The organism is Micromonospora sp. LOL_024 (genome assembly GCF_048060415.1).
In the GTDB taxonomy this organism is placed as follows: domain Bacteria; phylum Actinomycetota; class Actinomycetes; order Mycobacteriales; family Micromonosporaceae; genus Micromonospora.
Genome location: NZ_JBHMIS010000001.1, coordinates 1 through 450,618 on the forward strand (window position 1 = coordinate 1; position 450,618 = coordinate 450,618).

Genomic DNA, 450,618 nt, shown 5'->3' on the forward strand with positions numbered 1-450,618 from the left:
CTCATCTGGCTACGCGCGAAACCGGACCGCCCCAAACCATGATCCAGGAGACACGGCCTAGGGGATTACAAATTCGAGCCTCGGATTGGAAACCCGCAGCTCAGGACGGCTTTCTTACGGACGTTTCCGGGTGGTGGGCGTGTCGAGGACCAGGGTCGAGGTGGCCTCGTTGATCACGTCGGCGTACGGGTCGGGCAGCTCGCCGGAATCGATCGCGGCCTTGAGCCGGGCGACGGCGGCGGTGCGTCGCTTGTAGAGGTTCCAGCGGGGCTGGCCGGTGCGTTCGGCGTAGGCGGTGAGGCTGACCTCTTCCAGGTAGGTCGCGCCGATCAGCTCGGCCTCCTGGACGGTGATGACCTCGGCGTTGACCGCGCGGGCGAGGACGAGATCCGGGTGGCCGTACGGGGCCGGCGGCACCACCGCCCCCGGCGCGTGGTTCGGCACCCCGGACGGCGCCGGTTCCAGATCCCGCAGCTCGGCGCGGGCCTTGGAGAACGCGGCGGACATTAGATTCCCGACCACGCCCGGCCTGTCCAGGTCGACCGTGCCGAGAGCGCGAAGGAAGTGCTCAACGATGGCGGCCTGCACATCGCCGGTGAACAGCTTCGCCAGCAGGTACGCCTTGAACCGCAAGCCCGGCAACGCGACACCGACCGCACCGGCACGCCACGCCGGGTCACCGGTCCGGGCGCGCTGCACCAGCAGCCGCCATGCCGCGTCCCGGGCGGCGTAGCCGCAGGACGGGTGCATGAGGATCGCCGACAGCTCGGGCAGGGCGATGGCCCGGCGGGGCAGGCCGTGGCCGAGGCTGCGGCCGTCCACCGACAGCGGGCTCGGTCCCTGCCCCATCAGCCGGAACCGGTACTCGATGTCATTGAGCAACGTCTCGCCGCGCCGGGAGACAGCCGGCTCGGCGGTGGGGGTACGACGGTCCATGGTGGTGCTCCCTCGTGATGACCGTGTGCCGTCCGGCGGGACTGCCGGTCGGTGCTGTGCCACCACGCCACCAGGGCCTTTGAACAGATCATGAACACTGTTGATCTTGTTCAAGGTGTCTCGACAGATGTTCAACCCAGCCGTAGCTGGTCCCGGTCAATGCGTCTCGACGTCAGTCGGCGGGCACCCCGGGCCGGGGTGTGCAATCCGTGGTCAGGCTGTTCAAGTGACCGCGCGCCGGCCGCAGCCGCGTCGAGACGGCACCCTTGAACACGCGCGCCCACGAGGCGAAGCGGGACGGCCACGGGCGGCACTCGCCGGGCTCGCTCACGCGCCGTCGCGATCGTGTTCAAGGTCGCGAGGCGGGTAGCCGCCTCGTGTTCAAGCAGATGACGATCTTGTTCAAGCCAGCGCGGATCTTGTTCGACCAGTCACCGATCGCGTCGGCAATCCGCGCGGCTCGCGTGACGTCGGCAGCCACCTCCTGCCGTTGCCCATCGCTTGCAACCCACTGCCTACGGGCCTCAGCTGCCAACTGCCTCCAGTGGGTGGGGCAACGTCCTCCTCGCCGTACGCCCGGCGACCAGATCCGGAACGTCGGCCGGGATGCTCGACCCCCTTCCGGCCGCCGCTCCTGTACCAGCACCGCGGTCCGCAGGAGCATGCGGCGGCCCGCAGACGAACTCGCTTCCAGCGGGAGAGGGTCGTCAACGGCCGGCCGGTCAACCTGGGCGAGCGCACCCACGTCCACTACGGCCGCAACCGCCTCGGACACAGGGGCGAGGCGCAGTGCGCCGACGCCGCGCTGTGACGGCCACCGACACCACCGCCGGCCGGTGGATCGTCATGATCGAGCGCCGCGACGGCGGCGGGGTGGGCGCTGCCCGGCGGCTACATCGAGCCGGGCGAGATCGCGGCCGGCGCGGCGGCCCGGGAGCTGACCGAGGAAACCGGGCTGGTCGTCACCCTCACCGACCTGCGGGTCGAGATAATCGATCGTCGAGAAGATCCGGAGTCACGGCAACGTTTGCTGGGGTCGAGAGCGTAAGTAGTGGCCGTGAGATTCAACCTGAGGGCGTGGGTGGCTGATGCATGATCGCGAGGATAAGGAGGTGACAGCCTTTGTGCGGGCGCGTTACGGATCGCTGCTCCGGACCGCCTTCCTGCTGTGCGGAGACCGCGGGAAAGCCGAGGATCTGGTCCAGACGACGTTGGCCAAGACGGTTGTGGCGTGGTCTCGGCTGCAACACTCAGAAGGCGTCGATCACTACGTTCGGCGCATTCTAGTCAACACCTTCGTGACCTGGAGACGGCGCCGATCCTGGTGGGAACAGCCCTTGGGTCGGCTGGTGGAGACTCAGACACGCGACGAGTACGTGGGGGTGGAACAGCGGGACTTGCTCCGCCGGGCGTTGGACGGGCTGCCAGCACGACAGCGTGCCGCCGTCGTACTGCGCTTCTACGAGGACCTGTCCGAGCAGGACACGGCGCACGTACTGGGTTGTTCGGTTGGCACGGTCAAGAGTCTTTCATCAAGGGGTCTGCAGACTCTGCGTAAGCAGTGGGTTGAGGCCGATGCTGTTGCTGATCAAGAGGTGCGCTATGCATAACACGACCGAGTTGCGTGACGGCCTGGCGGACCTGGCCGAGTCGGTGGTACCGGCCGAGGGCTATGAAGACAAGATTATGCGGCGGGCAGACCGGCGTCGCGGGCGGCGGCGTATCGCCGCTGGAGCCGCAGCTGCACTGTGTTTGGTGGTGCTGGTCACGATGTTTCGGGTTGTCGGATTCGGGTCCACACCGCAACTCGCTGCACCGCCGCCGGATGGCCCGTTTCTGGGCTGGTCCCCGGTGGGAGACGTGGACGCTGGCCTGGTACGTGAGGCCACCAGCGTCTGGGACCGTACCAACTCGGCAGGCCCGCACACTGATGTGCGGGCCCTTGTCGCGACGCGCCATCCACGCCTGCGCTCGACGGTGGTCGTCTTGCAGGGATACGACAAGCAGGGCGACGCGCGGTTGGCGTTCTTCACCGGTGATTCCGGTGCGGCGGACGCCTTGCGGATGCGGGTTGATCGGCCGGCGCCCGACCCGGTGGAGACTCAGGTGATTAGTCTGGTCAGTCCACGGTTGTCCGGACCCGCCGGCATGGTTAGTAATGACTCCTGGGGGACCTATGCCATCGCTATCGCCATGCCGGGCGTGACAGCGGTGCGGGTGTCGAGTACCGCGGTCGATAATGAAATCGTGCAAGAACCGGACGGAGCTACCAGTCGCCTTGTTGTAATACGATTGCCGATCGCTGCGACCGCGCAGACGACGACGATCGCGGGGTTCATCAAGCCGAAGCGACCGTTCGCCAGCGCCTCGAAGGTGTTCGAGGTACCTGGTGAGGGCGGTGTAGACGGCGACGCGCGGGCCGTACCCGCTGAGGTAGTCAGCAGGACCGGCCAACAGATAATCGTCGCGTTCCCGAAGGACCAGGGAGTCCGGCAGGGGCAACTAGCCGTCGTCGCCGAAGGCTTGGTCGGACGCGTAACGGCAGTCGATACCGTCCGCGGCGAAGCCACTGTCGACCTCATTACCAGCACCGGATTCGCCGGCGAGGTGTACACGAATATTAGTAATGTTGCGGGTTCCGTACGCGGCACCGGTGGAAAGCTAGTCATGGAAGGCGTTCCCGCAGACGGTGAGGTTTACCAGACCAACCGTGTCTTGATGCCAGATCCGTCCCAGCGGAGCAATCAGGTTGGCGCTGTCACGATCGGGCGAGCGGCTACGGACAAGGCCGCAGGCGCGACCACGGTGGAGCTTACGCCGACAGCCGACCTTGCCAACCTGACTAGATTGTGGATCATGACGCCATCCGCCCCCTGACGACGACCCGCCGACGCAAAGGATGCGCGGAGGCGACTCGCCTCCGCGCATCCTCAACAGGTCTGCAGGTCAGTAGTGGACCGAGCCGCTGCCCGAAGCCTTTGCGATGTCACCGCCGGAGTTATTCGTAGAGAAATAGCGAAAGTGCATAGTTGTGTTCGTCGGAACGTTCGACCAGCACCAGGTACGCATTACGCCGTCAGTAGGAACGGTGATAGTCCCGCCCGCTGAAAGGGCAACCTTGAACTCATGCCACGACTCCTCGGGGTAATCCCACGTGGCTTCGATGTCCTTACAGAAACTCGTCCGCGTGGATCGGAAGTCTCGGCCGTCCATGCTCCACACGCCACTGAAGGTGTAGGAGAAGGGAATTGCGTCCACCGCGAAAGGAGTCACTCCCGTCGTGACCGTAGGACCGTTCTGAGTGTAGTGGTCGATCGGGCCCTGAAGCTTGGGCCTCTTCCCGGTAACCGTCATGGTCACGTTCGGCGGCAGCGACGCCCACACGGCAGCATTGTTCGCCTCGATCTCGGCGGCACTAACCTTCGGTTTCACCTGCTCGCCGCCGGCCGCCTCGGTTTGAGGTGCGGCTTGAGCCGGAGAAGCCAATAGTAGCAATCCTGTGGCCACGGCAGCGACGGTTCCAAGGGACCGCTTCATCAGCGAATGTGACACTCTGTGATCCTCCCCGTGCGTTTGTGTGATAGCCCGACCGTGTAATCTATCGAGCCATCGCCACAAGACCGACTACGGTCTATCTTTGTGCGGCTTCTCACCAGCAACGGGTCAACGCGTCCTGCGGGCATATGGTATCGCCAGGAGTCTCTACGTGAGGGGCAGTTCGGGAGGCGGCTCCGGCAAACGTGCCAACGCGAGGAGGGACCTGCGCGAACGGCTCGACAGTCGGCTGGCACGGGTTCGTTGACGTCGACCTGCCCGGGACCACTGAGCCGTCCGGCTGTTGGAAGGCGAAGAGCGCGATCGCCGGTGGGCCGAGGAGGACCGCCTCGTGGAGCAAATCGTGGACGCGCTCGAAAGCTCGGGGGTGCCCCTGGTGATCAAGCCCGAGGACATCAAGGTCGTGGGATCGAATTTCGCCGCGCGACGACGAGGTCGAGGCGGCCGACTGAAGCCAGGGGTCGCTCCTGATTCCCCGGAATCCAGCCTCCCCGCTCATGCCTTCACAACTCGGAGTTGCGGTGTCGCTCGTAGCAGGCATCTGCGGTGATCTTCCCGGTTGCGACCTCCAAGGCCGCGAACAGTGTGGTGCCGTGCCGGCGGTAGTCGCGGGGTGCGGCGTTCGGCCTGGTCGCCCGCCCGCCTGTTGCGATACGGCCCTGCCCCCGCGACGTGCAAATACTTTAGTTGTAACGGTGGGATCAGGTGCGTTCTCTGACACAGCGGGTCGGTTCGAGGTCAGCCATCACCCCGAAGGTGTATCAACGGCTCTGACCTGCGGTTCGACCCGTTGAGGAGGTTGTTCAACCGGGCGGCGGCGCGCGAGGTACCCGGCTCGGCAGCGGGCGCGGTTTCCAATCCGGGGCTCGGATTTGTAATCCCCTAGTGTCAGCGCTTGTCGGCGGACGTGGCCCACACGCCCATGCCGAAGCCCAGCTCCACCGCCCCCGGTGACCGGCCTCAGCCGGCACCGGTCGGGCTGCTTCTGCCCCGCACCCGCGTCCCTCGCACGCCCCGTCCGGGAATGCCGGACTGGTACGGACTACCCCCGAGCCACCTCGCCTACCTCATCCGCCGCTACACCCACGTCGGTGACGTGGTGCTCGACCTCGAAGCGCACCCCGCCGCCATCGCCGCGACCGCCTACCTGAACCGGGTACCGGCCCGACTGTTCACAGGTCGCCACGGTCTACACGTGCGGCTCCTAACGTCGGCCCCCGAACGCCGGACGCGCCACGCCATGCGACGCCCCGGCCCACGTGTCGACCTCATCCTGGCGACCCTGCCGCAGGGCGCACAGGCCCTCGCCCGAGACGGCATCGCCACAGCAATGAGCACCTGGCGGCCTCTGCTACGCTCCGGCGGGTTCGTGCTTGTCGGACTCACCGCCTCGCAGCCTCAGCCGGGCGAGCTCAGCCACCGCGCCACGGTCATTGCCGCCGCCCGCGCCGCCGGGCTCTTCTACCACCAGCACATCCCCGCCGTCCTCGTCCCGCTGCCCGAGCACGAGCCGCGCACCGCCCCGGAACACCCCGACGAGGCCGACGACGGGCGGCGTCTGCTCGCTGGCCGTCACCTTCCGACGTTCCGGGATCTGGTCGTGCTCAGGACCACCGCCACCGCCACCGGTGAGGAGAACGCCCGTGCCTGAGCCCCGTCCGCCGTTTCACCCCGGCGACCCCCACGACTCCGAACCGCCCTGCCCCAGCACGTCCGACCTGGCGGCACTGCTCGCCGAGGGCTACCTCGGTTCGGTCTGGCTCACCGGTGAAACCGCGTCGCGTGACCTGCGGCGCGGCCGGTACACCCCGGAGTCGTTGACCCACCCCGGCAAGATGCTGCCGACCATCCCCCGGTACGCCATCCGCACCTACACCAACCCGGGTGACGTGGTCCTCGACCCCATGGCCGGCATCGGCACCACCGTCATCGAGTCCATGCACCTCGGCCGGCACGGCGTCGGGATCGAGTACGAAGCCGAATGGGTCACCAAAGCGGCCGACAACATCCGCCACACCGTCCAGGCAGGGGCACCGGGCCGGGGCGAGATCTACCACGGCGACTCGACCACGCTGCCGACGCTGCTGCCGGCGGCTCTGCACGGGCGGGTCTCGCTGGTCATGACCTCGCCGCCGTACGGGCCATCCACCCACGGGCACGTCCGCACCCCCGGCCCGAGACGCGGCAAGGTCCGCAAAATCCACCACAAGTACGGCAGCGGCGACAACCTCGCCTACCGCAGCCACAATGAGTTGGCCGACGGGTTCACCGCGATCCTCGCCGGCTGCGTCCAGCTCCTGCGGCCCGGCGGACACGTCGTCGTCACCGCCCGGCCCTACCGCCGACACGGCGAACTCATCGACATCCCCGGCATGGTCGCCGCCGCTGGCATCAACGCCGGCCTCGAACTGGTCGAGGAATGCATCGCCCTCATCTGCGGCGTCCGCAACGGCCTGATCATCCCCCGCGCCTCGTTCTTCCAGCAGAAGAACACCCGAGACGCCATCGCCACCGGCGACCCGCAATGGCTCGTCCAGCACGAAGACGTGGTGATCTTCAAAGCCTCGACTTCGCAGGACGCCCGGCGTGACTCGGCAGCGAGCGGATTCGCCCCGGCCACTGCGCACACCGGCCGCAGGCTTGATGTCTTCACCCCGGCCCGCGTGGATCGACGTCCACACGCGCACGCCGTGAATGCCAGTCCCAGCGGCAGCGCCACCGGCACCCGGTCCGAGCCCGACCGGGACGTTGAGAGGACACCCGATTCATGCCCGCCCTCCTCACACCCCATCCTGGGGGACGTACGGCCCGACACCACCGCCGCCCGGCGGCCCACCGCCCCCGCCAAGCCCCACCCGCAGGACGGTTCGTCCACTACGGCAGGCCGGCGATGAGCATCCCGACTACCGCCGAGTGGCGGCCCGACCCACTCCTGACCATCGATGATGTCGCGGCCTGGCTGGGTAAGCCGGAGAACACCCTCTACGCCTGGCACAGCCGGGGCAAGGGACCGCGCGCCATCCGCGTCGGCAACACCCTGCGCTACCGGCGCAGCGAGGTCGAACGCTGGCTCGACGCCCACACCGACCCGGAGCGCTGAGCCATGGCCCGACCTCCACTACCCATCGGAACCTGGGGCAACATCCGCACCGAGAAGCTCGGCCCAACCGGTACTGCGCCCGAGCCCGATTCCGCGACTACGACGGCAAAACCCGCGACGTCGAGGCCACCGACACCACCGGCCCGGCCGCCATCCGAGCGCTGAAGGTCAAACTCCGTGACCGCACTGCACCGAACGACGACGAGATCACCAGGGATACCCACATCAGCAGACTCGCCGAACTCTGGGTCGAAGAGATCCTCGCTGAGGAACGGCTCGCGCTACAGACCATTCACCGATACCAGACCAGCCTGCGCACGCGGATCGTGCCTGCACTCGGCGGCCTGCGAGTCCGTGAGGCCAGCGTCGGGCGGCTCGACAAGTTCCTGCGGGATGTCGCCAAGGAACACCCGTCGGCGGCCAAGGGCGCGAAAGTTGTCCTCGGCCAGATGTTTGCCCTGGCCGTACGCCGAGGCGCGCTGACGGCCAACCCCGTGCGCGACACGGGGCGGCTACGCAAACCGCGCCGCAAGGTCGTCGCCCTAAGCGACGAGCACCTTCAGGCCGTCCGGTCGGCGATCCGCGACTGGCAGCAACCGATTCCCGGCAAGCCCGGACCTCGGCACTCCGGAGACCTAGCCGACATCGTCGACCTGATGCTCGCCACCGGCGCCCGCATTGGCGAAATCCTCGCCCTGCGCTGGGAAGACCTGGACCTTGCCGCCGAACACCCGACCCTGACCATCTGCGGCACGATCGTCTACCTCAAGGGCAAGGGCTTCTTCCGACAGGAGTGGACGAAGTCCGACGCCGGTTTCCGAACGGTCGTCCTGCCTCGGTTCGCAGTCGGGATGCTGATGGCCCGTAAGCTCAACGCCGCCGACAACCCGCACGATGCGATCTTTGCCTCCCGGCGCGGCACCTGGCTGTCCCCCCAAAACGTGCGCCGCCAGTGGCGACAAGCCCGCGCCGACACCGGCCTCGAATGGGTGACTCCGCACACGTTCCGCAAGACCGTGGCCACGCTCATCGACAAGGAGGCCGACACGAAGAGCGCCGCAGCCCAACTCGGGCACGCCAACGAGGAGGTCACCAACACGTACTACGTCGCCAAGCCTGTCCTCGCACCGGACGTCTCCGACATCCTCGAACGGTTCAGCGCCGATCGGGCAACGGGTCACCCCGACCGCCGCGACCGGCCGTCTAAGCGGACCACATAGGGACGAACTGGCGGGTCCGATGCCCCACGGCCGATGCGACGGCGAATCTGGTTGCCGACCGGGTTAGTGAGGGGTTTCCGGGGGACGATTCAAGAATCCATAGACAAACGTGAACGCCCTGACCAGCATCAATGCTGGTCAGGGCGTTTCCTCTGGTCGGGGTGGCCGGATTCGAACCGACGACCTCTTCGTCCCGAACGAAGCGCGCTACCAAGCTGCGCCACACCCCGAGGCGTGCCGACAAATAGTAGCCCACCCGTCCTGACGGTCAAACTTGGTACCCGTTGATCAACAGGGTCAGCGGGGGATCAGGGTGAGCAGGCTGGCCTCCGGCGGGCAGGCGAAGCGGACGGGGGCGGTCGGGTGGGTGCCCAGCCCGGCGGATACGTGTAGCCAGGAGTCCGAGCCGGGCCAGCGGTGCAGGCCCTTCGCCATGGACCTCGGCAGTCCACAGTTGGTGACCAGCGCCCCGACCAACGGTACGCAGACCTGGCCGCCGTGGGTGTGGCCGGCCAGCAGCAGGCCGAAGTCGTCGGCGGCCATCTCGTCGAGCAGCGCCGGTTCGGGTGAGTGGGTGAGCGCGACGGAGAGGTCGGCCTCGGACGAGATCGGGCCGGTGACCGAGGCGTAGTCGTCCCGCTCGACGTGCGGGTCGTCGACGCCGGCCATGTCGATCGCCCGGCCGCCGGCCTTGACAGTGACCCGCCGGTTGTTCAGGTCGGCCCAGCCGGCTCCGGTAAGAATGTCACGCAGCTCCTCGGCGGGCAGCTCGGTGCCCTCGGTGTACTCCCGTTCGGTTTGGAAGTAGCTCAGCGGGTTCTTCCAGACCGGCCCGGTGTAGTCGTTGGAGCCGAAGACGAACGCGCCAGGGAGGTCGAGCAGCGGTTGGAGGGCCCGGAGCACACCCGGCACCGCCCCCGGGTGCGCCATGTTGTCCCCGGTCACCACGACCAGGTCGGGGTCGAGGGCGGCCAGCGAGGCGACCCACCGCTGTTTGCGTACCTGGTTGGGCGTCATGTGCAGGTCCGACAGGTGCAGCACGCGCAGCGGCTCGGTGCCGGTCGGGAGCACCGGCACGTCGAAGCGGCGGAGGGTGAACATGTTGCGCTCGATGAGCGACGCGTACGCCAGGGCGGCGACGCCCGTCGCCGCGGTTGCGGTCGCGAGCCGGAATAGTGTGCGCTTTCGCATGCCGATCAGGGTAGTTTGACCGTCCATGAGCACGCTGAAGGACCGCCTCACCGGCGACATGCGCGCCGCTTTGAAGGCCCGCGACGAGCTGACCACCTCCACCCTGCGGATGGCCCTGGCCGCCATCGGCGCGGCGGAGGTATCCGGCAAGGCAAAGCGCGAGCTCAGCGACGAAGAGGTGCTGACCGTGCTGACCAAGGAGGCCAAGAAGCGACGCGAGGCCGCCACCGCGTTCGCCGACGCGGGTCGCGCCGAGCAGGCCGCCAAGGAGACTGCCGAGGGTGAGGTGCTGGACCGCTACCTGCCGAAGCAGCTCTCCGACGCCGAGTTGACCGAGCTGGTGGCGGGGGCGCTAGCCGCGGGCGGTTTCACCGGCAAGGCCCAGATGGGCCCGGCGATGAAGGCGGCCCAGGCGGCGGCGGCCGGTCAGGCCGAGGGGGGCAGGGTGGCTGCCGAGGTGCGCCGCCAGCTCGGCCTCTGACGACACGAGGTCCCCGGCCGCACGTCTGGCGGCCGCTGCCCGCCGACGGACTGGCCCGGCTCGCCGCCGACGCGGAACACCATCCCTGCGACACGAAGGGGCGGGCACCCCATCGGGTGCCCGCCCCTTCGTTGGTCGGTCGGAGGACTCGCGGCGATCAGCCGCCGGGCCGGTCGTCCGACGTCCGCCCGGGGCTGCTGGGCGGACCGGAGGACGGGCCGTTGTCCGGCCGGTCCCTGTTGCCGTTGCCGGCGCTGACCCGGATCGTCACGATACCGCCCTTGATGGTGCGACCGTCGGGGCTGGTGCCGGCGGCGGTACCAGCCGGGCAGTCCGAGGTGACCCGGTTGTTGGAGACGATCGGCTCGAAACCGGCGCCGGAGATGCGCGACTTTGCCTGGTCGACGGAGACGCATCGGACGCCGGGAATGCTGCGCTGGTCGCCCAGGGAGATCTTCTGGCCGGGCGCATCGAAATTGATCGACTTTTTGCCCTTCATGGCGGCCTTCAAAGTCTGCCAGACCGGCGGATTGATGCCGTCGTTGGTCTTGTGCTTCATCTTGACGTTGGTCTGTGGCCAGTCCGGATCGGCCATGATGCCGGCCACCGCGTACTGCTTGGTCATCGCGACCAGCGAGGCCGTCTTCTCCGAGTCGGTGGTGCCGGACTTGCCGGCCACCGGCTTGTCCACGTTCCACTTCACCTCGGCGGCGGTGCGGCTGCCGCCGCACTTGCTGGTGGAGGAGTTGTCGCCGACCGGGCAGCGGGCGGCGTCCACCGCCGCCCGGGCGACCTCGGTGCTGAACCGCTTCTCGCAGCGCGGGTTGGCCACGTCCAGCTTGTTGCCGTCCAGGTCGCGGATCTCCTGCACCGGGATCGGCTCACAGTACTTGCCGTCGGCGGCCAGGGTGGCGTACGAGTTGGCCAGTTCCAGGGGGGTGACCTGCGAGACGCCCAAGGTGAACGCGCCCCACTGGTGCGCGGCCTCCTTGTTGTTGGCGAACTTCGCGTCCTCGCTCTGCCGGAACTGGATGCCGAGGCGCTTGGCCACGTCAACCACGTTCTCCGCGCCGACCTGCTGCTGCAGTGGCACGAAGAACGTGTTGATTGAGGCGGAGAAGGCGCTCCACATGTTCTGTACGCCGCCCGCTTTGAGGCCCGAGTTTGTCGGACAGTAGAAGTGGGTGCCGTCGCAGGCGGCGGGGTTGCCCCGGTCGATGATGTACTCGGACCTGAACTGCTGCGGCGCGTTGAAGGTGTAGCTGAGCGGGATGCCCTTCTCCAGCGCGGCCACGATCGTGTACATCTTGAAGACCGAGCCGGCCTGGTAGCCGGTGATTCCGTCACCGCCGGTCAGCAGCGGGTTGACCGTGTTCGGATAGTTGCCGCGTTTGCCCTTGTCCCGCTGGACCGGGTCGCTGTGCGGCTTGTTCTTGGGCTTGTCCGGGTTGTCGAGCTTGAAGTTCCGGTTGACTGACAAAGCCCGTACCCTGCCGGTACCGGGCTCGACGACCGCGATCATCGCGGCCTCTTTGGCGTTCACCGACTTCGCGGCCCGCACGGCCTTGTCGGCGCCGTTCTGGGCCTGCTTGTCCAGCGTCGTGGTGATCGTGTAGCCGCCGCTCTTCAGCAGCCGCTCCCGGTCGTACGAGGTTGAGCCGAACGTCGCCTGCGACATCCACCAGCGGTAGAAGTAGTCGCAGAAGAAGCCCCAGGCGTTCTTGTTGGCGGCGACGCAGCCGTTCGGTGCCCGCTTGCCCTTGACCACGAGCTTGACGGCCTTGGCCTTTTCGGCCTGCTCCTTGGTGATCGCGCCGATCGTGACCATGTGGTCGATGACGTAGTTCCGTCGGGGGACCGCCTGCTGGTAGCCGGTCTTGGTGGTCGGGTCGAACGAGGTCGGTGCCTTGACCAGACCGGCGAGCAGGGCGGACTCGTCGATCGTCAGATCCTTCGGCGGTTTGTTGAAGTAGACCTGGCTGGCGGCGTAGATGCCGTAGGCGCCGTTGCCGAAGGCGGCGAGATTAAGGTAGCTCTCCAGGATCTGGTCCTTGCTGAGCGTTTTCTCGATCTGCAGTGCGTAGTTCATCTCGCGCAGCTTCCGGGCGCTGGTGTCCTCGGTCGCGGCGAGCACGTCGGCCGGGTGGGTCGCCGAGTAGGCGATGCCCATCCGGACGTACTGCATGGTCAGCGTCGAGGCGCCCTGCCGGTCGTTGCCGGCGGCGCTGTTGTTGACGAAGGCCCTGGCCACGCCGTTGAGGTCGACACCGTTGTGCTTGTAGAAGTGGTGGTCCTCGGCGGCGATGATGGCGTTGCGCATGTTCTCCGAGATGTCGTCGAACGTCACGTCCCGCCGGTTCTCGTCGTACATGGTGGCCAGTGGCGTTTTGCCGTCCGACGCGAGCAGATAGCTGATCTGAGGTGCGCGGGACACTGTCAGCTCCTTGGGCAGCGCCCCGAAGGTCTCCGCGCCGGCTTTGGCGGCCAGTCCCGACATCGCCACCGCAGGGAAGGCCGCAGCGGCGACCACCACGCCGGCCAGCAGCCCACAGATGAGCAGCGATGCGGCGTTGGTCAGGACGTTGTGGTCACGTTTCCGCATCCAGGTCACCTCGACAGGGTACGCGAACAGGTAACGAGGGGCGCTGGGGCGTCTTTTCCCCATTTCCTGCGCGCGCCCTTCTCGTTGTGCTAGACGCGTGGCACCGGGTTTCTGGTTGCGTGGATCCGAGCCGAGTTTCCTCCTTGCGGAGGCAGCCCGCAGCGTTTTCCCGGACTCCGGTGGGGTAAGCGGCGGTCCCTGGCCCGAGAAGCCGGGACTGTCCGAAATGATGGATTTAGCCGACAACGTTGCGTAATCGTGCAACTACAGAGCATGATGGGGGCGGCGACAGTGCCATGTCGTCCGTGCCGTCTTGGGGTAAGGCGTGCCGGACGACCGGGGGAATGCCGGCTGGCCCGCGACGGCGTCGGTAGTACTGCAAGGGGGGACGTGTACAGATGGGCATGATCACTGACTGGCCGTCGCTGGCGGCGTGTCAGAACGGGGACCCGGACGCGTTGTTCGTACAGGGCGCCGAACAGAACGTGGCGAAGCGGATCTGCCGGAGCTGCCCAGTCCGATACGAGTGCCTGGCCGACGCGCTGGACAACCGGATCGAGTTCGGCGTGTGGGGCGGCATGACCGAACGGGAACGCCGCGCGCTGCTGCGCCGCCACCCGCAGGTCACCAGCTGGCGGAAGATGTTCGAGGCGGCGATGAAGAAGAACGCCAAGGACAAGTCCGGCCAGGACCAGATCCTGGCCGCCGCCGGCAGCTGACCGGGCCGAGTCAGGAGCGGCTCAGCGCCGCACCGATCGTCCGCAGCCCGTCGACGTCGTGCACGTCGGCGGGCTGCGCCAACACCGCAACGGCCGGCACCTGCGGGAACGCCTCGGTGAACCGCGCGGCCACCTGCTGCTCGCGTACCGCCTGCTCGGCCAGGGCGGCGTGGGCCCGCAACACCTCCACTGTGCGCTCGTGGCCGCCTGCCGACGCCAGCCGCTCGGCGGCGGCGCGGCTGGCCAGCGCGTCCAACGCCGACACCGCCGCGCGGTGCACCCGGTTGAGTACCAGGCCGGCGAGTGGCATCCTCTCCTCCCGCAGTCGGCCGGCGAAGTAGGCGGCCTCCCGGACCGCGTCCGGTTCCGGCGCCGCGACCAGCAGGAACGCCGTCTCCCGCGCCTGCAGGATGCGGTACGTCTGTTCCGCCCGCTGCCGGAACCCGCCGAACATCGAGTCGAGGGCGGCCACGAAGCCGGACAGGTCGGTCAGCAACTGTGTGCCGATCACCTTCTGCACGACCCGCGAGAACATCCCGAAGGAGGCGGTCACCAGGCTGAACATGCTGCGCCCGCCGGCCCGCGCCGGGGCGAGCAACAGCCGTAGCATCCGCCCGTCGAGGAAACGGGACAGCCGGGCGGGCGCATCGAGGAAGTCGAGTGCCGAGCGCGACGGCGGGGTGTCGACCACGATCAGGTCCCACTCGCCCCGCGCGTGCAGTTGGCCCAGCTTTTCCATCGCCATGTACTCCTGCGTACCGGCGAAGGTCGAGCTCATCGCCTGGTAGAAGGGGTTCCCAAAAATCTCCGCGGCCTTCGTCGGGTCGGTGTGCTGTAGCACCACGTCGTCGAAGGTGCGCTTCATGTCGAGCATCATGGCGTGCAACTCGCCGCCGCTCTGCTCGACGTCGATCCCCTTGACCTGCCGAGGCGTGTTGTCCAACTCGGTGAGACCGAGCGACTGGGCCAGCCGGCGTGCCGGGTCGATGGTGAGCACCACCGTACGGCGACCGTGCCACTCCGCCGCGCGCAGCGCGAGCGCTGCGGCCGTGGTCGTCTTGCCCACCCCGCCAGCCCCGCAGCAGACCACGATCCGGACACCCGGGTCGGCCAGGATCTGGTCGACGTCCAGCATCGGCGCGGCGTAGTCGGAAGGCACCAATCGAGCGTATCGGGCCAGCTGGCTCCGCGCGGCTGGCCGAGGTCAGGTGTGAGTCAATCGCCGCGGACGAGCGTGCCGGCGAGCACATCGAGGCCGGCGCGGTCGACCCCGTCGGGCAACAGCGGTAGTTCGATCATGGGCAGGTCCAGGTCGACCAGGTCGGCACGGAGCGAATCCTCCAGCTCCCGGCGGATGGCCAGGTCGCGAGCCTCCTCGTGCAGCCCGGTCACGACCCGCTGGTCGGCCGGCAGCCCGGCGGCACGCAGCCCGCGCTCCAACTCCACCTCGGTGACCAGGCGGCCCGCCGGCAGGGGCGGCCGGGTGCCGTTGACGATCACCCGGCCCACCCCGAAGCCCAGCGCGGTCAGTTCGGCGATCGCGTCAGCGGTCTCCTGCACCGGCATCTCCTCCAACAGGGTCACCACGTGCACCGCGGTCATCGGCGAGCGCAGCAGCGCCGAGACCCCCTCACTCTGGGTCTTGATCGGGCCCATCTTGGCCAGCCGGGCCGTCTCCGCGGTGACGTTCAGGAACCGCCCGATCCGGCCGGTGGGCGGGGCATCCAGCACCACCGCGTCGTACACCCTGCGTTGGTCGACGGTGCGGGTGGTGGCCTCCTTGACCTTGCCGGTGAGCAGCACGTCACGCAGTCCCGGGGCGATGGTGGTGGCGAAGTCGATCGCGCCGAACTTGCGCAGCGCCCGGCCGGCTGCGCCCAGCTTGTAGAACATGTCCAGGTATTCGAGCAGCGCCTCCTCGGCGTCCACCGCGAGCGCGCAGACCTCGCCACCGCCCGGCGCGTCGGCCAGGTGCAGTTCGGCGTACGGCAGCGGCTCGGTGCCGAAGAGCTGTGCGATGCCCTGCCGCCCCTCCGCCTCGACCAGCAGCGTGCGCCGGCCACCGGCGGCCATACCCAGGGCCAGGGCGGCGGCCACGCTGGTCTTGCCCGTGCCCCCCTTGCCGGTGACCACGTGCAGGCGGGCGGGCCAATCGGTGCCGGCCCGGTCAGCCGGGCGCTGCGCTGCTCCCACCCGTCGAGCCTATCCATCCGACGAGGTCAGCCGACCTCGCAGACCCACCAGCCGGTTTTCCGGATCACGGTGAAGCGCAGGTCCTGGTCGGCGATCTTCTCGTCGGCGGTGGTCACCGTCACGGTGGTGGTGACGGTCGCCCGGTCGCCGGTCTCGTTGTCGACCGTCGGGGTGTCCCACCGGAAACGGGGACTCTGGTAGGTCGAGACGTACTTCTCGACCTCGGCGACCTTCGCCCTGATCTTGTCCTGGTCGCGGGCGGCGGTGCAGACCATCTCGGCCGCCTTGACGGCGTCCCGATCCTGATAGATCGCGGTGAGGAAGTCGTCGACCGCCACCGACGGATCCGGTGCGCCCTCGCCGGACTCGGTGTTGCGCAGGGTGAGGAAGGCGGCCACGCCGCCACCGGCGCACAGCAGCAGCACCGCGACCAGCGTGATCGAGGCCAGCAGTGCTCCGCGCCGACCCGGAGGAACCTGCTGCGGGTACGGCGGGTGGCCGGAGTTCGGCGCTTGGACCGACGGATCGTGGTCGACGGCCGGGGCGGCCGGCGTGGAGGGCTGGGCCGACCGGCCGGCCGGCGGGAGGTGGGCGGGGCCGGTCGGGTCGCCGGCGGGTGGCTGGGTCATCGGTCCCCCGGGGTGCGGCGTGGCACCGCGCGAAGGCGGTGGGCGTGGGAGGTGGCCGGGCGGGGTGCCCGTCCAGACCGGAAGGGTAACGGTCCTCGACCCCGCCGCGGATAGCCCGGTGTCTCCCGGACGGACACCGCGATCAGCTTTCCGCTGGTCGGGTGTCGCAAATGTGACCGAATGCCATCGGGTGCGCGCGTCCTGTTGATGGGACCGGCCAGCCGGTCCTACCGTCGCTCCGGCACGCCCGGCTTCGGGCCGTGCACAAGGTTCCCGGATCGGCGGCAACGTCGTGACCAGGTACTACGCCGGGAGGCAGCGCATGCGCGACACGGACAACACCCCACGAGCCCAGTTCCCGGCCGGGCCACGGCGGGGCACCCGGGCGGCCGGCGGCGCCTTCTCCGGCCGGCTGCCGATCAACGAGCGGTCCTACCGGCGTCCGACCGGGCCGGTCACCAACATCGAACCGGCCGGCGGGCGGGAGGAGGATGGCCCCGGATACGTGATCCACCTGCCCATCCGGGTGACCGACCTGGCTGCCGCGACCGCCCTGGCGGGGCGGGTGGCGATCTCGCTGGACTTCCTGCTCGAACTGGACGCCGGTGAGACCGAGGTGTCGACCGTCGACGACCAGAACAACCGGCACCGGGTCTTCTGTGACCTGCTGCTGTCCGACCGCTCGCGCTGCCCCCAGCCGTACGACCACTCCGGCCCCTGCGGCGAGTTGCCGCCCGCACCGGAGCAGCGGCCCGCGTCCGAGCAGTTGCCCGCGTCCGAGTAGCGTCCCGCAGCCCGGACGGGCGGTGGACCGTAGGCTGTGCCCCGAAGTGTCCAAGTCACCGAGGGAGCTCTCCACCGATGCAGAAGTGGGAATACGCCACCGTTCCGCTGCTGGTCCACGCGACCAAGCAGATCCTCGACAACTGGGGTGAGGACGGCTGGGAACTCGTCTCCGTCGTACCCGGACCGAACCCCGAACAGCTCGTCGCCTACCTCAAGCGACCGAAGGCGTGAGTGTCGTGACCAACGGACCGCACGGAAAGCTGGCGGAGTTGGGGCTGGAGTTGCCGGAGGTGGTGCCGCCGGTGGCGAGCTACGTACCGGCGGTGCAGTCCGGGCAGCACGTGTACGTGTCCGGGCAGCTGCCGATGGCCGAGGGCAAGCTGTTGGCCACCGGCAAGGTCGGTGCCGGCGTCTCCGCCGAGCAGGCCAAGCAGCTCGCCCAGCGGTGTGCCCTCAACGCGCTGGCCGCCGTCGACTCGCTGGTCGGTCTGGAGAACGTGGTCAAGGTCGTCAAGCTGACCGGCTTCGTCGCGAGCGCCCCCGGTTTCACCGGCCAGCCCGGGGTCGTCAACGGCGCCTCGGATCTGCTCGGCACGGTCTTCGGTGAGGCTGGTCGGCACGCCCGCAGCGCCGTCGGCGTCGCCGAACTTCCACTGGACGCCCCGGTCGAGATCGAGGTCATCGTCGAAATCGCCTGATCCGGGCGAGTAGCCGGCCACGCGATCTTGCAGTTCCGTCTGGACGAAAAGCCCTAACAGGGGCGAATCGGCGACCAGAACTGCAAGATCGCGGAGGCCCGCCCGGGGAGTCGTACGATCGCAGCCATGGGAGGGCATGTGACGGGGGCGGTGACCGCCCTCGCCAGCGAACTGCCGGACTGGGTGACGCTGCTGCGTGCGCCCAACCCCGGGCCGATGACGCTGGACGGCACCAACACCTGGCTGCTGCGGGCCGCGCCCGGCGAGCCAGCCGTGGTGGTCGACCCCGGGCCGGCCGACGAGGGACACCTCGCGACGATCGCCGCGCGGGGGCCGGTCGGACTGGTGCTCATCACCCACGGCCACCCGGACCACACCGACGGCTCGGCGCGCCTGCACGAACTGCTCGGCGGCGCTCACGTCCTCGCCGCCGACCCGGCACACACCATCGGCGGCGAGCCGCTGACCGACCCGGACGAGCACTTCGGTGGCTTCGGCCTGACGATCCGCCTGCTTGCGACTCCCGGGCACACCGCCGACTCGGTCTGCTTTCTGGTCGAGCACGGCGGTCGGCAGGTCGTGCTGACCGGCGACACGATTCTCGGCCGAGGCACCACCGTGGTCGCCCACCCCGACGGCCACCTCGGCGACTACCTGGCCAGCCTGGAACTGCTCGCCGCGTACCGGGGGATTCCGGCGCTGCCCGGCCACGGCCCGGCACTGGCCGACTGCGGTGCCGCCGCCGACTTCTACCTCGCCCACCGCCGCGCCCGTCTCAACCAGGTCCGCTCGGCGCTCGACGAGGGCGCGCGGACCGCGCCTGAGGTGGTCGCCAGGGTGTACACGGACGTCGACCGGTCGCTGTGGTGGGCGGCCGAGTGGTCCGTCCGCGCCCAACTGGAGTATCTGGGCCGGGAATCCGACGGCGGCACCGCGAGGTTGGACCGACCGTGACCTGCCCGGTGTGCGGAACCGTTGCTGTGCCCGGCGCCCGGTTCTGCCACAACTGCGGCGCCGCGCTGCCGGCCGCCGCGACGCTACCCGCCGCCGAGCGCCGGGTGGTGACCGTGCTCTTCGGTGACCTTTCCGACTTCACCTCCTGGTCGGAGGACCTCGACCCGGAACGGGTCGGTGCGGTGACCGACCGGGTGCTCGCCGCCCTCGCCGGGGCGGTCAAGACCTTCGGCGGGCACGTCGACAAGCTGACCGGCGACGGGATCATGGCGGTCTTCGGTGCCCCGGTGGCGCACGAGGACGACGCCGAGCGGGCTGTCCGCGCGGCGCTGTCCATGCAGCGGGCGGTCCGCCGGGTGCTTGACGACGAGCGGGGCGGCGGCGCGCCGCTGGGCCTGCGGGTCGGGCTCAACACCGGCGACGTGATCGCCGGCATCCAGGCCGCCATCGAGTACACCGTCATCGGTGACACGGTGAACACCGCCGCCCGGCTGGCCGACGCCGCCGCTGTCGGCGCCGTCTACGCCGGCGGGCGCACTGCTGCGGCCACCAGGCACGTGGCCAGCTGGCGGGCGCTGCGCCCGCTGCGGCTAAAGGGCAAGCGCGAACCGGTCGAGGCGTACGAGTTGCTCGGCCTGTTGGACGCTCCCGGCACCCGGTCCGGCCTCGGCGACGAGGCGCCGTTCGTCGGTCGGGAGACCGAGGTCGGCCGGGTCGCCGGCCGGCTCGCCGAGGTGATCGACCGCGGCGTGCCCCGGGTGCTGCTGATGACAGCCGAGGCGGGCATCGGCAAGTCGCGGTTCGCCGCCGAGGTGGAGCGCCTCGCCGCCGGCTACGACGTCGGTGCCGGGCGGTACGCCGCGCACACCGGAGCGCGGGTGCTCTCGGTGCGCTGCGCCGCGTTCGGCGAGCGCCGTCGGCTCGCACCCCTCGCCGACCTGGTGCGTGCCGCCACCGGCCTGCCCAACGACACGGCCACCGCGGTCACCCGCCCGGCCGTCGAGGAGCGGCTGCGGCGGCTCGGGCAGCGACTCAGCCGCGCCCGCACCGAACCGGCGCCGGTCGCCGTAGACCAGTTGCTGGTCCTGCTCGGGTACGCCGAACTGCCCGCCGGCGGCCCCACCGACCAGGGTGAGTGGAGTAGCGCCCAGCCGCCGCTCGACGCCGACGCGGTGCCCAACGCCGTGGCCGACCTCCTCAGTGCGCTCGCCGAGGAGGCGCCACTGGTGATGGTGGTGGACGACCTGCACGACGCCACCGCCGAGACCATCCGGGCCCTGGAGGTGACGCTGTCCAGGCTCAGCGGGCCGGTGCTGGTGCTGCTGCTCGGCCGGCCCGAGCTGGTCCGGACCGCCGGCACCCTGGCCCGGGTCGCGGACGCCGAGGTGCAGCCATTGCCGCCGCTGCGCGGCGCCGACGCGGCCCGGCTGCTGACCACCTACCTCGGTGGCGGGCGACTTGCCCAGGGCGACACCGACCGCCTGCTCGCCACCGCCCAGGGCAACCCGTTCTACCTGGCCGAGCTGATCACCCTGTTGATGGAGCGTGGGGCGCTCACCGCCGGCATGGGCAACAACTGGCGACTGGCCCCAGGCTCACTGGGCAGCAGGCTGCTCTCCCGTGACCTCGCGGCGGTGCTGGCCGCCCGGATCGACGCCCTGCCCGCCGAGGCCCGCTCGGCGCTGCGGGACGCCGCGGTGGTCGGTGACACGGTGCCCGACGGCGCGTTGGAGGCGCTGCGGGAACAGCGGGCCGGCCGCGACGGCCGCCCGGCCGCGGTCGCCGCGGTCGAGCTGGAACGCGCGGTCGAGGAGTTGCTGCAACGTCGGATGCTGCACCGCACCCGCAGCGGTTACGCGTTCGCCACGCCGCTGATGCGGGAGGCCGCGTACTCCGGGATAAGCAAGGCGGAGTTGGCCGAGCGACACGCCGCGCTGGCCCGCTGGGCGGCTCCCGTGGCCGGGCCCGCGAGCGGCCCGGGTGGCACCGCGAGCGGCCCGGGCGGCTTCAGTGCGGCGGCCCGGGACGACTTCGTGGCCGAGCACGTCGAACGGGCCACCGTCCTCGCCGACGCGGTCACGTTGCGTCCGGACGCGCCGGCCCGGGCGGTCGAGCCGCTGGGTGTCGCCGCGCTCGGTCGGGCCACCCGCCGGTCACTGCACGCAGGTGAGCCGATACTCGCCGTCGAGTACTCCGAACGCGCCGCCGAACTGGCCCGCGACGGCGTTCCGGCGGTTGACCGGGTGGTACACGCCCGCGCGCTGTTGCAGGTCGGGCGGGTCGCGGATGCGCTGGCCTCCGCCGAGAAGATCGCTGCCAACGTCGGGGACGCGGCGACCCGAGCCGGTGCGCTGCTGCTCGCCGGGCAGGCCCAGCAGGTGATGGGTGACCTGCGGCGGGCCGAGTCCTGCTGGCGAGAGGCGTTGCAGGTGGCCACCGAAGCCGAGTTGCCGGCCCTGCGGGCGTCGGCGATGCGCCGGCTGGGCATGGCGGACTTCCTGGCCGGACGGCTGGGGCAGGCGAGCAGTCGGCTCGCCGCCGCCTACCAGGTCAGTCTGGGTGCGCAGGATCGCCGCGGGCAGGCGTGGTCGTTGCAGAACCTGGCCTGGGTGACCACCACCCGGGGCGACTTCGCCGGCACCAACGCGGTGCTCGGCCGGGCCGCCCGGCTCTTCGCCGAGCTGAGGGACCCGTACGGAAGGGCGTGGCTGCGCGGCACCACCGCCTTCGCCCGACTGCTCGCAGGCCGGTTGGGGGAGGCACGTCGCCTGGCCCGGATCTTCCTCCCCTTCGGCGAGCGGGTCGGCGAGGCGTGGGCGGTCGGCACCCTCCGGGCCGTCGATGCGTACGCGAACGCCGAGCTGGGTGAGCTGGTCGACGCCGACCGGGAGGCCCGCCGGGCCTCCCGGGACTTCGCCGCCGCCTCGGACGACTGGGGGCAGGGCTTCGCGCTGGTGGTCCGCGGCGTGGTCGCCCGGGGGCTGGGCGAGCCGGAGCACGCCGCGGACCTGCTGACAGACGCGCTCTCCTACGGGCACCGGACGGCGCATCCGCTGCTCACCGGGATGGCCGGCACGCTGCGTGGGTTCGTCGCCCTGGACATGGGTGACGTGGCCGCCGCCGAGCGGGACGCCCGGGCGGTGCTGACCAGCGTGGAGCCGCACAACCCGCAGGCGCCCGCCCAGGTGGCCCCCCGGGTGCTGCTGGCGACGGCCCGGCTGGCGGCCGGCGACTCCGGCATGGCGGTCGGCCTGCTGGCACCGGTCGCCACCGCGGCGGCCACCACGCCGTCGCTGCTCTTCTCCCGGCGGCAGTCGATGGCACGCTACGCCTCGGCCCTGCTCGCCCACGGGCAACGGGACCAGGCGCTGGACTGGGCTCGCCGGGCGGTGAACCTGCCGTCCGAGGAGGTCCGAAGCCAGGTGATCGCGATGAGCGTGCTCGCCGAGGCGCTGGCGGCCTGCGGGCTTTCGGCGGAGGCGTTGGCCAGCGCCGAGGATGCGGTTCGCCTGGCGTACGCTACCGAGCAGCGCAGCGAGCGGGCCACCGCCGTGGCGTTGCACACCCGCCTGCGAGCACCCGAATGACCGAACCTCCCGCAGCCGTTGGCGACCTCGAACGGCCGGCGTTCGGTGCGGCCTGACTCGTCCGGCGATGCGTGACCGGTGCGGTTCTGGCGGTTTCGGGGATGTGGTCTGTCGGGGCCGGCGGCTAGCGTGGCAGTTGCACGCGGCCGTCGACGCCGATGGTCGTGCCGTCGATGGGGAGGGCTCAGATGAGGTTGCCGCGTTCGGTCGCGGGTTGGACGATCGCGGTGTTCGGCGTGTTGGCGCTGGTGATGGGCGCGGTCGGCCTGCTCTGGCCGGAGGCGCTGCTGCGTATGATCGGCTTCGAGATCCCGGAGGCCCGCGCGGCCGGCGACTACACCGGTGTGTTCGTGACGGCGTCGTCGATGGCATCGTTCAACATGGGGGTCTACTACCTGTTGGCCGCCGCCACGGAATGGCGGGCCTTTTACCGCTTCACGGTGGTCTTCCGGCTGGTGACGTTCACGGTCTTCACCGTCGCGGTGCTGGCCGACGTCGCACCGGGTCGGTTCTTCGGGGTGGCGGCCTGGGAGGGTCTGGGCGCGCTGGCCACCGCTGCCGGGCTCTGGTGGGACGCCCGCCGTACCGCTTCGGGCGGTGCCGGATCGACTGCTGCCGAGCCGTTGTCGGGCGAGCACGGCGGCGTCGGAACATCCGGTGTGCGACCGGCCTCCTCCGATGCGGTTCGCTGAGCCGTCGGCCCCATTCGGTATTTTCGAAGTTGTGACCGACACCCCGCCCGGCGCCCTGCCGACGCCCATCGTGCCGGGTCTGACTGATTTGCGGGTTTTTGCCCGAGGCGGTTACGCCACGGTCTACCGTGCCACGCAGATCTCTGTGGGTCGTGAGGTCGCGGTCAAGGTCGAGAACCGGACCTTGGTCAGCGAACGGGACCAGGCGCGTTTCCTGCGCGAGGCGCGAGCGGCCGGCCGGATGTCGTCTCACCCGCACGTGGTCGACCTGTTCGACGTCGGGGTCACCATCGACCAGCACCCTTACCTGATCATGGAACTGTGCGACGGATCGTACGCCGAGCGGATGCGCAATTCGCCGCTGGGCGCCGCCGAGGCCCGTGACCTGGGCATCAAGATCGCAGATGCGATCGCGCATTCGCACGCCGCCGGCGTGCTGCACCGCGACGTGAAGCCGGCGAACATCCTCCACTCACACTTCAACCCGGCGGTCTTGGCCGACTTCGGGCTGGCCGTGGTCGCCGAGATGCGGGACGCATCCGTCGCCCTGGAGGTGCTCACCCCGGCGTACGCGCCGCCGGAGATGTTCAGTCACAGCCCTCCGTCGCCGACCGTCGACGTGTACGCGCTCTGTGCCACGCTCTACGCGGTCATGCACGGGCGTCCGCCCCGCTGGCAGGCCGAGCACAATCCGAGCCTGGTCACGTTGATGGAGATGTTCCACCAGCCGATTCCCAGCCTGCCCGGGATTCCCGACGAACTGGTCGACGTGTTGCGTGCCGGCATGGCCAACGATCCCGGCGACCGACCCTCCGCCGCGGAACTGCGCGACATGCTCACCAACCTGTCGCTGGGCACCCCGGACTCGGGGGCCGGCGGCACGAACACGCCGACCGACACCGCCGCCGACCGCCCGGGGCAGCCAGCGGCGGCACCTGCGGAAAGCTCCACCGACCGTCACCGCCGGCGACGTTGGTTCCTGGGCGCAGCGGCTGTGGTGGCGCTAGCCGCGTCGGCGGGTGTCGGCGCCTGGGCGGCTGGTGGCGTCCCGTCGTCGCAACCCACCCTTCCGGCCCGCCCGGCGGCGACCGGAGTGCTCCGTCCGGGCTGTGCCACCCTGCCAGGCTCGCTGCCCGAGGGCGCTCAGTGTGCTACGGAGCTGGAGTGCTTCGGGCCGGTGCAGGTGCGCGGCCAGCGGGCCGAGGCGAGCCGGGTGCCCTGCGACGCCCGACACACCTGGGAAAGCTACGCCCAGGGGCAGTTGCCCGCCATCCTGGTCGATTTCGGCTACGACGAGATCGTGGCTGATCCGGCGGTACGCCGGGTCTGCAACGAAGACACCTTTCGGCTTCTCACCGGGCTGCGGCAGACTGTCGGCTGGAATCTCGAGGTGCTGCCGCCGGCTGGCGGCGACATCGACCGGACCTATCGATGCCTGGCCGGGCGGGGCCTGGATGGGCTGGCCTCACCCACGCTGACCAGCGGCTGATCGCACCGCCCGATGGTCAGCGGCTGCGGTCGTCGCGGCGGTGACGTTCCCGCATCGCGCGGATCGCGTCGCGATCGCCCAGTGTCTCCAGCGTGTCGGCGTCGATGCCGGGCGGCTCGGCCGCCGCGGGTGCGGCCGGGGCCGGTCGGCCGTCGGCGTCGCGTTGCCGGGCGGCGTTCACGGCCACCGCGGCGACCGTGGCGAGCAGGACGCAGAGCAGCGCCATGGCGACGCCCAGCAGGTCCTGTCGGCGCCCGGCGATCAGCACGATCAGCAGCCAGAATGCCCCGAGCGCCGCGACCGCCGCCACGGTCCGCGCGTCGGGTCCGGGGAACCGTCTCACCCGTCCAGAATGTCGGAGATCGCCGACCTGTCAACAGCGGCAACGGGCCGAGTCGTGCCAGCGGACAACACATCTACGCAGTGTGAATGAGACATCACCCAGGCGTCGGATCGCCCGGCGGGCCAGCCTGTCCTGCGGATCGGGGTGGCGGCGGACGAGCCGCTGATGGGTGACGTCCACAACGGTGTCCAACGTGGGGCCGGTCCACCGGGTGGACGCCGCCTGCCGTTGACGGCGCCCGGCCCCGCAGGCACCTCAGTACGACTTGTCCTGGCCCAGTACGTGTTGGGCGACGAAGTTGAGGATCATCTCCCGGCTGACCGGCGCGATCCGGCCCGCCCGAACGGCACCCAACAGGGTGGCCACCCCGTACTCGGTGGTCATGCCGGCGCCGCCGAGCGCCTGCACCGCCGTGTCGACCGCGAGGGCGGCGGCCTCACCGGCCGCGTACTTGGCCATGTTGGCGGAGATGCCGGCCTCCAGATCGCGGCCGGCGTCGTAGAGGGTCGCGGCCTTCTGGATCATCAGCCGGGCCAGCTCCACCTGGACCGCGGCGTGCGCCAGCGGGTGCGACACGCCCTGGTGCGAACCGATGGTCCTACCGCCCCACACCGACCGGGTCGCGGTGTACTCCGACGCCCGCTCAATGGCGTACCGGCCGGTGCCGGCGCCCATCGCGGCGACCGTGATGCGCTCCGGGTTCAGCCCGGAGAACAGCGCCGGCAGGCCGGCGTCCAGGGACTCACCGACCAGCGCGTGGCCGGGCAGCCGCACCTCGTCCAGGTAGAGCAGGAACTGGTTCTCCGGAGACACGATTTCCATGTCCAACTTGGACCACGTCATCCCGTGGGCGTCGGTCGGCACGAGGAACAGCGCGGGCTTCAGTTTTCCGCTCGCCGTGTCCTCGGTACGAGCCACCACGAGGACATGACCGGCCTCGTCCACACCGGAGATGTAGCACTTGCGGCCGGAGACGAGCCAGTCTTCGCCGTCGCGGCGGGCCGTCGTGCCGAGCCGATGGAAGTTCGAACCGGCCTCCGGTTCGGTGATCGCGAAGACGATCTTCTGTGAGCCGTCGGCGAGGCCGGGCAGGTGGCGCTTGCGCTGCTCCTCGGTTCCGTGCCGGTTGATGACGGTGGCGGCGATGGCGGGGGAGACCACGAGCAGCAGCAGCGGACAGCCGACGGCGGCCAGCTCCTCGCAGACGATGGCCAGGTCGGTGATGCCGCCGCCCCCGCCGCCGTACTCGGTGGGGATGTTCACGCCGAGGTAGCCGAGCCGGCCGGCCTCGTGCCACAACTCGGTGGTGTGCTCGCCGGCCTTCGCCTTCTCCACGAAGTAGCGGTGACCGTACCGCCGGCCCAGCGACCGGACTGCGTCGCGGAGCTGGTCCTGCTCTCCGGTGGGGTCGAAGTTCATCACGATGCCTCCTCAACAGGGCCGACCACGGCCAGCACGGCACCCGTGTCGACCTGCCCGCCGGCCAGGACCGGCAGCTCGGTGACCACGCCGTCGGTCGGAGCGACCACGGGATGTTCCAGCTTCATCGCTTCCAGGGTCAGCAGCAGATCACCGGCGGCGACGCGCTGCCCGACCTCGACGTGCACCCGGGCCACCGCGCCGGGCAGTGGCGCCAGCAGCGATCCGGCGGCCAGCTCCGCACCGGGCACCGGGAAGCGGGGCAGCTCGACCAGGCTCGCCGCCCCGTCCGGGCCGTCCACGAACACCTCCGACCCGACCCGGTGTACGCGGTACGCCCGCCGTACCCCGTCGACGTCGAGTACCACCCGCTGCCCGGCGGCACCGACCAGGGTCACCGTCGGCGGCGGCTCATCGCCTGTCGACGTCGACCACTGCGCGAGACCACCGGTGCGGTCGAGGCGGTACCGGACCTCGACCTCGTCGCCGTCGGGGCCGACGAAGCGGGCGACCTGCGGAAAGGCCGGCACGTTGCGCCAGCCCGCCGGGAGCCCGGCGAGCACCGGCGCGGCGGCGCGGCGGTCAGCGGCCGACGCGAGCGCGGCGGCCAGGGCGGCCAGGGGAAGCTCGCCGGCCGGCAGTAGTGGGGCGAAGACCTCGGGGTGCCGGTCCAGGAAACCGGTGTCGACCTCGGCCGCGCCGAACTCCCGGCTGCGCAACACCCGGACCAGCAGGTCGCGGTTGGTTCGCACGCCGTGCAGTTCGGCGCGGGCCAGCGCGGCGGCCAGCGCACGGGCGGCCTCGACGCGGGTGGGTGCCCACGCGACCAGCTTGGCCAGCATCGAGTCGTAGTGGACACCCACGGTCGAGCCGCTCTGCACACCGGAGTCGAGCCGCAGCCCGCGCGGCGGCGTGAAATCGCCAACCACCCCTGGAACAGCGAAGCGGTGCAGGGTGCCGGTGGCCGGACGGAATCCCTGGGCCGGGTCCTCGGCGCAGAGGCGGACCTCGATCGCGTGGCCCGCGACCGGCGGAGTCGCCGTCAGCGGCAGCGGCTCGCCCTCGGCGACCAGCAGTTGCAGGCGGACGAGGTCCAGCCCGGTCACCGCCTCGGTGACCGGATGCTCCACCTGAAGCCGGGTGTTCATCTCCAGGAAGTAGAACTCGCCGTCCGGGGCGAGCAGGAACTCCACCGTGCCCGCGCCCAGGTAGTCGACCGCCCGGCCGGCGGACACCGCCGCCGCGTGCAACCGCTCCCGCAGTTCCGTGCCGACGATCGCCGGTGCCTCCTCGACGATCTTCTGGTGCCGGCGCTGGATCGAGCAGTCGCGCTCACCGAGGGCCAGCACCGTGCCGTGCCGGTCGCCGACGATCTGCACCTCGACGTGCCGGCCACGCTCGACGTACCGCTCGACGAAGACCGTCCCGTCGCCGAACGCTGCAGCCGCCTCGCGGCGCGCGCTCGCGACGGCCCCGGCGAGCCCGTCGGTGTCACGGACGATCCGCATGCCGCGACCGCCGCCCCCGGCCGACGCCTTGACCAGCACCGGAAAGCCGGTCACCTGCTCCGGCTCGGTCCAGCTGGGCAGCATCGGTATGCCCGCGTCGGCGAGCAACGCCTTGGCGGCCAGCTTGTCACCCATCGCGGCGATCGCCTTCGCGGGCGGGCCGACCCAGGTCAGCCCGGCATCGGTGACCGCCGCGGCGAAGCCGGCGTTCTCGGCGAGGAAGCCGTAGCCCGGGTGGATGGCGTCCGCGCCGGACCGACGGGCCGCGTCCAGGATCAGCTCGATCCGCAGGTACGTCTCGACGGGAGTGTTCCCCGGCAGCCGGACCGCGTGATCGGCCTCGGCGACGAAGGGTGCCTCGGTGTCCGCGTCGGAGTGCACGGCGACCGTCTCGACGCCCGACGCCCGACAGGCGGCGAAGACCCGACGGGCGATCTCCCCCCGGTTGGCCACCAGAAGTCTTGAGATCATGTGAGCTCACCCAGCCTTTCGTTCGCGACTGCGGGACCCCGCCTCACTGCGTTCCTCGTGTGCACCAAACTCGTCTCCTACATCCGGAAGACGCCGAAGCCGTCGGCGCCCCTCACTGGTGCGTTGTGGACGGCCGACAGGCAGAGGCCGAGGACGGTACGGGTGTCCCGAGGGTCGATCACCCCGTCGTCGTAGAGCCGGCCGGAGAGGAACAGCGCGCCGGACTGCGACTCGATCTGCTGCTCGACCATCATCCGCATCGCCGTGTCGGAGTCCTCGTCGAACTCGTGGCCCCGGGCGGCGGCGGCCTGCCGGGCCACGATGGACAGCACCCCGGCCAGCTGCGCCGGGCCCATCACCGCCGAATGCGCGTTCGGCCAGGTGAACAGGAACCGTGGCTCGTACGCCCGGCCGCACATGCCGTAGTTACCCGCGCCGTACGAGGCGCCCAGGTTGACCGTCAGGTGCGGCACCTTCGAATTCGACACCGCATTGATCATCAGGGCGCCGTGCTTGATGATGCCGCCCTGCTCGTAGGAGGTGCCGACCATGTAACCGGTGGTGTTCTGCAGGAAGATCAGCGGAGTGTCGGCGGCGTTGGCGAGCTGGATGAACTGGGTGGCCTTCTGCGCCTCGGGGCTGAACAACACGCCCCGGGCGTTGGCCAGCACGCCGACCGGGTAGCCGTGCAGCTCGCCCCAGCCGGTGACCAACGCGGTCCCGTAGGACGGCTTGAACTCGTCGAACTCGCTGCCATCGAGAACCCGGGCCAGCACGTCACGCGGGTCGAACGGCACCTTCAGGTCTGCGCTGACGATGTCGAGCAGCTCCTCCGGGTCGTACTTCGGTGGTTGCGGCGTCGGGTTGCGCGGCGCCGGACCCCTCTTGCGCCAGTTGAGTCGGCGTACGCACTGCCGGGCCAGCCGGATGCCGTCGCGCTCGTCGGCGGCGAGGAAGTCGGCCAGGCCGGATAGCGTGGCGTGCATGGCCGCGCCGCCCAACGACTCGTCGTCGGCGTCCTCGCCGGTGGCCATCTTCACCAGCGGCGGCCCGGCCAGGTAGACCTGCGACCGTTCCCGGATCATGATGGTGAAGTCCGACATCCCGGGCACGTACGCCCCGCCGGCGGTGGCGTTGCCGAAGACCACGCTGACCGTGGGAATCTTCTCGGCCGAGAGCCGGGTCAGGTCGCGGAACACCCGGCCGCCCGGAATGAAGATCTCCGCCTGGGTGGGCAGGTCGGCGCCGGCCGACTCGACCAGGTTGACCATCGGTAGCCGGTTGGCCAGGGCGATCTCGCCGGCCCGCCGGGTCTTGGCGAGCGACCACGGGTTGACCGCGCCGCCGCGTACCGTCGGGTCGTTGGCGACGATCAGGCACTCGACGCCTTCGACCACGCCGATCCCGGTCACCACACTGGCCCCGACCGGGAAGTCGGTGCCGTACGCGGCCACCGGCGACAGCTCCAGGAACGGGCTGTCCTGGTCCAGCAGCAGTTCGACGCGCTCCCGGGGAAGCAGCTTGCCGCGCTTGTGGTGCCGGGTCACGTACTTCTCGCCGCCGCCCTGACGCGCCAGGTCCAGCGCGCTGTCCAACTCGGCGAGGCGCTCCAGCAGCGCCTCCCGGTTGGCCCGTCGGGCCGGTGCGGCGGGGTCGACCTTGCTCTCCAACGTGGTCACAGGCCCATGCCCTTCGCGACGATCTCGTTCATGATCTCGGTGGTGCCGCCGCCGATGCCGAGGATCCGGGCATCCCGGTAGTGCCGTTCCACCTCGGCGTCGCGCAGGTAGCCGAAGCCGCCGTGTAGTTGCAGGGCCTGGTCGACCACCCAGTCACCGGCCGCCACCGCCACGTTCTTCGCCATCGCCACCTCAATCACCACCGGTTCGCCGGCGGCTACCCGCGCGGCCACCTGGTGCACGTACGCCCGGGCGGACTCGGCGCGGGTGTGCATCTCGGCCAGCCGGTGCCGGACCAGTTGCCGGCTGGCCAGCGGCCGGCCGAAGGTGGACCGGTCCCGACACCAGCTCACGGTCAGCTCGACGCAGCGCTGCGCGATGGCGTACGCCTGGGTGGCCATCGAGAGCCGTTCGGCGGCGAACTGCTGCATGATCGCGAGGAAGGCGGTCTCCTCCTCGCCGATCCGGTTCGCCACCGGCACGCGTACGTCGACGAAGGAGAGTTCGGCGGTGTCCGAGCAGTGCCAGCCCAGCTTCTCCAGTCGACGCCCGACGGTGAACCCGGGGGTGCCCTTGTCGATCACCAGCAGGCTCAACGAGCCGCCGCCCGGAAGGCCGGTGCTGACCGCGGTGGTCACGAAGTCGGCCCGTACGCCGCTGGTGATGTAGGTCTTCGCGCCGTTGACCACGTAGTGGTCACCGTCGCGGCGGGCATGGGTGCGGATGCTCGCCACATCGGAGCCGGCGTCCGGCTCGGTGATCGCCAGGGCGCCGATCATCGCACCGGCCAGCGTCGGCCGGGCGTACCGGTCGATGAGATCCGCCTCGGCCGCGGCGACCATGTGCGGCAGCGCGATACCGTGCGTGAAGAGGGCGGCGACCAGCCCTGACGAGCCGCCGGATCGGATGATCTCCTCGGTGACGATGATCGAGTCCAGCAGGTCGCCGCCGCTGCCCCCCACCGACTCGGGAAAGCCGATGCCGAGCAGCCCGAGCCTCGCGGCAGTGGCGTGCAACGCACGGGGTACCTCGCCGGCCCGCTCCCAGTCGGCCAGGTGCGGCAGCACCTCCCGGGTCACGAAGGTCCTGGTCAGCTCGCGCAGCTGCCGCCGCTGCGGGGTGTCCACTATGGTCACTGCCGCACCGGTACGGTGGGCAGCTCTGCGGGCAGGTCGACGATCCGGGAGCGGAGCAGCTCACCGAGCGCCTTGGCCTGCGGATCGAACCGGGTGGAGGCGGCCACCCCCTGGCCGAGCAGCCCTCCGATCATGAAGTTGACCGCCCGCAGGTTCGGCAGCTCGTACCGTGCGACGGCCAGCGGGGCGGTCTCCGGCAGCAGCTCGGCCAGCCGTTGGACGGTGAGCCAGCCGCGCAACCAGGCCCAGGTCGCGTCCGTACGTGCCCAGACGCCGAGGTTCGCGTCGCCGCCCTTGTCTCCCGAACGCGCCCCGACCAGCTCACCCAGCGGCGCCCGCCGACTCACGCCGCCGACGTGCGAGCCAGGGCCCCCTGTTGACGCCTCGTGTTGTACAGGGGATCCCGGCAAACACGTCACCGGCGGTGGGGCGATCGGTTGCCGGGTGCCGTCCGGCAGCACGGCGACGTGGGCGACCGCGTCCTGCGGCACGGTGTCGGCGGTGAAGATTCCGTACGCGGTGGCGTCGCCGGGCAGCGTGGTCAGCGTGCAGCCCGGGTAGGACGCCAGCGCCAACTCCACCGCCGCCGCCGAGAAGGCCCGTCCGGCCCGCGCCCGGTCACCGTCGCGCAGGTGTACGTGCAGCAGCGCACTCGCCGATTCGGTGTCGGTGGCGTCGGGGTGGTCGGTGCGGGCCAGCGTGAACTCCAGCCCCTCCTGGCCGACCGTCTCCGCCAACTGCCCGCGGATCAGGGCCGCCTTGGCCGGGATGTCGAGCCCGCAGAGCACGAAGGTCATCGAGTTGCGGAAGCCGCCAAGGTTGTTGACACCGACCTTGAGTGTGTCGGGTGGGGGCGTGCCGCGGACGCTGGAGACGCGTACCCGGTCCGGCCCGTCCTGACCCAACAGCACCGTGTCCAGCCGGGTCACCACGTCGGGCCCGAGGTAGGCCGGCCCACCCACCTCGTACAGCAGTTGGGCGGTGACCGTCTCGACGGTGACCGCCCCGCCGGTGCCGGGATGCTTGGTGAGCACCGCGGAGCCGTCCGGGTGCAGCTCCACGAGCGGAAAGCCCGGCCGGTGCCCACCGTCGGGCAGTTCGGTGAAGAAGCTGAAGTTGCCGCCGGTGACCTGGGCGCCACACTCGATGAGGTGGCCGGCGACGGTGGCGCCGGCCAGCGCGTCGAGGTCTTCGCGCCGCCAGCCGAATCGGGCGATGGCCGGGCCGACGACCAGCGAGGCGTCGGTGACCCGGCCGGTCACCACGACGTCCGCCCCCGCATCGAGGCAGGCGGCGATGCCGAACGCGCCGAGGTACGCGTTGGCGGTCAGCGCGTCCGGCCGGGCTTGGGTGTCGCCCTCGACGTACCCGATCCGGACGGGCAGGCCGAGCCGGTCGGCGAGCGAGCGGATCGCGGCGGCCAACCCGGCCGGGTTGAGCCCGCCGGCGTTGGTGACCAGCGTGACCCCGCGGTCGAGTGCGGCGCCCAGGCAACCCTCCAGTTGGCGGAGAAACGTCCTCGCGTAGCCGAGATCGGGGTCGCGTATCCGGTCCCGGCCGAGGATGAGCATGGTCAACTCGGCCAGGTAGTCGCCGGTCAGCACGTCCAAGTCGCCGCCGTCGAGCATCTCCTGCCATGCGGAGAACCGGTCGCCGTAGAAGCCGGAGGCGTTGCCCACCCGCAGCACCCCACTCATGTCGGCGTCCTGATGCTGTCGTCGCCGGTCGCGCGGTCGTCGCCGCTGGCGGCGGCGGACCGTGGGGCGCGGCCGGCGCCGGGTGGGCCGGCGAACACCTGCGCCACGTCCAGCCACTCGTCGGCGACCGGCCCGGTGGCCACCAGGGCGAGGTCGGCTCGGTGTCGACGCTGCGTCACCAGCAGGCAGAAGTCGCGCGCCGGGCCGACGACCCGGTCGGTCGCGTCCGGCGGCCCGAAGGCCCAGATCTCCCCGTCACCCGTCGGTGCCGCCAGCTCGATCTGGACCGGCGTCGTCGGCACCGCCCGGCCGTGCGCGGCAAAACCGTGCCCGAAGGTACGGAAGCCCAGGTACGCGATGTGCCGCAGTCGTGCGGTGGCGGGGCGGGAAACGCCGAGCGCGTCGGCCACATCCTCGCCGTGCGCCCAGGTCTCCATGATTCGAGCGGTCGCCATCGAGGCCGGGGACATCCGGGTGCCGTACCACGGCAGCTTCTCGCCGGTCGCGACTGCGGCAAGGGACGCCGCAAGCGTCGAACGGCCGGTCCGCCAGCGGCCCAGCAGCGCGGCCGGCGGGGCGAGGAACGCCTCCGCGCCCGCATCGACGAGGCGGGATACCTCCGGTGTGGAGCTGATCGAGGCATAGAACGCGCCGGCGTCGGTCGCGGCGAGGTTGGCCACCTGGTCGGTCCAGGCCAGGTGGGCGATCTGGTGGGAGATCGTCCAGCCGGCCGCCGGTGTCGGCCGGCCCCAGTCCGGTGGTGGCAGCGGCGCGACGATCGCGTCGAGCTGCTCGGATTCGGCGGCCAGATCCGTGAGCAGTGCGGTCAGGTCGACCATGGTGCCTCCGGGCGGTGTGGACCGGTCAGGACGTCAGTGCCGTCCGTTCCCGGGCGGGTCGTCGGCGGGGGTGAGTAGATTGCTGAACTGGCGCTTCCAGGCGTGCAGCAGGGCGGCGCGGCGGGCCGAGTCGTCATTGAGCAGGTTGGCCACGCCGAGGCCGCGCAGCAGGTCGAGGCTCGCCTGCACCGCCTCGCGTACGCCGGGCTGCCGTTCGTCCACGCCGAGTAGCTCGACGGCCAGCCGGTGCATCTCGCGGCCGACCCTGGTCTCCAACGGAAGCAGCGCGGCGCGTAGTTCACCGTCGGTGCGGGCGGCCACCCAGAGTTCGAGGGCGGCGACGAAGAGCGGCCCGGTGAAGGCGGCGGCGAGCAGGTCGACCACCCGGTCCAGTCGGCTCGGGCCGGCCGGGAGGGCCTCGGCCTCGGCGCGCAGCTCCGTCGCCCGGCGTTCGGCGAGGTGCGCGACAGCAGCGGTGACCAGGGCGGTCCGGGTCGGGTAGTGGTGCAATTGGGCACCCCGTGAGACGCCCGCCCGGGCCGCCACGACGGTGGTGGTGGTGCCGGACCAGCCGTGGTGGACCAGGCATTCGACGGTCGCCTCCAGCAGCCGGGCCTGGGTGGCGCGGCTGCGTTCCTGCTTCGGGACGCGGGTCGATGCGGGAGGCACGGGCACAGCCTGCCGGGCGCAAAACAAACAGTCAAGACTGACTTTTATGAACCAGTGTAGCGGCTTCGGCGGGCAAGCCCCGCGTGGCTGCCACCGGCACAGGCTGTCGTCCGCCGTGCGCGAGGTTGGAACGCCGGCCGAGCTGACTCGACCAGGCGCCCGCTCGGGCGGACCGGGTCAGACCCGCGCGCGGCGGGCCAGGCGCTCCGGGTCGAGGATGATGATGCTCTTGCCGTCCAGTCGGAGCCAGCCGCGCGAGGCGAAGTCCGCCAGTGCCTTGTTGACCGTCTCCCGAGACGCGCCGACGAGCTGGGCGATCTCCTCCTGGGTCAGGTCGTGCGTCACCCGCAGCACCCCGCCGTCACGGGTACCGAAGCGGCCGGCCATCTGGAGCAGGTTCTTGGCGACGCGACCGGGCACGTCGGTGAAAATCAGGTCGGCCAGCGCGTCGTTGGTCCGGCGCAGCCTGCGGGCGAGTACCCGCAGCAACTGCTCGGCAATCTCCGGCCGGTTGTTCAGCCACGGCCGCAGGGCCTGCTTGCGAAGCCGGGCCAGCCGGCTGTCGGTGACCGCAGTGGCGGTCGCCGTACGCGGACCCGGGTCGAACAGCGACAGCTCGCCGACCATGTCCGACGGACCCATCACGGCGATCAGGTTCTGCCGGCCGTCCGCCGCCCGCCGACCCACTTTGATCTTGCCGGACAGGAGGATGTAGAGACTGTCGCCGGGCTCACCCTCGTTGAAGACGACCTCGCCCTTGCGGACCTCGATCGTCTCCATCTCCTTTGCGAGCGCCTCGGCAGCCTCAGGGTCGACACCCTGGAAGATCCCGCTGCGAGCCAGTACCTCGTCCATCGCGCACCTCCAGTTGCGCATGCCGTCCATCGGCCGGGTCCGCCGTCCGCTGATCCCTCGCGCGCCGACCAGTCTAGGCGCACGTGAGCAGGAATCAGAGGTCCACCCCTAAATCTTGATCGTTGGGCGCAACGCGCCCGCCATGAGCGACCATCAGGATCGCGTGCCAGGTCGGGCAGGGTGCGAGCGTGCCTGGGTCCGGTCGTAGGGTCGCGATGTGCGAAATGGGCTGCTGCTGACCACCCGCCGTGAGGGCGGACAGGACATCCCGCTACTCATGTGGCGTTTCGGGCGGTCACTTCGGGCAGTCAGCTCCGCGCCGCTGGGCGGCGGGATCGGCCTACGGCGGTGGGTGCTGAACGCGACGGTGCCCATGTCGTACGACCGGGACGACCCCGCCGACCACCTGGCCGCCATGGCCCGGGGCCTCGGCCTCGACGGGCCTGGGGTGGGCCTGCTGACCGGCGTCGACGTCAGCGAGGTGGTGGCGCGTACCGACACCGGCGTGCAGGTCTGGGCCACCGTCGGCCTGGGTACCCCGATCCCCGCCGCCGCCCCCACGCAGGTCAGCGCCACGCAGCCCGTCGGCACGGTCAACATCGTGGCGTACGTGCCGGCCCGGCTCGGTGACGCGGCGCTGGTCAACACGGTGGCCACGGCCACCGAGGCGAAGGCCCAGGCGATCACAGAACTGGGTCTGCCCGGCACCGGCACCCCGACGGACGCCGTGGTCGTGCTCTGCCCTGCGGGCGGTCCGGTCCACGACTACGGCGGGCCCCGCTCGACCTGGGGGGCGCCGTTGGCCAGAGCAGTGCACTCAGCCGTGCTGGCGGTCGGCGTCGACACCGTCGTGCCATGGTCGGATCGGCTCTGGAGCTGAAGCTCCCCAACCGATCGGCTGTCGTCGTGGCGTTTCCGGCACGGTAGGGTCGCCCACGATGTACGCTCGCGCCCCCCTCGCGCACCGACCGCGCCGCCACGCTGTGGCCGCGCTCGCTGCCCTGCTCGCCGCCGTCCTACTCGCTGGCTGTGCCACGACCGAAGAGGGCCCGCTCTGGCAGCCCGGTGCGGGCGGCGGTGACCCGGGTGCGCCAGTCGAGTCGAGCCCACCCGAAGTCAAGGAGATCTCGCTTTCCGCCACCGGCGACATCGTCATGGCCATGGCGCCCGACCGGCTGCCACCTGACAACGGCATTGGCTTTTTCGACTCGGTCAAGAAGGCGCTCGCCGCGGACCTGGTGATGGGCAACCTGGAAGAGCCGTTGACGGTGGACACCGGCGCCGGCAAGTGCGGGGCGAACTCCACCCGCTGCTTCCAGTTCCGGGCCCCACCGGACTACGCAGCACATCTCGCCGACGCCGGATTCGACCTGCTGAACCAGGCCAACAACCACGGCTACGACTTCGGGCCCAAGGGTTACGAGAACACCCAGAAGGCGCTGGAGGAGTACGATCTCGCCCATACCGGGGCCCCCGACCAGATCACCGTGGTCGAGGTCAAGGGCATCAAGGTCGCCGTGGCCGGATTCTCGTCGTACCGCTGGTCGAACAGTCTGATCGACATCCCGGCCGCCAAGAAGGTGATCGAGGAGGCCGCCGACCTGGCCGACATCGTCGTGGTGCAGGTGCACATGGGGGCCGAAGGGTCGGAAATGACCCGGGTACGCCCGGGCACCGAGATGTTCCTCGGCGAGAACCGGGGCGACCCCGTCAAGTTCTCCCGAGCGATGATCGACTCCGGTGCCGACCTGGTCGTCGGCCACGGGCCGCACGTGCTGCGCGGCATGGAGTTCTACGAGGGCCGGCTGATCGCGTACAGCCTGGGCAACTTCGCCGGTGGCGGCAACTCGCTGAGCAACAACGGACGCCTCGGCTGGGGCGGGGTCCTCAAGGTGTCGCTCGAAGCGGACGGGTCGTTCGCGGGCGGCTCCTTCGCCTCCACCTACATGGACGGCGTCCGCAAGCCGGTAGTGGATCCCGACGACCGGGGCCTCGGGCTGCTCCGGGACCTCACCGAGCTGGACTTCCCGGAGACCGGCGCCCGGTTCACCGACACCGGCAAAATCAACCTGCCGGCCGCGGACTGAGCGCACGCGCCAGCCGCCGGTGGGCATGGGCCGCAGGAGGTGTCGTCCCGGCGACGTAGGCTGGCCGTCGTGACCAGAAGCGCCACCGAGACCGACCTGGGCCGAACGCGTCGGGCGCGGCGGATCGGCCGCCTGCTGACCCAGACGCATCCCGACGCGCACTGTGAACTGGATCATGGCAACGCGCTGGAGCTCGCCGTCGCCACCATCCTCTCCGCCCAGTGCACGGACAAGAAGGTCAACGAGGTCACGCCGAAGCTCTTCGCCCGTTACCCGACCGCTGCCGACTACGCCGGGGCGGATCGCGGTGATCTGGAGGTGATGATCCGGCCGACCGGCTTCTACCGCAACAAGACCAACTCCCTGCTCCACCTCGGTCAGGCGCTCGTCGAGCGGTACGACGGACAGCTCCCCGGCCGGCTGGCCGACCTGGTCACGCTGCCCGGGATCGGGCGCAAGACCGCCAACGTCATTCTCGGCAACGCCTTCGACGTGCCCGGCATCACCGTCGACACCCACTTCCAACGCCTGGTGCACCGCTGGGAGCTGGCCACCGAGAGCGACCCGGTCAAGATCGAGCATGTGGTCGGGGCGATGTTCCCCAAGCGCGACTGGACCATGCTGTCGCACCGGATCATCTTTCACGGTCGCCGGGTCTGCCACGCCCGCAAGCCCGCCTGCGGGGCGTGCACACTGACACAGCTCTGCCCGTCCTACGGCACCGGGCCGACCGAACCGGCCGCCGCGGCGAGGCTGCTCAAGGGACCCCGGGCCCGCGACCTCGCGGCCGCCGCCGGAGTCGATCCCGACCTGGTCCCGGTGCAGGCGGTCCGGGCGGAGGCCCCGTGATCCGCCGGCTCGCCCTGCTGTCCCTGCCGCTGTTGCTGCTGGGCACGACGGCCTGCACCGCCGACACCGGGAGACCGGCGGCGAACCGGCAGGACTCGGCCGCCGCCCGCCCGTCGCCGTTCCAGGACTGCGCCGACCTTGCCGGCGGCCCGGCCGGCACCGACGCCGTACCGGGCGACCCCCTGCCGGAACTGGTCCTCACCTGCTTCACCGGCGGCGCACCGGTCGCGCTCCGGGACATACCCGGGCCTGCCGTAATCAACATCTGGGCCTCCTGGTGCCCGCCCTGCCGCAAGGAACTGCCCGCCTTCCAGCGGCTCAGCGAACGCGCCGAAGGGCAGTTGCGGGTGATCGGGGTGAACAGCCGGGACAGCCGCGGCGCCGCCCAGTCGATCGGCGAGGACTTCGGCGTACGGTTCCCGATGCTGTTCGACCAGGGTGAGGCGGTGCAGCGGGCGCTGCGTCGCAACGCGGTGCCACTGACCATCTTCGTGGACGCCCAGGGCGGCATCCGGCACATCGACAGCTCCGGGGCGTTGGACGACGACCGCCTCGCCGGACTCGTCCGGCAGCACCTCGACATGTCGGTACCGGCATGAGCGAAGCGCCAGTGAACGATCATCAGCGAGCGCACCTCCAGCCACCGCCGGACTGGCTACAGCCACTGCTGGGGCGGCTCGGCACCGCACGGACCGAGGATTTCACCCAGCTGCGTACGCCCGAGCACGGCGGCCGGGAGAGTGCGGTGCTGGTGTTGCTCGGTGAGGACGCCGTCACCGGTCCCGACGTGCTGGTCCTCCAGCGGGCCGCCACGCTGCGCAACCATGCCGGCCAGCCGGCGTTCCCCGGTGGTGCCGCGGACCCGGAGGACGCCGACGTCGCGGCGACGGCGCTGCGGGAGGCGAACGAGGAGGTCGGTCTCGACCCGGCCAGCGTCACCCTGCTGGCACAGTTGCCGAGGCTGTGGATTCCGGTCAGCGAGTTCGTGGTGACGCCGGTGCTCGCCTGGTGGCACGCCCCGCACCCGGTGCATTCGCGAGAACCGGCCGAGGTCGCACACGTCGCCCGGCTGCCGATCGCCGAGCTGGTCGAGCCAGAGAACCGGGTGCGGGTCCGCCACTCCAGCGGCTGGGAGGGTCCGGCCTTCTTCGTTCGCGGGATGCTCATCTGGGGATTCACCGCCGGTGTGCTGGCCGCGCTGCTGGAAATGGGCGGCTGGAGTCGGCCATGGTCCTCCGGCCGGCTCGTCGATCTTCCGCCGGTCGGTGCGTGGCCCGCCCCGTCGGCCGGCACGGACGACGTCGACGAGAGCGCCCTACGTTGATCTGACCGTCACCTTCCGCAAGCGATCGTCATTCGACGAGCCTGCGGCCCGTACGCTGGAGCCGTGTCGGCCGTGGATCTCGTACTGCTGTTGCTCATGCTCGTGTTCGCGGTCAGCGGATACCGACAGGGTTTCGTCATCGGTGTGCTCTCGTTCTCCGGGTTCTTCCTGGGCGCCCTGATCGGTCTCCAGGTCGGGCCGCTGCTCGCCCAGCAGTTCGTGGACAGCGGCACCCGGGTGCTGATCTCGTTGGTCGCCATCTTCGGCCTGGCGGTGGTCGGGCAGGCGCTCGCCGGCTGGCTCGGCTCGCACCTGCGCCGCACCATCGCCAGTGACGTGGGACGACGGGCCGATGACGTGGGCGGCGCATTCGTCTCGCTCTTTGCGGTGCTCCTGGTCGCCTGGCTGGTCGCGGTACCGCTCGGTTCCTCCTCGCTGCCCTGGCTCGCCGCCTCGGTGAAGAGCAGTGCGCTGCTCAACGTGGTGGACCGGGTCATGCCCGACCAGGCTCAGCAGCTCTCCACCGCGCTGCGGGACACCGTGGACACGAACGGTTTCCCGGACGTCTTCGACGGGCTGCGCCGCACCCAGGCCCGGCAGGTGGAGCCACCCGATCCGGCGCTGGCCGGCTCGGCGGTGGTGTCCAGTGGCCAAAGCTCGGTGGTCAAGGTGCTCGGCTCGGCACCAAGCTGTTCCCGGCGGATCGAGGGCTCCGGCTTCGTGTACGCCGACGACCGGGTGATGACCAACGCGCACGTGGTCGCCGGTACCCGGTCCGTGGCGGTGGAGTTGCGTGGCGACCGGTTCGAGGGTGAGGTGGTCGTCTACGACCCGGACCGGGACCTGGCCGTGCTCTACGTGCCCGGGCTGCCCGGGCCGTCGATGCGGTTCGCCGCCGGCAACGCCACCACCGGCGCGGACGCCATTGTGCTCGGGTTCCCGCTGGACGGGCCGTACAACGCCCAGTCGGCCCGGGTGCGGGACGTCGACCGGATCGAAGGGCCGGACATCTACTCCTCGGGAAGCGTGAACCGGGAGATCTATACGATCCGGGCGCTGGTTCGCAGCGGCAACTCCGGCGGGCCGCTGGTCTCCTCGAACGGCCTGGTGCTCGGCGTGATCTTCGCGGCGGCGGCCGACGACCCGAACACCGGCTTCGCGGTCACCGCTGCCGAGGCCCGACCGGTCGCACTGACCGGTGCGCAGCGTACCCGGGGCGTCGGCACCGGCGAGTGCACCTGACAGTCGTCGACGGTCAGCCGGCCCGTCCAGGCGGGGCGACCGAGCCGGTACCGGCGGCCGGTCAGCGGTGCTGTCGGAATCGACGCACCATGAGAGCCGCTCCGGTGAGCAGGGCGACGAAGATGGCCGAGCCGATCCAGAGCCGTTCGGAGTCGGCGTCGTCCTGAGCCCCGGCGGCCTGGGCCCGCCACTGCGTCTCCTGCCGCGACCCGGTCAGGCCGAGCTGTTCGGCGTCGGCGTCGCCTGCCAGCATCGAGCCCGGCGCCGAGCCGAACCCGGCGACCCCCGGCGGGTCGTTGTCGTCCAGCGGGTTCCGGTACGTCGGCGGCACCTGCGCGGTCAGTGCCGCGATCGGATCGACCAGGCCGAAGCCAAACCGGTCGTCGCGACCGGTGGGACCGATGTCCCTGGCGGTGACGAGTAGCCGATTCACCACGTCACCGGCGGACATCTGCGGGTAGCGGGCCCGGACCAGGGCAGCGGTGGCGGCCACCAGTGGCGCGGCGAAGCTGGTCCCCTGGACCCGCCAGTACCCGCCGGGCGGGCGAGCACCGACCAGTCCGCTCGCCGGGGCGGCGAGGACCGTGGCGCGGCCGGTGATCGCACCACTCCACAGGTTGTCGCTACTGCGTTCCAGTCCGGAGACCGCGACGACACCGGGCTCCCGGGCCGGGTACCAGACCTTCGCGTCGGGGGAGGTGGCGAGGTTTCCGGTGCAGGCAACCACCACCACGTCCTTCGCGAAGGCGTAGTCGATCGCCGCGGCCAGCGCGGCGCTGTCGCCGCTACCACCGAGAGACAGGTTGATCACGTCGGCGCCGTTGTCGACCGCCCACCGCACGCCCTTCGCCACGATCAGCGCGTCGTCGTAGCGGTTCTCCTCGTCGAGGACCCGGACCGGCAGGATCCGTGCGTCGGGCGCCAACCCCACCACGCCCTGACGGTCGTCGTTGCGCCCGGCGATCAGGCCCGCCACCGTCGTGCCGTGCCCGACCGGATCGGGCTCGGACGCCCCGCCGGGGGCGACCAGGTCGAGGCCGGGCAGCACCTGACCGGCCAGATCCGGATGGGTGGCGTCCACCCCGGAATCGATCACCGCGACGACCACGTCGCGCCCGGTCGAGGTGCGCCAGGCGACCTGCGCGCCCAGCTTGTCGAGTTGCCACTGCTCGTCACGGACCTGGTCAGCGCGGGTTTTCGAGTCCGGGTCGTGGGCCACCGGCACGCCGAGGGCGGGCGCGGCGACCGGCGTGCCGGTGGCGGGAACGACCGCGACGGCGGCCGACAGCACGGTGCCGGCCGCTGCGAGCAGCGCCCGGTGAGCGAACCGTCGGGCCCCTGGCGGGCCGCTGTGCCGCACCCTGGTCACATCCTCAGCCGTTCGTCGCGGGATACATGACGATCGGAGATTACCGGTTCCGTCCTGCCTCTAGGGACGTTCCGTGGAGTCGGCGTCACTGTGGCGGAAGATGGGCCAACTGGACCAGGCGTACACCCTCACGTCGGGTGTGCAGCCGCCCACGTCCAGGCGGCAGCGGACCGGGCCGGACCGGGCCGACCAGCGCACCCTCCTCGGGGCTGCCCGACATCACCAGGCCCGAGGTAGACAGTTCACGCAGCCGCTGCACGAACGACTCGTACTGGGCCCGGGCGGCACCGCCGGAGCGCCGGACCAGCACCAGGTGCAGCCCTACGTCGCGGGCGTGCGGCAGGTGCTCCTCCAGCGCCCGCAGCGGGTTCGCCGGGCCGCTTGCCACCAGGTCGTAGTCGTCGACCAGGACGAACAGCTCCGGGCCGGACCACCACGACCGCTCGCGCAGCTGGGCCGGGCTGACCTGGGGCCCGGGAATCCGGGCCTGCAGGTAACCGGCGGCCGACTCGACCAGCTCGGCGGTGTGGGCGGCCGTGGTGCCGTACCCGATCAGGTGTGGCGTGGAGATGGCACCGAGCAGGCTGCGCCGGTAGTCCACCAGGATCACCCGGGCCTGTTCCGGCGCGAACCGGGTGATGATCGAGGTGGCCAGAGCGCGGAGGAACGACGACTTGCCGCACTCGGCGTCGCCGTAGACCACGAAGTGCGGCTCGGTGGCGAAGTCGAGGACCACCGGGCGCAGATCCGCCTCCGCGATGCCGACCGGGATCCGCAGACCGGTGGCGGCCGTCAGGTCGAGGTCCGGGTACGGCAGCACGGCCGGGAGCAGCCGCACCCGGGGCGCCAACGGCCCCGACCAGCCCTGCCTCACCTGTTGCACCAGACCGGCGGTGTCCGAGCCGGCCAGCTGCGGCAGCGCGGTGAGAAAGTGGAGGCTCGCAGAGGTGACACCCCGCCCCGGCGTCCGCTCGGGCACGTGCGTGGCGGCCCGCCGGGCGACCAGCGAGTCGGACGGGTCACCGAGCCGCAGCTCGACCCGGGAGCCGAAGAGGTCCCGGATACCCGGCCGGAAGTCCAGCCAACGCACCGCGGAGGCCACCACGTGCACGCCGTAGGACAGCCCTCGGGTTGCCAGGTCGGTGATCAACGGCTCCAGGTCGTCGTACTCGCCGCGCAGGGTCACCCACCCGTCGACGACGAGGAAGACGTCACCGAACCGGTCGGAGCCGGATCCGGCGACGCCGGCCTGGGCGTCGCGTCGCTGCCGCCAGGCGGCCATCGACTCCACCCCGAGTTCGGCGAAGGCCCGCTCACGGTCGGCCAGCAGGCTGGACACCTCACCCACGGTGCGTCGCACACCGGTGGGGTCGGCCCGCCCGGTGACACCGCCGACGTGCGGCAGGTCTCGCAGCGCGGCCAGTCCACCGCCACCGAAGTCGAGACAGTAGACCTGCACCTCGGGCGGGGTGTGGGTGAGCGCCAGCGCACAGACCAGCGTACGTAGCGCGGTGGACTTGCCGCTCTGCGTACCGCCGACCAGCGCGACGTGGCCGGCAGCGCCGTCCAGCGCCAGCCAGAGCAGGTCCCGGCGCTGTTCGTACGGCTTGTCGACCATCGCCACTGGTACCTGCAACGCGCCGTGCAGTTCGGGATTGTCGAAGGTCAACCCTCGGACCGGGTGTGCGGTGACGGGACCAACCAACTCGTCCAGTGCGGGAGCGTCCGCCAGCGGCGGCAACCACACCTGGTGCGCCGGTGGCCCCTGCCCGGCCAGCCGCGCGACCAGCAGATCCAGCAGGGTCTCCCGGCCGTCCTCCTCATCGACGACGGCTGGCGGAGCGGGCTGCGGCTCGGGAGTGAAGTGGGTGGAGAAGGCGAGTGGCCGGGGCCGGCCGGTCGCGGCCGTGCCGGCCGCCGCGCCGCGCCCCCGCACCGGGCCCGACACGTACGCGGTCTTGAACCGGGTCAGCGGCTCGGTGCCGAAGCGCAGGTAGCCGTGCCCCGGCGAGCGGGGCAGTTCGTACGCGTCCGGCGCGCCGAGCACCGTGCGGGACTCCAGCGTGGAAAAGGTGCGCAGACCGATCCGGTACGACAGGTGGGTGTCGAGTCCACGAAGCCGCCCCTCCTCAAGGCGCTGACTGGCCAGCAGCAGGTGCACGCCGAGCGACCGACCCAGCCGGCCGATCTGGACGAACAGGTCGACGAAGTCGGGTTTGGCCGACAACAGTTCCGAGAATTCGTCGCAGATCAGCAGCAGCGACGGCAGCGGGGCCAACGGGCTGCCGGCCGTCCGGGCCCGCTCGTAGTCGCGCAGGCTGGCGAAGTTGCCGGACCGGCGGAGCAACTCCTGCCGCCGGACCAGCTCGCCGTTGATCGCGTCGACCATCCGGTCGACCATCGGCAGCGCGTCCGCCAAGTTGGTGATCACCGCGGCGGTGTGCGGCAGCCGGTCGAACGAGGCGAACGTCGCCCCGCCCTTGAAATCGACCAGCACGAAGTTGAGCTGCTCGGAGGAGTGCGTGGCGGCCAGCCCGAGCACCAGGGTGCGGAGCAGTTCGGATTTACCGGAACCGGTCGCGCCGATGAGCAGCCCGTGCGGGCCCATGCCGTCCTGCGCCGACTCCTTCAGGTCCAGCTCGACAGCACCGCCGTCCACGCCGACGCCGATCGGCACCCGCAGCCGCTCCCGCGCCGCCGTCGGCGCCCAGCCCTGCTCGGCGGTGAAGCCCTCCGGTTCACCGATTCCGAGCAGCTCCGGCAGGCCCGGTTCGGCTCCGGGGGACGCCTCGGCGCCCCGGGCGGCGGCCAACCGCAGCGGCGCCAGCCGGCGCGCCACCGCCTCGGCCTCGGTGACCGTCAGCGCGTCGACCGTACCGACCTCGACGGTCTCGTCCACCGAATGGGAGTGCAACCGGCCGTCCCGCAGCTCCAGCCGCAGCGCGAACCGGTCCAGCAGCCGGGGCGCAGGGGTGTCCAGGTCGACCAGGGTCACCGCGTCGATGCCGCCGTCCCCGGCGAACTCGGTGGCGCCGGTCAGGTCGCCGCCGTCGAGCACCACCACCAGGTGCGGACCGTCGGTGGCGGGCCCGGCCGGGCTGAACCGGGACCGGCTATTCAGCACCTCGTGGAGTAGCCGTTCCAACTCCACCGCCGAGCTGGTCACCAGCCGGATCGGTCCGAGAGCGTCGGTGCGGGTCGGATGTTGGGCGTGCGGGAGCCACTTGACCCACTCCCAGCTGCTGCGCCGCTCCGGCCCGGCACAGACGGCGACGAGCAGCTCGTCCGGTGCGTGGAACACCGTGAGCTGGGTGAGCATCGCCCGGACCAGCGCCTGTGCGGCCGGAGACCCGGTGGTGCCGGCCGCCGTACCCTGGACGAAGACCCGGGCGAAGCTGCGCAGCGACAGGGCCACCGGCAGGTCCGGCACCACCGAGTACGCGTCCAGGAAGCGACGTAGCGCCCCGGCGGTCATCGGCTCCAACTCCTCCAACGGGCGGGTGACCGGCGGCACCAACGGTGTGGCCAGGGTCTGCGGCCCGACGGCGATCCGGACCACGGCGAAATCCGGATCGGTGGGGCGTCGCTCCCAGACCCGGTGGCTGTCCACCGTCGACCACAGCAGGGCCGGATCCGGGTGCCGGTAAGAGAGGCCGGCCCGCTGTCTCACCGCGGTCTGGCGTACCTGCCGCCGCAGCGTCGTCAGATGCCGCAGGTACTCCCGGCGAGCCGCCATCATCTCGGACTTCCTCGGCGTGCCCGAGGCGCTGCCCCAGGAGGTCACCAGCATCGCCAGCGAGGAGAGGCCGAACATGCCGCCGATCAGGTACGAGGACGCACCGCCGCCACGGCCGAACATCAGCGCCATCGCCACGGAGCCGCCGAGCAGCGGTAGCACCATCAGGATCTGCTGCCAGCGTGCGCCGGTGACGGCCGGGATCTCCGGAGGGGCCTGCACCGGCAGCTCACCGATCGGAATATCGGGTGCCGGACGCCGTGGTGGCCGCCGGATGACGACAGTGGACACATTCAACCTCCCGACGGCACAGGGTGACCCGAGCCTGGCTCATGGTAGGTAGGGTCCTCTCGTCCGCGCAGCCTCAGCCGCCGTCGAGATGGAGGTCGGTCGATGACAGTCGGGCTGGCCCGGGTCACCGTCAGCGCACCCCAGCGGCGGGTCGACGTGGCTCTACCGGAGCAGGTTCCCCTCGCCGAAGTGCTGCCAGAGCTATTGCGGCACGCCGGCGTCGGGCTCGCCGACGACGGGGAGCGGCACGGGGGCTGGCTGCTCCGGCGGGCCGACGGCAGCATGCTGGCCACCGGGCAGGCCCTACTCGCCCAGGGTGTCCGCGACGGTGAGGTGCTGCACCTGGTGCCGGCCCGCGCGCAGTGGCCCGAGCTGGCGTACGACGACGTGGCGGAGGCGATCGCTGATGGCGCCCGCCGCCGGGGCGACGCCTGGTCACCCCGGGCCACCCGGGCGGCCGCGTTCGCCGCCGCGGCTGTTCCGCTCGCCGTCGGCCTGCTCTCGTTGGCCGCCGGTGGCTCGGGTGAGCCCGCTGGCTGGCTGGCCGCCAGCCTGGTGGCGGCGCTGCTCCTGCTGGCCGGCACCGCGCTCTCCCGAGCCCAGGGCGACGGACTGGCCGGCGCCACCGTGGGCGGCTACGCGCTGCCGTACGGCGCCCTGGCCGGAGCCCTCGCCGTCAGCTCGGGCGACCCGGTGGGCCCGTTCGGCCCGCTGCGCTGGATCGGCGCCGCGGAGCTGCTCGCCGGCTCGGTGGCCCTGCTGCTGGTGTCGGTGCTCGGCCTGCTCGGGGTCGCCACCGGCCAGCGGGTCTTCGTGGCCGGCGTGGTGGTGGGCGCGGCCAGCGGACTGACCGCGCTCGGTGCGCTGCTGCTCGGTCCGGCCGGTGCGGGCGCCACGCTGCTCTGCGTGCTGGCCCTCGCGATCGGGGCGATCCCGCTGCTGGCGATCCGGCTGGGCAGGGTGCCCCTGCCGCCCGTCGACCTGCCGACCGGCACCCCCAACGACCCGTACGGAGCCCGTGACCTGCCGGACCGAGGGCGGGTCTACGCGGCCGTGGCGCGCACCGAGGAGATGCTGACCGGGATGCTGATCGGCCACGCCGTGCTGGCCGCGGCCGCCGCGATGGTCCTCGGCGTCACCGGCGGCAGCGCGGGCCGGCTGCTCGTCGGGGTTTGCTCGGCGGTGCTGTTGCTACGCGCCCGGCTCTTCGTCGCGGTCCGGCACCGGGTGCCACCGCTGCTCGCCGGCCTGGGCGGGTACGCGGTCCTCGGCGCGTCGCTCGCCGGTGTCGCCGGCCCGGCGGCGCGGCTCGCCCTGGCCGCCGGAGCAGTGCTGATCGCCCTGCTGGCGGTGGCCGGTGGCGCCACCTACGCCCGCCGGCCAGTCTCCCCGTACGTCGGGCGGGTCGCCGACCTCGCCGACACCGCCCTGGTGGTCTCCGTGGTACCGATCACCTGCGCGGTGCTGGGCCTGTACGAACGGGCCCGAGGGTTGCTCGGCTGAGCCGCCTCCCGGACAGGTTCGGGGCTGGTCAGTGCGGCGACTCGCCGCGCTCTTCGGCCTCCTTGGCCCGCCGGTACGACACGTGGATCTCGGCCTCGGCTTCGATTCGGCCCACCCACGTCGCGCCTTCGACCGACTTGCCGGGCTCCAGGTCCTTGTACACCTCGAAGAAGTGCTGAATTTCGAGCCGGTCGAACTCGCCGAGGTGGTGGATGTCGCGAAGGTGCTCCTGACGCGGGTCCTCGTAGGGAACGCAGAGGACCTTGTCGTCGCCGCCCTTCTCGTCCGTCATCCGGAACATGCCGATGGTGCGGCACCGGATCAGGCAACCCGGGAACGTCGGTTCGGGCACCAGCACCAGGGCGTCCAGCGGGTCGCCGTCGGCGCCGAGGGTGCCCTCGATGAAGCCGTAGTCGGCTGGATACTGGGTGGAGGTGAAGAGCGTGCGATCCAGCCGGATCCGGCCGGTGACGTGGTCCACCTCGTACTTGTTGCGGTGACCCTTGGGGATCTCAACCGTGACGTCGAAATCCATCTGCACGCTCCCTCGTTTGCCCACGCTGGCCTTACGGATCCGGAGACCGGCCCCGGCAGGCGTCAATGCTCACCCACCGACTCCGGCCGCCGCATAGTCTTCGGACCGAAGTAGTGTCACCCAGGCCGGTTCCCAGCGGGGAAGGAGGGGGTCGTGGGGAGGGAAGATTCACACAACCGTCCGGACGGCGCCGCCGACAATGGTAACGGCCAGCCACCGCCCAAGCCGGCGGCCGGGCGGGTGCCGGTGCCGGAGGCGCAGGTCCTCCGGCCGCAGTCCTCGACGCCGCCCACCTCGCCGGCCCCGGACAGTCCCAGCCCCACCACGCAGTCCGCGACGATCCCGGCCCGGGGCGCCGCCACCGTCGACCCAGCCGGGTACCCGCCTGACGGCTTGGTGCCACCGCCGTCCCCAGGTCGGCGGTTGCCGCTGGTGCTCGCCGCTGTCCTGGTGTTCGTGCTGGTGGCGGTAGGGCTGGTCGTGGTCCGGCCCGGCCCGGTCGGCCGATGGTTGGGCGACGGTGCCGCCGCCCCGGCGACCACCGAGCCGGCGGAGCCCACCCCGGTCGCGGTGCTGGCCGCCGCCGACATCGGCGCGCCGCAGCCAAGCGGGACGGGGCTACGGACGGTGCTCGACCCGCTGGTCGGTGACGCCGCCCTCGGCGGCCGGGTCAACGTGGCGGTGGCCGACGCGCTGACCGGGGAGTCGCTCTTTGACCGCGGTGGCGCGACGGGGACCGTGCCGGCCTCGGTGACCAAGCTGGTGACCGCGGTGACGGTGCTGACCGCCCGTGGCCCCGGCCACCGGATTCCGACCCGGGCGGTGGCCGGTGCACAGCCGGGCGAGGTGGTGATCGTCGGTGGCGGGGACCCGACGCTGGCGGCCGACGCCAAGGGCTTCTATCCGGGGGCCGCCAACCTCGCCGATCTCGCCGAACAGGTGCGGACGGCGCTCGGCGGGACCACGCCGACCAAGGTCACTGTCGACTCCTCGCTCTATCCCGGCCCGGTCCACGGGCCCGGGTGGGACGACGACATCCCCACCGGCGGATTCGGCGGGGCGATCACCGCACTGATGCTCGACGGGGCACGCGAGGACCCGAGGGCCGGCCGGGGCTGGGCCGAGCGGGTGCCACAGCCGGACCTGACCGCCGGCCGCGCCTTCGCTGAACTGCTCGGCGTACCAGCCGGGTCGGTGCGCAGCGGCACCGCGCCGCCAGCCGCGACCGGAGCGGCCCAGCCGTCGACCGGCGGTACCCAACCCGGCGCCGAACTGGGTGTGGTGAACTCGCCACCACTGATCCGGCTGGTCGACATCATGATCAGCGAGAGTGACAACATCGTCGCCGAGGCGCTGGCCCGGCAGGTCGCCCTGGCACGGGAACGGCCCGCCTCGTTCGCCGGTGCCGCCGAGGCGATGACCGAGGTGGTCTCCGAACTGGCCCTGCCGGCTAGCGGGCTGACCCTCGCCGACGGCAGCGGCCTGTCGCGGAAGAACCTGATCAGCCCGCTGCTGCTGACCGAGTTGCTGGTGCTCGCGGCCGGACCGGACCGGCCCGAACTCGGTGGCATCTTCGGTGGGCTGCCGGTGGGCGGCTGGTCCGGCACGTTGCGCGACCGGTACGGCGCCACCCCCGGAACCGTTGCCGGCGCCGGAGTTGTCCGCGCCAAGACGGGCACGCTGACCCGGGTACACGCCATTGCCGGGGTGGTGACCACGGCCGAGGGTCGTCTGCTCACCTTTGCCGTGCTCACCGACGACGTTTCGCCGGACGGGATGGAGCCGGCGCGGGCGGCACTCGACCGGATCGCCGCCGCCCTTGCCGGCTGCGGCTGCCGCTGAGGTGTCGCGGCGCGGGTACGGTGGGTCGCATGGCGCAGTTCGTGGACTGGGATCTGGCCACCGCTACCGCGGGGGCCCTGGGCAAGTCCGGCCCCCGGGTGACGTACGGCGAGGCCGCCGAGGTGGTCGCCGAGCTGCGCCGGCTGACCGACGAGGCGGCCGGGCACGTCGCCGACTACACGGGACTCACCTCGCAGGTGACGCATCCGCCGGTGCGGGTGGTCGACCGGCGTGACTGGGCCGCCACCAACGTCGCCGGCCTGCGCGAGGTGATCACCCCGTTGGTCGGCCGGCTCTCGCAGGACAAGCAGCCCGGCGCGCTCACCGAGGCGATCGGCTCCCGGGTCACCGGGGTGCAGGCCGGCACCGTGCTGGCGTACCTGTCCGGCCGGGTGCTGGGGCAGTACGAGGTCTTCTCCGCCGACCCGGGGAAGCTGCTGCTGGTCGCGCCGAACATCGTCGAGGTGGAGCGCAAGCTGGGGGCCGACCCGCGCGACTTCCGGCTCTGGGTCTGCCTGCACGAGGTCACCCACCGCACGCAGTTCACTGCCGTGCCCTGGATGCGGGCGTACTTCCTCGGTGAGGTGCAGGCGTTCGTGGATGCCGCGCAGGGCGGCGAACACCTGCTGGAGCGGCTGCGCCGGAGCGCGAGCACCCTGGCCGACGTGGCCCGTGACCCGCAGAGCCGGGCCAGCGTGCTGGACATCGTGCAGACACCAGGCCAGCGGGCCGTGCTGGACCGGTTGACCGCGCTGATGACCTTGCTGGAGGGGCACGCCGAGTTCGTGATGGACGGCGTCGGGCCGCGGGTGATTCCGAGCGTCGAACGAATCCGGGCCGGCTTCAACAGGCGCCGCGAGGCGGGCAACCCGGTGGAGAAGGCGGTCCGGCGGCTGATCGGCATCGACGTCAAGATGCGGCAGTACGCGGAGGGCCGCAAGTTCGTGCACAAGGTGGTGGACCGGGTCGGGATGGCCGGCTTCAACCGGATCTTCGAGTCGCCGCTGACCCTGCCCCGGTTGACCGAGCTGAGCGATCCGGACGTCTGGGTGGCGCGGGTGCACGGATCGGTCGGTCCAGTGTCGAGCGCCGGCTGAGCGCGACGTCGATGGCCGCGCTCGCCCCGCCGGTCGCCGCGATCCGGGTCGCGGTCCGCCGCGCGATGGCCGGTCTGCCGGCGTCCGGGCCGGTGCTGGTGGCCTGCTCCGGCGGGGCGGACTCGCTGGCGTTGGCTGCCGCCGCGGCGTTCGTAGCGCCCCGGACGGGTGGCACCGCAGGTCTGGTCACCGTCGACCACGGGCTGCAGGAGGGGTCGGCGCGGCGGGCCGAGGCGGTGGCGCGGTGGGCGGAGCGGGCCGGTCTGGCACCGGTGGACGTGGTCCGGGTCCAGGTGGCCGGCCGGCCGGGTGGACCCGAGGCGGCCGCCCGCGAGGCCCGCTACCAGGCGCTGACGGAGGTCGCCGGGCGGCATCGCGCGGTGGCCTTGCTCACCGGGCACACCCGGGACGATCAGGCGGAGACGGTGCTGCTCGCCCTGGCCCGAGGCGCCGGCCCGCGTGGACTCGCCGGCATGCCGCCCCGCCGGGACCTCGCGGGGACACCGCTGGTCCGGCCGTTGCTGGAGGTGGGGCGGCTGGAGACCCGCGCCGCGTGCCTGGCACTCGGGTTGACGCCGTGGGAGGACCCGCACAACCTGGATCCCGCGTACGCCCGGTCCCGGATCCGCGCCGACGTGCTGCCGGCACTGGTCCGGTCGCTGGGTCCGGGTGTGCTCGACAATCTCGCCCGTACCGCTCGGTTGACGGCGGCGGACAACGAGTTCCTGGACGAGTTGGCCGGCAAGGCCCTGACCGGGGCGCGACACCCCGACGGCGGATTGGCCGTCAAGGTGCTGGCCGACCTCGCTCCCGCGATCCGTGGCCGGGTGCTGCGCGCCTGGGCTCACGAGTTGGGTGCGCCGCCGGCCGCACTGTCGTATCGGCACGTCGTCGCCCTGGAAACGCTGGTCACCGCATGGCGTGGACAGCGGGCCACCTACCTGCCGGGCGGGCTGCGGGTGCTCCGCCGCGCCGACCGGCTGGTGTCGGAGGAACCCGGGGGATGACCTACCCGAGGCAGCCGCTGCTCGCCCCGCACGCCGCGGTGGCCACCAGCCAGCCGTTGGCCGCGGCGGCCGGGTTGGCCGTGTTACGGCGCGGCGGCAACGCCGTAGACGCCGCGCTGGCCACCGCCATCACCCTGACCGTGGTACAGCCGCCGTCGAACGACATCGGTGGCGACCTGTTCGCCATCGTGTGGGACGGGCACCGGCTGTACGGTCTGAACGCCTCCGGTCGATCACCCGCCGCACTGACCCGCGACCTGGTACTCACCGCGACCGGCGGGCGGGGTGCCGAGCCGGCCGACGCGCTGGGCGGCGCCCAGGCTGCCGGCCGGGCGTTGCCGGCCCGAGGCTGGCTGCCGGTGACCGTGCCGGGCGTGCCGGCGGGCTGGCGTGACCTGCACGACCGGTTCGGTTCGGTGCCGTTCGCCGACCTCTTCGTCGATGCGATCGGCTATGCCGAACAGGGGCATCCCGTCTCCACCGCCACGGCGGCGGCCTGGGCCCGGGCGGTGGCGGCACACGCGGACCTGGTCGGCCCCGAGTACCCGGAATTCGCTCGGGTCTTCGCGCCGGGCGGCCGGGCGCCCCGGGCGGGCCAGCGGTGGCGCAACCCGGACGCGGCCCGGACGCTGCGGTTGATCGCGCAGAGTCGGGCCGAGGACTTCTACCTGGGCCGGATCGCGTCGGCCCTGGCCGACCACGCCGCCCGTACCGGCGGGCTGCTCACCGCCGACGACCTGGCCTCTCATGCCAGCACCTGGGTCGACCCGGTGTCGGTGCGTTACCGGGGCCACGAGGTGTGGGAGCTGCCGCCGAACGGGCAGGGGCTGGCCGCTCTGCTTGCCCTGGGCATCCTTAACGGGTTCGAGCCGGGTGAGCCGACGCGGTGGACGCACCGCAAGATCGAGGCGGTCAAGCTCGGCTTCGCCGACGCGCACGCGCAGGTCGCGGACCCCGACCGCACGCCGGTGCCGGTCGCCGCGCTGCTCGCGCCCGGGTACCTGGCCCAGCGCCGGAAAGCCGTAACGGAGGCCGCCACCGACCCGGTGGCCGGCGAACCGGAGCGCGGCGGCACGGTCTATCTGTGCACGGCCGACGCCAACGGCATGATGGTCAGCCTGATCCAGTCCACCTATCTGTCCTTCGGCTCGCACGTGGTGCTGCCCGGGTATGGCTTCGCGCTGCAGAACCGTGGCCTCGGCTTCCGGCTCGACGCCGACCACCCGAACGTGGTCGGCCCCGGGAAGCGGCCGTACCACACCATCATTCCCGGCTTCCTGACCAGGCAGGGAGCGCCGGTCGGGCCATTCGGGGTGATGGGCGGGCACATGCAGCCCCAGGGTCACGTCCAGCTGATCTCGGCGACCGTGGACGCGGGGCTCGACCCGCAGGCGGCGCTGGACGCGCCGCGCTGGTACTGGCACGCGGGCCGTTCGCTGCTGGTCGAGGAGCAGTTCGCCACCGGGCCCGGTGGCGCGGCGCTGATCGCCGACCTGCGGTCCCGGGGCCACGAACTCGCCGTCGCGCCCGAGCCCTCCGTCTTCGGTTACGGCCAGGCGATCTGGCGCCGTGCCGAGGGTGGTTACGTCGCCGGTTCCGAGTCTCGGGTCGACGGCGGTGTCGGCGGCTTCTGAGCTGCTCGGCGGGTCGGCGGACCGGCCGATGTGTCCCCGCGGATCAGCAGGCCGGCGCGCGTTCGCGGAACGTGGTGCGGTACGCGTGTGGGGTGGCGCCGACCCGGCGGGTGAAGTGGTGGCGCAGTGCCGCGGCATCACCGAAGCCGGCCCGGTCGGCGACCGTCTCCACGGAGAGTCCGGTCTCCTCCAGCAGCCGGCGGGCCAGCAGCACCCGCTGGTTGGTCAGCCAGTCGTGCGGAGTGGTGCCGGTCTCGGCCCGGAACCGCCGGGCGAACGTACGCGGGGACATGCCGGCCCGCGCGGCCAAATCGTCGACGGTCGTCTGTTGCTCCAGACGCCCCATCAGCCACTCCAGCACCGGCTCGAGGGTGGGCGCGGACGGCGCCTTCGGTATCGGCGCCTCGACGTACTGGGCCTGTCCGCCGTCGCGGTGTGGCGGCACCACCATCCGCCGGGCCAGTCGGGTGGCGACGGCCGAGCCGTGTTCCTGGCGTACCAGGTGCAGGCTGGCGTCGATGCCGGCGGCCGTGCCGGCACTTGTGAGCAGCCGACCGTCCTGCACGTAGAGCGAGTTGCAGCGGACCTGGGCGTGAGGGTGTCGACGCTGCAACTCGTCCACGTACAGCCAGTGGGTGGTGCACTTCCGGCCGTCGAGCAGTCCCGCCTCGCCCAGTAGGTACGCGCCCGCGCACACGCTGAACAGGTAGGCCCCCCTTTCGGCGGCCCGGCGGAGCGCCTCGTGTACCTGGGCCGGGGCGGTGATCCTGGGATTGTGCGCGGGGACCGCGACCAGATCCGCCTCCTCCATCGGTTCCAGGTCGGCGTTGGGCACGAGGTGGAAACCGGCCGAGGTGCGTACCGGGGCCCGGTCCGGGCTGCACACGTCGAAGCGGTAGCTGGGCAGTCCGTCGGCGGTGCGGTCGGTGCCGAACACCTCGGCGAGTACGCCGAGTTCGAACGGGGCGACGCCATCCAGGACGACCACTGCGACCGAGCGAAGCATGTGACGAGGTTAACCGCACAGGTGGCTGAAAGTCGAGCATGTATGGCATTCCTGCCACTGTCTGGGCGCTTTTCGGGTACGCAGACCGACAGATGTCCGGTGCGCACCGGCGGCGACAGACATCCACGAACGCCAGAAAGCGAGCGCCGCCATGGGTTTCCTGATCTTCCTGCTCTTCTTCCTCCTCCTTGTCGTGCTCTCCGCCACCGGGCTGACGGCCGACAGCCGGGACTCGGCCGACTGGAAGCCGTCCGACGGCGGACACCGGTGGCGATCCCGCCCCTGATGAGATGATCTGTACCCGGTGTGGCATAAATCCAGGCCGGAGTCGCCCCGCAAAGGTGCGGCCCCGGCGACGGCGTACCCGGGGCGTACGGCAGGCTATGGGCATGGCTGACGGCTCCTGGTACGACGCCGACATCGACCACGTGATCATTTCCGAGGCGCAGATCCGCGAGAAGACCGTGGAGCTGGCCAAGCAGGTCTCCGCGGACCATGCTCACGTCACCGACGGGTTGCTGCTCGTCTGCGTACTCAAGGGGGCGGTCATGTTCATGGCCGACTTCGCCCGGGCGCTGGGCCGTCAGGGCCCTCCCGCCGAGCTGGACTTCATGGCCATCTCGTCGTACGGACAGGGGACCACCTCCTCGGGCGTGGTCCGGATTCTCAAGGACCTCGACCGGGACATCGCCGGCCGGCACGTCGTCGTCGTGGAGGACATCGTCGATTCCGGGCTGACCCTCTCCTGGCTGCTGCGTTATTTGGAGTCACGGTCGGCGGCGAGCGTCGAGGTGGTCGCGCTGTTCCGCAAGCCGGACGCCGTGAAGGTGACGGTGCCGGTCAAGTACGTCGGCTTCGACATCCCGACCGAGTTCGTAGTCGGGTACGGCCTCGACTTCGGCGAGCGTTACCGCGAGCTGCCGTACGTCGGCGTGCTCAAGCCGGAGGTCTACGCCCGCTCGTGACCCTCCACCCGCCGGCCGACCCCAGACCCGGCCGGCCCAGACCCGGCCGCCCGCGCCCGACCGACATTCAGCCGACTTTCAGCTGACCGGACTACCGTGAATCCCGGTGGTACGGAGGTCTGCTCCGAGCCACGCCGGCTGACATCAGGTTCGCCGTGCGCGTAAGTGCTGGGCTCGCCAGCTCACACCGGTCTCGTACGGTGTACCGTCGAATGACCGTGGTGCGGCAATCCGCGCCCCGGGGTCGAGGCCGGCCCGCACGGCGGCTCCGGCAGCCGCCCAGGCGGCGACACCCACAGTCGGTCAGGACGTCGATCAGGAGGATGCGGGCGTCTCGGCGCTCGACAACAGCATGGAACGTACGCGTTTCTTCCGCCGACCGGTGTTCTGGGTCATCCTGGTCATCCTCGGCGCCGTCGTGCTCAGTCAGTTGTTCACCGGTGGTCCCAGCTACCACCGCGTGGACACATCCGTCGCGCTGGACCAGCTCAACAAGGGCGGCATAGAGAAGGTCGTCTTCCAGGACAAGGAACAGACGATCCAGCTCGAACTGGCCGAGGAGGCCGAGTTCGATGACACCACCACCAAGCTGATCGAGGCTCAGTTCCCGTACGAGGTCGGCAACGAGGTCTGGAACCAGGTCCTCGACGCCAAGGCCAACAACCGGGTCACCGGGCCGGCCGACACCGAGGTGTCGTCGGACAGCATCTGGGTCAGTCTGCTGGTCAACCTGCTCCCCATCGTCCTGCTCGTGCTCCTGCTGCTGTTCTTCATGTCGCAGATGCAGGGCGGCGGCTCCCGGGTGCTCAACTTCGGCAAGTCCAAAGCCAAGATGATCACCAAGGACACGCCGAAGACGACGTTCGCGGACGTCGCCGGCGCCGAGGAGGCCGTCGAGGAACTGTACGAAATCAAGGATTTCCTGCAGAACCCGGCGAAGTACCAGGCGCTCGGCGCGAAGATCCCGAAGGGCGTACTCCTGTTCGGTCAGCCCGGCACCGGTAAGACGCTGCTCGCCCGGGCCGTCGCCGGCGAGGCCGGGGTGCCGTTCTACTCGATCTCCGGATCCGACTTCGTGGAAATGTTCGTCGGTGTCGGTGCGAGCCGAGTCCGCGACCTCTTCGAGCAGGCCAAGGCGAATGCGCCCGCCATCGTCTTCGTCGACGAGATCGACGCCGTCGGCCGGCACCGTGGCGCCGGCATGGGCGGCGGCCACGACGAACGCGAGCAGACTCTCAACCAGTTGCTCGTAGAGATGGACGGGTTCGACGTCAAGGGCGGCGTCATCCTGATCGCCGCCACCAACCGGCCGGACATCCTCGACCCGGCGCTGCTGCGCCCGGGCCGGTTCGACCGGCAGATCCCGGTCGACGCCCCCGACATGGAGGGCCGCAAGGCCATCCTCCGGGTGCACGCCAAGGGCAAGCCGTTCACCCCCGACGTGGACCTCGACGCGGTGGCCAAGCGGACGCCGGGTTTCAGCGGCGCCGACCTGGCGAACGTGATCAACGAGGCGGCCCTGTTGACCGCCCGCAAGGACCAGCGGGCGATCTCCAACGAGTCGTTGGAGGAGTCGATCGACCGGGTCATCGCCGGCCCGCAGCGGCGTACCCGGGTGATGAGTGACCAGGAAAAGAAGATCACCGCGTACCACGAGGGCGGGCACGCGCTGGTCGCCTGGGCGCTGCCGCATGCCGCGCCGGTGCACAAGGTGACGATCCTGTCCCGCGGCCGGTCCCTCGGTCACACCCTGGTGCTGCCGACGGAGGACAAGTACACCCAGACCCGGGCCGAGATGATCGACACCCTGGCGTACGCGCTGGGCGGCCGGGCCGCCGAGGAACTCGTCTTCCACGAGCCCACCACCGGTGCCGGCAACGACATCGAGAAGGCCACCCAGTTGGCCCGCGCGATGATCACGCAGTACGGCATGAGTTCCAAGCTCGGCGCGATCAAGTACGGCACCAGCGGTGACGAGCCCTTCCTCGGCCGCAACATGGGCCACGAGCGGGACTACTCCGACGTGGTCGCCGCCGAGATCGACGGCGAGATGCGGGCACTGATCGAACTGGCTCACGACGAGGCCTGGGAGATCCTGGTCGAGTACCGGGACGTTCTGGACAACATCGTGCTCGAGCTGATGGAGAAGGAGACTCTCTCCACCGCCGACATGGCCCGGATCTGTGCCCGAGTGGTCAAGCGGCCGCCGATGGCACCGTACAACGGCTTCGGCAAGCGGCAGCCCTCGACCGAGCCGCCCGTGCTCACCGCGGCGGAAAAGGACTCGCTCAAAGTGCAGGCCGAGGCTGACGGCGCCCAGGCGACGGTCGGTGGCGCCAGTTCGAACAACTCGGACGGTTCGCACTGAACACCGACGACCCGGCGGCCAGTCCTCCACAGCGGGGACTGGCCGCCTCCGCCACCGAACCCGACACCGACAATCTCGACTACATCGCCGCACGGCTGGTCAACGGCCGGCTCACCGGCCGCCCAGTCGAGGACGCCGTGGATCTCGGACGGATCGAGAAGGCCGTCCGCGAGATCCTGATCGCGGTCGGGGAGGACCCGGACCGCGACGGGCTCCAGCAGACCCCCGCACGAGTGGCCCGGGCGTACGCCGAACTCTTCGCCGGCCTGCGCGTCGACCCGGCCACCGTGCTCACCACCACCTTCGAGGCCAACCACGAGGAGTTGGTGCTCGTCCGGGACATCGACGTGATGAGCCTCTGCGAGCACCACCTGCTGCCGTTCCGCGGCAGTGCCCACATCGGCTACATCCCCGGTCCCGACGGACGGATCACCGGCCTGTCCAAGCTGGCCCGGCTGGTCGAGGTATTCGCGCGCCGGCCGCAGGTACAGGAACGGCTCACCTCGCAGATCGCCGACCTGCTGATGGAACGGCTTGCACCGCGCGGCGTGATCGTCGTGCTGGAGTGCGAACACATGTGCATGGCGATGCGCGGCATCCAGAAATCAGGTGCCAGGACGATCACGTCAGCGGTACGGGGTACCCTCCAGCGGGACGCCAAGTCCCGCGCCGAGGCGATGGCCCTGATCTTCCACCGCTGACCGGCGGCCTCTCAGCCAGCCAGCATCGCCAGGACGATTCCCGCGGTGGTCGCCACCGCTGGGGCCAGACAGGCGAGCACGCCGAATCGAACGGTGCGATCCACTTGTTCCCCAGGCCTGGGCGGGAAGAACCGCCCCACCGCCCACCAACCCACGCCGGATGCCACAGCCGGCCCCGGCAGCCCCACAACCAGTGCCAGGACGGTCACGGCACCGGTGCCGGCCACCAGGAGCACCGCCACCAGCAGTAGTGGCACCAGAAGCCCGAGTGGCCCGTACACCAACAGGTTGCGCGGTCGGGCCGGCCAGTGTGCCACCCGCGACAGGCCGCGGGCGGTGAGCGTGTAGTCCGCGTTGAGAGCAAACCGCCGGGCGTCCCGCAGCGCCGACAGCACCGACCTCGGGCCACCAACCATCGAGCGCGTCGCCTCGGTCAGCTCTGGCGGCGTCGGCACCAACGAAATCGATGGTACGCCCAGCTCACGCAGCCGCGCCTGCTGCGGTGCAAGCAGAGTGCGAACCGTAGCCAGCTCCGTACGGGCGGACTGGACCGTGCGGGCCTGCTCGCTCGCGGCGGTCGCCGCACCACGGCGCACCCCGTCGAGCTGTCGGGTGGCGGCCAGGTAGTCGGCCCACGCGGCCGGCACCGGATCCTCGGAAAAGCCGGCCGTCCGCTGCCGGCCCGGGCCGGCGACCTGGGTGCGCGACTGGCTGAGGGTCATTCCGTCTTCCCCACCTCGTCGTACGGCACCAGCACCACGCCGCGCTCTCCGGGCCCGTCCCACAACACCATCCGGTCAGGCCGGGGCCGCCAATCGACCGGCCGACCGAACACCGGCGTGAGCTGCGCCCCCGGCACACCCGCCACCGCCACCGCGGTCAGCTTGTCGACCGTCTCGTCCTGCTCGATCAACGCCGAGAACGACGGCACCGTACGCCACCAACCCAACAGGTGCTGCCCGGCCGGTGGCCCGTCCCGCAGCAGCGCCCGCAGCCTGTCCGGTGGCAGCTGTTCGGGCGGCGCCACGTCCAGCCCGAAGACCACCAGGTAGGCCGGCTCGCCGGCGTCGATGACGGCGCACAGCCCGGCCAGGTCCACCGACTCGACCGGGTGTCGACCAGCCAGCTCCGCCGCCAGGGCGTCGGCGACCGGCCGCGCCTCGGCATCCGGTGCGGCGACCACGAACCGGGCCGTGCCCGGTGGATGGTGGACCGAGGTGCTGCGACCTGCCGTCGCCAGCAGCCGGCTCGCCTGTGGCCGCGGGCCGAGGACGGCGAGATTGCGGCCCGCAGCCGGTCCGAACGGCACCGCCACCGTGCTTCGTGCGACGTCCACCGCCCGCCCGAGCAGCGCGGCCGGACCCATCGCCTGCCCGGCAAGGGCCGCCCGGTAACGGGGGTCATTGCTGAGCAGCGGCCGGGCGTACCCGGCGAAGACCACCGGCGGGGTGGCGGTCTGCGGGCGGGACGCCCAGAGCCGGTGGCGTAGCCGCTCCACAGTCTCCGGCTCGTCCTGCGAGTCGGGGAACCGGACCATCCGCTCGTGGCCCCGGATCGCACCCCGGGGACCACCGAGCCCGCCCGCGGTGTTCACCACCGCGCTGCCCACCGGCAGGCCGGCCGCGGAATCGTTGGTCGGCTCCAGCACCGCACCACCGCCGGGCAGCGCGACCCGCACCGGGAACTGGCCGAGCAGCGAGTCCCGCTGCCCCCCGTCGGATCGGCTGCCCAGCGAAAGGTCACCCTCGCCGGCCAGCACCAGATGCACACCGTAGGCCCGACCGCTTCTCGTCAGCGTTTCCAGCCGGGCGGCCGCCTCGACGGCCAACCGATCCCGCTCGGCGAAGAGCATCGGCAGATTGTCCAGTACGCAGACGACCCGAGGCAGCGGGCGATGCCGGCGCAGCTCCGCGAAACGCTGCCCACCGGCCCTTTGGGCAGCGTCGGCACGCCGGTGGACCTCGTCGATCAGCTGGTCCAGGAGATCCAGTACGTACTCCCGGTCGGCGGCCATCGCGGCGGCCCGGACCTGAGGGATCCAGGTCCGGTCCCGTTCGGTCTGAAGGAACTCCGCGTAGGACTCGCCCTCGCCGAGATCCACCAGGTACAGCGACAGCTCGTCCGGTCCGTACCGGGCGGCAAGGCCGAACAACGCGGTGGACAGGAAGGCGGACCGGCAGGCCCGGGAGCGACCGCTGACCAGCCAGTGCGGTGTCAGCTCGGTGAAGCCGAGCGACACCGGCCGGCCACCGGCGTCACCAACCGTGCCGCTCAACCCGTTGGTCGCCTCCACCTGCCACAGGTCGTCCTCCGGAGACGGCAGCAGGCCCGAGAGGGACAGCCGGGTGCCGGCCTCGATCTGGGCGGCGACCCGGCGACAGACGGCGTCGACGAGGCCGGCAGGTGGATCCGGTTCGACGAGCACCGGTGAGTTCAGGCCGCCCGGCGACCCGGCGCCAGCGGTCGCGAAGGACCCGCCGGGCGGATCCCCGAGCAGCGCGTACGCCGTCCGCATCGACAGCGTCGTGGCGCGCGCCAGCCCGTCGCGGCCAGTCCTTTTCCACCCCGCGACGACCAGATGCAGTCCGGCCGCCGGCCCTCGCTCGGCGAGTGCCTCGATCCGGGCCAGATCGTCCGGCCCGGTCGGCTCCGGCAGAGCAGCCACCATCAGCAGTAGCGACCGGTCGTGCCGGCGCGGACCAGAAGGCCCCGGCACCACCCACCGCTCCGCCTCGGTCAGCAGGGCCTGGAGCCCCGCCGCGTCCGTGGCCGGTGGGGACAACAATCCGGCATCGCCGAGCGTCGCGAACGGTGCGAGCGTCTCGCCGGTCGCGTCCACCGCTCGCACAAGTAGAGACCCCGCCGGCGTCGCCGCCAGCAACCGCAGCAGCACGGCCCGGAGCAACCCGGCCACCCGCAGGTCCCGCGCATCGGAGTCCATCACGAGGTGGCCGCTGCCGAGCAGGGGAACCAGCGCGGGAAAACGGGTGTCGTCCAGCGGTGCGGCGGCGCCGACCCGGACGAACGGTGGCGGCCCCTCTCCGGCGGGGGCACTCGGCTCCACGGTGTCCAACGCGCAGCCGGCCCAACCGGGAGCAAGAACGGCCGCTGCGGCACGCAACCGCTCGGCAAGCGCGTACTGGTGCCGTTGGTCGGCCGGAGCGGGCCGGATCTCGTCGAGGACCGTCGCCGCCGCCGCAGCCGTCGCGGCGGCCCTGCGGTGCAGCGCGGCGGCGCGGAGCGTCCGTGCCTTCGGACCGCCCACCAGGTCCACCTCCTCCGCCCGAGGTCGGCACCCAATCGCCGGGCAGAGACGACGGTATCCCAGCGGAGGCCCGACGTCCGGGATGCGCGACGGCGCTGCGCCGCTCTAGTCGCGGATCTCACCGGCTGGCAGCGATCCATCACGATCGGCTGAATCTGGGCATTGGGTCCGCAGCCGCCAGCCGATAGCCTCAGGGGGTGGAATCAGTGCCGCCCTCCGCCGGTTCCCAGGTCTCCCGCGTACCGGCGCAACGGTCCCCGCCGGAGGAGGTGGCGCCGCCCGCGATCGCGCCGGCTCTGCCACCGCCCCGGCGGCGGCTGCGTACGGTGTTGACGGTGGTCGCCGGCGTGGTCGCTGCCCTCTGTCTGGGTGGCGGAGTGGTCGGATACCTCGTCTACGACCGCGCCACCACTCCAGACCGCAGCGCTCCGGCAGTGGTAGTGGACAACTACCTCCGAACGTTCCTGGTGGATCACAACGACGTTCGCGCGGAACTTTTCACCTGCGAGGGCAACACAGATTTGGAGCAGCTTCGGCTGCTCAGGAATGACCTAACGGCCCGAGAGGAGCGGTTCGAGACCACGATGTGGGTCAGCTGGGAAAGGCTGCATGTCGTTTTGGACGATGACGGCGCACAGGTGCGGGTGGACCTTACCTTTTCTGCCCAGGTGGACGGCATCAGGCAGAGCGACCGGCAGTCGTGGACGTTCAGCACACGATTGGGTGAGGACTGGCGGGTCTGTTCCGCTACGGTAAGCTAGGTCGGTTCACTCCACCCACAACAGGTGGACGGGGACCTCCAGGGTGGTCGGTGCCTGGCCGCGCCAAGCCCAGCGGTACCACTCCAACTCGGGAGCGACGCGTACGCAGATGTCGCCCTCGGTGCCCGAGTAGGTCTCGGTGACGGCACGCAGGTCGCGGTGCTCGACGGGGCCGTCCATCTGCACCACCCGCCGCCCGGTGACCGAGCCCGCCTCGAAGACGGGGGTCGGCGCCGGATGTGCGGGTGCATCCAGCGAGACGAGGCGTAGGCCGCCGTCCGGCGTAGGGGTGCTTCGCCGGCCCACCGTCTCCACCCAGACCCGCTCCACCGGGACCAGCGGTGCGAACAGCTCCACCTGCTCGGACTCGGCGCGGTACCACTCGTGTTCGGCAATGACCGGAACGTAGGTGCGGCTGTTCTGTACCACCCGATCGTCGGCGCGCAGGTCCGCCCGCCAACCGAGCCCGGGAAGCCCGACCAGTACCCGTTGCCCGCGTAGCTCGACGCGTCCGACCGCCGGGACGATCTCGATTGGCCGGGGTGGCTGCGGTGACCAGTCGGGCTGGTCGGCGAACGGGTCGGGAAGTGGCTCGGTCATGACGGCGGATCGATCACCCGGCGCCCTTCAACGGCGCACCTCTGGACCGCATGAACGGCACCGGATCGATGGCACCCCGGCTGCTACGGTCGCCATCGACGTGCACCTCGAAGTGCAGGTGCGGCCCGGAGGACTGGCCGCTGCTGCCCACCTCGCCGATCACCTCTCCAGCCTGCACGGTGTGGCCCACCGCGACCCGGGGACGACTCACCAGGTGACAGTAGCGGGTGATGACGCCCTGGGCATGCAGCACGTCGACGAACCAGCCGCAGCCACCCTTGCCCGGCCAGCCGTCCACATCGCAACTGAGCCGTCCTCGCCGGTCCGGGTCGCAGCGGGCGACCAGGACCCGGCCGGTGGCCGCGACCCGGATCAGGGTGCCCTTCGGAGCGGCGATGTCCACGCCATTGTGTCCGGGACGGCTGGCGGTCCGGAAGCCGGAGCCGACGCCGCCCGGGATCGGCGCCGTCCAGCCGGAGGCGGCGACCTCACCCGCTGCCGCGGCGTCGCACACCTGTTGGCCGGCGATGAGAGCCGTCCGGGCCGCGCCGCCGGCCAGCGCGTCGACGATGCGGGCGGCGAGCTCCTCGTGCTTGGCGTACGCGTCGGGAAAGGCACTGATCTGGACCCGCTGGGCGGCCGCGGTCAGCGGCAGCTTCTCCCAGGCGGGCACGTCGACCAGCTTCTCGTAGAACTTGCGGGACGCGTACTCGCGGTCCATCCGTTGGGCGACCGTCCCCCAGGAGGCCCGTTGCTGGAAGAGACCGACCGAGTCGTGGTCGGCACCGACGCCCTCGTTGGGAATCTCCCGCGACTCGTCGACCGTGCGGTTGGCCAGGTTGAGCAGCCGTGACTCCTGCATCGCGGTCGCCACCGCGACCACCCAACCACGTGGCGGCACCTCCATCTCCTGACCGACCTTGATGATCACTGCCGCGTTGCGTAGCTGGCGCTCGCCGTACTGCGCGAAACGTGGCATCTTGCCGGTGACGTCGACGTCGAAGTCTCCGGTGCACGTCATGCTGGCCGGAGCCAATTGTTCGGCGCCGTCTCCGCCCAGCTCGGTGAGGAAGAAGGCGCCGGCGCCTCCGGTGCAGCAGAGCAGCGCGAGCGCCGCGGTGAGCGCGGCGGTGAGCGCGCCGAGCCGGACCGGCCGGCGCCGCGGACGGCTCTCGTCACTCATCCCTGCTCCAATCCACGGCGTCCACCAGCCACCGTCCGTCCGGTGCCACCAGTTCGAGCCGGAGCTGCCCGGTGTCGAGCGGGATGAGCGCCTCCACGAGCGACTCGCCGAGCGGGCGGACGGTCGGGGTGTCCGTCACCTGACCGTTCGGAACGGCCGACTGGTCGACGCCGCTGAACTTCTCGGTGAGGGCGGCGGTCGAGAGCGGACGGAGCTCCTCGAGCCAGTCCGCCGCCGTCTGACCCGGACGGCCGAGCCAGGCGGTGACGAAGCGTTCGGCGACCAGTTCCGGGTTCGGCTCGCCCGGCCGGGTCACCGGCGAAGGTGTGGTGGTCGTCGAGATCGCACCATCGTCGCCCGTGGTGGGGTGCACGGTGGTGATCGGCTCGGGCGGGCGGCTGCTCAGTCCCGCAGTCGGGTCCGGGGGCCCGGCGACCAGCCGAGCCGCCGCGACCACGCCGAGCACCAGCACGGCGATGCCCAGGGCGATGCCCAGCCGCGATCGCAGCAGCCGGGTGACCAGGAATTCGATCGCCCGCCGCACGGCACTCACCGTGCCTCGGAGCGGACCCGGGGCGGTGCCTCCCCGGAGGAGCGCTCCGGGGATCCCGGGCGGTAGATGGCGAAGGACGGATTCTCTTCCGGTACGTCCGGCTCGATCCAGCCGGCGGGTTGGCGTCGACGCGGGCGCGGAGCGACGCGCTTGACCTCGCGGGGCTTCTGGGCGGGGTCGGGGCCGTCGGGTGTCTCCCGACTGCCCGGACCTCCCGGAATGGTGGTGGGACCAACCGTGGGCACCGGGTCCGGGCGGGCCTCCGGACGTACTCTCGGCTGTTCCGCGGCCGGTGCCCGGCGTCGTCCCAGGTGGGGTTCGGCGGTGCCGCCTGGCTCGGCGACGTCGAGCCGGGCGGCGGTGCGCATGTCCCGGAAGAAACGCCGGTGCCAGGAGCCCGCCGAGCTGACCGCCTCGCTGCTGTCCTTGCCGCCGAGCTGGGTGATCCGCCGGTAGGGGCGGAGCAGCAGCCAGCCGACCACCCCGCAGAGCCAGACCAGCACCACCTGGAGCCAGCCGGGCAGCGTCGGTGTGCTCATGATGAGGTCGACCGCGAAGAGATAGATGGCTGCGCCGGTGCCGAAGATCGCGATGTTGAAGAGCGCCGCCACCACCGCGTTGCCCAGCCGGCGCAGCCCGGCGCTGGCCGGGCGGAGCAGGCCGATCGTGCCAAGGATCGGCGCGGCGATCACCGCCCACCGGAAGATCAGGAAGCCCAGTAGCACCAGCAGCGACGCGGTCAGGTCGAACATCGCGAAGAGCAGGGCGGCGAGCACCGCGATGAAGCCGGCGCCGACCCGGTCCATGTCCCGGACGCCCTGCAGGTACTCGTAGGCTTCTGGGTCCTCCCGCTCAATCTGCGCCGCAACCGTCATCCACTGCTGCTTCTTGGCGCTGATGGTGGCCTCGCGAAGCTCTGGGCTAGTGCGAATCTTGTCCGCCTCTCCCCAGGAGAGAGACTTGGCGTCGTACAGCGCCGCGCCGTACTTCTTGGCGGTCTCGCTGTCGGCCGAGCCGAGCACGCCACGCAGCCAGTTGCGGTAGAGCATCGCCTCCGCCGCGGTGTCGCTGGCCCGGACCGCCGGCGGGCGCTTGTCCGTGCAGGCCTCCGGGTTGGGCATCGCGCAGCGATCTGGCGGGACGTCCTTGGACGCCGGACCCACCGCGTTGTGCACCACCCCGAGCGTGGAGACCAGGGCGTCGTCGGCGAGGTTGGCGGACTTGACCGGCCAGGCGGCCAGCGCGGTGACGGCCATCATCACCACCAGCGCCCACCCCGCCGTGGTCATCGCGTTGCTCATGTCAGACTGGCGTGAGCGCCACAGCAGGTAGAGTCCGACGACGCAGAGCGTGACGATGCCGAAGACGCTGAACACCTTCTGGTAGATCGCCTTGGTCGCCTGATCCACCAGCGGATCCGCCCAGCCCCACATCGTCCCCGGATCCCAGGCGCGCTCGCGCAGGGCGTTCGAGGCGCCGATGATCGCCGTGGCCATCATGAACTCGCCGTTGGCGACGGTGTTGGTGAACTTGTAGTCCGGGTGGAGCAGGGTGGTCGCGCAGCCGGTTTCGATCTTGTAGGTGCTGTAGCTGTAGCCGGCGTAGCCGTAGTCGCTGTAGTAGCCCTTCGGGCCGGGCAGCTTGGAGGCCTCGGGCCGGGACGCGAACCACCCGGCGATGCCGGAGTCCGGCGCGGTCGGCGTCGGCGGATTGAGGCAGGTCGCCTCCGACTCCGCCACCTGGTGGAGCCGGGACACGCAGGCGCGGAAGTCAACCTGCCACTCCTGGGTGGTGCACAGGTCAGCGGCGGCCTGGTACGCGGCCGGTGCCCCGTACGCCGGTGCGACGGTCAGCCCGGGCCAGCTGACCGTGGCGGCGGCGAGGACGCCGAGCGCCAGCAGGAGCCCCGTGATCCGTGACCGGGCCCTCACCATGTCACGCCTCCAGGTCGGGCAGCACGGTCGGCAGCACCCCTGCGGCGGCGGCGATGGCGGCGGGGGTGGTGTCGAGGTAGTCCAGTAGTCCATCCACGTAGGAAACGTCGACCCGGACCTTCTGTACCCGGCCGTCGACATCGCGCATCACGAACTCCCGGAAACCGAGCCGGTGCGCGGAGGCGGCGTCGGCGGCGGAGAGCGAGGCGAGGGTGGCCTCGTAGCCGTCGTCGACCGGTACCCGCAGCAGGCGAAGCGCCTCGGCGGCGATTTCGGCGTCCTCGGCGATCCGGCCGACGAAGACGGTGGAGACGAGGTTCTGGACGTCGAGGCCGAGAATGTCACGGGGGTTCTGCGAGGCGACCAGCGCGGCGAGGTTCCACTTGCGGGAGTCGCGGGCGAGCCGAACAAGAAACGAGCGGCCGGAGCGCCATCCTTCCATGAAGTGCGCCTCGTCCAGGCCGACGAGTTTGCGGGACGACATCGAGCCGCCGTAACAGCGCCGCACCGCCAGCCGGTGCGCGGTGTGCAGCATCGGCAGGGCGAGCGCCTCCTCGGCCGACCAGTACTCGCGCTCGATCTTGAGGTCGGGCAGCCGCAGACCTGCCATGGTGATGACGGTGAGCGCTGCGTCCGCGCCGAGTAGCCCCTCCGGTGGGCGGCCGAAGAAGAGCATCGCCAGCGGCATCTCTGCGGTGTCCAGCAGCAGGTTGGCCAGTTCCCGGCCCGCGTCGTCGTCGAGCTGCCCGAGGCAGGCGACCACGTCGTCCAGGGTGGAGGCCTCCTCGGCGGGCACCTGGCGTACGGCGTGCCGGAAGAGAGTGGCGGTGGAGGCTTCGCGGGCCACCTGCGGCGGCACCAGCATCATGCAGATGTCCTGTACCAGCATCCGCCGCTCGGCGCGGGCGTTGGACACCGCGATCTCGAACTCCCGGTCGCCGGTGGCACCGACGCCGAACTCGCTGCGCAGCGGCGTCGGGATCAGCGAGTACGGCGCCAGTGTGCCCTGTTCGGAGCCGGTCAGGTTCAGCACGCGGGCGTACGGACGCAGCTCCGGCATCTCGCAGAGTCGGGCCAGGGGACCGGAGGGATCGAGCAGGGTCACCTGTACGCCCCGGCGGGCGGCCAGGTAGCCCAGCGCGCCGAGCAGGGTCGACTTGCCGCCGCCCGGCTCGGCCACGAAGACGGCCAGGCCGGAGCGTTCACGGATCTCCATCGGGAAGTGCAGGTCGAGGAAGACCGGCCGGCGGCAGGTACCGGCGGTGCGCCCGATCAGGTCGCCGCGCCGGTCGCCGACCGTGGACGCGGCCTGCGGTAGCGCCGCCGCGAGCAGGGGAACCGGCATCCGCCTGACGTATCCGGTGTTGGCGATCGGTTCGCCGGGGATGAACTCGCGGGCCAGCCAGTCCTGGTTCTTCGGATGTTGGAGCGAGATGCGCAACTCCCGGGAGTAGAGCTGGATCAGCCTGCGGGCCCGTTCCAGACACTCCTCCCGGGTACGCCCGCCCACCGCGATCCGGTGCCACCCGTGCGCGCGGGCGGAGTCGACCGGCAGCCCGGTGGTCATTTCGTCGCCGATCACCAGGGCGCGCTTGGCCAGGCGTTCCAGCTCCGGTGGGGCGTCAATGCCGTGCTCCGCGTAGTCGAGTTGCTGCGAACGGATCATCCGGAGGCGGTGTTCGAGGTTGCGGAAGGAGTCACCGGAGCCGAGGACGTCGACCCGGGTGGAGAGCTCCATCGGCCACGGCAGGCGCTCGTGGAAGTGCAGCCACGGCTCGTGCCGCTCGGGAATCTCCAGCGGCTCCATCCGGCCCACGGCGAGTACCGCGACGTGCCGTTCCTCGCCGGTCATCCGGTTCACCAGTTTGACGGTCGAGCCGTACGGGGTGCGGTAGCGCTCCACCTGTTCGGTGAGAGCGAGCAGGTCGCCGCGTTCCCAACGGCCGTCGGTGATGGGTGACAGCGTGCCGGGCGGTGCCATGCAGAGTGCCACCGACCGGTAGAGCAGCCATTCGAGCTCCTGTGCGGTGACCCGGCGTCCGCGCATGCCGAACGCGCCCAGCACCTCGTCGAACTGCTCGACGGTACGGCCGAGCCGGCGTCGCTCGCCGTCGGCGACGCCCCGACCGAAGGTGCGCAGCAGCCGCTCGGTGAGCGAGTCGCCGAGCGAGCGACGGGCGAAGGTGACCCCGAGGTAGGTCTGACCCTCGGCGTGGTTGACCGAGAGCAGGTGGCGTTGCGCGGAAACCAGGTGGTCGGCCCAGCCGGGTGTACCGGGTACGTCGGGCAGGGGCGCGGTGGTGTTGGTGTCGATGGTGCGGGCCCACTCGTCGGCCGGGAAGGGCCGGGTGGTGCGGCGCAGGTGCAGCCGGAAGCCGGCCAGTCCGGCGTACTGCTCGGAGATGGCCGCGAGTAGGGCTTCGCGTTCTGCGTCCGGTCGGAACGCCCAGCGCACCTCGGGTAGCCAGTACCAGGCGGTGACCGTGTTGGGGGTGAAGGTCAGGTGCCCGGCGATCTCGGTGACGGCCAGCTCGACCGAAGGGTCCCGGTCGCCGAACTTGATCTTAGGTGGGTGGACCCGGACCGGCTTGATCGGCCGGTCGCGGTGGTCGACCGAACGCTGTCGGGGGGCCGAGGTGGTGCGGGTGGCAGGTGGCGCTGCCCAGTGTGACGTCCGGGTGGCCGTGGCGGCGGGCTGCGCCACGTCGCGGCTGGGAGGCTCGTTGCGGGTCGGGCGTCCGTCACGGGCGGGGCGGTCGTCGGCCGGCGGTCGGGCGTTAGGCAGCCGGTCTCCGGGCGGAGACGGCCGTGCCGTGGCCGGTGGCCGGTCGGTGGTCGTCGCGTCGTCGACCGGGCTGCTCGGCGGCGCGGCCGGTATGGGGCTGGACGGTGGCGCCGGCGATGGGGACAGCGCCGGTCGGTGGGCCACCGGTGCGGGCCCGGCGGGTCTGGGCGCGGCGGGAACCGCCTGTTGCGGTACGGCACTTGCCGGGAGCGCGGTGCCGCGCTGGGCCGTCCCGGGCCTGGGGTACGCACCGCCGAACAGGTCGAGGAAGGGCGAGTCGATGTCGGCGCCGTCGCGGGTTGTCGGCGCGGGCTCGGCCGGAATCGCCCGGCGCTGCGGTGGCCGTGGGGACTGGAAGACACCGACACCACCGTGACCCGCGGTGGCGGCGAGCGCCGGATCCAGCGTGGCGTCGTCGAGTTCACCGGCTTCGGGGTAGTCAAACGAACGCGCACGGTTACCGTGTGGAGCGGCAGAGTGCCCGGCCGGGGATCCCGGCGTGGAGGAGCGGCTCATGCGATCGTCCTGCCCGTGTCCTCGTTCGGCCCGTACGGCGTGCAGCCGGTCATGCCAGTTCCTCCCGGATCCTGATCCTGCTGCCGACCAGGCGTGGATCGCGCTGCTCGGCGGCCGGCTCCCGGGTGCGTCGCCAGTCGGTCAGCGCGGTACGGATCACCATGCGCGCCGGACGGTCCGGGTCGACGTACCGGAAGACGAACGAGGTGGACACGATGGCGAGGGCGATCTCCCAGGCGGGAAAGAGCTCGACCTGCAACGTGAACAGCCAGTGGATGAACATGTAGAGGGGAACGAGCAGGATGAACAACCCGTACTGGGCGTACGGGAGGTGGACCGGAAGGGTGTAGCCGGGCGGCCCGAGATAGACCAGGCGGGCCCGGTAGATGTCGTCGTCGGTGCGCAGCCGCATCTCGTGCCCGCGCCTACTGGAAGATCAGGTTGATCAGGAAGTCACCGATGAAGAAGAGGGTGGCGGCTCCGGCGATGAAGGCCAGCCCGACGATCGCGATGGCGGAACTGGTCAGCACCTTGGAAATTTCGCCACGGCTGGCCCGGCCGATGAAGATGACGCCCAGCACGGCGAGCAGGATCGGAGCGATCTTGCTGGCGAAGAAGGTGACGACGCCCTCGGTGTTGATCCCCTTCGGCTCTTCGGCCGCGAGCGGGATCGACGATGCCATGGTGGAGAGCAGGTGGGCGGCGTTGGTTGACGCCGCTTCCATCAGCTCGATGGCGATCACTGGAACCTCCCCAAGTCGCGGCCGGCGGCGCCGCGGTGGTGCAGTAGGCAAGCCTTGCGGGATTGGTGCTCAGGCTGCGCGGCGTTCGAGACCCTGCGTGTGTCGCTCGCCACGGAGGGTGGCGATTTTTGGGCGGGTTGTCCCTCTTTGGCCCTCCCTTAACCGCGTCGCCATCTCGATGCTGGGCAATTTCACAGCGTACGGGCCGCCCCCCTTTGCGACAAGCCGCGAAGAGTCTGCCCGATCTGACCCGGACGACCGATCGTACGACTGTTCCAATTCGCATGTCAGGCCCTCGACCCCGGGCTGCTGAGGACGGTCGAGGAGACCGGTACGGTCCTAGTCGTGACCGATCTGGTACGGGCCTCGGCCCCGGTGGTGATGGGCGTCCTGAACGTCACGCCCGACTCGTTCTCCGACGGCGGACGCTACGCCGACGTCGAGGCCGCTGTCGCACACGGCGTCCGGTTGCGGGCCGACGGAGCCGCGTTGGTTGATGTCGGTGGCGAATCGACCCGACCCGGCGCCGACCGGATCGCCGCGGAGACCGAAGCCGCCCGGGTGGTGCCGGTCATCCGGGAACTGGCCGCGGCCGGCGTGCCGGTCAGCATCGACACCACCCGAGCGCGCGTCGCGCGGGTGGCCCTCGACGCCGGGGCGGTGGTCGTCAACGACGTCTCCGGCGGCCTCGCCGACCCGGACATGGCCCGGGTTGTCCGCGACGCCGACTGCCCCTGGGTGCTGATGCACTGGCGCGGCCACTCCCGACGGATGACCGAGCTGGCCGACTACGGCGACGTTGTCGCCGACGTACGCGCCGAGCTCGGCCAGCGGGTGGACGCCGCGCTCGGCGCCGGGGTCGCCCCGGATCGCATCATCGTCGACCCGGGCCTCGGCTTCGCCAAGACAGCGGCGCACAACTGGCAACTCGGCGCCCGGCTGCCTGAGCTGCTAGACCTGGGTCTTCCACTGCTCTTCGGCGCCAGCCGCAAGTCATATCTGGGGCTGCTGCTGGCCGGTCCCGGCGGCACGCCACGTCCCACCCGCGAGCGGGAGACGGCCACTGTGGCCACCAGCCTGCTCGCGGTCGCCGCCGGTGCCTGGGGCGTCCGGGTGCACGACGTACGCGCCACCGTCGACGCGCTCGCCGTCTGGCGGGCCACCGGCCGTCCCAGCCTCGGCACCGGGTCGAACCGGACCGCCGCTGCCTCCGGCGGCGAGCACCGCGGTACCGACCAGGAGGCCCGGCGGTGACCGACCGGATCGAGCTAACCGGCCTGCGGGCGTACGGCCGGCACGGGGTGTACGACTTCGAACGGGCCCGTGGGCAGGACTTCGTCGTCGACGCGGTGCTGGAACTGGACCTCGCACCGGCGGCCCGCTCCGACGACGTGGCGGACACCGTGCACTACGGGGAGCTGGCCGAGCGCCTGGTCGCGGTGGTGACCGGTGAACCGGTCGATCTGATCGAGACCCTCGCCGACCGGTTGATCGAGGTCTGCCTGGCCGATCCACGGGTCAGCGGCGCGACGGTCACGGTGCACAAGCCCGAGGCGCCCGTACCGCACTCCTTCACCGACGTGGCCGTGACGATGCGCCGGGCGCGTGCCCGATGACCCGGGCCGTGCTCTCCCTCGGCAGCAACCTCGGTGACCGGCTCGATCATCTGCGTACCGCCCTGGCCACGCTCGGCGATGCCGTCCTGGTGGTCTCCGGGGTCTACGAGACCCCACCGTGGGGCGAATCCGATCAGCCGGCGTACCTGAACGCGGTGCTGCTGGCCGTGGATCCGATCGCCGGACCGTACGACTGGCTGGCGCGGGCGAGGGCGGCGGAGCGTGCGGCCGGCCGCGTCCGAGACCCGCGACGGCGCTTCGGCCCCCGCACGCTCGACGTCGATGTCATCGCGGTCTGGACCGACGACGACCGGCCGGTGCTCAGTGACGACCCCGAACTGACCCTGCCGCATCCCCGGGCGCATCTCCGGGCCTTCGTGCTCCGGCCGTGGATCGACATCCAGCCGTACGCCCAACTGCCCGGACAGGGCTGGCTGACCGACCTGCTGACCTCGGGGCCGGCCGCCGTGCAGGTGTCGGAAATGAGCCCTCGTCCCGATCTGCCGTTAGAGTCGAAGCCATGAACGAGCGCGTCCAGCGAATGATCAGGCGCAGCGCGGCGGTGCCTGGTGTCGGCACACAGCGCGGCGGAGGCCCAGCATGACGCGGTCCGCGCCGCCCGACGGGTCGATGGGGCTCACCCGTGTCTCGACACTGGTGGTGGCCGCGCTCGCCGCTGCGGCCCTGGCCTGGCTGCTGATCAGCACCTTCTACTACGACGGGCTGCCGGCGCTGCCGTGGCTGCCGGTGGTCACCCTCGCCGGGCTTGCCGTGCTGGAGGCGTACGCGGCGATCAACACCCGGGGCCGGATCGAGCGCCGACCGGGCCGCGAACCGGTGAACCCTCTGGTGGTCGCCCGATTCGTCGTGCTGGCCAAGGCGTCGGCCCTGGTCGGCGCGATCTTCGTCGGCGCGTACGCGGGACTGGCGGGCTGGTTGTTCGTGCAGGCGACCCGAGCGGCCGCCGACGACCGCCCGGCCGCCCTCGCTGGCCTGCTGGCCGCGGCGGCACTGGTGGCCGCCGCGCTGTGGCTGGAGCGGTCCTGCCGGGTACCGGACCGACCCGATGACGAAGACGAGCCGGACCACGACTGGGAGACCCGCCCGGGCCGGCGCTAGCCCGGGGGTGCGGCCGACGCCGCCAAGACTTCGACACCTCCCTTGCCGGGGGTTACGCCCGGCTCCGGGGCGCGGGTACGGTGCCTGCGACCGTAAGGCAACGCCCCGCCGCAGGTCCGCCCGCGCGTCGGTGGAGTCCGGGCGGCCGCTGGGAGGCAGGAAAATGGGGTACGACGAACCGGGCCGGAGCGGAGTGCCGGGGCCGACCTCGGCCGTTCCCGCGATCGGGGCGGACACGATCCTCGACGACCCTCACGCCGAGCCGGGTGGGGACCGTTTCGGTGTGCACGTCGTCTGGGAGACGCTCCTGCTGCTCGGCTTCGGCGCGCTGGTCTACCTGGTGTGGCGGGAGGACCCCGCGCTGCTGCGGGGCAACGGCCTGCGCGGTCTCATCGTCGACGTGGTCGGCCTCGGCATGCTGGCCCTGGCCGCCGGGCTCAGCCTGCGTTGCGCCGCGGTGAACCTCGCGATCGGACCGGTGGCGATCGCGGCCGGACTGCACTTCGCCGAGCAGAGTGACCTCGGCGTGCTCGCCACCGTCGGCACGGCCGCCGCGGTGGCCGCGCTCGGCGGCCTGGTGCTGGGGCTGGTCGTCGTGCTGCTGCACGTGCCGGGCTGGGCGGCCAGTCTCGGCGGCGCGGCCGGCGTCATCGTCTACGTCGAGCAGCGGGCCACACCCGTACTCGTGCAGGGCGACTACGACCCGCTCAGGACCGCCGGGCAACTCTTCGTCGGCTTCGCCGCGATCGCGGTGGTAGGCGGGCTGTTCGGGGCGGTGGGGCCGATCCGTCGGCTGGTGGGTCGGTTCCGTCCGGTCGCTGACCCGGCCCGGCGGCGAGGTGTCGCGGCTGCCGTGGCCGCCACCGGCGGGTACGTCTGCTCCACCGTGCTGGCGGTGCTCGGCGGTGCGTTGATCGCCTCGGCCGACGGCACGGTCACGCCAGCGGCGGGGCTGGACTGGACGGTCCTGGCGGTCGGTGCCGCGCTGCTCGCCGGGACCAGTGCTTTCGGCCTCCGGGCCGGGGTGTTCGGCACCCTGCTGACGTCGGCCTCGATCGGCTTGCTCCTCGCGTACGCGCAGGCGCGCGGGTGGACGTTCGGTCGCTGGGCGGTCGGTGGCGTCGCGCTGGCGGTGGGACTCGCGGCCACCCGCCTCGTCGAGACGTACGGCCGGCCGGCGTCGGGACCGATGACGTTGCCCGCCGCGCCGTCACCGGACACGGACGTCAACACCGGCGTTGGGTGGAGCGTGGCGCAGCACGAGCCGGTCGGGGACTGGCCGCCGGTGATGCCGGCCCAGCCCGCCGTTAGCAGCACCGACCCGTGGGAGGCCCGGCGTTGGGAGACCGGCCAGCGCACCTGGGACGGCGAGGACCGTTGAGGGCAGGCAGTCGCGTGCGCCGTCGACGCGCCAGATGTGATCTCGGAGGTTAGGCTCGGCCCATGACCGACACATCATCGACCGCCGGCAGCCGGTCGTTCGAGGAGTTGGACGCACTCTCCACGGAGGATCTGCGCGTGCAGGCGTTCGCGCTGGCCCGGGAGCGCCGGGACATCAGTTTCTTCTGGTCGGTGCTGCGGCACCTGCCGAATGCGGACGAGGCCGCCGCGCTGGACGGGGCTCCGAACTCGGTGGGGCCGACCATCGACGAGGCGGCTGCCCTCTGGCGCGAGATGACCGGTCACGGCTACGAGGAGTCCGCGCCGCTGCTGCGTGCCGCCTTCATCGACTATCTGATGAAGCACTGACAAGCATTACCTGATGATGCACTGACACGGCAGCGACCGGTCGAGCCCGGCGTACCACCATAAATCAGGCTCCGCGTTTGCTCACGTCGATCCGCTGGGAACTAGCGGGGCCATGGCTCTCACCAATCGATACAAGTCCGCACCGGCTGCCGGCACACTCGCCGCGCTCCTGCTCGTCCTGGTCTTCGGCAGTCCCTGGTACGTCGACTGGGCCCGGGACAACACCGCCCCGGACAGCGCCGGCGGGTGGTTCCTGCGCCTGCTCGCCTGGCCAGCCTGGCGATTCGACTCCTCCGACTCGATCCAGGAGATCTTCGCCGACGACCTGAAAGCGATCCTCGTGGTCGTCCTCACCCTCGTGTTCCTCTACCTGCTTCCCGGCTCCCAGCTGGCCCGCGCCCGGGGCACTCTGAGCCAGTTCTTCGCCGGCTGGGCAGCGTACGTCTTCGCGGGTGCCTTCGCGGCCCTGCTCACCACGCTGATCCGGACCGACCCGTCACTGCTGGGCGCCTTCCAGGCCGCTGGCGACGGTGCCGAGTACGGGCTCTTCACCGGCTGGATCATCGGCATCGCCACGCTGGGCGGCTACCGGGGACGGCGCTGACGGCGTGGCCGACCCGGCGATGAAAGCTGCGGGGTGGGCCCTCGGGGCGATCGACCATCCGCCGTGGCGTCCCGGTCGGTCCGCCAGCACGGGAGGCCCGATCGGGGCGAGCCCTGCTGGCGGACCCGCCGCCACTGCGCTGGCTGCCCGGAGGCAAGGTGCGCAGCGGCGACACCCCCGTTCAGCCGGCCGACTCGGCCAGTGCCAGGATGCGCTCCCGGCTGAGCATTCCGACCGGACGGCCGTCCTCGGTCACCACGGCCTGCCCGCCGGCCGAGGTGAGCAGCACGGCCAGCGCGTCGTACGCCGAGCCGCCCAGCGGCACCGCCGGCAGCTCCGCGCCACCGTCGGCGGGCAGCGGATCGAGCACCTCCCGGGTGACCGGGGTGACCGCCAGCCGGCGGATGCCCCGGTCGACACCGACGAACTCGCGGACGAACGGGGTTGCCGGGTCGCCGAGCAGTGCAGCCGGATGGTCGTACTGCTCCAGCTGGCCGCCCTCGGAGAGCACCGCGATCCGATCGCCGAGCCGGACGGCCTCGTCGAGGTCGTGAGTGACCAGGACGATGGTCTTGCGTACCTCGGCCTGCAGCCGCAGGAACTCCTCCTGTAGCCGGGTGCGCACAATCGGGTCGACGGCGGAGAACGGCTCGTCCATCAGCAGCACCACCGGGTCGGCTGCGAGCGCCCGCGCCACACCGACCCGCTGTCGCTGGCCGCCGGAGAGTTCGTGCGGGTAGCGCCGGCCGAACTGCGCCGGATCCAGGCCGACCAGCTCCAGCAGCTCCGCCACGCGGCCTCGGGCGCGGTCACTGGACCAGCCGAGCAGCCGCGGCACGGTGGCGACGTTTGCGGCCACGGTCTGGTGGGGGAAGAGCCCGACGTTCTGGATGACGTAACCGATCTGCCGCCGCAGCCGCACCGGGTCGACCCTGGTGACGTCGTCCTCGCCGAGCAGGATCCGGCCGGCGGTGGGCTCGATCAGGCGGTTGATCATCCGTAGGACGGTCGACTTGCCGCAGCCGGAAGGGCCGATGAGCACGACCAGTTCGCCCGCCTCGACGTGGAGGCTGAGTGCGCGGACCGCCTCGGTGCCGTCCGGGTAACGCTTGCCGATGCCGTCGAGAGTGATCGACGCCGCGCGCTGACCGCCGTCCGCGACCGGAGTAACGTCCACGTGTGTCCTTCCGCCTGAGCTACCGGGCCGACCCGGGAAACCCGTGGTTCTCCTGGCAGTACGTGCGGGACAACTCTGACACGGTGCTCGCCGCCCTGCGCGACCACACCACGCTGACCGTCCGGGCGGTGCTGATCGCCGCGCTGATCGCAGTCCCGCTGGCGGTGTTGGCGTACTGGTACCGGCCGCTCACCGGCCCGATTCTCGCACTCACCGGGGTGCTCTACACGGTTCCCTCCCTGGCCCTGTTCGCGTTCGTCGCGCCCTATCTCGGCATCGGCGTGGCCACCGTGCTGTCCGTTGTGGTGCTGTACGCGCTGCTGGTGATCGTCCGCAACACCGTCGCCGGGCTCAATCAGGTGCCGGCGGAGGTCCGCGAGGCGGCGGAGGGGATGGGGTACGGCCGCTGGGGGCGGCTGCTCCGGGTCGAGCTGCCGCTGGCCGTGCCCGGCATCCTCACTGGTCTGCGGCTGGCCTCGGTCTCCACGGTGGCCCTGGTCACCGTCGGCGTGGTGATCGGTCGTGGCGGGCTCGGGCAGATCATCTTCGCCGGCTTCCAGAACAACCTCTACAAGGCCCAGATCATGACCGGGACCCTGCTCTGCGTCCTGCTGGCCCTGGTGCTCGACCTGCTCCTGATCGGGGCCGGTTGGCTGCTCACGCCGTGGCTGCGCGGACGGACCGGATGAGCGCCAGCGCAGGTGGTCGGCGGGGCACGACCCGGCGGAGGCCGCGATGAACCCGGTGGAGCAGGCGGTGGTCTGGCTCAACGACCCGCTGAACTGGACTAACCCCGGCGGCGTCCTGGACCGGCTCGGCGAGCACATCAGCATGTCGGCCGTCGCGGTGCTGCTGGGCTGCCTGGTGGCCTGGCCGCTCGGGCTCTGGCTGGGCCACGCCGGCCGTGGGGGCGGGCTGGTGGTGCTCGTCTCCAATCTCACCCTGGCGGTGCCCACGCTGGCCCTCCTGACCATCCTGCCGCTGACCTTCCTCGGGTTCGGCCGGCCGGCGGTGGTGATCGCCCTTGCGGTGTTCGCGGTGCCGCCGCTGTTGGCCAACGCGTACACCGGGGTGCGGCAGGTCGACCCGCAGACCCGGGAGGCGGCTCGCGGCATGGGCATGACCGGGATGCAGGTGCTGCGCCGGGTGGAGCTGCCTCTGGCGGTGCCCTACCTCGCGGCCGGCTTCCGGACCGCTGCGGTCCAGGTGGTCGCCACGGCGGCGCTGGCGACCTTCGTCAACGGTGGTGGGCTCGGCGAGATCATCCGCTTTGGCTTCGGCCTCAGCATCGCGGTCGGCGGCGGCCAGATCCTTGCCGGCGGCCTGCTGGTCGCCGGTCTCGCACTTACCGCCGAACTGCTGTTCGCGTTGGTCGAGCGCCTGGTTACCCCCCGTCCGTTGCGCCGGGCCCGGCGGCGGGCCGGGCGACGTGCGGCGGACGCGGTCACCGGCTCCTGAGCCGGGTGGGCCGCCACCGGTACGGTGCGGCGCGGACGGTTGGTGACGTTCCGGTGACGAATGCCTCGTTGAGTTGTCGGTGGCCCGGGTCAGGATGTTGGGTGGACATCGCGGGCGGCCGGAAGGCGGATCGCCCGTCGGACACGCGGCCGGCCCGGGACGGGTCGCGCCGGGACACGGAAGGCGGGCTCATGCGCCCAGGTAAAAGACTGTCCATTGCCTTCGTAGGGGCCATCGCCGCAGCGACGGTGCTGACCGGTTGCGGCGATGCCGGCTCCTCCGGCACCGAAGCGCCCCAGCAGGCAGCGTCGGGCGAGGGCTGTGCACCGGTGGCCGGTGAGCAGTTGGTCGCGCTCGAAGACGACAAGTCCCTCCAGAACGCCGACAACATCATCCCGGCGATCAACAGGGAGGCGGCGACGCCTCAGCTGGTCGCGGCGCTCGACAAGGTCTCGGCCGTGCTCGACACTCCGAAGCTGGTACTGCTGAACAAGGCGGTCGACGTCGACCGCAAGAGCGCGCAGGTCGCAGCGCAGGAGTTCGCCGACGCCAACGGCCTCACCGACGGCGTCGAGCAGGGGGCTGGCGGGCGGATCACGGTGGGGGCGGGCAACTTCACCGAGAGCGAGATCATCGCCGAGCTGTACAAGATCCAGCTGACCGCCGCCGGCTACCAGGTCACCGTGCAGCAAATCGGCAACCGCGAGCTGTACGAGCCGGCGCTGGAGAAGGGCGAGATCCAGGTTGTTCCGGAGTACGCGGCCACCATGGCCGAGTTCCTCAACGGCAAGGCGGACAGCGGAGCGCAGCCGGTCTCCTCGCCGGACGTCAACGAGACCGTGACCGCGTTGCGCGGTCTGGGCGACAAGGTGGGGCTGAGCTTCGGCGCACCGGCCGCCGCCCAGACCCAGAACGCCTTCGCCGTCACCAGGAAGTTCTCCGAGAAGTACGGCGTGCGGACCCTGTCGGAGTTGGCCGAGAGGTGCTCTGGATCGGCGACGGTGCTGGGTGGCCCGCCGGAGTGTCAGGAACGTCCGTTCTGCAAGCCCGGGCTGGAGCAGACCTACGGGTTGGCGGTGGGCTCGTTCTCCTCGCTGGACGGGGGCGGGCCGCTGACCAAGACCGGTCTGCGCAGCGGCACGATCAGCGTTGGCCTGGTCTTCTCCACCGACGCGGCGTACGCACAGGGCTGAGTCGCCCGAACAACCGCGGCGCTCCGGCAGAGCTGGCCGGGGCGCCGCGTTGTTACCCGCCGACTCCCGCCGCCGCCGAGCCGTTCCCACGTGACACAACTCTCGGTAGGCTGCGGACCCATGCCCGTCCCGGTCACCGCCGATTCGCGCCAGCCCCAGCTGCTCGTCGTGCTCTTCTGGGGAGGGGCCGCTCTGGCCCCGGTCGCGGCGCTGATACTGCTGGTCGCCGACGGTAACGGACCGCTGCGCTTCGCCGCTGTGCTGGCCATCCTGGCGGTGGTGCTGATCGGGCTCTCCATCACCTTGCGCACCGAAGGTGGTGGTCAGGCCCACGCCGAGGTGCTGCGGGAGGAGATCGACGAGCTGCGGCGGGAATTGCGCGGTGAGATCGTGGCTGCCGCCCAGCGTGGTAATCAGGCGCTCGACGAGGTCCAGCGGGCGCAGGCGGTGTTGGCCGGGCTGCGGCGGCGAGTCGACACCGGCGGCTCCAGGTCGACCGGGGCCGGGGAGCCGCCCGGCCCGGGCCGGGCCCGCGTGCCGGAGCCGGAGGCCAGCCACGCCGAGCCCCCCGCCAGCCAGGCCGGTGTGTACGGCGCGGGGCAGCCGCCAGGGCGTTTGCCGGAGGGCGGGTACGCGGCGGACCGGGCGCACGGGTACGGTGCGGACCGCGCGCCGGGGCACGGGGGAGACCGCCCGGCAAGCGGTTCCGCCGGGGTCTACGGTTCGGCAGCCCGTCCAGAGCAGGACGCCCGTCCCGGCGATCCGGGGCAGCGCCCGCTGGGGATGGTCCGGCACACCGAGACCGTGCACGTCACCACGCGGCACACCGTCCTTGGCGGTGGTGTGGGCGAGTCCGGCAACCGCTACGGCGGTTACCCGGCCGCGTGGCCGGAGGAGCAGCCGCAGGGCGGTCATGGGCAGGACCGCGATGACCGGTCCTGGTCAGACGAGGGCGACGGATCCCGCCGGCACGACGAGCGCGGCTGGGCCGGTCCGGTTCAGCACGACGAGCGCGGCTGGGCCGGTCCGCCGCGTGGGGAGGAAGGCTCCTGGCCTCAACCGAGAGACGAGCGGCAGTTCTCCGGTGAGCGTGACGACTGGTCCGCCCCGCGTGCCGTCCACTACGACGAGCCGTTGGTGAGCCGGGAGGAGAATGACTGGGGCGCGCCCCGCGACGACCCGGGCTGGGACGGTGGTGCGCCGCAGTGGGAGGTAACCGCCGACGCGGCTCCGGCCGGCCGCGCGCACCGGGTCGATGACACCGGCCAGTACTGGGCACAGCTGCGCGCCGGCGACCGCTGGGCAGCGGTGCGGGACGACGAGCAGGGCCGTGAACTGCGGGTCGGCGAGCGTCGCGCCGAGTTGCACGCCGAACCCGGCGGCACCGAGTACCGGGTGGCGGATCGCTGGGCCAGTGTGCGCCGCGACGGGCACCGAGGTGGCGACGGGCACGAGGCGCGGCGGGACGCCTGGCGCGAGCCGGAAAGCGCTCCGGCGCTACCGGCCGGAGGGGTGCCGGTGCCTGCGGAGTGGCGCCCGGACCGCCAGCACGGGTACGAGCAGCCACCGGCCGGCGGCTACCAGCAGGAGGCGGCGCGCGGCTACCAGCAGCCCGCTCGCGGGTACCAGGCTGAGCCGGTCCGCGGACAGCGATCGGATCCGGAGCCGTACGGTCGGCGACACCAGGCCGAGGAGCCTGACTACGGGTACCCGGTCCGCGACGGCGGCGCCAACCGCTGGCGTTGACCTGGCCGACCCGGTCGGAATACCGGCGGGACGCCGCGACAGTTGCGGCCGGCGGGCCGCTCCGGATCACTTGTCGATGTCGCCGACCACGAAGAACATCGAGCCGAGGATGGCGATCAGGTCCGGCACCAGACAGCCGGGTAGCAGGGTGGCTAGCGCCTGCACGTTCGCGTACGAGGCGGTTCGTAGCTTGAGCCGCCATGGTGTCTTCTCGCCCCGGGACACCAGGTAGTAGCCGTTGATGCCGAGCGGGTTCTCCGTCCAGGCATAGGTGTGCCCCTCGGGGGCCTTGAGTACCTTCGGCAACCGGGTGTTGATCGGCCCGGTCAGCCGGTCGACCCGGTCCAGGCACTGCTCGGACAGATCGAGTGAGGCGTACACCTGATCGAGCAGCACCTCGAAGCGGGCGTGGCAGTCGCCGGTGCTCCGGGTGACCACCGGAACGTCGAGCTGGTCGTAGGCCAGGTACGGATCGTCGCGGCGGAGGTCCAGGTCCAGCCCGGAGGCGCGGGCGACCGGCCCGGACGCGCCGAACGCGGCAGCGTCGGCCGCGGAGAGCACCCCCACACCCACGGTGCGGGCCAGGAAGATCTCGTTGCGCCGGATCAGGTTGTCCAGGTCGGGCATCCGGCGGCGCACCTCCGCGATGGCGGACCGGGCCCGCCCGGTCCAGCCGGCCGGTACCTCCTCCTTGAGCCCACCGACCCGGTTGAACATGTAGTGGATCCGGCCGCCGGAGACCTCCTCCATCACCGCCTGCAACGTCTCGCGCTCCCGGAAGGCGTAGAACATCGGGGTGATCGCGCCGATCTCCAGCGGGTACGAGCCGAGGAACATCAGGTGGTTGAGCACCCGGTTCAGCTCGGCGAGGGCCATCCGCAACCAGGTGGCCCGCTCCGGTACCTCCATGCCCATCAGCCGTTCCACCGCGAGCACCACGCCAAGCTCGTTGGCGAAGGCCGAGAGCCAGTCGTGCCGGTTGGCCAGCACGATGATCTGCCGGTAGTCGCGTACCTCGAACAACTTTTCCGCACCGCGGTGCATGTAACCGATGATTGGTTCGGCGGCGAGTACCCGTTCGCCGTCGAGGACGAGCTTGAGCCGCAGCACACCGTGCGTGGAGGGGTGCTGCGGCCCGATGTTGAGCACCATGTCCGTGCCGAGTTGCTCTCCGCCGTCGCCCGCCACCAGCCCGGCGCCGGTGCCGACGGTCAGCTCGCGCAGGTCGCCCGTGGTCATGCCCGCCATCGTGCCATGAACGTCCGGTTCCGGCGGTGGGCGCCCGGTCTCCGGTCCGGTCAGGATCCTGGTCCGGATCGACCTGCCGGGGGGGTGTCGCGGACCAGGAGTTCTTCGACGGGCAGGCCGACCGCCTGCCAGAGCCACCAGTGCCCGCCGAGGCCGGCCGGGTCCGTCAGCTCAGCCGCCGCCGACGCCTCGGCCAGCGCGCGCACGTATCCGGTCGGGTCGCCGGCGGCCATGCTCAGCGGTGGCCGTCGGCTGTCGGCCCCGAGCGCCCGCAGCCCGTCCCGCTGCGATCCCAGGGAGTACGCGCACCGGGCGACCCGCGCACCGGCGGAGGCGACCGCGTCGATGGCGACGTGCGCGGTCACGTCGCAGGAGCCGTCCGGCACCGGTCGCACCTGCCGCCCGCCCCGGTACCCGGTCAGCGTCCCGTCGGGTGGCCGTTCGCCAAGCAGATGCCCGTAGTCCACGGCCAACGCGAGCCCTCGGTCGACGTGGCCCACGGCGTCGGCCCAGGCCTCGTCCCTGGTCCGTCCGATCTCCGCGCGCTCCGCCGTGGGGGAGTGATCCGTGGGGGTGGGGTCCGTGGGGGCTGCCCGGAAATCTGACCTGGTCGGTCTCTGGCCGTCCGGCACGGTCGGTGGCGGGTGGGCCGGGCCACCCTCCCTCGGCCGGAGCCACCAGGTTTGTAGCCAGGCGGCGTCTTCGTGGCTGACTGGTTCGCCTGTCGTCTCGTGGCCGGTGGCGGGGTCGACCAGGAGGTGGTGCCAGCGGTCCTCGGTCCGGGTGGCCAGGTCGAGGGGGACGTTGTCGAGCCATTCGGTGGCCAGGAGCAGGCCGGTGAGGTCGGCGGGAATGGCGTTCGTCCAGATGATCTGTTGAGGGAGGTCGTCGGGGCGTGGGGCGAGTTCGACGGCGGTGAACCGTACCCGCCGGGCCAGCGGCACCGGCACGGCGGGCGACGGATCGGAGGACCATGGCCCGGAGGCATCCGGCACGGTATGGACGGCGGCTGTGGTGGTCGGGGTTTCCGGGTTGTTCGGCCGCGCAGGGATCAAGCCTGACTGCCCGGAGTGGGCGGGCTCCCCGTTTACCCCCACCGAGAGAGCGCGGAGCAGTTCACCCCGCCCGGCTCCCACATCCACCACGTCGAACCGATCGGGGAAGTCGAGGGCGGCGTCGAGGTGGTGGATCAACTGGAGCAGGGCCGAGGCGAAGATCGGCGAGGCGTGCACGCTGGTGCGGAAGTGCGCCGCCGGCCCTCTTCCGGAGACGAAGAAGCCCTCGGCTCCGTAGAGCGCCGACTGCATCGCGTCCCGCCACCGCATCCACATCGCCGGACCTCCTCGCACGTCGGTGAACGATTTCACACATCCTTGTTTCAGGTCCGTGTCAGCGACGCATACTTGCCCTCGACCGGTACCCACCTCGAGGACTGGATCGTGACATGAGCGCACCGCTGCGCACCCGCTCGACCGCTCGTCGGCGCTCCGCGCCCATGGCACCGACCCGGGCCGCCACCCCAGCCGTGCTGACCGTCGGCGTCATCGGCGCCGGCCGGGTCGGCGCCGCCCTGGGCGCCGCGCTGACCGCCGCCGGCCATCGGGTGGTCGCCGCCACCGGGCATTCCGGGGCGTCGCAGGCCCGTCTGGCGCTGCTGCTGCCCACCGTCCCCCGCCGCCCAGCCGCCTCGGTCGCCCGGGCCGCCATCGACCTGCTGCTGATCGCCGTGCCCGACGACGCGCTCGCCGGGGTGGTCGCCAACTTGGCCGCTGGCGGCGCACTGCGCCCCGGCCAGGTGGTCGCGCACACCTCCGGGGCACACGGCATGGCGGTGCTGGCCCCGGCAGCGGCCGTGGGCGTCCGGCCGCTGGCGCTGCATCCCGCGATGACGTTCGCCGGTACGCCCGACGACCTCGATCGGCTGCCGGGCATCTCGTACGGCGTGACCGCGCCGGCCGAACTGCGCCCGCTGGCCGCCCGGCTGGTCACCGACCTCGGCGGCGTACCCGAGTGGATCTCCGAGGATGCCCGGCCGCTTTATCACGCGGCGTTGGCGCACGGTGCCAACCACCTGGTGACCCTGGTCAACGAGGCGGCCGATCGGCTGCGCGACGCCGGGGTGGGTCAGCCCGAGAAGGTGCTTGCTCCGCTGCTGCACGCCGCCCTGGAGAACGCGCTGCGTCTCGGCGACGACGCGCTGACCGGCCCGGTCTCCCGGGGCGACGCGGGCACCGTGCAGCGGCATCTCTCCCGGCTCGCGGCCACCTCGCCCGAGTCTGTCGCCGCCTACCTGGCCCTGGCCCGACGCACCGCCGACCGGGCCGTGGCCGCCGGCCGGTTGCGTGCCGTCGACGCGCAGTCCCTGTTCGGTGTGCTGGGCGGTGCCCAGACCGAGGTGGCCCAGACCGAGGTGGCGGCGTGACGGCGGGCGGGACCGGGGAGTCGAGCCAGGTGGATCACGTGACGGGGCTGCTGCACACCCGGGCCGAGTTGGCTCGGGCACGGGCCGCGCTCAGCGGGACGGTCGGGGTGGTGATGACCATGGGCGCCCTGCACGAGGGCCACGAGACGCTGTTGCGGGCCGCCCGGGAGCGCGCCGACCACGTGATTGTGACGATCTTCGTGAACCCGTTGCAGTTTGGGCCGAACGAGGACTTCGACCGCTACCCGCGTACCCTCGAATCCGATCTTGCAGTGTGTCGGCGGGCCGGCGCCGACCTGGTCTTCGCCCCCTCGGTCGCGGACATGTACCCCGGAGGCGAGCCGGCGGTGCGGGTCAACCCGGGCCCGCTCGGCGAGGACCTGGAGGGGCTCAGCCGGCCTGGTTTTTTCCACGGCGTGCTCACCGTGGTGCTGAAGCTGCTGCAACTCACCCGGGCGGATCTGACCTTCTTCGGTGAGAAGGACTATCAGCAGGTGACCCTGGTCCGGCGAATGTGCCTGGATCTGGACATCTCAGTCGAAGTGGTCGGGGTGCCCACCGTCCGGCAGCCGGACGGCCTGGCGCTGTCCAGCCGGAACCGCTACCTCTCGAGCGCTGAGCGGCAGGTGGGGCTGAGCCTGTCCCGGGCGCTGCGGGCGGGTGCGGACGCCGCCGAGGCCGGCCGGGATGCCGCGGCCGTGCTGACCGCCGCGCACGCCGCCTTCGGTGCCGGCGGGTCCGGTGCGCGGCTCGACTACCTGGTGCTCACCGATCCCGATCTGGAGCCGGGACCGGTTCGCGGCCCGGCCCGGCTGCTCGTCGCCGCCTGGGTGGGTGGTATCCGCCTGGTCGACAACGCCCCCCTCAGGCTCGATCCGCCCTGCTGAACCGCATCCGACCCGACCCGCGAAAGGCGACCCGATGTTCCGCACGATGCTGAAGTCCAAGATCCATCGAGCCACGGTGACCCAGGCAGACCTGCACTACGTCGGCTCGGTGACTGTCGACGAGGATCTGCTCGACGCGGCAGACCTGCTGCCCGGCGAGCAGGTCGCGATCGTGGACATCACCAACGGCGCCCGGCTGGAGACGTACGTGATTCCGGGTCGGCGGGGCAGCGGTGTGATCGGCATCAACGGCGCCGCCGCCCGCCTGGTGCAGCCGGGAGACCTGGTGATTTTGATCTCGTACGGGCAGATGGACGACACCGAGGCCCGCGGCCACCGCCCGCGGGTGGTGCACGTCGACGCCGAGAACAAGGTGATCGACCTGGGTGCCGACCCGTCGACCGCCGCCTCCGGCACCGCCGGCACCCCCATCCCCAACCCGCTCTCGGTGTAAGGAAGGGCGGCCGGGCCGTCAGCCAGCCGCGACGGGCGGCCGTGATTCCGGTCTGTCACCGGAAGGTCATTTCTGGTTACCCTGGGGGTGCCGTCGGAAGACGGCCGCTGACTGGGGGAGGCGGCGCCATGAAGCGTGCGACGAGGACCCTGGTAGCGGCCTCCGCCATGGCGGTGCTGCTCGCGGGCTGCGCGGCGCCCGCCAGGCTGGACGGTGACCTGGTCGACGACTGGAAGGCCATGCCGCCGCCCGGCCCCTTCATCCCGGCGGCCGGGGTCTGCCACGAGCCCGCCTTCGTCGAGGCGGTGTCTCTCGGGGCGTACGAGCCGGTGGACTGTGCCGCGCCGCACCGGGTGGAGGCCGTGCATGTGGGCGTCTTTCCCGGTGCGGTGAGCGGGCCACCGTCAACCACGTCGACCGAGATGCGCACCGCCTTCGCCGACTGTGACAACCGGGCCCACGGATACGTTGGCGACAACTGGCGGGCCGGGCGGCTCCGGTTGGCCGTCGCGGTGCCGTCCGGGCCGGGCTGGGTGGCCGGATCGCGGTGGTACCGCTGCGACCTGATGGAGGTCGACACGGTGGAGTCGGGGGCCGCCGTGGTGCTGCGTACCGGATCCCTGCGCGACACGCTGCGGTCCGCGTCGGCGTTGCGGCTGGGCTGCCAGCGGGTCCGTACCGGTCGGGACACAGTGGTGCAGAGCCTGGTGCCGGTGGAGTGTGCCGAGCGCCACGACGCGGAGTTCGTCGGCGTCTGGCCGGCACCGGACCGGCCGTACCCGACGCGTACCGCACAGTGGGCGCCCTTCTACGCCGGCTGTCGGTCGGTCCTCGCCCGGTGGGCCGGCCTGCCCGACGACGGCGATCTGGTCTTCCGCAGTGACGTGGTGGTACGCCCGCCCAGCGCCGGTCGATGGCGGGTCGGCGATCGGGGCGTGCGTTGCTACCTGTGGCTCAGCGATCGCAGCGTCACGGGTTCGCTCAAGGGCGTGGGACCGACCGGGTTGCCGGTACGGACGAAGTAGCCGGAACCACTCGTCCCGCCCCGGCCACCCGAGCAGAGAAGCATTCGGGTTGACTGGGGCCATGGACCTGTCGACCGTCGGCCTACCGGCGCTGCCGAGCCTGCTGGCCGCTCCGGCCCCCGGTTGGGTGGAGACCACCGACGTGATCGTGGTCGGCTCCGGAGTGGCCGGGCTGACGGCAGCGCTGCACCTGCGTGAGGCGGGCCTGCACGTCACCGTGGTCACCAAGGTCAAGATCAACGAGGGGTCGACCCGGTGGGCGCAGGGCGGCATCGCCGCGGTGCTCGATCCCGCGGACACCCCGGCCATGCACGCCTCCGACACCCAGATCGCCGGTGTGGGCCTCTGCGACCCGGCTGCCGTACGCGTGCTGGTGGAGGAGGGGCCGACCCGGCTGCGGGAGTTGATCCGCCTCGGCGCCGAGTTCGACCGCAACGTCGACGGCTCGCTGATGCTCACCCGGGAGGGTGGACACCGGGCCGACCGGATCGTGCACGCCGGCGGCGACGCCACAGGTGCGGAGGTGCAACGGGCCCTGCACGAGGCGGTCCGCCGCGATCCGTGGATCCGGCTCGTCGAGCACGCGCTGGTGCTGGACCTGCTGCGGGCACCTGGCGACAGTCCCGACGGCCCGGGCCGAGCCTGCGGCATCACCCTGCACGTGCTCGGAGAGGGCAGCGAGGACGGCGTCGGCGCGCTGCTGGCCCGGGCGGTCGTGCTGGCCACTGGTGGAATGGGCCAGGTCTTCGCGGCGACCACCAACCCGGCTGTCTCGACCGGCGACGGGGTCGCCCTGGCGATCCGGGCCGGGGCGGCGGTCACCGACATCGAATTCGTCCAGTTCCACCCGACCTCGCTGATCGTGCCGGAGCAATCCCGGGTGCCGGGCACCGGTCACGCCCAACAGCCGCTGGTCTCCGAGGCGCTGCGGGGCGAGGGCGCGTACCTGGTCGACGCTGACGACAAGCGTTTCATGCTCGGCCAGCACGACCTTGCCGAACTGGCGCCGCGGGACGTGGTGGCCAAGGGCATCCACCGGGTGCTGCTGGCCACCGGCGACGACCACGTGTACCTGGACGCACGCCACCTCGGCGGCGACTTCCTGGCCCGGCGCTTCCCCACCATCGTCGCGTCGTGCCTGGCGATCGGCGTCGATCCGGTGACCGAGCTGATCCCGGTGGCGCCGGCCGCGCACTACGCTTCCGGTGGCGTCCGCACCGACCTGCACGGCCGAACCTCCATTCCCGGCCTGTACGCCTGCGGCGAGGTCGCCTGCACCGGTGTGCACGGCGCCAACCGGCTGGCCAGCAACTCGCTGCTGGAGGGGCTGGTCTTCTCCCGGCGGATCGCCGACCACATCGCTGCCGGGCTTCCGGAGCAGGCCCGTCCCGCGGACACCGGTGCCTGGCGCGGCAACCATGGATGGGTGGTGCCCGCTGCGGCAACCCCGAAGGTGCAGCGCGCGATGACCCGGGGCGCCGGCGTGCTCCGCTCGGCGGCGACGCTCACCGCGACCGCGGCCGAACTGGTCGAGGTGGGTGCCGGTCGCGGCACTTCCGGTACCGCCGACTGGGAGGCCACGAACCTGGTCACGGTGGCCGCGACGCTGGTCGCCTCCGCGTACGCCCGCCGGGAGACCCGGGGCTGCCACTGGCGGGAGGACTTCGGCTCGGCCGACGAGCAGTGGCTCGGTCACCTGGTCGTCGGCATCGGGGAGCAGGGCAGGCTGGCCACCCGGTGGGAGCAGGTTCCATGGTCGAGCGAGCGGAAAGGAGGGCCGGCGTGACGGCCGACACGGAACGAGAGCTGCGCGGGGCCGGGCTGGATCCGGACCAGGTGCGCCGGGTGGTCGAGAACGCTCTCGTCGAGGATCTCGGCCCGGACCGGCTCGACGTCACCAGCGTCGCGACCATCCCGGCAACCCAGACCGACACCGCCGACCTGGTGGCCCGGGCAGCCGGCGTGGTGGCCGGGCTGGCCGTCGCCGCCGCCGCCTTCGAGCTGGCCGGCGAGCTGACCGGGACGGGCCGTACCGTCGAGGTGTCGTTGGTGGCCCGCGACGGCGAGCGGGTGACCCGCGGCGACGTGCTGGCCACGGTCACCGGCCCCACCCGGGTGCTGCTGACCGCCGAGCGGACCGCGCTCAACCTGCTCTGCCGGATGTCCGGTGTGGCCACCCACACCCGAGCCTGGGTGGACGCGCTCGCCGGCAGCAAGGCGCTGGTCCTCGACACCCGCAAGACCACCCCGGGCATGCGCGCCCTGGAGAAGTACGCGGTCCGCGCGGGCGGCGGCACGAACAAGCGGATGGGCCTGCACGACATCGCCATGATCAAGGACAATCACAAGTACGCCGCAGGCGGGATCACCGCCGCCTACCGACGGGTCCGGGAGGTGTTCCCGGACGTGCCGGTGCAGGTGGAGGTGGACACGCTCGCCGAGGCGGTGGAGGCGATCGAGGCCGGCGCCAAGTTCCTCCTGCTGGACAACATGCCCCCTGCGACGCTGGCCGACGTAGTGGCCGCTGTGGGTGACCGGGCCGAGCTGGAGGCGACCGGTGGGCTGACCCTCGCCGACGCCGCGGTGGTGGGCGCGACGGGGGTGGACTTCCTCTCCGTCGGCGCGCTGACCCACTCGTCACCGATCCTGGACATCGCCCTGGACCTGCGCACGAAGTGAGCCCGTCTAGGCTGCGTGCGTGCTGCTCTGCATCGACATCGGGAACACCAACACCGTGCTGGCGACCTTCGACGGCGACAAGCTGGTGCACTCCTGGCGGATCAAGACCGACGCCCGTTCGACCGCCGACGAGTTGGGCCTGATGTTCCGGGGACTGCTCGCCGGAGACGCGGTGGAGATCACCGGAGTGGCCGCCTGCTCGACCGTCCCGGCCGCCCTGCGTTCGCTGCGCACCATGCTGACCCGCTACTACGGGGAACTGCCGAGCGTGATCGTCGAGCCCGGGGTACGCACCGGGGTGCAGTTGGCCATCGACAACCCGAAGGAGGTCGGTGCCGACCGGGTGGTGAACACGCTGGCCGCGTACACCCTCTTCGGTGGGCCGTCGATCGTGGTCGACTTCGGCACCACCACCAACTTCGACGTGATCAGCGATCGGGGCGAGTTCCTCGGTGGGGCGTTCGCGCCGGGCATCGAGATCTCCTTCGACGCGCTCGCCGCCCGCGCCGCCCAGCTGCGCAAGGTCGAGGCCACCAAGCCTCGATCGGTGATCGGCAAGAACACCGTCGAGTGCCTCCAGGCGGGGCTGTACTTCGGCTTCGCCGGGCAGGTGGATCGGATCGTCGAGCGGATGGCGGCCGAGCTGGGTGGGCTGAAGGCGGTCATCGCCACCGGCGGGTTGGCGCCGCTGGTGCTCAACGAGTGCCGGACGATCACGCACCACGAACCGATGATCACGCTGATCGGGTTGCGCATGGTGTACGAGCGGAACGTCTGACGGGCTGCCCGGAAACCCTCCGGGTGGTACGCGTCATCCGTCCCGTTGGGCGGGCGGCTTGCGGACAGCGGGGCCGGAACCGGTCGCACTGGGCGGCGGCCACGCCGGACGAGAGGGCGGCGGTGGGGTTGGTCATGACCGGCAGGCTATCCAGTAACGGTCGACCGGGCGCTTGAGTACGCTCGGGGCCTGACCCCGCCCGAAATCTCCCGCCGAGGAAGCGTGCCGTGACCCAGCAGAGCCCCGTACCAGTCGACCCCGCCGACGACCTTCCGGAGCAGATGAAGGTCCGCCGGGAGAAGCGGGACCGGATGCTCGCCGACGGCGTCGAGCCGTACCCGCTCAGCTATCCGCGTACCGCCACCTTGGCGGAGGTGCGGCAGCGCTACGTGGATCTGCCCACCGACACCGCGACCGGCGACCGTGTCTCGATCACCGGCCGGGTGATTTTCGTCCGGAACTCCGGCAAACTCTGCTTCGCCACGCTGCGGGAGGGCGACGGCACCGAGCTTCAGGCCATGCTGTCGCTGGACCGGGTCGGCGCGGAACGCCTGGAGGACTGGAAGCGCCTGGTCGACCTCGGCGACCATGTCGGGGTCACCGGTGAGGTGATCACCAGCCGCCGGGGTGAGCTGTCGGTGCTGGCGGAGCAGTGGGCGGTCACTGCCAAGGCACTGCGCCCGCTGCCGGTGGCCCACAAGCCGCTCAGCGAGGAGGCCCGGGTCCGGCAGCGCTACGTCGACCTGGTCGTCCGGCCGCAGGCGCGCCAGATGGTGCGCACCCGGGCGGCGACGGTACGAAGTCTGCGCGATTCACTGCACGGGCAGGGCTTCATCGAGGTGGAGACTCCGATGTTGCAGTTGCTTCCCGGTGGCGCGACGGCCCGACCTTTCGTGACACACAGCAATGCGCTCAGCACAGATCTGTATCTCCGAATCGCGCCGGAACTATTTCTCAAGCGGACCGTCGTCGGCGGCGTCGAGCGGGTCTTCGAGATCAACCGCAACTTCCGTAATGAGGGCATCGACTCCTCGCACTCGCCGGAGTTCGCGATGCTGGAGGTGTACCAGGCGTACGGTGACTACAACACCATGGCCGAGTTGACCCGCAATCTGGTGCAGCAGGCGGCGATCGCGGTCAGCGGCTCGACGGTGGTCAGCCATGCCGACGGGCGGGAGTTCGACCTCGGTGGTGAGTGGCGTTCGGTCAGCCTGTTCGGTGTCCTTTCCGAGGCGCTGGGCGAGGAGGTCGGCGTCCACACCGAGCGCACCCGCCTGGTCGAGTACGCGGACAAGGTTGGCCTCGGCGTCGATCCCCGGTGGGGGCCGGGCAAGCTCGCCGAGGAGCTCTTCGAGGAACTGGTCGTTCCCGGTCTTGAGGCGCCCACCTTCGTCCGGGACTACCCGGAAGAGACCAGCCCGCTGACCCGGGGCCACCGCGGCGAGCCGGGGCTGACCGAGAAGTGGGACCTGTACGTGCTCGGGTTCGAGCTGGCCACCGCGTACTCGGAGCTGGTCGACCCGGTGGTGCAGCGGGAACGGCTGGTCACGCAGGCGCAGCTGGCCGCCCGGGGCGACGCCGAGGCGATGCGACTGGACGAGGACTTTCTCCGGGCGATGGAGTACGGAATGCCGCCGTCCGGTGGTATGGGAATGGGAATCGACCGGCTCCTGATGGCGCTGACCGGCCTGGGAATTCGGGAAACCATCCTCTTCCCCTTGGTCCGCCCCGAGTAGTCTCACAAGGACCTGCCGTGTTGTTGCCGCATCCTATTGACGCGGCAAGCATCTCACGGGTTATTGTGCTCTTGCGGTTGGCAGGCGCAAGCAACCCTGCTCGAAAGGAATGTGGGACGTGGCCAAGCAGATCATTCACAAGCTGGTTGATGACCTGGACGGCGGGGACGCGGACGAGACCGTCAAGTTCGCGCTCGATGGTGTTCAGTACGAGATCGACCTGTCGGGTTCGAACGCAGAGAAATTGCGTGACGTATTCGCCCAGTACATCGCCCACGGCACCAAGGTCGGTCGCGGCGGTGTGGTCGTCGGTGGGCGTGCCGCCCGTGGCAGGGGCGGCGCGACCGCTGACCGGGAGCAGAACAAGGCGATCCGGGCGTGGGCCCGCAAGGCCGGTAGGGACATCTCCGACCGGGGCCGGATCCCGCAGGAGATTGTCGAGGAGTACCACTCGAAGGCCGGTCACTGAGACTTGGTGATCGTGGTCGTCCACGACGCCGGTCCGCAGATCTACTGCGGGCCGGCGTCGTCGTCTGCGGGACTCTTCCCGTGCGGCAGGACGTTGTCCACAACCAGTGGATGAGTTGTCCACAGCCTGTGGACGCCGCCGGCGGGACCCGCCGGCGGTCGAAGCGCCTCCTGGTGGCGTCCCTGGCGGTCCCGGCCGCCGACCGAATTTCGCTCTCCGCGTACAGATGCCGTGCCCGGAACACCCGTTGAGCGTGGATGGTTGTGCAAAACGACGCGTACCGGGCCTGCGACGCAGACACACGAGGTCAGCCGAGTCGGCTCGCGGCGATAGAGTAGAGAGGCGCGTACGCCCGTCCCGGGCGCTCGCGTATCCGGCCCCGCCGAAGTCTTGACCACCAAGATCGAGTGCGCACGGCACGTGAGGAGCACGAGGGCATGTTCGAGCGGTTCACCGACCGAGCGCGACGGGTTGTCGTCCTGGCCCAGGAAGAGGCCCGGATGCTCAACCACAACTACATCGGTACTGAACACATTCTGTTGGGCCTGATCCATGAGGGTGAGGGTGTTGCGGCGAAGGCTTTGGAGAGTCTTGGTATCTCTCTGGAGGGTGTCCGTCAGCAGGTCGAGGAGATTATTGGTCAGGGTCAGCAGGCGCCGAGCGGGCATATTCCGTTCACGCCGCGGGCCAAGAAGGTGTTGGAGCTGTCGCTGCGTGAGGCGCTGCAGTTGGGTCACAACTACATCGGTACTGAGCACATTCTGCTGGGGTTGATCCGTGAGGGTGAGGGCGTCGCCGCGCAGGTGTTGGTGAAGCTTGGTGCGGATCTGAACCGGGTGCGTCAGCAGGTGATTCAGTTGCTGTCGGGTTATCAGGGCAAGGAGCCGGCTGCGGCGGGTGCCGCGCCGGGTGAGGCGGCGCCGTCGACGAGTTTGGTGTTGGATCAGTTCGGTCGGAACCTGACTCAGGCGGCCCGGGAGGGCAAGCTTGATCCGGTGATTGGGCGGGAGAAGGAGATTGAGCGGGTGATGCAGGTGCTCTCCCGCCGGACGAAGAACAACCCGGTCCTGATCGGTGAGCCCGGTGTCGGGAAGACTGCTGTGGTGGAGGGGCTGTCCCAGAAGATCATTAAGGGTGAGGTGCCCGAGACGCTGAAGGACAAGCAGCTCTACACGCTTGATCTGGGTGCGTTGGTGGCTGGTTCGCGGTATCGCGGTGACTTCGAGGAGCGCCTGAAGAAGGTGTTGAAGGAGATTCGTACCCGCGGCGACATCATTCTGTTCATCGACGAGATTCATACTTTGGTGGGTGCGGGTGCCGCCGAGGGCGCGATCGACGCGGCGAGCATCCTCAAGCCGATGTTGGCCCGGGGTGAGCTGCAGACCATCGGTGCGACCACGCTGGATGAGTACCGCAAGCATTTGGAGAAGGACGCCGCGCTGGAGCGGCGGTTCCAGCCGATTCAGGTGGGTGAGCCGTCGCTGGCGCACACCATCGAGATTTTGAAGGGTCTGCGGGACCGGTACGAGGCCCACCATCGGGTGAGTATCACCGACGCGGCGCTTGTGGCTGCCGCGACTCTGGCTGATCGGTACATCTCCGACCGGTTCCTGCCGGACAAGGCGATCGATCTTATTGACGAGGCGGGTGCCCGGATGCGGATCCGTCGGATGACCGCGCCGCCGGATCTTCGTGACTTCGACGAGCGTATCGCGCAGGTGCGTCGGGACAAGGAGTCCGCGATCGACGCGCAGGACTTCGAGCGTGCCGCCCAGTTGCGGGACAAGGAGAAGCAGCTGCTGGGTCAGAAGGCGCAGCGGGAGAAGGAGTGGAAGGCCGGCGACCTGGACGTCGTCAGTGAGGTCGACGACGAGCAGATCGCCGAGGTGTTGGGTAACTGGACGGGTATCCCGGTCTACAAGCTGACCGAGGAGGAGACCTCGCGTCTGCTGCGCATGGAGGACGAGCTGCACAAGCGCGTCATCGGGCAGGAGGACGCGGTCAAGGCGGTCTCGAAGGCGATTCGGCGTACCCGGGCCGGCTTGAAGGACCCGAAGCGTCCGTCGGGTTCGTTCATTTTCGCCGGCCCGTCCGGGGTTGGTAAGACCGAGCTGTCGAAGGCCCTCGCGGAGTTCCTGTTCGGGTCCGAGGACGCGCTGATCCAGCTCGACATGTCGGAGTTCCACGACCGGTACACGGTTTCTCGGCTGGTGGGTGCCCCTCCCGGCTACGTGGGCTACGACGAGGGTGGGCAGCTGACGGAGAAGGTGCGGCGTCGGCCGTTCAGCGTGGTGTTGTTCGACGAGATCGAGAAGGCCCACCCGGACGTGTTCAACACGCTGCTGCAGATCCTGGAGGACGGGCGGCTCACCGACGGTCAGGGCCGGATCGTGGACTTCAAGAACACGGTCATCATCCTGACCACCAACCTCGGTACCCGGGACGTCGCCAAGGCGGTGTCGTTGGGTTTCCAGGCGTCGGAGGACTCCGACTCGAACTACGAACGAATGAAGCAGAAGGTCAACGACGAGCTCAAGCAGCACTTCCGGCCTGAGTTCCTCAACCGGATCGACGACACCATCGTCTTCCACCAACTGCGTCAGAACGAGATCCTCCAGATCGTCGACATCATGATCCAGCGCATCGAAACCCAGCTGCGTAACAAGGACATGGGCCTGGAGTTGACCGACAACGCCAAGAAGTACCTGGCACTCAAGGGCTTCGACCCGGTACTGGGCGCGCGGCCCCTGCGCCGCACCATCCAACGCGACATTGAGGACAACCTCTCCGAGCGGATCCTGTTCAACGAGCTGACCCCCGGTCAGATCGTCGTGGTCGACTGTGAGGGCGACCCCAACGACATCGACAAGTCCAAGCTCGTCTTCCACGGATCCGACCGGCCGGCCCAGGTGCCGGACGCCGTGCCGGCTGACCTCGGCGGCAGTACCACGCCGGCGAGTGCGGACGAGTAGGTCTCAGGCAGCGCAGCAGCGGCCCGGTGGCGATTGCCACCGGGCCGCCGTTGTGGGCTGCTTCTAGACAAGACCGACAGAATTCGCGTCTCCGCGGGCCGTGTCGTGTGACTGCCGTCACGATTTGTCGGGGCATGGACCCCGGCCGGGGGCCGTTGTACAGGGGGTAACGCAACGGCCGCCTTCGAGGTGCCCGGAATGCCGGGCAAACCGGAGCCGTTGCATCCAGGCCGGCAGCCAAAGGCCCAGGCCGCACTTCGGGCGCTCGGCTCTCCCTCCCGACGCGGTATCCACACCCCCCCCTTCAGGTGTCGTGTCGATCCCCCGAGACGGAAGGTGAACGATGATGACTACGTTGGTTCGTAAAGCAGTCCTGACCGCGGCCGGTGCCGTCTGTGCCGGTGGGATGATCGCCGGACCGGTGGGCGCGATAGCCGCTCCGCACAGCGCCAACCCGCTGGCCGCCGTCGTCGATCGTGGGCACGGCAACGGCGAGCGGCAGCTGAGCGTGCGCTACGAGGCGCAGCCGAACTTCTACTACTGTGGCCCCGCAGCGGTGCGCAACGCCCTGACGACCATGGACAAGGACGTCTCCCAGGACGACCTGGCCCGGGAGATGGGCACCACGGAGCGGGGCACCGACTCCGCGCACCTGATCACCGAGGCGCTGAACAACAAGGCCGGTGAGGACGTCTACCGTACGGTGGAGATCCCCGGCAGGGCAGCGGACGATGCCCAGACCGACCGGCTGCGGGCCGACATCATCCGCGCCGTCGACGACGGCCGGGGTGTGGTCGCCAACGTCATCGGGACCGCCTCGGACACCGACGGCGTGAGCCACTCGTTCGAGGGCGGTCACTACATCTCGGTGACCGGCTACCGGGACGACGGCGACCAGGTGAGGATCGCGGACTCGGCCAACCCCGCCCAGGCCGAGTACTGGATCGATACCGACACGCTGGCCGACTGGGTCGCCAGCCGCGGCTACTCCGCCTGAGCCGACAGCCAGCAAGACCGACGACAGGGCCGGCCTCGTACGGGGCCGGCCCTCAGTCGGCCACCGGCGCTGGCGGACCATCCCCGACCAGGCGGAACGACGTGTCACCGATCGGCTCGACCAACCCGTCGGTGACCAGTCCGGCCAACGCCCGGGCCCGTTGCGCCTCGTCCGGCCACACCTGGTCCAGGCGTTGATGCGGAACCGGGCCGGTCGACTCCCGGAGTATCCCGAGCAGCAGGCCGCGCACCTGGCGGTCGGTTCCCGCGTACCGCTGGGGTCGGCGGGTCGGGCCGACCGGGGCGAGCCGTCCGGAGGCCCGCCAGGCACAGCTCGCGTTGACCGGGCACGCGCCGCAGCGTGGCGATCGGGCGGTGCAGATGACCGCACCCAACTCCATGATCGCCGCACTGGCCAGGGCTGCTGCCGCTGGTTCGAGGGGTAGCAGCTCCTCGGTTGCGACCAGGTCCGCAGGCCGGGTCACCGGACCGGCGTCCGGTTCTCCGGCGACCGCCCGGCAGACCACCCGCCGCACGTTGGTGTCGACCACCGGGTGCCGCTGACCGTACGCGAAGGCGGCCACCGCCCGGGCGGTGTAGGTGCCGACGCCGGGTAGGGCGAGCAACTGCTCCAGCCGGTCCGGCACCTTGCCGCCGTGGCGCTGCACGATGGCCGCCGCGCAGTCGCGCAGCCGTACCGCCCGGCGCGGATAGCCGAGCCGCCCCCACATCCGAATCGCCTCGGCCGGGCTGTCACCGGCCAGGGCGGCCGGCGTCGGCCAGCGGTCCAGCCACGCCTGCCAGGCCGGCAGTACCCGGGCCACCGGGGTCTGCTGGAGCATGACCTCGCTGACCAGGATCGCCCACGGGCTCACCTCGGGCCTGCGCCATGGCAGGTCCCGGGCGTTGTCTTCGTACCACCGGCTCACCTGGCCGGCGAAGGTGCTCTCTGTCATCGCGCCGCCGATGATGTCACGCCGGCCGGTCCCGTCGGTTGGACACCTCCGGGCGTCCGCCGCCGGCCGGCTGCGCTGATCGGGCAGAATGCCCGGATGAACGAGCTGGGGATCACCGTCATCGGCCGGGACCGACCCGGCATCGTGGCCGACGTCGCCGAGGTGCTCGCCCGCCTCGGCGCCAACCTCACCGACAGCACCATGACCCGGCTGCGGGGCCACTTCGCGATGACCCTGATCTGCGTCGGCCCGACCGCCGCGGAGGTCGAGACCGCGCTGGCCCCGCTCGCCGCCGACGGTCAGTTGCTGGCCACCGTACGCGCGGTGACGCCCGACGGCGCGACCCCCTCGGCCGGCGAGCCGTACGTGATGGCGGTGCACGGCGCCGACCGGATGGGCATCGTGGCCGCGATCACCCGGGTGCTGGCCGACGCCGGTGGCAACGTCACCGACCTGAGCACCCGATTGGTGGGATCGCTCTACGTGGTGGTCGCCGAGGTCGAGCTGCCACCGGGGGTGGCCGACGCGCTCGCCGGCCGGCTGGCCGGAGCTGCCGCCGGTCTGGGTGTCGAGGTGAGCCTGCGGCCTGCCGAACCGGACCTGCTGTGAGTGGCGTGCCGGACCGGCCGGACCTGGACCCGCCGGCCGAGACGCACGAGGGTCTCGGCGACTGGATGCCGGAGGTGCTCGGCGCCGGGCGGGTGATCCCGGTGGTCTGCGCCCCGAACGCGGTGCTCAGCCGGGCGGGCGCGCAGGTCGATCCGACCGCTGGGGAGACGGTGCAGTTGGCGGCCGACCTGATCGCCACCATGCGGGTGTCACCCGGCTGCGTGGGTCTGGCCGCCCCGCAGGTGGGGGTGGCCGCCCAGGTTTTCGCGGTGGACGTCACCGGCCACCCCAAGGCGGTGACGTTGCACGGTGCGTTCGCTCTCTGTAACGCCCGGGTGGTGGAGGGGACCCGGTGGAAGGTCGGCCGGGAGGGGTGCATGTCGGTGCCGAACCTGACTGGTGACGTCAAGCGCGCCAGCCGGCTGGTGGTCGAGGGCGCCCTGCCAGGCAGCGGCAAAATTGTGCAACTGGTGACGGACGGTTTCGAGGCGCGGGCGCTGCAACACGAGATCGACCACTGCACCGGCCTGCTCTTCCTGGACCGGGTCGCCGGCGCCCACGCGATCTACCAACGCAAGGTCTACCTGTGAGCCGGACAGCCCGTCCCAATCGGTGACTCGATGGGTCCTGTCCCGTCCCCGAACGTCGACATAGGAGAGTCAGGTTCGGAAGGGCGCATGTGCCACGGCGCGTCGCAACCGTCCGTCCCTCACGACGCCGCTACGGTGGGGCATCATGCGTCTGACGGTCGGCCCCCTGTCTCCCACCGTGTACTGGCGGCGTCGCGCCGTCGTGCTCGGCGCGGTTCTGCTGTTCCTGGTTGTCCTGGTCCACTCGTGTAACGGGCAGGACGGCGGCAACGACGCGACCGGCAACGGTGAGTCCGATCCGGGCGTGGCGACCGGCACTCCGACGCCCACCGGACCGGTGCTGACCCCGCAGACCGGTTCACCCCCGTCGGGCGACGCCGGCGCCGACCCGTCCATCCCGCCGGGCGACGACCCCGATACCGAGCCGAGCCTCAGCAACGATCCGCCAGCGGTCGATCCGGCGTCGGACAGTGGCACCTGCGCCGACACCGAACTCTCGGTGACGGCCTTGGCCCTTCCCGGGCAGGTCGCCGCCGGTGCCGCTGTCGATCTTCACCTAAAGGTCCGCAACCGGTCCGACCGTACGTGCAGCCGTGATGTCGGCGCGACCGCCCAGGAGCTGTACATCAAGTTCGGCGCCGAGGTGGTCTGGTCGTCGGACACCTGCGGCACCGCCTCCGGCTCGGACGTGCAGTCCTTCACTCCCGGATTTGAACGCGCCTACCAGGTCGGCTGGAACGGCAGGCACAGCAGCCGCTGTGCCAACGGACTGGCGAACGGCCCCGTGGTGCGGTCCGGGACGTATGAGGTCTTCGCCCGGGTGGGCACCAAGCTGAGCCAGCCGGCAAAGCTCGTCGTCGGCTAGCCGCAGTACCACGTCGGTCCGGCGGCTAAACCGACGCCGGTCAGACGTAGCGCTCCAGAATGGACGCCTCCGCGAGGCGGGACAACCCCTCGCGTACGCCCCGGGCCCGGGCGTCGCCGACACCCTCGACGGTCTGTAGATCCTCCACCGTGGCACCCAGCAACCGCTGGAGGCTGCCGAAATGCACCACCAGCCGGTCCACGACCGCCACCGGAAGGCGGGGCACCTTGGCCAACAGCCGGAACCCCCGCGGGCTGACCGCCGCCTCCAGCGCGTCCGTGGCCGCCGGGTAGCCGATCGCCTTGGCGACGGAGACCAGATCGATCAGCTCGGTCGCACTGAGCAGGTCCAGCTCGACCAGTGCCTCGTCGAGCGTGCGGGGCCTGCGGCCAGCCGGCAGGTAGTCCCGGATGACAAGGGTGCGGTCGGCGTCCACGCCGGCCATCAGCTCGTCCAGTTGCAGGGCGAGCAGCCGGCCGTCGGTGCCCAGCTCGACAACGTACCCGGCGATCTCGTCCGCGATCCGGCGGACCATCTCCAGCCGCTGCACCACGGCCACCGCGTCCCGCACGGTGACCAGGTCCTCAATCTCCAGAGCGGAGAGGGTGCCGGAAACCTCGTCCAGGCGAAGCTTGTACCGCTCAAGGGTGGCCAGCGCCTGGTTCGCCCGGGAGAGGATCGCCGCCGAGTCGTCCAGCACGTGGCGCTGACCGTTGACGTAGAGGCTGATGATCCGCATCGACTGGCTGACCGAGATCACCGGGTAGCCGGTCTGCCTGGCAACCCGCTCCGCGGTGCGGTGCCGGGTGCCCGACTCCTCCGTCGGGATGGTCGGGTCGGGCATCAGGTGCACCGCCGCCCGGACGATCCGGGTGCCGTCGCTGGAGAGCACCACCGCGCCGTCCATCTTGCACAGCTCACGGACCCGGGTCGCGGAGAACTCGACGTCCAGCGGAAAGCCGCCGGTGCACAGGCCCTCGACCACCTTGTCGTAGCCGAGCACGATCAGCGCGCCCGTCCGCCCGCGCAGGATGCGTTCGAGCCCGTCGCGCAGCGCGGTGCCCGGCGCCATCAGGGCCAGGTTGGCGCGGAGCGGGTCGCCGGTGCCGCCGCCCCCGGTCACGCTCACGCTGATCGGACGGGCTGGCGAGCCCACGAGGCTGGTGCGGGCGTGCGGTGTCGCGCCGGCAGGCTTGGTGGTGTCGCGGTCGATCGGCACCGGCACAGTCTACGGACTGCCCTGCGGTGGGTGCTCTCGTGGTTACTGTGATGTGTCACGATTCGGCCCCACCCGTCCGCGCCGTCCACCAGAGACGCGGCTCACTCCGCCGATGCCCGAGCCGCGGCCTGCAACGCCGACCGAACGTCGCCGACTTCGATCACCCGCATCTGCTCAGGGCCGGCGCCGGTGCTCGCGGGCCCGCAGTCGGGCGGCACCAGAGCCAGCCGGAAGCCGAGCCGGGCGGCCTCGGCCAGCCGGCGTGGCACCGCGCCCACCCGTCGAACCTCACCGGTCAGGCCGACCTCGCCGATCGCCACCAGGTGGGGGACGATCGCCAGGTTGAGCCCGCCGGAGGCGACGGCGAGGGCGACGGCCAGGTCGGCTGCCGGCTCCACCACCCGGATGCCGCCTACGGTGGCGGCGAAGACCTCCCGGTCGTGCAGGGTGAGTCGTTCGGTCCGGCGCTGGAGAACCGCCAACACCATCGCGAGCCGGGCCGAGTCCAGGCCCGAGACGGTCCGCCGGGGAGAGCCCGCGACCGTCGCGCCGATCAGGGCCTGCACCTCCGTGACCAGTGCCCGGCGACCCTCCATCGCGACCGTCACGCAGGTGCCCGGCACCGGCTCGGCGTAGCGGGTCAGGAACAACCCGGACGGGTCGGCGAGGCTGCTGATGCCGCCCTCGTGCATCTCGAAGCAGCCGACCTCGTCGGCGGCGCCGAACCGGTTCTTCACCCCGCGCACCATCCGCAGCGACGAGTGCTTGTCGCCCTCGAAGTGCAGCACCACGTCGACCAGGTGCTCCAGCACGCGCGGGCCGGCGACCTGGCCGTCCTTGGTGACGTGCCCGACCAGCACGATCGCTATCCCGCGTTCCTTGGCGACCGCGACCAGGGCGGCGGTGACGGCCCGGACCTGGGTCACTCCGCCCTGCACCCCCTCGCCGGTGGCGGAGATGGTCTGCACCGAGTCGAGGACGAGCAGGCCGGGCTTGACGACGTCGAGGTGGCCGAGCACCGCCGCGAGGTCGCTCTCGGCGGCCAGGAAGAGTTGGTCGTGCAGAGTGCCCATCCGCTCGGCGCGCAGCCGTACCTGGCTGACCGACTCCTCGCCGCTGACCACCAGTGACGGGCTGCCCGCCCCGGCCGCCCACTGTTGGGCGACGTCGAGCAGCAGGGTGGACTTGCCGACTCCCGGCTCGCCGGCGAGCAGCACCACCGCGCCGGGCACCAGGCCGCCACCGAGGACCCGGTCGAGCTCGCTCACCCCGGTGGGCCGCGCCCGGGCCGGCGCCGCGCTGATGGTGGCGATGGGTCGAGCCGGCTCGGCGGGCACCCGGGAGCTGACCACCCGCCCGGACACGGTCGGGCCGGAATTGGTGCACTCGATCACCGAGCCCCACTCGCCGCACTCGGGGCAGCGCCCAACCCACTTCGGTGGCTGGTGACCGCAGGCGTCGCACTCGTAGGCGGGACGAGGCTCGCGTGCGGCGGCCCTGCCTCGCCCGCCGGCCGGGGCACGGGAGGGGGTCGATCGGGAGATGCTCACCCGAGGGACGCTAGACCCCCGGTACGACGGCACCGCCGTCGGCGTGGATTCACCACGCCGACGCGGCGGAGAATTGTGGAACGGGGCTCAGTGGCCGCCCTCGCCCTCGCCCTCATACTCGGTGTGCCGCTCGATGATCGGCGACGGCTGCGGGGCGGGACTGAGTGGCACGGCTACCGGGGCGGCAGCCGTGACCGTGTCGCCGCCGCCGAAGTCGAAGGTCAGCGTGACGGTCTGGCCCGCGAGCAAGGCTCCGCTCAGACCGACGAGCTGTAGAACCTGCTCACCCTCGGTGTTGAGCTGGACGAAGCTGAGTGGCGAAATCTCGATCCGGGCCGGGCCGGCGGCAGGGGATCCGGAAGGACCGGGGGAGGGCGAGCCGTCCGGGGACTCCGGCGACGGGGAGGTGGTCGGCGACGGGTTGGTCGCGGCGTCGACCGTGGTCAGCACCACCTCGCGGGCGTCCGGTGAGGTCACGGTCACGGTGAGCGGATCGGGCGACTCGTTGTAGAAGACCACGTTGAGCACGGCGTCGTCGCCAGCTTGGTAGCCCTCAAGACCGGGGTAGGCGACGAGGGCGCTGCGTACGCCGTACTTCCCGTCGCCGGCCTGGATGTTCGCGCCCTGGATCGACGGCACCTTGTTGGCCGTCTCGGAGATCTGGCCGGAGCCGCAACCGGACAGCAGCAGCCCCGCTGCCGCCGCGATCCCGGGCAGCAACACGCCAGCTCGCCGGGAACCCCTGATCGAGCGCGTCACGTCGGTCCTCCTCCACACGATCACCCCGGCTACGCCGCCGGACCCGCTGGCCATGCCCGCGCATACCGCGCTCCAGGGTAGTTGGGGCTGCTCGAGACCCGCACGCCGACCCTGAGCTGCCACCTGCGGGAGTGAGGCTCAGATGAGCCGACCACTCGTGACCAGCAGGGCGACGTCGATCAGCGCGACCAGCATCACGGCCCGGAAGGCGACCACCGGTCGGGCCACCGCCCGGTTGGCGGCACGGCCCGCGTACCAGGCCAGGAAGAAGATCACGACGGCGGCGGCGATCGCCGCGAGCCCCACGCCCGACGGTGGGCCGGGCGGCCCCAGCACCAGCGTGCCGGTTGCCGCGATCAACAACCCGACGGCAGCGGCCCGGCTACCCGTCGGGCCGAGCCGGTGCGGCAACCCGCGTACCCCCGTGCGGGCATCGTCGGTGAGGTCGGGCAGCACGTTGGCGAAGTGCGCGCCGGCGCCCAGCAGCGCCGCGGCGGACACCAGCCACACCGGCGGTGCCGGTGCGCCGGGCAGCGCCAGCACCACGAAGGCGGGCAGTGCCGCGAAGGACACCGCATACGGCAGCACCGAGGCCGGCGTCGACTTCATCGGCCAGTTGTAGAGCAGCGCCGAGACCAGGGCGACGATGGCGCAGAGCGCGGCCAGCGGGTTCGTGGTCAGTGCCAGCGCCACGGTGGCGCCGACGGCCACCGAGGCGGCCACGGTGACCGTGCCCCGGTCGAGGGCGCCGGCGGCCACCGGCTTGTCGGTACGCCCCACCGCGGCGTCCCGGCCGGCGTCGAGCAGGTCGTTGGTCCAGCCGACCGCGAGCTGGCTGGCCGCCACGGTGAGAGCCACCCCGAGGATTGCGCCGGGTGGATGGCCGACGCCGGCCGCGAGTAGACCGGCCACCGTGGTGACCGCCGCGGTTGGCTCCGGATGGCTCGCCCTGACCAGCCCTAACACCGTTGACGACATAACGGAAGTCTGGTCGTTACCGGGGAGTCGTGCCACGCTGCTTGCCATGCGCGATGCCGGCCCGAGCCTGCCCCGCAACGATCCGCGCCAGTACGACGACCTGGCCGGCGAATGGTGGCGGCCCGATGGCGCGTTCGCCATGCTGCACTGGCTGGCGCGGGCACGGGCCGCGCTGGTGCCGCCGGCGGCGCGGCCCGGTGCGCTCCTGGTCGACCTGGGTTGCGGCGCCGGGTTGCTCGCCCCGCACCTGGCCGGCAAGGGTTACCGGCATGTGGGGGTCGACCTGACCCGATCTGCCCTGGCCCAGGCGGTCGCACACGGCATGACGGCGGTCAACGGCGACGCCACGGCGGTGCCGCTCGCCGACCGTTGCGCCGACGTGGTGGCCGCCGGTGAGCTGCTGGAACACGTCCCGAACTGGCGCGCGGCGGTGGCTGAGGCATGCCGTCTGCTGCGCCCTGGCGGCCTGCTGGTGCTGGACACCCTCAACGACACCGCACTGTGCCGGCTGGTGGCCGTGCACATCGCCGAGCGGTTGCCCACCGTACCGCGCGGAATCCACGATCCACGGTTGTTCGTGGACGACCGTGAACTGGTGGCCGAGTGCGCCCGACACGGCGTGGACCTGCGCGTGCGCGGCATCCGTCCGGGCGTGCCCGGGTTGCTGCGCTGGCTGGTCCGTCAGGTGCGTGGTGGCGCTACGCCCGTCGATCGGGCGCCGCACATCGTGCCGGCCCGGTCGACGGCTCTGCTCTACCAGGGCCGCGGGGTGCGCGGCGGATAGCTGATCCCGGTGAGGGGTATGGAATGGGCGAGGAGGGGGTTCCATGAGCCAAGGCGGCAGTACGCGGGCACTGGACGCCGCGCGTCGGCTGGCACCCAGACTGGCGGCCCGAGCCGCCGCACACGACCGGAACGGCTCGTTCCCGGCCAACGACTTCGCGGAGCTGCGCGAGGCCGGGTTGTTCGGGCTGATGGTCCCCGCCGAGCTGGGCGGTGCCGGTGCGTCGTTCGCCGGGTACGCGGCCGTCGCCACCGAGCTGGCACGGGGTAACGGCGCCACCGCACTGGTGTTCAACATGCACGCGTCGGTCACCGGTGCGCTCGGCGCGGTCACCGAGGAGTTGGCCGAGGCGCTCGGCGTACCGGCGGAGGCGCTGGCGGCCCGCGACCGGTTGTTGCGGGCGGCGGCCGAGGGTGCCTGGTACGCGGTGGCTATGAGCGAGCGTGGAGCCGGTGCCCGGCTGTCCCAGTTGGCCACGGTCTACGAGCCGGTCGACGAGGGCTGGCGGATCAAGGGCAGCAAGACCTTTTGCTCGGGTGCCGGTCACGCCGACGGTTACCTGGTGGCCGCCCGCAGCGCCGCCGACCCGTCGATGGTCTCGCAGTTCCTGGTGCCGGCCGGCGACGGGCTGACCGTCGAGCCCACCTGGGACGCCCTCGGCATGCGCGCCACCGCCTCGCACGATCTGCACCTCGACGTCACGGTCCCCACCGACCGGCTGCTCGGCGGGGTGGAGGGTCTGGCGCTGGTGGTCGCCCAGCTCATGCCGCACTGGCTGGTGGCCAGCTATGCAGCCGTCTACGTGGGGGTGGCCCGGGCCGCGATCGACGCGGCTGCGGAGCACCTCAACGCCCGCAGTCTTGCCGGCCTGCCGGCGGTACGTGCCCGGCTGGGGCGCGCCGACGCCTCGGTGGCGGCGGCCCACCTGGTGGTCACGGAGGCGGCTCGTCGGGTCGACGAGGCGCCGGGCGACGCGGAGACAAACCGGTGGGTGTGGCGGGCCAAGCTGCTCGCCGGTACCACCGCGGCGGAGGTGGCCGCGTCCGTGCTGGAGGCGGCGGGTACCTCCGCGACCCGGAGGGGCCACCCGCTTGAGCGTCTCTACCGGGACGCCCGTTGCGGCTCGCTGCACCCGGCCACCTCCGACGTCTGTGCCGACTGGCTCGGCATCGCGGCTCTCGGCGGCGACCCGGACCGTGATGGAGCGACACCTCGTTGGTGAGTGTGGGGAATCCGCGCGAGAGGAAGGTGGAACCGTGTCCGTACCGGTGATCGCGGGCCTGGGCACGGCCCATCCGCCCTCCGCCAATCAGCAGGAGTTGTGGGAGAAATTCTTCTCCGAGCACTACTCGGGTACCACCCGGGCGCTCGCCCAGCGGATCTTCGCCAACTCCGGTGTCACCCGCCGACAGGCGGCGGTCAGTCCGCTGATCGAGGACGTCTCCGACTGGCCGACCGAGCGGCGAATGCGTCGCTACCAGGTCGAGGCGTTGCCGTTGGGCAAGGAGGCGGTCGGGCGGGCGTTGACCACCGCCGGCCTGCACGCCGGTGACATCGGGCTCTTCGTGGTCTGTTCGTGCACCGGGTACGCGACGCCGGGGCTGGACATCCTGCTCGCCCGGGACCTGGGCATGGCACCGTCGACCCAGCGGATGTTCGTCGGCCACATGGGCTGCTACGCGGCCCTTCCGGGGCTGGGGGCGGCGAGCGATTTCGTCACCGCCCGAGGGCGTCCGGCGCTGTTGCTCTGCGCCGAGCTGACCAGCCTGCACCTACAGCCTTCGTCGGCCCGGGTGGACACCCAGCAGATCGTGTCACACGCCCTCTTCTCGGACGCCGCGGTCGCGGTGGTGGTCGTCCCTGGCGGCCGGGGGTACGCCGTTCGTGAGGTCGCTTCGGTTACCGACACCTCCACCGCCGACCACATGACCTGGGACGTGACCGACACCGGATTCAGGATGGGCCTGTCGCCCAAGGTGCCGCAGGTGCTGTCGACCCACGTCCGTGGGCTGATCGACGATGTGCTGGCCCGGCACGGCACCGACGTTTCGGGGGTGGACGGTTGGGCCGTACATCCGGGCGGGCCGCGCATCCTCAACGTGGTCGAGCGGGAACTTGATCTGGCACCGGCGGCGCTGGCCGCATCCTGGCAGACTCTGGAGGAGCACGGAAACTGCTCCTCACCGACGGTGCTGCTGATTCTCGACCGCCTGCTCCGATCCGCGCCGTTTCCCCGCCGGGTGGTGATGCTGGCTTTCGGACCCGGGCTCACCCTGTACGCCACGCTGCTGGAGCGCCATCCCTGACCGAGCGCGAGCTACTTCCTTCGAGTTCCACCGTCTTGCACGGGCGGGTGGCCTCAGCCGGTCAGTAGGGCCAGTTCGGCATGGTGGTCGGCGATCGAGTCGAGCTCGGGCAGCACCAGGGTGATTCGCCCGGATCGGTCGGCGAGCAGGGCGGTTACCGTTCTCTGGCTGGCCGGTAGGCGCAGGAAGGCGCGCAGACCGCCGGCCGGATCGGCGAGCGCGCGTACCCGGGTGCCGGTGGGTGCGGCCCGAGGGTGGGCGCCGGCCACCGTGACCACGTTCACCCCGGCCGGCGCCATCGCTGCTGCCTCGGCGACCGCACCGGGGCAGACGCACCCGTCCACCAGCAGCACCACGGCCGGCAGCAGCCCGCGCAGGGCCACCGGTGACTGCTCGACGTCGACCAGGTCGAGGGCTGGTAGCGGGCGGCCGGTCAGCTGCGCCGGTGCCGGGTTGGGAGTGCTGACCCCCGGGCCGGGGGATCGGCCGGCCCGGGGCCAGGTGACCACCGCCAGGCCGACGACGGCGGTCACCACCGCGACGACGAGTACGAGTACGGGGCCGGCCGGTGGACGCCAGCGACGGTGGCGGGCCGACGTCCGGTGGCGTAGCTCGTGACGGAGCTGCTCGGCCTCGTCGGCCAGGGCGGAGGCGTCGTCCGGGACGACCAGTCGGCCCCACTCGGGCGGCAGGTCCGGCATTCCGGGACCGTCGGCGTCAGCCTTGCCCATGACGACTCCCTGGAACCTCGCGGGTGCGCGGACGGGGCACCCGTCCAGGGTCCCGCATCGGGCCCGGTCCCGCCACCGCTGCCCGGACCTGGGCGAGGGGAGATAGCATGGGGTGGGTGCATAGGCCCTGATCCCGGCGTTCGTGCCCCGGAATCTCGGCGCTGCGCCTCGCCAAGCCCGGGGCTCGCGCCAAGTGCGTCTTTGCGCTCGCGTCGACGAGTTTCGACTTTGCGTCTCGGATCTCGATCTTCACGGTGGCCGTGTTCCGGTGGTCATCTTTAGGTAACGGAGCGTGTTCGGATCATCGGCCGGGTCGTCTGTCAAGCCGGAGAAAGACCTCTCACAGGCCCCCTGAGCTGCGCCAACGGTCAGGACAGTCGTGAGACATCGGTGCCTGAGCGTGTTACCCTAGACACAGCGAAAGGGGTTTCGAACCTATGGTTTTCAGTGTCGGCGAGACCGTTGTTTACCCCCACCACGGGGCCGCACTCATCGAGGCAATCGAGACTCGAGTCATCAAGGGTGAGCCCAAGCAGTACCTCGTCCTGAAGGTCGCGCAGGGTGACCTGACGGTCCGGGTGCCGGCCGAGAACGCCGAGATCGTGGGTGTCCGCGAGGTGGTGGGCGAAGAGGGCCTCGGTAAGGTCTTCGACGTTCTGCGGGCTCCGCACACCGAGGAGCCGACCAACTGGTCGCGGCGTTACAAGGCGAATCTGGAGAAGTTGGCCTCCGGAAATCCGCTCAAGGTGGCCGAGGTCGTCCGCGACCTGTGGCGCCGCGAGCGGGAGCGGGGGCTGTCCGCGGGCGAGAAGCGCATGCTCGCCAAGGCCCGCGACATTCTCGTCGGCGAGGTGGCGCTGGCCGAGAAGAGCACCAAGGACGAGGCGGAGACGCTGCTCGACAAGGTCCTTACCGAGGCCTAGTCGGCACAGCATCGTCGTACCCTATTCCTAGCGAAGAAACCATCGAGGACCGCGACGTGACCGCGCAGCTCAATCCGCGCGGTGACGTCGCGGTCCTCGTGCCTGCGGCTGGTGCCGGGGTACGCCTGGGGCCCGGCCGACCGAAGGCGCTACGGCTGTTGGCCGGAGAGCCGCTGCTGGTGCACGCGGTCCGTCGACTGGCCTCGGCCTGGTCGGTGCGCACCATCGTGGTGGCCGCCCCAGTGGCGGAGGTCTCCGCCGTACGCGAACTGCTCGCGCCGGTCGCCCCGGTGACGGTGGTGCCCGGCGGGGCGGAGCGGCAGGCCTCGGTGGCCGCTGCGCTCGCCGCTGTGCCGCCCGGACCGGACATCGTCCTGGTACACGACGCGGCGCGCGCACTTGTCCCGCCCGAGCTGGTGGAGTCGGTGGCCGCCGCGGTGCGGGCGGGCCATCCCGCGGTGATCCCGGTCCTGCCGGTCGTCGACACGATCAAGGAGGTCGACGCGGCCGAAGTTGTGCTCGGCACCGTCGACCGGGCCGCGCTACGCGCCGTGCAGACCCCGCAGGGATTCCGCCGGGCGGTGCTGAGCGCCGCGCACGCCGCCGCCGCGGACGCACTCACCGATGACGCCGGGTTGGTCGAGAAGCAGGGCGTGCCGGTGTACTGTGTGCCCGGCTCGGAGCGGGCCCTGAAGATAACCAGGCCCTTCGACCTGGCGCTGGCCGAGCACCTGCTGGCGACCGGGCGGTAGCGCGTACCCTCAGGTCATGATCGTTCCTCGGGTGGCCATCGGGACCGACGTGCACGCCTACGAGGTCGGCCGGCCGTGCTGGGTGGCCGGCCTGCACTGGCCGGAGCAGGACGGTCTGGCCGGGCACTCCGACGCGGACGTGGCGGCACACGCCGCCTGCAACGCGCTGCTCTCCGCCGCCGGCCTGGGCGATCTCGGCGCGAATTTCGGGGTGGGTCAGCCCGAGTGGGCCGGGGCGAGCGGGGTGGCCCTGCTCACCGAGGCGGCCCGGCGGGTGACCGCCGCCGGTTTCGCCATCGGCAACGTGTCGGTGCAGGTGGTGGGGGACCGTCCGAAGATCGGTCCGCGTCGGGAGGAAGCCCAGCGGGTGCTCTCCGCGGCGGTCGGCGCGCCGGTCGCCGTCGCCGCCGCCACCACCGACGGCCTGGGGTTCACCGGGCGCGGTGAAGGGCTCGCCGGGATCGCCGTTGCCCTGGTGTACGAGCAGCCGAGCGCCTAGGCTCGCCGCGATGTCCGCCGATGTGCCCATCGACCCGCCCGCCGCCGACGGCTACCTCGAACGCGCCACGCTCCTCGCCGAGCTGGGACGTTACGACGAGGCCGTGGCCGAGCTGGGCTTCGCCATCGCCCTCGACCCCACCGCCGCCGAGGTGTCGACGATGCTGGCCCGGGTACAGCTGGCCGCTGGCCGGCCCGCAGAGTCGCTCGCTGCGGCCGAGGCCGCCGTGGCCGCCGCGCCGGGGCAGATTCCCCCGCTTGTCGTGCGCGGGCTGGCCCTCGGTGACCTGGAGCGGTACGTGGAGGCGGCTCGTACCGCCGACGGCATCCTGGCGCTCGGTCCGGAGGACGCGTACGCCCAGCGCAGCGCGGCGGCGATCCTGGCCGGCTCCCGCAACGGGCAGCCTGCGTTGAACGCGGCCTGGCGCGGGGTGGAGCTGGCCCCCGAGGAGCCGCAGGCGCATCTGGTGCTGGGCCTGGTCGCGGCCAACCTGCGGTTGTACGACCTGGCCGAGCGGGCCTACCGGGAGGCGCTGCGGCTCGACCCGAGACTGGTTGAGGTGGGCGACGACGTCGGAGTGCTGCGGCTGGAGCAGCGGCGCTGGATCGCGATGCTGGAGCGGCTGGCCGAGGCCGCGGTGGGTAGCCCGGCCCCGCCGGAGCCCGGCCGACCGGACGCGACCCGACCGGAGGACGCGACCCGACCGGCCGCGACCCGACCGGACGCGACCCGGGACGAGCCCGCGCGGCCCGACCAGGCTCCCGAAGGGCTGAGTCGATCGACGGAGGATCCGAGTGGACGGAACCGCCCTCAGGTCGACGCGAGTGCGGAGCCCTCGGCGTTCGGCGCACCCGGGGTGCTCGGGTCGGGCCAGGTCGGCAGTGGGCCGGGCGGTGCGGGGCCGGCCGTCGCGCGCCGGACCGTGCCGGCCGGTCTGCGGCAGCTCGTGCTCCGGGGTGCCGGCTGGTCGTTGGTGTCGGCGGTGGTGGTCGCCTGCTCCGCCGCGACCGGCCCCGGGTTCTCCCGGCTGGTGGCACTGCTGGCCGCCGTTGGTGGCGGCGCGCTGGTCTGGCGGCAGGCGGCCCGGCTGCCCGGCCTGAGTCGGACCGTCCTGCCCGTTCTGCGCCGCACGGATCGCACACTCGCCGTCGCCGTCTACGCGACGGGCGTCGGACCCGCGTTGATCCTGCTCTACGCCCTGTCCGGTAACCCGTGGCCGCTGGTCCTGGCCGTCGCAGCCGCCACCATCGCGGTCTCGACGGTCTTCTCCCGCCCGGTGGCTTGACCGCCCCCGGCAGCAGCCCTCCCCGTCGATCTAGGGGTAGGTGTCGTCTGTTGATCTCCAGGGACGACGAAAGCCCCTAGATCGACGAGGCTGAGGGGCGAGGGCGGGGGCTAGGGGCGGCGGGCCCAGGTCCAGGCGTACGCCTCGTCTTCGCACTCGGGCGCGGCGTCGCAGAGGTCCAGGGGGCGGAAGGTGTCGACCATCACGGCGAGTTCGTCGAAGAAGTCCGCCCCGATGGAGCGTTCCGCCGCGCCGGGCTGCGGGCCGTGCGTGAAGCCGGACGGGTGCAGCGAGATCGAGCCCTGCTCGATGCCGGAGCCGCGACGGGCCTCGTAGTTGCCGCCGGTGTAGAAGAGCATCTCGTCGGAGTCGACGTTGTGGTGGTGGTACGGCACCGGGATGGCGTCCGGGTGGTAGTCGACCTTCCGGGGCACGAACGAGCAGATCACGAAGTTCGGGCCCTGGAAGGTCTGGTGTACCGGCGGCGGCTGGTGGATCCGACCGGTGATCGGCTCGAAGTCGTGGATGGAGAACGCCCACGGGTAGAGGTGCCCGTCCCAGCCGACCACGTCGAACGGATGGTTGGCGTAGACATGACGAGTCCACCCGCGTCGGTGGCGGACCAGCACCTCCACGTCGGTGCCGTCGACCAGCAGCGCGTTGTCCGGTCCCCGGACGTCGCGTTCGCAGTACGGCGAGTGCTCCAGGAACTGGCCGCGTACGGACAGGTAGCGCTTGGGCGGGCCGATGTGCCCGGCGGCCTCGATCGCCAGTAGTCGGGTCGGCGCGTCGCCGGTGGGCACCAGGCGGTGCACGGTCGACGTCGGGACGATCACGTAGTCGCCGGCGACCGCGTCCAACACCCCGAAGGTCGACTCGACCCGCATCGTGCCCGCCTCGACGTACAGGCAGTGGTCGCCGGTGGCATCGCGGAACAGCGGGGAGGGGCGGTCGGCCAGCACGTAGGCGATCCGCACGTCGTCGTTGGCGAGCAGGTAGCGGCGACCGAGGACCGGGTCGCGTCCGGTGCCGTCGAGCCTGTGGGTGCGCAGGTGCCGGGGCTTGAGCGGCAGGTTTGGCGCCCGGGGGGTCGCGGGCGGGGTGAACACCTCGGCGGCGACGATCGCGGTCGGCGGGTACCGGTGGTAGAGCAGGGACGAGTCGGAGGAGAACCCCTCCTGGCCCATCAACTCCTCGGTGTAGAGGCTGCCGTCGGGCTGCCGGAACTGGGTGTGGCGCTTGCGTGGCAGCTCGCCGACGCTGCGGTAGTACGGCATGTCGCCTCCCGGTCACCAGCTAGCGCGTCCGATAGTCGGACGCTGTTGTCCGCTTCTTGTAGCGTCCCGTAGATTGTTGTCTCGTGTCAACGCAGCTGCCCGCACTCGTCGCCGGCCTGGTCGACGACGCCGCCGTGTTCCCGCCGGGCAGCGCGTCGCTGCCCTACGCCGTGGCCGCCCACCGGCGGCACCGTGCCGCCTGGTACGCCGATCTGGTCGGCCCCCTGTTGCTACCCGCCTCGGCGATCACCACGGGAGAGCTGAGCGGTCTGGTCGATCCGGCCGAGGGTTTCGCCATCGGGCTGATCGGCGACACCGGCCTCGACCGGCTGCCCTTCGCGCTGTCGTTCCTGCCCCCGCTCGGAGTTCTCGCCCGGCAGATCGAGGTGCCGGTCGCCCGGCGCGGCGAGGACCCGCAGCCCGGCCTGGCCGAGCTGGTGAAGCTCACCGAGCGGCTGGACGGCGTGCCCGTCTACGCTGAGATCCCGCTGACCTTCGGGCTGATGGGCGCCCTGGACGCCCTCGCCGACGCGCGGGCCGACGGGCTGCCGGTCGCCGCCAAGTTCCGCACCGGCGGGCTGGCCGTCGAACTGTTCCCCACACCGGTCGAGCTGGCCGCGGTGATCTGCGCCTGCCGGGACCGGAAGCTGCCGTTCAAACTGACCGCCGGGCTGCACCACGCGGTTCGGCAGGTGGACCCGGAGACCGGGTTCACCCATCACGGCTTCGGCAACGTACTCGCCGCCACCCTGGCCGCCGCCGCCGGGGCCGCCGTCAGCACCGTCGCCGAACTGCTCACCGTGCGCGACGAGCGACCGCTGCTCCAGTGCACCGACGGGCGGCACGACTCGGCGCGCCCCCTATGGGTGGGCTTCGGCTCGTGCAGCATTACCGAACCGCTGACCGATCTGATCCGGCTGGGGCTGGTGAACGGGGGCTACGAGGCATGACCGCTGGCAAGAGTTGGGTGACGGGCGCCGACGGATCCGGGTACGGGGTGCACCACCTGCCGTACGGGGTCTTCCGGGCGGGCGACGGCGAGCCGCGGCTCGGCGTACGCGTCGCAGATCTCGTGCTGGACCTGGCCGGCGCGGAGGACGCTGAGCTGGTGCTGGCCGGTGGGGCGCTGGGCCGGCCGACGCTCAACGCCTTCCTGGCACTGGGCCACCCGCAGTGGACCGCCGTGCGGCAGCGGATCACCGAGCTGCTCACCGACGTAGCGTACCGGGCCGCGGTGGAGCCGCTGCTGATCCCGCTGGACGAGGTGCGGATGGAGCTGCCGTTCGAGGTGGCCGACTACGTGGACTTCTACTCGTCCGAGCAGCACGCCGGCAACGTCGGTCTGATATTCCGCCCCGGCCAGCCGCCGCTGCTGCCCAACTGGAAGCACCTGCCGATCGGCTATCACGGGCGGGCCGGCACGGTGGTGGTGTCCGGCACACCGGTGGTGCGCCCGCACGGCCAGCGGCCCAGCGGCGTGGGGCCGGTCTTCGGCCCCACGGCCCGCCTGGACATCGAGGCCGAGGTGGGATTCGTGGTCGGCGTGCCGAGTCCGCTCGGTCGCCGGGTGGCTGCCGCCGACTTCGCCCACCACGTCTTCGGCGTGGTGTTGGTCAACGACTGGTCGGCCCGGGACATCCAGGCGTGGGAGTACCAGCCCCTGGGGCCGTTCCTGGGCAAGTCGTTCGCCACCTCGGTCGCCGCCTGGGTGACCCCGCTGGACGCGCTGCGGCATGCCTTCGTGCCGGCGCCGGAGCAGGACCCGCCGGTCGCCGAGTACCTGCGGGACGAGCCGCGCCGAGGGCTGGACCTGCGGCTGACGGTGAACTGGAACGGCCAGCCGGTGACGCGACCGCCGTTTGCCGGCATGTACTGGACACCGGCCCAGCAACTGGCCCACCTGACCGTCAACGGCGCCTCGTTGCGCACCGGCGACCTGTATGCCTCCGGCACCGTGTCGGGCCCCCGGCGTGACGAGGTGGGCTCGTTCCTGGAGCTCAGCTGGGGCGGCACCGAACCGGTCACCGTCGGCGGCACGGAACGCACCTTCCTCGCTGACGGCGACACGGTGGAGATCACTGCCACCGCCCCCGGCCCGGACGGCCTCGTCATCGAGTTGGGCGAGGTGGCGGGCACCGTCCTGCCTGCTGACTGACCTGAACCCGACACCAGCCCTTGATCGCACCCGCTGTGCGATCGAGGACCGTCACCGGCGTCGTTGATCGCCTCGGAATTCCTGTCGCCACGCTGCGCCGGGCCGACCGGTGCCCCCCGTTCCGGTCGGCCCGGCCCTGGCTGGCGAGACGTCTGAGCTGAGGGAGATGACGACGATGCACGATCTCGTGGGCGCGGTCTGGCGGACCAGCAGCCGCTCGAACGACCAGGGCCTCTGTGTGGAGGTGGCCGACAATCTGGCCGGTGTCCACGGTGTGGTGGGCGTACGCGACTCGAAGGACCAGGCGGGGCCGGCGCTGGTGGTCAGCCCGGTGGGCTGGACCGCGTTCGTCGACGCGATCCGGGCGGGGCGGTTCGCCGCCTGACGCGTGAAGGGGGTCTCCGGCAGAGGAATCTCTTCTCCAGGGACCCCCGAGCCGCGTACCGTCGGTGCCACGGGAGGTGGCATGTCGACTGTTGCGGTCAGGGGTCTGGTCGGGGCATCCGCAGCCGACCTGTGGCGGGTACTCGTCGACCTGCCGCGGCGCGCACCCGACGGCGGGCCGGTCGAGCTGTTGACTGCCGGGGAGTTCGGTCCGGGCACGGCCTGGCGCGAGACTCGGCGTCGGCCTGACGGCGGCACGCTGGCCGAGGAGTTCGTGGTCCTCGCGGCCGAGCCGCCACGGCGGCTGGTGCTCGGCTCACCGGGCGAGGGCGTCGACTACCGGATCACCTGGGCGCTGCGCGACGTGCGGCGTCGGCGGCGCCGCTGTGCCGCGGTGACCGTGACGGTGCGGGCGCAGCCCGCCGCCACGTCCGGCCGGGCCGTCGCGCTGCTGCTCGGCGGCCTGGCCGCGCGCGCGACGGAGAAGGTGCTGCGGCAGGATCTTGCCACGTTGGCCGCCGCCTGTCAGGCCGAGGCGGCCTGACCGTCCGGTCCGGTCCCGCTGGCTGGTGCGCGCCGGTCGGCCCAGGCCCGCGAGGTGCCGCGACCGGTGGCCCCAGACCTGCGGCGCCGGCTGGGTAGGGTGCCGTGCGGAGGTGCGGCATGGGGTGGGCGACGGGTTGGCGGCGGATCGTGGCGGTGGTGGCGGCGACAGGTGTCGCCGCGGCGGTCGCGATCGTCGCGTACCGGGTACTGGCCCCGGCCGAGGTCAGCACCACCGCCCGGGGCGACTACCCGGCGCTGCACGTGCCGGAACCCGGGGTGGTCGGCCGGCTGCCGGTCGCCCCGCTGTTCGTGGACGGCCGGCTGCGGGTGTACGCGGCGGCCCGCCAGGTCTACGCCGACAGCCCGGTCGACAGCCGCTACCGAGGCACGCCCTTCTGGTCCTACCGGCGCTGGCCGGCGACGTTGGACTCGGTGGTGGCGGGCGGGACGATGGTGGTGAGCCGGTGGTCCGACGGGCTGCTGGTGGCGCTCGACGCGCGTACCGGTCGGGTCGCCTGGCGGGCCGACGGGCCGAGACCGGACGGGAAGCGCGCGGTGCGGCGGACCGGCACGGTCACCGTCTGGCAGCCGAGAGGGCTCACGGTGAGCAGGATCCCCGACGGCCGGCACGTGGTGGTCACCTCTGGCGACGGAGAGCTGCGCGCAATCGGCCTGACCGACGGCCGGCAGTTGTGGCGCGTCGAGGTGGACTCCGACTGCCGCGACCTGGTCAGCGCGGGAACCGGTGGCCAGCTGGTCACTTCGGACCGCTGTGACGGGCCGACGGTGATCGAGTTCCGGGACTCGGCCACCGGGGTGGTGGGCGCCCGGTGGCGACCGCCGGGCGTCGGTGACGAGCTGGCGGCGTCGCCGATCGGCTGCGGTTCGGCCGGTGCGGGTTGCGCCGCGCTGCGGACCGTGGGGCCGGGGGATGCGGCCACCCGGGGCTGGCTGCTCGGTCCCGGCGATCCGGTCCCGGCAACGGCGCTGGACGACCCGGACACCGAGCTGGTCGGCCGGATGGCGGTGAGCCTGTCCGACGGGGTGCTCGTCGGCCGCTCGGTTCCCGACGGCGCGCAGCGCTGGCGGGCGGCCGTCGGCCCGGGCCGGGTGATCGCCGTTCAGCGCGACCGGGTGCACGTTTTGACCGAGGAGCACCAGCTGGTCACGCTGGATCCGGCGACCGGTGCGCAGCGATCCCGGTTCCTGCTGGACATCGGGTCCGACGGCACCGGCTGGGCGCCGGGTGCCGCGTACGCGGCCGACGGGTATGTGGTGGTGGAGCGGCTGCGCCGGCCGGTCGATCCCGACGGGGACGACCAGCGGTACTACCTCACGGCCGAAGCGTTGATAATAGCCGCGACCGGATAGCGGCAAACCACCCAAGGGTGGACAAAAGGGACGTAGGCTAGCTGAGGGCTTCCGGGCCGGTCCGCTGGGGGATGGCGGACCGGCCCGGCCCAGGACTGCCGGCGGGCCTGCCGTGGACGTCCGGCGGATCAGCCCAGCGCCGCCTCGGCCGCGGCCAGGAAGGCGTCGTTCTCGGCCGGCGTGCCGACGGTGACCCGCACCCCGTTGCCGGCGAACGGACGGACGATCACGCCACGCGACTCGCATGCCCTGCCGAACTCCACCGACCGGTCGCCCAGCGGCAACCAGACAAAGTTCGCCTGGCTGGCCGGCACGTCCGGGACGAGCTTGCCGAGCGCCTGGCCGACCCGCTCCCGCTCGGCCACCACCAACGCACACCGCCGGTGTACCTCGTCCACCTGGGCCAACGCGGCCAGCGCCCCCGCCTGGGCGGCCATGCTGGTGGAGAACGGGGTGACGACCTTGCGTACCGCCGCCGCCACCGCCGGCTGCGCCACCAGGAAGCCGATCCGCAGACCAGCCAGACCCCACGCCTTGGACAGGGTGCGCAGCACCGCCACGTTGGGCCGGTCGGCGTAGCTCAACCCGTCCGGTACTTCCGGGTCGGTCACGAACTCCCGGTACGCCTCGTCGATGACCACCAACACGTCGTCGGGCACCGCATCGATGAACCGGTCCAACTCGGCCCGGCGCACGGCGGTGCCGGTCGGGTTGTTCGGGTTGCAGACCAGGATCATCCGGGTACGGTCGGTCACCGCGGCGGCCATCGCCGTCAGGTCGTGCCCATGTGCTGCGTCGTTGGACACCTGCACGCTGGTCGCGCCGCTGGTCGCCGCGATGATCGGGTACGCCTCGAACGACCGCCACGAGTAGACCAGTTCGTCGCCGGGCAGGCAGGTGGCCCGCACCAGGTGCTCGGCCAGTGCCACCGAGCCGCAGCCGGTGGCCACCCGGTCGAAGTCCACCGCGTACCGCTCAGCGAGCGCTTGGCGGAGCGCGACGACGCCCATGTCCGGGTATCGGTGCGCTCCGGCGGCGGCCTCGGCGACCGCCTCCACCACGCCGGGCAGCGGGCCGTACGGCACCTCGTTGCTGGCCAGCTTGATCGCTTGCGGCAGGCCCAGTTCCCGGGCCAGGTCGGCCGGGCTGCGGCCGGGCACGTAGTTCGGCAACACGTCCAGGTCGGCGCGGGTCAGCCGCACTGTCGGCTGTCGCTGTCCATCGGTCATCGGGTCTCTCCTGGGGGGTCGGCGCGATCGTCGGGGGTGCGGGGAAGCTGAACCACCAAGGTCTGCGCCCGCTTGTCGTGTAGGGCCTGCCGCATCGGGTGATCGAAGAGTGGGGAGAGCGCGTCGACCAGTTGGAGCAGCAGCCCGAGGCCGCAGCAGTACCAGAGCAGGGTGGGCAGGCCAAGAGTGTTCCACCGGCGCAGCGCCCGGCCGAAACCGAGCGGCGCGTCCGCCTCGACGGGCACCGCCCTGACGCGCAGCAGCCGCTTGCCGAAGGTCTGCCCGTTGGCCGCCATCGAAGGCACCTCGTACGCCAGCCAGAGCGCGGTGGCGATCAGCAGGATCACCACGACCAGCGCGCCGGCCTGGTCGCCCGCCGCGGGTAGCGGATCGGTGGTGCGGTCCTGTTCCCGGACCCGGCGCCAGAACTCGTTGAAGGCGGGCGAGAGTTCCTGGAGGTAGCGCCAGACGAACCAGCCGTTCACCAGCGCGTTGAGGGCGAACACGACGCCGAAGTCGATCAGGCGGGCGGCCAGCCGGGTGCCGAACGAGGCCAACGGCATGCCGTGCGGCCGGGGCGCGGGCGGGGGCCCCGGCCAGGTCGGGTACGGCCAGCCGGGCGGCGGGCCCTGCGGCGCGTCACCGGCCGACCAGGCAGGTGGTGGGTTCTGGCCCCAGCCGGTCTGCCGGTCTGCCGGCGAGGTGCTGCCGGGCGGAGATTCGGCCGCGGGTGGCGCGGAGGCGGGCCCAGTGGCCTGAGCTGTCGGCTCGGGGGTCGGCTCGGGGGTCGGCTCCGGCTCGGGCGGCGGCGGGCCGTCAGGCGGTGTGGCGTCGACCGGGATGGGCGCGCCGAGCCAGCCCTCGCCGTCCCAGTACCTGCGGGTCCGCGGGTCGGCGGGGTCGACGTACCAACCGGCTGCCACGCTCATGACGGGGCCTCGCTGCGCTCATTCACCTCGACACCTTAACGACGACGGTTCCGGCGAACTTGTCGTGGAGGCACTGTTGCCAGGGTTTGTCCCACAGCTGCCAGAGTCCGTCGACGTGGCTGCCGCCGGGCACCAGGGACCCGCCGACGAACTGCACCAGGTACCGCTTCCCGGCCGTGCGCCGGTCGAGCGTGCGGGTCGCATCGAGCGGGACCACGCAGAACATCCGGAACCAGATGAAAAGGAACGGCGGCGTGAACAGCACCATCATGATTCCGGTCGCGATGGCCGCGTCGATCCGGTACGCCAGCAGCCGGTCGCTGAAGGTCGCCAGCGGCTGCCCGCCCGGCCCCGACGCCGGTGGCCCGGCAGCCCACCCGGGTGGTGGCGACACCGCCGGCCGAGGGCTTGCCGGCCGGCGGTGTCGGGTGCGCGGGAGGCTGGGTCACGCCCGACAGTGTCACAGGTTGCCGCGCTGCTCCTGCTCCCGCTCTATCGCCTCGAAGAGGGCCTTGAAGTTGCCCTTGCCGAAGCCGAGCGAACCGTGCCTCTCGATCAGCTCGAAGAAGACGGTCGGGCGGTCCTGCACCGGCTTGGTGAAGATCTGCAGCAGGTAGCCGTCCTCGTCCCGGTCGACCAGGATCTTGCGATCCTTCAGCTCCTCGATCGGCACCCGTACCTCACCGATGCGGGAGCGCAGTTCCGGGTCGTCGTAGTACGAGTCCGGCGTCTCCAGGAAGTCGACTCCGGCGGCCCGCATAGCGTCCACGCTGGCCAGGATGTCGTTGGTGGCCACGGCGATGTGCTGGGCGCCCGGGCCCTGGTAGAACTCCAGGTACTCGTCGATCTGCGACTTCTTCTTCGCGATGGCCGGCTCGTTCAGCGGGAACTTCACCTTGCGGGTGCCGTTCGCGACGACCTTGCTCATCAGCGCCGAGTAGTCGGTGGCGATGTCGTCGCCGACGAACTCCGCCATGTTCGTGAAGCCCATGACCCGGCGGTAGAACTCGACCCACTCGTCCATCCGTCCCAACTCCACGTTGCCGACGACGTGGTCGACCGCCTGGAAGAAGCGCTTCGGCTGCACCCCGGCGTCGATCATCGGCCGCCGGTCCACGATCGGCCTCCGGGAGGCGAAGCCGGGCAGGAACGGCCCCTGGTAGCCGGACCGGTCCACCAGCGTGTGCCGGGTGTCGCCGTAGGTGGCGATGGCGGCCAGCCGTACCGCGCCGTGCTCGTCGGTGACGTCGTGCGGCTCGACGAGGCCGGTGGCGCCCTGCGCGGTGGCGTGGGCGTACGCGGCGTCCACGTCCGGCACCTCCAGCGCGATGTCGCTGACGCCGTCGCTGTGCCGGGCGACGTGACCGGTGCCGTCGGCGTCCGGCCGGACCGCGCCGGTGAGCACGAAGCGGGCGGATCCGCTGGTCAGCACGTACTCGGCGTGGTCCCGGTAGCCCTGTTCCGGGCCCCGGTACGCCACGCAGGTCATGCCGAACGCGGTCGAGTAGTAGTGAGCGGCCTGCTTGGCGTTTCCGACCAGGAAACGCACGTGGTCGAGGCCCTTGACCGGAAACAGGTCACTGCTGGTGTCGTGGTCGACGGCGCCGATGAGGGCGTCGACGTCGACCTCCTCGGCCGGTTGGGGTCGGTCGATCGCCTGGGTCATGGTGGCCTCCCTCGCGTACCGGCCGGCCTGGTGGGCCGACGGGATCGGGTGTTGCTGGTCCGAGCATCGCGGTGCGCGTGCCCACTGAGCAACACACTCCATCTGCGCTGGTCAGGTTGCGCAAACGGTATGGTGTTCAGGCATGAGTGCTGGTCAGGTTGTACAGATCGACGAGCTGGACGCGAGGCTCATCGAGCTGCTCGCCGAGGAGCCCAGGATCGGGGTGCTGGAATGCTCCCGCCGGCTCCAGGTCGCCAGGGGCACCGTCCAGGCCCGGCTCGACAAGCTGATCGGGCGGGGCGTGATCGCCGGGTTCGGGCCGGATCTCGGCCCCGCCGCGCTCGGCTTCACGGTGACCAGCTTCGTCACCCTGGAGATCAGCCAGCGGCTGGGTCACGACCCGGTGACCCGCCATCTGGCGGCGATTCCGGAGGTGCTGGAGGCGCACACCATCACCGGCTCAGGTGACCTGCTCTGCCGGATCGTGGCGCGCTCCAACACCGACCTCCAGCGGGTGATCGACCAGATCGTCGCGTACGAGGGGATCACCCGGGCCTCGACGATCATTGCCCTCGCCGAGCAGATCCCCTACCGCGTCCTTCCCCTCCTCCGCTCCGCCCTGGGTGAGGAAGGTGCGTTCAGCTCTCGGTGAGGGCGTCGCCGAGCGGGTACGCCGATAGCGGACGGTTCGGCAGGCCCGGACGCGGGCGACCAGGCCGGCGTCGCGCAGCACCGACAGGTGGTCGCCGACTCCGCCCAGACTCAGTCCCAGCTGGGCGACGAGCTCGTCCGGTGGCGGCTGGATGAAGTCGGCGTTGTAGCCGCCCCGGCGCAGCAGGGCCAGTAGGGCACCCACCGCATGGCGGGGCAGGGGCTGGCCGCGGCGGGTGCCGGCGCACTGAGCGAGGTGTTGGCCCCGGGCGCGGTGATGGCGGTCGCGGGTGCCGCGTCGGCGGTCGCGACGCTGCTGCTGTGGCCGATCCTCACGCCGAGCCGCCCGAGCGCGCCGGCCGCTCCTGCCCGGTCGGCCGCCTGATCGTGCCCGCCGGCCGCCGCCCGCCTGCCGCCTGCTCCCGCCGAGTCTTGAGCGGGGCCCCTTTTGATACGTCAGGCGTCAACCGGGGGCCCTTCCTTGAGCGACACGCGGGGCGGTGCGGGCGGTGGCGGGTCGGGATGGCTACCGTGTCCCGGTGGCGAAGGGGAGCGGCCTCGGCGTACGTGGCTGGCTGCTGCTCGGCCTGATCACCGTCGTGGTGCTCGCCGCGACCGGAGTCTGGAACCCCTTTCCTGGTATGTGGGAATGGGTCAACCGGCGTCAGCCGATCTCCGAGCCGGACGTGGCCTGGCAGCAGCGCATCGGCGGCACCCCGCGCAGCGTCACGATCGCCGGCGAGGCCGTGGTCGTCGAGCAGCGCACCCGGGTCGAGGCCCGCAGCCTGGCCGCCGGCACCCAACTCTGGGAGCGCAAGGCGGAATGGAGCGCGGTGACCGGGGCCGGGCAGGAAGCCGTGGTCGTCGTGGGCCGGCTGCTGGTCAAGGGGTACGAGGTGCTGGACCCGACCACCGGGGTGACCCGTCGGCGCGACGACGACGCGGTGGCCGTCTGGACCTACCGCAGCCTGTTGCTCGACGCGAGCTGCGTGGCGCCCACCGACTGCACCCTGAGCGCCTGGGATCCGCGTGGGACGGCACCGCTGTGGACGGCCTTCCTTCCCGGGGTCAGCGCCGGCCTGTTGGCCGACAACCCGAACCTGCTCGGCACCCGCCGGCTCACCACCGTCCGGATCGACGGTGAGGTGGCTGGTCCCGAGGCGGTACCGCCGCTGCTCGGCTTCCCGGTCGACGGCCGGGTACACGTGGTCGACACCGCGACCGGGCGGGTGCTCCAGAACGTCGAGCCGGGCCGTGACGAGCGACTGACGGTGATCGGTGGACGGCTGCTGCGCATCACGGCCCGGTCCCAGGACGGCAACTGCTACTTCGCGATCTCCGGCCAGGACTCGGCCACCGGCCAGGAGGTGTGGCAGCAGTCGGGGATCAACCTGCGGACCGCCGACAGCGCCGGCTGCGTGCAGCGCGAGGATCCGTACGGCGCCCGCAACGTGCTGGTCGGCGTCTCGCCCGACGGCCGGGAGGCCGTCCTCGACTCCTACGACGGGCGCCTGTTGCTGGTCGCCGCCCACGGTGAGCGGGTGTTGGCCGTCGACGACCGGTACGCGGTGGTGCGCGCCGCCGACGGCGCCACCGTCTCGGGCCGGGAACTCGGCTCCGGCAGGGTCCGCTGGAAGCGGCCGGCGGGGGAGAAGGCGGGTGCCGCCCTGACCCCGTACGCCGCGATCGTCGCCGACCAGAAGCCCAGCCGGCTGGTCGCCCTCGACCCACGTACCGGACGGGAGTTGGCCGTGCTGCGTACCTCGGCGAACGCCCTCGCCGTCGGCCCCGCCGGCATGGTCATCGGGGAAGGACGGGAGATCGGCTACCTCCGTTTCGGCGGTACCGGCGCGGACTCGCCGGTCGGCGGCAACGGAAGCAACGGGAACAACGGCACCGCCCGTGGTGGCGGAGACACCCCGGCACCGCAGGACAGTTGCGGTCCGAAGAACGAGTCGTGCGCCGTCCCCGATCCCGGCAAGTGATCCCTCACCGGGCGGCTGGGAGCGTCACCGCGGTACCCCACCCGGCGGGTGGGACCGACCCAGCCGCCTGCCCTAGGCTTTGCCGTCATGAGCGAGCGCCAGCGAGCGAATAATCAGCGCAGTGCGGCGGTGCCTCATGGCGGCACGCAGCGAAGTGGAGTGCAGTCATGAGCGGTGCTGAGTTCTCGTACGCCCCCCTGCTGCCGACCGGACCGGACCAGACCGAGTACCGCCTGGTCACCGACGAGGGCGTGGACGTCGTCAACGGTCCGGGTGGGCGTCGTTTCCTGACCGTGGAACCGGCGGCGCTGACCGCGCTGACCGCCGAGGCGATGCACGACATCGCGCACTACCTGCGCCCCGCGCACCTGGCCCAGCTGCGGTCGATCATCGACGACCCGGCGGCCTCCCCGAACGACCGTTTCGTCGCGCTGGATCTGCTGCGTAACGCGAACGTCGCCGCCGGTGGGGTGCTGCCGATGTGCCAGGACACCGGCACCGCGATCGTGATGGGCAAGCGCGGCCGGCATGTGCTCACCGACGGCGGTGACGCCGAGGCGATCTCGCGCGGCGTGTGGCAGGCGTACACCCGGCTCAACCTGCGCTACTCCCAGCTCGCCCCGCTGACGATGTGGGAGGAGCGCAACACCGGCAGCAACCTGCCGGCCCAGGTCGAGCTGTACGCCGAGGACCCGGACGGCCACCCGGACGGGTACAAGTTCCTCTTCATGGCCAAGGGAGGCGGCTCGGCCAACAAGTCGTACCTCTACCAGGAGACCAAGGCGCTGCTGAACCCGACGCGGATGATGCAGTTCCTGGAGGAGAAGCTGCGGCTGATCGGCACCTCCGCCTGCCCGCCGTACCACCTGGCTGTCGTGGTCGGCGGCACCAGCGCAGAGCACGCCCTCAAGACCGCCAAGCTCGCCTCGGCCAAGTATCTCGACACGCTGCCCACCACCGGCTCGATGGGTGCGCACGGCTTCCGTGACGTGGAGCTTGAGGCCGAGGTGCTGGAGCTGACCCGCAACTTCGGCATCGGGGCGCAGTTCGGCGGGCGCTACTTCTGCCACGACGTACGGGTGGTGCGGCTGCCCCGGCACGGCGCGTCGTGTCCGGTGGCGATCGCTGTGTCCTGCTCGGCGGACCGGCAGGCGGTTGCCAAGATCACCCCGTCGGGCGTGTGGCTGGAACGCCTCGAAACCGACCCGGCCCGCTTCCTGCCCGAGGTCACCGAGGCGCAGTTGGACGCCACCGAAGTGGTCCGTGTCGACCTGAACCGGCCGATGGACGAGATCCGCGCCGAGCTGTCGAAGTATCCGGCGAAGACCCGGCTGTCGCTCAACGGTCCGCTGGTGGTGGCCCGGGACATCGCGCACGCCAAAATCGCGGAGCGGTTGGACGCGGGCGAGTCGATGCCGCAGTACCTGCGCGACCACGCCGTCTACTACGCCGGTCCGGCGAAGACCCCGGAGGGCTACGCCTCCGGCTCGTTCGGCCCGACCACGGCCGGTCGGATGGACGCGTACGTGGAGAAGTTCCAGGCCGCGGGCGGTTCGATGGTGATGCTGGCCAAGGGCAACCGGTCGGCGCAGGTGACCCGCTCCTGCGAGCAGCACGGCGGCTTCTACCTCGGTTCGATCGGCGGCCCCGCCGCCCGCCTCGCCCAGGACTGCATCAGGCACGTCGAGGTCCTGGAGTACGCGGAGCTGGGCATGGAGGCGGTCTGGAAAATCGAGGTGGAGGACTTCCCGGCTTTCGTCGTCGTCGACGACAAGGGCAACGACTTCTACGCAGATGTGACGAGTCCTAGGAGTTACCTAACGATCGGGAACCGCTCGGCCACCTGACGGCAGATACGACGGAACCCCCCGATTGCCGCCGGGGGGTTCCGTCGCGCCAGGGGTGTTCGGGTCACCCCCGGCGCTCAGAGGGGGTCTTGTTCCTCGGGGTCGTACGAGCTCCAGAGGGCCTGGGCGTTGGCCAGGACGTGCAACGCCTCCACGTCCTCCGGCTCGGGCCGGCGCCCGCGACCCGCTGGCGGAGCTGGTCGCCGGAAGCCGCTCCGTCGGCGACGCGTTCGCCCTGTCGTACGCGCAGGTGTCCCCGGCCGCGCAGCGGCTCTTCCGGCTGCTCGGCCCGCACCCCGGCGTCCGCTTCGACAGCCGGGTCGCCGCCGCGCTGGCCGACCTGCCTCTTGACGGCACCCAGGATCTCCTGGACGAACTGGTCGACGCGCACCTGGTGGAAGAGCCCGGAGCCGGCCGGTTCCGCCTGCACGACCTTGTTCGGGAGTACGCCCGGCGCCTGCTCACCGCCGCCGGCCAGGGCCGGGCGTGGTTCGAGGAGAACCACGCGGCGTTGACGGCGCTGGTCGGGCTGGCCGAGGCCGAGGGTTTCCTGGCTGGTTGCTGGCAGCTCGCCCGGGTCTGCTGGCGCGCCAACTACGACGGTGGCCACCTCGACGAGCTGATCGAGACGCACACTGCGGCCCTACGTGCCGCCGAGAAGCTCGGTGACGACGAAGCCGTGGCGAACACCTTGAACTATCTCGCCTCGGGCCATCGATCCTCGAACAGGGCGACGCGCCCAGTGCGCTGGACCTGTTCCGCCGGGTGCTGCACGACGCCATGAAGATCAACCATCGGTTCGAACAGGCTCAGGCGCTCGACGGCATCGCCCGCTGCCTGCGCGCCACCGAGGTGCCTGCGGCCCGCGCGCACTGGGCTCGGGCGCTCGCCCTGTACCGCCAGCTTGACCTGCCGGAGCGGGACGAGGTGGAGCGGCTGCTGGCCGAGCTGGGCTGAGCGGCTCGGCGCGATCATCTGCACGTGCTCGCCCTACGCGGCAGGATGGTGTTCGTGACGACTACGGAGACGACGGGCTACCGGATCGAACGCGACTCGATGGGTGAGGTGGAGGTGCCTGTCGAGGCGTTGTGGCGGGCCCAGACGCAACGGGCGGTGCAGAATTTTCCGGTCTCGGGCCGGGGTATCGAGCCGGCCCAGATCCGGGCGCTGGCCCAGATCAAGGGCGCGGCGGCCGAGGTCAACGGAGAACTGGGCGTGATCGAGGCGAACGTGGCAGCCTCCATCGCCGCCGCCGCCGCACATGTGGCCGGCGGCGGGTACGACGACCAGTTCCCGGTCGACGTGTTCCAGACCGGCTCCGGCACGTCGTCCAACATGAACTCCAACGAGGTGATCGCCACGCTCGCCGGCCGGGAGCTGGGCCGCAGCGTGCACCCCAACGACGACGTCAACGCCTCGCAGTCCAGTAACGACGTCTTCCCGTCCTCGATCCATCTCGCCGCCACCGAGGCGGTCGCGCGTGATCTGCTTCCGGCGCTGGCCCACCTGGCCGGCGCGTTGCAGGGCAAGGCCGACGAGTTCGAGACCGTGGTCAAGGCCGGGCGTACCCACCTGATGGACGCCACTCCGGTGACGCTCGGGCAGGAGTTCGGTGGTTATGCCGCCCAGATCCGGTACGGCATCGAGCGGGCGGAAGGGGTGCTGCCTCGACTCGCCGAGCTGCCCCTCGGCGGTACGGCGGTAGGTACCGGCATCAACACCCCGCTCGGTTTCGCCGCCCGCGTCATCGAGAAGCTGCGCGACTCGACCGGCCTGCCGTTGACCGAGGCGCGCAACCACTTCGAGGCCCAGGGTGCCCGGGACGCCCTGGTCGAAGCCTCGGGTCAGCTACGTACCGTCGCGGTCGGGCTCTACAAGATCGCGAATGACATCCGCTGGATGGGTTCCGGTCCGCGCGCCGGGCTGCGTGAGGTGCGCGTCCCCGACCTCCAGCCAGGCTCGTCGATCATGCCCGGCAAGGTGAACCCGGTGGTCTGCGAGGCCGTTCGGCAGGTCTGCGCGCAGGTCATCGGCAACGACGCGGCCGTGGCCTTCGCCGGCTCACAGGGCGACTTCGAGCTGAACGTGATGCTGCCGGTGATGGGCCGCAACATCCTGGAGTCGATCCGGCTGATCGCCGCGTCGAGCCGCCTGCTCGCCGACCGCTGCGTGGTCGGCCTGGTCGCGGACGCCGAGGTCTGCCTGTCGTACGCCGAGGGCTCGCCGTCGATCGTCACCCCGCTCAACCGCTATCTGGGGTACGACGAGGCTGCCTCGATCGCCAAGGAGGCGCTGGAGAGGCAACTCTCCATCAAGGAGGTGGTGATTTCCCGGGGCCACCTCGACTCCGGCAAACTCACCGAGACTCAGTTGGAGGAGTCGCTCGATCTGCTCCGCATGACCCACCCCTGAGTGGTGTTGATCCGCTTCGGATGCGGGATGTCGGGGTCATCCGAGGTCAGGATGCGGCGAGATACCGCAACCCGGGACAGGCATCAACGGGCCCTTCGTCCTAGCGACGCTGCGCGACGGGGCGGAACTGGCATACCTCGGTGGGCAGGTCGGCGGCCGGGAGCTGGACCGGCATCGGATCTGTCGATGCTGCAACGAGTCTGGGAGGCTACGCTCGGTGCGGCGCTACCGCCGTAGGAGTCTACTGAGCTGTCGAAGGAGATCGGGAAGTCGTGGAGCTGACCGGTGCGAAGTGGCGCAGGAGTAGCCGCAGCGGCTCTAGCGACCAGTGCGTTGAGGTGGCGACGAATATTCCGTGGGTGGTCGGGGTGCGGGACAGCAAGGACCCAGGTGGCCGATGTTGAGCTTCGACCCGTACACCTGGCGGGTCCTTGTCGTGGCACCGCCCCGCTGACGTGAGCCTGCCTGGCCCGGAGGTCCTGGAACGGCTGGCGCGGGATCGGGTCGTCTGGCTCTGCACGCTGCGGCCGGACGGCTCACCGCACCTGACGCCGGTCTGGTTCCTGTATCTCGACGGCGAATGGTGGATCGGCACCGGCGAACGCAACCGGAAGGTCCGCAACATCGCCGCCGATCCCCGGGTGTCGCTGGCGTTGCCCGACGGCGACGCGCCCGTCGTGGCAGAGGGGACGGCGAGCATCGTCGGCGAGCCCTTCCCGCCGGAGGTGGTCGAGGGACTTCGCCGCCGGTACGACGGCTGGGACGTCACGGTGGACGGCCCGGACGGCCACTACGTCCTGCTTCGGGTCGCGGTGACCCGCTGGCTGATGGCCGGTCGCGCCCGCTGACCGGCCGGCCGGGCGGGTCAGGAGCGGGCGGCGGCCTTGCGGGCGCGGTAGGCGCTGACCGCGGCCCGGTTGCCGCAGCCCGCCTCGCAGAACCGTCGGGAGCGGTTCTTGGAGAGATCGACCAGCACGTTGTCGCAGTCGGGGTGCTCGCAGCTGCGCAGCCGGCGCAGCTCGCCGCCGCGCACCACGTCCGCTATCGCCATCGCCGCCTCGACCGCCATCCTGGTGGCCAGGGGGGCGTCCCGGGGTGCCGCGTGCAGGTGGTACGGCTCGGTGTCGTGCGTGATGAGCTGGGGCAGCGCGCGGTGTTCGCGGAGCAGCCCGTTGACGATCGACACGATCTCGTCGGTGTCGGCGTGCCAGATGCGGCGCAGCCGGGGCCGCAACGCGCGAACCGCCCGCAGCTCGGCGACGGTGTGTTCGTGTCGTCCGCTGTAGGCGTGGGCGACGTAGAAGGCGTCCAGGGCGGCGATGTCGGGCAGCCCCTCGCCGTCCGGGCTTTCGGTGTTGACCAGCGCGGCGGCGGCGATCAGCGAACATTCAGTGTCATGGGCGAACAGCAACTTGACTCCTGTCATGACCCCGGTCTAGCGTCATCGGCGTAACCCTAGTTTGCCCATGGCGGGCGAGTCGCGCCAAGGAGAGTCCGATGCGTCAACCGTCCGCCGCCGGTGCCGGCCTCACCCTGGCCCTGCTCTCCGCGACCACCTTCGCCACCTCGGGCACCTTCGCCCGCTCCCTGATCGACGACGGCTGGTCGGCGGAGGCGGTCGTCATCGCCCGGGTCGGCATCGCCGCCCTGGTGCTGGCGGTGCCCGCAGTGCTCGTCCTGCGGGGCCGGTGGTCCGTGCTGCGCCGCAACCTCACATCGATCGGCATCTTCGGGCTACTCGGCGTGGCGGTCGCCCAGGCATGCTTCTTCAACGCCGTCCGCTACCTGCCGGTCGGTGTGGCGTTGCTGCTGGAGTACCTGGGTGTCATCCTCGTGGTCGGCTGGACCTGGCTCGTCCAGGGACAGCGCCCCCGCCGGCTGACCGTGGCCGGCTCGGTGGTCGCCCTCACCGGCCTGGTCTTCGTGCTCGACCTGACCGGAGCCGGCCGACTCGACCCGGTCGGCGTGCTCTGGGGACTGGGCGCGGCGGTCGGACTGGCCGGCTACTTCGTGCTCGCCGGCCGCGTCGACTCCGCCCTGCCGTCGGTCGTCATGGCCAGCGGCGGGATGGCCGCCGGAGCTGGAGTGCTGCTGCTGCTCGGTCTGGCCGGGGCGCTGCCACTGCGGGCAACCTTCGACACCGTGCAGTTCGCCGGGCAGCAGACGAGTTGGCTCGTGCCGATCGTCGGGCTCGCGCTGGTGGCCGCGGTCGTCGCGTACCTCGCGGGGATCGCCGCGGTGCGTGTCCTCGGTTCCCGGCTGGCCTCCTTCGTCGGGCTGAGCGAGGTGCTGTTCGCGGTGCTGATCGCCTGGCTGGTGCTGGGTGAGCTGCCGACGATCGTGCAACTGCTCGGCGGGGCCCTGATCGTCGTGGGAGTGGCGCTGGTGCGCCTCGACGAACTGCGTACGCCCGTGGAACCGGCGCGGCCGAAGGCACCGGAACCAGCCCTCACGTGACACGCTGGACGGCGTGCTGACCACGGTGGTGTTCGATGCCGACGAGACCCTGATCGACCTGCGTCCGGCCGTCACCGGCGGGCTGGAGGCCGTACTGGCGCAGATGCGGAGGTTGACCCCGGCGGCAGCCGCCGTCTGCCTGGCGGATCTGGAATCGGACTGGGACGCGGTCTTCGGTCACCTGGCTGCGGCGCCGGTCACCCAGATCCGGCGGGCGGCGCTGGCGCGTTCACTGGACCGGGCCGGGCTCGCCGCCCACCTGGATGAGGCGGTAACCATCTTCTTCGCCCGGAGGTTCGCGCTGACCAGGCCCTATGCCGACGTGCTACCGGCGCTCGCCGCGCTGCGCCACCGCTGGACACTCGGCTTCGCCACCAACGGCAACAGCCGCCCGGAACGGTGCGGGCTTGCTGGCAAGTTCGACTTCGAGGTGTACGCGCACGACGACGGCCTGCCCAAGAAGCCCGCCCCGGAATTCTACGCCGCGGTATGCGCGGCGGCCGGTGTGCCGCCACAGCAGGTGGTGCACATCGGGGACAACCCGGTGCACGACGTGGTGGGTGCGCAGCGGGCCGGGCTGCGCGCGGTCTGGCTCAACCGGCGCAACGAACCGACGCCCGATCAGGTGACGCCCGACGCGACGGTGCGGACGCTGGCTGAGCTGCCTGCCGTTCTGGCCGGGCTGCCCGCCGTGCCCGCCGATCTGCCCGGCGAAGGGGATCTTCCCACGCAGATCCGGCGCCGGTCTGGCGAAACTCCCCGAGTTGATGTCTGATGACGCGACGTCCCTCAACGAGAGGATTCGATGTGGTGAGCAAGCGCTTCACCGTCGGTGCCGTCGCGACCGCGGCGGTACTGGCACTCACGGTGACGGGTATGGCGGTGCCGGCCAGTGCCGAGCCGACGACAGTCCGGACCTTCACCGTGGTCGCCGAGGACGGGGTCTCCGGCGACGCGGCCGTCGCCGCGATCCGGTCGGCCGGCGGGACCGTGGTGTCCCGCACCGACGAGGTCGGTGTCTACCAGGTGACCAGCGACCGGGCCGACTTCGCGGCGAAGGCGACCACTGCCGGGGCGCTGATCGGTGCCGCCGAGCAGCGGGCCATCGGCCGCAAGCCCAAGCTGGATCGGGTCGAGCAGGAACACCTGCTGGCCGCGGCCACCACCAAGGCCGCCGCCCGGAAGCCGGGTAAGAGGCCGGCGAAGATGGACCCGCTGGACGACAAGCTCTGGGGCCTGGAGATGATCCGGGCCGACAAGGCGCGCAAGGTCGAGCCCGGCGACCGCCGGGTGACCGTCGGCGTGCTCGATACCGGTGTGGACGCGAGCCACCCCGACATCGCGCCGAACTTCAACTGGGCGTTGTCGCGCAACTTCGCGCCCGACATCCCCGAGATCGACGGGGCGTGTGAGGTCGCGAGCTGCCTCGACCCGGTCGGCACCGACGATGGCGGGCACGGTACCCACGTCGCCGGCACCGTCGGCGCTGCCGCAAACGGGTACGGGCTCTCCGGCGTGGCTCCGGGGGTGTCGCTGGTCAACCTCAAGGGCGGCCAGGACTCGGGCTACTTCTTCCTCAACCCTGTGGTCAACGCCCTGCTGCACGCCGGCCGTTCCGGCCTGGACGTGGTCAACATGTCCTTCTACGTAGACCCGTGGCTCTACAACTGCACGGCGAACCCGGCGGACTCGCCGGAGGCGCAGGCGGCGCAGCGGGCCACGATCCGGGCGATGAAGCGGGCGCTGACCTTCGCCCACAACCGTGGCGTCACCCTGGTCGGTGCGCTCGGCAACAACCACGAGGACCTGGGTGACCCCCGGGCCGACAGCTCCAGCCCCAACTACGGCGATGTCGCACCGTACCCGCGCGAGATCGACAACGACAGCTGCTGGGATCTGCCCACCGAGGGACCGCACGTCGTCAGCGTCTCCTCCGTCGGCCCGTCCGGTGAGAAGGCCGCCTACTCCAACTACGGCACCGAGCAGACCGCCATCGCCGCACCGGGTGGCTGGTACCGCGACGGCTTCGGTACCGACACGTTCCGTACCGACGCCAACATGATTCTCTCGACGTACCCGAAGAAGGTCCTCCAGGAGGAGGGTGCGGTCGACGAGGACGGCGACATCGTGCCGGGCGCCGAGACGTTCGTGTTCAAGGAGTGCAAGAAGCACGGCCAGTGCGGCTACTTCACGTACCTGCAGGGCACCTCGATGGCGGCACCGCACGCCTCCGGCGTGGCCGCGCTCATCGTGAGCCGGTACGGCAAGTCGCAGGGCCGGGGCGGCTACGGTCTCGCGCCGGACTCGGTCGAGCGGCACCTGCTTCGGACGGCCACCGCGCACGCCTGCCCGGAGCCGCGGCTGCGGAGCTACGTCGACGAGGGGCGGCCGGTCGAGTTCGACGCCTACTGTGACGGCCCGGTCAAGTTGAACGGCTTCTACGGGCACGGCATCATCGACGCGTACGCGGCGGTGACCAAGCCGCTCAAGAAGTCCCACTAGGACCAGCCAGTCGAAGTGGTCAGGCGGCCCGGCCGGGAAATCTCCGGTCGGGCCGCCTTCGCGTCGTCGGCCGTGACCGCGCCGGTGTCATCGGCGCCAGCCGCGGTCGAGCAGGGCCGAATGAACTTCGCCGACGATCCGCCGGAGGTCCCTGTGCAGCCGACGGCTGGTCACATTCAGGACCAACCGGCCCGCGCCGACGAGTCGGTTAAGTCCTCGGCGATCGCGGTGGCGGCGGCGAGCACCTGCGCGCCGACCGCTTCGGCGTCCAGTGGGGCAAGTGCGATCACCCCGACGCTCGCTTCCAGGCCGGGCACCCCGCACACCGGGGCAGCCACCCCGTACGCCCCGGTTTGCAGCTCACCGACGGTGCTCACCGGGCCGCTCTGGCCCGACCGGCCGGCGAGGATGGCCCGCCCGGCCGCGCCACGTTCGAGCGGATGCCGGGCACCGGTCCGGTACGCCACGTGAAACGACGTCCAACTCGGCTCGACCACCGCCAGCGCGACCCCCTCGCCCCCCTCCACGACGGTTAGGTGGGCGGTGGCTCCGGCCTGCTCGGCGAGTCGCCGGAGCGCGGGCAACGCACCATCGGCGAGCAGCGGCTGAGCCCGCCGGGCCAGGTGCAGCACTCCGGTGCCGAGGCGCAGCCGGCCATCCGCGTCGCGGCGCAGCATCCCGTGCCCGACCAGCGGGCCGACCAGCCGGTAGACCGCGGCCCGACCGATGCCCAGCCGGTTCGCCGCCTCGGTCACGGTCAGGCCGCCCGGTGCTTCCGCGACCAGGCGCAGCAACCGCAGTCCCCGGTCCAGGGTCTGTGACGCCTCGCCTCCCGGCGCGGCGGGCGGCGGGTCGATGCCGGGCACTGCGGGGGTGTTCACGACCAGCAGCGTACGACCCGGCTCCGGCCGCTCGGGAGAACGACGGACAGTTACCCTTGTACGGTGACGCTACGCCTGTACGACACGGCCACCAGATCGGTGCGGGACTTTGTCCCGCGGGAAGCCGGCAAGGTGGGGGTCTACCTGTGTGGTCTCACCCTTCAGGCGCCTCCGCACATCGGTCATCTTCGGTCCGGCGTCAACTACGACGTGTTACGTCGCTGGCTGTCGGCCGCCGGTCTCCAGGTCAGCTTCATCCGCAACGTGACGGACATCGACGACAAGGTCCTGGCCAAGGCGCAGGAGCAGGAGCGGCCCTTCTGGTCGATCGCGTACGCGAACGAGCTGAGGCTCGCCGGGGCGTACCGGGCGTTGAACGTGTTGCCGCCGACCTACGAGCCGCGGGCCACCGGGCACATCCCCGAGATGCTCGAACTGATCGCCCAGTTGATCGGGCGTGGCCACGCGTACCCGGCGACCGACGACTGCGGCGACGTGTACTTCGACGTCGGTTCGTGGCCGGCGTACGGGCAGTTGTCCAACCAGTCGCCCGAGGACATGCAGTCCGCCTGCGAGGCCCCGGAGCGTGGTAAGCGTGACCAACGCGACTTCGCACTCTGGAAGGGGACCAAACCGGACGAACCGGCGGACGCCTTCTGGCCGTCGCCGTGGGGGCGCGGGCGGCCCGGCTGGCACATCGAGTGCTCGGCGATGTGCCAGCGGTACCTGGGCGCCGAATTCGACATCCACGGCGGCGGACTCGACTTGACCTTCCCGCACCACGAGAACGAACTGGCCCAGTCTCAGGCCGCCGGTCTGCCGTTCGCCCGGTACTGGGTGCACCACGGTCTGCTCAGCATCGGCGGGACCAAGATGGGCAAGTCGCTGGGCAACGCCCTCGACCTCGACTATGTCGCCTCGCTCGGGGTGCGCCCGGTCGAGTTGCGCTACTACTACGTCGCCGCGCACTACCGCTCGCGGATCGACTACTCGGAGGAGGCGCTGCGCGAGGCGGCCGTCGCGTACCGGCGGATCGAGGGTTTCGTGCAGCGCGCCGTGGAACGGGTGGGCGTCGGCCAGTTCGGCGAGGTGCCGGCCGGGTTCGTCGCGGCGATGGACGACGACCTCAACACGTCGGCCGCGCTGGCCGCGCTGCACGAGGTGCTGCGGGACGGCAACAACGCGTTGAACGGCGGGGACGATGTGACCGTCCGCACGACGCTCGCCGGAGTCCGCGCGATGCTGGATATCCTCGGGGTCGACCCCCTCGACCCGGCGTGGACCGGTGGAGCCCGGGCGGACGACCTTCGTGGTGTGGTGGACTCCCTGGTCGCCCTGGCCCTGGAACAGCGCGCGCAGGCCCGGCTCCGCAAGAACTGGGCTGCGGCCGACGTGCTGCGGGATCAACTCAAGCGGGCCGGAGTGGTTGTCGAGGACACCCCCCAGGGCCCGCGTTGGAGTATTGGAGAGCATGACTGATGGCCGGCAATTCGCAGCGCCGTGGCCGGCGGGTGGCGTCGAAGGCGAGCGCACCCAAGGGGTCCGGCGGCAAGAACAAGGACACCCTCGCCGGGCGTGGCCGGACCCTGCCGGCCGATGAGCGACCCTGGCACAAGGGGTACTCGGGCACCGAGAAGCTGCCGCAGCGCACCGCGTGGAAGCAGGACAAGGAGCGCCGGGCGGCAGCCGAGGAGGGCCGGGTGCCGAAGATCGGCAAGCCCGGCAGCAAGGACACCACCTGGGGCCGGGGCGGTGGCCGGGGTGCGCCCAACGCGAGCCCCACCCGTGGCCGGCAGCCCGCCAGCCGGGGTGGTGGTCCCCGGGTCGCGCCGGGCCGCAAGTCCAACCCCGCGAAGGACACCCAGGAACTCCTGGTCGGACGCAACCCCGTGCTGGAGGCGCTGCGCACCGCAGTGCCGGCGACCGCGCTCTACACCGCCCAGGGCATCGACGTCGACGACCGGGTCAAGGAGACCATCCGGACCGCGGCCGACCGGGGCATCGCGATCCTGGAGGTCAGCCGGGCCGAGTTGGACCGGATGACCGGGGGCGTGCTGCACCAGGGGGTCGGCCTCCAGGTGCCGCCGTTCGCGTACGAGCCGTTCGAGGACCTGATGGCAGCCGCGCTGGAGCAGTCGGCTCCGCTGCTGGTGGCGCTTGACGGCGTCACCGACCCGCGCAACCTCGGCGCGGTGATCCGTTCGGCCGCCGCGTTCGGTGCGCAGGGCGTCTTCGTGCCGGAGCGGCGGGCGGCCGGGATCACCGCGACCGCCTGGCGCACCAGCGCCGGCGCGGCGGCCCGGGTGCCGGTGGCCCAGGTCACCAACCTGACCCGGTCGCTGAAGGCATGCCGGGACGCGGGCTTCGTGGTGGTCGGTCTGGACGCCGACGGCGAGACGGACCTGTACGACCTGGAGGCCGCGGTGGGCCCGCTGGTCGTGGTGGTCGGCTCGGAGGGACGGGGACTGTCCCGGCTCGTCGGGCAGACCTGCGACCTGACCGTCAGCATCTCGATGATCTCCGAGATGGAGTCGCTGAACGCGAGCGTGGCCGCCGCGGTCACCCTGGCCGAGGTGGCTCGCCGCCGGGCCGTCGAGGGCTGAGACCGGACACGGTGCGCGGAAGGGGCGGCCCGCTGACTGCGGGCCGCCCCTTCGCGTTGCTACCTCAGATACGCTGCCCGGTCGCGGCGTGGAAGAAGTGGTTCTGGCCGGGACGCGGCTTCACGAAGATCGTGTCGCCCATGCTCGGCGTGGTCCGCCGGTCGGTACGCACCACGAACCGCTCGGAGGCGCCTTCCAGCGCGGCGTGGCCGTAGACGTTGGCGTCGGAGCCGAGGTCTTCGACCAGCTCGACCACGACCGGCATGCCGCCCTCGGTCGGGCCGACGATGTCGCAGTCCTCCGGACGGAAGCCGACGGTCACCTTGCCGTCGCCGCCCTCGGTGCGGGCCGCTTCGACCTGCTCGCGGGTCAGCGGGATGAACATCTCGGCGAACGCCGCGCCCTGCTCGGAGAACTGCACCGTCTTGATGTTCATGGCGGGCGAGCCGATGAAACCGGCGACGAAGACGTTGGACGGGGCGTCGTAGAGCGTCCGTGGGGTGTCCACCTGCTGGAGCACGCCGTCCAGCATGACCGCCACCCGGTGCCCCATGGTCATGGCCTCGACCTGGTCGTGGGTCACGTAGACGGTGGTGATGCCGAGCTTGGCCTGCAGCGAGGCGATCTGGGTACGGGTCTGGACCCGGAGCTTGGCGTCGAGGTTCGACAGCGGCTCGTCCATCAGGAAGACCTGCGGCTCCCGGACGATGGCCCGGCCCATCGCGACCCGCTGGCGCTGACCGCCGGAAAGCGCCTTGGGCTTGCGGCCGAGGTACTCCTCCAGTTGGAGCAGCGCCGCCGCCTCCTTGACCCGCCGGTCGATCTCGGCCTTCGGGGTCTTGCGCAGCTTCAGCGCGAACGCCATGTTCTCGTACACCGACATGTGCGGGTAGAGGGCGTAGTTCTGGAAGACCATCGCGATGTCGCGGGCCTTCGGCGGCAGGTGGGTGACGTCCCGGTCGTCGATGTAGATCGCGCCGTCGTCGACGTCCTCCAGGCCGGCGAGCATGCGCAGGCTGGTGGACTTACCGCAACCGGAGGGGCCCACGAGTACGAGGAACTCGCCGTCGCCGATCTGGAGGTCCAGCTGGTTGACCGCGGGGCGTTCGGTGCCCGGATAGATCCGGGACGCCTTCGCGTAGGTGACCGTAGCCATGAGGAGGCTGCTTCCTTTCACCGGCAGGAACGTGCCGGACGATCCGAGTGAAGGAGCGACCGGCACGGATGCCCGAGCCGGCGCCACGGCCGGTCGGGGCAAGCCCGTGTCGTCCGTGTCAATGCACGGTAAACGGCTTTCGTCGCGATGCCAAGGTTCGGCGACGGCCGGAAGTTCCGTAGGATTCGCATTCCGGTCACTCCGGCATGGTCGGACACGAATCGACGCTCACACGTCGGGATGTTGACGTTTCCCATGCTCGGAACCCCTGCGGAGCAGGAAAAGCTAACGTCGGTCGCTATGCTGGCCACGACACAACGCCCCTGTAGCTCAGCTGGCCAGAGCACCCGCCTTGTAAGCGGGATGTCGCCGGTTCGATCCCGGCCGGGGGCTCAATCTGTATCACGCACGGCGTACCGGGCCGACACCTCGATGTGGCCGGGTGTTCAGGCGGGCTCGTTACGCTCCGCCTCCACCCGCCACCACGAGCAGGGACGCCCGTCGCCGTGCACCACGCCAACCACTACTACGGGCACTCCCACGTGCTGGCCCGCTACTGCGGACTCGACGACCGGGACCCACCGCGCATCCACGGGTACCTCCAGCACGGCTGGAACATCGGCGACGGCATGGCGCCCGACCACGAGTTCGTGCCGGGGGTACCACTGCTCCTCTGGTCCGAACGGACCCGGCGGCGGGCCTGGTCGCTCGGGCGTCGGCAGACGTACGTGGTCGGCGCGCCGTGGGCGTACCTGCTGGCCACCGAGCCGGGCGGCCCACAGCGGCGGGAGGGCACCATCTGGTACCCGTTCCACGGCTGGGAGGGCCAGCGGGTGGTGGGCGACCACGGCCGGCTGATCGACGAGATCCGGTCCGTGGAGGCGGGGCCGGTGACGGTCTGCCTCTACTGGCAGGAGTACCGGTCGCCGCGGGTGCGGCAGCACTACGAGCGGGCCGGCTTCCGGGTGGTCTGCCACGGCTACCGGGGCGGCCGGTGGCGCGACCTCGACCCCGGCTTCCTCCACCGACAGTTGGCCGAGCTGCGTGGGCACCGGCGGGTCGCCTCGAACCGGCTGTGCAGCGCAATCTTCTACGGCATCCTGGCCGGCTGTGAACCGGCCGTCTACGGCGACCCGATGCAACTGGCCGGGGAGGCCCAGGTCTGGGGCGGCCAGCCACGGATCCGCCGGCAGTGGGCGCAGCTGCACGGTCCACGGGTCGACCCGGACGTCGCCCGCCAGTTCGCGGTGACCGAGCTGGGCGCCGATCGGCTGCTCCCGCCGGTCGAGCTGCGCCGCCTGCTCCGCTGGCCCGAGCCGGTTACCGGCACGACGGAAGCGGTCGGGGCCGATGCTGCGGTGGAACAGGCCACGCCAAGCGGCGCGGCAGGTGCGCGATCCGGGACGGAAGGGATCTGATGAGCCCGAACAAGCCGCTGCGGCCGCCCGGCGCCGAGATGCACGCCTGGTCGGATCTCGACGGCGCGCACGGCACCGGCCCGGTACGCGGGACAGGACTGGCCGCGCTGCTCGCCGTCGCGCACGGTCGCACGCTCGTGGTCGGGCCACACCATCCGGAGCTGCTCGACACGCTGCCACGGGCGGACCTGACCCTGCTGGTGCGGGGACTGCCGGACGCCGAGGCGTTGGCCGCCCGGTACGCGGACCGGCCGGGTATCCGGGTGTGCTGTGGCGGCCCGGAGCAACTGGCCGACCTGCCGGCGTACGACACCGTGGTGGCCCTGGACGGGCTGGCCCGGCTCGACTCGGTCGAGGGCGCGCCGTCGACCTGGGGCCAGGCGTTCGACCTCCTCGCCACGGTGCTGCGGCCGGGCGGCCGGCTGCTGCTCGGGGTCGAGAACCCCATCGGGCTGCACCGGCTGCTCGCGCCGCCACCGCCCAGCACCGACTCGGACTGGGCGGCGCTCGGCGAGTACGACGACACCCGCCCGGCGGGGCTGGCCCGCCTGCGGGATCGGTTGACGGCGGCTGGGCTGCGGATCGACGGCACCTGGGCGGCCTTCCCGTCGCCGCTGGCACCCGTCGCCCTGCTCGGCACGGAGCTGCTGGCCGACGCCGACCTGACCGGTTTCCTCCAGGCCACACTGGCCGATGCGGAACCGGCCCTGCCGACGTCGGCGGAGCGGGAACCGGCCTTTCCGAGGCTCGCGGATCCGGAACGGCTGGCCGGGGCGGCGGTCCGGAACGGGGCCGCTCTGGAGCTCGCTCCCGGCTGGGTCCTGCTGGCCGAACGCCCTCCGCACCACGGTGTCGACCCGGTCCGGCACGACGCCCTGTCACCTGCCGCCGGCGCGGCGCCCGCCGCGGCGGTGCGCGTCGAAGGGGTCGGGATCCAGCCGGTTCACCGTGACCCTGCGGGCGGGTGGCGGTTCGCCGGCGGTGGGACGGTCCCGTCGGGACGTACCGTCGAGGATCTGTTGGTGGCCGCGTTGCTGCGGCGGGACGTGCCCGCGGTGCGGGCGCTGCTCACCGCCTGGCAGTCCGGGGTCGAGGCCGGCGTGCCGGCGGACCGGTTGGTGGTCACGCCGGGTGGCAGCTGGCAGGCCCTGACCGGCGCGATTGAGCCGGTGGCGGTGTTACGGCGGCTGGCGTCCCGGCTGGTTGACGCGGGGCTCGCCGAACTGTGGCCGGCCGGAGAGTTGGCCGCCACACTGGCCACGATGGCCGGACAGCAGCCGGAACCGCTGACCGCCGACGGTGGAGCCGGTGCCCGCGGCTGGCGGGAACTGCTGGCGGACCGGGACCGGCTGGCTGACGAGTTGGCCGAGGCGCGTGCCCTCCACCGATGGTATGAGCGCACCCTGACCGACCGCGACGACGAGCTGAAGCGGCTGCGCCGGATCGTCTCACTGCTGCACGGCACCCCCACCGCACGAGCCGGCCGCCTCCTGCTCGCCGCCGTCCGCCGTCTCCGCCCCACCCCCTAGCCCACCCTCCCGCCGACACCTCTGGCGATCACGTAGGTGTGGTACCGCACAGATGCATGATCCGCACGTCTCCGGGGTGGGTCAGGGGAGGGGGAGAGGGAGGGCTTGATACAGGGATTCCAGCTGGCGGGTCTGGTGGTGCAGGTCGAAGTCCATTTCGGCGCGGTGGCGGGCCGCCCGGCCGAGGCGGGTGCACAGGACGTCGTCGGTGAGGAGACGGCGGAGGTTGGCGGCCAGGGCGGTGCGGTCCCCCTCGGCGCAGAGCAGGCCGTTCGTCTCGTGGGTGACGGCCTCCGGGATGCCGCTGTGGTAGGTCGAGACGACCGGCACACCGAGGCTGAAAGCCTCCAGGACCGTGGTGGGTAGGCCCTCGGTGTCCCCGTCGGGCGCGGTCCGCGACGGTGCCGCGAGCAGCCGCGACCCGGTGATGTGCCGCATCACCTCGGGCGGCGGCAGGTTGCCGGGAAACGTAGCGTCCACGCCCAGTTGCGCGGCGCGGGCGCGGACCCGCCCGCGCAACGGCCCGGTACCGACGAACAGGGCCCGGGGGCGCAGGTCCGGCAGCATTCCGAGCGCCTCGACGAGGTCGTCGACGCCCTTCTTCTCGACGAAGCGGCCGACGAAGACGACATCCCACTGCTTCGGCCGGGCCGCTGGCCGCGGCGGAACGGGAACCCCGATGTGGTGTACGCGGACCTTCGCCGGGTCCGCCCCCAACTCCACCGCTCGCTCGCGGATCGCCTCCGAGACGGCCAGGATCAGCGCGGCCCGGTCGAACATGGTCCGCAGGTTCCGTCGGTGCCGGGCCCCGCGTGGCCCCGGTGCGGCCGCCTGCCGGGTGACGTCGAGGCCGTGCAGGGTGACGACCAGCGGGATGTCGAGCTGGGTGGCGGCCCGGCTGATCAGCCAACCGTCCCCGCCGAAGTGGGCGTGCACCACCTCGGGTCGTAGCCGTCCCAGCATCCGGCGCAGCCGGGGCGAGCCGCCGGTCAGCCGCAGCCGCAGCCACTCGCGCCGACCGCGGGTGGTGTTCGGGCACAGCACGACGTCGCTGTCCCGGGAGAGCGCCGAGGACACCCGGACGGCACCGAGGTAGACCGGCCGCCAGGTGGACAGTGCGTCGCCCTGGTTGCGGATGAACGTCTCCGACCCGGGCAGGAGGCAGCTGCGCCAGATCACGGCGACTCTATCGCCGGACATCGGCCCCGATCTCCGGCGTCCCGACCCGCCCATCGGTCACGGTCTCGGCTCCATCGCCCCGGCCCGCGCCACGGCCGAGGATCCGGTCGCGGACCTGGTGCCGCAGCTGCGGGGGGATCGACCAGATCTGCAGGAACGCGAGGTAGTCGAGGACACCTGGCCGACCGTGCCGGCGGGCCTCGGCGAGCAGCAGCAGGAAGACCCGGAGACTACGGGTCGGCGCGGCCATCGAGCTGATGATGCTCATGGTGATCGCCGCGTACGCCCGGGGGGTGATCAACGGTCGGATTCCCCGCAGCCACTCCAGCTGTGCCTCCCAGGGCGAACTGAGGCTGATCCGTGGACGGTTCTCGTCCTGGTGCCAGAGCACGAGCGGCTCGGCGGCGATGAGCAGTTGGACGTCGGGCTGGCTGGCCGCGCGTACGGTCCAGTCGAGCTCCTGCTGCCGGCGTAGGCCGACGGTGAACGGCACCCGGCGCAGCAGCTCTGTCGGCGCCATGATGGTCGAGGTCTGGATGAAGCCGTCGCCGTGGAACAGCCCGCGCCGCAGGGTGAGGTACTCACAGATCGGCTCGTCCGGCTCCGGTAGCCGACGGGGCATCACGAACTCTGCCCGGGGTGTCTTGTTGATCAGCCGGCTGGCGATGATCGGGCTGGGCACCGAGGCGTGGCGGGCCAGTTCCAGCTGGGCGGCCAGCTTGCCGGGCAGCCACTCGTCGTCGTCGTCGAGTAGCGCGGTCCACGGGGCGGCCGCCTCGCGTACGCCCACGTTGCGGGCGTTGGGGGCGCCACCCTTGCCGGGCAGCTCCACCACCCGCAACCGGGGGTCGCCGATCTCGGCGAGGGCCTTGCCGGTCTCCTCGTCCGGACCGTCGACCACGACGATGACCTCGATATCGTCCACTGTCTGTGCGAGGGCGCTGCGGACCGCGCGGGTCACCAACGCCGGCCGGGCGAAGGTCGGGACGACCACGCTGACCTCGGGTGTGACTGGCATGACCACCTGTTCACTCGGGCCGGGTACGACGTGCGCGAAGGGTGACGGTAGGGGCCGCGGGCGGCCCGCCGGTGAATACCGGGCGGCGACCAGGCGTACAGCGTCGGTCGCCGGGTCGCGGCAGGCGATCCCCGGCCGGCGTGGCGGGCTAGGCTCGCAGCCATGGTCGAACTGCCGAAGGCCGAGTTCGCGTTCCCCGGACCGCTGCGGGACCGACTCGTCGCCGCGATCCTCTCCGGGGCGAAGACCTCGACCACCGGGCTGATGATCGAGTACGAACGCGACGGTGAGCCGCTGCCGGTGGTCGGCGACCGGTCGGTCCTGGTGGACTCCGACGACCGGCCGGTCGCGGTGATCGAGCTGAGCGAGGTTCGGTTGGTGCGGCTCGGTGACGTCGACCTGTCCCATGCCCGGGACGAGGGCGAGGGTTTCGAGACTGTCGCCGGCTGGCGTGCCGGGCACGAGAGGTTCTGGCACGGGCCGGAGTACCGGGCCTACCTGGGTGACCCTGACTTCACCGTCGACGACGACACGCTGGCCGTCGTCGAGCGCTTCCGGTTGGTGCGGGAAGGTTGATGGATGCCGTGACGGACGCGAAACTGGCCGTCGAGGTGGCGGGCGCGGTGGCCACGGTGGTGATCCGCAATCCGACCCGGCGCAACGCGATGACCCCGGCCATGTGGCGGCAGCTGCCGGTGCTGCTCGACGGTCTGGAAGCCGACCCGGCGGTGCGCGCCCTGGTGCTCACCGGCGCGGACGGCACCTTCTGCGCCGGTGCCGACCTGGGTGATCTGGACGAGCTGCTGGCGGCCGGAGACGGGAGCATCGCGGTGGCGGCCGAGGAGCGGCTGGCCAGCTTCGCCAAGCCGACGATCGCCGCCGTACGGGGTGCCTGCGTTGGCGGCGGATGCCAACTCGCTGTCGCCTGCGACCTGCGGATCGCCGCCGCCGATGCGCGGTTCGGCGTACCGCCGGCCCGACTCGGTCTGGTCTACCCGACGCCGACCACCCGCCGGCTGGTCCGGCTGGTCGGACCGGCGGCGGCCAAGCATCTGCTCTTCACCGGCGAACTGATCGATGCCGACCGGGCGCTGCGGATCGGCCTGGCCGACGAGCTGCTGCCTGGCGCCGACCTGGCGGCCCGGATCGATGGGCTCAGCGGCGCGATCGCCGAACGTTCGCAGCTCAGCGTCGTCGCCGCCAAGGAGATCATCGACGACCGGGCCGACGACGACCGGGCCGCCTGGTGGCACGGGCAGGTGCGGGCCAGCGGCGAGGCGGGGGAGGGGGTCGCCGCCTTCCACGAGCGCCGCCAACCGCGATTCCGCTGGACATCGCAGGGCTCCGCGACGTAGGTGACCAGCCCCGTCGATCTAGGGCTTATCGCCGCGAGTCGATCTCCAGGGGCGGCGATACGCCCTAGATCGACGCGGGTCAGGGGCGGGCCAGCAGGCCACGGGGGCGGACCGAGTGGATCGGCTCGGCCGCACCGCCCTCGGCCCTCAGGATGTGGTTGGCCGCGATGATGCCGGTGGCCGCCGCGCGTTCCATCAGGGCGCTGGGGAAGTCGGTGCGGATGCCGTCGCCGGCCAGGTAGAGCCCGTCGGCGTCGGTGCGTACCCCGGGTCGCCCGGCGTGACCGCCCGGCGCGAAGGCCGGTGCCTTCGCCTCCACCCGGGCGCGCAGCTCGCGCACCCGCAGCCGGTCCGCCTCCGGCCAGAGCTGGGCCAGGTCGACGCGCATCCTGTCGGCAAGCTCCCCGGCCGGCACGTCCACCTCGCAGGCATACGCGTGCAGCTCGATCACCGAGCCACCGGTGCGCTCTGCCCAACGTCGGGACTCGTGCTCAAGCCGGTGGTACAGGGTCACCGAGTCCAGGGTGGCCTGTCGGGAGACCCCGCTGAACACGGCCCGGCCGGGATCGACGTCCCCGTCGCACCAGTAGCGGGCGACCGCGTACGGCGGACCGGGCCGGCCGTGTCCGGGCATCGCCGCCGCCAGCTCCGGTGCCGCCTCCGCCAGTGCCGGTGAGGCCGCGACCAGCTCGGCGAGCGCCGGCGGATCGACGGCGAGCACGACGTGCCCGGCCGGGAGCGTGCCCTCGGGAGTGTGCACGCGCCAGCCGGCGGAGTCGCGGTGCAGCGCGGTCGCCGTGACACCGGTGCGGATCCGGCCGCCGTGGCGCTCGACGTGCCGGGTCAGGGGCGCCCAGATCGCCGTGGCGTAGTCCTCGTCGGGACAGTCGAAGGCCAGTCCCTGCGGGTTGCCGAGCAGGTAGAAGTGGAACTGAGCGATCATCTCGGCGGCCGACATCTCCGCCTCGTGGTTGAAGAACGAGTGGGAGAAGACTTCGAAGAGCATCGCCCGGGCCCGGTCCGGCAGCCGCAACGAGGAGAGCAGTTCGTCGGCGGTGACGTGGTCGAAGTCGGCGTAGGTGCGTACCGGATGGTAGGTCAGCAGCGGCAGGGCGGCCTCCCGGTCCATCCCGCGCAGGTCGCGCAGACGCAGGCTGGGGCTGCGGGCGAGCAGGGCGAGCAGGTTCGCCGGTGGGGCGGGTGGCAGCTTCCCGAACTCCTCGGTCGGCCACTGGGCGCTCAGCACCGGGTAGCCGTCGACGGCCCGAAGGAAGCGCAGCGCCGGGTCGACCCGGCGCATAATGTTCCGCCAGTTGTAGTACTGCCGGAAGAAGGCGTGGAAGCCGTGCTCGTTGACCTGACGGCTGCCGTCCGCGAGCGTCTCCGGCCAGGCACCGAGCCGGCCGCCCACTGCCGACGCGGCCTCCAGCACCGTCACCTCGACGCCGCGCTCCGCGAGCACCACCGCCGCCGACATGCCCGCGACGCCGCCACCGACGACCACCACGGTGACCGGGTCCGGCACTCGGGCAGCGCCACCGCCGCCCGGGTCCACCTCGTGCCGGCGTACGCCGATGAGTCGCCCGACCACCTGCGACAGGGCCATCCGTGCACCTCCCGATCGACCGACCAACCCCAGTCTGCCCGAGGTGCAAGGAAGGGCCCCAGATTTGACAGTCCTGTGTTGACAAGGGGACCGGGTACCTCACGAGGCGTTGATAGGGGCCCTTCCCTTCACGGTAGGCAGGCGTGGGGGCGGTCTGAGGAGGGCCAGACGTACTCCAGGTCGTCCGGGGTGTCGTCGCCGAAGGCGGGGCGGTAGTGCGCCGGGTCCTTGCGCAGCAGCGACGAGCGGTGGCTCAGGTGCAGCTCCGGGCGGCCGAGCCACGGCGGCAGTTCCCCGGCGGCGGCGAGTTCCGGCTGGCTGCGGACCCGCTCGATGCGGCAGGCGGCGTCGAGATCGGCGGTGAGCGTCGCCGCGCAGGTGTCGGCCCTGCCGGCCGAGCACCAGACCGCGCAGATGTCCAGCCCGTAACGGGTCAGGGCCTCCTCGTACCCGGCCCACATGCGTACCGCCGGGTGGTTGCGCCAGCCGTACCCCGGACGGGTCAGCCCGCGCAGCACCTGGATCGCCTCCACCCGCTGCTTGCCCAGCCGGCGCTGGTCCAGCACGTCGGCGCTGGCCAGGAAGTCCGGGTACGGCAGGAAGGTCTGCATACCACTGCCCTACCCGTCACCGGCCAGGACATGCCGGGCGGCTCAGCAGCCGATCATGACGGGCTGTGTGGGTTACGGCCCGCTGACTACCATGCGGGCATGGCAGAGCCGCTGCTCGACCGGGCCTGGCGGGCCAGCCGCCGGTTGCGGGTCAACGGGGAGGCCCGGGCGCACTACGTGATCTGTGGGCAGGATCCGCTGGCCTACTGGCTGGTGCGGACGTTGCTCGTGGGCGAGCCGCAGGCGGGCCGGGTGCGGATCACCCTGATCGTGCCCGAACGCCGTCGTTCCCCCGGGCCGGACGGTCGTGAACTGCCCGGCATCGAGGTGATCCGGACCGATCGGCTGGACGAGGTCGCCTTTCGGCGCGCCGGGCTGGCCGGGGCCGACGGACTGGCCCTGCTCCACCAGGACGACGTGGGCAACATGCACGCCGCGCTCTGCGCCCAGGAGGTCGAACCCCGGCTGCGGCTGGTGGTGCGGATGTTCAACACCGGACTGGCCAACGGGGTACGGCAGATCTTTCCCGACTCGGCGGTGCTCTCGGACGCGTCGATGGCCGCCCCGGCCTTCGTGGCCGCCGCGCTGGGCGAGGTCGCGCCGACGCATTTCCGGCACGGCGGGCGCACCCTCTACGTGGCCCGTCGCGACGACGTGCGCCCGAGCGAGATCGTCTGCGGGGTGGCCGACACCCGGGACCCTCAGCAGGACCTGGTGTTGCCCGCCGACGACCGGGCAGCCGACGTGGTGCTCGCTGAGGCCGCCGGCCGGCCCGCGGGCACCGAGCTGGCGGCGCGCCGGCTGGCCCGGGCCCGCCGCCGGCGCCGTCCGGGGGCGATGCTCCTTCAGGCGGTACGCAGCTTCGCCACCCGCAAAATCGGGATTGCGGTGATCCTGGTGCTCGCCATGGTGGCCGTGCTCGGCGCGCTGTACGCCAACGCGGCGCAGGTCGGCTGGGCCGACGCGCTCTACCTGACGTTGGTGACCACTCTCACCGGGCAGGACCCGGACACCGCGAAGTCGCCCGCAGAGCAGGTCATGCAGGTGGTGCTCAATCTCGCCGGGCTGACGCTGATCCCACTGATCACCGCGGTGGTCGTCGACGGTGTGGTCAACGCCCGGCTGGCCCTGCACACGGGGCGAAGCCTGCCCGAGCGCTCCGGGCACGTCGTGGTGGTCGGGCTCGGCAACATCGGCATGCGGGTGATGGCCCAACTGAACGACTTCGGCGTCGAGGTGGTGGCCATCGACAAGAACCGGGACGCGCTGGGTGCGGCGCTGGCCCGGCGGCTCGGCGTACCGCTGGTGGTGGGAGACGCGGGGCAGGAGGAGACGCTGCGGGCTGCCTCGGTCGCCACCTGCCAGGCGCTGGTGGTGGTCTCCACCGACGACGGGGCGAACCTGCGGGCCGCGCTCAACGGCCGCGCCATCAACGACGAGCTTTGGGTGGTGTTGCGGCTCTTCGACGGTGACTTCGCCGAACGGGTGCAGCGGGCCTTCGACATCGGCACCTCGCGTAGCGTCTCCTACCTGGCGGCGCCGTCGTTCGCCGCCGCACTGCTGGATCGGGCGGTGATCGCCACCATCCCGGTGGGACGGCACGCGCTGCTGGTCACTGAGGTTCCGGTGGCGTCCGGCTCGGCGCTGGACGGTCGGCCGCTCGCCAACGTCGGGCGATCCGGTAGCGTCCGCCTGCTCGCGCACGCCCGGGGCGGGCAACGTCTCGACTGGGCACCGGATCCGCGCATGGTGATCGTCGCGGGCGACCGGTTGACCGTGGTGGCCCGGCGGGCCGGCCTGAACGCCCTGCTTCGCGACAGCGCGCCACCTGAGCCGGGGCCACCGACTTCGGCCGGCGTGCCGCCGCCCCGCGAGGCGGGGGAGTAGCCGGCACCAGGTTGTCGGGTTGCGTGTCAGCTCACTCGTCGGGACGTACAGGGCCTACCTACCGGAGCCGACGGAGGGTGTACCAGGCGGTGCCGAGGGCGAGCACACCGGATCCGGCGAGCACGCTTGCCAGTGGCAGGTTGACGGCTAGCACCACGCAGCCGACCAGGCCGACCCCGGCGAGGGCTCGTACCGGTAGCTTCCGCGACGGTTCCCGGCCGAGGGTCAGCGCCGCCGCGTTGGTGATCGCGTAGTAGACCAGCACGGTGACGCTGGAGAAGCCGATCGCGTCCCGCACGTCGCCGAGCGCCACCACGACGATCACGACGGCGGCCACCGCCAGATCGGCCCGGTGCGGAACCCGGTGGACGGGGTGGACGGCGTCCAGCGTGCCGGGCAGGTCACGACGGCGGGCCATCGCCAGGGTGGTGCGGCCCACGCCGGCCAGCAGGGAGAGCAGCACGCCGGTCACCGCGACGGCCGCGCCGGCCCGGACCACCCAGGCCAGGCCGGGTAGTCCGGTGGCGGTCACCACGTCGGCGAGGGGCGCGGCGGACGTGGCCAGCCGGTCGGGACCGAGCACGCCGAGCGTCACCACCGCCAGCACCAGGTAGATCGCCAGCACGATGCCGAGCGCCAGCGGCACCGCGCGCGGGATGGTTCGCTCCGGGTCGCGTACCTCCTCGCCGAGGGTGGCCACCCGGGCGTACCCGGCGAACGCGAAGAACAGCAGACCGGCGGCGGTGAACACGCCTCGACCCAGGCCATCGGCACCGGTCAGCCGGTCAACGGAGACGTCGGTCGCGCCGACCGCCCCGACCACCGCCAGGATCGCCAGGACGAGCACCACCAGGATCTTCGTCGCGGTCGCGGTCTTGGCGACCCCGCGCAGGTTCACCGCGGTCACCGCGACGACCGCCAGCACCGCGACGAGCCGGGCCTGCCCCGGCCAGAGGTAGGCCCCGATGGTCAATGCCATCGCCGCGCAGCTCGCCGTCTTGCCGACCACGAAACCCCAGCCGGCCAGGAAACCGGCGAACGGACCGAGCCGTTCCCGGCCGTACACGTACGTGCCGCCGGACTCCGGGTAGCGGGCGGCCAGCCGGGCCGAACTGGTCGCGTTGCAGAATGCGACGAAGCCGGCCAGGGTCAGCGCGAACAGCAGACCGATGCCACCGGCCGCCGCCGCGGCGGGAGCAAAGACCACGAAGACGCCCGCGCCGAGCATCGACCCCAGCCCGATGACGACGGCATCCGGTACGCCCAGCCGGCGCGCTAGTCGATCCACAGCGACACCCTAGGGTTGCTGGATGAACGGCCGGTCCCACTGCCGTGGCAGGCCGGGTAGCGGCAGGTCGTTCCAGGGCACCCGGTGCAGCAGCCGGTCCAGCAGGAGACCGAGCAGCAGGGCGGCCAGCCCGTCGGTGAGCCAGTGGAAGTTCAGGTATGTGGTGGTGACCAGCAGGACCGCCGGTGGCGCGTACCGGACCAGCCGGTACAGGTTGGCCGAGAGCCGGCCGTCGGTCAGCGAGGTCAGCAGCAGGGCGATCACGCCGTACCAGACGATCGCGTTGGCCACGTGTCCCGACGGGTACGACATCGAGTAGGCGCCGACCGGCAGTTGGTTGAAGATCTCCACCGCCTGCTCGGGGGCCAGGAACGGCTCCTTCACCGACGCGGTGGGCGCCGCCCGGTCCGTCCAGAGCTTGAGCGGGCCGATCGTCAGGGTGGTGATCATGAAGGCTCCCGCCACCAGTGGCAACGGCCGTACGGTGTGCCGCCGCCACGCCACGGTCACGGCGAGTGCGCCGGCCACCGGCATCAGCAGCCAGCCGCCCTGGCCGAGCAGGTTGAACACCTGGGCGATCCGGTAGAGCGGGGCCGGGTCGTGCGTGAAGGCCCACCCGCTCACGGCAAGGTCGGGGCCGAGCAGGTGGCCGGCGGCGAGGGCGCCGGTCAGTGCCACGAACCCGGCGAGCAGCAGTGCGTCGAACCACCAGCCGACCGGGCGGACCGGTGCCAGGCGCAAGTTCCGGGTTGTCGGTGTCGTTTCCCGCACCCGGATCACGCTACCGGCCCGCTGCGGATGTCGACTCGTGCGGTGTGGTGCGACTGTGGGCCCAGCCACGTGGGGGAGCGTTCCGGCGGGCGAGGCGTCAGACTTGACGCCGTGCGGATCACCTCGGCCCTAGTCGACCCGGCGTTGCTCGATCTCCCCTGGTCGAAACCGCTGGAGCAGTGGCCGGCTGAACACCTGGTCGCCCTGCCCCAGGGCATCTCCCGGCACGTGGTGCGCTTCGTGCAGTTGGGCGGGCACGTCTACGCGGTCAAGGAGACCGGCGAGCGGGTCGCGGAGCGGGAGTACGACCTGCTGCGCGCCCTGGAGCGAATCGACTTCCCGTCGGTGAAGGCGGTGGCGATCGTGGCCGACCGGGAATCCGACGCCGGTGAGCCGCTGGATCCGGTACTGATCACCCGCCATCTGCAGTTCTCCCTGCCCTACCGGGCGCTGTTCTCGCACACGCTGCGTCCCGAGACGATGGGGCGGCTGCTCGACGCACTCGCCGCGCTGCTGGTCCGGATGCACCTGACCGGCTTCTTCTGGGGTGACTGCTCGCTGTCGAACACGCTGTTCCGGCGGGACGCGGGGGCCTTCGCCGCGTACCTGGTGGACGCCGAGACCGGGGCGTTGCGGAGCATGCTCTCCAACGGCCAGCGTGGCGAGGATCTGGAGATCGCCCGGGTCAACATCTTCGGCGAGGCGTTGGATCTTCAGGCGGCCGGTCTGCTGCACGACTCGATCGATCCCGAGGTCGTCTGCGAGGAGGTGGTACAGCGGTACGAGCGGCTGTGGCACGAGATCACCTACGAACAGCAGGTCGAGCGGGAGGCCCGGCACGACATCGAGGGGCGCATCCGCCGGCTCAACGAGATGGGGTTCGACGTGGCCGAGGTCGCCATGTCGACCATCGACAATTCTCGTTATCTGATCCGGCCGAAGGTGGTGGACGCCGGCTACCACCACCGCCGGCTGCTCCGCCTCACCGGCCTCGACGCCGAAGAGAACCAGGCTCGCAAGCTGCTCAACGACCTCGACGCGTACCGGGCGGAGAGCGACCTGCTCGACGAGCAGCAGGCCGCGCACCGCTGGCTGACCGAGGTGTTCGAGCCGGTGGTCCGGGCGGTCCCCGCGCAACTGCGACGCAAGCTTGAGCCGCAGGAGTTGTTCGCGCAGATCATCGAGCACAAGTGGCTGCTGTCCGAGCAGGCCGGCCGGGACGTCGGGATGCGCCACGCGGTGCACTCGTTCCTGGCGGATGTGCTGGTACACCGCCCCGACGAGCAGGCCGTCCTCGGCGTGGAGATCCCGGCGGCGGGCTGACCCGTACCGGCTGCCGGGTCATTCCACCCAGGTGCCGGCCCGCATCACCCGAACGACCTTCAGGTCGTCGTCGAGCACGACCAGGTCGGCGCGCAGCCCGACCTGGAGGGCTCCGACCCGATCGCGGAGGCCGACCGCCAGGGCCGGGGTGGTCGAGGCCATCCGGGCCGCGTCGGGGACCTCGACGCCGGCGGCCACCGCGCTGCGCAGCGCCGCGTCCATGGTCAGGGTGCTGCCGGCGATCGCGCCGTCGCGGGAGAGCCGGGCCACCCCGCCGGTCACGGTCACTTCCTGGCCGCCCAGCTCGTACTCACCGTCGGCCATGCCGGCGGCGGCCATCGCGTCGGTGATCAGCGCGCAGCGTTCCGGTCCGGCCGTCGCGGTGGCGAAGGTGAGCGTTCCCTCGTGCAGGTGGACCCCGTCGGCGACGAGTTCGCAGACCACGCCTGGTGCGGACAGCAGCGCCACCACCGGGCCGGGCTCCCGGTGGTGCACCGGGCGCATCCCGTTGAACAGGTGGGTGCCGACGGTCGCGCCCGCCGACAGGGCGGCGCGGGTCTGCTCGTACGTCGCGTCGGTGTGACCGACGGCGGCGACCACCCCGTGCCGGGTGAGCAGTTCGATGGCCTCCAGCGCGCCCGCACGCTCGGGGGCGATGGTGACCATCCGCACCGTACCGTCACCGAGTTTGATCAATTCGGTGAGCTCGTCGGCGGACGGGTCGCGGAGGAACTCCGGGTTCTGCGCGCCACAGCGTGCGGCGGAGAGGTACGGCCCTTCGAAGTGGATGCCGGCCAGCACGCCGCCGCGAACCAACGGCGCGAAGGCGGTGGTGGCTGCGCGCATCAGTTCCAGCGGTGCACTGACCAGGCTGGCCAGCAGGCTGGTGGTGCCGTGTCTCAGGTGGAACGCGGCAGCGGCCCGGGCCTGGCCGGCGTCGCCGGTGGTGAAGGTGTGGCCGCCACCGCCGTGCGTGTGGATGTCCACGAAGCCGGGCACGATCCAGTGCCCGTCCCGCGCCGACGGGTACTCGGCGACGGCGCTGATCCGATCACCCCTGACCTCGACGCAGCCCTGCCCGATCACCCCGCTCGGGGTCACCACCTTGCCGTTTACCCGAATGGTCACCGCTTCTCCAGTTGGTCGAGAGCGAGCAGGGCGGCGCCGAGGCAGCCCGCCTCGTCGCCGAGGGCGGCCGGGACCAGTCGTGGTTCCCGGTGAAAGGTCAGCCGGTCCCGCAGCGCGGCACGCAGCGGGTCGAACAGTCCGGCGCCGGCCTGGGCGAGACCGCCGCCCAGGACGATGGTTTCCACGTCGAAGAGGGCCTGGCCGGTGGCGAGACCGTCGGCCAGCGCCTCGACGGCCTCCCGCCAGACCTGGGTGGCCAGTCGCTCGCCGGCCGCGGCCCGAGCGGCCACCTCGGCGGCGCCAACCATCGTCCGGTTCGCCCCGGGTGCGGTGGCGGACCCGGGGTCCGACGTGATGCCGGTGGCGGCGAGTTCGGTGTAGCGGTGGGCGACGGCGGAGGCAGAGGCGATCGCCTCCAGGCAGCCCGGCCGCCCGCAACCACAGACCGGTCCGCCCGGGCGAACCAGGATGTGACCGAGTTCCCCGGCGGCGCCGTGTGCCCCGGTCACCGCCGATCCGGTCACCACGTGCGCGGCGGCTATGCCGGTGCCGATCGCCACGAAGAGCACGTGTCCGGCGTTGCGGCCGGCACCCAACCGCGCCTCGGCAAGGCCGCCCGCGCGCACGTCGTGGCCGAGCGCCGTGGGCAGGCCGAGCCGCCGGGACGCCAGCTCGCGCAGGGGTACGTCCCGGAAGCCGACGTTTGCCGACCAGAGTGCGACGCCGCGCGCCTCGTCCACAACGCCCGGCACCACGATGCCGAGCGCGGTCGGGGCGAGTCCGTCCGCTCGCGCCTTGGCAGCCAGCCCGTCAGCGACCGCCAGGATCGTCTCGACCACCGCGGCGGGACCGCGTCCGGCGTCGGTGGGGTGCCGTTCGGAGTGCCGTACGGCACCGTCTGGGCCGACCAGCGCGCACTTCATCCCGGTGCCACCCACGTCCAGTGCGACGGCAACCTCGCTGCCGCTCATTCGCACGCCGTCACCGGACGCCTCGACGCGATCGAAGCCGGGTGCGGATGCGCGCTCGTTGAGCGTAGTGCCGTACCAGGATCTCGTGGCGAGGAACTCACGTGAGCACCACGGAGCGGCTCAGGTGCCGGGGGGCATCCGGGTCGAGCCCACGACTGGTGGCGAGGGCGACGGCGAAGCGCTGCGCCAGGATCAGGTCGGCCATCGGGTCGACCGGGGTGCGTCCGGCCGCCCACCGGCCGAGCACCGTGTGGTACCCGTGGGTCCGGCTGTGCGCGAAGGTTGCGCCGGTGGCGGCGACATCCTCGGGCAGCCCTTCGGGCAGTTCGCCGAAGGCCCAGACCAGCCGACCGGACGCGGCCACCGAGATTGGGCCGTGCCGGTAGTCCATCGCCGGGTACGCCTCGGCCCAGAAGGTCGCCGCCTCACGGCACTTGAGCGCGGCCTCCTGGGCGAGCCCGATGGTCCAGCCGCGACCGAGGAAGGTGACCTGTTCGATCAGGCTCGGGTCGATCGGCAACGGGGAGCGGACGGCGACCTCCGCGTCGGCGACCAGGGTCGTCATGTTGTCGCCGAGGTGGGCGCGGAGCAGCGCCAACGCGGTGGTGGCGAAGCGGGTCTGCACCACCGAGCGTTCGTCGGCGAACGGCATGGTGACGGCCGCGTCGGCGGCGCGAGCCGCCGGTGAGTCGGGGTCACCAACCAGCACCGTGGTCGATGTCCGCCCGCGTAGCGCGGCGAGCAGGTCCAGCACCTCGGTGGTGGTGCCGGACCGGGTGATCGCCAGCAGGCGGTCGTAGCGGCGGTCGAGCGGGAACTCGCTGGCCTGGAAGGCGTCTGTCTCGCCCTGACCGGCGGCCTCGCGACGGGCCGCGTACGCCATGGCGATGAACCACGATGTGCCGCAGCCGACGACGGCGACCCGCTCGCCGGGGCGCGGCAGCCGGTCGAGCATCTCCGGCGCGAGTTCGGCGGCCTGGCGCCAGCAGTCCGGCTGGCTCGCGATCTCCGCGTGGACGTACGCCATGAGAAACACTCCTCGCAGGGGCGGACCGATGCGCAATATGGCTCGTTAATCCCGGCTTTCGCGCGTCATTCTGCGCGAAGGACGGGACGGAAGGCAACCGGAAGGGTGCCCGTGCAGTCGAGGGCTTTGCCTCATCGTAGTTTCGAGCACTAGTGTGCACGCAACCAATCACCGATCGTGCAGGCACGGAGGCTCCGGGGTGGACCGCTACGCGAGATGGAACGCCCTGCTCGAAATGCTGGCCGACTCCGGTCGGGTCGCCGTCGAGGATGCCGCCGTGCGCCTGGACGTATCCCAGGCCACCATCCGCCGGGACTTCGACCAGCTCGCCCAGCAGCAGATGATCACCCGTACCCGGGGTGGGGCGGTCGCCAACGGAGTCTCCTACGACCTGCCGCTGCGGTACAAGACGGCCAAGCACTCGGCCGAGAAGCAGCGCATCGGTGCCGCCGCGGCGGCTCTCGTCTCGCCGGGCACGGTGGTCGGTCTCAACGGCGGCACCACCAGCACCGAGGTGGCCCGGGCGCTGGCCGTGCGGCCGGATCTCAACACCAATGCGGAGGGCGCTCAGCTGACCGTGGTCACCAACGCCCTGAACATCGCCAACGAGCTGCTGGTCCGGTCCCGGATGAAGGTGGTGGTGGCCGGCGGGGTGGTCCGGCCGAAGTCCTTCGAGCTGGTCGGCCCGCTGGGCGGTGCGTTGCTGCGGGAGGTCACCCTGGATGTGGCGCTGCTCGGAGTGGACGCGATCGACCCACAACTCGGTGCCGCCGCCCACCACGAGGGCGAGGCGGCGATGAACAACCTGATGGTGGCCCGGGCCAAGCGAGTGGTGATCATCGCTGACTCGTCCAAGTTGGGTGGTCACGCGTTCGCCCGGATCTGCCCGGTAGACCGGGTCGAGACGCTGGTCACCGACTCCGGCGCCGTTCCTGAGGTGATCGAGGCGTTCCGCACTGCCGGCGTACGCGTCATTTGCGCCTGAGGTGCAAGGAAGGGCCCCTTGTTGGCGGGCGGTTGAGCCTGCTCTCGACAAGCTGTTCGGCGTGGCGATGCATACCGGGTATTGCGCTCCTTTGTATACCGCGTATGGTGTCGTCGTCCACCACACCAACGGGGGAGGCGCAGCTTGCCAGCTGTCCTGGAAATAGAAGGTCTACGCAAGACGTACCGGAGTCGACGACGCGGCACCCGCAACGCCCTGGACGGCTTCGACATGCGCGTCGAAGCGGGGCAGGTGCACGGCTTCCTCGGCCCCAACGGCTCGGGCAAGACCACCACACTGCGTACGCTGCTCGGCCTGATCCGACCCGACGGCGGCCGGATGGCGATCCTCGGGCACGAGGTGCCCGACATGCTGCCGCAGATCGCCGGGCAGGTCGGCGCGATCGTGGAGAGCCCGCAGTTCTTTCCGCACTTCAGCGCGCGGGACACCCTGTCGCTGCTGGCCAGCGCCAGCGACCTGCCCGAGCAGCGGGTCGACGAGGTGCTGGAGCTGGTCGGCCTGCGCGACCGGGCCGACGAGCGGGTCAAGACGTACTCGCTCGGCATGAAGCAGCGCCTCGCCGTCGCATCCGCGCTGCTGAAGAACCCGCGGCTGCTGATCCTGGACGAGCCGGCCAACGGCCTCGACCCGGGCGGCATCCGGGAGATGCGTGGGCTGATGCGCGACCTAGCCGAGTCCGGGATGACGGTGGTGCTCTCCAGCCACATCCTCGGCGAGATCCAGTTGATCTGCGACTCGGTCACCATCATCTCGTTGGGCCGGCGGGTCGCCTTCGGCCCCGTCGAGGAGGTGCTGGCGCAGCACTCGTCCGGCGCGGTCCGGGTACGCCTGGAGGCGGTCGCCGACCTCCCCGTCGCCGCCACCGCGCTGACCCGCGCCGGCATACGAGTCAACCCGAACCCGGACCACCTGATGCTCGCCGGAGTGGACAAGCCGGCCACGGTCACCCGACTGCTGGCCGATCAGGGCCTCTACGTCAGCGAACTGGCGCCGATCGCGGTCGATCTGGAGAGCGTCTTCCTCGAACTGACCGCCACCGCGCCGGTACCCGGCCAGCACCGGCAGGTCGACCAGTCCGTACGAGTCGACGGGGTGGAGTCGTCCGCGCCCGCCGGAGGAGGTTGGGGCGCGTGAGTCTCTTCCGTACCGAACTGCGCCGGCTGGCCAAGCGGCGCCTCGCCCGCTGGATGACGGCGGGGGGCCTGCTGGTGCTGGTCCTGGTGGCCCTGGGCATGTTCGTCAGCAACCAGAAGATCGGTCCCGAGCAGTGGGCCGCGGCCGAGCGGAGCGCCGAGCAGGACTACCGGTCGCAGGCCCGCTGGTCCGAGGAAGAGCGCGCCAACTGCGAGCGGGCGAAGACCTCCGGCACCGAGTTCCACACCACCGACTGCGCGAGCATCAACTCGCCGCCGCGCGAGGCGTTCCAGGCGAGGTGGTATCTCCCGTCGACCTTCGAGTTCCGCGAGACCTTCGGGAAACTGCTGGTCCCGCTCGCCGCGATCCTGGGCCTGATCGGCTTCGTTGTCGGTGCCTCCTTCATCGGTGCCGAATGGAGCACCGGCGGGATGATGAACCTGCTGCTCTGGCGCCCCAGGCGGATGACTGTCCTGCTCACCAAGCTGGGTGCGTTGCTCACCGGGCTGCTGGCGGTGGCCCTGCCCGCCACCGCAGCCTGGTTCGGCGGCATGTGGCTGATCGCGAACTGGCGCGGGACCACCGAGCGGATGACCGCCGGTGTGTGGCAGTCATTCCTGCTCACCGGGTTGCGCGGCATCGTGCTGGCGCTGGTCGCGGCGACGGTGGGCTTCGCCCTGGCGTCGCTCGGCCGGCACACCGCGATGGCACTCGGCGGTGCGATCGCGGTCATGGTGGTCGGCCAGATCGGGCTCGGTATCCTGCTGGAGCTCGCCGGGGTCCGCTTCGCCGAGGCGTGGCTGCTGCCCACGTACGCGCTGGCCTGGATGGCCAAGACGATCACGCTGCAGGACTGGCAGTCGTGCAATGCCACATTCACCGGTGAGTGTCAGCCGGCCACGTTGGACATCACCTGGCAGCACTCGTCGGCGCTGTTCACCGTCGGAGTCGTGCTCTTCCTCGGTGCGGCGCTGTGGACGATGCGTCGACGGGACATCACCTGACGGTTCCGTGGACCCGGTCGGTCAGCGGCTGGCCGGGTCCACGAGGCGTCGGGGTGCGTCGGGTGAAGGCCCTGGTTAGGCTGGGAGGCCCGGTTGGTGTCGCCCGTGCCGGCCGTCGCCGTGAGGAGCCCCATGCAGCCCGCCGACGCCACCCCGGCCGCGCAGACCGGCCCGGAGGCGGTCACCGTGCCGCCGCCGAGGTCCGCCCCCGACGTGGAGTCGGCTCCGGTGTACGCCGACACCGCGCCGCAGGACAGCGCAGCCGCGCCGGAGGACGCCTCGACCGGTGGTGGCTATCGGCCTGCGGCAGTCGCCACACCCGGCGACCTCGGCGAACAGGAGCGGGAGATCCTCGCCTTCGAACGGCAGTGGTGGCGGCATGCCGGCGCCAAGGAGCAGGCCATCCGTGACCGCTTCGGGCTCTCCGCGACCCGTTACTACCAGATGCTGAACACGCTGCTGGACAATCCGGCGGCGCTGGGCGCCGATCCGGTGCTGGTGGGCCGGCTGATCCGGCTGCGTGCCGCCCGAGCCCGCAACCGTCGCCGCTAGGGCGTCGCCCCTTGGTTTCGTCGCCCGCCGCCCGCTGGGGGTGAGCGTGGGAACCGTCGAGCCCCCCGCCACGCTGACCATGCAGCCACCGCACCGCACCGCCGCCAATCCCGACGCCGCCTCCACACGATGGCCGGGACGTCGCCGCCCGCGTGGGCCGGACACGCTGCGGCGGGCGGTGCCGCGGCAGGGGAGGACGGAGCGTGAGGTACGAGGGGAATTCGACCCGACCGGCCCGTCCCGCCCGCCGGAGGGGCCGGTCCCCGCGAACCGGGTGGACGTGGGCCTCCGGGCGCGGAAGACTGCGGCACGTGACGGGTGTGGTCCGGTTGGAGCCGGTGGACGAGCAGAACCTCGAACCGTTGCTCTCCGTAGCGGTGGCAGAGGCCGAGCCGGCTGAGGTGATGCCGCCCGTGGCGGCCCCGGCCGGGTGGTCGCACGCCCGGCGGGAGGCTTTCCGGGAGTATCATCGGGCCAGCTTCGGCGGCCTCGACGCAGCCACCCGTACCGCGATGTACGCGATCGTGGTCGGTGGCGAGGTGGTCGGCATGATCCGGATGAGCCGGCGGGACGAGCCCGACGTCGTCGAGATGGGGTTGTGGCTCGGCCAGTCGGCCCGGGGTCAGGGCATCGGCCCGGCGGCGCTACGCGAACTGTTGAACCTGGCGGCGGCGGCCGGCGTGCGGACTGTCGTCGCGGATACCGCCGCGGAGCATCGCGGCGCCCGCTCCGTGCTAGCAAGGTGCGGGGCGAAACTGCGGGACGACGGCGACCGGGTGTACGCCGAGATCTCCCTGGACGTCGCACCACCCTGCTGAGGGTCGCTCAGCCGCGCTGCTCCGCGTACGCCGCCAGCCAGGCCACCTGAGCCGGATCCAGGGACGGCCGCACCCGAGCCCGAGCGGCGGCGACGTGCGCGGCGGTGACCGTGGTAGCGGTGAGCGACTCGCGCATAGCGGCCAGCGCCGCCTCCCGGACCAGGGCCGCGCAGTCGGCGGCCGAGAAGCCGTCCAGACCCGTACCGAGCGCGGCCAGGTCGACGTCGGGGTCGAGGGGCACGTTGCGGGCGGCGGCCCGCAGGATCTCCGACCGGGCCGCCTCGTCCGGCGGCGGCACGTAGACCAGCCGTTCCAGCCGTCCGGGCCGCAGCAGCGCCGGGTCGACCAGGTCGGGACGGTTCGTCGCGCCGACCACCACGACGTTGTGCAGCGCCTCGACCCCGTCCAACTCGGTAAGCAGCGCGGCGACCACCCGGTCGGTGGTGCCGCCGTCGGTGGCCTGACCGCGTACCGGGGCCAGGGCATCCACCTCGTCGAGAAAGATCAGCATGGGCGCGGCCTCCCGGGCGCGGCGGAACAGCTCGCGGACCGCGCGCTCGCTTTCGCCGACCCACTTCGACAGCAACTCCGCGCCCTTGACCGACAGCACGTTCGCCCGGCCGGAGCCGGCCAGGGCGGTGACCAGGTAGGTCTTGCCGCAGCCCGGTGGCCCGTAGAGCAGCACCCCGCGCGGTGGTTGCACGCCGAGCCGCGCGAAGGTGTCCGGGTAGGTCAGCGGCCACAGCACCGACTCGGTCAGCGTCTGCTTGACCTCCACCAGATCACCGACGTCGTCGAGGGTCACCCGGGCCAGTTCGAGGGTGGCGGAGGCCATGGTGGTGGGCCGCACCACGTCCAGGGCGGCGGTGAAGTCCGCCATCAGCACCGTCGGCTTCTCCGCCGACTTCTGCCGCAGGGCGGCGCGTACACCGGCCTCGCGGACCAGTGCGGCCAGATCGGCGGCGACAAAACCGGGCGTACGCGAGGCGACCTCGTCCAGTCGAACGTCGTCGGCGAGCGGCACCGGGCGGGTCAGCACGGTCAGCTGCTCCCGGCGCAGGGCGGCGTCGGGTAGCGGCACGTCGATCCGCAGCGAGAGCAGGTCCGGGGCGCGCAGAGCCGGGTCGACGGCCTCTGATCGGCTGGTGGTGCAGACCACTGCCGCGCCGGCCCTGACGATCTGCGCCGCGCATTGGCGAAACACCGTCGTCACCGGCCCTGGCGCGTCCGCCGGTGCCAGCGCCTCCACGTCGGTCACCAGCAGCACGGACGGCCCGCCGGCCAGCACCTCGGCCGTCGCGGCACGCAGCCGGGCGGCGGCCGAGGAGTTGCTGAGCGCCGCGATCTCGGGAGCCCAGATCTGGTGCACCCGTGCCCGTGTCCGGGCGGCCACCGCCCGGACCAGGGCCGACTTGCCCGAGCCGGCCGGCCCGCCGAGCAGCACCCCCAACGCCACGGTGGTACCCAACCGGCCGAGCACCTCGCGGTGGTGGAAGCCCAGGTCGAGCAGCTCGGTCAGCTCCTCGGCCTGGGATCGCAGGCCGGGCAGTTCGTCCACCGACGGCGCGTCCCGGCCGGGTTCCTCGGCCGTCTCGGCACCCGGTCGATCGGAGCTCCCGGCGTGCGACGCGGTGTCGGCTCGGAAGTCCGCCGCCTGGGTGGCGGCGGTCCGCGGCGTCGCCGGTACGGGCCTGAGGCTGGCGTCGCCCTGGACGGTCGGGCCGTCCTCCCAGCCGACCAGGGTGTCCATGGTGACGAGTGCGCCCGGGTCGGGCTCGGCGGTGACGACCCGCAGGAGGGTGCTGGTCCAGGCATAGCCGACCCGCGTGGAAAGGCTACGCCGGGCGGCCTCGACCAGGGTGCGGGTGGTGGCGTCCGGCAGCACATCCTGAGGAAGCAGCGAGACGTCGTCCCCGGTGGTGACCACCTTGCCGAGCAACGCCAGCCGGAGCATCTCCGGGGAGACCACCGCGACGATCTCTGCCGGCCCGGTGAGTAGCACCCGCCATGCCGCGGTGACCGGGGTGGGTGACAACCGAACCTGCCCGCCGTCGCGCACGCCGAGGTTGCCCAGCATCAGGTCGTCGGCGTGCAGCAGGGCAGCGCTCGCCGTCTGCTCGGCCGCCGCGACGATGCCGGCGGTCACCCGACGGCCGGTCAGCCGGACCGGATCACTCGGCCGCAGCGCGAGCGCGGTCATCGCCTCCGGGTGCACCCGGACGATGCCCCGCCGGGCGTCCAGTGCGGCCGGCCGCAGACTCGCGATCAAGGTCAGCTCGGGTTCGCCCACTGCCTGACCCTAGACGGCCCGGTCATCCTGCGTCCGATCAGTCCGGCGGCTCCTCCCCACCCAGCAGGGACGGGTCGCGACGGATCAGGTCGGCCAGCCGGGCCGCCGGGTCCTCACCCAGCCCGTCCTGGCCGGTGGACGGGCCGGGCACGGCGTTCAGCGACATCGGCCAGGCCGGCGTTGCTGCGGCAGGCTGCGCGGTGGTCGTGACCTCCTGGTCGGTCCAGGCAACCCGCAGGTCGTACGCCTGCCCGTCTTGCTCGACGCGGGCCGTGACGGCCGCACCAGGGTGTGCCGCGACGGCCTCGCGCAGCGCCTCGGCGACATCCTCCACCACATGCCGTGGCGGTGCCTCGTGGGCCGGTTCGTGGGCACCGGCCCGACCGATCTCCGAGTCGCGAGGTTCCGCCCAGCCCGGTTCGGAGCCGGGCGACCCGCCCGGCTCCGAACCGGGCTGATCTGCGCCCGTGTTGTTCGGCTCCGTGGACCGTCGGCGCAGCGCCTCTTCGCGGCGCCGCATCCGGTCCAGGGTCTCGTCGAGTCCGCCCCTCATCCGCCTCACCCCTTCCCACGAGAGGCCGCAAGCCGTTCGGCTCAGGCCCGTTTCTCCCGGGTGGCCCGCTCCAGCGCACGATCCAGGACGACCAGCAGGGCGTCTCGAACCGACAGTCGGTGACGGGCGTCGAACTGCACCAGAGGCACATGATCGCCGATCGCGAGGGCCCACCGGATCGCACCTAGGTCGTGTGCCAGTTGCCCATCGAAGGCGTTCACCCCGATGACGAAGGGCAGACCGGCCCGCTCGAAGAAGTCGATCGCCGCATAACAGTCGTCCAGCCGGGCGCTGTCGACCACCACCAGCGCGCCGAGCGCCCCCCGCGCCAGGTCCTCCCACATGAAGCCGAAGCGGGCCTGGCCCGGCGTGCCGAACAGGTAGAGCTTCAGGCTCCGGTCGATGGTGACGCAACCGAAGTCCATCGCCACCGTGGTCGTGGTCTTCCCGGAATGTTGTCCCGGGTCGTCGATTCCGATGCCGGCCGTGGTCATCTCCGCCTCGGTGGTCAGCGGAGCGATCTCCGAGATCGAGCCCACGGTGGTGGTCTTACCGACCCCGAAACCGCCGGCCACCAGGATCTTGACCGGGATCGGCGGCGTGGCGCGCCGGGCACCTGTCGCGGTCGGTGCCGCAGCCGGTGGTCGGTACGGCGGCGGTGCCGGTGGCGTGGCCCGTCCGATGGACGGCGGCGTTGTCGGTGCGGGACCGCTGTAGCGGGCCGCGGCGCTGTTGGCGGCGAGCGCGCCCTGCGGGGCGACAGGCCAGTCAGGAGATTGCACGGAGTCCATCAATCACTCGCAGGATGACGTCGGGGTCAAGGGCCTCGTCGGCGTCGGTGACGTGTACGTCCAGCTGGCCGGCGGCACGTAGGTCGCCCACCAGCACCCGGGTCACGCCGAAATGCAACCGGGTCCGGGCGGAGATCTCGGCTACCGAGATCGGCTCGCCGCAGAGCGCCACGATCGCCTGGAGCTCCGGGGCCAGCCGGGCGGTGGTGGCACTCCACGATTCGGTGGCCGATCTGGCGGTCACCTGGGTCTCCAGGCCGATCGTGGGGTCCGCGCCGGCCACCCGGCCGGCGGTGAGCACAAAAGGGCGGGGCCCGCCCGGCCCTACCGCCTCGGGCTTCGACCCGACCGCCGCCGGTACCCCCACCGGCTCGGCGGAGCCGGCCGGGGAGGACTCGTGCAGGTAGGGCCGGATCCGGACCACTGGATCCTGCTCCGCACCGGCGGCGTCGGGATTCATTGCTGAACAGAGTTCTTGAGTTCAGCAATGAGGCGCGGGGTCAGCGCGCCACCGGCCCGTCCGGCGAAGAGGGTCATCTCGTAGGCGACGGTGCCCAGGTTCGCCGACCGGTCGGCGACCACGCCGAGCACCGAGCCACTGCTGATCGCGCTGATCAACAGGTAGCCCTCGGCCATGTCCACGACGACCCGGTTGAGCCCGCCGAGCGCGTACCAACTGGCCGCACCGCCGGCCAGGCTGGTCATGCCGGAGACGACCGCGGCGAGGCGCTCCGCGTTGGATCGGTCCTTAATCGCGGACATGGCCATCAGCAGCCCGTCCGACGACACGGCGATCGCCTCCAGCACTCCCGCCGTGCTTGTGGTGAAGGAGTCCAGGAGCCAGTTGAAAGTGCGCGCCTCAGGGCTGAGGTCACCGCCCGGAAAGTTCGGGTGGTCGAGATTCTCGTGTACGTGCGGGCTGGTCACCGTGGCGTTCCTTCTCCGTCGCTGCGGTCGGTACGGATATCGCGCAGAGCCCGGGCCACGCCCGTCTCGAACGCGTTGATGCGGTCGCGGACCTCGGCCGGGTCGCCCGGGTCCTGATTGATCGGTTGCTGGGGTAGCGCAGCGATCAGGTTCGCGCCCGGAACCCGCCGGGACAGCTGGGACTGGCTGGCCGGGGCGGGCGGCGCGACCGGTTCGGGTATGGCGCCGCCCTGACTCTGTTCGGCCCGGCGTACCCCCGCCTCGAAGGCCTCGACGGCGCTGCGGGCGGCGGCCGGGTCGGCGCCGGTGACGTCCACCGTCCTGGCTGTCCTGGTCCGGGTCGTCGTCGGCAGGCTGGCCCCCGGTACCCGCTGCCGGACGCCCGGCATCGGGGCGGGCGGGGCGGTCGGCACCGGCGGCACTGGCGGCACTGGCTCGGCACCCCCGGTAACCGGTTCCGCACCGGTGGACGAGGCGGCTTCCAGACTGGTGGCGAAGGCGTCCCAGGACACGGCCAGCTCGATGCTCTCGGTGGCGCGGGTGAGCAGCTTGTTGTCGAAGCTGGCCGCTGCGGAGGAGTCGATGGCCGGACGACCCACGCTGGCCGTCGCCGGCACACCGTCGTCGGGGGCGCCTGCCGGCTCGATTTGGTACCGGACCGGCGGGACGGTCACAGGGGCCGCCCGGCCGACCGCGACGGCCGGGAGAGCGGCCTGCTCGGGAGCGGTGACAACCAGCGACGACCGGGGGATCTGCAGGACAGCGGTGACGCCGCCGCCGGGGGTCGCGACGAGAGCGATCTGCCATCCGTGCCGGCGGGCCAACCGACCCACCACGAAGAGCCCGAGCACCTCGGTGGGGGCGAGGTCGAGTCGCTCCCGTCGGGTGAGTCGGGCGTTCTCGTCGGTCAGCCGGGCCTCCGTCATGCCGATTCCGTGGTCCACCACGGTCAGCCGCAAACCGTCCCCGTCGAGTTCGCCGTCGACCACGACCCGGGTGTGCGGCGGCGAGAACACAGTGGCGTTCTCCATGAGTTCGGCGAGCGCCAGCACCAGATCGCCGATGATCGCCGGTGCCGCCGCGACCTCGGTCGGGAGCTGTAGATCCACCCGGGTGTAGTCCTCGATCTCACCGAGGGCCAGCCGGACCACGTCGGTCAGCGCAACCGGCGCGACGTGCGCGACGTCCCCGGCGGCTCCGGAGAGCACCACGAGATTGCCGGCGTTGCGTCGTAGCCGGCTGGAGATGTGGTCGAGGCGGTACAGGTTCTCCAGCCGCCCCGGCTCGGTCTCCTGCTGCTCCAGCCGGTCGATCAGGGCGATCTGACGACCGACGAGGTTCTGGGTGCGTCGGCCGACGTGACCGAACATCTGCGCGACGTTGCGGCGGCTCGCGGCCTGCCGCTCCACCAGTCGGGCGGCCGTGTTCTGCACCCGTTCGAAGGCGCGGGCCAGGTCGCCGATCTCGTCCCGGGCCCGCACGTCGATCTGGTCGAGCCGGACCGGCTGGGCGTTGTCGGTCTCGTCGTCGGCGACCCGGACCAGTTCGGACTCGGCGACCCGGGCCACCCGGTCGGCGGAGCGGGTCAGTCGGGTCAGTGGTCCGGTGACCGTACGACCGATCGCCAGGGCGAGCAGGACGACGACGAGCAGGATCAGCGCGACCAGGGCGGTCACCCAGTACGCCGCGGCCAGCGCCGCCTGTCGTTGCGCGCGCACCTCGGCGGTGACGTCGGCGACCAGCTTCTTCTCCACGAACTGACCGAGGGTGACCAGCGAGGAGACGGTCGGAAAGAGCGCCTCCAGGGGGCTACCGGCGACCGCGGCCACCGGGTCCCGCGCGCTCTGCGCGAGGAATTCGGGGCTGGTCCGGGCGTCCACCGCGGTTTGCTCGATGTTCACCAGTTCCCGCTGCTCGGGGGTGAGCATGCCGAGCATCCTGTTGCTGTCCGCCTGCAGGGTCGCCATGTTGGCCACGAACGCCGTGGCGAGCTGCTGCTGGTCGGGGGCGGCGGCGATCAGCACGATCAGGGCGCCGCCACTACTGAGACCCTCGCTCTTGCGCAGGATGCCGTCCAGCGCGAGTACCTGCTTGCCGGCCGGGGTCCGCGTGTCCACGTCGTAGGGCAGCCGCAACGAGTCGATCAGCGCGATATGGACCGGCCCGTACGCGCCGATGACCTGCTCTGGGCCGGCCTGTCCGGTCTGCACGGCCGTCCGGATCTCGGCCAGCCGTTGGACACCGTCGAGGGCGTTGGTCACCTCGGCCGGCAGCTCGTCGTCGAACTCGATGCGCAGGTCGACCACCTGGTCGTCCACCTCGGCGATCTCCTGCACCAGGTCGCTGGGCGGGACCTGTCCGAGGAGCGTACCGATGGCGAGCATGCGTTCCCGCTGGAGGTGCTGGAGCAGGGTGCCGATTCGGCTGGCGACCTGGACGGTGCTGTCGATCTCGCCGGCCCGCTGGGCTACCCCGGTTCGTTCCCAGACCACCGGCAGGGTCAGTCCCAGCATGCAGAACAGGGGAATGATCACCAGCAGGGTCAGCTTGCCCCGGATCCGGAGGCTATCGAGCAGCATCGAAGGGCCTCCACCGGTCCGGCTCGTGGGCCTGTCCCAGCGGCTGCAGCTCGCCCGCCGGGCGGCTCGTCGCGGGTTTCCACCGCGTGTCGGTGGGTCGGGGCGATTCGACGAGCCCACCGCCGTCTGCCCCCGCAGCGGCGGAATTGTCCCTCGGACGGGACACCCAGAGGTTCGCCGCGAGCGCCAGCAGGAGCAGGGCGGCGAGACTGCCCGCGCCGAGGACCAGCAGGTCGTCGCGGTCCATCTGGTCGATCCGCTTCGCCAGCAGCCGGTCGATCTCGTCGAGGAGAACCGGTTGGAGCAGCTGGGCGGCCGTCTGTGCCTCGTTGCGGGCCGCGATGAGCCGGGTCGTGTCGACGGTGCCGACACGGTCGGACGGCTGGGCGTACAGCGCCATCGCCTCGAAGGCCCGTTGGTAGGCGTCGAAGGGGGTGAGCACGGTGGCGCCCAGTTCGGCGCTTTCCGTGCTGTCCACCACCGCCCGAAGGTTGTCGGCCAGGTCGTTGGCGGGTTGGACGGCGGCGCCGCGGAGGGTGGCCAGCTGGCTGAGGGACTGGATACGGTCGGTGGCCGGCCGCCGATTGATCAGCACAGCCAGATCGGTCAGCCTGCCGGCGGCGACCATCGCCTCGGGCATCTCTTCGCCGACGCCGTCCTGGAGGAAGTACGAGTCGGCACCGGAGTCCCGGATCAGGCCGGAGGTTTCGCGTACCTTGCCGTGCAGGGCCAACAGCAGGTCGGTGACCTCGCCGTAGGTGGTGAAGGCGACCTCGGGGTCGGCCAGCGGACGCTCGGGTAGTGCCTCCAGCTTGGCGCGGAGCCCGGCCCACCGCTCACTGGTGTTCAGGTCGCCGCCGACCCTGACGTCGACCGCCGTGGCCTGCTCCACCGCCTTGTCGAGGGCGTCCCGGGGCAGCGCCCGTCCGGTCACGGCGGCGCTCTGCGAGTTGACCAGCGCATTGGTCACCGGGCCGAGGGCGCGCAGGTACTCGACGCCGAGTCGCTCCCGTTCGACGACGGCCCGGTCGGCGTCGATGAGCCGGTGTGACTGTGCGACGAGGAACGCCACCGGCAGTAGCAGCGCGGTGGCGAGTAGCAGCGGTAACAGCCGGCCCGGTGTTCGGGGCCGGCGGCGGACCCGCGGAGCGGGATCGGTCATGGTTATCTCCTCCGGCGGTGGCGCGGGTTCTCCGACGGCGTCGACGAGCCGGTCCCGTGCGCCGGACCGGAAAACTAATCGACGCGGATGGCCTGGAGCCGGTCTGCGGCGGTCGGATTTGCGTCACTTCGAGTGAAGTGACTCCTGATCATCGACCTGACTACTTTGAGTGCCGGCGATTGGGCGGATCTGCACCGTTGAGTACGCAATCTGACGAAGAGCAGGAATTTACATGATGCGAATTTAGCTCAAAGGTTCGCCGATGGACGTTGTTCGGTTGACCTTTCTCGGATGACGATTGGGCGGCCAGAATGGCCGTACGGCCGATCTCAGCGAGTACTCAGGTTCCGAGCCGTACCGTGTGCCGAATGAGATCGCCGCTCCCGGCCGCACGGATCCGTCGTGCCCTACCCACCGGCCGCCGGGCCATCGCTGCCGCAGCGGCCGTCGCCCTGCTGGCGGCGGCCACAATCTGGGCCTTCTGGCCGGATCGGCCGAACTTCCGGACCGAGTCTTCGATGCTCACCGTCCGGTCCGGTCCGGACGGTGCCGAACCGGTCGACCTGGACACCACTCTGTACCTACCGCGTGACGCCTCGTCCGGGCAGAAGGTTCCGGCGGTCCTGCTCGCCCACGGTTTCGGCGGCACCAAGAACTCGGTCCGCGTCGACGCGGAGGACCTGGCCGACCGGGGGTACGCCGTGCTGACCTGGACCGCCCGGGGCTTCGGTCGCAGCGGTGGCCAGATCCACCTGGACAGCCCCGACCACGAGGTACGCGACGCGCAGCGACTGCTTGACTGGCTGGCGGATCGTCCGGAGATCCGAGCCGACGGCGTCGGCGATCCCCGGGTGGGTGTGGTCGGCGGCTCCTACGGCGGCGCCCTGGCACTGCTGCTCGCCGCCCAGGACCAGCGGGTCGACGCGATCGTTCCGATGATCACCTGGAACGACCTGTCCCGATCCTTTCTGCCGGAGAGCAGCGGCGGCGAGCCTACCGAGGGCGTGTTCAAGTCCGGCTGGGCCGGCATCTTCTTCGGCGGGGGCGGGAGCGTGGGCTCCGGCCCGGCCGGAATCTCCGGCAACAGCGAGGAGGCACCCGAGGGCGCTCCCGCCCCCGGACCGCCCAGCCCGGCACCGGGACAGGGACCGGGGACCGCACCTGGTGCCCTGACCGGCGGCGGAGGTGCCGATCCGGCCTGCGGCCGATTCGCCGCCGACGTCTGCGCCGCCTACCTGCGGATCGCCGCCACCGGCCGGGCCGACCAGGCCGCCGTCGATCTGCTGCGCCGGTCCAGCCCGGCCGGGGTGCTGGGTCGGATCGAAGCGCCCACCCTGCTGGTGCAGGGTGCGGCGGACACGCTCTTCCCGCTCGGCGAGGCCGACGCGAACGCCCGTGGCATCGCCGCGAACGGCACCCCGGTACGGGTCGCCTGGTTCACCGGCGGCCACGACGGCGGCGCGGGGCCACAGTCCGACTCCGACCGGGTGAAGTTCCTGACCGCACAGTGGCTCGACCACTACGTCGCAGCCGACGGCGACGCACCCGGCGACACCTTCACCTTCTCCCGGATCGCCGGCTTCGACGCCATGGACCGAGGGCTCGTCGCCACCGGCTACCGTACGGCCGACTATCCCGGCCTGCGGGGCGATTCCCGGCGCGAGGTGACGCTGGCCGGACCGGTGCAGCGGGTGGCGAACCCGCCCGCCGGCAACCCGGCCGCGATCTCGTCCGTGCCGTTCGCCGGCTCGCTGAGTTCGCTGCTCAGCGGGGTGGCCGGTGACATACCCGGGCAGCACGCCCGGTTCGAGTCCGCGCCGCTGGACGCCGCCGTCGACATCGTCGGGTCGCCGACGGTGCAGATCCGGGCGGCGTCGGCCGTCGGCGAGGTGGTCCTCTTCGCCAAGCTCTACGACGTCGACCAGCAGGGTGGCGCCACCCTGCCCAGCGGTCTGATCGCCCCGATCCGGGTCACCGGCCTGCCGGCGAGCATCGACGCCGCCCAGCCGGTCACCGTCACCCTGCCGGCGATCGTGCACCGGGTCGAGGCCGGGCACCGGCTCAGGCTGGTCCTCGCCACCTCCGACCAGGCGTACACCACCCCGATCGCGCCGAATGTGCACACGGTGGCGGTCGTCGACGCCCCGCTGAGCCTGCCGACGGTGGACAGCGACCCCATCCCGACCGAGGCGGTGCTCTGGCGCTGGGTGCTGGTCGGTCTGCTCGCCACGATCGTCGTCGGGCTCGTCGCGCTCGTGGCCGTGCTGCGCCTGCGGCACCGCCGCCAGGACACTTCCGTGCACCCGGAGTACGCGGACACCCCGCTGGCCGTACGCCACCTGCGCAAGGAGTACGCCGACGGCTTCGTCGCGGTCTCCGAGGTGGACTTCGAGGTGCACCCCGGGCAGGTGGTCGGTCTGCTCGGGCCCAACGGCGCCGGCAAGACCACCACCTTGCGGGTGCTGATGGGGCTGACCCAGCCGACCGCGGGTGAGATCTACGTCTTCGGGCACCGGCTGGTGCCGGGCTCGCCCGTGCTGTCGCGGATCGGCTCGCTGGTCGAGGGCCCGGGTTTCCTGCCACACCTGTCCGGCCTGAAGAACCTTCAGGCGTACTGGCTGGCGACCGGCCGGCCGGAGGCCGACGCCCACTTCGAGCAGGCGCTGGAGATCGCCGGGCTGGGCTCATCGGTGCACCGGCGGGTGGGCAAGTACAGCCATGGCATGCGGCAGCGGCTGGCGATCGCCCAGGCGATGCTCGGCCTGCCGGAGCTGCTGGTGCTCGACGAGCCGACCGACGGGCTGGACCCGCCGCAGATCGCCGAGATGCGCCGGGTCCTCCAGCGGTATGCCACCGCCGGCCGGGCGGTGCTGGTCTCCAGCCACCTGCTCGCCGAGGTCGAGCAGACCTGCACCCACGCCGTGGTGGTCAACAAGGGCAGGATCGTGGCGTCCGGACCGGTCGAGGAGATCGTCGGTGACTCGCCGAGCGTGCTGTTCGAGGTGAGCGACCCGGCGGCGGCCCGGGGGGTGCTCGACGGTCTCGGCGGCGTACGCGTGCTCGACGACGACGCCGGGCATCTGGTGGTGGACACCAACGGCACCGCCCGCAGCGAGGTCGTGGCCGAGTTGGTCCGGGCCGGGATCGGAGTGGACCGGGTGGTGCCCCGGCGCCGTCTGGAGGACGCCTTCCTTGCCTTGGTGGGCGAGAACTCACGGGGAAGTGGAGACCGGTGATGGCGGGATCGACTGTCGAGCCGACACGCGGTGCGGCCGACGTGGCGCCCTCGGGGGCGGCGGCCGGCTACCGGCCGTCCCGGACGCTGCCCTTCGGCGCGGAGTTCCGGCGGCAGGCGTCGCGGCGGCGTACCCAGCTGGCGCTCGGCTTCATGGTGCTGCTGCCACTGATCATCCTGATCGCGTTCCAGTTCGACTCCAACGACGATGACAACGGCGGGGGCGAGTTCGGCAGCCTGATCGATCTCGCCACCTCCGGCGGCCTGAACTTCGCCCTCTTCACCATCTTCGTGTCCGCCTCGTTCCTGCTGGTCGTCGTGGTGGCGCTCTTCTGCGGCGACACGGTGGCGAGCGAGGCGAGCTGGGGCAGCCTGCGCTACCTGCTGGCGATACCGGCACCCCGGGCCCGGCTGCTCACGGTGAAGCTGCTGGTGGCGCTCACCTACTCGGCGCTGGCCCTGGTGCTGCTGGCCGGTACCGCCCTGGCCGTCGGCACGCTGCGCTACGGATGGTCGCCGCTGCGCAGCACGGTCGCCGCCCAGTTGGAGCCGGGCGAGGGGCTGCTGCGACTGCTCGCGGTACTCGGCTACCTGGCGGTCGTCCTGCTCGTCGTCGCCGGTCTGGCGTTCCTGCTTTCGGTGATCACGGACGCGGCCCTGGGCGCGGTGGGCGGCGCGGTGCTGTTGTGGATCCTCTCCAGCATCCTGGACCAGATCACCGCGCTCGGCGCGATCCGGTCGTTCCTGCCCACCCACTACAGCACAGCGTGGCTGGGGCTGCTCTCCACACCTGTGCAGACCGACGACATCGTCCGGGGCGCAGTCTCCGCGATCTGTTACGCCACCGGATTCTGGGGCCTGGCCTTCTGGCGTTTCACCCGCAAGGACATCACCAGTTGAGGGCGTCGCCTGCCCCACCTGTGGTCGGCGGGCACGTGTCGAGCCGACCGTCTGTGCTGTCGTCAGGAGGGCGTGGAGTCTCGGTCAGAGCAGCGGGACCGCTGTGCTGGGCGGCGGCCTCGGCCGGGGCGGCGCCGCCGTCGGCGTCCGCTTCTCCCAGGCGCTGACCCCGAGCTGGTCGGTGTTGCCCAGGTCGATGCTGCCCTGGATCGCTACCTCCAGGGCGGGGCGATCCCGCAGTGGGGCGACCCTGAGGTGCTCGGCGTTGGTGGCGACGACGGCCGGGTTGTCGACCAGGTTGCGCCAGAGCAGAGCGGCGCCCGCCGCCTCACCCGGCGCCAGGATCACCGGTCGGGGCGGGTCGTCGAAGCCTGAGGTGATCCCCTCCGCACCGTGGATGATCCGGACCGGAATGGTGTTTCCGTCGGCGTCCCGGAGTTGTGGCGCCGGGTACCCGTGCAGTCGGTAATGTCGGTCGCCGCAGTTGACGAGTTCCAGGCCCATGGCCCGCAACCCCATGGCCGCGCTGACACCAAGGTGGCTGATCCGGACCCCGGAGGCGGGACAGGCAGCCGGCGGGTCGTTGATCAGCGGTTGCCTGGGCTCGGCAAGGTCGGGTGGCCCGGCCGTCACCTGCGGAGGACGCGCCGGACTCCCGGGTGTGCCGGCCGGCGCAGCGCAGCCGGCGAGCAGGGCGATCCCGGCGACCGCTCCGGTGAGCCGTCGATAGAGTCGCCCGGGCACCGTCCCGCTGCGGTAGTCGGCCCTTACCTCCATCCGGGCATCATCGCACCGCTTCAGAGGACACGTGCGCAGCACCGGCGAGCCGTCGCCGCCGGCATCGCCTGGCGCGGGTCGCCCACGGTGTGCCGCTTCGGAAGTTTCGGCCGGCAGGACGGGCTTGGGAGCGTTCCCACAGAGAGGGAAGTCATCGACAAAGATCCATTAAGATCGGATCCTGGTGCCAGGTGTTCAACGGCAAAACGGAGGTACCGGAATGCGTGCTGACCGGTTCGGCGGGCCAGCCCTGTCCCTGTTCCGCATGGTGATCGGCCTGCTCTTTCTCACCCACGGCCTGGCGTCGTTGCTTGGCGTCTTCGGCGGCAACCGCGGCAGCGGCGACCCCGTGCCGCTCGGCGAGTGGCCCGGCTGGTGGGCCGCCCTGATCCAGGCGCTCTGTGGAGCTCTGGTGCTCGTCGGGCTCTTCACCCGGCCGGCGGCCCTGCTCGCGTCGGGCTCGATGGCCTACGCGTACTTCGTGGTGCACCAACCCGAGGCGCTGCTGCCGCTGCGCAACCACGGCGAGCTTTCCGTGCTCTTCTGCTGGTCGTTCCTGTTGATCGCGGTGCTCGGTCCGGGCAACTGGGCGTTGGACGCGCTACGGCGACCGAGCGGTGTGGCGGAGGTCACCCCGATCCGGGCGAACGACGATCCGTGCCGGCCTGACGGCGGTGTCAGCGGCGCCGGGGCACGCGCCGGAGCCGCTGAACCCGCTCACCAGCTGGGACTGGCGGGAGACGAGCGCGGCGAGATTGCCTAGACTCGACGACACAACTGCATACCTCATCCAGAGGGGCTGAGGGATACGGCCCGATGACGCCCCGGCAACCACCCTGCGCGCTCGACGTCGAGCGTCCGGCGGGCAGGTGCCAATTCCGTCCCCGCCGCAGGGTGCGATGTGGGGGAAGATGAGAGGAACCTCGACATGACGTCGACGCTTGCCCCATCCGGCATCGACACCGCCGCCAGCCCCGCCCGTGCACTGGTCTGCCGCGCCTGCTCGGCCCGCTACCCGTTGGTCGCGCAGCACGCCTGTTACGAGTGCTTCGGCCCGCTGGAGGTCGACTACGACCCGGCCGCGCTGGCCCGGGTGACGCGGGAGCAGATCGAGGCGGGCCCGCACAACCTCTGGCGCTACGCCGCCCTGCTGCCCGCCGGCCAGGACCCGACCAGCAGGGTGACCGTGGATCCCGGGTTCACCCCGCTGGTGGCCGCCGGCCGCCTCGCCGGTGAGGTGGGCATCACCGGCCCGCTGTGGGTGAAGGACGACAGCGCCAATCCCACCCACTCGTTCAAGGACCGGGTGGTCTCGGTGGCACTGACCGCGGCCCGGGCGCTGGGCTTCTCCCGGTTCGCCTGCGCCTCCACCGGCAACCTGGCGAACTCGGTCGCCGCGCACGCGGCCCGGGTGGGTGTGCCGTCGGTGGTTTTCATCCCCAGCGACCTGGAGCAGGGCAAGGTCATCACCACCGCCGTCTACGGCGGCGAGCTGGTCGCGATCGACGGTTCCTACGACGACGTGAACCGGCTCTGTGGCGAGCTGGTGGAGACTGACGAGTTCGAGGACACCGCGTTCGTCAACGTCAACGTCCGGCCGTACTACGCGGAGGGTTCGAAGACGCTCGGCTACGAGGTCGCTGAGCAGCTCGGCTGGCGGATTCCCGCCCAGGTGGTGATCCCGATGGCCTCCGGTGAGCTGCTCACCAAGATAGACAAGGCGTTCACCGAGCTGGTCGAGATCGGGCTGGTCGAGGCGCCGGCCGGCGGCTGGAAGGTCTTCGGGGCGCAGTCGGCCGGCTGCAATCCGATCGCCACCGCCCTGCACGCCGGCAGCGACACCGTCACTCCGGTGAAGCCCACCGGGATCGCGAAGTCGCTCAACATCGGAGATCCGGCCGCCGGCCTCTACGCCCTCGAAGCGGTGCGTCGCACCGGCGGCTGGATGGAGTACGCCGACGACGACGAGATTCGCGCCGGGGTGCGGCTGCTGGCGCGAACCACCGGGGTCTTCGCGGAGACCGCCGGCGGGGTGACGGTGGCGGTGCTGCGTAAGCTGGTTGACTCCGGTCGGCTGGACCCGGCCGCGGAGACGGTGGTGTTCAATACGGGCGAGGGCCTCAAGACGCTCGACGCGGTCGCCGGTGAGGTCGGGCCGACCCACCGGATCAAGCCCTCGCTGCGGGCCGCCCGCGACGCCGGTCTCCTCGGCTGAGGGGCCGTGCCGTGCCGCCGGGTAACTAGCTTTTCGCAGGGAGTGCGGAAAACGTGCCGCCAGGGACTTGACGGCACGAACCGGACGGCGCAAGATGCTCCGTGCGGGAGGGCGTTTCGCCGTAGACTTCAAGTCGTTACGACCCAGCGCCGGAGGCGTTGTGCGATCGTCCCTCCCGACCAACGTCCGAGCGGGTCAGCGCGAAAATCGCTGGCCCGCTCGTCTGTCTCGCGTGCAAGCTGCCAGCATGAGCATCACCATCACCACCTTCGGCTCTGCCGACGAGGCGGAGATCGAGCAGTCGTGGCGCATCGGCTCGGCGTCCGCGGCGGCCGATCTCGCTGAGTTCCCGCCAGTCTGCCGGCAGCGGTTCACCGGCCGGGTTCGGCACCCGATGCCGGGCATCGTCCCGATCAACCTACTGGCCCACCTCGACGGCGAGCCGGCCGGCTACCTCGTGCTCGAAATGCCGCAACTCGACAACATCGAGAACGCCTCCGCCGACCTGACCGTGCACCCGGCGTACCGGCGTCGAGGCGTGGGCCGCGCGCTACACGAGCACGGCCTGCGCGTGCTGCGCGAGCAGGGGCGGAAGGTGGTGAGTGCGATGAGCGTGGTGCACCTGCCCGGCGAGCCCGACTGCCCGTCGCCGGCCATCGCGTTCGCCGCCACCGTCGGCGCGGTCGACGCACTGCCTGACGTGCGGCGGCGGCTGCACACCGCCGACCTCGACCAGGCAAAACTGGACTCGCTGCTGGCCGAGGCCCGGTCCCGGGCGGTCGGGTACGAGGTGCTGTCCTGGCGTGGGGGCACGCCGGACGAGTTCGCCGCCGACGTGGCGTACCTCGACGGGCGGCTGCTGGCGGACGCACCGATGGGGGATCTCGCCTGGGAGCCGGAGCAGGTCGACGCCGCTCGGTTGCGCGCCACCGACCTGGCGCTCGACGCCCGTGGCCAGCGGCGCTACCACGTCGGCGTACGCCACCAGGCGTCCGGCCGGCTGGTCGCCTGGACGCTGTTGGATGTCGGCGCCTCCGCGGACCGGTACGCCCTCCAGCAGATCACCATCGTCGACCCGGAGCACCGGGGCCACCGGCTCGGCCTGCTAACCAAGATCGAGAATCTGCGGCACCTGCTCGCCCACGAACCGGCCGTGCGGGTGATCGACACCTTCAACGCCGCCACCAACGATCACATGATCACGATCAACGAGCAGCTCGGTTTCCGGGTGGTCGACCGATGGAGCAACTGGCAGCTCAACCTGTGACGGGCGGAAGACCGACGACGGCGTACGGCGTCCGACGGTCGTCCTCGCGCCCATGGCCCCTCGCCGTCACGCCCGCGGCGAGCCGGACCGGGAGGCGCCCGCAACGGCCTTCGCGGCGGTGCGCGGTCGATGCCTGGACGAACAGGCGGTTGGCGAGCTGAGTTGTGACACGCCTCTACTGATCTGGGGGCTTTGTGTTGCATGATGGCGGGCATGACGGACACCCCGCACCCCCTTCACAGCAGGCACGCCGAGACCCTGAACCGTGCGCTGACCGCGATCACGGAGCGGGGGTACTGGTCCGCCTACCCGGAATCACCCAGCCCTCGGGTGTACGGCGAGACGGCCGCCGCTGACGGCAAGGCCGCCTTCGAGGCGTACCTGGGTGGTGACTTCCCGCTCGACCAGCCGGGTGACGGCGACCGGGTCACCACCGAGACCAGCCCGTTCGGCGTCGAGCTGAACGTGAGCTATCCGCACGCCGACGCCGACCAGCTCGTCGCCGCGGCGTCCGCCGCGCTGCCCGCCTGGCGCGACGCCGGCCCGCAGACCCGGGTCGGTGTCTGCCTGGAGATCCTCGACCGGCTGCACAAGAACATCTTCGAGCTGGCCAACGCGGTGCAGTTCACCAGCGGCCAGGCGTTCGTGATGGCCTTCCAGGCCGGCGGCGCACACGCGCTGGACCGGGCACTGGAGTCGCTCGCCTACGCGTACGCCGAGATGACCCGGCACCCGGGCACCGCCGGCTGGGAGAAGGCCGCCGGCAAGGGCGATCCGCTGCGGATGACCAAGACCTTCCACGTGGTGCCCCGGGGCGTCGCCCTGGTCATCGGCTGCAACACCTTCCCGACCTGGAACTCGTACCCGGGTCTGTTCGCCTCACTCGTCACCGGCAACCCGGTGTTGGTCAAGCCGCACCCGCGCGCCGTACTCCCACTGGCCGTCACGGTCCGCTATGCCCGCGAGGTGCTCGCCGAGGCCGGCTTCGACCCGAACCTGGTGCTACTCGCCCCCGAGGCCCCGGACGAGAAGCTGGCCTCGACCCTCGCCCTGCACCCGGCCGTGCGGATCGTCGACTTCACCGGCTCCACCGAGTACGGCGACTGGCTGGAGGCCAACGCCCGGCAGGCAGCCGTCTACACCGAGAAAGCCGGACTCAACACGGTGGTCATCGACTCCACCGACGACTTCGCCGGCATGTGCCGGAATCTGGGCTTCACGCTGACCCTCTACAGCGGCCAGATGTGCACCACCTCACAGAACATCCTCATCCCCCGCGACGGGATCGACACCGACCAGGGGCGCAAGAGCTTCGACGAGGTGGCCGGCGGGATCGCCGCCGCAGTTGGCAAGCTCACCGCCGACGCGGCCCGGGGCGTCGAGCTGACCGGCGCGATCGTCAACGACGGTGTGCTGGAGCGCCTCGCCGAGGTCACCAAGGTCGGCGAGCCGGTGCTGGAGTCCCGTACCGTCGAACACCCGTCCTTTCCGGGTGCCGTCGTGCGTACGCCGACCGTCGTCAAGCTGGACGCCGACGACACCGCGACCTACTCGCAGGAGTGGTTCGGGCCGATCTCCTTCGCCATCGCCACCGACTCCACCACGCACAGCCTGGAGATTCTCCGCTCGACGGTAGGGGAGAAGGGCGCGTTGACGGCCGCCGTCTACTCCACCGACTCCGCGGTGCTGGACGCCACCGAGAACGCCGCGATCGAGGTCGGTGTGCACCTGTCGGGCAACCTCACCGGCGGCGTCTTCGTGAACCAGTCGGCGGCCTTTTCCGACTTCCACGGTAGCGGAGCCAACCCTGCCGCCAACGCTGCCCTCACCGACGGCGCCTACGTCGCCAACCGGTTCCGCATCGTCCAGACCCGTCGACACGTGTAACCGGCCCCCCTCCACCCCCCGTCCCCTGCCCCCTCCGCCGCGCCGCGTCGATCTAGGGACGAATGTCGTCAGTCGATCTCCAGTGACGACGAGAATCCCTAGATCGGCGGGGCGGCGGGGCGGCGCATCTGGAGTTCGCGGAGGGTGGGGATGCGCGGGTGGGGGAGGCGTACCCCGGTGTCGACGAAGCCCAGCCGCTGGTAGGCCCGGTAGGCGCGGTCGTTGCCCACCACCACCTCCAGCATCAGCTCGTGCCGCCCGCAGGCCCGTGACCAGGCGCCGACCGTTTCGACCAGAGCTGCGAGCAGGCCACTGCCCCGCCAGGACTGGGTGATGTAGACCGCGTAGAGCACCGTCACCGCTGGCTCCGCCGGATGGGCGGTCCCGCCGGCGTGCCCGACCAGTCGGCCGCCCGGATCCGCCACGAACTGCGCGGTGTGGGTGCCGGTCGAGACCTGGGCGATCCGGGCGGCGTAACCGGCGTGCGGGCGGGCCGCCGCCTCGGCAAGCGTTTCCAGGAAGGCCAGCGGTGCGTCCGCGAGCATCTCCAGGCGCAGCGCGCGCATCCGGGCGGCGTCCGGCGGCTCGACCCGGCGGACGACGGCCTGCCGTACGCCGGTGCCGTCGGCGACGCTCGTCATGAGCGCATGAATATCACAGTGACGTGCAACTATGCGAGACGGTAGCAGTATGCCCGATTTGCGGTCGTGCGCCGCCGTCACGCTTCGTGTACCGTGCGATTTCGGTCACCCGTTTCAGTGGTCGTAGTCGATCAGGCGAACCGGTGGTTCTCGGGTCGTCGGCGCGCCCTCGGCCCGAGGTAGGGAACGCCGCGCAGAGTGAGGACAGCACCGTGGCACAGGGCACCGTGAAGTGGTTCAACGCCGAGAAGGGCTACGGCTTCATCGCCGTCGACGGCGGGCAGGATGTCTTCGTTCACTTCTCCGCGATCGAGATGGACGGCTACAAGGCGCTGGACGACGGCCAGCGGGTGGAGTTCGAGATCGTCCAGGGTCAGAAGGGCCCGCAGGCCGAACAGGTGCGCCTCCTCGCCTGAATGGTGCACCCCACCCACCCCACCCTGCTGATCCGGTCGGTGGTCAGGGTGACGTGGTCGTGGCCGGACGGGGCTGCGGCGTGGACGTCGCGCAAGGAAAGATCGTGAGCTGGCCCAGCCGTCGCTGAGGAGAGTTCATGTCCGACCAGCCGCCCCATCCCGACCAGCCGCTGCCGTATCCCGACCAGCCGTCGGCCGGCTGGTACCAGCCGGCCGGGTACGGGCTAACTCCGGCTGACCCGCTGGTGACGCCGCCCGGGGCGGGGCTCGGTGGCTGGTTCGCGCGCTGCCTGAGCACAGCCGGCCGGGGCTGGCGACTGCTGCTGCCGATTCTCGTCCTCACCCAGGTGCTGCCGCTGGCGATGCTGTCGGTGCTGACCCTGGCCGTGGACCCGTCGGCCCGCTGGGACGCCGAGATGGCCGGCAACTCCGCGCTGCCCGTGACCTTCTGGAGCGACCTGTCCGTACTGCTGTTCGTCCTGGTGGGCGGAAGCCTGGTCTTCGGCTTGGTGCAGTGCCTCGGCTGGGCCGCCGGCGCCTGGGTGATCGCCCGGCAGGCGGCCGGTGAGCCGGTCGGTTTCGGTGCGGCCCTGCGCTACGGCCTGCGTCGGGCGCTCGGTCTCTGGGGCTGGACGTTGATTGTCACGTTGATCGTTGCCATCGGGTTCTTCTGTTGCTGCTTCCTGCCCGGGATCTACGCGGGTTTCGCGCTCGCCATGGCCGGCCCGGTCTACCTGTTCGAGCGGCAGGAGCCGATCAGTCGTTCGCATCGGATGTTGCGCGCCCGGCTGGGGCTGCTGCTCGGCCGGGTGGCGCTGGTGGCCGCGGCGGCGATCGGTGTGGCGTTGGTCGCGGGCGTTGTCGAGTCGTTGGCGATCATTCCCTTCGGCGTCACGCCGCTGAATTCACCCGGTACGGCGGTGGGCGCCTTGCTGGCGATCTCGGTGGGTGCGTTGTTGGCGCTGCCCGCGCATCTCGCCCAGTTGGTCGGCCTGGTGGTCACGTACGCCGAGCAGCGTGCTCACGAGGGTCCGGTGAACGCCGGGCAACTGGCCGTCGAACTCGGCTGACCCGGGCGATCGTGCTTGCACTCGGCAGGGGAGAGTGCTAAACAAGTCATTGGCACTCGCATGGCGTGAGTGCCAGTTGGTCGGGACGGTGGGGCTGCGGTCGCGCTCGTGACATAACCACGGGTGGGGCACGCGGTCAGTCGTCGCGGGCTATCCGGCCCGGCCGAGGAGGCGTCGCCGTCGCCAGGTGGCGACGTCCCAAGGTGCGTACACCAGACGGCCCATCCGGGATACCAACTCGGATGGCCCGTGAGTGTCCAGGAGGACAACGCCGTATGGCCAAGATGATCGCGTTCGACGAAGAGGCGCGCCGCGGCCTCGAGCGGGGCATGAACCAGCTCGCCGACGCCGTGAAAGTGACGCTCGGCCCCAAGGGCCGCAACGTCGTGCTCGAGAAGAAGTGGGGTGCCCCCACCATCACCAACGATGGTGTGAGCATCGCCAAGGAGATCGAGCTCGAGGACCCGTACGAGAAGATCGGCGCCGAGCTGGTCAAGGAGGTCGCCAAGAAGACCGACGACGTGGCCGGTGACGGCACGACGACGGCGACCGTCCTGGCTCAGGCTCTCGTTCGCGAGGGCCTGCGCAACGTGGCCGCCGGCGCCAACCCGATGGCCCTGAAGCGGGGCATCGAGACCGCTGTGGCCAGCGTCTCGGAGGAGCTGCTGAAGCTCGCCAAGGACGTTGAGACCAAGGAGCAGATTGCCTCCACCGCCTCCATCTCCGCCGGTGACAACACCGTCGGTGAGATCATCGCCGAGGCGATGGACAAGGTCGGCAAGGAAGGCGTCATCACCGTCGAGGAGAGCAACACCTTCGGTCTGGAGCTTGAGCTCACCGAGGGCATGCGCTTCGACAAGGGCTACATCTCGGCCTACTTCATGACCGACCCGGAGCGTATGGAGGCCGTCTTCGACGACCCGTACATCCTGATCGCGAACAGCAAGATCGCGTCGGTCAAGGACCTGCTCCCGATCCTGGAGAAGGTCATGCAGGGCGGCAAGCCGCTGCTGATCATCGCCGAGGACCTCGAGGGCGAGGCCCTGGCCACCCTGGTCGTCAACAAGGTCCGTGGCACCTTCAAGTCGGTCGCCGTCAAGGCGCCGGGCTTCGGTGACCGCCGCAAGGCCATGCTGACCGACATCGCCATCCTCACCGGTGGCCAGGTCATCAGCGAGGAGGTCGGCCTCAAGCTGGACGCCGCCGGTCTCGACATGCTGGGCCGCGCCCGCAAGGTCGTGGTGACCAAGGACGAGACCACCATCGTCGACGGTGCCGGCGACGCCGAGCAGATCCAGGGCCGGGTCAACCAGATCCGGGCCGAGATCGACAAGAGCGACTCCGACTACGACCGGGAGAAGCTGCAGGAGCGGCTGGCCAAGCTGGCCGGCGGCGTCGCGGTGATCAAGGTCGGCGCGGCCACCGAGGTCGAGCTCAAGGAGCGCAAGCACCGCATCGAGGACGCGGTCCGCAACGCCAAGGCCGCCGTCGAGGAGGGCATCGTCCCGGGTGGTGGTGTCGCGCTGGTCCAGGCCGGCAAGAGCGCCTTCGACAAGCTGGACCTGAACGGTGACGAGGCGACCGGTGCGCAGATCGTCAAGATCGCGCTCGACGCCCCGCTGCGGCAGATCGCCGTCAACGCCGGCCTCGAGGGCGGCGTCGTGGTCGAGCGGGTCCGCAACCTCGACTCGGGTCACGGCCTGAACGCCGCGTCCGGCGAGTACGTCGACCTGCTGGCCGCGGGCATCATCGACCCGGCCAAGGTGACCCGTTCGGCGCTGCAGAACGCCGCGTCGATCGCCGCGCTGTTCCTCACCACCGAGGCCGTCGTGGCGGACAAGCCGGAGAAGACCCCGGCCGCCCCGGCTGGCCCGGGCGGCGGGGACATGGACTTCTGAGTCCAGCTCCAACGCCGAGAGTGGGCGGACCGCGTCAGCGGTCCGCCCACTCTCGTTCGTCCCGGCGGGTTGTCCGGCCCGTCGACTCCGGGCGGCGACGTCGTGATCAACCTTGCCCGTCGCTCATGCGGTGCCGAGCGGCCTGCGATACAGGAAGAAGACCCGTTCGATCCGGGCGCCCGCGCTGCCCGAGTAGAACGGGACCGGCCCGACCCAACCGATCTGGGCGGACTCGATGCCCGCCGCCCGCTGGTCACGCAGGCAGCGTCGCAGCAGCACGCCGCCGATGCCGGAGCCCTCGGCGGCCGGCGCGGTGCCCATCGGGCCGAACCAACTCGGGCGGGACGATCCGTAGGCGGCGAAACCGAGCAGTTGACCGTCGCGCTCGGCCAGGTGGCAGCCAGCCTCCGGCTGGTCGAGCGAGCCGGCCAACTCGGCGTCCCACGAGCCGCCGAACGTGCTGCGGACGAACGCCGCGAGCGCCGGCAGGTCGGCCGGCCCCGCCCGACGGACGGCCACTCCCTGCTCCGCCAGCCGGGACTCGGCCGCCTCTGTCGACCGCAGCGCCGGCGACCCGTCGTACGACAGGTCGGCGGTCATGTTCCAGGCGGTCCGGTCCTGCCGGTAGCCGAGAGCGAGCCCGAGACAGATCGCCGGGGTGTAGCGCACGTCAATGCCTGGCCAGGCGTAGTGGGGCGGATTGCCGGCGAGCAGCACCTCGGCCGCGCCGAGCTCGGCGAGCACCCGCTCGGCCCGCCCGAGCAGGGCCCGCCCGAGACCCCGACGTCGTTTCCCGGGCCGTACGGCCAGCAGGTCCACGTGCCCGACCCGACCGTCGTCGGCGGAGATCGAGCTGATCAGTACTCCGTCCAGCGCCCCTTCCCGGCGCGCCCCGAACACCCGCACCTGCCGCGTGGCGGCGGCCCGTGACCAGAGCGTCGCCACCAGCGGTCCGGCCTCGACCGCGTCCTCAGGCAGGTCGAGCGCCCGCTGGCAGAGCGCCACCACCTCGGGCGCCTGCTCGATGGTCAACTCGACGATGTCGAAGGCGGCGTCCATGGCTGCCGACCCTAGATCACAGTCGAGGCGGACGTCAGTGCCGGTGCCGTTGCGCCGAAGGTCAGTCGCCGCGGACGGCTGCGACGGCGGCGTACGCGTCGACCAGGCCGGCACCGACCACGTTGGCGGCGCCGCCGCATTCGTCGGCCTGGCCGGGGGAGCGTGGGTCGGACTCGACCGGTGTGGCCGTCTCGCGCAGGATCCGCCGGGTCCGATCCAGGTCACCGACGAGGCCGGGATCGGCCGACCACATCAACGCCACCACGCCCGCCACCTGCGGAGCCGCCATCGACGTGCCGTCGAGCACGGCGTACCCACCGCCGGGCATCGCGGAGACGACGCCCGCCCCCGGTGCCATCAGATCCGGCTTGGCCACCCCGCCGGCGGCCGGGCCACGGGAGGAGAAGGCGGTTGCCCGGCGCTGGTCGTCCACGGCGCCGACGGTCAGCACGTCCGGGTACGGCGCGGGCGGGTCCTGCACCGAGCCGCAGAACGGCCCGGTGTTGCCGGCGGCCGCGACGACGAGGATCCCAGCCGCCTCCAGCGCTTCCGTGGCCGGCCGCAAAGTCCCTGGATCGCAGCCTTCGATCGGCGGGCAGCCCCACGAGTTGGTCAGGATCTCCGGTGCCCGGGCCGGCCGCCCCTGGGTGAACGGGTCACCGCCCGGCGGGAAGGGAGCCAGCATGAACTGGAGGCAGTCGAGGTAGTGCGCCGGGTTGCCGAGGTTACGGTCGAGGTTGACGCAGCCCACCCACTGGGCACCGGGGGCCACCCCGATGCCGTCCCGCCCGACCGCGCTGCCGACGGTGTGGGTGCCGTGCCCGCTCCGGTCGGTCGGCGTCCGGGTGTCGTTCCAGGGGTCGAACCACGAGTCGTCGCCACCCCGGAAGCCCTCGGTCAGGGTCGGATGCCGCCCGTCGACGCCGGAGTCGGAGCTGCCGACGGTCACGCCGGCGCCGGTGACCCCGAGAGAGGACCAGACCCGGTCAGCGCCGATCATCGCGATGTGCCACGGCGGTACGGCCGGCGCGGCAGCGGTGCCACCGGCCTTGCCAGCGGGTGCCGGCAACGGGCGTAGCCGTTGGCTGACCAGCACCCGGGCCACTTCGGGCCGGCCGGTCAACCAGGCCCGCAGCGCCGGTCCGCCATCCACTTCGACCGCGTTGACCAGGTAGTAGGCGGTGTGGTCCAGCCGCAGCCGCCGGAGTTCCCGCCGTAGGTCGGCCTGGGTGCGTTCGGCGGTGTCGACCAGCCGCCGGTGGACCTCGGTGACGCGGGCGTCCTGACCGGCCTTGCCCGGCCCGCCGGTTAGGTCGGTTAGGTCGGCCTGTTCCCGCAGCACCACGAAGAGCCGCTCCCCGTGCAGCCCCGGCTGGCCGGCGGTGCCGCCGACCAGTCCGACCGTGATCAGTACGGCCACCGCGGTCCCCGCGGCGACCGCCCGGCGGGGTGGACGGGCCGACGGCCGGGTCAGCAGCAGACCGTAAGCGACCGCCAGGAGCACCCCGACGGCGAGCCCGGCGCCGGAGGCCACCGCCACCCAGAACGGCACGTCCCGCGCGCCGACCAGCAGCAGGCTGATCTCCTCCGGATCGGTGAACCCCAGCGGACCGAGCACTCCGAGCCCGACCAGCCAGGCGGTCGCGGCTCGGCCGGTTCTCCCGCCGCTGCGGCGACTGAGGAAGTGCAGCGCTGCCAGTGTGAAACCGGCCGGCGGTAGCGTCACCAGCAGCGGCAACTGGGCACCGGACTGCCCGACGCCGGCACCCACCAGCAGCAGCACCACCCCGGCGACCAAGCCGCCCACCAGCACCAGACGGGTTGCCCGGGGTGGTTCACCGGCCTCGAAGCGGCCCCAGTACCGGGCGTCCAGCAGCACTGTGGCCAGCGCGCCGACGGCCGCCGCGGCCAGCCCGGCGAGGACGGTCTCCAGCAGCCCGCCGAGCGCGCCGAGCCACACCCAGGGCGCCAGCAGGGCAACCCCTGCGGCCACGGCGAGCAGGGTGACCACCGACGGGCGTGTCTCGGGCCCTGCTTCGGGTTCCGCCGGGCCGGCTGCGGATCGACCGGGATCGAGGACCCGGCGCGGCAGCCGGTTCGTCACCACCGCGAGCAGTGTGGCAGTGGCGGCCAGCGCGGCGAGGTACGCCTCGTGGTGTACCGGTGGAATCGCGCGCAGCAGTCCGAGCGCGCCGAGTGCGAGCACACCGGCCAGCCACCGCCGGCCGACGACGCGGACCGTCTCCGAGCGGGGTACCAGTGCCAGCGGTAGGGCGGCGGTGCCGATCAGCAGCACAGTGAGTAGGCAGATCAACGGCCAGAGCGGTACCAGCCGACCCACCCCGAGGATCAGCAGCACCTGGTCGACTCCCCAGCCGCCGGTCTGTGTCCCGACGGCGACGGCGACTGCCCAGCAGCCGACCAGCACCGCCGCGGCGATCGCCCAGGGGCTGCCGGCGCTGCCGGAGGTGGAGTGGTCGGCCCGCATCCGCTCACCATATGACGTGGTAGCCGGCCGGCGGCGTTCGCTCGTCCCGACTGTCACCGACCACGGCCTGCCCGGCGCCATCGGTGCCGGGCGTGGCATGTCACGAGTTGGCCGGTGCGGTTAACGTGGACAGGTGCGCGATCCCCACGTTCCACGCTCGGTCGCCGGGCAGCTCTCACCCTCCCGCCGCGCCGTCGACCTGCGTCGGCTGCGGGCCGAGCGGTTCGACGTGCTGATCATTGGTGGTGGTGTGACCGGTGCCGGAGCGGCCGTCGATGCCGCGTCCCGGGGCTTGAAGGTCGCCCTGGTGGAGGCGCGTGACTTGGCCGCCGGCACCTCCAGCCGGTCCAGCAAGCTGATCCACGGCGGCCTGCGCTACCTGGAACAGCTGGAGTTCGGCCTGGTGCACGAGGCGCTCACCGAGCGGGGCCTGCTGGCCACCCGACTGGCACCGCACCTGGTGCGCCCGGTGCCGTTCCTGGTGCCGCTCCCTGCCGGCAAGGGCCTGTTCGACCTGCCTGCCCGCTTGTTCCGCCGTGCCTACTACGGCGCCGGGGTGGCCGCCTACGACGCCTTCGCCGGCCTCTTCGGCGGTGGCCGGGGGATGCCGCTGCACCGTCACCTGAGCCGCGAGGGCGCCCGCCGGGTGTTCCCGAGCCTGCGTTCGGACGGGCTGGCCGGTGCGATCCGCTACCACGACGGACAGGTCGACGACGCCCGCCTGGTGGTCACCCTGGCCCGCACCGCCGCCAGCCTGGGGGCGACGGTGGTGAGCAGCGCCCGGGCGGTCGGGCTGATCCGGCAGGCGCGGGAGGTCACCGGGGTCCGGCTCCGCGACCTGGAGGAGCCCGCCGGTTCCCCCGACGCGGAGTTCGAGGTACGCGCCCGAACGGTGATCGCCGCCACCGGCGTCTGGACCGACGACATGTCGCGGATGCTCAACGACGTCGGGCTGCGGCCCGGCATCCGGGTCCGGGCCTCCAAGGGGGTGCACCTGGTGCTGCCTCGGTCGGCGATCACCGGCGAGACCGGGCTGATTCTGCGTACGGCCAGCAGTGTCCTGTTCGTCATCCCGTGGGGCGGGCACTGGATCATCGGCACCACGGACACGGACTGGCGTTTGGACCGATCGCACCCGGCGGCCTCCGCCAGCGACATCGACTACCTCCTCAGGCAGGTCAACACCGTGCTGGACCGGCCGCTGACCACGGCCGACATCGAGGGTGTCTACGCCGGGCTGCGCCCGCTGCTGGCGGGCGAGGCGGACTCCACCTCGAAGCTCTCCCGGGAACACGCCGTCATCGAGCCGATGCTGGGGTTGCTGCTGGTCGCGGGCGGCAAGTACACGACGTACCGGGTGATGGCCGCTGACGTCGTGGACCGGGCGGTGCGACGGCTCGGCGGTCAGCGTCCGTCTCGCACCGCCGACCTGCCGTTGCTCGGCGCGGACGGGTACGCGGCCATGTGGCGGGACCGGGCTGACCTGGCTCGGCGACACGGAGTGCCGGTGGGTGTGGTGGAGCACCTGCTGGAGCGCTACGGCAGCCTGACTCTCGACCTGCTCGCCCTGGTCGACGTGGACCCGCTGCTGGCCGCCCCGCTGGCCGGCGCGCCGGAGTATCTCGCCGCCGAGGTGACCTACGCGGCTCGGGCCGAGGGTGCGCTGCATTTGGAGGACGTACTGACCCGGCGTACCCGGATCTCGATCGAGACGACCCACCGGGGCCTGGAGTCGGCCGAGCACACGGCCGAGCTGATGGGCGCGGTGCTGGGCTGGGACGCTGCCCGGCAGGCTCGGGAGGTGGCGCACTACCGGGCCCGGGTCCAGGCCGAACGGCAGTCCCAGTTGATGCCGGACGATGCGACCGCGGACGCGGCCCGGCTCGGCGCGCCGGACGTGCGGGGCTATGCAGCGGACCGGGGTGCCGACGACGGCGCGGCCGGTCTGGCCCGCTGAGGAGATCCGGCTGGACAGTGCCGTTCATGGTTGTCCTTCCGGACGGTTACGCTCGCTACCTACGGTGGGGTAGGTTCCGCGAGTGATTGCGCTTTCCCAGTCACGGCTGGCTTCCCTGTCCGTCACCGCCCTACTGGCGGTCGTCCTCAGCGGGTGCGCACCCTTCGGTGGGCAGACCGAGCCGGAGCAGCCGGCTGACGCGCCGCCTGGGGCGGGCGGTGCGGCGACCACCGGCAACGGGCGGGTCAGCCTGCTGCAGAACCTCGGGACAGACGGCCCGCTGCGGACCCTGAACGTGGCACCCGACGGCCGTTGGGAGTGCATCGACTGTGCGGGCGACGGGGTCACGTCGACCGGCGCGCTGACCGACGAGCAGCGCGAGCGGTTGCAGTCGCTGCTGGTCGAACCGGCACTGGTCAAGGAGACCGACGAAATTCGTGGCTACCGGGTGACGTGCATCGGCTCGCTCACCTCCAGCCTACTGACCTCGACCGGTCTGATCACCTCCCAGGACTGTCCCGGGGAGGAACGGCCGCCGGTGGCCGAGGAGATCATGTTGCTGCTCACCCAGAACACCCCTGCCGAACTGGTCGGCGGCTGAGGTCGGCCGTCAGCGGCTCAGAGCACCTTGCCGGGGTTGAGCAGGCCGGTCGGGTCCAGGGCAGCCTTGATCGCATGGTGCACGCGGACGCCCACCGGGCCGATCTCCCGGGCCAGCCAGTCCCGCTTGAGCAGGCCGACGCCGTGCTCGCCGGTGCAGGTGCCGCCGAGGTCCAGACCGAGCCGCATGATCTCGTCGAAGGCACGCCGGCCCCGCTCCAGGCTGGCCGGGTCGGCCCGGTCGACCACGATGTTGGGGTGCATGTTGCCGTCACCGGCGTGACCGACGACGCCGATCGGCACCCCGCACTCGGTCGCGATCCGGGCCACCCCGTCGAGCAGCGCCGCTAATGCCCCCCGAGGTACCGCCAGGTCGTCGATGATCAGGCCGCCGTTGCCACCCGGGTACGCGTCGGAGGCGTACTTCTCCATGGCAGGATGGGCCAGCCGCCGGGCCTGCAACAGGGCGGCGGCCTCCACCGCGTCGGTGGCCGCGTACACCTCCTCGGCGCCGGCCGTCTCGCAGACCGCCGCGATCTCGGCAAGGTCAACCGTCGCCCGTGCGCCGGTGTCTGCCGCGGCCAGCAGCAGCGCCTCGGCATCGGTCCGCAGTCCCATCGGCCGGTACGCCTCGATCGCCAGCAGGTGGGTACGGTCGATCAGTTCGAGCAGGCTGGGGGAGAGGCCCTGGGCGGAGATCCGGGCCACCGCCTCACCCGCGGCGGCGGTGGAACCGAAGACGGCCACCAGGGTCAGTGACTCCGCCGGTGCGGGGCGCAGTGCCACGGTCACCTCGGTGATCACTCCGAGGGTGCCCTCGGAGCCGACGAAGAGCCGGGTCAGGTCGTACCCGGCCACCCCCTTGGCCGTACGCCGGCCGGTGCGCAGGACCTCACCGGAGGCGAGCACCACCTCCAGGCCGAGCACGTACTCGGTGGTGACGCCGTACTTCACGCAGCACATGCCGCCCGCGTTGGTGGCGACGTTGCCGCCGATCGTGGACGACTCCCACGAGCCGGGGTCCGGCGGGTACCACAGGCCCTGCCGGCCCACCGCGGCGCTGAGAGCGGCGTTGACCACCCCAGGCTGGACCACCGCGATCCGGCTCACCGGATCGATCTCCAGGATCGCGTCCATCGCGGCGGTGCTGATCACCACGGCGCCGTCGACGGCGTTCGCCGCGCCCGCCAGGCCGGTGCGCGCGCCCTGCGGCACCACCGGTACGCCGTGCCGGGTGGCCGCCCGGAGCACCGCGACGACCTCCTCGGTGGCGCGCGGCCGGGTCACCACCAGTGGCGTTCCGGCGGCGCACAGGTCGGCCTCGTCCCGCTCATGCGCACCGAGCAGATCCGGATCGGTGAGGACCGCCTCCGACCCGAGGGCGGCACGCAGGTCGTCGAGGAGTGCGGAGGTGGCCATGCGGCCGAGGCTACGACCGGTCGTCGCTGATCATCAACCTGGGTCGCCACCCCGGGTAAGGCGCTGGGCGCACGCCGGGGCGGCTTCGACCGCGACCACTAGGCCTGCCCCATCGGCTGCGGGGCACCGCCAGGACCGATTCCTGAACCGGACGGCAGGATGTGCCGCTCCGGCAAGGATTGTCCCGGCGTGCGACGGGTAGTCGCGGCCATGGCGGAGGCCCGGAGCCGACGATTTCGGTTGCTACGCCGGAACGGCAGGCGCGAAAGCCGGTCGGACGTTGACATGGCCCGCATCGCCGAGACCGTGGCGCAACTGCACCATCGGGGCAAGGCCACTCTGCGCGACCGGCTGCACCGGGTACGGCTGTCGTTGGGCCTGGCCGCCCAGGCAGGTCTCGCGGCCGGCCTGGCCTGGGTGGCCGCACACGAACTGCTGGGTAACCCGCAACCGGTCTTCGCCCCGATCTCCGCCGTCGGCACGCTTGCCGTCTCGGTCGGCCAACGGTTCCGCCGGACCATCGAGCTGATCCTCGGGGTGGGTGTCGGGGTCTTCGTCGGCGACGTGCTGGTCTACGTCCTCGGTACCGGGCCGTGGCAGCTCGCGCTCGTCGTCACCTCCGCCATCGTGCTGACCGTCTTCGCCGGGGGCAGCGTCGCCATCGTCATACAGGCCGCAGCGACCGCAGTGCTGATCATGACGCTCAGCCCGTCGGTCGAGGACCTGGAGATACCCCGGTTCATCGACGCGCTCGTCGGTGGAAGCATCGCGTTGCTGGTCACCGCGTTACTGCTGCCACTCAATCCGCTCCGGGTGCTGAACCGGGCCGCCCGTCCGGCGCTGGAACTGCTCGCCACGCAGCTCGACGACACCGCCGACGGGCTGCGGGACCGGGACCGGGACAAGATCCAGCAGGCGCTGGACCGGCTGCGCAACAACAAGCAGGAGCTGAGCACCTTCGCCGAGGCGATCGAGGGGGCCAAGGAGACCGCGCTGCTCTCCCCGGCGCGCTGGCACCGGCGCAGCGAACTGACCCACTACGCGGAGGCGGCCGACCCGATCGACCGGGCGATGCGCAACAGCGGCACGTTGATCCGTCGGGCGGTCACCCTGGTCGAGGACTACGAGCCGATTCCGGACCCGATGTCCGTCGCGGTCGCCCACCTCGCCGAGTCGGTACGGCTGCTGCAGAAGGAGTTCGCCCAGGGTGAGGAGCCCGAGCAGGCCCGGGAACGGTCGCTGCGCGCGGTCAGCGAGGCCGGCCGGGCGTACGGCGAGGGGGTCGGGTTCTCCGGGAGTGTGGTGGTCGCCCAGGTGCGTACCACCGCCAGCGACCTGCTGGTGGCCTCGGGAATCAGCCAGGAGGAGGCGAACCGGCTGGTGCGGCGGTCCTTCGGTGACCTGGAGCGGCCGGGCGCACCGGCCGGGCCGGAGCCGGCGGTCGAGCCGGCCACCGCCCCACCGGTCGGCTGAGGCGACCAGGGCGGCGGATGCGCCCGGCCGGGCGGTCCGCAGGTGACTACGCTGACCGCATGGTCGACACCCCGCCCGGCGGATCCCTGCCGCCGTCGCCGCCCGTGCCCGCCATGCCAGGCACGGGCGCCGGCATGCCAGGAATGCCACGTCGCCGGCTCAGTTGGCGGCGAGTGCTGGTGCTGGTCGGGGTGATCCTGCTGATCGCCGGCTGCGCGATCTTCATGCTCTTCACGCTCGGCACCAACCTCGGCCCCGAAGCGCTGCTGATCGGCACCGCCGCCGCGATCCTGCCGGTGCCGGTACTGGTGGCCTGTTTCCTCTGGCTCGACCGCTACGAACCCGAGCCACTGAAGTATCTGGTCTTCTGCTTCGCCTGGGGTGCCTTTGTCTCCACGGCCGCGTCGCTGACGGTCAACGAGACCGCCGCCGACTGGTTCGAGGACCAGGGACTGCCGGTAGCGCTCACGGCGGTGCTGGTCGCGCCGTTCATCGAGGAGCTGACCAAGACCTTCGGTCCGGTCCTGCTGCTGATCTTCCGGCGACGGGAGTGGTCCGGCATCACCGACGGCCTGGTCTACTGCGGGCTCTCCGCGATCGGCTTCGCGATGGTGGAGAACATCCTCTACCTGGGTGGGTACGGGTATGCCACGGGCGTCGAACAGTACGGCCCGGCAACCGGGGCGCAACAGGTCATCGCCATCTTCATCGTCCGGATTCTGCTTTTCGGGTTCGCCCATCCGCTGTTCACCTCGATGGCCGGTATCGGGCTGGGTATCGCGGCGCGGTCGGCGGACCGTCGGACACGGTTCTTCGCTCCGGTCGCCGGTCTGCTGCTGGCGATGATGTTGCACGGTGCGTGGAACCTGCTGCCGACGTTGACCCAGGCCACCGGCGAGGTACTGATCTCACTCTTCGGCTTCGTCGGCGTGATGGTGCCGATCTTCTTCGGCATGGTGGGGCTGGCGGTCTGGCTGCGGGCCTGGGAGGGGCGACTCACCGAGCGGACGCTGCCGGACTACGTGCGGGCCGGCTGGCTCACCCCGCCCGAGGTGGCGGCGCTGAGCAGCCTCGGCCGGCGGCACGCGGCCCGGGCGTGGGCCCGGCGGGTGGCTGGCGATGCCGGCCTACGGGCGATGCGCGGCTACCAGTTCGCGGCTACCCGGCTGGCCCTGCTGCGGGACGGTGCGACGCGGGGGCTGGACCGTCGCCCCGCTGACCGTGAACGGACGGTGCGGGAGGAACAGCAGTTGTTGGCCTCGATCCTCGCGTACCGGTCGTACTTCGTGGGTCGGGACCCGCAGTCCCCGGTCGGAGTCTGGGACGGGCACCGCTACCACCTGCGCTTCCCCGACGGGTCGCAGCGGTCGGTGCAGGAGCCGGACGAGCCGGTGGTCCCGATCCCGGTGGTGCTGGCCCCGTCGGCCCCGCCGCCGTTTCCCGCTGGCTACGGCCCGCCCGGCTGGCCCGGTCCTCGTCCCGGCGCACCCTGGCCGCCCGGCCACGGTTGACCCCCGCCCATCGTCGACCGCCCGGTCCTGAACGGCCGGCCAACGGCAAAGAGTCAGCTCATCAGGCTGGTGAGGAAATCGCCGAGTCCCTGAGCCATCATCATCAGCGCCGCACCGATCGCCTTGAACATCTGTGCGGCGCCGTCCGGGCGGAACGCCATGAAGTAGATCAGGAACGCGAGGCTTCCCCAGGTCAGTACCTTCTTCACGAATACCGGCATCGCCCCTCCCCAGGGCCGGTGGTGCGGCTGGCTTCCCGCCGGGGAGCGAGGCAAACGGCGCGTTCGGTACGGGCACCGGTGGTGGGGGCTCAGGGCTCAGGGTGGTGCGGGCTCAGAGGTAGAGCCCGGTGGCGTTCTCCTCGACCCGCTCGGCGGCCACCGCGTGCACGTCACGCTCGCGCAGCAACACGTAGCCGCGACCGTGCAACTCGACCTCGGAGCGGTCGTCGGGGTCGAAGAGCACCCGGTCGCCGAAGACGATGGAGCGTACGTTCGGGCCGACACCCACTGCGGTGGCCCACGCGAGGCGCTTGCCCACGGCTGCGGTGGCGGGGATGACGATGCCGGCGCTGGATCGTCGCTCGCCGTCGCTACCCTCCATCCGCACCAGCACCCGGTCGTGTAGCAATCGGATGGGCAGGCCGGCGTCGAGGTTCGGGTCGGCTGTCACGCCGCAGACGCTACCGTGTCGCTCCCGACGCGCTGGCGGTGGTCACCGGGGTTGGCGCGCTGGCCGGCGGGGCAATGTGGTGGACGGGCCCTACTGTCCGGTGGGCGGCTCAACCGGTGGCGAGGCGGGTCAGGGCGCCCTGGACCACTTCTGGACGGGTGGTGTACCAGAACGGGGGCAGCGAGCGGCGCAGGAACGGGCCGTAGCTGCGGGCCGTCTCCAGCCGGGAGTCGAGCACCGCCACCACCCCCCGGTCACCGGACGCCCGGATCAACCGGCCCACCCCCTGGGCCAGGCGTACGGCCGCGATCGGGACGCTGACGGCGGCGAATCCCGAGCCGCCCTGGGCGTCGACTGCCGCCGCCCGTGCTGCGGCGAGTGGCTCGTCGGGCCGCGGGAAGGGTAGCCGGTCGATCACCACCAGCTGGCACGCGTCGCCCGGCACGTCGACGCCCTGCCACAGCGACATCACGCCGAAGAGGCAGCTCGACCGCTCTTGGCGAAACCGCCGGACCAGCAGCGGCAGGGACTCCTCGCCCTGGAGCAGCACCGGCAGATCCGTCCGGTCGCGGACCAGCTCCGCGGCCTGCTGGGCGGCCCGCCGAGAGGAGAAAAGCCCGAGCGTACGGCCGCCGAGCGCGGTGACCAGCTTGAGCAGCTCCGCCCCGGCGGCCTCGGGCAGCCCGGAAACCCCGGGGCGGGGCAGGTGCGCGGCCACGTAGAGGATTCCCTGGCGGGGGTAGTCGAACGGCGAGCCGACATCCAACGACCGCCAGCCGAGGCCGGAATCGGCGAGCCCGCCAACGTCGCCCGCCGGCATGGCCGGAATCTCGCTCGCCGAATGGGTCGGGCCCGTCCCGGCGGCCCGGGTCGCCAGGTCGGTGGCCCCGGCGGCACCCCGGGTCCTGCCCGCGAGGGCGGCGGCGGCCGGAGATGGCGGGGTGGGCGGGGGCGCGTCGAGGCCCAGCGCCCGGGCCACCGTGTCGAACCGGCCGCCCAGCGCGAGCGTGGCCGACGTGGCCACCACGGTCCGCTCGTCGAAGAGGTGGGTGGCGAGGGTGCCGGCGACCGAGAGCGGCGCCACCACCAGCGCCCGTCGTCCGGTGGCGTCGTTGCGCTCCACCCAGGCCACGTCGTGCTCTGCCTCCTCCAGCAGCCGCTGGGCGGTGGTCGAGAGCTCGTCGAGAACGGTTTTGGCCTGCTGTTTGCGTACCGGATCCGGGTCGTCGGCCTTGATGTCCCCGATGCTGTCCAGAGCGGCGCGGGTCGCGGCGTCCAGCAGCGTGCATGATTCCCGCAGCGCGGCCGGCAGGCCGTCGGTGATCCGTCCGACCGGTGCCTCGGCCAGCCCGACCGCGAGAGCGTCGCCGGACGCGGTCAACGTCTCGGCCGCCTCCGGCCGCAGCAGCGGGCGGGCCCGCCGGGCGGACCGGTCGATCAGCTCCGGGGTCAGCTCCGCCTGGGCCGCCGAGGAGACCCGGTCGGCCAGCTCGTGTGCCTCGTCGACGACGAGCAGCCGGTGCGGCGGGACGATGTGTCGCCCGGCGAGCATGTCGACCGCGAGCAGGCTGTGATTGGTGACGACGATGTCGGCTTCCCGTGCCCGGGCCCGGGAAGCCTCCGCGAAGCACTCCTGGCCGAACGGGCAGCGGTTGGCACCGACGCACTCCCGGGCGGGCATGGAGACCAGCCGCCAGGACTGGTCGTCGACGCCCGGGTCCAGCTCGTCGCGGTCACCGGTGTCGGTGTCCTGGGCCCAGTCCCGCATCCGCTGGATCTGCCTGCCGAGCCGGCCGGCCTCTCCGAGCCAACGGGTGCCGCCGCCGGGACGCTGGACCGGGGCGTCGAAGAGGGTGTCCTCCGGCTCGTCCTCCGAGGAATTCTCCAGCCGGGCCAGGCAGAGGTAGTGGTGCCGCCCCTTGAGCACCGCGAACGTCGGCCGCCGCCCGAGAACCGGTTCGACGGCGTCGGCCAGCCGGGGCAGGTCGTGCTCGATCAGTTGGGACTGCAACGCCAGGGTGGCGGTGGAGACCACCACCGGGCCGTCGACCGTCAACGCCGGGGCGAGGTACGCCAGGGACTTGCCGGTGCCGGTGCCGGCCTGCACCAGCAGGTGCTCACGGGCGGCGACGCACTCCTCGATGGCCGCGGTCATCTGCTGTTGGCCCGGTCGGGCCGTGCCGCCGGGCACCGCGCCGACCGCGGCGGCCAGCAGCTCGGCTCCGCCCGGCCGGTCGCCCCGCCGTCGGGCCTTGTCACGGATGGCGCCGGAGTCGGTGGCGGTGCGGGGCGGGGTCACCGTGGCACGGTACCCGCCGGCCCCGACGCCGTCCGTACCGAACGGCCGTGTTTCGACGTCACGGTACGGAATACCGCCTCCGGCGCCCGGTATTTCCCGACGGTGACGCATGGGCGGAATCGGCTAGGGTGCGACTCATGCCGAGCGACATGGTCCGTGTGATCTACCGCAAGTACGACGGCAGCGCCCACCGCGACTACCCGGCCCGTCGCCTGACCGAGGACGACCTAGGTGTGTGGCTCGGCGTGTCGGCCGGCACCAGTTCGGTCTACCACGGCCGGCCCTCCGTGGAGCAGATTCCCTTCGTGTTGCTGGTGCCACACCACGCCTGGTGGACCGGCATGTTCAACCCGCCACCGCGCACCAGCGAGGTCTACTGCGACATCGCCAGCCCGGCCCGGTGGGAGGGCGACGACACGGTGTACCTGATCGACCTGGATCTGGACGTGGTCCGTCGTCGCGAAACCGGCCTGGTCGAGTTGCGCGACGAGGACGAGTTCGCCGAGCACCGGAACCGCTTCGGCTACCCGGACGAGTTGGTGGCGGCGGCCGAGGCGGCGGCACAGTGGTTGTGCGGCGCGCTCGGTGATGGCACCGAGCCGTTCGCGACGTCGTACCGCAAGTGGCTGGCCCTGGTGGTCTGAGCCGCCATCGGGCGGCGCGACCGCTGTCTCCCGACGCCGACGCGCGGCCCGGCGGCCTGCGGGCGATGATGCTCCGATGGTGGACAACTGTGAACTCGACGTTCTGGCGCCGACCGATGGCGCGTTACGTGACGTGCTCCGGGCCGCGCCCGGTGGACCAGTGGACCTTCAGGCGATCGATCCCCGCTCGACGCCGGGGCTGCCCGACGCGCAGCTGACCGGGCCGGAGCGCAAGGGCTGGGCCCGCCGGCAGGTCGAGCTGGTGGGTCGAGGTCTGGCTCGCCAGCAGGAGATGCTCTTTGCCGGCGCGAAGGCCGATCCGGACGCCCGGCGGCGGGTGCTGCTGGTGTTGCAGGCGATGGACTGCGGCGGCAAGGACGGCACGATCAAGCGGGTGGTCGGTGCGATGAACCCGCTCGGCGTACACATCCGAGCCTTCGGCCCGCCGAGCGCCGAGGAGCTGCGGCACCACTTCCTGTGGCGGATCCGCCGCGCCCTGCCCCCGGCGGGTCAGCTGGGTGTCTTCAACCGATCGCACTACGAGGACGTGTTGGTGCCTCGCGTCCAGGAGCGGGCACCGGAGCACCTCTGGCGACCGAGGTACGCCGAGATCGACGACTTCGAGAGGGAGTTGACCGCTGCCGGGGTGGTCCTGGTCAAGGTCTTTCTGCACATCTCGAAGGTGGAGCAGGCCGAGCGGCTGCTGGCCCGCCTGGACGACCCGACCCGGCACTGGAAGTACCACCCCTCCGACGTCGACGCCCGGGCCCGCTGGGACGACTACCAGGCCGCGTACGCCGATCTACTCGGTCGGTGCAGCACGGACGTCGCGCCGTGGCACGTGGTGCCGGCGGACCGGAAGTGGTACCGGGACTGGGCGGTGGCGCACCTGCTGCGTGAGACGTTCGACACTCTTGATCTGGGGTATCCGCCGGCGGACTTCGACATCGGACGGGAGCGGGAGCGGCTGTTGGGAACCGCAGGCCGCTAGATGAACAAAAGTTGAACGATCGGTGAATGGCACTTGGCCAGGGGTGGGCCGCCGAATCGCCGATCCGACGGTTACCTAGCATTCCCTGAGCAGGACGCCGGAGCGGCGCTGCCACCCCTTCCACCGACACGACGAGGTCCGCGCTGTGAGGTTTTCATTCCGCCCCAACGAGGGCGCTTTCTACGAGCTCTTCACCAGGGCCGCGCAGAACCTGGTCCGGGGTACCGCGCTGCTCAACGAGCTGTCTCTGCCCGACGTCGAGGTGCAGTCGGTCAGCGAGCGGCTCACCGAGGTGGAGCACGACAGCGACCAGATCACCCACGAGTTGTTCAAAAAGATCAACTCGACCTTCATCACCCCGTTCGACCGTGAGGACATCTACCGTCTCGGCTCGTTGCTCGACGACGTCATGGACCACCTGGAGGCGGTGGGCAACCTGCTCTACCTCTACGGGCTGACCAAGCTGCCGTCGCTGCCCCGGGAGATGCACGAGCTGGTGCACGTGCTCGACCAGCAGGCGAAACTGACCGCCGACACGATGCCCCGGCTGAAGTCGATGAAGGACCTCGAGGACTACTGGATCGAGATCAACCGGCTGGAGAACGACGGCGACCAGGCGTACCGGATGCTGCTGGTCCGGCTCTTCTCCGGCGAGTACGACGCGCTCACCGTGCTGAAGATGAAGGAGGTCGCCGACGAGTTGGAGGCCGCCTGCGACGCCTTCGAGCACGTGGCCAACACCGTCGAGACCATCGCGGTCAAGGAGTCCTGATCCTGTGAGTCCCGAGCTCATCGCGGTGCTGGCGGTGATCGGGGTGGCCCTGGTGTTCGACTACACCAACGGCTTCCACGATGCCGCCAACGCGATCGCGACCAGCATCTCCACCCGTGCGCTGACACCCCGGGTCGCGCTGGCCATGGCGGCGGTCGGCAACTTCATCGGCGCCCACTTCGGCGCCGAGGTCGCCAAGACAGTCGGCAGCGGCCTGGTTGATCTGCCCACCGGTGTGTCCAGCCTTGGCATCGTCTTCGCCGGCGTGATCGGCGCGATCACCTGGAACATCATCACCTGGTACTTCGGGCTGCCCTCGTCCTCCTCGCACGCGCTGATCGGTGGCCTGGTCGGCTCGACCGTCGCGGCCTCCGGCACCGTGCTCTGGTCGGGCATCGGCCAGAACGTGATCATCCCGATGATCCTGTCGCCGATGGTCGGCTTCATCCTCGGCTACGTCGTGATGATCGCCGTGCAGTGGATCTTCCGGAAGGGGCACCCGGGCAAGCTGAACCGGGGCTTCCGGTGGGCCCAGACCCTTTCGGCGGCGGCTATGTCGGTCGGCCACGGAATGCAGGACGCGGCCAAGACCATCGGCATCGTCGTGCTCGCCCTCTTCGTCGGCGGCTACCAGGACGACGCCACCTACATCCCGGAGTGGGCGTTCTGGACCTCCGCGGCCGTGCTGGCAGCCGGCACGTACGCCGGTGGCTGGCGGATCATCCGGACCCTCGGCCGGAAGATCATCGACCTGCGCCCGCCGGAGGGCTTCGCGGCCGAGACGGTGGCCAGCGGTGTGCTCTACTTCAACGCGCTGGTCCTCGGCGCCCCGATCTCGACCACCCACACGATCACCTCAGCGATCATGGGAGTCGGTGCCACCAAGCGGCTCTCGGCCGTGCGCTGGGGGGTGGCCGGCAACATCATCGGGGCCTGGATCCTGACCTTCCCGGCTGCCGGTTCGATCGGGGCCCTGATGTACTTCCTGGTCCGGCCCATCTTCGGCTGAGCGGTGAGCAGGGCCCCTGTTAACGCTAGGCGTTAACAGGGGCCCTGCTCACGCTGAGCACGAGTCGGCGGCGGCCGAGTAGGGAAGGGGTCAGCTGTAGGAGACTCCGATCTGCGCGCGGATCTCGTCCAGCAGAGCCATGATCTCCAGGGTCGCGGCGTGCGGCACCAGCGGGCTCTCGGTGAGCCCCTCCGCGAGGCAGCGCTGCACCTCGATGGCCTCGTGCTGGTAGCCGGAACCGACCAACTCCTCCGTGATCGTCTCCGGCTCCGCGCCGGCCCGGTGCAGCGTGAACCCGCCGGGCCGGAAGAACGGCTCGGGAAGGTCGATCCGCCCGGCGGTGCCGGTGACCGACGCGGTCAACCCGGTCTCACCGACCATGCCGCAGCTCAGCGTGGCGACGGCCCCCGAGTCGTACCCGAAGACCAGGCCGGTGTTCTCGTCCGTGCCCTCCGGGCCCAGCTTGGCCCACGCCCGTAGGTGCTGCGGCACGCCGAGGAGCAGATGGGCCAGGCTCACCGGGTAGACGCCCAGATCCAGCAGGGCGCCACCGCCGAGCGCCCGGGCCCGCATCCGGTGCTCGGGCGGAAACGGCCCGGCGACGCCGAAGCTGGCCTGGACGCTGGTCAGCTCGCCGATCGCGCCGTCGGCGATCAACTCCCCGACCCGCAGGACGAGTGGGTTGCACCGCATCCACATCGCCTCCATGAGGAAGACCCCGGCGGCGCGGGCGGTGTCGACGACTTCGGTGCTGGTTGCCAGGTCGAGGGTGAACGGCTTCTCCAGCAGCACCGGCCGGCCGGCGGTCAGGCAGGTCAGCGCCGCCTCGTGGTGGGCGGCGTGCGGAGTGGCGACGTAGATCACATCTACCTCGGCGTCCGTGGCCAGGTCCGCCCAAGAGGCGTGCGCCCGCGGTATGCCGTGCCGCTGCGCGAAGCGCTCCGCGGTCTCTGCGGTCCGTGAGCCGACCGCTACCAGTTCGGCCCCCGGCACCAGCCGGAGGTCCTCGGCGAAGCGGGCGGCTATGTGGCCGGTGGCCAGAATGCCCCAACGAGTCATGGTGCGACGCTACCGAAGATCATTACCGGGCTGTACTGGGGATCCACGGGTCGGGACTAGGCTCGGGCGCATGACGACCGACCGCGGCTACCCGGCGCCGCCCACACTGGTGGAGCACGCCCGGCGGTTCCGGAGTTCCGGCGAGGCGCCGGCGGTGCCCCGGGTGGCGGCCACGGTGCTGCTGCTCCGACCGGCCGGTGTGGGCTTCGAGGTCTACCTGATCCGCCGGGTCGCGGCGATGGCGTTCGGCGGCATGTACGCCTTCCCGGGCGGTGGCGTGGACCCCTCGGACTCCACCACCCACCTGGACTGGGCGGGGCCGACGCCGGCCGACTGGGGCGTACGCCTGCGACTGGCCCCGGCCGCGGCGCAGGCAGTCGTGTGCGCGGCGGCCCGTGAGGTCTTCGAGGAGGCCGGGGTACTGCTCGCCGGGCCGGACGCGGGCCAGGTCGTCGGCGACGTCAGCGACGACGTATGGGAGGCCGCCCGGATCGACCTGGAGCAGCGACGAACCGGCTTCGCCGACCTGCTGGCCCGGCGGAAGCTCACCCTCCGCTCGGACCTGCTGCTGCCGTGGAGCCGGTGGGTGACCCCGGAGTTCGAGCCGCGCCGGTTCGACACGTACTTCTTCGTGGCGCTGCTGCCGAAGGGGCAGCGGACCCGGGACGTCTCCGGCGAGGCCGACCACACCCTCTGGGTCCGGCCCGCCGACGCGGGTCAGCGCGCCGCCGCCGGTGAACTGACCATGCTGCCGCCGACCCTGGTCACCCTCGACGAGGTGGCTGCCTGCGCCGGCCTGGCAGAGGTGGCCCGGACGGCGGCCACCCGGGACGCGGCCGCCCCGATCACCCCGCACCTCGATCTGTCCGACGGCGCCGAGCCACGGTTCTACCTGAGGTGACCTGGTGCCGGGCCTGCGGCTGCTCAGCCGAGCTGATAGTTCACGTGGGCGGACCAGCGGGCGAAGCCGAGCCGCTCGTAGAGCGCCAGCGCGGCGGCGTTCGACTCGTCCACGTAGAGCATCACCCGGTCCAGGCCACGCCGATCGCGTAGGTGGGCCAGCCCTGCCGTGGTCAGCGCGCGGCCGAGCCCACCGCCGTGCGCGGACGGCTCCACCCCGAGCACGTACACCTCGCCGATGCGGGCCGAGCCGGGTCGTTCGTGCACCTTTGTCCAGTGGTAGCCGAGCAGCCGGTCGGTCGCCGAGTCGACGGCGAGCAGGAAGCCGGCGGGGTCGAACCAGGGTTCGCCGAGGCGTGCGTGCAGGTCATCAGCGGTCCACCGGCCCTGCTCCGGGTGGTCGGCGAAGGCACGGGCGTTCACTGTCAGCCATGCGTCGTCGTCGCCGGGGCGAAAGGCCCGCAGCGTCACCCCGTCAGGCAGCCGAGGCTCGGCCAGCGGCGCGGTGAGCTGCCGGCGCAGCTGCCAGAGGACGCGTGCGCGGTCGAAGCCGAGATCCACCGCGAGCGCGGCGGCCGACGGGTGGTCGCCGTGCGCCCAGGCCCGCAGCGGTCCGGTCGCGGTCGCCAGCACCCCCCGGGCCAACGCCCGGCCGGTGCCCCGTCGCCGGTACGCCGGATGCACCACCAGTTCCACCCCGACGCCGGCGCCCGGGTCGGAGGTGTCGAGGTGGGCGTAGCCGGTGAGGGTGCCGTCGTCGCCGCGGGCGATCAGGTGGGTCGCCGGGGCGTGCTCGTCGCGCAACCGGAGCAGGACGTGTTCGTCCAGCGGGTCAGCGCCGTCGGCGTCGCCCGCCGTCCGGGCGAGCGCCAACACCTCGGCGATCACTGCCGGCCCGAGCCGATCGGCCCGGCTGACCTGGTCGCTGGTCGCCTCGGTGCTGCTCATCGCACCACCGTAACCGGGAGGCACGGAACGCATGAGGGCAGTCGCCACTGCGCCTCTCACAGCCCCCGGTTGGGCAGCGCCTGGACGTCGAACCTGCTGGTCAGTTCCGGCAGGATGCGGTGGAGGGCGTCGACCGTGCCCTGCCGGTCGCCGCCCGCGTCGTGCAACAGGACGATCGACCCGGGCTGTGCCCCGTCGACCACCAACGAGGCGATCCGCTTCGCGCCAGGCGTGCGCCAGTCGGACGGGTCCAGGGTCCAGTGCAGGGGTGCCATGCCGAGGTCGCGGGAGACGGAGATGACCGAGTAGGTCCAGGCGCCGCCGGGCTGCCGGTACCAGGCGATCGGCGCGTCGGGTGCCGCGGCGCGAATGGCCTCGCTGGTCCGTAGCAGGTCGGCCTGGATCCATTCGGCCGACCGGGCACCCAGGGTGACGTCGTGATCCCAACTGTGGTTGCAGAGCGTGTGTCCCTCGTCCACGATCTGCTGGACCAGCCACGGGTACGCCTGGGCGTTCTTGCCGACCACGCAGAACGTGGCCGTGACCCGGTACTGGCGGAGGATCGCCAGAACCTGCGGGGTGAAGTCCGGGTTGGGGCCGTCGTCGAAGGTGAGCGCCACCCCTGTGGTGCCGGTGTTCACCCAGGTGCCCATCGGGCCGGTGTTCGAGTCCTGCGGCGTTCCGTCGGAGGACTGTGGCGCGGGCGTCTCGGCACCGTGTGCCTGGCTCGCATCGGTGTCGTCGGGCGCGGACTGGTCGGCGTACTCGGGTTGGTCGGCGTACTCGGGATGGTCGGCTCCGGTCGCGGTGACGGTGGAGCCCGCGTGCGGCGCGTCGGGCACCAGGCTCCGCCCGAGCACATACGTCGAGCCGAGTACCGCCGCCACCACTAGCGTGATGATCCCGAGTGCGCGTCCCGCCCCGGCCTGGTTGTCGCCCACCGCTGCCCCTTCTGCTGGCCAACTCGGTCACCATAAGACGCACGAGTTGCCCAAAAAGGGCAAATGGGAAAACTAGACCTCGACGGACAGTGCCCGCACCGGCATCGGGATGTGCTCGGTGGCCTCGGCCAGCGTCCGCGACGGGGGTACGACGAACTTGTAACCCACCTGGCGAACCGTGCCGATCATCGACTCGTACTCCGAGCCGAGCTTGGCCCGCAGGCGCCGGACATGTACGTCGACCGTCCGGGTACCACCGAAGTAGTCGTAGCCCCACACCTCGCGCAGCAACTGGTCGCGGGTGAACACCCGCCCCGGGTGCTGGGCGAGGAACTTCAGCAGCTCGAACTCCTTGTAGGTGAGGTCGAGCGGGCGGCCTTTGAGCTTGGCGGCGTAGGTGTCCGGATCGATCATCAGCTCACCGGCCCGGATCGAGCCGCCGGCACCGGCCGTCGCGTTGCTCAGCCGCCCGACCGCGAGCCGCAGTCGGGCCTCCACCTCGGCCGGGCCTGCGGAGGCGAGGATGACGTCGTCGACGCCCCAGTCGGCGTTGAGCGCGATCAGTCCGGCCTCGGTCACCACCGCCACGAGGGGCACGCCGAGACCGGTCGCGTGCAGCATCCGGCAGGTGGCGCGGGCCTCGCTCAACTCGGAGCGCGCGTCGACCAGCACGGCGTCCGGACTCGGCCCGGCAACAAGCGTGCGGACGTCACGTGGGGCGGTGCGGACCGAGTGCGGCAACAGGTCCAGCGCCGGCAGCACTGCGGATGGTTCGCCTGCCCGTGCAGTAACCAACAGCAGGATCTCCACGATTACCTCCGTCCCGGCGGCCCGTTGCGGCCGCACGCGACCAGCGTCACCCTGGCGGGTGTAGCACTGGGAACTTCCGTGGGTCCCGGCGTCGCTGACGGGCGGGGTCTCGACGTTGAGCCTAACCGATGACCCCTGTGGCGCCTCGACACAGCTTCCTGTTTGCCCTATCTGCCCCTGATCGCGGCTCAGGTTTTAACGTCGCCGAAACCGTGGCACCCGCGATTTGCGATTGGTCTGGCACGATCGGTAGGTGTTTGCCTCCAACTCGCCCGAGACCGGCCGCGAACCGTGGACCGATGCCCCGTCCGCCGCGGGCGGCCCAGCGCCGCGTACCGGCCCGGCCACGGAGACCGACGAGCGGCGCCCCGGTGGCCCACGACGGCTGCGTCGAGGCGGTACGGCCCGCCGCGCCGACGACGGGCCGGACGCCGCCGAGGAGGAGACCGAGCCGGTCGAGGTGCGCCGGCAGCTCTCGCTCGCCATCGGCGGCTTCGCCGCGCTGCTCGGCGTCGGCCTGGTCCTCGGTGCCCAGGCGTCCGCGCCGGGGCACCGGGTGCCCTTCACCATCGTGGTGCTCACCGTGCAGCTGCTGTTCGTGTTCGCCTGGACGATGGCCACCCGGCCCCCGGCCCTGGCGGTGGTGATCGGTGTCGGCGCGGTGGCCGCGTTGGCGGTCGACACGGTGGCCATCCGCACGGCCGATGCCCGCCTGGGACCGCTGCTCTACATCGCATTCGGCGGAGTGCTCGCCGCAGTGCTCGGCCAGCTGGTCCGGCGGGTGGACCGGGTCCGGGTGACCGACTCGCTTCGGACGACCGCCACCGTCGTGCTCGGGGTGGTGGCCCTCGCCACGCTCATCGTGTTAAACCGGATTCCCGCCGGCACCCAGGCGATCGCCGTCTGCCTCAGCGCGGCCGGCGTCGCGCTCACCGTCGCCCGGGTGGCCGACGCCATCGCCGCCTGGCCGCGACTCGCGCCCCAGGTACCCCGCGGGGCACTGGGAGTCGTCGGCGGGGCGATGGCCGGCACGCTGGTCAGCGCGCTCCTCGGCGGTTACCTGGTCACTCCGTTCACCCCCACCCGGGCCGCGATCATCGGCCTGGCCGCGGCGGTGGTCGCCGTGCTGGCCGATCTCGCCGTGAGCTACGCCGAGGCCGGCCGGATGATGGCGGGCGAGCAGCCATCGGTCTGGGCGGCGCGGTACGTGCAGGGGCCGCTAGGCGGCTTCGCGCTGGCGGCGCCGGTCGCGTACCTGATGTGCCGGCTGGTGCTCTGACCGGTTGCTCCGGCAACGCACGATTGAGAAATCGGGACCGCGGGTACGACGAGACAGTTCGCCGCAGGGCGGCGGCGTACCGGGTGCGACGAGACAGGAGACGGCGTGGAGCACGAGCAGACGTACGGACGGCGCCCGCGGCGACGCGGACGCAGGGTGCTGATCGGGTTCCTGGTCCTGCTTCTCGTCCTCGCCGGGTTGATCGCCATCGCCGATCGGGTGGCGGCCAACGTGGCCGAGCGCACCATCGCCGACGAGGTCCGCCAGCAGGTGGCCCAGCAGGGTGCGCAGTCCTCCCCGCCCGAGGTGGAGGTGGGCGGCTTCCCCTTCCTCACCCAGGTGATCGACGGCCGGTACGAGCGCATCTCGATCCGGCTGCGGAACGTGCAGGGCTCGGTGCAGGGCGGCGTGGTCGCGCTGCCCAGCCTGGACGTGGACGCCCGCGACGTGCGGGCCTCGCTGGACACCCTGCGTTCGGGCCAGGGTGACGTGGTGGCCGAGACGGTCACCGGCACCGGCACCGTGAGCTACCAGAGCCTGACCGCGCTGCTCGACCGGGAAGGGTTGACCCTCGGCGAGCGGGACGGGCAACTCGCCGTCACCGCCCCGGTGGACATTCTCGGCGAGCGGTTGACGGTCACCGGCACCGCCGACATCGTCGTCGGCGAACAGGGGCAGGTCGCGTTGCGGTTCGACGACCTGGACGCCGAGGACCTGCCCAACCTGCCGCTGGCCCGTACCCTGGTGAACAACTTCGCCCGCAGCATCTCGGTAGACGTACCCCTGCCGGAGTTGCCGTTCCAGCTCACCGTCCGCGAGGTCCGGCCCCAGCCGCAGGGGCTGACGGTGACCGCCGACGCACGGGACGTACCGATCAACTCGGCCGGCTGACCGGCAGGTCGGCGTCCCGGATGCTGGTCGGCCCGGTGGAGATGTCTGGAATCGCTGGTAGGGTCACTGCTCATGGGGACGCTCCTCACCAAACGGCGCGCGATCGACCTGTGTCGCGTGGCCACCTGCCTGTGTCGCTCCGTCATCTGACGGCGGGGCTGTTTCGGGCCGCCTAGCGGCCATCGGCACTCGGGTTCGCGTTCCTCCACCCCGGTGCACCCCACCGGACGCCCGGCAGCGGCGCCGTCGCACAAACCCGTGATCCGTTCCTAGCTATGGGTCCCGCGCGTGGTGCGACATCTCCAGCCAACGACTCCGCGCGCAGGCTCACCATCCATCCTCACCAGGGAGTGATCTGATGAGTCGCGACACCGCACTCGTCTCGGCCGACTGGGCCGAGAAGAACATCGACGCCCCGGGCGTTGTCTTCGTCGAGGTCGACGAGGACACCTCGGCCTACGACACCGGCCACATCGCCGGCGCTATCAAGCTGGACTGGAAGACCGACCTTCAGGACCCGGTGCGCCGGGACTTCGTCAACAAAGAGCAGTTCGAGGCGCTGCTCTCCGAGCGTGGCGTCAGCAACGACGACACCGTCGTTCTCTACGGCGGCAACAACAACTGGTTCGCCGCTTACGCGTTCTGGTACTTCAAGCTCTACGGCCACGGCGACGTCAAGCTGCTCGACGGCGGTCGCAAGAAGTGGGAGCTGGACGCCCGGCCGCTGGTCCGCGACGCGGTGTCCCGCCCCGCCACCCGGTACGTGGCCAAGGCGCAGGACACCAAGATCCGCGCTTTCCGTGACGAGGTGGTCGCCGCGATCGGTACCAAGAACCTGGTCGACGTGCGCAGCCCCGACGAGTACGCGGGTCGCCTGCTCGCCCCCGCCCACCTGCCGCAGGAGCAGGCGCAGCGGGCCGGTCACATCCCGACCGCGATCAGCGTGCCGTGGTCGAAGGCGGCCAACGAGGACGGCACCTTCAAGTCCGACGACGAGCTGCGCATGCTTTACGCCGAGGCCGGCCTGAACGACGGCAAGGAGACCATCGCCTACTGCCGGATCGGGGAGCGTTCCTCGCACACCTGGTTCGTGTTGCAGGAGTTGCTCGGACACACCAACGTGAAGAACTACGACGGATCCTGGACCGAGTACGGCTCGCTGATCGGTGTGCCGGTGGTGCTCGGCGACGAGCCGGGGGAGGCCTGAGATGACCGCACCCACCGCGGCAGGCGCTGCTGTCGCCGCCGGTTGCGCGGCCCCGGACCAGTCCGCTCCGCTGCCCGCCGGTATCGACCTGGAGAAGGAAACCGTCATCACCGGTGTCGTCCGCGCCGCGCAGGGCGATGCGGTGCCGGGCGCCTACGTCCGGCTGCTCGACTCGACCGGTGAGTTCACCGCCGAGGTGGTCACCTCACCGGCCGGCCAGTTCCGGTTCTTCGCCGCGCCGGGCACCTGGACGCTGCGGGCGCTGTCGCGCTACGGCAACGGAGACACCACGGTGACCGCCGGCCGAGGCATCACCGAGGCGACCGTCACGGTCACCGACTGACCCACGCTCTGATCGGCTCGTGGCCCGCGTTCCTCCTGGGAGGTATCCGGGCCACGAGCCGACTGCGGCGAAGACCCACGGCAGGCGGCAGGCGGCGAGAAGGTGGGGGCGCCGGTCCGACGACGGACCGACGCCCCCGCTCGTTCGGTAGGGTCAGATGCCGGTCGCTCTGGTGCAGGCGGAGATCGGATTCAGGGCGAAGTTCAGGGTGCCGACGATGCCCGCCTCGATTCGGTGGCGTCGTACCTGCGGCACCCAGCCGTCCTTGGCCACGATCACCTCGTACCGGCCCTTCGGCAGCCACCAGGCGTACCTGCCGTTGGCTTCGGCCGTCAGAGTGGTGCCGGTGCCGGCCGAGATCAGGTTCACTCGGACGGTCGCCGGGATGCCAACCGTCACGCCACCGCAGGTGGTGCCGGTGACGGTGCCCTGGATCTTGCCCCAACTCGCCGGCGGAGACACGTTCATCTCCACCGACACCGGGGTCACCGGATACGGGGTGTCCGAGGCGATGGCCAATTCGCCGGCGTACCGGCCGGGCTGGGCGACCCCCGCCGCCTCGGTGGCGGTGAGAGTCACCGTCACCGTCCGCGACGCGCCCCGGGCGAGGGTGAAGGTGGTCGGTGAACTGTCCAGCCAGGGCAGGTCCGCCTCGGCCGCGCAGAGCTCCAGGCCGCCGAGTCGCTCGCTCTCCGCCGAGCCCACAAACGAACTGGGCGAACCGCCGATCTTGTACGCGCCGCAGGCCGCGGCCCCCCGGTACCGGTTGAACTGGGCGTTGGGCAGGTCACGCCACGCGCCGGCGGCCGGATCGAAGCCGATGGTGCGGTTGGTGACCGTTGTCGACCCGCCGGTCACGCCGCCGGCCAGCACCAGCAGCCCGCCGGCCGCCGTGGACTGCGAGCCCCATAGATCCATCGGCAGCGCCGGCAGCGGACTCCAACTGTCGGACGCCGGGTCGTAGCGGTAGGCGTCGGTGTACTCCGTGCTGCCCGTGCCGCCGGCGCAGTAGACGGCCGCGCCGATCCCGCCGCAGGCCAGCCACGACACCGGGTGTGGGTACGCCGCACCGGTGCCGAACGCGCCCGTCGCCGGGTCGAACACCACAAGTCGGTCGGTGTCGGTGCACGTCGAATCGGCGCAGCCGCCTACCAGGTAGACCTTTCCGCCGAGCACCGCCGCGCCGGCCGCCGCGACCGGTGCCGGGTTGGTCACCCCCGACAGGGTGCTCCACGTTCCGGCGGCCGGGTCGAGGACGTCGACCGTGGCGTTGGTTCCGCTACCTCCCCAACCGCCGATCACGTACAGCTTGCCGTCGATTGCCGCCGCGGTCGGCTTGGATCGGACCGTGGGCAGGTCGGGCAGGGCCGTCCAGCTGTCGGCGTCCGGGTCGTACGCCCATGCCTTGCGCTCGTTGCCGGTGCCACCGCCACCGCCCACCGAGTAGATCTTGCCATCCAGCCAGGCTGCCGCGTTGTCGAAGATCGACGCGGGCAACCGGGCAATCTGAGTCCACGCGTCGTCGGAGGCTACGGCCGCGTCCGGTGCCGCACCGCCGTACGCGATGCCGGTGCGTTCCTTGCTGATCCCCTTCACCTTCTGCTCACGCAGCGGTGCGCCGTCCTGCTTGAGCAACTCGAACTGGCCCGAGCGTTCCAGCAGGTCGACGGTGGCCGGTGCGGTTCCGGTGTTGCGGACGGTTACCCGGGTGGTGCGGGTGCTGCCGTAGGGCTGGTGCGACTCGATGCTGGTCGGGCTGACGGTGAGCCGCCCGGCGCCGAGCGCGAGGTTGGCCCGCTTCACCCCGTCGGCGGCCACCGCGACATTCTTGGTGGCCGCGCGGTACGGGGTGCGGCTGGCGGTGAACGGGTGACGGCCGGTCAGGCCGGAGAAGAGCCAGTAGAAGCCGTCCGGCTCGGCCGGGTCCTCCGGCGTCGCCGCCGACACCGCCCGGTCCTCTGGCCGGTCACCGCTGGCCACCGTCACCCCGTTCAGCGGAGCGCCGGTGTTGCGGTCGGTGGTGGTGCCGACCACCAGCCCACCGGGCACCGGTGAGCAGTCGCGGTTGACCACCTCGACGTCGTCCACCTGCCACCACCAGGCGAAGGTGCCCTTGAAGCGGAAGCGGATCAGCGCGGAGGCGGCGTTCGCGGCCGGGGTCAGCGGCACCTCCTCGACCCGAGGGCCCCGCCGGCTGGCCGGCTGGTGCCAGACGTTGCTCCAGGTGGCGCCCGCGTCGGTGGAGACGTCGATGTCGGCGGTGTCGGTGATCCCGACCGCCCGCCAGTCGCTACGGAACCGCAGCACCGGCGCGGCGGCCCCGGACAGGTCCAGCGGCGGGGCGACCAGGTCGGTGTCCTGGGTGTTGCCGGAACCGAGGCCGTCGCTGTCGATGATGGCGAAGCCGCCGGTGCCGCCGGTGAGGTTCCCCCGGCTGCGGAGATCGTTGAAGACCCACCCGCCGGAGGTGGTCCGGTTCGTCACCGTCCAGCCCTGCGGCGTGCTCGTGCCGTCGAAACTCTGGGTCAGCAGTGGCGCGCCGAACTGCCCGGTGTAGCCGGCGGCGGAGCAGGCCGCGTCGACGGGTACCGCCACGTTGGCGGTGGTGTCAACGGCGCCCACCGCCACCTCCCGGGTGACGCTCCGGTAGCCCGGATACCGGGCGGTGACGGTGAGCTGGTACGAGGCGTTGCCCGGTGCCGTGAAGGAGTAGCGGCCGGTGACCGGGTCGGTGAAGACCGGCTCGCCGGGCCGGCCGGACACCTCGACCTCGGCGTACAGCGGCCAACCGTGGCCGGAACCATCGGTGATCTTGCCCTTGACGGTGACCGTCGGGGTTCCCACAAGGGTGAATTCCCGGGTGACGGCGCCGCCCTCGGGCACCGCCACGGTCGCCGTCTGGCCGGCATAGCCGTACGCGCTCGCCGTCAGGGTGGCCTCGCCGGCGGGCACGCTCAGCGCGTACCGGCCGTCGGTGCCGGTGCTGGCGCTGCGGGTGCCGTCGGTCACGGTCGCCCCGGTGAGCGGGTCGCCGTCGGCGGCGTCGGTGACCACGCCGGTGATCCGGCCGACCGGGCCCCTTGGCGAGTCCCGCACCGCCGCGTACGCGTCGAGGCGCCCTTCGCCGAAGACGCTGTTGTCGGCGGGGGTGCCGCCGCAGGTTGTCGCGTCGACGTCGCGGGCGGTCCGGTCCAGCAGGTCCTCGGTGGCGGCGATGTCGCGGCGCAGGCTCGGTGCAGCCGCCCAGACCAGCGCCACCGTGCCGGACACGTGCGGTGCGGCCATCGAGGTGCCGCTGAACGAGGCGTACCCGCCGTTGCGGACACTGGAGCGGACGCTGCTGCCGGGCGCGGCGATGTTCGGCTTGATCAGCTCGCTGCCGGAGCCCCGGCCGGAGAAGCCGGCGATGTTGTTGTTCACGTCGTACGCGCCGACCGCGTACGCGTTGGCGTAGTCGCCGGGTGAGCCGGCGCTGCCGCAGGCCGGGCCTTCGTTGCCGGACGAGAAGACCGGGAAAATGCCGGCTGCCCGCCAGGCGGCGACGGTCTGCTGGTACCAGGGGTCGTTCCCGTCGCCGCCCCAGGAGTTGTTGACGATGTCGGGCCGCAGGTCCGGCCGGGGGTTCTGGCCGTTGGCGTCGGTCGGGGCGAGTACCCACTGGCCGGCGGCGAGCAGGGAGGCGTCGGAGCAGTTGATCAACTCGCAGCCCTTGGCGGCGATCCACTTCGCGCCCGGGGCGACGCCGATCTGGTTGCCTGCGGCGTCGTCGCCGACCATGGTGCCCATCGTGTGGGTGCCGTGGTCGTTGTTGTCGCAGGGGGCGACACCGGCGCAGACATCGGCCGGATCGAACCAGTTGTACGCGTGTTCGAAGCTGCCTCCGAGGTTGCCGCGGTAGGAACCGACCAGCGCGGGATGGTCGTACCGCACGCCGCTGTCGATGTTGGCCACCACGACGCCTTCGCCCCGGTTGCCGAACTCGTCCCACACCTGGGGTGCGCCGATGTTGGTCAGTCCCCACTCGACGGCGGCGGTGCGCGCCCGGGTCGCCTCGGCGGGGGTCGGCAGCACCAAGGGGTAGCTGTGGCTCGGCGCGATCCGGTCCACTTCGGGCCGGCCGGCGATTTCGTCGACCAGCGCCTTGTCCCCCTCCACGCGCAGCGCGTTGGCGATCCAGTACGCGGTGTGCGGGGCCTTACGGTCGTCGAGCATCGTCCGCAGGTCGCGCTGGGTGCGGGTGGCCGTGGTGGTGAGCAGCCGGTGCACCTCGCGGGCCCGTGCGTCGGGCTCGGGCAGCTTGCCGGTGGACGCGAGCGGTGCGGTCTCGGCGAGGTAGACCAGGAACGTGGTGGTGGACGCGGTACCGAGCTGGTCGAGCAGTTGCGGGTCAACGGTGGCCCGGTGCGTGGCCGGCGGCGCAGCCTGCGCGGCGACCGCCGGCTGGGCGGTCAAACCCAGTAGGGCGGCGGTCATTACCGCCACTGCTCGCCACTGTGGCGAGCGGGTGGATGGTCGTGTGAACAATGTTCCTCCCCCACGTCGTCGGTCCCGATCCGTTCGGGGCCCGGACATCCGCGCGCCGGGCTGCGACGCGCGGAGCGGTCGGGACGATGTGGGTAACCGGTGGTGGCGCCCGCCCGCTGAGAGTCATGCTCTTGCCCCGGGAGTCGGTGATCAATGGACGGCGTCGGTCAGTACTCGGTCAGTGACGGGACGCGATTCTGACCGTTAGGCTGACAATCAAGCGAGATCGGTGACCGTCTTTGGCGATTGGTGGGAAGTCGCAGGTCAGTTCGGTGCGCTCGGGGAGGCATCTTGTCCGGTGGAGAGATTCCGATTGTGGTCTGCGTCAGCTCCGACGCCACCGTCCGGCAGCGGGTGGTGCAGCGGCTCGACGGGGTGGGGCCGGTGTTGGTCTGTAGCGACCTCGCCCAGCTTCGGGCGATGTTCCCGGCCCCGACGGTCGAGTCCGGTGTGCCGGGCGGCGAGACGGCCGGGCGTCCGGCGCAACGGCCGGCCAGCTGGGGGGAGTTGGTGATCGACGGCAGCGGGCACATGGTCACCTGGCGAGGTGTCCCACTGGGGCTGACCCGCACCGAGCGGGACCTGCTCGCCCGGTTGGTCAGCGCGCCGATCACGCTGTGGAGCTACGAGCGGCTCTTCGCCTCCGTCTGGGGTGGCGCCTACCTGGGCGACACCGCGATCCTGCACTCGGCGATCAAACGGCTACGCCGCAAGCTGCGAATGCTGCCGGGAGGGCCGCAGGTGTACACCGTCCGTGGCGTGGGCTACCGCCTCGCCGCGCCCCCGGAGGCGGCCGACGGGCGTCCCGGCGGCACGCCGGACCACGCGTGACACCATGACCGGGTGAGCAGCGCGGTCCACTCGGGGTACGCCCCATCGACAGGCCCTCGGCCACCGGCCTCCGGTTCCCGGTGGCCCCGTTGGTTGGTCGTGGCGACCGTGGCCTGGACGGTGCTGCTCGCCGGCCTTACCTGGGTCTCGGCGCGGGACGATCCGCCGACGGTCCGTGAGCAACGCACCCTGACACAGGCAGGGCCGGTGGTGGATGACGCGATCGGCGAACTGGTCGCGGCCACCGCCGCCGGCGTGCCCGCGATGGCTCCGCCCGAGGTCGACCGTGGCTGCCGGATCAGCCCGTTCGCCGACGGCGCGACGCTGGTCCGCGCGGTGGAACTGGCCGTACCCGTGGGCGAGGAACGGGGCCTGCTGGAGAGGGTCGCCGACCGGCTACCGGCGCGGTGGCGGGCCGGTGTCCGGCTCACCTCCGACGGCCCTCGGCTGCGCGCCGACGCGGGGGAGTTCGTCACCGTGGCGGGCCGGGTGGTCGCCGACGGCCGGCTCCGGTTCACCGTGGACACCGGCTGCCGGCCGCTGGGCGACGGTTACCTCGGCGGTGCGGCCGGCCCCGACGGGGCGGAGGCCAGCGCGTTGGCCGAGGCGTTGGACGCCCTCGACAGCCCGGCGACCGACCCGGTGGTGGTGAGCGCGCCCTGCCCCGGCGGCGGCCTGGCCCGTACCGGCCGGTCCGTCGCCGGCTCGGCCACCACGCCACCGGCCGCGCTCGCGCCCCTCGCGGGCGGCACGCCGGTGGTGCAGACCCCTGAGCTGTACGCCTACCGGCGCGACGGTGTGGCGGTGCTGGCCGACCTGGGGCAGAATCCGGTCCTGCTCCACGCCACCACCGGTTGCGCCGGCTGATCGCCCCGGCGCACGCTCACCGGCTGGACGTGTCCTCGCGGCTGCGGCCCAGCGCGTCAACCCTGCCCCACCGGCCGGGGATGTCGAGAAGCTCCACCCGACCCATGCGGGACGGCACGTACGGGTCGATGATCAGGTGCTCGCCCTGCGGTTCGAGCCCGAGGATGACCCGCAGCAACAGCAGCGGAGCCCCCGCCGACCAGGCCTGCGGGCTGCACGCTGTCGGATACTGCACCGGGTACTCGGTGAGGTCGCGTTCGTAGCCTGCGAAGGCCTCGGGCAGCCGGCCCTCGAAGTAACGCGAGGCCGCCAGGACGGCCTCGCAGAGCTGCCCCGCCTCCTCACGGAAGCCGGCCTTCCACAAACCCCATGCGATGATCGAGTTGTCGAACGGCCAGACGGTGCCGACGTGGTAGCCGATCGGGTTGTAACGCCCCTGGTCGTCAGCGAGTGTCCGGACACCCCAGCCGGAGAAGAGCCGCGGGCCGAGCAGGTGTTCGGCGACCCGTCTGGCCCGGGACTGCTCGACGATGCCGCTCCAGAGCAGGTGGCCGATGTTGGAGCTGAGCGCGTCCACCGGGGTGCCGTCGGAGTCCAGGGCCAGCGCGTAGTACTCCTTGTCCGGCAGCCAGAAGTCCCGGTTGAACCGCTCCTTGAGTTCGGCGGCCTCCCGTTCCAGCTGGTCGGCGTAGTGCGGGTCGTTCCAGAAGAGGCGGGCCAACCGGGCGCCGCGCAGCTTGGCGTCGTACGCGTAGCCCTGCAACTCGCAGGTGGCCCGGGGGAAGCTTGGAAGCCGGCCATCGGAGTAGGAGATCGCGTCCCACGAGTCCTTCCAGCACTGGTTCTCCAGGCCGGTCTTCGGGTTCCGGGTCTGGTACCAGAGGTAGCCGGTGCCCAGCAGGTCGCCGTAGGTGTCGATCCAGGCCAGAGCGGCCCGGACGGGGAACTCGAGCTTCTTGACCATCTCGACGTCGCCGGTCCACCGCTCGTACTCGTCGAGCAGGATCACGAACAGGGGAGTCGAGTCGGCCGAGCCGTAGTAGGGCGAATGGGGCTGTTCCTCGAAGCCGGCGGTTTCGCCGTAGCGCAGTTCGTGCAGGATCTTTCCCGGCTCCTCGTCGCGGAAGTCGTCCAACCGGTGCCCCTGAAGCCCGGCCAACATGGTCAACGTCGGCGGGATCAGCTCCGGTAGGAACGGCAGCACCTGTAGCGAGGTGATGATGCTGTCCCGGCCGAACAGCGTCATGAACCACGGCAGGCCGGCGGCCATCAGGCGGACGCCGAGCGCGATCGACTCGTACCGCAGCGCAGCCAGGTCGGTGAGGCTGCGCTGGTACGCCGCAGCGAGGGGCTGGTAGTCACAGCCCAGCTTCGGCGCCCTGGCGGCGAGGTCGGCGTGCTCGGCCTCGATGGCCGCGACGGTGCGGTTGCCGGAGTACGGCAGCAGGGTTCGGATGTCCTCGCCGCGCGCACCGTAGATCATGGTGCTGACCGTCAGGCGGGTGGTCCACTCGCCGTGTGCCCTGATCTGGATCGGGAAGGTCATCCCCTTCCGGTCGACCTGGGCGGGCGCGCTGCTGTGGATCACCGTCTCGCGGTGGAAGGCGTCCCGCCGGTAGTTCAGCCGCAACGTGTCCTCACCCGGTGAGGCGGTGTTGTGGCCGTTCTTGCGTCGGGTGTCCTTGATCTCGAATAGGTCGGCGAAGTCCCCGGCCATCTCCATCCGGACGGTGAACGCCACATCCTGCCCGGAGTGGTTGAGCACGGTCAGCTCCTCCTCCAGACGGCCACCGATCGCCCGACTCCTGATCAAGGAGACCTTGGCGTCCAGGTAGTGGCTGGGCTCCCCGGGAACCAGGAAGTAGCGGGTTCGGAACGACTCCGTGTCGTCGATGGAGAGCGCGTGCAGCCGTTCGCCGTCGAGCAGTAGCAGCCAGGTGGAGAGGTAGCGGGTGTCGAAGGAGAACAGGCCGGTGGGAAAGTCGAGGGCCGGTTCGATGTCGCCGTGCCGGTTGCTGACCAGGAAGGTGTTGCCGTCGAGGATGCTGATCAGCTCCTTCACCGCGTCCACCTGGCATGCTCGCGGGCCACCTCGCGTGGGTCGCGGGTGTCGGGCGCGGGCGGCAGGAAACGCCGGAAGGTGAGGAACACGACCACGTTCCCGGTGTAGGTGCTCTCGTTGCGGAACAAGGCCGCAATGGCCTGCGTCCGGCCGGTGATCAGCCGCTCGAACGTGTCGACCGCGCAGTACCAGACGGCGTCGGCGTGCTCCGGAGCTTGGCTGACCTCGACGGTCCCTGGGCCTATCCGGACGATCCAGTGCTCGGTGCGGTGGCCGTCGGACAGGTCGATCCGCAGGGTTCCGTTGACCGGGCCGCGTAGAACCTCCGGAGCGCGGGCCGGCAGGGTCGCGAAGAACTGTTGGATCGCCTCGGTCACATCCGAATCGTAGGCATTGGCCCGCCTTGCCGGGCGGGTTCCGCCGCCTTGCCCGCCACTGTCCGGCGACTCAGTACACGAGGGCCTGGGCGCCCTCGGTCATCGCCTCCTCGACGAAGACGGCAGCGCCGGCGATCCGTACGCCCGCGAGCACGTCGCCGGAGTCGATGTCCCGGCGGGCGGCGCACTGGGTGCAGGCGGTAACGGTGCCGGTGGCGAGGATCACGTGCAGCAACTCGGCCAGCGGCGCCGAATGCGGCAACTCGAAGTCCTGCGCCCGGCCGGGCAGGGCGAACCAGGTCGACTCGCCGGTCAGCCAGAGTGAGACGTGCACCCCGGCGGCGGCTGCGGTGGCCGCGACAGTGAAGGCCTGGGCACACCGCTCCGGCGCGTCGGCGCCAGCGGTGGCCTTGACGACGAGAGTGCGGGCCATCTCCCCAGCATAGGATGACCCGGATGGTCACCGAGATCGGGTTCGTCAGCCTGCTGGTCGCGGGCCTGGGCGCCCTCGCCGGTGGCCTGGTCTATCTGGCTGTCCGCATCTTGAGAGGCAAATGGTGAGCGCGAACGATGGTGGTTCCGTGAGCGACGACAACCCGCTGGTGCCGCCGCCCTGGCTCAACGCTCCGCCGGTGGAGCCGTACCCCTTCGAGGAGAGTCACGACCTGCGCGTCGGCCCGAAGCTGCACCCCACGCTGGACGGCCTGCTGCCGTACATCGGGGTGTGGCGGGGTCGGGGTCAGGGCGGTTTTCCCACCATCGAGGACTTCGACTTCGCCCAGGAAATCCGGATCAGCCACGACGGCCGGCCGTTTCTGCACTACGAGTCGCGGGCGTGGATCCTCGACGAGCAGAGCCGTCCGGTACGGCCGGCAGGTCGGGAGGTCGGCTGGTGGCGGCCGGTGCTGGACGGTGACCGGGTCACCGACGAGCTGGAGGCCATGCTCACCGTCCCCACCGGGGTCATGGAACTGCACATCGGCCGGCGCAAGGGCACCCAGATCGAGTTTGTCAGTGACGCCGTGGTGCGCACCGCCACCGCCAAGGAGGTGACCGCCGGACACCGCCTCTTCGGTATCGTTGAGGGTGCGTTGCTCTACGCCCAGGACATGGCCGCCGTCGGCCAGCCGCTGTCCCCGCACCTGTCCGCGCGGCTCATCCGGGTCGCCGGCTGACCTGTCGATCCGCGCAGGTCACGGCCGCGGGAACCCCAGCAACTCCTGTAGCTCGTGGGTGCGCGGGCTGTGGCGCAGCGACCCACCGTCGAGGGTGTGCACCGCCACCAGGCCGCGCACCGACGAGGTGAGCCAGACGCCGTCGGCCCCGCGCAGCTCGCCCGGGGAGACCATGCGTTCGGCGGCGTCCCAGCCGACCCCGGCGGCCTGGTCGAGCAGCCAGGCAACGGTGGTGCCGGGCAGGATGCCGGTGCGGCCGGCGGGCACGGTGCACAGCGTGCCGCCGGCCAGCCAGACCACGTTCGCGGTCGGTCCCTCCAGCACGTACCCGTCGGAGGAGACCCAGAGCACGTCGTCCACGCCCGTCCTGGCCGCCCAGCGCCGGGCAGCGCTGCTCGCCCCGTAGGAGGTGGACTTGATGCCCACCGGGAGCCAGTCCAGTTCCGGCCGGGCCTCGGCGGGCACGCCCAACGAGAGGGTGGCCACGCCCACCCCGTCACGGCGGGCCCGCAGCGCCGCTGCGGGCACCGCCGCAAGGGTGGCGTAGACGGTGGGCGGACCGCCGCCTTCGGGCCCCCGGGTGCAGACCAGTCGCAGCGCGCCCTCCACCTCGGCCGGCCACCCGGCGGCGACCTCGTCGAGTAACTCCACCAGGGCCGTGTCGGCCGGCACGGTCAACTCCACGGCCGCCGCGCCGGCCCGCAGCCGGGCCAGGTGTTCCCGACGCAGCCAGGGGCGTCCGTCGCGCAGGTGCATCGTCTCGAACAGGCCGTCGCCGCGCAGCACACCCAGGTCGTCGCCGCGCAGCACCGGTTCGCCGGTCGGCAGCAACCCACGGCCCAGGACGCCGATCCGCGAGGCCACCATGGGGGCCGAGCATAGTGTGTACCCGCCGCGCGGGTGGGTACGCGCATTTCCGAACTATGATCGGAGGGTGTCCGAATCCTCCCTCGCGGAACTGCTCCGCGCCCGTGGCCTGCGGCTGACGGCGCAGCGACAGCTGATCCTCCAGGCGGTGCTGGACCTGGGGCACGCCACCCCTGAGCAGGTACACACCGCGGTCCGTGAGGTCGCCGCCGGTGTCAACATCACCACCATCTATCGCACGCTGGAGTTGCTGGAGCGGCTCGGCCTGGTCACCCACACCCACCTCTCGCACGGGTCGCCGACCTATCACGCCGCCGGTGAGGACCAGCACGTGCACCTGGTCTGCCGGGAGTGCGGCGCGATCGACGAGATGGATCCAGCACTGCTGCGCCCGCTGGCCGAGCAGCTGGCCGGTGAGCGGGGCTTCCGGGTGGACATCGGCCACGTCTCCTTCTTCGGTGTGTGTGAACGTTGCGGAGACGGGGACCAGGAATGATCGACATCTCGGGCGCAGTGGCCGTGGAGAGCATCGACGAGGCCAGCCGGGACCAGCCGGAGCCGGCCCACGCCGCCGCCGGGGTGCGGGGCGTCGCCGCGCACTACGGAGACCCGATGCGCGAGCAGCGCCAGCTGGACACCGAGGCCGGTCTGGTGGACCTTTCACACCGGGGCGTCCTCGCGGTGGACGGCGCGGAACGCATCTCCTGGCTGCACACCCTCACCACCCAGCACCTGGCCGAGTTGAGCCCGTGGCAGGGCACCGAGCTGCTGGTGCTCTCGCCCCACGGCCACGTCGAGCAGCACGCCATGCTCGCCGAGGACGGCGCCACCACCTGGCTGGACACCGAACCGGGGGCCACCGAAGGGCTGCTGGCGTTCCTGGAGAAGATGCGGTTCTTCAGCCAGGTCGATCCCCGCGACGTCACCGCCGAGCACGCGCTGCTGTCGCTGGTCGGCCCCAAGGCGGCGGAGGCGGTCGCCGTGCTGGACGTGCCGACGCTCGCCGAACCCGACGTCATCGGGCTGCCCGGCCCGAAGTTCCGGTCAGGTGAGGTGCCGCCGCGTCCGACCGCCCGATACGACGTCCAGCCGCTGCCGCTGGGTGGCTGGGCCCGTCGCGGCCCGCTGGGCGTGGACCTGCTGGTACCCCGCGCCGCGATGGACCAGGTGGTCACCCGGCTTCGCGCCAACGGGGTTCCCCCGGTCGGATTGTGGGCCTACGAGGCGGTGCGGGTGGCCGCCCGTCGGGCCCGGACCGGTGTCGACACCGACCACCGGACCATCCCCGCGGAGGTCGACCTGATGGCCACGGCCGTGCACCTGGACAAGGGCTGCTACCGGGGTCAGGAGACGGTCGCCCGGGTACACAACATGGGTCGACCGCCGCGCCGCCTGGTCCTGCTGCACCTCGACGGCGTCACCACCGACCAGCTTCCGGTCGCCGGTACCCCGGTCACCCTGGACGGCCGGGCGGTCGGCTTCGTCGGCACCGCCGTGCACCACCACGAACTCGGTCAGGTCGCGCTCGCCGTGGTCAAGCGGTCGGCGTCCGGAGACGCCATCCTCCGGGTCGGCGACAGCACCGCCGCCATCGATCCTGAGTAAGTAAGGGCACCCTGTTGACGCCTGGGGTAGAGGACGGGCCCCTGTCAACACCAGCGGCCGGGCGGGGCGATCTAGGATCGCCGGCATGACGACAGGGACGTTGATCACGGTTGCCCCCACCGGTGCGGAGTCGGTCAAGTCGGAGGTACCGGCCTTGCCGGTGACCCTCGACGAGCTGGTGCTCACAGCCAAGGAGTGCGAGGCGCTCGGCGCCTCCGTGATCCACGTCCACGTCCGGGACGACGAGGCCCGACCCACCCTCGACCCGGGACGGCTCCGGGCGACCGTCGCGGCGCTGCGGGACAACACCGACCTGATCGTTCAGCTCTCCACCGGAGGCGCGGTCACCGACCCGGAGGCCGACCGTCTCGCCGTGCTGGACGCGGGACCCGACATGGCCTCCTGCACGATGGGCACCGTCAACTTCGGCGACGACGTCTTCCTCAACCGCTGGAAGTTCATCGTCGACCTGCACACCCGGATGCAGGAGCGGAACATCGTCCCGGAGTACGAAATCTTCGACCTCGGCCAGCTCACCGCCTTGCAGCGTCTGCTGGGCAGGTACGGCCTGCCTCATGGTGGTCACGTGCACGTCGACTTCGTGATGGGAGTGCCCGGGGGCATGCCGGGCACCACGGCGACACTCGTCGCAGCACAGCACCTGCTGCGGGACCTACCCGAGGGCACCACGTTCTCGGCGACCGGCATCGGCCGTACCACGATCCCGGTGCTGCTCGCCGCACTCTCCGCCGGCGGTCACCTGCGCGTCGGGATGGAGGACACGGTGACGTACGCCAAGGGCCGGCCGGTCGAGTCGAACATGCAACTGGTGGCCCGGGCGGTCGGCTTCGCCCAACTCGCCCAACGTCCACCGTTCAATCCGGGGCAGGCCCGCGAGCTGCTCGGCGTGTAAGGAGCAGCTCCGGCGTTCGTAGCCCTACACCCGGAGGTGGAGTACCTGTTCACCCCGGTGTCTGGCCGGCCGGACACCTCGGTACCGTCCACATCGTGGACAAGACGTACGAGGGTGGCGTGCCGCTCGCCGAGGTGGTCCGGTCCGATTTCGTGGAGGGCGTACACCGCGGCTCGGTGGTGGTGCTCGACGCCGCCGGTGGGACGCTGGTCGCTGCCGGTGACGTGACCTCTGCCATTTTTCCCCGCTCGTCGAACAAGCCGATGCAGGCGGTCGGGATGCTCCGCGCCGGACTGCCGCTGACCGAGCCCGCCGACCTGGCGCTCGTCGCGGCCAGCCACGCGGGGGAGGAGTTCCACCTGTCCCGGGTCGCCGGGCTGCTCATCGGTGCCGGGCTCGACGGCGACGCCCTGCACTGCCCGCCGGACCTGCCGGCCGGCGAAGAGGCGCGGATGGCGGTGCTGCGGGCCGGCGGTGGCCCCAGCCGGATTCAGATGAACTGTTCCGGCAAACATGCCGGCATGGTGCTGACCTGCCGATCCGCCGGCTGGCCGATGGACGGCTACTGGCGGCCGGAGCACCCGCTCCAGCAGCGGCTGCGCGACACTGTCGAAGAGTTCACCGGCGAGGAGGCGGTGGCGGTCGGGGTGGACGGGTGCGGCGCCCCGGTGCTGTCCGCGTCGCTGAGCGGGTTGGCCGCCGCGTACCTGCGGCTGGTCGTGGCCGAGGCCGACCCGATGACGAGCGCGGTGGCCGACGCGATGCGCGCACACCCGGAGATCATCGGCGGTACGCAGGCCGACGACACCCGGCTGATGCGTGGCGTACCCAACCTGCTGGCGAAGGTCGGCGCGGAGGGTGTCATCGCCGCGGCGCTGCCGGGCGTCGGCGCCGTGGCCCTGAAAATCGACGACGGTGCGAGTCGGGCCCGGATGCCGGTGCTGGTCTCGGCCCTGCGGCGGCTCGGCGTCGACGCGCCCGTGCTGGCGGAGTTCGCGGAGCTGCCCCTCTTCGGTGGCGGCCTGCCGGTAGGCGCCCTCCGCCCGCTCTGGTAGCCCACCCAGCACCCCGCGCCACCCTGCCCCTCCCACGCCACCCCGGGCCGTCCCCGCGTCGGGCCGTCCCTGCGCCGATCTAGGGCTAGGTGTCGCTAGTCGATCTTCAGCAACGACACTCGGCCCTAGATCGGCGCGGGAGGGGCGGCGCGGGAGGGGCGCGGTGGGTGGTTTAGTGGGGGAGGAAGTCGAGCAGGGCGGTGTTGACCGGGGTCGGACGCTCCAGCGGGAGCAGGTGGGCGGCGTCGGGGATGTCGGGCAGGCGGGTCGCCCGCGGTGCCTCGGCCGCGATGCGGTCGGCCAGTTTCCGGATGTCGGGCACGTCCGCCGCGCCCGCGCCGGTCAGCACGGGCATGCGTAGCTCACCGAGCCGACCGATGGCCGGCGGGTCGAGTTCGGCGACGTCCACCGCGCTGAGTGCCAGTTCGGCGGCGAGCGCACGTTCGTCCATCGCGGTGGCGAAGGCGATCAGCTGCGGGTCGACGTCCGCCGGTTCGCGCTCTGGGCCGACCACCCAGAACCGCACCTCGCCTGCCGCGGTGGCGGCGAAGTCCTCCGGGTCGAGGTCGCCGACCAGGGTTTCCCACAGGTCGTTGGTCTGTTCGGACCAGTCGTGGCCGGAGACGGCGGCGCCGAGCAGGGCGAGCGCGCTCACCCGATCCGGATGGGCGAGCGCGGTGTCGATCGCCACCGCCCCACCGAAGGAGCATCCGATCAGGGCCGCGCTGTCCAGATTGAGCGCGTCGAGCAGGCCGGCGACGTCGTCGTGGTGGGCGAAAGCGGTGGCGGGCAGTTCGGATTCGCCGTAGCCGCGTAGGTCGAGGGTGATCACGCGGTGCCGGGTGACGAGTGCGTCGACCTGTTCGCGCCACATGCGACGGTCAGCGATGCCGGCGTGCAGCAGGAGGACAGGGGACCCGCTGCCGACCTCGTTGTACGCCAGCAGCGCGCCATTTACTTTGATCTTGGTCACGGCGGGACGTTACGGCTGGACGGGAGAGGTGTGCAACCGGCGGGTGAGATCCTGCTAACTATGGCAAGCATTTTGCTTGCAGCTGCTAGCGGCGCGGGCTAGCGTTGACTCATGGCCACTTCCAAGGACCTTCCCGACGTCGGCGGGTTCATTCGTGACCTGCGGCGGAATGCGAAGATTTCGCTACGGCAGCTCGCCGAGCAGACGGGGGTCAGCAACCCCTACCTGAGCCAGATCGAGCGCGGTCTGCGCCGGCCGAGTGCCGAGGTGCTGCAGCAGCTGGCCACCGCCCTGCGGGTCTCCACCCCGGCGATGTACCTGCGGGCCGGGCTGCTCGACGACAAGGAGGGCCAGGGCGTGCTGGCAGCCATCGCGGTCGACCCCGACCTCACGATGGCGCAGCGGCAGTCCCTCACTCAGATCTACGAGACGTTCCGCCGGGAGAATGCCCGTTTCGCGGAGGCGACCTCGGCGGCCGGCGGTGCGGACGAGGGCACCGGCGTTGCGAATCCCGCGCCCGGCACGTCCGGCGGTTCGGGTACGTCCGGCACGTCCGGCACGAGCGACGTCAACGCACCCGACCTGGCCAATCTGGCCGCTACGGGTCCTACCACCGCGGCGGGCACCCCGACAGAGGCCGTCATCGAGTCGGTCGCCGTGACCGAGGCGGGTGCGGCGCCCGCGCCGAACCGTGCCGAAGCGTCAACCCGCACCCCAGACAGGAAAGCTACCCGCAAGGTGGTCCGAAGGACCGCGACCGCGGTCGAGGAGGAGAAGTAGACATGACCCAGCCGAAGACCAATCGCATTCCTGCCCCGATCTACGCCGCCGCCGGCGCCGGTGAGCTGGCCCTGGAGCAACTGCGCAAACTGCCCACGGTGGTCGGTGACCTGCGTGATCGAGTCGTCGCCGACGGCGGCAGGGTCGTCACCGACCTGGGCGGTAAGGCCGTCGTGACCGGGTTCGAGCTGCGCCAGAGGGCCAACGACACGCTGCGCAACGCGAACCAGGCCGCCGAGTCGTTGCGGCAGAAGGCCGCCCCGGCCGCCGATCTCAGCCGGCTGCGCGAGCACACCGACCTGGCAAAGCTCCGCGGGGCCACCGACCTCAACCAGCTTCGCCAGGCCACCGACCTGGAGCGGCTGCGGGACCTGGCCACCCGGAACGCCGCCGCGGTCGTGGCAGGTGCGCACGTCGCCCAGGAACGGGCGCTGGCCGTCTACGGCGCGCTGGTCACGCGCGGGGAGCGGGTCGTCGGCGCGGGTGTCCTGGAAGTCGCCGAGACGGTGAACACCGACATCGAGGCCACCGAGGCCACGGCGGAGCCCGCCGCCGGGCCGGCGCCGACCGCCGCCACGTCGGTCAAGGAGACCCAGCCGGCCGCCGGGAGCGCCGGGGCCACGCAGGACAAGCCGGCCGAGGTGCCGAGCCCGGCCGAGGTGGCCGAGATCGCGGAGGCCAAGCCGGCCGCCGCAAAGAAGTCCACCCGGTCCAAGATGACGACCCGCCAGCCCGCCGTCAAGCAGCCCGCTACCCCGTCGGCGAAGCTGCCCCGGGGCGCCAAGCGGAGCCGGCCGGCCGGCGAGTGACGCGACTGTCGGCGCCCCCGGGCCGTCCTGTCGCCACGGATCCGGGGTCGCCGGCATAAGCTTGCCCTCATGGCCAACGCCGCGCCGATCTTCGTCTTCGACGTCCGCACCGTGATCGAACTGATCCTCTTCGTCTTCGCGCTGATCGTGCAGGGGGTGGCGCTCGTGCACGCCATCACGCAGCGCTCCGACGCCTTTCCCGCAATCGGCACCCTGCCGAAGGGCGGCTGGATCGCGATCCTTGCGGTCACCCTCCTGTTGACCCTGCTCACCCGCTCCACCCTCAGCATCTTCGGACTGATCGGTGTCGCGGCCTCTCTCATCTACCTGCTCGACGTCCGCGTCGGTCTGCGCGACCTCGGCGACAACAGAGGGTCGTGGTGAGAGCTTTTCGCTGGCCCCCACCGCCAGACGGCGGACCGCGGACCTGCGGTCCCGGCCCGGGCGGGCCGCGCACCGGCCGGCCACCGCTACCCGAGCCGGAGACCGAGCTGGTCACCACCCCGCACGGCGTACGCCTGGAGCGACTGGTCACCGGCACCGGTGATCCGGTCACCGTGTTCGCCCACGGCCTGGGCAACGGCATCGCCACCACCCGGCCCTTCGGCAGCGGTGTCACCGGACGCAAGATTTTCTTCCAGTTCCGGGGCCATGGCCGCTCCGACGCGCCCGACGGTCCATGGAGCTATCTGGACCTTGCCCGCGACCTGCGGGCGGTCGCCGATCTCGGCGGCGCGACCCGGGCCTTCGGGGCGAGTCTCGGCGCGGGTGCCCTGGGTCGCCTGCTGGTGGAGAGTCCGGAGCGCTTCGACCGGCTCGTCTTCTTCCTGCCCGCCGCCCTCGACCGGCCGCGGGGGCCGGTCGCCCGGGCCCGGCTTGGCGAGCTGGTTGCGGCGGTGGAGAGCGGGGACGCCGCTGCGGTGGCCGAGGTCGTATCGACCGAGATGCCGCCGGCTGTCCGCAACACCCCGGCCGGCTGGGCGTACCTTCGCCAGCGGCTGGATCACCTGCTGCGCGACGGGCTCGCCGCCGGGCTGGCGGACCTGCCGGACCAGGCGCCGCTGCCCGACGTCGGTGCGCTCGCGAAGGTGACCGTACCGGCGTTGGTCATCGCAGCCGAAGGCGACGACCTGCACCCGGTGCGGGTGGCAGAGCAACTCGCTGCCGCGCTGCCCCGGGCGACCCTGCACCGGTACGCCCGGCCTGGTGTCCTGTGGACCGAACGCGCCGACCTGCGCGGGCGGATCTCCGACTTCCTCAACGGGTAGCCTGCGCTGTGACGTGCGTCACACCAGGGTCGGCGAGTCGGCAGTCTGGATCGTCGGGTGGGCCAGAGATACCTGACCTCGATTGTCAGGTATCTCTGGCAGCGTGGGCGTCATGACGAAATCGCTTACCGGAAGGGTGGCGCTGGTCGCCGGGGCAACCCGGGGCGCCGGCCGGCAGATCGCCGTCCAGCTCGGCGCCGCCGGTGCCACGGTCTACGCCACCGGCCGCAGCAGCCGCGCCGGCCGCTCCGAGCTGGACCGGCCGGAAACCATCGAGGAGACCGCCGAGTTGGTGACCGCCGCGGGCGGCACCGGGATCGCCGTCCGGGTCGACCATCTGGTGCCGGACGAGGTGCGGGCGCTGGTGGCGCGGATCGACGCCGAGCAGGGCCGGCTCGACGTGCTGATCAACGACGTGTGGGGCGCCGACCCTCTGATCACCTGGGAGAAGCCGGTCTGGGAACAACCGCTGGATGCCGGCTTCCGTATGCTGCGGCTGGCCGTCGACACCCACGTGATCACCAGCCACTTCGCCCTGCCGCTGCTGATCCGCCACCCCGGTGGTCTGGTGGTGGAGATCGGCGACGGCACGAAGGCGTACAACGAGGGGAACTACCGGCTATCGGTCTTCTACGACCTGGCCAAGACCTCGGTCAACCGGCTCGCCTTCAGCTGGGCACACGAGCTGAAACCGTATGGCGGCACGGCCGTCGCGCTCAGCCCCGGGTGGCTGCGGTCGGAGGCGATGTTGGAACACTTCGGCGTCACCGAGGAGAACTGGCGCGACGGCGCGGCCACGGACCCGCACTTCCTCATCTCGGAAACCCCGGCGTTCGTCGGGCGGGCGGTCGCCGCGCTCGCCGCCGACAGCGACCGGAGCCGGTGGAGCGGCCAGTCGGTCTCGGCGGGCGACCTCGCCACGGTGTACGGCTTCACTGACGTGGACGGCAGTCAGCCGGATGCGTACCGCTACATCACCGAGGTGGTCGACGCCGGCAAGCCCGCCGACGTCACCGGCTACCGCTGACCGTCTCCAGCTGCCGTTCGCCGTCGGCGTCGGTGTAGAGCGCGGCGGCCCGCGCCGTCGCCTCGGTCATCAGCGCCCGCAGCTCCGGTGGGTCGAGCACCTCCACCTCCGGGCCCAACCCGAGCAGCTGGGTGTACGCCACCTCGGCGGACTCGACGGGCAGGCGGGTCGTAACCCAGCCCTGCCCGTCGGGTCCGGAGGCGGCGGCGATCGCCTCCGCGCACCCGAACGGGATCTCGGTCAGGTGTCGGAGCCGGCGCAGGCCGGCGGGGCTCAACCGGATTGTCACCTCGGCCCGCAGCATGCTCCGCAGGAACGCTTCGGCGTGCGCCCGCCAGTGCCCGGCCAGGTCGAAGCCCGGCTCCCGGTCGAAGGTCTCCTCGTGTGGCTCGACGGCGCTGACCCGGTCCACCCGGTAGGTGCGGATGTCGTCACCCACCCGGCCGATCAGGTACCATATGCCGCTCTTGAGTACCAGGCCGTAGGGGTGGGTCCGCCGGGTGACGTCACGCTCCCCGCGCCGGTAACGGAGGGTGATCACCTGGTCCCGCCAGACCGCGCCGGCCAGCTCGGCCAGCCCCATGTCGCCGGCCGGGCCGGGCAGCCCGGCGAGGAACAGCGCCTCGGCCTCGTCCCGGCTCATCCCGGTCAACCTGGTCCGGTAGCCGCCGAGCAGCCGGTAGCCGCCGGTCCGACCCCGGTCGGCGTAGACCGGCACCCCGGCGGAGGACAGCGCCAGCACATCCCGGTAGATCGTCCGCTCGGAGACCTCCAACTCCCGCGCCAGCTCCGCGGCCGTCAGCACCTCACGGGCCTGCAACAACAACAGCAACGAGATCAAGCGTGACGCCCGCACCCACGCTCACCGCCCGCCGGGAGTGAGCAACCCCCGGTCGTACGCGACGGCCACCGCTGCGGCCCGGTCGTTGACTCCGAGCTTGGCGTAGACGTGCAGCAGGTGCGTCTTGACCGTGGCTTCGCTGATGAACAGCCGGGCGGCTGCCTCCCGGTTCGACGAGCCGCGCGCCACCATCGTCAGCACCTCCAGCTCGCGTTGGCTGAGCGGCCCCTCGGCCGGCCCCGGGTCCCGTAGGCGGCCCATCAGCCTGCCGGCCACGCTGGGCGCTAGCACCGACTCGCTTCGTGCGGCGGATCGTACCGCCCGGACCAGTTCCTCCCGGGGCGCGTCCTTGAGCAGGTAGCCGGTGGCGCCGGCCTCGATCGCCGGCAGCACGTCGGCATCGGTGTCGTACGTGGTCAGCACCAGTACCTTCGCCGGGCTGCCTGAGCGCACCAGCCGGCCGATCGCGGTGACCCCGTCCATGCCGGGCATCCGCAGGTCCATCAGGACCACGTCGGGCCGCAGCGTCGCGGTCAGGGCCAACGCCTCGGTGCCGTCCGCCGTCTCGCCGACCACCTCGAACCCGGGGTCGCCGGTGAACATGCCGCGTAGCCCGTCGCGGACCACCGGATGGTCGTCGACTATCAGCAGGCGTACCGGGCTGGTCAACCGGCACCGCCGGGCAGGGCTGGTACCGAGGCCGAGATCGCGGTGCCGCCGCCCGGCTCGGACTCCACGGCCAGCTGGCCGCCGACCCGGGTGACCCGCTGCCGCATGGCTGTCAGCCCGTAGCCGCCGTCCGGGTTCGGCGCTGCCGCCCCGCCGGTGGCGTCGAGGCCCGCCCCGTCGTCGCGGACGTTTAACGTGACCACATCCGACATGTACGAAAGGGTGACACCGCCCCGGGAAGCGGCAGCCTCGGCGAGCTGGCAGTTGGCGGCGCCGAGCTCCGCCATGAACTGCTTGCGTTTGGCGTGCTGCTGCTCGCCGATGAGGTCGAACCAGCTGACCGCGCCGGCCAGGACCAGATTGACCAGCATCAATGCCAGCCACAGCGGCCAGTTCGATTACGAGGCCGTCAGGCCGCCGCCCTGCGCGGTGGCGACCAGCACGGCAGTGGCCGCCATCCCGGCGAACCGCCACCGCCCGTTCAGCACGAGGAAGGCGTGCAGGAACCCGACCCAGGCGAAGAAGCCGTACCACGGGCTCGCGGCCACCAGGAGGGCGGCGAAGGTGAGCAGCCCCACGTAGTAGACCGCCATCGCCCGGTGCTGTCCCCGCCAGGCCGGGTGCAGGGTGACGAACCAGGTGATCCAGCAGGCGGACGTCGCGGCGATGACCAGGGTGGGCGGCATCGGCAGGCCGCCGGGTGCCGGCGCGAAGGCGGCCAGCAGGGACCCCACGAGCAGCCCGCCGTAGGGCAGCACCCGGTGGAAACGTGCCTCCCGTGCCCGCCAGTTGGCCAGCCGGTCGTCGTCGCCGGGCATCGCGTCGTCGCGGCCGGTCGTCGGGTCGCCCCCGCTGCTGGTCATCCCGCCCCTTCTCGCCATGCGCTCACTCCCAGCGGAACAGCTTCGCCGTGCCGGCGCCGGCCGCTACCGCGATGACCGCCATTATCCCCAGGTGCAACGGCTGCGGGGCGGTGCCGGTCCAGGCATCGAGCAGCGCCTGTACACCGGGTGGGGTGTACGCGCCGATCTCGGCCAGGAAGTCGGGCAGCAGGAACCTGGGCAGGTAAACCCCACCGAAGAACATGATGACCATGAATACGGGTACGGTCAGCGCCTGTGCCGCCTTGGCCGTCGGAGCGACCGCCGCGACCAGCAGGCCCACCGCGAGCAGCGCCGCCGCGCCCAGGATCAGGGCAGCCGCGAATCCGAGCGGATGCTGCGGCAATGGTGTGCCGAACGCCAGCCGGGCGACCACGGCGAGCAGCACCGCGCTGGCCAGGATGCCCACGAGGGCCAGCACGAGTTGGGCGGCGAGCAGCGCCAGTGGGCTGGCCGGGGTGGTCGCGAGCCGGCGTAGGATGCCGCGCTCGCGGTAGGTGGCCACCGAGGTGACCGCGTGCAGCATGTCGTCGGTGCCGGTGACCACCACCTGGGCGCCACTGCGGGTCACGGCGGTCACCTGCGGCAGTTCGGTGAGCAGCCGGTCGTCCATCGGCGCGGACGGCCGGAACCGGATCCGCTGCTCCGGTGCCACTGCAGAGACCAGCCCGGCCGGGCTGTCCAGCGCCACCACCCGCCCCTGGTCGATCACGGCGAGCCGCTCGGCCTCCTCCATGAAGTCTGTGACCAGCACGATCGTCACCCCGCTGTCGCGGACCCGTTCGATCAGGCCCCAGGTGTCCCGGCGGGCCTGCGGGTCCAACCCGGTGGTCAGCTCGTCCAGGATCGCGATCTTCGGGTTGCCGACCAGTGCCAGCGCGATGGACAGTCTCTGCTTCTGGCCGCCGGAAAGCTTGTCGTACCGGGTGTTGCGCTTGGCGCCGAGCCCCAACTCGTCGATCAGCCGGGCCGGGTCGGCCGGGTCACGGTAGAACGAGGCGTACAACTCCAGCGCCTCCGTGACCCGCAGCCGGTCGGGTAGCTGGCTTTCCTCAAGTTGCGCGCCCACCAGTTGGCGGAGTCGGGCGGCGTCCCGGCGGGGGCCGAGTCCGAGGACCGACACCCCGCCCCTGTCCGGCACCCGCAGCCCGGCGACGCACTCCACAGTGGTGGTTCTTCCGGCACCGTTCGGGCCGAGCACCCCGAAGATCTCGCCGGCTGCGACGCTGAACGACACGTCGTCCACCGCCACGGTCTCGCCGTAGCGCTTGTACAGGTTGGTCACCTCGATGACCGCCATGGCGTCGCCCTTCAACGTCGGTGTTCCGGGTAACTCTTCAGGGGCGCGACGGCGGGCCGGCGGCGCATCGACCAGCCGGCGGTGAACTACCCGGCACCGGTTGACCCGACCGTTCCGTCAACTGGTTGATGGGCGGCCAGGCCCTAAGCTCGTCGGCGTGAACGCATCCGAAATTCCCGGCACCGCCGTGGGTGCCGCCCGTCGCTTCGCCGGCGGGGCCGCACTGCTGCTGCGAGGCATCGGCCTGTACGTACGCAGCCCCGGACTGATGCTGCTCGGTGTCGTGCCGGCCCTCATCTCCGGGGCGATCTTCCTGGCCGCGTACGCCGTCCTGGTGTTCTTCGTGGACGACCTGGCCGTCGCGGTGACCCCGTACGCCGACGGCTGGCCGGCCACGGCGCGCAGCCTGGTTCGGGTGATCGCCGCGCTGGCCTTTCTCGGCCTCGGCGGTCTGCTCGCGGTGCTCACCTTCACCGCCGTCACCCTGGTCATCGGTGACCCCTTCTACGAGAAGATCTCCGAGCGGGTGGAGCAGCGGTACGGCGGCGCGCCGGACACCGTCGAGGTGCCGTTCTGGCCGTCGCTGGGGCGCAGCGCCACCGATTCGCTCCGCCTGGTGGCATTCGCGGCGCTCTTCGGCGTCCCGCTGTTCGCCGCCGGCTTCATCCCGCTGATCGGCCAGACCGTGGTACCGGTGATCGGCGCGGCCGTCGGCGGTTGGCTGCTCGCCGTGGAACTGGTGGGCTCACCCTTCTATCGGCGGGGCAAACGACTGCCGGACCGCCGGGCGGCACTGAAGGTGGACCGCGCCACCACGCTCGGCTTCGGGGTGGCGGTCTTCGTCTGCTTCCTCATCCCGCTCGGCGCGGTGCTGCTGATGCCGGCGGCGGTGGCCGGCGCCACCCTGCTGGCCCGCCGTTCGCTTGGCCAACCCATCACGGTGGGCGGGTTGACCGGCGGTACCTGAACGCCGTGACGCTCGATTCGCGGGCTTCTTGCGGGCTTCTTGGGATGGAGAAGCGCCTGTGGCCGCGAGCGTGATGTCACACAGCCATTTTTTGTCTGTGTGACATCACGTCTGTTCACTGGATATCCCTCGCGCCCCACGGTGAAGCGTCCGTCGCGGGTGGGACGGACGCTCTCCCGCGCGGTGAGGACCCGCACCCGCTTCGTTTTCGAAACCGTGCCGGTGGTGGGTGAACCAGCGGCGGTCCTGCGCCGTCATGCGCGTGCCGCAATCGTGCGCGGACCCGTTGCGTCCGCCAGTCAGGCCAGTGGAGGACCAATGACTCTGGGTACGGGCTCGCTCTCGATCCGCCGGGCGTGGACGAGCACAAAAGCCGCTCTGGTCGTCGTGGCGGTGCTCGCTGCCGGGCTGATCGTGGTGATGTCGAGCAGCTCCGACGCCGTCGCCGGTGAGCGGGTGACCTTCGTCAACGCCACCGGCGAGACGTTGTGGGTCGGCGCGGGCGAGAGTGGGGACGGCTCGCTCAGGATCACCGGCATGCCTGTCCTGCGGCCGGGTGAGTCGAAGAGCATCGTGATTCCGGACGGCGGCCAGCCGGGTCACTGGCGCGGCAGGTTCTTTGCCCGGCAGCGGTGCAGCGGAGACCCCGGCAGCACGTTCAAGTGCCTCGTGGGCGACTGCGGTCCCCACCTGGACCACTGCGAGAGAGGCGCGGAACCGGTCAGCCTGGCCGAGTTCAACTTCGACCAGAACAGCCCTGCGGCGCCCTGGTACAACGTCAGCTATGTCGACGCGCTGTCGACGACGATCACGATCGAGGCACCCGGGGCACCGAATCCGGCCGTCGCCGGAAGCTGCGTCAGGTCGGACTGCTCGGGTGGGCAGATGCTCGCCGCCTGTCCCGAGGCACACGCTACGCATGATCCGCAGAACGGCGACCGGATCAACTGCGTCAACCCTGACCGGGACGCGGAGAGCGCCTACACCGCAGCACTGCGGCCCTTCGGCCCGCGGGCCTACCTGTGGTCGACCCATGACAAGGAGCCGGGCAACGAGACCGTCTTCAACTGCCCCGGCTGCGCCGACTTCACGGTCACGTTCCGCAACGGTGGTGCCTCGGCCGCGCCGCCCGCCCAGCAGGGCCACGCCCCGGACTCCGCCGCGTTCGGCCTGCGCGGGTACGCGGACAAGTGCGTCGACGTGCCGGGCGGTATCTCGGCCGACGGCGTGCAGTTGCAGCTCTGGCAGTGCAACGGCAGCCCGGCGCAGCAGTTCACGCGCGGTCCGAACGGCTCCCTGACGGCGCTCGACAGGTGCATGGATGTCGCCTGGGCGGCGCAGGACAACGGAACGAAGGTGCAGCTCGCGGACTGCAACGGCGGGCCGGCGCAGATCTGGGTCGCCGAGGACGGCATGGTGCGCAATCCGCACTCCGGCAAGTGCCTCGACGTACGTGACTGGAACGCTGACAACGGAGCACCCTTGCAGATCTGGGAGTGCAACCCCGGCCAGGAGAATCAGGTCTGGCGGGCTGTCCGAGGCTGAGTTCTCCGTGGGCCGGCCGCCGGATGGCGGCGGCTGGCCACGTGGTGCGATGAACCGACCGGGAGCGAGAGGATACGGATGGAGTCACGGCGCGGCCGACCGACGGCGAGGGTCTGGTGGGCGTTACCGCTGCTGCTGGCGATTGTCGTCGTGCCGTTCGCTCCGGCCGCCGCGGCCGCTCCGGCCACTGCGGCACCTGACGAGACCGGTAAGTACTACGTGGTCGGACGACCGGTCAACGGCCAGCGAGAGTATCTGTACAGCATCTCTCTCGTCACCTTGGGTAACGGGAATCGCTTCCGCGAGATCATCGATCTCAATCGGGGCCGCAGGCAGCCGGACGGTGCGATCTTCACCGACGGCGTCGAGTTGGGTCCGGGTTGGATCCTGGTGCTGCCCCGCAACGCCGACGGGCCGGGAGTGCGGACCGGTGCGCTTCCGGCGATCGGGCCGCCGACGCCCGAACCGTCCAAAAGCACGGCGCAAGCGTCCCAGAGCGCGGCGGCACCATCACCCTCGCCGGGGGTCACGACGCGGTCAGCCCCGAACGCGGAGCAGTTGCCTTCGACGGCTGCGTCGCCGGTCGTTGCCGCGCCTCCGAAGGAGTCCGGGCAGCCGCGCCTCGACCCCAACCTGATCCGGATCGGCGCGGGCACGCTCGCCGTGCTCCTCGCTGTCGGTGCTGTCCTGATGCTGCCCCGAAGGAGGCGTCAGATGCGGTCGGTCACCCTCGATGACGGGCCGTGGCCGCCGGAGCGGCATCACACGCCGACGCCAGCAGAACTCGACGCCCTCGTCGCCAGCATCACCCCACCGGTGGCCCCGCCCGACCCGGTGCCGCCCGACCCGGTGTCACCGGCTCCCACGCCGCAGCCGTCAGGAGAACCCGGAGCACCGGTGCCCGTCGGGCCGCCTCCACCCGACTGGCCTCCCTTGGACGGCGCGTTACCGATCGGCGGTGCGCCGCCGCCCCCGGTGCCACTCTCGCGGCCGGCATCGGTGGTACCGGCTGGTTCGGCGCAAGACGGTGAGCAGGTGGTCGTCGCGGACCTGTCCCGGCCGACGCTGCCGGCCGACGGTGACGTGCCGTACGTCCGGGCCGAAGTGCGCACCGAGGCCGGTCCGATCGTGGTCCGTCTGATCGGTGTCACCACTGGTCCCAGTACGCCCGCCTACGCCTGGCTCGCCGAGGGCGAGACGGCGCCCGTCGCAGCCGTACCGCTGGTGCTCGGACGCCGGGGGGCGTGGCGACTACAGGTCGACCTCGGTCGGGCACCCGACGTGTTCACTCTGGTTGGTGACCTCGACGAATGCCGCCGGCTGGCTGCTGCCTACGCCCGGCAGTTGCGCGCGGGCGGCGTCGGCGTCGGCGTCGTCGGTGACGCACTCGGCGCCGAGGGCCTCGACGACTGCCATCGTCTGGACGGGCTTCCCGAGCCGGGCGAGATGGATGCCGACCGGTATGTCATCGTCACCGCGGGCCTGCCGAAAGGCACCGGGATTCGAGGGCTCGCCGCGGCCACGGGTGGTCGCTGCATACCCGTGGTGATCGGTCCGGTCCCGAACGGCCGGTGGACAGCTCAGCTCGGCGCGGGGGACTGAAGCTGAGACAGTACGGACGGCAGCGGCCCCTTCGGCAGCCGGGGTACGCGCTGCCAGGCATCCGCCTCGGCGCGGTAGGCGCCGCGTACCCGTACCCGTGGGTAGGAGCGGCTGCTCAGGATCAGCTCCACCTGCGCGGCGCGCAGCGGTTCGGCCTGGGACCGGACCCGGGTGAGTGGGGCGAGCAAATCGGCGGTCGACATCACGTCGATCGCACGTCCCCTCGGCACCGAAAGCTCCAGCAGCAGCCGTCCCGGCTGGACCGGCGGCCGGCGCCGGTGCAGACGAAGCCAGACGCGCGGCAGCCGGAGGCGGTCCGCCGGCAGGAGGGCGTACGCCCGGCGGGTGCCGAAGGTCGGCCATCGTCGCACCTCGTTGGGCAGGCCGGCGAGGGTGCGGGCCCGGGAGGTGCAGCGGATCGTCAGTGGTTCGCCCTCGCGGTCGCCGTTCGGCGTCAGGCGACCGGTGTGGTCCACGGCGAAGGTGTCCACAGCGAAGGTCCGGTCCAGGCGCGCGGCCGGCAGGAGGTACGCCTCGCGGAGGCCACGTAGGTGCTGAAGGCGTGCGGGCAGGGCGGCCCGGAGTACTCCCATCGGGATCGCACCTCCCGGCTCCACCCGTACCCGTAGCAGTCGGCTGCCATCGGGCACCGATCTCGGGTCCAGGAACGCGAGCAGGAAGAGTTCGGCGCCGGGCAGGCCGTCGCCGATCGGCCGGGCGCCTACCGGCGCGTTGACGAATGCCTCGAACTGCTCTGCGTTGACCTGTTGTGCCGCCGACAGCCATCTCGGACCGTACGCCGACCGGCTTTTCTCGGTGGTCAGCGGGGGACGGGGAAGCGGCAGCACCGGAACGTCGGGCGGTGACGGTTCTGTCTCCGGCGACTCGCCAGGTGTCGACTGGTCTCTCTGCTCGGGGCCCGTGTCCGGCGCGGACGGAACACTGCCGGACAGGCGGACCAGCCCGGTGTAGACCGGCACGAGCAGGCCGGTCGGTGTCGCCCGGAGTGCGGGTGGGCCCAGGGCGGTCCGGGGCCGGAAAGCATGCCACTCGCCTGGCCTTCCCGCCTGGTCGATCGCACGTAGGTCCTGCCGCCCGTCCACCAGTTCCGCGCTGCCACCTGGTGGTGGTGTCCAGACGGTGGCACCGGTCGTCTCCGCCAGCTCCTGCGCCTGGACGCCGAGCCGCTGCTGCTCGTCCGGATCGGACGGCCAGGTGAGCCAGAGCCGCAGTTCGCTGCCGTAGAGCGGAAGGTCGCCCAGCAGTGCGGCGAGTTGGTCGCCGGCGCACACCCGTTGGGTGCCGCCGTAGTCGCCGACCAGGAAGCCGCCGGATCGGGCGGTGACCGCGATGGTGACCAACCCGTCGGAGGCCGTGTTGAGCCGGTGTGCGGTGGCTCGCCGGGTGACGAAGTCGGCCCGGGTTGCCAGGACGACCCCGCCCTGCAGGGGTAGGCCGACAACGCCGGTGCGGGGCCGAACCAGCCCCTGGTCCAGGGTGAACCAGCCGGGCAGGGGGGTCGCCAGCTCGGGCGGCTGGATGGCGATCCAGTCCCGGACCTGGCGGGTGGTCCGATCCAGCGGCACGGCGTGCAGCGGACCACTGCCGGTGTGCCGGTCGTGGTGCCGGATCACCGCCCCGTCAGGGCTCACCAGTACGTCGTGGGCGAGCAGTCCAGCGACCTCGCTGAACAGCTCCGCGTGCCGGGTGCCGTCCTGGGTCAGGATCCGCACGTCGATCGCGGTCTCGCCGGAACGCCTGACCAGATCGGTTATGGCCGAGGCGGTCAGCGGCCGATCGGGCTTGTCCGGTACCACCAGTCCACCGTGGATGCCGGGCTCCAACCAGAGGTCGAACAGCCCGGTGACCCGGCGGTGCCGGCGGGGGTCGAAGCGGCGCGTGGCTGGCGGCTGGTCGACGCCCGCGGCCGTCGTGCTCGTTATGGCGTACACGCGCTCACCACCGTCCGTTCGGCTCGACGAGTCGCCGCCAGGCCCGGGCCGCGTGCGGCGGCCCATGTCTTCACGACGAGAATCATCGGACACCGGTTCACTGGATGCGAAGGTTTCTGCCGATCGGATTGAACGGATCCGGCGCTGATCCGCTGTAGAGGGTGTCGGCCGGGTCGTTCGGCCGTGGGCTACTGAAGGAGGACAGATCAGTGCTGGCGAACGTGGGACGCCTGATCACGGGCGTGGCGGTTGCCTGCTGCCTGGTCGTGGCGATGGCCGGTACGTCGGCGGCCCAGAAGGCTCCGCCGGACCCGCAGGCCTACGTCAAGTATTACGTTGTCGCTGCGACGTACCAGGGGCAGCCGGAGAACCTCGCCGAGATCGCGAACCGGTTCCTCGGTAGCGGCGAGCGATCTGCGGAGATCTACAACCTTAACGCCGGGCGCGTACAACCGGATGGGGCAAGCCTCACCGACCCGGCCCGGCTCAACCGTGGTTGGTACCTGGTGTTGCCGTGGGACGCGGCCGGCGAGGGAGTCGACTACGGGCAGGTGCCGTCCGGCGGCGCCACACCGACCAAGAGTCCAGAGCCCACCAGGACCGCGAAGCCGTCGGTGAGCCGCAGTCCCGGTCCCGGTCCCAGTCCCAGTCCGAGTCGGAGCGCCAAACCGTCTCCGACGGGGACGAGGAGCACGGCCGGCTGCACGGCCGTCGCCGCGTCGAGCAGCCGCTCGGACTGGGCACAGCTGCGGATGGCGGCCGACGGCGCCTGGGACATCAGCCGTGGCAACGGCGTCATGGTGGCGGTGATCGATTCAGGGGTGGACGGCAAGCTCGACCAGCTCAGTGGCCGCATCGCGGTAGGTGCCGACGTCACCGTCGGGAACGGGCGCGGCGACACCGACTGCCACGGGACCGGCACCGCGATGGCGAGCATCGTCGCCGCGACCGCCAGCGCCGACCGGACACCGGCCGGTCTCGCACCGGACGCCACGATCCTGCCGGTGCGGATGGTGGGAGCGTCGGGCAAGAGTCGGGCCACGGACGCGGCGAACGCCATCGAGGTGGCGGTGAGTGCCGGTGCTTCGGTGGTGGCTCTCGGCTCGCACGTGGACCTGTCCGCTCCGGAGGTCGTCGCTTCGCTGACCACCGCACTCAGCCACGACGTGCTCGTGGTGGCCGGCGCGCCGACGAAGCCGGTCACGCTTCCGGCAGCTGGGGACTCCAACGCCTCCGGCTCGCTGCTGCTGGTCGGCGGGGTCGGTGCCGACGACCAGCTAGTCGAGGAGTACCAGCCGGATGCTGTGGAGGTGGTGGCTCCCGGGGCGGACGTGACGGGCGTAGGACCGGGGAAAGCGGGCCCGCTGAGCTACACGGGTACCCGTTTCGCCGTCGCCTTCGTCGCCGGTCAGGCAGCGCTCGTCCGGGCGGCATTCCCGGAGTTGAACGCCGTCCAGGTCGAGCAACGGATTCTCGGCACCGCCGACGCACTGGGCGGTGGCGCCCTCGACAGGTACGGCTCCGGAATGATCAACCCGGCGGCCTCGGTCGCCCGGCCGATCGAGGCCGAGCGTCCCGTCGGGGCAGGGACGGACAGTGATGACGGTGGCGGCGGTGCGATGGGTGCGCTCGTCCTCCTGGGACTGGCGCTCATCGGAGGCGGTGCCTTCCTGGCGCTGCAACTGCGTCGCCGCCGGGCCTACGGCTGACCGGTCTTCGATGAGTTACGGCAAGCGGGGTACGGGCGAAGGCCCGTACCCCGCTTCGTCGGAGTCCTGCTGCTGCCGCTACCGCTTGCGCCAGGTCTGCTCCGTGTTGCCGACGTAGATCCACAGTTCCAACGGCTTGTCGCCGTCCACGTGCATGTTGACGTCGACCGACTTTCCGTTGAGCTTGCTGATGATGCCGCCCTGGTTGTTGAACTGCCAGTACTGGGCCGGGTTGCCACTGCAGTAGGCCACCTGGATCGAGGTGCCGTCCGCCGAGGCGGCCCAGGCGACGTCCATGCAGAGGTCACGGGATCGGATCGTGCCGTCGTTTCGGAAGTCCCACCACTGGGATGGTTCCTCTCGGCAGGTCTTCAACAACAGCCGAGTCCCGTCGCCGGTGCTGCCGGAGCTGACGCACTTGCCGGTGTGCGGATGGAAGATCTGCTTCAGTCCGGCCGGCCGGACCGGCTTCGGCTCGGCGGTGCTCCGGGTGGGCGCCGCGGTGGTCGGTTTCGGCTCTCTGACCGGCGGTTTCGGCTCGACGGTGGGCGGGGCCGGCGCAGTGCTCGGCGGATCGGCCGACTCGCTTTCCTGCGGCTCGGGAGCCGTGGTCGTCGGTGCCGGTTCGGCCGGCGTGGGCTTGCTGAGCCGGGAGTCGAGCACGTAGAGGTCGTTGAGGGCCTTCACCGCGCGAAGGAACGTCTCGGTCGACTGGTCGAGCGTGCCGCCGGTCTGCCGCACGCTGGTCGGGCCGTTGCGGTAGGCGGCCAGCGCCAACAGGTACGGGTCACCGTCCAGGCCGGACAGTTCGGTGACCAGAGCACACATCGTGTCCCCCACGGCTGGAACCGCTGCCGCAGGGTCCCAGGCCGAGCCACCCTCCGGCCCGTACGCCTGCCAGACGTCGGGAAGGAACTGCGCGACGCCCCGCTGCCCGTTCGCGCCCAACAGGTTGGCGTCGAAGCCGGAAAGTGCCATCAGTTGGGCGGCGACCATCGGTGGGGTCACCTGTTCGCAGACCGATCCGGCCGCGACGACGAGGGGGACGTATTCGGTGGGCACCCCCTTGGCCTCGTTGGCTGGTGGGGCGGTGGGCGTGGGCTCGCCGGAGCCTCCGAACTGCTTCAGTCTGCCGTAGTACCCGGCGTAGCCACTGACCAGGTCGATGTACTCGACCGCACCGGCAGGCACCCCTTTCGCCTCGGTGACCCTGGGCAGGCCACTGTGGAAGGCGGCTACCGAGAGGCGCCACGCGTCCCCGGTGACGCCGGCCAGACGAAGTTGACCGCTGAGGTCGCACATCTGGTGGGCCAGTGCCAGAACGCTCGCCGAGATGTCCGATCGGACGGCGTTCGGCCACGGCTTCCACGCCTTCCAGTCCTCGTCATCGAGGCCGGCGATGCCCTTGCCACCGGACGCGGTCTGGGATGCCTTGTTGTTGAGGCCCGATTCGGCCATCAACTGACCGGCGATCTTCGCCGGGTCGAGGATGGGGCAGGAGCGGGCGGCGGCGGTGATGGCCGTCATCTGCTTCTGGCTCACCGGATCGCCGACCACTGTGTCGTCCTGGGCAGAGGCGACGCTCCAGTTGATGGTCGCGAGTACGGCGGCCAGCACGGCCAGTGCGGCCAGTACGGCCGCCAGCAGCTTGCGCGGCGTGGGGCCGATGGTGAACTTGTGTGGTGTGAGGTCGGTTGTCACGGGCCATCCCTTTCGGCGGCGACACTGTCGTGACGGATTGCCGCGACCCGGCGTTCAGATCCGGCGCGATTTTCTTGAGAACCTCGGGCGAGTGGTGAACCGAGTGGGTCGTGTGGCCGTCATTCGGTTGGTGCGCGGCCCCGATCGGCAGCCACGTGAGCGTACGCCTGATCGTCCACAAAGGAGTTATATGGCCCTGACCAGCACCCTCCGGCGCACTGCGGTGGCCGCCGATGCGAAGGTGACACGGCCGGCGGATCCAGCGTCCGTCTGCGATCTGCGCCCCCGCCACGGTCGGGCTATGCTACCGCCCAGGGCCGTCGGGGTGAGGGCGTGTAGCGTCCACCCGGACGGCAGGGTGCGATCCGTCCGTCAGGGAGGCGGTCTGTGTCGGGGGTGCCCAACGAGTCGGTTGGACCGTGTCTCTCGGACAGTGCCGTCGTCGAGCCGTCCGCCGCCGCGACGCTGCTGAATCAGGTCGTTGAGGAGTACCGCCGTCCCCTGCACCGCTTTCTCACCCGCCTGTTACTCGGGCAGCAGGAGCTTGCCGAGGACCTGGTGCAGGAGACCTTCCTGCGCGCGTGGCGGCACGCGGAGACACTCGCCGCTGACCGGTCGAAGATCGCGCCGTGGCTCTACACGGTCGCCCGACATGTGGCGATCGACGCGATGCGGGCCCGGCAGGCGCGGCCGCCGGAGGTCAGCCTGCCCGATCTCAACCGGGTGCCTGACACGGATGACGAGATGGATCGGGTGGTGAATGTACACGCGGTCCGGCTCGCGCTGACGAAGATCAGCACGGAGCACCGTGAGGTGCTCCGGGAGATGTACTACCGGGGCGCCTCAGTCGCCGAGGCGGCGGTGCGTCTGGGGATACCCGAGGGTACGGTGAAGTCCAGGGCCTTCTACGCGGTGCGCGCACTGCACGCCGCGATCGGTCCTACCGAATCGTTCTGATGTCCTAGCCGGCATCGGGCCCAGATCAGCGAACACCGCGTGGTGCCGACCCGTTGAGGAGAGGGCTGGATGCGCGCAGGCGGGGATCACGCCATGGCCGAGCGGGAGAGACTGACTCTCTACCTGCTGGGGGCCTTGGACGATGCTGGGCGCGAGGCATTTGAAGATCATCTTGCCGGTTGCTGGCACTGCCTCGGCGAGGCAGCCACGATCGGTCCCGCCATCGGCGGGCTCACCGGGCTGGGTGAGGCGGACTGGTCAACTCCCATACCCGAGGCGCTGCTCCCCGAGTCACCGGTCGCTGAGCTGCCGACGCCGGCGTCACCTGTCGTCGAGAAGCCGGTGTTGTCGGTGTCCGATGAACCAGCACGGGAGGACGCCCCCGACGCGGCGTCCGGTGACGGTGGCCCGAGGCGCGATCTTAGCGACGATCCCGAGCGTGTCCCGGGGGCTTGTGGTGTGGCCGCAACGCGCAGGCGCGACGCAGGAGACGTGGACGCCGCATCGGTCCGCCCGACCGGCAACCGCTCGGCCGGTCGACGTCCGTCCGGCGCGCGTCCGCCGTCGACGGCTGGTTCGCGGCGCCGGCGCCGGGCCCTGTGGGTCGGCGCGATGGCGGTCGTCCTGGTGTTGGCCGGCGGGGTGGTCGCGGTCAACGAATGGGCCGCAGGCCCTCCCCCGGTGCTGACCGCCTCGGGGGAGGCGCCCGGCGGTGCCAGCCTTTCCGTCGCCATCACCGTCGGCGACGCAGAGAGTGCCACCATCCGGATCACCGCCACCGGCCTGCGGCAGGGCATCCGTTACCGCCTGTTCGCGGTGACCCGCGACGGCGCCACCCACGTGGTACGCGACTGGACCGCCTCGTCCGGGCCGCAGGAGGTGGCCGGCGAGACCGCCCTACCCGTCGACGAGTTGGCGTTCATCACCGTCGGGCTGGTCGACGGCTCCGCGATCGTCACCGCGCCGATCGCCCGGACCCCGGCGTCACCTGACTGACCGGCTGAACTCGCCTCGACCTGCCCGGCCCGGTCGACGGGTCCGTGGCCACTCCTCGCCCTGCGCGGCACGTTCGCCTCGGCACCGGCCGCCCGGGTGCCGGGTGAGCCCGTCCTCGTCGTCGCTATCGGGCCAGGCAGGAAAATCGTCGGACGGGTGAACCGGGACGGTGCCCCGTCCGTCATCGCGGCCAAGGGTGGCGTGAGCAGACGACTTCGGCAGAGAGATCTTCCGCGGGGTCGAGGGGCGGCGAGCGCCCACCTGCACGTCAATGCGGCGAGGAATCGCTTTGATCGAAAGGTGGGTCAATGGAATCTTACGATCTTGAGGCGCAGCAAGAGCGGGGACAAGTAGATGGTGCCAGTCTGAGGCAGGTTATCAACTCGTTTCTTTATTCAGAGAACAAAGATGCGAACTCTTGGCTCGAGGATGCTAGCAATGTCGTAACAACTGCCACCGCCTTCGCCTCCCAGGTTAACGACTATGCAGGAAATAATAGTGGGGTTGATATCGCTATCGATGTGACCAACACTACAACCAACTTCGCTACTGCGGCACTTGGACTATACAATGGTTTGCATTCGGGTGAGTGGAAAAATCCGGTCTATGTGACGGCCCATGTCGTGGGCATGGGGCTGTCGATTGCTCGATCGGGCCTCGACATTGCGAACACTCCTGGTCAAAGCGCGGATCAGGCGAGATTTGCGATCGATGTGGCGCAAGCGGGAATTCAGGTCGTTAAATGGGGAACCAAGCCCTCGTTCCTAAAGGCTATGGGTAAGGAATACCGTCGGATGGTAAACGAAAGAACGGCTCAACTTGAGTCTCACGCATCGGGTATGGAAAGAATATACTCGGCGGGATCGGCTCAACTGCGTTCAGCACATACTCTCCCAGCCAACATGGGCCGCTCGTCCCGGTCTGCGGAGTCCTCGTCGCAGCGTGGAGGGTCGTCCCGGCACGGAGGGTCGTCCCGGCACGGAGAGTCGTCCCGGCACGCACTGCCGAGCTCCGAGGCCAAGTCGAGTAAGGACAAGGGCAAGAAGCGCGCCAAATAGATCAGAATCTTGGGCCCTGCGCGCACCGTGGTGGCGGGGCAGGGGACCTTACGTGGCGTGGCCGTTGGTCGACGCCGTACGGCGCGTCCGCAACTGCCCTACCCTTGCGCCCCGGATGCTGACACTCCGGCATCCGGGGCTTGCGCTGGACCGGAAGGGCGTCAGCGGGCACGTGCCGGGCGGCGGCGGCCGGCGGCGGCCGGCGGAAGTGCTCCTGGCCGGCTGACCGGGCGGACGCTGCGCACGCTGGTGAGTCGGGCCGCCGAGGCGAATCGGGGAGTCTCCGGGGCGGCCAGGGCGAGTCGCCGCCAACGAGAGTGATCAGCGGCGGTCCAGTGCCGCTCGCGGTGTTCCTTACCCGCTGCGGGGTGCGCGGCCGGGGTGGCCCGTTCGTCGAGATGTTCCTTGGCCGCCAGGCTGCGGGCCTGGTTGGCGCGAGCCCAGGCGCGAACAGGTTCGGCGTCTGGTGTTTCCGTCGCCCGGGTCGGCGGCTGCCGCATCCACTGGATCTCATCGGTGGTGGACGTCGCGGCGGTATCCGCGCGCGGCTCGCGGCGGACGCTGCTCAGCGCTGCGGCCCTCGCGACCTCCACGGGAGGCTCGGTCGGGTGCTGCTGCGTGCGGTCTCGCGGGTTCGGCCGCCTGCGTGGGGCTTCGGGTGGGCGGGCACGTGGTGGTCGCATTGGTCTCCTCCGGGTTCGGCTGCACCGGTTCTACGAGCGTGACGCCGCCGGGTTCGCCGAGCGGATCGTTTCACTGCCGAACCAAAAACTCCGAACAGACCGTGAACCGAGCGGTGGGCTGCGCCGTAGAGCGGCCGTCACCCACTGCCGGGCGGTTCGGCTGGTTACCGCGGTGGGCGAGCAGGAAGGAGGCGAGATGGGCAGGAGTTCCGTGGCGCCACCACGGCCGGGCCCGCCGACGGTCGGCCCGGCGCAGCGTGGTGGGCTGCCCGGCGTGCCGGCGTACGACGGTGGTCCGGCATGGCGACGCGACAGTCTCTCCGCCGACGGCATCGGGTGGATCGGTGCCCACGGCGGTGCCGGCGCGACCACGCTCGCCCGGCTGCTGGGCGGCAGCGACATCGGTTGCCGCTGGCCGGATCCGGCTCTCGCCGAGCCCGCTCAGGTCATGGTGGTCGGGCGGACGAACCTGGACGGGCTGCGGGCGGTCTCCCGCGCGCTGAACGCCATGCGGGAGGGACGTCATCCGGTCGACATGCGGCTGATCGGCGTGGTGTTGATCGCCGACGTCCCGGGCCGGCTCCCCCAGCCGCTGCTCGCCCGGATCCGGCTGCTGCGGTCGATCTCCCCCGTGTACCGGATACCGTGGATCCCGCAGTTTCGGGTGGGTGCGGAACCGAAGCAGCGGCCCCGGCAGTTGTCCCGTCTGTCCTCGGTCATCGACCGGCATGTCGGGTCGCGGAGGCAGTCGTGAGTCGGGCTGCCGGCCGAGCTACGGCTGTCGTGGTCCGGGCGGCCCGCTGCTTCGCCGCCGTCGTCGTATCGCTCGTGGGACTGGGCGTGGTCGCGCCGTCGAGTGCGACGGCGGCCGAGGGCAGCTACACCGTGACGATCGACGGAGGCGGCACCGCCTACGACTACACCCTCTGTCTGAAGACCACCACGACCATGGCGAGACCACGCGGTAACGGTAGCGACCGGATCTGTACCGGGAGACAGAACTATCTGGCAGTCACGGTCTTTGACCTGTCCGCTCCGTACAACGAGGGCGACACCGTGAAAATGGACATCGAGATGCACACCGGTCTCACCGGGGAGTCGGTCACCAAGGACGACATCGAGATCACAGGTGCGACCAACTGCAAACTTTCGGGCACCGTGCACGCCGGCAAGTTCAAGTGCGACACGCCGATCAACAGTGTCCAGTTCTCTCCGCCAGCCATCGAGCCCTACACGATCAACACCAACGGCGATCGGGCGATCCCGAAGCTGATCAACTTCATGGCCTGGCTGGTGACTGCCGCGGCCGTTACCGGACTGCTCATCTCCGGAGCGACGCTGGCGTCCCAGCTGCGTCGAGGTGCCCTCGAAGAGCGAACCGAGTACATGAAACACATTGCCTTCGTCGTCGCGGCCTGCCTGCTCGCAACCGCCGCGGGCCCGCTCATCGCCTGGCTCGACCTCGCCGGGTGACATCCACCTGAGCCGGGTCGATTACACATCATTTGATCTCGAAGGAGAGAACACCATGCTCGGCGACATCTTCTACCGCGCGGCAGTGCGGATCCCGGCGATCCTTCAGGCACCGGACAACCTCGCTGCCGAGGTGCCGCAGCCGAAGCTCGACGGTGAACTGCCGGAGGGGCTCGCCGACAGGGTGTCCCAGGTGCTGGGGCTGATCTCGTGGGCCGGGACAGCGGCCGGTGTCGTCGGAATCCTGATCACCGGCGCGGTCATGACCGTCTCGCACAAGCGGGGCGAGAGTTCCGAGCACATCAGCCGGCTCGGCATGGTGCTGGGCGGCTGCATCCTGGTCGCCATGGCAGGCCCGATCGTCAACTGGGTCTTTCCCTCCTCCTCCCCCTGAGCGGAAGTCGGTGAAACCGATCAGCTCACCGACCGCAGGCCCGAGCCGTCCGTAACCAGGGGGTAGGTGTCATGAGATGGAGATTCTTGTCCGACGACGAGACGGACGAGGAGAAGCCGTTCTGGCAGCACCGCCGGTGGCAGTTGGCGGCGGCCTTTCTCGCCCTCGCGCTCTGCACTGGCACGATCGCGGCGCTCGGCGGCGGCCCGGACGCTGTCCCCAGCGCTGCGGCCACCGCCGGGCCAGAGATCGGGCCCCGTACCCCAAACGGATCCCGGCCGCAGAGCTGTCGCACCGACGATTCCGAGCAACGGCTTCCTAGCGAGTCCCCACGGGACATCACGTGGCAGCCAATGAACGGGGCCCAGACGCCGCTGTCCGCGTCGGCGGGGCCGATGAAGACCACAGGGCCGCTGCTGTGGTGCTTCGCGCACACTCCGATGGGGGCCGTGATGGCGGCACACACCATCTCCCGCCAGATGAGCGGCCACCATTGGCGTGTGGTCAGCCAGCAGCAGCTCGTACCCGGGCTGGGGCGGGACTACTTCGACGCGATGCGCGCGTCGATGTCGGACGTCGAGTCGGTGCAGACCGTCAACGAACTGGCCGGATTTCTCGTGGTCAGGTACTCGCCGAGTACCGCGACCGTCCGGGTGCTGGTCCGGCAGGCGAACGTGGTCTACGTGTCCCTCGACTACGTCGTCGACTGGAACGGTGTGGACTGGCAGCTGCGGCCGCTGAGATCCGGCGGCCTGTACACCCGGGTCCACCCCGTCGTCTCCCTCGTCGGCTTCGTGCTGTGGGACGTGTGACATGTCGGAGTGTGCCACCGGTGACGCCGTCCACATCGGCACGATCGGACAGGTCGTCGGCTTCTTCGAGGGGGGCATCGACGGCATCCTGAGCGACATCGCCGGCGCCATCCTGGGTGCCGCGGTCGAACTCTTCGCCAACCTCGGCGACATTCCCACCCTCGGCGACCAGACGCTGAACGACAGCATCCACCTGCAGACCAACTGGCTGGTCGTCACGATCGCTGTCGCGTCGCTGCTGGCGGCGTCCTTCCGCATGGCACTGGAACGCAGGGGACAACCGCTCATCGTGGCGCTCATGGGTCTGTTGCGCATGATTCTCACGGTGAGTGCCGCGTGGTGGGTGGTCAACTGGGTCGCCAGCGAGGCGGACGCCTACTCCGACCACCTCTACGAGGAGGGCATCAAGGCGCAGCTCAAGCTGATCGCCAACTGCGGCACCGACGGGCTCACCGCCTTCCTGCTGATCATCATCGGTCTGCTGCTGCTGATCGCCGGCTGCATCCACGTCATCCTGATGTACGTCCGTCTCGGCGTGATGGTGCTGCTCACCGGCACGCTCCCGCTGGCGGCGGCAGCCTCGATGTCGGAGTGGGGCGGTGGCTGGTGGCGCAAGCACATCGCCTGGATGGTCGCCTGGCTGGCATTCAAACCGGTGGTTGGGCTGATCATGTACTCGGGCGCGGCCATGATCGGTGCCACCGACGATCTGGAGGGCGCGGACAACGCGAAACACTACAAGCTCGCCGGCGCGGCCATCCTGCTGATGGCAGCGGTGGCACTGCCCGCGCTGATGCGGCTGGTCGTGCCGGCCATGGCGAGTCTCGGCTCGCGCGACGGGGTCGGAGCGGGCGCCGCCGCGGGCGCCGCCGCGGCAGGTGCGGTGGCGACCGGCGCCAAGCGGATCGCTGGCGGAGGAGGCTCGGGCAAGTCCGCCGGCCGGTCCCGGGGGCCGAGCGGTGGAGGCGCCCCGGCGGGCGGCGCCTCCGCAGGAGCCAAGGCGTCCGGTGGCTCGGGCGGTGGCTCGGGCGGTGGCTCCGGTGGTGGCTCGGGTGGCGGTGGCTCCGGCGGTGGATCGAGTGGTGCGTCCTCCGACGGGTCCGGTGGCTCCGGCGCACCCTCCGGCGCATCCTCCGACGGCGGCTCCGGTTCCGAGGCCGGTGGCGGGTCGAGAACCGCGCAGTTCGCCAGGGGCGCGGTCGGCGTCGCGGCCTCGGCGGTGCAGATGGGCGCGAACGCCGTGACCAGCACCCACCGACACGCCAGGAACATCGCCAGCGGGGCGCTTCCCGACGAGCATGACTGACCTGCCGAACCAGGAGAGCGATCATTGTGAGTACGACTGTGGAATCGATGAAGACACCGACGTACGGCAACTGGCGTCGTCCCCGTAAGGCCGGTCTGGGCTCGCTGGGCCTGGTCGGGACCATCGGCCTGTTCGGTGCGCTCGTGTTGGTCCTGATCGCCTCGATGGTCTCGCTGAACGCGGCCCTCGTGGTGGGGCTGCCGTTCGCGGTGATGCTGGCGCCGCTGGCCGTCCGTACCCAGGACGGCCGCAACGTCTACGACATGGCCGCCGTCCGGATCGGGTGGATGCGCCGCAAGTCCAAGGGGCAGCACCTGTACGCCGCAGGGCCGTTGTCGAGGCGCCCGGGTGGCCGGTTCCGCCCACCCGGGCTGCTGGCTCGGGTGACCATGCTGGAGGGACGCGATCCGTACGACCGACCCTTCGGCGTGCTTTACCACCGCAACCGCAACCAGTACACCCTTGTGCTCGCCTGCGAACCGGACGGCGGTTCGCTCGTCGACCCCGACCAGGTCGACAACTGGGTGGCGCTCTGGGGTGAGTGGCTCTCCCGGCTGTCGCACGAGCCGGGGCTGCGCGGCGCGTCCGTGGTCGTCGAGACCGCGCCGGACCCGGGGACCCGCCTCGCCACCGAGGTGCTGGGTCGAATCTCGCCGAACGCGCCGCTCGCCGCGCGCGCCGTCATGGAGGAGGTGGTGCAGACGTACCCGGACGCGTCGTCGGAGATGAACACCTTCCTGACCCTCACCTACTCGGCACCGGGCGGGGCTCGGCGTGACCACGACACCATGCTCGCCGACCTGGCGCTGCGGCTGCCGGGCGTGCTGGGCGGTCTGGTGGCGGCCGGTGGCGGGTCGGCGGAGCCACTGTCGGCGGAAAGGATCGCCGAGGTGGTCCGGGTCGCATACGACCCGGCCGTCGCCGCAGAGGTGCTCGACGTACGTGCCCAGCACGGCGGCACCGGGCTGGAGTGGGCCGACGCCGGTCCGGCCGCCGCCGTCGAGACGGTCACCTACTACCAGCACGACTCCGGGGTGTCCCGCAGTTGGCTGCTGACCCTGGCGCCGCGCGGCACCGTGCGATCCGGTGTGCTGCGTAGCCTGCTGGACCCGGTGCCCGGCATCCGGCGCAAACGGGTGACCCTGGTCTACCGCCCGATCGACCCGGCGACCTCCGCAAAGATCGTCGAATCGGATCGCCGGTCCGCCCAGTTCATGGCGAACTCCACCCGTGGCCTGGTCCGGGCCCGCGCGGTCTCCGAGATCGAGGCCGCCGAGCAGACCGCGGCCGAGGAAGCCAGCGGTGCGGGCCTGGTGGAGTTCTCGATGCTGGTGACGCTGACCGTCGACTCCGCCGCCGACGTTCGGGACGCAGAGGTGACGATGCGCAATCTGCTCGGTGCCACCCGGATCGCGATGCGTCCCGCAGACCGCTTGCAGGCAGCCGCGTTCTCCTGCGCTCTGCCGGTCGGCATCCTGCCCTGGGAGCAGACGCTGGTGCCGCACGAGTTGAAGGAGGCGCTGTGACGTCCACCCCGGCCGGGGCCGGCCGCCGCCTGCTGAACCTCGGGGCGGGCTGGCGGCAGCACGCCTCCGGGCCGACCACCGCCCTGTCCGGGCTGGTCATACCGGACGCCGAGGCGCAGGATCGGGAGCCCGACGAGACAGGCAGGCAGACTCCCCGGGCACTGCGGCGGGCACGTCGGCGGCAGGCCCAGGAGGAGTTGGCCGAGCAGCGGTACCTCCAGCGGTTGGCCCGGGCCAACCGGGACGACAGCGTGCCGCACCGTGGCTCGTACGCTCTCGGTGGCGGCCGGGTGGCCACGCTGGACCCGCCCGCCATGTGGCGTGCCACCACCGTGCAGGCCTGCGGGCTGTGGCCCTTCGCGTCCGGCTCCGGTGCCCCGATGACCGGAATACCGCTGGGGCAGCACATCAACACCGGCGCCACGGTCTGTGGTGATCCGCTGAACTGGTTCACCCGTGCCCGGTACATCTCCAACCCGTCGCTGTTCATGCTCGGCATGCCCGGCCTGGGCAAGTCGACGCTGATCAACCGGATGCTCATCGGGTTGAGCGCGCAGGGGGTGGTGCCGCTGGTGCTCGGTGATCTCAAGCCCGACTACGCCGACACCGTCCGTGCGCTCGGCGGACAGGTCATCTCCATCGCCCGTGGCGTAGGTGGACTGAACATCCTGGACCCGGGTGCGATGGGCATGGCCGCCGCGAAGATCGGGGGGCAGGCGGGGCAGGCGCTGGTCGCCGAAACCCACGGTCGGGTCCTCAACATGGTCGCGGCGCTGCTCACCATCGTCCGGGGCGTACCGATCAGCGACCATGAGCAGTCCGTGCTCTCCGCCTGCCTCCGGCACCTGCGCGAGCGCACCGCGCCGGGGCAGACGTTCCGGCTGCCGCAGCTGCTCAACGTGCTGGAGGAGGGCCCGCCCCGGGTACGGCAGGTCACCCTGGACCGCGGTCAGGAGTCGCGCTACCGCGACGCCGTCGACCCGCTGCACCGGTCACTGCTCGGTATCCTCGACGGTCCGCTGGGCGACACCTTCGCCTCGGAGACCTCGACCAGGATCGACCCGGACGCCGTCGCCGTCTGCATCGACATCTCCCGCATCGGCGAGGCCGACGGACAGTTGACCGCCGCGGCGATGCTCGCGGCCTGGTCGGACGGCCTGGGTACGGTTGCCGCGTCGCACGCCCTGGCCGACGCCGGGTTGGCGCCCCGGCGCTGGTTCTTCACCGTCCTCGACGAGCTGTGGCGACCACTCCGCGCGGCCTCCGGCATCGTCGACCGTATCGACGCGCTGACCCGGCTCAACCGGTCGCTCGGTCTCGCCGACGCAAAGATCACCCACACGTTGAAGGACGCCGAGGCACTGGGGTCGGAGGCGGACAAGGCCAAGGCCCGAGGCTTCGTGGAGCGCGCCGGCATGGTGGCCTGCGCCGGATTGCCCAAAGCGGAGATGGAGGATCTGGGCCGGGTGGTGGGACTGTCCCGGCGGGAGATCGAACTGGTGTCGTCCTGGTCGTCGCCGCCGGGCTGGGCCCAGGACGGTGCCAACGAGGAGCCACCCGGCCGGGGCCGTTTCCTGATCAAGGTCGGTGGGCGTCCGGGCATCCCGATCCGGGTCGCGATCACCGACGCCGAACGCCACCTGCACGACACGAACACCCGCTGGATCGCCAACGGTGAGGCGGAACGGCTGCTGGCCGAGCGGGCCGCCGTGGTGCGCGCGGTGACCGGCGGCGACCTGCCCGCCAGCACCGGGCCGGTGGCCCACCCGGGCGTTCAGGAGCAGCCCGACGGGAGGTACCGATGAGTCGCCAAGGTGGCGTCGGACACGAATACCTGCCCTGGCTGATCCCCGGCTTCGCACTGATCAACCTGGTGGCGTTCGCCCTGCTGTGGCTCGGCGGCACATTCGCCGCCCTGGTCACCGGTAGCGGCTGGCAACCACCACCGTTCACCCTGGACGTCTACTCCAGCCTGGTCAGCGGAGCCACCGGGCAGGTCTGGCCGGGGATGCCTGCGTACCTCGTCTACGGCGGCACGGTCACGCTGGTGCTGCTCGGCAGCACTCCGACGGTCGTCCTCGCGCGTTGGCTCGGCCGTCGGTTCCGGGCGCCCCAGAGCCTGGCCCGATCCAGCGAACTGAGCGGCCTCATCGGCAAGGAACGCGAGGCGCGGGCCCGGGCACTGCGCCCATCGCTCAAGGACTCCGCCCGACTGAGCCCGGACGACACCGGGAACCTGCTCGGCGACCTCATGCCCACCGGTCCCGAACTGCGCTCCTCCTACGAGGACGTGGAACTCGACCTGATGGCACCACGGGCCGGCAAATCTACCGGCATCGCCATTCCCCGGGTGCTGCGCGCCCCCGGGGCGGTCCTGCTGACGTCCAACAAGTCCGACGTGTTCACCGTCACCCGGCAGGAGCGTGCGAAGGTAGGCCGGGTCTGGACCTTCGACCCGCAGGGCATCGCCTACACCGAGCGCGACATGTGGTGGGATCTGCTCAGCGGCTGCGAGACCATCGAAGGTGCGCGGCGACTGGCTGGCCACTTCGTCAGCTCCGTCAACGACGACTCGTCAAAGAAGGACTTCTGGATAGCCGCGGCCCAGAACACCCTGACCGCACTCTTCCTCGCCGCCTCCCGCAGTGGGGAGTCGATCGGGGAAATGTTGGGCTGGCTCGCGGACCCGGCCGACCGTACGCCGGTGGACCTGCTCCGTGACGTCGAGATGAGCGCCATGGCCGACCAGTTGCAGAGCACCGTGCGCGGCGCTGTCGAGACCCGCGACGGCATCTACGAGACCGCCCGGCAGTGCGTCGCCTGTCTGCTCGACCCGGAGATCCTGGCCTGGGTGAGCCCCGACCCGGACCGTCCGGAGTTCATCCCGGAAGAGCATGTCTTCGGCCGCGACACGCTCTACCTGCTCTCCAAGGACGGTGGCGGCTCCGCCGCCGGGGTGATCGCCGGGCTGGCGGACGCCGTCATCCGCGCCGGTGTGGTCGCCGCCGAGCGGTCGGGCGGGCGGCTGGACCCGCCGATGACCGCCATCCTGGACGAGGCGGCCAACGTGTGCCGCATCTCCGACCTGCCCGACCTCTACAGCCACCTCGGCTCCCGAGGAATCAGCGTGGTCACGTTGTTGCAGAGCTACCGGCAGGGGGTGCGGGTCTGGGGCGAACCGGGGATGGACGCCCTGTGGAGCGCCGCCACCATCAAGCTGCTCGGTGCCGGGCTTGACGACGCCGACTTCGTCGACAAGGTCGCCAAGCTGGTCGGCCAGCACGATGTTCGTACCCCGACCTTCTCCCGGTCCAAGGAAGGCCCGTCCCGATCGGTGTCGTACCGGCAGGAGCAGGTGCTACCGGCGGACAAGATCCGAGCCCTGCCCAAGGGCACCGCTCTGCTGCTGGCCACCGGTGTGCGCCCGGCGCTCATCCGGCTGCGTCCCTGGTACAAGGAGGCCGACGCCGCGACGATCTCCGTAGCGGCCAAGGCCGAGGTGCAGGCCATCACCGAACGTGCCGCGGCGAGGTGGAGCCGCCGCGAGCCCCGTCGGGTCGGCTGAGCACCATGGCGGTGGGCAAGATGCAGGCGGCGGGACGGGCGGCGAAGTCGCTGACCAGCTTCGACTCGGCGCAGCTCGCCTGGTTGATCATCTCGGTGATCGGGATGCTTCCGCTGGCGGTGCTGGCGACACTGGCCCTGATCATCCTGATCGTCATCTTCGCCATGGCCGGGGGTTCGCAGATGACCTCGACGCCCGGCAGCGGCGACTCGGCGAACAGCACCAACGCACTGATCGCGTTGGCTGGCGGTGACGGCCGGGGCACCCTGAACGTGGCGAGCCTGCCGGACCAGGACCTGGCCGCACCGATCAGGGCCGCAGCCCGCAGATGCGACCTGCTCACCCCCGTGATCATCTCGGCGCAGATCGCGTACGCCTCCGGATTCGACGCGAGCAAGGAAGGCCCGCAGGGCCGCGAGGGGCTGTCGCAGCTGACGCCCGAGGTGTTCGAAGAGTACGGCGAGGACGATGACGACAGCGGCGAGGCGTCCGTGCTCGACGCCGAGGACTCCATCCACGCCCACGCCCGGTACTTCTGCCACCTGGCCGCGGAGATTGATCGGTTGATCGAGGACGAGAAGGTGGTCGGCGACCACCTCACCCTCACCCTGATGGCCTGGGAGATGGGCCTGGAGACAGTCGAGGCCCAGGGCGGCATGCCAGTCCTCGCCCTGGGCAGCTACCCGTTCCAGATCCGGGGGCTCTTCGCGGAGTACACCCGCGACGGCCCCGAGGAATCCGACTCCACAACTGCTCTACCGAAGCGGGCCGCCGTGCAGGACGGCCCGGACGTCGAAGGGACGGAGCTGCTCAGTGAGTCGGCGTTCAGCGCCATGTTTCCCGGCCGGAACTCCTTCTACACCTATGCCGGGCTGACAGACGCGATGACGAAGTTCCCCGCATTCGCCGGCACGGGGGATCAACAGACCCGCAAGCGGGAACTGGCCGCCTTTCTGGCCAACATCCACCACGAGTCGGGCGGCCTCGTACACGTCGAGGAGATCAACCGGGACGCGTGGGGCAACTACTGCGACGCCGCCCAACCTTACGGATGCCCCGCAGGGCAGGACGCCTACCACGGTCGCGGGCCGATCCAGCTGAGTTGGAACACCAACTACCAGGCTGCCGGCGCCGCCCTCGGCCTGGACCTGCTCAACGAACCCGACCTGGTGAAGAACGACGCCTCGGTCGCCTGGCAGACCGCGCTCTGGTTCTGGATGACCAGAAGTGGTGCCGGCACGGTGACCGCGCACGACGCGATCACCGGTGGCGGTGGATTCGGCGAGACCATCCGCACCATCAACGGTGCCCTGGAGTGCGACGGCCGCAACACCGCCCAGGTGCAGGCGCGGGTCGACGCGTACGAACGATTCACCGCGACCCTGGACGTCGATCCCGGCGACGAGGACACCCTGCGGTGCTAGGCCACGGCCCGGTCGGGCCGACGACATCGACAGACAGGTGGAGCGACCAGGATGACGCAGACGATTCCGACTGGCGAGCCGACTTCGGAGCAGATGGTGGTCTCGCCGGCTGGCAACGAGGACGAGGCCACCGAAGAGGCGAGACCCTTCTTCATCCTCTACCTCGAACGGGAGGAGTACGCCGAGGAGCTCCGCCGGCTCGCGATCTGGGTGGAGCAACTTCTGCTTCCGGTGTACGGCGGGGAGGTCAGTTCCAGTTCACCGTGGTGTCCTCGCTGGTACGACCATCGGGAGGCGATCGCCTACCTGCACGGGCTCTGGCTCGCCTGGCAGGAGCGGACCGGTCCGCAGGCGGAGTTGTCCGACCCGGCGAACTGGCATCAGAGCTTTCTCTGGCCGACCATGGAGGCGCTGCGCAACCCCAATGGCCCGTTCGCGGGCTGCAAACCCGGGTTGCACCGTCACAAGGAGCGACCCGAGGTCGAGCAGGACGACTTCCTGTTTGGTTGAGGCGCCGGCGGTGCGACGGGTCGTACTGGGCCCTTCGCCTCAGGCATTGCGGTCTCGCCGGTCGCTAGCGTGCGGTATGCCGTACAGACCATCCGGCCCGGCGGAGGTGACCGCCCTGCGAGCCGACATCTGCCCGACAAAGTCCGTGGACACCGACACCGACGCCGTAGGCCGAATGCGGGCAATCTTCGCCGCGAACTCGCAACCGTTGCTTTCCTTCCTGCTCCGCCTCACTCGCGGCCAGCGCGAACTCGCCGAGGATCTGATGCAGGAGACCATGTTGCGGGCGTGGCGTCGGATGGCGGATCTACCAGCGGAGGCGGACACCGTACGCCGGTGGCTCTTCATCGTCGCCCGGCATCTGATGATCGACGCCGCTCGTGCGCGCGCTGCCCGCCCGACGGAGAGCTACGGCGTCGACGTCGGCTGGATGCCGTCGTCGGACAACGCCTTCGAGGAGATCGTCGACCGGCTCGCCCTGTCCGAGGCGCTCCGCAGGATCACACCCGAGCACCGCGCCGTGCTCGTCGAGCTCTACTACGGCGGCGCCACGGTCGCCGAGGTGGCCGACCGGATCGGCATTCCGGAGGGGACGGTCCGGTCACGGTCGTTCTACGCCCTGCGGGCCGCCCGGGGATTCCTTGACCGGGGCGACGACGTCGGGTCAGCGCCTCGCGCGGAGCGTACCGCCGCGGCCTAGTGACTCGTCCATCGCACGACTGCCTCGGTGCGGTTGGTGGCCCGCAACTTGATGAAGATGTTCGCCAGATGGTTCTTGACCGTTTTCTCGGTCAGTAGCAGCTGGCGGGCGATCGCCGCATTCGAGTGCCCGGCACTGAGCAGCGCCATGACATCCTGTTCGCGCCGGGTCAGGCCGAACGTCTCGCGTCGCGTACGGGACGCCTCGGTGCGTTCCGCGTCCGCCTGCTCGCGGGCCGCCTGCTCGCGCAGCATGGAGATGGTGACCGAGGCACTGCGCGCCGACAGCCAGCCCTCGCCAGCGGCCACCGCACGGACCGCACGCAGCAACTCGGCCGGGTCGAACTCCCCGTGCTGCAGGTATCCGTGGGCCCCGCCGCGCAGCATTCCGCCAATCAGCTCGTGGTCGCCGTCGTTGGTCAGGACAAGGATGCGGGAGCACTCGGCGAGTTGGCTGACCACGCTGAGACCGTCGGCGATCGGCATCCGGTGATCCAACAGGGTCACCGCCGGACGCAGCCGCCGCGCCAGGGCCACCGCGGTCCGCCCGTCGGCTGCCTCACCGGCAACCGTCACGTCCTCGGCGCTGGAGAGGTACCCGCGCAGAGCCATCCGGACGATGGCGTTGTCGTCGACGATCATGACCTCGATCATGATTGCCTTCCGTCGCGTCGAGCCATGGCGGTGTCAGCGGCAGCCGACACCGGGATGCGGGCTACCACCGTGGTGCCCGCTCCGCTGGATGAGTCGAGCCGTAGCGCGCCACCGACCGCCTGAGCGCGTTCGGCCATGCCGACGATGCCGAAGCTGCCCTGGGCGGACAGCGTGGTCAGCTCGCCGGGAGGGACAAATCCCGCACCGTCGTCCTGGATGGTCAGCACGACGTGCCAATCCCGATGGTGGAGGCTGACCTTGACCAGGGTGGCGTTCGCGTGCCGGGCCACGTTCTCCAACGCTTCGTTCAGGATCTGGGTCAGCTCGTAGCGGGCCGACGGGGTCAACTCCTCGCTGGTCGCGATGTCGACCCGCGCCGGTACCCTGCTCCACCGCGTCCAGGCATCGCACACCTGGCGCAGGTGCTCGCCGAACGGCCGGTCCAGTGCGTCCCGGCGCAGCCCGCTGAGTAGTTCGCGAGCCTCCCGGATGGCGGTGTCGGCTCCGGCGGAGACGGTGCTGGCGAGTTCTTCGGCCAGTTCGGGCTGGCGGCGGAGCAGGGTGGGCAGGGCAACGGCGGCGAAGGAGACACCGCGCAGTGTCTTGGCGACCGAGTCGTGCAACTCGCGTGCCAGCCGCGCCCGCTCCGCGCCCGCCGCCGACTGGTACGCGCTGGCCACCGCCGCGATCGAAGCGTCGAGGTAGCGGGCGAGGGCGGCGGTCACCACGGCCGCGCCGTACCCGCAGACGATGTTGATCATAGGGAATGCCAGTACGAAGGGCGCAGCGAAGGAGTCTGCCGTCCCGCCGGTGTGGAGCAGGTGCGTGGCCACGGTCAGCCCGAGGCCGGCGTCGGCGATCCAGAGAGGTAGCGCGCGGGCCCCCAGCAGAGCGCCGGTGAGTGCGGCGAAACCGGCGGCGTAGCAGAAGAAGGCCACGCTTCCCTGGCTGAGCACGAGTACGGCGATCATGATGGCCGCGTCGACGACCAGGAAGCCCAGTCGCCATCGGATGACGCTCGGCCATCGGCTCAACACGGTGACCTGCACGCTGGTGGTGACGGCGATGAGCACGAGGGTGCCGACCGTCAGCCAGGGGTCGTCGGTGAGCCGGATGCCGACGCCGACCGCCGTCAGTGTCATCGCCAACCTGCCGAGCAGCATGGCTCGGCACAGCGCGACGTACGCGACGAATCGGCTCATCCGCGTGGTCAGCTGATTGTGATCTTGTCGATGTCGGGAGCGGGACCGGCGTCGTTGTAGAAGGCCATGCTGATTCGCCCGGCCGGGACCGTTGCGGTGTACCGCAGGGTGCGTGGGGTGCCCCAACCGGTTCCGGTGACGCGGTGCGTGGTCGGCGCGGCACCGTTGATGGAGATCTGGAGACTGCGCTCGCCGTCGACCTCGTAGCTGACGGTTATGGTGCGCCTGCCGGCGGTGGCCGTGGTGAGGTACGCGGTGAGCCTGCCGACGTAGCGGACCCGTGCGCCACCCTCGCAGGCCCCGCACGCGACGATGCCGGCACCTTCGCTGAGCAGGTTGCCAGGGTGCTCGGCCTCCACGCTGACCGGGCTGAACGATGGCGCTTGCGAAGAGCGGTTCGGGCTGGCCGCGGATGGCGACGGCGCTGCCGGTGCCAGGCGGGTGACCGATCGGCCCGGCGCCGGTTCCGAGGACGGTGGTCGGCCTGGCACCTGTGGTCCAGCGGTCGTTCCGGTGCGCGGGGCGGTCGGGGTGGCCGAGGTCGGCAGGACGCTCGGGGAGGGCGACAACGCGGCGGAGGTCGGGCCGCTCGTCGGCGTGAGAGTAGCGCCGCCGAGCCGGTTCTCCTCCGGCGTCAGCAGCCACGGGACCGCGGTCGCGGTCAGCGCGATCACGCCGGCCAGGGTGGCGACTCCGAGTAGGTGCCAGATGCGGGTCGAGCGATCCGGGGATCTGTCGAGGTTGCGGAGGCCCGGCTCGGCCGCGTACCACGCCGTTTCGGTGGGCACCGTTCGACTCCCCCACGGATCGTGCCACGAACCTGTGCGCGTGACGCGCCCACGCTACCTACCAAATTTGTGGACAGACAACGCTGGACCGGCCCGATCCGGGCACGGTCCACGGTCTAACGGGCAGCAGATCCGTCGAGCAAGGTTTCCCACCCGGACCCCGGCGACGCCTCGCGCTGCCAGCCCCGGCCATCCGGGCGGCGCGACCGACTGTCCTGGGGCGACGGCCGTGAGCAGTGTCGAGGCGCTCTGGGTGCCGGTCGGTGCGGGCTCGGCTGATCGACCGGCAGCATAGCTGTGCGGTCGCCGATGTTCCTGAGGCGAAAGACCTGACATCCGGGCAGCGGCGGCGCGTAATGCGGGTGAAATGCCGAAAATCACAGAACTCGGAGCGAATTCGGTCGGCACGGCGACGATTCTGGGCAGGCCGCCGGGTGCTCCCGAGGGCCCGACAGCCCGCTCTTCCGCCTCAGGCGGATTCGCGGATGATCAGCTCGGTGGGCAGGATGAGGGCCGGCTCGACCTGTTCGCCGGCAGCGAGGCGGAGCAGCAGCCGGGTGCCCCGCCGCCCCAGCTCCAATATCGGTTGCCGCACGGTGGTCAGCGGCGGATCGGTGTACGCGGCGGTCTCGATGTCGTCGAAGCCGATCACCGCCACGTCCTCGGGCACCCGCAGCCCCGCCTCGCGCAGCGTACGCAGGGCGGCGTGCGCCATCAGGTCCGATGCGGCGAAGACGGCGTCCAGGTCGGGGTGGGCGGCGAGCAGTTGGCGCATCGCCGCCGAACCGGACTCGCGGGTGAAGTCACCGACCGCCACCATCTCGGGCAGCCCGGCGGCGGTCACCGTGTCCCGGTAGCCGGTGAGCCGTTCGATTCCGGCCACCATGTCCTGTGGGCCGGCGATGGTGGCGATCCGGCACCGGCCGTTGTCGATCAGGTACCGGACTGCCCGGGTGACCCCGCCGACCTGGTCGACGTCGACGTAGGGCACGTCCGCCCCGTCGAGCGGGCGGCCACTGCACACCACCGGGATGCCCAGCGCGGCCAGCCTGGCGGGCAGCGGATCGGCCCCGTGCAGCGAGGCGAACAGCACCCCGTCGACATGCCGGCCGGTGGTGTACCGCTCGACCCGCTCGTGCCCGGCCGGTGAGCCGGCCAGCATCAGCACCAGCTGCTTGTCTGCGGCCTCCAGCTCCTGCGCGGCACCCCGGATTATTCCGGGGAAGACCTGGTCGTCGGAGAAGACCCGGGTGGCCTCCTCCGGCATCACCAGGGCGATCGAGTCGGTCCGCTGGGTGACGAGGGTGCGTGCGGCCAGGTTCGGCACGTACCCCAGCTCGGCGACCGCCTGGCGGACCACCTCCCGAATCGGCTCGGCGACCGTGGTCGAGCCGTTGACCACCCGGGAAACGGTGGCCCGGGACACTCCGGCCCGTCGCGCCACCGCTTCCAGAGTGGGCCGCTGAGCCCCCGTCATCGGAGAAACCACCACCTCGTCACAGCCCGTTCCGGGAGATCACCTCCTGGTACCACCGGGCGCTGGACTTCGGTGTACGCCGCTGAGTGAGGTAGTCGACGTGCACGATGCCGAACCGCTTGCGGTACCCCTCGGCCCACTCGAAGTTGTCAAGCAATGACCATACGAGATAGCCGCGCAGGTCGACGCCCCGGGCGATGGCCTCGTGGGCCGCCCGCAAATGGCCGTCGAGGTAGGCGATCCGGTCGGTGTCCTGCACCGGGCTGGCCACCCCCGTGGCGGACTTGTCCGGGAAGGCGGCGCCGTTCTCGGTGATCAGTAGCGGTACCGCGGGATAGTCGGTGGCGATGCGTTCCAGCAGTCGGGTCAGCCCCGCCGGCTCGATCATCCAGCCCATGTCGGTCAGCGGACCGACCGGCGCCAGGAACTGCACCGCGCCCTCGGTACCGGGATAGGCTCCGCCGCCACCGGCGCCGTCCGGCCGCCCGGCCACGTAGGTCGGCGAGTAGTAGTTGATTCCCAGCAGGTCGATCGGAGCAGCGATGATCTTTTCGTCGTCGTCGCGCACGAAGGTGGGTTCGACGATCCGGGCAACGTGCTCGCGGACGTCGTCCGGGTATCCGCCGACCAGCAGCGGATCGAGGAAGATCCGGTTGTGCAGGCCGTCGACCAGGCGCGCGGCGGCGGCATCGGCCGTGCTGTTCGGGTCGGCGGGGCGTACGTCGGCGGGGTTCAGGGTGATGCCGACCCGGTCGGCGCCCCCCGCGCGCAACGACAGGGTGGCCAGGCCGTGCGCGAGCAACAGATGGTGTACGGCGTTGAAGGCCGCGCCCGGATCCTGCACCCCGGGCGCGTGCACCCCGTTGCCGTAGCCGAGGTACGCCGAGCACCACGGCTCGTTGAGCGTCGTCCAGGTGCCGATCCGGTCGCCGAGCCGGGCGTACAGGGCGGCGGCGTAGGTGGCGAAGTGCTCGGCGGTGTCCCGGTTGGTCCAGCCGCCGCGATCCTCCAGGGTCTGCGGCAGGTCCCAGTGGTACAAAGTGATGATCGGGTCGATGCCCCGACCCAGCACCGCGTCGGTCAGCCGGTCGTAGAAGTCCAGGCCACGCGGGTTGACCGGCCCGGTCCCGTCCGGCTGGATCCGGGGCCAGGACACCGAGAAGCGGTACGCCTGCATCCCCAGCTCGGCCATGATCGCGATGTCGTCGGCGTACCGGTGGTAGTGGTCGCAGGCGACGTCACCGGTGTGCCCGGCGTGCACCTTGCCCGGTGTGTGGCTGAAGGTGTCCCAGATCGAGTCACCGCGCCCGTCGTCGCGGGCCGCCCCCTCGATCTGGTACGCCGCCGTGGCCGCACCCCAGAGGAAATTGTCGGGAAATCTCAGTTGAGTCACGCCTTGACCGCACCTTCCATGATGCCGCCGATGATCTGGCGGCCGAACAGGACGAATACCAGCAGCAGGGGCAGCGTGGCGATGGCAGTACCGGTGAAGACCTGGGACATGTCCTGGTAGTAGCCGTCGGACAGGGCCCGCAACGACAGTTGCACGGTGGGATTCTCCGGGTCGTTGAGCACCGCGTACGGCCACAGGAAGTCGTTCCAGGTGGTCATGAAGGTGAGCAGGCCGAGTACGGCGGCGGCCGGCCGGAGTGCCGGCAGCACCACGTTCCAGTAGATCCGGGCGGTGCCGCAGCCGTCCACCCGGGCAGCCTCGATCAGCTCGGTGCTGACCGCCTGACCGGCGTACTGACGCATCATGAACACCCCGAATCCGGTGACCAGCGCCGGGAGGATCACCGCGGGCAGCCGGTCGTTCAGGTTCAGCTTGGTCATCAGGATGTACAACGGGATGATGCCGAGTTGGGTGGGCACCATCATGGTGGCAACGATGACCATGAGCATTCCGTTGCGGCCCCGGAACCGCAGTTTGGCGAAGGCGAAGCCAGCCAGGGTGGAGAAGAACACCACCGACACGGTGACAGTGATCGCCACGATCGCCGAGTTGATCAGACCGGCCAGGAAGTACGCGTCGGTGTTGGCGAACAACCGGGAGATGTTGGCGCCCAGGTTGCCGCCGGGGGTCATCGGTGGCGGCAACTGGCCCATCGCGTCACTGGACCGGCTGGCCACCACGAGCATCCAGTAGATCGGGAAGATCGACAGAACCGCCGCGGCGATCAGTGCGAAGTACGTCAGCGGGCTGGCCCGCCACAGCCGGCTCATCGAGAACCTCCCCTGCGCTTGCCGGTGTCCGGCCGGGCGCCGGCACCGAGCCGGCGGATGATCAGTACGTTGATCGTCGCCACAATGGCGATCAGGGCGAAGAGCAGCCAGGCCACCGCAGAGCCGTAGCCGAAGTTGTAGTACGGCGCGAACGCGTTCTCGAACATGTACATGGTCATCGTCTGCGACTCGCGCATCGGCCCGCCGCGGATCGCGTTGGTGCCGGAGTGGAACAGTCGAGGCTCGGTGAACAGCTGTAGCCCGCCGATGGTGGAGATGATGACGCAGAAGATGATCGTCGGCTTGAGCAGTGGCACGGTGATGGTCCAGAACTGCCGTGCGCGGTTGGCGCCGTCGATCGCGGCGGCCTCGTAGAGGTCGCGGGGGATGGCCTGCATGGCGGCCAGGAAGATCAGGGCGTTGTAGCCGGTCCATCGCCAGTCGACCATGGCCGAGATGGCCACCCAGGAGGCGAACCGGTCGGACTTCCACTCGATGCCGTCGATGCCCACCAGGTCGAGCATCCAGTTGATCATGCCGAACTCGCGGCCGAAGAGTACTCCGAAGACGATCGCCACGGCGGCCGTGGAGGTGACGTTCGGCACCAGCACCGCCATCCGCCAGCCGGTGCGCAGCCGTAGCTGCCGGTTGAGCATGTTGGCCAGCCAGAGCGCCAGCAGCAGCTGCGGCACGGTGCTGATGACGAAGATGCCGAGGGTGTTGAGTACCGAGTGCCAGAAGTCGCCGTCGGCCAGTAACTGGTTGTAGTTGTCGACGCCGACGAAGGTGGGATTGCTGCCGAGCAGGTCCCAGTCGTGCAGCGAGACCCAGAAGGTGTACGCCAGCGGCCACGCTCCGAAGATCGCGAAGATCACGAAGAATGGTGCGATGTAGAGGTAGGGCGAGTATTTCGTGTCGATCCGGCTCAGCCGCCCGGCCCGGAACGGGCGGGTGTCACGCGGTGCCGGCGTGACCGGCCCCCGCGCGTCGAGGCGCAACGCCATGACCCGTTGACTCCTTTCCACGTCCCTCCCCGCCCCGCGCCGATCCGGTGCCGGCCACCGACTGCGTCGCTCGGACGCGGTCGGGCTGGATCGGCGGCGGGGTCGGGGACCATCGGGCCGGTTACTTGGCGGCGGCCTTCTTGGCGTTGGTGATGGCGTCCTGCCACCCCTGTTCGGGGTTGCGCTGACCCAGCTCGACGGTGCGGACGGCGTTCTCCACCTCGGTCCGCACGGCCTGGTTCTTCGGGCCCATGTAGACCGCCTTGAGGGTCTTCGCGCCCGCACCGAAGATCCTGCCGACTGGCGCGTCGGAGAAGTACGGGTTGGTGGCCTCGGTGATCGCGGGGTCGTCGAGCGCCTGCGGCGAGGACGGCAGGGGACCCTTCGCCTTGAATGCGCCGATGTGGCCCTCGGCGCTGGTCAGGAACTTGATCAGCTTGATTGCCTCTTCCTGGTTCTTGCTCTGGCGGGGCACGGCCAGGTGCGAGCCGCCCCAGTTGCCGCCGTTGCCCGGCACCCGGGCGATGTCCCACTTGCCGCTGGCCTCCGGCCCGGCGTTGCCCTCGATCACGCCGGTCATCCAGGCGGGGCAGGCGATGGTGGCGAACTTGGCCTGCTTGAAGGCCGAGACCCACTCCTCCGACCAGGAGCCGTACTTGCCGGAGAGGCCCGCGTTGATGATGTTCATCGTGGTGTCCCAGGCCTGCTTCACCGCCGGGTTGCTGTCCACCACCAGGTTGTCGCTGGTGTCGTAGTAGTGGTAGCCCTGTGCGTTGCCGGCGGTCTGGAGCACGATCGTGTTGAAGGTGTTGGTGGCCGCGTCCAGGAACGACGCGCCGGTGTTGGCCGCCTTGAACCTCTCGCCGGCGGCGATGTAGTCCTCCCAGGTCGGCCAGAGCTTGGAGACCTCTTCACGGTCGGTCGGCAGGCCGGCCTTGTCGAACAGATCGGTTCGGTAGCACATGGCCATGCCGCCGACGTCGGTGCCGAGCCCGATCAGCTGCTGTCCGTCGGCGGTTAGTCCCTGGTTCCACTTCCATTCGAGGAAGTTGCCCTTGAGTTCACCGGCCCCGTGGTCGAGCAGGTTGACGAAGTTGTCCGGGTTGGCCTTGTACTCGACCATCAGGCCCTCTTCGATGGCCACGACGTCGCCGGCGCCCTTACCCGCGGCGAGCCACTGGGTCAGCTTCGGCGAGTACTCGTCGAGGTTGCTGCCGGTGCCCCGCTCGACGATCTTCACACCGGGGTTGGCGTCCATGTACTGCTGGTACAGCTGCTCGTATCCGAGCTGCCCGAAGACGTCGACGGTGAGGGTTGTCGTGCCGTCTCCGGCGTCCTCGCCGCCGCAGCCGCTGGTGGCAAGCAGGGCGCCGGTGGCGACCAGGGCGACCGCCGCGAGGCGGTGGCGCGGGAAAATGCCCATCTGTGATGACCCCTCTCAGGTCGGATGGTGGTGGGTTGAGTCTGAGAGCGCTCTCTCGTAGCCTGCGGCCCGCTCGGGACCGGTGTCAAGAGAGCGCTCTCACGGCAGGGTCACAGAATGGCCACGAGCGGACCCCACCTGGAGGGTCGCTCGTGGCCACCGGTCAGCGGCTACGCCGGTACCGGACCGCCCTGCGGCTCAGCCGGCGCGGACGCCGTCCAACAGGGTGCGATCCCCGGCGAGGGTCAGTGTGTCGAAGCTGACCCGCCCCCAGAGCGCCAGCAGCAGGTCGCTCGCCGTGCCGCTGACGTGTACCCGGGCGTGGTGGTCGTCGTGGTCGAGGATGGTGCCGGTGTCCAGCAGCGCCACCCCCTCGCCGCGCAGCCGCAGGTACCACTCCTGGTCGGCGTCGACGGCGGACAGTCGGACCACACCCTGCAACGGGCCGGTCGCGATCCGCCGGCCGGCCGGCAGCCAGGTGTCCAGCACCTCGCTGACCCCGTCGGCTGCGAGCTTGGCCTCGACCGGCTCGCCGGCCGCGATGGCGAGTTGGGCGTCCCAGCGGTGCACCGCCGTCTCGTGGGCCATCCGGCGCGGCCAGAAAACTGCCTTCTTCGGCTGCGGCGCCCAGTTCCAAGCCGGTGCCTCCGGGTCCAGGGTGTCGAAGAGTGCCATCAGGTCGTCGTACGCCTGCTGCCACCGCTGCACCGCGACGACCCCGGGCACGGGCTCGACCGGCTGCGACCGGCTCTGCTGCGGTGCGCCGGCCGTACCCGATCCGGCGACGTCGCGTACCCACCGGTAGACGTTGGCGAGGTGCCAGGTCAGGTCGGTCACCGTCCAGCCGGGACAGGACAACACCGGTGTCTCAGGCGGTGCCTCGGCCACCGCGGCGGCGAACGCCGGGCCCTCCGCCCGGAGCGCACCGATCCAGAAGTCCTTGGTGCCGTGCAATCTGCTCATCGCCATCCTCCTGGGGGTGACCGGGCCACCAGTGGGTGCCACGGCTACCCCTCAGCCTAGGGTGAAGGGCGTGTCCGACGTCTACGCCCAGCCGAGCGCCGCCGCGCAACCCGCCAGCACGGACCAACTGGCGCAATACACCACATTGCGCCTCGGCGGGCCGGCCGGCCGGATCGCCACCGCGACCAGCGCCGAGGAGCTTGTCGCCCGGGTCCGCGAGGCGAACTCCGAGATCCTCCTGCTCGCCGGCGGCAGCAATGTGGTCATCGGCGACGTCGGCTTCCCGGGCACCGTGGTCCTCGTCCGCTCGCGCGGCCTGCAGGTGATCGCTGAGGACGAGCAGACCGTGACGGTGCGGGTCGAGGCAGGCGAGCCGTGGGACGACCTGGTCGCCGCGACGGTACGCAACGGCTGGTCGGGGGTAGAGTGCCTGTCCGGCATACCCGGCTCGACCGGTGCCACCCCGATCCAGAACGTCGGGGCGTACGGGCAGGAGGTCGCCGAGTCCATCACCGGTGTGCAGGTCTACGACCGGGTTGCGGGGACCCTCGGGCGGGTCGACGCCGCGGACTGCGGGTTCGCCTACCGCTCCAGCATCTTCAAGTACAGCGAGCGCTGGGTGGTGCTCTCGGTGGACTTCCGGCTGACCCGCTCGCCGCACTCCGGCGCGGTGCGCTACGCGGAGCTGGCCCGATCGCTCGACATCGAAGTCGGCGACCGGGTGCCGCTGGCCCAGGCTCGGGACACCGTGCTGCGGCTGCGCGCCGGAAAGGGCATGGTCCTGGACCCAACCGACCCGGACACCCGCTCGGTCGGCTCGTTCTTCACCAATCCGGTGCTCGACGGCGCCGGGTACGAGCTGCTGCGACAGCGCGCCGCCGACCTGGGTGAGCCACCGGCGTGGCCGGGTACCGGAGACATGGTGAAGGTCAGTGCGGCCTGGCTGATCGACAAGGCCGGCTTCGGCAAGGGCCATCCCGGCTTGGAGGGCGTGGCCATCTCCAGCAAACACACCCTCGCCCTCACCAATCCCACCGGCACCGCCACCACCCGGGCTCTGATCACCCTCGCCCGCGAGATCCGCGACACCGTCCAGGCCCGCTTCGCTGTCCCGCTGCACCCCGAACCCGTCCTCATCAACTGCGCCCTCTGACCGTCGCCCGCCCGCAGGTCTGCTCCGGCCAGTCGATCAAGAAGTTTCGCCGGAGCGAGCGCCCTCCCGAGGCGGCGGAAACCTTTCGATCAACCGGCCTGGCGGCAGAGGTCAGGGGTGGCGGGGGGCGACGGCTGGCCAAGCGACGGTGAGCTCGCCCAGACGCCAGCGGCGAGGCCGGTCGAGGATCGGCCAGCCCTGGGCGTGGACAGCGGCCACCGTGTGCAGCCAACGTTGGCGGGGACCGTAGGGGGCGTAGCCGGCGGCGGCCCGCCATGCCCCCTCCAGAGCCCAGATCAGGTCGTGGACCCGCTCACCCGGGACGTTGCGGTGGATCAGCGCCTTGGGTAGCCGTTCGGCCAGCTCGGCCGGGTTGCCGAGGGTGGCCAGCCGGGCGGCCATGGTCAACGAGCGCGGGCCGTCGACGTCGAGCAGCACCCACCCGCCGAGGCGGCCCAACTCGTCGCAGGTGCCCTCCACCAGCAGCCCGCCAGGAGCGAGCCCCGAGACGAGCGTGGCCCACGCGGCGGCCACCTCGCTCTCGTCGTACTGGCGCAGCACGTTGAACGCGCGGACCAGCGACGGGCGCAGACCGGCCAGCTCGAAGCCGCCCCTGAAGAAGGTGAGTCCGGGTGGGTCGGCGGCGGGCTGGGCGTCGGCGACACGCACCGGATCAATCTCCAACCCGACCACCCGCACGTCGGCGCGGACCCCGGCGGCCAGCCGGGCGCGCAACTCCACCGCCGTCACCGGGGTCGCGCCGTAGCCGAGGTCGACCACCAGTGGGTCCGGCGCGGACCGCAGCACCTCGGCGCAGCTCTCCACGATCCAGTTGTCCACCCGGCGTAGCCGGTTGGGGCCGGTGGTCCCCCTGGTCGCCGCCCCGAGCGGCCGGGACCTCCGCGTGGCCATCGGTGGAATCCAGCTCAGCTTGTCCGGTGCACCTTGTGCTGGGCGGCCTGGGCCAGCGGGCGGACGACGAGCCGGTCCACGTTGACGTGCTGCGGACGGGTGGCGCACCAGGCGATGCAGTCGGCGACATCCTCGGCGACGAGCGGCTCCGCGACCCCGGCATAGACGGCATCCGCCCGGTTGGCGTCGCCCTGGAAACGGACCAGGGAGAACTCGTCGGTCCGCACCATGCCCGGGTCGACCTCGATCACCCGGACCGGACGTCCGCACAACTCCAGCCGCAACGTGCCGGCGACGGCGGTCTGTGCGTGCTTCGCCGCGGCGTAGCCGCCCCCGCCCTCGTACACGGTGAAACCGGCGGTCGACGAGACGACGACGATGGTGCCGGCACCCGAGGACTCCAGGGCCGGCAGCAGCGCCTGGGTGACCCGCAGGGTACCGAGCACGTTGACGTCGTACATCCACTGCCAGTCGTCGACCGCCCCGGACTCCACCGGATCCAGCCCGCGCGCCCCGCCGGCATTGTTGACCAGCAGGGCCACCGGCCCGGGTGCCCGCTGCGCGGCCAGTGCGAGGCTGGCCACCGACTCGTCAGAGGTGACGTCGCAGGCAACCGCGGTGGCGGCGCCGCCAGCGGCGGTGATCTCGGCGACCAGGTCGGTCAGCCGGTCGGTACGCCGCGCCGCCGCCAGAACGTGGAAATTCTCGGCGGCGAGCCGCCGGGCGGTGGCTGCGCCGATTCCGCTGGATGCTCCGGTGACGACGGCGACACGATTCATCCGGCCATTCTCACCCGACACCCTCGGACGGCGAACGGCACCGTCGGCATGAGGTCGGTCACGCCCGACGGGCCGGCCGAAGTATTTCCCGCGGCCGATCGGGAAGATGACATCCGGCGTGGAGGTTTACGCAGGAGCGCCGGTCGTGCGAGACGGCATCTACCGTGGCAAAGGGAGCGGACGTGGCGGAACAGCACACCGGTGTCGGTCGTCAGCGAGGCTCCCTGCCGTGGCCACAACCCCGGCGGATCGCGACGATCTCGGTGCACACCTCGCCGCTGCACCAGCCGGGCACCGGCGACGCCGGCGGCATGAACGTCTACATCCTCGAGGTCGCCCGGCGGCTGGCCGAGGCGAACGTCGAGGTCGAGATCTTCACCCGGGCCACCTCGGGCGACCTGCCACCGCTGGTGGAGGTGGCCCCCGGAGTCCACGTCCGGCACGTGATGGCCGGCCCGCTGGAAGGGCTGACCAAGGAGGAACTGTCCGGGCAGCTCTGCGCGTTCACCGCCGGCGTGCTGCGCGCCGAGGCGGCCCGACCGCCCGGCCACTACGATCTTGTGCACTCCCACTACTGGCTCTCCGGCCAGGTCGGCTGGCTGGCCAAGGACCGCTGGGGGGTGCCGCTGGTACACAGCGCGCACACGCTGGCCAAGGTCAAGAACGCGCAGCTCGCCGCCGGGGACCGGCCGGAACCCAAGGCACGGGTGATCGGCGAGGAACAGGTGGTCGCGGAGGCGGACCGGCTGGTCGCGAACACCCGGGTCGAAGCGCGGGACCTGATCGGCCGGTACGACGCCGACCCGACCCGGGTGGCGGTGGTGGAGCCCGGAGTCGACCTCGACCGGTTCCGTCCGGCACCCGGCGACCGGGACCGCGCCGCCGCCCACGCCCGTGCCCGGCTGGGCCTGCCGAGCCGAGGTCACCTGGTGGCCTTCGTCGGCCGGATCCAGCCGCTGAAGGCGCCGGACGTGCTGGTCCGGGCGATCGCCGCGCTGCGCGAGCGGGACCCCGCGCTGGCCCGCGACGTTGCGGTGGTGATCTGTGGTGGCCCCAGTGGCAACGGACTGGACCGGCCGACCGCCCTGATCGAGTTGGCCGCCTCGCTCGGGGTCACCGACCGGCTGCACTTCCTGCCGCCGCTCACCGGTGCCGACCTGCCCCTGCTGTACCAGGCGGCTGACCTGGTCGCGGTGCCGTCGTACAACGAATCCTTCGGCCTGGTCGCGTTGGAGGCCCAGGCCTGCGGAACGCCCGTGGTGGCCGCGGCCGTCGGTGGCCTGGTCACTGCGGTCCGCGACCAGGTCAGTGGGGTGCTGGTGCGTGGCCACGACCCGGTCGACTGGGCGCGTACCCTCGGTCGCCTGCTGCCCGATCGGGCGCGCCGGGCCGAGCTGTCCGTGGGCGCCGCCCGGCATGCCCGTAGCTTCTCCTGGCACCGCACCGCGGCCGGCCTGCTCACGGTCTACGGCGAGTCGATCGCCGCACACCGGGCTCGCTTCGCTGCCGAACTCGCCACCACCCGCTGCTGGTGAGCGCTCTGAGGCGTAGGGAAGGGCCCCGGTCAACGCCGCTGATACACATCGTCGACGGCCCGCTGACCTCGGCCGTCGACGATCGGGCGGCGCGACGGGGGTGGCCGTAGAGTTGATCGGATGAGTGACCTCGGGACCTTGATCGAGACTGTCTGCGCGGAGCGGGAGCTCGCCTGCGAGTCCACCGGCCCGGGGTCGTACGCGGTGACCCTGCCCGGCACCCACAAGCTCAAGACGATCTGCAACCTGATCGTGGGCGAGCACGCCCTGCGGATCGAGGCTTTCGTGATGCGCCAGCCGGACGAGCGCCGCGAGGAGCTGTGGGCCTGGTTGTTGCAGCGCAACGCCAAGATGTATGCGGTCTCGTTCTCCGTCGACGCGGTCGGCGACGTCTACCTGACCGGCCGGGTCAACCCCGCCGGTGTCGATGTCGACGAGCTGGATCGGCTGCTCGGCGCGGTGCTGACCTACGCCGACGAGTCGTTCGACACGATGCTGGAGATTGGCTTCGGCAGCTCGATCCGGCGGGAGTGGGAGTGGCGGGTCAAGCGGGGCGAGTCCACGGCCAACCTCGTGGCCTTCGCGCACCTGTTCGAGTCGTCGCAACCGGCGGCCGGTCCGCCGGCCGACGGAGGTTCGGACCGTTCCTGACGGGTAAGCCGCACCGCGCGGTGCGGCGTTGGGACCCGCCGCGCCGAGACACGAGTGTCGAGGAGCGTGAGCACTGATGGCTCAGCGAAACAGCTCGGGTCGCGGCGGGACCGCGACCGGTACCAAGCGGCAGAGCCGCGACGCCAGCCCGAACGCTCCGCGGATCTCCGAGTCGGAGATCTCGCGGATGCGGGCGGACGACATCAGGGGGCAGCTCCGCCGGTACGGGGTCTCGGGCATCTCGGCGCTGCGCAAGCCGGAGCTGGTGAAGACGCTGGCGAAGGCGCTCAGGTCGGGCAGTGCCGGACGCCGGAGCAGCGGGCCGGCCGGCCGCGCCAGCGCCACGAAGACCTCGGGCACGCGAGCAGGCGCGGCGCGCAGGCCCACGGCGGGGACGGAGCGCAGGTCCACACCGCGCAAGTCAACGGCGGGGGCGGCTGCCCGTAAGCCCACGGCGGGCGCGGCGCAGGATCGCAGTGGGGGTCCGCGGACCGGCCGGTCGACCTCTCGGTCGGTACGATCTTCGCAGATGATCTCCTCGGTCCAGGATCGGCCGGAGCGTCCAGGCCGCAGCCTGGTCACCACCAACCACGACGTCATCCGGCGCTGGGCCCGGCAGCGGGGTGCCAAGCCGGCGACGGTCAGCGGAACCGAGCGGGACGGCCGGGCGGGCGTGCTCACGTTCAACATGCCGGGTTATCGGGAGAGTAGCCGGGTCCGCGAGATCACCTGGGACGAGTGGTTCCACACCTTCGATCTCCGGCGGCTGAACCTGATCTACCAGGAGCAGTTGCGGGACGGCCGGCAGAGCAACTTCTTCCGAACCGAATCACCCGATCGGGAGGACGGGTGAGGAGGTTTGCGGGAACGCGGCACGGGGTACCCGCTGTTGGCCGTGAATGAGGGCTCGTTGCTGTGACGGGCGAGACAGCCGCTCCGGTTGAACCGGAGTGGTGGGTCGAACTAGCTTTATTGCACCGCACCACGCTCGGAACCGTTCGGGGGAGCGGCGGATCGATCAGATTCGTGCACCGGGCGAGGTGGCGGGGGACGGGTGGACCGACACCGTTGGGGGACGGTGGCCCACCTGTTTGGACCGGCGGCGCGAGCGGGCGTTGCTTACGGGGGTGAGTGCCGCCCGCCGCCGCCGGTCGTACTGGCCGATGTGCCCGGCACAGCTTCGTGCCGGGCACATCGCGTGTCATCCGACGCTCAGGGCGCATGGCGAACGGGCTCGGCCGGCTCCGCCAACCGACGGCGCAGGGTGGCCACCCGTCGTTCCCGGGACGGCCCGGCGAGCAGATAACCGCTGGCTGCCAGCAGGCCCAGCGCACCGACGAGCAGCCAGTGCCCGTCGCCCCACTTTTGCAGGCTGAAGCCGCCGAGCGTGGGCGTCACGAACGACGCCGCCGGGAAGGCTAAGTAGAACACCCCGGCACCCAATCTGTTCGGTGACCTAACAGATCCTGCCTGAGCAGGGGTCGGCCACGTGTGCCGGGGGGAGGTCACCTCCGGCTGGTTGCCACCGGCTCGGCCGCCTGAGGTGCGGCGGGCTGCGGTGCGGTCGACTGGACCGTCACCACCGGCGAAGCTTCCGCGGTACGAAGCGTTACGGCGCGCCGCTCCCGGGCCGGCCCGGACAGCAGGTGGCCCACCGCCATCACCGCGCCGATAGCGGCGCAGCCGAACCAGAGCGTGGCATTCCCGGCCTGCTCCCGTACCAGACCGCCGAGGATGGGCGCCGCCGCTCCGGCCAGCTGCCAGGAGAGCGAGAAGACGCCCTGGTAGCGACCGCGCAGTTCGGCGGGGGAGAGTTCGGCGATGAGGGTGGCGTTGGATGGTGAGTTGAGCATCTCGCCGAGCGTCCAGATCAGCACGGTGAACCCGTAGAACCAGGCGACGTCGGCGAACGCGGTCAGCCCGAAGCCGACTCCCATCACGACTGCGGCCAGCGCGAGTACGTGCGACCTGCTGCGGCCCCTGATCAGCTTGGGTACGAAGAGCTGACCGGCCACGATCAGGATGCCGTTGAGCGCGATCACCGAGCCGTACGTGGCGGGGCTCAGGCCCGAGTCGGCCATCGCGATCGGAAGCATCGAGATGTGCTGGAGGAAGACCAGTGCGCCGAGCAGATTCAGCGCGACGAATCCCAGGTACACCCGGTCGGTCAGGATGCTGCGCAGCGCGCCGGTCGGCGCGCCGTCAAGGGGCATGCTGACGGTGACTGTCCGGGTTTCCTTGACCTTGACAAAGATGATCAGTGCGGTGACCACTGTGGTGGACGCGTTCACCACGAAGAGCAGCAGGTAGCCGGCCTGGGCGGCAAATCCGGCGAGCACCGCCGCGCAGGCGAATCCGAGGTTGATCGCCCAGTAGTTGAGCGAGAAGGCCCGGAGCCGGTCCCGCTCGGGTACCACGTCGATCATCATGGCGCCGAACGCCGGTCGGGCCGCCTCGGCGAAGAGGCCGAGCAGCAGCGCCCCGGCCGCGACCGTCCACAGGTCCCGGGCGAAGCCCATGGCGAGCATCATGGCGGCGGCGCCCAGGTGTGCGGTGAGCAGCGTCGGACGCCGCCCCCAGCGGTCGGTGAGGGTGCCGCCCGCCGTGGTGCCGACGGCGCCGCCCACTCCCCACATGCCGAGCACCAGACCGGCCTGGTAGGCGGAGAAGCCGCGTTCCTGGGTCAGGTAGATCGCGAGGAACACGAGGACGAACGAGCCGAGCCGGTTGATCAGCGTGCCGGTCCAGAGATACCAGAAGGTCGTCGGTAGTCCCCCTGTGGTCTCCCGGAACCAACCCCGCATCACGCGCACGCCGGCGCCCCCGTTCCGTAATGCCTGATCTTCTAGATGATCCTTACAACCTAGTGGTGCGGCGGAATCAGGGTCACCCCGATTACCACGTGGTGGTCGTCACGACCCTTCCCGCGCGCCCCGGAAGCCCTTGCGGCAGGATGATCGGCATGACAGCTAGCGAGGGGCCCACCGTCGGGACGCTGGTCCTGCTGCGGCACGGCGAAAGCGACTGGAACGCGAAGAACCTCTTCACCGGCTGGGTCGACGTAGACCTGACCGAGAAGGGGGAGAGCGAGGCGCGCCGCGGCGGCGAGCTGATGCGCGAGCACAGCCTGCTGCCGGACGTGGTGCACACCAGCGTGATGCGCCGCGCCATCCGCACTGCTGAACTTGCGCTGAACGCCGCCGACCGGCACTGGATCGCGGCGCGCCGGTCGTGGCGGCTGAACGAGCGTCACTACGGCGCCCTGCAGGGCAAGAACAAGAAACAGACCCTCGACGAGTACGGCGAGGAGCAGTTCATGCTCTGGCGTCGCTCGTACGACACCCCGCCTCCGCCGATCGCCGACGACGACGAGTGGTCGCAGGTCGGCGACCCGCGGTACGCGCTGCTACCGACCGAGTTGATGCCGCGCACCGAGTGCCTCAAGGACGTCGTGGAGCGGATGCTGCCGTACTGGTACGACTCGATCGTGCCGGACATCCTGGCCGGTCGTACGGTGCTGGTGGCCGCCCACGGCAACTCACTGCGGGCGCTGGTCAAGCACCTGGACCAGATCGGCGACGAGGCGATCGCGAAGCTGAACATCCCCACTGGCATCCCGCTGCGCTACGACCTGGACCCGCTCCTGCGCCCGCAGACCCTGGGCGGCACCTACCTGGACCCGGAGGCCGCCAAGAAGGCCGCCGCCGCGGTGGCCAACCAGGGCCGCTGACCGTTCGGCACCGTCGTTGTTGAAGGGCCCCCTGCTATCCGCGAGGCGTTGACAGGGGGCCCTTCCCTGCACCTCAGGCGGGGGTAACGGGTTCACCGGTGATCAGGTAGACCACGTGCTCGCCGCTGTTGACCGCGTGGTCGGCGAAACGCTCGTAGAAGCGGCCCAGCAGGGTGGCGTCGATGGCGGTCTCCACACCGTACGGCCAGTCCGCTCCCAGCAGCACCCCGAACAGGCCCTTGTGCAGCTCGTCCATCGCGTCGTCGTCGCTGTCCAGTTCGGCGGCGAGGTCGGCGTCGGGGCGGGCCAGCACCGAGGCGATCTTCTCGGCCATCCGGTCGGCGATGTTGGCCATGTCGGTGAAGACCGGCCGCAGCTCGGCCGGCACGGCCGGCGACGGGTGCCGCCGCAGCGCGGTCTTGGCGACGTGGTCGGCCAGGTCGCCCATCCGTTCCAGATCGGCGGCGACGTGCAGTGCGGTGATCATGGCACGCAGGTCGCTGGCGACCGGTGCCTGGCGGGCCAGCAGGTCGCAGACCCGCTCCTCCACCTGCCGGTAGCGTGAGTCGATCTCGGCATCCTGCTCGATGACCGACTCGGCCGCCCGGCGGTCGGCGGTGAGCAGGGCCCGGGTCGCCTGGCGTAGCGCCGCCCGTACTCCCTCGGCCATGTCCACCAGCAGTTGGCTGACGGCCTGAAGTTCGGCCCGGAACTCGTCGCGCATGCTCACGTCCTGTCCGTCGGCGCCGGCTCGGTCGGGCCGGCAAGGTTTGCGCAGGTCCGCCGCTCAAACTAGGGCTACCGGGAGGACCGGAGGTGAACGCCGATGAACTACGCCGGACACGGAGGTGAACTTTCCCGGAAGTGAGAGTGCTTCGTCCCGTTCTGGGAGGTAGCCGGGTGAACAATGACCCTACGATCGCCGGGTGACGTGGGCGGTGACAGTGGGTGTGGCCGTGGCCTTGGCCTTGGCCGCCGGGTTGGCCGCCGGCCTGTGGCTGCCCCGGATCATTTCGGGATTCCGGCTCGGCAGTGGGAGGCACGCGATCGTCGACGAGGTGCAGGTCGGGCTCGGCCGTCGCGCTATCGACTCGCTGCGCGCGGGGGTGGTGGTGCTCGACGCCGAGGATGTCCCTGTGCTGGTCAATCCGGCAGCACGGGCGATGGGGCTGCTACGCACCGGAGGCCGGCCGGGTTCCATCGCCGCCCATCCGTTGATCCGTACCCTGGCGGGGCAGGTACGGCGTACCGGAGTGCGGCGCGAGATCGAACTGGACCTTCCCCGGGGACGCGACAACGCCGGGGAGAACCCGCTCGGCGTGCACCTGCGGGCGATGGGGCTGGGCAACGGCTACATCGCCGTGGAGGCGGCCGATGTGACCGAGTCGCACCGGCTCGCCCGTGTCCGCCGCGACTTCGTGGCGAACGTGAGCCATGAGCTGAAAACACCTATCGGTGCGCTGCAACTGCTCGCCGAGGCACTGCTCGATGCCACCGTACCGGCGGGCGACGGACGTCCGGACCTCTCCGAGGACCTGGTCGCCGCCCGGCGATTCGCCGAGCGGATCCAGCACGAGTCGACCAGGCTGGGGCGGTTGGTGCAGGAGTTGCTGGAGCTGACCCGGCTTCAGGGGGCCGAGCCGCAGCCCGCTCCGGAGCCGGTCCCGGTGGACTGGGTGATCTCCGAGGTAATCGACCGGACCCGGACCACCGCCGCAGCCCGCCGGATCGAGGTGACGGTCGAGGCCGAGCGGGGACTCACGGTGTACGGCAGCGACAGCCAGCTGGCCACCGCCGTGGCGAACCTGGTGGAGAACGCCGTCAACTACTCGGGCGAGGAGACGACGGTACGCATCACCGCCCGAGCCGCCGGTGAACAGGTGGAGATCGCCGTCGCCGACCAGGGCATCGGCATCGCCCCCACCGACGTGGACCGAATCTTCGAGCGGTTCTACCGGGCCGACCAGGCCCGCTCGCGGCTGACCGGCGGCACCGGTCTCGGGTTGGCGATCGTCAAGCACATCGCGAGCAATCATGGCGGCCGGGTTGATGTGGCGAGCACTCTTGGCGGTGGGTCGACGTTCACCCTCCGGCTGCCCGCCCGACCGCCGGACGACCTTCTGGCGGCACTGTCGCCTGCTGGGATCGACGCCGGTTCGGCCGAGCTTCGGCAGGGCTGACCGTAGATGGATCGGCCGGGGCTCAGCCCGGTCCGACCCGGATTGAAAGGAAACGCCGTTGAGCCGCGTTCTGGTGGTCGAGGACGAGGAGTCGTTCTCCGACGCCCTGTCGTACATGCTCCGCAAGGAGGGGTTCGAGGTCTCCGTGGCCGCCACGGGTACCTCGGCCCTCACCGAGTTCGACCGGACCGGTGCCGACATCGTCCTGCTCGACCTGATGCTGCCGGAGATGTCCGGTACCGAGGTGTGCCGGCAACTGCGCCAGCGCTCACACGTGCCGATCATCATGGTCACCGCGCGGGACAGCGAGATCGACAAGGTGGTCGGCCTGGAGATCGGCGCGGACGACTACGTGACCAAGCCGTACTCACCCCGGGAACTGGTGGCCCGGATCCGGGCGGTGCTGCGGCGGCAGAGCCCGGAGGCTCCCGAGTCGGGCACCCCCACGCTGGCCGCCGGCCCGGTTCGGATGGACATCGAACGGCACGTGGTGACCGTCGACGGGAGTTCGGTGCCGCTGCCCCTGAAGGAGTTCGAGCTGCTTGAGCTGCTGCTACGCAACGCGGGCCGGGTGCTCACCCGAGGGCAGCTGATCGACCGGGTCTGGGGTGCCGACTACGTCGGAGACACCAAGACCCTCGACGTGCACGTCAAGCGGCTGCGTTCGAAGGTCGAGCCGGAACCGTCCGCCCCCCGCCACATCGTCACGGTGCGTGGCCTCGGCTACAAGTTCGAGCCCTGAGCCGAACCGTACCCCCAACGCCACGGACGGCATGATCCGTGACCGTCCGCACTGGCTACGCTGAGTGGGCACAGCAGTCGTCCGTACCCCCATCCCTTCGGCCCTGGAGGCTGGGTGGGGGATCAGCGGGGTGGGGAGCGAGCATGCCCTGCCGGATCCGCGTCCCGCACAACTCCGCCAGCTTCGCGTACGCGGCCTCGCCGATGAGGGCGGTCAGTTCCGGGCGGTACGAGAGGTACATCGGTTCGGTGCCGACGTGAGCGTCGGTGGACGAGGTGCACCACCAGTCGAGGTCGTGCCCGCCGGCACCCCAGCCCCGCCGGTCGAACTCGGCCAGCGTGGACACCAGCACCTTCGTATTGTCCGGCCGCTTCACCCAATCCTGGTCCCGGCGGATCGGCAGCTGCCAGCACACGTCGGGCTTGTACTCCAGGGGGTGCGCCCCGTCGCGTAGAGCCTGGGCGTGCAGCGCACAGCCGCCCCCGCCCGGAAAGTCCGCGTCGTTCAGGAAGACGCAGGGACCGTCCTCGCCCTGGGTGGCGGTCCGTCGCGCCGGGTTGGTCCCGTCCACGGTGTCGTCGGCGGTCCAGTTCTTCGCGCCCCGCTGAAAGTGCTGCCAGGTCGCCGGGGTCAGCCGCTTCGCGGCGGCGCGGACCCGCTTCTCGTCGTCGGAGTCGGTGAAGAACGCGCCGTGCGAGCAGCAGCCGTCGGTAACCCGGCCGGCGATGATGCCGTGGCAGCCCTTGCCGAAGATGCAGGTCCACCTCGACAGCAACCAGGTCAGGTCGGCCCGGACGAGGTGCCTTTCGTCGGCCGGGTCGACGAACTCGATCCACTCACGGGGGAAGTCCAGCGGCACCTCACGGCTGCGTGGGTCGGCGGGGTCGTCCACGAGCACGCGGAGTTCGATCTGCGCTGTCACTCGGCCCAGCGTACGCGGGGTTCGCCTGGCGGGGCGGCGAGTGGCGTGAACCGGTTGGCCTAGGGTTCTCCCATGCGACTGGGTGTTCTCGACGTCGGTTCGAACACGGTGCACCTGCTGGTGGTCGACGCCCATCGCGGTGCGCACCCGTGGCCGGCGTACTCGGAGAAGACAGTGCTGCGGCTCGCCGAGCAGATCGGCCCGGACGGCGCGTTAGCCGATGCTGGCGCGGACGCCCTGGTCAAGGCGGTCAACTCGGCCCGTACCTCGGCCGCCGGACTGGAGGTGGACGACCTGATCGCCTTCGCCACCTCCGCGGTACGGGACGCCACCAATGCGGCCGACGTGCTGGGCCGGGTGTGGGACGCCGCCGGCGTACGCCTTGAGGTGCTCTCCGGTGCCGACGAGGCGAGGATGACCTTCCTGGCGGTCCGGCGCTGGTTCGGCTGGTCCGCCGGGCGGCTGCTGGTGCTGGACATCGGCGGCGGCTCGCTGGAGATCGCGGCCGGCATCGACGAGGACCCGGACGTCGCGGTGTCGCTGCCGCTGGGCGCCGGCCGGCTGACCCGGGACCGCCTCGGTATCGATCCGGAGAGCACCGCGCCGCCCTCTCCGGGGCAGGTGGACGAACTGCGCCAGTACGTCGACGGACTGCTCGACCCGGTGGTCGAGCGGATGCTCGCGGTGGGGTGGGAACGTCCGGTGGCCACCTCCAAAACGTTCCGTACCCTGGCTCGGCTCGCTGGCGCGGCGCCCAGTGGCGCCGGGCACTGGGCCCGGCGCCGGCTCACCCGCTCCGGGCTGCGGCAGGTGCTCGGTTTCATCCGGCACATCCCCCCGGCGCAGCTGGTTGAGCTGGAAGGGGTGAGCGCTGGCCGGGCCCACCAGGTGCTGGCCGGTGCCGTAGTCGCCGAGTCGGTGATGCGCCGACTCGGCGTGGACTCCCTGGACGTCTGTCCCTGGGCGCTGCGGGAGGGCGTGATCCTCAGCAGGCTGGACCAACTGGCGCCGGTGTGATCCCCGGCTACCCTCGGTGGTGTGACTTCCCGCGTCCCGGTGCTTCTGTCCAGTTCCTCGGTCTTCCCTGAACGGACTGCGGCGGCGTTCCAGCTGGCCGCGGCGCTCGGCTACGACGGCCTCGAGGTGATGGTCTGGACCGACGCGGTCAGCCAGGACGCGGGCGCGTTGCGTGGGCTGTCCGACCACTACGGCGTGCCGGTGCTCTCCGTGCACGCACCCTGCCTGCTGGTGACGCAGCGGGTGTGGAGCACCGACCCGTGGGAGCGGCTGCGCCGGGCGGCCATGCTGGCCGAGACGCTGGAGGCACCGACCGTCGTGGTGCATCCGCCGTTCACCTGGCAGCGGGACTACGCCCGTAACTTCGCCGACGGTCTCGACCGGGTGGCCGGCGAGTTCGGTGGGCTGCGGTTCGCGGTGGAGAACATGTATCCGGTGCGGATGGCCGGCCGCCGGTTCGTCCCGTACGTGCCCGGTTGGGATCCGACCGACAGCGGTTACCCCTCGTACACGCTGGACCTGTCACACTGCGCTGCCTCGCACACCGACGCCCTGGGGATGGCCGACCGGATGGGTGCCGGCCTGGCGCACGTGCATCTGGGCGACGGAACTGGCGAGGGGCGTGACGAGCACCTGGTGCCGGGGCGTGGCAACCAGCCCTGTGCGGAGTTGCTGCGGTCGCTGGCCGGCCGGGGCTTCTCCGGTTCGGTGGCGGTGGAGGTGACCACCCGGGGCGCGAAGAGTCGGCAGGTCCGCGAGGCGGACCTGCGTGAGGCGTTGGCCTTCGCCCGCCAGCACCTCAACACCCCGTTCCCGGTCGACGCCTGATCGACGAGCGCGATCGGGTTGGCAGGTCAGGAGACCGGCGTCAACGGGTCCGGCTGGCTGGGCACGGCGGCCCGCTTACGGGCCCGGTGGGCGGCCACGTGTGAGCGGGTGGCGCACCGTTCCGAGCAGAACCGCCGGCAGCAGTTGGACGAGGTGTCCAGGTAGACGTTGCCGCAGCGGTCGTCGGCGCAGACACCGAACCGGGCGCTGCCGTACTCGCAGAGCCATACCGACAGGCCCCAGACCGCGCCGGCCAGGTACTCCGAACTGACCGAGGCACCCCGACTGGTGACGTGCATGTGCCAGTCGCTGGAGTCGTGCCCCGAGATGCGGGGCTGCACCGGGAAGGCTTCCAGGAGCGAGTTCAGCTCGGTGACCGCCCGGGAGTCCCGCCCGGAGGTGCCGTAGTCGAAAACGTCACGTAGCCGCTTCTGCGCCCGCCGGAAGGTCGTCAGATCCCGTTCCGCGATCTCGTCGCGCATCCAACCGTGATCGTCGGAAAAGAGGGCCCGCAGGTCGTCGAGGTCGTCCAACCGGGCGTTGACGAGCTCAACTCCGGTCCGGGCGTACGCGTCGAAGTTCACGCCTCCAAAGGTAGACGACTCACCCGGGGCGCGACGCTTCGATGTAGTGCGGCAGGAAGCGGGCGTAGCCGTCGGTGATCAGACTGGCGCTCTCCCGCAGCCCGGCGCCCGCCGATTCGCCGTCGACGACCCAGCTGCCCAGCACCATCCGGCTTCCGGCGAATTCGGGCAGTGCCCGGAACTCCTGGTAGCAGAAGCCCTCGTCACCGTAGTCGCCCGGATTGGTGATCTCCCCAGTCGCGGTGACGATCCGGACCCCGGCCCCCTCCCGCCCGAGCAGCGGCTTGGCGACGTACTCCGACATCCCGCGCGGCGAGTCCAGGTACGCCGGTAGCAGAAGTTCGTGGCCCGGAAACAGCTCCCAGAGCACGGCCAGCAGCGCCTTGTTGGACAGCAGCAGTTTCCACACCGGCTCGATCCAGGTGGTCGGCGTGCCGGGCTTCAGCGCCAACGGTCCGTACGGTTCGGCGAGCATCCACTCCCACGGGTAGAGCTTGAAGCAGGTGGTGACCGGCTGGTCCGCGGTGTCGACGAAGCGCCGGCCATCCCAGCCGACGTCCTGGATGGGCAGCAGCTCCACGTCCAGCCCGGCCTGGCGGGCCGTCTCGGCCAGGTAGCCGGCGGTCATGTGGTCCTCGCCGGTCTCCTCCTCGTTGGACCAGAGCACGTGCACCCGCCGGTCGTGCAGGTCCGTGCCGATCTTCGCCCAGGTGGCGACCAGCCGCTCGTGCAGGCTGTTCCACTGGTCCAGCTCGGTCCGGGTGTGCTCCAGCCAGTACCACTGGATGATGCTCGCCTCGACCAGCGCGGTCGGGGTGTCGGCGTTGTACTCCAGCAGCTTCGGGGGCCAGCTGCCGTCGTACCAGAGATCGAAACGGCCGTAGAGGGTAGGTGGCTTCTCCCTCAGCGAGCGGGCGACCGCCTCGGCCGCGACTGCGGGTATACCGAACTCGGCGTACCGGTTGCGGGCCACCACATGTTCGGCGGCGACCACCGACATCCGGTGCAGTTCCTCGGTGGCCTCCTCTAGCCGCAGCACCTCGTCCAGCTCGAAGGCGTACGCCGCACTCTCGTCCCAGTACGACATCACCCCGCCGTCGGGCAGTTCGGTGTCGACGTACACCAGGCCCTGCTCGCGGATGGTGGTGTCCCAGCCGGGGCGCGGGGTCGTCTGCTCGCGGCGCACGCTCACCCGCCGCAGGAGGCGAGATGGGTTCCGAAGCCGCCCCGATCGGGTACGGCCGCCCCGACGGGCTCAGCCGCGCCGCGCTCGGCGGCGCCGGTGGCAGCTGCCGGGGTCCGCATGGCCAGGGCCACGGTGTCACCGCCGCCGGCCGGGCCGAGGGCGCAGTCGTCATCGTCGTCGTCGGAGGGCATGTCGCAGCCGGTGAGGGCGAGCGCCAGAGCGGTGAGCGCGCCGAGCTGCACGGAGGCCGACCGGAGTCGGCGTCGAGGGCGGTTTTCCACGTCATCGTTGTAACCGATGCGTGCCAGGAGCGTTGAAAAGGGGCCCCTGCTTGCACCTTGGGCGGGCGTGCGTTGGCGGGCCGGACGGGCGTTACGCTCGGCACATGCTCCGTTCCGTCATCCTCGCCGCCTCCCGGTCGTCCCGGGTCGAGCGGCTCGTCGCGACGGCCCCGTTCTCCCGGGACGTCGTGCGCCGGTTCGTGGCCGGCACCAAGATCACCGACGCGTTGCGCGCGACCCGCGAACTCGTCGACGACGGTCTCGCGGTGACCCTCGACAACCTCGGTGAGGACACCGTCACCGGTGAGCAGGCCACCGCCACCCGGGACGAGTACCTCGCCCTGCTGCGGATGCTGGGCGAGGCGGGGCTGACGCCCGCCGCCGAGGTGAGTGTGAAGCTTTCCGCGCTCGGGCAGAGCTTCGACGAGCAACTCGCCCACGACAACGCCCGGGCGATCTGTGCCGCCGCCGAGGCGGCGGGCACCACCGTCACGTTGGACATGGAGGACCACACCACCACCGACTCGACCCTGGACATCCTGGCCAAGCTGCGCAAGGACTTCCCGTCGACCGGGGCGGTGCTCCAGGCGTACCTGCGGCGGACCGAGTCGGACTGTCGTGACCTGACGTCGGCCGGGTCCCGGGTGCGGCTGTGCAAGGGGGCGTACTCCGAGCCGGAGTCGGTGGCGTACGAGTCGGCCCGGGAGGTCGACAAGTCCTACGTCCGCTGCCTGAACATCCTGATGTCCGGCGACGGCTACCCGATGCTGGCCACTCACGACCCGCGCCTGATCGCCATCGGCGAGGACCGGGCCCGCTGGTTCGATCGGGGGCACGCCGGCTTCGAGTTCCAGATGCTCTACGGCATCCGGCCGGAGGAGCAGGCCCGCCTGGTCGGTGAGGGCTACACGGTGCGGACCTACGTGCCGTACGGCGACGACTGGTACGGCTATCTGATGCGTCGCCTCGCCGAGCGTCCTGCCAACCTGGCCTTCTTCGCCCGCGCACTCGCGTCCAAGAGCTGACTCTATCCCGATGTTGGGTCACCGGCCGTCCGGGGCGGGACCGGGGACCTGTCCTTGACGCATTCAGCTAATAGGGTTAGCTTATTGGCTATGACTGTTAGCTTTGTGGGGCGGGACGGCGGGCGGATCGCGTACGAGGTGCACGGGCGGGGGCCGCTGGTGGTCCTGGCGCACGGCATGGGGGAGAACCGCCACTCCTACCGCCACCTGATCCCACTGCTGGCCGATGCGGGCTACCGGGTGGCCTCGGTGGACGTGCGGGGGCACGGCGACTCCAGCACCGGCTGGCCGTCGTACGCCCCGGCGGAGGTGGGCGGCGATCTGCTCGCAGTGGTACGCGATCTTGGCGGCGGTCCGGCCGTCCTGGTCGGCAACTCCTCCAGTGCCGCTGCCGTGGTCTTCGCCGCCACCGAGGCGCCGGAGCAGGTCGGCGGCATCGTGCTGGTCGGCGCGTTCGTCGAGCAGCGCAAGCTCAACGCCCTCATCCGGCTGGCCCAGGCCGCGGTGCTGCGCAGTCCGCGGCTGTTCGGGATGTTCCACCGCACCCTCTTCCCGGTGCACCGTCCGGCCGACGACGCGGAGTACCGCAGGCAGCTGGTGACGGCGCTGCGCCGTCCCGGCCGGATGGCACCGGTACGGGGCGTGATCGTCCCGGTCCAGCCACACTGGACCGCACAGGCCCCGCTGGTGCGGCAGCCGGTGTTGGTGCTGATGGGATCGAAGGACCCCGACTTCCCCGATCCGGCCGGCGAGGCCCGGGCCGCCCGGCGGCTCTTCGCAGTCGCCGAGGCCCGCATGATCGCCGATGCCGGCCACTACCCGCACGCCGACCAGCCGGCGGCGATGCTCGCCGACCTGGTCGACTTCATGGCGGTCACCGATCGTGCCTAGGGCAGGGCTCACCACGCAGGTCGTCGTGCACGAGGCGGCCCGGCTCGCCGACGAGGTCGGGTCCGACCGGCTTACCCTCGCCGCGTTGGCGAACCGGCTCGGCGTCGCGCTGCCCAGCCTCTACAAGCACGTCAAGGGCGCCGACGCGCTGGCGCAGAAGCTGTCGGCATTGGCCACCGCCGAGCTCGCCGAGGAGATGACCACGGCTGCCGCCGGCCGCAGCGGCGAGGACGCGCTCTGGGCCGTCGCCGCCGCCTACCGCTCGTACGCGCACCGGCATCCCGGCCGGTACCCGTCCGCCCAGCGGGTGCCGGACCCGGCCGATCCGGCGCACCTGGCCGCCGGGCAGCGTGCGGTCGGAGTCGTCTACGCCATCCTTCGGGGATACGGCATCGACGGTGACCCGGCGGTGGACGCCGTCCGGATGTTCCGGGCCGCCGTGCACGGCTTCGTCTCGCTGGAGGCGACCGGTGACTTCGGACTACCCCGCGCGGTGGACCACTCCTTCGACCGGATGGTCGCGGCCCTCGGCGTCGCGTTCCGCACCTGGCCCACCAGTGGGCAGAGCGGCGCGGACTGATCATCCGGGCAGCCGGGACACTTCGCCGGAGGGCCCATTCCGCTGACCCGGCCGGAGCCGTAACCTTCGCCGGTGACCGACGGGGGAAACACGGCCGGAAACCATCCGACGCCGATCGAAACGACGCTGCCCGATGCGACAGCAGCCGAGACTGTGACGGACGAGGTGGCGGTGCCCGGTCGGCAGCGACGCCGGCGCTGGCCGCTGTGGTCGGCGCTCGTCGCGGTCGTGCTGGTGACCGGTGGCGTGCCCGCGGCGCTGCTGGCCGACCGGCTGCGGAACCGTGACGTCGGGACGCCCGCCACGGCCGCCTCGCCGCCGGAGAACCCGACCACCATCGCCGCGCGACAGGTCGCCGAGCGGATCACCGCGCAGCTGGACCGGCAGGCCGCGGCACTGCTCGGCGGGGACCGCCCCGGGTTCCTGGCGGTCGCGGAAGCCGCCGTCGTCCGGGCCGACCTGCGTCGCCGGTTCACCTCGCTCCAGGCGCTGCGGGTGACCCGTTGGGAGGCCCGGGCGAACGGTCTGCCCACGTCGGCCGGCAAGGCCGGTGAGTGGCGGCTGGCGGTCGAGTTCCGCTACTGCTTCGTGCTGCCGGAGTGTGAGACCAGTCCGCTGATCGTCGACACCTTATGGCGCGACGGCACCGAGCCCCGCCTGCTCTCGCTCGGAAAGTCGAAGACCGCCCCGTCGTACGGCGACCGGTCGAACGGGCAGCCCGGCAACCTCCCCTGGGAGGTCAGCGAGTTGGTCTCCAAGGTCGGCAAGCGGACGGTGGTGGCCACCGTGCCGGCGCACCGTCACCGGCTACCGGGCCTGCTCAAGCGGGCCGAGGCGGCGGCGAAGGTGGCCGACGGGTACGTGGTGAGCGGTGTCGCACCCGACCGGTACCGGATCTTCTACGCGGGCCAGAAGGAGTGGAAGCGGTGGTACGGCGGGGACCATCCGCAGTGGAGCGCCGGGTACGCGGTGAACGTCGGCGGCGGCCACTACGAGATCGCGCTCGCGCCCGACAGCTTCGACTACGGCACCGGCCTTGACGACGTGCTCCGGCACGAGCTGGCACACGCCGCCTCCCTGCCCGAGAAGCGGGACTACTCGGACGACTCCACCTGGTGGTTGGTCGAAGGGGTGGCCGAACTCGCCGCGGTCGACGGCCAGCCGGTCGACCGCTACGAGGGGCTGGACTCCGTCCGGCGGTCGGTCAAGGGCGACTGGGACGGCGAGCTCGACTCCCTCACCCCCGACGAGGACACCTCGGACGACCAGGTGACCGGCAGCTACGGCATCGCATACCTCGCCACCCAGTACCTCGTCGACCGGTTCGGCGAGGAACGGCTGTTCGCCTTCGTCAAGGCGGTGGTGCACGACCGGCGGGTGCCGGCACAGACCTCCGAGGAGATCTTCGACGAGTCCTGGGCCAGCCTGCACAAGAAGTGCGTGGCGTACGTCCGGGCTGCCGTGCGCTGAGAGCGGGCGGGGCTTCGTCACCAAGGTCGACGTGGGCTCGTAGCATGTGTCGGGTGCGCCGCACCGACTCGCCGCGGCTGCCCGCAGCCACGCGGCCCCGCCTGCTCACCGCCCTGCTCACCGTCGCCGTCCTGACGCTCACCACCGCCGCCTCCTGTGGCGGCGACGAGCCGTCGATCACGCTCTCCTCGGCCGCGTGGGCCGCCGTGGCCGAGGAGATCGACGCACCGGCCACGGTCACCGCCCGGGCCGCGGCGACCCTCACCGCCCCCGCCGACGGCACGCTGGCCCGCCTTCGGGTCGAGCCGGGCCAACGGGTCAAGCGGGGCCAGGTGCTCGCCGTGATCAAATCACCGTCGGCGCAGGAGCGGCTCCGCCAGGCACGCGCCGCGCTCGACGCGGCGAAGCGGGCCGGTGGTGGCGGTGGCGGCGGCGACCTGGCGGGTTCGCTGCGCGGCACCGACCGCGCGGCCGACGAGGCGCACGCCGCCGCCCGCGCGGCAGCGGCGAAGATCAGTGACCCGGAGCTGCGGAAGGCGCTGACCAGACAGGTCGAGGCCGCCCAGCGGCAGTACACCGCCGCCGCCCGCGCCGCCGACCGGGCGGTACGTGAGGTGCAGCGCGGCGTCCGCAACCTGAACTCGGCTGTCGGCGCGCTCGCCACCGCCCAACGGCTCCAGGCACAGCAGGCGTACGACCTGGCGAAGGCGACGGTCGACGCGTTGACCCTGCGCGCACCGATCCCCGGAGTCGTACAGCCCGGCGGTGTCAGCGCCGGCGGCTCCTCGGCGGGTGCGCTCGCCGGACTGCTCGACTCGGGTGCGCTGCCCGCCGGTATCGGCGCGGAGGCGCTCGGCGCCGGGCCGGCCGGCCCGCCGTTGGGGGTGGACACCGCCGTCCCGGTGGGTGGCCGGGTCACCGCCGGCACCCCGGTGCTGACCGTGGTGGACACCGGTGAGCTGGGCCTGCTGGCCGAGGTGGACGAGACGGACGTGCTGCTGGTCCGGGTCGGTCTCACCGGCATCGTCGAGGTGGACGCGGTGCCCGGTGCCACGTACGAGGCGATCGTCCGTTCGATCGACGTGCTGCCCAGCACCGCTGCCCGGGGCGGGGTGAGCTACCGGGTCCGGCTGGCCCTCGGTGCCGGGCGGTTCGGCGAGGCCGAGCCCGCGCCGGCGCCACGTCCCGGAATGAACGCGGTGCTGCGGCTGCGGGTCCGGGAAGCGGCGGACGCGGTGACGGTGCCCGCGTCGGCGGTGTTCTCCGCTGACGGGCGGGACACGGTCTGGTTGGTCCGCGACGGCCGGGCCGACCGGGCGGTGGTAACCGTCGGGGTCCAGGGCCAGGACCTGGTGCAGATCGTCGACGGGGTGCAGGCCGGCGACCGGATCGTGATCCGTGGCACCGACCATGTCCGCGAGGGCCAGGAGGTCGGGTGAGCCGGGCCCCGGCGATCGAGGCGGTCGCCGTGTCCCGGACGTACCACCTGGACGGGGTGTCGGTGCCCGCGCTGCGGGGCGTGTCGCTGACCGTCGGGGCCGGCGACTACCTGGCGCTGGTCGGTCCCTCCGGGTCGGGCAAGTCCACGCTGATGCATCTGCTGGGCGGGCTCGACCGACCGACCGCTGGCCGGCTGGTGATCGGCGGGCGGGAGGTGGGCACCCTCTCCCCGCCGGAGCTGGCACGGTTGCGCAACGAGACCATCGGTTTCGTCTTCCAGGCGTTTCACCTGCTGCCGCGGACGTCGGCGGTGGACAACGTGGCGCTGCCGCTGGTCTACCGGGGTGTCGGTGCCCGACAGCGGCGTGAGCGCGCCGCCGCGATGCTCGGGCGGGTCGGCCTGGGGCACCGACTGCACCATCGGCCCAACCAGCTCTCCGGCGGCGAGCAGCAGCGGGTGGCGATAGCCCGGGCGCTGGTGACCGACCCGACCGTGCTGTTGGCCGACGAGCCGACCGGCAACCTGGACAGCACCACCGGTGCCGCGGTTCTGGAGTTGCTGGAGCGGCTCAACACCGAGTCCGGGGTGGCGCTGGTGATGGTCACCCACGACGCGGAGGTGGCGGCGCGGGCGCGGCGACGTGTCGCGATGCGGGACGGCGTGGTCGTGGCCGACAGCGGAACCGTCCCGGGCGAGGCGAGCCCGGCTGACGGCGGGGTTGGCTCGTGAGGCTCGCCGAGGCGTGGCGGGTGGCGTGGGACGCACTGCGGGCCAACCGGATGCGCAGCGCCCTGACCATGCTCGGGGTGGTCATCGGGGTGGCTTCCGTGGTGCTGCTGGTGGCCATCGGCACCGGTACGAAGCAGCGGGTCGAGCAGCAGGTGGAGGGCCTGGGCTCCAATCTGCTGCTGGTCGTGCCGGGGCGGCTCGACGTGGGCTCGGCGCCGGCGGTCTCGCCGCTGACCCTCCAGGATGTGGACGCGGTCGGGCGGGTGGTCGGCGACCCGAGCCGGGTGGCCGTGACGGTCGCCTCCGGGGCGACCGTCCGGGCCGGGAGCCGAGAGGACTTCACCACCGTGCAGGGGGTGCTGGAGACCACCCCGACGGTCTTCGCCCGGGAATTGGCCCGGGGCCGCTATCTGACCGGCTCCGACGTGGACACCGGCCGGCGGGTCGCGGTGCTCGGCGACTCGGTCGCCCGGTCACTCTTCCCGGACCGTGAGGCGGTCGGCCAGCAGATCAACGTGGCCGGAGTGCGGTTCCGGGTGATCGGCGTCTTCGTGCCGCTCGGGCAGAGCCTCGGCGTCGACCGGGACGACGAGGTGCACATCCCGGTGACCGCGGCGCAGCGGTTGTACGGCACCCAGCGGGTCGACGCGATCGCGGTGAAGGCACCGGACCGGGAGCGGATCGACGAGTTGGGCGAGCGGATCGTGGCCGAGTTGAACGGCCGTCATCCGGGTACCGAGTTCAGCGCGGTCACCCAGGAGCAGATCCTCGGTGTCCTGGGCGACATCCTCGGCATTCTGACCGGCGTGCTGGCCGCCATCGCGGGGATCTCGCTGTTGGTCGGCGGCGTCGGGGTCTCCAACATCATGCTCGTCTCGGTACGCGAGCGGACCCGGGAGATCGGGTTGCGGAAGGCGGTCGGCGCCCGTCCAAGGGACATCGGGGTCCAGTTCCTGCTGGAGGCGGTGCTGTTGACCTCGATCGGCGGGCTGACCGGGATGGCTCTCGGCGTGGGCGGCGCGCTGCTGGTGGCCGCCCTGTCACCGATCCCGGCGGCGGTCACCTGGTGGTCGCTGGCGCTTGCGTTCGGCGTGTCGGCGGCGGTCGGGATCGTCTTCGGTGTGGTGCCCGCGCTGCGGGCCGGCCGGCTCGATCCGGTGGTTGCCCTGCGCGCCGAGTGACGCCGGCGATACCCAAGGCCGAGGTTGATCGTTGCGCGAAAACCGGTCCAGGCACCCGACCAGGGGATTTTCACCTCCTGGCGGGATTGACCGCATGATCAGTTGCAGGAAGGGATCGCGCCGGTCACAGCCGTCCCGCTACCGTACTGGTAACACGCGCGTCGCCCGCCGCGCGGGAGCACCCGGGTGGCGGCACGCGCCGGGCATGGGATGGGTCGGGTGAGCCATGGCCGGGTCGCAGTCCGACGGTCGGCTGTCGGAGGTCAAGTTCCTCACCGTCGCCGAGGTGGCGACGGTGATGCGGGTGTCGAAAATGACGGTCTACCGCCTGGTACACAGCGGCGAGTTGACCGCCGTGCGGGTGGGTAGGTCGTTCCGGGTGCCCGAGCACGCGGTGCACGAGTATCTCCGTGGCGCCTTCCAGGAGACTGCCTGACCGGGGGTGGACCGGGTTCGTGGTGGGCCCGGTGGCAGGCTGTCGACAGGGGGCGCGTTGGTCCCGCTGACGCATCCCCGCTACGCTGGACTCTGATCGTGACCGTTGGTGCGCTCCGCCGCCTACCCCGCCGGTCCGGTTCCTGTCCGCAAGCGGTCGCCGACACCACAGTTTCGTGGTGTCCTACCGGTCGCGCCGCACGTTGCATCGAAAGGCTTTCGTATGGGCTCGGTGGTCAAGAAGCGCCGCAAGCGCATGGCTAAGAAGAAGCACCGCAAGCTGCTGCGCAAGACCCGCGTCCAGCGTCGCCGTCTCGGCAAGTGACGGCCGCCGGGCTGCGGCCCGGCACCGTCCTTGCCAACTGTCGACCCCCGGAGGCTCAGTGATCAGGCCGTGGTTGCCCCGGCTTGATCTCAGCTGCCGGGGAAGGCGTCAGACATGACCCCCGGTGGTTCCCAGAGCCATCCGGGGGTCGTTGTCGTAACCGGGGTCAGTCGATACCTCGGTGCGCACGTCGCCGCCCGCCTCGCGGTCGACCCACGGGTCGACCGGGTCATCGGCATCGACCTGCCCGAGCCGGGTCCGGAGGTCGCCGCCCTGCTCGACCAGGTCGAACGGATCCGGGTCGACGCCGGGTCTGTCGGTGGTCTCCTCGCCGACCTGGACGTGGACACCGTGGTGCACCTGGCACTGGTCAGCGCCCCCGACCCGCAGCACGGCGGTCGGGCGGCGATGAAGGAGCAGAACGTCATCGGCACCATGCAACTGCTCGCAGCCTGCCAGCGGGCGCCACAGCTGCGCAAGATCGTGGTTCGTTCCTCCACGGCCGCGTACGGTGCGTCGTTCCGGGATCCGGCTGTCTTCACCGAGGAGACCGAGCCACGCGAGGTGCCGCGCGGCGGTTTCGGCCGCGACATCCTCGACATCGAGGGGTACGTCCGTGGCTTCCGCCGTCGGCGCCCCACTGTCACCGCGACGGTGTTGCGTTTCGCGCCGTTCATCGGCTCGACGGCGGACACCACGCTGACCCGGTACTTCGCCCAGCCGGTGGTGCCCACCATCTTCGGTCGGGACGCCCGGCTGCAATTCCTGCACTTCGACGACGCGCTGGAGGTGCTGCACCGGTCGGTCGTCGAGGATCACCCGGGCACCTACAACGTCGCCGGGCCGGGCGTGCTCGCGCTGTCCCAGGCGATCCGTCGGGCCGGCCGTATCGCCGTGCCGGTCCTGGAGCCGGGGGTGTCCGGCACCGTCGCACTCGCCCGGACGATGGGCCTCGGCCGCTACGGCCTCGACCAGGTCGACCTCTTCGTGCACGGTCGGGTGGTGGACATCTCCCGGCTGGAGCGTGAGTACGGCTTCACTCCCCGCTCGACCGCCGCCGCTTTCGACGACTTCATCCGCGCGCACCACGGTCGTGCCGTGGTCACCCGAGAACAGTTGGCCGCCGCCGAACAGGTGGTACTCGACCGTATCAGGCAGGTCCGCGCCGCGGTTCGGGAGCGGTCGTGACCGAGCCGGACGAGCAGCGTGACAAGGCGCGCCTCGGTGACCGGTACTCCGTACCGCCATCGGTCGTGCCGGCGGTGGATCCGGTCCGGCACAACGGGCACCACCCGGTCGGGCCGCCCGCGTCGGCTGTGCCGGATCAGCCGGGCGACGTCTGGGACCAACGGATCGCCGGTGGCCTGGCGTTCCTGCGCCGCCGGCTGGCAGGCGACTACGAGGTGGACGAGTTCGGCTTCGACCCGGAGCTGACCGAGGCGGTCTTCCACCCGCTGTTGCGGCGGCTCTACCGCGACTGGTTCCGCACCGAGGTCGGTGGTCTGGAGAACGTCTCTGCCGACGGGGCGGGACTGATCGTCGGAAACCACTCGGGCACCGTGGCCCTGGATGCGTTGATCCTCTCCACCGCTCTGCATCACGAGCATCCGGACCACCGGTACCTGCGGCTGCTCGGCGCCGACCTGGTCTTCCGGATGCCGGTGGTGTCCGAGATCGCCCGCAAGACCGGCGGCACGGTGGCCTGCAATCCCGACGTGGAGCGGCTTCTGCGTGGCGGCGAACTCGTGGGCGTCTTTCCGGAGGGCTTCAAGGGAATCGGCAAGCTGTACGCGGAGCGCTACAAGCTACAGCGCTTCGGTCGGGGTGGTTTCGTCTCGGCGGCGCTGCGGACCGGCACCCCGATCATCCCGGTCGCGATCGTCGGCGGCGAGGAAATCTATCCGATGCTCGCCGACATCAAGCCGCTCGCCCGGCTGCTCAAGCTCCCGTTCTTCCCGGTGACGCCGACCTTCCCCTGGCTCGGGCCACTGGGCATGGTGCCACTGCCGAGCAAGTGGCTGATCGAGTTCTGCCCGCCGATCCCGACGGCTCACCTGGTCGATTCCGCGGACGACCCGCTGGTCGTGTTCAATCTCGCCGACCAGGTGCGGGAAACTATCCAGCAGACCCTGCACCGGTTGCTGGAGCGCCGTCCGGACCCGTTCGGCCCCTAGCGAGAGCCGTACATCCGAGTCGACCCGCCCGGGCACCACACCGGTGTCAGGCGGGCCGGCGGGCGGTCGCCCGATCAGGGACAGGTGCCGGGCGTCGGGCCGAGGTCGTCGCTGGCTGTGGTGGCCTGCCGGCCGCAGGTGATGGTGGCGCGCAGCGCGTCGGCGCGCAGCGCGACCGAATCCAGCAGGGACAGTGACTGCGAGGTGCGTGCCCGGTCTGCTCGGGGGTTGGTGTCCACGATCGCGCCAAGGGAGCGCCGCTGCCGGGTGACGAAGGCGTCGACCGCGTTCAGCGCCGCGGGATCCGAGCGCTGGGCGGCGGCTCCGGTCAGTAGGCGGACGCCCTGCCGGGTGTCCGCGTCCATGTCGTCCAGCACCGCACGGTAGCCGGCCCGGTCGTCCCGCATGGAGGACGCCTCGACCAGCCGGGTCCGGGCGAAGTCGAGGAAGAGCTGGCCCCGGCTGATCTCGGAGCTGGTGAGCGCCAGCTGGGCCCGTTCGGTGCCGCGCTTCATCCCGTAGAGCGCGTCACCAGGCACGGCGTTCTCGCTGGCGGCCGAGATGCCGGAGAGGGCAATGGCTCCGCCCGCGATGCCGACCAGGATCGCGCCCCGGGCGCGTGCCCGGCGGGCGGTGACGGCCGGCAGCAGCGCGCCCCGGCCGAAGGTCGCCTTCTGCGGTGCCGGCGCGGCGGTGGGCGCCGCACCCATCCCCTCGCGGACGGCGGTGGCCACCAGCATCGCCCGCAGGCCGGTGCGGAACTCCGGATCTACCTGGGCCGCGGGCGGTTCGACACCGAGCCGCTGACCGAGCATGACCAGCGGCGTGAGCTGATCGTCGTCTCGTGATCGGACATGATGGCGTCGGCCGCCGTTGGCTTCGTCGAGAAGCTGCGCGAAGCGCTCGGCGCGCCGACGGGAGAAGAGGGCGTTATCCACCGTGGCACCTCCACTCGCTGGGCGCGGCCGGGTTGGCCGCGTTGACCGCCAGCGACCGATGACCTTGGGACACGCGACGAAGGCCGTGGTCGGCTCCGTCGGAGGTCAGCCGGAGGGCCCGGGTGGTCCCGGCCGGTCACCGGTCGTACCCGGAAAAACGCGCCATACCGGGGGCGGGTTACGGGCCGGTCGTGGTCGAAAATTACGCAAAGTGATCGCTTTCCGGCCATGAGGTGCACCAGGTCGCCCCGTGCGGCGGCCGATGACGATGACTGTGCCGACGCTACGGTTGGAAGCCGTCGGGAAGCAGCCGTGCCAGGGCGCGGACGGCCCGGTATTGCAGTGCTTTGATCGCGCCCTCGTTCTTGCCCATCGAGCGGGCCGTCTCAGCCACCGAGAAGCCCTGCAGGAAGCGGAGCACGATGCACTCCTGCTGCTCTGGATTGAGGCGTTTGACGGCCGTCAGCAGGGCCACGTTGGTGATGTGTTCCACGACGGCCGCCTCCGGACTGCCTTCCGGGCCGCGGTCCTCGCGGTCGGCGTCGAGCACGTCGCCGGTGGTCACCTCCAGCCGGTACCGGCCCGACTTGAAGTGGTCGGCGACCAGGTTGCGCGCGATGGTGACCAGCCAGGCCCCGAGGTCGCGCCCCTGCCAGGTGAAACTGCCGATCCGTTTGAGGGCGCGCAGGAACGTGTCGGAGGTGAGGTCCTCGGCGAGTTGACGGTTGCCGACCCGGAAGTAGACGAAGCGGAACACGGTGTCGACGTACCGGTCGTAGATCAGTCCGAATGCCTCGGCCTCACCGGCTTGGGCGCGTTCGACCAGGGTCCAGACCTCGGTGGCCGGATCGGACGGGTCGGGTCGACTCGGGAATCCGGTGGCCGTGTCGGCCGGGCTGGTGACGGCCGGTAGCACCGCGGTGTCGGTGGTCGCCAACTCGGTGACCGGCGCGTCCCCGCTGCGCCGGGCCTGGACCGGCATCGTCGGCCTGCTGGGCGAGGCGATCCGACCGCCTGCGGGTTTCGCGTTTCCGCCTGGCACCGGTGGTCGTGGTGGTGGCTCGTTCTGGTGTGGCCGGTTGCCTACCCGACGCGCGGCGCTCTCACTCCGGGCGGTGAGGTTGCCGGCCGAGTCCTGCGGGCTGTGGGCGCTGCCGCGTTCGTTGACCGGGTTGCGGGCGGCGGGGCCGGTCAGGCCGACCGGGCGCTCCGCGAAGCCGAAGGCGGTCATCGCGCCGTCTCCGTTGCGTCGGTCGTGGCCGCGCGGGCTACGACCGTCGGCCCGGGCGGATGACCGTCGGGCAGAGCGGTGGTGGGATGTGCCGGCGGGCGGCAGATCCCCTTGAGGTGCTGGTCCAATGCGCTCAACGGCACGGGGGCCTCCTCGGGCTGAGGGGTGTCGACTCACGGCAAAATGGGGTGAGCCGACCCGAGTGATGATAGGGCCAACGTCACCCGCGCGTGGCAAGTCCGTTACACAGGGCCAAAGTATTTCCCGACGTGTCGCACACCTGGCGGACCGCTTGTCCGTCGGGTGTGGTTGACAATCGAGTGCCCGGCTGCTCCGTAGTGGAGGCGGTGTTATCCCTGCTAACGGGCTGGATCGACCAGCTGTGACGGAGGCCGCCGGAGGCCGGCGGGACGGCCTCGTACCGATACTGGCGGCGATGCCCCGCCGCGTCCAGCCCGCACCGTCGGTGACCCTGTGGAAGTTCCGTCTACGGGACTGCGTCAGGCCGGCCCGCGGGAGGGGAGTGACGGACCACGACGTCGACCGATGTCCGCAGGACGTGGCCGGGCGGGTCGCGCTGTGCCAGACTCAGCCACTGTGCAGTACCCGGACTCAGCCACGGGCGAGTTGCTGATGGTCAACAGCTTCGACGTGTACCCGCACGAGGTGGAACTGGTGCTTTTGGCGCATCCGGCGGTGGCGGAGTCGGCGGTAGTGGGCGTGCCGCACCGCAGGACCGGGGAAACTGTGCGGGCGTACGTGATTCCGGTGTCGGGGGCCGGGTGGCCGGCCCGGAGCTCATTGACCACTGCGCGCGTGATCTCGCCAGATCCAGGTTCCCGGACGGCGTCGAGTTCGTCGACGTTCCACCGCGTTCCGCTAACGGGAAGTACGCAGGACATGCCGCGGCCGGACGCCGCCGACGGGGTACTGCCCTGCCCACCGTGTCGTCCCCGGCGGCACCACCCGAGCCCGACCAACCGGCGCCGGCCGGCACGACGGAGGAGACCGATGCGTGAGCCCCGCCTGACCCTGATCACCCGACCCGGCTGCCACCTGTGCGAGGACGCCAGGGCGGCGCTCGCCCGGGTGGTAGCGGTCACCGGCGACCGGTGGACCGAGCGGGACGTCAGCGGCGACCTCGAGCTGGAACGCGAGTACGGCGACCGGCTGCCGGTGGTGCTGCTGGATGGCAAGGAGCACGGGTACTGGCGGGTTGAGGAGGAACGCCTGCTGCGTGACCTGACCACTCCGCAACTCTGAGGTGTCCTGAGCCTGTGGTGTCTGGATAGGGTGCGGCGATGAGCCCTGCGCGCACCCACCTGGTGTGGGATTGGAACGGCACCCTGCTCGACGATCTCGATCTGGTGGTGGCCTGCACCAACGCCGTGTTCGCCAGCGTGGGCGGGCCGGCGGTGACCGCGGCCGAGCACCGGGTCCGGTTTCGCCGGCCGATCGCGGACTACTACGCGGAGGTGCTCGGGCAGGCGGTGGACGCCGAGGCGTTCGGCCGGTTGGACCGGATCTTCCATGACGCGTACCGGGTGGGGCTCACCACCTGTGAACTGTCACACGACGCCGTGCAGGCGATGTCGGCCTGGCCGGGTACCCAGTCGCTGTTGTCCATGTGGTTCCACGACGAGTTGGTGCCCGCGGTCCGCACCTACGGGTTGGCCGGCCGCTTCGCCCGGGTCGACGGGCTGCGGGCGGGGGTCGGTGGTGACCGCAAGGCGGAGTCGCTGGCGCGGCACCTCGACGAGTTGGGCGTGGACGGCCGCTCGGTGGTGCTGATCGGCGACTCGATCGACGATGCCGACGCCGCGCTCTCGGTGGGCGGTCGCGCCGTTCTCTACGCCGGTGGCTTCACCGACCAGGCGCGCCTTGCGGCGTCGGGCCACCCGGTCGCCGAAACCCTCACCAGGGCCGTCCAGCTCGCGGGGATGGCCGCGTGCGATTGGTCAGAGAAGTCGGAATTGAGCCATAATCGCTCGGTGGTCGGATAGGGCATTTGTCGATCTTGTGAGTTGAGGGGGGCTGGTGAGTGCGCGGGACGTGCCGACAAGATCGCGATTTGTGCACGTCTTCACAAGCGCCTACTCTGTAATTTAGACGCGCCCTGCTAGCACAGCCGGCAACATCGGTCGCCAGTGGGAGTCCCGAAATGGCCGACCGGTGGAGTTGGTCGAGGATCGCACCGCACGGAGTCTCATGAGTCAGCACCGTCACCCTGGCGCGCCCGGCCGCGCCGGTGCCGTACCGGCGCTCCCGGACCTGCCCGAGGCAACGGTTGCCCGGCTCCCCGAGTACCTCCGTGCCCTGCACAATCTCGCCGAAACCGGTCACGAAACGGTATCCAGCGAAGGGCTCGCAAACGCCGCCGGAGTGAACTCGGCGAAGCTCCGCAAAGATCTCTCCCAGCTCGGCTCGTACGGGACCCGGGGCGTCGGCTACGACGTGGCGCTGTTGATCGAGCAGATCGAGTATGTGCTCGGCCTCACCCAGCGCCGGGCCGTCGCACTGGTCGGCGTGGGTAATCTCGGTCACGCCCTGGCCGGCTATGACGGCTTCGCCAGCCGTGGCTTCCGGATCGCCGCGCTCTTCGACGCCGACCAGGAACGGGTCGGCGAGGAGATCAACGGCCTGGTCGTCCGGCACATCGACGAGCTGCCCCGGGTGGCGACCGATGAGTCCATCGCGATCGGCGTCATCGCCACCCCCGCAGCCGCCGCCCAGCGGGTGGCCGACCAACTGGTCTCCGTCGGTGTGACGAGCATCCTGAACTTCGCGCCGTGCGTGCTCTCGGTCCCCGAAGGGGTCGACGTGCGCAAGGTCGACCTCGCCATCGAGCTGCAGATCCTGTCGTTCCACGAACACCGCAAGGCATCCCTGACCGCACTCCCCGCAGCCGGTGGGCCCGCGCTCACCGCCCTGCCCGGCGGACTCACGGTCACCGAGAGCCAGGAGGCGATCGGCACGTGAAACTCATCGTCGTCGGTGCGTCCTACCGCACCGCACCGGTCGCCATCCTGGAACGGCTCGCGGTGCCACCCAGCGGGCTCGACCGCACCCTGGGCCGGCTGGTCACACAGCCGTACGTGAGTGAGGCCGTCCTCGTCTCCACCTGCAACCGGGTGGAGGTCTACGCGGCGGTGTCCGGCTTCCACGGCGGTCTCGGGGACATCTGCGCCATCCTCGCCGAGCAGGCCGGTTGCCAGCCGGCCGCGCTGGCCAACCACCTCTACGTGCACTTCGACTCGGCCGCGGTGGATCACGTCTTCCGGGTGGCCGCCGGCCTGGACTCGATGGTGATCGGCGAGGCGCAGATCCTCGGTCAACTCCGGGACGCGTACCACTGGGCCAGCGATGCGGACACCGCCGGTCGGCTGCTGCACGAGCTGATGCAGCAGGCGCTGCGGGTCGGCAAGCGGGCCCACTCCGAGACCGGCATCGACCGGGCCGGCCAGAGCGTGGTCACCGCCGCGCTGGGGATGGCCGCCGGCCACCTCGACGACGACCTCACCGACCGTCCCGCGCTGGTCGTGGGAGCCGGGGCGATGGGCTCGCTCGGGGTCGCGACGCTGTCCCGGCTCGGCGCCGGCCCACTGACCGTCACCAACCGCAGCACCGACCGGGCCGTCCGCCTCGCCGAGTCCTACGGCGCTGTCGCACGGCCGATGGCGGAGCTGGCCGACACGCTAGCGACGGTGGACATCGTGGTGGCCGCCACCGCGTCCACCGAACCGGTCCTCACCCGCGAGGTGGTCGCCGACGCGGTCGCCGCACGCGGTACCGGGCGCGGTCCGCTGGTCCTGCTCGATCTTGCCGTACCGCGCGACGTCGGCCCGGGAGTCGCCGAGCTGCCCGGCGTCGAGGTGATCGACATCGACCGGATGGCGGAGCTGCTCACCGACGGTCCGGTCGCCGCGGATGCCGCCGCCGTCGAGCGCATCGTGGCCGGCGAGGTCGAGTCCTTCCTCACCTGGCTGCGCGGCGCCGACGTGGCACCGACCGTCGCCGCCCTGCGCGGCCGGGCGGACGACGTGGTCACCACCGAACTGCGGCGGCTCGCGCAGCGCCGTCCCGACCTCACCGACGACCAGCGCGCCGAGGTCGCCCGAACCGTGCACCGGGTGGTCCAGCGGCTGCTGCACCAGCCGACCGTCCGGGTCCGTCAACTAGCCGCCGAGCCCGGCGGTGACCAGTACGCGGCCCTGCTACGCGAACTGTTCGACCTGCAGGTCCCGCAGACCTCCCCGGTCGACACCGTGCCCGACATCACCCCACCCACCGGAGGTGAGCGATGAGCGCCCCGCTGCGCCTCGGTACCCGGGGCAGTAAACTGGCGACGGCCCAGTCCGGGCAGGTCGCCGACGCGCTGACCGCCCGCACCGGACGCCCCGTCGAACTGGTCGAGGTGGTCACTGCCGGTGACCGCTCCAATGCTCCGGTGCATCGGCTCGGTGTCGGCGTGTTCGTCTCCGCGCTGCGTGACGCGCTGGTCGCCGGGACGATCGACTTCGCCGTGCACTCGTACAAGGACCTGCCCACCGCGACCGCGCCGGGGCTGCACATCGCCGCGGTGCCGCAGCGGCAGGACCCGCGCGACGCGCTCGTCGCCCGGGACGGCAAGACGCTGGCCGAGCTCGCTGCCGGAGCGAACGTCGGCACCGGTGCGCTACGCCGGATCGCCCAGCTGCACGCGCTGGGCCTACAACTGTCGGTCACTCCGATCCGGGGCAACATCGACACCCGGCTGGGCCGGGTGCTCGGGCCGGAAGCCGACCTGGACGCCGTCGTCCTGGCCCGGGCGGGCCTGGCCCGCATCGACCGGACCGACGCCATCACCGAGACACTCGACCCGATGCTGATGCTGCCGGCGCCCGCTCAGGGTGCGCTGGCGGTGGAGTGCCGGGTCGACGACCCTGATCTGGTCGAACTGCTCGCCATGCTCGACGACGCGCCGTCGCGCGCCGCGATCACCGCGGAGCGGGCGATGCTCGCCACCCTGGAGGCCGGCTGCTCCGCTCCGGTCGCCGCCTACGCCGAAGTCGCGGAAGGCGACACCGGTGATGAGATTTATCTGCGCGGGGCGGTGATCAGCCCGGACGGCACTCGCGAGGTCAGGCTGTCCCGCACCGGTACGCCCGCCGACGCGGCGGAGATCGGCAAGGCACTCGCCACCGAACTCCTCGAACTCGGCGCCGACTCGATCCTCGGCCCGCAAGGACACGACGGCCTGGGGACCCAGCAATTTGGGAGCACAGAATGACCCGCACCCGTAAGCCCGTAGGCCGGATCGCGTTCGTCGGGGCCGGACCCGGCGACCCTGGCCTGCTGACCCGCCGGGCGCACGACGCCCTGGTCGACGCCGACCAGGTGGTGTACGACCGGGGGGTCCCCGAGTCGTTGCTCGACGTCGTCCGTGCCGAAGCCAGGCAGGATGCCCAGTTCACTCCGGCGGAGGGCGCGCCGGGCGACGTGGCGAAGGTGCTGATCTCGGCCGCCCGCTCCGGGCAGAACGCGGTGCACCTGGTTGCCGGCGACCCGTTCGGCCACGACTCGGTGGTCAAGGAGGTGCAGGCGGTGGCGCGTACCGCCGCGCACTTCGAGGTGGTGCCCGGAGTCGGGCAGGCCGAGGGGGTGGCCACCTACGCGGGTGTGCCGCTGCCGGGCGTGCGTACCGCCGCCGACGTCGAGGACGTCGGCACCCTGGACTTCGACGCGCTGGCCGCGGCCGTGCAGCGCGGTTCGCTGGCCCTGGCGGTCGACGCCGGCGACCTCGCCGCCATCCGTGACGGGCTGCTCGCCGCCGGGGTGGACGGCGGCACCGACGTCGGGGTGACCGGAGACGGCACCGGCGAGACGCAGTACACCACCACTTCGAGCGTGGACTCCTTCGTCGCGGCGGCACTCGGCTTCACCGGTCGGGTCGTGCTGACCGTCGGTGAAGGCGTCGGTCAGCGGGACAAGCTCAGCTGGTGGGAGAACCGCCCGCTGTACGGCTGGAAGGTGCTGGTGCCCCGCACCAAGGAGCAGGCCGGTGCGATGAGCGCCCGACTGCGCGCGTACGGGGCGATTCCGTGCGAGGTGCCGACGATCGCGGTGGAGCCGCCGCGTACCCCGGCCCAGATGGAGCGGGCAGTCAAGGGCCTGGTCGACGGCCGGTACGCCTGGATCATCTTCACCTCCGTCAACGCGGTACGGGCGGTCTGGGAGAAGTTCGGCGAGCACGGCCTGGACGCCCGGCACTTCGGGGGCGTGAAGATCGCCTGTATCGGCGAGGCGACCGCCGAGGCGGTCCGCGCCTTCGGTATCCAACCGGAGCTGGTCCCCGCCGGGGAACAGTCCTCCGAGGGAATGCTGGCCGAGTTCTCCCCGCACGACGAGGTACTGGACCCGGTCGGCCGGGTGCTGCTGCCGCGCGCCGACATCGCCACCGAGACGCTCGCCGCCGGGCTCACCGAGCGTGGTTGGGAGGTCGACGACGTGACCGCGTACCGGACGGTCCGGGCCGCCCCGCCGCCCGCCGAGATCCGCGACGCGATCAAGTCGGGTGGGTTCGACGCGGTGCTGTTCACCTCGTCGTCCACGGTCCGGAACCTGGTCGGCATCGCCGGCAAGCCGCACGCGCGTACCGTTGTTGCCGTCATCGGGCCCAAGACCGCGGAGACCGCGACGGAGTTCGGCCTGCGGGTCGACGTGCAGCCGCCGCACGCCTCGGTGCCCGATCTGGTGGAGGCGCTCGCCGGCTACGCCGTCGAGCTGCGGGAGAAGCTCGCCGCGATGCCGGCGAAGCAGCGCCGTGGTTCGAAGGTGCAGGGGCCGACCGCGCTGAGGTTCCGGTAGTCGCCGCGTCGTTGCGGTAGTCGTCAAGGAGGCCCCATGCCGTACCCCGAGATCCGGCCCCGCCGGCTGCGCCGCACCCCGGCGGTACGGCGGTTGGTCTCCGAGACCCGTATCGACCCGGCCGAGCTTGTCGTGCCGATGTTCGTCAAGGAGGGGGCGACCGAGCCGCGGGCCATCGCCGCGATGCCCGGTGTGCTCCAGCACTCGCGTGATTCGCTGCGCAAGGCGGCGGTGGAGGCGGTGCGGGCCGGCGTCGGCGGGATCATGCTGTTCGGGGTGCCGGCCTCGCGTGACGGGCACGGCTCCGGCGGCACCGACCCGGACGGCATTCTGAACGTCGCGATCCGTGACGTGGTCTCCGAGGTGGGCGACGCCAGCGTGGTGATGAGCGACCTCTGCCTGGACGAGTTCACCTCCCACGGGCACTGTGGTCTACTCACCCCGGCCGGGGAGGTCGACAACGACGCGACTCTCGCCGCGTACGCCGAGATGGCGGTGGCCCAGGCTGCCGCCGGGGTGGCGGTGGTCGGTCCGTCCGGGATGATGGACGGCCAGGTCGGGGTGGTACGCCGGGCCCTGGACGCGGCCGGCCACACCGAGGTGGCCGTGCTGGCGTACGCCGCCAAGTACGCCTCCGCGTTCTACGGCCCGTTCCGGGACGCCGTGGAGTCGGCGTTGGAGGGGGACCGGCGTACCTACCAGCAGGACCCGGCGAACCTGCGCGAGTCGCTGCGCGAGGTCGCGTTGGACGTTGCCGAGGGCGCCGACATCGTGATGGTCAAGCCCGCCCTGCCGTACCTCGACGTGGTCGCGGCGGTCCGTGCCGCCGTGGACGTCCCGGTCGCCGCCTACCAGGTCTCCGGCGAGTACGCGATGGTCGAGGCGGCTGCCGCGAACGGGTGGATCGACCGGGAGCGGGTGATGCTGGAAACCCTCACCTCGATCCGCCGCGCCGGCGCCCAGATCATCCTCACCTACTGGGCCGTCGAGGCCGCCCATCTGCTCCGCCAGCGCTACTGACCTGATCCGGTCCGTCAGCCGCCGGTCCGTCCGCCATTCGGTCAGCTCGTCAGTGCCGCGCCGACGGCTCAGCGGGTGGCGTCGAGCCGGTGGACGAGGTCCGCCACATCGACGCTGTACTCGCACCAGTCCCGGTCGGTCCGGTAGCCCAGCTCCGCGTTGACCTTGAGCATGACTTCGTTGGCCTGGGCGTTCCACGTCTGCACCTCGGTCAGCTGCGGCTCGGCCGAGCGCAGCTCCAGCAGCATCCGCGCCTTGATCGCGCGGTCGATCCCGTGGCCGCGGTGATCCTGCACCACGATGGTGTCGTACTGGTCGGCCCGGGTCGGGTGCTGGGCCGGGACGACCACCTCGGTCAGGCCGGCCACCTCACCCGTCCGCTCGTGCAGGGCGAGCACGATGTACGGCGTCATGCCCCGCCGATGCAGGCAGTCGAGGCTGTCCCGCAACCGCTGCGGATCGTACGAGCTGGGCCGCAGCTCGCCGTCCTCGATGTCCCGGATCTCCGCCTTGGACCGCGCGTACGCCTCCATCAGCTCGTCCGGTGGCCCACCGGGGTGGAACTGGACCTGGTAGCCCGCGACGACCTCGGTGGACATGCTTCCCAGCTCGGACCAGTCGACGCTGGAGAGGTCGAGCACACTGCGGGTCTCGACGTACTCCTGGCTGAAGCCGAGCGACTCGTAGAAGCCGACGGCGGGAGTGTCACCCACCACCTCCACTCCGATGGACTCGAAGCCCTCCTGGTAGACGCGGCGGGCGGCGCGTAGGACGAGATCACGGCCGAGCCCGTTGCGCCGGACGGCCGGATGGACCAGCACCTCCAGGACGCCGATGTTGCCGAGCAGCAGCACGTGCACCTGGCCGAGGATCGCACCGGGGGTGCCATCGTCGGCTGATTCCTGCTGGGCCACCCAGGAGATCCGCCGTTCGCCCGGCATCACCTCGGCCAGGTATTCCCGCAAGGAACCCTCCCGCCACGGCGGATCCTGCGGAAGATCGGCAGCCAGGACCGCGTTGAGCGTGTCCAGCAGCGACGCGATCTCGGCGGACGACGCGGTCCGGGGGTCCCACTCGCGCACCATCACCCGTCTAGCTTGCCGTCAACGGCAGCCTGGGGGAAGTGCCCAGTCCTCCAATGTGCGTGGCCGATCACTTCACGTGCGGCTCGCCTGTCCGTACCGGTTGGCAGCATCGAAGACCTCCTGGGCGTACCTGCGGACGTCGTTGTACGACAGGATGGCGTTCCACCAGTCGCCGGGGATGGTGAGGTTGCGCCCGCCCTTGCAGAGGTACATGCCGGCGGCCAGCGCTGCGTCGTGAATGTTGTGCGGGTCCCTGCGGCCGTCGTTGTCGGCATCGGCGCCGATCTCCTGCCAGGTCGTCGGGATGAACTGCATCGGACCGACTGCCCGGTCATAGGTGGTGTCGCGGTCCATCTCCCCCCGGTCGGTGTCGGCGATCCGCATCCGGCCGCCCTGCCCGTCCAGCGGCAGGCCGATGATCTCCGGGACGGCCCGGCCGTCCGCGCCGAGCTGGGCGTTGTTGGCCTGTCCGTGGCGGGACTCGACCAGTCCGATCGCGGCCAGTGTGGTCCAGCTCAGGGTGCAGCTGGCGTTGGTCTCGGCGAGTACCAGCTCGGCGTATCCGTACGCCTGCATGGCCACCGGGTCGATACCGACCTTGGTGCCGACCTGACGCGCCCAGCCGGCCAGCGAGTCGGACGGACGCCCGCCGACCGGCGTCGTGCCGTCGGGCACGCCGGTTGGTGTCGCGCCGGGTGGGAGCGTCGCGGTGGGCGGCGGGAGGTCGCCGAACGGCGGTGCCGTACCGGACGGCGGGAGACCTCCGGGCACCTCGGCGGTGGTGCCGGTGGAGGCGTCCGCCGCCACCGAACGCGGTGCGCCCAGCGTCGCCGGTACCAGCAGCGCGCCGGCCACGGCGGTCGTCGCCACCAGGGCCAGCAGGAACACCCCGGGCAGGGCGAGTCGTCCGTTGGGCCGCCGCGACCAGTCGCGGGTCGCCCGGGCTACCGCGCGCGGCCCCGGCAGACGTACGGCGGGTACGAAGCTGACCCGGCGGTGCCGGGCTGGCGGGGAAGCATCGGCCGTCGTGCAACTGTCGGGTTCGGACCCGTCCGGCATGGACGTTGTGCTTGCCGTTTCCGTCGCGGCAGTCGCGGTCGCCGTGGTCGGCACAGTGCCAGTGCCAGCCCCAGCCCGCGTGCCAGCCCCAGTCCTGGCCGGCACGCCAGAACCTCGCGGGGGCCGGCGCTGCCGGGGCACCCCGGTCGTCGGCCCGACCGGGTCGACGCCGGGGCTCGTGGGCGGCGTGGCCGGTCGGAGGGGCCGAACGGTCGTGCGCTCTTCGCCGTCTGCCACCCGTTGAGTATCACCCATGTCGGCGCGATCGTCAGGTCCGGTCGTACCCTGATGCCATGCCCCGGTACGAGTACCGTTGCCGCGCCTGCGGCGACACCTTCGAGGTCAACCGTCCGATGGCCCGGGCCGGTGAGCCGGCTGCCTGCCCGCAGGGGCACTCCGACACGGTGAAGCTGCTCTCCACAGTCGCCGTGACCGGCCGAGGTGGTGGCCTGCCGGGTGGTGCGCCCGCCCCCTCCGCCGGAGGCTGCTGTGGTGGCGGCTGCGGCTGTTGAGTTCGGCCCGACACCGTCGCGCCGTGGTGGGACGGCTGATGCCTACCCTTGCCCGACGCAGGGTCCGATGGCACCTTGGGCTCGGAGTCTCGGCCGACCATTCTCACGATGCGTGATGAGCTGGTTTCGGGAAGTATGAAGCCGAGGTAAGGGGGGAGGTTCCACGCGTGTCGCCACGGGTCCACCTCCCGGCCGGCTGGGTCACGTTCGTCTTCACCGACATCGAGGGCTCCACCCGGCTGGCCCAACTGCTCGGCTCCGGCTACCGGCCGGTGCTGACGGAGCACCGACGCCTGCTGCGTCGGACGATCGTGGCGACCGAGGGGGCGGAGCTGCTCACCGAGGGCGATTCGTTCTTCCTGGCCTTCGGTGACGCCGGCGCGGCGGTGACCGCCTGTCTGACCGCTCAGCGGGCGCTCGGCGAGCACGACTGGCCGGCACCAGAGGCGGCTCCCCGGGTGCGGATGGGGCTGCACACCGGATGGGCGGAGCCGAGTGACGGCGAGTACGCCAGCCCCGAGGTGCATCGGGCGGCCCGGGTGGCCGCCGCCGCCCACGGCGGGCAGGTGCTCTGTTCCGCCGCCACCGCCGAGCGTGCAGAGCCGCTGCCGGCCGGCGCCTCCCTGCTCGACCTGGGACTGCACCGGTTGCGGGGCTTCGACGACCGGGAACGGCTCTTCCAGTTGGTCGCCCCCGGGTTGGAGCTACAGTTCCCGCGGCCGCGCACCGCCGACGCGGTGGCGCACAACCTGCCGACCCAGGTCACCTCGTTCGTCGGCCGCCAGACCGAGCGTGCCGAGCTGAGGCAGCTCGTGGCCCGGCACCGGCTGGTGACCGTGCTCGGTGCCGGTGGGGGCGGCAAGACCCGACTGGCCGTGGAGCTCGCCACCGATCTGGTCGAGGAACATCCGGACGGCGTCTGGTTCGTCGACATCGCCGCGGTCACCGATCCGGGGCTGGTCGCCTTCGCGATCGCCGCCGTGCTCGGGCTGCGTCCGGAACCGGGCCGCCCGATGGTCGACACGCTTGTGGAGTACGCCGCCGCCCGCCGGATGCTGATCGTGCTCGACACCTGTGACGCCCAGCCGGCCGCCTGTGCCGAGGCGGTGGCCCGGCTACTCACCGGCGGTGGCGGGGTGCGGGTGCTGGCGACCAGCCGGCAACCGCTGGCGCTGCCGGGCGAGGTGGTGTGGCGAATTCCGCCGCTCTCGGTCGACCCGCGATCCGACGGCACCGAGAGCGACGCGGTCGCCCTGCTGGTGGACCGCACCGTGGCGGCCCGCGGCGGGCGGCAACCCGATCCCGCCGAGTCGGCCGACCTGCGTCGGGTGGTGCGGCGGTTGGACGGGCTGCCGCTCGCCATCGAACTGGCGGCGGCCCGGCTGCGGGTGCTCTCGGTCGGGCAGCTCGCCGAGCGCCTCGACGACATGCTTGGCACGCTCGACGCCGGTCGCGACGATCCGCAGCCGCCCCCGGCGGACCGGGGCAACGCCGGCAACCAGCGGGACACCGTGGACCTGGTCGCGGCGGCCACCGGCGCCAGCCCGCCGACGCCGGCGAAGCGGGCGGTGCTGCGCTCGGCGGTCGAGCGACACCTGACCATGCGGGCGACGGTGACGTGGTCGTACCGCACCCTCGGGCTGCGCGCCGCGCGGTTGCTGCGCTGGCTGGCAGTCTTCGCCGGCCCGGTGGACCTGCCGACGGTGGAGTGGCTGCTCGGCGACGATTCGCTGGACCCGCTCTCGGTTCTGGTGGACAAGTCCATGGTGTTGGCGGAGCCGCAGGCCGTGGGCTGCACGTACCGGATGCTCGACCCGATCCGGGCGTACGCCGCCCGCCGGTTGGTGGCGGCCGGCGAGGAACGGGCCGCCCGGGACCGGCACGTGGCCTGGTCGGAACACGCCCTGGGCCGGGCACACCTCGGTCCGGACGGGCGTCTGGCAACCCTGTCGCTGTACGCGCTCGACCCGCTCGCCGGCGAGCTGCGCGCCGCGCTGCGCTGGTGCGCCACGGGCGGCAGCGCCCGCGCGGGCCTGAGACTGGCCGGTGGGCTGGACCAGTGGTGGCGGGAGCGTGGGTTGGCCAGGGAGGGGCGGCTGTGGCTGTTCCGGTTGTACGGCCGTCTCGCCGAGACGGGCGAGACGGTCCCGGACGGCGAGCTGGCGGCGGCGTACCACATGCACTCACTGCACGCCGGGGGCGACGGAGAGTTCGCCGAGGAGCTGCGCTTCTCGCAGCGGGCCGAGGCGGCTGCCCGACAGGCGGGGGACGCCGGCCTGCTGGCACGGGTCCTCGCCGGGCGCGCCGCGCCCCTGGTCGACATGGGGCAGTTCGCCGAGGCGGAGCGGGTCAGCCGGGAGGTCATCGACTGGGCGCACGACCAGGGCGTCGACTCCGAGGCGCTGTTCGCGGTGTTCCGGCTGACCGAGTTGTTGTGGCGGCGGGGCGCGTTGGACGAGGCGGCGGAGCTGCTCGGCGCGGCCCGACCAGTGGAGGCGTCCCGTCCGGTGGATCGGGGGCGACGTTCGGTGGACATGCTGCTGGGCATGGTGGCGCTGGCCCGGGGCGATTTGGTGGCCGCGCACGAGCACCTGCTGGTGGCGTTGCGGTCACGGATGAACCACGGCTTCCACGGGCGGGCCTGCGACACGTTGAACGCGATCGCGGTGCGGTGCGCCGCCGGGACCCAGCCGCTGACCGCCGCCCGGATCTTCGGGGCGGCGCAGGCCACCCGGGCGGGCCTGCGATCAACTCCCGGCATCTACGACGCCTACTGGACCGAGCGGCAGACGGAGCTGCGGCTGCTGCTGGGCGACGCCACCTTCGACGAGGCGTACGGTGAGGGTGCCGAGTTGGGCCTGGACGAGGCGGTGGCACTGGCACTCGTCGTCGAACATCCCGATATGGCTGCTGATTCCGCGCGCTTCGCGGCCCGAGCGGGCCGGTCCGCGCCTCGCCGGCCCGCCACCGCAGACCGCCATACCGAGCACGCCTGACGAACGGATGCCCGGCCGGGTGCCGGCCGGGCGTCCTGCGGGGAGATGCTGCTCAGGCGAGGCGTTCGGCGTCGGCCTTCATCCGGGCGGCCCGGTCGATGTCGGACTGCTGCACGGCGGCGACCGATCCGAAGATGGCGACCGCCTGGTAGTAGGTCCAGGCAAGGCTGAGGCAGGCCGGTCGGACGACGGAGTTGTATGTGGCGCAGCTCCGCTTGAGGTCCTGGTAGAAGGCGCTGTCCAGGCGGGACTTGTTGGCGCTGAACTGGCCGACCGCCTTGTAGTTGCGGTAGCCGAAGTCGTGCCGTGTGCAGGAGGTGGCGAACTTGAAACCGAGTGGGTTGTCGGGGCTCGACGAGCAGTAGTCGGTGGACCAGTCGAATTGGTACTCCGCCCACGGTGTCCGGTTCTGGCGGGCCGAGTGCCAAGCGTGGTAGCTGTTGGCGCTGGTCTGGGTCCAGCTGGAGAGCACGGACAGCTTCTGGGCAGGGGTGACGGCGGCCGTGGCGGGGGAGGTCACGGCGAGCGCGGTGAGCAGCGCGAGTGCGCCTGAGGTGAGCAGGGTGGCGAGGCGTTTGGGCACGGTCATTCCTCCGCGGGGGTGTGCGGTTGGCCAGTGGTTGCCGGCGAGTCACCGGACGAACATCAGCTTCGATTAATGTCCTGACGGTGCGGTGTGACCGGCAAGAAATATTCGTGACCTGTGCCGAAACAGACGAATGCCCTGGACGCTGTGTGCGTCCAGGGCATTCGCCCGGTCGGGCTGGTCAGGAGCTGACCGGTCGGCCTAGTCGAAGAAGCGCGCCAGGTGGGTGGCGGTGGGGCCGTCATCGTCCGGGCCCAAGGGAGTGAGATCGGCGAAGATCGACGCACCGTCGGTGCCGGCGTGCAGCGGGTACCAGCGCGGTGTGCCCGGCGGGCGCATCACGCAGACACCCTTGATGGTCTGCACGTCGAGCAGCCGGACGTGGGTCGGGTCGGCGACCGCGTTCACGTGCCCCCACCAGGGGCTCATCACGTGCAGCACGCCGCCGGGCCGGAGCGCCCGGTGGCACTCGTCGAGCAGCGGCAGGAAATCGATCAGGTGCTCCAGGATGTGCACCGTGAACAGCACGTCGACCGAGTCGTCGGCCAGCGGCAGGGAGCCGGAGAGGTCGGCGACCGCGTCCACCCCGCGGGCGGGGAAGATGTCCAGGCCGAGGTTGCCCGGCCACTGCTTGGTGCCGCCGCAGCCGAGGTCGACCACCACCGGTTCGTGTCCACCGACCCGGACCCTGGCCCAGACGCCGAACACCCCGGCCAGTTGGCCCACCCGCTCGCGTACCAGCCGCAGCTGCGCCGGCTCGTCGACCTCGCCGGTCAGGTGGGCCACGCCCCGGTCGAAGCGGACCTCGACCTGCAGCGGGCGCAGCCGCCCATCGTTGCGGACCTGATCCAGCCACGCCTCGGCGAGGAATCCGTCTACCGCCCGCAGCCGCTCGCCGGAGGGCGGAGTGTGTGCCAATGCGACCATATGGGCCACCTCCGGCCGGCCCGTTACCCGGATCGGTGACCGTTATGCGTGCTGAACTGGAAAAATTGGGTCGGGTCAGGACTCGGTGATCCGCCCGGCGTCCACCCGCAGCCGCCGGGCCAACCGCACCGAGTCCAGCATCCGCCGGTCGTGGGTCACCAGCAGCAGCGTGCCCCGGTAGCTTTCCAGGGCGGACTCCAACTGCTCGATCGCCGGCAGGTCGAGATGGTTGGTCGGCTCGTCCAGCACCAGCAGATTGACCCCGCGGCCCTGCAACAGCGCCAACGCGGCCCGGGTGCGCTCGCCCGGGGAAAGCGTCGCGGCCGGTCGAAGCACGTGCTGCGCGCGCAGGCCGAACTTGGCCAGCAGCGTACGCGCGTCCGCTGGCGACAGCTCCGGTACGGCGGCCCGGAAGGCGTCCAGCAGCTCCTCGTCGCCGAGGAAGAGCCCACGGGCCTGGTCCACCTCGCCGACCACCACCCCGGGGCCGAGCGTGGCATGACCGGCGTCCAACGGCAGCCGGCCGAGCAGGGCGGCCAGCAGGGTCGACTTGCCGGACCCGTTCGCGCCGGTCAGCGCCACCCGGTCGGCCCAATCAATCTGCAGATCGACCGGGCCGAGGATGAAGTCACCGCGGCGTACCACGGCATCGCGGAGGGTGGCCACGACGGCGCCCGCGCGGGGTGCGGCGGCGATCTCCATCCGCAGTTCCCACTCCTTGCGCGGCTGATCGACCACCTCCAGCCGCTCGATCAGCCGCTCGGTCTGCCGGGCCTTCGCCGCCTGATTCTCGCTCGCCTCGGACCGGAACTTGCGACCGATCTTGTCGTTGTCGGTGGCCTTGCGCCGGGCGTTGCGGACACCCTTGTCCATCCAGCCGCGTTGGGTGCGGGCACGTTCCTGGAGCCCCGCCTTCGTGTCGGCGTACTCCTCGAACTCGGCGCGCGCCTGGCGGCGGGCCACCTCCCGCTCCTCCAGGTACGCCGAGTAGCCACCACCGAAGGCGTTCACCTGCTGCTGATGCAGATCCAACTCCAGCACCACCGTCACCGTGCGGGCCAGGAACTCCCGGTCGTGACTGACCAGCACCGTGCCCGCGCGCAGCCCGGTGACGAAACTTTCCAGCCGGTCCAGGCCGGCCAGGTCCAGGTCGTTGGTGGGCTCGTCGAGCAGGAAGACGTCGTAGCGGCTGAGCAGCAGCGACGCCAGTCCGGCGCGGGCCGCCTGCCCCCCGGAGAGGCTAATCATCTGCTGGTCGAGGTCGACCGCGAGACCCAGCTCGGCGGCCACCTCCTCGGCCCGCCCGTCCAGGTCCGCCCCGCCCAGCCCGAGCCAGCGCTCCAGCGCGTCGGCGTAGGCGTCGTCGGCGCCCGACGTCCCGGCGGTCAGCGCCGCAGTCGCCGCGTCCAGGGCGGCCTGCGCCCCGGTCACACCGGTCCGGCGGGACAGGAACGCCCGAATCGTCTCGCCGGGACACCGGTCCGGCTCCTGCGGCAGGTGCCCCACGCGCGCGTCCGGCGGGCTCACCATGATCCTGCCGGCCTCCACCGGAAGCTGCCCGGCGAGGGTACGCAGCAGGGTCGACTTGCCCGCACCGTTCGCACCGACCAGGCCGACGACCTCCCCGGGGGCGACGACCAGATCCAGCCCGGTGAACAAGACCCGCTCCCCGTGCCCGGCAGCGAGGTCCTTGATGATCAGTGTGGCGCTCACAAGAGGTCGAGCCTACCCGTCGGCGTGGTTGGTGTGGCCCACCATGCCCGGGCCGGACGTCCGAGGCAGACTCACGGGCGTGCAGACCACTCTGGCGATCGACTGCGGCGGCGGGGGGATCAAGGCGTCCGTCCTCGACGCCGCCGGCACCATGCGGGCCCAACCGGTGCGCGTGCCCACGCCATACCCCCTGCCGCCGGAGCTGTTCGTCCGGACCCTGGTGGACCTCGGCGGTCGACTGCCGACGGCGCACCGGGTGACGGTCGGGATGCCAGGCATGATCCGGCACGGCGTCGTGGTCGCCACCCCGCACTATGTGACCCGTTCGGGGCCGCGCAGCCGGGCTGAGCCGACCCTGCTCGCCCAGTGGTCCGGGTACGACGCCCGCAGCGCCCTGTCCGCCGCGTTCGGGCTGCCCGCCCTGGTGCTCAACGACGCCGAGGTGCACGGCGCCGGGGTGGTCGCCGGCACCGGCTGTGAACTGGTGCTGACCCTCGGCACCGGGCTGGGTAGCGCACTTTTCGACGGCGGGCAGCTCGCCCCGCACCTGGAGCTGTCCCACGCCCCGGTGCGCTGGGGCACCACCTACGACACGTACGTCGGCGAGCCGGAGCGTCGGCGGTTGGGCGACGCCTTCTGGTCCCGGCGGATCCGGCAGGTGGTGGAGGGGCTGCGGCCGGTGTTCCGCTGGGACCGGCTCTATCTGGGGGGTGGCAACTCGCGGCTGATCCGTCCCGAGCAGCTCGCCCGGATGGGCGACGACGTGGTGGTGGTGCCGAACAGCGCCGGCATCGTCGGCGGCGTCCGCGCCTGGGACCTCGCCGCGGTCTGACGCTGGAACAGTCGTGGTGCGGCCGGTGTTGTGCCAGCGTCAGGGCAGTGGTGCGAACTAGGGGGTGGGCAGAATGGATCTTCTGGCTGAGTACCGGCGGGCGATCCTGTTCTTCGACGCGGGCGACCCCACCAGCGCGGCCCGGCTACTCGAACCGATCATCGAGGCCGAGCCCGACAACGCCGCCGTGCGCCAGTTGCTGGCGCGGGCCTACTTCCAGTCGGCCCAGCTAGGCCGGGCCGAGGAGCAGCTGCGGGAGATTGTCGACCGCAACCCCAGCGACCACTACGCCCACCATGTGCTGGGTCGCACGCTGGAGCGGCTGAACCGGCACCTGGACGCGTTGCGCCACCTGCGCATCGCGGCTGCCATGCACTCCTCGAACGGTGACTACACGACCGCCCTGCGTCGGGTAGAGACCCGGGTTGTTGGTGATGGCCGCTGAAACGGCAGGCGCCACGGGGGGGGGCAAGCCCGGCGGGCTTGCCCCCCCCCCGTCAACTGTGGGATCGGCGTGCTGGCCGAGGCCGGGTGCTCGCTGACGACAACGAGGCGTCCGACGTGCCTACGATGGCCGCATGGCAGCCGATCGGACGGTGCACGCGGCATGAAGCTGAAGCTCGACCTGCACGAGATCTTCAACAAGGGCCAGGACATTGACCGGGCGCTGCGCGGCATCATGGACGAGGCGGTGGCGAAGAAGGCAACCTTGGTCGAGATCATCCCGGGCAAGGGCTCCGGCCAGCTCAAGAAGCGGGTGCTGCGCTTTCTCGACCAGAAGGACGTCAAGCAGCTCTACCACCGGGTCGAGAAGGACTCCAAGAACTTCGGCCGCCTCTTCGTCCATTTTCGCTGGAAGTAGGCCACCGTCCGGCCGGATCCCGGTTCGGGCTGGCGGTGGCCCGGTCACAGCCGGTAGGTGCGGGCCACCGCCAGCATCTCCGAGCTGTGCGAACCGGCGACGCCCACGTCGAGTGGGCGGGGACGGAAGCCGGGCAGCGAGTCGAGGCCGTCGGGCGTCCGTCGGCGGCGGTGGTGTCGGCCAGCACGTCCCGCCGGGGCGCGGGCAGGGTGGCGGCCTGCGCCGGCCCGCCGAGCAACTCGTCGTCGCCGATGCCGGGGAAGTCGTCGGCGACGGACACCGGCCCGTCCACGTACTCGACGGTCCAGGGTCGCGGGTCGGATTCGTGGCTGAGCCAACCGGCCTGACCGGTGTCGGCGTCCAGCGCGTACATCAGATGGGTGGGCGCCGGATGGGTGGCGTCGAACCGGTCGACGCGAGCGCGACCCCGGCGAGCACCACCGCAGCGAGTGCGGCCGTCCCGGCCGGCAGGGCACCCTGCCGACGGGCCCGCAGTGCCGCCGTGCCCCGCTGCCCGCCGGCTTCCGGGAATGCGCCCGCGGGTGGCTCCTCGGGGGTTGGACCTGGGGGCACATCATCCTCCATGCCCCCGAGGGTGCCCCGTCGTGTTGTGTGCGGACGTTGTCTAATACAGGATCAGCAGGGCACTCGGAAGGAGCCCGACATCACCAGCGATCTACCGCCTGTCGCGGCGGTGACCCGGCCGCACCGGGCGACCGGGTTGACCGGTCCCTCCGTCGTGTCGTGGCCGTACCCGCAGGGGGGCCTGGGCAGCAACCCCAACCTGCCGCCCGGTGAGCGGTTGCGGGTGTTGTTGGTCGAGGACGACGAGGGCGACGCCTTCCTTGTCGGTGAGCTGCTCGCCGAGACGAACTCGGGGATCGACCTGCTGGTGGCGAGCAGCCTCGGTGAGGCCCGCCAGCGGATCGCCGGGGTCGACTGTGTCCTGCTCGACCTGGGCCTGCCCGACGCCCAGGGCCTGGATGGCCTGCGGCAGGTGCTGGAGATGTCCGGCAGCGCGGCGGTCTGCGTGCTGACCGGCCGCTCCGACGAGCACCTGGGCATCGTCGCGGTCGCCGAGGGCGCGCAGGACTACCTGGTCAAGGGCCAGGTCGACGGGGTGCTGCTGACCCGGGCGCTGCGCTACGCGGTGGAGCGCAAGCGGGCCGACGAGAACGCCCGCCGGCTGCGTGAGGTGGAGCTGCGGCAGGCCGAGTCGGCCCGCTTGGAGCGCGGCCTGCTGCCCCAGCCGCTGATGTCGACCGACCAGATCGCGGTGCACACCTTCTACCGGCCCGGACGGCACGCCGCCCTGATCGGTGGGGACTTCTACGACGTGGTGCAGACCCATCCCGCCCGGGTCGACCTGATCGTGGGCGACGTGTGCGGGCACGGGGTGGACGAGGCGGCGCTCGGCGTCGAACTGCGGGTGGCCTGGCGGGCGTTGATCCTCGCCGGCGTCCCGGACGACGAGGTGGTGCCGGCGCTGGAGCAGGTGCTGATGAGTGAGCGTCGGCTCCAGGAGATCTTCGCGACCGTCGCGACGGTCCGGCTGGATCTCGGCGCCAACCGGGCGACCGTACGGCTGGCCGGCCATCCGCCGCCGGTGCTGCTCTCCAGCGGGCGGGTGGCTCCGGTGCCGGCGCCGGGCGGTCTTCTACTCGGCGTGCGGCCCCGCCGGCCGGTCGCCTTCGACCTGGAGTTCGACACCGATGACTGGTCTCTGCTGATGTACACCGACGGCCTGATCGAAGGGCGGGTGGGCGACGGTGACGAACGCCTCGACGTACCCGGCCTGACCCGCCTGCTCGGCGAACCGGCCAGCCGGAAGGTTCCACTGCCCGAGCTGCCGGCCTGGCTGGTCGGCCGGGCCGAGCAGCTCAACGGTGGACCGTTCGCCGACGACGTGGCCATGCTGCTGGTCACCCGGGGTGGTGGCCGGTGACGACCATGGGGGCCGGGTGGAGCCTGCGTGGCCGGCTGGCGGGGCTGATCGCGGTCGTCGGGCTGCTGCTGATCGGGGTGGCCGTCGCCGAGGCGGTGGTCGCCAACCGTAATCGGGCACACATCGACGCGGTGCTCAACCAGACCGGTCCGCTGCGCGCCCAGTCCCAGGAACTCCTCGCGGTGCTGGTCGACCAGGAGACCGCCATCCGGGGGTACGCGTTGACCGGCGTGCGGGAGGATCTCGTCCCGTTCGACGCCGGCCGCCAGCGGGAGCAGGAGCTGACCGCCTCGATGGACCGGCTGCTGATCAGCTATCCGGACCTGCGCGACGAGTTCCAGGCGGTGCAGCAGCAGGCGGAGCGGTGGCGGCAGGCGATCGCTCTGCCGGCCATCCAGGCGATCGAGGCCGGTGGCACCAGCGCCGGCCAGCAGCTGCTCACCGACCAGTCGCGTCAGCAGTTCGACCAGATCCGGGTCGCCGTCGACGTGCTGCAGAACGGCATTCTCGAGGTACGCGACGAGGCCGCCGCCGACGTGCGTCACACCAGCAACCTGCTGGTGCTGCTGCTGATCATCGCGGCGATCGTGGTGGTGGTCGCCGGGGTGGTGCTGCTCACCTCGCTGGAGCGGATGGTGATCCGCCCTCTGACCAGCCTGGCCGGGCAGGTCCGGGACGTCGCCACCGGCGACTACGGCCACGGTATCGCGGGTAGCGGTCCGCCCGAGTTCCTGCGCCTGGGCGAGGACGTGGACGTGATGCGCCGGAAGATCGCGGCGGACCTGACCGAGGTACGCGAGGCGCGGGAGCGGATCGAGTGGGTCAACATCCAGTTGCAGAAGCAGGCCGAGGAGCTGACCCGGTCCAACCGTGACCTGGAGCAGTTCGCCTACGTGGCCTCGCACGACCTGCAGGAGCCGCTGCGCAAGGTGGCCAGCTTCTGCCAACTGCTCCAGCGACGGTACGCCGGCCGGCTCGACGAGCGGGCCGACCAGTACATCGCCTTCGCGGTGGACGGCGCACAACGGATGCAGCGGCTGATCAACGACCTGCTGGCGTTCTCCCGGATCGGCCGGCTCACCGCCGGCTTCACCGAGGTCGACCTGAACCAACTGATGGCGGAGGTCGCGGCACAGACCGAGCCGGCCCGCGAGTACGCCGACGCCGAGCTGACCTGGGGTGAGCTGCCGGTGATTCGAGGTGAGGAGCCGCTGCTCACCAACCTGCTGGTCAACCTGGTCAGCAACTCGGTGAAGTTCCGCCGGCCCGACGTCGCGCCGAGGGTGCGCGTCTCGGCCCGGCAGGTCGGCGAGGACTGGGAGGTCACCTGTCAGGACAACGGAATCGGGATCGAGCCGGAGTTCGCCGACAAGATTTTCGTGATCTTCCAGCGGTTGCACGCCAAGGACGCGTACCCGGGGACCGGCATCGGGCTCGCGATCGTGAAGAAGATCGTCGAGTATCACGGCGGCCGAGTGTGGGTGGACACCGATGTGCCGGAAGGCACCGCGATCCGGTTCACCCTGCCCGCGCTGCCCGCCGATGCCGAGCCCGCGAGCAGCGCCACCGGCACGGCGGGGCTCGGCGCTGCCGGATCGGACGGGCAGGCCGGCGATCCGGCGTCGCCGGATGGCTCCGGCCCGGACGTGGCAGGCCCGGAGGGCCGGGACGCGGAGGGCCGGGACACGGTGCCGGGGCGGGCCGGTGACGAGGCCCCGGCCCGTGCCGGTACGGTCGGCACGGAGGCCGGTGGTGAGGCGGTGGAACGCCCCGCGGCCCCTGCTGGCCTGGGACGACAGGGCAGTGGTGGTACGGGTGGTATGAAGGAGGCGGTGGGATGACCGCGCCAGCGGACGGCAAGTCCCCGATCGAGGTGCTGTTGGTCGAGGACGACCCGGGTGACGTGCTGATGACCCAGGAGGCGTTCGAGGAGCACAAGCTGCGCAACCGGCTGAACGTCGTCTCCGACGGCACCGAGGCGCTGGCCTACCTGCGCCAGGAGGGTCAGCACGCGGACGCGGTGCTGCCGGACCTGATCCTGCTCGACCTGAACCTGCCCCGGCGCGACGGCCGGGAGGTGCTGGAGGAGATCAAGAGGGACGAGCAGCTCTGCCGGATTCCGGTGGTGGTGCTGACCACGTCCCAGGCCGACGAGGACATTCTGCGCAGCTACCAACTGCACGCCAACGCGTACGTGACCAAGCCGGTGGACTTCGAGCAGTTCATCTCGGTGGTCCGGCAGATCGACGAGTTCTTCGTCAGCGTGGTGAAGCTGCCGCCACGTGATTGACACCCTGCTCGACGATGTGGCCGGGCTGCTGCGGGAGACCGCCGACGGTGTCGTGCTGCCGTTGTTCCGTCACCTCGGCGCCGGCGACGTGACCGAGAAGGCCCCTGGCGAACTGGTCACCGTCGCCGACCGTCGTGCCGAGGAGATGATCACCGCCGGGTTGCTCCGGCTGCGGCCGGGATCGGTTGTGGTCGGCGAGGAGGCGGTGGCGGACGATCCGGCTCTGCTGCGTCACCTGCGTGCCGCGGGTGACGTGTGGTTGGTCGATCCGGTCGACGGCACTGCGAACTTCGCCGCGGGCAAGCGCCCGTTCGCGTTGATGGTCTCGCTGCTCACCGACGGTGAGCAGGTGGCGGCCTGGGTGTTCGACCCGCTGGCCGACGTGCTGGCGGTCGGCCGCGCTGGTGAGGGTACCTACCTGGACGGGCACCCGATTCGGCTGCCCGCGGTGGTGCGGCCGGTCAGTGAGCTGCGGGGGGCCGCGATGACGAAGTTCCTGCCGGGGCCGTCGCGGCGTACGGTCGAGGCGGGCGGCGCGCGGATCGGCGAGCTGCTGCCGGGCCAGCACTGCGCCGGCCGCGAGTATCTCGACGTGCTCACCGGCCAGCAGCAGTTCGTTCTCTTCTGGCGCACCCTCCCGTGGGACCACGGCCCCGGCACCTTGCTGGTGCAGGCTGCGGGCGGGGTGGCGCGCCGGCTCGACGGTAAGGACTACCACCCGGCCGACACGGAGCACGGCCTCTTGGTCGCCATCAGCCCCGAGGTCTGGACCAACGTCCATACCGCCCTCCTCCCCACCTAGCCCACCCACCCACCCACCCACCCACCCACCCCCACCATCCCTGTCGATCATGAGGTTAGCGGCAGGGATGGAGATCGAGATCGCCGCCAACATCATGATCGACTCTCGGTTGGGTGCGGAGAGTGGGGCGGGGGTTGCGGCGGGTTGATGGTTGTGGGGGGTGGGGGTCGGGGGGCTGGTGGTTGGGGGCGGTTCCGGTATTCTGGCCGGCGGCCTACCGCCAGCAGGCCGCCGTTCGGCGCCGGCGGGGGTCGCTGCCGCGCAGTCGCACCATCCGGGGGCCGGCGGCCGACGAAAGGATGCTTTCGTGCGCAGGTCCATGCCCGTCCGGCGGCAGCTTCACCGGCCGCTGATCACCATGCTCGCCGTGGTGGCGCTGTTGTTCGGCGTCGGTGCGGTGCCGGCGTACGCCGAGCCCAACGAGGGCGGCAGCAAGAAGCTGCGGGACGCCCTGGAAGCCACCGCGAAGGCACACATCGAAGCCAAGCGCAAGCTCGACGGCTCCGAGAAGCGCCAGAAGTCGATGGCGAACGAGCTGACCGCGATCGAGGGCCAGCTGGGCGAGTTGAGCACCCTGGTCGGCGAGGTGGCGGCGCAGTCCTACCGGGTCGGCCGGCTCAGTCCCGCCGCCGTGCTGCTGGACAGCGCGACCCCGGAGGCGTTCGTGCAGCGGGCCGCAAACCTCGACATGATGGCCCAGCGGGACGGTCGCCGGGTGCGCGAGCTGGCCGACGCACGCGAGGCGGCCCGGCAGGCCAAGCTCGCGATCAACGCCGAGGTGCGCGAGCAGACCAAGCAGCTCGCCGTGATGGCGAAGAAGAAGAAGGAGGCCGAGGCGGCCCTGGCGGCGGTGAGTTCGGGCAGTAGCGGCGGCTTCAGCGGTGGCAGCTCCACCTCGGCCAAGCCGGCGCCGCGCAACTCTGACGGCTCCTGGCCGGGTGAGTCGTGTTCGGTGGACGACCCGACCACCTCGGGATGCATCACGCCGCGCACCCTGCACGCGCTCAAGCAGACCCAGTCCGCCGGGTACAAGCGGCACGTCTCCTGCTACCGCAGCGGCGGCTCGGGCGAGCACCCCAAGGGCCGGGCGTGCGACTTCGCCGCGGCCACCAACGGATTCGAGGACCGCACGGCCACCGGCGGCGACAAGTCGTACGGCGACAATCTTGCCGCTTGGCACGTCCGTAACGCCAGTCGGCTCGGCGTGCTCTACGTGATCTGGTATCGGCAGATCTGGCACCCGGGTACCGGATGGCGGGCGTACAGCGGAAGCGGCAGTCCCGCCGCCGACCACACGAACCACGTTCATCTCTCGATGTACTGACCCGTCGGCCCAGGGCCGCTGCGTACCATCGCCACGATGAACTCTCCATCGCCTGACGTGGCGGTCCCACCCGCGCCGTCTTCGCCGACGGCGGCCCGGGCCCTGCCCAACGGGCTCGCCGCGTTCCTGGTCTTCTATTCCAGCGGTGCCGTGCTGGTCCTGGAGACGGCCGCGTTGCGCCTGGTCGGGCCGTACGTGGGGGTGACCCTCCAGGTGACCAGCTCGGTCATCGGGATCGCGTTGGCCGCCATCGCGTACGGGGCCTGGGCGGGCGGCTGGCTCTCCGACCGGCGTGACCCGCGTACCCTGCTGGCCCCCGCGTTGGTGCTGGCCGGCATCACCACCGCGATCACCCTTCCCGCGGTGCGCTACGCCGGTGAGGTGCTGCGGGGCGGTGCGGTGAGCGCCGTCCTGCTGCTGGTCGCGGTCGCCGTCTTCCTGCCCGCGATGCTGCTGTCCGCGGTCAGTCCCATGGTGATCAAGCTTCAACTCGCTGACCTGCGACGCACCGGCCAGGTGGTCGGTCGCCTCTCCGGCATCGGCACCCTGGGCGCCGTCACGGCCACCCTGGTCACCGGCTTCGTGCTGGTCGCCGCCCTGCCCAGCACGGTCATCCTGTTCGGGCTGGCCGCCACGCTCGGCGTCACCGGGATCGCGCTCGGGGTGTACCTGTACCGGCAGGACCGGGCCGACCTTCCCGGGCCGCCCCGGGTCAAGGCCGCCCTCGCGGTGCTGGGCCTGGTCGGGGTCGGGCTGATCACGGTCGCGCCGAACCCGTGCGACGTCGAGACTGCGTACCACTGCGCCCGGGTCGAGGTCGACCCTGGCCGGGCCAGCGGGCGGACGCTGCTGCTCAACTCGGCCCAACACTCGTACGTTGACCTGTCCGACCCGACCCACCTGGAGTACGCGTACACCCGGTGGATCGGGGTGGTGGCCGACGTGGTCGCCCCGGCGGGCCAGCGGCTCGACGCGCTGCACCTGGGCGGCGGCGGGTTCACCGTGCCGCGCTACCTGAGCGCCACCCGTCCCGGCACCGACAACCTCGTCTTCGAGATCGACGGCGGGCTGGTGGAGTTGAGCGAGCAGCGACTCGGCGTACGCCAGGGGCCGGACCTGCGGGCTGTGGTGGGCGACGCCCGGCTGCTCGTGGCCGGGGAGGCCGCCGACAGCCGGGACTATGTGGTGGGCGACGCCTTCGGGCACCTGGTGGTGCCGTGGCACCTGGCCACCCGGGAGATGGCCGCCGAGATCCGGCGGGTCACCCGGCCCGGCGGGGTCTACGTGCAGAACGTCATCGACTATCCGCCGCTGCGTTTCATCCGCAGCGAGGTGGCCACCGTCGCCGCAGAGTTCGGGCACGTCGCGTTGATCGCGCCGCCCGAGGCGCTGGCCGGCGAGCGGGGCGCCAACTTTCTCATCGTCGCCTCCGACGCGCCGCTGCCGCTGGCCGCGGTACGGGCCCGGCTGGACGACGGCGACGAGCCGGCCAGCCTGCTCAGTGGCGGTGACCTGACGGATTTCGTCGGCGGTGCGCTGGTGTTGACCGACGACTACGCCCCGGTGGACCAACTGCTCGCCACCGCCTGATCGGGTGACATCCTGACTGAAACTGACCAGAAAGGTGTAGGAGGGTCCGCGTCGGGCAACAACGCCGACCATGGGTGGTGAGGTACGCAGCGGCGCGCAGCTGCTCGGTGAGCGGTACCGGCTGGTCGAGCGGGTGGGCGCTGGCGGGATGTCGGTGGTGTGGCGCGGTTACGACGAGGTGCTGGGCCGGCAGGTCGCGGTCAAGGTCCTCGCCTCCCGGCTGGCCAGCGACCGGGCGTTCCGGCACCGCATCCGGATCGAGGCCCAGGCCGCCGCCCGGCTCTGCCACCCCAACATCACCAACGTGTACGACTACGGCGAGTCCGAGCAGGTCGGGTTGACGGTGCCGTACGTGGTGATGGAGTTGATTGACGGCGGTCCGCTGACCGCGCGGCTGGCCCGCGACGACCACCTGCCCTGGCGGGAGGCGGTAGCGGTGGCCGCGGACATCGCTTCCGCGTTGGCCACCGCACATGCCCGTGGCGTGGTGCACCGCGACGTCACCCCGGGCAACGTGATGCTCACCCCGACCGGGGTGAAGGTGGTCGACTTCGGCATCTCCGCGCTGGTCGGGGAGAGCGAGAAGGGACCGGACGGTGCCCTGCTCGGCACCCCGGCGTACCTCGCCCCGGAGCGGCTCGACAACGGCCAGGTCAGCCCGGCCACCGACGTCTACGCCGTCGGGCTGCTGCTGTATCGGATGCTCATCGGGCGGCTGCCCTGGCAGGCCGAGACCACCACGCAGATGCTGCGGGCCCACATGTACCGCGAACCCGAGCCGATGCCGGCGATTGCGGAACTGCCGGCCGGGATCGCCGACCTGGTTCACCGCTGCCTGGCGAAGCGGCCGGCGGACCGGCCGGCCACTGCCGAGCTGGCCCGGACTCTCGCCGAGGCGGCCGGGAAGGTGCCGGCGGCGCCGACGGCCGACGCCGCCGCAGCTGCCGACCCGATCACGCTGGCCGGTGCGGGGACCACGATCCTGCCCTGGTCGATCGCGACCGGCGCGCTGCCGCTGGCCGGGCTGCGCACCCGTCGTACGTTGGACCGCCGTCGGCGCCGGGTCGAGGCGACGGTGGCCGCCGCGGCGTTGATGGCGGTGACCGCGGCGGTCTGGGGGGTCACCTCGCACAGCCCGGCCAGCGGTGGCATCGACCAGCGGACCGAGGCCCGCGTCGGCGGCGACGAGCAGCAGGTTCCCTGCCAGGTCACGTACGCCTTGCGTAAGGACTCCGGCAAGGACTTCGCCGCCGAGCTGAGCCTCACCAACACCGGCGAGCGCGAGCTGCGTGACTGGACGATGAGCTTCGCCTTCCCCGGCGAGCAGGAGGTGACCGGTGCGACGCCGGCACCGGTGCGCCAGCAGGGCCGGGCCGTGGCCGTGCAACCGGATCCGCAGCGGCCCGCCCTGGCGCCGGGCGCCACCGAGAAGCTGAGCCTGACCGGGACCTACACCGGGGCGAACCCGCTGCCGGTGGAGTTCCGGGTCGGTGACGCGATCTGCGGGGTGCAGGTTTCCGGCGTGGCCGGCACCGCGCCGACCGCCAAGCCGACCGCCAAGCCGACCGCCAAGCCGACCGCCAAGCCGACCGCCAAGCCGACTCCCAAGAAGACGCTGAAGGCCACCGCCGGCAAGGCCGGCTCCGGTGGCTCCGGCGAGGTCAAGCCGAAGCCGGGTGACAACCGTGAGAAGCCGGCGGCGACGAAACCCAAGCCGGGTACGCAGCCGGGTACGGCGAAGCCCAAGGACCAGCCGAAGCCGGCGGAGCCCGGCAAGGGCAAGGGCGGGAGGTAGCGCCCGGCTGGCCGTGCGCCCTCTTCCACCGCGGGGTCAGGAGAGCGTCGAGAACTCCTGGACCTTGTCGATCGTTCCCTCGATGATGAGCGTGCTGTCCCGGTCGAGAGCCAGGCCGTCGGCGACGTAGCGGAACCGCTTCTCGCCCGGCGGCCTGATTCCGATCACCCGGATCCCGTAGCGGTCCAACTGCCGCACCTCGCTGGTGGGATGGCCGGCCAGCGCCTCGGGCACGCGGACCTTCGCCACGGCGAAGGCGTCACCGAACTCCGCGAAGTCGAGCATCCGGCTGGCGATCAGGTGTGCCAGCCGCTCGCCGGTCTCCGCCTCGGGAAAGATCACCCGATGCGCGCCGACCGAGGAGAGGATCTTCGCGTGCTGCGCCGACGTGGCCCGGGCCCAGATCTGCGGTACGCCGAGCTCCACCAGCGCGAGCACGGTCAGCACGCTGGCCTGCACCGAGGCGCCGATGGCGACCACCACGCGCCCCAGTTCACCGACGTCGAGCTGGCGCAGCGCCTCCTCGTCGGTGGAGTCGGCCTGCGCCACCTGGTCGAGCTTGGCCGACCACCGTTGGACCTTCCTGGCGTCGCTGTCGATGGCCAGTACCTCGCGGCCCACCGCGGTGAGCGATTCAGCCAGGTGGCAGCCGAAGCGGCCGAGGCCGATCACGCCGATACCGCCGGCGTCCGGATTCCTATCCGACAATGGGTTGCTCCTCTGGGTAGCGGTAGAGCCGGTGCCGGGTGTTCAGCGCGATCGCCGAGCCGAAGGTGAGCGGCCCGACCCGGCCGAGGTACATCAGGACGATCAGCAGAAGCTGACCACCGTCGGACAGGGCCGAGACGACCCCGACGGACAGCCCGGTGGTGCTGAACGCCGAAGTGATCTCGAAGAGTGCCGCGTGGAACGGCAGCCTGTCGGTCATCGCGATCAGGGCGGCGGTGCCGGCGGCGACGATCGCGACGCTGAGCAGCGCGACGGTGAGTGCCTGCCGCTGGCTCGCGGTGGCGACCCGACGCCGCCCGACGGTGACATCCGGTTCGCCCCGGACCTCCGCCCAGATGACGAAGGCGAGCAGGAAGAACGTGGAGACCTTTATTCCGCCTGCGGTGCTGGCACTGCCACCGCCGATGAACATCAACCCGATGAGCAGCGGGTAACACTCCTCCCGGAGGGCGTCGGTGGGCACCACCTCGAAGCCGCCGGTCCGGGCCAGTGCGATCTGGGCGAACGAGGCGAGCACCTTACCCGGGACGTCGTACTGGCCGACCGTACGCGGATTGCCCCACTCGGTGGCCAGGAACACGAGGCTGCCGACGCCGATCAGGGCGGCGCTGCCCCAGATGGTCAACTTGGTGGCGACTGACCAGCGGGTTGACCGTCGCCACTCCCGAATCGCCTCGAACAGGGCCGGGAAGCCGAGCCCGCCGACGATGCCGCCGAGGCTCAGCGGGAGACCGACCCAGGGGTCACGCGAGAAGGCCAGCAGGCCGTCGACGTAGAGCGAGAAGCCGGAGTTGTTGAACGCCTGGACGGAGTGGAAGGCCGCCAGCCAGAGGGCCTCCAGGAACGGGTGGTCGTAGGCAAGCCAGAGCCGGATGGAAATGATGATCGTCATTGCCAGCTCGCAGGCGAAGACCGTCGCGGCGATGTGCAGCAGCAGCCGGCGTACGTCACCGAGCCCGTACTCCGCGGTTTCGGCCTGGACCAGCATCCGGTTGTGCAGGCCCAGCCGCCGGGACACGGTCAGGATGACCAACGCGGCACCGGTCAGGATACCGAGCCCACCCACCTGGGTCAGTACGGTGACAACTGTCAGGCCGAGGCCGGACCAGTAGTTCGGAGTGTCGGTGACCGCCAGGCCGGTGACCGAGATTGCCGAGGTGGCGGTGAACAGCGCGGTGAGGAACGAGGTGTGCTGGTGCTCGATGGTCATCGGACGCAGCATCAGCAGGGAGGTGCCGAGCAGGATCGCCACCAGGAAGACGAGCGGCACCAGCCGCACCGGGTGACGAAGTAGCCGACGCACCAGACAATCTTCCGGTTTGACCCGATCCACGGGTGTGGAATCGGGGATCCCGAGGATTCACCGGTTGGTCAGGTCGGGACCAACTGGCGGTCAGCGCGGCAGGGTCTGCTGGGCGTGTTCCCTCGACGAGGAGGAGACCGCGTTGCGACGTACCCTTTGCGCCCTCGGCGTGTTGGTGGCCCTGCTCGCCGCCGCGGTGACCGCGCCCACCGTGGTAGCCGCGGCCAAGCCGGCCGGCGACGCGGCCAAGGCCCGGATCGACGGCCGGCCTGTCGTGATCGGCCACCGGGGTGCCAGCGGCTACCGGCCGGAGCACACGCTGGAGGCGTACCGCCTGGCGATCCGGATGGGCGCCGACTACATCGAGCCGGACCTGGTCGCGACCGCCGACGGCGTGCTGGTCGCGCGGCACGAGAACGAGATCAGCGGTACGACTGACGTGGCGACCCGGGCCGAATTCGCCGACCGCGCGGCGACGAAGACCATCGACGGCGTCCAGGTCACCGGCTGGTTCACCGAGGACTTCACGCTCGCCGAACTCCGGACGCTACGGGCCAAGGAGCGCCTGCCGCGGGTGCGGGTGGCGAACACCGCCTTCGACGGGCAGTTCCAGGTGCCCACCTTCCAGGAGGTGATCGACCTGGCCAGGGCCGAGGGGAAAGCGCGTGGCCGGACGATCGGCGTCTACCCGGAGACCAAGCACTCGACCTACTTCGCCTCGATCGGGCTGCCGTTGGAGGAGCCGCTGGTCGAGGTGCTGCGCCGGGCCGGATGGACGAAGCCGTCCGCCCCTACGACTTCGCTGTCTCCGGTGACGACCGCACCTACCGGGACCTGGCCACCCCTGCCGGCCTCAGGTGGATCGCCCGGTACGCCGACGGGATCGGCGCGAACAAGAACCTGATCGTGCCCCGCGACGCGGACGGAAGGCTGCTCGCCCCGACGGCCCTGGTCCGCGACGCGCACCGGGAAGAACTGATCGTGCACGCCTGGACCTTCCGGGCGGAGAACCAGTTCCTTCCGGCGGACTTCCGGATCGGCGCCGACCCGAACGCCCGCGGTGACGTCCAGGCCGAGTACGAACTGTTCTTCCGGCTCGGTCTCGACGGCGTCTTCACCGACCACCCGGACACCGCCGTCGCCGCCCGCGCCGGCCTGCCGCGCCGTTGAGTGACGCCTCTGGCCCTACGTCGTTGATCTCTCCCCCGGCGCATTCTCGCGTCCTCGCTCGCCTTCGCGCCGGTGGCCAGACCTGACCTCGTACTCCACTGTCACGGCCCGCCGTCGTTGCCGGACGGCGGGCGGGCCCCTGACCCACGATGGGTGTGCCGATCGGCCTCAGCGGGCTCCCGTACCGCCGGCATGGAGTCGATCAGGCAACGTGTTCGGGACCGACACATGGGGTGGCCGGGTCGGCCGGTGCTTGTCGCCGCCGGGCGTGGCGGCGCGGTCACCGCAGTCGGCCACTTGTAAGGGCCGGCCATCTCACTTCGGTTACTTGTGTGTTTCCGCCACATAGCCCGTGGGTGACGTCACTTCTAGCGTGAGCCGACACATAAAGGTTCCTTCCTCTGAGTCCTCACGTGGAGTCGCAATGACGGTCCGGACGACACGGCGGGTGTTCCTCTCCGCCGCCACGATGATGGCCGCGGCGATCGCCGCCACGGCCTGTGGCAGCCCCCAGGACACCGCCAACGGCGGCGGCGACAGCGCCGCGCCGGTGAAGGTTGGTCTGGTCTACTCCCAGTCGGGAGCGCTGGCCAGTTACGGAAAGCAGTACATCGAAGGGTTCAGGGCCGGCCTGGACTTCGCCACCGGCGGCACCAACAAGGTGGGCGACCGGGCGATCGAGATCACCGAGGTCGACGACGCTGGCGACCCGGCGAAGGCGGTCTCCGCGGCCAAGGACCTGATCGGCAAGGGCAGCAAGATCATTGCTGGGTCGACGGCGTCCGGCGTGGCGCTCCAGGTGGCCCCGATCGCCGCCCAGAACAAGGTCCTGTTCATCTCCGGTCCGGCTGCCACCGACGCGGTGACCGGGTCGAACAAGTACACCTTCCGCTCCGGTCGGCAGTCGTACCAGGACGTGGTGACCGCCAGGTCGTTCATCGGCGACCCGGCCGGCAAGAAGGTCGTGGTCTTCGCCCAGGACGGCGCGTTCGGTGACGCCAACGAGGCGGCCGTGAAGGCCGTCATCGGTGGGGCCGGCGCGGACGTCAGTGCCGTCCGGGCCCCGGCCAGCGCGACCGAGTTCACTCCGTTCGCCAGCCAGATCAGGTCCGCCAAGCCGGACCTGCTCTTCGTGGCCTGGGCCGGCACCACCGCCCCGGCCATGTGGCAGACCCTGGACCAGCAGGGCATGCTCACCTCCACCACGGTCGTCACCGGCCTGGACATCCGCGCCTCCTGGCCCACCTTCGGCGCGGCCGGCAGCAAGATCTCCTTCCTGTCGCACTACTTCGACGGGGCGAGCGACACCGAGGCGGCCAGGGCAGCGAAGGCGAAGATCCCCGGCGGTGTCCTCGACCTGTTCCACCCGGACGGCTTCGCCGCCGCTCAGATGGTGGTCCGCGCGGCGCAGGAGGGTGGCGACGACGTGGACAGGATGGTCACCGCGCTGGAGGGCTGGAGCTTCGAAGGTGTCAAGGGCACCATGACGATCCGCGCCGAGGACCACGCCCTGCTCCAGCCGATGTACCAGGCGAGCCTGACCGGCAGTGGCGACACCTTCACCGCCGCCGCACAGAAGGCGCTCACCGGGGACGAGACCGCACCGCCGGTCCAGGCGATGAAGGGCTGAGGCAGGTGCTCGCCACCCGCGGTCTGACCTGGCGGATCGGTGAGGTCGCCATCGTCGACTCCGTGCAACTGGATCTGGGACCCGGGGAGTTCCTCGGCGTGATCGGGCCCAACGGCGCCGGCAAGACCTCACTGTTCAACCTGATCACCGGCCTGCGCCGGCCGACCGAAGGTCGGGTCACGCTGGACGGGCAGGACATCTCGGCCCTGCCGCCGTACCAGCGGGCCCGCCTCGGGTTGGGCCGTACCTTCCAGGCGTCCTCGGTCTTCGGCTCGCTGAGCGTGCGGGAGAACGTCCGGCTCGCCGTGCAGGCACACCGCGGTGGTTCGATGAAGCTGTGGCGGCGGGCGGCGGCCGATCGGGAGGTGGCCGCCGCCGCCGACGCGGCGCTGCACCGGGTGGGCCTTGCCCACCGGGGCGACGCGCTGGCCGGCACGCTCGCTCACGGCGAGAAACGCAAGCTGGAAATCGCCCTGCTGCTCGCCGGCGAGCCGCGGGTGATGCTGCTCGACGAGCCGATGGCTGGGGTCAGCGCCGAGGACGTGCCGGAGCTGGTCCAGGTGATCCGGTCGCTGACCGGTGACAGCGGCCGGGCGGTGCTGATGGTCGAGCACCACATGGACGTGATCCTGGAACTCGCCGACCGGATCGCCGTGATGCATCACGGCGCGCTGTTGGCCTGCGACACCCCGGAGACGGTGATGGCCAACCCGACCGTGCAAGAGGCATACCTCGGGGAGTCGCTCTGATGGAGCCGATCTTGAGCGTGGCGGACCTGTCGGTCCGGATCGCCGGGCTGCACATCCTCCAGGGAGTGTCCTTCACCGTCGCCCCAACCGGCGTCACCGTGCTGCTCGGCCGCAACGGGGTGGGCAAGACCACCACACTGCGCGCCGTCGTCGGGCTCACCCCGCGAAACGGCGAAGCCCGCGGCACGGTCCGCATGGGGGAGCAGAGCCTGCTCGCCCAGCAGACCCACCGCCTGGTCCGCGGCGGGCTCGGCTACGTGCCGGAGGACCGCTGCGTCTTCGCCGGGCTCACCGTCGCGGAGAACCTGCGGCTCGCCGAACGGCGCGGCACCACCCCGGCGTACGACCGGGTGTTCTCGCTCTTTCCGGAGCTGGACCGGCGGGCCCGGCAGCGGGCCGGCTCACTGTCGGGCGGGCAGCAGCAGATGCTCTCCATCGGCCGGGTGCTGCTCAACGACAACCGGCTGCTGCTGGTCGACGAGCCGACCAAGGGGTTGGCGCCGAAGGTGGTGACCGAGGTGGCCGAGGTGCTGGAGCGGGTCGCGGAATCCGTGCCGGTGCTGCTGGTGGAGCAGAACCTGGCCGTGGTACGACGGTTGGCCCGCGACGCGGTGGTGCTCGCCGCCGGCAAGGTGGCGTGGACCGGTGACGCCCAGGAGTTGCTGGGGGAGACCACGTTGACCCGGTCGCTGCTCGGCGTCGGCTCGGCGGAGGTACGGCACTGATGGACGCGGTCATCCTGCTGACCTTGACCGGACTCGGTCTGGCGGCGCTCTACTTCCTGGTGGCCTCCGGGTTGTCGCTGGTCTTCGGCCTGGCCGATGTGCTCAACTTCGCCCACGGCCTCTTCCTCGGCGTCGGCGCGTACGGCACCTGGTGGGCGGCGGGGAACCTGCCCGGAGCCGGGCCGGAGGGCTTCGGGTTCGTGGTCGCGGTCGCCTTCGGGGTGGCCGCCGGCACCTTGGTGGCGGTGCTGGTCGAGCTGGTGCTGATCCGCCCGCTCTACTCCCGCACCATCGAGCAGGTGCTGGTCACCGTCGGGCTCTCGCTGGCCGGCGTGGCGTTGTTGCAGGCCACCTGGGGCGCGGACGCCCGACCCTTCCCGCGCCCGGAGTGGACCCGCCAGGTGACGTCGATCCTCGGTGCGCAGGTGCCCAACGGGGGGCTGCTGCTCATCGTCGCCGCGTCGCTGGTGCTCGGCGCGATCCTCGCGTTCCTGCGCTGGACCCGCTACGGCCTGATCATCCGGGCCGGGGTGGAGAACCGAGAGATGGTCACCGCGCTCGGCATCGACGTACGTAAGGCGTTCACCCTGGTCTTCGCCATCGGCGGGGCGGCGGCGGCGTTGGCCGGCGCGCTGGGCAGTGTCTACTTCGGCACCGTCTCGCCCCAGCAGGGCGGCTCGCTGCTGATCTTCGCGTTCATCGTGGTGGTCATCGGCGGCATGGGTTCGGTCGTCGGGTCCGCGTACGCGGCGGTCGCGGTCGGGCTGCTGCAACAGTTCGTGAACTACTACGGCACCTCCGGGCTGGGCGACATCTGTGTGGTCGCGCTGCTGGCCGTGGTGCTGCTGCTGCGCCCGCAGGGCATCGCCGGAAAGGTGGCAACGGCATGACCGAGGTCAAGTCCTCCGAGGTTCCCACGCTCCCCGCGGCGGTGCCGTCGGAACTGGTGCCCGAGCCGACCCGATGGTCCCGGGTACGCCCGTTCCTGCCACTGGCCGTGCTGGCGGTGGCGCTGATCCTGCCGTACTCGACACTGCACCTGCCCGGCATCTTCGAGGGCGCGCTGAACTCTCCCGGCACCCTGCAACTGCTCGCCGTCTGTCTGGTCTTCGGTGGTTTGGCAGCCGGCTACGACCTGCTGTTCGGGCGGACCGGCATGCTCTCCTTCGGGCACGCCCTCTACTTCGCCGCCGGGGTGTACGGCACCGACATCCTGATCACCCGGGCCGGGTTGCCGCTGTGGCAGGCCGCGCCGCTGGCCATCGTCGGCGGGGCGATTCTCGCCGGTCTGCTCGGCGCGGTGGCGCTGCGCACGGTCGGCATCGCCTTCGCCATGGTGACGTTGGCCTTCGCCCAGGTCGGGGCGATCCTGGTGGCGCGTGACTTCGGTGGGTTCACCGGCGGTGAGGAGGGGCTGCCGCTGGACGTCGCCGGGCTGCCGGACGCGCTGGTCGGTGTCACCAACACGGTCAACCTGTACTGGCTGGCATTGGCGTACCTCGTGGTGGTGGTGTTCGTGGTGCACCGGGTCAGCGGGTCTCCGGCCGGGCGGGTGCTGGCCGGGCTGCGCGACGACGAGCGGCGCATCGGAGTGCTCGGGCTGGATCCGTACCGTTTCAAGCTGGTCGCCTTCACCCTGGCCGGCGGCCTGGCGGCGGCCGGCGGGTCGGTCTACTGCCTGATCGTCGGCGGCGCCTCGCCGCACATCACCAGCAGCGAGCTGACCCTGTCGCTGCTGGTGATGGTGGTGCTCGGCGGGCCCGGTACGCGCTGGGGGCCGGTGCTCGGCGGCATCCTCTACATGTACCTGGACCACCGCCTGGTCTCCGTCGGCAGCTCCGACGCGGTGGACGCGCTGCCGGCATTCCTCAGCCGCCCGTTGTCCCAGCCGCTCTTCGTCCTCGGCACCGTCTTCATCCTGGCCGTCTACTTCTTTCCCGGCGGCCTGGCCAGCCTCGCCCCCCGCCTCACCCAGCTCCGTGACGCCCTACACCCCGCCACCCGCCGCAAGCCCTGACCTCCCACCCGGTGGGTCAGCTGTTGAGGAGGTCGTAGGCGGCGGCGGGTGCCTGCTGGGCCGAGTCGTCGGTGAAGGGGACGACCTGGGGGGCGTCGCCGAAGTCGACGTACTCGACCACGTACTCGGACGCCTTCTTCTTGCCGGACGCCGGAATGTCCAGCGTCAGGGAGGAGAGGTTGCCATCCGCGCCGACGACCGCGGTGAGCGGGAGCTGCGCGCTGGCGTCACCCAGGGTGACCAGGCCCTCCAGGTGGTCGACCAGTTCCGGCTCGGCGGACAGGTCGACCACACCGGTGTACGTGCCCGGCTCGCCAAGCTGGACATCGGTGGCCGCGCGAATGATCGCCGCGACGTTGCCCGGGTCGGTGCCCTCGTAGCTGGGTAGCGAGTCCGGTCCCTCGACCTTCGTCGGGTCCAGTGCCATCCACTTGGTGGGCAGCTTCATCAGCTTCTGGATGTCCTGGGCGCCCTTGAAGTTCACCTTCATCCAGGTGCGGGACTCGACCATCCGGTAGGACATCTCCAGGGTGAAGTCCTCGTCCTTGGTGACGGTGTCGATGTTCATGCCCTGGTTCACCGGGTCGATCACGCCGGATACGTCGCCCGAGGCGTCGCTGATGGTGAACCGGAAAGCTGGGTCCTGCTCGTCCGGCACGGCGGCCAGCAGCTGCTGCTTGGGGTCCGGTGGTGGGGCCGCCTCCGGGGTGGTCTTGTCGTCACATCCGGCCACCAGGGTCGCGGCCAGCAGGGCGACGGCTGTGGTCGCGAGACGCCGGGTCGTGGCGGTGCTGCCGGATCGCTGAGTCATCTTGTCTCTCTCTCCCCGGATCGAACGGGAATCGTAGAACAAACTCGTCTCCGTCACGGTACGACCCGGCTCTCGCCGGGCGACGACGGCCCGCCGCCGGGTACCGTTCGACAACCCGCCGTCCGGCGACGCAGGCACCGGACGCTGGTAGAAATGTCGGATGAGCCAGGAACGGACGGCGGTACGGCAGCGGGCCGAGGCGGTGCTGCGGCGGCTGGCCGGTGACCAGGCCCGGCTCCGCGACGACCAGTGGCGGGCGATCGAGGCGCTGGTCATCGACCGGCGGCGGGTGCTCTGTGTGCAACGCACCGGGTGGGGCAAGTCGGCGGTGTACTTCGTGGCCACCGCGCTGCTGCGCGCACGCGACGCCGCCGGCCAGCACGCCGCCGGCCAGCACGCCGCCGGCCAGCGCGGTCCGGCCGGTCCGACGGTGATCGTCTCGCCGCTGCTGGCGTTGATGCGCAACCAGGTCGACGCGGCGGCGCGGGCCGGCATCCGGGCCCGCACCATAAACTCGGCGAACCTCGACGAGTGGGACGAGATCACCGCCGAGATCCACGCCGGCACCGTGGACGTGCTGCTGATCAGCCCGGAACGGCTGAACAACCCGGACTTCCGCGACGGCGTGCTGCCGCAGCTGGCGGGCACCACCGGCCTGCTGGTGGTCGACGAGGCACACTGCGTCTCGGACTGGGGGCACGACTTCCGGCCGGACTACCGCCGACTGCGTACCTTCCTCGGCAAGTTGCCCGAGCGCACGCCGGTGCTCGCCACGACCGCCACCGCCAACGCGCGAGTCACCCAGGACGTGGCCGAACAGCTGGGCACCGAGCTGGCCGCGTCGATCGGTCCGCGTCCAGACGTCCTGGTGCTGCGGGGCAGCCTGGACCGGGAATCGCTGCGGCTGGGCGTACTCGACCTGCCGAGCCCGGCACACCGGCTCGGCTGGCTCGCCGACCACCTGGATCGGCTCCCCGGCTCGGGGATCATCTACACGCTGACCGTGGCCTCGGCGACCGAGACCGCCGAGTTCCTCCGCTCACGCGGCTGGGCGGTGGCCGCGTACACCGGGCAGTCCGAGGACGCCGACCGCCGTGCAGCCGAGCAGGACCTGCTCGACAACAAGATCAAGGCGTTGGTCGCCACCAGTGCGCTCGGGATGGGCTTCGACAAGCCTGATCTCGGCTTCGTCGTGCACCTCGGCGCGCCGCCCTCGCCGATCGCCTACTACCAGCAGGTCGGCCGGGCCGGGCGAGCCGTCGAGCACGCCGAGGTGCTGCTGCTGCCCGGTGTCGAGGATGTGGCCATCTGGCGGTACTTCGCCTCACTGGCCTTCCCGCCCGAGGAGCAGGTCCGTGCGGTGCTGGCCGCACTGGGGGCCGACCGGCCGCTGTCGACCCAGGCCCTGGAGCCGTTGGTCGATCTGCGTCGCGCCCGGCTCGAGTTGATGCTCAAGGTGCTCGACGTCGACGGCGCGGTCCGCCGGGTGCGGGGTGGCTGGCTCGCCACCGGTGAGCCCTGGCGCTATGACGGGGCCCGGTTGCGTCGCGTCGCCGCTGCCCGCGCCGCCGAGCAGCAGGCCATGATCGAGTACGCGGCGACGACCGGCTGCCGGATGCGCTACCTGCGGGAGTGCCTGGACGACGCGGAGGCCGTCGAGTGCGACCGGTGTGACCGGTGTGACCGGTGTGACCGGTGCGCCGATTCGCTGTTCACCGCGGACGTTTCACCGACCTCGTTGACCGCCGCGCAGACCTTCCTCGGCCGCCCCGGTGTCCAGATCGCGGCCAAGAAGCTCTGGCCGACCGGGTTGGAGCCGGCCGGCGTACCCCTGAAGGGACGCATCGCCGCGACGGAGCAGGCGCTGCCGGGCCGGGCCGTCGGGCGGCTGTCGGATCTGGGCTGGGGCGGCCGGCTGCGCGGCCTGGTCGGGCCGGGCACGCCCGACGGCGAGGTCCCCGACGACGTGGCCGCCGCCGTCATCGAGGTGCTCAGGTCGTGGGCGCACGGTGACCACCAGTGGCCCAGTCGGCCGGCCGGCGTGGTCGCGGTCGACTCCCGTGGTCACCCGGTGCTCGTCGGCTCGCTGGCCGAGCGGATCGCCACCGTCGGACGGCTGCCGCTGCTGGGCCAGGTGACCTCGGCCGGGTCGGCGGGTGCCGGCGGTCCGCGCGGCAACAGCGCCCAGCGGGTACGCACCCTGCACGGCACCCTGACCGTGCCCGAGTCACTGGCCGGCGCCCTCGCCGGGCTGACCGGCCCGGTGCTGCTCGTCGACGACCTGGTCGATTCGGGTTGGACCATGACGATGGCGGCCCGCGAACTCCGCCGGGCCGGCGCGCAGGCCGTCCTGCCCCTGGCCCTGGCCCTCGCCGCCTGACCGCCTGGCTGCCGGCGGTACGGTGGGCGCATGGCTGACCAGGCATCCGACGGCCCCACGCTCGGGTCGGTGCGGGTCGTCGAACGCCCGCCGGCGCAGCCGGGCGGGGAACCGTCCGCGGTGTCGGCGACGCCGGACCGGGCCACGCTGCGGCTGGCCCTGGTGGTCGGCGGGCTCGTGCTGTCGGTGCTGCTCGGCTTCGGGCTCGGCCGGATCAATGGTGGCGGCACCACGACGGCGGGCGGCCCGGACAGCGCGCTGGCCGACCACGTTCACGCCCCCGGCGTGGGCGCGCACTCCCACGGCGCCGACCAGACCGCAGCGGCCGAGGCCGGCGGCCTGGCGGTCAGCCGCGACGGTCTCACCCTCACGCCACGCTCCGCCGGGTTCATCGCGGGGCAGGCCGGCGAGCTGAACTTCCAGATCCGGGACGGGCAGCGACAGACGGTCACCAGGTTCGCGGTCGTGCACGACAAGCCGATGCACCTGATCGTGGTGCGCCGGGACCTGACCGGCTACCAGCATCTGCACCCGACGATGGCGGCGGACGGCACCTGGTCGGTGCCGCTGACGCTGCCGCAGCCCGGCGTCTGGCGAGCGTACGCCGACTTCACGGCGCTGGCCGACGACGGCCGGCAGACGGCGACGACGCTCGGCGTGGACCTGTTCGCCCCCGGGGCCTACGCGCCCCGGGCGCTGCCCGAACCGGCGACCACGGCCGCCGTCGACGGCTTCACGGTCAGTTTTCAGGGCGGCCCGCAACCCGGGTTGACCGTGCCGGTGAGCTTCCGGATCACCGGGCAGGACGGCACCGGCCCGGTGTTGGAGCGCTACCTCGGCGCGTACGGTCACCTCGTCGCCTTGCGTGAGGGTGACCTCGGCTACCTGCACGTGCATCCGGAGGCGGAGCTGGTCGACGGCGCTGTCCGGTTCTGGCTGACCACGCCGGGGCCCGGGCGGTACCGCCTCTACCTGGACTTCGCCGTCGCAGGTGAGATCCGCACGGCGCAGTTCACGGTTCTCGTGCCGTAGCCGACGGCCCGACCGGCCAGGTCGGCCCAGCCACCCCGGGTCAGCCCGCCTGCCGGTCAGCCTGTCCGGCGGATCGGCGTGGCGTTGGGGTCGTTCGCTCTGCGGGTCGGCCGGCGGGCCAGGTAGCGCAGCAGGTCGCGGATGTGGTGCTTCTCCTCGGCTGGCACGGACGGGTCCGCCAGCCGTTGCAGGATCACCCGCATGTCGGCCTCCACCGGGCCGTCGTCTCCGCGCCGCCACGAACTGGAGCCGCCGTCAGGTAGGCCGAGCGCCCGGAAGGCCGCCGCCACCGGCAGGTCCACCGCGGCACAGAAGCCACGGACCTTGGCCAGCTCGGGGTAGTCCTGCCAGTCGCCGGCGAGCCAGCGGAAGACGGTCGAGCGTCCGACGCCGGTGTGCGCGGCCAGGTCGGTAACCGTCCAGCCGCGCTCCTCGCGGGCGTCGTCGATGGCCCGGCGCACGAAGCGTGCGAAGGCCATCTGCGGCGAAACCTCTGCCGAACCCATCCGGTGGGTCTTCCCTCCCGACCGGCACCCGACGGTGCGTTCTTCGAGAGTAGTACGGGAAGGGCGGTTCACAACTGACTGATCGACCAGGCGACTGCGGTGGCGGGACCCGAATCCGCTACGTGTCTGTTGGCGGCATTGCGAGCAGTGTTTCCAGCCGGGGTGTGATCTGCCACTGCGCCACCAGTTCCCGGTACTCCGTGCGCTGGGCGGCGGTCGGGTCGGCAGCCGTACGCCGGGCCCGGATCAGCAGGTTGCGTGGGGTGTGTGCGGAGTCGACGAACTCGACCACCTCGGCTCGGTAGCCGTGCAGCCGCAGCAGTCCGGCCCGCAGCGCGTCGGTGAGCACGTCCGCGAAGCGCTCCCGCAGGATGCCCTGCCGGGTCAGCAGCTCGTAAGGCGCCGGGGTGGGCCGGCCACGCAGCTGTGCCGCGACGTCGTGGTGGCAGCACGGCGCGGCGAGCACCCAACGGGCACCCCAGCGCACCGCCCGCGCCAGCGCCTCGTCGGTGGCGGTGTCGCAGGCGTGCAGCGCGAGCACCAGGTCGGGGGCCGGCTCGACGGTCGCCTCGGCGATGGTGCCGGCGACGAAGCGCACCCGGTCGGCCCAGCCGAGCCGCTGCGCCAGTTCGGAGTTGCGACGCCGCTGGTCGTCCCGGACGTCCACCCCGACCAGCTCGACGTCGAGGCTGAGCTGCGAGAGATAGCGGTACGCGGCGAAGGTCAGGTACGCGTTCCCGCAGCCCAGGTCCACCACGCGCAGCGGGCCGCCCAACTCCTCGGCCACCCCGTTGGGCAGCGTGGCCGCCAGGGCCCGCAGGAACGCGTCTACCTGCCGTCGCTTGGCCGCCGAACCGCCGATCTCGGCGAAGATCGGGTCCCCGGGATCGAGCAGGTACTCCTTGGCGCGGTCGTGCGCCGCCACGGTGGTGGCGGGGCCAGCCACCACGGTGCGGTGCACCTGTGCCTCACCCGACTTGGTGACCCGCAGTTGCAGGGTCCTGTCGGCGGTCTCGACGTGCCAGTTGCCGAACGGCTCGGCCAGCAGCGCCCGCACCGCCGCGTCCGCGTCCGGCCCCGGAGACACGTTCCGGGTGTGGGGCCGGGCGCCGTCGGACGTGGAAATCTGTAGCCGCCGCCCGGCCTTGAGGGCGACCGGCCGCAGTTCGGCCCGGACCACGGAGGGGCGCTGGCCACGCCGACGGCCGGCGGCCACGGCCCGGGTCAGTGCGGGACCGAGCAGCATCGATCGGACTTCGGTCAGGGCGGCGTCCAACGGTTCGGGCATTGTTCAATCTTTCAGGGGCAGCCGGATACTCCGGTCCAGGCGACGGCGGAGACGTCGGATGGATCGAGGTAGAGCGAAGGGGCCGGGCGGAGACTGGCCGCCCGGGGCGGCGCGGATCCGCCCAGCAGGGGCCCTCCGCTCGACCGCCGGCCGGGCGCCGGTGGTCAGTCGGTGGTCGTCTCGGCTGACGCACCGCTGGCGGAGCCGGTACCACGGCGGCGTCGGCGGCGACGCGGACGCGGTGCGGCTTCGCCCGTGCCGTTTCCACCGTCGGTGGCGACGGCCTCGGCGGTGGCCCCGTCGGCGGTCGTCGGGGCGGCGTCGGTACCCGTCACCACCTCGCCGGCCCGACGTCTCCTACGGGGACGGGCGGTACGTCCGGCCTCGTCGGCGACCGGCTCGGAGCCTTCCGCCACGGCGACGTCGCCGCCCTGTCCGTGACCGCCGCGACCACGCCCACGGCCGCCCTCGCTCCGGCCGCCGTCGCCACGACCTCGGCGACGCGTGCCGCGTGGCTCGCCCCGACGCGGCCGGCCCCCGCCCAGGTCCTCCTCGACCTCGGCGGAGAGCCCGGCGCGGGTGCGCTCGGCGGTCGGCAGAGTGCTGGTGACCTCGGTGGAGATGTGCAGGTCGGTGTAGAGGTGCGGAGATGTGTGGTACGTCTCCTGCGGTTCGGGCATGTCCAGCCCGAGGGTCTTGTCGATGATTCGCCAGCGGGGCATGTCGTCCCAGTCGACGAAGGTCACCGCGACGCCGGTCGCGCCGGCCCGGCCGGTACGGCCGATCCGGTGGGTGTACGTGTCTTGATCTTCCGGGCAGTCATAGTTGATCACGTGGGTGACGCCGCTGACGTCGATGCCACGGGCGGCCACATCGGTGGCGACCAGGGTGTCGATCTTTCCGGCGCGGAAGGCACGCAGCGCCCGCTCGCGGGCCCCCTGCCCGAGGTCACCGTGCACCGCCGCGACGGCGAAACCGCGGAAGTCGAGGTCCTCGGCGACCCGGTCGGCGGCTCGCTTGGTACGCGTGAAGATCATCGTCAGGCCGCGGCTCTCGGCCTGCAGGATCCGGGCCACGATCTCGACCTTGTTCATCGAGTGGGTGCGGTAGACCAACTGCTCCGTCTGCGGGGACGGGCCGGTCTCGGCGGTGTGCCCAGCGTGAATCGTCACCGGGTGGCGCAGGAACCGCCGGGACAGCGTCACGATCGGTTCCGGCATGGTGGCGGAGAACAGCATCGTCTGCCGGTCGTCCGGCAGCATCGCCAGAATCCGCTCTACGTCGTCGAGGAAGCCGAGGTCGAGCATGCGGTCCGCCTCGTCGAGCACCAGCGCACGCACCCCGTGCAGGCGCAGATGCTTCTGCTTGGCGAGGTCCAGCAGGCGACCCGGCGTGCCGACCAGGATCTCCGCGCCCTTGCGGAGCGCGTCGACCTGAGGCTCGTACGCGACGCCGCCGTAGATCGGCAGCACGCGTACGCCACGGGTGCGGCCGGCAGCGGCGATGTCCTTGGCGACCTGGATGCCCAACTCGCGGGTCGGTACGACGACAAGCGCCTGGGGCAGCCCGTCGCCGCCCTCCTGCGGCGCGAAGACCCGCTCCAGCAGCGGTACGCCGAAGCCGAGGGTTTTGCCGGTGCCGGTAGGGGCCTGCCCGATCAGGTCGGCGCCACGCAGCGCGATCGGCAGCGCGTACTCCTGGATGGCGAAGGCGCGGATGATGCCGGCTGCGGCCAGCGCGTCGACCGTCTCGGCGCGCGCGCCCAACTCGGCGAAGGTCGGTGCCTCCGGTCGGACCGGGGCTGTCGGGGCCAGTTCCTGGCCGTCTGTAAGGTCTGTGATCGGCTCACTCATGTGGATTTGGGGGTGCCCTCTCGTGGGTGCGCCCCGCCATGTCCTCAGGGCGCTTTCGGTTTGGCGCGGGCCACACGGTCGGCGGCAGGAAGCCGAGCGGACCGGGCCGCACGCGCGCCGTGGTTCGGACGTCGACCGGATCGGATCTGACTCCGGCGGGATCGGCACCTACGGCAACTCGTCCATGTTACCTGAACGGGCCAAACCCCGTCCCGATTCCGGGCGGCCGAGCGCCACTGAAAGCGCCTCCGTGTGACCCGTATCACTTCACCAGCCAGCATGTCGGCCCGTGCCGGTCGCGGGAACCCGGTTCGGGTGCCCGGGCGGTCGTCCGCGACCGAGCCGCGCGACTGGGCCGAGGCGGTCACCCGGCGTACGTCGGTGACGCGATCACCGACGACCTTCGGGAGAGCGCCGGTACGCCGCGGGAGCCGGACCGTCAGTTGGTCCTCGACGTGCTGCACGAGTCGCGATACGCGGAATTCGTCGCTGCCGAGATCCGGCTCGCCATCGAGGCGGACCCGAAACCGGCCAGCCGGCTGCCGACGTGGGCGAGCCGAGTGGCCGGCGGGGCCCTGTCCGGGGCGGGCGGGTCGCCGCCGCCGACAACGGAAGCTCACCGCCCTGACCGCCACCGACGAACAGACGGCAGTGGCTGTCCTGTTCCGGCGGCTGACCGCCGCGCACACCGCACGGCTGGCCGCCGCCGGACTCAACAACTGGGTCGAGCCCGCCCTACTGCCGGACCCTCCCGCACCTCAGCGAACCGTGAAACCGACCGCCCGGGGAGACGCCTCGGCGATCTCGACGTAGGCGACCTTGCCGACCGGCACGATTACCCGCCGGCCCTTTTCGTCGGTCAGCGAGAGGGTGCCCTCGCCCCTGGCGATGGCGTCGGTCACGATCCGCTCGATCTCGGCCGGCGACTGTGCGCTCTCCAGGACCAGCTCGCGCGGCGCGTACTGCACGCCGATCTTGACCTCCACTGTGCCTCCTCCGTCGGGCGAGATAGCCGCCGTGCGAAGGCTATCCGATCACAAGGTCGAAGTTCAGGCTGACTCACCTTGCAGCGGAAAGCTGGCGATGCCCCGCCAGGACAGCGCCGCGACCAGCGCCACCGCCTCCGCCATGGGCACCTGGCGACCACCGGCCAGCCAGAACTGCGCGGCGGTCTCGGCGGCGCCCACCAGGCCGGAGGCGAGCAACTCGGCATGTGGCCGGCTGACCCCGGTGTCGGAGATGATCGTGTCGGTGATGGCGGCGATGCAGCCCTGCGCGACCCGCTCCACGCGCTGCCGCACGGCTGGCTCGTTGCGCAGGTCGGACTCGAAGACCAGCCGGAACGCCTCGCTCTCGTGGTCGACGAAGTCGAAGTACGCGCGTACCGAGGCGCTCACCCGCTCGGAGTTGTCACTGGTGCTCGCCATCGCGTCGCGTACCTTGGCGACGATCGCGTCACAGTGCGTGTCGAGCAGCGCAAGGTACAGCTCCATCTTGCCGGGGAAGTGCTGGTACAGCACCGGCTTGGAGACCCCGGCCCGCTCGGCGATGTCGTCCATGGCCGCAGCGTGGTAGCCCTGCGCGACGAACACCTCCTGAGCAGCGGCGAGTAGCTGCTTGCGACGCGCCGAACGGGGTAGGCGCGTGGGTCTGCCGGCGGTTTGGGCGCCGTTCCCCACAGCGGTCATCGGTACCTCCGAGGTTGTCGTACGGGCCGGCATCTCACCCGAACCGGTCGAGGCCTCCCGGCCCCTTGCGGAATTGGCCCGCCGCTGTAACTTATCGCCACTGTCGCCACACGGTAGCCTCAGCGAGGGCGACCAAGGAGCGCGCGGTGAGTGAAACAGGGCAACCCGGTGCCGCCACCCCGGGAGAACACGGCGACGGGACGGGCCAGCACGATGACCTGGCCAGTTCCGGCGACGGGTGGGCCCCGCCACCGGCCAACTGGTCCTGGGACGCGGCAGGCGCCCAGGGCTCCGGCGTGACGTGGCCCCGGCCGGAGCCCTCCGCCGGTTGGGCCGCCGCCTCGTCACGTCACGCCGATCTGCCCGCTCCGGCCGGTGACCAGCTGCCGCCCGGGCAGCCGCCCAGGATCAACGGCAACCACCTCAACGGGGCGCACCTCACGGATGACTCGTCGGGCGGCGGGTACACCCCGGTGAGCGCACCACCCGGCCTTCGCGGGCCCACGCAGGAGCCGGGTGGCGATCGGGTCGTCGTGCCGGCGCCCCGCCCCGTGCCGGCCGCTGAGCAGCCGGACACCCCGGCCCCTGGGCTGCCGACCTCCGGGCCGCCCGTGATGCGGGTGCCGCCCGTCGGCACCACCGCCTCCGGCTTCGAGATGCCGCCCGGTCTGCACGCGCCCACGGCCGAGCGAGCCGGGCAGGAGCCGAAAGCCGGCGGACAGCCGCGTGGGTGGGATGACGGGTCCGGCCCAGAACAGCCTGCCGGTTGGTCGGTGGGGTCCGGCGCTGACCGGACAGCCGGTTGGCCGGCCGCCGAGCGACCGCCGACCGAGGCGGACCGGCCGAGTTGGGCCCAGCCGGGCCCGCCGAACGACTGGGCCCCCTCCTGGGCCCGCGACGAGGGTGAGGCCCGGCCGGCGCGGGAGTCGTCGTCCCAGAGCTGGGCCAGCGAGCCCAGTCGACCGTACGAGCCGGTCCGCGTCGAGCCGACCCGTCCGTACGAGGCGGTCCGCGTCGACCGACCTCTCCCGTACGAACCGTCCCGGTCGGCACCGGAGCCCGGCGCGGTGCCGCCCCCGGCCGAGTTCGACCCGGCAGACCGGCCGGTGTGGCCGACGTCCGTGCCGCTCAGTGCGCCGCCGGCGGGGGAACGCCCGTCGTGGGCGCGTCCGGCCGGTGGTCCGCCGCCCGGCGAGCGTCCCACCTGGGTCGCGCCACCGGTCAGTGCCGCACCGGCCGACGAGGGCCTGCCCTGGGGTATCCGCTCAGTTGGCCAGCCGACCCATGAGAACCTGCCCTGGGCGCTGCGCCCGGTGAGCGCTCCGCCGCCGGTCGATGATCCGCCGGCCGGTTCCCCGCCAGCGGTGAGCGCGCCACCTCGGGTGAGTGCTCCGCCGGTCAGTGCTCCGCCGGTGAGTGCTCCGCCGGTCGCCGAACGGCCGGACAGCGACCGGCTGGCGAGCCCACCGGCAGGTTCGTGGAGCCCGCGTGAGACGCCGCCGGAGTCCCGCCTGGCATCGCCGGCCCCCGGGGCCGAGCCGGCCCCCGAGGTGACCGGCTACCGTCCGTTCCGGCTCCGGCCGGTCCTCGACGAGCCGGCACCCGGCGAGCCCTCCCCGGCGCCCGCCAGGCCCGATCCGAACTCGGCGCCGACGTCGACCGAACCGCTGGCCGGTGCGCTCCCCGGTAACTCCGAACGTCGTGAACGCACTCCCTCCGCGCCCGCCCCGACGAGCGCAGCCCCCTACGCGGCACGCCGGTCAGCGCCCGATCCGGTCCCGCCGGCGGAGCCGACCGGCGGCCGGTCGCCGGACAGCACGTCGGCAGTGTTGCCGCAGCGCGTCCCCGCCGAACCGGACGTGCCCGTCGTGCCGGAGCCGCCAGCCGTGGAGCCACCCGCCGAAACCCCGGAACTCGCCCGAATCGCCACCCATCTTCGCCGTGAGGACGAGCCGGCGCCGCTGCGGGAGCGGCCCGAGGGCTTCGACGTGAACGCGATCCTCGCGGCCGTCCGAGAGGTCGATGGCGTACGCGATGCTGCCCTGCGCCGCACCCCCGCCGGTGCTCACAGTCTGCGCCTTGAACTTTCCGACGGCGCCGACCCGGCAGAGGTGAGCCGGCAGGTCGCCCGCCTGCTGCAGGACCGGATGGGGCTGGCCGCCGCGCCGCACGGGCTGCCGGCCGCGCCGGCCCGCCGTCGGGCCGCCGAGACCCGCGCAGCCGAAAGTGGTGAGGGCCGCCCGGCCGCCGAAGCCCGCCGACCGTTCGCCCGGCCCGCCGGTGCGCGGACCGAATCTCCGCCGAACCGGACGGAGGCCGCACCGGAGCCTTCACGGCGGCGACGGCAGACGCCCGCCCCGCACCGCGGCCGGGCCGTCGTGGAGGAAACCGGCGCGCCGGGCAGCCCGGCGACGCTCGGCTCCTCCTACTCCGGCGGACAGCTCACCACAACCGAGTCCGCGCCGTCCCGACCGCTGGACACCGGTGGTGTGCCGGGTCCCCGAGTGGTGCTCGACCACGTCCAGGTGAGTACGTTCGGGCTCGATGCCACCGTCGAGGTCCGACTGATGACCGGCGAACAGAGCGCGGCCGGATTCGCCACCGGGCCCGCTGTCGACGGCTATGTGCTGCGGCTCTGCGGCGTGGCGGCCGCGGCGGCGATCGACGAACTGCTGCGGGCGGGCGGCACCACACCGGATCGCGGACGGTGTTTCGTGGAGCACGCCGCCGTGGTGCCCTTCGGTAACTGCGAGGTGGCCACCGTCGTGGTGCTGCTGGTCTGCGAGGGGTGGGTCGAACAGTTGGCCGGGTCCGCCCTGGTGGCCGGGGATCCCCGGCAGGCGGTGGTGCGGGCCACCCTGGCCGCGGTCAACCGTCGGCTGGAGGCACTGCTGGCCTGAGCCGGTCCAAGGCAAACTGGAACGGTGAAGCCAGCCGCCCTGAGGCCAGATGACCTGCTGCCCGCCCACTCGGTCCCGCCGCCCTGGCCGGGCCGGGCGGTACGCCTCGACGGTGCGATCACCTACGTCCGGGACACGCCGGGCACCGGGTCGGACGCCGAGCCGGCGCTGTACGTGCACGGCCTGGGCGGCTCGTCGCAGAACTGGACCGACCTGGCCGGTCTGCTCACCGACCGGTTGGACGGCCAGGCGATCGACCTGCCCGGCTTCGGTCGCAGTGAGCCGGGTCGGCGTTACACCGTGCCGGTCTTCGCCGATCGGGTGATCCGCTGGATCGAGCATTCGGACCGTGGCCCGGTGCATTTGTTCGGCAACTCGTTGGGCGGCGCGATCTCGGTGCGGGTGGCCGCTGTCCGGCCGGACCTGGTCCGGACCCTGACGCTGGTGTCGCCGGCCCTGCCGTTCCTCGACTTCCGACGGTCGTTGCAGGGCCGGATGCTGCCGTTGCTGGCGATTCCCCGAGGCGAGCGGCTGGCTGCCTGGCGGCTCGCCCAGGTGGCACCGGAGGTGATGGCCCAACAGGTGATAGAGGCGTGCGTGGCCGACCTCAGCCGGATCTGTGACCAGCGCCGCCAGGAGGCACTGGAGGAAATTCGGATCCGGTACCACGCGGAGCACTATGCCGCGGCCTACGTCCGGACCTTCCGCGGGCTGGTCTCCACTTTCCTGCGCTCCTACCTGCCGGGGTCCGGATCGCTGTGGCGGCTGGCCCGGACGGTGAGCGCACCGACACTGGTCGTCGGGGGCCGGCAGGACCGGATGATCGACGTGCGGGTCGCACCGCAGACGGCCCGGGTGATCCCGGACAGCAGGTTGCTGATGCTCGCCGACGTCGGTCATGTGGCGCAACTGGAGGTGCCCCGGCTGGTGGCTCGGGCCGTGCTGGGGCTGCTCACCGAGACGGGAGAGTCCGTCAGTCGGGCAGACCTGGCAGGATGACCGGGTGCGCAGCCCGGGTAGCCGTCACTGTTCGGCTCGAACCGACGGTCGGCATGCCGGCGGGCGGAGGTCGGATCATCGCGACCGACCGGTGGCGTCGGCGGTGACCGCCGAAAGTGGGAAGCGGCCCCGGTCGCGTCGGCCGGGTTCTCCTGCCCGGGTGGTCGTGCTGCTGGCAGCGGTCGGCGCCGCCGTGGCCGTGGTGGCCGGAAGCACCGATGCGCCTTCGGGGTCTGCCGGCAGGGTGACCGTGCCGGCGTCCCCGTTGGCGGTGGCACCCCCGCCGATCCCGGAGTCGTCGTCGGCGTCCCCGTCACCCGAGCCACCGGTGTTGCAGGAGCCTGGCACCCTCCCGTCGGCCGGGCCGGGCCGCTTCGGCTTCGCCGACCAGGTCGGATCGGTGTCCGGTACGGCCGGCGCCGTCCAGCGCTACCGGGTCGCGGTGGAGTCCGGCTCGGGGGTGGAGGTCGGCGAGTTCGGCCTCGCGGTACGGGCTGCGTTGGAGGGCCCGGGAAGCTGGGTGGACAGCGGTCGGCTGCGGTTGCGGCAGGTGGCCGCCGGCTCCCGGCACGACTTCACCGTCTACCTGGCCACCGCCGGGACGGCGGCCCGGATGTGCGCCGCCGGGGGTGTCGACATCCGGGTTGGCGGGCAGCCCTACACGTCCTGCCGGGCCCCGGACAAAGTGATCATCAACGTGGACCGTTGGCGACTGTCGGTGCCGCACTTCGTCGAGGCCGGGGTGCCGCTCTCGGTCTACCGCACCTATGTGATCAATCACGAGGTCGGGCACCAGTTGGGCAACCGGCACGAGCGCTGCCCGGGGCGGGGTGAGCTGGCGCCGGTGATGATGCAGCAGACGCTGTTCCTCAAGGGTTGCGTCGCGAATCCCTGGCCGTATCTCGGCGGTCGGCGCTACGCCGGTCCGCCGCTCTGAGCGGGGGACGGGACGGAGGCAAGGCCGTCTTCCGGTGGACAGGCGCGATGGCGCTGCCCGGGCCGACTCGTCACGCTTGTAAGTAATGCGCTGATGAGCGGGAATTGGATGCAACCATACCTTTATGTCGTATCCACCCCTCCGCCGCGGCACCGGACGTCCGGGCCATCCGCCCGGCCGACCATTCACCTACCGGCCAACCGCTCGACGGCAGCGTCGGCTCGCCGTGACCCTCGGGGTGGTGCTGGCGCTCGCGATCACCACCTCGGTGCTGCTGGTCCGCGCCGGGGACCGGGCGGCCGGTCCGGAGGCGGGCGGTCGCCACCGGATCGCGTACGGCGCCGGGGCCGACGAGCAGACCGGACCGAGCCGGTACCCGACGGCGGGTGCCGGCAGCTTCGCGGTGGCCGGCGGCGGCACCGGGGTCAGGGGTGACAACGGGCCGGTGTACCGCTACCGGGTGGCCGTCGAGCAGGACACCGGTCAGGATCCGGCTGCCTTCGCCGCCGACGTCGACGCGGTGCTGGGCGATCCACGCAGCTGGATCGGCTCCGGCGGGCTGCGCGTCCAGCGGATCACCGAGGCGCTGGACGCGGACTTCACCATCTACCTGGCCACCCCACTCACCTCGGAGACCATGTGCGCCGACGGTGGGCTGAGCACGGAGGGCTACACCTCTTGCCGGCTGCCGGGCAAGGTGATCATCAACCTGGCCCGCTGGCTGGAGGCGGTGCCGGACTACGGGGCGCCGATCGAGGTCTACCGGGCATACGTGATCAACCACGAGGTCGGTCACGAGTTCGGTGAGGGCCACGAGGCGTGCCCCGCACCGGGGCGACCGGCGCCGGTGATGCAGCAGCAGACGTACGGGCTGGACGGCTGCGTACCGAACGCGTGGCCCGTCCTCGACGGTCGCCGCCACGCCGGCGGCCTCGTCGACTGACCCCGGGCGGCCGGCTATTCCCGCTCCCGCATCGCGGGCGACGTGTCCCTGCTCATGGTCGATGGGTGCTCGGGCGAGCGACAATGGCGTCGTCGTCCGCCCATCGATCCCGGGGAGTCCTCCGTGTCGTTGCCCCCGCTCGTCGAACCCGCCGCCGAGCTCACCGTTGACGAGATCCGCCGCTACTCGCGTCACCTGATCATCCCCGATGTCGGGGTGACCGGGCAGAAGCGGTTGAAGAACGCCCGGGTGCTCTGTGTCGGCGCCGGTGGGCTCGGTTCCCCGGCGCTCATGTACCTGGCGGCAGCCGGGGTCGGCACCCTCGGCATCATCGACTTCGACACCGTTGACGAGTCCAACCTCCAGCGCCAGATCATCCACGGCGTCTCCGACGTGGGACGGCCCAAGGCCGAGTCTGCCGCGGCGACGATCCGTGAGATCAACCCGCTGGTCAACGTGGAGATCCATAACACCGCACTTGACCGGGAGAACGTCCGCGAGATCTTCGCCGGGTACGACCTGATCGTCGACGGCACGGACAACTTCGCCACCCGGTACATGGTCAACGACGCGGCGGTACTGCTCGGCAAGCCGTACGTCTGGGGTTCCATCTACCGGTTCGACGGCCAGGCATCGGTGTTCTGGGCCGAGCACGGTCCCTGCTACCGCTGCCTGTACCCGGAGCCCCCGCCGCCGGGCATGGTTCCCTCCTGCGCGGAGGGCGGTGTCCTCGGCGTGCTCTGCGCCTCGATCGGGTCCATCCAGGTCAACGAGGCGATCAAGCTGCTCGCCGGCATCGGTGAGCCGCTGGTCGGGCGGCTGATGGTCTACGACGCCCTGGAGATGAGCTACCGCAAGATCAAGGTGCGCAAGGACCCGAGCTGCGTGCTCTGCGGTGAGAACGCGACCCTCACCGATCTGCTGGAGGACTACGAGGACTTCTGCGGCGCGGTGTCGGTGGAGGCCCAGGAGGCGGTGGTCGACGCCACCATCACCGCCGCCGAGTTGAAGGAGTGGCAGGACGCCGGCAAGGACGTCTTCCTCGTCGACGTGCGGGAGCCCGCCGAGTACGAGATCGTCCGCATTCCCGGCTCCACGCTGATCCCCAAGGGCGAGATCCTCACCGGCGAGGCCCTGTCGAAGCTCCCGCAGGACAGGCAGATCGTGCTGCACTGCAAGTCCGGCGTCCGGTCCGCCGAGGCGCTCGCCGCGCTGAAGGCCGCCGGCTTCCGCGACGCCGTGCACGTGCAGGGCGGGGTGCTCTCCTGGATCAAGCAGATCGACCCGTCCCTCCCCGCCTACTGAGTTGTGAGCAAGGGCCCCTTCTGCACGCCTGTGGTGGAGCAGGGGCCCCTTCTCCCACTCGGCCGTCGGCCGGTCCCACCTGCCCGTACTACTGAGGCGGGATCACCTCTGCGCCGGTACCGTGACCGCCGTGGTCGATATCGACGCCGCGATCGGATTCGTGATGGCTCACGGTGATGTGGTGGAGCGTGCCCGCCTGTCGTGGTTGCGCGCCGGCACGCCGCCGCCGCCGGAGGTGCTCGACAGCGCCGAGGTCGGCCAGACGCTTGGTGGCGGCTGGCCGGCGTCCTGGGGCGAGGAGGTCGCGTCGGTCGACGCGACCTGCTTCCGCCTGTCCGAGCTGGCCGATCTCGGGGCGCTGGGCCGTCAGTCCGCCCGCCGGGCGCTGGACTGGCTCGCCGCCGGCCAGCAGCGCGACGGCTGCTGGGAGGAGGACCCGGCGCTCGCGGACACCGCCCCCGAGTGGGCCCGCCCTGGTGACCCGGAGGCCCGGTTCTACCTGACCGCCAACGCCGCCTTCTGGCTCACCGTGGCCGGCCTGGACGCCCGGGCCGCCGGGCCGCTCGACCACCGGGTCGGCGGGGCTTACGCCGGTGTGGTGCAGGCCGCCGGCCAGGCGCTCGCCGCCCAGTTGCACCGCGACGGCAGTTGGCCCTCGTTCCTGGCCGCCGGATGGCTGAGCGCGGCGGTCCTGCACCGGCAGCAGATGTTCTACGAGTCGGCGCAGATCAAGGCGGTGCTCGCCGAGCGGATACCGCAGGCGTCACCGGCCGACGCCGCCTGGCTCGCCTCGACGCTGCGCCGGGTCGGCGTCGACGAGACCGAGTGGACGTTGGTGGCGGCGCGCCGCCGGCTGTCCGTCACGCAACGCAGCGACGGCGGGTGGACCAGCGACGACGGCCACCAGTTCGACGTACACGCCACCCTCGCCGTGATCCGCGCCTTCCGCTGACCCCTCCCGACCTGGTGGGCGGCCGGTCAGCGGAGGTGTCCGGTGCCGGTGACGACGTACTTGGTGCTGGTCAGCTCGGGTAGGCCCATCGGTCCGCGGGCGTGCAGTTTCTGGGTCGAGATGCCGATCTCGGCGCCGAAGCCGAACTCGCCGCCGTCGGTGAACCGGGTCGAGGCGTTGACCATCACGGCCGCCGAGTCGACCCGAGCCACGAACTCCCGGGCGGCCGACTGTGAGTCGGAGACGATCGCTTCGGTGTGGCCGCTGCCGTACCGTCGGATGTGGCCGACCGCCGTGTCGAGCGAGTCGACGACGGCGACTGAGATGTCCGCGGACAGGTACTCGGTGGCGAAGTCCTCGTCGGTAGCCGGGACCACCGCGTCGGAGTACGCGGCCGTCCGGGCGTCGCCGTGCACGGTGACTCCGGCTTCGGCGAAGGCGCTCAGTACCGCCGGCAGGAACTTGTCGGCTACCGCCGCGTGTACCAGCAGCGACTCGGCGGTGCAGCAGGTGGAGAGCCGTTGGGTCTTGGCGTTGAGCGTGACCGCCACGGCCATCGACAGGTCGGCGGCGGCGTCCACGTAGACGTGGCAGTTGCCCACCCCGGTCTCGATCACCGGAACGGTCGACTCCTCGACCACGGTCCGGATCAGCCCTGCTCCGCCGCGGGGGATCAGCACGTCCACCAGGCCGCGGGCCCGCATCAGTTCCTTGACCGAGTCGCGGGAGCTGGCGTCGACCAGTTGCACCGCGTCCGCCGGCAGGCCGGCGCCGTCGATCGCGTCCCGCAGCACGGCCACCAGCGCCGCGTTGGAGTGCGCGGCCGAGGAGGATCCGCGCAGCAGCACCGCGTTGCCGGCCTTCAGGCAGATCCCGGCGGCGTCCACGGTCACGTTGGGTCGCCCTTCGTAGATGACACCGACCACGCCGAACGGAACCCGGATCTGCCGTAGCTCCAGCCCGTTGGGCAGGGTCGAGCCGCGCACCACCTCACCCACCGGGTCGGGCAGCGCGGCCATTTCGCGCAGTGCTCGCGCGATGCCGGCGACCCGGCCTTCGTCGAGGGCTAGCCGGTCCAGCACGGCCGTGCTCAGCCCGGCCTCGCGCCCGGCCGTCAGGTCCGCCTCGTTGGCGCTCAGGATCTCCGCCGTACGCGTCACGAGCGCGTCGGCCATCACGTGCAGCGCTGCGTCCTTGGCGGTACGCAGCGTCACCGCCAGCGCCTCCGCCGCCGTACGGGCCCGGCGGGCCTGCTCGATCACGCTCATCCCATGCTCCATTCACTTCGGGTTAGGCGGGGCCCTCTGATACACGAGGCGTCGACCTGGGCCCCTGCTTACAGCAGCACCAGGTCGTCGCGGTGAACGACCTCTCGTTCGTATGCCGGGCCGAGCGCCGCGGCCAGGTCGGTGGTGGAGCGTCCGAGCAGGCCGGGCAGTTCGAGCGCGTCATAGTTCACCAGACCCCGGGCGACCGGCGCGCCCGAGGTGTCGACCAGGTCGACCGGGTCGCCGGCGGTGAACGCGCCGTCCACGGCCGTGATCCCCGCCGGCAGCAGTGACTTGCGTCGGCCCACCACCGCGGCGACCGCGCCGGGGTCGAGGTGCAGCCGCCCACGGGGTGACGTGGCGTGGGCGAGCCAGAACAGCCGGGCGGCGGGCCGCCGGAGGCTGGGGTGGAAGAAGGTGCCGACCGGCTCGCCGGCCAGCGCCGCCACGGCCTTGCCGGCGGAGGTGAGCACCACCGGGATGCCGAATCCAGTGGCGATCCGCGCCGCCTCGACCTTGGTCACCATGCCGCCGGTGCCGACTCCCGCACGGCCGGCGCCGCCGATCTCGACACCGGCCAGGTCCGCTTCGTCGCGTACCTCGGGGATGCGGCGGGAACCCGGGCGCGACGGGTGGCCGGTCCAGAGCGCGTCGACGTCGGAGAGGAGCACCAGCAGGTCGGCGTCGACCAGTGCGGCCACCAGTGCGGCGAGTCGGTCGTTGTCGCCGAACCGGATCTCCTCGGTGGCGACCGTGTCGTTCTCGTTGACGATCGGCACCGCCCGCAGGTCGAGCAGCTTACGCAGGGTGCGGTACGCGTTGCGGTAGTGCGCCCGCCGGGTGACGTCGTCGACGGTCAGTAGCACCTGCCCGACGGTGCGGCCGTGCCGGGCGAAGGCCGCCGCGTACCGCCCGATCAGCAGGCCCTGGCCGACGCTGGCGGCGGCCTGCTGGGTGGCCAGGTCGCGCGGTCGCCGGGGAAGCCCGAGCGGGGCGAGGCCGGCGGCGATCGCGCCGGAGGAGACCAGCACCACTTCGCGTCCGTCGGCCGTTCGGGTGCCGAGGGCGTCGACCAGCGTGTCGACCTGCCCGTCGTCGAGCCCGCCGGTGGCGGTGGTCAACGAGGATGATCCGATCTTGACAACGACCCGTCGGGCCGTCGTGACTGCGTCGCGCACCCGCCCATTCTGCGCTGTCGTGGCCGCAGGGCCGGCCGCCGTTCCCATAGTCTGGCCGCTTGTGACACCTGACGAGTACGTCGAGGCGGTGCTGGAGTTCGTCGACCGGATACCGCCCGGCCGGGTGATGTCGTACGGGGCGGTGGCCGACGCGCTCGCCGAGCGGTCCGGCCGGGCGTCGGCCCGGCTGGTGGGCTCGATCATGGCCCGGCACGGTGGTGGTGTCCCCTGGCATCGGGTGGTCAACGCCACCGGTGGCATGCCGCCCCGGATCGCGGCGCAGGCCCGGGTGCGGTGGCTCGCCGAGAACACGCCGGTGCGTCACGGCCGGGTGGACATGCGGGCGGGCAGTTGGTGGCCCGGAGAGGGGATGTGACCGATGGCATGACGTGAGTAATATTCGGCGCCATGAACGCGCCGCCCGGTGGATCAGGTTCACCACCCTCCACCGGCCTGCCGCGCGGAGTGCACGCCGGCTACGCGCTCGGCTCGCTGGCCACCGGCGCGTTCGGCACCGTGCCGGGCCTGCTGTTGCTGCCGTACCTCACCGACACGCTCGGCGTGGCCGCCGGGGTGGCGGCCCTGCTGGTGCTGCTGCCAAAAGCGTGGGACGTGCTGGTCAACCCGGTGGCCGGGCGAATATCCGACCGCACCCGGTCGCGCTGGGGAGCCCGCCGGCCCTACCTGCTCTTCGGTGGGCTGGCGCTGGCCGTGCTCTTCGGCTCGATCTTCGCCGCGCCGTTCGGCGCCGGTCCCGCCGCCGGGACGTACGTCGCCGTCGCCTTCCTGGCCACCGCGACCGCGTTCGCCTTCTTCCAGGTGCCGTACGTGGCGATGCCGGCCGAGCTGACCAGCGACTACGCCGAACGTACCCGGATGATGACCTGGCGGATCGCGGTTCTGGCGCTGGCCATCCTGGTGGCCGGCGCGGTGGCGCCCCTGGTGCGCGACGCAGCCGGTGGGGGCGTCCCCGGGCACCGCTGGATGGGCGTCTTCGTGGCCGCGCTGATCGCGGTGGGCGCGGTGGGTGCGTTCCTCGGGACCCGGTCGGCACCACACGGCACGGTGGGGGAGAACGAGCCCAGCCTGCGTGCCCAACTCGCCGTCGCCGGCCGTAACCGGCCCTTCCGGGCGCTGCTGCTGTGTTTCGTGGTGCAGTCCGCCGGGGTGGCCACGATCCTCGCCGGCGTGCAGTACTTCGCCGACCACGTGCTGGGTGACTCGCTGACCGGCCCGACCGTCCTGTTCGTCTGCTTCGTCGGCCCGGCGCTGGTGGTGATGCCGCTCTGGTCCCGGGTGGGTGCCCGGTTGGGCAAACTCGCCGCGCTGGTGGCGGCGTCGCTGATCCTGTCACTCCCCGGACTGGCCCTGGTCGCCGCGCCGGTCCTGCCCGCCGCCATGGTCTACCTGCTGGTCGGGCTGATCGGCGTCGGCTACGCCGGGCAGCAGGTGTTCGCGCTCGCCATGCTTGCGGACTGCATCGCGTACGACACCGCGCGCACCGGCCGTCGGCAGGCCGGCGTCTTCACCGGGCTGTGGACCGCCGGCGAGACCTTCGGCCTGGCCCTGGGCCCCGGAATCTACGGCCTGGTGCTCGCCGTCTCCGGCTACGTCTCATCGTCGAGCGGGACCGCCGCGCCCCAGTCCGACTCGGCCCGCCTCGGCGTCCTGCTCGGTTTCACCGTGCTACCCGCCCTGTTGATCTCCCTGGCAGCCCTCCTGCTGCGCCCCTACGACCTCACCCCCACCCGGCTGGCCGCCCTCATACCCACCACACCTCCCGCCGATGGTGGAGTTGCGGTAGAAGCTGAAATCGGCCAACTACCCGCGAAGGACACCGCAATTCCATGATCGACAAGAGTGGTTCGGCGCTGCCCAAGCACGGCGTGCCGGCGGAACAGGTGCTGGCGGAGATCAGGCAGTTGCGGGCGATGGACCGGCCCACCCACGGCGGGCGGCTGTTCGCCTACGTCTACGACCCCGCCGTGCCGGGGCTGGACGAGCTCGCCGCCGCCGCGTACGCGGAGAGCGCCCACGTCAACGGCCTCGACCCGACGGCCTTTCCGTCCCTGCTCGCCATGGAGAACGCGCTGGTCGGAGCGGCTTCACGGCTGCTCGGCGGCGGGCCCGGCACGAGCGCTCCGGACGTGGTCGGCAGCGTCACCAGCGGTGGCACCGAGTCACTCATCCTGGCCGTGAAGGCCGCCCGGGACGCCCGCCCGGACCTCGCGGCACCCCGGATCGTGGTGCCCGCCAGCGCCCACGCCGCGTTCGCCAAGGCGGCCCACTACCTGCGGGTGGAACTGGACACCGTGCCCCTCGACCCGGCGACCCTGCGGCCGGCGGTCGCCGACGTGGCCGCCGCCGTCGGGCCCGACACGGTGCTGGTGGTCTGCTCCGCACCCTCGTACGCGCACGGCGTCGTCGACCCGATCGAGCAGATCGCCGAGGTGGCTGCCGCGGCCGGGGTGCGCTGCCACGTGGACGCCTGCTTCGGCGGCTGGACCCTGCCGTACCTGCGTCGCCTCGGCGCGCCAGTGCCGGCGTTCGACCTCACCGTGCCCGGGGTCACCTCGATCTCCGTCGACCTGCACAAGTACGCGTACGCGCCGAAGGGCGTGTCGGTGCTGCTGCACCGGGATCCGGCACTGCGTGCCCCGCAGTACTTCGCGTACGCCGACTGGCCCGGGTACACGATGATCAACCCGGTGATCTCCTCCACCCGCTCCGGTGGGCCGATCGCCGCCGCGTACGCGACCCTGCGGCACCTCGGCGACGACGGGTACCTGGAGCTGACCCGGCGGACCCGGGAGGCGGTGCGGGAACTGGCCGAGGCGGTACGCGGCGTGGACGGGCTGCGACTGGTCGCCGAGCCGGAGTCCACCGTGCTCTGCTGCACCACAACGGACTCCGGTCCCGACCTGTTCGTGCTGGTCGACGAGCTGGCCGCACGCGGCTGGCACACCCAGCCCCAGCTCACGTACGCCGGGCTGCCGCGTAGCGTGCACCTGACCGTCACCGCCGCCGTGGCGCCCCGGGCGGCCGAGTTCGGCCCCGACCTGAGAGACGCGGTCGCCGCCGCCCGCGCGGCCGGTCCGGTCGCGTTGCCGCCGGAACTGCTCGCCCTGGCCTATTCGCTCACCCCGGAACTACTCACCGTGGACCTGGTCGCCGCGGTCGCCGCCGGCCTGGGCCTGGGGGCCGGCGGTGGGCTACCCGACCGGATGGCCCCGGTGAACACCCTGCTGGACGCGGCGCCTCCGGCGGTGCGGGAGCGGCTGCTTGTCGAATTCGTCAGCCTGCTGCAACGCCCGGCCTACTGAGCCTTTCACCGGTGCCGGGGGTGCCGGGCGGCTGTGGTTGACTGTCGGAGACGGGAGGGGGAGCGGTGGTGCAGCTGCCTGCGGTGCTCGGCGAGCCGATCCGGTTCGTGCTCAACTGGGGCCGGCGTTACTCGCTCTGGGTCTTCAACTTCGGCCTGGCCTGCTGCGCCATCGAGTTCATCGCGACCAGCATGTCCCGCCACGACTTCATGCGGCTCGGGGTGATCCCGTTCGCCCACGGGCCCCGGCAGGCGGACCTGATGGTGGTCTCCGGCACGGTCACCGACAAGATGGCCCCAGCGATCAAGCGGCTCTACGACCAGATGCCCGAGCCGAAGTACGTCATCTCGTTCGGCGCGTGCTCCAACTGCGGCGGCCCGTACTGGGACTCGTACTCGGTGACCAAGGGCGTCGACCAGCTCATCCCGGTCGACGTCTACGTGCCCGGCTGCCCGCCCCGGCCCGAGGCGCTGCTGCACGGCATCCTCCGCCTACAGGAGAAGATCGCCGCCGAGCAGTCCGGCATCGGCGGGGTGCCCCGCCCCGACCTGCTCGCCCCGCCTACCGACGCCCCGCCTACCGACGCCCCGCCTACCGACGGCGCACCAGTGCGCTCGGCCGCCTCCCTTACCGCGCCGCCGGTACGCCCACCGAATCCCTGACGGGGCAGGTGCTGGCGCTGGCTGGTCGGCGGGCGAATCGCCCGGTCGCCGCCGCAGTGGTGGGTCTTCGCTAGCGTACGGTCCATGACCGACATCGCGGAGCAGCGTTCTGCCTTCATCGTCAAGGTGCTGACCGAGGAGTTCGGCACCCAGATGGCGCTCGACCCGGCCGCCTTCCGGCGCAAGTTCCGCAAGATGGCCGCCTCCCCGTTCGCCTTCTACCGGGGCAGTGCCAGCCTCTTCTACGCCGACCAGCGCGGCGACTTCGCAGACGACCGGTTCCTCGACGGACAGACCAGCCGGGTGTGGATCCACGGTGACCTGCACGCCGAGAACTTCGGCACCTACATGAACGGCTCCGGCCAGCTCGTCTTCAACGTGAACGACTTCGACGAGGCGTATGTCGGGCCGTTCACCTGGGACCTGCGGCGGTTCGTCGCCAGCGTGGCGCTGATCGGCTATACCAAGGCGCTCTCCGACCGGGCGATCAGCGATCTGGTGGCCGTTTTCGCCAGCTCCTATCTGACCGAGTTGCGGGCCATTGTCGCGGGTGGCGACGACGCGATCGGCTCGATCACCCTGGACAACGCGGACGGTGTGCTGCGCCGGGTGCTCCAGCAGGCGCGGCTCAACACCCGGATCGACCTGCTCCGCGGCCAGACCACGATCGACAATTACGAGCGCCGCTTCTCCCTCGGCGACGGCGTGTACGAGATCGACGGCGACACCCGGGCGCGGGTCTGCGCGGCGTTCGAGGCGTACCTGGACACGTTGCCGGCTTCGAGGACGGCCCAGTACCGGCCGGGTTCGGCGCAGATCAAGGACGTGGTGCAGCGCAAGGGCGTGGGAATCGGTTCGGCCGGGTTGCCGTCGTACACCCTGCTGTTGGAGGGACACACCCAGGCACTGGAGAACGACGTCGTCGTCTACATGAAGCAGGCGCAGCGGCCGGCGGTGGCCCGGTACGTGGACGACGAGCGGGTCCGTGGCTACTTCCGGCACCAGGGGCACCGCACCGCCGAGTCGCAGCGGGCCCTGCAGGCGCACGCCGATCCCTGGGTGGGCTTCACCGAGCTGGACGACGTCGGCCAGCTCGTCGCCGAGGTCTCGCCCTACGCGGCCGACCTGGACTGGGCGGATGTCAACGAGCCCGAGGAGTTGGCCGGGGTGCTGGCGGACCTGGGTCACGCGGTCGCCCGGATGCACTCGGTGGCCGACGACGAGTCCAGCCACGACCTGGTCGACTACTCCACCGAGGACGCCGTCGTCGCCGCAGTGGACGCCGACGCCGAAGGGTTCGTGGCGCATCTGGTCGACTTCGCCCACGCCTACGGGGCACGCGCCCGGCAGGATCACCAGCTCTTCGTGGACCTGTTCCGTAACGGCCGGCTGCCCAGCATCTGAAATCCCTGGTCCGACCCGGTGCGGCCGGCAAGGTCAGGCGGTGAAGTCGAGGACGACCTTGATGTCCTGCGGTCCGGGAGAGTAGGCGACGGCGTACTCCGACAGCGGCACCCGGCGGGTGATCAGCGAACCGAGCCAGTCCGGGTCTGCCTTCGACAACGCCTCGGCGGCGAAGTCCCAGTGCCGCCGGTTGGCGTTCACGGAACCGAAGACGACGTTGTTTTCCAGGACGAGGGTCCGGTTGAGCGCTCCCGCGTCGAAGTCGATGATCCGGCCGCCGCTGGACACGCCGGCCAGGCAGACGATCCCGGTGGGACCGACCTTGCACATCGCCTCCAGGACAACCGCCGGCGCGCCGGTGCACTCAATGATCACGTCCGGCTCCAAGTCGAGCTGGTGGAGCGGCCCCGAGTGGTACGTCGCGCCGAGCGCACCGGCCAACGCCGGCTTCGGACCCTCGGTGGCCAGGTCCAGCACGTGCACGGAGAGACCTCGCTGGCTGGCCAGGAGAGCGGCGAGCAGGCCGATCGGCCCGGCGCCGGTGATCAACGCGTGGCGCGGCTGCCACTCCGTCCGCCGGCCGATCCGGTCGATGTGGTCCCACGCCTTGGCCACCACACTTGTCGGTTCGAGCAGCATGCCCACCTCGGCCAGCGCCGGAGCGAGACCGACCGCGAAGCGGGGCTGCAACCGCCACCGCTGGCGGGCGAAGCCCGGCAGGGCCTTGATGCCGTGCTCGGTGAACATGCCGTTGCGGCACATGTCCCACTCGTCGACCGCGCAGTTCGGGCAGGGCAGCGGATCCGGATGCCGGACGATCCCGGCCACCAGGTCGCCAGGTTGCAGTGTGCCGGTCGAGTCTTCGAGTACCCGGCCCAGCGACTCGTGCCCGAGAACGAGGTGGTCGGCCCCGGGCGGCGCCTCGCCGTACTGCCCCTCGATGATCTCGATGTCGGTTCCGCAGACGCCCACCGAGACGGCCTCCACCAGGATCGGCCCCTCCTCGCTGGCCGGTTCCGGGTAGTCGTCGAGCAGCCGCAACGAGCCGGGCACTCCGGGGATGACAGTCACAGCGCGCACGGGTCGAGTCTGGTGGCCACCGGCGGTCGCCACCGTCGAAGCGTGCCGGAGTCACCCAGCCGCGTGCACCGGGCCGACGCGCTCGGCCGCCGACGCCAATAGGATCAGCGGCATGACACCGGAAGAGGTCGGCCAGCGGCTCGTCACGCTGCTCGCACCCGTCGAGGCCACCGCGACGGTCTCCGGCGGTCAGGCGCATTCCCGGGCAACCGTCGACGTACCCGTGCACGCCTGGCGGGCGGCGCTGCTGGCCGCCCGGGACGATGCCGAGCTGGCCTGCGACTACTTCGACTGGCTTTCCGCGGTCGACGAGCTGGCCGAGGGCTTCGACGTGGTGACCCACCTGTGGTCCACCACGATGCGGCACGGAGTGCTGCTGCGCGCCCGGGTGCCGCGCGAGACACCGACGGTCGACTCCGTGGTGGAGGTCTACCCGGGCGCCTCCTGGCACGAGCGGGAGACCCACGAGATGTTCGGCGTCGACTTCGCCGGTCATGACAACCTGCGGCCGTTGCTGCTGCCGCCGGAGTTCGAGGGGCATCCGCTGCGTAAGGAGTTCGTGCTCGCCTCGCGGGTGGCCAAGCCCTGGCCGGGGGCGAAGGAACCGGGCGAGTCGGAGGCCGGTGGCGGGCGGCGGCCGATCCGGCCGCCGGGCGTACCCGCACCGGGGCAGTGGGGCACCACGCCGACACCGGCCGGAGCCGGCGGTGTCGGCGAGGGTCCGCGCGGCGGCACACCGGCCCGTCCCGGCCGGGAGCGCCCTGCTCGCCCGGCACCGGGGACGCGGGCGCCGCACGCACCCGGTGCCGAGCACGGCGAGGGGGGCCCGGCCTGATGCCGCTCTGGTTGGAACTGGTGATCCGCATTGGTGGTGTGCTGGCTGCGTTCCTCGTACTGCCACTGCTGGTGGGGCAGGCCGAGCACAAGGTGATGGCGCACATGCAGGGCCGGCTCGGGCCGATGTACGCGGGCGGGTTCCACGGCTGGGCGCAGCTGATCGCCGACGGTGTGAAGTTCGTGCAGAAGGAGGACCTGACGCCCCGGGCGGCGGACCGGCCGGTGTTCCGGCTGGCGCCGGCAGTGGCGCTGGTGCCGTACCTGCTGGCCCTGCTGGTCATCCCGCTCGGCCCGAACGACCTGGTGGGGCAGCCGCTGGACGTCGGCCTGTTCTTCGTGCTCGCGGTGGTCGGTGTGGGCGTGCTGGCGGTGCTCATGTCGGCCTGGGCCTCGGCCAACAAGTACAGCCTGCTCGGCGGGATCCGGGGTGCCGCCCAGTTGCTCGGCTACGAACTGCCGCTGGTGCTGGCCGCCGCGTCGGTGGCGATGGCCGCCGGCACGCTGAGCCTCTCCGGCATCGTCGAGGCATGGCAACCGTGGTGGCTGATCTGGCAGGCACCGGCGATGGTGGTGTTCTTCCTGGCCGGCCTGGCCGAGATCCGCCGGCCGCCGTTCGACATGCCGGTGGCCGATTCGGAGCTGGTCTTCGGCTATCTGACGGAGTACACGGGCCTGCGCTTCGCGTTCCTGCTGCTGGCCGAGTACGTCGGCATCGTGGTGATCGCCGCGCTCACCACCGTGCTCTTCCTCGGTGGGTGGCAGGGCCCGTTCGCCGACGCGCAACTCGGTTGGCTCTGGACCCTGCTCAAGGTGGCGGCCGTGAGTTTCGTGATCATCTGGCTGCGGGTGTCCTACCCACGGCTACGCGAGGACCAGCTCCAGCGCCTCTGCTGGCTCGTCCTCGTCCCGGCCGCCCTCGCCCAGCTCGTCCTCACCGCCGCCGTCCGCCTCGCGCTCTGACCCACCCGGTGGGCGGGCGGGTCAGGGCAGCGGGGTGTGGGCGGGTTCGACGCGCTCGGCGGACGAGGGGGGTGCCGGTGGGGTGCCGTCGCCGAAGGGGCGCCCGCCGAGGGCCTCCCGACCGTGCGGCGTGAGCCAGTTCGACAGGTCGGGGCCGAGCGGCACCACTCCCGTCGGGTTGATGTCCCGGTGCACCTCGTAGTAGTGCCGCTTGATGTGGTCGAAGTCGATCGTGTCCCCGAAGCCGGGCGTGGTGAACAGGTCCCGGGTGTACGCCCACAGCACCGGCATCTCGCTGAGCCTCTGCCGGTTGCACTTGAAGTGTCCGTGGTAGACCGGGTCGAAGCGGACCAACGTGGTGAACAGCCGCACGTCGGCCTCGGTGATGGTGTCGCCAACCAGGTAACGCTGTCCGGTCAGTCGCTCACCGAGCCAGTCGAGCCGGTCGAACAGCCGGCGGTACGCCTTGTCGTAGGCCGCCTGGTTGCCGGCGAAGCCGCACCGGTAGACGCCGTTGTTGACGTCGGTGAAGACCACCGCGTTGACCTCGTCGATCTCGGCGCGCAGGTGCTCCGGGTACAGCTGCGGGGCACCGGGTCGATGGTGGGCGGTCCATTCGGTGGACAGGTCCAAACTCATCTGGGCGTAGTCGTTGGTGACCACCTGGCCGGTCGACACGTCGACGATGGCCGGCACGGTGATGCCGCGCGGATAGTCCGGATAACGGGCGAAGTAGGCCTCCTGGAGGCGCTCGATGCCGAGCACCGGGTCCCGTCCGTCGGGGTCGAGGTCGAAGGTCCAGCTCCGGGCGTCGTGGGTGGGCCCGGCCACCGCCATCGAGATGGCGTCCTCCAGGCCCAGCAGCCGACGCACGATGATCAGACGGTTGGCCCAGGGGCAGGCCCGGCTCACGGCCAGCCGGTACCGGCCGGGTTCGACGGGGTAGCGGTCGTGGCCGTCGACGGTGATCCGGGTGGTGATGTAGTTCTGGTCCCGGTTGAAATCGCCGCCCGGCTGGACGTACCTGCCGCCGGTGCGCCTACCGTCCTCGCCCATGTCGCCTCCAGATGTGCCGAGTCGTCGGTTCCATCATGTCGGAATCTCAGGCGGTCGGCCCGGTGGGCGGGCGAGACCGCGTGGGTCTTCCTGAGGACCGGTACCAACACCTACCCCCGGGTGGTGGTCGCGCACGCGGTGGGCACAGGGCAGGATGTTCGTCATGAGCGAGCGAAGCGAGGCGACCGGTCTGCCCGGCAGCGGCCTGGTGAAGGGCCTCGCCGTCACCTTGAAGACGATGACGAAGCGCGCCACCACGGCGCAGTACCCGGACGTCGCCCCCGAGTTGCCGCCCCGCTCACGCGGGGTCATCGCGCTGTCGGAGGAGAACTGCACGGTCTGCATGCTCTGCGCCCGCGAGTGTCCGGACTGGTGCATCTACATCGACTCGCACAAGGAGGAAGTGGCGGTGCCCGGTGCCGCCCGGCCGCGCCAGCGCAACGTGCTCGACCGGTTCGACATCGACTTCTCGCTCTGCATGTACTGCGGCATCTGCATCGAGGTCTGCCCCTTCGACGCGCTCTACTGGTCCCCGGAGTTCGAGTACGCCGAGTACGACATCAAGGACCTACTGCACGACAAGGACCACCTGGGCGAGTGGATGGCCACGGTGCCGCCGCCGCCCGCCCACGACCGCAACGGTGAGCCGGCCAAGGAGGAGACCGCCGCCGCACGTAAGGCCGCGGTTCCCGCCGCGCCCGTCGACCGCCCGACCGCCCCCGCGGTACGCCCCGAGCGCCCGACCGGCGACGGCGAAGGCGCTTCCGCGTGACCGGGGTGGACGCGCTGCTGCTCGCGCTCGGTGCGCTGACGGTCGGTTCGGCGGTGCTGGTGGTGACGACGAAACACCTGGTCCGCGCCGGCCTCTATCTGGTGGTCTGCCTCGGCGCGGTGGCCGGCGTGTACCTCGTGCTCACCGCCGAACTGGTCGCCTGGGTGCAGGTCCTGATCTACGTCGGCGCGGTGGTGGTGCTGCTGCTGTTCGCCGTGATGCTGACCCGCGCGCCGGTCGGCGCGTCGGACGACCTGGACCGTCCCGGATGGCCGGCCGCGCTGATCGGCGGTGGGGCCGGGCTGGGCCTGGCGGCGCTGCTGGTCGACGCGTACCGCTGGACGGCGGTGGAACTGCCCGAGGCGGGCAGCGCCGAACGCATCGGCGAGCAGGTCTTCGGCAGTTGGGTGCTGCCCTTCGAACTGCTGTCGGTGCTGCTGCTCGCGGCGCTGGTCGGTGCCATCGTGCTGTCCCGCCCCGACATCGGATCCGAGGACCCCGACCGGTCCGCCGGCGACGGTTCGGCGACCGGGGATCAGGGGCGGTCGCGGTGAGACCGGTCATCCCGTACGTCACCGCCGCGCTGCTCTTCGGCCTCGGCGTGTACGGCGTGCTGCGGCGGCGCAACGCGGTGCTGGTGCTGATGGCCGTCGAGCTGATGCTGAACGCGGTGAACCTGATCCTGATCACCGCCGACACCACTGTCCGGGCGGTGCTGCCACACGGCGGTCAGGTCTTCGCGCTCTTCGTGATCGTGCTGGCCGCCGCCGAGATCGGGGTGGGGCTGGCCATCGTGCTCCAGCTCTACCGGATGCGGACCACCGTCGCCGTCGACACGATCCCGCTCAGCGAGCAACCGGAGGGACAGCGGTGAGCACCACGACCCTGCTGGGGGTGCTGCTGCCGGTCGTACCGCTGGCCGCCGGCCTGGCCGGTCTGTTGCTGCCGCCCTCGCCGCATGGGACGACGATCAGCCAGGAGACGGCCCGTCGCGCCGCCGTCGCCCTCGGGGTGGCCGGCGCGGCCGGCGCGTTCGCCCTGGCGGTGGCGTTGCTGGCCACCCTGGACGGCGCGGCCGAGTCCTCGACCACCTGGATCGAGGTGGGTGGGCTCACCGTCACCGCCGGGGTACGCCTCAACGGGGCCGCAGCGCTGGTCGCGGTCGCGGTCACCACCGTCGCCCTGGCCGTGCAGGTCTACTCGACCGGTTACCTCAAGCGGGGGCCGCACGACGACGTCGACACCTATCACCGCTACCCGCCGTACGCCGCGCAGGTGAGCCTCTTCACCGCCGCCATGCTGCTGGTGGTGGTCTCCGGGGACCTGATCCTGCTGCTGGTCGGCTGGGAGGTGATGGGGCTCTGCTCGTACCTGCTCATCGCCCACGACCGGCGACTGCCGGAAGCACCGGCCGCCGCGATGAAGGCGTTCCTGGTGACCCGGGTCGGTGACGTCGGTTTCCTGCTCGGCATCGCGCTGCTCGGCGTCTCGGCGGGCAGCTTCCGGATCGCCGACGTGCTCGCCCACGACCACGGCACCGGCACGCTCACCGCCGCCTGCCTGCTGCTGCTCGCCGGGGTGGCCGGCAAGAGCGCCCAGTTCCCGCTGCACACCTGGCTGCCCGACGCGATGGCCGGCCCCACCCCGATCTCCGCCCTGATCCACGCCGCGACGATGGTAGCCGCCGGCGTGTACGCGGTCACCCGGCTGTGGCCGCTGTTCGAGGCCGCCCCGACCGCGCTGGCCGTGCTGGGGGTGATGGCCTCGATCACCCTGCTGCTCGGCGCGCTCGCCGCCACCGCGCAGGACGACATCAAGCGGGTGCTCGCCTGGTCGACGGTCTCCCAGATCGGCTACATGACCGGCGCACTCGCCGTCGGGTCGCCGCCCGCCGCGCTGTTCCACCTGCTCACCCACGCCGCGTTCAAGGCGCTGCTGTTCCTCGCCGCGGGCGCGGTGATCCACGCCGTCGGCACCACGTCGATGTCCCGGATGGGTGGGCTGCGGCAGTCCATGCCGGTGACCTTCTGGTGCACGCTGATCGGCCTCGGCGCGCTCGCCGGCGTACCCCCGCTGTCCGGCTTCTGGAGCAAGGAGGGCGTGCTCGCCGCCGCCGAGGGCGCCGCCCTGCACGGCGACGGGCCGGCACCCGCCTGGGTGGGCTGGCTGGTCTGGCTCGCCGGGCTGGCAGGCGTCGCCCTCACCGCCTGGTACGCCACCCGGCTACTGCTGCGTACCTTCTTCGGCGCGACCCGCGACCCGCTGGCCCACCCGCACGACCCGCCCGCCGTGCTCCGCTGGCCGGTGCTGGTGTTGGCCGTACCGGCGGCCCTGCTCGGCCTGGCCGGCTTCCCGGGCTGGTTCTCCACCCGGCTGCAACGTCCGCTGCCGGCCGACCCCGACGCGGTGTCGGATCTGATGCCGCCCGACGGGTTGATCCACTTTGCGCCGACCGTGCTGCTGCCGCTGGCGCTGCTGGGCATCGGGGTGGGGCTGGCCTGGGCGCGCTGGCGGCGGGACGACACCGACGATCCGGCGGCGGCGCTGGGCCCGCTACGGCCGGTCTTCGCCCGCGCGTTCCGGCTCGACGACGTCCAACACGCCCTGGTGGTACGCCCGACAACCGTTCTTGGCGAGGTGGCGAGGGCCGTCGACGAGCGGGTGGTGGACGGCACGGTCACCGGCACCGGGCGGGCCGCCCGCGCACTCGGTGGCGGGCTGGGCACCCTGCATCGGGCGGCGCTGCCCAGGGCGTTCACCGCGGTGCTGGCCGGCGCGCTGCTGATCGGCCTGGCCGCCGCCCTGATCGGAGTCGCGATATGAGCTTCGGAGATCTCCTGCTCGTCGCGGTGCTCGCGGTGCCGGTCCTCGGCGCCCTGGCGGTGGCCGCCACGCCGGGTGACCGGGTTGCCCGGGTGGTGGGCACGGTCGCCGCCGGACTGACCCTGGTCGCCGCGGTGGCGTTGGTCGGCGGCCGGTCGGGATACTCGACGGACGACACCGCCGGGGCGGTGCGTCCCTGGCACTCGGTGGACCTGCCCTGGGTGCCCGGGTTGGACCTGCGCTTCCACCTCGGGGTGGACGGCATCTCCTGGCCGCTGGTGGTGCTGACCGCCCTGCTCACCCTGCTCTGCTGCGGATACAGCCTCTGGCAAGTGCCCGGCGGTGGTAGCGGGCGGGCCCTGGTGGCGCTGCTGCTGGTGGTCGAGGTCGGCATCCTCGGCACCTTCCTCGCGCTCGACCTGGTGCTGTTCTTCCTCTTCTTCGAGGTCGTCCTGCTGCCGATGTACGCGATCATCGTGGGCTGGGGCGGCGACGGCACCGACCCGGCGGCGTTGCACGCGCGGCGGCGGGCGGGCCGGAAGTTCGCCCTCTACACCCTGTTCGGCTCGGTGCTGCTGCTGGTCGGCGTGTACGTCGTGGTGGCCGCCGCCGGCACCGCCGACGTGGTGGCGCTGACCGGCGGCACCGACCTGTCGCGCAACACCCAACTCGCCGCGTTCACGCTGCTCGCCCTGGCCTTCGCGGTGAAGAGCCCGCTGTGGCCACTGCATTCCTGGCTACCCGACGCGCACACCCAGGCACCCACCGTCGGCAGCGTGCTGCTCGCCGGGGTGCTGCTCAAGATGGGCACGTACGGCCTGATCCGGGTCGCCGTCGGGGTGGCTCCCGAGGGTGCCCGCTGGGCGGCGCCCGTGCTCGGTGTGCTCGCCGTCGCGGCCATCCTGGTCGGCTCGCTGGTCTGCCTGGCGCAGACCGAACTGAAGCGGCTGATCGCGTACTCCAGCGTTGGGCACATGGGCTTCGTGCTGCTCGGTGTCGCCACGCTGACCGCCACCGGCATCCAGGCGGCGCTGATCGGCAACGTCGCCCACGGCATCATCACCGGCCTGCTGTTCTTCCTGGCCGGAGCGATCAAGGACCGCGCCCACAGCGGCGCGCTCACGAAGCTGGCCGGGCTGCGCGAGACCGCTCCGCGCCTGTCCGGGCTGCTCGCGTTCGCGGCGGTCGCCTCGCTGGGACTGCCCGGGCTGGCCGGCTTCTGGGGCGAGGCGTTCGCGGTGGTCGCCGCCGTCGAGGCCGGTGGCGCGCTCTGGACCACGCTGGCGGTGCTGGCCGCGGTCGGCGGGGCGTTGACGGCGGCCTACCTGCTCCGGCTGCTGCGCCGGGTGACCCACGGACCACCCAGCCCGGCGGTCGCCACGCTCAGGCCGGGACTGGCCGGGGCCGAACTGGCCGCCTGGACGCCGCTGGTGCTGCTCGTGCTGGCCGTCGGGCTCGCGCCGACGCTGGTGCTGGGTGTCGCCGAAGCCCCGGTCGAGGCCCTGTTGGGGGTGCTGCGATGAGTGAGCCGAGCCTGGTGCAGAGCGTCGACAACGTGGCGCTGCTGCCGGCGTACCTGGCCGCCGGGACGGCCGTCCTGGTGCTTCTGGTCGACCTGCTGCTGGCTCGGCCGGTGGCGACCGTGGCGATGACCGGCACCGGCGCGCTCGCCACCGTGTTGGGGGCGGCGGCGGTCGGCTCCGGGCCCGAGCGGCGGACCTTCTGCGTCGGCGTCGACTGCTCGTTTGTCTTCGGCGGCCGGGCGGCCCTGGTCGCCGCGCTGGTGCCGCTGCTCGTACTCGGGGTGCTGGCGCTGTCCGGGCCGCTGCTGCGGGCCGGGCGGACACCGGTGGGGGAGTTCTGCTTCCTGCTCGCCTGCTCGATGACCGGCGGCGTGGTGCTCGGCGCGGCCGGTGACCTGATCACCCTGATCGTGGCGGTGGAGGTGCTCACCCTGCCGCTGTACGTCCTGGTCGGGCTGCGCCGGGGCAGCCTGGCCAGCGCCGAGGCGGCGGTGACCCTCTTCGTGGTCAGCGTGGTGGCCACCACGCTGACCCTGCTCGGCGCCGCGCTGCTCTACGCGGCCACCGGCGGGCTGCACCTGAAACGGCTGGGTGCCATCATCACCGACCGCCCGGACCTGCTCGACCTGCCGCTGACCACGGTCGCGGTGACGCTGGTGGTGGCGGGGCTGGCATTCAAGGTGGCGGCGGTGCCGTTCCACGCCTGGGCTCCGGCCACCTACGACGGGGCGCCACTGCCGGTGGCCGCCTACCTGTCGACGGCGTCGAAGCTCGGCGGGGTGGTCGCCCTGCTGGCCGTGGTGCAGCATGCGTTGCCGCACCAGGTGACCGGGCCGATACTGGCTTTGGTCGCCGTGCTGACCATGACCGTGGGTAACCTGGTGGCGCTGCGTCAGCGGCGTACCGTGCGGCTGCTGGCCTGGTCCTCGGTGGCGCAGGCCGGCTACATTCTCGCTCCGCTCGGTGCGCTGGCGCTGGCCGCCGACGCCGACGCCCGGACCGGCGCGTACGCCGCCGCCCTGGTGTACGCCGTCTTCTTCGTGTTGCTGGAGTTGGCGGCCTTCGCCGGCGTGGTGGCCCTGCGGCCGTCCGGTGCGGACGGCGGCAACCTGGACGACCTGCGCGGCGCGGCGCGGCGCCATCCGTGGATCGGTGCCGGCCTCGCGTTCGCGCTGATCGGGCTGGCGGGCCTGCCGCCCGGCCTGGCCGGGCTGTTCGCCAAGGTGACGGTGGTCCGGTCGCTGCTCGGCGGTGACGCCGGCTGGCTCGCCCTGGTGGTGGCGGTGAACGCGGTCATCGGCCTGGCCTACTACCTGCGGGTCGCCGCCCTGCTGTACGCCCCGTCCGGCGAGGTCGCGGCCCCCGCCGTCCGACCGGCCCGCGCGGTGGCCGCCGCCCTAGCGGTGGCGACCGTCGTCGCCGTGGTCGTCGGCTTCGCGCCGCAGGCGGTGCTCGACCTAGCCGGAAGCTGAACCGCGACGGGTCGCCACCGGCCCGACCACGCCGCCAGGCCCACCCATGGCTGTCGCTCAGGTACCTTGAGTCATGAGACGGATGGTTGGCGGGTATCCCGTGTCGTGCCGGTCAGCGGATCCACGCATCCGTGCACCGAAAGAGTGATCGTGCACCACACAGTCAAGGCGGGCACCACCGGTCAGCCAGGCACGTCGATCTAGGGCATTTCGTCGTCCCGGGGGATCAACAAGCAACACTTGGCCCTAGATCGACGAGGCGGGGCGGGGTTGCGGGGCGGGTGGGTGGCGGGCGTTAGGGTTCAAACGGCTCTCGCTCATTACACTCGTGGAGGTCCGCTGTGGCTGGGCTGCGACGGTATCTCAGTGTCTGGCAGATCCCGGGCGCGCCGACGCTGCTGATCATCGGCATCATCGGACGACTCGGGATCGGCATGACTCCGCTGGCGCTGCTGCTCGTCGTACAGCAGGTCACCGGGCGCTACTCGCTGGCCGCGTTGGCCGGCGGCTGCTACGCCCTTTCGGGTGCCGCGCTGAGCCCGGTGGCCGGGCGGATCGCCGACCGGATCGGTCCCACCCCGGTGCTGCTCGGCACCGCGATCGCCCACCCGTTGGCCCTGATCGGGCTGCTCCGGTCGGCCCGCGCCGACGCTGCCCCCTTCACGCTGGTTTTGCTCGCCGCGGCGGTGGCTGGTGCGACGTGCCCGCCGATGACCGCGGCGATCCGCGGTGCCTGGAATGACCTGACCAGCGTCGCCACCGGCCGGTACCACCTGCGTAACACCGCGCTCGCCGCGGAGACCACCCTGTTCGAGGTGGTCTTCGTGCTCGGTCCGCTGCTGGTGGCCGGCTTCGTCCTGGTCGCCGACGCCGGGGCGGCGCTGATCGGTGCGGCCGTGGTGACCCTGGTCGGCACCGTGGCGGTGGCCCTCGGCCAGGCCATGCGCGGCTGGCAGCCGCACGCCCGGGAACACCACGCCCGTGGACTCGGCCCGCTGCGGGTCGGCGGTTTCCCGCCGCTGCTGCTCTGCGTGGCCGGCCTCGGCATCGCCTTCGGCGCGGCGGGGGTGACCGTCCCGGCGTTCGCCACCCGGTACGCCCCGGACGATCCGGACAGCCTCGCCGGCGTGCTGCTGGCAGTTTGGGGGATCGGCAGCGCGATCGGTGGATTCGGGTTCGGCATCCGTCGGCCCGCACGCAACATGACCCGCATGTTCGCCTGGCTGCTCGCCGGGGTCGCGGGCAGCTTCGTCGTCTTCGCCGTGATGCCGACGCCGGGAGCGCTGGGAGTGGCCCTGCTGATCGGCGGTGCCACGATCGCACCCGCGCTGACCCTGGAGAACACCCTGGTCGGACGGATATCGCCGACCGGCATGCTGAACGAGGCGTACACCTGGGTGGTGACCATGTCGGTCGGCGCGAGCGCGGTCGGCGGTGCCGTCTCCGGCCTCATCGTCGACCATGCCGGCGGCGTGCCCTGGGCCTTCCTGTTCGCCGGGGTGGCGGTCGCCGTCGGTGCCGGCGTCGCCGCCCTGCCCGCCGGCCCCATCGCCCGCGCGGAAGCAGCCGCGGTACGCCTAGACGCCTCGGCTACCGTCTGACCGCGGTACGGGCGGGTATGACGGTGCCGTGTTCGCCTTCTTCTCGAACCGGCTGGGCTGCCTCGGCTCGATCATGGTCAGCGTGATCCTGACTCTGGTGCTGCTGCTGGTCTTCGGCCGCTGACCCTGGGCGGGGCGGGTTTGTGCGCCGCCCGTCAGGTTCGCAGCGCGCGGAGTACGTGGTCGACGAGCGCGTCGGCATACTCGGCGGTGAGCGGCGCGGAGCGTAACAACCAGCGCTGGTAGAGCGGCGCATAGAGCAGTTCGAGCGCCAGATCCAGGTCGGCGTCGGCGCGGATCTGCCCGGCTCGCTGCGCGCTGCGTAGGCGCTCCTTCTTGGCCTCGTCCACCGGGGCAGCCAGTCGCTCCCGGTACTGTGCGGACAACTCGGGGTCGCCGACGATCTCCATGTTGAGCGCCCGGATCGGTGCCTCGAACACGGGATCGGCGAACTCCGCGACGGTGGCCCGCAGCACCTCCTTCAGGTCGGCCTCGATATCGCCCGTGTCGGGCAGCACCACCCCGTCGGCTCCCTCGCTCAAGGCCAGGAACGCGTCGAAGACCACCGCACCCTTGGACCGCCACCATCGGTAGATCGTCTGTTTGCCCACGCCGGCCCGCACCGCGATCGCCTCGATGCTCAGCCGGGGGTAGCCGACCTCGGAGACCAGTTCGCGGGTGGCGCGCAGGATGGCCGCCCGGCTCCGTTCGCTACGCCGCGCAGGGTCGGGTCGGTTTCCCCGGCGGGGCCGCTGTGGGGTGGATGGCATCCACGGAGCGTACCCGAAACGAGACGAGCCGGTCCGTCTTGACGATTCCCCGTCGGCGACGCAGACTGGCTGAACGAGACGGAACGTCTCGTCTAGTTATTTGGAGGGGGTGGGGACGATGGTGGATCCCCGGGTGTGGTTCATAACCGGCGCCACGCGCGGCCTTGGCCGGGCGATCACCGAGGCGGCGCTGGCCACGGGCGACCGCGTGATCGGCGCGGCGCGCGACGTCGGCCCGCTGGCGGAACTGGCCGGGCGCCACCCGGACACCCTGGTCGGCCTGCCGCTCGACGTGGCCGACCGGGCTGCGGTGGAGCAGGTGGTGGACCGGGCGGTGGCGACGTTCGGCCGGCTCGACGTGGTGGTCAACAACGCCGGCGGCCTGCTGCTCGGCATGCTGGAGGAGACCACCGAGGAACAGATCCGGCGCCACTTCGACGCCAACTTCTTCGGCGCCGTCTGGGTCACCCAGGCCGTGGTCCCGCACCTGCGCGCCCAAGGAGCCGGCCATCTCCTACAGGTCACCTCGATGGGCAGCGGCGGTGGGGTGGCCTCCGTCGGCTTCTACGCGGCCGGCAAGGCGGCGCTCGACGCGCTCAGCCAGTCGATAGCGATGGAGCTCGAACCCTTCGGCATCAAGGTGACCATCGTGCAACCCGGGGGCTACGACACCGGCCTCTACACGGTGGGAACGACGGCGACGACGCCCCACCCGGCGTACGAACCACTGCGGGCGAAGCTGGCCGAACTCTGGGGAGACGACGCCGGCCCCGCCCCCGAGACCGCCGCGCCGGTCATCATGACCCTTGCGGACCTGCCCAATCCGCCGCTGCGCCTGATCGTCGGCAGCCGCTCCTACGACATCGTCCAGCAGATGGAGCAGACCCGGGTCGAGGAGTACCGCGCCTGGGAACACCTGAGTCGTCAGGCGCCCGGCTGAGCGTCCCGGTCGTTCGCGGGTACGAGCCGCCTGGCCCGCCGCCAGCCGTCGCCGAGGGGCTGGCGGCGCGGGCCGGTACCGGGCGATTCAGCGATAGTTGTCGAACTGAAGGGCGACACCGAAATCCTCGCCCTTGAGTAGCGTGATGACGGACTGAAGGTCGTCCTTCTTCTTGCCGGTGACGCGCAACTGGTCACCCTGAATCTGGGCCTGGACGCCCTTGGGGCCCTCGTCGCGGATCTTCTTGCTGATCACCTTGGCCTTGTCCTGGTCGATCCCCTGGATCACCTTGGCGTCGATCTTGAAAACCTTGCCCGAGGAACGGGGATCGCCCGCGTCCAACGACTTGAGTGAGATGTTGCGCTTGATCAGCTTCTCTTTGAAGACATCCAGCGCGGCTCGCACGCGCTCCTCAGTCTCCGCCTGGAGGCTGATCGCCTCCTCACCCGACCAGGAAATCTCCGCTCCTGTACCCCGGAAGTCGAAACGCGTTCCGAGTTCCTTGCCCGCCTGACGGAGGGCGTTGTCGACCTCCTGGCGATCGACCTTGCTCACGATGTCGAACGAAGGGTTTGCTGCCATCCTCATACTCCTGCTGTCCGGCCGGTCTGGGATCTTTCATCCCCTGTTGCCCAGGGGTGCGGCACCCTGACGGTACCCGGTTGCGGACTCGGCGGGTCGAGCCGCTATCCTTGCTTCCGCCGCCGCGCCACGATGCGGGGGCGTGCCCTGGCGGGTTGCCCGAGCGGCCAATGGGAGCGGACTGTAAATCCGTCGCGAAAGCTACAGAGGTTCGAATCCTCTACCCGCCACCAGGTGCAGATGCGGCCCCTGACCAGCAGAGATGCTGATCGGGGGCCGTTCTCGTTGATCTGGTGGAGTCCGGCTGAGTCCAGCCGTTGACGACTGGTTGTGGGCAGATGGTGGGCAGGTCGATCTTGCCGCGAGGGCTCCTCTGAGGACGCGAGCGTTGACGTTGGTGGTGCTTGCCGGGCTGGGGTGGGCCGTGCGCTTAGCGACTGGCTGAGGGGTCTGCGGTGGCGTCTCGCTGGCTTCGGGAGGTAGGCCGGGGGCAAGCCAGTCCCGGGGTTGGACTGGCGCGGCAGTCGGAAGCCCTGACCGTCGAGCAGGTTGACCCGTTCGGCTTCCGTACCGCCTGGCCGTGATCGTGTCGCCCTTTGGGGCGGCGGTCCGGCGGCAGTCGGTGGCTCTCCGCCCCGGCGCCGAAGGCGGCCGGGGCGGCTTGCCGCCGGCCGGGTTACCGCCCCCGCGGCGCGCGGAGCGCGGCGCCTTGATCCAGAACAGAGGAAGTCGGCAACGGCGTGGGCGAGAGGGGGGCGAGAGGGGTGGGCGAGAGGGGCGAGAGGGGGCAAAAGGGGAGCGAAGACGTCTCGCTTATAAGCTCTCGGTCGATCTGCGGAATCGGCTTGAATCAGTCGATGTCCGAGGAGGCGGTGAATTCCTGCAGGGGGACGTACTTCCAAACCTTCGCCGTGGTACAGCGACGCGACTCCCGCGCGCCGAGCAGCGGCCCAGTTCGCGTAGTAGTCGAGCCGCGATCAGCAGACGCGCCCGAGTATCAGCCCATCGACGTAACCTCTTCCTCTATGAAGGCGATCTCGTTGCGGTCAAGGCCGTACTTGGCGCAGAGCTGGGCGTCGATCTCGGGGATCGACTTGGTCCAGTCGATGCCAGATGCGGTCGTAAAGTCCTGCGCCGGGACGAACCGCCAGGTAGCGCGAGGATTGTGCTGGGTCACCTTTAAGATATAGAGCATGGCCCGAGCGAACTTCGTCTTGAGGTAAGAAAGGCAGGACCGCGCCTCGGTGTCTGTGTCGAACGCGCCGATGGTCAGGAACGTCTGGGTTACGGCAACGCCAGGTTCGACGACCTCTGGGGCCGCCATCCAGCCAAGCTTGTTGCTCTCATTCGCGGCTGGGAGCGCGACCTTGTACTTGTCGAAGCTCTCCGGGCCTGTGATGTACTCGCTACGAATCCATCGACGGCATCGCTTGTTCTTGATCACGCCGAGGACCTCAATGTACTCATGATCGTCGGCAGGCTGGCTGTCGTAGAAGAGGAAGGAGAACTGCTCAAACGCGTTCGTGTTGACCAGGGCGGTGTTGCCCTCCGGGCGCAGCTTGAGTGCCTCCGGGTGGTCCTCGTACAACTTGTCCGTGTAGCGGTACGAGCGTGAGCTCGTGATGCCCAAAGTCTCGATGAATGCCGTTCCTGACTCTCGCACCTTGTGCAGGATCGAGTTGAGTTCGTTGTACGCCGTGAAGGTCTCGATCGGCGTGCCTGCACGCTCCGCGTCTCGGTACGTCACGGCGATCCCTGCGCGAATCTTGGTGCCTGGAAAGAGTTCCGAGCTGTCTCGGACGTAGATCGGCACCGTAAGATGCGGGTCGGCGAGCATCTTCTCGTTCCACGCCTTGGGCGTGAAACCTGCGTTGAACAGGAAGCGGGCCGGGGTGATTAGGACGGCCTTCGTCCCTACGTCGTAGGCCGCGTCCATGAACAGGTGGTAGACCGGGGTATCGCGGGTTCCCTCGCCCTGGGCCTCTTCCTGGTAGGGAGGGTTCCCGATGACGACGTCGAACTTCTTGCTCACGGTCAGTGTCCTTCCGTCAGCATGCGGTCAACCATGTTCTGGCGCTCCTCAGAGGTCATTCGGGCGAGGTCGCCGACGCTGAAGTGGCCGGAGTCCTCGATCCAGGCTTTGCGATGCGGGACGCCGCCGGAGACAGCCTCGATGGTGATGCGGTGCAGGATCTCGTTGTGGCTCATCTCGAAGACCTGTGAGGTCAGGATGTGCCGCAGCCTGACGTCCTGGTCAGGGAACACATCAGTAAGGCCCGTGTCGAGACGGCGCACCAGTTCCATCAGGAACAGTCCGGCGGTGGAGAACAGATCCGCGAAGGTCTTGGTTGGGTCGGTGAAGATGCCTGGGTTCTCGGCTTCGAGGGCGTCTACCATCAGCTTGACAACGGACTGTGGGGTGAAGACCAGAGATGTCTTCTGCTGCGGGATGTAGGCGAAGATGTTCTCGGTCTGCGCGTCGTCGAAGTAGTCGGCCAAGGCCTCCTTCTTGTCCAGGAACTCCTGGACGGACTGGTCGAAGACCGCCTCGTCAAATAGGCCTGGGATCTTCGTGACAGTGCCGTTCTCATCGGTGACCTCTTGGCCGTCGCGCAGGAGGCGGAACTCGGCTTCGGTGATTCCTGTGATCTCCTTGAAAACGTCGTCGGGCGTGTAGTCGTCGAAGTTCGACAGGCGGATGTCACGGCCACCGTATGCCATGAGGAACATGGGGATCGTGCGGGCGAATCCCCGCAGGTGGGAGCGGGCGTCGTCCATCGTTTGGTTCGCGCGCTTTTGCTCCTTCTTGGTCTCCTCGCGCGTCACCACCTCGGGCACGATCGAGTCCATGGTCCCCTCGACGATGGCCAGGATGTCCGTCTTAAACGCCTTGTCCTGCTCGGCTCGCTTGGCCTCGACTACCTGGGCCTCGGCCTCGGTGACGGCGTTCTTTAGCTCGTCTTCCAGATGCTTGCTGGCGATCTTGTGCTCGGTGTAGGCGCGCTCGACTTGGTCCTTTACGGCCTGCTCGGTGCGCTTTTCGTCGCGCTCGACCTGCTTGGCGGTGAGCCCGTAGGCCTGCTTCAGCTCCTCGCGCTTCTTGCGGCTTTGTTCGGTCACCGCCTTGGCGATCTGGGTCGCCGCTGTGTGCGCAGGGGCATGGGGCTCGACGGCTGGGATGTCCTCGGTGCTATAGACGGGCTTGCCGAGCTCGGCGACCTTGGGGTTGATGACGGTCTCCACGTCGACCTGGACCCTTCCTTCCGGGTCGGTGACGGGCGGCGGCTGCGGGATTTCGATGGGCTGCCCGTTGGTGACCTTGCCCTGCTTCGCAGTGGGCAGCTTGTCGAGGATCTCCTTGACGTGCTCGGAGTACCGGAAGATGCCGGCGACGTTCGCGAACAGCAGGTTCGACAGGAACCCGCGGCGCACGACCTCGCGGGCCTTGAACACCTGCGGGAAGGTCAGGACCTGGGAAGCGTCGAGCTCGATCATCCGGCCCTCGGTGTCCTCGCCCAGGACCGGGAAGAAGTTCAGCAGCCGCCGAATGTTCTCCTGCCGCACGCCCTGATCGCCCGGAGGGCTCGGGTGCAGGTTGTTGGCAAAGGCGTCGAAAATCGTCAGCGTGCGCTCGGGCGCGAAGTCGAAGATGTACGCGTTCTGCTTCTGGAACACGTGTCCGGCACGCTCGAAGGTGCAGGGGTTCTGCGCCCGGAATGCCGCCTGCATATATTGGGCCGGGGAGGACAGGTCGGACAGCATGATAACTGCGGTCCATTCGGGCACCGTGACGCCGGTGGTGAGCTGTCCCACCGATAGGGTGATGGTCTTGCCATCCGACTTTTCGGCCTCTGCGATGGCGTCGCGCACCTTGTCCAGAGACTTGCCGGCCGCGACGGGGTCGGTGTCGTCGTCGGAGCGCCCGTCGCCGGCGGCCAGGATGATTGTGTAGTGCTTGAAGACGTCGTGGGTCTTGAGCAGCTTCTGCAAAGCCTTGGCAGAGGCGACGCGGTTGAGTAGCCAGAAGGAGTGGCGGACCTCGTCTCGCAGTTCAGGCGTGGAGAACGGGTATTTCTCGTTGGTCGTCAGGCAGTCGAGGAACTTGATGATCTCAGTCTCGTGCTCGAAGAACCCGTTGTCCTTGGTCGCGAAGAACTCGTTAAGGTTGAACGTGTAGTCGATGTTCGCCTCGTCCTCGTCGATGGCGACGCCCTCGGTCAAACGTTCGGTGATCATCCGTGAGATCTGGTAGGTCAGCAGATTGAGCGTCGGCAGCGCCGCATACGGGTTCTCCTGGCCCTCCTCCCCCCACTGCTTGCGGGCGGCCTGCTCGTCCTCGTATGACCAGTTGAAGATCTGGTCTTGGTCGAACTTGCCGGAGGCCAACGCCTTGAACGGCGTGCCAGACAGGTGCAGCGTCCATTTGCGCTTGATCTGGTCAAACGCGACGTCGGTCTTGGTGGTGTCGATGCCCTCGTGGGCCTCGTCGATCACCAGCAGGTCCCAGTCGGACTGGGCGATGTGCTTGAGCTTGTCGTAGGAGCCGCCGAAGTACTGCGATCCCTTGAGGTCCTGCAGCGAGAAGAACTCCACGATGCGCGGGTCCTCGTCCTGACAGTTGGACAAGAAGGCACGCCACTGCTCGCGAGTCATGGGTGAACGGTCGGCCAGTGATGGCGACTCCGAGACGAACCGGTACGTGGTTTGGTGGCCGATGAAGCGCGTGAAGTCGTCGAACCAGGAGTTCGCGATCGCTGGGCGGTTGGTGACGATCAAGACCCGCCGGACGTCCAGGGTCCGCATCAGGTCATATGTCGTCAGCGTCTTGCCGAATCGCGGCTTGGCGTTCCACAGCACCTCGGTCTTCCCGGCTTCGAAGGCGACCACGGCCTGGTCGACGGCCGCTCGCTGCTCGGGGCGCAGGACGTAGTCGTCCTTCTCGGCGCCGTGCTGGAGGTGGGCGAAGTCCTGGCCGGCGAAGTCGTTGAAGTACTCCAGCGACGTCCTTGGGGCGATCTTGAAGTGATGCCACTCAGTCCGCTTTGGCGTGGTCTCGCGCTCCACGCCCTGCTGGTGCAGGTAGGCGTGGAAGTCCTTGTCCGTGAAGCGCCCACCGGCCTCGGACGTGAACAGGGCCCGCCGCGCCCACTTCTTCTGCTTCTCGACGGACAACTGGGATGCCTGCTGCGCGATGCGCGCATCTGCGGTCGCCTGCTCGGTGTACCCGATCTTCTCCCATCCCGCGTACTTTGGGATGTCCGGTGTCGTCCAGGAGTAGATGAGCGGGGTGATCTCACGGAACGTCCTGATCTTCGGACTAGGCATTGGCCCTCGCTCCCTCATGGACCCTGTCGATCCTGCAAGCCCGGTAGCTGTCGTAGACGGTGAAGTCAAAGGTCTGTTCGCGCAGCGAGGCGAGCGTGAACGGCTCGCGCTGAACCATCCCGGGGGCATCCGTGATCCGGTTCCACCAGGAGAACTGGATCTTCTCGTCTCGCCAGTCCAGGCCGGTCAGAGTGTCGCCACGAACGAGGTTTGTGTCGATGAGGAAGGCCGCGGCCTTCCTCAGGCTCGTATCCGGGTCACATGGGACACCGTGTTGCTCGTGGAAGTGCAAGAACTCGGTGAGCATGGCCTCCTTGGCGTCTCGGTGGTTGTCCTCCAGCAGCTCGATACCGTAGATCGAGGCGAGGACGAACAAGGACGCCTCCGGCCGCTCCTCGGGTGCGTAATTCTTCTCGACCGCACGGAGCTTGCGGTGCAGGATCGCGACCAGGAAGTTGCCGTGGCCGGCCGCAGGCTCAAGGAAGGTCTTGTCGACAAAGTCGGGGCCCGCCTCCAACTCCTCGCGGACCAAATCGAGCATCCGGTCCACCATGTGACGCGGTGTAAAGACCTCACCGTACGTCTTGACACGGTGCCGCGACTTTACGACCTGCTCCTCCGCGATCGCCTGCGTCACAGTCACTGGTGTCCCCCATGTCGCCGACGAGGAGCTATGTGAGCCCATGGCAAGCCTGCTCATCCGCCGGGCCGAGCAAATCAGCTGACCGGTCATCTCGTGATGGCAACCCATGTACTCCAATTTCTGCAAGCCGGAGGCTATCGCGTCAGACGCTAGCGGTGCGAGCCGGAAGTTCGATGACCCACCACGGCCGGCCACGGAACACGCCCGTCTGCTGGCGTTAAGAGCGGGACCCCCGGGGCCGCCGACGGTAGCGCCGAGTGTGGTTAAGGCTTGTGGGCGAGCAGCCGGCCGGGGCACGGCGGCCATCGCACCGCCGCACCGTGGGGTAAGTCACCGCCGCCGACGTGGAGTGACAGCGGAGCGTCGGACGCGCGCCCAGGCGGCGGCACGTGGGACGCGTTGCCGGCCGCCTTGAGGATGTGTCGAAAGTGCGAACGATAGCTACCGCTTCATCTCGATCAGTCGATAGGTTCTGACGACTGTTCGGACGGCTCCGCCTGCTCGGGTGATCTTTTGATGTTCGACTAGGGTCGAGCCCTCCTCGACAGCGAAGAGAGCTGCAAGCTCCGGATCTGCTCCGACCTGACGCTCTCGTGTCTCCAGTGGGGAAGCCTCATCAGGTTCACTGCCGTAATGGCGAGGGCTTGCGTACGTTCCGCGGCCGTGCTCGGTTGCGACCAGGCGTTCATCCCGCAGGGCCGCGATGGCTTGGCGCACCGTGCCACGACTAGCCCGGAACTCAGTAGTGAGGGCGCTCTCGGGTGGTAGCAGGGTGCCCGGCGGTATGACGCCACTTTCGATGCGTTGCCGCAGCTCGTCGGCGATCAAGCGGTAGCGGGGTTGGCCGTAGTGCGGGGTGGGCACCTGCTCACCGTACCTGGCACTTGTCTTACCAAGTGCCAACCAAGCGACCCGTTTCGACGTATGGACAACACATCCACTTGTAGGTACGTTTCCCAGTGTGCGGTCATGGTGACGGCTCGTGTCAGGGGTGGTCTCGCGCCGGCCCTGGTCGCACATGATGCGCGGCGTCCTGTCGGACCGGTTGCGGTAGCCGCGCGTACAAGTTGGCTCGGCGATACCCGACCCGTCCGGCGTCGGACGGTGCGCCGTGCCTTCATCCGGGCCGGTGGCCGGCTGCATTCCCCCGTGGTCGGCCACCGGTCCTCGCCTACCTGTGGAGGTGCGATGTCCGGCTCTCATCGTCGTCGCGGTTGGTTGTCGTCCTGGTGGTCTTCGCGACGCCCAGCGAACCGGGCCGCCGGCAGCAACGCTCCGTCGCCTTTGCCCAGGCACGCGGCGTGGTGCTTGACGGTTCCGACGCGGGAGCTGCCCGCGCTCCGGTACGCGCCACTGCTGACGCGCGCCCAGCAGTACCGGGGCAACGCTGAGCGGTGGCCCCGATGAGGCACACGAGCAAGCCGGCTGCGGTGGTGAGTCACCCGGACTGGTGTGCCCCTGACCGCTGCGGCTATCTGGTGCCGCCGGTGCTGGCCCACATGGCTCGCCGTCATCGTGGCCCCATGCATCGGGTTGGCGACAGCCGGGCAGGCGGCCTGATCGTCACCTACCTCATCAGCGCTGACGCTCTCGGTCCCATGGTGGGGATTCACGCGGCGTGCCGGGCCGGGAACGCCTGGGCGGAGTTGTCGGTACCGCAGGCGGCCGAACTGGTTGAGCAGCTTCACGGCCTGTTGGCGCAGGTGCCAGGCGACCATGGGGCCGGCGATGAGTGAAGGCATACCCGCGCCGGAGAGCCGTCCGCCGTCGGGCGCGCGGTTGGTGTGCCCGGAGTGGTGTCGGGGCTGCGGACCGAACGAGCCGATGCATCGCGGGCTTCTCGCCACTGTCGGGCGGGAGCAGACCGGCTGGGTCAGCCTGCAACTGCTCGTCGATCGGTTCGCGCGCCGGGACCTGGCGGTCAAGCTCGACGCGACCCGCTACGGCGCGACGCAAGCCGTGCTCCTGTCGGCGACGCAGGTTGACCGGCTCATAGAGGAACTGACGCACGCGCGACGGGTGATGCTGGCACCGCTTGGTCGACGCGGACAGACGGGGGAGACGCGATGACCGCCAACAACCACCGGAGCAAAGCTTCCCCTCGTACCCCCGGCCCTCGACGGGTGCAATCACCGCGGGTAGCGGTGGCGGTGCCTCCGGTGCCCGAGCGGCCCGCTGGCGGGACCACCTGGCAGACGTTGGAACGTCTAGGGGGTACGGTGACCGGTGTGCAAGGTCGGGACTGGCGCCCTCGCTACCTGCAACTCGCCGAAGAGTTGCGGGCGAAGATCGTGAACGGCGAACTTGCCCCCGGCACTCTGATGCCCAGCGAGACCGAGTTGGCCGACACCTCGGGCCTGTCCCGCACGAGCGTCCGCAACGCCATCCGGCAGCTCCGGGAATGGGGCCTGGTCCGCGCGGAACAGGGGCGCGGGACCTACGTACGGGCACCCCGCCAGCGGGTACGCCGTCGCAACACCGAGCGGTACCAGTGGGAGAAGGATCGCGTCCTGCTCGACGAGGACGAGCGTCTGAAGACCGGTGCCACCGAGCACGACACCGGCCTGACCGTCGACGACCTCAAGTTCCACGCCGAGTACTCCCGCGTGGAAGCCGATGCGGAGATGGCGGCGGCTTTGCAGGTCGAGCCGGGTACTTCGCTGTTGCGCCGGGTCTACTGGACGTCCTCCCGGCACGAGAACGCGCCGCTGACCGTGTCGTACTCCTACCTGCCGTATGACCTGGTGGCCACGAACCCTGACTTGCTCGACGCCAGCAAAGAACCCTGGCCGGGCGGTACGCAACACCAGCTCCACACGCTCGGCATCGAGTTGGACCGCATCGACGACGAGATCCGGGCGCGTCCGCCGTCCCCGGATGAGGCCGAACTGTTGGACATCGACCCTGGCGTCTCCGTGCTCACGGTGCGGAAGACTTCGGTCGACACCACAGGCCGCGTCGTCGAGGTCGCCGACGTGGTGATGCCGGGCGACCGGACAGAGCTTGTCTACTCCCACAAACTCCAACGGTGGAAAACTTGACGCAGCTCGTCTCGGTCATCACCCCGGTCCACGCGCCCAGCATCGAGTACCTGGCTGGCGCCTACGAGTCGTTGGCCAAGCAGGAGATGCCCGACGGGTGGGACTGGCAATGGCTCGTCCAAGAGGACGGGCAGACCGGCGCCCTGGTCGACGTGCTGCCCAATGATCCGCGGATCAGTCTCGGTACCGGTCGACCAGGGGGACCCGGTGTTGCCCGTACCCTCGGGCTTTCCCGTGTCTCCGGGCAACTCATCAAGGTTCTGGACGCTGATGACCAGTTGACCCCTGGTGCGCTCGCCCGCGACATCGCCGCGTTCGACGCGCATCCGCAGATCGGATGGACCACCTCGCGGGTACTTGATCTGCTGCCCGACGGGTCGACCGCCGGATGGGACAAGGATCCGGCCGGCGGGGTCATCGACCGCGGTGCGGTCCTGTCGTTCTGGCAGGCCAACGACTACCGCGCATCCGTGCACCCGGCGACCCTGTGCCTGCGCCGGGATCTCGTCTTCGCCCTGGGCGGCTGGATGGCCCTGCCCGCCTCCGAGGACACCGGCCTTCTACTCGCCGCTAACGCGGTGAGCGCCGGCTACTTCACCCGCGAATACGGCCTGCTCTACCGCAAGTGGCCCGGCCAGGTCACCAGCCAGGCCGCACACCGCGAGCCGGCCGAGTACCAGGCCCGAATGAGGATCATCGAGGCCAGAGCCAACGCCCTAGCCTCGATGCTGCCGAACAGTCTACCGCTCACCCCTCCGGCGTAGCCTCGTGCCCCGGCAAGCCCTGGGTACGCCGCCGTTCCTTCATCTCTGCCTCGTAGATGTGCCGCCGGCCGCCGGCCAGCTTCTCCCTCGCGTCCCGCTCGATCTCCTGGAACGCGGCGTAGTAGCCATCATCGAACTCCTCCATGATCTGGAACGTCCACCGGCCAGGTAGCACGTTGCGCCCCAACAGCTCGTGCTCGACCCGGTCGGCCGTCTCGTCGTGCCCAGCCTCGCGGAGCAGCTTCACCACCCGGTCAAGGGTGAGATCCGCGCCGCCGACGAGCTGGTGCGCCGAGTACAGGTGACCACGCACCCGGTGGATGGTCTCCAGCGCCTTGCTCAGCTCGCCCAGGGCATCAACCGTGGTGTCATCTACACCAGGTGGCCGCGAGTGGGACTCGTCCACCGTGCTGCCCTGCCGTTCTTCTGCCATGAGTCCAGCGATACCCCTGAGCAGAGGCGTTACGCCCGCTGCGACCGGCGATGCCGCCACCCCTTGCCAACGACCCACGGTGTCGCGCGGAACGGACGAAGCGTCCGCCGGGGTAGCGGTCCCCGCGAGGTAAATGAGTGTCGCTTGCCAATTCTATACGTGTTGAGGTTATGATTTCCGGGCGTCAGAATCGCCCATCCACGCGCTTCGCATCAGTTCCGCTGTGCCCTGAACTTCAAGGGATCAGCGGACAAGTCCGCGCGTAGGAGGAAGCAGAGGATGACCAAACCCAAGCCCCGGAAAAGTCCCAAGCAGCGCAAGCGGCGAGGTCAGGACCGGGGTCGCGGTACTCCTTGGTATCGCAAGGTGGTAGGCGAGTGGGCAGGGCCGATCAGGTTCGTCACGTTCGTCGCACTCCTGACCGAGGAGCTGCTCAGGGGTGGGGGTTGGCCCTTCTAGCCTGCTGCTAGCTGAGCCAACCGCCCTGAGGTGTGGGGGGCGTCCGTCTTTGGTTTCGCAGGCCACGGCGGGCGTCCCTCACGTGCGTCTGTACGACTCGAGTCGTACAGACCTCGATGCCGTCTAGGTCGAGGTTGGCTCGTCGACTAACCCGTCTCACCGACTCTCTAACGGCACCGTTAGACGGTATCTTACTCGTCGCGGTTCTTGCAGCATCTATCGCATCACTAGATTAAAGACTTTAATCTAGTGGCGTGCGAAGCAAGTCCAACGGTAAGTCGTTGTCGAGACGAGTGCTGGAGTGTCGGCAAAGATCTTTGATCCGACTTCGCTATTCGTTCTCGAGTACCTTTCTCGGAATCTAACGAACGAGAACCGAAGCCGGCTTCACCATGTCGCGGTGATCAGGCGATCGTTCCTGGACCGATCGCCTGGTTGAGCAGGGTTGTTGACTTGTCTGCCAAGTGCCGTCTACCTTTGAGTCTCAACTTGGCAGACATGCCAATAACCTGGAGGTTGAGCGGATGGCTCTGCGTGGCGGTACGAGGTTCGCCGTGCGTTGTGAGGACGTGTTCCCGGCGGGGTGCGCGTTGGTGCCCGAGTCCCTGGGTGAGGTCGAGGACTACGACGAGAAGACCGGCCGGCGTAGCCCGGCGAAGGACAAGCTGACCGGCCAGCGGGTGTGGCAGGTCCGGGTGATGGACCTGGACCCGGAACTCGGGAAGCGGTCGAGGGAGACCACGGTGAAGATCTCGGCGGACTACCAGCCGGTTCCGCCGTCGGGTACGCCGTTCGAGGCGGTCGAGTTCGAGGGCATGACGGTCACGCCGTACGTGGCGAACAACGGCCGGATGGCGTACTCGCTGCGTGCGACCGGGATGCGTGCCCCGGCGGGCGTGGCCAAGAAGGCGGCGGCGTAGCCGTATCAGGTGGGGGCGGGGCTGTCAGGTCTTGGCGGACGGCAGCCCCGCCCTCTGTCTCTTCCCCCTGCTCTGTCGAGAGAGGTAGTGACGTGTCCAAGCGTAGGCGTTCGGCTGCCCCGGCCCAGCCGCGGTGCGGCGTGTGTCAGTCACGGTTCGACCCGACCACCGGTGCCGACGGTCGGTGTGCCGGCTGCGTCGGGCAGCTCGTTCTTCCGTTTCCTCCGGTCCGGGATGCGTCCGGTCGGTTCGTGTCGCTGCGGGATGCGCGATGATGCGCCGGCCGCGTGGCGAGGTGCTGATGACCTCCGCCGGAGACCTGGTGGTCGTCCGGCCGAAGCGATTCCACCTGCCGATGTGGCTGGTCCTCCTCGGCCTGGTACTGCGGTGGCTCGCTCGGGGCTGCTGGTGGTGCCTGCGCCACCCGATCGCCGTGGGTCTGGCCGTGCTCGCCGTGGTGCTCTACTCCGAGCACGGCTGGTCGGGTGTGGTCGCACCGCTGGTGCTGGCGTCGTTGGTGTCGGCGGTGTGGCGGTGGCGCGATGAGGCGTCCTGGTGGCGGTGGTTCGCCGGGCCGCTGCTCGGCCGGTTCCGTCAGGTGTTCGTGTACCGGCGGGCGTGGCATGAGGCCATGACCCTCTGCGGCCTGGCCGCAACCTACGACCATCGGGCCGTCCTGCCCGAGCTGCTGCGCGTGCGCTCGGATCAGGCCCTCGACGTGCTGACCGTCCGAATGGTCCGGGGGCAGACCCCGGCCGACTTCCAGAAGGTCACAACCAATCTCGCGTACGCCTTCGGCCGGCGGCACGCCCGCGTCTACTCCGAGCGGCCCGATGATGCGCCGACCCGTACCGGCTATTGGGCGCTGCTGCTGGGCTGGGTGGACCGGGTGCGGTTCCGGGACCGGCCAACGCTGGTCTACCTGGTCCTCGTCCGCACCGATGCTTTGCGGCCGGTCGTGGCCCCGTTCGATGCCCCGGCCGTCCCGGACTTCACCGCGCTGCCGCTGGCTCGGCGGGATGACCTGGGCGTCTGGTCTCTGCACCTGCTCGCCACGCACGTCCTGATCGGCGGGGCCACCCGGTCCGGTAAGGGCTCGGTGCTGTGGTCGCTGGTCCGTTCACTGGCCGGCGGCATCACCTCGGGATTGGTGCGGCTCTGGGTGATCGATCCGAAGGGCGGGATGGAGTTCGCCATGGGTCGGCCGTTGTTCGCCCGGTTCGCCTGCAAGTCGTTCGAGGCGATGGCGGACCTGCTCGACGAGGCCGTGACGGTCATGCGGGAGCGTCAGACCCGGTTGGCCGGTACGGTCCGGGTGCACACCCCGACTGAGGCTGACCCCCTGGTCGTGGTCGTCATCGACGAGATGGCGGCACTGACGGCGTACCTGCAAGACGTCGACCTGCGCAAGCGCATCGCCGGCTCGCTCGGGCTGCTGCTGTCCCAGGGTGCCGGGGTCGGCGTCCTGGTGGTGGCCGCGTTGCAGGACCCCCGCAAGGAGGTGCTGCCGTTCCGGGACCTGTTTCCGACCCGCATCGCCCTCGGCCTCACGGAAGCGGCTCAGGTCGACCTGGTGTTGGGCGACGGTGCCCGCAATCGGGGAGCCCTCGCTGACCAGATGCCCCGGTGGGCCAAGGGCGTCGGGTACGTGATCCTCGACGGCATCCCGGAACCCGCCCGGGTCCGGTTCTCCTACATCTCCGACGACCACATCCGCGAGCTGGCCGCCGAGTACCCCGCCCCGGCCGACGCGGCGGACATCCTCGCCCAGGTCACCCGGGAAACCGCGACCGAACCAAACCGGCTGCCTGTGCCCCGGCAGACCCGGGGGCCGCTGCTGCCCGACTCGCTGCGCCAGATCCTCAACCGGGACGCCGACGGGGGCGAGCCGCGGTGACCGCCCCGACGTTCTACCGGCTCCGTGCCCCCGGTGCTGACGGTGCGACCTCCACGGCGGTGTCCGTGCGTGTCGACCCCGCTCGGACTGACCCGTACCCGGTCTATCTCGCCGTCGGCGGCGGCCGGCGCCGCATGTACCTCACCCCCGACGAGGCATGGGCGCTGTGGCGCTGCCTCTCCGAAGCGGTCGCCTCCCTCGGCGAACCCCCCGACCACATCCGAACCCGCGTCACCCCGGCCCGGAGATAACCGCCATGTCCCTCAAGCGCTTCTTCCTCGGCACCCACCGCATCAAGCCCCTGCACATCGAACTGAACGACTCCCCGGAACGGCTCGCTGGTGCGCTGCACGGCCTGGCGCACTTCGTCAACCGACGCCGAGACCTCGACGGGCAGCGCATCCACATCACCCTGACCATCCGCAACCCCGGCCCTCGCCGATGAACCGCGACCGAGCCGAATCCGCCGTACGCCTGGTGATCCTGCTCGCCATCGGCACCATGGCCGGCGCCGCCGCCTTCACCCACGTCCACGACCTGTCCGTTGCCCACGGCCAACCCCACTGGATCGGCTGGGCCAACGCCGTAGCCGTCGAACTGATGGCCATCTACCTCGGCCTGGAGATCCGCGCCCGCCGCCGCGACAACCGCCCCGTCGGCCTGGTCGGCGTGCTCCTGGTCGCGTTCGCCCTGCTCTCCCTCGCCGCCCAGGTCGCCGAAGCCGAACCCTCCGCCTGGGGCTGGATCGTCGCCGCCGTACCGTCGCTGGCCTTCCTCGCCCTGGTCAAGGTCGTCCTATCCAGCGCCCCCGCCGTCCCGACGGCTCCCGATCAACCCCAGGGCGACTGGTACGACGAGCCGCAGCCTGTCGAACCCGTCCCGCCGGCTCCGGTGATGCCAGCGGCATCAGCCACAGTGATGCCGCCGGCATCAGCCGCGGTGTTGCCTCCGCTCGGCGTCGTCCATCCCAACCGGCCCCAGGTCGTCGGGATCATCCGATGACGGCCATGTTCGCCGCTGGCCGGCTACCGGAACTCGTGCACAACCTCGATCGGCCCGACAAGGTGGGCGTTGAACTCGTCCAACTCTTCAGCTGGCACCCACAGCTCCAGGATGGAGTCACCACCGGCCTGCCGTACGGGGTAGCGACTGACGAACTCCGTCTGAACGTGGAAGCGGGTCACGTACCCCACGCCGGAGGCGGGCACGTTCCAGTCTCGGGCGATCATGACCGCGTAGTCCTCGTACAAGACCGGGTAGAAAATCGGCTGGTCCGGCAGTCGCGGAGGCCATTTCCGCCATCCCGACTTGCGAACGAGATCCAGTTCCTTCGGCCCGGTCGGACGCCACAGCACCGTCGTTCCGCCACCGCTGCTCATCTCGACCTCGCCGCTCGGGTTCATGGTGAGCCCGGACAGTACCGGCGGACCAACAACCGCCACCACCGCATTCCGCTCCTGCCAGGGGTGGACCGATGAACGCGCCGACCCTGCCCGGCCTCGAACCCACCGCTCCGACCCCGGCTGCTATTCCTCGGCCGGGGTCGCGGGCGGCCCGCATGGCGCTACCCCGCTCCGTCGACATCCTCAAGGAGATCGCCGCCGAGTACGGCGTCTGCGTCCGCCCCCTGGCGATGCGCCGCACCGACCTCGACACCGGCCTGACCGAGGTCATCGACCTCCCCTGTGGGGCGACTCGTGAGGATAAGTGCGGGCCGTGCGCGAAGAAGAACCGCCGGCTGCGACAGGCCCAGATCCGGGAGGGCTGGCACCGCGACGACGAACCCCTACCCGGCCCCGAACCCGCGACCGAGGCGCAGAAGTCACTGATCCTGTTCCGCGCCCACCTGGAGTTCTCCCGCGACGAAGCAATCCGCGCCGCCCAGTGGGACCAGGTCACCGACATCGACGAAGCCATCGGCGAAGTTGAGGAAGCCATCGCCGCTGAGGGCCTGCGCGGGCGCGTCGGACCACCGCACGTCACCGAGGACTCCGACGAAGAGCCCGGCGGCCGGCGCAAGCGCTCCACCAAGCGGCGCCAGGACGCACCCGACCTACCTCGGCGCAAGGTCGAGCGACGCACCGTAGGCAAGACCTACACCGCCCCCGACGGCTCGACCTTCCGACCGTCGATGTGGCTCACACTCACCCTCGACTCCTACGGCCCGGTCCGCCCCGACGGCACCCCGGTCAACCCCGACCGGTACGACTACCGCCGCGCCGCCTGGGACGCCGCCCACTTCCCCCGACTCCTCGACCGGTTCTGGCAGAACCTCCGCCGCTGCGAAGGCTGGAACGTCCAGTACGCCGGCTGCGTCGAGCCCCAACGCCGACTCGCCCCACACGCCCACTTCGCCATCCGAGGCACCATCCCCCGCGACATCCTGCGCACCGTCGCGGCGGCGACCTACCACCAGGTGTGGTGGCCCTCGGTCGACGTCCAGCGGTACACCCTCGACCGCCTCCCGGTCTGGGACGAGCAGGCGGCGGCGTGGGCCGACCCGGACACCGGCCAGCCGTTGAGCACCTGGGCCGAAGCCCTCGACGCCATCGACGAGGACCCGGACGCCGAACCGGTGCACGTCGTGCGCTTCGGGACCCAGGTCGACGCCCGTGGCGTCATGCCCGGCACCAACGACGCCGAACGGACCATCCGGTACGTCACGAAATACATCACCAAGAACACCGGCGACTGCCACAAAGCGACCACCGACCGGCAACGCAAGCACCTCGACCGGCTCTGGCAGCAACTCCGGATCACCCCGTGCACCGACCGGTGCGCCAACTGGCTGCTCTACGGCATCCAGCCCAAGAAGGCGAACGCCAAGCTCAAGCCCGGCCGTTGCAAGGGCAAGGTTCACCAACGCGACACCCTCGGCATCGGCGGCCGACGCATCCTCATTTCCCGCGACTGGTCCGGCAAGACCCTCGCCGACCACAAGCACGACGTACGGGCCTGGGTCCGGGCACTGCTCGGCACCACCACCGACAGCGCCACAGCCAGCGACACCGGGCAGCTCATCGACGACCAGGGCGCCACCACCGAACGGGCCCGACACGCCTGGGAACTCGCCCGACCCGACGACCCCGACGTGGGCCCGATGTCCCACCGGCTCATGCGCTCGATCAGCGAGCGTGCCCGCTGGCGAACCGAACTACTCGCCGCCAAGGACCGAGCCGCGCAGGAGCATTCAGACCTTTCGGCAACTCAGCACAGCGCACAGCACGACGGGGAGGGAACGCAGTGAACGAGGAGTTGTTGACAGTGCCGGAAGTGCTCGCCGAACTGCGCGTACCGCGCTCGACCTGGTTCTACTGGCGACAGACCGGCAAGGGACCACGGGTGATCAAGCTCCCGAACGGGCAGCTGCGGGTCCGCCGGTCGGCGCTCGGTCGGTGGCTCGGTGACCTGGAGCAGGACGCCGCGTGAAGAGCTACGAGGTCCAGATCTGGGAGATCGGCAAGCGCGCTGACCGGAAGGCTCGACCCTGGCGGGTCCGCTGGGCGGTGAGCAACCAGCGTTTCGAGGAGATGTTCCGTACCAAGGCGTTGGCGCACTCGTTCCGCGCCGAGCTGGTCCAGGCCGCCAACGCGGGGGAGCCCTTCGACCCGGCCACCGGCCGCCCGGTCTCCGAGGCCAGAACCAAGAACCCCACCACCTGGTACGCGCACGGCCGCGCGTACGTCGAGATGAAGTGGCCCCGGGCGGCTGCCAAGACCCGGCGCTCGATCGTCGAAGCGCTGACCTCGATCACGGTGACCCTGACCCGGCCGACAAAGCGGGGCCGACCGACTGACGCCCTGCTCCGTGAGGCCCTGTACCTCTACGGCCTCAACGCGCGCCGCTGGTCCGAGGAGATCCCGGCCGAGCATGCGGCGGCGCTCGCCTGGCTGGAAACCGCGTCCCTTCCGGTCGTCGAGCTGGACTCACCCGCGATGGTCCGCCGCGTCCTCGACAGCCTTTGCGTACGCCTCGACGGCAAGCCCGCGGCCGCCTCCACCGTCCAGCGGAAGCGAGCGACCTTCTACAACGTGCTCGGGTACGCCGTCGAGCTGGAGCTGATCGCCTCCAACCCGGTCGACCGGGTCCAGTGGACCGCCCCCGAGGTCGCCCAGTCCATCGACCGCCGCGTGGTGGCGAACCCGGCCCAGGTCGCCACGCTGCTGGAGGCGGTGAAATCTCTCGGCAAACGCGCCGACAAGGTCACGGCGTTCTTCGGCTGCCTCTACTACGCGGGGATGCGTCCCTCGGAAGCCGCAGACCTGCGGCGAGAGGATTGTGACCTTGCCGGCCGGTGCGCCGACTGCGGCGCCGACTTCGACGACCTGGCCGCGGTCAAGCCTTCCCGGTCCTGCGACCACGAGAAGATCGAATATCGCTGGGGCCGCCTGGTGCTCGCCGGCACCTCGCCGCGCGCCGGGTCGCACTGGACCGATGACGGCGGCTCGCACGAGCGGCGGGGACTCAAGCACCGGGGGAGGGCTGAGACTCGTACGGTCCCGATCCCGCCCCGGCTCGTCGAGCTGCTGTGCGCGCACGTCGAGAATCACGGGGTTGGCCCGGACGGTCGGTTCTTCCGGGGCCTGCACGGTGGGCCGCTGTCGGAGTCGGTCTACGACCGGTGGTGGAAGCTCGCACGCGAGAAGGCGCTGACCGAATCGCACGTTGCCTCGCCGCTCGTCCGCCGGCCCTACGACCTGCGGCACGCGGCGGCCTCGCTCTGGCTGAATGCCGGCGTGCCGCCCACCGAGGTCGCCCGGCGCCTGGGCCACGGCGTCGCCGTCCTGCTCCGTGTCTACGCCAACTGCATCGACGGCGGCGACGATACCATGAACGACAAGATCGGCGACGCCCTCGGATGAGCACTCGTGCTTTGGTCCTTCTAGGCAGTCGTTGGGTGGCCGAGAAGGCGCCGAGCTTCACCGACGACGTCCGCGTCGATATCCCTGGTTGCGGTGCTGGTGTGCGGTTGCCAATCGTGGATGGCGGCTACGAGGTCGTAGGCGTTGTCCAATGCGATCAGCTCGGCTGCCAGGGGAGTGCCGTCGTAGGAGATGAATCGGTATGCCCAAGAGGTGAGATCACGAGGCGCGATGGTCTGTGCAAGCAGTCGCCGGGCCATGATTCGGAGGGCTTCCTCCTTGCTCTCTCGGCTTCCCTCACCGTAGTAAGTCAGAGAGAGTTCCGACAGCGCGCCTTCGAGCCAACCCCGCAGCTCGTCATTCTCCTCGCCCTTCACCGGCGAGATGCCGGCGAGGATCCGGAGAGTCGGGCTGTCTATGCCCGCGATGAGGCACTCGCAGGCGGCTTCGATCACCTGGGCCGCGGTGCCGGAACCAACGCTCCAGAAGACAGCGGCGTCCTGGAGGCGAGCGATAGCATCCTGACCGAGCATCGCTACATGATCCGGCAGCGCGCCCCCGCTGTCGCTGGCTTATCCGCGGCTCGTCTGCCGGCCGTACGGCCTGCGGCATGCGGCGGCCTCGCTCTGGCTGAATGCCGGCGTCCCGCCGGCCGAGGTTTCCCGGAGCCTGGGCTACGGCGTCGCCGTCCTGCTCCGCGTCTACGCCAACTGCATCGACGGCGGCGACGACACCATGAACGACAAGATCGGCGAGGCGCTCGTGTGATGTTGCAGCTCAGTGCCATTATCGTGCCCGTGGCAATGAGTCGTGAGCGTCGGCGGAGGGTTGTGAGTGCCTTCGTCACGGCAGGCGCGACCTGGACAGCGGCATCTGCCGGCTTCGCGGAGGCCCCGTCGCGATTCCAACTGATCATGTCAGGCGTCGCTGCTGCCCTAGCCGCCAGCGCGGCGGCCTTCAGCCCGGACGCGTCGGCGCGGTCGGCCGACTCAAAAAAACAGCGATCTTGCTATGAAACCTTTCGGCTGCGACTGCTCGGCTTGGCCCGGGTCCTGGCGCAAGCAGCGGCCTCCAAAAACCGTCGAAGCTTAAGTCTGGAAGGTTAGACCGCCTGCGTGGGCGTGGGCAGATGGTGGGCAGTCAGGCGTGACGGGGCGTTCGGCGGAGTCAAAACCGCAGCTGAGGCGACCTGGGTGCACCAAGATCACTGACGCCCTGTAAATCCGTCGCGAAAGCTACAGAGGTTCGAATCCTCTACCCGCCACCAGGTGCACAAAGAGGCCCCTGACCAGCGAGAACGCCGGTCAGGGGCCTTTTCGTGAGTCTCACTCGGTCTCGCTGCAGCCCGCTCGATCTCGCTGGCTGTGTCACATACGTGTCACCGGATGATCTTGCTTGCCGCGCCTGGGCATGATGGGCGGATGGCATGGGAGTGGTTAGCACCCACAGGTACGGCGTTCGGTGCTGTCGTGGGGGCGGTGGCGGTTGCCGCTAGCGGTCATTTCACCTCACGCGCTGGCCTGAGAGCTCAAGAGGTTCAGCTAGAGATCTTCAAGCTTCAGAACACGGCGGAGGACCGCCGAGCGGCCACAGCCGCAAAACGGGCCCTTTACGCGAATCTCATTTCCGAGATTGAGATGCTATTTATGGCGGCCGAGGACATGCGTGCCGCGTCCGAGATGTCGGTAGACAGAAGGCGAGAGCGACATGCTGCGGTCACGGAGCGAGTTCAGCGCCTGATCAAGATCGAGGGGGAGGTCGCGGTCTTGGGCGGCGTGGAGTTGTACAAGAAGATGATCGAGACGGTCACGGTCATTGTCAACTACGCCAACGGGGGCGATAGGAACCGGGACGCCTCGCGTGAGCGGTCCGAACTGATCACCGCGCTTCATGACGACATCATGTCCGACGAGAATTAGATAGGGCGGCCTCGATGCGTTGCCTTGCTGCATCTTCCTGGCCATAGACACATCTTGCGTACACCCGCATAAGCACGTGCACGCTGTGTCCGGCCCACTCGGCGACCTGGGTAGCCGGCACCCCCGCGTTAAGCCAGAGCGACACGGCGGCGTGCCGTAGGTCGTACGGTCGCCGGGCCAGCGGGGAGCGCTGCTGAGCCGGGGTGAGCACCTTTACCCGCGCGTCGCGCCATGCCTTCCCGTAGGTGTTGTTCGGGATCGGTTGTCCGGCGGTGGGCACGTACCGCCCGCCGGGGCCGCGCCGGGTGACGAACAGCCTGCCGTTCCAGCGGAAGAAGGTCGACCGGGGTACGCGCAGTTCGTCCAGGACTTCGGCGAGGGTGAGCAGGTTCCCGGTCGGGGGGCGGCGGGTGGTGGTCATGGGCGGGTGTCCTCCCTCGCGGTGGCGTCGATGTAGATGCGCTGGAACATCGGGGATCGGCGGTCGGGGTAGGGCCGGGAGACGTGGCGGATGTGCAGCATTTGGGCGATGGCGGCGAGTACTGCGGCTGTTTCAGCGGGTGTGCCGTGCAGCCTGATTCGCACGCTGAGGGCCTTTCGGTCGGTTGCGGTTACCTTGTGTAGGTACAGGGGAGGTATCGCCGCAGAATGGCGTAGAACGGCCCGCCGAGAGCGCCGTGGAGGCAAGATCTCGGGTGTCCCGGTGTAGGGTGTAGGGCGTGGCATTCTCAGGCGCTCTCAGCGGGCCGTTTTCCGGCCACCGGCGAGCCGGTCGGATGCCGGTGCCGCCCGACGACGGGCCGGGAAGCGTTGACACGTTGACAATCCGCCGACATGCGGCCGTTTCCGCAGGCGAAGACGGGTGCGTGGGTGTCAACGGGTGTCGTTGACAGGCGTTGACACCCGTTGACACCGGGCGAGCCGACGGCGGACTGTCAACGCCTGTCAGCGGCTGTCAGCGGCTGTCAGCGCGACCCGTTGACACCGTCGCGTGTGTCCTGAACTGCGGAAACGTTGCTGTCGAGGTCGGGTGTCAGCGTGTCAACGCTTCCGGGCTCCTGCCCGGCGGTGGCGCGTGGGTGCAGTTCGTAGCGTCCGTCCGGCCCGGTGCGGACCCATCCGAGCGCGGCCAGCTCGGCGAGCACCGCCGACACGTCATCGGACTTCGGTAGCCGGCGGGCCACGCGGCGGTGTAGCTCCCGGCGGGTGAACGTGGTCATGCCCTTGCCGGTGAGCACGCCGAGCACGTACCGGGCGTTCTCCACCGCGCTATCCGTGCCGATCGCGGTCAGCGCGGCCCGGTAGTGCGCGGCGAAGAACTCGGCGAGCCGTACGGCGTCGCCCATGCGGTCGGCGTCGATCGGCCGCAGCCACGCATCGGTCGGATGATGCGCGACGTGCAGCAGCCCGGCCAGCCGCAGCGTTGCGCCGGTGAGCTTGTTGCCCCACTCGCGCATCTCGTACAGGCTGCCGCCGGGCCGTAGCTCGGCTTCGACCTGCTCGGCGGCGGCCCGCCGCACCCGGCCGGCATCGTCGGTGAGGGTGACCACGTCCGGGTCGGGCCACTCGGCGAACGTCGCGGCCAGGTCGTGCACCCGGTGCCGGTAGCCGGCGGTCACCTGCTCCGGCACCGGCGGCGTGTCCACCGGCCGATATCCGGCCAGCGATCGGGGTAGGGCGAACAGGAATCGGGCCGGTAGGCCACGCCCGGCCAGGTCGGCGTTTCCGCCGAACTTGCGCAGCACGGTCGGTTGCGCCATCACGCACACCGTGAGCGCCGGTTTGTCGACGGATGCGCCTTCGCGGGTCTGCCGTTCGTTGCTCATCGGCTGACCCGCGTGACCCTTCAAATACGGGTCGAGGTTCGGCGCACCGGAGTACCGGCCGGCGAGGGTGTCGAAGATCCCGCCCTCATCGCTGATGATCGCCATCCGGCCACCGTTCGCGGCCATCAACCCGATCAACGCTTCCGGGGTGGCGTCGTCCACGATCAGTTTCGGCAGCGTCGGCACCGTGATGGCCTCGGCGGCGATGGCAGCGGCGACGGCCTCGGCCGCTGCTTCGTCGCGCTTGTGCGGGTCGCTGGCCTTCGCCGCAGCCGTCTTCGCCTGCTCGGCCTGCCTGTCAGCGATGTCCCGCAACGCGGCGGCCTCGGCGATCCGAGGCCGTGCGGCCTCAGCCAACGTGGACTGTGCGGCGAACAGGGGTGCGGTCATCGCCCGGTGAACCGGGGATTTCCGTTCGCCGGGGCCGGCGATGACGGCGGCGAAGATGTTCACCGGCTCGCGCCACCCGGGCACGGGTTCGACGTCCAGCCGGCCACCCGCGCACGCGGACAGGACGGCCATGGCGAGGGTGCCGGCCATCGCCGGGTCGGTGGCGGTGAACCGGGCGACCCCGGTCACCATGTCGCCCAACCAGCGGGGAAACACCTCCACCGGGAACGGCGGCGGCGCGGTGGTGGGGCCAGTCAAGGGCACTGGAACATCCCACAGCGGCCCGCCCGGCGGCTGCTCGGCGGTGGCGTGCGGGTGGTCGGTGACGAGGTGGAGACGGGCGACGCTCATGCGGCACGTCCTTCCGGTGGTGCGGTGGGGCGTCGGTGGGTGACAACCGGGGTTGTCGTCGTGCGCGCCAGCTCGGCGAGCCGGGCCATCTGGTCGGGCATCCCGCGTGTGCCGTCCAACGGCCGAACGGCATGCGGCCAAACCGCTGTCACCGGGTCGGCGTAATCGCGGCCGGCGAGCACGGTCACTCGGCCTGCCGTGTCGATGCCGAGACGTCGGGCTTGCGCGCGCAACGTCGGCACCGTGACGGCACCGGGCGTGTTCATGCGCTGCTCGTACGGTTCGATCACGGTGTCCGGGGTGAGCAGGCCGTGGCGGGCGGACAGGATGAACAGCCGTCCACCGAGGCGGTCGGCGGCGCGGCGGCACGCGCGGTGGTAGCTGCCGGTGTACATGCGCCCGGCGGGTGCGGGACGGTCGACTTTCGTCGAGCCGCAGGGCACGATCACCACCGCGTCATCACGGCCCACCACGGTGCGGCGCATGCGGGTGTTCACCGGGTCGGCGTACGCCTTCGCGGCGGCCTGCCTGGTGACGTTCAGGACGCGGCCGAGGTCGGCGAACGACCATCCGTCGATGAGCACCAGGTCCACCGCAAGCCACTCCCGCGCCTCACGGCACGCCACCTCCAACGCCGCCAGCGCGGCGAGTGCATCGGACGGTGTGCGGGCGGTCGCCAGCGCGGCGGCAAGCTCGCTGACGTGACCGGTTGCCGCGTCGAGCTGCGGCGCGCGGTGACAACCGGGGTTGTCGTCAGGCGGGGTCATGCGGCGACCGTCCGAGGTCGGCGGGCACCGGCGGTCAGGCCGGATCGGACGGTGCGGTACGCCTCGGCGGTGCGCAGCCCGGCTGTCACGCCTGCCTGTTCCAGCAGGTGTTGGGCGTCATCCTCGGTCAGAGCGCCACCGGCCACGAGTTGCCCGAGCGCGACGGCGGCCACGTACAGACTGCGGTTTCGCTCACCCGGCGCGGCGGCGGTCACCCGGTCGACTTCCCGGGCGATGGCGGCCCGCACGTACGCACCGGCCCGCCCGCTACCGAGGTCGATCACCACGGGCCGCTGCGGCGGCAACGGTGCTGGGGCGAGCAGGTCGGCGAGCCACCCGGGCAGCGGCGCGGGATCAACGTCGAGCGCCACCGTGTAGGGCCGTGCGGCGACGGTCGAACCGGCGGCAACGACGTAGCCACCGGCGGCGCGAGTGTCGACCATCGGTCCGAGCGTCCCGGCCGTGTTCCGCAGCACCGGGCCACCTGCCGGGTGGCGGTAGTAGAGGTGAGTGCCGCCTCGGCCGGTCGTGATGGTGTAGGTCGGGTCGATGGTCGCCCGGTGGGCGTCGGCCAGCTCGGCGAGCACCGCCAGGCCGTCCCGATGGCTCACCTCGGCGGGCTGTTTCGGGGTGTCGAGGTCGACCACCACGAGCCGAGACGGCCCGCACGCGATTCCGATGCCGTACGGCCGGGCCGACCATGCGCGGCGGATGCGGTCCGGGTCGGTAGTGGCCCGGTCCTCCCACCCGACATGCCGGCCAGCAGCGCGGCATCGCGGGTCATGGCCGGTGCACTGCTCGGCAGCATGGCCGGGGAAGGCGGGTCGCTTGTCGTCGGGGCGTAGCGGGAAGACGTGCCATCCGCGTTCAGCGTGGCCGAGCGCAGCGGTGAGCAGGTCAAACATGCGGATCTCTCCTGATCAGGCGGTCTTACGGCGGGCGGTATCCAGGTCGAGCAGCGCCGCACCCGAGGTGGCCGGCGTGCGGCCGGAAGGGTGGGCGGCGGTGGCGACGGACAGCCGCAGGTAGAGGCGGCACCGACCGGCATCAGCGCCAGTCAGCGGTCGGCGGGTGCCGCGTTGGGCGATCCGGTGCCCGGCGGCAGTGAGCGCGGCCGTGGCGGCGGCCAGCTCGGCCGGCGTGCCAGTCAGCCAGATCTCCAACCCGGACAGCCGGGCATCGCGCGGGGAAGCGCCATCGCGGCGCGGCCCGGCCATCACGCGGCCCGCCTCGGCCGTGGCCGGGCGGCGATCGCGGCGCGGGTGACGGCGTGCCGCAGGTCGCCGAGTAGGCCGACCAACTGACGGCGGGCCACCAGCTCGGCCGGGGCGAGCGCCACCCTGACGCGTACCTCGGCGTGGTCGCGGCCGGCGGCGGTCCGCACGCGGACCAGCACGGCGCGAGCGTGGCCGGCGTCGACCACGATTTCGTCGGAGCGGTGTTCGCCGAGGTTGCAGCGGTGGCCACCGGCGCACCAGCCCGTGTGGCCCGCATTGCGGCGGCTCATCGGTGCGCCTCGCTGCGCAGCCGGCGCATGGCGTTGTAGACGCGGCGTCCGGTGCGCAGCCTCATGCCCCGGTCGCAGCGGCGGCAGGCACGGGGGCGACGCAGGAATCGGGTCGTGGTCTGCCCGGTGCCCGCGCACCGCTGGCAGGTCTTGAACGGCGCGACCCAGCACAGAACGCCGTAACCGAGCGTGATCAGTGCGGGGATGGTGGCGAGGGTGATAGCGGCGATGGTCAGGGGGTCCATGACAGCCTCCTGGGCCGGTTTTCGGGCGTGAAGGGCTGTGAGCTGCTATCCGCTAGATGGCAGCTCATGATTCGGTTTTGGTGCTAGCGGGGGTGCTAGCGCTAGCAGCACGGGCCGCTAGCGCTAGCACCCTCCGGGGTGGTCAGTCAGCCGACCGCTTGCGGTCACGCTCCGCGATCGCGGCGAGTAGGTCGGTGTGCTTGATGCCGCGCCGGGTGACCGACTTGCCATCGATGCGCCGACCCACATCGCCGACCTTGATCGACGGATGGGGTTTGAGCGCGGTGGTGAGCTGCGCGGCTTCCCACCCGCCGTACACGTCGGGTCGCAGCTCGGCGAGCAGGCCGCACAGCGTGTCGTTCCATGCCGACTTCTCATCCCCCGGCCACACTTGCGCGAGGTCGCCGAGGACGTCGGCGATCGGGGCGACCTGTCGGGTCTGCTCGTCCGGCACGGGCAGCGTCCCGGCCGACTGCCGCAGCGCGACGGCACGGGTGACCACCTGGGCGGCGGTGGCGGTGTTGACGTAGTACGACTTCACCGCCGACGCCTTCGGCCCGAAGCCGCGCAGGATGCCCCACCCTGCTTCATCGACCGGCACGAACACCGTGGCGCGCAAGCCCTGCTTGTAGGCCGAGGTGCCGAGGATCATGTCGTTCGCGGTCTGGTCCGCCACGGACAGGCAGAACCGGGAGTTGACGTTGCGGCTGATGCCGGTCGGCAAGCTGTCCTTGTCCGGGATCTGCGTACCGATCGCGATCATCACGCCGAGCGCCCGGCCGAGCTTGATGACCTTCTCCAACTTCTCCCCGGCGTCCTTGCCGTACTTGCTGGTCATCAGCTCTTGCAGCTCATCGAACCAGGCGACGAGGGGGTGAAGACCGGACCCTTGAGCGACGCCAGTTCCGGGGTGACCTTGTTCTCCGGTGCCTTGCCCAACCTCGCGTAGTGCTCGATGCGCTTGGAGCGGTGGCGGCACTCCTCGTACAGCCAGTCGATGAACGCGGCGCACCGGGCGAGGGTGTCGTCATCGAAGCCGTTGCCGTACTCGCTCATGACCGGCTCCAACACGGCGAAGTCCCCCACGCCCTTCAACTCGTAACCCCGGATCTCCGCACGCGGATCGAGTGACGCGGCGAGCAGCAACAGCCGCAGCGCGAACGTCTTGCCCGATCCGGGCTGGCCACCGAACAGCCAGTTGCGGAACATCATTTCCGCGCTGATGGTGTCCAGCCGGGGGGTGGTGGCGAACGGGAACGCCTTGAACAGGTCGACCTTCGCCCCGGTCGACAGCAGCGGCCAGGGCGGTGGGGTCATCTGCGACGCCGGCTCGTACCCGACCCACAACGCGAGGCGTCCGGTGTGACCGGGTGCCGTCTCGGGCCACACCTGATCCAGCGGAAGCCGCATCGCCGAGGCCAGCTTGCCCCGCCGGGCGACCACCTCGGACGCCTCCACCCCATAGGGCAGATCCACGACGGCAAGGTGGCCGGGGCCGTCCCGGTGGATGTCCACCGGGAAGCTGATCGCCTTCGCGTCCTTGGCCACCGCGGAATTGATGGCCGGCAGTTGCAGCGACGTCAACGCCCGGCGCACCAGCTCGGCGGTGAGCTTGCGATACCGCGTGCCCTCAGAAACCCGGTCAGTCAGCGGCTTGTCCGCCGGACGGCCGAGCGTCGCCAGCAGCGGCAGCACCGCAGCCAGGGCGACCCACCGCCACCAGGACGGGCCGAGCGCCAGCACGATCGCACCGGCCACCATCGCCCCGGCAGACCCGGCGAGCACCCACCACCGCCACACGGTCTGACGCTGCCGACGCGCGTCCAGCTTCATCCACGTGTCCGCGTCACCCCGCGACGCGGCGGCCTGCCGCAGATGCCAGTTCCCTTCCTCGGCGCTGGCCCAGTGCAACGCCCGACCGACGCCCCGGAACAGCCCCAACGGGGCGTAGACGGCGGTCTTCGCCGCGTACTTCGGCAACCGCACCGTGTGGTACGCGGCCACGTAACCGGCGTCCTTGCTCTGATGCCGCACAGCGGCCCGCAAGCCACGCCACGAACGCGCCCAATCAGCCAGGATCGGCCGCCGCTGCCGCTGCCGGGCCAGCACATCGCGGGGAATGTCCTCGGCGACGTCAACCGGCCCGCCATCGCGGTCCGGATCATCGGCGACGCTCTCCGCATCCTCATCGTCGTCCGGGTCGCTTCCGCCACCGCCGGGCGGGACGGAAGCCTGCCGACGGGCGCGAGCGTCGTCCAGGTCGACCACCTCGGCATCCGGCCCGGTGGTCAGGTCGGCTTCGGCGGCCTGCCAGTCGAAACGGTCGGGGTCGGGGGTCGGGGTGGTCATCGGGGCTCCTTTCCGCAGCGGTTGACGGCGATGGGGGCGCACAGGCGGCCGTAGGCGTCGATCTGCCACGCCGTCGTGCGGGTGAGGCCACGCGAGGCCAGAGCAACGGCCACGGCGTCGAACTCGCGTTCGTCGGGCCGGTCGTAGCCCTCCATGCGCAGCGGCAGGTCCACCCATTCGGTGCCCTGGCTGTACTGGATGAGCAGCGTGTAACCGCCGCTCGCAGCGGCGGTGATCGTGGCTCGCAGCGGCGTGCCGATCAGAAACGGGCGGCGGGGTCGCCAGCGGGCTACGGCGTTCCGCAGCGCTCGCCGAGGTGACAACATCAGGTTCTCTCCCAAGGTCCGTGAGGGTTGAAGGGGTGAGACCGGCAGCGCAGCGAGGTTCCTAGGCCGTGAGCTGCGCTGCCGGGCGGGGCTAGTCGTGCGAGCGAACGAGGTGCGCCAGTGCGGCGCCCATGCCGAGCACCGCCACCGGCAGGCACGCCACGGCGGTGGTGATCCACCACGGGGCCGACTCGACACCGGCGGCGACCAGCAGGTGATAGGCGACCTGGCCGAGCGCGCCGACCAGCAGCGACGCGATGGCCGACCACTTCGCAAACCGCCGTGCCCGCTCGGGCACTCGGCCGGACAGCCACACGTACAGGGCGTACGCGCCGTACGTCTCCACGCCGATCGGCAGGGTGATCGCGGTGTTGATGGCGAACCCGTCCGCGATACCGGGCAGCGGGTGCACCACCCCGAACCCGGTCAGTCCACCGAGCCCGACCCACCCGGACCAGATCGCCACGAACGCGGGAAGCGCCAGCAGGATTACCGGCCACACCACCGCCGGACGGTCCGGCTTGCCGGTAGCGGGCGGGGTGGGCGTGTCCGGGTGACCGACCGGCGTGGCCTCGGCGACCGGCGCGGCCGGTGGGATCTTCACCGGCTCGGCGGGCGGCGGCGCGTGCTCGGGCACGACCGGCGTCGGTGCCGGGTCCGGGCCGATCGGCTCGGCGTAATCCAACCGGGGCGCGGCCGGGGCGTCGGTGTCGGTCTGCGGTGCCAGCAGCGCACCCCGGACGGCCATCGCGGTCCGCAGGGTGTCGGTACGGGTCCGGTCGGCGTGCTCGGCCCGCAACCGGGCCAACAGCTCATCGGCCTTCGGCGCGCCGATGCGGAACTCCCGCATCAGCCGGTTGCGGGACGGAAACTCCTGCCCGTCCGGCAGTGCCAGCGCGCGAGCGGCCGGCAGCAGTGCCTCTACCGGCTGCGGATACTTCGTGCCGTTGAGTGTGGGGGCGGTCATGCTGCTTCCTCCATCGGGTAGGCGCAGTCGACGCACTCGCCGAGCGAGCGCGGGATGCAGTACGGGCGCACCGTGCCGCAGGTCGGGCAGGTACGGCGCGCGGTCAACGCCGCGCGGATCGCGCGCAGCTGCGCGGGGGTGGCGGCGCGCTTCGGCCGAGCCAAATCGAGGCGGTACAGGTAGGCGGTGCGGGTGCCCCCGATGCCGCGCCAGAGGATCTGCGCGGCGATCGGCTGGCCACCGGGGCACAGGCCGGCGGCGCGCAGTTGACGGCGGGTGGCGTAGCCCGGCGGTGCGCCGCGCCACCAGAACGTCGGAATGCCGTACCGCGTCCCGTCGGGGTCGTAGTAGGCGGCGCGGATGCGGGACATCAGGCCGCACGCTGCGGGTCGGTGCTGCGGGCGGCCAGGTCGGCGGCGGCGCGGGTCACGCGGGCCTCGGCCCGGCGCAGCCGACGCCAGTCCAGGGCGGTCGGTCCGCCGTGGTCCTCGGCGTAGAGCATGGTGATCTGCGCGTCGAGCACGTCGAGTTCGGCGGCGATCAGCGGCCACTCGGTGTCGATCGCGGCCAGGTCAGCGGCGGTCGGCTCGGCGGCGGTGAGGTGAGTGATCACTTCGATCGGTTCCTTCCAGAACGGCGAGAGCGGGCCACCGGCCGGCAGGGGCGGCAGTGACGCTCATCGGGTGCCAGCGGGGCGAGCCCGCCGCAGCGGTGGCAGGTGCGCCAAACGGCGCTGTTCTTGGTGGTCACTCGAACGGCAGCGAAGACGCTCACGGTCATGACGGCTCACCTCCACAAGCGGGGATCAAGACGGGAAAGCCCGGGGTGAGGCCGCGCCAGAGACGCGACACCCACCCCGGGGCAGGTGCAGATGCGAAGAGGCAGAAGACGTTCCGCGCGCCAAGACCTAGCCAGCTCGGCCCGCTCGCTCGGGATCTACCGAGGTCGGCCACCGTGTGACTCAAGGCGGGAATACCGCAAGCCAGATCAAACGCGGCGCTTCTGCTCTGAAGTTCTCAATGAACGACCACACGGCAGCCCGTTCGCGAACGCCGCAGCCAAAGCCGCAACGCCGACGCAGCAACCAACCGGCTTGCCGTTCCTGGCTAGCCAGGTGCGACGAGATGGACGTAGGCCGGCTTGGCTAGTCAGGTCAAGAGGCTGCGACGAACTTTCCCAACTTGGCTAGTCAGCGCTAGGGTGATCCCGTGAGCGAGAACCTTGACTTCCTCGGCCAGCTAGACCCCGACGACCCAAAACAGGCGTCACAGCAGATCGCGAACAAGCTGCGAGCGGCCATCCTCACGCGCCGACTCGCCCCCGGTGACAAGCTGCCATCGCAGCCCGAGCTAGCCACCCGCTACGGCGTGGCACGAGAGACGGTCAAGCGAGCCCTAGACCTGCTCCGGGCAGAGCGACTGATCGTGTCCCGGTAGGGCAGCGGGGCATACGTCCGAGCGCAGACACAGCGGGCCGTCGAGCTACGGCCGCACATCGAAGCAGCTTTCGAGCGACCTCACGTCAGCATCGACTTCGCCGGATTCTCCGGCGAGACGCTGCGCGACGCACTCGCCGAAACACTCGACAAGGTGCGCGTCGGCCGACTCGCACCGGAGACGATCGCCGTGCGAGTCCTGATCTCCGACATGACCGCACCGATGGCACTGCCGGCACGGGCCGAGACACAGGCCGACGATCCGGCGGTACGCGAACGCGCCGAGCGAATCACCCGCCGAGCAGCAGACGGCATCATCGATCAGGTCACCGAACTAGGCGACCTCGGCCTGATCCGATCGACCACCGTTGAGGTACGGCTGCACCGGGCGTCCCCGCTGTTCAAGCTCTACATCCTGAACAGCGAAGAAGTCTTCTACGGCTTCTATCCCGTCACGGAGCGCACCGTATCGATCAAGGGTGAGCCGATGGCCATCTATGACCTGATGGGCAAGGACGTGCCGCTGTTCCACTACGCCGTAACCGACGACGACACCTCGCACGGCACACAGTTCGTGGAAGCGTCCCGCCAATGGTTCGACTCAGTGTGGTCGACCATCGCCTACCGGTACGACGCATGAACACCGACCTCAGCCGACTGCTCGGTGACGTCGACGCACTGCTACTCGACTTCGATGGCCCGGTGTGCAGCATCTTCGCCGGTTACCCCGCACCGCAAGTTGCGGCCGAGCTTGTCGACGTGCTCCGGCGGCACGGCGTCGACGTGTCGCCGGAACTCGCCAGCGAACCGGACCCGCTCGAAGTACTACGCCGCACGGGAACGGCCGGCGACCACGGCGTCACGCGGGCAGTAGAGGACGCGCTCTGCGAGGCCGAGCGCCGAGCCGTCGAGTCCGCCGCGCCGACGCCGTACGGGCGAGAGGTCATCGTGGCGGCTCGACAGGCCGGGATGCCGGTGGCGGCGGTCAGCAACAACTCAGCCGGCGCGGTGACGGCCTACCTTGCGGCGCATCGGCTCGCCGAGCACGTCTCGCCGGTGATCGGCCGGGCATACGCCGAGCCGGGCCGCATGAAGCCGAACCCGGAACCGATCCTGCAAGCCGTGCGCTCCCTCGGCGAGCTACCGGCCCGGTGCGTACTGATCGGTGACTCGCTCTCCGACATTGAGGGGGCGCGGGCCGCTGGAGTGCGTGTCCTTGGGTACGCAAACCGGCTACCCAAGGTTGACGTCTTCCGAGCGGCCGGAGCGGACGCGGTAATTACCAGCATGGGGGAGGTCGCCAGCGCCCTGATTAGCCAATCGCGAGGTGAGGGCGGCTTGTAGCCGACATTCACCTCGGCGGTCGGACAGGGCGGGACCGGAGCATGCGAGCTGGAAACTCGTAGAGCGCCTCAACCAGGTGCCTCACGAGTTGGCCCGCAAGCTCCGCTTGCTCCTGAGACACTGGAGGCCAGTCTTCCTGGTGCGTCCCGGCATCTCCGATCACCTTGATTGTGTCCGTGTGTTCTCCGAGCGCAATCAGGAGCGGGTTGCCCTCGTATAGCCGCTTGAGCTTGCCGGTGAGGGTGCGCTCTGACTTGACGTCCTCTCCGCCCTTGTCGTTAGCGATGACAGCTAGGGCAGACCGGAAGCGTCCCGCAGCTGCATTCGGCGCTTGGACGGCCAGGCAGCGAAGGCCCTCCGCGTACGCGTCGCGTGCTTTATCGGGCAGGCCGGCGTCAGGGTCGATGCGTTCCGCTGCGTTAGGTGTCGGCCACCAAAAGATCGGCTGCTCAAGGTTGTAGATGGTCCTGCTAGCGACAGAATCCATGGTTCCGCGCTCGATGACCACCGTCCCATCCAGGCATACCTCGCAAGTCGCGACCAACACCCAAGTGTCGGGGTCGACGACGATCTTGCTGGATCTTCTGAAGGCTGCCGCGACAGTGCCGCATCGTGGGCAGTTCGCTCGCGCCTGGTCGCTCTGCGGTGGCCCTATGAAGGAAGTCATGACCTGCCTCGCTCCCGTGGTACCCAGCGGGAAAGCATGCCACGGCGGTACGACAGCCAGCCGCACATTTCTGGCCAGCGTTTGGTTGGCGTGGGTCACATGCGTGTCACCCAACCTCTGTGGATCAGTGTTCGTGCTGGTCACCGGCTTGGGTTTGGCGCTCTGTAAATCCGTCGCGAAAGCTACAGAGGTTCGAATCCTCTACCCGCCACCAGGCAAAGGAGGCCTCCGGGCTGCGGAAACGCAGGCGGAGGCCTTTTGTCATTGGGTGGCCTGACGGAGGGCGGCGGCTGCGAGCGCGGTCGCCGCCCGCGCTCCGGCTCTGGCTGGCGGCGCGGGGCTGTCGGTTGCCGGGTGGTGGTATGAGACATTTACGGGGGTGGCTGGGTAGCGCAGCACGCCTACCTTGGCAGGCGTGCTGGAGACCCTGCCGCTACTGCTCGCGTCGTGGGGCGTCGGGCTTGCGGCGCTCTGCCTGGTGATCCGGCTTGCGTGCGCCACGCGATCGAGGACGCTGGCAGGCGCCGCAGTGGCGGGCGGTAGTCGAGGGGTGGCGGTTTGCCGGCGGTGGGGTGGCGTCCAGAGTGCTCGGTTGGAGCTGGCGGATGTCCGCAAGATCCGCTTCACCACCTAAGGAGGCTAATGAGTGGTTGGCCTCTTCTTCCTTGCTGGCGGCCGGCCTACCGGCTCTGAGCTGCCCAGATGTCATGCCGATTGGTACGCGGGTGCGAGGCGTGACGACAACTGGACCATCAACGGCTCGGTGAACTTTCCAGCGACCGACCGGCTGTGGCACCATCGGAGAGCCTTCAACACGTACCCCCATCACCCCATCAGGAGCACATAATGTCTGCTCAACGCTTGGGCCGGCTGCTCGGCTCCCTCACTCTGGTCCTTGGCCTGGTTGTCGCGGCAAGTATCGCTACTGAGGGCGAGTTCATGACGACCGGGGTCGACTGGCAGATGCCTGCGCTGAACTCTGTGGTGCGCTGACCGGCGATCGTGCCGCTGTGACAGCCTCCGGCACTCGCTGAGCCGACGTCGCAAGGAGATCCATGACGTCTCGTCTGCGCTCTCCTCGTCGACAGACGGAACACGCCTGGTTCATCACCGGGCCACTGGCGTTCTGCGCGATCGTCGTCTCCCTGCTGCTCGGATTGACGGTCGATCCGGCGCTCGGCGACCTCCCGCTCACGGTGCTACTCACGGTGGCGATGACCGCCGCTGCGATGCCCACGATCAACATCGTGGTGCGCCGTCAGGCACTAGGCATACTTTTTACCGAAATTCCGCTGGTCGTCGCATTGCATCTGCTGCCGCCACTGTCGGTGGTGGTGGCATTTACGGTGGCCACACTCGTGGTTCAGATGCGGCGGCGGCTTCTGCCGGCGAAGTTCTGTTTCAACGTCGCGCTCGCCGCCGCCGCCACCTCGCTGGCCACCGTCGTCTATCACGTGCTGCCACAGCCGGCAGGCGTCGGGCCGGCCACCTGGGCCGTTCTGCTGGCCGCGATCGCCACGCACATCGTGGTCGGTCTCGCGGCCATGGCGGCCGTGTTCACGGTCGTGCAGGGCTGGCCGGCCGGCCAGGAGGTGATCCGCGCCGCGCCGTCGATGCTGCTCGCTGGCGCGGTGAACCTCTGCATCGGCCTGTTGGTCATCATCGCGCTGGAGAGCACCCCCTGGGCCATCCTGCTCTTCGCCGGGCTGGCCATTGCGTTTGCCCTGATCTACGGCTCCTACGCGCAGTTCCTCCGACAACACCGCACCCTCTCGGAGATGTACGAACTCACCAAGGCGATCAGCGAGAGCGGGTCGGACGGGAACCTCATCGACGTGTTGCTGGTCCGGATCCGGAGTCTGATGCAGGCGGAGTACGCCACGCTGTGGTTGCCCGCTCAGGGGCGTCACCCGGAGGTGCTGCTGACCGCCCAGGAGGGCAAACCGGGACTGCTGGACTCAACGCCCAATCTGACCGCGCTGCGCGATGCGGCGATGGCCCGACAGGAGACGGTGGCGGTGAGCCACCGTCTCGGCAGCGATCCGGAGTTCCGTGGGGTGCTGCGGCCGACGGCGGTCAAGGACGTGATCGTCGTGCCGCTGCGGTCTGGCAAGGCGGTCATCGGCACGCTCGAGGTCGCGAACCGGCTTGGTGACACAAACTTTTTCCGCGCCTCCGACATCACCATCTTCGAGACGGTCGCCGCGCACGCCGCGGTGGCGCTGGAGAACTCGCGCCTGGTCGACCGGCTGCGGCACGACGCTTACCACGACGGTCTCACGAAGCTGCCCAACCGCCGCCGGATCCTCGGCGCGCTGGCTGAGGCGGTCCGGATCCGGGCCCCGGGGGAGGTGGTCGCGCTGCTGCTCTTCGACGTCGACCGGCTGCGCCAGGTCAACGAGTCCCTCGGCCATGCCGCCGGGGACAAGGTCCTGGTCGAGGTCGCAGACCGGTTGCGCGGATGCGTGCCCTCGGCCGCGCTGGTCGGGCGGGCCGGCGGTGACGAGTTCCTCGTGACCCTGCGGTTGGAGAGCGCCGAGGCGGCGGTGGAGCTCGCCGGCCAGCTCCGGGAGCAGATCCGCGACGAGATGGTCTTCGACGCCCTGACGCTGGACGTGGACACCGCTGTCGGGGTGGTGGTCCATCCCGACCACGGCAGTGATCCGGCAACCCTGCTGCAACGGGTCGACGTGGCGGCGACGGCGGCCAAGGGGGTGCCGGGCAGTGTGCAGCTGTACACGCCGGTGTTCGAGTCGAGGGCGCTGCACCGTCTCGGCCTCGCCGGCGATCTGCGGAGCGCCCTCGACAACGGTGAGCTGGAGGTCTACTACCAGCCCAAGGTGACGTTGCGGGACCGCCGGTTGATCGGGGTGGAGTGCCTGGCGCGCTGGGAGCACCCGACGCACGGCACGGTCGCCCCGGAGGACTTCGTCGCGGTGGCCGAGCACACCGGCCAACTCGGTCGGCTCACCGAGTTCGTGCTGCGTGAAGGGCTGCGGCACAGCCGGAACTGGGCACACGGCGGCCAGTCGCTCGCCGTCTCCGTCAACCTCTGCGCGCGTACGCTGACCGACCAGCACTTCCCGGAGCAGGTGCGGGAGTTGCTGGACGAGTACGGCGTCCCGGCGCAGCTGCTGACCCTGGAGGTCCCGGAGGCCGGGGTGCTAGACGGCACCGAGCGGCCGATCCCGACTCTCCGGCGCCTGCGTGACCTGGGCGTACGGTTGTCCGTGGACGACTTTGGCACCGGTAGTTCGTCGTTGGCCCACCTGCGTCGCCTGCCGGTGCACGAGGTGAAGGTGGACCACTCCTTCGTGCAGGGCATGGCGACCGACCCGGGGGATCTGGCGATCGTCAACGCTGTGGTGAACTTGTCTCAGCAGTTCGGCCTGGCGGTGGTGGCCGAGGGGGTGGAGAGCGAGTTGACCTTGGAGCTGCTTCAGGACATCGGCTGCGAGATCGGCCAGGGTTTTCTGTTCAGCCGGCCGCTGCCGTACGAGCGGCTGGAGGCGTGGTTCGGTGCCCAGGTCGACCCGGAGTCGATCACTAGCAGCGAGCTGCCGCGCCTGCGTGTGGTGCCCTGAGCTGGGTGCAGGTCTGCACTGGGGATCCGATTTCACGGGCACATTGGGGCCGTGTACTCTTACCTCTGCGCGGCCACCGAGTGATCGTGCAGGCCCCCTTAGCTCAGTCGGCAGAGCGTCTCCATGGTAAGGAGAAGGTCTACGGTTCGATTCCGTAAGGGGGCTCAGAGGGTCCGGCTGGGCCCACCACGGCGGTGTAGCTCAGATGGCAGAGCAAGCGGCTCATAATCGCTGTGTCGCCGGTTCAAGTCCGGCCACCGCTACTCTAGTCCGCCCGGAGCACTCCGGCGGTCAGTGGGATGGGCGCCTCAGGCGCCCACTTTGCATGTCCGACCGGGCGGCGCATAGGATCTGGCGCTGTTCGTTTCATCCGTTAGCGAGGAAGGCACTCCGCCGTGGCGAAGGCTACCGATGTCCGGCCGAAGATCACTTTGGCGTGTGTGGAGTGCAAGGAGCGCAACTACATCACGCGCAAGAACCGCCGTAACGACCCGGACCGCATCGAGCTGAAGAAGTTCTGCCCCCGGGACGGTCGGCACACCGTTCACCGCGAGACGCGCTGACCCTGTAAGGGGCGAGTGGACCCGGCATTCCGATGTACCGCGATCGCCGGCCACGCGGACCGGCGATCGCGTCTTGCGTGTAGGTTCGCCGCATGTCCCTGGACCGCTCCTTCGTCGGCCGCAGCTACCCGCCGACCGCCCCCTACCAGGTGGGCCGCGAGAAGATCCGTGAGTTCGCGACGGCGATCGGTGCCACCGATCCCGCCCACCATGATCCGGAGGCCGCCCGCGGGTTGGGCCATCCGGATGTGGTCGCGCCGCCGACCTTTCCCGTGGTGCTCACCATGGCCGCCAGCCGTCAGCTGGTCGAAGATCCGGCACTCGGCCTCGACTACAGTCGGGTCGTCCACGGCGACCAGCGATTCGCGTACGTCCGACCGGTGGTGGCCGGCGACGAGCTGGTCTGCGTCAACGTCGTCGAGGACATCGCCGGCCGCGGCGGCCACGAGTTCCTGACCACCCGGACCGACGTCAGCACGACCGCTGGCGAGCCGGTGGTCACGGTCTGGTCCAAGCTCGTCGTACGTGGGGAGGCCTGAGATGGACCTACCCATCCAGACGTTCCGGATCACTCGGGCGGACCTGGTCCGCTACGCCGGTGCCTCGGGCGACTTCAACCCGATCCACTGGAGCGACCGGTCTGCCACCAACGTGGGCCTGCCCGGCGTGATCGCCCACGGCATGTTCACCATGGCGTTGGTCGGACGAGCCGTCACCACCTGGGCCGGGGCGCCCGACGCGGTGGTCGACTACAACGTCCGGTTCACCCGTCCGGTGGTGGTGCCGGACGACAGCGCCGGCACCGAGATCGTGGTCACAGCCGTGGTCCGTGAGGTCACCGAGGACGGCCTCAGGCTCGACATTACCGCGACCTGCCTCGGCGAGAAGGTGCTCTCGCAGGCCCGAGCCACCGTCCGGGCGACGGGCTGACCGGTACCACGCGGCGCGAGGGGTGGACCGGTTGGGAAAGTCGGGTCGGTACCCGTACACTGGTCCGCCGTGGGGTAAGTGACCCCTGCCTGGTCGTGTGACCTGGTGGGGCGAGCGTTGCCGCACAGGGGTGTAGCTCAATTGGCAGAGCAGCGGTCTCCAAAACCGCAGGCTGCAGGTTCAAGTCCTGTCACCCCTGCGCCTCAGGCCTGACCGTTCCGTGGGTCGCGCCACCTTTTGGTGGCGTCCGGCCCGTGGTGGTGGCATCGGCGGAGAGGTCCCGAGGCATTCGGGCTTCCCGGTCGATCCGCCGGCCGCGGCCCGTCCCGGGACGGTTGGGTCCGGCTGGCGTGACCAAGCGCCGCGCACGCGCACCGCGTGTGACCCCGACACCCCGCGACGGAGGGCGAAGTGGCCGACAACAAGCGGCGCGGCGAGGACGCCGACGACGACCGCCTGAATGACGACGTCGTCAGTGACAACGCCGAGAACGACGCCACCGACGCGGAGGAGCCGGTCACCGGGGGCGGCACCGCCACCCGTGAGCGGTCGAAGGCACGGGTCGACGGCGACAGGGTGGGTCCTTTCGGCCGCATCGCGCGTTTCGTCCGCGAGGTCGTGGCTGAACTGCGTAAGGTCATCTGGCCGACCCGCAAGGAGTTGCTGACCTACACGGGCGTGGTGATCGCGTTCGTCACGGTGATGCTGACGATCGTGGCTGTCCTCGACTACGCCTTCGCCAAGGGCGTGCTGTGGGTCTTCGGCAACCCCAGCTGACCGGCTGACACGTGCTGATAGTGACGGAAGTGAGCAAGCGTGCCTGAGTACGACGAGACCGCCGAGACCCCGGACGAGCAGTCCACGGTGGCGACGGCGGCTGGTGACGAGTCGGTCGAGGCCGCCAGCGAGCCGGAGTTCACCATGACCGAGCCCGTCCCCGACGAGGAGTTCGACCCGGTGGCGGAGCTGCGGCAGAAGCTGCGCTACGCCCCGGGCGACTGGTACGTGGTGCATTCGTACGCCGGTTACGAGAACAAGGTCAAGACCAACCTCGAGACTCGGATCACGTCTCTCGACATGGAGGACTACATCTACCAGGTCGAGGTGCCGACCCGGGAAGAGGTCGAGGTCAAGAACGGGAAGCGGGCCCAGATCCAGGCCAAGGTCTTCCCGGGCTACATCCTGGTCCGGATGGAGCTGACCGCCGAGTCTTACTCCTGTGTGCGCAACACCCCCGGGGTCACCGGCTTCGTCGGTGCGACGGACCGGGCCGACCGTCCGGCGCCGCTGAGCCTCGACGAGGTGCTGAAGTGGCTGGCACCAACTGTCGACCCCGAGCAGAAGAAGGCCAAGCCGGAGATCAAGGTCCTCGACTTCGAGGTCGGCGACTCGGTGACGGTCACCGACGGCGCCTTCGCCTCGCTGCCGGCCACGATCAGCGAGATCAACGCCGACCAGCAGAAGCTCAAGGTGCTGGTGTCGATCTTCGGCCGGGAGACGCCGGTGGAGCTCAACTTCAACCAGGTCGCGAAGATTTGATCTGACGACCGCCTGCGACGGGGAGAGATCCCCGGCGCGGGCGGTCGCCGCTTTATCCGATTCGTCGGCTCGGCCAACCTCGCTGGGCGGGCGAAATTCGGCCTGCGCTACCCTAGAACGTCACCGTTGTCGTGCCCGCGCTGACCGTGTGCGCCCCGACGCTGGTGTCCTCTGAACATTCCCAGCTCGTCCTCTGAACATTCCCAGCTCCAAGCCCCAGGAAGAGACATGCCTCCGAAGAAGAAGCTCGTCAAGACGTTCACGCTTCAACTGCCGGCGGGTCAGGCCACTCCGGCGCCGCCGGTCGGCCCGGCGCTCGGCCAGCACGGCGTGAACATCATGGAGTTCTGCAAGACGTACAACGCGCAGACCGAGTCGCAGCGGGGCGACATCGTCCCCGCCGAGATCAGCGTGTACGAGGACCGCTCCTTCAGCTTCGTGCTGAAGACCCCGCCCGCCGCCCGGCTGCTGATCAAGGCTGCCGGCGTGCAGAAGGGCTCGGGCGTCCCGCACACCCAGAAGGTCGGCTCGGTGACCCGCGCCCAGCTGCGTGACATCGCCGAGAAGAAAATGGCCGACCTCAACGCCAATGATCTGGACCAGGCTGAGAAGATCATCGCCGGCACCGCCCGGTCGATGGGTCTGACCGTCAACGACTGACGTCGGTCAGCACCGGCCCGTACGGATCGTGGGAGGGCGCGCGAACATCGCGGCCCGCCAGAGACCACAGGAGTGGACAGAACATGCAGCGCAGCAAGAGCTACCGCAAGGCCGCCGAGGCAATCGACCCGGCCAAGCTCTACAGCCCCGCCGAGGCCATCAAGCTGACCAAGGGGAGCACCACCGCGAAGTTCGACGCCACGGTCGAGGTCGCGATGCGCCTCGGCGTCGACCCCCGCAAGGCGGACCAGATGGTCCGCGGCGTGGTCAACCTGCCGCACGGCACCGGTAAGACCGTCCGTGTGATCGTCTTCGCCGCCGGCGCAAAGGCTGAGGAGGCCGTCGCCGCCGGAGCGGACGAGGTGGGTACCGACGAGTTGGTCGCCCGGATCCAGGGTGGTTGGCTGGACTTCGACGCGGCGATCGCCACGCCGGACCAGATGGCCAAGATCGGCCGGATCGCGCGGATCCTGGGCCCGCGCGGTCTCATGCCGAACCCGAAGACGGGCACGGTGACCATGGACGTCACCAAGGCGGTGTCCGACATCCAGGGCGGGAAGATTACCTTTCGGGTGGACAAGCACTCGAACCTGCACCTGATCATCGGTAAGTCCTCGTTCACCGAGGCTCAGTTGGTCGACAACTACGCGGCCGTCCTCGACGAGGTGCTGCGGGCCAAGCCGTCCGCGGCCAAGGGCAAGTACCTCAAAAAGGTCACCCTTACCACCACCATGGGTCCGGGTGTCCCCGTTGACCCGAACGCGGTGAAGAACCTGCAGGAAGGCTCGGCCGACAGCTGAGCGCGACCGTACGGACGGGGTCCCACCACATCGTGGTGGGACCCCGTCCGTACGTGCGCTGTGGCAGGCTGCCGGCAGCTGGGCTCGATGACGTCTGGCTCAGGTACCGCCAACGCGGTCCGTAGGGTGCCGCATCCCATGAGGGCGGGCGGTGCGGTCAGTGGCCGGGCTGGCACTCGCCACTCTGCCGTGCCGCCTCCCGCTCCCAGGGTTGAGCGGCGGCACGCTGGGGCGGTTTGGCACGCTGAGCGGCATCGCGTAGTCTCGTGACGTCGTGCATGTTGTTGTGCATGAAGTTCCACCCAGAGACCGCTGGTCACCGTGCCCTGGCACGGTCGAAGGTCCCGCGAAGACGGGCGACCCGCGTAGGGCGGCAAGCGAAACATCGGCAGTGTTCCCGCGGTCGGTTGACCATGGTGATCTCCTCCGACCTCGCCCCGTGCGCCCTGCGCCGGGGCTTTTCTGTTGCCGCGATTCCTCCGCTGCTGTCACAGGCGTTCGCCTGCGACGGTGACCAGCCTCGAGTTACGAGAGAGGAGGGACATGGCGGACAAGCCGATCCGGGCCGACAAGGCCACGGCCGTCGCTGAGCTGACGGACAGCTTCCGTAGCGCGGGTGCCACCGTGCTGACCGAGTACCGCGGTCTGACGGTTTCCCAGCTCACCCAGCTGCGGCGCTCGCTCGGCAAGGAGACGACCTACACGGTCGCCAAGAACACGCTTGCCAAGCGTGCTGCGGCGGACGCGGGCATCTCCGGCCTCGACGAGCTGTTCACCGGTCCTACCGCGCTGACTTTCGTTTCGGGCGACGTCGTCGAGGCGGCGAAGGGGCTTCGCGACTTCGCGAAGTCCAACCCGAAGCTCGTCATCAAGGGCGGAGTGTTCGAGGGCAGGGCCATTTCCGCGGCCGAGGTCACGAAGCTCGCCGATCTTGAGTCCCGTGAGGTGCTGCTGGCCAAGCTGGCCGGCGCGATGAAGGGCAACCTGAGCAAGGCCGCGGCCCTGTTCCAGGCCCCGCTGTCGAAGACCGCTCGCCTGGCGGCGGCCCTGCAGGACAAGCGCGAGAAGGAGGGCGCCGAGGCGGCCTGAGGCCGCGCGGCGCACCAACGTTCTTAGGTAAATCATTCAGGAAAGGACGCCAGACATGGCGAAGCTCAGCACCGACGAGCTGCTCGACGCGTTCAAGGAGATGACGCTGATCGAGCTCTCCGAGTTCGTGAAGCAGTTCGAGGAGACCTTCGAGGTCACCGCCGCGGCCCCGGCCGCGATGATGATGGCGGGTCCGGCCACCGGTGGCGCCGCCGCCGAGGCCGAGCCGGAGAAGGACGAGTTCGACGTCATCCTCGACGCCGACGGCGGCAAGAAGATCCAGGTCATCAAGGTCGTTCGCGAGCTGACCGGCCTGGGCCTCAAGGAGGCCAAGGACGCGGTCGAGTCCGCGCCGAAGGCCATCCTGGAGAAGGTCAACAAGGAGACCGCCGAGAAGGCCAAGGCCAAGCTGGAGGGCGAGGGCGCCAAGGTCACCCTCAAGTGACCTGAGTCCCACCCGGCCGTCCCGGCGCGTGTGAGCCGGGGCACCCACGTCGCGGCGGGCGGCGATCCTTCCCCGGATCGCCGCCCGCCGCACTTGTGGATCAGCTGTTGAGCAGGGCGTCGAAGCGACCCTCGGCCCGCTTCGCTCCGGAGGCGGCGTCGCCCGTGGGTGGGAAAGAGCGGCAGATGCGGACAGCGGCTCTTGACGCGGCCCTGGGCTGCCAGGCACGCTGGCATCAGCAAGACCTTCCGCGCTTGCGACGGCCACCGCGCGGGTAACACGGCGACAGCACCATTCGCTGCTGATGCCCGAGCGGCCCGGCAGGGATGTTGCGTTCCGAGCGGCCTGGTGTGACCCGTTCACGAGGGTCCCAAGGCATGTTCCGCAACAACCTGCGGGGTGTGCTGGACAGCGGTTAGCCTCTCGGCTACACTGCTAGTTTGCGCTGCCTTCCGACTAGACCCCTGCTCGGAAATGTCCATTTGTGGATATTTTCTGGTGGGGTCATTGGAGTGCACGCGTACCAGCCGTTCTGCAGCACCGGTCCTCGGAAGGACGCATCTTGGCAGCTTCCCGCCCTGCGAAGACCAGTCGTACGTCGAGCGCATTCGCTCCCCGCCGAGTTTCTTTCGGTCGGATCACCGAACACCTCGAGGTCCCCAACCTCCTTGCCATTCAGAACGAGTCCTTCGACTGGCTCGTTGGCAACGAGGGTTGGCAGGGCCGGTCGGCGGACGACCCGCACGCACGCTCGGGTCTCGCGGAAATTCTCGAAGAGATTAGTCCCATCGAGGACTTCTCCGGCACCATGTCGCTCTCTTTCTCGGCGCCGCGCTTCGACGAGGTCAAGGCCTCGATCGAGGAGTGCAAGGAGAAGGACCTCACCTACTGTGCGCCACTGTTCGTGACCGCGGAGTTCACCAACAACACCACTGGCGAGATCAAGAGCCAGACGGTGTTCATGGGTGACTTCCCGATGATGACGCCGAAGGGCACCTTCATCATCAACGGCACCGAGCGGGTGGTGGTCAGTCAGCTCGTCCGTTCGCCGGGCGTCTACTTCGACAAGCAGCCAGACAAGACCTCCGACCGTGACCTCTCCAGCGTCAAGGTCATCCCGAGCCGGGGTGCCTGGCTCGAGTTTGACATCGACAAGCGCGACACGGTCGGTGTCCGCATCGACCGCAAACGCCGGCAGGCCGTCACGGTGCTGCTCAAGGCCGTCGGTTGGTCGGCCGAGCAGATCCGTGAGAAGTTCGGCTGGTCCGAGCTGATGATGACCACGCTCGAGAAGGACCACATCGCCGGCCAGGACGAGGCGCTGCTAGACATCTACCGCAAGCTGCGCCCTGGCGAGCCGCCGACCCGTGAGAACGCCCAGACCCTGCTCGACAACCTCTTCTTCAACCCGAAGCGGTACGACGTAGCGAAGGTCGGGCGGTACAAGTTCAACAAGAAGCTCGAAGTCGCCGTGCCGATCACCACCGGCACGCTGACCGAGGACGACATCGTCGCCACCGTGGAGTACCTCTGCCGGCTGCACGCCGGTGAGGACGGCTACGAGGCAGACGACATCGACCACTTCGGCAACCGGCGGCTGCGTACCGTCGGCGAACTGATTCAGAACCAGGTTCGGGTTGGCCTGTCCCGGATGGAGCGGGTCGTCCGCGAGCGGATGACCACCCAGGACGTCGAGGCGATCACGCCGCAGACCCTGATCAACATCCGTCCGGTCGTGGCCGCGATCCGGGAGTTCTTCGGCACCTCGCAGCTCTCGCAGTTCATGGACCAGACCAACCCACTGGCGGGCCTGACCCACCGGCGCCGGCTGAGCGCGCTCGGCCCGGGTGGTCTGTCCCGCGAGCGGGCCGGCTTCGAGGTCCGCGACGTGCACCCGTCCCACTACGGCCGGATGTGCCCGATCGAGACGCCGGAAGGCCCGAACATCGGTCTGATCGGCGCACTGTCCACCTTCGCCCGGGTCAACCCGTTCGGCTTCATCGAGACGCCGTACCGGAAGGTCATCGAGGGTCGGGTCACCGACCAGATCGACTACCTGACCGCGGACGAGGAGGACCGGTTCGTCAAGGCGCAGGCAAACGCGCCGCTGAAGGCCGACGGCACGTTTGCCGAGGGTCGCGTCCTGGTCCGCCGCAAGGGCGGCGAGACCGAGGATGTCGCGCCGGGCGCCGTGGACTACATGGACGTGTCGCCGCGGCAGATGACCTCGGTCGCGACCGCGATGATCCCGTTCCTCGAGCACGACGACGCCAACCGGGCCCTGATGGGCGCGAACATGCAGCGCCAGGCGGTGCCGCTGGTCAAGGCCGAGTCGCCACTCGTGGGCACGGGGATGGAGTACCGCGCCGCCGTCGACGCCGGCGACGTGGTCGTCGCCGAGGCCGGTGGCCTGGTCGAGGACCTCTGCGCCGACTACATCACCGTGCACCAGGACGACGGTCACCGCCGGACGTATCTGCTGCACAAGTTCCGCCGCTCCAACGCCGGCTCCTGCGTCAACCAGAAGCCGGTTGTCTTCGAGGGCGACCGCGTCGAGGCCGGCCAGGTCATCGCCGACGGTCCGTGCACCGACGAGGGCGAGATGGCGCTCGGGCGCAACCTGCTCGTGGCGTTCATGACGTGGGAGGGGCACAACTACGAGGACGCGATCATCCTGTCGCAGCGTCTCGTACAGCAGGACGTGCTCACCTCGATCCACATCGAGGAGCACGAGGTCGACGCGCGGGACACCAAGCTCGGCCCGGAGGAGATCACCCGCGACATCCCGAATGTCAGCGAGGAGATGCTCGCCGACCTCGACGAGCGCGGCATCATCCGGATCGGTGCCGAGGTGGTTCCCGGCGACATCCTGGTCGGCAAGGTCACTCCGAAGGGCGAGACCGAGCTGACTCCGGAGGAGCGACTGCTCCGGGCGATCTTCGGCGAGAAGGCGCGTGAGGTTCGGGACACCTCGCTGAAGGTGCCGCACGGTGAGACCGGCACGGTCATCGGCGTGCGTACCTTCTCCCGCGAGGACGGCGACGAACTGCCGCCGGGCGTCAACGAGCTGGTCCGTGTCTACGTCGCCCAGAAGCGGAAGATCCAGGACGGCGACAAGCTCGCCGGCCGGCACGGCAACAAGGGTGTCATCTCCAAGATCCTGCCGATCGAGGACATGCCGTTCCTGGAGGACGGCACTCCGGTCGACATCGTGCTCAACCCGCTCGGTGTGCCGGGCCGGATGAACATCGGCCAGGTGTTGGAGACCCACCTGGGCTGGGTGGCGAAGACTGGCTGGAAGGTCAACGGCGACGACGCGGACTGGCAACGTCAGCTCCAGAGCATCGGGGCCGATGAGGCCGAACCGGACACCAACGTGGCCACTCCGGTCTTCGACGGTGCCCGCGAGGAAGAGATCTCCGGTCTGCTCGCGTCGACCCTGTCCAACCGGGACGGCAAGCAGCTGATCGGCTCGTCCGGGAAGGCACAGCTGTTCGACGGGCGCTCCGGCGAACCGCTGCCCGACCCGATCGCGGTCGGCTACATCTACATCCTGAAGCTGAACCACCTGGTCGACGACAAGATTCACGCCCGGTCGACCGGCCCGTACTCGATGATCACGCAGCAGCCGCTGGGTGGTAAGGCGCAGTTCGGTGGCCAGCGCTTCGGTGAGATGGAGTGCTGGGCGATGCAGGCATACGGTGCTGCGTACGCCCTACAGGAGCTGCTCACGATCAAGTCCGATGACGTGCTCGGCCGGGTGAAGGTCTACGAGGCCATCGTCAAGGGCGAGAACATTCCGGAGCCGGGCATCCCCGAGTCGTTCAAGGTGCTGCTCAAGGAGTTGCAGTCGCTGTGCCTCAACGTGGAGGTGCTTTCCAGCGACGGTGTGGCCCTGGAGATGCGCGAGACCGACGACGAGGTGTTCCGGGCCGCGGAGGAGCTGGGCATCGACCTGTCCCGGCGCGAGCCGAGCTCGGTCGAGGAAGTGTGACGTTGGGTGTGGTGGCGGGGCGACTCGTGTGGGTCTCCCCGCCCCCCACCTGGACCCGGTCAGCTGTAGCGCAACAAGCGACGTGTGAGGGAATTGAACGTGCTCGACGTCAACTTTTTCGACGAGTTGCGAATTGGGCTGGCGACCGCCGACGACATCCGTCAGTGGTCGCACGGCGAGGTCAAGAAGCCCGAGACGATCAACTACCGTACCCTCAAGCCGGAGAAGGACGGACTCTTCTGCGAGAAGATCTTCGGTCCGCAGCGGGACTGGGAGTGCTACTGCGGTAAGTACAAGCGGGTCCGGTTCAAGGGCATCATCTGCGAGCGCTGCGGCGTCGAGGTGACCCGCTCGAAGGTCCGCCGTGAACGGATGGGCCACATCGAACTCGCTGCCCCGGTGACCCACATCTGGTACTTCAAGGGCGTTCCGAGCCGGCTGGGTTACCTGCTGGACCTCGCCCCGAAGGACCTCGAAAAGATCATTTACTTCGCCTCGTACGTCGTGACGAGCGTGGACGCCGAGGCGCGTCACCGTGACCTCTCGACGATCGAGAACGAGATCCTGGCCGAGAAGCGGCAGTCGGAGAACAGCCGGGACTCGGAGATCGAGAAGCGGGCCGCCAAGCTCGAGACCGATCTGGCCGAGCTGGAGGCCGAGGGCGCGAAGGCGGACGTCCGGCGCAAGGTCAAGGAGGGCGGAGAGCGCGAGATGCGCCAGATCCGCGACCGGGCCCAGCGCGAGATCGACCGCCTGGACGAGGTGCTGGACACCTTCCGCAAGCTGGATTCGAAGCAACTGGTCACTGACGAGCTGCTCTATCGGGAGCTGCGCGACCGGTTCGGCGAGTACTTCACCGGTGGGATGGGCGCCGAGGCGATCAAGGCCCTGGTGCAGAACATGGACCTCGAGGCCGAGGCCGAGAGCCTGCGCGAGACCATCCGTACCGGCAAGGGTCAGCGGAAGATCCGGGCGCTCAAGCGGCTGAAGGTCGTGGCGGCATTCCAGAACACCCGCAACTCGCCGCTCGGCATGGTGCTGGACTGTGTGCCGGTCATCCCGCCGGACCTGCGCCCGATGGTGCAGCTCGACGGTGGTCGCTTCGCGACCAGCGATCTGAACGACCTGTACCGTCGGGTGATCAACCGGAACAACCGGCTCAAGCGGCTGATCGACCTCGGCGCGCCCGAGATCATCGTCAACAACGAGAAGCGGATGCTGCAGGAGGCCGTCGACGCGCTGTTCGACAACGGCCGTCGCGGCCGGCCGGTCACCGGCCCGGGTAACCGCCCGCTGAAGTCGCTGTCCGACATGCTCAAGGGCAAGCAGGGCCGGTTCCGCCAGAACCTGCTGGGCAAGCGCGTCGACTACTCCGGCCGTTCGGTCATCGTGGTCGGCCCGCAGCTCAAGCTGCACCAGTGTGGCCTGCCCAAGCAGATGGCGCTGGAGCTGTTCAAGCCGTTCGTGATGAAGCGGCTGGTCGACCTCAACCACGCGCAGAACATCAAGTCCGCCAAGCGGATGGTGGAGCGGCAGCGTCCGGTCGTGTGGGACGTGCTGGAAGAGGTCATCGGCGAACACCCGGTGCTGCTCAACCGGGCGCCGACCCTGCACCGTCTGGGTATCCAGGCGTTTGAGCCGCAGTTGGTCGAGGGCAAGGCGATTCAGATCCACCCGCTGGTCTGCACGGCCTTCAACGCCGACTTCGACGGTGACCAGATGGCGGTCCACGTGCCGCTGTCCGCCGAGGCCCAGGCCGAGGCGCGGATCCTGATGCTGTCGTCGAACAACATCCTCAAGCCCGCTGACGGCAAGCCCGTCACCATGCCCACCCAGGACATGATCATCGGGCTCTACCACCTCACCCACCTCATGCCCGGTAAGCGCGGCGAAGGGCGGGCGTTCAGCTCGGACGCCGAGGCGCGGATGGCGTACGACAACGGCGAGTTGAACCTGCAGTCCATGGTCAAGGTCCGGTTGCGGGGCGTCGTCGAGGTCGACAACGGCCCCGGCAGCGTGCCCTGGACCGCGCCCGAGGGCTGGACCGTGGACGAACCACTGACCGTGGAGACCACCCTCGGCCGGGTCCTGTTCAACGAGACGATGCCGCAGGGCTACCGCTTCGTCAACTACGAGATCCGCAAGGGTCAGCTCTCGCAGATCGTCAACGACCTCGCCGAGCGCTACCCCAAGGTGGAGTTGGCAGCCACTCTGGACGGGCTCAAGGAGGCCGGTTTCCACTGGGCCACCTGGTCCGGTGTGACCATCGGCATGGAGGACGTGGTCACCCCGCCGAGCAAGCAGGAGATCCTGCAGCGGTACGAGAAGGAAGCCGACCAGATCGACAAGCAGTACCAGCGTGGTCTGATGACCGGCGAGGAGCGCCGCGGCGAGCTGATCGAGATCTGGACGAAGGCGACCAACGAGGTCGCCAAGAACCTGGAGAACTCGCTGCCGCAGGAGAACCCGCTGTGGAAGATGATCCACTCGGGTGCCCGCGGTAACCTGCTTCAGCTACGCCAGATCGCGGCCATCCGTGGCCTGGTGGCCAACCCCAAGGGCGAGATCATCCCGCGGCCGATCAAGTCGAGCTACCGCGAGGGTCTGTCCGTGTTGGAGTACTTCATCTCCACGCACGGTGCCCGAAAGGGTCTCGCGGACACCGCCCTGCGTACCGCCGACTCGGGTTATCTGACCCGGCGTCTGGTCGACGTGTCGCAGGACGTCATCATCCGCGAGGAGGACTGCGGCACTGACCGGGCCATCCCGATGCAGGTCGGCGAGCAGCCCGACGGGAAGCTGGTCGTGCACGAGCACGCCGAGACCGGCGCGCACGCTCGTACGCTGGCTGACGACATCAAGGCGCCGGACGGCACCGTGGTGGCGGAGCGGGGTCAGGACCTCAACTCGATCCTGGTCGACCGGATCGTGGCGGCGGGTGTCGAGACGGTGCGGGTCCGCAGCGTGCTCACCTGCGAGTCGAAGCTGGGCGTCTGCGGGGCCTGTTACGGCCGCTCGCTGCCGACCGGCAAGACGGTGGACATCGGCGAGGCGGTCGGCATCATCGCGGCACAGTCGATCGGTGAGCCGGGCACGCAGTTGACGATGCGTACCTTCCACACCGGTGGCGTCGCCGGTGAGGACATCACCCAGGGTCTGCCGCGGGTCCAGGAGATCTTCGAGGCCCGGATCCCGAAGGGCAAGGCGCCGATCGCGGACACTCCCGGCCGGATCCGGATCGAGGACGGCGAGCGGTCGCGCAAGATCGTGGTCATCCCGGACGATGGCAGCGACGAGATCGTGTACGACAAGATCTCCAAGCGGGTCCGGCTGCGGGCGCACGACGGCGACCATGTCGAGGTCGGCGAGAAGCTTACCGAGGGCACCATCGACCCGCACGAGCTGCTCCGCATCCTCGGCCCACGGGCGGTCCAGGTCCACCTGACCCAGGAGGTCCAGGAGGTTTACCGCTCGCAGGGTGTACTCATCCACGACAAGCACATCGAGATCATCATTCGGCAGATGCTCAAGCGGGTGACGGTCATCGACTCCGGCTCCACCGAGTTCCTGCCGGGTGTGCTGGTCGATCGGGCGCTGTTCGAGTCGGAGAACCGCCGGCTCGTCTCCGAGGGCGGCGAGCCGGCTGCGGGCCGGCCGGTGCTCATGGGTATCACGAAGGCGTCGTTGGCCACCGACTCCTGGCTCTCGGCGGCCTCCTTCCAGGAGACCACTCGGGTGCTGACCGATGCGGCGATCCACGCCCGCAGCGACTCGCTGATCGGTCTCAAGGAGAACGTGATCATCGGTAAGCTCATCCCGGCCGGTACCGGCATCAGCAAGTACCGCAACGTCCGGGTCGAGCCGACCGAGGAGGCGAAGGCCAAGGTCTACTCGATGACCGGCTACCCGGAGACCGACTACGGCTTCGGACCGGCCAGTGGCCAGGCAGTTCCGCTGGACGACTTTGACTTCGGGTCGTACCGCTAGATCGCGCAGTGACGAGGAGGCCCCCGGCGGTTGTCGGGGGCCTCCTCGTGTCCGGGGATGGCCGTCCGGCGGCGGAGGTCTCGGCGGTGGCCGGTAGGGTTGCTCCGGGGGTACGGCGTGTCGGGCTCCTCGCAGGGGCATCATGTGGTCATGACGATCGCACCCGGATCGGCGCCCGCCGCGTCGGCGCCGCGTCACCCACTCGACCCGGACCCGGTCCGGGCGACCAAGGCCCGGGCGGTCTTCGCCCTGGGCCTGATGGCGGCGATGACGGGGTTGCTGTTCGGCGGTGTGGTGCCGGCGGTGGTGGCTCTGCAACTGGCCCGGCAGGCCCGCCGGGAGGCGTACGCCTCGGGGGGTTTCCTGACCGGCGCGGTCTGGCTGCGTCGCGGTGAGCGGCTTGCCTGCACGGGCCTGGCACTGGTCGCGGTCAGTCTGGTGGCGCTGCTGGTGATCGGTGTGGTCCGGCTCGCCGAGGTGCCGTATGGGCAGGATTTCGCCCCTAACATCGACTGACCGTGTGCGCCGTCCGCTCCGCGCCCGTCGCCGCGCGGCGGACCCGCGACGGTAGCCTGACCGATGTCCGTCGCGCGGCGGTGGACGCTGGGGAGATGAGGAGAATTTCGTGACGGAACCGGCGCGCACCGAGGGCGGCGAGTTCGCCGAGCCCACCGCCGGCCGCCCGGACGCCGACGTGACCGTCCCGAGCGAGTGGGCCCGGCCCGGATCCGAGCCGGCGGTCGAACCGCCACCTGGCTCGCCACCCTGGGTGCCGCCGGCCGGCTCGCCGATCTTCGGCCCGACTCCTGGTCCGCCCGCTTCCGGGCCGGGCCTCGGCGCACCGCAGCCGGCCGCGCCGCCCTGGCCTCCGGTCTTCGGCCCGGCGGCTGCCGGCGGCCCACCGGTGCCGGGCTGGCATTCGGGCGGTCCTGGCTGGGCTCCGCCGCTGCCCGGGCCGCCGCCTGCGCCGTCGCAGCACCGCCATCGACCGCCGAGGCGGGTCGAGCCGGTGCCCGGAACCCCGTTCGCGGTGGTACACCTCGATGTGGCCCCGGTCACCTCGGGTCTCGCGGTCGGTGCGCTGGCGGCCGGGATCACCTCGATCCTGGTGTCGGTGCTGGTGATCTGCATCGGCGCGGTCGGGGGAGGGGCGAACGGTGCCTGGGCCGCAGGTGCCTTCGCCGTGCTGGGCAGCCTGACCGGGGGGGGTGCCGTCGTGACCGGTCTGCTCGGTCTGCGGCAGATCCGGCGGCCGGCGGCTCCGCCTGCGGTCCGATTCACCGGTCGGGGTCTGGCCATCGCCGGCGTCAGCTGCGGCGGGGCAAGCCTGCTGCTCTGCCTGCTCGGGCTCGGGCTCGCCCTGGTGCTGGCGTTCACCTGACCCAACCTGACCCGACCCGATCCGCACCGGGCGTGACCAGGAAGGCCAACTCCCTGCCTGGTTGGGGGCGCTCGGGCCGGTACCCGGTGGAGCCGGTACACTTGTGTCCGTAGGTGCCCATCACGGGCGGACGGTGCGACGGGTCCAGTCGGCGAGCGACGTGCAGGCCGGCGGGTCTCCCGTTTTGACCTGCACGGCTGTGGTAGGTACTCTTTCCCCTTGTGCCCGGGCCTGCCCGGGCAACTCGTGCGTGCACTGGATGCGGCGATCCGATATCCACCGGTGCCACGATCAGAAGATCCGGCCTACGGCGATCCGTGTGCCGGTGACAATCCCGGACCAGCGTGCAAGCGCCGGAGCCGGGGCCGTGAGTTGGGCGACACGCCCGACCGCGGGTGCCGGGACCTCCGCGAGGTGGCCCTGGCCGGAATGTAGGAGAGCCGGTCATGAGATCGGTTACGGCAGACGGCGCGGCCGCGACAAGCGGCCGAAGGGAGCGGAAAAACCCGGTGCCCACCATTCAGCAGCTGGTCCGAAAGGGCCGCCAGGCGAAGACCACCAAGACCAAGACTCCGGCGCTCAAGGGCTCCCCGCAGCGGCGTGGCGTCTGCACCCGCGTGTACACCACGACCCCGAAGAAGCCGAACTCGGCGTTGCGCAAGGTCGCCCGGGTCAAGCTCAGTAGCCAGATCGAAGTCACGGCCTACATCCCCGGCGTCGGCCACAACCTGCAGGAGCACTCGATCGTGCTCGTCCGTGGCGGCCGGGTGAAGGACCTCCCCGGCGTGCGGTACAAGATTGTTCGCGGCTCGCTGGACACCCAGGGTGTCCGCAACCGCAAGCAGGCGCGCAGCCGGTACGGCGCCAAGAAGGAGAAGAGCTGAGATGCCGCGTAAGGGACCCGCACCGCGGAAGCCACTGGTCGCTGATCCGGTGTACAACTCGCCGATGGTCACCCAGTTGGTGAACAAGATCCTGATGCGCGGCAAGCGTCAGCTCGCCGAGCGTATCGTGTACGCGGCCCTGGAGGGCTGCCGGGAGAAGTCGGGCACCGATCCGGTCGTCACCCTCAAGCGCGCGATGGACAACGTCAAGCCGACGCTTGAGGTGCGCAGCCGCCGGGTTGGTGGCGCCACCTACCAGGTGCCGGTCGAGGTTCGGCCGGCCCGCGCGACCACGCTCGGTCTGCGCTGGCTGGTGACGTACTCGAAGGCCCGCCGCGAAAAGACCATGGTTGAGCGGCTGATGAACGAGTTGCTCGACGCGAGTAACGGCCTTGGTGCCGCCGTGAAGCGGCGCGAGGACACCCACAAGATGGCCGAGTCCAACAAGGCCTTCGCGCACTACCGCTGGTAACACCCTGGTTCCGGTGTCCATGGGCACCGGAACCGCCACCAGTTGTGTCGGGACGACGATAAGTAGGGATTGAAGTGGCCGCCGCAGACGCGCTCGCCAACGTACGCAATATCGGCATCATGGCGCACATCGATGCCGGTAAGACCACTACCACCGAGCGAATCCTGTTCTACACCGGCATCACGTACAAGATCGGTGAAGTCCACGAGGGCGCTGCCGTCATGGACTGGATGGAGCAGGAGCAGGAGCGCGGTATCACCATCACTTCCGCCGCCACGAAGTGCGAGTGGAAGGGCCACACGATCCAGATCATCGACACGCCCGGCCACGTCGACTTCACGGTCGAGGTGGAGCGGTCGCTGCGGGTGCTGGACGGTGCGGTCGCGGTGTACGACGGCGTGGCCGGTGTCGAGCCGCAGACGGAGAACGTCTGGCGGCAGGCGGACAAGTACGACGTGCCCCGGATGTGCTTCGTCAACAAGTTGGACCGCACCGGTGCCGACTTCTTCCGCTGCGTGCAGATGATGATCGACCGGCTGAACGCCACCCCGCTGGTGCTCCAGATCCCGATCGGGCTCGAGGGTGACCACATCGGCGTCGTCGACCTGATCGGCATGCGCGCACTCACCTGGCGCGGGGAGACCCAGAAGGGTGACGACTACGCGATCGAGGAGATCCCGGCCGACCTGGTCGACTCCGCGGCCGAGTGGCGCGAGAAGCTGATGGAGACCCTGGCTGACGTCGACGACTCGGTCATGGAGAAGTACCTGGAGGGCGAGGAGATCCCCGCCGAGGAGCTCAAGGCCGCCATCCGGCGGGCCACCATCGCCAGCAGGGCCAATCCGGTGCTCTGCGGCTCGGCGTTCAAGAACAAGGGCGTGCAGCCCATGCTCGACGCTGTCATCGACTTTCTGCCGTCGCCGCTGGACATTCCGGCGATTGAGGGTACGGCGACGGACGGCGAGACGCCGTTGCAGCGGCAGCCGTCCACCTCGGAGCCGTTCTCCGGCTTGGCTTTCAAGATCCAAACCGACAAGCACCTCGGCAAGCTCACCTACGTGCGGGTCTACTCCGGCGTGGTCGAGACTGGCACCCAGGTGGTCAACTCCACCAAGGACCGCAAGGAGCGGGTCGGCAAGATCTACCAGATGCACGCCAACAAGCGGGAGGAGCGTGGCTCCGCCAAGGCTGGCGACATCATCGCGGTGCAGGGCCTCAAGCAGACGACCACCGGCGACACGCTCTGCGACCCGGCGAAACCGGTGATCCTGGAGTCGATGACCTTCCCGGAGCCGGTTATCGAGGTTGCCATCGAGCCGAAGACCAAGGCCGACCAGGAAAAGCTCAGCACCGCCATCCAGCGGCTGGCCGAGGAGGACCCGACTTTCCGCGTCAAGCTGGACGACCAGACCGGGCAGACGGTCATCTCCGGCATGGGCGAGCTGCACCTGGACATCCTGGTGGACCGGATGCGCCGGGAGTTCAACGTCGAGGCGAACATCGGTAAGCCGCAGGTGGCGTACCGGGAGACCATCCGCCGCAAGGTCGAGAAGGTCGAGTACACGCACAAGAAGCAGACCGGTGGTTCCGGCCAGTACGCCCGGGTGATCATCAGCCTGGAGCCGCTGCCGATGGGCAACGACTCGCCGACCTACGAGTTCGCGAACGCCGTCACCGGTGGCCGCATCCCCCGGGAGTTCATCCCGTCGGTGGACGCGGGCGCCCAGGACGCCATGCAGTACGGCATTCTCGCCGGCTTCCCGCTGGTGGGTGTCAAGCTGACGCTGTTGGACGGGCAGTACCACGAGGTCGACTCGTCCGAGATGGCATTCAAGATCGCTGGCTCGATGGTGATGAAGGAGGCGGCCCGCAAGGCGGATCCTGCGTTGCTCGAGCCGATGATGGCTGTTGAGGTCACCACTCCCGAGGAGAACATGGGTGACGTCATCGGCGACCTCAACTCCCGTCGCGGCATCATCCAGGCGATGGAGGAGCGCAGCGGCGCCCGCGTCGTTCGGGCTCTGGTGCCGCTGTCGGAGATGTTCGGCTACGTCGGCGACCTGCGGTCGAAGACCCAGGGCCGGGCTAGCTACAGCATGCAGTTCGACTCCTACGCCGAGGTTCCGCAGAGCGTCGCGAAGGAGATCATCGCCAAGGCGACGGGTGAGTGACGTTCACCTGATTTGATCCGACGGAGGTCGCGGGAGGAATTCCCCGACCGCGACCACCTCGGTCGGATTGTATGAATTCCGGGCCTGTAGGCTTCATCGCCGCAGAACCCACAAAAGCTCTCCGGCCGTCAGGCCGGAAAGGCTGTCGACAGAGTCCTAAGCGCCGACCTGGCGCGCCGGGGCGAACGAACCAAGAAGTCCACAGGAGGACACCAGTGGCGAAGGCGAAGTTCGAGCGGACTAAGCCGCACGTCAACATCGGCACCATTGGTCACATCGACCACGGTAAGACGACGCTGACGGCGGCCATCACCAAGGTCCTGCACGACCGGTATCCGGACGTCAACCCGTACATGCCGTTCGACGAGATCGACAAGGCGCCGGAGGAGAAGGCGCGCGGCATCACGATCTCGATCGCACACGTCGAGTACCAGACCGAGGCGCGGCACTACGCGCACGTCGACTGCCCCGGTCACGCCGACTACATCAAGAACATGATCACCGGTGCCGCCCAGATGGATGGTGCGATCCTGGTGGTCGCGGCGACCGACGGTCCGATGCCGCAGACCCGCGAGCACGTGCTGCTGGCCCGCCAGGTCGGCGTGCCGTACATCGTGGTGGCGCTGAACAAGAGCGACATGGTCGACGACGAGGAGTTGCTGGAGCTCGTCGAGCTCGAGGTTCGTGAGCTGCTCTCGGCGCAGGAGTACCCGGGCGACGACCTGCCGGTCGTGCGTGTCTCGGCACTCAAGGCGCTCGAGGGTGAGCAGGAGTGGACCGACAAGCTCATGGAGCTGATGAACGCGGTGGACACCGCGATTCCGCAGCCGGAGCGCGAGACCGAGCGGCCGTTCCTGATGCCGATCGAGGACGTCTTCACGATCACCGGTCGTGGCACGGTCGTCACCGGTCGCGCCGAGCGCGGCATCCTCAAGCCGAACGAGGAGGTGGAGCTCGTCGGCATCCGCGAGAAGTCGCAGAAGACGGTCTGCACCGGCATCGAGATGTTTCGCAAGCTGCTCGACGAGGCCCGCGCGGGTGAGAACGTCGGTCTGCTGCTGCGTGGCATCAAGCGCGAGGACGTCGAGCGCGGCATGGTGGTGGTCAAGCCGGGCACCAGCACGCCGCACACCGAGTTCGAGGCGACCGTCTACATCCTCTCCAAGGAGGAGGGCGGCCGGCACACGCCGTTCTTCCAGAACTACCGTCCGCAGTTCTACTTCCGGACCACGGACGTCACCGGTGTCGTCACCCTTCCCGAGGGCACCGAGATGGTCATGCCGGGCGACAACACCACGATGACCGTGAAGCTGATCCAGCCCATCGCGATGGAGGACAACCTCAAGTTCGCGATCCGGGAGGGTGGCCGTACGGTCGGCGCTGGTCGCGTCACAAAGATCATTGCGTGAGCTGGGTAACCCCGATTAGACCCGCCGCCGGTCGTGCGGCATACTAGTCAGGTTGCGTAACGACAGTTCGCTGCCCGCGTTCGGCTAACGCCGAACCTCCGGGTGGACAGGACAGTCGGGCGTAGGGTGGTTGGCGGCCCGTCCGTCAACCACCCTCGCGCGGCGTTCAGATCGCGTCAATGCGATCGGCGCCCGGACCCACCAAGGTCATGATCGCTCCGGAGCTCCGGGGCGGAGCCTGGCCACAGGGCGCGACACGCCCGACCGCGGGGGTGGGCGAAGAGGGTCTGTGCCAGCCGGTACAGGCACCCGCAACACAGCGGCATCGAGAGAAGGAACAGAAGCCACCATGGCGGGACAGAAGATCCGCATCCGGCTCAAGGCCTATGACCACGAGGTCGTCGACTCCTCGGCTCGGAAGATCGTCGAGACGGTGACGCGCACCGGGGCGCAGGTCGCGGGCCCGGTGCCGCTGCCCACGGAGATCAACCGTTTCTGCGTCATCCGCTCGCCGCACAAGTACAAGGACTCGCGCGAGCACTTTGAGATGCGTACGCACAAGCGGCTGATCGACATCATCGACCCGACTCCGAAGACGGTCGACTCGCTCATGCGCCTCGACCTGCCGGCTGGCGTCGACATCGAGATCAAGCTGTAGGGACCGGACACATGGACAGGCAAGTTAAGGGGATCCTGGGCGCGAAGCTCGGCATGACCCAGGTCTGGGACAACAACCGCGTTGTCCCGGTGACTGTGGTTCAGGCCGGCCCGTGCGTCATCACCCAGGTTCGTGACGCCGGCAGGGACGGCTACTCCGCGGTCCAGTTGGCGTACGGGACGATCGACCCGCGTAAGGCCAAGAATCCGCTGCGCGGGCACTATGCCAAGGCGGACGTGGCGCCGCGCCGGCACATCGTCGAGCTGCGCACCATCGACGCCGCGGACTACTCGCTCGGCCAGGAGGTCACGGTCGAGGAGTTTCCGGTCGGCGTCTCGATCGACGTCACCGGCAAGACCAAGGGCAAGGGCTACGCCGGCCCGATGAAGCGGCACGGCTTCCACGGTCTGCGCGCCAGCCACGGCGTCGAGCGCAAGCACCGGTCGCCGGGCTCCATCGGGGCTTGCGCCACCCCGGGTCGCGTCTTCAAGGGCACCCGGATGGCCGGCCGGATGGGCGGCGTGCGCTACACCGTGCAGAACCTGACCGTCCAGGCGGTCGACACCGAGAACAACCTCCTGCTCGTCCGTGGCGCCATTCCCGGCCCCAAGGGCGCGCTGGTCCTGGTCCGTACCGCGGCCAAGACCAAGGCGAAGAAGGGCGGTGTGGCCAAGTGACCACCGTTGACGTCCTGAACTCCGAGGGCACCAAGACCGGATCGGTCGAGCTGCCCGCCGACATCTTCGACGCGCAGGCCAACATAGCGCTGATGCACCAGGTCGTCGTGGCGCAGCTCGCGGCTGCTCGGCAGGGCACCCACAAGACCAAGACGCGAGGCGAGGTCGCCGGCGGCGGCAAGAAGCCGTACAAGCAGAAGGGCACCGGTCGCGCCCGGCAGGGCTCGATCCGCGCACCGCAGTTCGCCGGCGGTGGCGTGGTGCACGGCCCGGTGCCGCGCGACTACAGTCAGCGCACTCCGAAGAAGATGAAGGCCGCCGCGCTGCGTGGCGCCCTGTCGGACCGGGCCCGCGCCGGCCAGGTGCACGTCATCGAGGCGTTCGTCTCGGGTGAGAAGCCCTCGACGAAGGCCGCGATCGCCACCCTCGCCAAGCTGTCCACGGCCAAGCGGGTCCTGGTCGTGCTGAGCAGCACCGACGAGCTGAACTGGGTGTCGCTGCGCAACGAGCCGCGGGTGCACCTGATCGAGTCCGGCCAGCTGAACACGTATGACGTGTTGGTGGCCGACGACGTGGTCTTCACGAAGGAGGCCCTGGACGAGTTCCTGGGGCTGCCGACGGCAGTCGGCGGGGCGGCTGAGCCCGCCGAGACCACCGAGGAGGGTGGCAAGTGAGCACGATCGCCGATCCACGCGACATCATCGTCGCGCCGGTCGTCTCGGAGAAGAGCTACAGCGAGCTGAACCGCAACTGGTACACCTTCCTGGTGCACCCGGACGCGAACAAGACCGCGATCAAGATCGCTATCGAGCAGATCTTCAACGTCCGCGTCCTGACGGTCAACACGCTCAACCGTGAGGGCAAGCGCAAGCGGACCCGTACCGGGTTCGGTAAGCGCAAGGACACCAAGCGGGCGATGGTCAAGCTGGCTGAGGGCGACCGTATCGACGCCTTCGGCGGCCCGGTCAGCTGAGGGGTGTAGACAATGGCTATCCGTAAGTACAAGCCGACGACGCCGGGCCGGCGTGGCTCCAGCGTCGCCGACTTCGCCGAGATCACCCGATCGACGCCCGAGAAGTCGCTGCTGGTTCCGCTGCCGAAGAAGGGCGGGCGGAACGTCCACGGCCGGATCACCGTTCGTCACCAGGGTGGCGGCCACAAGCGCCAGTACCGGTTGATCGACTTCAAGCGGGTCGACAAGGACGGTGTGCCGGCCAAGGTCGCGCACATCGAGTACGACCCGAACCGCACCGCGCGGATCGCGCTGCTGCACTACGCCGACGGCGAGAAGCGCTACATCGTCGCGCCGAAGGACCTGAAGCAGGGCGACACCGTCGAGTCGGGTCCGAGCGCCGACATCAAGCCGGGCAACAACCTGCCGCTGCGTAACATCCCGGTCGGTACCACGATCCACAACGTGGAGCTGCGTCCGGGTGGCGGCGCCAAGCTGGCCCGCTCGGCCGGCGTCGGCATCCAACTGCTCGGCCGGGAGGGCGCGTACGCGACCCTCCGTATGCCGTCGGGTGAGATCCGGCGGGTCGACGTGCGCTGCCGCGCCAGCGTCGGCGAGATCGGCAACGCCGACCAGTCAAACATCAACTGGGGCAAGGCCGGCCGGATGCGCTGGAAGGGCAAGCGCCCGACCGTTCGTGGCGTCGCCATGAACCCGGTCGACCACCCGCACGGTGGTGGTGAGGGCAAGACCTCCGGTGGTCGCCACCCGGTGAACCCGCAGGGTAAGCCCGAGGGCCGTACCCGTCGTAAGGGCCAGCCGAGTGACCGGCTGATCGTCCGCCGTCGCTACGCCACGCGTAAGCGCGGCTGAGGGAGATAAGACATGCCTCGCAGCCTGAAGAAGGGCCCGTTCATCGACGACCACCTGCTCAAGAAGGTGGAGACGCAGAACGAGAAGGGCTCCAAGAACGTCATCAAGACCTGGTCGCGGCGCTCGACGATCATCCCGGACATGCTCGGGCACACGATCGCCGTACACGACGGACGCAAGCACGTGCCGGTGTTCGTGACCGAGTCGATGGTCGGGCACAAGCTCGGCGAGTTCGCGCTGACCCGCACGTTCAAGGGTCACGATAAGGACGACCGGAAGAGCCGCCGGCGCTGACGCCGCGGGCATACGGATAGAGGATCAAGGGGTTACAGCGATGCCAGGAAAGGGCGACGCTCCGGTGCTTCCGGGCGCGCGGGCGATTGCGCGACACGTGCGCATCTCGCCGATGAAGGCGCGCCGGGTGGTCAACCTCGTCCGCGGCCTGCCCGCGAAGGAGGCGCTCACGGTGCTGCAGTTCGCGCCGCAGGCGGCGAGCGAGCAGGTGTACAAGGTGCTCGCGAGCGCGATCGCCAACGCGGAGAACAACGAGCGGCTGGACCCCGACGCCCTGCTTGTCAGCGAGGCGTTCGTGGACGAGGGGCCGACCATGAAGCGGTTCCAGCCTCGGGCACAGGGCCGGGCGTACCGGATCCGCAAGCGCACCTGCCACATCACCGTGGCGGTCGAGGCGGTCGCGCCGGCCGCGCCGAAGAAGTCCGCGAAGAAGGCGGCCACGGCGGAGCAGAGCGCGCCGGCCGAGACGCAGAGCAACACGGAGGGCGCCGAGTAATGGGTCAGAAGGTTCACCCGCACGGGTTCCGGCTCGGCATCTCGACCGACTGGAAGTCCCGCTGGTTCGCGGACAAGCTCTACAAGGACTACGTCGGCGAGGATGTCAAGATCCGCCGGATGATGTCCAAGGGCCTGGAGCGCGCCGGCATTTCCAAGGTCGACATCGAGCGCACCCGCGACCGGGTCCGCGTCGACATCCACACCGCGCGGCCGGGTATCGTCATCGGCCGCAAGGGCGCGGAGGCCGACCGGATCCGCGGCGAGTTGGAGAAGCTCACCGGCAAGCAGGTGCAGCTGAACATCATCGAGGTGAAGAACCCCGAGTCGGACGCGCAGCTGGTTGCCCAGGGCGTGGCCGAGCAGCTCTCCAGCCGGGTCAGCTTCCGTCGGGCCATGCGCAAGGCGATGCAGTCGGCGATGAAGAACCCGATGTGCAAGGGCATCCGGGTGCAGGTCTCGGGCCGCCTCGGTGGCGCCGAGATGAGCCGCACGGAGTTCTACCGTGAGGGTCGGGTTCCGCTGCACACGCTGCGGGCCAACATCGAGTACGGCTTCTTCGAGGCCCGTACCACCTTCGGCCGTATCGGCGTGAAGGTCTGGATCTACAAGGGTGACGCGGTGCCGGGTCGGGAGACTCCGGCCGAGGCGCCGTCGCGCCCGCGCCGGGAGCGTGGCGACCGCCCCGACCGGCCGCGCCGTGGCCGCTCCGGTTCGTCCGGTACGACCTCCGGGGGCACCGAGGCTGGCCGGGCCGCCGCGACGACCGTCGCGCAGCAGGCTGAGACGCCGAGTGGCGAGCCGGTGGACGCGGGTGCTGTCGCCTCGGCCGTATCCGCTCCGGCCACCACGTCGCCGGCAGAGACGCAGCAGGAGGGCTGACAGATGCTGATGCCGCGCAAGCCCCCGAAGGGCTTCCGCAAGCCGCACCACCCGGACCGCAGTGGCGCGTCCAAGGGCGGCAACCGGGTGGTGTTTGGCGAGTTCGGGATCCAGGCTCTCGAGTCGGCGTACGTGACGAACCGGCAGATCGAGTCGGCGCGTATCGCGATGACCCGTCACATCAAGCGTGGCGGCAAGGTCTGGATCACCATTTTCCCGGACCAGGCCCTCACCAAGAAGCCGGCGGAAACCCGGATGGGCTCCGGTAAGGGCTCGCCCGAGTGGTGGGTCGCGAACGTCAAGCCGGGACGGGTGCTCTTCGAGATGTCCTTTCCCAACGAGCAGATCGCGCGAGAGGCCATGCGTCGCGCGATCCACAAGCTCCCGTTGAAATGCCGCATTGTGACGCGCGAAGTGGGTGAATCCTGATGGCAGCGGGCGTTAAGCCCTCCGAGCTGCGTGAACTCTCCGAGGAGGAGCTCGTCACGAAGCTGCGCGAGGCCAAGGCGGAGCTGTTCAATCTCCGCGTGCAGGCCGCGACCGGGCAGCTGGACAACAACCGGCGGCTGCAGGTCATCCGTCGGGAGATCGCCCGGATCTACACGATCATGCGTGAGCGTGAGCTGGGGCTCTCGGCCGCGCCGACTGAGGTGACTTCGTGATCGAGCGAAGCGAGCGTAAGGGAGCTCGAGCATGAGCGAGAACACCACCGCGAGCGTGGAGCGCGCGCGGGGCCGCCGCAAGGTGCGTGAGGGCCTCGTGGTCAGCGACAAGATGGAAAAGACCGTCGTGGTCGAGGTCGAGGACCGGGTCAAGCACGCGCTGTACGGCAAGATCATGCGCCGGACCAGGAAGCTCAAGGTCCACGACGAGCAGAACTCCGCCGGTATCGGCGACCGCGTCCTGATCATGGAGACTCGGCCGCTGTCCGCTACCAAGCGGTGGCGGATCGTGGAGATCCTCGAGAAGGCCAAGTAGCGAAGGCTTGAGCTCGGCCGAGATCGGTCGGGCGAGGTTCCGCCAGGCTCCGGCCGCCCCGGCGGCCGGAGAACCGGCAGACATAGGAGATAGACGTGATTCAGCAGGAGTCGCGACTGCGCGTCGCCGACAACACGGGTGCCCGGGAGATCCTGTGCATCCGGGTTCTCGGTGGCTCGGGTCGGCGCTACGCGAGCATCGGCGACGTCATCGTGGCCACCGTCAAGGACGCGATCCCGGGCGCCGGTGTCAAGAAGGGCGACGTTGTCAGGGCGGTCATCGTCCGCACCGCCAAGGAGCGGCGGCGGCCGGACGGCTCGTACATCCGCTTCGACGAGAACGCCGCCGTGATCATCAAGGACGGTGGGGACCCGCGCGGTACCCGCATCTTCGGCCCGGTCGGCCGTGAGTTGCGGGACAAGCGGTTCATGAAGATCATCTCTCTCGCGCCGGAGGTGTTGTGACCGTGAAGGTCAAGAAGGGTGACACGGTCGTCGTCATCGCCGGTAAGGACAAGGGTGCCAAGGGCAAGGTCATTGTGGCCTACCCGCGGCAGGACAAGATCCTCGTCGAGGGCGTGAACCGGGTCAAGAAGCACACTCGCATCAGCACCACTCAGCGTGGCGCCAAGACCGGTGGCATCGTCACCCAGGAGGCCGCGATCCATGTCTCGAACGTGATGGTCGTGGATTCCGACGGCAAGCCGACCCGTGTCGGTTACCGGATCGACGAGAACGGCCAGAAGGTCCGCATCGCGCGTAGCACCGGTAAGGACCTGTGATGACCACGGCTACCGAAACCAAGACGATGCCGCGCCTCAAGGAGCGGTACCGCAACGAGATCGTTGCCCGACTGCGTGAGCAGTACGAGTACGGCAACCCGATGCAGACGCCGCGGCTGGTCAAGATCGTCGTGAACATGGGTGTCGGCGAGGCTGCTCGCGACGCCAAGCTCATCGACGGCGCGGTCCGCGATCTGACCACCATCACCGGCCAGAAGCCGCAGATCCGGCGGGCGACCAAGTCCATCGCGCAGTTCAAGCTCCGCGAGGGCATGCCGATCGGCGCGAAGGTGACGCTGCGCGGCGACCGGATGTGGGAGTTCCTGGACCGGCTGCTGTCGATCGCGCTGCCGCGTATCCGCGACTTCCGTGGCCTCGATGGGCGCAAGCTCGACGGGCACGGCAACTACACGTTCGGTCTGACCGAGCAGTCGGTGTTCCACGAGATCGACCAGGACAAGATCGATCGCCAGCGGGGCATGGACATCACGGTGGTCACGACCGCCACGACCGACGATGAGGGCCGGGCGCTGCTCAAGTTCCTGGGCTTCCCGTTCAAGGAGAACTGAGATGGCCAAGAAGGCGCTGATCATCAAGGCGGCCGCGAAGCCGAAGTTCTCGGTTCGCGCGTACACCCGCTGCCAGCGGTGCGGGCGTCCCAAGGCGGTCTACCGCAAGTTCGGGCTCTGCCGGGTGTGTATCCGGGAGATGGCCCACCGCGGTGAGCTGCCTGGTGTGTCCAAGGCTTCCTGGTAATAGCCCGGCGCGCTTCGCGCGTCAGCTGGACTGTCTCTTCGCCGTAGGCCTGTCGGTGCGAGCCGCGGGAACCCCGGCGAGAAAGGTTGACGAGTTACATGACGATGACCGACCCGATCGCAGACATGCTCACGCGTCTGCGTAACGCCAACCAGGCGTACCACGACCAGGTGACGATGCCCTACTCGAAGATCAAGGCGAACATCGCCGAGGTCCTCAAGTCCGAGGGTTACATCGCCACCTGGGTAGTCGAGGAGCCCGAGGAGGGTGCCGTCGGCAAGCGACTGGTCGTCGAGCTGAAGTACGGCCAGAACCGGGAGCGGAGCCTGGCCGGCATCAAGCGCGTCTCCAAGCCCGGTCTGCGGGTGTACGCCAAGTCGGACGGGCTCCCCCGGGTGCTCGGTGGGCTGGGCGTGGCGATCATTTCGACGTCCCAGGGGCTGCTTACCGACCGGCAGGCCCGCAAGCGGAGCGTTGGCGGGGAAGTCCTCGCCTTCGTCTGGTAACGGGAGACTGGTAGAAATGTCGCGTATTGGACGTAAGTCGATCCCGGTACCATCCGGCGTCGACGTGACGATCAACGGCCAGACCGTCAGGGTCAAGGGCCCCAAGGGCGAGCTGTCGCACACCCTGGCCGAGCCGATCAGCATCGAGCGGGCCGAGGACGGGCAGTTGAGTGTCAACCGCCCGAACGACGAGCGCAGGGCCAAGGAGCTGCACGGCCTGAGCCGTACCCTGGTCGCCAACATGATCGTCGGTGTCACCGAGGGCTACCGTAAGAGCCTGGAGATCGCCGGTACCGGTTACCGGGTCACCGCCAAGGGCAAGGACCTGGAGTTCGCGCTCGGGTTCTCGCACCCGGTACTGGTGCAGGCGCCGGACGGCATCACCTTCACGGTGGAGCGGCCGACGTTGTTCCACGTGGCCGGCATCGACAAGCAGCAGGTCGGTGAGATCGCCGCCAACATCCGGAAGATCCGCCCGCCGGAGCCCTACAAGGGCAAGGGCGTCAAGTACCAGGGTGAGATCATCCGACGCAAGGCTGGAAAGGCAGGTAAGAAGTGAGCGCCACGCTGCTCAAGCGCCGCCGCGGCGTCGCCGCCAAGCGTGCCGTCGGGCGTGCGCGTCGGCACTTCCGGGTCCGCAAGAACGTCAGCGGCACCGCCGAGCGTCCTCGCCTGGTGGTCACCCGTTCGCTGCGGCACATGGTCGCCCAGGTCGTGGACGACACCAAGGGGCACACCCTGGTGTCGGCGTCGACCCTGGACGCCTCGCTGCGCGGTACGGAGGGCGACAAGCGCGCCCTGGCCGGCAAGGTCGGCGCCCTGCTCGCGGAGCGTGCCAAGGCGGCCGGAATCTCCAAGGTCGTGTTCGACCGCGGTGGCAACCGGTACGCGGGGCGGGTCGCCTCGCTCGCCGACGCAGCCCGCGAAGCCGGGCTCGAGTTCTGACAATCCCCGTCACGAGAGAGAAGGAAGGCTGCTGATGCCAGGTCAACAGCGCCGTGGCGGCGGGTCCGGTGGCAACGAGGGTGGTCGCCGCGACAACCGCCGTGAGGGCGGTCGCGGAAACGCGCCCGCCGAGAAGACCCCGCACCTCGAGCGGGTCGTCGCGATCAACCGCGTCGCCAAGGTCGTGAAGGGTGGTCGTCGTTTCAGCTTCACCGCCCTGGTGATCGTGGGCGACGGCGACGGCACCGTGGGTGTGGGCTATGGAAAGGCCAAGGAGGTGCCCGCGGCGATCGCCAAGGGTGTCGAGGAGGCCAAGAAGCACTTCTTCAAGGTGCCGCGGATCGGATCCTCGATCCCGCACCCGGTCACGGGCGAGGAAGCCGCCGGTGTGGTGCTGCTCAAGCCGGCCTCGGCCGGTACGGGCGTCATCGCCGGTGGTCCGGTCCGTGCCGTGCTGGAGTGCGCGGGCATCCACGACGTGCTCTCCAAGAGCCTCGGCTCGTCGAACCCCATCAACATCGTGCACGCCACGGTGGCCGCCCTGAAGGGACTGGAGTCCCCGGAGGCCGTGGCCGCTCGGCGGGGCCTACCGGTGGAGGACGTCGCGCCGGCGGCCATGCTGGCGTCGCGGGCGGGGGTGACCACCTGATGGCACGCCTCAAGGTCACCCAGCTCCGGTCGGAGATCGGGACCAAGCACAACCAGCGTGAGTCGCTGCGTTCGCTCGGTCTCAAGCGGATCAACGACGTGGTGGTCAAGGAGGACCGGCCCGAGATTCGTGGCATGATCTTCAAGGTGAGCCACCTCGTGAAGGTCGAGGAGGTCGAGTAATGACGATCAAGGTCCACCACCTGCGCCCGGCGCCGGGGGCCAAGACCGCCAAGACCCGGGTGGGTCGTGGTGAGGGCTCCAAGGGCAAGACCGCCGGCCGTGGTACCAAGGGTTCCAAGGCCCGGAAGAACATCTCGCCGGCGTTCGAGGGTGGGCAGATGCCCATCCACATGCGCCTGCCGAAGCTCAAGGGCTTCAAGAACAAGTTCAAGGTGGTCTTCCAGGTGGTCAACCTGGACCGACTGGCCGAGTTGTTCCCCAACGGCGGCCAGGTCGGCCCGGCCGAGTTGGCCGACGCCGGCGCGGTCCGCAAGGGTCAGCCGGTGAAGGTCCTCGGTACCGGGGACCTCGGCGGTGTGGCGCTCCAGCTGTCGGCGCATGCGTTCAGCGCGTCGGCCAGGGAGAAGATCACGGCCGCCGGTGGCTCGGTCACCGAGCTGTAAGGCTGCAGAAACCGGGGTGCCCGCCAGTTGATTTCAACTGGCGGGCGCCACGGTCTACGCCGGGCGGGTGTGCCCGGTAACATCGGATTCGGTTTATGTACCCGGGCGCACCTGCCCGTACCGGGATCGGGCTGTTAGAGTCCCTTCCCAGCCATGGATATCGGGCACTCGCCCGGCACCCGCCCCGATCCGCCAGGGACCACCGGCGGCCCGCCTCGCGCAGGAGGAAGAAGTTGCTGTCCGCCTTTCTCAGTGCGTTCCGTACGCCTGACCTGCGCAAGAAGCTGCTGTTCACAGTAGGCATCGTCGCGATCTACCGGCTCGGCGCCACGGTGCCCAGCCCAGGCGTCTCATACGGCAACGTGCAGAAGTGCCTCGAAGCCATCGAGGGTTCGACCGGGGTGCTCAACCTCCTCGACCTCTTCTCCGGTGGTGCCCTGCTGCAACTGTCGATCTTCGCGCTGGGCATCATGCCCTACATCACCGCGTCGATCATCTTGCAGCTGCTGACGGTGGTGATCCCTCGGCTGGAACAACTCCGCAAGGAGGGCCAGGCCGGTCAGGCGAAGATCACCCAGTACACCCGCTACCTGACCCTGGGTCTGGGTGTCCTGCAGGCGTCGGCGTTCGTGGCGCTGGCCCGCTCCGGGCAGCTGTTCAACAACCAGTGCAACGAGGAGATCATCCCGACCGGCACCGGCGTGCCGGACTGGCTGACGCTGTCCATCCTGGTGATGACGATGACCGCCGGCACCGGCATGGTCATGTGGCTCGGCGAGCTGATCACCGACCGGGGTGTCGGCAACGGCATGTCCGTCCTGATCTTCACCTCGATCGCGGCCCGCCTGCCCAGCGAGGGCTGGCGGATCAAGGAGAGCCAGGGCTGGTGGAAGTTCTTCCTCGTCATCGCCCTGGTGCTGGTGGTCATCACCGCGGTCACCTTCATCGAGCAGGCGCAGCGCCGCATCCCGGTGCAGTACGCGAAGCGCATGATCGGTCGACGGATGTACGGCGGTACCTCCACCTACATCCCGCTGAAGGTCAACCAGGCGGGTGTGATCCCGGTCATCTTCGGTTCGTCGTTGCTCTACCTGCCGCAGCTGGCGTTGCAGTTCTTCGACCAGACCGATCCGGGCAAGACCCAGGCGTGGATCCAGAACAACCTGGTCGACCCGACCAGCCCGATCTACATCGTGGTCTACTTCCTGCTGATCATCTTTTTCACGTACTTCTACGTCTCGATCACGTTCAACCCGACCGAGGTCGCGGACAACATGAAGAAGTACGGCGGCTTTGTGCCGGGCATCCGCCCCGGTAAGCCCACCGCCGACTACCTGGACTTCATCCTCAGCCGCATCACGCTGCCGGGCGCGCTGTACCTCGCGACCATTTCGATCCTGCCGAACTTCTTCTTCATCTGGCTCGACCGGCAGCAGTACCTCAACTTCCCGTTCGGCGGCACCGCTGTTCTGATCATGGTTGGCGTGGCACTCGAAACCAGCAAGCAGATCGAGAGCCAACTGATGCAGCGGAACTACGAAGGGTTCTTGCGGTAGATGAGACTGGTTCTGGTTGGCCCGCCGGGTGCGGGCAAGGGCACACAGGCGGAGTTCATCGCCGCGCACCTGTCCGTGCCGAAGATCTCGACCGGCGACATCTTCCGGGCCAACGTGTCCGAGGGCACCCCGCTCGGCGTCGAGGCTAAGCGCTACATGGACGCCGGGAAGCTCGTGCCCGACGAGGTCACCATCAACATGGTGCGGGACCGGCTCGCCGAGCCGGACGCCGCCGAGGGGTTCCTGCTCGACGGTTTTCCGCGCACCACCCCGCAGGCGGCAGCGCTGGACAAGCTCCTCGCCGACCTCGGGACCGCGTTGGACATCGTGCTGGAGTTGGTGGTCGACGACGACGAGGTGATCCGGCGGCTTTCCGGCCGGCGCACCTGCCGGGGCTGCGGCAAGATCTGGCACGTCGAGTTCGACCCGACGAGTCGGGACGGCATCTGTGACCGCTGCGGCGCCGAGCTGTTCCAGCGCGACGACGACAAGCCGGAGACCATTGCCGCCCGGCTGCGCGAGTACGCGGATAAGACCGCACCGCTGGTGGACTACTACGGCGCGCAGGGCAAGCTGGTCGGCATCGACGCCACCGGCCCGGTGGAGGACGTCACGGTCCGTGCGATCGACGCCCTCCGGTCGTACGGGGGCTGAGGTCGGCCCGGCCGGCAGCCGGATAGAGTGCGAACAGCGGGGTGCGTCCGCCGTGCCCCGCTGTTTCGGCAACGAAAGGTAGCGCCTCCATGCGTCGTCACCAGCTGGACATCCAGCTGAAGACCCCCGAGCAGATCGAGAAGATGCGTGCCGCAGGGCTCGTGGTCGCGGAGGCGCTACGGCGGATGCGGGAGGCGATCGCTCCCGGGGTCAGCACCGCCGACCTGGACGCGATCGCCGAGGCGACGATCCGTGCGGCGGACGCGGAGCCGTCGTTCAAGGGCTACCACGGTTTTCCGGCTTCGATCTGCTCCTCGGTGAACGAGCAGATCGTGCATGCGATCCCGTCTCCGGAGCAGGTTCTGGCCGACGGCGACGTGATCTCGATCGACTGCGGCGCGGTGCTCGACGGCTGGCACGGCGACGCGGCGATCACCGTCGGGGTGGGTGAGGTCGATCCGGCGTTGCTGCGGATGGCCGAGGTAGCTGAGGACGCCATGTGGGCGGGCATCGCCGCCGCCGCCCGGGGTGCGGCCAACGGCAAGGGCCGCCTGACCGACATATCCCACGCCGTGGAGACCTCGGTACGCAAGGCCGGCCGCTACGGCATCGTCGATGGCTACGGCGGACACGGCATCGGCACCGAGATGCACCAGGATCCACACGTGCTCAACCACGGGCGCCCGGGCAAGGGTCCACGGCTGGTGCCGGGCATGGCGTTGGCCATCGAGCCGATGATCACCCTTGGCTCACCGCGTACCGCGGAACTCGCCGACGGCTGGACGGTGGTCACCAGGGACGGGTCGCGGGCCGTGCACGTCGAGCACTCCATGGCCCTACTGCCGGATGGGGTGTGGGTGTTGACCGCTGACGACGGGGGGCGGGGTCGCCTCGGCGACCTGGTCACCGCGCGCCAGCCGAGCACCTCACCCGCCTCCTAGGCCCGGTGACCGGCTGGCGGCACGGTGGCATGCTTGCCGGCATGGACCGGCACGACGACGGCATGCGGGCAGCGGACTCCGACCGGCAGGCGGTGGCTGAGCGGCTTCGGGTCGCCCTGGACGAGGGCCGGCTCGACCTGCACGAGTACGACGAGCGGCTGCAGCGGGCATATGCCGCCCGTACCTACGCCGAACTGGATGAGCTGGTGGTCGACCTGCCGGCAGCGGTGGGGGTGCCGACCGGGGTGCCGACCGGGGTGGCGCCGGGGGGCACCGGTGCGCAGGCCCCGGCGCCGGCCGACGACGGACGTCAGGCGACCGTGCGCTGGCTGGCCCAGGTCTGGGAGCCGTGGCTCAAGGCCGTGGGGATCGTGGTGGCTGTCTGGGTGGCGACCTCGCTGGCGGCTGGTGACGCGCACTACTTCTGGCCGGCATGGGTGGCCGGACCCTGGGGCGCGGTGCTGCTGGTGCGTACGGTCACCGGGCTGGCCTCGGGTGAGCCCCGTCGGTGGGCGGCCGCTCGGGAACGGCGCCGGCAGCGCCGGGCACTCAAGCGGGAACGCAGGGCGCTCGCCGGGCAGCAGCCCGGCGAGGTCGAGGCGGGCGGCGGTGCAGGCGGCGGTATGCTCGACGCGGCAGGGGGAACTGCCGGGGGAGCCGTTTCCGGTCCCGGCGTCGTTGAACAGCAGCGGCATCCGGAGCCGGGCGGCACTGCCTGAATGTGACGTTTGTCCGACCTGCTCCTGCTCGATCGCCGGTCGGTTTGGCGACGACGTGCAGGCGGGCGTACACTTTCTGATCGGCGCACAGCGTCCACTCTGCCATGCCCACCAGCGCTTCGGTGGGACGCGGAGCCGCGGCTGGCGCGGGAAGCTGATCTCGGTCAAGCACCCGTGTAAGACGTTGTGGGCCGTCCGGAGTAACCGACGTCAGGACAGCGGAGGACATGCCGAAAAAAGACGGAGCTATCGAGATCGAAGGTCGGGTCATCGAGCCCCTGCCGAACGCCATGTTCCGCGTGGAGCTGGCCAACGGCCACAAGGTGCTGGCTCACATCAGCGGCAAGATGCGGCAGCACTACATCCGCATCCTGCCGGAGGATCGGGTTGTCGTCGAACTCTCGCCGTACGACCTGACCCGCGGGCGCATCGTCTACCGCTACAAGTAAGCCTGACGGCGGCCGGGAACGTCCCGTGTCCGTCTTCGACGTCCGGTGTCGCGCCTCGCGCCGCCGGGCCAGATGGGAAGTAAGGCAACCGTGAAGGTCAAGCCGAGCGTCAAGAGGATCTGCAACAAGTGCCGGGTGATCCGCCGGCACGGCCGGGTCATGGTCATCTGCACCGACCCGCGCCACAAGCAGCGCCAGGGCTGAACCCAGCCAACTCATCACATGCTCGTCCCAGCCACGGGCGGTGCGCAGCGCGTACCTTCTCGTGGTTGACCCCCGGTCGGAGGCCGGGGCCCGCTCGGGCAGCGACCGATCCCGGTCGCCGGCGTGTAGTCGCGCCGGAAGGACGGGAGGAGTCGGTAGCGGGATGGGACGGGGCCAGACCTCCGTCAGAACACCACAAGGAGTACGCCCGCACATGGCACGTCTAGTCGGCGTGGATCTCCCCCGCGAGAAGCGGCTGGAAATCGCGCTTACCTACATCTTCGGCGTGGGTCGGACCCGCGCCCTGGAGACGCTCGCTGCCACCGGCATCTCGGCGGACAAGCGCGCCCGGGACCTCACGGACGAGGAGCTTGTCCAGCTCCGGGACCACATCGAAATCAACTACAAGGTTGAAGGCGACCTGCGCCGCGAGGTCGCCGCTGACATCCGCCGCAAGGTCGAGATCGGCTGCTACGCGGGCATCCGGCACCGCCGGGGTCTTCCCGTGCGTGGCCAGCGGACCAAGACCAATGCGCGGACCCGCAAGGGCCCGAAGCGGACCGTCGCCGGCAAGAAGAAGCCCGGCAAGAAGTAACTTCTTAACCGGAATTCTGGTCGTTCTCCGTCGAGGTAGGCCGGGCTCCAGCCGGAAACCGGTGTCTACGTCATCAACGGGCGACAAGCCAAAATCATTCAGGAGCGCACAGACTTATGCCACCGAAGGCTCGTGCCGGAGCCGCTGTCAAGAAGGTCCGGCGCAAGGAACGCAAGAACGTCGCCCACGGGCAGGCGCATATCAAGAGCACCTTCAACAACACCATCGTGTCGATCACCGACCCGACCGGTGCGGTCATCTCCTGGGCCTCGTCCGGCCAGGTGGGCTTCAAGGGCTCCCGCAAGTCGACTCCGTTCGCCGCGCAGCTGGCCGCCGAGGCCGCCGCTCGTCGGGCCATGGAGCACGGCATGCGCAAGGTCGACGTGTTCGTCAAGGGCCCCGGCTCCGGCCGGGAAACTGCCATCCGTTCGTTGCAGGCAGCTGGTCTTGAGGTCGGGCAGATCGCCGACGTCACTCCGCAGCCGCACAACGGGTGCCGTCCGCCCAAGCGTCGTCGGGTCTGAGAGGTAGAGAGAGATGGCTCGTTACACCGGTGCTGACTGCCGCCGTTGCCGGCGGGAGAAGATGAAGCTGTTCCTCAAGGGCAGCAAGTGCGATGGTCCGAAGTGCCCGTTCGAGTCCCGGCCGTTCCCGCCCGGGCAGCACGGCCGCGGCCGCACCAAGGAGACGGAGTACCTGCTCCAGCTCCGTGAGAAGCAGAAGGCCCGTCGTGTCTACGGCGTGCTGGAGAAGCAGTTCCGCGGTTACTACGAAGAGGCCGTCGGCAAGAAGGCCAAGACCGGCGAGGTTCTGCTCCAGATCCTCGAGTCGCGGCTGGACAACGTCGTCTACCGGGCCGGCTACGCCCACTCGCGGGACATGGCCCGCCAGCTGGTCAAGCATGGTCACTTCACGGTGAACGGCAAGAAGGTCGACATCCCGTCGTACCGCGTCAAGGAGCACGACATCGTCGAGGTTCGGGGCAAGAGCAAGGAGCTCACCCCGTTCATCGTCGCGCAGGCTCAGGCCGGCTCGAAGACGGTTCCGGCATGGCTTGAGGCCATCCCGAGCCAGATGAAGGTGCTCGTGCACTCCCTCCCGGCCCGGCAGGTCATCGACACCCAGGTCCAGGAGCAGTTGATCGTCGAGCTCTACTCCAAGTAGCGGCTCGTGCCGGTGGCCCGCCCCCGCGGGGGCGGGCCACCGGAACAGTGTGTGTCGTGGGCGTCAAATAGCGGGCGCCCCGGAAGAGAAGAGAAGAAATGCTCATCAGCCAGCGACCGTCTCTCTCCGAAGAGTCGATCAACGAGACCCGCTCCCGGTTCACCATCGAGCCGCTGGAGCCCGGCTTCGGCTACACCCTGGGCAACTCGCTGCGGCGTACGCTGCTGTCGTCGATCCCGGGTGCGGCGGTCACCTCGATCAAGGTCGACGGTGTGCTGCACGAGTTCACCACGATCCCCGGAGTCAAGGAGGACGTGGTCGAGCTCGTCATGAACATCAAGGAGCTCTGCGTCAGCTCCGAGCACGACGAGCCGGTCAGCATGTACCTGCGCAAGCAGGGCCCGGGCGACGTCACCGCCGGTGACATCCAGCCCCCGGCCGGTGTCTCGGTGCACAACCCGGACCTCAAGCTCGCCACCCTCAACGGCAAGGGCCGGCTCGACATGGAGTTGACCGTCGAGCGAGGTCGGGGCTACGTCACGGCGGCGCAGAACAAGCAGGCGGGCGCGGAAATCGGCCGGATCCCGGTGGACTCGATCTACTCGCCGGTGCTCAAGGTGACGTACCGCGTCGAGGCGACCCGGGTCGAGCAGCGGACCGACTTCGACCGGCTGATCATCGATGTCGAGACCAAGCCGTCGATGGGCCCGCGTACCGCGTTGGCCTCGGCCGGCTCGACCCTGGTGGAGCTTTTCGGGCTGGCCCGGGAGCTGGACGAGACCGCGGAGGGCATCGACATCGGCCCGTCCCCGCAGGACGCGCAGCTGGCGGCGGACCTGGCTCTGCCGATCGAGGAGCTGGACCTGACCGTCCGCTCCTACAACTGCCTCAAGCGCGAGGGCATCAACTCCGTTGGTGAGCTCATCGGGCGTACCGAGGCCGACCTCCTCGACATCCGCAACTTCGGTCAGAAGTCGATCGACGAGGTCAAGATGAAGCTCGCCGGGATGGGTCTCGGGCTGAAGGACTCGGCTCCGAACTTCGACCCGGCGCACGTCGTGGACACCTTTGGCGAGGCTGACTACGACACCGACGACTACCGCGAGACCGAGCAGCTCTAGTCCGCGCTGCCGCCACACCTGAGGAGCACCAAGCATGCCCACGCCCACCAAGGGCCCCCGCCTCGGCGGCAGCCCCGCGCACGAGCGGTTGATGCTGGCCAACCTGGCCACCTCGCTGTTCCAGCACGGCAAAATCAAGACCACCGAGACCAAGGCCCGGCGGCTGCGTCCGCTCGCCGAGCAGCTGATCACCAAGGCCAAGCGGGGCGACCTCGCGTCGCGCCGGCGGGTGCTGACCGTGGTCAAGGACAAGGACGTGGTCTACTCCCTGTTCGACCAGATCGCGCCGCGGTACGCCAACCGCAACGGCGGTTACACCCGGATCGTGAAGACGGGTCCGCGTAAGGGTGATGCCGCCCCGATGGCGATCATCGAGTTGGTCGAGGAACTCCAGGTCGCCGAGCCGAAGGCGAACAAGAAGACCGCCGGTCGCAAGGCCGCCCAGCAGGACAAGGTCGAGGCGCTGGCCCCGGCCGAGGAGGCCGCCCCGCAGGCGCGGCCGGCCGACCAGGATGCCGAGGCCCCGGTCTCGGTGTCCGGTGACACCGCCGCCGCCCGTGAGGACAGCGACGAGGCCACCGAGAACAAGGCCTGAGCGCAGGCAAGCATCGTCGGGCCCGGCATCCCCCACGGGGTGCCGGGCCCGACGCCGTTGACGGAGGTACGACGTGGACGAGCGGACCCGGCTGCGGCTGGACGTCGCGTACGACGGCACCGGCTTCTCCGGCTGGGCGGCACAACCGGAGCGGCGTACGGTCGCCGGGGTGCTGGTCGAGGCGGTGGACCTGGTGCTCGGCGTGGGCACCGCGACCGGGCTGACCGTCGCCGGCCGTACCGACGCCGGGGTACACGCCACGGGCCAGGTCTGCCACCTCGACCTGCCCGTGGAGGTCTGGGCGGCGCACGAGGGTCGGCTGCTGCGCCGACTGGCCCGGCTGCTCCCACCGGACGTGCGGATCCGGGCGGTGAGTGCGGTGCCGGCCACCTTCGACGCGCGTTTCTCGGCGACCTTCCGCCGCTACGAGTACCGGGTCACCGACGCTGCCTGGGGCGCGGATCCGCTGCGCCGGCACGAGACCCTGGCCTGGCCCCGCGCGCTCGACCTCGATCGGCTCGCCGCCGCCGCGGCCGGTCTGGTGGGGGAGCACGACTTCGCGGCGTACTGCCGGCGCAAGGAGAACGCGACCACGCTTCGGAAGGTGACCCGGCTGGACTGGCGACGGGACGCCGACGCAACCCTGGTCGCCATCGTGCAGGCGGACGCGTTCTGCCAGGCGATGGTGCGCAGCCTGGTCGGCGCGATGCTGGTCGCCGGTGACGGCCGCCGGCCAGTCCAGTGGCCGGCCGGTCTACTCAACCGCCGGGAGCGGTCCAGCGAGGTGACCGTGGCGCCGGCGCACGGTCTGACCCTGGTGGCGGTCGGCTACCCGGAAGATCCGGCCGAGTACGCCCGGCGGGCCGAGGCGACCCGGCGGCTGCGGGTGCCGGCCGAAATTTGAACGAGCCGACGGCGGTATCCGCAGGCCTGACGTCACGAACGGCAGACGCAGACACGGAAGGCGGGCGCGTGCAGCGCCCGCCTTCCGTGTTCGATGGTCAGTTCCCGGTGTTCCCGTTCTGGTCGCCGGTGCCGTCGGTGGGTGTCTCGGTCGGCTGGTTCGCCGTGCCACCGGCGGCCCGCCGTTCCAGCACACCCTGGTTGAGGTGCTGTTCGAGCATGTCGAAGAGGATCTCGCGGACGCCGGTGTCGCCGGAGCGGATGGACGCGCCGTCGACCCGGGCAACCACCGCGTAGGCGATGTAGTGGCCGCGTACCTGCCAGCCGACCCGGGCCGGAGCGGTGGTGAGGACCTCGGTGCCCTCGTCCGCCGACATGCCACGGAAGCGGCCCTGCCGTTCGTCGAGCAGTTGCCGGATCCGGTCCCGGGCCCGTTCGGCGCTGGACCGATCGGTCAGGTTGAACAGCCCGCTGGTGACGAGGTGGTCCCCGTCCGGAGTGCGGAGGGTGGCCCGGACGACCTGGTTGCAGCCGAGCCTGACCAGCAGTTCCGCGACCTCACCGGTGGCGGCCACAGCACAACTGGCGCTGGACTGGGTGCGAAGCACCTCGTACCCGGTTTGGCCGTCACCGACGGTCAGGGCGCTGGCGGGGAAGACCTCCCGGGCGGTCAGCGGTGCCTGGTCGGTGTCCCGGGAGTCGAGGTCGCTCGCCTCGGCCGGCTCGGTGTCCCGGGTGGAGTCCGTCGGGTCGCTGGGCGCCGCCTGCTGGCCGATCAACTGGCGGCCGTCCAGCAGGGCGGCGGCGGTGAGGCCGATGAGGCCGAGCAGCACCAGTACGGCCGCGCCCCCGATCAGCACCTGCCAGGCGCGACCACCACCGGGCCGCTGCGGCGGCGCGGTGGCCGGGGTGACCGGAACCGGCGGGCCTGCCGCCACGCCGGTCGCGGCCGGTTCGTCGGGCGCTGCCGGTGCCATCTCGTACCGTGGTTCGCGGGGCGGCGCCGCCGAGGGCAGCAGGATCTGGTTCGGACTCGCCAGCGACGGCGCGGGAAAACGCGACGGGGACGGCCCGGCCGGGGGCGGCGGGGCAGCCTGGAGCGACTCGCCCTGGGGCTCGTCCTCCCGGTAGGGGCCGTATGCGTCCTCATCGGAGTCGTACCGATACACCATGTGGTCCACAATAGGGATGTTTATCCCTTTAGTAGGTAATTCTGCGAAACGCGCCGGAGAGACGTGCCGCATCGACCGATGACGTCGACACGGGCGCCGGGGTCGATCCAGCCCGGTGCGAGAATGGCGGCGTGACCGGGGACCATTACTTCACTGCCGAGCCGAGCGCACCCGCACAGGCGCGCGAGGTGCAGTTCACCATCGCCGGCCGCGACTACACCCTGGCCTCCGCTGCCGGGGTCTTCTCGGCCACCCGCCTCGATTTGGGCACGTCCGTGTTGCTGCGCAAGGCCGACCTGCCTGACCCCACCACCACCGGTAGCCTGCTCGATCTCGGCTGCGGCTTCGGCCCGATCACCGGCGTGCTCGCCACCGTCGCCCCCACAGCGACGATCTGGGCGGTGGACGTCAACGAGCGGGCCCGGGAACTGACGGCGGCGAACGCGGCTCGCCTCGACGTGGCTGACCGGGTGCACGTCGCCACCCCCGATCAGGTGCCCACCGATATTAGCTTCACCCAGATCTGGTCCAACCCGCCGATCCGCATCGGCAAGGACGAACTGCACCAGCTACTACTGCGCTGGCTGCCCCGACTGTCCCCGGAGGGAATCGCCTGGCTGGTGGCGGCCCGTCATCTCGGGAGCGACTCGTTGCAGCGCTGGCTGGTCGACCAGGGCTGGCAGGTGGAGCGGCACGCCAGCCAGAAGGGCTTCCGGGTGCTGCGCGTCACCCGCTGACCGGGTAATGAGTTGGCCGACGGCCCCGACTCCGGCAGGATGCCCGCGTGGGATACGTGGACGTGGCGGCGGTCGGGCATGTCCTACCGGACGGGCGGGAACTCTTCGCCGACGTGTCGTTCCGGGTCGGCGAGGGCGCCAAGGTGGCGTTGGTCGGGCCGAACGGCGCCGGCAAGACGACGTTGCTGCGGATGGTCGCCGGTGACCTACCGGTGCCGACCGGCGCGATCGCGCGTACCGGCGGGTTGGGCGTGATGCGCCAGTTCATCGGCATGATCGGTGACGAGTCGATGCTCGCCGATCTGGCGCTGTCGCTCGCCCCGCCCGGGCTGCGGGCCGCCGGTCACCGGTTAGTCGAGACCGAGGCGGCCATGCGGGCGGCCGAACTGCGCGGCAAGTTCAGCACCACCGCCGGCAAGGCCCAGCTGGCGTACGCGGACGCGTTGGCCGCCTGGGGCGAGACCGGCGGGTACGACGCCGAGGTGCTCTTCGACACCGTCGCCACCATCGTTCTCGACCTACCGTGGGACACCGCCCGGCACCGCCCGGTCCGCACCCTCTCCGGTGGGCAGCAGAAGCGGTTCGCGCTCGAACTCCTGCTGCGCGGCCCCGAGGAGGTGTTGCTGCTCGACGAGCCGGACAACTTCCTCGACGTGCCCGGCAAACGCTGGCTGGAGGCGCGACTGCGGGAGTCGGCCAAGTCGGTACTCTACGTCTCACACGACCGGGAGTTGCTGGCGCACACCGCCGACCGGGTCGTCGCCGTGGAGGGCGGCAGCGCCTGGGTGCACCCGGGCGGCTTCGCCAGCTGGCACGAGGCGCGGGTATCACGGCACGACCGCCTCGACGAACAGCGCAAGCGGTGGGACGAGGAGCACGAGAAGCTGCGTGAGTTGATGCTGATGTACAAGCAGAAGGCCGCGTACAACTCGGGGATGGCCTCGCGCTACCAGGCGGCGCAGACCCGGTTGCGCAGGTTCGAGGAGGCCGGACCGCCGCCCGTACCGCCGAAGGAGCAGGACATCCGGATGCGGCTGGCCGGCGGGCGGACCGGCAAACGCGCGCTGATCTGCGAGCAGCTGGAGCTGGACGGCCTGACCTATCCGTTCGACCTGGAGCTGTGGTACGGCGACCGCCTCGCGGTGCTGGGCGCCAACGGCACCGGAAAGTCCCATTTCCTGCGCCTGCTGGCCCGGGGCGGGACCGACCCGGACCCGGCGAACGGGCCGGTCGACTCGGCGGCGGCGCTCGCGCCGGTGGCCCACGACGGGGTGGCCCGGCTCGGCGCGCGGGTCCGTCCCGGTCACTTCTCCCAGACGCACGACCGGCCGGAGCTGATGCCCAAGACGCTGGTCGAGATTCTCTGGCGGGGTGACGAACACCGGGCCGGCATGGACCGGCACGCGGCGATGGCCGCGCTGAGCCGGTACGAGCTGGCTGGGCAGGGCGACCAGCGGTTCGGCACCCTCTCCGGCGGCCAGCAGGCCCGCTTCCTGGTGCTGCTGCTCGAACTGTCCGGCGCGACCATGCTGTTGCTCGACGAGCCGACCGACAACCTCGACCTGGCCTCGGCCGAGGCGCTGGAGGCCGGGCTCACGGCCTTCGCCGGGACGGTGGTGGCGGTCACCCACGACCGCTGGTTCACCCGGACCTTCGAGAGGTTCCTGCTGTTCGGCGGCGACGGTGAGGTGGTGGAGACACCCGAGCCGGTCTGGGACGTCAGGTGATCGCCGACGAGCTGGTCACCTGACCGGGCGGGCGGTCGTCGGTGCGACATATGGTGAGCCGGTGACTGAGATGACCTATCGCCGGCTGGGCGACTCCGGGCTCGTGGTGTCCGTCGTGGGGATCGGCTGCAACAATTTCGGCCGCAAACTCGACCTCGACGGCACCCGCGCGGTCGTCGACGCCGCCCTGGACGTCGGGATCAACTTCTTCGACACCGCCGACATCTACGGCGAGCCGCACGGGGCCTCGGAGGCGCAGCTCGGCGCGGCACTCAAGGGCCGCCGCGACGACGTGGTGGTGGCGACCAAGTTCGGCATGTCGATGAGCGGCGGCAACGGGCGCGACTTCGGGGTACGCGGCTCCCGGCGCTACGTGATCCGGGCGGTCGAGGCCACGCTGCGTCGGCTGGACACCGACTACATCGACCTCTATCAGCTTCACGAGCCCGATCCGGGAACCCCCGTCGACGAGACGTTGTCCGCCCTGGACGATCTCGTTCGCGCCGGAAAGGTGCGCTACCTGGGCAACTCGAACTTCGCCGGCTGGCAGATCGCCGACGCCGACTGGACGGCCAGGACCCAGGGGCTGACCCGCTTCGTCAGCGCACAGAACCACTACAGCCTGCTCAACCGGGACGCCGAGATTGAGGTGCTGCCCGCCTGCGAACGGTTCGGCCTGGGCATGCTGCCGTTCTTCCCGCTGGCCAACGGGTTGCTGACCGGAAAGTACAAGCGCAGCGAGGCTCCGCCCGCCGGCAGCCGCCTCGCCGGGGGTGGCCGGTACGCCCAGCGCCTCGCCGCCGCCGACTGGGACACCATCGAGAGCCTTGAGGCGTACGCCGCGCAACGGGGGGTGCCGGTACTGAACGTGGCCATCGGCGGACTGGCCGCCCAGCCGGCGGTGACCTCGGTCATCGCTGGC

At 70.8% G+C, this 450,618-nt stretch carries 428 protein-coding genes, 6 tRNA genes, 15 pseudogenes and 1 riboswitch (1 of these 450 only partly in view); of the genes and pseudogenes, 296 read left to right on the forward strand and 153 right to left on the reverse strand.

What is annotated here, in order from left to right; translation table 11 throughout:
- Positions 1-114: 114 nt before the first annotated feature.
- Positions 115-936: a hypothetical protein gene (locus ACFHWY_RS00005; RefSeq protein WP_416577985.1), complete on the reverse strand. Its 822-nt coding sequence runs from the start codon at positions 934-936 to the stop codon at positions 115-117.
- A gap of 910 nt (positions 937-1,846) precedes the next feature.
- Between ACFHWY_RS00005 and ACFHWY_RS00010 the strand changes: the two genes are divergently transcribed.
- Genes ACFHWY_RS00010 through ACFHWY_RS00020 form a run of 3 tightly spaced genes read left to right on the forward strand, consistent with a single transcriptional unit; the run spans position 1,847 to position 3,813 of the window.
- Positions 1,847-1,984: a hypothetical protein gene (locus ACFHWY_RS00010; RefSeq protein WP_416578632.1), complete on the forward strand. Its 138-nt coding sequence runs from the start codon at positions 1,847-1,849 to the stop codon at positions 1,982-1,984.
- Positions 1,985-2,024: 40 nt separating this feature from the next.
- Positions 2,025-2,546, forward strand: a complete 522-nt coding sequence (locus tag ACFHWY_RS00015) for a SigE family RNA polymerase sigma factor (RefSeq protein ID WP_416577986.1) — start codon at positions 2,025-2,027, stop codon at positions 2,544-2,546.
- The gene (locus ACFHWY_RS00020) at positions 2,539-3,813 is read left to right on the forward strand and encodes a rod shape-determining protein MreC (RefSeq protein WP_416577987.1); all 1,275 of its coding nucleotides are present in this window, start codon (positions 2,539-2,541) and stop codon (positions 3,811-3,813) included. Before ACFHWY_RS00015 ends, ACFHWY_RS00020 begins: the two co-directional genes overlap by 8 nt.
- Positions 3,814-3,882: 69 nt before the next feature.
- Here ACFHWY_RS00020 and ACFHWY_RS00025 read toward each other — a convergent pair whose 3' ends face one another.
- On the reverse strand, positions 3,883-4,488 hold the full coding sequence (locus tag ACFHWY_RS00025) for a hypothetical protein (RefSeq protein ID WP_416577988.1): 606 nt from the start codon (positions 4,486-4,488) through the stop codon (positions 3,883-3,885).
- 925 nt (positions 4,489-5,413) lie between these two features.
- On the opposite strand from ACFHWY_RS00025, the gene ACFHWY_RS00030 reads away from it, so the two are divergent.
- The 4 genes and pseudogenes from ACFHWY_RS00030 (at position 5,414) to ACFHWY_RS00045 (ending at position 8,811) form a co-directional block, all read left to right on the forward strand.
- Positions 5,414-6,142 carry a hypothetical protein gene (locus ACFHWY_RS00030; protein WP_416578633.1) on the forward strand — a complete coding sequence of 243 codons (729 nt, stop codon included), beginning with the start codon at positions 5,414-5,416 and terminating at the stop codon, positions 6,140-6,142.
- Positions 6,143-6,209: 67 nt separating this feature from the next.
- Positions 6,210-7,385 carry a TRM11 family SAM-dependent methyltransferase gene (locus ACFHWY_RS00035; protein ID WP_416578634.1) on the forward strand — a complete coding sequence of 392 codons (1,176 nt, stop codon included), beginning with the start codon at positions 6,210-6,212 and terminating at the stop codon, positions 7,383-7,385.
- Positions 7,382-7,591: a helix-turn-helix transcriptional regulator gene (locus tag ACFHWY_RS00040; protein WP_416577989.1), complete on the forward strand. Its 210-nt coding sequence runs from the start codon at positions 7,382-7,384 to the stop codon at positions 7,589-7,591. Before ACFHWY_RS00035 ends, ACFHWY_RS00040 begins: the two co-directional genes overlap by 4 nt.
- A 3-nt stretch (positions 7,592-7,594) precedes the next feature.
- Positions 7,595-8,811 (forward strand): annotated as a pseudogene (locus ACFHWY_RS00045) (tyrosine-type recombinase/integrase).
- Positions 8,812-8,964: 153 nt separating this feature from the next.
- Here ACFHWY_RS00045 and ACFHWY_RS00050 read toward each other — a convergent pair.
- Both ACFHWY_RS00050 and ACFHWY_RS00055 read right to left on the reverse strand, forming a co-directional pair.
- Positions 8,965-9,041: transfer RNA gene (locus tag ACFHWY_RS00050), tRNA-Pro, on the reverse strand.
- Positions 9,042-9,108: 67 nt separating this feature from the next.
- Positions 9,109-10,002, reverse strand: a complete 894-nt coding sequence (locus ACFHWY_RS00055; RefSeq protein ID WP_416577990.1) for a metallophosphoesterase — start codon at positions 10,000-10,002, stop codon at positions 9,109-9,111.
- A 25-nt stretch (positions 10,003-10,027) separates the two neighbouring features.
- On the opposite strand from ACFHWY_RS00055, the gene ACFHWY_RS00060 reads away from it, so the two are divergent.
- Positions 10,028-10,483 carry a GatB/YqeY domain-containing protein gene (locus ACFHWY_RS00060; RefSeq protein WP_416577991.1) on the forward strand — a complete coding sequence of 152 codons (456 nt, stop codon included), beginning with the start codon at positions 10,028-10,030 and terminating at the stop codon, positions 10,481-10,483.
- 157 nt (positions 10,484-10,640) lie between these two features.
- Here ACFHWY_RS00060 and ACFHWY_RS00065 read toward each other — a convergent pair whose 3' ends face one another.
- On the reverse strand, positions 10,641-13,085 hold the full coding sequence (locus ACFHWY_RS00065) for a penicillin-binding protein (RefSeq protein ID WP_416577992.1): 2,445 nt from the start codon (positions 13,083-13,085) through the stop codon (positions 10,641-10,643).
- A 398-nt stretch (positions 13,086-13,483) separates the two neighbouring features.
- On the opposite strand from ACFHWY_RS00065, the gene ACFHWY_RS00070 reads away from it, so the two are divergent.
- Positions 13,484-13,804, forward strand: a complete 321-nt coding sequence (locus tag ACFHWY_RS00070; protein ID WP_416577993.1) for a WhiB family transcriptional regulator — start codon at positions 13,484-13,486, stop codon at positions 13,802-13,804.
- A gap of 10 nt (positions 13,805-13,814) precedes the next feature.
- Here the strand turns inward: ACFHWY_RS00070 and ACFHWY_RS00075 are convergent, their stop codons facing one another.
- Genes ACFHWY_RS00075 through ACFHWY_RS00085 form a run of 3 tightly spaced genes read right to left on the reverse strand, consistent with a single transcriptional unit; the run spans position 13,815 to position 16,626 of the window.
- Positions 13,815-14,966, reverse strand: a complete 1,152-nt coding sequence (locus ACFHWY_RS00075) for an ArsA family ATPase (RefSeq protein ID WP_416577994.1) — start codon at positions 14,964-14,966, stop codon at positions 13,815-13,817.
- Positions 14,967-15,019: 53 nt separating this feature from the next.
- Entirely contained in the window at positions 15,020-15,997 is a 978-nt protein-coding gene (locus ACFHWY_RS00080; RefSeq protein WP_416577995.1) for an ArsA-related P-loop ATPase, read from the reverse strand.
- 26 nt (positions 15,998-16,023) lie between these two features.
- Positions 16,024-16,626 carry a hypothetical protein gene (locus ACFHWY_RS00085; RefSeq protein WP_416577996.1) on the reverse strand — a complete coding sequence of 201 codons (603 nt, stop codon included), beginning with the start codon at positions 16,624-16,626 and terminating at the stop codon, positions 16,024-16,026.
- 322 nt (positions 16,627-16,948) lie between these two features.
- Between ACFHWY_RS00085 and ACFHWY_RS00090 the strand changes: the two genes are divergently transcribed.
- From ACFHWY_RS00090 to ACFHWY_RS00120, 7 genes are all read left to right on the forward strand, one after another.
- Positions 16,949-17,410, forward strand: coding sequence for a hypothetical protein (locus ACFHWY_RS00090; protein WP_416577997.1), 462 nt, complete (start codon positions 16,949-16,951; stop codon positions 17,408-17,410).
- Positions 17,411-17,487: 77 nt separating this feature from the next.
- Complete coding sequence (locus tag ACFHWY_RS00095) at positions 17,488-17,643, forward strand: DUF4177 domain-containing protein (RefSeq protein ID WP_013736319.1); 156 nt, start codon at positions 17,488-17,490, stop codon at positions 17,641-17,643.
- 5 nt (positions 17,644-17,648) lie between these two features.
- A complete protein-coding gene (locus tag ACFHWY_RS00100; protein WP_416577998.1) occupies positions 17,649-18,110 on the forward strand; it encodes a RidA family protein in 462 nt (153 codons plus the stop codon).
- A 126-nt stretch (positions 18,111-18,236) separates the two neighbouring features.
- Positions 18,237-19,064: an MBL fold metallo-hydrolase gene (locus tag ACFHWY_RS00105; protein ID WP_416577999.1), complete on the forward strand. Its 828-nt coding sequence runs from the start codon at positions 18,237-18,239 to the stop codon at positions 19,062-19,064.
- The gene (locus ACFHWY_RS00110; protein ID WP_416578000.1) at positions 19,061-22,651 is read left to right on the forward strand and encodes an adenylate/guanylate cyclase domain-containing protein; all 3,591 of its coding nucleotides are present in this window, start codon (positions 19,061-19,063) and stop codon (positions 22,649-22,651) included. Before ACFHWY_RS00105 ends, ACFHWY_RS00110 begins: the two co-directional genes overlap by 4 nt.
- Before the next feature lie 188 nt (positions 22,652-22,839).
- Positions 22,840-23,343 (forward strand): hypothetical protein, encoded by a 504-nt coding sequence (locus tag ACFHWY_RS00115; RefSeq protein ID WP_416578001.1) that lies wholly within the window; start codon positions 22,840-22,842, stop codon positions 23,341-23,343.
- A 31-nt stretch (positions 23,344-23,374) separates the two neighbouring features.
- On the forward strand, positions 23,375-24,832 hold the full coding sequence (locus ACFHWY_RS00120; protein WP_416578002.1) for a serine/threonine-protein kinase: 1,458 nt from the start codon (positions 23,375-23,377) through the stop codon (positions 24,830-24,832).
- Positions 24,833-24,848: 16 nt separating this feature from the next.
- Here the strand turns inward: ACFHWY_RS00120 and ACFHWY_RS00125 are convergent, their stop codons facing one another.
- The 9 genes from ACFHWY_RS00125 to ACFHWY_RS00165 form a co-directional block, all read right to left on the reverse strand.
- Complete coding sequence (locus ACFHWY_RS00125) at positions 24,849-25,175, reverse strand: hypothetical protein (RefSeq protein ID WP_416578003.1); 327 nt, start codon at positions 25,173-25,175, stop codon at positions 24,849-24,851.
- Between the two features lie 255 nt (positions 25,176-25,430).
- A complete protein-coding gene (locus ACFHWY_RS00130; RefSeq protein ID WP_416578004.1) occupies positions 25,431-26,594 on the reverse strand; it encodes an acyl-CoA dehydrogenase family protein in 1,164 nt (387 codons plus the stop codon).
- Positions 26,594-28,573, reverse strand: a complete 1,980-nt coding sequence (locus tag ACFHWY_RS00135) for a biotin carboxylase N-terminal domain-containing protein (RefSeq protein WP_416578005.1) — start codon at positions 28,571-28,573, stop codon at positions 26,594-26,596. Before ACFHWY_RS00135 ends, ACFHWY_RS00130 begins: the two co-directional genes overlap by 1 nt.
- 77 nt (positions 28,574-28,650) lie before the next feature.
- A complete protein-coding gene (locus ACFHWY_RS00140; RefSeq protein WP_416578006.1) occupies positions 28,651-30,252 on the reverse strand; it encodes an acyl-CoA carboxylase subunit beta in 1,602 nt (533 codons plus the stop codon).
- Positions 30,249-31,388: an acyl-CoA dehydrogenase family protein gene (locus ACFHWY_RS00145; RefSeq protein WP_416578007.1), complete on the reverse strand. Its 1,140-nt coding sequence runs from the start codon at positions 31,386-31,388 to the stop codon at positions 30,249-30,251. Before ACFHWY_RS00145 ends, ACFHWY_RS00140 begins: the two co-directional genes overlap by 4 nt.
- A complete protein-coding gene (locus ACFHWY_RS00150; protein ID WP_416578008.1) occupies positions 31,385-33,085 on the reverse strand; it encodes an acyclic terpene utilization AtuA family protein in 1,701 nt (566 codons plus the stop codon). The genes ACFHWY_RS00145 and ACFHWY_RS00150 overlap by 4 nt, the downstream gene beginning before the upstream one ends.
- Positions 33,082-33,924: a TIGR03084 family metal-binding protein gene (locus tag ACFHWY_RS00155; protein ID WP_416578009.1), complete on the reverse strand. Its 843-nt coding sequence runs from the start codon at positions 33,922-33,924 to the stop codon at positions 33,082-33,084. The genes ACFHWY_RS00150 and ACFHWY_RS00155 overlap by 4 nt, the downstream gene beginning before the upstream one ends.
- A 33-nt stretch (positions 33,925-33,957) precedes the next feature.
- Positions 33,958-34,593: a TetR/AcrR family transcriptional regulator gene (locus tag ACFHWY_RS00160; RefSeq protein WP_416578010.1), complete on the reverse strand. Its 636-nt coding sequence runs from the start codon at positions 34,591-34,593 to the stop codon at positions 33,958-33,960.
- A gap of 177 nt (positions 34,594-34,770) precedes the next feature.
- Positions 34,771-35,448, reverse strand: a complete 678-nt coding sequence (locus ACFHWY_RS00165; protein WP_013736306.1) for a Crp/Fnr family transcriptional regulator — start codon at positions 35,446-35,448, stop codon at positions 34,771-34,773.
- Positions 35,449-35,665: 217 nt separating this feature from the next.
- On the opposite strand from ACFHWY_RS00165, the gene ACFHWY_RS00170 reads away from it, so the two are divergent.
- The 6 genes from ACFHWY_RS00170 to ACFHWY_RS00195 all read left to right on the forward strand — a co-directional run bounded on the left by ACFHWY_RS00170 (position 35,666) and on the right by ACFHWY_RS00195 (position 40,950).
- Positions 35,666-36,328 carry an adenosylcobinamide amidohydrolase gene (locus tag ACFHWY_RS00170; protein ID WP_416578011.1) on the forward strand — a complete coding sequence of 221 codons (663 nt, stop codon included), beginning with the start codon at positions 35,666-35,668 and terminating at the stop codon, positions 36,326-36,328.
- 58 nt (positions 36,329-36,386) lie between these two features.
- Complete coding sequence (locus tag ACFHWY_RS00175; protein ID WP_416578012.1) at positions 36,387-37,535, forward strand: CapA family protein; 1,149 nt, start codon at positions 36,387-36,389, stop codon at positions 37,533-37,535.
- A 69-nt stretch (positions 37,536-37,604) separates the two neighbouring features.
- The gene (gene nth, locus ACFHWY_RS00180) at positions 37,605-38,384 is read left to right on the forward strand and encodes an endonuclease III (protein ID WP_416578013.1); all 780 of its coding nucleotides are present in this window, start codon (positions 37,605-37,607) and stop codon (positions 38,382-38,384) included.
- Positions 38,381-38,983 carry a TlpA family protein disulfide reductase gene (locus tag ACFHWY_RS00185; RefSeq protein WP_416578014.1) on the forward strand — a complete coding sequence of 201 codons (603 nt, stop codon included), beginning with the start codon at positions 38,381-38,383 and terminating at the stop codon, positions 38,981-38,983. Before nth ends, ACFHWY_RS00185 begins: the two co-directional genes overlap by 4 nt.
- A complete protein-coding gene (locus tag ACFHWY_RS00190) occupies positions 38,980-39,708 on the forward strand; it encodes an NUDIX hydrolase (RefSeq protein WP_416578015.1) in 729 nt (242 codons plus the stop codon). Before ACFHWY_RS00185 ends, ACFHWY_RS00190 begins: the two co-directional genes overlap by 4 nt.
- Positions 39,709-39,771: 63 nt before the next feature.
- Positions 39,772-40,950 (forward strand): MarP family serine protease, encoded by a 1,179-nt coding sequence (locus ACFHWY_RS00195; RefSeq protein ID WP_416578016.1) that lies wholly within the window; start codon positions 39,772-39,774, stop codon positions 40,948-40,950.
- A gap of 61 nt (positions 40,951-41,011) precedes the next feature.
- Here the strand turns inward: ACFHWY_RS00195 and mycP are convergent, their stop codons facing one another.
- On the reverse strand, positions 41,012-42,319 hold the full coding sequence (gene mycP / locus ACFHWY_RS00200; protein WP_416578017.1) for a type VII secretion-associated serine protease mycosin: 1,308 nt from the start codon (positions 42,317-42,319) through the stop codon (positions 41,012-41,014).
- Between the two features lie 85 nt (positions 42,320-42,404).
- Entirely contained in the window at positions 42,405-46,346 is a 3,942-nt protein-coding gene (gene eccCa / locus ACFHWY_RS00205) for a type VII secretion protein EccCa (RefSeq protein ID WP_416578018.1), read from the reverse strand.
- A 102-nt stretch (positions 46,347-46,448) separates the two neighbouring features.
- Here eccCa and eccD point away from each other — a divergent pair, with 102 nt between their 5' ends.
- Entirely contained in the window at positions 46,449-47,849 is a 1,401-nt protein-coding gene (gene eccD / locus ACFHWY_RS00210) for a type VII secretion integral membrane protein EccD (protein WP_416578019.1), read from the forward strand.
- A gap of 28 nt (positions 47,850-47,877) precedes the next feature.
- On the opposite strand, the gene ACFHWY_RS00215 is transcribed toward eccD, so the two are convergent.
- Positions 47,878-48,384, reverse strand: a complete 507-nt coding sequence (locus ACFHWY_RS00215; RefSeq protein ID WP_416578020.1) for an inorganic diphosphatase — start codon at positions 48,382-48,384, stop codon at positions 47,878-47,880.
- 396 nt (positions 48,385-48,780) lie between these two features.
- Between ACFHWY_RS00215 and dacB the strand changes: the two genes are divergently transcribed.
- From dacB to ACFHWY_RS00235, 4 genes are read left to right on the forward strand one after another with little or no spacing between them, the layout of a single operon-like run.
- The gene (dacB, locus tag ACFHWY_RS00220; RefSeq protein WP_416578635.1) at positions 48,781-50,226 is read left to right on the forward strand and encodes a D-alanyl-D-alanine carboxypeptidase/D-alanyl-D-alanine-endopeptidase; all 1,446 of its coding nucleotides are present in this window, start codon (positions 48,781-48,783) and stop codon (positions 50,224-50,226) included.
- A gap of 29 nt (positions 50,227-50,255) precedes the next feature.
- Positions 50,256-51,323, forward strand: coding sequence for a zinc-dependent metalloprotease (locus ACFHWY_RS00225; RefSeq protein WP_416578021.1), 1,068 nt, complete (start codon positions 50,256-50,258; stop codon positions 51,321-51,323).
- Positions 51,324-51,334: 11 nt separating this feature from the next.
- On the forward strand, positions 51,335-52,330 hold the full coding sequence (tilS, locus tag ACFHWY_RS00230; RefSeq protein WP_416578022.1) for a tRNA lysidine(34) synthetase TilS: 996 nt from the start codon (positions 51,335-51,337) through the stop codon (positions 52,328-52,330).
- Positions 52,327-53,964: a gamma-glutamyltransferase family protein gene (locus tag ACFHWY_RS00235; RefSeq protein WP_416578023.1), complete on the forward strand. Its 1,638-nt coding sequence runs from the start codon at positions 52,327-52,329 to the stop codon at positions 53,962-53,964. Before tilS ends, ACFHWY_RS00235 begins: the two co-directional genes overlap by 4 nt.
- A 43-nt stretch (positions 53,965-54,007) precedes the next feature.
- Here the strand turns inward: ACFHWY_RS00235 and ACFHWY_RS00240 are convergent, their stop codons facing one another.
- On the reverse strand, positions 54,008-54,970 hold the full coding sequence (locus ACFHWY_RS00240; RefSeq protein WP_416578024.1) for a GlxA family transcriptional regulator: 963 nt from the start codon (positions 54,968-54,970) through the stop codon (positions 54,008-54,010).
- Between the two features lie 151 nt (positions 54,971-55,121).
- On the opposite strand from ACFHWY_RS00240, the gene ACFHWY_RS00245 reads away from it, so the two are divergent.
- From ACFHWY_RS00245 to folE, 4 genes are all read left to right on the forward strand, one after another.
- Positions 55,122-55,256 carry a hypothetical protein gene (locus ACFHWY_RS00245; protein WP_416578025.1) on the forward strand — a complete coding sequence of 45 codons (135 nt, stop codon included), beginning with the start codon at positions 55,122-55,124 and terminating at the stop codon, positions 55,254-55,256.
- Between the two features lie 103 nt (positions 55,257-55,359).
- Positions 55,360-55,935, forward strand: coding sequence for a hypoxanthine phosphoribosyltransferase (gene hpt / locus ACFHWY_RS00250; RefSeq protein WP_416578026.1), 576 nt, complete (start codon positions 55,360-55,362; stop codon positions 55,933-55,935).
- 352 nt (positions 55,936-56,287) lie between these two features.
- Entirely contained in the window at positions 56,288-58,303 is a 2,016-nt protein-coding gene (gene ftsH, locus ACFHWY_RS00255) for an ATP-dependent zinc metalloprotease FtsH (protein WP_416578027.1), read from the forward strand.
- Between the two features lie 38 nt (positions 58,304-58,341).
- Positions 58,342-59,004: a GTP cyclohydrolase I FolE gene (gene folE, locus ACFHWY_RS00260; protein WP_416578636.1), complete on the forward strand. Its 663-nt coding sequence runs from the start codon at positions 58,342-58,344 to the stop codon at positions 59,002-59,004.
- Positions 59,005-59,015: 11 nt separating this feature from the next.
- Here the strand turns inward: folE and ACFHWY_RS00265 are convergent, their stop codons facing one another.
- A complete protein-coding gene (locus tag ACFHWY_RS00265) occupies positions 59,016-59,726 on the reverse strand; it encodes a hypothetical protein (RefSeq protein WP_416578028.1) in 711 nt (236 codons plus the stop codon).
- Entirely contained in the window at positions 59,723-62,278 is a 2,556-nt protein-coding gene (locus ACFHWY_RS00270) for an FtsK/SpoIIIE domain-containing protein (RefSeq protein ID WP_416578029.1), read from the reverse strand. The genes ACFHWY_RS00265 and ACFHWY_RS00270 overlap by 4 nt, the downstream gene beginning before the upstream one ends.
- Positions 62,279-62,475: 197 nt before the next feature.
- On the opposite strand from ACFHWY_RS00270, the gene ACFHWY_RS00275 reads away from it, so the two are divergent.
- A complete protein-coding gene (locus ACFHWY_RS00275) occupies positions 62,476-63,030 on the forward strand; it encodes a hypothetical protein (protein ID WP_416578637.1) in 555 nt (184 codons plus the stop codon).
- A 6-nt stretch (positions 63,031-63,036) separates the two neighbouring features.
- Here ACFHWY_RS00275 and ACFHWY_RS00280 read toward each other — a convergent pair whose 3' ends face one another.
- Genes ACFHWY_RS00280 through ACFHWY_RS00310 form a run of 7 tightly spaced genes read right to left on the reverse strand, consistent with a single transcriptional unit; the run spans position 63,037 to position 71,344 of the window.
- Positions 63,037-63,630: a hypothetical protein gene (locus ACFHWY_RS00280; protein WP_416578030.1), complete on the reverse strand. Its 594-nt coding sequence runs from the start codon at positions 63,628-63,630 to the stop codon at positions 63,037-63,039.
- A 13-nt stretch (positions 63,631-63,643) separates the two neighbouring features.
- Complete coding sequence (locus ACFHWY_RS00285) at positions 63,644-64,813, reverse strand: M23 family metallopeptidase (RefSeq protein WP_416578031.1); 1,170 nt, start codon at positions 64,811-64,813, stop codon at positions 63,644-63,646.
- Positions 64,806-65,366: a hypothetical protein gene (locus ACFHWY_RS00290; protein WP_416578032.1), complete on the reverse strand. Its 561-nt coding sequence runs from the start codon at positions 65,364-65,366 to the stop codon at positions 64,806-64,808. The genes ACFHWY_RS00285 and ACFHWY_RS00290 overlap by 8 nt, the downstream gene beginning before the upstream one ends.
- Positions 65,363-67,300, reverse strand: a complete 1,938-nt coding sequence (locus ACFHWY_RS00295; protein ID WP_416578033.1) for an MFS transporter — start codon at positions 67,298-67,300, stop codon at positions 65,363-65,365. The genes ACFHWY_RS00290 and ACFHWY_RS00295 overlap by 4 nt, the downstream gene beginning before the upstream one ends.
- Before the next feature lies 1 nt (position 67,301).
- On the reverse strand, positions 67,302-70,601 hold the full coding sequence (locus ACFHWY_RS00300) for an ATP-binding protein (RefSeq protein ID WP_416578034.1): 3,300 nt from the start codon (positions 70,599-70,601) through the stop codon (positions 67,302-67,304).
- Between the two features lie 49 nt (positions 70,602-70,650).
- Positions 70,651-71,013, reverse strand: a complete 363-nt coding sequence (locus tag ACFHWY_RS00305; protein ID WP_416578035.1) for a hypothetical protein — start codon at positions 71,011-71,013, stop codon at positions 70,651-70,653.
- 13 nt (positions 71,014-71,026) lie between these two features.
- A complete protein-coding gene (locus tag ACFHWY_RS00310; protein ID WP_416578036.1) occupies positions 71,027-71,344 on the reverse strand; it encodes a hypothetical protein in 318 nt (105 codons plus the stop codon).
- Between the two features lie 345 nt (positions 71,345-71,689).
- Here ACFHWY_RS00310 and folP point away from each other — a divergent pair, with 345 nt between their 5' ends.
- The 7 genes from folP to ACFHWY_RS00345 all read left to right on the forward strand — a co-directional run bounded on the left by folP (position 71,690) and on the right by ACFHWY_RS00345 (position 76,432).
- Complete coding sequence (folP, locus tag ACFHWY_RS00315; RefSeq protein ID WP_416578037.1) at positions 71,690-72,598, forward strand: dihydropteroate synthase; 909 nt, start codon at positions 71,690-71,692, stop codon at positions 72,596-72,598.
- Complete coding sequence (gene folB / locus ACFHWY_RS00320; protein WP_416578038.1) at positions 72,595-72,960, forward strand: dihydroneopterin aldolase; 366 nt, start codon at positions 72,595-72,597, stop codon at positions 72,958-72,960. The genes folP and folB overlap by 4 nt, the downstream gene beginning before the upstream one ends.
- Positions 72,957-73,484: a 2-amino-4-hydroxy-6-hydroxymethyldihydropteridine diphosphokinase gene (gene folK / locus ACFHWY_RS00325; RefSeq protein ID WP_416578039.1), complete on the forward strand. Its 528-nt coding sequence runs from the start codon at positions 72,957-72,959 to the stop codon at positions 73,482-73,484. The genes folB and folK overlap by 4 nt, the downstream gene beginning before the upstream one ends.
- A gap of 106 nt (positions 73,485-73,590) precedes the next feature.
- The gene (locus tag ACFHWY_RS00330) at positions 73,591-74,079 is read left to right on the forward strand and encodes a DUF3180 domain-containing protein (protein ID WP_416578638.1); all 489 of its coding nucleotides are present in this window, start codon (positions 73,591-73,593) and stop codon (positions 74,077-74,079) included.
- Between the two features lie 163 nt (positions 74,080-74,242).
- Positions 74,243-75,460, forward strand: a complete 1,218-nt coding sequence (locus ACFHWY_RS00335) for an ABC transporter permease (RefSeq protein WP_416578040.1) — start codon at positions 74,243-74,245, stop codon at positions 75,458-75,460.
- 62 nt (positions 75,461-75,522) lie between these two features.
- Positions 75,523-75,828, forward strand: coding sequence for a hypothetical protein (locus ACFHWY_RS00340; RefSeq protein ID WP_416578041.1), 306 nt, complete (start codon positions 75,523-75,525; stop codon positions 75,826-75,828).
- Positions 75,829-75,940: 112 nt separating this feature from the next.
- On the forward strand, positions 75,941-76,432 hold the full coding sequence (locus ACFHWY_RS00345) for a hypothetical protein (RefSeq protein ID WP_416578042.1): 492 nt from the start codon (positions 75,941-75,943) through the stop codon (positions 76,430-76,432).
- A 181-nt stretch (positions 76,433-76,613) separates the two neighbouring features.
- On the opposite strand, the gene ACFHWY_RS00350 is transcribed toward ACFHWY_RS00345, so the two are convergent.
- Entirely contained in the window at positions 76,614-77,609 is a 996-nt protein-coding gene (locus tag ACFHWY_RS00350) for an ABC transporter ATP-binding protein (protein ID WP_416578043.1), read from the reverse strand.
- Between the two features lie 2 nt (positions 77,610-77,611).
- On the opposite strand from ACFHWY_RS00350, the gene ACFHWY_RS00355 reads away from it, so the two are divergent.
- The 4 genes from ACFHWY_RS00355 to ACFHWY_RS00370 all read left to right on the forward strand — a co-directional run bounded on the left by ACFHWY_RS00355 (position 77,612) and on the right by ACFHWY_RS00370 (position 82,006).
- Positions 77,612-78,298 (forward strand): ABC transporter permease, encoded by a 687-nt coding sequence (locus ACFHWY_RS00355; RefSeq protein WP_416578044.1) that lies wholly within the window; start codon positions 77,612-77,614, stop codon positions 78,296-78,298.
- A gap of 46 nt (positions 78,299-78,344) precedes the next feature.
- The gene (locus ACFHWY_RS00360; RefSeq protein WP_416578045.1) at positions 78,345-79,067 is read left to right on the forward strand and encodes an ABC transporter permease; all 723 of its coding nucleotides are present in this window, start codon (positions 78,345-78,347) and stop codon (positions 79,065-79,067) included.
- A 191-nt stretch (positions 79,068-79,258) separates the two neighbouring features.
- On the forward strand, positions 79,259-80,260 hold the full coding sequence (locus ACFHWY_RS00365) for a glycine betaine ABC transporter substrate-binding protein (RefSeq protein WP_416578046.1): 1,002 nt from the start codon (positions 79,259-79,261) through the stop codon (positions 80,258-80,260).
- Between the two features lie 120 nt (positions 80,261-80,380).
- Positions 80,381-82,006 (forward strand): hypothetical protein, encoded by a 1,626-nt coding sequence (locus ACFHWY_RS00370; protein ID WP_416578047.1) that lies wholly within the window; start codon positions 80,381-80,383, stop codon positions 82,004-82,006.
- Between the two features lie 66 nt (positions 82,007-82,072).
- Here ACFHWY_RS00370 and ACFHWY_RS00375 read toward each other — a convergent pair whose 3' ends face one another.
- Both ACFHWY_RS00375 and ACFHWY_RS00380 read right to left on the reverse strand, forming a co-directional pair.
- Positions 82,073-83,254: an NADH-quinone oxidoreductase subunit D gene (locus ACFHWY_RS00375; protein WP_416578048.1), complete on the reverse strand. Its 1,182-nt coding sequence runs from the start codon at positions 83,252-83,254 to the stop codon at positions 82,073-82,075.
- Positions 83,255-83,304: 50 nt separating this feature from the next.
- On the reverse strand, positions 83,305-84,585 hold the full coding sequence (locus ACFHWY_RS00380) for an SAM-dependent methyltransferase (protein WP_416578049.1): 1,281 nt from the start codon (positions 84,583-84,585) through the stop codon (positions 83,305-83,307).
- Between the two features lie 113 nt (positions 84,586-84,698).
- On the opposite strand from ACFHWY_RS00380, the gene ACFHWY_RS00385 reads away from it, so the two are divergent.
- The 11 genes from ACFHWY_RS00385 to ACFHWY_RS00435 all read left to right on the forward strand — a co-directional run bounded on the left by ACFHWY_RS00385 (position 84,699) and on the right by ACFHWY_RS00435 (position 97,673).
- Positions 84,699-85,676 carry a Rossmann-like and DUF2520 domain-containing protein gene (locus ACFHWY_RS00385; RefSeq protein ID WP_416578050.1) on the forward strand — a complete coding sequence of 326 codons (978 nt, stop codon included), beginning with the start codon at positions 84,699-84,701 and terminating at the stop codon, positions 85,674-85,676.
- A 38-nt stretch (positions 85,677-85,714) separates the two neighbouring features.
- On the forward strand, positions 85,715-86,563 hold the full coding sequence (gene panC / locus ACFHWY_RS00390) for a pantoate--beta-alanine ligase (RefSeq protein WP_416578639.1): 849 nt from the start codon (positions 85,715-85,717) through the stop codon (positions 86,561-86,563).
- A 34-nt stretch (positions 86,564-86,597) separates the two neighbouring features.
- Complete coding sequence (panD, locus tag ACFHWY_RS00395) at positions 86,598-87,017, forward strand: aspartate 1-decarboxylase (protein ID WP_416578051.1); 420 nt, start codon at positions 86,598-86,600, stop codon at positions 87,015-87,017.
- Positions 87,018-87,145: 128 nt separating this feature from the next.
- Positions 87,146-88,042: a septum formation family protein gene (locus ACFHWY_RS00400; RefSeq protein WP_416578052.1), complete on the forward strand. Its 897-nt coding sequence runs from the start codon at positions 87,146-87,148 to the stop codon at positions 88,040-88,042.
- 61 nt (positions 88,043-88,103) lie between these two features.
- Positions 88,104-89,828 carry an L-aspartate oxidase gene (locus ACFHWY_RS00405; RefSeq protein ID WP_416578053.1) on the forward strand — a complete coding sequence of 575 codons (1,725 nt, stop codon included), beginning with the start codon at positions 88,104-88,106 and terminating at the stop codon, positions 89,826-89,828.
- A complete protein-coding gene (nadC, locus tag ACFHWY_RS00410) occupies positions 89,825-90,721 on the forward strand; it encodes a carboxylating nicotinate-nucleotide diphosphorylase (RefSeq protein WP_416578054.1) in 897 nt (298 codons plus the stop codon). The genes ACFHWY_RS00405 and nadC overlap by 4 nt, the downstream gene beginning before the upstream one ends.
- A gap of 19 nt (positions 90,722-90,740) precedes the next feature.
- Positions 90,741-91,499 (forward strand): type III pantothenate kinase, encoded by a 759-nt coding sequence (locus ACFHWY_RS00415; protein WP_416578055.1) that lies wholly within the window; start codon positions 90,741-90,743, stop codon positions 91,497-91,499.
- 227 nt (positions 91,500-91,726) lie between these two features.
- The gene (lysS, locus tag ACFHWY_RS00420; protein WP_416578056.1) at positions 91,727-93,235 is read left to right on the forward strand and encodes a lysine--tRNA ligase; all 1,509 of its coding nucleotides are present in this window, start codon (positions 91,727-91,729) and stop codon (positions 93,233-93,235) included.
- A gap of 118 nt (positions 93,236-93,353) precedes the next feature.
- Positions 93,354-93,704: a histone-like nucleoid-structuring protein Lsr2 gene (locus tag ACFHWY_RS00425; protein WP_416578057.1), complete on the forward strand. Its 351-nt coding sequence runs from the start codon at positions 93,354-93,356 to the stop codon at positions 93,702-93,704.
- 437 nt (positions 93,705-94,141) lie between these two features.
- Positions 94,142-96,676: an ATP-dependent Clp protease ATP-binding subunit gene (locus ACFHWY_RS00430; RefSeq protein ID WP_416578640.1), complete on the forward strand. Its 2,535-nt coding sequence runs from the start codon at positions 94,142-94,144 to the stop codon at positions 96,674-96,676.
- A 343-nt stretch (positions 96,677-97,019) separates the two neighbouring features.
- Positions 97,020-97,673: a C39 family peptidase gene (locus ACFHWY_RS00435; RefSeq protein ID WP_416578058.1), complete on the forward strand. Its 654-nt coding sequence runs from the start codon at positions 97,020-97,022 to the stop codon at positions 97,671-97,673.
- 52 nt (positions 97,674-97,725) lie between these two features.
- Here the strand turns inward: ACFHWY_RS00435 and ACFHWY_RS00440 are convergent, their stop codons facing one another.
- The gene (locus ACFHWY_RS00440) at positions 97,726-98,628 is read right to left on the reverse strand and encodes an A/G-specific adenine glycosylase (protein WP_416578059.1); all 903 of its coding nucleotides are present in this window, start codon (positions 98,626-98,628) and stop codon (positions 97,726-97,728) included.
- 96 nt (positions 98,629-98,724) lie between these two features.
- Between ACFHWY_RS00440 and ACFHWY_RS00445 the strand changes: the two genes are divergently transcribed.
- The 3 genes from ACFHWY_RS00445 to ACFHWY_RS00455 all read left to right on the forward strand — a co-directional run bounded on the left by ACFHWY_RS00445 (position 98,725) and on the right by ACFHWY_RS00455 (position 100,692).
- Complete coding sequence (locus tag ACFHWY_RS00445; protein WP_416578060.1) at positions 98,725-99,237, forward strand: glycine cleavage system protein R; 513 nt, start codon at positions 98,725-98,727, stop codon at positions 99,235-99,237.
- Positions 99,238-99,302: 65 nt separating this feature from the next.
- On the forward strand, positions 99,303-99,827 hold the full coding sequence (locus ACFHWY_RS00450) for a peptide deformylase (RefSeq protein ID WP_416578641.1): 525 nt from the start codon (positions 99,303-99,305) through the stop codon (positions 99,825-99,827).
- A gap of 145 nt (positions 99,828-99,972) precedes the next feature.
- Complete coding sequence (locus ACFHWY_RS00455; RefSeq protein WP_416578061.1) at positions 99,973-100,692, forward strand: hypothetical protein; 720 nt, start codon at positions 99,973-99,975, stop codon at positions 100,690-100,692.
- Between the two features lie 40 nt (positions 100,693-100,732).
- Here ACFHWY_RS00455 and disA read toward each other — a convergent pair whose 3' ends face one another.
- The 4 genes from disA to ACFHWY_RS00475 form a co-directional block, all read right to left on the reverse strand.
- Positions 100,733-101,911 (reverse strand): DNA integrity scanning diadenylate cyclase DisA, encoded by a 1,179-nt coding sequence (gene disA, locus ACFHWY_RS00460; RefSeq protein WP_416578062.1) that lies wholly within the window; start codon positions 101,909-101,911, stop codon positions 100,733-100,735.
- A gap of 101 nt (positions 101,912-102,012) precedes the next feature.
- Entirely contained in the window at positions 102,013-103,461 is a 1,449-nt protein-coding gene (radA, locus tag ACFHWY_RS00465) for a DNA repair protein RadA (RefSeq protein ID WP_416578063.1), read from the reverse strand.
- Between the two features lie 87 nt (positions 103,462-103,548).
- The gene (locus tag ACFHWY_RS00470) at positions 103,549-104,220 is read right to left on the reverse strand and encodes a hypothetical protein (protein WP_416578064.1); all 672 of its coding nucleotides are present in this window, start codon (positions 104,218-104,220) and stop codon (positions 103,549-103,551) included.
- 138 nt (positions 104,221-104,358) lie between these two features.
- A complete protein-coding gene (locus ACFHWY_RS00475; protein WP_416578065.1) occupies positions 104,359-105,246 on the reverse strand; it encodes a UbiA family prenyltransferase in 888 nt (295 codons plus the stop codon).
- Between ACFHWY_RS00475 and ACFHWY_RS00480 the strand changes: the two genes are divergently transcribed.
- The 3 genes from ACFHWY_RS00480 to ACFHWY_RS00490 are packed head-to-tail and all read left to right on the forward strand — an operon-like array spanning position 105,245 to position 108,288.
- Entirely contained in the window at positions 105,245-105,982 is a 738-nt protein-coding gene (locus tag ACFHWY_RS00480) for a methyltransferase domain-containing protein (RefSeq protein WP_416578066.1), read from the forward strand. The two genes, ACFHWY_RS00475 and ACFHWY_RS00480, sit on opposite strands and share 2 nt — an antisense overlap.
- A 43-nt stretch (positions 105,983-106,025) precedes the next feature.
- The gene (locus ACFHWY_RS00485) at positions 106,026-107,204 is read left to right on the forward strand and encodes an acyl-CoA dehydrogenase family protein (protein ID WP_416578067.1); all 1,179 of its coding nucleotides are present in this window, start codon (positions 106,026-106,028) and stop codon (positions 107,202-107,204) included.
- Between the two features lie 34 nt (positions 107,205-107,238).
- On the forward strand, positions 107,239-108,288 hold the full coding sequence (locus ACFHWY_RS00490; RefSeq protein WP_416578068.1) for a type III polyketide synthase: 1,050 nt from the start codon (positions 107,239-107,241) through the stop codon (positions 108,286-108,288).
- A gap of 53 nt (positions 108,289-108,341) precedes the next feature.
- On the opposite strand, the gene ACFHWY_RS00495 is transcribed toward ACFHWY_RS00490, so the two are convergent.
- Positions 108,342-109,019 (reverse strand): hypothetical protein, encoded by a 678-nt coding sequence (locus tag ACFHWY_RS00495; protein ID WP_416578069.1) that lies wholly within the window; start codon positions 109,017-109,019, stop codon positions 108,342-108,344.
- Between the two features lie 437 nt (positions 109,020-109,456).
- On the opposite strand from ACFHWY_RS00495, the gene ACFHWY_RS00500 reads away from it, so the two are divergent.
- The 4 genes and pseudogenes from ACFHWY_RS00500 to ACFHWY_RS00515 all read left to right on the forward strand — a co-directional run.
- Positions 109,457-109,942, forward strand: coding sequence for a CarD family transcriptional regulator (locus ACFHWY_RS00500; protein ID WP_091626665.1), 486 nt, complete (start codon positions 109,457-109,459; stop codon positions 109,940-109,942).
- A gap of 56 nt (positions 109,943-109,998) precedes the next feature.
- Positions 109,999-110,694 carry a 2-C-methyl-D-erythritol 4-phosphate cytidylyltransferase gene (gene ispD / locus ACFHWY_RS00505; protein ID WP_416578070.1) on the forward strand — a complete coding sequence of 232 codons (696 nt, stop codon included), beginning with the start codon at positions 109,999-110,001 and terminating at the stop codon, positions 110,692-110,694.
- Positions 110,695-110,710: 16 nt separating this feature from the next.
- Positions 110,711-111,193: a 2-C-methyl-D-erythritol 2,4-cyclodiphosphate synthase gene (gene ispF, locus ACFHWY_RS00510; RefSeq protein WP_416578071.1), complete on the forward strand. Its 483-nt coding sequence runs from the start codon at positions 110,711-110,713 to the stop codon at positions 111,191-111,193.
- Between the two features lie 10 nt (positions 111,194-111,203).
- Positions 111,204-111,842 (forward strand): annotated as a pseudogene (locus ACFHWY_RS00515) (tetratricopeptide repeat protein); the annotation flags it as partial.
- Between the two features lie 746 nt (positions 111,843-112,588).
- On the opposite strand, the gene ACFHWY_RS00520 reads toward ACFHWY_RS00515, so the two are convergent.
- Positions 112,589-113,755 carry a homogentisate 1,2-dioxygenase gene (locus ACFHWY_RS00520; RefSeq protein ID WP_416578072.1) on the reverse strand — a complete coding sequence of 389 codons (1,167 nt, stop codon included), beginning with the start codon at positions 113,753-113,755 and terminating at the stop codon, positions 112,589-112,591.
- Between the two features lie 83 nt (positions 113,756-113,838).
- Here ACFHWY_RS00520 and ACFHWY_RS00525 point away from each other — a divergent pair, with 83 nt between their 5' ends.
- The 5 genes from ACFHWY_RS00525 to ACFHWY_RS00545 all read left to right on the forward strand — a co-directional run bounded on the left by ACFHWY_RS00525 (position 113,839) and on the right by ACFHWY_RS00545 (position 118,211).
- Positions 113,839-114,705: a hypothetical protein gene (locus tag ACFHWY_RS00525; RefSeq protein ID WP_416578073.1), complete on the forward strand. Its 867-nt coding sequence runs from the start codon at positions 113,839-113,841 to the stop codon at positions 114,703-114,705.
- A complete protein-coding gene (fahA, locus tag ACFHWY_RS00530) occupies positions 114,702-115,910 on the forward strand; it encodes a fumarylacetoacetase (RefSeq protein ID WP_416578074.1) in 1,209 nt (402 codons plus the stop codon). Before ACFHWY_RS00525 ends, fahA begins: the two co-directional genes overlap by 4 nt.
- Positions 115,911-116,085: 175 nt before the next feature.
- Entirely contained in the window at positions 116,086-116,295 is a 210-nt protein-coding gene (locus ACFHWY_RS00535; RefSeq protein ID WP_416578642.1) for a DUF397 domain-containing protein, read from the forward strand.
- Between the two features lie 81 nt (positions 116,296-116,376).
- Positions 116,377-116,838 (forward strand): SRPBCC family protein, encoded by a 462-nt coding sequence (locus tag ACFHWY_RS00540; protein WP_416578075.1) that lies wholly within the window; start codon positions 116,377-116,379, stop codon positions 116,836-116,838.
- Positions 116,839-116,957: 119 nt separating this feature from the next.
- The gene (locus ACFHWY_RS00545) at positions 116,958-118,211 is read left to right on the forward strand and encodes a PQQ-binding-like beta-propeller repeat protein (RefSeq protein WP_416578076.1); all 1,254 of its coding nucleotides are present in this window, start codon (positions 116,958-116,960) and stop codon (positions 118,209-118,211) included.
- A 128-nt stretch (positions 118,212-118,339) separates the two neighbouring features.
- On the opposite strand, the gene hisC is transcribed toward ACFHWY_RS00545, so the two are convergent.
- From hisC to hppD, 4 genes are all read right to left on the reverse strand, one after another.
- On the reverse strand, positions 118,340-119,440 hold the full coding sequence (hisC, locus tag ACFHWY_RS00550) for a histidinol-phosphate transaminase (RefSeq protein WP_416578077.1): 1,101 nt from the start codon (positions 119,438-119,440) through the stop codon (positions 118,340-118,342).
- The gene (locus ACFHWY_RS00555; protein ID WP_416578078.1) at positions 119,437-120,369 is read right to left on the reverse strand and encodes an RDD family protein; all 933 of its coding nucleotides are present in this window, start codon (positions 120,367-120,369) and stop codon (positions 119,437-119,439) included. The genes hisC and ACFHWY_RS00555 overlap by 4 nt, the downstream gene beginning before the upstream one ends.
- Before the next feature lie 22 nt (positions 120,370-120,391).
- Positions 120,392-120,763, reverse strand: coding sequence for a hypothetical protein (locus ACFHWY_RS00560; RefSeq protein ID WP_416578079.1), 372 nt, complete (start codon positions 120,761-120,763; stop codon positions 120,392-120,394).
- A gap of 66 nt (positions 120,764-120,829) precedes the next feature.
- A complete protein-coding gene (gene hppD / locus ACFHWY_RS00565) occupies positions 120,830-122,035 on the reverse strand; it encodes a 4-hydroxyphenylpyruvate dioxygenase (RefSeq protein WP_416578080.1) in 1,206 nt (401 codons plus the stop codon).
- Positions 122,036-122,177: 142 nt separating this feature from the next.
- On the opposite strand from hppD, the gene ACFHWY_RS00570 reads away from it, so the two are divergent.
- Positions 122,178-122,687, forward strand: a complete 510-nt coding sequence (locus tag ACFHWY_RS00570) for an Lrp/AsnC family transcriptional regulator (RefSeq protein WP_416578081.1) — start codon at positions 122,178-122,180, stop codon at positions 122,685-122,687.
- On the opposite strand, the pseudogene ACFHWY_RS00575 reads toward ACFHWY_RS00570, so the two are convergent.
- Positions 122,674-122,822, reverse strand: a pseudogene (locus ACFHWY_RS00575) (ArsR family transcriptional regulator); the annotation flags it as partial. The gene ACFHWY_RS00570 and the pseudogene ACFHWY_RS00575 overlap by 14 nt on opposite strands.
- A 72-nt stretch (positions 122,823-122,894) precedes the next feature.
- On the opposite strand from ACFHWY_RS00575, the gene ACFHWY_RS00580 reads away from it, so the two are divergent.
- The 8 genes and pseudogenes from ACFHWY_RS00580 to ACFHWY_RS00615 all read left to right on the forward strand — a co-directional run bounded on the left by ACFHWY_RS00580 (position 122,895) and on the right by ACFHWY_RS00615 (position 129,778).
- On the forward strand, positions 122,895-123,071 hold the full coding sequence (locus tag ACFHWY_RS00580) for a hypothetical protein (RefSeq protein ID WP_416578082.1): 177 nt from the start codon (positions 122,895-122,897) through the stop codon (positions 123,069-123,071).
- A 154-nt stretch (positions 123,072-123,225) separates the two neighbouring features.
- Positions 123,226-124,671, forward strand: coding sequence for a PQQ-binding-like beta-propeller repeat protein (locus tag ACFHWY_RS00585; RefSeq protein ID WP_416578083.1), 1,446 nt, complete (start codon positions 123,226-123,228; stop codon positions 124,669-124,671).
- 167 nt (positions 124,672-124,838) lie between these two features.
- Positions 124,839-126,518: a fumarate hydratase gene (locus tag ACFHWY_RS00590; RefSeq protein WP_416578084.1), complete on the forward strand. Its 1,680-nt coding sequence runs from the start codon at positions 124,839-124,841 to the stop codon at positions 126,516-126,518.
- A 169-nt stretch (positions 126,519-126,687) separates the two neighbouring features.
- Positions 126,688-127,475: pseudogene (locus ACFHWY_RS00595) on the forward strand (transcriptional regulator); the annotation flags it as partial.
- 54 nt (positions 127,476-127,529) lie between these two features.
- Positions 127,530-128,930, forward strand: coding sequence for a class II fumarate hydratase (locus ACFHWY_RS00600; RefSeq protein WP_416578085.1), 1,401 nt, complete (start codon positions 127,530-127,532; stop codon positions 128,928-128,930).
- Positions 128,931-128,985: 55 nt separating this feature from the next.
- Positions 128,986-129,167, forward strand: a pseudogene (locus tag ACFHWY_RS00605) (Scr1 family TA system antitoxin-like transcriptional regulator); the annotation flags it as partial.
- A gap of 35 nt (positions 129,168-129,202) precedes the next feature.
- Positions 129,203-129,384: pseudogene (locus ACFHWY_RS00610) on the forward strand (DUF397 domain-containing protein).
- Between the two features lies 1 nt (position 129,385).
- Positions 129,386-129,778 (forward strand): pyridoxamine 5'-phosphate oxidase family protein, encoded by a 393-nt coding sequence (locus tag ACFHWY_RS00615; RefSeq protein WP_416578086.1) that lies wholly within the window; start codon positions 129,386-129,388, stop codon positions 129,776-129,778.
- 17 nt (positions 129,779-129,795) lie between these two features.
- Here ACFHWY_RS00615 and ACFHWY_RS00620 read toward each other — a convergent pair whose 3' ends face one another.
- Positions 129,796-130,341 carry a CGNR zinc finger domain-containing protein gene (locus tag ACFHWY_RS00620; RefSeq protein ID WP_416578643.1) on the reverse strand — a complete coding sequence of 182 codons (546 nt, stop codon included), beginning with the start codon at positions 130,339-130,341 and terminating at the stop codon, positions 129,796-129,798.
- 86 nt (positions 130,342-130,427) lie between these two features.
- Between ACFHWY_RS00620 and ACFHWY_RS00625 the strand changes: the two genes are divergently transcribed.
- From ACFHWY_RS00625 to ACFHWY_RS00635, 3 genes are read left to right on the forward strand one after another with little or no spacing between them, the layout of a single operon-like run.
- On the forward strand, positions 130,428-131,387 hold the full coding sequence (locus ACFHWY_RS00625) for an EamA family transporter (protein WP_416578087.1): 960 nt from the start codon (positions 130,428-130,430) through the stop codon (positions 131,385-131,387).
- Between the two features lie 13 nt (positions 131,388-131,400).
- Complete coding sequence (locus ACFHWY_RS00630) at positions 131,401-132,162, forward strand: HAD family hydrolase (protein WP_416578088.1); 762 nt, start codon at positions 131,401-131,403, stop codon at positions 132,160-132,162.
- Positions 132,163-132,197: 35 nt separating this feature from the next.
- A complete protein-coding gene (locus ACFHWY_RS00635) occupies positions 132,198-133,889 on the forward strand; it encodes a S8 family serine peptidase (protein ID WP_416578089.1) in 1,692 nt (563 codons plus the stop codon).
- A 176-nt stretch (positions 133,890-134,065) separates the two neighbouring features.
- Here ACFHWY_RS00635 and ACFHWY_RS00640 read toward each other — a convergent pair whose 3' ends face one another.
- On the reverse strand, positions 134,066-134,770 hold the full coding sequence (locus ACFHWY_RS00640) for an IclR family transcriptional regulator (RefSeq protein ID WP_416578090.1): 705 nt from the start codon (positions 134,768-134,770) through the stop codon (positions 134,066-134,068).
- A gap of 63 nt (positions 134,771-134,833) precedes the next feature.
- Here ACFHWY_RS00640 and cysS point away from each other — a divergent pair, with 63 nt between their 5' ends.
- Both cysS and rlmB read left to right on the forward strand, forming a co-directional pair.
- On the forward strand, positions 134,834-136,249 hold the full coding sequence (gene cysS, locus ACFHWY_RS00645; protein ID WP_416578091.1) for a cysteine--tRNA ligase: 1,416 nt from the start codon (positions 134,834-134,836) through the stop codon (positions 136,247-136,249).
- The gene (rlmB, locus tag ACFHWY_RS00650; protein WP_416578092.1) at positions 136,249-137,373 is read left to right on the forward strand and encodes a 23S rRNA (guanosine(2251)-2'-O)-methyltransferase RlmB; all 1,125 of its coding nucleotides are present in this window, start codon (positions 136,249-136,251) and stop codon (positions 137,371-137,373) included. The genes cysS and rlmB overlap by 1 nt, the downstream gene beginning before the upstream one ends.
- Positions 137,374-137,437: 64 nt before the next feature.
- Here the strand turns inward: rlmB and ACFHWY_RS00655 are convergent, their stop codons facing one another.
- Positions 137,438-138,529 carry an ABC transporter ATP-binding protein gene (locus ACFHWY_RS00655; RefSeq protein ID WP_416578093.1) on the reverse strand — a complete coding sequence of 364 codons (1,092 nt, stop codon included), beginning with the start codon at positions 138,527-138,529 and terminating at the stop codon, positions 137,438-137,440.
- Between the two features lie 319 nt (positions 138,530-138,848).
- On the opposite strand from ACFHWY_RS00655, the gene ACFHWY_RS00660 reads away from it, so the two are divergent.
- The 3 genes from ACFHWY_RS00660 to ACFHWY_RS00670 all read left to right on the forward strand — a co-directional run bounded on the left by ACFHWY_RS00660 (position 138,849) and on the right by ACFHWY_RS00670 (position 141,476).
- A tRNA-Thr gene (locus tag ACFHWY_RS00660) sits at positions 138,849-138,922 on the forward strand.
- A 113-nt stretch (positions 138,923-139,035) separates the two neighbouring features.
- A complete protein-coding gene (locus ACFHWY_RS00665) occupies positions 139,036-139,947 on the forward strand; it encodes a hypothetical protein (RefSeq protein ID WP_416578094.1) in 912 nt (303 codons plus the stop codon).
- The gene (locus ACFHWY_RS00670; RefSeq protein ID WP_416578095.1) at positions 139,947-141,476 is read left to right on the forward strand and encodes a hypothetical protein; all 1,530 of its coding nucleotides are present in this window, start codon (positions 139,947-139,949) and stop codon (positions 141,474-141,476) included. Before ACFHWY_RS00665 ends, ACFHWY_RS00670 begins: the two co-directional genes overlap by 1 nt.
- Before the next feature lie 81 nt (positions 141,477-141,557).
- Here the strand turns inward: ACFHWY_RS00670 and ACFHWY_RS00675 are convergent, their stop codons facing one another.
- A complete protein-coding gene (locus ACFHWY_RS00675; protein ID WP_416578096.1) occupies positions 141,558-142,676 on the reverse strand; it encodes a glycosyltransferase in 1,119 nt (372 codons plus the stop codon).
- Positions 142,663-143,673 carry a glycosyltransferase family 2 protein gene (locus ACFHWY_RS00680; RefSeq protein ID WP_416578097.1) on the reverse strand — a complete coding sequence of 337 codons (1,011 nt, stop codon included), beginning with the start codon at positions 143,671-143,673 and terminating at the stop codon, positions 142,663-142,665. The genes ACFHWY_RS00675 and ACFHWY_RS00680 overlap by 14 nt, the downstream gene beginning before the upstream one ends.
- 162 nt (positions 143,674-143,835) lie before the next feature.
- Here ACFHWY_RS00680 and ACFHWY_RS00685 point away from each other — a divergent pair, with 162 nt between their 5' ends.
- Entirely contained in the window at positions 143,836-144,249 is a 414-nt protein-coding gene (locus ACFHWY_RS00685) for an ASCH domain-containing protein (protein WP_416578098.1), read from the forward strand.
- The gene (locus ACFHWY_RS00690) at positions 144,249-145,028 is read left to right on the forward strand and encodes an enoyl-CoA hydratase/isomerase family protein (protein WP_416578099.1); all 780 of its coding nucleotides are present in this window, start codon (positions 144,249-144,251) and stop codon (positions 145,026-145,028) included. Before ACFHWY_RS00685 ends, ACFHWY_RS00690 begins: the two co-directional genes overlap by 1 nt.
- Before the next feature lie 79 nt (positions 145,029-145,107).
- Here the strand turns inward: ACFHWY_RS00690 and ACFHWY_RS00695 are convergent, their stop codons facing one another.
- Positions 145,108-146,634 carry an FAD-dependent oxidoreductase gene (locus tag ACFHWY_RS00695; protein ID WP_416578100.1) on the reverse strand — a complete coding sequence of 509 codons (1,527 nt, stop codon included), beginning with the start codon at positions 146,632-146,634 and terminating at the stop codon, positions 145,108-145,110.
- Between the two features lie 128 nt (positions 146,635-146,762).
- Positions 146,763-147,245, reverse strand: coding sequence for an MSMEG_6728 family protein (locus ACFHWY_RS00700; RefSeq protein WP_416578101.1), 483 nt, complete (start codon positions 147,243-147,245; stop codon positions 146,763-146,765).
- A 99-nt stretch (positions 147,246-147,344) separates the two neighbouring features.
- On the opposite strand from ACFHWY_RS00700, the gene ACFHWY_RS00705 reads away from it, so the two are divergent.
- Positions 147,345-149,132 carry a potassium channel family protein gene (locus tag ACFHWY_RS00705; RefSeq protein WP_416578102.1) on the forward strand — a complete coding sequence of 596 codons (1,788 nt, stop codon included), beginning with the start codon at positions 147,345-147,347 and terminating at the stop codon, positions 149,130-149,132.
- A 58-nt stretch (positions 149,133-149,190) separates the two neighbouring features.
- Here ACFHWY_RS00705 and ACFHWY_RS00710 read toward each other — a convergent pair whose 3' ends face one another.
- Together ACFHWY_RS00710 and ACFHWY_RS00715 are read right to left on the reverse strand one after the other, a co-directional pair.
- On the reverse strand, positions 149,191-150,420 hold the full coding sequence (locus ACFHWY_RS00710; RefSeq protein ID WP_416578103.1) for an APC family permease: 1,230 nt from the start codon (positions 150,418-150,420) through the stop codon (positions 149,191-149,193).
- 9 nt (positions 150,421-150,429) lie between these two features.
- On the reverse strand, positions 150,430-151,191 hold the full coding sequence (locus ACFHWY_RS00715; protein WP_416578104.1) for a phosphatase PAP2 family protein: 762 nt from the start codon (positions 151,189-151,191) through the stop codon (positions 150,430-150,432).
- A 27-nt stretch (positions 151,192-151,218) separates the two neighbouring features.
- Here ACFHWY_RS00715 and ACFHWY_RS00720 point away from each other — a divergent pair, with 27 nt between their 5' ends.
- Positions 151,219-152,514, forward strand: coding sequence for a DUF4032 domain-containing protein (locus ACFHWY_RS00720; RefSeq protein ID WP_416578105.1), 1,296 nt, complete (start codon positions 151,219-151,221; stop codon positions 152,512-152,514).
- An 18-nt stretch (positions 152,515-152,532) separates the two neighbouring features.
- Here ACFHWY_RS00720 and nagA read toward each other — a convergent pair whose 3' ends face one another.
- From nagA to ACFHWY_RS00735, 3 genes are all read right to left on the reverse strand, one after another.
- Positions 152,533-153,642: an N-acetylglucosamine-6-phosphate deacetylase gene (gene nagA, locus ACFHWY_RS00725; RefSeq protein WP_416578106.1), complete on the reverse strand. Its 1,110-nt coding sequence runs from the start codon at positions 153,640-153,642 to the stop codon at positions 152,533-152,535.
- Complete coding sequence (locus tag ACFHWY_RS00730; RefSeq protein WP_416578107.1) at positions 153,639-154,613, reverse strand: ROK family protein; 975 nt, start codon at positions 154,611-154,613, stop codon at positions 153,639-153,641. Before ACFHWY_RS00730 ends, nagA begins: the two co-directional genes overlap by 4 nt.
- Before the next feature lie 97 nt (positions 154,614-154,710).
- A complete protein-coding gene (locus ACFHWY_RS00735; protein WP_416578108.1) occupies positions 154,711-155,640 on the reverse strand; it encodes an SIS domain-containing protein in 930 nt (309 codons plus the stop codon).
- A gap of 199 nt (positions 155,641-155,839) precedes the next feature.
- On the opposite strand from ACFHWY_RS00735, the gene ACFHWY_RS00740 reads away from it, so the two are divergent.
- The 5 genes from ACFHWY_RS00740 to ACFHWY_RS00760 all read left to right on the forward strand — a co-directional run bounded on the left by ACFHWY_RS00740 (position 155,840) and on the right by ACFHWY_RS00760 (position 160,154).
- The gene (locus ACFHWY_RS00740; protein ID WP_416578109.1) at positions 155,840-156,625 is read left to right on the forward strand and encodes a DeoR/GlpR family DNA-binding transcription regulator; all 786 of its coding nucleotides are present in this window, start codon (positions 155,840-155,842) and stop codon (positions 156,623-156,625) included.
- A gap of 144 nt (positions 156,626-156,769) precedes the next feature.
- Positions 156,770-157,780 (forward strand): ATP-binding cassette domain-containing protein, encoded by a 1,011-nt coding sequence (locus ACFHWY_RS00745; RefSeq protein WP_416578110.1) that lies wholly within the window; start codon positions 156,770-156,772, stop codon positions 157,778-157,780.
- The gene (locus ACFHWY_RS00750) at positions 157,777-158,784 is read left to right on the forward strand and encodes an ABC transporter permease subunit (RefSeq protein WP_416578111.1); all 1,008 of its coding nucleotides are present in this window, start codon (positions 157,777-157,779) and stop codon (positions 158,782-158,784) included. The genes ACFHWY_RS00745 and ACFHWY_RS00750 overlap by 4 nt, the downstream gene beginning before the upstream one ends.
- A 120-nt stretch (positions 158,785-158,904) precedes the next feature.
- Complete coding sequence (locus tag ACFHWY_RS00755; RefSeq protein ID WP_416578644.1) at positions 158,905-159,336, forward strand: DUF3263 domain-containing protein; 432 nt, start codon at positions 158,905-158,907, stop codon at positions 159,334-159,336.
- 311 nt (positions 159,337-159,647) lie between these two features.
- The gene (locus tag ACFHWY_RS00760; protein ID WP_416578112.1) at positions 159,648-160,154 is read left to right on the forward strand and encodes a GNAT family N-acetyltransferase; all 507 of its coding nucleotides are present in this window, start codon (positions 159,648-159,650) and stop codon (positions 160,152-160,154) included.
- Positions 160,155-160,161: 7 nt separating this feature from the next.
- Here ACFHWY_RS00760 and ACFHWY_RS00765 read toward each other — a convergent pair whose 3' ends face one another.
- From ACFHWY_RS00765 to ACFHWY_RS00795, 7 genes are read right to left on the reverse strand one after another with little or no spacing between them, the layout of a single operon-like run.
- Positions 160,162-162,444, reverse strand: coding sequence for an AAA family ATPase (locus tag ACFHWY_RS00765; RefSeq protein WP_416578113.1), 2,283 nt, complete (start codon positions 162,442-162,444; stop codon positions 160,162-160,164).
- 37 nt (positions 162,445-162,481) lie between these two features.
- On the reverse strand, positions 162,482-162,997 hold the full coding sequence (locus ACFHWY_RS00770; protein WP_416578114.1) for a hypothetical protein: 516 nt from the start codon (positions 162,995-162,997) through the stop codon (positions 162,482-162,484).
- A 41-nt stretch (positions 162,998-163,038) separates the two neighbouring features.
- A complete protein-coding gene (locus ACFHWY_RS00775; RefSeq protein WP_416578115.1) occupies positions 163,039-163,788 on the reverse strand; it encodes a GTP-binding protein in 750 nt (249 codons plus the stop codon).
- Positions 163,766-164,248 (reverse strand): DUF742 domain-containing protein, encoded by a 483-nt coding sequence (locus ACFHWY_RS00780; RefSeq protein WP_416578116.1) that lies wholly within the window; start codon positions 164,246-164,248, stop codon positions 163,766-163,768. Before ACFHWY_RS00780 ends, ACFHWY_RS00775 begins: the two co-directional genes overlap by 23 nt.
- A complete protein-coding gene (locus ACFHWY_RS00785) occupies positions 164,245-164,715 on the reverse strand; it encodes a roadblock/LC7 domain-containing protein (RefSeq protein ID WP_416578117.1) in 471 nt (156 codons plus the stop codon). Before ACFHWY_RS00785 ends, ACFHWY_RS00780 begins: the two co-directional genes overlap by 4 nt.
- A complete protein-coding gene (locus tag ACFHWY_RS00790; protein ID WP_416578118.1) occupies positions 164,712-167,294 on the reverse strand; it encodes a nitrate- and nitrite sensing domain-containing protein in 2,583 nt (860 codons plus the stop codon). The genes ACFHWY_RS00785 and ACFHWY_RS00790 overlap by 4 nt, the downstream gene beginning before the upstream one ends.
- Positions 167,281-168,456 (reverse strand): hypothetical protein, encoded by a 1,176-nt coding sequence (locus tag ACFHWY_RS00795; protein ID WP_416578119.1) that lies wholly within the window; start codon positions 168,454-168,456, stop codon positions 167,281-167,283. Before ACFHWY_RS00795 ends, ACFHWY_RS00790 begins: the two co-directional genes overlap by 14 nt.
- A 368-nt stretch (positions 168,457-168,824) precedes the next feature.
- On the opposite strand from ACFHWY_RS00795, the gene ACFHWY_RS00800 reads away from it, so the two are divergent.
- Both ACFHWY_RS00800 and ACFHWY_RS00805 read left to right on the forward strand, forming a co-directional pair.
- The gene (locus ACFHWY_RS00800) at positions 168,825-171,692 is read left to right on the forward strand and encodes an alpha/beta fold hydrolase (protein ID WP_416578120.1); all 2,868 of its coding nucleotides are present in this window, start codon (positions 168,825-168,827) and stop codon (positions 171,690-171,692) included.
- A complete protein-coding gene (locus ACFHWY_RS00805) occupies positions 171,692-172,591 on the forward strand; it encodes an ABC transporter permease (protein ID WP_416578121.1) in 900 nt (299 codons plus the stop codon). The genes ACFHWY_RS00800 and ACFHWY_RS00805 overlap by 1 nt, the downstream gene beginning before the upstream one ends.
- Before the next feature lie 84 nt (positions 172,592-172,675).
- Here the strand turns inward: ACFHWY_RS00805 and ACFHWY_RS00810 are convergent, their stop codons facing one another.
- A complete protein-coding gene (locus ACFHWY_RS00810; RefSeq protein WP_416578122.1) occupies positions 172,676-173,368 on the reverse strand; it encodes a DUF4232 domain-containing protein in 693 nt (230 codons plus the stop codon).
- 220 nt (positions 173,369-173,588) lie between these two features.
- Here ACFHWY_RS00810 and ACFHWY_RS00815 point away from each other — a divergent pair, with 220 nt between their 5' ends.
- The 4 genes from ACFHWY_RS00815 (at position 173,589) to paaN (ending at position 178,737) form a co-directional block, all read left to right on the forward strand.
- Entirely contained in the window at positions 173,589-174,131 is a 543-nt protein-coding gene (locus ACFHWY_RS00815; protein WP_416578123.1) for a DoxX family protein, read from the forward strand.
- A 20-nt stretch (positions 174,132-174,151) separates the two neighbouring features.
- A riboswitch (SAM riboswitch) is annotated at positions 174,152-174,286 on the forward strand.
- Positions 174,287-174,296: 10 nt separating this feature from the next.
- Entirely contained in the window at positions 174,297-175,583 is a 1,287-nt protein-coding gene (gene thrC / locus ACFHWY_RS00820; protein WP_416578124.1) for a threonine synthase, read from the forward strand.
- A 247-nt stretch (positions 175,584-175,830) separates the two neighbouring features.
- Positions 175,831-176,850, forward strand: coding sequence for a GNAT family N-acetyltransferase (locus tag ACFHWY_RS00825; protein WP_416578125.1), 1,020 nt, complete (start codon positions 175,831-175,833; stop codon positions 176,848-176,850).
- Positions 176,851-177,063: 213 nt separating this feature from the next.
- Positions 177,064-178,737, forward strand: coding sequence for a phenylacetic acid degradation protein PaaN (gene paaN, locus ACFHWY_RS00830; RefSeq protein ID WP_416578126.1), 1,674 nt, complete (start codon positions 177,064-177,066; stop codon positions 178,735-178,737).
- 98 nt (positions 178,738-178,835) lie between these two features.
- On the opposite strand, the gene ACFHWY_RS00835 is transcribed toward paaN, so the two are convergent.
- Complete coding sequence (locus ACFHWY_RS00835; protein ID WP_416578127.1) at positions 178,836-179,378, reverse strand: GNAT family N-acetyltransferase; 543 nt, start codon at positions 179,376-179,378, stop codon at positions 178,836-178,838.
- Positions 179,379-179,590: 212 nt separating this feature from the next.
- Here ACFHWY_RS00835 and ACFHWY_RS00840 point away from each other — a divergent pair, with 212 nt between their 5' ends.
- From ACFHWY_RS00840 to groL, 3 genes are all read left to right on the forward strand, one after another.
- Entirely contained in the window at positions 179,591-179,794 is a 204-nt protein-coding gene (locus tag ACFHWY_RS00840) for a cold-shock protein (protein ID WP_416578128.1), read from the forward strand.
- Between the two features lie 137 nt (positions 179,795-179,931).
- Positions 179,932-180,864, forward strand: a complete 933-nt coding sequence (locus ACFHWY_RS00845; protein WP_416578129.1) for a hypothetical protein — start codon at positions 179,932-179,934, stop codon at positions 180,862-180,864.
- A gap of 275 nt (positions 180,865-181,139) precedes the next feature.
- Positions 181,140-182,762 (forward strand): chaperonin GroEL, encoded by a 1,623-nt coding sequence (gene groL, locus ACFHWY_RS00850; RefSeq protein WP_416578130.1) that lies wholly within the window; start codon positions 181,140-181,142, stop codon positions 182,760-182,762.
- Positions 182,763-182,885: 123 nt separating this feature from the next.
- On the opposite strand, the gene ACFHWY_RS00855 is transcribed toward groL, so the two are convergent.
- Both ACFHWY_RS00855 and ACFHWY_RS00860 read right to left on the reverse strand, forming a co-directional pair.
- On the reverse strand, positions 182,886-183,821 hold the full coding sequence (locus tag ACFHWY_RS00855; RefSeq protein ID WP_416578131.1) for a GNAT family N-acetyltransferase: 936 nt from the start codon (positions 183,819-183,821) through the stop codon (positions 182,886-182,888).
- Positions 183,822-183,882: 61 nt separating this feature from the next.
- On the reverse strand, positions 183,883-186,309 hold the full coding sequence (locus ACFHWY_RS00860) for a S8 family serine peptidase (protein ID WP_416578132.1): 2,427 nt from the start codon (positions 186,307-186,309) through the stop codon (positions 183,883-183,885).
- A gap of 133 nt (positions 186,310-186,442) precedes the next feature.
- Here ACFHWY_RS00860 and ACFHWY_RS00865 point away from each other — a divergent pair, with 133 nt between their 5' ends.
- Together ACFHWY_RS00865 and ACFHWY_RS00870 are read left to right on the forward strand one after the other, a co-directional pair.
- Positions 186,443-188,266, forward strand: coding sequence for a glycerol-3-phosphate dehydrogenase/oxidase (locus ACFHWY_RS00865; RefSeq protein WP_416578133.1), 1,824 nt, complete (start codon positions 186,443-186,445; stop codon positions 188,264-188,266).
- Between the two features lie 82 nt (positions 188,267-188,348).
- Positions 188,349-188,867 carry a hypothetical protein gene (locus ACFHWY_RS00870; RefSeq protein WP_416578134.1) on the forward strand — a complete coding sequence of 173 codons (519 nt, stop codon included), beginning with the start codon at positions 188,349-188,351 and terminating at the stop codon, positions 188,865-188,867.
- A gap of 17 nt (positions 188,868-188,884) precedes the next feature.
- Here ACFHWY_RS00870 and ACFHWY_RS00875 read toward each other — a convergent pair whose 3' ends face one another.
- On the reverse strand, positions 188,885-190,285 hold the full coding sequence (locus ACFHWY_RS00875) for an FAD-binding oxidoreductase (RefSeq protein ID WP_416578135.1): 1,401 nt from the start codon (positions 190,283-190,285) through the stop codon (positions 188,885-188,887).
- A gap of 285 nt (positions 190,286-190,570) precedes the next feature.
- Between ACFHWY_RS00875 and ACFHWY_RS00880 the strand changes: the two genes are divergently transcribed.
- The gene (locus tag ACFHWY_RS00880) at positions 190,571-191,758 is read left to right on the forward strand and encodes an FUSC family protein (RefSeq protein WP_416578136.1); all 1,188 of its coding nucleotides are present in this window, start codon (positions 190,571-190,573) and stop codon (positions 191,756-191,758) included.
- 17 nt (positions 191,759-191,775) lie between these two features.
- Positions 191,776-193,269, forward strand: a complete 1,494-nt coding sequence (locus ACFHWY_RS00885) for a PrsW family intramembrane metalloprotease (protein WP_416578137.1) — start codon at positions 191,776-191,778, stop codon at positions 193,267-193,269.
- Between the two features lie 53 nt (positions 193,270-193,322).
- Here ACFHWY_RS00885 and ACFHWY_RS00890 read toward each other — a convergent pair whose 3' ends face one another.
- The 4 genes and pseudogenes from ACFHWY_RS00890 to ACFHWY_RS00905 form a co-directional block, all read right to left on the reverse strand.
- Entirely contained in the window at positions 193,323-193,490 is a 168-nt protein-coding gene (locus ACFHWY_RS00890; RefSeq protein WP_170147628.1) for a hypothetical protein, read from the reverse strand.
- Positions 193,491-193,602: 112 nt separating this feature from the next.
- The gene (locus ACFHWY_RS00895) at positions 193,603-193,941 is read right to left on the reverse strand and encodes a GroES family chaperonin (protein WP_416578138.1); all 339 of its coding nucleotides are present in this window, start codon (positions 193,939-193,941) and stop codon (positions 193,603-193,605) included.
- Between the two features lie 109 nt (positions 193,942-194,050).
- Positions 194,051-194,734, reverse strand: a pseudogene (locus ACFHWY_RS00900) (ATP-dependent DNA helicase); the annotation flags it as partial.
- Between the two features lie 144 nt (positions 194,735-194,878).
- Positions 194,879-196,240 (reverse strand): annotated as a pseudogene (locus tag ACFHWY_RS00905) (ATP-dependent DNA helicase); the annotation flags it as partial.
- Positions 196,241-196,377: 137 nt separating this feature from the next.
- Between ACFHWY_RS00905 and ACFHWY_RS00910 the strand changes: the two are divergent.
- The 4 genes from ACFHWY_RS00910 to ACFHWY_RS00925 all read left to right on the forward strand — a co-directional run bounded on the left by ACFHWY_RS00910 (position 196,378) and on the right by ACFHWY_RS00925 (position 199,656).
- Positions 196,378-196,884 carry a DUF402 domain-containing protein gene (locus ACFHWY_RS00910; RefSeq protein WP_416578139.1) on the forward strand — a complete coding sequence of 169 codons (507 nt, stop codon included), beginning with the start codon at positions 196,378-196,380 and terminating at the stop codon, positions 196,882-196,884.
- Between the two features lie 76 nt (positions 196,885-196,960).
- Positions 196,961-197,875, forward strand: coding sequence for a PPK2 family polyphosphate kinase (locus tag ACFHWY_RS00915; protein ID WP_416578140.1), 915 nt, complete (start codon positions 196,961-196,963; stop codon positions 197,873-197,875).
- 145 nt (positions 197,876-198,020) lie between these two features.
- Entirely contained in the window at positions 198,021-198,647 is a 627-nt protein-coding gene (locus ACFHWY_RS00920) for a DUF47 domain-containing protein (RefSeq protein ID WP_416578141.1), read from the forward strand.
- A gap of 4 nt (positions 198,648-198,651) precedes the next feature.
- On the forward strand, positions 198,652-199,656 hold the full coding sequence (locus ACFHWY_RS00925) for an anion permease (protein WP_416578142.1): 1,005 nt from the start codon (positions 198,652-198,654) through the stop codon (positions 199,654-199,656).
- A 90-nt stretch (positions 199,657-199,746) separates the two neighbouring features.
- On the opposite strand, the gene ACFHWY_RS00930 is transcribed toward ACFHWY_RS00925, so the two are convergent.
- Positions 199,747-200,715 carry a Gfo/Idh/MocA family protein gene (locus tag ACFHWY_RS00930; protein WP_416578143.1) on the reverse strand — a complete coding sequence of 323 codons (969 nt, stop codon included), beginning with the start codon at positions 200,713-200,715 and terminating at the stop codon, positions 199,747-199,749.
- Between the two features lie 70 nt (positions 200,716-200,785).
- On the opposite strand from ACFHWY_RS00930, the gene ACFHWY_RS00935 reads away from it, so the two are divergent.
- Complete coding sequence (locus tag ACFHWY_RS00935) at positions 200,786-201,616, forward strand: NUDIX hydrolase (RefSeq protein ID WP_416578144.1); 831 nt, start codon at positions 200,786-200,788, stop codon at positions 201,614-201,616.
- Between the two features lie 23 nt (positions 201,617-201,639).
- Here the strand turns inward: ACFHWY_RS00935 and mshD are convergent, their stop codons facing one another.
- The 3 genes from mshD to ACFHWY_RS00950 all read right to left on the reverse strand — a co-directional run bounded on the left by mshD (position 201,640) and on the right by ACFHWY_RS00950 (position 204,314).
- A complete protein-coding gene (gene mshD / locus ACFHWY_RS00940; protein WP_416578145.1) occupies positions 201,640-202,563 on the reverse strand; it encodes a mycothiol synthase in 924 nt (307 codons plus the stop codon).
- 56 nt (positions 202,564-202,619) lie between these two features.
- A complete protein-coding gene (locus ACFHWY_RS00945) occupies positions 202,620-203,504 on the reverse strand; it encodes a polysaccharide deacetylase family protein (protein WP_416578146.1) in 885 nt (294 codons plus the stop codon).
- A 72-nt stretch (positions 203,505-203,576) separates the two neighbouring features.
- A complete protein-coding gene (locus ACFHWY_RS00950; RefSeq protein ID WP_416578147.1) occupies positions 203,577-204,314 on the reverse strand; it encodes a winged helix-turn-helix transcriptional regulator in 738 nt (245 codons plus the stop codon).
- A 253-nt stretch (positions 204,315-204,567) separates the two neighbouring features.
- Between ACFHWY_RS00950 and ACFHWY_RS00955 the strand changes: the two genes are divergently transcribed.
- From ACFHWY_RS00955 to ACFHWY_RS00975, 5 genes are all read left to right on the forward strand, one after another.
- Complete coding sequence (locus ACFHWY_RS00955; protein ID WP_416578148.1) at positions 204,568-205,593, forward strand: hypothetical protein; 1,026 nt, start codon at positions 204,568-204,570, stop codon at positions 205,591-205,593.
- Positions 205,594-205,698: 105 nt separating this feature from the next.
- Positions 205,699-206,484 (forward strand): DUF2993 domain-containing protein, encoded by a 786-nt coding sequence (locus tag ACFHWY_RS00960; protein ID WP_416578149.1) that lies wholly within the window; start codon positions 205,699-205,701, stop codon positions 206,482-206,484.
- A gap of 72 nt (positions 206,485-206,556) precedes the next feature.
- Complete coding sequence (locus tag ACFHWY_RS00965; protein WP_416578645.1) at positions 206,557-206,634, forward strand: Ms5788A family Cys-rich leader peptide; 78 nt, start codon at positions 206,557-206,559, stop codon at positions 206,632-206,634.
- Between the two features lie 208 nt (positions 206,635-206,842).
- Entirely contained in the window at positions 206,843-207,691 is an 849-nt protein-coding gene (locus tag ACFHWY_RS00970; RefSeq protein WP_416578150.1) for a sulfurtransferase, read from the forward strand.
- Position 207,692: 1 nt separating this feature from the next.
- Entirely contained in the window at positions 207,693-208,034 is a 342-nt protein-coding gene (locus ACFHWY_RS00975; RefSeq protein WP_416578151.1) for a DUF1416 domain-containing protein, read from the forward strand.
- A 153-nt stretch (positions 208,035-208,187) separates the two neighbouring features.
- Here ACFHWY_RS00975 and ACFHWY_RS00980 read toward each other — a convergent pair whose 3' ends face one another.
- On the reverse strand, positions 208,188-212,558 hold the full coding sequence (locus ACFHWY_RS00980; protein ID WP_416578152.1) for a S8 family serine peptidase: 4,371 nt from the start codon (positions 212,556-212,558) through the stop codon (positions 208,188-208,190).
- Positions 212,559-212,849: 291 nt separating this feature from the next.
- Here ACFHWY_RS00980 and ACFHWY_RS00985 point away from each other — a divergent pair, with 291 nt between their 5' ends.
- Together ACFHWY_RS00985 and ACFHWY_RS00990 are read left to right on the forward strand one after the other, a co-directional pair.
- Positions 212,850-213,389 carry a winged helix-turn-helix domain-containing protein gene (locus tag ACFHWY_RS00985; protein WP_416578153.1) on the forward strand — a complete coding sequence of 180 codons (540 nt, stop codon included), beginning with the start codon at positions 212,850-212,852 and terminating at the stop codon, positions 213,387-213,389.
- A 12-nt stretch (positions 213,390-213,401) separates the two neighbouring features.
- Positions 213,402-214,256, forward strand: a complete 855-nt coding sequence (locus tag ACFHWY_RS00990; RefSeq protein ID WP_416578154.1) for a hypothetical protein — start codon at positions 213,402-213,404, stop codon at positions 214,254-214,256.
- 16 nt (positions 214,257-214,272) lie between these two features.
- Here ACFHWY_RS00990 and ACFHWY_RS00995 read toward each other — a convergent pair whose 3' ends face one another.
- The 3 genes from ACFHWY_RS00995 to ACFHWY_RS01005 all read right to left on the reverse strand — a co-directional run bounded on the left by ACFHWY_RS00995 (position 214,273) and on the right by ACFHWY_RS01005 (position 217,128).
- Entirely contained in the window at positions 214,273-216,318 is a 2,046-nt protein-coding gene (locus ACFHWY_RS00995; RefSeq protein WP_416578155.1) for a glycogen debranching N-terminal domain-containing protein, read from the reverse strand.
- Positions 216,315-216,695: an SCP2 sterol-binding domain-containing protein gene (locus ACFHWY_RS01000; RefSeq protein ID WP_416578156.1), complete on the reverse strand. Its 381-nt coding sequence runs from the start codon at positions 216,693-216,695 to the stop codon at positions 216,315-216,317. Before ACFHWY_RS01000 ends, ACFHWY_RS00995 begins: the two co-directional genes overlap by 4 nt.
- A 70-nt stretch (positions 216,696-216,765) precedes the next feature.
- Positions 216,766-217,128: a DsrE family protein gene (locus ACFHWY_RS01005; RefSeq protein WP_416578157.1), complete on the reverse strand. Its 363-nt coding sequence runs from the start codon at positions 217,126-217,128 to the stop codon at positions 216,766-216,768.
- Positions 217,129-217,151: 23 nt separating this feature from the next.
- On the opposite strand from ACFHWY_RS01005, the gene mtfM reads away from it, so the two are divergent.
- Both mtfM and ACFHWY_RS01015 read left to right on the forward strand, forming a co-directional pair.
- Positions 217,152-217,256: a small membrane protein MtfM gene (mtfM, locus tag ACFHWY_RS01010; RefSeq protein WP_278177113.1), complete on the forward strand. Its 105-nt coding sequence runs from the start codon at positions 217,152-217,154 to the stop codon at positions 217,254-217,256.
- Between the two features lie 20 nt (positions 217,257-217,276).
- Positions 217,277-217,870: an FABP family protein gene (locus ACFHWY_RS01015; protein ID WP_416578158.1), complete on the forward strand. Its 594-nt coding sequence runs from the start codon at positions 217,277-217,279 to the stop codon at positions 217,868-217,870.
- A gap of 18 nt (positions 217,871-217,888) precedes the next feature.
- On the opposite strand, the gene ACFHWY_RS01020 is transcribed toward ACFHWY_RS01015, so the two are convergent.
- Positions 217,889-218,737 carry an aminotransferase class IV gene (locus tag ACFHWY_RS01020; RefSeq protein WP_416578159.1) on the reverse strand — a complete coding sequence of 283 codons (849 nt, stop codon included), beginning with the start codon at positions 218,735-218,737 and terminating at the stop codon, positions 217,889-217,891.
- Positions 218,738-218,804: 67 nt separating this feature from the next.
- Between ACFHWY_RS01020 and ACFHWY_RS01025 the strand changes: the two genes are divergently transcribed.
- The 4 genes from ACFHWY_RS01025 (at position 218,805) to ACFHWY_RS01040 (ending at position 222,310) form a co-directional block, all read left to right on the forward strand.
- The gene (locus ACFHWY_RS01025) at positions 218,805-219,233 is read left to right on the forward strand and encodes a Fur family transcriptional regulator (protein ID WP_416578160.1); all 429 of its coding nucleotides are present in this window, start codon (positions 218,805-218,807) and stop codon (positions 219,231-219,233) included.
- Positions 219,230-220,342, forward strand: a complete 1,113-nt coding sequence (locus ACFHWY_RS01030) for a YgfZ/GcvT domain-containing protein (RefSeq protein ID WP_416578161.1) — start codon at positions 219,230-219,232, stop codon at positions 220,340-220,342. The genes ACFHWY_RS01025 and ACFHWY_RS01030 overlap by 4 nt, the downstream gene beginning before the upstream one ends.
- A gap of 85 nt (positions 220,343-220,427) precedes the next feature.
- On the forward strand, positions 220,428-221,255 hold the full coding sequence (locus ACFHWY_RS01035) for a 3-keto-5-aminohexanoate cleavage protein (RefSeq protein WP_416578162.1): 828 nt from the start codon (positions 220,428-220,430) through the stop codon (positions 221,253-221,255).
- Positions 221,256-221,350: 95 nt separating this feature from the next.
- On the forward strand, positions 221,351-222,310 hold the full coding sequence (locus ACFHWY_RS01040; RefSeq protein WP_416578163.1) for an asparaginase: 960 nt from the start codon (positions 221,351-221,353) through the stop codon (positions 222,308-222,310).
- A gap of 172 nt (positions 222,311-222,482) precedes the next feature.
- On the opposite strand, the gene ACFHWY_RS01045 is transcribed toward ACFHWY_RS01040, so the two are convergent.
- The gene (locus tag ACFHWY_RS01045) at positions 222,483-223,283 is read right to left on the reverse strand and encodes an alpha/beta fold hydrolase (protein WP_416578164.1); all 801 of its coding nucleotides are present in this window, start codon (positions 223,281-223,283) and stop codon (positions 222,483-222,485) included.
- Positions 223,284-223,394: 111 nt separating this feature from the next.
- Here ACFHWY_RS01045 and ACFHWY_RS01050 point away from each other — a divergent pair, with 111 nt between their 5' ends.
- From ACFHWY_RS01050 to ACFHWY_RS01070, 5 genes are all read left to right on the forward strand, one after another.
- Positions 223,395-224,063, forward strand: a complete 669-nt coding sequence (locus ACFHWY_RS01050) for a helix-turn-helix domain-containing protein (protein ID WP_416578165.1) — start codon at positions 223,395-223,397, stop codon at positions 224,061-224,063.
- 2 nt (positions 224,064-224,065) lie between these two features.
- The gene (locus tag ACFHWY_RS01055) at positions 224,066-224,872 is read left to right on the forward strand and encodes a hypothetical protein (RefSeq protein WP_416578166.1); all 807 of its coding nucleotides are present in this window, start codon (positions 224,066-224,068) and stop codon (positions 224,870-224,872) included.
- Between the two features lie 69 nt (positions 224,873-224,941).
- On the forward strand, positions 224,942-225,256 hold the full coding sequence (locus ACFHWY_RS01060) for a DUF2516 family protein (RefSeq protein ID WP_416578167.1): 315 nt from the start codon (positions 224,942-224,944) through the stop codon (positions 225,254-225,256).
- Positions 225,253-226,140, forward strand: a complete 888-nt coding sequence (locus ACFHWY_RS01065; protein WP_416578646.1) for an alpha/beta fold hydrolase — start codon at positions 225,253-225,255, stop codon at positions 226,138-226,140. The genes ACFHWY_RS01060 and ACFHWY_RS01065 overlap by 4 nt, the downstream gene beginning before the upstream one ends.
- Before the next feature lie 112 nt (positions 226,141-226,252).
- Positions 226,253-227,167, forward strand: coding sequence for an SDR family oxidoreductase (locus ACFHWY_RS01070; protein ID WP_416578168.1), 915 nt, complete (start codon positions 226,253-226,255; stop codon positions 227,165-227,167).
- Here the strand turns inward: ACFHWY_RS01070 and ACFHWY_RS01075 are convergent.
- Genes ACFHWY_RS01075 through ACFHWY_RS01095 form a run of 5 tightly spaced genes read right to left on the reverse strand, consistent with a single transcriptional unit; the run spans position 227,151 to position 230,858 of the window.
- A complete protein-coding gene (locus ACFHWY_RS01075; protein WP_416578169.1) occupies positions 227,151-228,023 on the reverse strand; it encodes a helix-turn-helix transcriptional regulator in 873 nt (290 codons plus the stop codon). The two genes, ACFHWY_RS01070 and ACFHWY_RS01075, sit on opposite strands and share 17 nt — an antisense overlap.
- Before the next feature lie 6 nt (positions 228,024-228,029).
- Entirely contained in the window at positions 228,030-228,677 is a 648-nt protein-coding gene (locus ACFHWY_RS01080; protein ID WP_416578170.1) for a response regulator, read from the reverse strand.
- Positions 228,674-229,048, reverse strand: a complete 375-nt coding sequence (locus tag ACFHWY_RS01085) for an ATP-binding protein (RefSeq protein WP_416578171.1) — start codon at positions 229,046-229,048, stop codon at positions 228,674-228,676. The genes ACFHWY_RS01080 and ACFHWY_RS01085 overlap by 4 nt, the downstream gene beginning before the upstream one ends.
- A 27-nt stretch (positions 229,049-229,075) precedes the next feature.
- Positions 229,076-229,540, reverse strand: a complete 465-nt coding sequence (locus tag ACFHWY_RS01090) for a hypothetical protein (RefSeq protein WP_416578172.1) — start codon at positions 229,538-229,540, stop codon at positions 229,076-229,078.
- Positions 229,541-229,562: 22 nt separating this feature from the next.
- A complete protein-coding gene (locus tag ACFHWY_RS01095; RefSeq protein WP_416578173.1) occupies positions 229,563-230,858 on the reverse strand; it encodes an ATP-binding cassette domain-containing protein in 1,296 nt (431 codons plus the stop codon).
- Between the two features lie 157 nt (positions 230,859-231,015).
- On the opposite strand from ACFHWY_RS01095, the gene ACFHWY_RS01100 reads away from it, so the two are divergent.
- The 3 genes from ACFHWY_RS01100 (at position 231,016) to ACFHWY_RS01110 (ending at position 234,972) form a co-directional block, all read left to right on the forward strand.
- The gene (locus ACFHWY_RS01100) at positions 231,016-231,825 is read left to right on the forward strand and encodes an EI24 domain-containing protein (RefSeq protein ID WP_416578174.1); all 810 of its coding nucleotides are present in this window, start codon (positions 231,016-231,018) and stop codon (positions 231,823-231,825) included.
- Between the two features lie 318 nt (positions 231,826-232,143).
- On the forward strand, positions 232,144-233,370 hold the full coding sequence (locus ACFHWY_RS01105; RefSeq protein WP_416578175.1) for a ricin-type beta-trefoil lectin domain protein: 1,227 nt from the start codon (positions 232,144-232,146) through the stop codon (positions 233,368-233,370).
- Between the two features lie 78 nt (positions 233,371-233,448).
- Positions 233,449-234,972, forward strand: a complete 1,524-nt coding sequence (locus tag ACFHWY_RS01110; protein ID WP_416578176.1) for a hypothetical protein — start codon at positions 233,449-233,451, stop codon at positions 234,970-234,972.
- Here ACFHWY_RS01110 and ACFHWY_RS01115 read toward each other — a convergent pair.
- Entirely contained in the window at positions 234,951-236,924 is a 1,974-nt protein-coding gene (locus ACFHWY_RS01115) for a hypothetical protein (RefSeq protein WP_416578177.1), read from the reverse strand. The two genes, ACFHWY_RS01110 and ACFHWY_RS01115, sit on opposite strands and share 22 nt — an antisense overlap.
- 209 nt (positions 236,925-237,133) lie before the next feature.
- Here ACFHWY_RS01115 and ACFHWY_RS01120 point away from each other — a divergent pair, with 209 nt between their 5' ends.
- A complete protein-coding gene (locus ACFHWY_RS01120) occupies positions 237,134-238,633 on the forward strand; it encodes a S8 family serine peptidase (protein ID WP_416578178.1) in 1,500 nt (499 codons plus the stop codon).
- Between the two features lie 78 nt (positions 238,634-238,711).
- Here ACFHWY_RS01120 and ACFHWY_RS01125 read toward each other — a convergent pair whose 3' ends face one another.
- Positions 238,712-240,334 carry a ricin-type beta-trefoil lectin domain protein gene (locus ACFHWY_RS01125; protein ID WP_416578179.1) on the reverse strand — a complete coding sequence of 541 codons (1,623 nt, stop codon included), beginning with the start codon at positions 240,332-240,334 and terminating at the stop codon, positions 238,712-238,714.
- A gap of 387 nt (positions 240,335-240,721) precedes the next feature.
- On the opposite strand from ACFHWY_RS01125, the gene ACFHWY_RS01130 reads away from it, so the two are divergent.
- The 3 genes from ACFHWY_RS01130 (at position 240,722) to ACFHWY_RS01140 (ending at position 243,345) form a co-directional block, all read left to right on the forward strand.
- Complete coding sequence (locus ACFHWY_RS01130) at positions 240,722-241,291, forward strand: sigma-70 family RNA polymerase sigma factor (protein ID WP_416578180.1); 570 nt, start codon at positions 240,722-240,724, stop codon at positions 241,289-241,291.
- A gap of 69 nt (positions 241,292-241,360) precedes the next feature.
- Positions 241,361-242,287: a zf-HC2 domain-containing protein gene (locus ACFHWY_RS01135; protein WP_416578181.1), complete on the forward strand. Its 927-nt coding sequence runs from the start codon at positions 241,361-241,363 to the stop codon at positions 242,285-242,287.
- A gap of 308 nt (positions 242,288-242,595) precedes the next feature.
- Positions 242,596-243,345: a hypothetical protein gene (locus ACFHWY_RS01140; RefSeq protein ID WP_416578182.1), complete on the forward strand. Its 750-nt coding sequence runs from the start codon at positions 242,596-242,598 to the stop codon at positions 243,343-243,345.
- A gap of 161 nt (positions 243,346-243,506) precedes the next feature.
- Here the strand turns inward: ACFHWY_RS01140 and ACFHWY_RS01145 are convergent, their stop codons facing one another.
- Positions 243,507-243,938 carry a hypothetical protein gene (locus ACFHWY_RS01145; RefSeq protein WP_416578183.1) on the reverse strand — a complete coding sequence of 144 codons (432 nt, stop codon included), beginning with the start codon at positions 243,936-243,938 and terminating at the stop codon, positions 243,507-243,509.
- Positions 243,939-244,224: 286 nt separating this feature from the next.
- Between ACFHWY_RS01145 and ACFHWY_RS01150 the strand changes: the two genes are divergently transcribed.
- The 11 genes from ACFHWY_RS01150 to ACFHWY_RS01200 all read left to right on the forward strand — a co-directional run bounded on the left by ACFHWY_RS01150 (position 244,225) and on the right by ACFHWY_RS01200 (position 255,738).
- Entirely contained in the window at positions 244,225-244,782 is a 558-nt protein-coding gene (locus ACFHWY_RS01150; RefSeq protein WP_416578184.1) for a DUF6668 family protein, read from the forward strand.
- Positions 244,783-244,811: 29 nt separating this feature from the next.
- Entirely contained in the window at positions 244,812-245,501 is a 690-nt protein-coding gene (locus ACFHWY_RS01155; RefSeq protein ID WP_416578185.1) for a hypothetical protein, read from the forward strand.
- A 55-nt stretch (positions 245,502-245,556) separates the two neighbouring features.
- Positions 245,557-245,895, forward strand: coding sequence for a hypothetical protein (locus ACFHWY_RS01160; RefSeq protein WP_416578186.1), 339 nt, complete (start codon positions 245,557-245,559; stop codon positions 245,893-245,895).
- Positions 245,896-245,966: 71 nt separating this feature from the next.
- Positions 245,967-246,707, forward strand: a complete 741-nt coding sequence (locus tag ACFHWY_RS01165) for a hypothetical protein (RefSeq protein WP_416578187.1) — start codon at positions 245,967-245,969, stop codon at positions 246,705-246,707.
- 1 nt (position 246,708) lies between these two features.
- On the forward strand, positions 246,709-248,013 hold the full coding sequence (locus ACFHWY_RS01170) for a hypothetical protein (protein WP_416578188.1): 1,305 nt from the start codon (positions 246,709-246,711) through the stop codon (positions 248,011-248,013).
- 47 nt (positions 248,014-248,060) lie between these two features.
- Entirely contained in the window at positions 248,061-249,539 is a 1,479-nt protein-coding gene (locus ACFHWY_RS01175; protein WP_416578189.1) for an SCO6880 family protein, read from the forward strand.
- The gene (locus ACFHWY_RS01180) at positions 249,536-251,344 is read left to right on the forward strand and encodes an ATP/GTP-binding protein (RefSeq protein ID WP_416578190.1); all 1,809 of its coding nucleotides are present in this window, start codon (positions 249,536-249,538) and stop codon (positions 251,342-251,344) included. Before ACFHWY_RS01175 ends, ACFHWY_RS01180 begins: the two co-directional genes overlap by 4 nt.
- Positions 251,341-253,104 carry a type IV secretory system conjugative DNA transfer family protein gene (locus tag ACFHWY_RS01185; protein ID WP_416578191.1) on the forward strand — a complete coding sequence of 588 codons (1,764 nt, stop codon included), beginning with the start codon at positions 251,341-251,343 and terminating at the stop codon, positions 253,102-253,104. The genes ACFHWY_RS01180 and ACFHWY_RS01185 overlap by 4 nt, the downstream gene beginning before the upstream one ends.
- A 5-nt stretch (positions 253,105-253,109) precedes the next feature.
- Positions 253,110-254,528 carry a glycoside hydrolase family 19 protein gene (locus tag ACFHWY_RS01190; protein WP_416578192.1) on the forward strand — a complete coding sequence of 473 codons (1,419 nt, stop codon included), beginning with the start codon at positions 253,110-253,112 and terminating at the stop codon, positions 254,526-254,528.
- A 51-nt stretch (positions 254,529-254,579) separates the two neighbouring features.
- Positions 254,580-255,038: a DUF4913 domain-containing protein gene (locus ACFHWY_RS01195; RefSeq protein WP_416578193.1), complete on the forward strand. Its 459-nt coding sequence runs from the start codon at positions 254,580-254,582 to the stop codon at positions 255,036-255,038.
- Positions 255,039-255,114: 76 nt separating this feature from the next.
- Positions 255,115-255,738: a sigma-70 family RNA polymerase sigma factor gene (locus ACFHWY_RS01200; RefSeq protein ID WP_416578194.1), complete on the forward strand. Its 624-nt coding sequence runs from the start codon at positions 255,115-255,117 to the stop codon at positions 255,736-255,738.
- On the opposite strand, the gene ACFHWY_RS01205 is transcribed toward ACFHWY_RS01200, so the two are convergent.
- The 9 genes from ACFHWY_RS01205 to ACFHWY_RS01245 form a co-directional block, all read right to left on the reverse strand.
- Positions 255,735-256,391, reverse strand: coding sequence for a LuxR C-terminal-related transcriptional regulator (locus ACFHWY_RS01205; RefSeq protein WP_416578195.1), 657 nt, complete (start codon positions 256,389-256,391; stop codon positions 255,735-255,737). The genes ACFHWY_RS01200 and ACFHWY_RS01205 overlap by 4 nt on opposite strands.
- Positions 256,388-257,593, reverse strand: coding sequence for a sensor histidine kinase (locus ACFHWY_RS01210; protein ID WP_416578196.1), 1,206 nt, complete (start codon positions 257,591-257,593; stop codon positions 256,388-256,390). Before ACFHWY_RS01210 ends, ACFHWY_RS01205 begins: the two co-directional genes overlap by 4 nt.
- A gap of 8 nt (positions 257,594-257,601) precedes the next feature.
- Complete coding sequence (locus ACFHWY_RS01215; protein ID WP_416578197.1) at positions 257,602-258,381, reverse strand: hypothetical protein; 780 nt, start codon at positions 258,379-258,381, stop codon at positions 257,602-257,604.
- 469 nt (positions 258,382-258,850) lie between these two features.
- Entirely contained in the window at positions 258,851-259,858 is a 1,008-nt protein-coding gene (locus ACFHWY_RS01220) for a LacI family DNA-binding transcriptional regulator (RefSeq protein WP_416578198.1), read from the reverse strand.
- A 19-nt stretch (positions 259,859-259,877) separates the two neighbouring features.
- A complete protein-coding gene (locus ACFHWY_RS01225; RefSeq protein ID WP_416578199.1) occupies positions 259,878-261,251 on the reverse strand; it encodes a GH1 family beta-glucosidase in 1,374 nt (457 codons plus the stop codon).
- Positions 261,248-262,081, reverse strand: coding sequence for a carbohydrate ABC transporter permease (locus ACFHWY_RS01230; RefSeq protein ID WP_416578200.1), 834 nt, complete (start codon positions 262,079-262,081; stop codon positions 261,248-261,250). Before ACFHWY_RS01230 ends, ACFHWY_RS01225 begins: the two co-directional genes overlap by 4 nt.
- Positions 262,078-263,085, reverse strand: a complete 1,008-nt coding sequence (locus tag ACFHWY_RS01235) for a carbohydrate ABC transporter permease (RefSeq protein WP_416578201.1) — start codon at positions 263,083-263,085, stop codon at positions 262,078-262,080. The genes ACFHWY_RS01230 and ACFHWY_RS01235 overlap by 4 nt, the downstream gene beginning before the upstream one ends.
- Positions 263,086-263,206: 121 nt before the next feature.
- Positions 263,207-264,508, reverse strand: coding sequence for an ABC transporter substrate-binding protein (locus ACFHWY_RS01240; RefSeq protein WP_416578202.1), 1,302 nt, complete (start codon positions 264,506-264,508; stop codon positions 263,207-263,209).
- 198 nt (positions 264,509-264,706) lie between these two features.
- On the reverse strand, positions 264,707-265,471 hold the full coding sequence (locus ACFHWY_RS01245; RefSeq protein WP_416578203.1) for a maleylpyruvate isomerase family mycothiol-dependent enzyme: 765 nt from the start codon (positions 265,469-265,471) through the stop codon (positions 264,707-264,709).
- Between the two features lie 70 nt (positions 265,472-265,541).
- On the opposite strand from ACFHWY_RS01245, the gene ACFHWY_RS01250 reads away from it, so the two are divergent.
- Positions 265,542-266,624 (forward strand): UDP-N-acetylmuramate dehydrogenase, encoded by a 1,083-nt coding sequence (locus ACFHWY_RS01250; RefSeq protein WP_416578204.1) that lies wholly within the window; start codon positions 265,542-265,544, stop codon positions 266,622-266,624.
- 111 nt (positions 266,625-266,735) lie between these two features.
- Here the strand turns inward: ACFHWY_RS01250 and ACFHWY_RS01255 are convergent, their stop codons facing one another.
- On the reverse strand, positions 266,736-267,536 hold the full coding sequence (locus tag ACFHWY_RS01255; protein WP_416578205.1) for a class I SAM-dependent methyltransferase: 801 nt from the start codon (positions 267,534-267,536) through the stop codon (positions 266,736-266,738).
- Between the two features lie 14 nt (positions 267,537-267,550).
- Positions 267,551-268,315 (reverse strand): SDR family NAD(P)-dependent oxidoreductase, encoded by a 765-nt coding sequence (locus ACFHWY_RS01260; protein ID WP_416578206.1) that lies wholly within the window; start codon positions 268,313-268,315, stop codon positions 267,551-267,553.
- 182 nt (positions 268,316-268,497) lie between these two features.
- Between ACFHWY_RS01260 and mshA the strand changes: the two genes are divergently transcribed.
- The 3 genes from mshA to ACFHWY_RS01275 all read left to right on the forward strand — a co-directional run bounded on the left by mshA (position 268,498) and on the right by ACFHWY_RS01275 (position 271,354).
- Positions 268,498-269,850 carry a D-inositol-3-phosphate glycosyltransferase gene (mshA, locus tag ACFHWY_RS01265; RefSeq protein WP_416578207.1) on the forward strand — a complete coding sequence of 451 codons (1,353 nt, stop codon included), beginning with the start codon at positions 268,498-268,500 and terminating at the stop codon, positions 269,848-269,850.
- Positions 269,851-269,970: 120 nt separating this feature from the next.
- Positions 269,971-270,501 carry a YbjN domain-containing protein gene (locus ACFHWY_RS01270; RefSeq protein WP_416578208.1) on the forward strand — a complete coding sequence of 177 codons (531 nt, stop codon included), beginning with the start codon at positions 269,971-269,973 and terminating at the stop codon, positions 270,499-270,501.
- 76 nt (positions 270,502-270,577) lie between these two features.
- Positions 270,578-271,354 (forward strand): hypothetical protein, encoded by a 777-nt coding sequence (locus ACFHWY_RS01275; protein ID WP_416578209.1) that lies wholly within the window; start codon positions 270,578-270,580, stop codon positions 271,352-271,354.
- Positions 271,355-271,713: 359 nt separating this feature from the next.
- On the opposite strand, the gene ACFHWY_RS01280 is transcribed toward ACFHWY_RS01275, so the two are convergent.
- Both ACFHWY_RS01280 and ACFHWY_RS01285 read right to left on the reverse strand, forming a co-directional pair.
- Positions 271,714-271,932: a hypothetical protein gene (locus ACFHWY_RS01280; RefSeq protein WP_416578210.1), complete on the reverse strand. Its 219-nt coding sequence runs from the start codon at positions 271,930-271,932 to the stop codon at positions 271,714-271,716.
- A 74-nt stretch (positions 271,933-272,006) separates the two neighbouring features.
- Positions 272,007-273,305, reverse strand: coding sequence for an MDR family MFS transporter (locus tag ACFHWY_RS01285; RefSeq protein ID WP_416578647.1), 1,299 nt, complete (start codon positions 273,303-273,305; stop codon positions 272,007-272,009).
- Positions 273,306-273,463: 158 nt separating this feature from the next.
- Between ACFHWY_RS01285 and ACFHWY_RS01290 the strand changes: the two genes are divergently transcribed.
- Positions 273,464-274,231, forward strand: coding sequence for a phosphoglyceromutase (locus ACFHWY_RS01290; RefSeq protein WP_416578211.1), 768 nt, complete (start codon positions 273,464-273,466; stop codon positions 274,229-274,231).
- A gap of 73 nt (positions 274,232-274,304) precedes the next feature.
- On the opposite strand, the gene phoU is transcribed toward ACFHWY_RS01290, so the two are convergent.
- Positions 274,305-274,955, reverse strand: coding sequence for a phosphate signaling complex protein PhoU (gene phoU / locus ACFHWY_RS01295; RefSeq protein ID WP_416578212.1), 651 nt, complete (start codon positions 274,953-274,955; stop codon positions 274,305-274,307).
- A gap of 202 nt (positions 274,956-275,157) precedes the next feature.
- Here phoU and ACFHWY_RS01300 point away from each other — a divergent pair, with 202 nt between their 5' ends.
- Both ACFHWY_RS01300 and ACFHWY_RS01305 read left to right on the forward strand, forming a co-directional pair.
- The gene (locus ACFHWY_RS01300) at positions 275,158-276,411 is read left to right on the forward strand and encodes an ATP-binding protein (protein ID WP_416578213.1); all 1,254 of its coding nucleotides are present in this window, start codon (positions 275,158-275,160) and stop codon (positions 276,409-276,411) included.
- A 58-nt stretch (positions 276,412-276,469) separates the two neighbouring features.
- Positions 276,470-277,153, forward strand: a complete 684-nt coding sequence (locus ACFHWY_RS01305) for a response regulator (RefSeq protein ID WP_416578214.1) — start codon at positions 276,470-276,472, stop codon at positions 277,151-277,153.
- 55 nt (positions 277,154-277,208) lie between these two features.
- Here the strand turns inward: ACFHWY_RS01305 and ACFHWY_RS01310 are convergent, their stop codons facing one another.
- Positions 277,209-278,075: a hypothetical protein gene (locus ACFHWY_RS01310; RefSeq protein ID WP_416578215.1), complete on the reverse strand. Its 867-nt coding sequence runs from the start codon at positions 278,073-278,075 to the stop codon at positions 277,209-277,211.
- Between the two features lie 72 nt (positions 278,076-278,147).
- Between ACFHWY_RS01310 and ACFHWY_RS01315 the strand changes: the two genes are divergently transcribed.
- Entirely contained in the window at positions 278,148-279,092 is a 945-nt protein-coding gene (locus ACFHWY_RS01315; protein ID WP_416578216.1) for a Ppx/GppA phosphatase family protein, read from the forward strand.
- 21 nt (positions 279,093-279,113) lie between these two features.
- Entirely contained in the window at positions 279,114-279,920 is an 807-nt protein-coding gene (locus ACFHWY_RS01320; RefSeq protein ID WP_416578217.1) for a sugar phosphate isomerase/epimerase family protein, read from the forward strand.
- A 26-nt stretch (positions 279,921-279,946) separates the two neighbouring features.
- On the opposite strand, the gene ACFHWY_RS01325 is transcribed toward ACFHWY_RS01320, so the two are convergent.
- Genes ACFHWY_RS01325 through ACFHWY_RS01335 form a run of 3 tightly spaced genes read right to left on the reverse strand, consistent with a single transcriptional unit; the run spans position 279,947 to position 281,971 of the window.
- The gene (locus tag ACFHWY_RS01325; RefSeq protein WP_416578218.1) at positions 279,947-280,504 is read right to left on the reverse strand and encodes a CGNR zinc finger domain-containing protein; all 558 of its coding nucleotides are present in this window, start codon (positions 280,502-280,504) and stop codon (positions 279,947-279,949) included.
- Positions 280,505-280,523: 19 nt separating this feature from the next.
- On the reverse strand, positions 280,524-281,690 hold the full coding sequence (locus ACFHWY_RS01330; RefSeq protein ID WP_416578648.1) for a glutathionylspermidine synthase family protein: 1,167 nt from the start codon (positions 281,688-281,690) through the stop codon (positions 280,524-280,526).
- A 2-nt stretch (positions 281,691-281,692) separates the two neighbouring features.
- Positions 281,693-281,971 carry a hypothetical protein gene (locus ACFHWY_RS01335; protein WP_416578219.1) on the reverse strand — a complete coding sequence of 93 codons (279 nt, stop codon included), beginning with the start codon at positions 281,969-281,971 and terminating at the stop codon, positions 281,693-281,695.
- A gap of 104 nt (positions 281,972-282,075) precedes the next feature.
- Here ACFHWY_RS01335 and ACFHWY_RS01340 point away from each other — a divergent pair, with 104 nt between their 5' ends.
- The 11 genes from ACFHWY_RS01340 to ACFHWY_RS01390 all read left to right on the forward strand — a co-directional run bounded on the left by ACFHWY_RS01340 (position 282,076) and on the right by ACFHWY_RS01390 (position 292,222).
- The gene (locus tag ACFHWY_RS01340) at positions 282,076-282,996 is read left to right on the forward strand and encodes a proline dehydrogenase family protein (RefSeq protein WP_416578220.1); all 921 of its coding nucleotides are present in this window, start codon (positions 282,076-282,078) and stop codon (positions 282,994-282,996) included.
- A gap of 90 nt (positions 282,997-283,086) precedes the next feature.
- Positions 283,087-283,887, forward strand: coding sequence for an alpha/beta fold hydrolase (locus ACFHWY_RS01345; RefSeq protein ID WP_416578221.1), 801 nt, complete (start codon positions 283,087-283,089; stop codon positions 283,885-283,887).
- The gene (locus tag ACFHWY_RS01350; RefSeq protein WP_416578222.1) at positions 283,880-284,467 is read left to right on the forward strand and encodes a TetR/AcrR family transcriptional regulator; all 588 of its coding nucleotides are present in this window, start codon (positions 283,880-283,882) and stop codon (positions 284,465-284,467) included. The genes ACFHWY_RS01345 and ACFHWY_RS01350 overlap by 8 nt, the downstream gene beginning before the upstream one ends.
- A gap of 72 nt (positions 284,468-284,539) precedes the next feature.
- Complete coding sequence (locus ACFHWY_RS01355; protein ID WP_416578223.1) at positions 284,540-285,937, forward strand: hypothetical protein; 1,398 nt, start codon at positions 284,540-284,542, stop codon at positions 285,935-285,937.
- 44 nt (positions 285,938-285,981) lie between these two features.
- Complete coding sequence (locus ACFHWY_RS01360) at positions 285,982-287,376, forward strand: efflux RND transporter periplasmic adaptor subunit (RefSeq protein ID WP_416578224.1); 1,395 nt, start codon at positions 285,982-285,984, stop codon at positions 287,374-287,376.
- Positions 287,373-288,107: an ABC transporter ATP-binding protein gene (locus ACFHWY_RS01365; RefSeq protein WP_416578225.1), complete on the forward strand. Its 735-nt coding sequence runs from the start codon at positions 287,373-287,375 to the stop codon at positions 288,105-288,107. The genes ACFHWY_RS01360 and ACFHWY_RS01365 overlap by 4 nt, the downstream gene beginning before the upstream one ends.
- Positions 288,104-289,288 (forward strand): ABC transporter permease, encoded by a 1,185-nt coding sequence (locus ACFHWY_RS01370; protein WP_416578226.1) that lies wholly within the window; start codon positions 288,104-288,106, stop codon positions 289,286-289,288. Before ACFHWY_RS01365 ends, ACFHWY_RS01370 begins: the two co-directional genes overlap by 4 nt.
- 226 nt (positions 289,289-289,514) lie before the next feature.
- Complete coding sequence (locus tag ACFHWY_RS01375; protein ID WP_007465625.1) at positions 289,515-289,724, forward strand: helix-turn-helix domain-containing protein; 210 nt, start codon at positions 289,515-289,517, stop codon at positions 289,722-289,724.
- A gap of 222 nt (positions 289,725-289,946) precedes the next feature.
- The gene (locus ACFHWY_RS01380; RefSeq protein WP_007465623.1) at positions 289,947-290,048 is read left to right on the forward strand and encodes a 30S ribosomal protein bS22; all 102 of its coding nucleotides are present in this window, start codon (positions 289,947-289,949) and stop codon (positions 290,046-290,048) included.
- 114 nt (positions 290,049-290,162) lie between these two features.
- Entirely contained in the window at positions 290,163-291,236 is a 1,074-nt protein-coding gene (locus ACFHWY_RS01385) for an NAD-dependent epimerase/dehydratase family protein (RefSeq protein ID WP_416578227.1), read from the forward strand.
- A 74-nt stretch (positions 291,237-291,310) separates the two neighbouring features.
- Positions 291,311-292,222 (forward strand): lysophospholipid acyltransferase family protein, encoded by a 912-nt coding sequence (locus ACFHWY_RS01390; RefSeq protein ID WP_416578649.1) that lies wholly within the window; start codon positions 291,311-291,313, stop codon positions 292,220-292,222.
- 74 nt (positions 292,223-292,296) lie between these two features.
- Here ACFHWY_RS01390 and ACFHWY_RS01395 read toward each other — a convergent pair whose 3' ends face one another.
- Positions 292,297-293,160 (reverse strand): DUF5667 domain-containing protein, encoded by an 864-nt coding sequence (locus tag ACFHWY_RS01395; protein WP_416578228.1) that lies wholly within the window; start codon positions 293,158-293,160, stop codon positions 292,297-292,299.
- Between the two features lie 283 nt (positions 293,161-293,443).
- A complete protein-coding gene (locus ACFHWY_RS01400) occupies positions 293,444-294,391 on the reverse strand; it encodes an ECF subfamily RNA polymerase sigma factor, BldN family (RefSeq protein ID WP_416578229.1) in 948 nt (315 codons plus the stop codon).
- 633 nt (positions 294,392-295,024) lie between these two features.
- Between ACFHWY_RS01400 and ACFHWY_RS01405 the strand changes: the two are divergent.
- From ACFHWY_RS01405 to hemB, 8 genes and pseudogenes are all read left to right on the forward strand, one after another.
- Positions 295,025-295,114 (forward strand): annotated as a pseudogene (locus tag ACFHWY_RS01405) (hypothetical protein); the annotation flags it as partial.
- Between the two features lie 288 nt (positions 295,115-295,402).
- Positions 295,403-295,654 carry a glutaredoxin family protein gene (locus ACFHWY_RS01410; protein ID WP_416578650.1) on the forward strand — a complete coding sequence of 84 codons (252 nt, stop codon included), beginning with the start codon at positions 295,403-295,405 and terminating at the stop codon, positions 295,652-295,654.
- A 38-nt stretch (positions 295,655-295,692) separates the two neighbouring features.
- A complete protein-coding gene (locus ACFHWY_RS01415; protein ID WP_416578230.1) occupies positions 295,693-296,394 on the forward strand; it encodes an HAD family hydrolase in 702 nt (233 codons plus the stop codon).
- 205 nt (positions 296,395-296,599) lie between these two features.
- Positions 296,600-297,370: a redox-sensing transcriptional repressor Rex gene (locus tag ACFHWY_RS01420; protein WP_416578231.1), complete on the forward strand. Its 771-nt coding sequence runs from the start codon at positions 296,600-296,602 to the stop codon at positions 297,368-297,370.
- Positions 297,367-298,695 (forward strand): glutamyl-tRNA reductase, encoded by a 1,329-nt coding sequence (locus ACFHWY_RS01425; RefSeq protein WP_416578232.1) that lies wholly within the window; start codon positions 297,367-297,369, stop codon positions 298,693-298,695. The genes ACFHWY_RS01420 and ACFHWY_RS01425 overlap by 4 nt, the downstream gene beginning before the upstream one ends.
- Positions 298,692-299,660 (forward strand): hydroxymethylbilane synthase, encoded by a 969-nt coding sequence (hemC, locus tag ACFHWY_RS01430; protein ID WP_416578233.1) that lies wholly within the window; start codon positions 298,692-298,694, stop codon positions 299,658-299,660. The genes ACFHWY_RS01425 and hemC overlap by 4 nt, the downstream gene beginning before the upstream one ends.
- Positions 299,657-301,237 (forward strand): uroporphyrinogen-III synthase, encoded by a 1,581-nt coding sequence (locus tag ACFHWY_RS01435; protein WP_416578234.1) that lies wholly within the window; start codon positions 299,657-299,659, stop codon positions 301,235-301,237. Before hemC ends, ACFHWY_RS01435 begins: the two co-directional genes overlap by 4 nt.
- 36 nt (positions 301,238-301,273) lie before the next feature.
- Positions 301,274-302,257, forward strand: a complete 984-nt coding sequence (gene hemB, locus ACFHWY_RS01440; RefSeq protein WP_416578235.1) for a porphobilinogen synthase — start codon at positions 301,274-301,276, stop codon at positions 302,255-302,257.
- 68 nt (positions 302,258-302,325) lie between these two features.
- Here hemB and ACFHWY_RS01445 read toward each other — a convergent pair whose 3' ends face one another.
- Together ACFHWY_RS01445 and ACFHWY_RS01450 are read right to left on the reverse strand one after the other, a co-directional pair.
- Positions 302,326-303,342: a GNAT family N-acetyltransferase gene (locus ACFHWY_RS01445; protein ID WP_416578651.1), complete on the reverse strand. Its 1,017-nt coding sequence runs from the start codon at positions 303,340-303,342 to the stop codon at positions 302,326-302,328.
- A gap of 72 nt (positions 303,343-303,414) precedes the next feature.
- Positions 303,415-304,656, reverse strand: coding sequence for a lytic murein transglycosylase (locus ACFHWY_RS01450; protein ID WP_416578236.1), 1,242 nt, complete (start codon positions 304,654-304,656; stop codon positions 303,415-303,417).
- Between the two features lie 38 nt (positions 304,657-304,694).
- Here ACFHWY_RS01450 and ACFHWY_RS01455 point away from each other — a divergent pair, with 38 nt between their 5' ends.
- A complete protein-coding gene (locus ACFHWY_RS01455) occupies positions 304,695-304,913 on the forward strand; it encodes an FmdB family zinc ribbon protein (protein WP_416578237.1) in 219 nt (72 codons plus the stop codon).
- Between the two features lie 167 nt (positions 304,914-305,080).
- Positions 305,081-307,909 carry an ATP-binding protein gene (locus ACFHWY_RS01460; protein ID WP_416578238.1) on the forward strand — a complete coding sequence of 943 codons (2,829 nt, stop codon included), beginning with the start codon at positions 305,081-305,083 and terminating at the stop codon, positions 307,907-307,909.
- Between the two features lie 52 nt (positions 307,910-307,961).
- Here ACFHWY_RS01460 and ACFHWY_RS01465 read toward each other — a convergent pair whose 3' ends face one another.
- The 3 genes from ACFHWY_RS01465 to ACFHWY_RS01475 form a co-directional block, all read right to left on the reverse strand.
- Complete coding sequence (locus tag ACFHWY_RS01465) at positions 307,962-308,492, reverse strand: phospholipase (RefSeq protein WP_416578239.1); 531 nt, start codon at positions 308,490-308,492, stop codon at positions 307,962-307,964.
- A 204-nt stretch (positions 308,493-308,696) separates the two neighbouring features.
- Positions 308,697-309,422 (reverse strand): methyltransferase domain-containing protein, encoded by a 726-nt coding sequence (locus tag ACFHWY_RS01470; RefSeq protein WP_416578240.1) that lies wholly within the window; start codon positions 309,420-309,422, stop codon positions 308,697-308,699.
- 75 nt (positions 309,423-309,497) lie between these two features.
- Positions 309,498-311,135 carry an ABC-F family ATP-binding cassette domain-containing protein gene (locus tag ACFHWY_RS01475; RefSeq protein ID WP_416578241.1) on the reverse strand — a complete coding sequence of 546 codons (1,638 nt, stop codon included), beginning with the start codon at positions 311,133-311,135 and terminating at the stop codon, positions 309,498-309,500.
- Between the two features lie 79 nt (positions 311,136-311,214).
- On the opposite strand from ACFHWY_RS01475, the gene ACFHWY_RS01480 reads away from it, so the two are divergent.
- The 4 genes from ACFHWY_RS01480 (at position 311,215) to ACFHWY_RS01495 (ending at position 313,176) form a co-directional block, all read left to right on the forward strand.
- A complete protein-coding gene (locus ACFHWY_RS01480) occupies positions 311,215-311,967 on the forward strand; it encodes an ROK family protein (protein WP_416578242.1) in 753 nt (250 codons plus the stop codon).
- A 73-nt stretch (positions 311,968-312,040) separates the two neighbouring features.
- Positions 312,041-312,412: a tetratricopeptide repeat protein gene (locus ACFHWY_RS01485; protein WP_416578243.1), complete on the forward strand. Its 372-nt coding sequence runs from the start codon at positions 312,041-312,043 to the stop codon at positions 312,410-312,412.
- A gap of 162 nt (positions 312,413-312,574) precedes the next feature.
- Positions 312,575-312,829, forward strand: a complete 255-nt coding sequence (locus ACFHWY_RS01490) for a Smr/MutS family protein (RefSeq protein ID WP_007465523.1) — start codon at positions 312,575-312,577, stop codon at positions 312,827-312,829.
- Between the two features lie 86 nt (positions 312,830-312,915).
- Complete coding sequence (locus ACFHWY_RS01495; protein WP_416578244.1) at positions 312,916-313,176, forward strand: hypothetical protein; 261 nt, start codon at positions 312,916-312,918, stop codon at positions 313,174-313,176.
- A 25-nt stretch (positions 313,177-313,201) separates the two neighbouring features.
- On the opposite strand, the gene ACFHWY_RS01500 is transcribed toward ACFHWY_RS01495, so the two are convergent.
- The gene (locus ACFHWY_RS01500) at positions 313,202-313,414 is read right to left on the reverse strand and encodes a hypothetical protein (RefSeq protein WP_416578245.1); all 213 of its coding nucleotides are present in this window, start codon (positions 313,412-313,414) and stop codon (positions 313,202-313,204) included.
- 109 nt (positions 313,415-313,523) lie between these two features.
- On the opposite strand from ACFHWY_RS01500, the gene ACFHWY_RS01505 reads away from it, so the two are divergent.
- From ACFHWY_RS01505 to ACFHWY_RS01535, 7 genes are all read left to right on the forward strand, one after another.
- Entirely contained in the window at positions 313,524-314,774 is a 1,251-nt protein-coding gene (locus tag ACFHWY_RS01505; protein WP_416578246.1) for a PP2C family protein-serine/threonine phosphatase, read from the forward strand.
- A 5-nt stretch (positions 314,775-314,779) separates the two neighbouring features.
- Complete coding sequence (locus tag ACFHWY_RS01510; protein ID WP_416578652.1) at positions 314,780-316,615, forward strand: sensor histidine kinase; 1,836 nt, start codon at positions 314,780-314,782, stop codon at positions 316,613-316,615.
- Positions 316,612-317,064, forward strand: coding sequence for a response regulator (locus ACFHWY_RS01515; protein WP_416578247.1), 453 nt, complete (start codon positions 316,612-316,614; stop codon positions 317,062-317,064). The genes ACFHWY_RS01510 and ACFHWY_RS01515 overlap by 4 nt, the downstream gene beginning before the upstream one ends.
- Positions 317,057-317,866, forward strand: coding sequence for an inositol monophosphatase family protein (locus tag ACFHWY_RS01520; protein ID WP_416578248.1), 810 nt, complete (start codon positions 317,057-317,059; stop codon positions 317,864-317,866). The genes ACFHWY_RS01515 and ACFHWY_RS01520 overlap by 8 nt, the downstream gene beginning before the upstream one ends.
- 319 nt (positions 317,867-318,185) lie before the next feature.
- Positions 318,186-319,190, forward strand: coding sequence for a coiled-coil domain-containing protein (locus tag ACFHWY_RS01525; protein ID WP_416578653.1), 1,005 nt, complete (start codon positions 318,186-318,188; stop codon positions 319,188-319,190).
- 36 nt (positions 319,191-319,226) lie between these two features.
- Complete coding sequence (locus ACFHWY_RS01530; RefSeq protein ID WP_416578249.1) at positions 319,227-320,780, forward strand: fused MFS/spermidine synthase; 1,554 nt, start codon at positions 319,227-319,229, stop codon at positions 320,778-320,780.
- 70 nt (positions 320,781-320,850) lie between these two features.
- Entirely contained in the window at positions 320,851-322,575 is a 1,725-nt protein-coding gene (locus tag ACFHWY_RS01535) for a protein kinase domain-containing protein (RefSeq protein WP_416578250.1), read from the forward strand.
- Positions 322,576-322,611: 36 nt separating this feature from the next.
- On the opposite strand, the gene ACFHWY_RS01540 is transcribed toward ACFHWY_RS01535, so the two are convergent.
- Together ACFHWY_RS01540 and ACFHWY_RS01545 are read right to left on the reverse strand one after the other, a co-directional pair.
- The gene (locus ACFHWY_RS01540) at positions 322,612-323,283 is read right to left on the reverse strand and encodes a potassium channel family protein (protein ID WP_416578251.1); all 672 of its coding nucleotides are present in this window, start codon (positions 323,281-323,283) and stop codon (positions 322,612-322,614) included.
- On the reverse strand, positions 323,273-324,607 hold the full coding sequence (locus ACFHWY_RS01545) for a TrkH family potassium uptake protein (protein WP_416578252.1): 1,335 nt from the start codon (positions 324,605-324,607) through the stop codon (positions 323,273-323,275). The genes ACFHWY_RS01540 and ACFHWY_RS01545 overlap by 11 nt, the downstream gene beginning before the upstream one ends.
- A 142-nt stretch (positions 324,608-324,749) precedes the next feature.
- Between ACFHWY_RS01545 and ACFHWY_RS01550 the strand changes: the two genes are divergently transcribed.
- From ACFHWY_RS01550 to ACFHWY_RS01580, 7 genes are all read left to right on the forward strand, one after another.
- The gene (locus ACFHWY_RS01550; protein WP_416578253.1) at positions 324,750-325,511 is read left to right on the forward strand and encodes a glycerophosphodiester phosphodiesterase family protein; all 762 of its coding nucleotides are present in this window, start codon (positions 324,750-324,752) and stop codon (positions 325,509-325,511) included.
- Positions 325,442-325,777, forward strand: coding sequence for a glycerophosphodiester phosphodiesterase family protein (locus ACFHWY_RS01555; RefSeq protein WP_416578654.1), 336 nt, complete (start codon positions 325,442-325,444; stop codon positions 325,775-325,777). The genes ACFHWY_RS01550 and ACFHWY_RS01555 overlap by 70 nt, the downstream gene beginning before the upstream one ends.
- A 424-nt stretch (positions 325,778-326,201) precedes the next feature.
- Positions 326,202-327,407, forward strand: a complete 1,206-nt coding sequence (locus ACFHWY_RS01560) for a substrate-binding domain-containing protein (protein ID WP_416578254.1) — start codon at positions 326,202-326,204, stop codon at positions 327,405-327,407.
- Positions 327,408-327,412: 5 nt separating this feature from the next.
- Positions 327,413-328,156: an ABC transporter ATP-binding protein gene (locus ACFHWY_RS01565; protein WP_416578255.1), complete on the forward strand. Its 744-nt coding sequence runs from the start codon at positions 327,413-327,415 to the stop codon at positions 328,154-328,156.
- A complete protein-coding gene (locus ACFHWY_RS01570; protein WP_416578256.1) occupies positions 328,156-328,881 on the forward strand; it encodes an ABC transporter ATP-binding protein in 726 nt (241 codons plus the stop codon). The genes ACFHWY_RS01565 and ACFHWY_RS01570 overlap by 1 nt, the downstream gene beginning before the upstream one ends.
- Positions 328,881-329,771: a branched-chain amino acid ABC transporter permease gene (locus ACFHWY_RS01575; protein ID WP_416578257.1), complete on the forward strand. Its 891-nt coding sequence runs from the start codon at positions 328,881-328,883 to the stop codon at positions 329,769-329,771. The genes ACFHWY_RS01570 and ACFHWY_RS01575 overlap by 1 nt, the downstream gene beginning before the upstream one ends.
- Positions 329,768-330,898 carry a branched-chain amino acid ABC transporter permease gene (locus ACFHWY_RS01580; protein WP_416578258.1) on the forward strand — a complete coding sequence of 377 codons (1,131 nt, stop codon included), beginning with the start codon at positions 329,768-329,770 and terminating at the stop codon, positions 330,896-330,898. Before ACFHWY_RS01575 ends, ACFHWY_RS01580 begins: the two co-directional genes overlap by 4 nt.
- 16 nt (positions 330,899-330,914) lie before the next feature.
- Here ACFHWY_RS01580 and ACFHWY_RS01585 read toward each other — a convergent pair whose 3' ends face one another.
- Positions 330,915-331,709: a hypothetical protein gene (locus ACFHWY_RS01585; RefSeq protein WP_416578259.1), complete on the reverse strand. Its 795-nt coding sequence runs from the start codon at positions 331,707-331,709 to the stop codon at positions 330,915-330,917.
- A gap of 160 nt (positions 331,710-331,869) precedes the next feature.
- Between ACFHWY_RS01585 and ACFHWY_RS01590 the strand changes: the two genes are divergently transcribed.
- Entirely contained in the window at positions 331,870-334,089 is a 2,220-nt protein-coding gene (locus ACFHWY_RS01590; protein ID WP_416578260.1) for a DEAD/DEAH box helicase, read from the forward strand.
- Between the two features lie 30 nt (positions 334,090-334,119).
- A complete protein-coding gene (locus ACFHWY_RS01595; RefSeq protein WP_416578261.1) occupies positions 334,120-335,121 on the forward strand; it encodes a hypothetical protein in 1,002 nt (333 codons plus the stop codon).
- 56 nt (positions 335,122-335,177) lie between these two features.
- On the opposite strand, the gene ACFHWY_RS01600 is transcribed toward ACFHWY_RS01595, so the two are convergent.
- The 3 genes from ACFHWY_RS01600 to ACFHWY_RS01610 form a co-directional block, all read right to left on the reverse strand.
- Entirely contained in the window at positions 335,178-335,627 is a 450-nt protein-coding gene (locus ACFHWY_RS01600) for a helix-turn-helix domain-containing protein (protein ID WP_416578262.1), read from the reverse strand.
- A 118-nt stretch (positions 335,628-335,745) separates the two neighbouring features.
- Positions 335,746-336,915 carry a class I SAM-dependent methyltransferase gene (locus tag ACFHWY_RS01605; protein ID WP_416578263.1) on the reverse strand — a complete coding sequence of 390 codons (1,170 nt, stop codon included), beginning with the start codon at positions 336,913-336,915 and terminating at the stop codon, positions 335,746-335,748.
- 164 nt (positions 336,916-337,079) lie between these two features.
- On the reverse strand, positions 337,080-338,768 hold the full coding sequence (locus tag ACFHWY_RS01610; protein ID WP_416578264.1) for a DEAD/DEAH box helicase: 1,689 nt from the start codon (positions 338,766-338,768) through the stop codon (positions 337,080-337,082).
- Positions 338,769-338,806: 38 nt separating this feature from the next.
- On the opposite strand from ACFHWY_RS01610, the pseudogene ACFHWY_RS01615 reads away from it, so the two are divergent.
- A pseudogene (locus tag ACFHWY_RS01615) lies at positions 338,807-339,295 on the forward strand (hypothetical protein); the annotation flags it as partial.
- A gap of 231 nt (positions 339,296-339,526) precedes the next feature.
- Here ACFHWY_RS01615 and ACFHWY_RS01620 read toward each other — a convergent pair.
- Both ACFHWY_RS01620 and ACFHWY_RS01625 read right to left on the reverse strand, forming a co-directional pair.
- Complete coding sequence (locus ACFHWY_RS01620; RefSeq protein ID WP_416578265.1) at positions 339,527-339,754, reverse strand: DUF3107 domain-containing protein; 228 nt, start codon at positions 339,752-339,754, stop codon at positions 339,527-339,529.
- Positions 339,755-339,817: 63 nt separating this feature from the next.
- Positions 339,818-340,456, reverse strand: a complete 639-nt coding sequence (locus ACFHWY_RS01625; protein ID WP_416578266.1) for a TetR/AcrR family transcriptional regulator — start codon at positions 340,454-340,456, stop codon at positions 339,818-339,820.
- 1,357 nt (positions 340,457-341,813) lie between these two features.
- On the opposite strand from ACFHWY_RS01625, the pseudogene ACFHWY_RS01630 reads away from it, so the two are divergent.
- The 6 genes and pseudogenes from ACFHWY_RS01630 to ACFHWY_RS01655 form a co-directional block, all read left to right on the forward strand.
- Positions 341,814-343,356, forward strand: a pseudogene (locus ACFHWY_RS01630) (hypothetical protein); the annotation flags it as partial.
- 24 nt (positions 343,357-343,380) lie between these two features.
- Entirely contained in the window at positions 343,381-344,355 is a 975-nt protein-coding gene (locus ACFHWY_RS01635) for an alpha/beta fold hydrolase (RefSeq protein WP_416578267.1), read from the forward strand.
- Positions 344,356-344,515: 160 nt separating this feature from the next.
- Positions 344,516-345,292: a DUF3152 domain-containing protein gene (locus ACFHWY_RS01640; RefSeq protein WP_416578268.1), complete on the forward strand. Its 777-nt coding sequence runs from the start codon at positions 344,516-344,518 to the stop codon at positions 345,290-345,292.
- A gap of 226 nt (positions 345,293-345,518) precedes the next feature.
- On the forward strand, positions 345,519-346,235 hold the full coding sequence (locus tag ACFHWY_RS01645; RefSeq protein WP_416578269.1) for a DUF3152 domain-containing protein: 717 nt from the start codon (positions 345,519-345,521) through the stop codon (positions 346,233-346,235).
- Positions 346,236-346,289: 54 nt separating this feature from the next.
- Positions 346,290-347,540: an adenylyltransferase/sulfurtransferase MoeZ gene (moeZ, locus tag ACFHWY_RS01650; protein ID WP_416578655.1), complete on the forward strand. Its 1,251-nt coding sequence runs from the start codon at positions 346,290-346,292 to the stop codon at positions 347,538-347,540.
- A gap of 79 nt (positions 347,541-347,619) precedes the next feature.
- On the forward strand, positions 347,620-348,492 hold the full coding sequence (locus ACFHWY_RS01655; protein WP_416578656.1) for a squalene--hopene cyclase: 873 nt from the start codon (positions 347,620-347,622) through the stop codon (positions 348,490-348,492).
- A gap of 26 nt (positions 348,493-348,518) precedes the next feature.
- Here the strand turns inward: ACFHWY_RS01655 and ACFHWY_RS01660 are convergent, their stop codons facing one another.
- Positions 348,519-349,760: a glutamate-5-semialdehyde dehydrogenase gene (locus tag ACFHWY_RS01660; protein ID WP_416578270.1), complete on the reverse strand. Its 1,242-nt coding sequence runs from the start codon at positions 349,758-349,760 to the stop codon at positions 348,519-348,521.
- 68 nt (positions 349,761-349,828) lie between these two features.
- On the reverse strand, positions 349,829-350,986 hold the full coding sequence (gene proB / locus ACFHWY_RS01665) for a glutamate 5-kinase (protein WP_416578271.1): 1,158 nt from the start codon (positions 350,984-350,986) through the stop codon (positions 349,829-349,831).
- A gap of 13 nt (positions 350,987-350,999) precedes the next feature.
- Between proB and ACFHWY_RS01670 the strand changes: the two genes are divergently transcribed.
- The 5 genes from ACFHWY_RS01670 to ACFHWY_RS01690 all read left to right on the forward strand — a co-directional run bounded on the left by ACFHWY_RS01670 (position 351,000) and on the right by ACFHWY_RS01690 (position 356,327).
- The gene (locus ACFHWY_RS01670) at positions 351,000-351,314 is read left to right on the forward strand and encodes an MGMT family protein (RefSeq protein ID WP_416578272.1); all 315 of its coding nucleotides are present in this window, start codon (positions 351,000-351,002) and stop codon (positions 351,312-351,314) included.
- A gap of 32 nt (positions 351,315-351,346) precedes the next feature.
- Entirely contained in the window at positions 351,347-352,789 is a 1,443-nt protein-coding gene (locus ACFHWY_RS01675; RefSeq protein ID WP_416578273.1) for an MFS transporter, read from the forward strand.
- The gene (locus ACFHWY_RS01680) at positions 352,786-354,261 is read left to right on the forward strand and encodes a pyridoxal phosphate-dependent decarboxylase family protein (protein ID WP_416578274.1); all 1,476 of its coding nucleotides are present in this window, start codon (positions 352,786-352,788) and stop codon (positions 354,259-354,261) included. The genes ACFHWY_RS01675 and ACFHWY_RS01680 overlap by 4 nt, the downstream gene beginning before the upstream one ends.
- A gap of 68 nt (positions 354,262-354,329) precedes the next feature.
- Positions 354,330-354,923, forward strand: a complete 594-nt coding sequence (locus ACFHWY_RS01685) for an NADH-quinone oxidoreductase subunit B (RefSeq protein WP_416578275.1) — start codon at positions 354,330-354,332, stop codon at positions 354,921-354,923.
- A gap of 84 nt (positions 354,924-355,007) precedes the next feature.
- Positions 355,008-356,327, forward strand: a complete 1,320-nt coding sequence (locus tag ACFHWY_RS01690) for a DUF2252 domain-containing protein (RefSeq protein ID WP_416578276.1) — start codon at positions 355,008-355,010, stop codon at positions 356,325-356,327.
- A 33-nt stretch (positions 356,328-356,360) separates the two neighbouring features.
- On the opposite strand, the gene ACFHWY_RS01695 is transcribed toward ACFHWY_RS01690, so the two are convergent.
- Positions 356,361-357,407: a glucose 1-dehydrogenase gene (locus ACFHWY_RS01695; protein WP_416578277.1), complete on the reverse strand. Its 1,047-nt coding sequence runs from the start codon at positions 357,405-357,407 to the stop codon at positions 356,361-356,363.
- A gap of 112 nt (positions 357,408-357,519) precedes the next feature.
- Here ACFHWY_RS01695 and ACFHWY_RS01700 point away from each other — a divergent pair, with 112 nt between their 5' ends.
- Positions 357,520-358,242: an NADH-quinone oxidoreductase subunit C gene (locus ACFHWY_RS01700; RefSeq protein ID WP_416578278.1), complete on the forward strand. Its 723-nt coding sequence runs from the start codon at positions 357,520-357,522 to the stop codon at positions 358,240-358,242.
- A complete protein-coding gene (locus ACFHWY_RS01705; protein WP_416578279.1) occupies positions 358,242-359,204 on the forward strand; it encodes a complex I subunit 1/NuoH family protein in 963 nt (320 codons plus the stop codon). Before ACFHWY_RS01700 ends, ACFHWY_RS01705 begins: the two co-directional genes overlap by 1 nt.
- Before the next feature lie 21 nt (positions 359,205-359,225).
- On the opposite strand, the gene ACFHWY_RS01710 is transcribed toward ACFHWY_RS01705, so the two are convergent.
- A complete protein-coding gene (locus tag ACFHWY_RS01710; RefSeq protein WP_416578280.1) occupies positions 359,226-360,260 on the reverse strand; it encodes a glutathione S-transferase family protein in 1,035 nt (344 codons plus the stop codon).
- A gap of 163 nt (positions 360,261-360,423) precedes the next feature.
- Between ACFHWY_RS01710 and ACFHWY_RS01715 the strand changes: the two genes are divergently transcribed.
- From ACFHWY_RS01715 to ACFHWY_RS01745, 7 genes are all read left to right on the forward strand, one after another.
- Positions 360,424-361,032, forward strand: coding sequence for a NuoI/complex I 23 kDa subunit family protein (locus tag ACFHWY_RS01715; protein WP_416578281.1), 609 nt, complete (start codon positions 360,424-360,426; stop codon positions 361,030-361,032).
- Entirely contained in the window at positions 361,029-361,586 is a 558-nt protein-coding gene (locus ACFHWY_RS01720; protein WP_416578282.1) for an NADH-quinone oxidoreductase subunit J, read from the forward strand. Before ACFHWY_RS01715 ends, ACFHWY_RS01720 begins: the two co-directional genes overlap by 4 nt.
- Complete coding sequence (gene nuoK / locus ACFHWY_RS01725; RefSeq protein ID WP_416578283.1) at positions 361,583-361,906, forward strand: NADH-quinone oxidoreductase subunit NuoK; 324 nt, start codon at positions 361,583-361,585, stop codon at positions 361,904-361,906. The genes ACFHWY_RS01720 and nuoK overlap by 4 nt, the downstream gene beginning before the upstream one ends.
- Complete coding sequence (locus ACFHWY_RS01730; protein WP_416578284.1) at positions 361,903-363,855, forward strand: NADH-quinone oxidoreductase subunit L; 1,953 nt, start codon at positions 361,903-361,905, stop codon at positions 363,853-363,855. Before nuoK ends, ACFHWY_RS01730 begins: the two co-directional genes overlap by 4 nt.
- Positions 363,852-365,378 (forward strand): complex I subunit 4 family protein, encoded by a 1,527-nt coding sequence (locus ACFHWY_RS01735; RefSeq protein WP_416578285.1) that lies wholly within the window; start codon positions 363,852-363,854, stop codon positions 365,376-365,378. The genes ACFHWY_RS01730 and ACFHWY_RS01735 overlap by 4 nt, the downstream gene beginning before the upstream one ends.
- Positions 365,375-366,850 (forward strand): NADH-quinone oxidoreductase subunit N, encoded by a 1,476-nt coding sequence (locus ACFHWY_RS01740; protein WP_416578286.1) that lies wholly within the window; start codon positions 365,375-365,377, stop codon positions 366,848-366,850. Before ACFHWY_RS01735 ends, ACFHWY_RS01740 begins: the two co-directional genes overlap by 4 nt.
- A 341-nt stretch (positions 366,851-367,191) precedes the next feature.
- The gene (locus tag ACFHWY_RS01745; protein WP_416578287.1) at positions 367,192-368,451 is read left to right on the forward strand and encodes an MFS transporter; all 1,260 of its coding nucleotides are present in this window, start codon (positions 367,192-367,194) and stop codon (positions 368,449-368,451) included.
- Between the two features lie 155 nt (positions 368,452-368,606).
- Here the strand turns inward: ACFHWY_RS01745 and ACFHWY_RS01750 are convergent, their stop codons facing one another.
- Entirely contained in the window at positions 368,607-369,221 is a 615-nt protein-coding gene (locus tag ACFHWY_RS01750; RefSeq protein ID WP_416578288.1) for a TetR/AcrR family transcriptional regulator, read from the reverse strand.
- Between the two features lie 118 nt (positions 369,222-369,339).
- Between ACFHWY_RS01750 and ACFHWY_RS01755 the strand changes: the two genes are divergently transcribed.
- A complete protein-coding gene (locus tag ACFHWY_RS01755) occupies positions 369,340-370,161 on the forward strand; it encodes an SDR family NAD(P)-dependent oxidoreductase (protein WP_416578289.1) in 822 nt (273 codons plus the stop codon).
- An 87-nt stretch (positions 370,162-370,248) separates the two neighbouring features.
- Here the strand turns inward: ACFHWY_RS01755 and ACFHWY_RS01760 are convergent, their stop codons facing one another.
- Complete coding sequence (locus ACFHWY_RS01760) at positions 370,249-370,743, reverse strand: YajQ family cyclic di-GMP-binding protein (protein WP_416578290.1); 495 nt, start codon at positions 370,741-370,743, stop codon at positions 370,249-370,251.
- Positions 370,744-370,892: 149 nt separating this feature from the next.
- On the opposite strand from ACFHWY_RS01760, the gene ACFHWY_RS01765 reads away from it, so the two are divergent.
- Positions 370,893-370,976, forward strand: a tRNA-Tyr gene (locus ACFHWY_RS01765).
- A gap of 764 nt (positions 370,977-371,740) precedes the next feature.
- Here ACFHWY_RS01765 and ACFHWY_RS01770 read toward each other — a convergent pair.
- The 4 genes from ACFHWY_RS01770 to ACFHWY_RS01785 form a co-directional block, all read right to left on the reverse strand.
- Complete coding sequence (locus ACFHWY_RS01770) at positions 371,741-372,775, reverse strand: Eco57I restriction-modification methylase domain-containing protein (RefSeq protein WP_416578291.1); 1,035 nt, start codon at positions 372,773-372,775, stop codon at positions 371,741-371,743.
- Between the two features lie 2 nt (positions 372,776-372,777).
- Positions 372,778-376,068, reverse strand: coding sequence for a DEAD/DEAH box helicase family protein (locus ACFHWY_RS01775; RefSeq protein ID WP_416578292.1), 3,291 nt, complete (start codon positions 376,066-376,068; stop codon positions 372,778-372,780).
- Positions 376,061-376,801, reverse strand: coding sequence for a hypothetical protein (locus ACFHWY_RS01780; protein WP_416578293.1), 741 nt, complete (start codon positions 376,799-376,801; stop codon positions 376,061-376,063). The genes ACFHWY_RS01775 and ACFHWY_RS01780 overlap by 8 nt, the downstream gene beginning before the upstream one ends.
- Before the next feature lie 351 nt (positions 376,802-377,152).
- Complete coding sequence (locus tag ACFHWY_RS01785) at positions 377,153-377,914, reverse strand: GntR family transcriptional regulator (protein WP_416578294.1); 762 nt, start codon at positions 377,912-377,914, stop codon at positions 377,153-377,155.
- A gap of 200 nt (positions 377,915-378,114) precedes the next feature.
- On the opposite strand from ACFHWY_RS01785, the gene ACFHWY_RS01790 reads away from it, so the two are divergent.
- From ACFHWY_RS01790 to ACFHWY_RS01805, 4 genes are all read left to right on the forward strand, one after another.
- Entirely contained in the window at positions 378,115-378,447 is a 333-nt protein-coding gene (locus tag ACFHWY_RS01790) for a hypothetical protein (protein WP_416578295.1), read from the forward strand.
- 88 nt (positions 378,448-378,535) lie between these two features.
- Positions 378,536-378,781, forward strand: a complete 246-nt coding sequence (locus ACFHWY_RS01795) for a precorrin-4 C11-methyltransferase (RefSeq protein ID WP_416578296.1) — start codon at positions 378,536-378,538, stop codon at positions 378,779-378,781.
- Between the two features lie 149 nt (positions 378,782-378,930).
- Positions 378,931-379,752 carry a GntR family transcriptional regulator gene (locus ACFHWY_RS01800; RefSeq protein ID WP_416578297.1) on the forward strand — a complete coding sequence of 274 codons (822 nt, stop codon included), beginning with the start codon at positions 378,931-378,933 and terminating at the stop codon, positions 379,750-379,752.
- On the forward strand, positions 379,740-380,516 hold the full coding sequence (locus ACFHWY_RS01805; protein WP_416578298.1) for a glycosyltransferase family 2 protein: 777 nt from the start codon (positions 379,740-379,742) through the stop codon (positions 380,514-380,516). The genes ACFHWY_RS01800 and ACFHWY_RS01805 overlap by 13 nt, the downstream gene beginning before the upstream one ends.
- Here the strand turns inward: ACFHWY_RS01805 and ACFHWY_RS01810 are convergent.
- The gene (locus tag ACFHWY_RS01810; RefSeq protein WP_416578299.1) at positions 380,500-380,949 is read right to left on the reverse strand and encodes a hypothetical protein; all 450 of its coding nucleotides are present in this window, start codon (positions 380,947-380,949) and stop codon (positions 380,500-380,502) included. The genes ACFHWY_RS01805 and ACFHWY_RS01810 overlap by 17 nt on opposite strands.
- 983 nt (positions 380,950-381,932) lie before the next feature.
- On the opposite strand from ACFHWY_RS01810, the gene ACFHWY_RS01815 reads away from it, so the two are divergent.
- The 5 genes from ACFHWY_RS01815 (at position 381,933) to ACFHWY_RS01835 (ending at position 385,227) form a co-directional block, all read left to right on the forward strand.
- Positions 381,933-382,328 (forward strand): transcriptional regulator, encoded by a 396-nt coding sequence (locus ACFHWY_RS01815; RefSeq protein WP_416578300.1) that lies wholly within the window; start codon positions 381,933-381,935, stop codon positions 382,326-382,328.
- Between the two features lie 274 nt (positions 382,329-382,602).
- Positions 382,603-384,225: an FtsK/SpoIIIE domain-containing protein gene (locus tag ACFHWY_RS01820; RefSeq protein ID WP_416578657.1), complete on the forward strand. Its 1,623-nt coding sequence runs from the start codon at positions 382,603-382,605 to the stop codon at positions 384,223-384,225.
- Positions 384,222-384,476 (forward strand): hypothetical protein, encoded by a 255-nt coding sequence (locus tag ACFHWY_RS01825; protein WP_416578301.1) that lies wholly within the window; start codon positions 384,222-384,224, stop codon positions 384,474-384,476. The genes ACFHWY_RS01820 and ACFHWY_RS01825 overlap by 4 nt, the downstream gene beginning before the upstream one ends.
- A gap of 5 nt (positions 384,477-384,481) precedes the next feature.
- On the forward strand, positions 384,482-384,670 hold the full coding sequence (locus ACFHWY_RS01830) for a hypothetical protein (protein ID WP_416578302.1): 189 nt from the start codon (positions 384,482-384,484) through the stop codon (positions 384,668-384,670).
- A complete protein-coding gene (locus ACFHWY_RS01835) occupies positions 384,667-385,227 on the forward strand; it encodes a DUF2637 domain-containing protein (RefSeq protein WP_416578303.1) in 561 nt (186 codons plus the stop codon). Before ACFHWY_RS01830 ends, ACFHWY_RS01835 begins: the two co-directional genes overlap by 4 nt.
- 23 nt (positions 385,228-385,250) lie before the next feature.
- Here the strand turns inward: ACFHWY_RS01835 and ACFHWY_RS01840 are convergent, their stop codons facing one another.
- Entirely contained in the window at positions 385,251-385,604 is a 354-nt protein-coding gene (locus tag ACFHWY_RS01840; RefSeq protein WP_416578658.1) for a hypothetical protein, read from the reverse strand.
- Between the two features lie 95 nt (positions 385,605-385,699).
- On the opposite strand from ACFHWY_RS01840, the gene ACFHWY_RS01845 reads away from it, so the two are divergent.
- Genes ACFHWY_RS01845 through ACFHWY_RS01855 form a run of 3 tightly spaced genes read left to right on the forward strand, consistent with a single transcriptional unit; the run spans position 385,700 to position 389,087 of the window.
- Positions 385,700-387,472 carry a replication initiator gene (locus ACFHWY_RS01845; RefSeq protein WP_416578304.1) on the forward strand — a complete coding sequence of 591 codons (1,773 nt, stop codon included), beginning with the start codon at positions 385,700-385,702 and terminating at the stop codon, positions 387,470-387,472.
- Positions 387,469-387,654: a helix-turn-helix transcriptional regulator gene (locus ACFHWY_RS01850; protein WP_030329852.1), complete on the forward strand. Its 186-nt coding sequence runs from the start codon at positions 387,469-387,471 to the stop codon at positions 387,652-387,654. The genes ACFHWY_RS01845 and ACFHWY_RS01850 overlap by 4 nt, the downstream gene beginning before the upstream one ends.
- Entirely contained in the window at positions 387,651-389,087 is a 1,437-nt protein-coding gene (locus ACFHWY_RS01855) for a tyrosine-type recombinase/integrase (protein WP_416578305.1), read from the forward strand. The genes ACFHWY_RS01850 and ACFHWY_RS01855 overlap by 4 nt, the downstream gene beginning before the upstream one ends.
- Before the next feature lie 20 nt (positions 389,088-389,107).
- Here the strand turns inward: ACFHWY_RS01855 and ACFHWY_RS01860 are convergent, their stop codons facing one another.
- Positions 389,108-389,620, reverse strand: coding sequence for a hypothetical protein (locus ACFHWY_RS01860; protein WP_416578306.1), 513 nt, complete (start codon positions 389,618-389,620; stop codon positions 389,108-389,110).
- Positions 389,621-390,508: 888 nt separating this feature from the next.
- Here ACFHWY_RS01860 and ACFHWY_RS01865 point away from each other — a divergent pair.
- Positions 390,509-391,006: a hypothetical protein gene (locus ACFHWY_RS01865; protein ID WP_416578307.1), complete on the forward strand. Its 498-nt coding sequence runs from the start codon at positions 390,509-390,511 to the stop codon at positions 391,004-391,006.
- Here ACFHWY_RS01865 and ACFHWY_RS01870 read toward each other — a convergent pair.
- The 13 genes and pseudogenes from ACFHWY_RS01870 to ACFHWY_RS01930 all read right to left on the reverse strand — a co-directional run.
- Positions 390,987-391,331, reverse strand: a pseudogene (locus ACFHWY_RS01870) (integrase); the annotation flags it as partial. The gene ACFHWY_RS01865 and the pseudogene ACFHWY_RS01870 sit on opposite strands and share 20 nt — an antisense overlap.
- A 92-nt stretch (positions 391,332-391,423) precedes the next feature.
- On the reverse strand, positions 391,424-391,591 hold the full coding sequence (locus ACFHWY_RS01875; RefSeq protein ID WP_416578308.1) for a hypothetical protein: 168 nt from the start codon (positions 391,589-391,591) through the stop codon (positions 391,424-391,426).
- Positions 391,592-391,971: 380 nt separating this feature from the next.
- On the reverse strand, positions 391,972-393,573 hold the full coding sequence (locus ACFHWY_RS01880; protein WP_416578309.1) for a YfjI family protein: 1,602 nt from the start codon (positions 393,571-393,573) through the stop codon (positions 391,972-391,974).
- Positions 393,570-394,340: a DUF6884 domain-containing protein gene (locus ACFHWY_RS01885; RefSeq protein WP_416578310.1), complete on the reverse strand. Its 771-nt coding sequence runs from the start codon at positions 394,338-394,340 to the stop codon at positions 393,570-393,572. Before ACFHWY_RS01885 ends, ACFHWY_RS01880 begins: the two co-directional genes overlap by 4 nt.
- The gene (locus ACFHWY_RS01890) at positions 394,337-395,245 is read right to left on the reverse strand and encodes a bifunctional DNA primase/polymerase (protein WP_416578311.1); all 909 of its coding nucleotides are present in this window, start codon (positions 395,243-395,245) and stop codon (positions 394,337-394,339) included. Before ACFHWY_RS01890 ends, ACFHWY_RS01885 begins: the two co-directional genes overlap by 4 nt.
- A 15-nt stretch (positions 395,246-395,260) precedes the next feature.
- A complete protein-coding gene (locus tag ACFHWY_RS01895; protein WP_416578659.1) occupies positions 395,261-395,557 on the reverse strand; it encodes a hypothetical protein in 297 nt (98 codons plus the stop codon).
- Positions 395,557-395,847: a hypothetical protein gene (locus tag ACFHWY_RS01900; RefSeq protein WP_416578312.1), complete on the reverse strand. Its 291-nt coding sequence runs from the start codon at positions 395,845-395,847 to the stop codon at positions 395,557-395,559. Before ACFHWY_RS01900 ends, ACFHWY_RS01895 begins: the two co-directional genes overlap by 1 nt.
- On the reverse strand, positions 395,844-396,092 hold the full coding sequence (locus tag ACFHWY_RS01905; protein WP_416578313.1) for a hypothetical protein: 249 nt from the start codon (positions 396,090-396,092) through the stop codon (positions 395,844-395,846). Before ACFHWY_RS01905 ends, ACFHWY_RS01900 begins: the two co-directional genes overlap by 4 nt.
- A 142-nt stretch (positions 396,093-396,234) precedes the next feature.
- Positions 396,235-398,441, reverse strand: a pseudogene (locus tag ACFHWY_RS01910) (cell division protein FtsK).
- On the reverse strand, positions 398,438-398,767 hold the full coding sequence (locus tag ACFHWY_RS01915) for a hypothetical protein (RefSeq protein WP_416578314.1): 330 nt from the start codon (positions 398,765-398,767) through the stop codon (positions 398,438-398,440). Before ACFHWY_RS01915 ends, ACFHWY_RS01910 begins: the two are co-directional and overlap by 4 nt.
- A 91-nt stretch (positions 398,768-398,858) precedes the next feature.
- A complete protein-coding gene (locus tag ACFHWY_RS01920) occupies positions 398,859-399,734 on the reverse strand; it encodes an ABC transporter permease (protein WP_416578315.1) in 876 nt (291 codons plus the stop codon).
- Positions 399,731-400,105: an RRQRL motif-containing zinc-binding protein gene (locus ACFHWY_RS01925; protein ID WP_416578316.1), complete on the reverse strand. Its 375-nt coding sequence runs from the start codon at positions 400,103-400,105 to the stop codon at positions 399,731-399,733. The genes ACFHWY_RS01920 and ACFHWY_RS01925 overlap by 4 nt, the downstream gene beginning before the upstream one ends.
- The gene (locus ACFHWY_RS01930) at positions 400,105-400,347 is read right to left on the reverse strand and encodes a DUF6284 family protein (protein ID WP_416578317.1); all 243 of its coding nucleotides are present in this window, start codon (positions 400,345-400,347) and stop codon (positions 400,105-400,107) included. Before ACFHWY_RS01930 ends, ACFHWY_RS01925 begins: the two co-directional genes overlap by 1 nt.
- A 595-nt stretch (positions 400,348-400,942) precedes the next feature.
- Here ACFHWY_RS01930 and ACFHWY_RS01935 point away from each other — a divergent pair.
- Both ACFHWY_RS01935 and ACFHWY_RS01940 read left to right on the forward strand, forming a co-directional pair.
- Positions 400,943-401,809: pseudogene (locus ACFHWY_RS01935) on the forward strand (GntR family transcriptional regulator).
- Positions 401,806-402,513: an HAD family hydrolase gene (locus ACFHWY_RS01940; RefSeq protein WP_416578318.1), complete on the forward strand. Its 708-nt coding sequence runs from the start codon at positions 401,806-401,808 to the stop codon at positions 402,511-402,513. Before ACFHWY_RS01935 ends, ACFHWY_RS01940 begins: the two are co-directional and overlap by 4 nt.
- A gap of 7 nt (positions 402,514-402,520) precedes the next feature.
- On the opposite strand, the gene ACFHWY_RS01945 is transcribed toward ACFHWY_RS01940, so the two are convergent.
- Complete coding sequence (locus ACFHWY_RS01945) at positions 402,521-403,180, reverse strand: DUF4145 domain-containing protein (protein ID WP_416578319.1); 660 nt, start codon at positions 403,178-403,180, stop codon at positions 402,521-402,523.
- Positions 403,181-403,595: 415 nt separating this feature from the next.
- On the opposite strand from ACFHWY_RS01945, the gene ACFHWY_RS01950 reads away from it, so the two are divergent.
- The 56 genes and pseudogenes from ACFHWY_RS01950 (at position 403,596) to truA (ending at position 446,061) form a co-directional block, all read left to right on the forward strand.
- Positions 403,596-403,814, forward strand: coding sequence for a hypothetical protein (locus ACFHWY_RS01950; protein ID WP_416578320.1), 219 nt, complete (start codon positions 403,596-403,598; stop codon positions 403,812-403,814).
- A gap of 212 nt (positions 403,815-404,026) precedes the next feature.
- A complete protein-coding gene (locus ACFHWY_RS01955) occupies positions 404,027-404,173 on the forward strand; it encodes a hypothetical protein (protein WP_416578321.1) in 147 nt (48 codons plus the stop codon).
- A gap of 62 nt (positions 404,174-404,235) precedes the next feature.
- On the forward strand, positions 404,236-406,764 hold the full coding sequence (locus ACFHWY_RS01960; RefSeq protein ID WP_416578322.1) for a putative bifunctional diguanylate cyclase/phosphodiesterase: 2,529 nt from the start codon (positions 404,236-404,238) through the stop codon (positions 406,762-406,764).
- A 92-nt stretch (positions 406,765-406,856) separates the two neighbouring features.
- Positions 406,857-406,929 (forward strand) — tRNA-Thr (locus tag ACFHWY_RS01965).
- A 25-nt stretch (positions 406,930-406,954) separates the two neighbouring features.
- Positions 406,955-407,027: transfer RNA gene (locus ACFHWY_RS01970), tRNA-Met, on the forward strand.
- A gap of 132 nt (positions 407,028-407,159) precedes the next feature.
- Positions 407,160-407,327: a 50S ribosomal protein L33 gene (rpmG, locus tag ACFHWY_RS01975; protein WP_007073056.1), complete on the forward strand. Its 168-nt coding sequence runs from the start codon at positions 407,160-407,162 to the stop codon at positions 407,325-407,327.
- Positions 407,328-407,419: 92 nt separating this feature from the next.
- The gene (locus tag ACFHWY_RS01980) at positions 407,420-407,866 is read left to right on the forward strand and encodes an FAS1-like dehydratase domain-containing protein (RefSeq protein ID WP_416578323.1); all 447 of its coding nucleotides are present in this window, start codon (positions 407,420-407,422) and stop codon (positions 407,864-407,866) included.
- Between the two features lies 1 nt (position 407,867).
- On the forward strand, positions 407,868-408,257 hold the full coding sequence (locus ACFHWY_RS01985; protein ID WP_416578324.1) for a MaoC/PaaZ C-terminal domain-containing protein: 390 nt from the start codon (positions 407,868-407,870) through the stop codon (positions 408,255-408,257).
- A 126-nt stretch (positions 408,258-408,383) separates the two neighbouring features.
- Positions 408,384-408,456 (forward strand) — tRNA-Trp (locus ACFHWY_RS01990).
- A 212-nt stretch (positions 408,457-408,668) separates the two neighbouring features.
- Complete coding sequence (secE, locus tag ACFHWY_RS01995) at positions 408,669-409,034, forward strand: preprotein translocase subunit SecE (protein WP_416578325.1); 366 nt, start codon at positions 408,669-408,671, stop codon at positions 409,032-409,034.
- A gap of 39 nt (positions 409,035-409,073) precedes the next feature.
- The gene (nusG, locus tag ACFHWY_RS02000) at positions 409,074-409,796 is read left to right on the forward strand and encodes a transcription termination/antitermination protein NusG (protein ID WP_416578326.1); all 723 of its coding nucleotides are present in this window, start codon (positions 409,074-409,076) and stop codon (positions 409,794-409,796) included.
- 228 nt (positions 409,797-410,024) lie between these two features.
- Positions 410,025-410,456 (forward strand): 50S ribosomal protein L11, encoded by a 432-nt coding sequence (gene rplK, locus ACFHWY_RS02005; RefSeq protein WP_416578327.1) that lies wholly within the window; start codon positions 410,025-410,027, stop codon positions 410,454-410,456.
- 83 nt (positions 410,457-410,539) lie between these two features.
- Positions 410,540-411,256, forward strand: coding sequence for a 50S ribosomal protein L1 (gene rplA, locus ACFHWY_RS02010; protein WP_416578328.1), 717 nt, complete (start codon positions 410,540-410,542; stop codon positions 411,254-411,256).
- A gap of 543 nt (positions 411,257-411,799) precedes the next feature.
- Positions 411,800-412,345: a 50S ribosomal protein L10 gene (gene rplJ, locus ACFHWY_RS02015; protein WP_416578329.1), complete on the forward strand. Its 546-nt coding sequence runs from the start codon at positions 411,800-411,802 to the stop codon at positions 412,343-412,345.
- A gap of 55 nt (positions 412,346-412,400) precedes the next feature.
- Complete coding sequence (gene rplL / locus ACFHWY_RS02020) at positions 412,401-412,790, forward strand: 50S ribosomal protein L7/L12 (protein WP_092378684.1); 390 nt, start codon at positions 412,401-412,403, stop codon at positions 412,788-412,790.
- A gap of 562 nt (positions 412,791-413,352) precedes the next feature.
- A complete protein-coding gene (locus tag ACFHWY_RS02025; RefSeq protein WP_416578330.1) occupies positions 413,353-416,784 on the forward strand; it encodes a DNA-directed RNA polymerase subunit beta in 3,432 nt (1,143 codons plus the stop codon).
- Between the two features lie 99 nt (positions 416,785-416,883).
- Entirely contained in the window at positions 416,884-420,771 is a 3,888-nt protein-coding gene (locus ACFHWY_RS02030; protein WP_416578660.1) for a DNA-directed RNA polymerase subunit beta', read from the forward strand.
- A gap of 150 nt (positions 420,772-420,921) precedes the next feature.
- A complete protein-coding gene (locus ACFHWY_RS02035) occupies positions 420,922-421,287 on the forward strand; it encodes a hypothetical protein (RefSeq protein WP_416578331.1) in 366 nt (121 codons plus the stop codon).
- A gap of 493 nt (positions 421,288-421,780) precedes the next feature.
- Positions 421,781-422,152 (forward strand): hypothetical protein, encoded by a 372-nt coding sequence (locus ACFHWY_RS02040; RefSeq protein ID WP_416578661.1) that lies wholly within the window; start codon positions 421,781-421,783, stop codon positions 422,150-422,152.
- Positions 422,153-422,661: 509 nt separating this feature from the next.
- Complete coding sequence (gene rpsL / locus ACFHWY_RS02045) at positions 422,662-423,036, forward strand: 30S ribosomal protein S12 (RefSeq protein WP_007465318.1); 375 nt, start codon at positions 422,662-422,664, stop codon at positions 423,034-423,036.
- Position 423,037: 1 nt separating this feature from the next.
- On the forward strand, positions 423,038-423,508 hold the full coding sequence (gene rpsG, locus ACFHWY_RS02050; RefSeq protein ID WP_416578332.1) for a 30S ribosomal protein S7: 471 nt from the start codon (positions 423,038-423,040) through the stop codon (positions 423,506-423,508).
- A gap of 74 nt (positions 423,509-423,582) precedes the next feature.
- Positions 423,583-425,679: an elongation factor G gene (gene fusA, locus ACFHWY_RS02055; RefSeq protein WP_416578333.1), complete on the forward strand. Its 2,097-nt coding sequence runs from the start codon at positions 423,583-423,585 to the stop codon at positions 425,677-425,679.
- Positions 425,680-425,894: 215 nt separating this feature from the next.
- Complete coding sequence (gene tuf / locus ACFHWY_RS02060; RefSeq protein ID WP_416578334.1) at positions 425,895-427,088, forward strand: elongation factor Tu; 1,194 nt, start codon at positions 425,895-425,897, stop codon at positions 427,086-427,088.
- 349 nt (positions 427,089-427,437) lie between these two features.
- On the forward strand, positions 427,438-427,746 hold the full coding sequence (gene rpsJ / locus ACFHWY_RS02065) for a 30S ribosomal protein S10 (RefSeq protein WP_007073037.1): 309 nt from the start codon (positions 427,438-427,440) through the stop codon (positions 427,744-427,746).
- 11 nt (positions 427,747-427,757) lie between these two features.
- Complete coding sequence (gene rplC, locus ACFHWY_RS02070; protein WP_416578335.1) at positions 427,758-428,423, forward strand: 50S ribosomal protein L3; 666 nt, start codon at positions 427,758-427,760, stop codon at positions 428,421-428,423.
- Positions 428,420-429,097, forward strand: a complete 678-nt coding sequence (gene rplD, locus ACFHWY_RS02075; RefSeq protein WP_416578336.1) for a 50S ribosomal protein L4 — start codon at positions 428,420-428,422, stop codon at positions 429,095-429,097. The genes rplC and rplD overlap by 4 nt, the downstream gene beginning before the upstream one ends.
- Positions 429,094-429,396, forward strand: coding sequence for a 50S ribosomal protein L23 (gene rplW / locus ACFHWY_RS02080; protein WP_092378661.1), 303 nt, complete (start codon positions 429,094-429,096; stop codon positions 429,394-429,396). Before rplD ends, rplW begins: the two co-directional genes overlap by 4 nt.
- A gap of 12 nt (positions 429,397-429,408) precedes the next feature.
- Complete coding sequence (rplB, locus tag ACFHWY_RS02085; protein WP_416578337.1) at positions 429,409-430,248, forward strand: 50S ribosomal protein L2; 840 nt, start codon at positions 429,409-429,411, stop codon at positions 430,246-430,248.
- Between the two features lie 12 nt (positions 430,249-430,260).
- Complete coding sequence (gene rpsS, locus ACFHWY_RS02090; RefSeq protein WP_416578338.1) at positions 430,261-430,542, forward strand: 30S ribosomal protein S19; 282 nt, start codon at positions 430,261-430,263, stop codon at positions 430,540-430,542.
- 40 nt (positions 430,543-430,582) lie between these two features.
- Positions 430,583-431,038 carry a 50S ribosomal protein L22 gene (gene rplV, locus ACFHWY_RS02095; RefSeq protein ID WP_416578339.1) on the forward strand — a complete coding sequence of 152 codons (456 nt, stop codon included), beginning with the start codon at positions 430,583-430,585 and terminating at the stop codon, positions 431,036-431,038.
- Positions 431,038-431,919 (forward strand): 30S ribosomal protein S3, encoded by an 882-nt coding sequence (gene rpsC, locus ACFHWY_RS02100; RefSeq protein WP_416578340.1) that lies wholly within the window; start codon positions 431,038-431,040, stop codon positions 431,917-431,919. The genes rplV and rpsC overlap by 1 nt, the downstream gene beginning before the upstream one ends.
- A 3-nt stretch (positions 431,920-431,922) precedes the next feature.
- Complete coding sequence (rplP, locus tag ACFHWY_RS02105) at positions 431,923-432,348, forward strand: 50S ribosomal protein L16 (RefSeq protein ID WP_416578341.1); 426 nt, start codon at positions 431,923-431,925, stop codon at positions 432,346-432,348.
- Positions 432,348-432,581 (forward strand): 50S ribosomal protein L29, encoded by a 234-nt coding sequence (gene rpmC, locus ACFHWY_RS02110; RefSeq protein WP_018784554.1) that lies wholly within the window; start codon positions 432,348-432,350, stop codon positions 432,579-432,581. Before rplP ends, rpmC begins: the two co-directional genes overlap by 1 nt.
- A 31-nt stretch (positions 432,582-432,612) precedes the next feature.
- Entirely contained in the window at positions 432,613-432,897 is a 285-nt protein-coding gene (rpsQ, locus tag ACFHWY_RS02115) for a 30S ribosomal protein S17 (protein ID WP_416578342.1), read from the forward strand.
- Positions 432,898-432,992: 95 nt separating this feature from the next.
- Positions 432,993-433,361 carry a 50S ribosomal protein L14 gene (gene rplN / locus ACFHWY_RS02120; protein ID WP_416578343.1) on the forward strand — a complete coding sequence of 123 codons (369 nt, stop codon included), beginning with the start codon at positions 432,993-432,995 and terminating at the stop codon, positions 433,359-433,361.
- Entirely contained in the window at positions 433,358-433,678 is a 321-nt protein-coding gene (rplX, locus tag ACFHWY_RS02125; protein ID WP_416578344.1) for a 50S ribosomal protein L24, read from the forward strand. Before rplN ends, rplX begins: the two co-directional genes overlap by 4 nt.
- Positions 433,678-434,247 (forward strand): 50S ribosomal protein L5, encoded by a 570-nt coding sequence (gene rplE / locus ACFHWY_RS02130; protein ID WP_416578345.1) that lies wholly within the window; start codon positions 433,678-433,680, stop codon positions 434,245-434,247. Before rplX ends, rplE begins: the two co-directional genes overlap by 1 nt.
- A 1-nt stretch (position 434,248) precedes the next feature.
- Positions 434,249-434,434 (forward strand): type Z 30S ribosomal protein S14, encoded by a 186-nt coding sequence (locus tag ACFHWY_RS02135; RefSeq protein ID WP_007465272.1) that lies wholly within the window; start codon positions 434,249-434,251, stop codon positions 434,432-434,434.
- Between the two features lie 98 nt (positions 434,435-434,532).
- Positions 434,533-434,940, forward strand: coding sequence for a 30S ribosomal protein S8 (gene rpsH / locus ACFHWY_RS02140; RefSeq protein ID WP_416578346.1), 408 nt, complete (start codon positions 434,533-434,535; stop codon positions 434,938-434,940).
- 16 nt (positions 434,941-434,956) lie between these two features.
- The gene (gene rplF, locus ACFHWY_RS02145) at positions 434,957-435,499 is read left to right on the forward strand and encodes a 50S ribosomal protein L6 (RefSeq protein WP_416578347.1); all 543 of its coding nucleotides are present in this window, start codon (positions 434,957-434,959) and stop codon (positions 435,497-435,499) included.
- Complete coding sequence (gene rplR / locus ACFHWY_RS02150; protein ID WP_416578348.1) at positions 435,496-435,885, forward strand: 50S ribosomal protein L18; 390 nt, start codon at positions 435,496-435,498, stop codon at positions 435,883-435,885. The genes rplF and rplR overlap by 4 nt, the downstream gene beginning before the upstream one ends.
- Before the next feature lie 34 nt (positions 435,886-435,919).
- Positions 435,920-436,534, forward strand: a complete 615-nt coding sequence (rpsE, locus tag ACFHWY_RS02155; protein WP_416578349.1) for a 30S ribosomal protein S5 — start codon at positions 435,920-435,922, stop codon at positions 436,532-436,534.
- A complete protein-coding gene (rpmD, locus tag ACFHWY_RS02160; protein ID WP_092378634.1) occupies positions 436,534-436,716 on the forward strand; it encodes a 50S ribosomal protein L30 in 183 nt (60 codons plus the stop codon). Before rpsE ends, rpmD begins: the two co-directional genes overlap by 1 nt.
- A complete protein-coding gene (gene rplO / locus ACFHWY_RS02165) occupies positions 436,716-437,159 on the forward strand; it encodes a 50S ribosomal protein L15 (RefSeq protein WP_416578350.1) in 444 nt (147 codons plus the stop codon). Before rpmD ends, rplO begins: the two co-directional genes overlap by 1 nt.
- 233 nt (positions 437,160-437,392) lie before the next feature.
- On the forward strand, positions 437,393-438,715 hold the full coding sequence (gene secY / locus ACFHWY_RS02170; protein WP_416578351.1) for a preprotein translocase subunit SecY: 1,323 nt from the start codon (positions 437,393-437,395) through the stop codon (positions 438,713-438,715).
- Positions 438,716-439,369 carry an adenylate kinase gene (locus ACFHWY_RS02175; protein ID WP_416578352.1) on the forward strand — a complete coding sequence of 218 codons (654 nt, stop codon included), beginning with the start codon at positions 438,716-438,718 and terminating at the stop codon, positions 439,367-439,369.
- Between the two features lie 89 nt (positions 439,370-439,458).
- On the forward strand, positions 439,459-440,310 hold the full coding sequence (map, locus tag ACFHWY_RS02180) for a type I methionyl aminopeptidase (RefSeq protein ID WP_416578353.1): 852 nt from the start codon (positions 439,459-439,461) through the stop codon (positions 440,308-440,310).
- Between the two features lie 62 nt (positions 440,311-440,372).
- A pseudogene (locus tag ACFHWY_RS02185) lies at positions 440,373-440,927 on the forward strand (DUF1707 SHOCT-like domain-containing protein); the annotation flags it as partial.
- Positions 440,928-441,256: 329 nt separating this feature from the next.
- Positions 441,257-441,478, forward strand: a complete 222-nt coding sequence (gene infA, locus ACFHWY_RS02190; protein ID WP_007073013.1) for a translation initiation factor IF-1 — start codon at positions 441,257-441,259, stop codon at positions 441,476-441,478.
- A 90-nt stretch (positions 441,479-441,568) separates the two neighbouring features.
- Positions 441,569-441,682, forward strand: coding sequence for a 50S ribosomal protein L36 (gene rpmJ, locus ACFHWY_RS02195; protein ID WP_012184307.1), 114 nt, complete (start codon positions 441,569-441,571; stop codon positions 441,680-441,682).
- Positions 441,683-441,896: 214 nt separating this feature from the next.
- Positions 441,897-442,277 carry a 30S ribosomal protein S13 gene (gene rpsM / locus ACFHWY_RS02200; protein ID WP_416578354.1) on the forward strand — a complete coding sequence of 127 codons (381 nt, stop codon included), beginning with the start codon at positions 441,897-441,899 and terminating at the stop codon, positions 442,275-442,277.
- A gap of 116 nt (positions 442,278-442,393) precedes the next feature.
- Complete coding sequence (gene rpsK, locus ACFHWY_RS02205; RefSeq protein WP_020513613.1) at positions 442,394-442,801, forward strand: 30S ribosomal protein S11; 408 nt, start codon at positions 442,394-442,396, stop codon at positions 442,799-442,801.
- Positions 442,802-442,814: 13 nt separating this feature from the next.
- A complete protein-coding gene (gene rpsD / locus ACFHWY_RS02210; RefSeq protein WP_416578355.1) occupies positions 442,815-443,441 on the forward strand; it encodes a 30S ribosomal protein S4 in 627 nt (208 codons plus the stop codon).
- Positions 443,442-443,539: 98 nt separating this feature from the next.
- Complete coding sequence (locus ACFHWY_RS02215; RefSeq protein WP_416578356.1) at positions 443,540-444,562, forward strand: DNA-directed RNA polymerase subunit alpha; 1,023 nt, start codon at positions 443,540-443,542, stop codon at positions 444,560-444,562.
- 34 nt (positions 444,563-444,596) lie between these two features.
- Complete coding sequence (gene rplQ, locus ACFHWY_RS02220) at positions 444,597-445,157, forward strand: 50S ribosomal protein L17 (RefSeq protein WP_416578357.1); 561 nt, start codon at positions 444,597-444,599, stop codon at positions 445,155-445,157.
- A gap of 73 nt (positions 445,158-445,230) precedes the next feature.
- Complete coding sequence (gene truA, locus ACFHWY_RS02225) at positions 445,231-446,061, forward strand: tRNA pseudouridine(38-40) synthase TruA (RefSeq protein ID WP_416578358.1); 831 nt, start codon at positions 445,231-445,233, stop codon at positions 446,059-446,061.
- Between the two features lie 97 nt (positions 446,062-446,158).
- Here the strand turns inward: truA and ACFHWY_RS02230 are convergent, their stop codons facing one another.
- Positions 446,159-447,232 carry a hypothetical protein gene (locus tag ACFHWY_RS02230; RefSeq protein ID WP_416578359.1) on the reverse strand — a complete coding sequence of 358 codons (1,074 nt, stop codon included), beginning with the start codon at positions 447,230-447,232 and terminating at the stop codon, positions 446,159-446,161.
- A 131-nt stretch (positions 447,233-447,363) separates the two neighbouring features.
- Here ACFHWY_RS02230 and ACFHWY_RS02235 point away from each other — a divergent pair, with 131 nt between their 5' ends.
- The 3 genes from ACFHWY_RS02235 to ACFHWY_RS02245 all read left to right on the forward strand — a co-directional run.
- On the forward strand, positions 447,364-447,969 hold the full coding sequence (locus ACFHWY_RS02235) for a class I SAM-dependent methyltransferase (RefSeq protein WP_416578360.1): 606 nt from the start codon (positions 447,364-447,366) through the stop codon (positions 447,967-447,969).
- A 47-nt stretch (positions 447,970-448,016) separates the two neighbouring features.
- Positions 448,017-449,696: an ABC-F family ATP-binding cassette domain-containing protein gene (locus ACFHWY_RS02240; protein ID WP_416578361.1), complete on the forward strand. Its 1,680-nt coding sequence runs from the start codon at positions 448,017-448,019 to the stop codon at positions 449,694-449,696.
- A 70-nt stretch (positions 449,697-449,766) separates the two neighbouring features.
- Positions 449,767-450,618: the 5' portion of an aldo/keto reductase gene (locus ACFHWY_RS02245; protein WP_416578662.1), read on the forward strand. The gene runs 99 nt beyond the window's last position; only the first 852 of its 951 coding nucleotides appear in the window; the start codon lies at positions 449,767-449,769; the stop codon falls past the right edge of the window.

What these genes read in the sequence shown, in the direction of transcription:
- rpsE (WP_416578349.1), top strand. Translation starts at nt 435,920, where the DNA reads ATGCCAGGTCAACAGCGCCGTGGCGGCGGGTCCGGTGGCAACGAGGGT.
- ACFHWY_RS01105 (WP_416578175.1), top strand. Translation starts at nt 232,144, where the DNA reads ATGACTCTGGGTACGGGCTCGCTCTCGATCCGCCGGGCGTGGACGAGC.
- ACFHWY_RS01035 (WP_416578162.1), top strand. Translation starts at nt 220,428, where the DNA reads ATGACGACAGGGACGTTGATCACGGTTGCCCCCACCGGTGCGGAGTCG.
- ACFHWY_RS00730 (WP_416578107.1), bottom strand. Translation starts at nt 154,613, where the DNA reads ATGAGCGGCAGCGAGGTTGCCGTCGCACTGGACGTGGGTGGCACCGGG.
- ACFHWY_RS01785 (WP_416578294.1), bottom strand. Translation starts at nt 377,914, where the DNA reads ATGAGAGCCGGACATCGCACCTCCACAGGTAGGCGAGGACCGGTGGCC.
- ACFHWY_RS00190 (WP_416578015.1), top strand. Translation starts at nt 38,980, where the DNA reads ATGAGCGAAGCGCCAGTGAACGATCATCAGCGAGCGCACCTCCAGCCA.
- ACFHWY_RS00625 (WP_416578087.1), top strand. Translation starts at nt 130,428, where the DNA reads ATGCGTCAACCGTCCGCCGCCGGTGCCGGCCTCACCCTGGCCCTGCTC.
- ACFHWY_RS00070 (WP_416577993.1), top strand. Translation starts at nt 13,484, where the DNA reads ATGGGCATGATCACTGACTGGCCGTCGCTGGCGGCGTGTCAGAACGGG.
- ACFHWY_RS01485 (WP_416578243.1), top strand. Translation starts at nt 312,041, where the DNA reads ATGGATCTTCTGGCTGAGTACCGGCGGGCGATCCTGTTCTTCGACGCG.
- ACFHWY_RS00245 (WP_416578025.1), top strand. Translation starts at nt 55,122, where the DNA reads ATGGGTTTCCTGATCTTCCTGCTCTTCTTCCTCCTCCTTGTCGTGCTC.
- ACFHWY_RS01070 (WP_416578168.1), top strand. Translation starts at nt 226,253, where the DNA reads ATGACGAAATCGCTTACCGGAAGGGTGGCGCTGGTCGCCGGGGCAACC.
- ACFHWY_RS01660 (WP_416578270.1), bottom strand. Translation starts at nt 349,760, where the DNA reads ATGAGCGTGATCGAGCAGGCCCGCCGGGCCCGTACGGCGGCGGAGGCG.
- ACFHWY_RS00885 (WP_416578137.1), top strand. Translation starts at nt 191,776, where the DNA reads ATGCGCCCGGCCGGGCGGTCCGCAGGTGACTACGCTGACCGCATGGTC.
- ACFHWY_RS01710 (WP_416578280.1), bottom strand. Translation starts at nt 360,260, where the DNA reads ATGGGCGAGGACGGTAGGCGCACCGGCGGCAGGTACGTCCAGCCGGGC.
- panD (WP_416578051.1), top strand. Translation starts at nt 86,598, where the DNA reads ATGTTCCGCACGATGCTGAAGTCCAAGATCCATCGAGCCACGGTGACC.
- ACFHWY_RS00040 (WP_416577989.1), top strand. Translation starts at nt 7,382, where the DNA reads ATGAGCATCCCGACTACCGCCGAGTGGCGGCCCGACCCACTCCTGACC.
- ACFHWY_RS01760 (WP_416578290.1), bottom strand. Translation starts at nt 370,743, where the DNA reads ATGGCAGCAAACCCTTCGTTCGACATCGTGAGCAAGGTCGATCGCCAG.
- ACFHWY_RS01400 (WP_416578229.1), bottom strand. Translation starts at nt 294,391, where the DNA reads ATGACCGCCTTCGGCTTCGCGGAGCGCCCGGTCGGCCTGACCGGCCCC.
- rplE (WP_416578345.1), top strand. Translation starts at nt 433,678, where the DNA reads ATGACCACGGCTACCGAAACCAAGACGATGCCGCGCCTCAAGGAGCGG.
- rplQ (WP_416578357.1), top strand. Translation starts at nt 444,597, where the DNA reads ATGCCCACGCCCACCAAGGGCCCCCGCCTCGGCGGCAGCCCCGCGCAC.
- ACFHWY_RS01750 (WP_416578288.1), bottom strand. Translation starts at nt 369,221, where the DNA reads ATGCCATCCACCCCACAGCGGCCCCGCCGGGGAAACCGACCCGACCCT.
- ACFHWY_RS01135 (WP_416578181.1), top strand. Translation starts at nt 241,361, where the DNA reads ATGCGCGCAGGCGGGGATCACGCCATGGCCGAGCGGGAGAGACTGACT.
- ACFHWY_RS01905 (WP_416578313.1), bottom strand. Translation starts at nt 396,092, where the DNA reads ATGGACCCCCTGACCATCGCCGCTATCACCCTCGCCACCATCCCCGCA.
- ACFHWY_RS01715 (WP_416578281.1), top strand. Translation starts at nt 360,424, where the DNA reads ATGAGCGAGCGAAGCGAGGCGACCGGTCTGCCCGGCAGCGGCCTGGTG.
- rplF (WP_416578347.1), top strand. Translation starts at nt 434,957, where the DNA reads ATGTCGCGTATTGGACGTAAGTCGATCCCGGTACCATCCGGCGTCGAC.
- ACFHWY_RS00930 (WP_416578143.1), bottom strand. Translation starts at nt 200,715, where the DNA reads ATGACTCGTTGGGGCATTCTGGCCACCGGCCACATAGCCGCCCGCTTC.
- ACFHWY_RS00360 (WP_416578045.1), top strand. Translation starts at nt 78,345, where the DNA reads ATGAACCCGGTGGAGCAGGCGGTGGTCTGGCTCAACGACCCGCTGAAC.
- ACFHWY_RS01235 (WP_416578201.1), bottom strand. Translation starts at nt 263,085, where the DNA reads ATGGCGTTGCGCCTCGACGCGCGGGGGCCGGTCACGCCGGCACCGCGT.
- ACFHWY_RS00175 (WP_416578012.1), top strand. Translation starts at nt 36,387, where the DNA reads ATGTACGCTCGCGCCCCCCTCGCGCACCGACCGCGCCGCCACGCTGTG.
- ACFHWY_RS00835 (WP_416578127.1), bottom strand. Translation starts at nt 179,378, where the DNA reads ATGACGAGCGTCGCCGACGGCACCGGCGTACGGCAGGCCGTCGTCCGC.
- ACFHWY_RS02035 (WP_416578331.1), top strand. Translation starts at nt 420,922, where the DNA reads ATGACGATCGCACCCGGATCGGCGCCCGCCGCGTCGGCGCCGCGTCAC.
- ACFHWY_RS01140 (WP_416578182.1), top strand. Translation starts at nt 242,596, where the DNA reads ATGGAATCTTACGATCTTGAGGCGCAGCAAGAGCGGGGACAAGTAGAT.
- ACFHWY_RS01410 (WP_416578650.1), top strand. Translation starts at nt 295,403, where the DNA reads ATGCGTGAGCCCCGCCTGACCCTGATCACCCGACCCGGCTGCCACCTG.
- rplB (WP_416578337.1), top strand. Translation starts at nt 429,409, where the DNA reads ATGGCTATCCGTAAGTACAAGCCGACGACGCCGGGCCGGCGTGGCTCC.
- ACFHWY_RS01200 (WP_416578194.1), top strand. Translation starts at nt 255,115, where the DNA reads ATGCCGTACAGACCATCCGGCCCGGCGGAGGTGACCGCCCTGCGAGCC.
- paaN (WP_416578126.1), top strand. Translation starts at nt 177,064, where the DNA reads ATGACGGACACCCCGCACCCCCTTCACAGCAGGCACGCCGAGACCCTG.
- ACFHWY_RS01315 (WP_416578216.1), top strand. Translation starts at nt 278,148, where the DNA reads ATGCGACTGGGTGTTCTCGACGTCGGTTCGAACACGGTGCACCTGCTG.
- ACFHWY_RS01735 (WP_416578285.1), top strand. Translation starts at nt 363,852, where the DNA reads ATGAGCTTCGGAGATCTCCTGCTCGTCGCGGTGCTCGCGGTGCCGGTC.
- ACFHWY_RS00695 (WP_416578100.1), bottom strand. Translation starts at nt 146,634, where the DNA reads ATGGCCCTGTCGCAGGTGGTCGGGCGACTCATCGGCGTACGCCGGCAC.
- ACFHWY_RS01005 (WP_416578157.1), bottom strand. Translation starts at nt 217,128, where the DNA reads ATGGCCCGCACTCTCGTCGTCAAGGCCACCGCTGGCGCCGACGCGCCG.
- ACFHWY_RS01915 (WP_416578314.1), bottom strand. Translation starts at nt 398,767, where the DNA reads ATGTTGTCACCTCGGCGAGCGCTGCGGAACGCCGTAGCCCGCTGGCGA.
- rplO (WP_416578350.1), top strand. Translation starts at nt 436,716, where the DNA reads ATGACGATCAAGGTCCACCACCTGCGCCCGGCGCCGGGGGCCAAGACC.
- rpmC (WP_018784554.1), top strand. Translation starts at nt 432,348, where the DNA reads ATGGCAGCGGGCGTTAAGCCCTCCGAGCTGCGTGAACTCTCCGAGGAG.
- ACFHWY_RS00970 (WP_416578150.1), top strand. Translation starts at nt 206,843, where the DNA reads ATGAGTCGCGACACCGCACTCGTCTCGGCCGACTGGGCCGAGAAGAAC.
- mshD (WP_416578145.1), bottom strand. Translation starts at nt 202,563, where the DNA reads ATGAGCAGCACCGAGGCGACCAGCGACCAGGTCAGCCGGGCCGATCGG.
- hemC (WP_416578233.1), top strand. Translation starts at nt 298,692, where the DNA reads ATGAGCGCCCCGCTGCGCCTCGGTACCCGGGGCAGTAAACTGGCGACG.
- ACFHWY_RS00520 (WP_416578072.1), bottom strand. Translation starts at nt 113,755, where the DNA reads ATGCCGTACTACCGCAGCGTCGGCGAGCTGCCACGCAAGCGCCACACC.
- ACFHWY_RS02135 (WP_007465272.1), top strand. Translation starts at nt 434,249, where the DNA reads ATGGCCAAGAAGGCGCTGATCATCAAGGCGGCCGCGAAGCCGAAGTTC.
- ACFHWY_RS01380 (WP_007465623.1), top strand. Translation starts at nt 289,947, where the DNA reads ATGGGCTCGGTGGTCAAGAAGCGCCGCAAGCGCATGGCTAAGAAGAAG.
- ACFHWY_RS01360 (WP_416578224.1), top strand. Translation starts at nt 285,982, where the DNA reads ATGTGTCGGGTGCGCCGCACCGACTCGCCGCGGCTGCCCGCAGCCACG.
- ACFHWY_RS01700 (WP_416578278.1), top strand. Translation starts at nt 357,520, where the DNA reads ATGACACCGGAAGAGGTCGGCCAGCGGCTCGTCACGCTGCTCGCACCC.
- rplK (WP_416578327.1), top strand. Translation starts at nt 410,025, where the DNA reads ATGCCTCCGAAGAAGAAGCTCGTCAAGACGTTCACGCTTCAACTGCCG.
- ACFHWY_RS01680 (WP_416578274.1), top strand. Translation starts at nt 352,786, where the DNA reads ATGATCGACAAGAGTGGTTCGGCGCTGCCCAAGCACGGCGTGCCGGCG.
- ACFHWY_RS01060 (WP_416578167.1), top strand. Translation starts at nt 224,942, where the DNA reads ATGGCCAACGCCGCGCCGATCTTCGTCTTCGACGTCCGCACCGTGATC.
- rpmD (WP_092378634.1), top strand. Translation starts at nt 436,534, where the DNA reads ATGGCACGCCTCAAGGTCACCCAGCTCCGGTCGGAGATCGGGACCAAG.
- ACFHWY_RS00155 (WP_416578009.1), bottom strand. Translation starts at nt 33,924, where the DNA reads ATGGTCGACCTGACCGCACTGCTCACGGATCTGGCCGCCGAATCCGAG.
- ACFHWY_RS00965 (WP_416578645.1), top strand. Translation starts at nt 206,557, where the DNA reads ATGGGGACGCTCCTCACCAAACGGCGCGCGATCGACCTGTGTCGCGTG.
- ACFHWY_RS01055 (WP_416578166.1), top strand. Translation starts at nt 224,066, where the DNA reads ATGACCCAGCCGAAGACCAATCGCATTCCTGCCCCGATCTACGCCGCC.
- ACFHWY_RS00805 (WP_416578121.1), top strand. Translation starts at nt 171,692, where the DNA reads ATGGCGGGATCGACTGTCGAGCCGACACGCGGTGCGGCCGACGTGGCG.
- hppD (WP_416578080.1), bottom strand. Translation starts at nt 122,035, where the DNA reads ATGACCCAGGCGATCGACCGACCCCAACCGGCCGAGGAGGTCGACGTC.
- ACFHWY_RS00685 (WP_416578098.1), top strand. Translation starts at nt 143,836, where the DNA reads ATGGTCGAACTGCCGAAGGCCGAGTTCGCGTTCCCCGGACCGCTGCGG.
- ACFHWY_RS01580 (WP_416578258.1), top strand. Translation starts at nt 329,768, where the DNA reads ATGACCGAGGTCAAGTCCTCCGAGGTTCCCACGCTCCCCGCGGCGGTG.
- ACFHWY_RS01865 (WP_416578307.1), top strand. Translation starts at nt 390,509, where the DNA reads ATGGCATGGGAGTGGTTAGCACCCACAGGTACGGCGTTCGGTGCTGTC.
- ACFHWY_RS01450 (WP_416578236.1), bottom strand. Translation starts at nt 304,656, where the DNA reads ATGGGTGATACTCAACGGGTGGCAGACGGCGAAGAGCGCACGACCGTT.
- ACFHWY_RS01600 (WP_416578262.1), bottom strand. Translation starts at nt 335,627, where the DNA reads ATGGGTTCGGCAGAGGTTTCGCCGCAGATGGCCTTCGCACGCTTCGTG.
- ACFHWY_RS00265 (WP_416578028.1), bottom strand. Translation starts at nt 59,726, where the DNA reads ATGACCCTCAGCCAGTCGCGCACCCAGGTCGCCGGCCCGGGCCGGCAG.
- ispF (WP_416578071.1), top strand. Translation starts at nt 110,711, where the DNA reads ATGATCGTTCCTCGGGTGGCCATCGGGACCGACGTGCACGCCTACGAG.
- rpsG (WP_416578332.1), top strand. Translation starts at nt 423,038, where the DNA reads ATGCCGCGTAAGGGACCCGCACCGCGGAAGCCACTGGTCGCTGATCCG.
- ACFHWY_RS01530 (WP_416578249.1), top strand. Translation starts at nt 319,227, where the DNA reads ATGAACTCTCCATCGCCTGACGTGGCGGTCCCACCCGCGCCGTCTTCG.
- ACFHWY_RS00150 (WP_416578008.1), bottom strand. Translation starts at nt 33,085, where the DNA reads ATGAGTGGGGTGCTGCGGGTGGGCAACGCCTCCGGCTTCTACGGCGAC.
- ACFHWY_RS01595 (WP_416578261.1), top strand. Translation starts at nt 334,120, where the DNA reads ATGGCTGACCAGGCATCCGACGGCCCCACGCTCGGGTCGGTGCGGGTC.
- ACFHWY_RS01835 (WP_416578303.1), top strand. Translation starts at nt 384,667, where the DNA reads ATGAACCGCGACCGAGCCGAATCCGCCGTACGCCTGGTGATCCTGCTC.
- ACFHWY_RS01275 (WP_416578209.1), top strand. Translation starts at nt 270,578, where the DNA reads ATGGCTCAGCGAAACAGCTCGGGTCGCGGCGGGACCGCGACCGGTACC.
- ACFHWY_RS01230 (WP_416578200.1), bottom strand. Translation starts at nt 262,081, where the DNA reads ATGAGCCGGCTGTGGCGGGCCAGCCCGCTGACGTACTTCGCACTGATC.
- ACFHWY_RS01960 (WP_416578322.1), top strand. Translation starts at nt 404,236, where the DNA reads ATGACGTCTCGTCTGCGCTCTCCTCGTCGACAGACGGAACACGCCTGG.
- rplA (WP_416578328.1), top strand. Translation starts at nt 410,540, where the DNA reads ATGCAGCGCAGCAAGAGCTACCGCAAGGCCGCCGAGGCAATCGACCCG.
- ACFHWY_RS01285 (WP_416578647.1), bottom strand. Translation starts at nt 273,305, where the DNA reads ATGCGGGGTTGGTTCCGGGAGACCACAGGGGGACTACCGACGACCTTC.
- ACFHWY_RS00860 (WP_416578132.1), bottom strand. Translation starts at nt 186,309, where the DNA reads ATGCGGGCCGACCACTCCACCTCCGGCAGCGCCGGCAGCCCCTGGGCG.
- ACFHWY_RS01535 (WP_416578250.1), top strand. Translation starts at nt 320,851, where the DNA reads ATGGGTGGTGAGGTACGCAGCGGCGCGCAGCTGCTCGGTGAGCGGTAC.
- ACFHWY_RS00285 (WP_416578031.1), bottom strand. Translation starts at nt 64,813, where the DNA reads ATGAGTGACGAGAGCCGTCCGCGGCGCCGGCCGGTCCGGCTCGGCGCG.
- ACFHWY_RS01740 (WP_416578286.1), top strand. Translation starts at nt 365,375, where the DNA reads ATGAGTGAGCCGAGCCTGGTGCAGAGCGTCGACAACGTGGCGCTGCTG.
- ACFHWY_RS00375 (WP_416578048.1), bottom strand. Translation starts at nt 83,254, where the DNA reads ATGGCGGGCATGACCACGGGCGACCTGCGCGAGCTGACCGTCGGCACC.
- ACFHWY_RS00305 (WP_416578035.1), bottom strand. Translation starts at nt 71,013, where the DNA reads ATGCGGCTGCGCACCGACGACGACATCTACCGGGCCCGCCTGGTCTAT.
- rplC (WP_416578335.1), top strand. Translation starts at nt 427,758, where the DNA reads ATGGACAGGCAAGTTAAGGGGATCCTGGGCGCGAAGCTCGGCATGACC.
- ACFHWY_RS00570 (WP_416578081.1), top strand. Translation starts at nt 122,178, where the DNA reads ATGAGTGCTGGTCAGGTTGTACAGATCGACGAGCTGGACGCGAGGCTC.
- ACFHWY_RS01340 (WP_416578220.1), top strand. Translation starts at nt 282,076, where the DNA reads ATGCTCCGTTCCGTCATCCTCGCCGCCTCCCGGTCGTCCCGGGTCGAG.
- rpsQ (WP_416578342.1), top strand. Translation starts at nt 432,613, where the DNA reads ATGAGCGAGAACACCACCGCGAGCGTGGAGCGCGCGCGGGGCCGCCGC.
- ACFHWY_RS01610 (WP_416578264.1), bottom strand. Translation starts at nt 338,768, where the DNA reads ATGAGTGAGCCGATCACAGACCTTACAGACGGCCAGGAACTGGCCCCG.
- ACFHWY_RS01385 (WP_416578227.1), top strand. Translation starts at nt 290,163, where the DNA reads ATGACCCCCGGTGGTTCCCAGAGCCATCCGGGGGTCGTTGTCGTAACC.
- ACFHWY_RS01755 (WP_416578289.1), top strand. Translation starts at nt 369,340, where the DNA reads ATGGTGGATCCCCGGGTGTGGTTCATAACCGGCGCCACGCGCGGCCTT.
- ACFHWY_RS01795 (WP_416578296.1), top strand. Translation starts at nt 378,536, where the DNA reads ATGCATCGCGGGCTTCTCGCCACTGTCGGGCGGGAGCAGACCGGCTGG.
- eccD (WP_416578019.1), top strand. Translation starts at nt 46,449, where the DNA reads ATGACAGTCGGGCTGGCCCGGGTCACCGTCAGCGCACCCCAGCGGCGG.
- phoU (WP_416578212.1), bottom strand. Translation starts at nt 274,955, where the DNA reads ATGCGCGACGAGTTCCGGGCCGAACTTCAGGCCGTCAGCCAACTGCTG.
- ACFHWY_RS01195 (WP_416578193.1), top strand. Translation starts at nt 254,580, where the DNA reads ATGACGCAGACGATTCCGACTGGCGAGCCGACTTCGGAGCAGATGGTG.
- ACFHWY_RS00500 (WP_091626665.1), top strand. Translation starts at nt 109,457, where the DNA reads ATGGTTTTCAGTGTCGGCGAGACCGTTGTTTACCCCCACCACGGGGCC.
- ACFHWY_RS01210 (WP_416578196.1), bottom strand. Translation starts at nt 257,593, where the DNA reads ATGAGCCGATTCGTCGCGTACGTCGCGCTGTGCCGAGCCATGCTGCTC.
- ACFHWY_RS01150 (WP_416578184.1), top strand. Translation starts at nt 244,225, where the DNA reads ATGGGCAGGAGTTCCGTGGCGCCACCACGGCCGGGCCCGCCGACGGTC.
- ACFHWY_RS00680 (WP_416578097.1), bottom strand. Translation starts at nt 143,673, where the DNA reads ATGCCAGTCACACCCGAGGTCAGCGTGGTCGTCCCGACCTTCGCCCGG.
- ACFHWY_RS00540 (WP_416578075.1), top strand. Translation starts at nt 116,377, where the DNA reads ATGTCGACTGTTGCGGTCAGGGGTCTGGTCGGGGCATCCGCAGCCGAC.
- ACFHWY_RS00915 (WP_416578140.1), top strand. Translation starts at nt 196,961, where the DNA reads ATGGTGGACAACTGTGAACTCGACGTTCTGGCGCCGACCGATGGCGCG.
- ACFHWY_RS00875 (WP_416578135.1), bottom strand. Translation starts at nt 190,285, where the DNA reads ATGGCCACCTCCGCACTCCTCGACGACCTGCGTGCCGCCCTCGGGTCG.
- ACFHWY_RS00855 (WP_416578131.1), bottom strand. Translation starts at nt 183,821, where the DNA reads ATGGACGCCGCCTTCGACATCGTCGAGTTGACCATCGAGCAGGCGCCC.
- ACFHWY_RS00845 (WP_416578129.1), top strand. Translation starts at nt 179,932, where the DNA reads ATGTCCGACCAGCCGCCCCATCCCGACCAGCCGCTGCCGTATCCCGAC.
- map (WP_416578353.1), top strand. Translation starts at nt 439,459, where the DNA reads ATGCGTCGTCACCAGCTGGACATCCAGCTGAAGACCCCCGAGCAGATC.
- ACFHWY_RS00480 (WP_416578066.1), top strand. Translation starts at nt 105,245, where the DNA reads ATGCGCGATGCCGGCCCGAGCCTGCCCCGCAACGATCCGCGCCAGTAC.
- ACFHWY_RS01220 (WP_416578198.1), bottom strand. Translation starts at nt 259,858, where the DNA reads ATGACGGGGGCTCAGCGGCCCACTCTGGAAGCGGTGGCGCGACGGGCC.
- ACFHWY_RS00215 (WP_416578020.1), bottom strand. Translation starts at nt 48,384, where the DNA reads ATGGATTTCGACGTCACGGTTGAGATCCCCAAGGGTCACCGCAACAAG.
- ACFHWY_RS01705 (WP_416578279.1), top strand. Translation starts at nt 358,242, where the DNA reads ATGCCGCTCTGGTTGGAACTGGTGATCCGCATTGGTGGTGTGCTGGCT.
- ACFHWY_RS00135 (WP_416578005.1), bottom strand. Translation starts at nt 28,573, where the DNA reads ATGATCTCAAGACTTCTGGTGGCCAACCGGGGGGAGATCGCCCGTCGG.
- ACFHWY_RS00450 (WP_416578641.1), top strand. Translation starts at nt 99,303, where the DNA reads ATGCCGGAGGTGCTCGGCGCCGGGCGGGTGATCCCGGTGGTCTGCGCC.
- ACFHWY_RS01560 (WP_416578254.1), top strand. Translation starts at nt 326,202, where the DNA reads ATGACGGTCCGGACGACACGGCGGGTGTTCCTCTCCGCCGCCACGATG.
- ACFHWY_RS00385 (WP_416578050.1), top strand. Translation starts at nt 84,699, where the DNA reads ATGAGCGCACCGCTGCGCACCCGCTCGACCGCTCGTCGGCGCTCCGCG.
- ACFHWY_RS00335 (WP_416578040.1), top strand. Translation starts at nt 74,243, where the DNA reads ATGGGGTACGACGAACCGGGCCGGAGCGGAGTGCCGGGGCCGACCTCG.
- ACFHWY_RS00095 (WP_013736319.1), top strand. Translation starts at nt 17,488, where the DNA reads ATGCAGAAGTGGGAATACGCCACCGTTCCGCTGCTGGTCCACGCGACC.
- ACFHWY_RS00015 (WP_416577986.1), top strand. Translation starts at nt 2,025, where the DNA reads ATGCATGATCGCGAGGATAAGGAGGTGACAGCCTTTGTGCGGGCGCGT.
- ACFHWY_RS01510 (WP_416578652.1), top strand. Translation starts at nt 314,780, where the DNA reads ATGGGGGCCGGGTGGAGCCTGCGTGGCCGGCTGGCGGGGCTGATCGCG.
- ACFHWY_RS00975 (WP_416578151.1), top strand. Translation starts at nt 207,693, where the DNA reads ATGACCGCACCCACCGCGGCAGGCGCTGCTGTCGCCGCCGGTTGCGCG.
- ACFHWY_RS00495 (WP_416578069.1), bottom strand. Translation starts at nt 109,019, where the DNA reads ATGGGCAAGGCTGACGCCGACGGTCCCGGAATGCCGGACCTGCCGCCC.
- ACFHWY_RS01500 (WP_416578245.1), bottom strand. Translation starts at nt 313,414, where the DNA reads ATGGAGGATGATGTGCCCCCAGGTCCAACCCCCGAGGAGCCACCCGCG.
- ACFHWY_RS01260 (WP_416578206.1), bottom strand. Translation starts at nt 268,315, where the DNA reads ATGAATCGTGTCGCCGTCGTCACCGGAGCATCCAGCGGAATCGGCGCA.
- ACFHWY_RS00225 (WP_416578021.1), top strand. Translation starts at nt 50,256, where the DNA reads ATGGCGCAGTTCGTGGACTGGGATCTGGCCACCGCTACCGCGGGGGCC.
- ACFHWY_RS01780 (WP_416578293.1), bottom strand. Translation starts at nt 376,801, where the DNA reads ATGACCGGTCAGCTGATTTGCTCGGCCCGGCGGATGAGCAGGCTTGCC.
- hisC (WP_416578077.1), bottom strand. Translation starts at nt 119,440, where the DNA reads ATGACCGATGGACAGCGACAGCCGACAGTGCGGCTGACCCGCGCCGAC.
- ACFHWY_RS01090 (WP_416578172.1), bottom strand. Translation starts at nt 229,540, where the DNA reads ATGACCAGCAGCGGGGGCGACCCGACGACCGGCCGCGACGACGCGATG.
- ACFHWY_RS00030 (WP_416578633.1), top strand. Translation starts at nt 5,414, where the DNA reads ATGCCGAAGCCCAGCTCCACCGCCCCCGGTGACCGGCCTCAGCCGGCA.
- folK (WP_416578039.1), top strand. Translation starts at nt 72,957, where the DNA reads ATGACCCGGGCCGTGCTCTCCCTCGGCAGCAACCTCGGTGACCGGCTC.
- ACFHWY_RS01575 (WP_416578257.1), top strand. Translation starts at nt 328,881, where the DNA reads ATGGACGCGGTCATCCTGCTGACCTTGACCGGACTCGGTCTGGCGGCG.
- rplJ (WP_416578329.1), top strand. Translation starts at nt 411,800, where the DNA reads ATGGCGGACAAGCCGATCCGGGCCGACAAGGCCACGGCCGTCGCTGAG.
- ACFHWY_RS01095 (WP_416578173.1), bottom strand. Translation starts at nt 230,858, where the DNA reads ATGGCGGTCATCGAGGTGACCAACCTGTACAAGCGCTACGGCGAGACC.
- ACFHWY_RS01985 (WP_416578324.1), top strand. Translation starts at nt 407,868, where the DNA reads ATGGACCTACCCATCCAGACGTTCCGGATCACTCGGGCGGACCTGGTC.
- ACFHWY_RS01605 (WP_416578263.1), bottom strand. Translation starts at nt 336,915, where the DNA reads ATGCCCGAACCGTTGGACGCCGCCCTGACCGAAGTCCGATCGATGCTG.
- ACFHWY_RS01830 (WP_416578302.1), top strand. Translation starts at nt 384,482, where the DNA reads ATGTCCCTCAAGCGCTTCTTCCTCGGCACCCACCGCATCAAGCCCCTG.
- ACFHWY_RS01205 (WP_416578195.1), bottom strand. Translation starts at nt 256,391, where the DNA reads ATGATCGAGGTCATGATCGTCGACGACAACGCCATCGTCCGGATGGCT.
- ACFHWY_RS00890 (WP_170147628.1), bottom strand. Translation starts at nt 193,490, where the DNA reads ATGCCGGTATTCGTGAAGAAGGTACTGACCTGGGGAAGCCTCGCGTTC.
- ACFHWY_RS00400 (WP_416578052.1), top strand. Translation starts at nt 87,146, where the DNA reads ATGAAGCGTGCGACGAGGACCCTGGTAGCGGCCTCCGCCATGGCGGTG.
- rplV (WP_416578339.1), top strand. Translation starts at nt 430,583, where the DNA reads ATGCCAGGAAAGGGCGACGCTCCGGTGCTTCCGGGCGCGCGGGCGATT.
- mtfM (WP_278177113.1), top strand. Translation starts at nt 217,152, where the DNA reads ATGGTCACCGAGATCGGGTTCGTCAGCCTGCTGGTCGCGGGCCTGGGC.
- ACFHWY_RS00435 (WP_416578058.1), top strand. Translation starts at nt 97,020, where the DNA reads ATGATGACTACGTTGGTTCGTAAAGCAGTCCTGACCGCGGCCGGTGCC.
- ACFHWY_RS01845 (WP_416578304.1), top strand. Translation starts at nt 385,700, where the DNA reads ATGAACGCGCCGACCCTGCCCGGCCTCGAACCCACCGCTCCGACCCCG.
- ACFHWY_RS01175 (WP_416578189.1), top strand. Translation starts at nt 248,061, where the DNA reads ATGAAGACACCGACGTACGGCAACTGGCGTCGTCCCCGTAAGGCCGGT.
- ACFHWY_RS00240 (WP_416578024.1), bottom strand. Translation starts at nt 54,970, where the DNA reads ATGCTTCGCTCGGTCGCAGTGGTCGTCCTGGATGGCGTCGCCCCGTTC.
- ACFHWY_RS00085 (WP_416577996.1), bottom strand. Translation starts at nt 16,626, where the DNA reads ATGACCCAGCCACCCGCCGGCGACCCGACCGGCCCCGCCCACCTCCCG.
- ACFHWY_RS01240 (WP_416578202.1), bottom strand. Translation starts at nt 264,508, where the DNA reads ATGGGCATTTTCCCGCGCCACCGCCTCGCGGCGGTCGCCCTGGTCGCC.
- ACFHWY_RS00485 (WP_416578067.1), top strand. Translation starts at nt 106,026, where the DNA reads ATGAGCCAAGGCGGCAGTACGCGGGCACTGGACGCCGCGCGTCGGCTG.
- ACFHWY_RS00880 (WP_416578136.1), top strand. Translation starts at nt 190,571, where the DNA reads ATGGCCCGCATCGCCGAGACCGTGGCGCAACTGCACCATCGGGGCAAG.
- ACFHWY_RS00800 (WP_416578120.1), top strand. Translation starts at nt 168,825, where the DNA reads ATGAGATCGCCGCTCCCGGCCGCACGGATCCGTCGTGCCCTACCCACC.
- ACFHWY_RS02230 (WP_416578359.1), bottom strand. Translation starts at nt 447,232, where the DNA reads ATGGTGTATCGGTACGACTCCGATGAGGACGCATACGGCCCCTACCGG.
- ACFHWY_RS00380 (WP_416578049.1), bottom strand. Translation starts at nt 84,585, where the DNA reads ATGTGGATGCGGTGGCGGGACGCGATGCAGTCGGCGCTCTACGGAGCC.
- ACFHWY_RS00775 (WP_416578115.1), bottom strand. Translation starts at nt 163,788, where the DNA reads ATGGACTCCGTGCAATCTCCTGACTGGCCTGTCGCCCCGCAGGGCGCG.
- ACFHWY_RS00055 (WP_416577990.1), bottom strand. Translation starts at nt 10,002, where the DNA reads ATGCGAAAGCGCACACTATTCCGGCTCGCGACCGCAACCGCGGCGACG.
- ACFHWY_RS00005 (WP_416577985.1), bottom strand. Translation starts at nt 936, where the DNA reads ATGGACCGTCGTACCCCCACCGCCGAGCCGGCTGTCTCCCGGCGCGGC.
- ACFHWY_RS01435 (WP_416578234.1), top strand. Translation starts at nt 299,657, where the DNA reads ATGACCCGCACCCGTAAGCCCGTAGGCCGGATCGCGTTCGTCGGGGCC.
- ACFHWY_RS00535 (WP_416578642.1), top strand. Translation starts at nt 116,086, where the DNA reads ATGCACGATCTCGTGGGCGCGGTCTGGCGGACCAGCAGCCGCTCGAAC.
- ACFHWY_RS01525 (WP_416578653.1), top strand. Translation starts at nt 318,186, where the DNA reads ATGCCCGTCCGGCGGCAGCTTCACCGGCCGCTGATCACCATGCTCGCC.
- ACFHWY_RS00340 (WP_416578041.1), top strand. Translation starts at nt 75,523, where the DNA reads ATGACCGACACATCATCGACCGCCGGCAGCCGGTCGTTCGAGGAGTTG.
- ACFHWY_RS00545 (WP_416578076.1), top strand. Translation starts at nt 116,958, where the DNA reads ATGGGGTGGGCGACGGGTTGGCGGCGGATCGTGGCGGTGGTGGCGGCG.
- ACFHWY_RS00235 (WP_416578023.1), top strand. Translation starts at nt 52,327, where the DNA reads ATGACCTACCCGAGGCAGCCGCTGCTCGCCCCGCACGCCGCGGTGGCC.
- ACFHWY_RS00295 (WP_416578033.1), bottom strand. Translation starts at nt 67,300, where the DNA reads ATGGTGAGGGCCCGGTCACGGATCACGGGGCTCCTGCTGGCGCTCGGC.
- ACFHWY_RS01290 (WP_416578211.1), top strand. Translation starts at nt 273,464, where the DNA reads ATGACAGCTAGCGAGGGGCCCACCGTCGGGACGCTGGTCCTGCTGCGG.
- ACFHWY_RS01270 (WP_416578208.1), top strand. Translation starts at nt 269,971, where the DNA reads ATGAGTGACCTCGGGACCTTGATCGAGACTGTCTGCGCGGAGCGGGAG.
- ACFHWY_RS02215 (WP_416578356.1), top strand. Translation starts at nt 443,540, where the DNA reads ATGCTCATCAGCCAGCGACCGTCTCTCTCCGAAGAGTCGATCAACGAG.
- ACFHWY_RS00440 (WP_416578059.1), bottom strand. Translation starts at nt 98,628, where the DNA reads ATGACAGAGAGCACCTTCGCCGGCCAGGTGAGCCGGTGGTACGAAGAC.
- ACFHWY_RS00825 (WP_416578125.1), top strand. Translation starts at nt 175,831, where the DNA reads ATGAGCATCACCATCACCACCTTCGGCTCTGCCGACGAGGCGGAGATC.
- ACFHWY_RS00705 (WP_416578102.1), top strand. Translation starts at nt 147,345, where the DNA reads ATGGCAGAGCCGCTGCTCGACCGGGCCTGGCGGGCCAGCCGCCGGTTG.
- ACFHWY_RS01050 (WP_416578165.1), top strand. Translation starts at nt 223,395, where the DNA reads ATGGCCACTTCCAAGGACCTTCCCGACGTCGGCGGGTTCATTCGTGAC.
- ACFHWY_RS01570 (WP_416578256.1), top strand. Translation starts at nt 328,156, where the DNA reads ATGGAGCCGATCTTGAGCGTGGCGGACCTGTCGGTCCGGATCGCCGGG.
- ACFHWY_RS01925 (WP_416578316.1), bottom strand. Translation starts at nt 400,105, where the DNA reads ATGTCCCGCATCCGCGCCGCCTACTACGACCCCGACGGGACGCGGTAC.
- ACFHWY_RS00700 (WP_416578101.1), bottom strand. Translation starts at nt 147,245, where the DNA reads ATGCAGACCTTCCTGCCGTACCCGGACTTCCTGGCCAGCGCCGACGTG.
- rplL (WP_092378684.1), top strand. Translation starts at nt 412,401, where the DNA reads ATGGCGAAGCTCAGCACCGACGAGCTGCTCGACGCGTTCAAGGAGATG.
- ACFHWY_RS01885 (WP_416578310.1), bottom strand. Translation starts at nt 394,340, where the DNA reads ATGACCCCGCCTGACGACAACCCCGGTTGTCACCGCGCGCCGCAGCTC.
- ACFHWY_RS00430 (WP_416578640.1), top strand. Translation starts at nt 94,142, where the DNA reads ATGTTCGAGCGGTTCACCGACCGAGCGCGACGGGTTGTCGTCCTGGCC.
- rpsM (WP_416578354.1), top strand. Translation starts at nt 441,897, where the DNA reads ATGGCACGTCTAGTCGGCGTGGATCTCCCCCGCGAGAAGCGGCTGGAA.
- ACFHWY_RS00065 (WP_416577992.1), bottom strand. Translation starts at nt 13,085, where the DNA reads ATGCGGAAACGTGACCACAACGTCCTGACCAACGCCGCATCGCTGCTC.
- ACFHWY_RS00115 (WP_416578001.1), top strand. Translation starts at nt 22,840, where the DNA reads ATGAGGTTGCCGCGTTCGGTCGCGGGTTGGACGATCGCGGTGTTCGGC.
- ACFHWY_RS00060 (WP_416577991.1), top strand. Translation starts at nt 10,028, where the DNA reads ATGAGCACGCTGAAGGACCGCCTCACCGGCGACATGCGCGCCGCTTTG.
- ACFHWY_RS01940 (WP_416578318.1), top strand. Translation starts at nt 401,806, where the DNA reads ATGAACACCGACCTCAGCCGACTGCTCGGTGACGTCGACGCACTGCTA.
- ACFHWY_RS01255 (WP_416578205.1), bottom strand. Translation starts at nt 267,536, where the DNA reads ATGGCCACGCGGAGGTCCCGGCCGCTCGGGGCGGCGACCAGGGGGACC.
- rpsC (WP_416578340.1), top strand. Translation starts at nt 431,038, where the DNA reads ATGGGTCAGAAGGTTCACCCGCACGGGTTCCGGCTCGGCATCTCGACC.
- ACFHWY_RS02175 (WP_416578352.1), top strand. Translation starts at nt 438,716, where the DNA reads ATGAGACTGGTTCTGGTTGGCCCGCCGGGTGCGGGCAAGGGCACACAG.
- ACFHWY_RS00735 (WP_416578108.1), bottom strand. Translation starts at nt 155,640, where the DNA reads ATGGCGTACGTCCACGCGGAGATCGCGAGCCAGCCGGACTGCTGGCGC.
- ACFHWY_RS00790 (WP_416578118.1), bottom strand. Translation starts at nt 167,294, where the DNA reads ATGCTGCTCGATAGCCTCCGGATCCGGGGCAAGCTGACCCTGCTGGTG.
- hpt (WP_416578026.1), top strand. Translation starts at nt 55,360, where the DNA reads ATGGCTGACGGCTCCTGGTACGACGCCGACATCGACCACGTGATCATT.
- ACFHWY_RS01980 (WP_416578323.1), top strand. Translation starts at nt 407,420, where the DNA reads ATGTCCCTGGACCGCTCCTTCGTCGGCCGCAGCTACCCGCCGACCGCC.
- ACFHWY_RS00655 (WP_416578093.1), bottom strand. Translation starts at nt 138,529, where the DNA reads ATGGCTACGGTCACCTACGCGAAGGCGTCCCGGATCTATCCGGGCACC.
- rplP (WP_416578341.1), top strand. Translation starts at nt 431,923, where the DNA reads ATGCTGATGCCGCGCAAGCCCCCGAAGGGCTTCCGCAAGCCGCACCAC.
- ACFHWY_RS01810 (WP_416578299.1), bottom strand. Translation starts at nt 380,949, where the DNA reads ATGGCAGAAGAACGGCAGGGCAGCACGGTGGACGAGTCCCACTCGCGG.
- ACFHWY_RS01445 (WP_416578651.1), bottom strand. Translation starts at nt 303,342, where the DNA reads ATGGTGCGCGAGTGGGACCCCCGGACCGCGTCGTCCGCCGAGATCGCG.
- ACFHWY_RS00370 (WP_416578047.1), top strand. Translation starts at nt 80,381, where the DNA reads ATGCCCGTCCCGGTCACCGCCGATTCGCGCCAGCCCCAGCTGCTCGTC.
- ACFHWY_RS01245 (WP_416578203.1), bottom strand. Translation starts at nt 265,471, where the DNA reads ATGAGCAGATTGCACGGCACCAAGGACTTCTGGATCGGTGCGCTCCGG.
- ACFHWY_RS00690 (WP_416578099.1), top strand. Translation starts at nt 144,249, where the DNA reads ATGGATGCCGTGACGGACGCGAAACTGGCCGTCGAGGTGGCGGGCGCG.
- moeZ (WP_416578655.1), top strand. Translation starts at nt 346,290, where the DNA reads ATGGTCGATGGGTGCTCGGGCGAGCGACAATGGCGTCGTCGTCCGCCC.
- fahA (WP_416578074.1), top strand. Translation starts at nt 114,702, where the DNA reads ATGACCGCTGGCAAGAGTTGGGTGACGGGCGCCGACGGATCCGGGTAC.
- ACFHWY_RS01625 (WP_416578266.1), bottom strand. Translation starts at nt 340,456, where the DNA reads ATGACCGCTGTGGGGAACGGCGCCCAAACCGCCGGCAGACCCACGCGC.
- ACFHWY_RS01820 (WP_416578657.1), top strand. Translation starts at nt 382,603, where the DNA reads ATGCGCCGGCCGCGTGGCGAGGTGCTGATGACCTCCGCCGGAGACCTG.
- ACFHWY_RS00130 (WP_416578004.1), bottom strand. Translation starts at nt 26,594, where the DNA reads ATGAACTTCGACCCCACCGGAGAGCAGGACCAGCTCCGCGACGCAGTC.
- ACFHWY_RS01675 (WP_416578273.1), top strand. Translation starts at nt 351,347, where the DNA reads ATGAACGCGCCGCCCGGTGGATCAGGTTCACCACCCTCCACCGGCCTG.
- ACFHWY_RS00330 (WP_416578638.1), top strand. Translation starts at nt 73,591, where the DNA reads ATGGGGCTCACCCGTGTCTCGACACTGGTGGTGGCCGCGCTCGCCGCT.
- ACFHWY_RS00405 (WP_416578053.1), top strand. Translation starts at nt 88,104, where the DNA reads ATGGACCTGTCGACCGTCGGCCTACCGGCGCTGCCGAGCCTGCTGGCC.
- ACFHWY_RS00580 (WP_416578082.1), top strand. Translation starts at nt 122,895, where the DNA reads ATGGCGGGGCAGGGGCTGGCCGCGGCGGGTGCCGGCGCACTGAGCGAG.
- ACFHWY_RS01455 (WP_416578237.1), top strand. Translation starts at nt 304,695, where the DNA reads ATGCCCCGGTACGAGTACCGTTGCCGCGCCTGCGGCGACACCTTCGAG.
- ACFHWY_RS01790 (WP_416578295.1), top strand. Translation starts at nt 378,115, where the DNA reads ATGAGGCACACGAGCAAGCCGGCTGCGGTGGTGAGTCACCCGGACTGG.
- ACFHWY_RS00020 (WP_416577987.1), top strand. Translation starts at nt 2,539, where the DNA reads ATGCATAACACGACCGAGTTGCGTGACGGCCTGGCGGACCTGGCCGAG.
- ACFHWY_RS01890 (WP_416578311.1), bottom strand. Translation starts at nt 395,245, where the DNA reads ATGTTTGACCTGCTCACCGCTGCGCTCGGCCACGCTGAACGCGGATGG.
- ACFHWY_RS00720 (WP_416578105.1), top strand. Translation starts at nt 151,219, where the DNA reads ATGTCGACTCGTGCGGTGTGGTGCGACTGTGGGCCCAGCCACGTGGGG.
- ACFHWY_RS01920 (WP_416578315.1), bottom strand. Translation starts at nt 399,734, where the DNA reads ATGACCGCCCCCACACTCAACGGCACGAAGTATCCGCAGCCGGTAGAG.
- ACFHWY_RS01585 (WP_416578259.1), bottom strand. Translation starts at nt 331,709, where the DNA reads ATGACTCAGCGATCCGGCAGCACCGCCACGACCCGGCGTCTCGCGACC.
- ACFHWY_RS00365 (WP_416578046.1), top strand. Translation starts at nt 79,259, where the DNA reads ATGCGCCCAGGTAAAAGACTGTCCATTGCCTTCGTAGGGGCCATCGCC.
- ACFHWY_RS00345 (WP_416578042.1), top strand. Translation starts at nt 75,941, where the DNA reads ATGGCTCTCACCAATCGATACAAGTCCGCACCGGCTGCCGGCACACTC.
- ACFHWY_RS00590 (WP_416578084.1), top strand. Translation starts at nt 124,839, where the DNA reads ATGAGCGGTGCTGAGTTCTCGTACGCCCCCCTGCTGCCGACCGGACCG.
- ACFHWY_RS01690 (WP_416578276.1), top strand. Translation starts at nt 355,008, where the DNA reads ATGACCGACATCGCGGAGCAGCGTTCTGCCTTCATCGTCAAGGTGCTG.
- ACFHWY_RS01815 (WP_416578300.1), top strand. Translation starts at nt 381,933, where the DNA reads ATGGCTCTGCGTGGCGGTACGAGGTTCGCCGTGCGTTGTGAGGACGTG.
- ACFHWY_RS00280 (WP_416578030.1), bottom strand. Translation starts at nt 63,630, where the DNA reads ATGACCGAGCCACTTCCCGACCCGTTCGCCGACCAGCCCGACTGGTCA.
- ACFHWY_RS01415 (WP_416578230.1), top strand. Translation starts at nt 295,693, where the DNA reads ATGAGCCCTGCGCGCACCCACCTGGTGTGGGATTGGAACGGCACCCTG.
- ACFHWY_RS00475 (WP_416578065.1), bottom strand. Translation starts at nt 105,246, where the DNA reads ATGGCAAGCAGCGTGGCACGACTCCCCGGTAACGACCAGACTTCCGTT.
- ACFHWY_RS01955 (WP_416578321.1), top strand. Translation starts at nt 404,027, where the DNA reads ATGTCTGCTCAACGCTTGGGCCGGCTGCTCGGCTCCCTCACTCTGGTC.
- ACFHWY_RS00670 (WP_416578095.1), top strand. Translation starts at nt 139,947, where the DNA reads ATGAGCCCGAACAAGCCGCTGCGGCCGCCCGGCGCCGAGATGCACGCC.
- ACFHWY_RS01895 (WP_416578659.1), bottom strand. Translation starts at nt 395,557, where the DNA reads ATGGCCGGGCCGCGCCGCGATGGCGCTTCCCCGCGCGATGCCCGGCTG.
- infA (WP_007073013.1), top strand. Translation starts at nt 441,257, where the DNA reads ATGCCGAAAAAAGACGGAGCTATCGAGATCGAAGGTCGGGTCATCGAG.
- ACFHWY_RS01420 (WP_416578231.1), top strand. Translation starts at nt 296,600, where the DNA reads ATGAGTCAGCACCGTCACCCTGGCGCGCCCGGCCGCGCCGGTGCCGTA.
- ACFHWY_RS01345 (WP_416578221.1), top strand. Translation starts at nt 283,087, where the DNA reads ATGACTGTTAGCTTTGTGGGGCGGGACGGCGGGCGGATCGCGTACGAG.
- ACFHWY_RS01020 (WP_416578159.1), bottom strand. Translation starts at nt 218,737, where the DNA reads ATGGTGGCCTCGCGGATCGGCGTCCTGGGCCGTGGGTTGCTGCCGACC.
- rpsK (WP_020513613.1), top strand. Translation starts at nt 442,394, where the DNA reads ATGCCACCGAAGGCTCGTGCCGGAGCCGCTGTCAAGAAGGTCCGGCGC.
- ACFHWY_RS00810 (WP_416578122.1), bottom strand. Translation starts at nt 173,368, where the DNA reads ATGGAGGTAAGGGCCGACTACCGCAGCGGGACGGTGCCCGGGCGACTC.
- ACFHWY_RS00445 (WP_416578060.1), top strand. Translation starts at nt 98,725, where the DNA reads ATGAACGAGCTGGGGATCACCGTCATCGGCCGGGACCGACCCGGCATC.
- ACFHWY_RS00795 (WP_416578119.1), bottom strand. Translation starts at nt 168,456, where the DNA reads ATGACCGATCCCGCTCCGCGGGTCCGCCGCCGGCCCCGAACACCGGGC.
- ACFHWY_RS01375 (WP_007465625.1), top strand. Translation starts at nt 289,515, where the DNA reads ATGGCCGGGTCGCAGTCCGACGGTCGGCTGTCGGAGGTCAAGTTCCTC.
- rpsS (WP_416578338.1), top strand. Translation starts at nt 430,261, where the DNA reads ATGCCTCGCAGCCTGAAGAAGGGCCCGTTCATCGACGACCACCTGCTC.
- ACFHWY_RS00935 (WP_416578144.1), top strand. Translation starts at nt 200,786, where the DNA reads ATGACGACCGACCGCGGCTACCCGGCGCCGCCCACACTGGTGGAGCAC.
- ACFHWY_RS01900 (WP_416578312.1), bottom strand. Translation starts at nt 395,847, where the DNA reads ATGAGCCGCCGCAATGCGGGCCACACGGGCTGGTGCGCCGGTGGCCAC.
- ACFHWY_RS00815 (WP_416578123.1), top strand. Translation starts at nt 173,589, where the DNA reads ATGCGTGCTGACCGGTTCGGCGGGCCAGCCCTGTCCCTGTTCCGCATG.
- rpsD (WP_416578355.1), top strand. Translation starts at nt 442,815, where the DNA reads ATGGCTCGTTACACCGGTGCTGACTGCCGCCGTTGCCGGCGGGAGAAG.
- proB (WP_416578271.1), bottom strand. Translation starts at nt 350,986, where the DNA reads ATGGGAACGGCGGCCGGCCCTGCGGCCACGACAGCGCAGAATGGGCGG.
- ACFHWY_RS01110 (WP_416578176.1), top strand. Translation starts at nt 233,449, where the DNA reads ATGGAGTCACGGCGCGGCCGACCGACGGCGAGGGTCTGGTGGGCGTTA.
- ACFHWY_RS00555 (WP_416578078.1), bottom strand. Translation starts at nt 120,369, where the DNA reads ATGAGCGTGGCAGCCGGTTGGTACGTCGACCCCGCCGACCCGCGGACC.
- ACFHWY_RS01470 (WP_416578240.1), bottom strand. Translation starts at nt 309,422, where the DNA reads ATGGTCGCATTGGCACACACTCCGCCCTCCGGCGAGCGGCTGCGGGCG.
- ACFHWY_RS01165 (WP_416578187.1), top strand. Translation starts at nt 245,967, where the DNA reads ATGAGATGGAGATTCTTGTCCGACGACGAGACGGACGAGGAGAAGCCG.
- tilS (WP_416578022.1), top strand. Translation starts at nt 51,335, where the DNA reads ATGGCCGCGCTCGCCCCGCCGGTCGCCGCGATCCGGGTCGCGGTCCGC.
- ACFHWY_RS01880 (WP_416578309.1), bottom strand. Translation starts at nt 393,573, where the DNA reads ATGAGCGTCGCCCGTCTCCACCTCGTCACCGACCACCCGCACGCCACC.
- ACFHWY_RS00455 (WP_416578061.1), top strand. Translation starts at nt 99,973, where the DNA reads ATGCGTCTGACGGTCGGCCCCCTGTCTCCCACCGTGTACTGGCGGCGT.
- ACFHWY_RS01185 (WP_416578191.1), top strand. Translation starts at nt 251,341, where the DNA reads ATGAGTCGCCAAGGTGGCGTCGGACACGAATACCTGCCCTGGCTGATC.
- ACFHWY_RS00770 (WP_416578114.1), bottom strand. Translation starts at nt 162,997, where the DNA reads ATGAGGGGCGGACTCGACGAGACCCTGGACCGGATGCGGCGCCGCGAA.
- ACFHWY_RS01170 (WP_416578188.1), top strand. Translation starts at nt 246,709, where the DNA reads ATGTCGGAGTGTGCCACCGGTGACGCCGTCCACATCGGCACGATCGGA.
- ACFHWY_RS01085 (WP_416578171.1), bottom strand. Translation starts at nt 229,048, where the DNA reads ATGCTGGTCAATCTGGTCCTGGCCGGCGCGGTCAGCTGGTTCGACCTC.
- ACFHWY_RS01490 (WP_007465523.1), top strand. Translation starts at nt 312,575, where the DNA reads ATGAAGCTGAAGCTCGACCTGCACGAGATCTTCAACAAGGGCCAGGAC.
- rpsJ (WP_007073037.1), top strand. Translation starts at nt 427,438, where the DNA reads ATGGCGGGACAGAAGATCCGCATCCGGCTCAAGGCCTATGACCACGAG.
- ftsH (WP_416578027.1), top strand. Translation starts at nt 56,288, where the DNA reads ATGGAACGTACGCGTTTCTTCCGCCGACCGGTGTTCTGGGTCATCCTG.
- ACFHWY_RS01190 (WP_416578192.1), top strand. Translation starts at nt 253,110, where the DNA reads ATGGCGGTGGGCAAGATGCAGGCGGCGGGACGGGCGGCGAAGTCGCTG.
- ACFHWY_RS01160 (WP_416578186.1), top strand. Translation starts at nt 245,557, where the DNA reads ATGCTCGGCGACATCTTCTACCGCGCGGCAGTGCGGATCCCGGCGATC.
- ACFHWY_RS00910 (WP_416578139.1), top strand. Translation starts at nt 196,378, where the DNA reads ATGCCGAGCGACATGGTCCGTGTGATCTACCGCAAGTACGACGGCAGC.
- ACFHWY_RS01515 (WP_416578247.1), top strand. Translation starts at nt 316,612, where the DNA reads ATGACCGCGCCAGCGGACGGCAAGTCCCCGATCGAGGTGCTGTTGGTC.
- thrC (WP_416578124.1), top strand. Translation starts at nt 174,297, where the DNA reads ATGACGTCGACGCTTGCCCCATCCGGCATCGACACCGCCGCCAGCCCC.
- ACFHWY_RS01775 (WP_416578292.1), bottom strand. Translation starts at nt 376,068, where the DNA reads ATGCCTAGTCCGAAGATCAGGACGTTCCGTGAGATCACCCCGCTCATC.
- ACFHWY_RS00105 (WP_416577999.1), top strand. Translation starts at nt 18,237, where the DNA reads ATGGGAGGGCATGTGACGGGGGCGGTGACCGCCCTCGCCAGCGAACTG.
- ACFHWY_RS01860 (WP_416578306.1), bottom strand. Translation starts at nt 389,620, where the DNA reads ATGCTCGGTCAGGATGCTATCGCTCGCCTCCAGGACGCCGCTGTCTTC.
- ACFHWY_RS00675 (WP_416578096.1), bottom strand. Translation starts at nt 142,676, where the DNA reads ATGTCCGGCGATAGAGTCGCCGTGATCTGGCGCAGCTGCCTCCTGCCC.
- ACFHWY_RS01945 (WP_416578319.1), bottom strand. Translation starts at nt 403,180, where the DNA reads ATGACTTCCTTCATAGGGCCACCGCAGAGCGACCAGGCGCGAGCGAAC.
- rlmB (WP_416578092.1), top strand. Translation starts at nt 136,249, where the DNA reads ATGGCCGGCAATTCGCAGCGCCGTGGCCGGCGGGTGGCGTCGAAGGCG.
- ACFHWY_RS00300 (WP_416578034.1), bottom strand. Translation starts at nt 70,601, where the DNA reads ATGAGCCGCTCCTCCACGCCGGGATCCCCGGCCGGGCACTCTGCCGCT.
- ACFHWY_RS01840 (WP_416578658.1), bottom strand. Translation starts at nt 385,604, where the DNA reads ATGAGCAGCGGTGGCGGAACGACGGTGCTGTGGCGTCCGACCGGGCCG.
- groL (WP_416578130.1), top strand. Translation starts at nt 181,140, where the DNA reads ATGGCCAAGATGATCGCGTTCGACGAAGAGGCGCGCCGCGGCCTCGAG.
- ACFHWY_RS00780 (WP_416578116.1), bottom strand. Translation starts at nt 164,248, where the DNA reads ATGAATCCCGACGCCGCCGGTGCGGAGCAGGATCCAGTGGTCCGGATC.
- ACFHWY_RS01590 (WP_416578260.1), top strand. Translation starts at nt 331,870, where the DNA reads ATGAGCCAGGAACGGACGGCGGTACGGCAGCGGGCCGAGGCGGTGCTG.
- ACFHWY_RS00090 (WP_416577997.1), top strand. Translation starts at nt 16,949, where the DNA reads ATGCGCGACACGGACAACACCCCACGAGCCCAGTTCCCGGCCGGGCCA.
- rpsH (WP_416578346.1), top strand. Translation starts at nt 434,533, where the DNA reads ATGACGATGACCGACCCGATCGCAGACATGCTCACGCGTCTGCGTAAC.
- ACFHWY_RS01030 (WP_416578161.1), top strand. Translation starts at nt 219,230, where the DNA reads ATGATCGACATCTCGGGCGCAGTGGCCGTGGAGAGCATCGACGAGGCC.
- hemB (WP_416578235.1), top strand. Translation starts at nt 301,274, where the DNA reads ATGCCGTACCCCGAGATCCGGCCCCGCCGGCTGCGCCGCACCCCGGCG.
- ACFHWY_RS00165 (WP_013736306.1), bottom strand. Translation starts at nt 35,448, where the DNA reads ATGGACGAGGTACTGGCTCGCAGCGGGATCTTCCAGGGTGTCGACCCT.